The sequence below is a fragment of the Methyloversatilis sp. NSM2 genome (assembly GCF_038066675.1).
Classification (GTDB): Bacteria; Pseudomonadota; Gammaproteobacteria; order Burkholderiales; family Rhodocyclaceae; genus Methyloversatilis; species Methyloversatilis discipulorum_A.
The window spans coordinates 113946-575318 of sequence record NZ_JBBUKV010000001.1; the positions used below are offsets into that span (position 1 = coordinate 113946).

General features: G+C 66.3%; 415 protein-coding genes, 4 tRNA genes and 2 pseudogenes (2 of these 421 running past the window's edge). 300 read left to right on the top strand and 121 right to left on the bottom strand.

Annotated elements, in window-relative coordinates; translation table 11 throughout:
- Positions 1-753, top strand: partial view of an MASE1 domain-containing protein gene (locus WJU27_RS00540; RefSeq protein WP_341420812.1) — the end only. Its footprint begins 1740 nt before the window's first position; the window shows 753 of its 2493 coding nt (coding positions 1741-2493); its start codon lies off the left edge, out of view; its stop codon occupies positions 751-753.
- A gap of 16 nt (positions 754-769) precedes the next feature.
- Here the strand turns inward: WJU27_RS00540 and WJU27_RS00545 are convergent, their stop codons facing one another.
- Complete coding sequence (locus WJU27_RS00545) at positions 770-1309, bottom strand: NUDIX hydrolase (protein ID WP_304002070.1); 540 nt, start codon at positions 1307-1309, stop codon at positions 770-772.
- Between the two features lie 201 nt (positions 1310-1510).
- Between WJU27_RS00545 and WJU27_RS00550 the strand changes: the two genes are divergently transcribed.
- The 28 genes from WJU27_RS00550 to WJU27_RS00685 all read left to right on the top strand — a co-directional run bounded on the left by WJU27_RS00550 (position 1511) and on the right by WJU27_RS00685 (position 36492).
- Positions 1511-3454 carry a diguanylate cyclase gene (locus WJU27_RS00550; protein ID WP_341420813.1) on the top strand — a complete coding sequence of 648 codons (1944 nt, stop codon included), beginning with the start codon at positions 1511-1513 and terminating at the stop codon, positions 3452-3454.
- Between the two features lie 218 nt (positions 3455-3672).
- Entirely contained in the window at positions 3673-5418 is a 1746-nt protein-coding gene (locus WJU27_RS00555; protein ID WP_341420814.1) for a putative bifunctional diguanylate cyclase/phosphodiesterase, read from the top strand.
- Positions 5419-5637: 219 nt separating this feature from the next.
- On the top strand, positions 5638-5955 hold the full coding sequence (flhD, locus tag WJU27_RS00560; protein WP_019917260.1) for a flagellar transcriptional regulator FlhD: 318 nt from the start codon (positions 5638-5640) through the stop codon (positions 5953-5955).
- A gap of 17 nt (positions 5956-5972) precedes the next feature.
- Positions 5973-6512 carry a flagellar transcriptional regulator FlhC gene (gene flhC / locus WJU27_RS00565; RefSeq protein WP_019917261.1) on the top strand — a complete coding sequence of 180 codons (540 nt, stop codon included), beginning with the start codon at positions 5973-5975 and terminating at the stop codon, positions 6510-6512.
- Between the two features lie 205 nt (positions 6513-6717).
- A complete protein-coding gene (gene motA, locus WJU27_RS00570) occupies positions 6718-7575 on the top strand; it encodes a flagellar motor stator protein MotA (protein ID WP_019917262.1) in 858 nt (285 codons plus the stop codon).
- A 47-nt stretch (positions 7576-7622) separates the two neighbouring features.
- On the top strand, positions 7623-8570 hold the full coding sequence (gene motB / locus WJU27_RS00575) for a flagellar motor protein MotB (RefSeq protein ID WP_296812830.1): 948 nt from the start codon (positions 7623-7625) through the stop codon (positions 8568-8570).
- Between the two features lie 70 nt (positions 8571-8640).
- Positions 8641-9810: a methyl-accepting chemotaxis protein gene (locus tag WJU27_RS00580; RefSeq protein WP_341420815.1), complete on the top strand. Its 1170-nt coding sequence runs from the start codon at positions 8641-8643 to the stop codon at positions 9808-9810.
- Positions 9811-9822: 12 nt separating this feature from the next.
- Positions 9823-10188, top strand: coding sequence for a response regulator (locus tag WJU27_RS00585; protein ID WP_296812827.1), 366 nt, complete (start codon positions 9823-9825; stop codon positions 10186-10188).
- 31 nt (positions 10189-10219) lie between these two features.
- Complete coding sequence (locus tag WJU27_RS00590; RefSeq protein ID WP_341420816.1) at positions 10220-12418, top strand: chemotaxis protein CheW; 2199 nt, start codon at positions 10220-10222, stop codon at positions 12416-12418.
- A gap of 157 nt (positions 12419-12575) precedes the next feature.
- Positions 12576-13085, top strand: a complete 510-nt coding sequence (locus WJU27_RS00595) for a chemotaxis protein CheW (protein ID WP_341420818.1) — start codon at positions 12576-12578, stop codon at positions 13083-13085.
- Between the two features lie 11 nt (positions 13086-13096).
- Positions 13097-15487 carry a methyl-accepting chemotaxis protein gene (locus tag WJU27_RS00600; protein WP_341420820.1) on the top strand — a complete coding sequence of 797 codons (2391 nt, stop codon included), beginning with the start codon at positions 13097-13099 and terminating at the stop codon, positions 15485-15487.
- Between the two features lie 55 nt (positions 15488-15542).
- Positions 15543-18374 carry a methyl-accepting chemotaxis protein gene (locus tag WJU27_RS00605; protein WP_341420821.1) on the top strand — a complete coding sequence of 944 codons (2832 nt, stop codon included), beginning with the start codon at positions 15543-15545 and terminating at the stop codon, positions 18372-18374.
- A 113-nt stretch (positions 18375-18487) separates the two neighbouring features.
- Positions 18488-19327 carry a CheR family methyltransferase gene (locus WJU27_RS00610; RefSeq protein ID WP_024300865.1) on the top strand — a complete coding sequence of 280 codons (840 nt, stop codon included), beginning with the start codon at positions 18488-18490 and terminating at the stop codon, positions 19325-19327.
- Complete coding sequence (gene cheD / locus WJU27_RS00615; protein ID WP_020165476.1) at positions 19302-19931, top strand: chemoreceptor glutamine deamidase CheD; 630 nt, start codon at positions 19302-19304, stop codon at positions 19929-19931. The genes WJU27_RS00610 and cheD overlap by 26 nt, the downstream gene beginning before the upstream one ends.
- Positions 19932-19954: 23 nt before the next feature.
- Positions 19955-21031 carry a protein-glutamate methylesterase/protein-glutamine glutaminase gene (locus WJU27_RS00620; protein WP_020165475.1) on the top strand — a complete coding sequence of 359 codons (1077 nt, stop codon included), beginning with the start codon at positions 19955-19957 and terminating at the stop codon, positions 21029-21031.
- A gap of 47 nt (positions 21032-21078) precedes the next feature.
- Positions 21079-21384, top strand: a complete 306-nt coding sequence (locus WJU27_RS00625) for an STAS domain-containing protein (RefSeq protein ID WP_341420822.1) — start codon at positions 21079-21081, stop codon at positions 21382-21384.
- 174 nt (positions 21385-21558) lie between these two features.
- Positions 21559-23265, top strand: coding sequence for a methyl-accepting chemotaxis protein (locus WJU27_RS00630; protein WP_020165473.1), 1707 nt, complete (start codon positions 21559-21561; stop codon positions 23263-23265).
- Between the two features lie 230 nt (positions 23266-23495).
- On the top strand, positions 23496-25517 hold the full coding sequence (locus WJU27_RS00635; RefSeq protein WP_341420823.1) for a methyl-accepting chemotaxis protein: 2022 nt from the start codon (positions 23496-23498) through the stop codon (positions 25515-25517).
- Positions 25518-25755: 238 nt separating this feature from the next.
- Positions 25756-27081, top strand: a complete 1326-nt coding sequence (locus WJU27_RS00640; protein WP_341420824.1) for a methyl-accepting chemotaxis protein — start codon at positions 25756-25758, stop codon at positions 27079-27081.
- Positions 27082-27226: 145 nt separating this feature from the next.
- The gene (locus WJU27_RS00645) at positions 27227-28198 is read left to right on the top strand and encodes a chemotaxis protein (RefSeq protein WP_019917279.1); all 972 of its coding nucleotides are present in this window, start codon (positions 27227-27229) and stop codon (positions 28196-28198) included.
- 19 nt (positions 28199-28217) lie between these two features.
- Positions 28218-29162, top strand: coding sequence for a chemotaxis protein (locus WJU27_RS00650; protein WP_020165469.1), 945 nt, complete (start codon positions 28218-28220; stop codon positions 29160-29162).
- A 14-nt stretch (positions 29163-29176) separates the two neighbouring features.
- The gene (cheY, locus tag WJU27_RS00655; protein WP_024300868.1) at positions 29177-29575 is read left to right on the top strand and encodes a chemotaxis response regulator CheY; all 399 of its coding nucleotides are present in this window, start codon (positions 29177-29179) and stop codon (positions 29573-29575) included.
- Between the two features lie 22 nt (positions 29576-29597).
- Complete coding sequence (gene cheZ, locus WJU27_RS00660; protein WP_020165468.1) at positions 29598-30425, top strand: protein phosphatase CheZ; 828 nt, start codon at positions 29598-29600, stop codon at positions 30423-30425.
- A gap of 138 nt (positions 30426-30563) precedes the next feature.
- Entirely contained in the window at positions 30564-32444 is a 1881-nt protein-coding gene (locus tag WJU27_RS00665) for a chemotaxis protein CheA (protein WP_020165467.1), read from the top strand.
- 187 nt (positions 32445-32631) lie between these two features.
- Positions 32632-32982: a hypothetical protein gene (locus WJU27_RS00670; RefSeq protein WP_020165466.1), complete on the top strand. Its 351-nt coding sequence runs from the start codon at positions 32632-32634 to the stop codon at positions 32980-32982.
- A 58-nt stretch (positions 32983-33040) separates the two neighbouring features.
- A complete protein-coding gene (locus WJU27_RS00675; RefSeq protein ID WP_020165465.1) occupies positions 33041-33370 on the top strand; it encodes a DUF3135 domain-containing protein in 330 nt (109 codons plus the stop codon).
- A 223-nt stretch (positions 33371-33593) separates the two neighbouring features.
- Complete coding sequence (gene flhB, locus WJU27_RS00680) at positions 33594-34730, top strand: flagellar biosynthesis protein FlhB (protein ID WP_341420826.1); 1137 nt, start codon at positions 33594-33596, stop codon at positions 34728-34730.
- A gap of 124 nt (positions 34731-34854) precedes the next feature.
- Positions 34855-36492, top strand: coding sequence for a methyl-accepting chemotaxis protein (locus WJU27_RS00685; RefSeq protein WP_341420827.1), 1638 nt, complete (start codon positions 34855-34857; stop codon positions 36490-36492).
- Between the two features lie 92 nt (positions 36493-36584).
- On the opposite strand, the gene WJU27_RS00690 is transcribed toward WJU27_RS00685, so the two are convergent.
- Positions 36585-37370, bottom strand: coding sequence for a glycine zipper 2TM domain-containing protein (locus tag WJU27_RS00690; protein WP_341420828.1), 786 nt, complete (start codon positions 37368-37370; stop codon positions 36585-36587).
- 178 nt (positions 37371-37548) lie between these two features.
- Here WJU27_RS00690 and flhA point away from each other — a divergent pair, with 178 nt between their 5' ends.
- Genes flhA through WJU27_RS00720 form a run of 6 tightly spaced genes read left to right on the top strand, consistent with a single transcriptional unit; the run spans position 37549 to position 44415 of the window.
- Positions 37549-39657 (top strand): flagellar biosynthesis protein FlhA, encoded by a 2109-nt coding sequence (gene flhA, locus WJU27_RS00695; protein WP_445928420.1) that lies wholly within the window; start codon positions 37549-37551, stop codon positions 39655-39657.
- Positions 39654-41183 carry a flagellar biosynthesis protein FlhF gene (gene flhF / locus WJU27_RS00700; RefSeq protein ID WP_304010495.1) on the top strand — a complete coding sequence of 510 codons (1530 nt, stop codon included), beginning with the start codon at positions 39654-39656 and terminating at the stop codon, positions 41181-41183. Before flhA ends, flhF begins: the two co-directional genes overlap by 4 nt.
- Positions 41176-42063 carry a MinD/ParA family ATP-binding protein gene (locus WJU27_RS00705; RefSeq protein WP_341420829.1) on the top strand — a complete coding sequence of 296 codons (888 nt, stop codon included), beginning with the start codon at positions 41176-41178 and terminating at the stop codon, positions 42061-42063. The genes flhF and WJU27_RS00705 overlap by 8 nt, the downstream gene beginning before the upstream one ends.
- A 32-nt stretch (positions 42064-42095) precedes the next feature.
- On the top strand, positions 42096-42812 hold the full coding sequence (locus WJU27_RS00710) for an RNA polymerase sigma factor FliA (protein ID WP_019917293.1): 717 nt from the start codon (positions 42096-42098) through the stop codon (positions 42810-42812).
- 11 nt (positions 42813-42823) lie between these two features.
- Positions 42824-43582 (top strand): flagellar motor protein, encoded by a 759-nt coding sequence (locus WJU27_RS00715; RefSeq protein WP_020165458.1) that lies wholly within the window; start codon positions 42824-42826, stop codon positions 43580-43582.
- Positions 43579-44415, top strand: coding sequence for a flagellar motor protein MotB (locus tag WJU27_RS00720; protein WP_341420830.1), 837 nt, complete (start codon positions 43579-43581; stop codon positions 44413-44415). Before WJU27_RS00715 ends, WJU27_RS00720 begins: the two co-directional genes overlap by 4 nt.
- A 165-nt stretch (positions 44416-44580) precedes the next feature.
- On the opposite strand, the gene WJU27_RS00725 is transcribed toward WJU27_RS00720, so the two are convergent.
- The 3 genes from WJU27_RS00725 to flgA all read right to left on the bottom strand — a co-directional run bounded on the left by WJU27_RS00725 (position 44581) and on the right by flgA (position 46481).
- Positions 44581-45075: a flagella synthesis protein FlgN gene (locus WJU27_RS00725; RefSeq protein ID WP_341420831.1), complete on the bottom strand. Its 495-nt coding sequence runs from the start codon at positions 45073-45075 to the stop codon at positions 44581-44583.
- On the bottom strand, positions 45075-45389 hold the full coding sequence (gene flgM, locus WJU27_RS00730; protein ID WP_019917298.1) for a flagellar biosynthesis anti-sigma factor FlgM: 315 nt from the start codon (positions 45387-45389) through the stop codon (positions 45075-45077). The genes WJU27_RS00725 and flgM overlap by 1 nt, the downstream gene beginning before the upstream one ends.
- 411 nt (positions 45390-45800) lie before the next feature.
- Positions 45801-46481, bottom strand: coding sequence for a flagellar basal body P-ring formation chaperone FlgA (gene flgA, locus WJU27_RS00735; protein ID WP_341420832.1), 681 nt, complete (start codon positions 46479-46481; stop codon positions 45801-45803).
- 310 nt (positions 46482-46791) lie between these two features.
- Between flgA and flgB the strand changes: the two genes are divergently transcribed.
- The 9 genes from flgB to flgJ all read left to right on the top strand — a co-directional run bounded on the left by flgB (position 46792) and on the right by flgJ (position 53979).
- Positions 46792-47199, top strand: a complete 408-nt coding sequence (flgB, locus tag WJU27_RS00740; RefSeq protein ID WP_020165453.1) for a flagellar basal body rod protein FlgB — start codon at positions 46792-46794, stop codon at positions 47197-47199.
- A gap of 24 nt (positions 47200-47223) precedes the next feature.
- Positions 47224-47625: a flagellar basal body rod protein FlgC gene (gene flgC, locus WJU27_RS00745; protein ID WP_020165452.1), complete on the top strand. Its 402-nt coding sequence runs from the start codon at positions 47224-47226 to the stop codon at positions 47623-47625.
- Between the two features lie 10 nt (positions 47626-47635).
- Positions 47636-48313 (top strand): flagellar hook assembly protein FlgD, encoded by a 678-nt coding sequence (locus WJU27_RS00750; protein ID WP_019917302.1) that lies wholly within the window; start codon positions 47636-47638, stop codon positions 48311-48313.
- A 14-nt stretch (positions 48314-48327) separates the two neighbouring features.
- Entirely contained in the window at positions 48328-49545 is a 1218-nt protein-coding gene (flgE, locus tag WJU27_RS00755) for a flagellar hook protein FlgE (RefSeq protein WP_341420833.1), read from the top strand.
- Positions 49546-49564: 19 nt separating this feature from the next.
- Positions 49565-50305 (top strand): flagellar basal-body rod protein FlgF, encoded by a 741-nt coding sequence (flgF, locus tag WJU27_RS00760; RefSeq protein ID WP_304010490.1) that lies wholly within the window; start codon positions 49565-49567, stop codon positions 50303-50305.
- An 18-nt stretch (positions 50306-50323) separates the two neighbouring features.
- Positions 50324-51106, top strand: coding sequence for a flagellar basal-body rod protein FlgG (gene flgG, locus WJU27_RS00765; protein WP_024300873.1), 783 nt, complete (start codon positions 50324-50326; stop codon positions 51104-51106).
- 20 nt (positions 51107-51126) lie between these two features.
- The gene (locus WJU27_RS00770) at positions 51127-51825 is read left to right on the top strand and encodes a flagellar basal body L-ring protein FlgH (protein ID WP_020165448.1); all 699 of its coding nucleotides are present in this window, start codon (positions 51127-51129) and stop codon (positions 51823-51825) included.
- A gap of 88 nt (positions 51826-51913) precedes the next feature.
- Positions 51914-53011 (top strand): flagellar basal body P-ring protein FlgI, encoded by a 1098-nt coding sequence (locus WJU27_RS00775; RefSeq protein ID WP_341420834.1) that lies wholly within the window; start codon positions 51914-51916, stop codon positions 53009-53011.
- A complete protein-coding gene (gene flgJ / locus WJU27_RS00780) occupies positions 53011-53979 on the top strand; it encodes a flagellar assembly peptidoglycan hydrolase FlgJ (protein ID WP_341420835.1) in 969 nt (322 codons plus the stop codon). Before WJU27_RS00775 ends, flgJ begins: the two co-directional genes overlap by 1 nt.
- A gap of 34 nt (positions 53980-54013) precedes the next feature.
- Here the strand turns inward: flgJ and WJU27_RS00785 are convergent, their stop codons facing one another.
- A complete protein-coding gene (locus WJU27_RS00785) occupies positions 54014-54388 on the bottom strand; it encodes a hypothetical protein (protein ID WP_341420836.1) in 375 nt (124 codons plus the stop codon).
- A gap of 208 nt (positions 54389-54596) precedes the next feature.
- On the opposite strand from WJU27_RS00785, the gene flgK reads away from it, so the two are divergent.
- From flgK to WJU27_RS00905, 24 genes are all read left to right on the top strand, one after another.
- Positions 54597-56540, top strand: coding sequence for a flagellar hook-associated protein FlgK (gene flgK / locus WJU27_RS00790; protein ID WP_341420837.1), 1944 nt, complete (start codon positions 54597-54599; stop codon positions 56538-56540).
- An 11-nt stretch (positions 56541-56551) separates the two neighbouring features.
- Positions 56552-57844: a flagellar hook-associated protein FlgL gene (flgL, locus tag WJU27_RS00795; RefSeq protein ID WP_020165443.1), complete on the top strand. Its 1293-nt coding sequence runs from the start codon at positions 56552-56554 to the stop codon at positions 57842-57844.
- 2 nt (positions 57845-57846) lie between these two features.
- Positions 57847-58302 (top strand): hypothetical protein, encoded by a 456-nt coding sequence (locus tag WJU27_RS00800; protein WP_341420838.1) that lies wholly within the window; start codon positions 57847-57849, stop codon positions 58300-58302.
- A gap of 42 nt (positions 58303-58344) precedes the next feature.
- A complete protein-coding gene (locus WJU27_RS00805) occupies positions 58345-59502 on the top strand; it encodes an MFS transporter (RefSeq protein WP_296812772.1) in 1158 nt (385 codons plus the stop codon).
- 70 nt (positions 59503-59572) lie between these two features.
- Positions 59573-60979, top strand: coding sequence for a 3-isopropylmalate dehydratase large subunit (leuC, locus tag WJU27_RS00810; protein WP_341420839.1), 1407 nt, complete (start codon positions 59573-59575; stop codon positions 60977-60979).
- Positions 60980-61008: 29 nt separating this feature from the next.
- Positions 61009-61131 (top strand): entericidin A/B family lipoprotein, encoded by a 123-nt coding sequence (locus tag WJU27_RS00815; protein WP_019917319.1) that lies wholly within the window; start codon positions 61009-61011, stop codon positions 61129-61131.
- A 20-nt stretch (positions 61132-61151) separates the two neighbouring features.
- Positions 61152-61790, top strand: a complete 639-nt coding sequence (leuD, locus tag WJU27_RS00820) for a 3-isopropylmalate dehydratase small subunit (RefSeq protein WP_020165439.1) — start codon at positions 61152-61154, stop codon at positions 61788-61790.
- An 18-nt stretch (positions 61791-61808) separates the two neighbouring features.
- Positions 61809-62882 carry a 3-isopropylmalate dehydrogenase gene (gene leuB / locus WJU27_RS00825; protein WP_341420840.1) on the top strand — a complete coding sequence of 358 codons (1074 nt, stop codon included), beginning with the start codon at positions 61809-61811 and terminating at the stop codon, positions 62880-62882.
- 21 nt (positions 62883-62903) lie between these two features.
- Positions 62904-64019 carry an aspartate-semialdehyde dehydrogenase gene (asd, locus tag WJU27_RS00830; RefSeq protein WP_020165437.1) on the top strand — a complete coding sequence of 372 codons (1116 nt, stop codon included), beginning with the start codon at positions 62904-62906 and terminating at the stop codon, positions 64017-64019.
- Between the two features lie 140 nt (positions 64020-64159).
- Complete coding sequence (locus WJU27_RS00835; RefSeq protein ID WP_341420841.1) at positions 64160-67039, top strand: FimV/HubP family polar landmark protein; 2880 nt, start codon at positions 64160-64162, stop codon at positions 67037-67039.
- 181 nt (positions 67040-67220) lie between these two features.
- Positions 67221-67853 (top strand): hypothetical protein, encoded by a 633-nt coding sequence (locus WJU27_RS00840; RefSeq protein ID WP_341420842.1) that lies wholly within the window; start codon positions 67221-67223, stop codon positions 67851-67853.
- A gap of 4 nt (positions 67854-67857) precedes the next feature.
- A complete protein-coding gene (gene truA / locus WJU27_RS00845) occupies positions 67858-68652 on the top strand; it encodes a tRNA pseudouridine(38-40) synthase TruA (RefSeq protein ID WP_341420843.1) in 795 nt (264 codons plus the stop codon).
- 38 nt (positions 68653-68690) lie between these two features.
- The gene (locus tag WJU27_RS00850) at positions 68691-69305 is read left to right on the top strand and encodes a phosphoribosylanthranilate isomerase (protein ID WP_341420844.1); all 615 of its coding nucleotides are present in this window, start codon (positions 68691-68693) and stop codon (positions 69303-69305) included.
- The gene (gene trpB, locus WJU27_RS00855) at positions 69280-70512 is read left to right on the top strand and encodes a tryptophan synthase subunit beta (RefSeq protein ID WP_341420845.1); all 1233 of its coding nucleotides are present in this window, start codon (positions 69280-69282) and stop codon (positions 70510-70512) included. Before WJU27_RS00850 ends, trpB begins: the two co-directional genes overlap by 26 nt.
- 64 nt (positions 70513-70576) lie before the next feature.
- A complete protein-coding gene (gene trpA, locus WJU27_RS00860; protein ID WP_304002176.1) occupies positions 70577-71389 on the top strand; it encodes a tryptophan synthase subunit alpha in 813 nt (270 codons plus the stop codon).
- Positions 71386-72255, top strand: a complete 870-nt coding sequence (gene accD / locus WJU27_RS00865) for an acetyl-CoA carboxylase, carboxyltransferase subunit beta (protein ID WP_020165430.1) — start codon at positions 71386-71388, stop codon at positions 72253-72255. The genes trpA and accD overlap by 4 nt, the downstream gene beginning before the upstream one ends.
- 55 nt (positions 72256-72310) lie before the next feature.
- Positions 72311-73630, top strand: coding sequence for a bifunctional tetrahydrofolate synthase/dihydrofolate synthase (gene folC, locus WJU27_RS00870; protein WP_341420847.1), 1320 nt, complete (start codon positions 72311-72313; stop codon positions 73628-73630).
- Between the two features lie 26 nt (positions 73631-73656).
- Positions 73657-74352, top strand: a complete 696-nt coding sequence (locus WJU27_RS00875; protein WP_341420848.1) for an SPOR domain-containing protein — start codon at positions 73657-73659, stop codon at positions 74350-74352.
- Positions 74349-74843, top strand: coding sequence for a CvpA family protein (locus WJU27_RS00880; RefSeq protein WP_296812753.1), 495 nt, complete (start codon positions 74349-74351; stop codon positions 74841-74843). The genes WJU27_RS00875 and WJU27_RS00880 overlap by 4 nt, the downstream gene beginning before the upstream one ends.
- Positions 74844-74848: 5 nt before the next feature.
- Positions 74849-76378: an amidophosphoribosyltransferase gene (gene purF, locus WJU27_RS00885; RefSeq protein WP_020165426.1), complete on the top strand. Its 1530-nt coding sequence runs from the start codon at positions 74849-74851 to the stop codon at positions 76376-76378.
- 257 nt (positions 76379-76635) lie between these two features.
- The gene (locus WJU27_RS00890; RefSeq protein ID WP_296812749.1) at positions 76636-77844 is read left to right on the top strand and encodes an O-succinylhomoserine sulfhydrylase; all 1209 of its coding nucleotides are present in this window, start codon (positions 76636-76638) and stop codon (positions 77842-77844) included.
- A gap of 182 nt (positions 77845-78026) precedes the next feature.
- Positions 78027-78722: a 2-C-methyl-D-erythritol 4-phosphate cytidylyltransferase gene (gene ispD / locus WJU27_RS00895; protein WP_341420849.1), complete on the top strand. Its 696-nt coding sequence runs from the start codon at positions 78027-78029 to the stop codon at positions 78720-78722.
- On the top strand, positions 78719-79243 hold the full coding sequence (gene ispF / locus WJU27_RS00900; protein ID WP_019917339.1) for a 2-C-methyl-D-erythritol 2,4-cyclodiphosphate synthase: 525 nt from the start codon (positions 78719-78721) through the stop codon (positions 79241-79243). The genes ispD and ispF overlap by 4 nt, the downstream gene beginning before the upstream one ends.
- Before the next feature lie 134 nt (positions 79244-79377).
- Complete coding sequence (locus WJU27_RS00905) at positions 79378-79971, top strand: discoidin domain-containing protein (protein WP_341420850.1); 594 nt, start codon at positions 79378-79380, stop codon at positions 79969-79971.
- Positions 79972-80056: 85 nt separating this feature from the next.
- Here WJU27_RS00905 and WJU27_RS00910 read toward each other — a convergent pair whose 3' ends face one another.
- The 3 genes from WJU27_RS00910 to WJU27_RS00920 all read right to left on the bottom strand — a co-directional run bounded on the left by WJU27_RS00910 (position 80057) and on the right by WJU27_RS00920 (position 82221).
- Entirely contained in the window at positions 80057-80740 is a 684-nt protein-coding gene (locus tag WJU27_RS00910) for a YMGG-like glycine zipper-containing protein (RefSeq protein WP_341420851.1), read from the bottom strand.
- A 10-nt stretch (positions 80741-80750) separates the two neighbouring features.
- Positions 80751-81167, bottom strand: a complete 417-nt coding sequence (locus WJU27_RS00915) for a hypothetical protein (protein ID WP_020165420.1) — start codon at positions 81165-81167, stop codon at positions 80751-80753.
- 139 nt (positions 81168-81306) lie between these two features.
- A complete protein-coding gene (locus WJU27_RS00920) occupies positions 81307-82221 on the bottom strand; it encodes a LysR family transcriptional regulator (RefSeq protein ID WP_341420852.1) in 915 nt (304 codons plus the stop codon).
- Positions 82222-82318: 97 nt separating this feature from the next.
- Here WJU27_RS00920 and WJU27_RS00925 point away from each other — a divergent pair, with 97 nt between their 5' ends.
- From WJU27_RS00925 to WJU27_RS00945, 5 genes are all read left to right on the top strand, one after another.
- Entirely contained in the window at positions 82319-83887 is a 1569-nt protein-coding gene (locus WJU27_RS00925) for an NADH-quinone oxidoreductase subunit L (protein WP_341420853.1), read from the top strand.
- 15 nt (positions 83888-83902) lie between these two features.
- The gene (locus tag WJU27_RS00930; protein WP_341420854.1) at positions 83903-86503 is read left to right on the top strand and encodes a YbcC family protein; all 2601 of its coding nucleotides are present in this window, start codon (positions 83903-83905) and stop codon (positions 86501-86503) included.
- A 10-nt stretch (positions 86504-86513) separates the two neighbouring features.
- Complete coding sequence (gene cysD, locus WJU27_RS00935) at positions 86514-87464, top strand: sulfate adenylyltransferase subunit CysD (RefSeq protein WP_341420855.1); 951 nt, start codon at positions 86514-86516, stop codon at positions 87462-87464.
- A gap of 38 nt (positions 87465-87502) precedes the next feature.
- A complete protein-coding gene (locus WJU27_RS00940) occupies positions 87503-88789 on the top strand; it encodes a sulfate adenylyltransferase subunit 1 (RefSeq protein WP_341420856.1) in 1287 nt (428 codons plus the stop codon).
- A 92-nt stretch (positions 88790-88881) separates the two neighbouring features.
- Complete coding sequence (locus tag WJU27_RS00945) at positions 88882-89073, top strand: YjfB family protein (RefSeq protein WP_296812733.1); 192 nt, start codon at positions 88882-88884, stop codon at positions 89071-89073.
- Between the two features lie 22 nt (positions 89074-89095).
- On the opposite strand, the gene WJU27_RS00950 is transcribed toward WJU27_RS00945, so the two are convergent.
- Complete coding sequence (locus WJU27_RS00950; RefSeq protein ID WP_341420857.1) at positions 89096-91633, bottom strand: excinuclease ABC subunit UvrA; 2538 nt, start codon at positions 91631-91633, stop codon at positions 89096-89098.
- Between the two features lie 230 nt (positions 91634-91863).
- Positions 91864-92520: a PEP-CTERM sorting domain-containing protein gene (locus WJU27_RS00955; RefSeq protein ID WP_341420858.1), complete on the bottom strand. Its 657-nt coding sequence runs from the start codon at positions 92518-92520 to the stop codon at positions 91864-91866.
- 321 nt (positions 92521-92841) lie between these two features.
- Between WJU27_RS00955 and asd (WJU27_RS00960) the strand changes: the two genes are divergently transcribed.
- The 3 genes from asd (WJU27_RS00960) (at position 92842) to WJU27_RS00970 (ending at position 94947) form a co-directional block, all read left to right on the top strand.
- Positions 92842-93702, top strand: a complete 861-nt coding sequence (gene asd / locus WJU27_RS00960) for an archaetidylserine decarboxylase (protein ID WP_020165411.1) — start codon at positions 92842-92844, stop codon at positions 93700-93702.
- A 115-nt stretch (positions 93703-93817) separates the two neighbouring features.
- Entirely contained in the window at positions 93818-94213 is a 396-nt protein-coding gene (locus WJU27_RS00965; protein ID WP_020165410.1) for an MbcA/ParS/Xre antitoxin family protein, read from the top strand.
- Complete coding sequence (locus WJU27_RS00970) at positions 94210-94947, top strand: RES family NAD+ phosphorylase (RefSeq protein WP_020165409.1); 738 nt, start codon at positions 94210-94212, stop codon at positions 94945-94947. Before WJU27_RS00965 ends, WJU27_RS00970 begins: the two co-directional genes overlap by 4 nt.
- A 2-nt stretch (positions 94948-94949) precedes the next feature.
- On the opposite strand, the gene WJU27_RS00975 is transcribed toward WJU27_RS00970, so the two are convergent.
- Positions 94950-95381 (bottom strand): helix-turn-helix domain-containing protein, encoded by a 432-nt coding sequence (locus tag WJU27_RS00975; RefSeq protein WP_341420859.1) that lies wholly within the window; start codon positions 95379-95381, stop codon positions 94950-94952.
- Between the two features lie 74 nt (positions 95382-95455).
- On the opposite strand from WJU27_RS00975, the gene WJU27_RS00980 reads away from it, so the two are divergent.
- Positions 95456-96298: a class I SAM-dependent methyltransferase gene (locus tag WJU27_RS00980; protein ID WP_341420860.1), complete on the top strand. Its 843-nt coding sequence runs from the start codon at positions 95456-95458 to the stop codon at positions 96296-96298.
- 10 nt (positions 96299-96308) lie between these two features.
- Here WJU27_RS00980 and WJU27_RS00985 read toward each other — a convergent pair whose 3' ends face one another.
- Positions 96309-97961: a phospholipase D-like domain-containing protein gene (locus WJU27_RS00985; protein WP_341420861.1), complete on the bottom strand. Its 1653-nt coding sequence runs from the start codon at positions 97959-97961 to the stop codon at positions 96309-96311.
- Positions 97962-98125: 164 nt separating this feature from the next.
- Between WJU27_RS00985 and WJU27_RS00990 the strand changes: the two genes are divergently transcribed.
- From WJU27_RS00990 to WJU27_RS01015, 6 genes are all read left to right on the top strand, one after another.
- Positions 98126-99265, top strand: coding sequence for a WD40/YVTN/BNR-like repeat-containing protein (locus tag WJU27_RS00990; RefSeq protein ID WP_341420862.1), 1140 nt, complete (start codon positions 98126-98128; stop codon positions 99263-99265).
- On the top strand, positions 99262-99519 hold the full coding sequence (locus tag WJU27_RS00995; protein ID WP_020165404.1) for a MoaD/ThiS family protein: 258 nt from the start codon (positions 99262-99264) through the stop codon (positions 99517-99519). The genes WJU27_RS00990 and WJU27_RS00995 overlap by 4 nt, the downstream gene beginning before the upstream one ends.
- An 89-nt stretch (positions 99520-99608) precedes the next feature.
- Positions 99609-100619, top strand: coding sequence for an alpha/beta fold hydrolase (locus WJU27_RS01000; RefSeq protein WP_341420863.1), 1011 nt, complete (start codon positions 99609-99611; stop codon positions 100617-100619).
- A gap of 32 nt (positions 100620-100651) precedes the next feature.
- Positions 100652-102424, top strand: coding sequence for a PHA/PHB synthase family protein (locus WJU27_RS01005; protein ID WP_341420864.1), 1773 nt, complete (start codon positions 100652-100654; stop codon positions 102422-102424).
- 144 nt (positions 102425-102568) lie between these two features.
- Positions 102569-102853 carry a hypothetical protein gene (locus tag WJU27_RS01010; RefSeq protein WP_341420865.1) on the top strand — a complete coding sequence of 95 codons (285 nt, stop codon included), beginning with the start codon at positions 102569-102571 and terminating at the stop codon, positions 102851-102853.
- 46 nt (positions 102854-102899) lie between these two features.
- Entirely contained in the window at positions 102900-103265 is a 366-nt protein-coding gene (locus WJU27_RS01015; RefSeq protein WP_341420866.1) for a bleomycin resistance protein, read from the top strand.
- A gap of 27 nt (positions 103266-103292) precedes the next feature.
- On the opposite strand, the gene WJU27_RS01020 is transcribed toward WJU27_RS01015, so the two are convergent.
- The 3 genes from WJU27_RS01020 to soxR form a co-directional block, all read right to left on the bottom strand.
- A complete protein-coding gene (locus WJU27_RS01020; RefSeq protein ID WP_341420867.1) occupies positions 103293-103772 on the bottom strand; it encodes an LEA type 2 family protein in 480 nt (159 codons plus the stop codon).
- A gap of 65 nt (positions 103773-103837) precedes the next feature.
- The gene (locus tag WJU27_RS01025; RefSeq protein ID WP_341420868.1) at positions 103838-104488 is read right to left on the bottom strand and encodes an OmpA family protein; all 651 of its coding nucleotides are present in this window, start codon (positions 104486-104488) and stop codon (positions 103838-103840) included.
- Between the two features lie 185 nt (positions 104489-104673).
- The gene (gene soxR, locus WJU27_RS01030) at positions 104674-105141 is read right to left on the bottom strand and encodes a redox-sensitive transcriptional activator SoxR (protein ID WP_341420869.1); all 468 of its coding nucleotides are present in this window, start codon (positions 105139-105141) and stop codon (positions 104674-104676) included.
- Positions 105142-105215: 74 nt separating this feature from the next.
- Between soxR and WJU27_RS01035 the strand changes: the two genes are divergently transcribed.
- The 13 genes from WJU27_RS01035 (at position 105216) to WJU27_RS01095 (ending at position 123491) form a co-directional block, all read left to right on the top strand.
- Positions 105216-105653: a RidA family protein gene (locus WJU27_RS01035; RefSeq protein ID WP_341420870.1), complete on the top strand. Its 438-nt coding sequence runs from the start codon at positions 105216-105218 to the stop codon at positions 105651-105653.
- A gap of 61 nt (positions 105654-105714) precedes the next feature.
- Complete coding sequence (locus WJU27_RS01040; RefSeq protein ID WP_341420871.1) at positions 105715-106920, top strand: MFS transporter; 1206 nt, start codon at positions 105715-105717, stop codon at positions 106918-106920.
- Between the two features lie 59 nt (positions 106921-106979).
- Positions 106980-109064 (top strand): ATP-dependent helicase, encoded by a 2085-nt coding sequence (locus WJU27_RS01045; RefSeq protein ID WP_341420872.1) that lies wholly within the window; start codon positions 106980-106982, stop codon positions 109062-109064.
- Between the two features lie 900 nt (positions 109065-109964).
- On the top strand, positions 109965-110552 hold the full coding sequence (locus tag WJU27_RS01050) for a hypothetical protein (RefSeq protein ID WP_020165393.1): 588 nt from the start codon (positions 109965-109967) through the stop codon (positions 110550-110552).
- A 402-nt stretch (positions 110553-110954) separates the two neighbouring features.
- On the top strand, positions 110955-111671 hold the full coding sequence (locus WJU27_RS01055) for a transglycosylase SLT domain-containing protein (protein WP_020165392.1): 717 nt from the start codon (positions 110955-110957) through the stop codon (positions 111669-111671).
- A 174-nt stretch (positions 111672-111845) separates the two neighbouring features.
- Positions 111846-114119, top strand: a complete 2274-nt coding sequence (locus WJU27_RS01060; RefSeq protein WP_341420873.1) for an NADP-dependent malic enzyme — start codon at positions 111846-111848, stop codon at positions 114117-114119.
- Positions 114120-114179: 60 nt separating this feature from the next.
- Entirely contained in the window at positions 114180-115328 is a 1149-nt protein-coding gene (locus tag WJU27_RS01065) for a patatin-like phospholipase family protein (protein WP_341421610.1), read from the top strand.
- Positions 115329-115430: 102 nt separating this feature from the next.
- A complete protein-coding gene (gene pbpG / locus WJU27_RS01070) occupies positions 115431-116432 on the top strand; it encodes a D-alanyl-D-alanine endopeptidase (RefSeq protein ID WP_020165389.1) in 1002 nt (333 codons plus the stop codon).
- A gap of 4 nt (positions 116433-116436) precedes the next feature.
- Positions 116437-117195: a (Fe-S)-binding protein gene (locus tag WJU27_RS01075; protein ID WP_341420874.1), complete on the top strand. Its 759-nt coding sequence runs from the start codon at positions 116437-116439 to the stop codon at positions 117193-117195.
- Position 117196: 1 nt separating this feature from the next.
- Complete coding sequence (locus tag WJU27_RS01080; protein ID WP_341420875.1) at positions 117197-118615, top strand: LutB/LldF family L-lactate oxidation iron-sulfur protein; 1419 nt, start codon at positions 117197-117199, stop codon at positions 118613-118615.
- The gene (locus WJU27_RS01085) at positions 118612-119256 is read left to right on the top strand and encodes a LutC/YkgG family protein (RefSeq protein WP_341420876.1); all 645 of its coding nucleotides are present in this window, start codon (positions 118612-118614) and stop codon (positions 119254-119256) included. The genes WJU27_RS01080 and WJU27_RS01085 overlap by 4 nt, the downstream gene beginning before the upstream one ends.
- 64 nt (positions 119257-119320) lie before the next feature.
- Positions 119321-121486 (top strand): TonB-dependent receptor plug domain-containing protein, encoded by a 2166-nt coding sequence (locus WJU27_RS01090; RefSeq protein WP_341420877.1) that lies wholly within the window; start codon positions 119321-119323, stop codon positions 121484-121486.
- A 115-nt stretch (positions 121487-121601) separates the two neighbouring features.
- On the top strand, positions 121602-123491 hold the full coding sequence (locus WJU27_RS01095; protein ID WP_341420878.1) for a hybrid sensor histidine kinase/response regulator: 1890 nt from the start codon (positions 121602-121604) through the stop codon (positions 123489-123491).
- A gap of 4 nt (positions 123492-123495) precedes the next feature.
- Here WJU27_RS01095 and WJU27_RS01100 read toward each other — a convergent pair whose 3' ends face one another.
- Positions 123496-124161, bottom strand: coding sequence for a response regulator (locus WJU27_RS01100; protein WP_029143790.1), 666 nt, complete (start codon positions 124159-124161; stop codon positions 123496-123498).
- Positions 124162-124245: 84 nt separating this feature from the next.
- On the opposite strand from WJU27_RS01100, the gene WJU27_RS01105 reads away from it, so the two are divergent.
- The 11 genes from WJU27_RS01105 (at position 124246) to WJU27_RS01155 (ending at position 135146) form a co-directional block, all read left to right on the top strand.
- Positions 124246-124617: a sirohydrochlorin chelatase gene (locus WJU27_RS01105; protein ID WP_341420879.1), complete on the top strand. Its 372-nt coding sequence runs from the start codon at positions 124246-124248 to the stop codon at positions 124615-124617.
- 102 nt (positions 124618-124719) lie between these two features.
- Entirely contained in the window at positions 124720-125625 is a 906-nt protein-coding gene (locus WJU27_RS01110; protein ID WP_341420880.1) for a response regulator, read from the top strand.
- Complete coding sequence (locus WJU27_RS01115; protein WP_296812693.1) at positions 125622-126794, top strand: PP2C family protein-serine/threonine phosphatase; 1173 nt, start codon at positions 125622-125624, stop codon at positions 126792-126794. The genes WJU27_RS01110 and WJU27_RS01115 overlap by 4 nt, the downstream gene beginning before the upstream one ends.
- Positions 126795-126899: 105 nt before the next feature.
- Positions 126900-127481, top strand: a complete 582-nt coding sequence (locus WJU27_RS01120; RefSeq protein WP_020165379.1) for an ANTAR domain-containing response regulator — start codon at positions 126900-126902, stop codon at positions 127479-127481.
- 449 nt (positions 127482-127930) lie between these two features.
- Positions 127931-129217 carry a CmpA/NrtA family ABC transporter substrate-binding protein gene (locus WJU27_RS01125; protein WP_341420881.1) on the top strand — a complete coding sequence of 429 codons (1287 nt, stop codon included), beginning with the start codon at positions 127931-127933 and terminating at the stop codon, positions 129215-129217.
- Between the two features lie 53 nt (positions 129218-129270).
- The gene (ntrB, locus tag WJU27_RS01130) at positions 129271-130185 is read left to right on the top strand and encodes a nitrate ABC transporter permease (RefSeq protein WP_341420882.1); all 915 of its coding nucleotides are present in this window, start codon (positions 129271-129273) and stop codon (positions 130183-130185) included.
- Between the two features lie 64 nt (positions 130186-130249).
- A complete protein-coding gene (locus tag WJU27_RS01135; protein WP_019917394.1) occupies positions 130250-131044 on the top strand; it encodes an ABC transporter ATP-binding protein in 795 nt (264 codons plus the stop codon).
- A 171-nt stretch (positions 131045-131215) separates the two neighbouring features.
- Complete coding sequence (locus WJU27_RS01140) at positions 131216-131917, top strand: response regulator transcription factor (RefSeq protein WP_341420883.1); 702 nt, start codon at positions 131216-131218, stop codon at positions 131915-131917.
- Positions 131917-133200: a sensor histidine kinase gene (locus tag WJU27_RS01145; protein WP_341420884.1), complete on the top strand. Its 1284-nt coding sequence runs from the start codon at positions 131917-131919 to the stop codon at positions 133198-133200. Before WJU27_RS01140 ends, WJU27_RS01145 begins: the two co-directional genes overlap by 1 nt.
- Before the next feature lie 320 nt (positions 133201-133520).
- Complete coding sequence (locus WJU27_RS01150; RefSeq protein ID WP_341420885.1) at positions 133521-134216, top strand: EF-hand domain-containing protein; 696 nt, start codon at positions 133521-133523, stop codon at positions 134214-134216.
- A gap of 255 nt (positions 134217-134471) precedes the next feature.
- Positions 134472-135146, top strand: coding sequence for a PEP-CTERM sorting domain-containing protein (locus WJU27_RS01155; protein ID WP_341420886.1), 675 nt, complete (start codon positions 134472-134474; stop codon positions 135144-135146).
- A 92-nt stretch (positions 135147-135238) separates the two neighbouring features.
- Here WJU27_RS01155 and WJU27_RS01160 read toward each other — a convergent pair whose 3' ends face one another.
- From WJU27_RS01160 to WJU27_RS01180, 5 genes are all read right to left on the bottom strand, one after another.
- Positions 135239-136501 carry a c-type cytochrome gene (locus tag WJU27_RS01160; RefSeq protein WP_341420887.1) on the bottom strand — a complete coding sequence of 421 codons (1263 nt, stop codon included), beginning with the start codon at positions 136499-136501 and terminating at the stop codon, positions 135239-135241.
- Positions 136498-137208 (bottom strand): c-type cytochrome, encoded by a 711-nt coding sequence (locus WJU27_RS01165; protein ID WP_304002315.1) that lies wholly within the window; start codon positions 137206-137208, stop codon positions 136498-136500. Before WJU27_RS01165 ends, WJU27_RS01160 begins: the two co-directional genes overlap by 4 nt.
- Positions 137209-137301: 93 nt before the next feature.
- On the bottom strand, positions 137302-137790 hold the full coding sequence (rfaE2, locus tag WJU27_RS01170; protein WP_341420888.1) for a D-glycero-beta-D-manno-heptose 1-phosphate adenylyltransferase: 489 nt from the start codon (positions 137788-137790) through the stop codon (positions 137302-137304).
- Complete coding sequence (locus WJU27_RS01175; protein ID WP_341420889.1) at positions 137790-138620, bottom strand: ferritin-like domain-containing protein; 831 nt, start codon at positions 138618-138620, stop codon at positions 137790-137792. Before WJU27_RS01175 ends, rfaE2 begins: the two co-directional genes overlap by 1 nt.
- A 172-nt stretch (positions 138621-138792) precedes the next feature.
- Positions 138793-139707: a MerR family transcriptional regulator gene (locus WJU27_RS01180; protein ID WP_341420890.1), complete on the bottom strand. Its 915-nt coding sequence runs from the start codon at positions 139705-139707 to the stop codon at positions 138793-138795.
- Positions 139708-139796: 89 nt separating this feature from the next.
- On the opposite strand from WJU27_RS01180, the gene WJU27_RS01185 reads away from it, so the two are divergent.
- From WJU27_RS01185 to WJU27_RS01225, 9 genes are all read left to right on the top strand, one after another.
- Positions 139797-140063 (top strand): hypothetical protein, encoded by a 267-nt coding sequence (locus WJU27_RS01185; protein WP_341420891.1) that lies wholly within the window; start codon positions 139797-139799, stop codon positions 140061-140063.
- Positions 140050-140610 (top strand): glutathione peroxidase, encoded by a 561-nt coding sequence (locus WJU27_RS01190; protein WP_296812673.1) that lies wholly within the window; start codon positions 140050-140052, stop codon positions 140608-140610. Before WJU27_RS01185 ends, WJU27_RS01190 begins: the two co-directional genes overlap by 14 nt.
- Before the next feature lie 88 nt (positions 140611-140698).
- Positions 140699-141982, top strand: coding sequence for an NAD(P)/FAD-dependent oxidoreductase (locus WJU27_RS01195; RefSeq protein WP_304002326.1), 1284 nt, complete (start codon positions 140699-140701; stop codon positions 141980-141982).
- Positions 141979-142749, top strand: coding sequence for a DUF1365 domain-containing protein (locus WJU27_RS01200; protein WP_341420892.1), 771 nt, complete (start codon positions 141979-141981; stop codon positions 142747-142749). The genes WJU27_RS01195 and WJU27_RS01200 overlap by 4 nt, the downstream gene beginning before the upstream one ends.
- A complete protein-coding gene (locus WJU27_RS01205) occupies positions 142746-143960 on the top strand; it encodes an SAM-dependent methyltransferase (RefSeq protein WP_020165363.1) in 1215 nt (404 codons plus the stop codon). The genes WJU27_RS01200 and WJU27_RS01205 overlap by 4 nt, the downstream gene beginning before the upstream one ends.
- Complete coding sequence (locus WJU27_RS01210) at positions 143957-144484, top strand: hypothetical protein (protein ID WP_020165362.1); 528 nt, start codon at positions 143957-143959, stop codon at positions 144482-144484. Before WJU27_RS01205 ends, WJU27_RS01210 begins: the two co-directional genes overlap by 4 nt.
- Complete coding sequence (locus WJU27_RS01215; protein ID WP_341420893.1) at positions 144481-145737, top strand: MFS transporter; 1257 nt, start codon at positions 144481-144483, stop codon at positions 145735-145737. The genes WJU27_RS01210 and WJU27_RS01215 overlap by 4 nt, the downstream gene beginning before the upstream one ends.
- Positions 145734-146273: a DUF3833 domain-containing protein gene (locus WJU27_RS01220; RefSeq protein ID WP_341420894.1), complete on the top strand. Its 540-nt coding sequence runs from the start codon at positions 145734-145736 to the stop codon at positions 146271-146273. Before WJU27_RS01215 ends, WJU27_RS01220 begins: the two co-directional genes overlap by 4 nt.
- On the top strand, positions 146273-147052 hold the full coding sequence (locus WJU27_RS01225; RefSeq protein ID WP_341420895.1) for an SDR family NAD(P)-dependent oxidoreductase: 780 nt from the start codon (positions 146273-146275) through the stop codon (positions 147050-147052). Before WJU27_RS01220 ends, WJU27_RS01225 begins: the two co-directional genes overlap by 1 nt.
- 16 nt (positions 147053-147068) lie before the next feature.
- Here WJU27_RS01225 and WJU27_RS01230 read toward each other — a convergent pair whose 3' ends face one another.
- Together WJU27_RS01230 and WJU27_RS01235 are read right to left on the bottom strand one after the other, a co-directional pair.
- Entirely contained in the window at positions 147069-148571 is a 1503-nt protein-coding gene (locus WJU27_RS01230; protein WP_341420896.1) for a hypothetical protein, read from the bottom strand.
- Between the two features lie 10 nt (positions 148572-148581).
- Positions 148582-149256, bottom strand: a complete 675-nt coding sequence (locus WJU27_RS01235) for a hypothetical protein (protein ID WP_341420897.1) — start codon at positions 149254-149256, stop codon at positions 148582-148584.
- An 84-nt stretch (positions 149257-149340) separates the two neighbouring features.
- Here WJU27_RS01235 and aroC point away from each other — a divergent pair, with 84 nt between their 5' ends.
- The 5 genes from aroC (at position 149341) to WJU27_RS01260 (ending at position 156282) form a co-directional block, all read left to right on the top strand.
- Positions 149341-150510, top strand: coding sequence for a chorismate synthase (gene aroC, locus WJU27_RS01240; protein WP_029143787.1), 1170 nt, complete (start codon positions 149341-149343; stop codon positions 150508-150510).
- A 602-nt stretch (positions 150511-151112) separates the two neighbouring features.
- On the top strand, positions 151113-153644 hold the full coding sequence (locus WJU27_RS01245) for a TonB-dependent receptor (RefSeq protein WP_341420898.1): 2532 nt from the start codon (positions 151113-151115) through the stop codon (positions 153642-153644).
- Between the two features lie 40 nt (positions 153645-153684).
- Positions 153685-154572 (top strand): PEP-CTERM sorting domain-containing protein, encoded by an 888-nt coding sequence (locus WJU27_RS01250; RefSeq protein ID WP_341420899.1) that lies wholly within the window; start codon positions 153685-153687, stop codon positions 154570-154572.
- A gap of 27 nt (positions 154573-154599) precedes the next feature.
- On the top strand, positions 154600-155352 hold the full coding sequence (locus tag WJU27_RS01255; protein WP_341420900.1) for a PEP-CTERM sorting domain-containing protein: 753 nt from the start codon (positions 154600-154602) through the stop codon (positions 155350-155352).
- A gap of 111 nt (positions 155353-155463) precedes the next feature.
- On the top strand, positions 155464-156282 hold the full coding sequence (locus WJU27_RS01260) for a PEP-CTERM sorting domain-containing protein (RefSeq protein WP_341420901.1): 819 nt from the start codon (positions 155464-155466) through the stop codon (positions 156280-156282).
- A 63-nt stretch (positions 156283-156345) separates the two neighbouring features.
- On the opposite strand, the gene WJU27_RS01265 is transcribed toward WJU27_RS01260, so the two are convergent.
- Positions 156346-157440: an NADH:flavin oxidoreductase/NADH oxidase gene (locus tag WJU27_RS01265; protein ID WP_296812652.1), complete on the bottom strand. Its 1095-nt coding sequence runs from the start codon at positions 157438-157440 to the stop codon at positions 156346-156348.
- A gap of 109 nt (positions 157441-157549) precedes the next feature.
- Entirely contained in the window at positions 157550-158023 is a 474-nt protein-coding gene (locus tag WJU27_RS01270; RefSeq protein WP_020165351.1) for a nuclear transport factor 2 family protein, read from the bottom strand.
- Between the two features lie 80 nt (positions 158024-158103).
- On the opposite strand from WJU27_RS01270, the gene WJU27_RS01275 reads away from it, so the two are divergent.
- Complete coding sequence (locus WJU27_RS01275; RefSeq protein WP_296812650.1) at positions 158104-158706, top strand: TetR/AcrR family transcriptional regulator; 603 nt, start codon at positions 158104-158106, stop codon at positions 158704-158706.
- Positions 158707-158862: 156 nt separating this feature from the next.
- Here WJU27_RS01275 and WJU27_RS01280 read toward each other — a convergent pair whose 3' ends face one another.
- Complete coding sequence (locus WJU27_RS01280) at positions 158863-159639, bottom strand: hypothetical protein (protein WP_341420902.1); 777 nt, start codon at positions 159637-159639, stop codon at positions 158863-158865.
- Positions 159636-160421, bottom strand: coding sequence for a M90 family metallopeptidase (locus tag WJU27_RS01285; protein WP_341420903.1), 786 nt, complete (start codon positions 160419-160421; stop codon positions 159636-159638). Before WJU27_RS01285 ends, WJU27_RS01280 begins: the two co-directional genes overlap by 4 nt.
- A gap of 78 nt (positions 160422-160499) precedes the next feature.
- On the opposite strand from WJU27_RS01285, the gene WJU27_RS01290 reads away from it, so the two are divergent.
- On the top strand, positions 160500-160631 hold the full coding sequence (locus WJU27_RS01290) for a hypothetical protein (protein ID WP_269744947.1): 132 nt from the start codon (positions 160500-160502) through the stop codon (positions 160629-160631).
- A 491-nt stretch (positions 160632-161122) separates the two neighbouring features.
- On the opposite strand, the gene WJU27_RS01295 is transcribed toward WJU27_RS01290, so the two are convergent.
- Complete coding sequence (locus tag WJU27_RS01295) at positions 161123-162142, bottom strand: helix-turn-helix domain-containing protein (RefSeq protein WP_341420904.1); 1020 nt, start codon at positions 162140-162142, stop codon at positions 161123-161125.
- A 213-nt stretch (positions 162143-162355) separates the two neighbouring features.
- Here WJU27_RS01295 and eat point away from each other — a divergent pair, with 213 nt between their 5' ends.
- The 4 genes from eat (at position 162356) to eutC (ending at position 166926) form a co-directional block, all read left to right on the top strand.
- Positions 162356-163759 (top strand): ethanolamine permease, encoded by a 1404-nt coding sequence (eat, locus tag WJU27_RS01300; RefSeq protein WP_020165345.1) that lies wholly within the window; start codon positions 162356-162358, stop codon positions 163757-163759.
- 10 nt (positions 163760-163769) lie between these two features.
- Entirely contained in the window at positions 163770-165176 is a 1407-nt protein-coding gene (locus tag WJU27_RS01305) for an ethanolamine ammonia-lyase subunit EutB (RefSeq protein WP_341420905.1), read from the top strand.
- 38 nt (positions 165177-165214) lie between these two features.
- Positions 165215-166060, top strand: a complete 846-nt coding sequence (locus tag WJU27_RS01310) for a TorF family putative porin (protein ID WP_341420906.1) — start codon at positions 165215-165217, stop codon at positions 166058-166060.
- 62 nt (positions 166061-166122) lie between these two features.
- A complete protein-coding gene (gene eutC / locus WJU27_RS01315) occupies positions 166123-166926 on the top strand; it encodes an ethanolamine ammonia-lyase subunit EutC (RefSeq protein ID WP_341420907.1) in 804 nt (267 codons plus the stop codon).
- A gap of 95 nt (positions 166927-167021) precedes the next feature.
- On the opposite strand, the gene fliN is transcribed toward eutC, so the two are convergent.
- The 9 genes from fliN to fliF all read right to left on the bottom strand — a co-directional run bounded on the left by fliN (position 167022) and on the right by fliF (position 175763).
- A complete protein-coding gene (gene fliN / locus WJU27_RS01320; RefSeq protein ID WP_020165341.1) occupies positions 167022-167468 on the bottom strand; it encodes a flagellar motor switch protein FliN in 447 nt (148 codons plus the stop codon).
- Positions 167465-168490, bottom strand: coding sequence for a flagellar motor switch protein FliM (gene fliM, locus WJU27_RS01325; RefSeq protein WP_341420908.1), 1026 nt, complete (start codon positions 168488-168490; stop codon positions 167465-167467). The genes fliN and fliM overlap by 4 nt, the downstream gene beginning before the upstream one ends.
- A 26-nt stretch (positions 168491-168516) precedes the next feature.
- Entirely contained in the window at positions 168517-169125 is a 609-nt protein-coding gene (locus WJU27_RS01330) for a flagellar basal body-associated protein FliL (RefSeq protein ID WP_341420909.1), read from the bottom strand.
- A 157-nt stretch (positions 169126-169282) separates the two neighbouring features.
- A complete protein-coding gene (locus WJU27_RS01335; protein ID WP_341420910.1) occupies positions 169283-170284 on the bottom strand; it encodes a flagellar hook-length control protein FliK in 1002 nt (333 codons plus the stop codon).
- A gap of 68 nt (positions 170285-170352) precedes the next feature.
- On the bottom strand, positions 170353-170790 hold the full coding sequence (gene fliJ / locus WJU27_RS01340; RefSeq protein ID WP_029143785.1) for a flagellar export protein FliJ: 438 nt from the start codon (positions 170788-170790) through the stop codon (positions 170353-170355).
- 80 nt (positions 170791-170870) lie between these two features.
- Complete coding sequence (gene fliI / locus WJU27_RS01345; protein WP_304002376.1) at positions 170871-172343, bottom strand: flagellar protein export ATPase FliI; 1473 nt, start codon at positions 172341-172343, stop codon at positions 170871-170873.
- The gene (locus tag WJU27_RS01350) at positions 172336-173022 is read right to left on the bottom strand and encodes a flagellar assembly protein FliH (RefSeq protein WP_304002378.1); all 687 of its coding nucleotides are present in this window, start codon (positions 173020-173022) and stop codon (positions 172336-172338) included. Before WJU27_RS01350 ends, fliI begins: the two co-directional genes overlap by 8 nt.
- A 31-nt stretch (positions 173023-173053) precedes the next feature.
- Positions 173054-174046, bottom strand: coding sequence for a flagellar motor switch protein FliG (fliG, locus tag WJU27_RS01355; RefSeq protein ID WP_020165334.1), 993 nt, complete (start codon positions 174044-174046; stop codon positions 173054-173056).
- Positions 174039-175763, bottom strand: coding sequence for a flagellar basal-body MS-ring/collar protein FliF (gene fliF, locus WJU27_RS01360; RefSeq protein ID WP_020165333.1), 1725 nt, complete (start codon positions 175761-175763; stop codon positions 174039-174041). The genes fliG and fliF overlap by 8 nt, the downstream gene beginning before the upstream one ends.
- A gap of 197 nt (positions 175764-175960) precedes the next feature.
- On the opposite strand from fliF, the gene WJU27_RS01365 reads away from it, so the two are divergent.
- The 6 genes from WJU27_RS01365 to WJU27_RS01390 all read left to right on the top strand — a co-directional run bounded on the left by WJU27_RS01365 (position 175961) and on the right by WJU27_RS01390 (position 182548).
- A complete protein-coding gene (locus WJU27_RS01365; protein WP_341420911.1) occupies positions 175961-177169 on the top strand; it encodes a sensor histidine kinase in 1209 nt (402 codons plus the stop codon).
- Positions 177166-178572: a sigma-54-dependent transcriptional regulator gene (locus WJU27_RS01370; protein ID WP_341420912.1), complete on the top strand. Its 1407-nt coding sequence runs from the start codon at positions 177166-177168 to the stop codon at positions 178570-178572. Before WJU27_RS01365 ends, WJU27_RS01370 begins: the two co-directional genes overlap by 4 nt.
- 127 nt (positions 178573-178699) lie before the next feature.
- Complete coding sequence (gene fliE, locus WJU27_RS01375) at positions 178700-179023, top strand: flagellar hook-basal body complex protein FliE (RefSeq protein WP_019917450.1); 324 nt, start codon at positions 178700-178702, stop codon at positions 179021-179023.
- A 334-nt stretch (positions 179024-179357) separates the two neighbouring features.
- Complete coding sequence (locus WJU27_RS01380; RefSeq protein ID WP_341420913.1) at positions 179358-180155, top strand: PEP-CTERM sorting domain-containing protein; 798 nt, start codon at positions 179358-179360, stop codon at positions 180153-180155.
- Positions 180148-181104, top strand: coding sequence for a PEP-CTERM sorting domain-containing protein (locus WJU27_RS01385; protein ID WP_341420914.1), 957 nt, complete (start codon positions 180148-180150; stop codon positions 181102-181104). The genes WJU27_RS01380 and WJU27_RS01385 overlap by 8 nt, the downstream gene beginning before the upstream one ends.
- 88 nt (positions 181105-181192) lie before the next feature.
- Complete coding sequence (locus tag WJU27_RS01390) at positions 181193-182548, top strand: MBL fold metallo-hydrolase (RefSeq protein WP_341420915.1); 1356 nt, start codon at positions 181193-181195, stop codon at positions 182546-182548.
- Between the two features lie 41 nt (positions 182549-182589).
- Here WJU27_RS01390 and WJU27_RS01395 read toward each other — a convergent pair whose 3' ends face one another.
- The 14 genes from WJU27_RS01395 to WJU27_RS01460 form a co-directional block, all read right to left on the bottom strand.
- Positions 182590-183033, bottom strand: coding sequence for a response regulator (locus WJU27_RS01395; RefSeq protein ID WP_020165327.1), 444 nt, complete (start codon positions 183031-183033; stop codon positions 182590-182592).
- On the bottom strand, positions 183014-184210 hold the full coding sequence (locus WJU27_RS01400; protein WP_341420916.1) for a sensor histidine kinase: 1197 nt from the start codon (positions 184208-184210) through the stop codon (positions 183014-183016). Before WJU27_RS01400 ends, WJU27_RS01395 begins: the two co-directional genes overlap by 20 nt.
- A 338-nt stretch (positions 184211-184548) precedes the next feature.
- Positions 184549-185433: a DUF4394 domain-containing protein gene (locus WJU27_RS01405; protein ID WP_341420917.1), complete on the bottom strand. Its 885-nt coding sequence runs from the start codon at positions 185431-185433 to the stop codon at positions 184549-184551.
- A 122-nt stretch (positions 185434-185555) separates the two neighbouring features.
- Positions 185556-186308, bottom strand: a complete 753-nt coding sequence (locus WJU27_RS01410; protein ID WP_296812604.1) for a flagellar brake protein — start codon at positions 186306-186308, stop codon at positions 185556-185558.
- Positions 186309-186365: 57 nt separating this feature from the next.
- On the bottom strand, positions 186366-186668 hold the full coding sequence (locus tag WJU27_RS01415) for an EscU/YscU/HrcU family type III secretion system export apparatus switch protein (protein ID WP_020165323.1): 303 nt from the start codon (positions 186666-186668) through the stop codon (positions 186366-186368).
- Complete coding sequence (fliK, locus tag WJU27_RS01420; protein WP_341420919.1) at positions 186668-187909, bottom strand: flagellar hook-length control protein FliK; 1242 nt, start codon at positions 187907-187909, stop codon at positions 186668-186670. Before fliK ends, WJU27_RS01415 begins: the two co-directional genes overlap by 1 nt.
- Positions 187910-187916: 7 nt before the next feature.
- The gene (locus tag WJU27_RS01425) at positions 187917-188216 is read right to left on the bottom strand and encodes a flagellar protein FliT (protein WP_019917461.1); all 300 of its coding nucleotides are present in this window, start codon (positions 188214-188216) and stop codon (positions 187917-187919) included.
- A gap of 145 nt (positions 188217-188361) precedes the next feature.
- Positions 188362-188748: a flagellar export chaperone FliS gene (gene fliS, locus WJU27_RS01430; RefSeq protein WP_020165321.1), complete on the bottom strand. Its 387-nt coding sequence runs from the start codon at positions 188746-188748 to the stop codon at positions 188362-188364.
- A 73-nt stretch (positions 188749-188821) separates the two neighbouring features.
- A complete protein-coding gene (gene fliD, locus WJU27_RS01435) occupies positions 188822-190237 on the bottom strand; it encodes a flagellar filament capping protein FliD (protein ID WP_341420920.1) in 1416 nt (471 codons plus the stop codon).
- Positions 190238-190247: 10 nt separating this feature from the next.
- Positions 190248-190598 carry a flagellar protein FlaG gene (locus WJU27_RS01440; RefSeq protein ID WP_341420921.1) on the bottom strand — a complete coding sequence of 117 codons (351 nt, stop codon included), beginning with the start codon at positions 190596-190598 and terminating at the stop codon, positions 190248-190250.
- 65 nt (positions 190599-190663) lie between these two features.
- Positions 190664-191857 (bottom strand): flagellin N-terminal helical domain-containing protein, encoded by a 1194-nt coding sequence (locus WJU27_RS01445; RefSeq protein WP_020165318.1) that lies wholly within the window; start codon positions 191855-191857, stop codon positions 190664-190666.
- Between the two features lie 332 nt (positions 191858-192189).
- Positions 192190-193929: a GGDEF domain-containing protein gene (locus WJU27_RS01450; protein ID WP_020165317.1), complete on the bottom strand. Its 1740-nt coding sequence runs from the start codon at positions 193927-193929 to the stop codon at positions 192190-192192.
- A 128-nt stretch (positions 193930-194057) separates the two neighbouring features.
- Positions 194058-194696, bottom strand: a complete 639-nt coding sequence (locus WJU27_RS01455; RefSeq protein WP_019917469.1) for a response regulator — start codon at positions 194694-194696, stop codon at positions 194058-194060.
- Positions 194693-196213 carry a hybrid sensor histidine kinase/response regulator gene (locus WJU27_RS01460; protein ID WP_341420922.1) on the bottom strand — a complete coding sequence of 507 codons (1521 nt, stop codon included), beginning with the start codon at positions 196211-196213 and terminating at the stop codon, positions 194693-194695. The genes WJU27_RS01455 and WJU27_RS01460 overlap by 4 nt, the downstream gene beginning before the upstream one ends.
- A 142-nt stretch (positions 196214-196355) precedes the next feature.
- On the opposite strand from WJU27_RS01460, the gene WJU27_RS01465 reads away from it, so the two are divergent.
- Positions 196356-196431, top strand: a tRNA-Thr gene (locus tag WJU27_RS01465).
- Between the two features lie 69 nt (positions 196432-196500).
- Here the strand turns inward: WJU27_RS01465 and WJU27_RS01470 are convergent.
- The 6 genes from WJU27_RS01470 to WJU27_RS01495 are packed head-to-tail and all read right to left on the bottom strand — an operon-like array spanning position 196501 to position 201232.
- Positions 196501-196926, bottom strand: a complete 426-nt coding sequence (locus tag WJU27_RS01470; protein ID WP_341420923.1) for a hypothetical protein — start codon at positions 196924-196926, stop codon at positions 196501-196503.
- 11 nt (positions 196927-196937) lie between these two features.
- A complete protein-coding gene (locus WJU27_RS01475; protein ID WP_341420924.1) occupies positions 196938-197696 on the bottom strand; it encodes a UDP-2,3-diacylglucosamine diphosphatase in 759 nt (252 codons plus the stop codon).
- 15 nt (positions 197697-197711) lie between these two features.
- Entirely contained in the window at positions 197712-198200 is a 489-nt protein-coding gene (locus WJU27_RS01480) for a peptidylprolyl isomerase (RefSeq protein WP_020165313.1), read from the bottom strand.
- A 35-nt stretch (positions 198201-198235) separates the two neighbouring features.
- Positions 198236-198811 carry a peptidylprolyl isomerase gene (locus tag WJU27_RS01485; RefSeq protein ID WP_019917475.1) on the bottom strand — a complete coding sequence of 192 codons (576 nt, stop codon included), beginning with the start codon at positions 198809-198811 and terminating at the stop codon, positions 198236-198238.
- A gap of 55 nt (positions 198812-198866) precedes the next feature.
- Positions 198867-200096 carry a L,D-transpeptidase family protein gene (locus tag WJU27_RS01490; protein ID WP_296812583.1) on the bottom strand — a complete coding sequence of 410 codons (1230 nt, stop codon included), beginning with the start codon at positions 200094-200096 and terminating at the stop codon, positions 198867-198869.
- Positions 200093-201232: a nuclear transport factor 2 family protein gene (locus WJU27_RS01495; RefSeq protein ID WP_341420925.1), complete on the bottom strand. Its 1140-nt coding sequence runs from the start codon at positions 201230-201232 to the stop codon at positions 200093-200095. The genes WJU27_RS01490 and WJU27_RS01495 overlap by 4 nt, the downstream gene beginning before the upstream one ends.
- 148 nt (positions 201233-201380) lie before the next feature.
- Here WJU27_RS01495 and cysS point away from each other — a divergent pair, with 148 nt between their 5' ends.
- From cysS to WJU27_RS01510, 3 genes are all read left to right on the top strand, one after another.
- Entirely contained in the window at positions 201381-202760 is a 1380-nt protein-coding gene (gene cysS / locus WJU27_RS01500) for a cysteine--tRNA ligase (RefSeq protein ID WP_341420926.1), read from the top strand.
- A 21-nt stretch (positions 202761-202781) separates the two neighbouring features.
- Complete coding sequence (locus WJU27_RS01505; protein WP_341420927.1) at positions 202782-203510, top strand: Crp/Fnr family transcriptional regulator; 729 nt, start codon at positions 202782-202784, stop codon at positions 203508-203510.
- A gap of 267 nt (positions 203511-203777) precedes the next feature.
- Entirely contained in the window at positions 203778-205643 is a 1866-nt protein-coding gene (locus tag WJU27_RS01510; protein WP_341420928.1) for a phosphoenolpyruvate carboxykinase (GTP), read from the top strand.
- Between the two features lie 103 nt (positions 205644-205746).
- On the opposite strand, the gene dnaJ is transcribed toward WJU27_RS01510, so the two are convergent.
- The 3 genes from dnaJ to grpE form a co-directional block, all read right to left on the bottom strand.
- Complete coding sequence (dnaJ, locus tag WJU27_RS01515) at positions 205747-206880, bottom strand: molecular chaperone DnaJ (RefSeq protein ID WP_019917486.1); 1134 nt, start codon at positions 206878-206880, stop codon at positions 205747-205749.
- A 105-nt stretch (positions 206881-206985) separates the two neighbouring features.
- Positions 206986-208911: a molecular chaperone DnaK gene (dnaK, locus tag WJU27_RS01520; RefSeq protein WP_020165306.1), complete on the bottom strand. Its 1926-nt coding sequence runs from the start codon at positions 208909-208911 to the stop codon at positions 206986-206988.
- 89 nt (positions 208912-209000) lie between these two features.
- Positions 209001-209537: a nucleotide exchange factor GrpE gene (gene grpE / locus WJU27_RS01525; protein WP_341420930.1), complete on the bottom strand. Its 537-nt coding sequence runs from the start codon at positions 209535-209537 to the stop codon at positions 209001-209003.
- A gap of 164 nt (positions 209538-209701) precedes the next feature.
- On the opposite strand from grpE, the gene WJU27_RS01530 reads away from it, so the two are divergent.
- Positions 209702-211084 carry a protein kinase domain-containing protein gene (locus tag WJU27_RS01530; RefSeq protein ID WP_019917489.1) on the top strand — a complete coding sequence of 461 codons (1383 nt, stop codon included), beginning with the start codon at positions 209702-209704 and terminating at the stop codon, positions 211082-211084.
- 123 nt (positions 211085-211207) lie between these two features.
- Complete coding sequence (locus WJU27_RS01535) at positions 211208-211741, top strand: AP2 domain-containing protein (protein ID WP_020165304.1); 534 nt, start codon at positions 211208-211210, stop codon at positions 211739-211741.
- A 47-nt stretch (positions 211742-211788) separates the two neighbouring features.
- Here WJU27_RS01535 and hemH read toward each other — a convergent pair whose 3' ends face one another.
- Positions 211789-212886, bottom strand: a complete 1098-nt coding sequence (gene hemH, locus WJU27_RS01540) for a ferrochelatase (RefSeq protein ID WP_020165303.1) — start codon at positions 212884-212886, stop codon at positions 211789-211791.
- A gap of 43 nt (positions 212887-212929) precedes the next feature.
- Positions 212930-213949 carry a heat-inducible transcriptional repressor HrcA gene (hrcA, locus tag WJU27_RS01545; protein WP_020165302.1) on the bottom strand — a complete coding sequence of 340 codons (1020 nt, stop codon included), beginning with the start codon at positions 213947-213949 and terminating at the stop codon, positions 212930-212932.
- 158 nt (positions 213950-214107) lie between these two features.
- On the opposite strand from hrcA, the gene WJU27_RS01550 reads away from it, so the two are divergent.
- Both WJU27_RS01550 and recN read left to right on the top strand, forming a co-directional pair.
- Positions 214108-214998 carry an NAD kinase gene (locus tag WJU27_RS01550; protein WP_341420931.1) on the top strand — a complete coding sequence of 297 codons (891 nt, stop codon included), beginning with the start codon at positions 214108-214110 and terminating at the stop codon, positions 214996-214998.
- Between the two features lie 27 nt (positions 214999-215025).
- Entirely contained in the window at positions 215026-216681 is a 1656-nt protein-coding gene (recN, locus tag WJU27_RS01555; protein WP_341420932.1) for a DNA repair protein RecN, read from the top strand.
- On the opposite strand, the gene WJU27_RS01560 is transcribed toward recN, so the two are convergent.
- Together WJU27_RS01560 and fur are read right to left on the bottom strand one after the other, a co-directional pair.
- A complete protein-coding gene (locus WJU27_RS01560; RefSeq protein WP_341420934.1) occupies positions 216682-217245 on the bottom strand; it encodes a TMEM165/GDT1 family protein in 564 nt (187 codons plus the stop codon).
- Positions 217246-217287: 42 nt separating this feature from the next.
- Positions 217288-217734 carry a ferric iron uptake transcriptional regulator gene (gene fur / locus WJU27_RS01565; RefSeq protein WP_019917499.1) on the bottom strand — a complete coding sequence of 149 codons (447 nt, stop codon included), beginning with the start codon at positions 217732-217734 and terminating at the stop codon, positions 217288-217290.
- A 105-nt stretch (positions 217735-217839) separates the two neighbouring features.
- Between fur and WJU27_RS01570 the strand changes: the two genes are divergently transcribed.
- The 6 genes from WJU27_RS01570 to greA all read left to right on the top strand — a co-directional run bounded on the left by WJU27_RS01570 (position 217840) and on the right by greA (position 226885).
- Positions 217840-218295, top strand: coding sequence for an outer membrane protein assembly factor BamE (locus WJU27_RS01570; protein ID WP_304002503.1), 456 nt, complete (start codon positions 217840-217842; stop codon positions 218293-218295).
- Positions 218296-218350: 55 nt separating this feature from the next.
- The gene (gene dapB, locus WJU27_RS01575) at positions 218351-219148 is read left to right on the top strand and encodes a 4-hydroxy-tetrahydrodipicolinate reductase (protein ID WP_029143778.1); all 798 of its coding nucleotides are present in this window, start codon (positions 218351-218353) and stop codon (positions 219146-219148) included.
- Between the two features lie 76 nt (positions 219149-219224).
- Positions 219225-221804 carry a response regulator gene (locus WJU27_RS01580; protein ID WP_296812558.1) on the top strand — a complete coding sequence of 860 codons (2580 nt, stop codon included), beginning with the start codon at positions 219225-219227 and terminating at the stop codon, positions 221802-221804.
- Between the two features lie 161 nt (positions 221805-221965).
- On the top strand, positions 221966-223108 hold the full coding sequence (gene carA, locus WJU27_RS01585) for a glutamine-hydrolyzing carbamoyl-phosphate synthase small subunit (protein WP_341420935.1): 1143 nt from the start codon (positions 221966-221968) through the stop codon (positions 223106-223108).
- Between the two features lie 82 nt (positions 223109-223190).
- On the top strand, positions 223191-226406 hold the full coding sequence (gene carB, locus WJU27_RS01590; RefSeq protein WP_020165294.1) for a carbamoyl-phosphate synthase large subunit: 3216 nt from the start codon (positions 223191-223193) through the stop codon (positions 226404-226406).
- A gap of 5 nt (positions 226407-226411) precedes the next feature.
- Complete coding sequence (greA, locus tag WJU27_RS01595; RefSeq protein ID WP_020165293.1) at positions 226412-226885, top strand: transcription elongation factor GreA; 474 nt, start codon at positions 226412-226414, stop codon at positions 226883-226885.
- 15 nt (positions 226886-226900) lie between these two features.
- Here the strand turns inward: greA and WJU27_RS01600 are convergent, their stop codons facing one another.
- On the bottom strand, positions 226901-227353 hold the full coding sequence (locus WJU27_RS01600) for a YhbY family RNA-binding protein (RefSeq protein ID WP_020165292.1): 453 nt from the start codon (positions 227351-227353) through the stop codon (positions 226901-226903).
- 39 nt (positions 227354-227392) lie between these two features.
- Between WJU27_RS01600 and WJU27_RS01605 the strand changes: the two genes are divergently transcribed.
- The 26 genes from WJU27_RS01605 to WJU27_RS01730 all read left to right on the top strand — a co-directional run bounded on the left by WJU27_RS01605 (position 227393) and on the right by WJU27_RS01730 (position 254173).
- Complete coding sequence (locus WJU27_RS01605) at positions 227393-228025, top strand: RlmE family RNA methyltransferase (protein WP_341420936.1); 633 nt, start codon at positions 227393-227395, stop codon at positions 228023-228025.
- A gap of 115 nt (positions 228026-228140) precedes the next feature.
- On the top strand, positions 228141-230027 hold the full coding sequence (gene ftsH / locus WJU27_RS01610; RefSeq protein ID WP_019917509.1) for an ATP-dependent zinc metalloprotease FtsH: 1887 nt from the start codon (positions 228141-228143) through the stop codon (positions 230025-230027).
- A gap of 61 nt (positions 230028-230088) precedes the next feature.
- Complete coding sequence (folP, locus tag WJU27_RS01615; protein ID WP_341420937.1) at positions 230089-230931, top strand: dihydropteroate synthase; 843 nt, start codon at positions 230089-230091, stop codon at positions 230929-230931.
- 17 nt (positions 230932-230948) lie between these two features.
- Positions 230949-232304: a phosphoglucosamine mutase gene (gene glmM, locus WJU27_RS01620; protein ID WP_020165289.1), complete on the top strand. Its 1356-nt coding sequence runs from the start codon at positions 230949-230951 to the stop codon at positions 232302-232304.
- A gap of 130 nt (positions 232305-232434) precedes the next feature.
- Entirely contained in the window at positions 232435-233706 is a 1272-nt protein-coding gene (locus WJU27_RS01625; protein WP_341421611.1) for an O-acetylhomoserine aminocarboxypropyltransferase/cysteine synthase family protein, read from the top strand.
- A 114-nt stretch (positions 233707-233820) separates the two neighbouring features.
- Positions 233821-234822 carry a PstS family phosphate ABC transporter substrate-binding protein gene (locus WJU27_RS01630; protein WP_341420938.1) on the top strand — a complete coding sequence of 334 codons (1002 nt, stop codon included), beginning with the start codon at positions 233821-233823 and terminating at the stop codon, positions 234820-234822.
- A 93-nt stretch (positions 234823-234915) separates the two neighbouring features.
- Positions 234916-235872, top strand: a complete 957-nt coding sequence (gene pstC / locus WJU27_RS01635; RefSeq protein WP_020165286.1) for a phosphate ABC transporter permease subunit PstC — start codon at positions 234916-234918, stop codon at positions 235870-235872.
- A gap of 3 nt (positions 235873-235875) precedes the next feature.
- Complete coding sequence (gene pstA, locus WJU27_RS01640) at positions 235876-236799, top strand: phosphate ABC transporter permease PstA (protein ID WP_304002526.1); 924 nt, start codon at positions 235876-235878, stop codon at positions 236797-236799.
- A gap of 43 nt (positions 236800-236842) precedes the next feature.
- Positions 236843-237628: a phosphate ABC transporter ATP-binding protein PstB gene (gene pstB / locus WJU27_RS01645; RefSeq protein WP_020165284.1), complete on the top strand. Its 786-nt coding sequence runs from the start codon at positions 236843-236845 to the stop codon at positions 237626-237628.
- Between the two features lie 137 nt (positions 237629-237765).
- Entirely contained in the window at positions 237766-238515 is a 750-nt protein-coding gene (tpiA, locus tag WJU27_RS01650; protein ID WP_296812552.1) for a triose-phosphate isomerase, read from the top strand.
- 9 nt (positions 238516-238524) lie between these two features.
- Entirely contained in the window at positions 238525-238896 is a 372-nt protein-coding gene (secG, locus tag WJU27_RS01655) for a preprotein translocase subunit SecG (protein WP_019917520.1), read from the top strand.
- Between the two features lie 147 nt (positions 238897-239043).
- Positions 239044-239400 (top strand): NADH-quinone oxidoreductase subunit A, encoded by a 357-nt coding sequence (locus WJU27_RS01660; protein ID WP_019917521.1) that lies wholly within the window; start codon positions 239044-239046, stop codon positions 239398-239400.
- Between the two features lie 54 nt (positions 239401-239454).
- Positions 239455-239931, top strand: coding sequence for a NuoB/complex I 20 kDa subunit family protein (locus WJU27_RS01665; protein WP_008058281.1), 477 nt, complete (start codon positions 239455-239457; stop codon positions 239929-239931).
- Positions 239932-239936: 5 nt separating this feature from the next.
- A complete protein-coding gene (locus WJU27_RS01670; RefSeq protein WP_020165282.1) occupies positions 239937-240539 on the top strand; it encodes an NADH-quinone oxidoreductase subunit C in 603 nt (200 codons plus the stop codon).
- The gene (locus WJU27_RS01675) at positions 240532-241785 is read left to right on the top strand and encodes an NADH-quinone oxidoreductase subunit D (RefSeq protein ID WP_296812545.1); all 1254 of its coding nucleotides are present in this window, start codon (positions 240532-240534) and stop codon (positions 241783-241785) included. Before WJU27_RS01670 ends, WJU27_RS01675 begins: the two co-directional genes overlap by 8 nt.
- Before the next feature lie 43 nt (positions 241786-241828).
- A complete protein-coding gene (nuoE, locus tag WJU27_RS01680; RefSeq protein WP_341420939.1) occupies positions 241829-242311 on the top strand; it encodes an NADH-quinone oxidoreductase subunit NuoE in 483 nt (160 codons plus the stop codon).
- Positions 242308-243642, top strand: coding sequence for an NADH-quinone oxidoreductase subunit NuoF (gene nuoF, locus WJU27_RS01685; protein WP_020165279.1), 1335 nt, complete (start codon positions 242308-242310; stop codon positions 243640-243642). The genes nuoE and nuoF overlap by 4 nt, the downstream gene beginning before the upstream one ends.
- Positions 243636-245960, top strand: a complete 2325-nt coding sequence (gene nuoG, locus WJU27_RS01690; protein ID WP_341420940.1) for an NADH-quinone oxidoreductase subunit NuoG — start codon at positions 243636-243638, stop codon at positions 245958-245960. The genes nuoF and nuoG overlap by 7 nt, the downstream gene beginning before the upstream one ends.
- Entirely contained in the window at positions 245960-247027 is a 1068-nt protein-coding gene (gene nuoH / locus WJU27_RS01695) for an NADH-quinone oxidoreductase subunit NuoH (protein WP_020165277.1), read from the top strand. The genes nuoG and nuoH overlap by 1 nt, the downstream gene beginning before the upstream one ends.
- A 19-nt stretch (positions 247028-247046) precedes the next feature.
- Positions 247047-247526, top strand: coding sequence for an NADH-quinone oxidoreductase subunit NuoI (gene nuoI, locus WJU27_RS01700; RefSeq protein WP_198291215.1), 480 nt, complete (start codon positions 247047-247049; stop codon positions 247524-247526).
- A 57-nt stretch (positions 247527-247583) separates the two neighbouring features.
- Positions 247584-248186 carry an NADH-quinone oxidoreductase subunit J gene (locus WJU27_RS01705; protein WP_020165275.1) on the top strand — a complete coding sequence of 201 codons (603 nt, stop codon included), beginning with the start codon at positions 247584-247586 and terminating at the stop codon, positions 248184-248186.
- Between the two features lie 17 nt (positions 248187-248203).
- Positions 248204-248515, top strand: coding sequence for an NADH-quinone oxidoreductase subunit NuoK (gene nuoK, locus WJU27_RS01710; RefSeq protein ID WP_020165274.1), 312 nt, complete (start codon positions 248204-248206; stop codon positions 248513-248515).
- 5 nt (positions 248516-248520) lie between these two features.
- Positions 248521-250542 (top strand): NADH-quinone oxidoreductase subunit L, encoded by a 2022-nt coding sequence (gene nuoL, locus WJU27_RS01715; RefSeq protein ID WP_341420941.1) that lies wholly within the window; start codon positions 248521-248523, stop codon positions 250540-250542.
- 102 nt (positions 250543-250644) lie between these two features.
- A complete protein-coding gene (locus WJU27_RS01720) occupies positions 250645-252123 on the top strand; it encodes an NADH-quinone oxidoreductase subunit M (RefSeq protein WP_020165272.1) in 1479 nt (492 codons plus the stop codon).
- A 12-nt stretch (positions 252124-252135) separates the two neighbouring features.
- Entirely contained in the window at positions 252136-253617 is a 1482-nt protein-coding gene (nuoN, locus tag WJU27_RS01725) for an NADH-quinone oxidoreductase subunit NuoN (protein ID WP_341420942.1), read from the top strand.
- A 7-nt stretch (positions 253618-253624) separates the two neighbouring features.
- Positions 253625-254173: an NUDIX hydrolase gene (locus WJU27_RS01730; RefSeq protein WP_341420943.1), complete on the top strand. Its 549-nt coding sequence runs from the start codon at positions 253625-253627 to the stop codon at positions 254171-254173.
- Between the two features lie 259 nt (positions 254174-254432).
- Here the strand turns inward: WJU27_RS01730 and folK are convergent, their stop codons facing one another.
- A complete protein-coding gene (gene folK, locus WJU27_RS01735) occupies positions 254433-254933 on the bottom strand; it encodes a 2-amino-4-hydroxy-6-hydroxymethyldihydropteridine diphosphokinase (RefSeq protein WP_341420944.1) in 501 nt (166 codons plus the stop codon).
- 162 nt (positions 254934-255095) lie between these two features.
- Between folK and WJU27_RS01740 the strand changes: the two genes are divergently transcribed.
- Positions 255096-255521 (top strand): hemerythrin domain-containing protein, encoded by a 426-nt coding sequence (locus WJU27_RS01740; protein ID WP_341420945.1) that lies wholly within the window; start codon positions 255096-255098, stop codon positions 255519-255521.
- Between the two features lie 9 nt (positions 255522-255530).
- Here the strand turns inward: WJU27_RS01740 and smpB are convergent, their stop codons facing one another.
- Complete coding sequence (smpB, locus tag WJU27_RS01745; protein WP_020165267.1) at positions 255531-255977, bottom strand: SsrA-binding protein SmpB; 447 nt, start codon at positions 255975-255977, stop codon at positions 255531-255533.
- A 93-nt stretch (positions 255978-256070) separates the two neighbouring features.
- Between smpB and WJU27_RS01750 the strand changes: the two genes are divergently transcribed.
- Complete coding sequence (locus tag WJU27_RS01750) at positions 256071-256514, top strand: type II toxin-antitoxin system RatA family toxin (RefSeq protein WP_304002564.1); 444 nt, start codon at positions 256071-256073, stop codon at positions 256512-256514.
- A complete protein-coding gene (locus WJU27_RS01755; RefSeq protein WP_304002566.1) occupies positions 256514-256837 on the top strand; it encodes an RnfH family protein in 324 nt (107 codons plus the stop codon). The genes WJU27_RS01750 and WJU27_RS01755 overlap by 1 nt, the downstream gene beginning before the upstream one ends.
- Positions 256838-256846: 9 nt before the next feature.
- Here the strand turns inward: WJU27_RS01755 and WJU27_RS01760 are convergent, their stop codons facing one another.
- Complete coding sequence (locus WJU27_RS01760) at positions 256847-257284, bottom strand: DUF4124 domain-containing protein (protein ID WP_020165265.1); 438 nt, start codon at positions 257282-257284, stop codon at positions 256847-256849.
- 106 nt (positions 257285-257390) lie between these two features.
- Between WJU27_RS01760 and guaB the strand changes: the two genes are divergently transcribed.
- The 14 genes and pseudogenes from guaB (at position 257391) to WJU27_RS01830 (ending at position 279321) form a co-directional block, all read left to right on the top strand.
- Entirely contained in the window at positions 257391-258851 is a 1461-nt protein-coding gene (gene guaB / locus WJU27_RS01765; RefSeq protein WP_304002569.1) for an IMP dehydrogenase, read from the top strand.
- A gap of 44 nt (positions 258852-258895) precedes the next feature.
- The gene (locus WJU27_RS01770) at positions 258896-259276 is read left to right on the top strand and encodes a four helix bundle protein (RefSeq protein ID WP_341420946.1); all 381 of its coding nucleotides are present in this window, start codon (positions 258896-258898) and stop codon (positions 259274-259276) included.
- 35 nt (positions 259277-259311) lie between these two features.
- Positions 259312-260916 (top strand): glutamine-hydrolyzing GMP synthase, encoded by a 1605-nt coding sequence (gene guaA, locus WJU27_RS01775; protein WP_341420947.1) that lies wholly within the window; start codon positions 259312-259314, stop codon positions 260914-260916.
- Between the two features lie 183 nt (positions 260917-261099).
- Positions 261100-261612 (top strand): sigma-70 family RNA polymerase sigma factor, encoded by a 513-nt coding sequence (locus tag WJU27_RS01780; protein WP_296812519.1) that lies wholly within the window; start codon positions 261100-261102, stop codon positions 261610-261612.
- Positions 261609-262616 (top strand): FecR domain-containing protein, encoded by a 1008-nt coding sequence (locus WJU27_RS01785; RefSeq protein ID WP_341420948.1) that lies wholly within the window; start codon positions 261609-261611, stop codon positions 262614-262616. Before WJU27_RS01780 ends, WJU27_RS01785 begins: the two co-directional genes overlap by 4 nt.
- A 116-nt stretch (positions 262617-262732) precedes the next feature.
- Complete coding sequence (locus tag WJU27_RS01790) at positions 262733-265204, top strand: TonB-dependent receptor (protein ID WP_341420949.1); 2472 nt, start codon at positions 262733-262735, stop codon at positions 265202-265204.
- A 16-nt stretch (positions 265205-265220) separates the two neighbouring features.
- Positions 265221-265961 carry a DUF4198 domain-containing protein gene (locus tag WJU27_RS01795; RefSeq protein ID WP_341420950.1) on the top strand — a complete coding sequence of 247 codons (741 nt, stop codon included), beginning with the start codon at positions 265221-265223 and terminating at the stop codon, positions 265959-265961.
- Between the two features lie 150 nt (positions 265962-266111).
- Positions 266112-267218: an HD-GYP domain-containing protein gene (locus WJU27_RS01800; RefSeq protein ID WP_269744946.1), complete on the top strand. Its 1107-nt coding sequence runs from the start codon at positions 266112-266114 to the stop codon at positions 267216-267218.
- A complete protein-coding gene (locus tag WJU27_RS01805) occupies positions 267202-270078 on the top strand; it encodes a PAS domain S-box protein (protein ID WP_341420951.1) in 2877 nt (958 codons plus the stop codon). Before WJU27_RS01800 ends, WJU27_RS01805 begins: the two co-directional genes overlap by 17 nt.
- A 208-nt stretch (positions 270079-270286) precedes the next feature.
- Positions 270287-271300 (top strand): ABC transporter substrate-binding protein, encoded by a 1014-nt coding sequence (locus WJU27_RS01810; protein WP_341420952.1) that lies wholly within the window; start codon positions 270287-270289, stop codon positions 271298-271300.
- Entirely contained in the window at positions 271297-274305 is a 3009-nt protein-coding gene (locus tag WJU27_RS01815; protein ID WP_341420953.1) for a PAS domain S-box protein, read from the top strand. The genes WJU27_RS01810 and WJU27_RS01815 overlap by 4 nt, the downstream gene beginning before the upstream one ends.
- Positions 274302-274748 (top strand): response regulator, encoded by a 447-nt coding sequence (locus WJU27_RS01820; RefSeq protein WP_296812504.1) that lies wholly within the window; start codon positions 274302-274304, stop codon positions 274746-274748. Before WJU27_RS01815 ends, WJU27_RS01820 begins: the two co-directional genes overlap by 4 nt.
- Positions 274748-278092 (top strand): EAL domain-containing protein, encoded by a 3345-nt coding sequence (locus WJU27_RS01825; protein ID WP_341421612.1) that lies wholly within the window; start codon positions 274748-274750, stop codon positions 278090-278092. Before WJU27_RS01820 ends, WJU27_RS01825 begins: the two co-directional genes overlap by 1 nt.
- Before the next feature lie 284 nt (positions 278093-278376).
- Positions 278377-279321, top strand: a pseudogene (locus tag WJU27_RS01830) (IS110 family transposase).
- A 302-nt stretch (positions 279322-279623) separates the two neighbouring features.
- On the opposite strand, the gene WJU27_RS01835 reads toward WJU27_RS01830, so the two are convergent.
- The 3 genes from WJU27_RS01835 to WJU27_RS01845 all read right to left on the bottom strand — a co-directional run bounded on the left by WJU27_RS01835 (position 279624) and on the right by WJU27_RS01845 (position 282960).
- Positions 279624-280811, bottom strand: a complete 1188-nt coding sequence (locus WJU27_RS01835) for a DNA polymerase Y family protein (protein WP_445928421.1) — start codon at positions 280809-280811, stop codon at positions 279624-279626.
- Positions 280812-280827: 16 nt separating this feature from the next.
- Complete coding sequence (locus tag WJU27_RS01840) at positions 280828-281967, bottom strand: rhomboid family intramembrane serine protease (protein ID WP_020165249.1); 1140 nt, start codon at positions 281965-281967, stop codon at positions 280828-280830.
- A 69-nt stretch (positions 281968-282036) separates the two neighbouring features.
- Positions 282037-282960 carry a LysR family transcriptional regulator gene (locus tag WJU27_RS01845; protein WP_020165248.1) on the bottom strand — a complete coding sequence of 308 codons (924 nt, stop codon included), beginning with the start codon at positions 282958-282960 and terminating at the stop codon, positions 282037-282039.
- A 97-nt stretch (positions 282961-283057) separates the two neighbouring features.
- Between WJU27_RS01845 and WJU27_RS01850 the strand changes: the two genes are divergently transcribed.
- The gene (locus WJU27_RS01850; RefSeq protein ID WP_341420954.1) at positions 283058-283834 is read left to right on the top strand and encodes a sulfite exporter TauE/SafE family protein; all 777 of its coding nucleotides are present in this window, start codon (positions 283058-283060) and stop codon (positions 283832-283834) included.
- Positions 283835-284002: 168 nt separating this feature from the next.
- Positions 284003-285124, top strand: coding sequence for a hypothetical protein (locus tag WJU27_RS01855; protein WP_341420955.1), 1122 nt, complete (start codon positions 284003-284005; stop codon positions 285122-285124).
- Positions 285125-285226: 102 nt separating this feature from the next.
- Here WJU27_RS01855 and WJU27_RS01860 read toward each other — a convergent pair whose 3' ends face one another.
- Both WJU27_RS01860 and WJU27_RS01865 read right to left on the bottom strand, forming a co-directional pair.
- Complete coding sequence (locus WJU27_RS01860) at positions 285227-285853, bottom strand: LON peptidase substrate-binding domain-containing protein (protein WP_296812500.1); 627 nt, start codon at positions 285851-285853, stop codon at positions 285227-285229.
- Positions 285850-286728, bottom strand: a complete 879-nt coding sequence (locus WJU27_RS01865) for a DUF6279 family lipoprotein (protein ID WP_341420956.1) — start codon at positions 286726-286728, stop codon at positions 285850-285852. Before WJU27_RS01865 ends, WJU27_RS01860 begins: the two co-directional genes overlap by 4 nt.
- 134 nt (positions 286729-286862) lie before the next feature.
- On the opposite strand from WJU27_RS01865, the gene WJU27_RS01870 reads away from it, so the two are divergent.
- From WJU27_RS01870 to WJU27_RS01890, 5 genes are all read left to right on the top strand, one after another.
- Complete coding sequence (locus WJU27_RS01870) at positions 286863-289040, top strand: ABC transporter substrate-binding protein (RefSeq protein ID WP_341420957.1); 2178 nt, start codon at positions 286863-286865, stop codon at positions 289038-289040.
- Positions 289037-290014, top strand: coding sequence for an ABC transporter permease (locus tag WJU27_RS01875; RefSeq protein ID WP_341420958.1), 978 nt, complete (start codon positions 289037-289039; stop codon positions 290012-290014). Before WJU27_RS01870 ends, WJU27_RS01875 begins: the two co-directional genes overlap by 4 nt.
- A 247-nt stretch (positions 290015-290261) precedes the next feature.
- Positions 290262-291710: an ABC transporter permease gene (locus tag WJU27_RS01880; RefSeq protein ID WP_341420959.1), complete on the top strand. Its 1449-nt coding sequence runs from the start codon at positions 290262-290264 to the stop codon at positions 291708-291710.
- On the top strand, positions 291707-293692 hold the full coding sequence (locus WJU27_RS01885) for an ABC transporter ATP-binding protein (RefSeq protein WP_445928422.1): 1986 nt from the start codon (positions 291707-291709) through the stop codon (positions 293690-293692). The genes WJU27_RS01880 and WJU27_RS01885 overlap by 4 nt, the downstream gene beginning before the upstream one ends.
- Positions 293693-293717: 25 nt before the next feature.
- Positions 293718-294761 (top strand): NAD(P)H-dependent flavin oxidoreductase, encoded by a 1044-nt coding sequence (locus WJU27_RS01890; protein ID WP_341420961.1) that lies wholly within the window; start codon positions 293718-293720, stop codon positions 294759-294761.
- A gap of 39 nt (positions 294762-294800) precedes the next feature.
- Here the strand turns inward: WJU27_RS01890 and WJU27_RS01895 are convergent, their stop codons facing one another.
- Positions 294801-296321: a transglycosylase SLT domain-containing protein gene (locus WJU27_RS01895; protein WP_341420963.1), complete on the bottom strand. Its 1521-nt coding sequence runs from the start codon at positions 296319-296321 to the stop codon at positions 294801-294803.
- Positions 296322-296495: 174 nt separating this feature from the next.
- On the opposite strand from WJU27_RS01895, the gene WJU27_RS01900 reads away from it, so the two are divergent.
- A complete protein-coding gene (locus tag WJU27_RS01900) occupies positions 296496-297452 on the top strand; it encodes a GGDEF domain-containing response regulator (protein ID WP_043363908.1) in 957 nt (318 codons plus the stop codon).
- A 21-nt stretch (positions 297453-297473) separates the two neighbouring features.
- On the opposite strand, the gene gloB is transcribed toward WJU27_RS01900, so the two are convergent.
- Positions 297474-298235, bottom strand: coding sequence for a hydroxyacylglutathione hydrolase (gene gloB / locus WJU27_RS01905; RefSeq protein WP_341420964.1), 762 nt, complete (start codon positions 298233-298235; stop codon positions 297474-297476).
- Between the two features lie 75 nt (positions 298236-298310).
- On the opposite strand from gloB, the gene WJU27_RS01910 reads away from it, so the two are divergent.
- The 8 genes from WJU27_RS01910 (at position 298311) to moaE (ending at position 304063) form a co-directional block, all read left to right on the top strand.
- Positions 298311-299048 (top strand): class I SAM-dependent methyltransferase, encoded by a 738-nt coding sequence (locus WJU27_RS01910; RefSeq protein WP_020165235.1) that lies wholly within the window; start codon positions 298311-298313, stop codon positions 299046-299048.
- Between the two features lie 30 nt (positions 299049-299078).
- Positions 299079-299513 (top strand): ribonuclease HI, encoded by a 435-nt coding sequence (rnhA, locus tag WJU27_RS01915; RefSeq protein ID WP_341420965.1) that lies wholly within the window; start codon positions 299079-299081, stop codon positions 299511-299513.
- A 67-nt stretch (positions 299514-299580) separates the two neighbouring features.
- Positions 299581-300300, top strand: coding sequence for a DNA polymerase III subunit epsilon (gene dnaQ, locus WJU27_RS01920; RefSeq protein WP_341420966.1), 720 nt, complete (start codon positions 299581-299583; stop codon positions 300298-300300).
- 127 nt (positions 300301-300427) lie between these two features.
- A complete protein-coding gene (locus tag WJU27_RS01925) occupies positions 300428-301465 on the top strand; it encodes an isocitrate/isopropylmalate family dehydrogenase (RefSeq protein ID WP_341420967.1) in 1038 nt (345 codons plus the stop codon).
- A 149-nt stretch (positions 301466-301614) separates the two neighbouring features.
- On the top strand, positions 301615-302109 hold the full coding sequence (mobB, locus tag WJU27_RS01930) for a molybdopterin-guanine dinucleotide biosynthesis protein B (protein WP_341420968.1): 495 nt from the start codon (positions 301615-301617) through the stop codon (positions 302107-302109).
- Entirely contained in the window at positions 302106-303323 is a 1218-nt protein-coding gene (locus WJU27_RS01935) for a molybdopterin molybdotransferase MoeA (RefSeq protein WP_341420969.1), read from the top strand. The genes mobB and WJU27_RS01935 overlap by 4 nt, the downstream gene beginning before the upstream one ends.
- A 5-nt stretch (positions 303324-303328) precedes the next feature.
- Positions 303329-303583: a molybdopterin converting factor subunit 1 gene (gene moaD, locus WJU27_RS01940; protein WP_020165229.1), complete on the top strand. Its 255-nt coding sequence runs from the start codon at positions 303329-303331 to the stop codon at positions 303581-303583.
- 21 nt (positions 303584-303604) lie between these two features.
- The gene (gene moaE / locus WJU27_RS01945; RefSeq protein WP_296812480.1) at positions 303605-304063 is read left to right on the top strand and encodes a molybdopterin synthase catalytic subunit MoaE; all 459 of its coding nucleotides are present in this window, start codon (positions 303605-303607) and stop codon (positions 304061-304063) included.
- Positions 304064-304067: 4 nt separating this feature from the next.
- Here the strand turns inward: moaE and WJU27_RS01950 are convergent, their stop codons facing one another.
- Positions 304068-306206, bottom strand: coding sequence for a 4Fe-4S binding protein (locus tag WJU27_RS01950; protein ID WP_341420970.1), 2139 nt, complete (start codon positions 306204-306206; stop codon positions 304068-304070).
- A gap of 212 nt (positions 306207-306418) precedes the next feature.
- Between WJU27_RS01950 and WJU27_RS01955 the strand changes: the two genes are divergently transcribed.
- Entirely contained in the window at positions 306419-307252 is an 834-nt protein-coding gene (locus WJU27_RS01955) for a tetratricopeptide repeat protein (protein WP_341420971.1), read from the top strand.
- Between the two features lie 120 nt (positions 307253-307372).
- On the opposite strand, the gene WJU27_RS01960 is transcribed toward WJU27_RS01955, so the two are convergent.
- The 3 genes from WJU27_RS01960 to WJU27_RS01970 all read right to left on the bottom strand — a co-directional run bounded on the left by WJU27_RS01960 (position 307373) and on the right by WJU27_RS01970 (position 309975).
- Positions 307373-308794: an ATP-binding protein gene (locus WJU27_RS01960; RefSeq protein ID WP_341420972.1), complete on the bottom strand. Its 1422-nt coding sequence runs from the start codon at positions 308792-308794 to the stop codon at positions 307373-307375.
- Complete coding sequence (locus WJU27_RS01965; RefSeq protein ID WP_304029511.1) at positions 308791-309516, bottom strand: response regulator; 726 nt, start codon at positions 309514-309516, stop codon at positions 308791-308793. Before WJU27_RS01965 ends, WJU27_RS01960 begins: the two co-directional genes overlap by 4 nt.
- A gap of 63 nt (positions 309517-309579) precedes the next feature.
- Entirely contained in the window at positions 309580-309975 is a 396-nt protein-coding gene (locus tag WJU27_RS01970) for a hypothetical protein (protein WP_341420973.1), read from the bottom strand.
- Positions 309976-310173: 198 nt separating this feature from the next.
- Between WJU27_RS01970 and WJU27_RS01975 the strand changes: the two genes are divergently transcribed.
- Both WJU27_RS01975 and WJU27_RS01980 read left to right on the top strand, forming a co-directional pair.
- On the top strand, positions 310174-312747 hold the full coding sequence (locus WJU27_RS01975) for a glycosyltransferase (RefSeq protein ID WP_341421614.1): 2574 nt from the start codon (positions 310174-310176) through the stop codon (positions 312745-312747).
- Positions 312748-312751: 4 nt separating this feature from the next.
- Positions 312752-314302 carry a glycoside hydrolase family 17 protein gene (locus WJU27_RS01980; protein ID WP_341420974.1) on the top strand — a complete coding sequence of 517 codons (1551 nt, stop codon included), beginning with the start codon at positions 312752-312754 and terminating at the stop codon, positions 314300-314302.
- On the opposite strand, the gene WJU27_RS01985 is transcribed toward WJU27_RS01980, so the two are convergent.
- On the bottom strand, positions 314288-314914 hold the full coding sequence (locus WJU27_RS01985; protein WP_020165220.1) for a YbhB/YbcL family Raf kinase inhibitor-like protein: 627 nt from the start codon (positions 314912-314914) through the stop codon (positions 314288-314290). The two genes, WJU27_RS01980 and WJU27_RS01985, sit on opposite strands and share 15 nt — an antisense overlap.
- Before the next feature lie 16 nt (positions 314915-314930).
- Complete coding sequence (gene murJ, locus WJU27_RS01990) at positions 314931-316469, bottom strand: murein biosynthesis integral membrane protein MurJ (RefSeq protein WP_341420975.1); 1539 nt, start codon at positions 316467-316469, stop codon at positions 314931-314933.
- A 143-nt stretch (positions 316470-316612) separates the two neighbouring features.
- Between murJ and rpsT the strand changes: the two genes are divergently transcribed.
- Positions 316613-316885 carry a 30S ribosomal protein S20 gene (gene rpsT, locus WJU27_RS01995; RefSeq protein ID WP_019917602.1) on the top strand — a complete coding sequence of 91 codons (273 nt, stop codon included), beginning with the start codon at positions 316613-316615 and terminating at the stop codon, positions 316883-316885.
- Positions 316886-317084: 199 nt separating this feature from the next.
- Here the strand turns inward: rpsT and WJU27_RS02000 are convergent, their stop codons facing one another.
- Positions 317085-317465, bottom strand: a complete 381-nt coding sequence (locus tag WJU27_RS02000) for a DUF3579 domain-containing protein (protein ID WP_020165218.1) — start codon at positions 317463-317465, stop codon at positions 317085-317087.
- Positions 317466-317745: 280 nt separating this feature from the next.
- Between WJU27_RS02000 and WJU27_RS02005 the strand changes: the two genes are divergently transcribed.
- The 6 genes from WJU27_RS02005 (at position 317746) to WJU27_RS02030 (ending at position 322437) form a co-directional block, all read left to right on the top strand.
- On the top strand, positions 317746-317931 hold the full coding sequence (locus tag WJU27_RS02005) for a hypothetical protein (protein WP_020165217.1): 186 nt from the start codon (positions 317746-317748) through the stop codon (positions 317929-317931).
- A gap of 256 nt (positions 317932-318187) precedes the next feature.
- A complete protein-coding gene (locus WJU27_RS02010; protein WP_341420976.1) occupies positions 318188-319375 on the top strand; it encodes an aspartate aminotransferase family protein in 1188 nt (395 codons plus the stop codon).
- 1 nt (position 319376) lies between these two features.
- Positions 319377-320300, top strand: coding sequence for an ornithine carbamoyltransferase (argF, locus tag WJU27_RS02015; protein WP_341420977.1), 924 nt, complete (start codon positions 319377-319379; stop codon positions 320298-320300).
- Positions 320301-320331: 31 nt separating this feature from the next.
- Positions 320332-321564: an argininosuccinate synthase gene (locus WJU27_RS02020; RefSeq protein ID WP_341420978.1), complete on the top strand. Its 1233-nt coding sequence runs from the start codon at positions 320332-320334 to the stop codon at positions 321562-321564.
- Between the two features lie 18 nt (positions 321565-321582).
- The gene (ppnP, locus tag WJU27_RS02025) at positions 321583-321897 is read left to right on the top strand and encodes a pyrimidine/purine nucleoside phosphorylase (RefSeq protein WP_008062806.1); all 315 of its coding nucleotides are present in this window, start codon (positions 321583-321585) and stop codon (positions 321895-321897) included.
- A gap of 54 nt (positions 321898-321951) precedes the next feature.
- On the top strand, positions 321952-322437 hold the full coding sequence (locus WJU27_RS02030) for a YajQ family cyclic di-GMP-binding protein (protein ID WP_341420979.1): 486 nt from the start codon (positions 321952-321954) through the stop codon (positions 322435-322437).
- Positions 322438-322495: 58 nt separating this feature from the next.
- Here the strand turns inward: WJU27_RS02030 and WJU27_RS02035 are convergent, their stop codons facing one another.
- Positions 322496-323200 carry a type 1 glutamine amidotransferase gene (locus tag WJU27_RS02035; protein ID WP_341420980.1) on the bottom strand — a complete coding sequence of 235 codons (705 nt, stop codon included), beginning with the start codon at positions 323198-323200 and terminating at the stop codon, positions 322496-322498.
- On the opposite strand from WJU27_RS02035, the gene WJU27_RS02040 reads away from it, so the two are divergent.
- The 15 genes from WJU27_RS02040 (at position 323190) to pelG (ending at position 343612) form a co-directional block, all read left to right on the top strand.
- Complete coding sequence (locus tag WJU27_RS02040) at positions 323190-323855, top strand: retropepsin-like aspartic protease family protein (protein ID WP_341420981.1); 666 nt, start codon at positions 323190-323192, stop codon at positions 323853-323855. The two genes, WJU27_RS02035 and WJU27_RS02040, sit on opposite strands and share 11 nt — an antisense overlap.
- Entirely contained in the window at positions 323855-324448 is a 594-nt protein-coding gene (locus WJU27_RS02045; RefSeq protein ID WP_341420982.1) for a CoA pyrophosphatase, read from the top strand. The genes WJU27_RS02040 and WJU27_RS02045 overlap by 1 nt, the downstream gene beginning before the upstream one ends.
- A 139-nt stretch (positions 324449-324587) precedes the next feature.
- The gene (locus WJU27_RS02050; protein ID WP_019917615.1) at positions 324588-325514 is read left to right on the top strand and encodes a CobD/CbiB family protein; all 927 of its coding nucleotides are present in this window, start codon (positions 324588-324590) and stop codon (positions 325512-325514) included.
- A gap of 20 nt (positions 325515-325534) precedes the next feature.
- Positions 325535-326722, top strand: coding sequence for a beta-ketothiolase BktB (gene bktB / locus WJU27_RS02055; RefSeq protein WP_020165209.1), 1188 nt, complete (start codon positions 325535-325537; stop codon positions 326720-326722).
- A 211-nt stretch (positions 326723-326933) separates the two neighbouring features.
- Entirely contained in the window at positions 326934-328355 is a 1422-nt protein-coding gene (locus tag WJU27_RS02060; RefSeq protein ID WP_029143767.1) for a circularly permuted type 2 ATP-grasp protein, read from the top strand.
- A gap of 127 nt (positions 328356-328482) precedes the next feature.
- A complete protein-coding gene (locus tag WJU27_RS02065; RefSeq protein ID WP_020165207.1) occupies positions 328483-329433 on the top strand; it encodes an alpha-E domain-containing protein in 951 nt (316 codons plus the stop codon).
- An 11-nt stretch (positions 329434-329444) separates the two neighbouring features.
- Positions 329445-330254 (top strand): transglutaminase family protein, encoded by an 810-nt coding sequence (locus WJU27_RS02070; RefSeq protein ID WP_020165206.1) that lies wholly within the window; start codon positions 329445-329447, stop codon positions 330252-330254.
- Between the two features lie 70 nt (positions 330255-330324).
- Positions 330325-331059, top strand: coding sequence for a proteasome-type protease (locus tag WJU27_RS02075; protein ID WP_020165205.1), 735 nt, complete (start codon positions 330325-330327; stop codon positions 331057-331059).
- Positions 331060-331180: 121 nt separating this feature from the next.
- Positions 331181-334000 (top strand): bifunctional glycoside hydrolase 114/ polysaccharide deacetylase family protein, encoded by a 2820-nt coding sequence (locus WJU27_RS02080; protein ID WP_341420983.1) that lies wholly within the window; start codon positions 331181-331183, stop codon positions 333998-334000.
- Complete coding sequence (locus WJU27_RS02085) at positions 333963-337676, top strand: tetratricopeptide repeat protein (protein ID WP_341420984.1); 3714 nt, start codon at positions 333963-333965, stop codon at positions 337674-337676. The genes WJU27_RS02080 and WJU27_RS02085 overlap by 38 nt, the downstream gene beginning before the upstream one ends.
- Before the next feature lie 15 nt (positions 337677-337691).
- Positions 337692-338219, top strand: coding sequence for a penicillin-binding protein activator LpoB (locus tag WJU27_RS02090; RefSeq protein WP_296812453.1), 528 nt, complete (start codon positions 337692-337694; stop codon positions 338217-338219).
- Entirely contained in the window at positions 338216-339607 is a 1392-nt protein-coding gene (locus WJU27_RS02095) for a PelD GGDEF domain-containing protein (protein ID WP_341420985.1), read from the top strand. Before WJU27_RS02090 ends, WJU27_RS02095 begins: the two co-directional genes overlap by 4 nt.
- On the top strand, positions 339597-340598 hold the full coding sequence (locus tag WJU27_RS02100) for a hypothetical protein (RefSeq protein ID WP_341420986.1): 1002 nt from the start codon (positions 339597-339599) through the stop codon (positions 340596-340598). The genes WJU27_RS02095 and WJU27_RS02100 overlap by 11 nt, the downstream gene beginning before the upstream one ends.
- A 66-nt stretch (positions 340599-340664) precedes the next feature.
- Positions 340665-342242 (top strand): GT4 family glycosyltransferase PelF, encoded by a 1578-nt coding sequence (pelF, locus tag WJU27_RS02105; protein WP_341420987.1) that lies wholly within the window; start codon positions 340665-340667, stop codon positions 342240-342242.
- Positions 342242-343612: an exopolysaccharide Pel transporter PelG gene (pelG, locus tag WJU27_RS02110; protein WP_341420988.1), complete on the top strand. Its 1371-nt coding sequence runs from the start codon at positions 342242-342244 to the stop codon at positions 343610-343612. Before pelF ends, pelG begins: the two co-directional genes overlap by 1 nt.
- A 170-nt stretch (positions 343613-343782) precedes the next feature.
- Here pelG and rsgA read toward each other — a convergent pair whose 3' ends face one another.
- From rsgA to WJU27_RS02125, 3 genes are read right to left on the bottom strand one after another with little or no spacing between them, the layout of a single operon-like run.
- On the bottom strand, positions 343783-344667 hold the full coding sequence (gene rsgA / locus WJU27_RS02115; protein WP_020165197.1) for a ribosome small subunit-dependent GTPase A: 885 nt from the start codon (positions 344665-344667) through the stop codon (positions 343783-343785).
- Positions 344668-344671: 4 nt separating this feature from the next.
- The gene (locus WJU27_RS02120; RefSeq protein ID WP_341420989.1) at positions 344672-345010 is read right to left on the bottom strand and encodes a 4a-hydroxytetrahydrobiopterin dehydratase; all 339 of its coding nucleotides are present in this window, start codon (positions 345008-345010) and stop codon (positions 344672-344674) included.
- Between the two features lie 2 nt (positions 345011-345012).
- Positions 345013-346245 carry a M48 family metallopeptidase gene (locus WJU27_RS02125; RefSeq protein WP_020165195.1) on the bottom strand — a complete coding sequence of 411 codons (1233 nt, stop codon included), beginning with the start codon at positions 346243-346245 and terminating at the stop codon, positions 345013-345015.
- 140 nt (positions 346246-346385) lie between these two features.
- Here WJU27_RS02125 and orn point away from each other — a divergent pair, with 140 nt between their 5' ends.
- Together orn and WJU27_RS02135 are read left to right on the top strand one after the other, a co-directional pair.
- Complete coding sequence (orn, locus tag WJU27_RS02130; protein WP_019917634.1) at positions 346386-346934, top strand: oligoribonuclease; 549 nt, start codon at positions 346386-346388, stop codon at positions 346932-346934.
- Between the two features lie 4 nt (positions 346935-346938).
- Positions 346939-348555, top strand: coding sequence for an NAD+ synthase (locus WJU27_RS02135; protein ID WP_341420990.1), 1617 nt, complete (start codon positions 346939-346941; stop codon positions 348553-348555).
- 3 nt (positions 348556-348558) lie between these two features.
- Here WJU27_RS02135 and WJU27_RS02140 read toward each other — a convergent pair whose 3' ends face one another.
- Complete coding sequence (locus tag WJU27_RS02140) at positions 348559-349311, bottom strand: hypothetical protein (RefSeq protein WP_341420991.1); 753 nt, start codon at positions 349309-349311, stop codon at positions 348559-348561.
- Positions 349312-349709: 398 nt separating this feature from the next.
- Positions 349710-350072 (bottom strand): transposase, encoded by a 363-nt coding sequence (locus WJU27_RS02145; protein ID WP_341420992.1) that lies wholly within the window; start codon positions 350070-350072, stop codon positions 349710-349712.
- A 250-nt stretch (positions 350073-350322) separates the two neighbouring features.
- Here WJU27_RS02145 and WJU27_RS02150 point away from each other — a divergent pair, with 250 nt between their 5' ends.
- Both WJU27_RS02150 and WJU27_RS02155 read left to right on the top strand, forming a co-directional pair.
- Positions 350323-352377 carry a hypothetical protein gene (locus WJU27_RS02150; RefSeq protein WP_341420993.1) on the top strand — a complete coding sequence of 685 codons (2055 nt, stop codon included), beginning with the start codon at positions 350323-350325 and terminating at the stop codon, positions 352375-352377.
- Entirely contained in the window at positions 352370-353266 is an 897-nt protein-coding gene (locus tag WJU27_RS02155; RefSeq protein ID WP_341420994.1) for a hypothetical protein, read from the top strand. Before WJU27_RS02150 ends, WJU27_RS02155 begins: the two co-directional genes overlap by 8 nt.
- 310 nt (positions 353267-353576) lie before the next feature.
- Here WJU27_RS02155 and WJU27_RS02160 read toward each other — a convergent pair whose 3' ends face one another.
- Entirely contained in the window at positions 353577-354242 is a 666-nt protein-coding gene (locus tag WJU27_RS02160) for a DUF1353 domain-containing protein (protein WP_341420995.1), read from the bottom strand.
- Between the two features lie 266 nt (positions 354243-354508).
- Here WJU27_RS02160 and WJU27_RS02165 point away from each other — a divergent pair.
- Positions 354509-354750 (top strand): annotated as a pseudogene (locus WJU27_RS02165) (transposase); the annotation flags it as partial.
- Positions 354751-355017: 267 nt separating this feature from the next.
- Here the strand turns inward: WJU27_RS02165 and WJU27_RS02170 are convergent.
- From WJU27_RS02170 to WJU27_RS02180, 3 genes are read right to left on the bottom strand one after another with little or no spacing between them, the layout of a single operon-like run.
- Positions 355018-357363, bottom strand: coding sequence for a tetratricopeptide repeat protein (locus tag WJU27_RS02170; protein WP_341420996.1), 2346 nt, complete (start codon positions 357361-357363; stop codon positions 355018-355020).
- Entirely contained in the window at positions 357360-357758 is a 399-nt protein-coding gene (locus tag WJU27_RS02175; protein ID WP_341421615.1) for a tetratricopeptide repeat protein, read from the bottom strand. The genes WJU27_RS02170 and WJU27_RS02175 overlap by 4 nt, the downstream gene beginning before the upstream one ends.
- A gap of 9 nt (positions 357759-357767) precedes the next feature.
- Positions 357768-359213: a trypsin-like peptidase domain-containing protein gene (locus WJU27_RS02180; RefSeq protein WP_341420997.1), complete on the bottom strand. Its 1446-nt coding sequence runs from the start codon at positions 359211-359213 to the stop codon at positions 357768-357770.
- A gap of 231 nt (positions 359214-359444) precedes the next feature.
- Between WJU27_RS02180 and WJU27_RS02185 the strand changes: the two genes are divergently transcribed.
- The gene (locus WJU27_RS02185) at positions 359445-359783 is read left to right on the top strand and encodes a P-II family nitrogen regulator (RefSeq protein ID WP_019917638.1); all 339 of its coding nucleotides are present in this window, start codon (positions 359445-359447) and stop codon (positions 359781-359783) included.
- A 22-nt stretch (positions 359784-359805) separates the two neighbouring features.
- On the opposite strand, the gene WJU27_RS02190 is transcribed toward WJU27_RS02185, so the two are convergent.
- Entirely contained in the window at positions 359806-360384 is a 579-nt protein-coding gene (locus WJU27_RS02190; RefSeq protein WP_020165190.1) for a Smr/MutS family protein, read from the bottom strand.
- Between the two features lie 20 nt (positions 360385-360404).
- Positions 360405-361361 (bottom strand): thioredoxin-disulfide reductase, encoded by a 957-nt coding sequence (gene trxB / locus WJU27_RS02195; RefSeq protein WP_019917640.1) that lies wholly within the window; start codon positions 361359-361361, stop codon positions 360405-360407.
- Between the two features lie 350 nt (positions 361362-361711).
- Here trxB and WJU27_RS02200 point away from each other — a divergent pair, with 350 nt between their 5' ends.
- The 4 genes from WJU27_RS02200 to WJU27_RS02215 all read left to right on the top strand — a co-directional run bounded on the left by WJU27_RS02200 (position 361712) and on the right by WJU27_RS02215 (position 366790).
- Positions 361712-362335: a Crp/Fnr family transcriptional regulator gene (locus WJU27_RS02200; protein ID WP_019917642.1), complete on the top strand. Its 624-nt coding sequence runs from the start codon at positions 361712-361714 to the stop codon at positions 362333-362335.
- A 198-nt stretch (positions 362336-362533) separates the two neighbouring features.
- Positions 362534-364765 (top strand): DNA translocase FtsK, encoded by a 2232-nt coding sequence (locus WJU27_RS02205; protein WP_020165189.1) that lies wholly within the window; start codon positions 362534-362536, stop codon positions 364763-364765.
- The gene (gene lolA / locus WJU27_RS02210; protein WP_029143764.1) at positions 364762-365403 is read left to right on the top strand and encodes an outer membrane lipoprotein chaperone LolA; all 642 of its coding nucleotides are present in this window, start codon (positions 364762-364764) and stop codon (positions 365401-365403) included. The genes WJU27_RS02205 and lolA overlap by 4 nt, the downstream gene beginning before the upstream one ends.
- Before the next feature lie 40 nt (positions 365404-365443).
- On the top strand, positions 365444-366790 hold the full coding sequence (locus tag WJU27_RS02215; protein ID WP_341421616.1) for a replication-associated recombination protein A: 1347 nt from the start codon (positions 365444-365446) through the stop codon (positions 366788-366790).
- A 117-nt stretch (positions 366791-366907) separates the two neighbouring features.
- On the opposite strand, the gene WJU27_RS02220 is transcribed toward WJU27_RS02215, so the two are convergent.
- From WJU27_RS02220 to prfB, 5 genes are all read right to left on the bottom strand, one after another.
- Positions 366908-369697, bottom strand: a complete 2790-nt coding sequence (locus tag WJU27_RS02220; protein ID WP_020165186.1) for an AAA family ATPase — start codon at positions 369695-369697, stop codon at positions 366908-366910.
- Positions 369698-369750: 53 nt separating this feature from the next.
- The gene (locus tag WJU27_RS02225) at positions 369751-370449 is read right to left on the bottom strand and encodes a hypothetical protein (RefSeq protein WP_341420998.1); all 699 of its coding nucleotides are present in this window, start codon (positions 370447-370449) and stop codon (positions 369751-369753) included.
- A 16-nt stretch (positions 370450-370465) separates the two neighbouring features.
- Entirely contained in the window at positions 370466-371752 is a 1287-nt protein-coding gene (locus WJU27_RS02230; protein WP_341420999.1) for a hypothetical protein, read from the bottom strand.
- On the bottom strand, positions 371749-373011 hold the full coding sequence (locus WJU27_RS02235) for a hypothetical protein (RefSeq protein ID WP_341421000.1): 1263 nt from the start codon (positions 373009-373011) through the stop codon (positions 371749-371751). The genes WJU27_RS02230 and WJU27_RS02235 overlap by 4 nt, the downstream gene beginning before the upstream one ends.
- Before the next feature lie 2 nt (positions 373012-373013).
- Positions 373014-374118 (bottom strand): peptide chain release factor 2 gene (gene prfB / locus WJU27_RS02240; protein WP_157257243.1). Its coding sequence is split into 2 segments (ribosomal slippage): positions 373014-374036 and positions 374038-374118, totalling 1104 coding nucleotides; the frame shifts between segments, so codons are not numbered across the junction.
- 228 nt (positions 374119-374346) lie between these two features.
- Between prfB and WJU27_RS02245 the strand changes: the two genes are divergently transcribed.
- The 10 genes from WJU27_RS02245 to WJU27_RS02290 all read left to right on the top strand — a co-directional run bounded on the left by WJU27_RS02245 (position 374347) and on the right by WJU27_RS02290 (position 384618).
- Complete coding sequence (locus WJU27_RS02245; RefSeq protein WP_296812420.1) at positions 374347-375456, top strand: YVTN family beta-propeller repeat protein; 1110 nt, start codon at positions 374347-374349, stop codon at positions 375454-375456.
- 143 nt (positions 375457-375599) lie between these two features.
- Entirely contained in the window at positions 375600-376517 is a 918-nt protein-coding gene (locus tag WJU27_RS02250) for an alpha/beta fold hydrolase (RefSeq protein WP_341421001.1), read from the top strand.
- A gap of 125 nt (positions 376518-376642) precedes the next feature.
- Complete coding sequence (gene epsA, locus WJU27_RS02255; protein ID WP_341421002.1) at positions 376643-377434, top strand: XrtB/PEP-CTERM-associated transcriptional regulator EpsA; 792 nt, start codon at positions 376643-376645, stop codon at positions 377432-377434.
- A complete protein-coding gene (locus WJU27_RS02260; RefSeq protein ID WP_341421003.1) occupies positions 377434-378237 on the top strand; it encodes an ankyrin repeat domain-containing protein in 804 nt (267 codons plus the stop codon). The genes epsA and WJU27_RS02260 overlap by 1 nt, the downstream gene beginning before the upstream one ends.
- Before the next feature lie 563 nt (positions 378238-378800).
- Positions 378801-380777: a sigma-54-dependent Fis family transcriptional regulator gene (locus WJU27_RS02265; protein ID WP_020165177.1), complete on the top strand. Its 1977-nt coding sequence runs from the start codon at positions 378801-378803 to the stop codon at positions 380775-380777.
- Positions 380767-381354 carry a flavoprotein gene (locus WJU27_RS02270; RefSeq protein ID WP_341421004.1) on the top strand — a complete coding sequence of 196 codons (588 nt, stop codon included), beginning with the start codon at positions 380767-380769 and terminating at the stop codon, positions 381352-381354. The genes WJU27_RS02265 and WJU27_RS02270 overlap by 11 nt, the downstream gene beginning before the upstream one ends.
- A gap of 38 nt (positions 381355-381392) precedes the next feature.
- Entirely contained in the window at positions 381393-382853 is a 1461-nt protein-coding gene (locus WJU27_RS02275; protein ID WP_341421005.1) for a DUF6513 domain-containing protein, read from the top strand.
- Positions 382850-383413, top strand: coding sequence for a DUF447 domain-containing protein (locus tag WJU27_RS02280; protein WP_341421006.1), 564 nt, complete (start codon positions 382850-382852; stop codon positions 383411-383413). Before WJU27_RS02275 ends, WJU27_RS02280 begins: the two co-directional genes overlap by 4 nt.
- Positions 383414-383418: 5 nt before the next feature.
- Complete coding sequence (locus tag WJU27_RS02285; protein WP_341421617.1) at positions 383419-384126, top strand: (5-formylfuran-3-yl)methyl phosphate synthase; 708 nt, start codon at positions 383419-383421, stop codon at positions 384124-384126.
- A 75-nt stretch (positions 384127-384201) separates the two neighbouring features.
- Positions 384202-384618 (top strand): GFA family protein, encoded by a 417-nt coding sequence (locus WJU27_RS02290; RefSeq protein ID WP_341421007.1) that lies wholly within the window; start codon positions 384202-384204, stop codon positions 384616-384618.
- A gap of 140 nt (positions 384619-384758) precedes the next feature.
- Here WJU27_RS02290 and WJU27_RS02295 read toward each other — a convergent pair whose 3' ends face one another.
- The 3 genes from WJU27_RS02295 to WJU27_RS02305 are packed head-to-tail and all read right to left on the bottom strand — an operon-like array spanning position 384759 to position 387402.
- Positions 384759-386138, bottom strand: a complete 1380-nt coding sequence (locus WJU27_RS02295; RefSeq protein WP_341421008.1) for a sigma-54-dependent transcriptional regulator — start codon at positions 386136-386138, stop codon at positions 384759-384761.
- Positions 386135-386575: a universal stress protein gene (locus WJU27_RS02300; RefSeq protein WP_341421009.1), complete on the bottom strand. Its 441-nt coding sequence runs from the start codon at positions 386573-386575 to the stop codon at positions 386135-386137. Before WJU27_RS02300 ends, WJU27_RS02295 begins: the two co-directional genes overlap by 4 nt.
- A 32-nt stretch (positions 386576-386607) precedes the next feature.
- Positions 386608-387402 carry an outer membrane protein assembly factor BamD gene (locus WJU27_RS02305; RefSeq protein ID WP_019917664.1) on the bottom strand — a complete coding sequence of 265 codons (795 nt, stop codon included), beginning with the start codon at positions 387400-387402 and terminating at the stop codon, positions 386608-386610.
- Here WJU27_RS02305 and rluD point away from each other — a divergent pair.
- From rluD to WJU27_RS02320, 3 genes are read left to right on the top strand one after another with little or no spacing between them, the layout of a single operon-like run.
- The gene (rluD, locus tag WJU27_RS02310) at positions 387401-388381 is read left to right on the top strand and encodes a 23S rRNA pseudouridine(1911/1915/1917) synthase RluD (protein WP_341421012.1); all 981 of its coding nucleotides are present in this window, start codon (positions 387401-387403) and stop codon (positions 388379-388381) included. The genes WJU27_RS02305 and rluD overlap by 2 nt on opposite strands.
- Positions 388378-389157: a peptidoglycan editing factor PgeF gene (gene pgeF / locus WJU27_RS02315; protein WP_341421013.1), complete on the top strand. Its 780-nt coding sequence runs from the start codon at positions 388378-388380 to the stop codon at positions 389155-389157. Before rluD ends, pgeF begins: the two co-directional genes overlap by 4 nt.
- A gap of 30 nt (positions 389158-389187) precedes the next feature.
- On the top strand, positions 389188-390039 hold the full coding sequence (locus WJU27_RS02320) for a ZIP family metal transporter (protein WP_296812400.1): 852 nt from the start codon (positions 389188-389190) through the stop codon (positions 390037-390039).
- Here the strand turns inward: WJU27_RS02320 and WJU27_RS02325 are convergent.
- Positions 389968-390228 carry a hypothetical protein gene (locus WJU27_RS02325; RefSeq protein WP_296812398.1) on the bottom strand — a complete coding sequence of 87 codons (261 nt, stop codon included), beginning with the start codon at positions 390226-390228 and terminating at the stop codon, positions 389968-389970. The two genes, WJU27_RS02320 and WJU27_RS02325, sit on opposite strands and share 72 nt — an antisense overlap.
- A gap of 305 nt (positions 390229-390533) precedes the next feature.
- Between WJU27_RS02325 and WJU27_RS02330 the strand changes: the two genes are divergently transcribed.
- The 9 genes from WJU27_RS02330 to WJU27_RS02370 all read left to right on the top strand — a co-directional run bounded on the left by WJU27_RS02330 (position 390534) and on the right by WJU27_RS02370 (position 397967).
- Positions 390534-392249: a PHA/PHB synthase family protein gene (locus WJU27_RS02330; RefSeq protein ID WP_341421014.1), complete on the top strand. Its 1716-nt coding sequence runs from the start codon at positions 390534-390536 to the stop codon at positions 392247-392249.
- 67 nt (positions 392250-392316) lie between these two features.
- Positions 392317-393057, top strand: coding sequence for an acetoacetyl-CoA reductase (gene phbB, locus WJU27_RS02335; protein ID WP_029143758.1), 741 nt, complete (start codon positions 392317-392319; stop codon positions 393055-393057).
- 85 nt (positions 393058-393142) lie between these two features.
- Positions 393143-393883 (top strand): beta-ketoacyl-ACP reductase, encoded by a 741-nt coding sequence (locus WJU27_RS02340; protein WP_029143757.1) that lies wholly within the window; start codon positions 393143-393145, stop codon positions 393881-393883.
- Positions 393884-394022: 139 nt separating this feature from the next.
- Positions 394023-394616: a polyhydroxyalkanoate synthesis repressor PhaR gene (gene phaR / locus WJU27_RS02345; RefSeq protein ID WP_019917676.1), complete on the top strand. Its 594-nt coding sequence runs from the start codon at positions 394023-394025 to the stop codon at positions 394614-394616.
- 29 nt (positions 394617-394645) lie between these two features.
- Positions 394646-396007 carry a 30S ribosomal protein S12 methylthiotransferase RimO gene (gene rimO / locus WJU27_RS02350; RefSeq protein ID WP_341421015.1) on the top strand — a complete coding sequence of 454 codons (1362 nt, stop codon included), beginning with the start codon at positions 394646-394648 and terminating at the stop codon, positions 396005-396007.
- 50 nt (positions 396008-396057) lie between these two features.
- Positions 396058-397488, top strand: coding sequence for an FAD-binding oxidoreductase (locus WJU27_RS02355; protein WP_341421017.1), 1431 nt, complete (start codon positions 396058-396060; stop codon positions 397486-397488).
- A gap of 152 nt (positions 397489-397640) precedes the next feature.
- Positions 397641-397716 (top strand) — tRNA-Ala (locus WJU27_RS02360).
- Between the two features lie 46 nt (positions 397717-397762).
- Positions 397763-397838: transfer RNA gene (locus tag WJU27_RS02365), tRNA-Glu, on the top strand.
- Positions 397839-397890: 52 nt separating this feature from the next.
- A tRNA-Asp gene (locus WJU27_RS02370) sits at positions 397891-397967 on the top strand.
- A 114-nt stretch (positions 397968-398081) separates the two neighbouring features.
- Here WJU27_RS02370 and WJU27_RS02375 read toward each other — a convergent pair.
- Positions 398082-399104, bottom strand: coding sequence for a GGDEF domain-containing protein (locus WJU27_RS02375; protein WP_020165160.1), 1023 nt, complete (start codon positions 399102-399104; stop codon positions 398082-398084).
- Between the two features lie 155 nt (positions 399105-399259).
- On the opposite strand from WJU27_RS02375, the gene WJU27_RS02380 reads away from it, so the two are divergent.
- Genes WJU27_RS02380 through WJU27_RS02390 form a run of 3 tightly spaced genes read left to right on the top strand, consistent with a single transcriptional unit; the run spans position 399260 to position 406126 of the window.
- Positions 399260-400123, top strand: a complete 864-nt coding sequence (locus tag WJU27_RS02380) for a PhnD/SsuA/transferrin family substrate-binding protein (RefSeq protein ID WP_296812386.1) — start codon at positions 399260-399262, stop codon at positions 400121-400123.
- 9 nt (positions 400124-400132) lie between these two features.
- Positions 400133-402430, top strand: coding sequence for an ATP-binding protein (locus WJU27_RS02385; protein ID WP_341421018.1), 2298 nt, complete (start codon positions 400133-400135; stop codon positions 402428-402430).
- Between the two features lie 33 nt (positions 402431-402463).
- The gene (locus WJU27_RS02390; protein ID WP_341421019.1) at positions 402464-406126 is read left to right on the top strand and encodes a DUF748 domain-containing protein; all 3663 of its coding nucleotides are present in this window, start codon (positions 402464-402466) and stop codon (positions 406124-406126) included.
- 17 nt (positions 406127-406143) lie between these two features.
- Here WJU27_RS02390 and WJU27_RS02395 read toward each other — a convergent pair whose 3' ends face one another.
- The 3 genes from WJU27_RS02395 to WJU27_RS02405 all read right to left on the bottom strand — a co-directional run bounded on the left by WJU27_RS02395 (position 406144) and on the right by WJU27_RS02405 (position 411329).
- A complete protein-coding gene (locus WJU27_RS02395) occupies positions 406144-407466 on the bottom strand; it encodes a methyl-accepting chemotaxis protein (protein WP_020165156.1) in 1323 nt (440 codons plus the stop codon).
- 172 nt (positions 407467-407638) lie between these two features.
- Positions 407639-408103: a peroxiredoxin gene (locus WJU27_RS02400; protein WP_341421020.1), complete on the bottom strand. Its 465-nt coding sequence runs from the start codon at positions 408101-408103 to the stop codon at positions 407639-407641.
- Between the two features lie 43 nt (positions 408104-408146).
- Positions 408147-411329, bottom strand: a complete 3183-nt coding sequence (locus tag WJU27_RS02405; RefSeq protein ID WP_341421021.1) for an error-prone DNA polymerase — start codon at positions 411327-411329, stop codon at positions 408147-408149.
- Positions 411330-411908: 579 nt separating this feature from the next.
- Between WJU27_RS02405 and WJU27_RS02410 the strand changes: the two genes are divergently transcribed.
- The 8 genes from WJU27_RS02410 to WJU27_RS02445 all read left to right on the top strand — a co-directional run bounded on the left by WJU27_RS02410 (position 411909) and on the right by WJU27_RS02445 (position 421280).
- Positions 411909-413831 (top strand): PrkA family serine protein kinase, encoded by a 1923-nt coding sequence (locus WJU27_RS02410; RefSeq protein ID WP_020165153.1) that lies wholly within the window; start codon positions 411909-411911, stop codon positions 413829-413831.
- A gap of 63 nt (positions 413832-413894) precedes the next feature.
- Complete coding sequence (locus WJU27_RS02415; protein WP_019917687.1) at positions 413895-415172, top strand: YeaH/YhbH family protein; 1278 nt, start codon at positions 413895-413897, stop codon at positions 415170-415172.
- Positions 415169-416782, top strand: coding sequence for a SpoVR family protein (locus WJU27_RS02420; protein ID WP_341421022.1), 1614 nt, complete (start codon positions 415169-415171; stop codon positions 416780-416782). Before WJU27_RS02415 ends, WJU27_RS02420 begins: the two co-directional genes overlap by 4 nt.
- 45 nt (positions 416783-416827) lie before the next feature.
- Positions 416828-417202 (top strand): hypothetical protein, encoded by a 375-nt coding sequence (locus WJU27_RS02425; RefSeq protein ID WP_341421023.1) that lies wholly within the window; start codon positions 416828-416830, stop codon positions 417200-417202.
- 59 nt (positions 417203-417261) lie between these two features.
- Positions 417262-417939, top strand: coding sequence for a hypothetical protein (locus WJU27_RS02430; RefSeq protein ID WP_341421024.1), 678 nt, complete (start codon positions 417262-417264; stop codon positions 417937-417939).
- Positions 417923-419356, top strand: a complete 1434-nt coding sequence (locus tag WJU27_RS02435) for a TolC family protein (RefSeq protein ID WP_341421025.1) — start codon at positions 417923-417925, stop codon at positions 419354-419356. The genes WJU27_RS02430 and WJU27_RS02435 overlap by 17 nt, the downstream gene beginning before the upstream one ends.
- A gap of 14 nt (positions 419357-419370) precedes the next feature.
- Positions 419371-420789, top strand: coding sequence for a multicopper oxidase family protein (locus WJU27_RS02440; RefSeq protein WP_341421026.1), 1419 nt, complete (start codon positions 419371-419373; stop codon positions 420787-420789).
- Between the two features lie 26 nt (positions 420790-420815).
- Positions 420816-421280: a DUF411 domain-containing protein gene (locus WJU27_RS02445; protein WP_341421027.1), complete on the top strand. Its 465-nt coding sequence runs from the start codon at positions 420816-420818 to the stop codon at positions 421278-421280.
- A 66-nt stretch (positions 421281-421346) separates the two neighbouring features.
- Here WJU27_RS02445 and WJU27_RS02450 read toward each other — a convergent pair whose 3' ends face one another.
- Positions 421347-421547, bottom strand: a complete 201-nt coding sequence (locus WJU27_RS02450) for a heavy-metal-associated domain-containing protein (protein ID WP_341421028.1) — start codon at positions 421545-421547, stop codon at positions 421347-421349.
- Between the two features lie 148 nt (positions 421548-421695).
- Here WJU27_RS02450 and WJU27_RS02455 point away from each other — a divergent pair, with 148 nt between their 5' ends.
- Together WJU27_RS02455 and cueR are read left to right on the top strand one after the other, a co-directional pair.
- Positions 421696-424110, top strand: coding sequence for a heavy metal translocating P-type ATPase (locus tag WJU27_RS02455; RefSeq protein WP_341421029.1), 2415 nt, complete (start codon positions 421696-421698; stop codon positions 424108-424110).
- Positions 424107-424502 (top strand): Cu(I)-responsive transcriptional regulator, encoded by a 396-nt coding sequence (gene cueR / locus WJU27_RS02460; protein ID WP_020165144.1) that lies wholly within the window; start codon positions 424107-424109, stop codon positions 424500-424502. The genes WJU27_RS02455 and cueR overlap by 4 nt, the downstream gene beginning before the upstream one ends.
- Positions 424503-424848: 346 nt before the next feature.
- On the opposite strand, the gene WJU27_RS02465 is transcribed toward cueR, so the two are convergent.
- On the bottom strand, positions 424849-425238 hold the full coding sequence (locus tag WJU27_RS02465; RefSeq protein WP_020165143.1) for a winged helix-turn-helix domain-containing protein: 390 nt from the start codon (positions 425236-425238) through the stop codon (positions 424849-424851).
- Between the two features lie 117 nt (positions 425239-425355).
- Here WJU27_RS02465 and modA point away from each other — a divergent pair, with 117 nt between their 5' ends.
- From modA to WJU27_RS02490, 5 genes are all read left to right on the top strand, one after another.
- Positions 425356-426141, top strand: a complete 786-nt coding sequence (modA, locus tag WJU27_RS02470) for a molybdate ABC transporter substrate-binding protein (RefSeq protein ID WP_020165142.1) — start codon at positions 425356-425358, stop codon at positions 426139-426141.
- A 40-nt stretch (positions 426142-426181) separates the two neighbouring features.
- On the top strand, positions 426182-426847 hold the full coding sequence (gene modB, locus WJU27_RS02475) for a molybdate ABC transporter permease subunit (RefSeq protein WP_304008639.1): 666 nt from the start codon (positions 426182-426184) through the stop codon (positions 426845-426847).
- Positions 426844-427995 (top strand): ABC transporter ATP-binding protein, encoded by a 1152-nt coding sequence (locus tag WJU27_RS02480; protein ID WP_341421030.1) that lies wholly within the window; start codon positions 426844-426846, stop codon positions 427993-427995. Before modB ends, WJU27_RS02480 begins: the two co-directional genes overlap by 4 nt.
- 272 nt (positions 427996-428267) lie before the next feature.
- Positions 428268-429038, top strand: a complete 771-nt coding sequence (locus WJU27_RS02485) for a DUF2189 domain-containing protein (protein ID WP_341421031.1) — start codon at positions 428268-428270, stop codon at positions 429036-429038.
- Positions 429039-429085: 47 nt separating this feature from the next.
- Complete coding sequence (locus WJU27_RS02490) at positions 429086-429295, top strand: DUF2788 domain-containing protein (protein WP_008058471.1); 210 nt, start codon at positions 429086-429088, stop codon at positions 429293-429295.
- Here WJU27_RS02490 and WJU27_RS02495 read toward each other — a convergent pair whose 3' ends face one another.
- Positions 429296-430258 carry a methyltransferase domain-containing protein gene (locus WJU27_RS02495; RefSeq protein ID WP_029143755.1) on the bottom strand — a complete coding sequence of 321 codons (963 nt, stop codon included), beginning with the start codon at positions 430256-430258 and terminating at the stop codon, positions 429296-429298. It lies immediately after the preceding gene.
- A gap of 155 nt (positions 430259-430413) precedes the next feature.
- On the opposite strand from WJU27_RS02495, the gene WJU27_RS02500 reads away from it, so the two are divergent.
- Positions 430414-432939, top strand: a complete 2526-nt coding sequence (locus WJU27_RS02500; RefSeq protein WP_341421032.1) for a cation-translocating P-type ATPase — start codon at positions 430414-430416, stop codon at positions 432937-432939.
- Positions 432940-433021: 82 nt separating this feature from the next.
- Here the strand turns inward: WJU27_RS02500 and WJU27_RS02505 are convergent, their stop codons facing one another.
- The 4 genes from WJU27_RS02505 to WJU27_RS02520 form a co-directional block, all read right to left on the bottom strand.
- The gene (locus WJU27_RS02505) at positions 433022-433642 is read right to left on the bottom strand and encodes a PEP-CTERM sorting domain-containing protein (protein ID WP_341421033.1); all 621 of its coding nucleotides are present in this window, start codon (positions 433640-433642) and stop codon (positions 433022-433024) included.
- A 78-nt stretch (positions 433643-433720) separates the two neighbouring features.
- Positions 433721-435775, bottom strand: coding sequence for a PhoX family protein (locus tag WJU27_RS02510; protein ID WP_341421034.1), 2055 nt, complete (start codon positions 435773-435775; stop codon positions 433721-433723).
- Between the two features lie 188 nt (positions 435776-435963).
- The gene (can, locus tag WJU27_RS02515; protein WP_341421035.1) at positions 435964-436614 is read right to left on the bottom strand and encodes a carbonate dehydratase; all 651 of its coding nucleotides are present in this window, start codon (positions 436612-436614) and stop codon (positions 435964-435966) included.
- Positions 436615-436714: 100 nt separating this feature from the next.
- Positions 436715-437209 (bottom strand): BON domain-containing protein, encoded by a 495-nt coding sequence (locus WJU27_RS02520; RefSeq protein WP_020165132.1) that lies wholly within the window; start codon positions 437207-437209, stop codon positions 436715-436717.
- A 182-nt stretch (positions 437210-437391) separates the two neighbouring features.
- Between WJU27_RS02520 and WJU27_RS02525 the strand changes: the two genes are divergently transcribed.
- Positions 437392-439167 carry a M61 family metallopeptidase gene (locus tag WJU27_RS02525; RefSeq protein WP_341421036.1) on the top strand — a complete coding sequence of 592 codons (1776 nt, stop codon included), beginning with the start codon at positions 437392-437394 and terminating at the stop codon, positions 439165-439167.
- 247 nt (positions 439168-439414) lie between these two features.
- Here WJU27_RS02525 and WJU27_RS02530 read toward each other — a convergent pair whose 3' ends face one another.
- Positions 439415-439987 (bottom strand): hypothetical protein, encoded by a 573-nt coding sequence (locus tag WJU27_RS02530; RefSeq protein WP_341421037.1) that lies wholly within the window; start codon positions 439985-439987, stop codon positions 439415-439417.
- Between the two features lie 158 nt (positions 439988-440145).
- Here WJU27_RS02530 and WJU27_RS02535 point away from each other — a divergent pair, with 158 nt between their 5' ends.
- Positions 440146-441825 carry an alkaline phosphatase D family protein gene (locus WJU27_RS02535; protein ID WP_341421038.1) on the top strand — a complete coding sequence of 560 codons (1680 nt, stop codon included), beginning with the start codon at positions 440146-440148 and terminating at the stop codon, positions 441823-441825.
- Between the two features lie 50 nt (positions 441826-441875).
- On the opposite strand, the gene WJU27_RS02540 is transcribed toward WJU27_RS02535, so the two are convergent.
- Positions 441876-442277 (bottom strand): hypothetical protein, encoded by a 402-nt coding sequence (locus tag WJU27_RS02540; RefSeq protein ID WP_341421039.1) that lies wholly within the window; start codon positions 442275-442277, stop codon positions 441876-441878.
- A gap of 10 nt (positions 442278-442287) precedes the next feature.
- The gene (mutS, locus tag WJU27_RS02545; RefSeq protein ID WP_341421040.1) at positions 442288-444831 is read right to left on the bottom strand and encodes a DNA mismatch repair protein MutS; all 2544 of its coding nucleotides are present in this window, start codon (positions 444829-444831) and stop codon (positions 442288-442290) included.
- Positions 444832-445008: 177 nt separating this feature from the next.
- Here mutS and WJU27_RS02550 point away from each other — a divergent pair, with 177 nt between their 5' ends.
- Positions 445009-446631, top strand: a complete 1623-nt coding sequence (locus WJU27_RS02550; protein WP_341421041.1) for a methyl-accepting chemotaxis protein — start codon at positions 445009-445011, stop codon at positions 446629-446631.
- A gap of 37 nt (positions 446632-446668) precedes the next feature.
- On the opposite strand, the gene WJU27_RS02555 is transcribed toward WJU27_RS02550, so the two are convergent.
- Positions 446669-447469: an inositol monophosphatase family protein gene (locus WJU27_RS02555; RefSeq protein WP_304004934.1), complete on the bottom strand. Its 801-nt coding sequence runs from the start codon at positions 447467-447469 to the stop codon at positions 446669-446671.
- Between the two features lie 117 nt (positions 447470-447586).
- Between WJU27_RS02555 and WJU27_RS02560 the strand changes: the two genes are divergently transcribed.
- The 15 genes from WJU27_RS02560 to ftsB all read left to right on the top strand — a co-directional run bounded on the left by WJU27_RS02560 (position 447587) and on the right by ftsB (position 460281).
- Positions 447587-448336, top strand: a complete 750-nt coding sequence (locus WJU27_RS02560) for an RNA methyltransferase (RefSeq protein ID WP_020165124.1) — start codon at positions 447587-447589, stop codon at positions 448334-448336.
- Between the two features lie 88 nt (positions 448337-448424).
- Complete coding sequence (cysE, locus tag WJU27_RS02565) at positions 448425-449198, top strand: serine O-acetyltransferase (protein ID WP_019917718.1); 774 nt, start codon at positions 448425-448427, stop codon at positions 449196-449198.
- Positions 449199-449298: 100 nt separating this feature from the next.
- Positions 449299-449781 carry a Fe-S cluster assembly transcriptional regulator IscR gene (iscR, locus tag WJU27_RS02570; protein WP_304004944.1) on the top strand — a complete coding sequence of 161 codons (483 nt, stop codon included), beginning with the start codon at positions 449299-449301 and terminating at the stop codon, positions 449779-449781.
- A gap of 2 nt (positions 449782-449783) precedes the next feature.
- Positions 449784-450923: a cysteine desulfurase family protein gene (locus tag WJU27_RS02575; protein WP_341421042.1), complete on the top strand. Its 1140-nt coding sequence runs from the start codon at positions 449784-449786 to the stop codon at positions 450921-450923.
- Positions 450924-450956: 33 nt separating this feature from the next.
- Positions 450957-452168 carry an IscS subfamily cysteine desulfurase gene (locus WJU27_RS02580; RefSeq protein ID WP_304029687.1) on the top strand — a complete coding sequence of 404 codons (1212 nt, stop codon included), beginning with the start codon at positions 450957-450959 and terminating at the stop codon, positions 452166-452168.
- A gap of 65 nt (positions 452169-452233) precedes the next feature.
- Positions 452234-452641 carry a Fe-S cluster assembly scaffold IscU gene (iscU, locus tag WJU27_RS02585; RefSeq protein ID WP_304004952.1) on the top strand — a complete coding sequence of 136 codons (408 nt, stop codon included), beginning with the start codon at positions 452234-452236 and terminating at the stop codon, positions 452639-452641.
- 11 nt (positions 452642-452652) lie between these two features.
- Positions 452653-452976 carry an iron-sulfur cluster assembly protein IscA gene (iscA, locus tag WJU27_RS02590; RefSeq protein WP_019917724.1) on the top strand — a complete coding sequence of 108 codons (324 nt, stop codon included), beginning with the start codon at positions 452653-452655 and terminating at the stop codon, positions 452974-452976.
- Positions 452969-453529: a Fe-S protein assembly co-chaperone HscB gene (hscB, locus tag WJU27_RS02595; protein WP_304004957.1), complete on the top strand. Its 561-nt coding sequence runs from the start codon at positions 452969-452971 to the stop codon at positions 453527-453529. Before iscA ends, hscB begins: the two co-directional genes overlap by 8 nt.
- Complete coding sequence (gene hscA, locus WJU27_RS02600) at positions 453529-455391, top strand: Fe-S protein assembly chaperone HscA (RefSeq protein WP_341421043.1); 1863 nt, start codon at positions 453529-453531, stop codon at positions 455389-455391. Before hscB ends, hscA begins: the two co-directional genes overlap by 1 nt.
- A gap of 22 nt (positions 455392-455413) precedes the next feature.
- Positions 455414-455755 carry an ISC system 2Fe-2S type ferredoxin gene (gene fdx / locus WJU27_RS02605; RefSeq protein WP_304008581.1) on the top strand — a complete coding sequence of 114 codons (342 nt, stop codon included), beginning with the start codon at positions 455414-455416 and terminating at the stop codon, positions 455753-455755.
- 5 nt (positions 455756-455760) lie between these two features.
- Positions 455761-455955 (top strand): Fe-S cluster assembly protein IscX, encoded by a 195-nt coding sequence (gene iscX / locus WJU27_RS02610; protein WP_019917730.1) that lies wholly within the window; start codon positions 455761-455763, stop codon positions 455953-455955.
- A gap of 144 nt (positions 455956-456099) precedes the next feature.
- Positions 456100-457779 (top strand): CTP synthase, encoded by a 1680-nt coding sequence (locus WJU27_RS02615; protein ID WP_304004968.1) that lies wholly within the window; start codon positions 456100-456102, stop codon positions 457777-457779.
- A 10-nt stretch (positions 457780-457789) separates the two neighbouring features.
- Positions 457790-458632 carry a 3-deoxy-8-phosphooctulonate synthase gene (gene kdsA / locus WJU27_RS02620; RefSeq protein WP_341421044.1) on the top strand — a complete coding sequence of 281 codons (843 nt, stop codon included), beginning with the start codon at positions 457790-457792 and terminating at the stop codon, positions 458630-458632.
- Between the two features lie 59 nt (positions 458633-458691).
- Positions 458692-459978 (top strand): phosphopyruvate hydratase, encoded by a 1287-nt coding sequence (gene eno / locus WJU27_RS02625; RefSeq protein WP_019917735.1) that lies wholly within the window; start codon positions 458692-458694, stop codon positions 459976-459978.
- A gap of 18 nt (positions 459979-459996) precedes the next feature.
- Positions 459997-460281, top strand: a complete 285-nt coding sequence (ftsB, locus tag WJU27_RS02630; RefSeq protein ID WP_304004976.1) for a cell division protein FtsB — start codon at positions 459997-459999, stop codon at positions 460279-460281.
- A gap of 36 nt (positions 460282-460317) precedes the next feature.
- Here ftsB and WJU27_RS02635 read toward each other — a convergent pair whose 3' ends face one another.
- Together WJU27_RS02635 and WJU27_RS02640 are read right to left on the bottom strand one after the other, a co-directional pair.
- Positions 460318-460866 carry a C40 family peptidase gene (locus tag WJU27_RS02635; protein WP_341421045.1) on the bottom strand — a complete coding sequence of 183 codons (549 nt, stop codon included), beginning with the start codon at positions 460864-460866 and terminating at the stop codon, positions 460318-460320.
- Positions 460853-461373, bottom strand: partial view of an SIMPL domain-containing protein gene (locus WJU27_RS02640; RefSeq protein ID WP_341421046.1) — the 3' portion only. The gene runs 181 nt beyond the window's last position; the window shows 521 of its 702 coding nt (coding positions 182-702); the start codon falls outside the window, past its right edge — the gene reads right to left on this strand; its stop codon occupies positions 460853-460855. The genes WJU27_RS02635 and WJU27_RS02640 overlap by 14 nt, the downstream gene beginning before the upstream one ends.

The window sequence follows — 461373 nt, forward strand, 5'->3', positions numbered from 1 at the left end:
CAGTCGCAGAACGACGAACTGGAACGACGCGTCGGCGCGCGCACCGCGGCGCTGGAAGCGGCGGTCAAGGAACTGGAGGCCTTCAGCTATTCGGTATCGCACGACCTGCGCGCACCGCTGCGTGCGCTCGACGGTTTCTCGCGACTGCTGGTCGAGGACTACGGCGATCTGCTGGACGAGCAGGGGCGCGAATACCTCGCGCGCATCCGACGCAACAGCCAGCGCATGGGCGAGCTGATCGACGATCTGCTCGAACTGTCGCGCGTATCGCGCGCCGAGGTGCGCCGCACGCTGACCAATCTGTCGGATGTCGCCCGCGACATCGCGCGCGAACTCGACGCCGAGGCACCGTCACGACAGGTGCAGTGGGTGATTCCGGAAGGCCTGTGGGTGGACGCCGATCCAGGCCTCGCCCGCATCGTGCTGGAAAACCTGCTGCGCAACGCGTGGAAGTTCACCCGGCTGCAACCGCAGCCGCGCATCGAGATCGGACAGTCCCGGCTGGGCGAACAGACGGCCTACTACGTGCGCGACAACGGCGCCGGCTTCGACATGGCGTACGTCGGGCGCCTGTTCGCGCCCTTCCAGCGCCTGCACAACAACCGCGAGTACGACGGCAGCGGCATCGGTCTGGCCATCGTGCAACGCATCATCCGGCTGCATGGCGGCCGCGTCGCGGCCGAGGGCGTGCCGGGGCAGGGGGCGACCTTCAGCTTCAGCTTCGGCGCCGCCGCCGAAGCGGTCGAGGCTTGAGCCGGCGCAGGCGCGCTCAGCCGGCCGCTGCGGGCAGCGTGAAGTGATGGACGCCGAAGCTGCCCTGCCGGCGCTCTTCGAAAAAGGTGCGCAAGGTGAGCGACACGCTGCGGAACGCCAGTTCGTCCCACGGGATGTCGGCCTCGCCGAACAGCTTCACCTCCAGTGATTCTGTACCCGGCGCGAAATCGAGATCGAGCAGCCGGGCGCGGAACAGCAGGTGGATCTGGTCGATGAAGGGCACGCTGACCATTGTGTAGGGCGCCAGCAGTTCGACCCGTGCGCAGGCCTCCTCACGCGTCTCGCGCATCGCGCCCTCGGCGGCGCTCTCACCGTTCTCCATGAAGCCGGCAGGCAGCGTCCAGTAGCCATGGCGCGGCTCGATCGCCCGCCGGCACAGCATCACCTTGTCTTCCCACACGGGCAGCGTGCCGACCACCATGCGCGGGTTCTGATAATGAATGCTGCCGCAGGCCGGGCAGACGTGGCGCGGGCGGTTGTCGCCGGCCGGAACGCGCAGTTCGACCTCGCTGCCGCAATGGGCGCAGTACTTCATGTTTCGGGTGGCAATGCCGGTTTGCTGAGCAGTTCGCGAGTGTAGCGCCGCGCCCGCCCGATGCGCAGGGGGCGCCGATTTTTGCCGCTGCCCTCAAGTCGGGAGACTCCCCGGCCGTAAGGAAAGCCAATGCCGATTGATTCGGGGTGGTGACGTGCGCGTCGCCTCGCCGGATGGATCGTCGCGCAGCCGGATTCACGAATGAATGACCTGATCGATACACGCCGCTTCCAGGAAATAAAGGCCGCGGGCGAATTGCCGTCGCCCAAGGGCATCGCCTTGTCGATCGCCCGCATGAGTCAGCGCGGTGACGCCTCGCTGGCTGAACTGGCCCGGCTGATTCAGGGCGATCCCGCACTGGTCGGGCGTCTTGTGCGAGCAGCCAACGGCACGCTGCCGCAGGGCTCGCGCCCGGTGGTCGCGTTGCGCGATGCGCTGGCGGTGCTCGGCATGGCAGCCGTACGCAATCTGGCGCTGGGCTTCTCGCTGATCTCGAGCAACGGCGAAGGTCTTTGCCGCAGTTTCCCCTACACGCGCTTCTGGACCGGTTCGGTCATCCGCGCCATCGCGATGCAGAAGATCGTCATGCGACTGCGCAGCGCGGGTGTCGAGGAGAGCTTCAGCGTCGGCCTGCTGTCAGGCGTCGGCGCCCTCGGTCTGGCCAGCGTGTTCCCGGTGCAGTATTCGCGCGTGCTCGACGAGGCGCGCGGTGACGCGGCCTGCCTGCTCGAACAGGAGCGCCAGGCGTTCGCGATGACCCACGTCGAACTGAGTGCGGCGATGCTGCTCGACTGGGGCATGCCGCGCTTCTTCGTTGCCGCGGTACTGGGTCACGAGTCAGCGCTGAGCATGCCGGTTGATCAGGGCTCGCGCGAATACGGACTGACGATGGCACTGGGCCTGGCCCGCGCCATCGAAAGCGCCTGCATGGCCGACGAAGCCAGCCGGGCGCAGAGCCTTGATGCCGCACGTGCCCTGGCGGCACGCATGGAGTGGGTGCCGGAGCAGGTGTCCGCGCTGTGCGAGGAAGTCGCCCTCGACTGGAAGGACTGGTCGCAGATGCTGCCGGTCGATGCCTACGCCTTGCCCAGCCTGGACGGACTGGCCGACACCCTGGCGCCGGCTCCGCCGCCCGTCCCCGCCGCTGCGCCAGCGCCGGCCGCGCAGCAGGCGGCCAACGACGCGCCGGGCAGCGAAGGCTTGCGGGTGCTGGTGGTCGAGGACGACATGTCCACCCGGCTGACGCTGCAGACCTTGCTGGTGCGCGGCGGCTATCAGGTCGCGGTGGCCGAGGACGGCGTGCGCGGCATGGACCTGGCGCTGGAATTCCAGCCGCAGATCATGGTGGTCGACTGGGTGATGCCGCAGATGAACGGCCTCGAACTGACGCGCACGCTGCGTCAGACCCGCATGGGCCGCAACATCTACATCATCCTGCTCACCAGTCACGAAGAGGATCAGCGCCTGATCGAGGCCTTCGAATCGGGCGTCGATGACTACATGGTGAAGCCGCTGCGGCCGCGCGTGCTCGAGGCGCGGCTGCGCGCCGGTCAGCGGCTGGTGCGCATGCAGCGCGAACTGGAGAGCGAGCGCGAGGAGATCCGCCGCTACGCTGCCGAACTGGGCGTGAGCAACCGCCGCCTGCAGGAGGTCGCGCTGACCGACGCGCTGACTGGCTTCCCGAACCGCCGCTACGCGATGAGCCGCATCGCTCAGGAATGGGCGATCGCGCAACGCAGCGAGCGCCCGCTGTCCTGCCTGCTGATCGACATCGATCACTTCCGCCAGATCAATGAAACCTACGGTCGGGACGTCGCCGACCAGGTGCTTGAACAGACCGCACGCGCGATCCGTGAATGCATGCGCGCGCAGGACGTGGTGTGCCGCACCGGCGGCGACGAATTCCTCATCATCTGCCCGGACACCGCTCTCGAACAGGCCATGGCCTGCGCGCAGCGCGTGTGCGCAGGCGTCGTCGCGGCGCCGGTGCAGGCCGGTCGACTGCGCCTCAGCAGTTCGATCAGCATCGGCGTGGCCGAGCGCCTGCCGGCCATGCCGGACGCCGATGCGCTGCTCACATTCGCCGACCAGGCGCTGGTCGCGGCCAAGAGTGCCGGACGCAACCGGGCACACGCGGCGGGCTAGGGTCTGTTGCCATTGAATCGCGCGCGGCCCCCGATTCAATGGCAACAGACCTTAGATCCAAATGGCGGAATGGACGGTGAACAGGTCCTAATCCCCCCTCAACCGAAAGGGTAAAGAGAGACTTTTGCCCGCATCCGGCAAAAGTCGTCACTCAAGTTTCGGCAGATATTGCCGTCCATTCATCCCGTTGATCGTGCTCACGACCCGGAATGAAGTGGATGGACCGTCACTCTGACAAGATGGGAGGGTTCAGAACCATCAAGGTATTGATGGTCGAGGACAATGAAGACGATGTCTTCCTGCTGAACGCTCAACTGAGCGCGCGCGGGCTCGACACGTATTCCGAGCGCGTCGACAGCGCCGGCGACCTTGCCCGTGCGCTGGAAGAGCGCGAATGGGATCTGGTCATTTCCGACCACGCCATGCCCGGCTTCGATTCGGCGTCTGCGCTCGAGGTCGTGCGCCGCAGCGGGCGCGACATTCCATTCATCATCTACTCCGGCAAGATTTCCGACCACATGGCCTTCTCGGCCATGCGCAACGGCGTTGCCGACTACGTCCAGAAGGGCAATATCGCCCGTCTGGTGCCGGTGATCGAACGCGAGCTGCGCGGCGTCGAGACGCGGCGCGCGGTGCAGACGGCGGATGCACGCATCCATGCGCTGGCCTTCTTCGACACGCTGTCGGCACTGCCCAACCAGACCCTGCTGCGCGCCCAGATCGACGACTGGCTCGACACCGCCCGCCGCAGCGTCGAAGCCAGCCACGCCACGCTGATGGTGGTGGATATCGACCGCTTCCTGCGCATCAACACCAGCTTCGGCTACGAAGCCGGCAATGCGGTGCTGCGTGAAGCGGTGCGCCGGCTGATAGAGCGCGCCGGCGATGGTGCGATGATCGCCCGCCTCAGCGGTGACCGCTTCTGCGTGTTCGCGCCGGCCTGCACCACGCGTGCGCTGGCATCGGCACTCGCGCAGCGGCTGATGGACGCCTTTTCCACACCGATCATCAAGGACGGCCTCGAACTGTTCCTGACCGCTTCGGTCGGCGTGGCGATGACGCCGGACGACGGCGACGATGCGCAGTCCCTGATCATGAATGCCGAAGCGGCGATGGCCAGCGCGAAGCGCTCCGGCGGCAACGGCATGAGTTTCTACGCGCGCGAGATGAGCGCCAGCTCGGCCGAGAAGCTGGTGCTGGAGACGCACCTGCGGCACGCCGTACAGCGCGGCGAACTGTTCCTGAACTACCAGCCGATCATGAATGGCCTGACTGGCCGTCCATCCGGCGTCGAGGCGCTGCTGCGCTGGAAGCATCCTCAGCGCGGCGTCGTGTCGCCGGACCGCTTCATTCCGCTGGCTGACGAATCCGGACTCATCGTCGAAATCGGCGCCTGGGTCATGCGCGAAGCGTGCAGCCAAGGGCGGCAGTGGCACGAGCAGGGCATGACCGACCTGTCCATGTCGGTCAATGTGTCTGCCGTGCAGTTCGCCCAGCCGCGGCTGCTCGAAACCGTGCGTACCACGCTGGAGGACACCGGTTTTCCGCCGGACAAGCTGGTGCTGGAAATCACCGAATCGGTGCTGATGAAGGACGCGGAAACCACCATCGGCATGCTGAAGGCGCTGAAGAACATGGGCGTTCGCATCTCGATGGACGACTTCGGCACCGGCTACTCCTCGCTGTCCTACCTGAAGCGCTTTCCGATCGACATCGTCAAGATCGACAAGTCCTTTGTCCGCGACATCAACGAGGACGAGGACGACGCCGCCATCATCCGCGTCATCATCGCGCTGGCCCGCAGCCTGCGCCTGACCACGGTGGCGGAGGGCGTGGAGACGCCGGAACAGCTGGGCTTCCTGATGCGCGAACAGTGTGACCGCTTCCAGGGCTACTTCTTCTCGCGACCGGTGGATGCCGAAGTGCTCCGCGCCCGCATCCTGGACGGCTCACTTTTGATTTAAGTTTTTCCCGGCGCTGCCGTTACCTGCCCTGTCCGCCGGATTTCCAGGGCGGCACTTCCCCGTACACGTCCGAAATGTAAGAATTTTTCTTACAGGATTCCGTTCGCCCCTTCGTACAGCAAGTTTCGCCAGCCCCTGATTGGGCATTGGCGCCCCTCTCGGCAGAATGCATCCCACACACAGGCGCACTCTGCACCTGCTCCAAGGAGGGATCGAGGCATGAAGACGACCGGCTTGCTCAACGAGATTCGCGAACTGAATCTCGCCTATCTGATGCTCGCTCAGCAGATGATCCGCGAGGATCGCGATGCTGCGATGTTCCGCCTCGGTGTCAGCGAGGAAGTCGCCGGCATGATCGAGTCGCTGTCCCCGGCACAGGTTCTGAAGATGGCCAGCGCCAACATGATGCTGTGCCGCCTGCGTTTCGACGACCGCGTCCTGCTCGGCCTGTTGTCCAGCCACGGTCGTGACGCATCGACCTCCCACCTGCACGCGACCATCCTGGCCTGCGCGCAGCCGGTCGAAGCGGTTTCCTGAGCCAGGGAGTCAAGGTCATGAAAAACAAGAGCATCGTTTCCGAAGGTCGCGAAATCGCGCTGGCGGTGAACCTGATCCAGCTGGGCGCCCGCCTGCAGCTGCTGGAAGCCGAAACCCATCTGTCGCGTGAGCGCCTGCTCAAGCTGTACAAGGAAGTGAAGGGCGTGTCGCCGCCGAAGGGCATGCTGCCTTTCTCGACCGACTGGTTCATGACCTGGCAGCCGAACATTCACGCTTCGCTGTTCATGTCCTTCTTCAGCTTCTTCAAGCAGAACACCGGTCTCAACCAGTTGGACTGCATCGTCAAGGCGTTCAAGCTCTACCAGGAACACGTGCAGACGCACGACATGGAAGAGGTGCTGAGTCTCACCCGCGCCTGGACGCTGGTGCGCTTCTTCGACGCCAAGCTGCTGCAGCACACCAAGTGCACCTGCTGCGGCGGTCACTTCGTGGCGCATGCCTACGACCCGAAGGCCAGCTATGTCTGCGGCCTGTGCAACATTCCCGCACGCGCCGGCAAGACGCGCCGTGCCCGCGAGGCGCTGATCGCCGCCTGATCCGTTTTCTCTCTCCTGTCTGACCTCCTCCTTGCGCGAGCAAGGAGCTCGCCGCTGCGGGGCAACCCGCAGCGGCATTTTTTTGTGCGTCGGGTGCTGTTCACCTGCGCAGCAGACTTGGTCAAGTTTCCTGAGGTGGTGCCGTTAGACCAACAGGCACGCATTGATTGATGCCCCGAACATCCGTCATACACAGGGAAATTCCATGTTTCTGATCATCGGTTACGTGATCATCCTTGCCGCTTCGGTTGGCACCTACGCTCTGCACGGCAGTCTTGCCGCGCTGTGGGTGCCCGCCGAATACGTCGCCATCTTCGGTCTGATGATCGGCGGCTTCGTGGCCGGCAACGGCATGGCCGCAATCAAGGCGACGGTGGCAGCGCTGCCGTCGGTGTTCAAGGGCTCGTCCTACAACAAGGCCTTCTACGTCGATGTGCTGGCCATGCTCTACGAGATCCTCGCCAAGGTGCGCAAGGAGGGGCTGATGTCGATCGAGGCTGATGTCGAGAATCCCGAATCCAGCCCGATCTTTTCCAAGTACCCCAACTTCCTCGCCGACCACCACGCGGTGGATTTCCTGACTGACTACCTGCGGATGATGGTGGGCGGCAACCTGAATGCCTTCGAGATCGCCGACCTGATGGACGCCGAGATCGAAACCCACCATTCCGAGCAGCATGTCGCCGTGCATTGCGTGTCGAAGATGGCCGACGGTGTGCCGGCCTTCGGCATCGTCGTCGCGGTGATGGGCGTGGTGAACGTGATGGGGTCCGTCGGCCAGCCGCCGGCGGTGCTCGGCAAGATGATCGGCGGCGCGCTGGTCGGTACCTTCCTCGGCATCCTGCTTTCCTACGGCTTCGTCGCGCCGATCGCGTCCCAGCTCGAACAGAAGATGGAAGAGGGCGGCAAGATCTACGAGTGCATGAAGGTGGTGCTGCTGGCCAGCATGAACGGCTACGCGCCGCAGGTGGCGATCGAGTTCGGCCGCAAGGTGCTGTACTCGCCGGACCGCCCCAGCTTCAAGGAGCTGGAGGACGAAGTGAAGAGCCGCAAGGGCAAGTGAGCGGGCCCAGCCCCTTTCTACTGACTCCCTCATTCACCGGTTGAATCATGTCCGACGATACCCAGCAGCCAATCATCGTCAAGAAGATCAAGAAGGGCGGCGGCGGTGCGCACGGTGGCGCATGGAAGATTGCCTACGCCGACTTCGTGACCGCGATGATGGCTTTCTTCCTGCTGATGTGGCTGCTCGGCTCGACCGCGCAGGGCGATCTCGAAGGGATCGCCGAGTACTTCGAGAACCCGCTGAAGGTGGCGCAGCAGGGCGGCTCCGGATCGGGCGACAGTTCGAGCGTCATCCAGGGTGGCGGGCGCGACCTGACGCGGCAGGCCGGTCAGGTGAAGTATGGCGCGGTCGAGACCAAGCAAAGGTCGATCAATCTCAGCGCCAGCAGCGAAGACCAGAAGTCCGAGGAGATGAAGCGCGAGCAGCAGCGCCAGGAACGCGTCAAGCTGATCGAGCTGAAGAGCCAGATCGAGGCGCGCATCGAAGCCAATCCCGACCTGCGCCCCTTCCGCAACCAGCTCATGCTGGACGTGACCTCCGAAGGCCTGCGCATCCAGATCGTCGATGAGCAGAACCGGCCGATGTTCGCCTCGGCCAGTGACCGGCTGCAGCCCTATACCCAGGTCATCCTGCGCGAGATCGGCCTCATCCTGAACCAGGTCGACAACCGCGTTTTCCTGTCCGGGCATACCGATGCCAAGCCTTTCGCCGGCGGCATCGGCGGATTCTCGAACTGGGAGCTGTCGTCCAACCGCGCCAACGCGTCGCGACGCGAACTCATCGCCGGCGGCATGGACCCGGACAAGGTGCTGCGGGTGGTCGGCATGAGTTCCATCATTCCATTCGACAAGGACGACCCTTTCAACCCGATCAACCGTCGCATCAGCATCATCGTGCTGAACCGCGACACCGAGCAGGCAATGCTGTCGGACGGACGTTCGGTCAACGTGGAGGACGTGGCCGGGGCGGCGGGCGCGGTGACGCCGCCCTGATCAAGTTTCGCCCCGTGCCGCCGTAATAATCGAAGTCAGTCCGTATCGTTGCCCATCGATGCCCGATGCCATGAAAATAAAACCGATCGCTCTTGTTGCCGCCTGGACCGGATCCGCAGTATGTGCGGGCACCGTCGCACTGCTGGCGCCGCAGTCCATGCTGCCCGTGCTGGCGGCCGTTGCCGCTGCCGCGATGCTGTGGACGCTGACGGTGCTGCTGTCCGGTCGTACGGGCCTGGAGGCGCCGGATGTGGCGAACAGCGTCAGGGCCGAACCCGACGCTGCGCACCAGCGTGTGGTGGGCAGCGCCGACTCGGTTCACGACCAGTGCAGCCGGATGAACGAGGAACTGACGCGCGTGCAGCAGCTGCTGTGTGAGGCGATCACCGGTCTCACCCAGAGCTTCCACAACATGCATGGTGAAACAACGAGCCAGCGCGAGACGGCGATGGCGCTGACCGGCGGCGACGGCAGTCAGCAGTTCGACTTCGCGCGCTTCGTCGATGAAACCTCCGGCACCATGCAGCGCGTCGTCGACAGCGTGGTCCACAACAGCAAGCTGGGCATGGAACTGGTCGAACTGACCGAGGGTATCGCCCGCGAAACCGAGGGCGTGCGCGCACTTCTCGGCGAGATCGGCGGCATTTCCAAACAGACCAATCTGCTCGCACTGAATGCGGCGATCGAAGCAGCGCGCGCCGGCGAGGCCGGTCGCGGCTTTGCGGTGGTGGCCGACGAAGTGCGCGACCTGTCTGCGCGCACCAGCGACTTCAGCCAGCAGATCGTCACCCTGGTCGATCGCGTGCAGGCCAACGTCAAGATGACCGAGTCCGCGCTGGCCCATATGGCCGCCCAGGACATGACCTTCGCGCTGGAGTCGAAGACGCGCGTCGAAACCGTCGTGCGCGGCCTCGAAATGCTGCACCAACGTCGCCAGCAGTCCATCGTCGACCTCGGCGCGTCGGTCGAGCGTGTGGATCAGGCGGTGGCGCACGCCGTGACCTCGCTGCAGTTCCAGGACATGACCGCGCAGCTGATCGGCCACGTGCAGAAGCGCATCGACGCGATCGACGGCGTATGCAGCAGCGTGCGCGAACTGTCACGTGCGGCGGCGCTGGGCCACGCATCACCCGAACTTGCACAGCGTGTCGATGACGCGCTGGCGCATCTGGCGGTTGTAGACAGCACGAATCCGGTGGCCCAGAAGGCCTACCAAGAAGGCGAAATAGAACTGTTCTGAAGGAGAAGTACCATGGCAAAAACCGTGCTTGCGATCGACGATTCCGCGTCGATCCGTCAGATGGTGGCATTCACGCTGAAGAGCTCGGGATACGAGGTGATCGAGGCCGTCGATGGTCAGGACGGTCTGGACAAGGCCAAGGCCAAGTCGGTCAACCTGGTGCTGACCGACCAGAACATGCCGCGCATGGACGGCCTGACGCTGATCCGCAATCTGCGCAGCATGGCGCAGTACAAGTCCACGCCCATCCTGATGCTCACCACCGAATCGTCCGACGCGATGAAGGCCCAGGGGCGTGCGGCCGGTGCGACCGGCTGGCTGGTCAAGCCCTTCGACCCGCAGAAGCTGGTCGAGGTGGTGAAGAAGGTCATCGGCTGATCCACCCATACCTGGCGCGGGGAGACAGTCCATGACGGTGGACATGAGCCAGTTCTATCAGGTGTTCTTCGAGGAAGCGGCGGAGCATCTGGCGAACATGGAGCAGATGCTGCTCGACATCGATCTGCAGAGCATCGATGACGAAGAAATGAACGCGATCTTCCGCGCCGCCCATTCGATCAAGGGCAGCGCGGGTACTTTCGGCTTTCACGACCTCGCTCAGGTCACGCACGAACTCGAAACTCTGCTCGACCGCGTGCGCAAGCACGAGGTCGTGATGACGGCGGCGATGGTCGACGCCTCGCTCGAAGCGGGCGACCTGCTGCGCGACCTGGTGGCGGCGCATCGTGGCGAGGGCGCGGCCGACATGGCACGCGTGGCCGAGGTGTGTGCGTCGATCAAGCGGCTGTATACCGATCCGGTATCGGTTGCTGACGAGGATCCGCAGCCGGTTCCGGCGTCGGCACTGCCGTCCAGTTTCCGTTTCAGTTTCCTGCTGCCGCAGAGCTGCGCCGATGCGGCCGGTGTGATGGAGAACATGCGCGCCGAGCTCGAGGCGCTCGGCAGCCGCGTCGTCGACGTGTCGATCGATGCCGCCGGTCGCTGGCAGTGCCTGCTGGGCGACAGCGTCGACGCCGCCGCAGTGCGCGACATCGTCGAGTTCATCGCCAGCCCGGGCAGCTACGCCGAAGGCGAAGTGGCGTCCGCACCGGCTGCTGCTGTCGATGACGCGTGGGGGCTGTTCGATGCGACGCCGGCCGCGGCAGGCGATGCCGGCGACGGCAGCTACGGCTTCTTCGATCCGCCGGCACCTGTTGCCGCGGATGCGCAGGACGACAGCTTCGGCTTCTTCGACGCCGCACCCGGTGTGCCGACCACGGCCGCGGCGGACGACAGTTTCGGACTGTTCGAACCGCTTCCGGCCGAATCCGCTGCGGTGCTGCCGCTGGCCGCGCATCCGGTGGCAAAGCCGGGCGCACCGGCTGTCGACAGGGCGCCCGAGCTGGCAAAGCCTGCAGCGGCCACGCGGACCGCCAAGGCAACGGGTGGCGACACCTCCATCCGCGTCGGCGTCGACAAGGTCGACCAGATCATCAATCTGGTCGGCGAACTGGTGATCACGCAGGCCATGCTGGCGTCGGCTGCAGCGAAGCTCGACCCGGTCGAGTTCGAGCGCCTGATGAATGGCGTGCAGCAACTCGAACGCAATACGCGCGACCTGCAGGAATCGGTCATGTCCATCCGCATGATGCCGATGTCCACTGTGTTCTCGCGCTTTCCGCGCGTGGTGCGCGACCTGTCGCAGAAGCTGGGCAAGCAGGTGCGTCTGGTGCTCGCCGGCGAATCGACCGAGCTGGACAAGGGGCTGATCGAGCGCATTGCCGATCCGCTCACCCATCTGGTGCGCAACAGCCTGGATCACGGTATCGAGACGCCGGACGTGCGTGAGGCGCGCGGCAAGCCGCGCGAGGGCACGATCACGCTGAAGGCTTCGCACCAGAGCGGCAACATCGTCATCGAAGTCGGTGACGACGGCGCCGGCCTGAACCGCGAGCGCATCCTGTCCAAGGCACGCGAGCGCGGCCTGCCGGTCAGCGACGGCATGAGCGACCAGGACGTCTGGGGGCTCATCTTCGAAGCAGGCTTCTCGACCGCCGACCAGGTGACCGAGGTGTCCGGTCGCGGCGTCGGCATGGACGTCGTGAAGAAGAACATCACCGCGATGGGTGGTCGCGTCGACATCGAGTCGATGACCGGCGTCGGCACCCGCATGACGGTGCGCCTGCCGCTGACGCTGGCCATCCTCGACGGCATGTCGGTCGCGGTCGGCGCTGACACGTATATCGTGCCGCTGAACTACGTGGTCGAATCGCTGCAGCCGACCGCGGCGATGATCAAGAGCGTCGGCGGCGAGCCGCGGCTGGTGCAGGTGCGTAACGAGTACCTGAACATCCTGACGCTGAAGGACGCGCTCGGCCTCGCCGGCGGCACCACCGATCTCGAACGCGGCATCCTGGTCGTGCTCGAGGCGGATGGCGACAAGATCGCGCTGTTCGTCGATGAACTGGTCGGTCAGCACCAGGTGGTGATCAAGAGCCTGGAAGCGAACTACCGCAAGGTGGTTGGCATTTCCGGCGCCACCATCATGGGCGACGGTCACGTCGGACTCATTCTCGACGTGCCGTCGCTGGTCGAATCGGCACGCGGGCGTCTGGCCGCTGCGGCCTGATCCGCGTCCCCCCCGATGCCCCGCCGGCCAGTGGTCGGGCGGGGGCGTCCTCGTCGTTCTCCCGCCTTGCGCACCGCAAAATTAGGTGCTTCCCAGCCTCAAGGCGCCAGTCTTGCATGCCGTTACAACTTCAGTAATCGCAGCGAGGGAGTTCACGATGATGCAAGCGGCGCAGGCGGTGTCGCACCGGCCGGACGACGGCACGGATGGTAGTTACGCCCAGGAGTACCTCACCTTCACGCTGGGTGAGGAAGAGTACGCAATCGATATCCTCAAGGTGCAGGAGATCCGCGGCTACGACGCGGTCACCGGCATCGCGCACGCCCCCCCCTTCATCAAGGGTGTGATCAATCTGCGCGGCACCATCGTTCCCATCGTCGACCTGCGCATCAAGTTCGGTGTCGGCGTCGTCGAGTACACCCCGTTCACGGTCACCATCATCCTCAACGTCGGCGGTCGCGTCGTCGGCATGGTGGTCGATTCGGTATCCGACGTGCTGGCGCTCGAATCGTCGAAGATCCTGCCGGCGCCGGAATTCTCGTCCAGCCTCGACACCCGCTACATCCACGGTCTCGGCTCCATCGACGAGCGCATGCTCATCGTCGTCGATATCGAAAAGCTCATGCTGTCGGCCGACATGGCGTTGGTCGACGATCAGGTTCACTGAAGGTGGCATACATGGATTCCCACTCCGCATCCCCCGCCGCCGCGCGCGGCCTGACCGTCCAGCAGCGACTGATGGTCATCGTTGCCGCCAGCCTGGCCGGCATCCTGCTGCTGGCCGCGGTACTGCTGGCCGGCATGCGCAGCACCATGATCGAGGACCGCAAGAATGCCGCGCGCTTCGCGGTCGAATCGGCCTGGGGCGTCGTCGATGCCTTCCACATGCGCGCGCAGTCCGGCGAACTGACGCAGGAGGAGGCGCGCAAGCAGGCGATGAACACGCTGCGCACGATGCGCTACAACGGCGAGGACTATTTCTGGATCAACGACTTCGGTCCGCGCATGGTCATGCACCCGACCAAGCCTGAACTCGACGGCAAGGATCTCAGCGGGTCGAAGGACCCGAACGGCAAGGCGCTGTTCGTCGAATTCGTCGCGGTGGCCAAGGCGGCTGGCGCCGGCTTCGTCGATTACCAGTGGCCGCGGCCGGGTGCCGACAAACCGGTGGACAAGGTGTCCTATGTGCGCCAGTTCGAGCCCTGGGGCTGGATCGTCGGCTCCGGCATCTATGTCGATGACGTGAATGCGCTGGTGCTGCAGGAAGCGCTCCGTGTCGCGCTGATCGCGCTGCTGATCGCCGCGGTGATCGGTGTGATCGGCGTGCGACTCGGCCGCAGCATCGCCGGCCGCCTGCGCATTGCAGGCAGTCACGCTAACGAGATCGCGTCAGGCGTGCTCGACCGCCATATCGACGCCGGCACGCAGGATGAAGTCGGTCAGCTGATGTCGGCGCTGGAGCGCATGCGCACCGATCTGCAGGCGCGCGCGGAGCGCGAGCGGGTCATCGCCGAGGAGAATCTGCGCGCGCGCACCGCGCTCGACTTCGTCACCACCAATGTGCGCATTGCCGACAACGACGGCAAGGTGCTGTACGCCAACCGCGCGATGCATGGAACGGTGACCCGCATCGCCGACGAACTGCGTCGTCACATCCCCGGCTTCTCTCTGGAGAACTTCATCGGCTGCAACATCACGGCCATCTGCACCAATCCCGAGTTCGTGCGCAGTTCGCGGACGACGGCGGGCGGTGGCTATCAGGCCGAGCTGGTGATCGGTCATCACGTATTCGACCTGGTGTCGACGCCGATCATCGGCGAAGGCGGCGAGCGCATCGGCACCGTCGGCGAATGGATAGACCGCACAGAAGAGGTGGCCATCGAGCGGCAGGTGACCGACGTGGTGGTGGCCGCAGGGCAGGGCGATTTCACGCAAAGGCTGTCGGTCGACGACAAGCGGGGCTTCTTCCGCCAGCTGGCCGAGGGCCTCAATGGTCTGGTGGAACAGGTGTCGGTCAGCCTGTCGGACGTGGCGGCGGTACTGAGCGGTGTATCGGGCGGCGACCTGACGCGGCGCATCGATCGCAACTACAGCGGCCTGTTCGGCCAGCTGAAGGACGACACGAACACGACGGTGGACAAGCTGCGCGAAGTGGTGGGCCGGATCAAGGATTCGACCGAAGCGATCAACACGGCGGCGCGGGAGATTGCGGCGGGCAATGCGGACCTGAGTTCGCGCACCGAAGAGCAGGCGAGCTCGCTGGAAGAGACGGCCAGTTCGATGGAAGAGCTGAACGCGACGGTGAAGCAGAACGCGGAAAGTGCGCAGAAGGCGAACCAGCTGGGCCATCAGAGCAACGAGGCGGTGATGCGCGGTGCGGAGACGGTGAAGCGGGTGGTGCTGACAATGTCGGACATCCAGGACTCGAGCCGGAAGATCGCGGACATCATCGGCGTGATCGACTCGATCGCGTTCCAGACCAACATCCTTGCGCTGAACGCGGCGGTGGAAGCGGCGCGAGCCGGCGAACAGGGTCGGGGCTTCGCGGTGGTGGCGAGCGAGGTGCGCAACCTTGCGCAGCGCAGCGCGCAGGCGGCGAAGGAGATCAAGGGTCTGATCGCCGACTCGGTGGAGCGTGTCGATGGCGGCGCGAAGCTGGTGGCCGAGGCGGGCGCGACGATGGAGCAGGTGGTCGACAGCTTCCGTCAGGTAACGGGTCTGGTGACGGACATCGCGTCGGCGAGCCAGGAACAGTCGTCGGGGATTGCGCAGGTGACGCAGGCGGTGAGCCAGATGGATGGCGTCACGCAGCAGAACGCGGCGCTGGTGGAACAGGCGGCGGCGGCGGCGGAAAGTCTGGAAGAGCAGGCGCGTTCGCTGATGCGCGCGGTGGGCCAGTTCAAGCTGGACGAAGGCGGTCGTGTGACCGCGTCGTTCGAGGCGGCGCGCGAGGCGGCGAACAGCGAGCCGGTGCTGCCGCGTTCGCGTGGCGGTGCGCTGGGCAAGGTCAAGCGCATTGCGCCGACGGCGCAGGCGGCCTTCGCCGAAGAGGAATGGGAAGAGTTCTGAACGCGCGGCCAGACCACGCGACACATCGATCAGCAGGGAGGCAGGAGAGTACGTCATGCGCAACAATTCGCCGGTGACCGGGCGTGAGGTCGAACTGACCGAGCGACACAATCTCGTGTCGCGTACCGATCTGCAGGGCCGGATCGTCTTCGCGAACCGTGATTTCGTCGAAGTGAGCGGCTTCGACGAGGCCGAACTGGTCGGCCAGCCGCACAACATCGTGCGCCACCCGGACATGCCGCGCGAAGCCTTCGACGACATGTGGCGCTGCCTCAAGGCGGAGCGCCCGTGGACCGGTCTGGTCAAGAACCGCTGCAAGAACGGCGATCACTACTGGGTGCTCGCCAACGCCACGCCGCTGCTGGAGAGCGGCGTCGTGACCGGCTACATATCGGTGCGCACACGCGCCTCGCGCGAGCAGATCGCCGCGGCCGAGAGCACCTACCGTGCTTTCCGCGAAGGTCAGGCAAAGGGGCTGGCAATCCGCGACGGCGTGGTGGTCCGGAGCGGTTTCTCGCCGACACGTCTTGTTGCCGATCTGAGCATCAAGGCGCGCATGTTCGCCATCGTCGGCATTCTCGGCCTGGCGATGGCCGGCATAGCCGCCACCGGCATGCGGGCGCTGCAGAACAACGAAGCGACCCTGAAGGTGGTCTACAACGATCGCGTGGTGCCGACCCAGCAACTCAAGGTGGTTGCCGACATGTACGCGGTGAATATCGTCGATACCGCGCACAAGGTGCGCAACGGCAACATCGACTTCGCCGCCGGCAGCAAGAATCTCGAGCAGGCGCGCGATGCCATCGGAAAGAACTGGGACAGCTACCGCGCCAGCCAGATGACGGCGGAGGAAAAGACGCTGGTCGATCAGGCCGTGCCGCTGATGAAGACCGCCGACGCGTCGATCGAGCGGCTGGCCGCCATCATGGCGAACAAGGACATGGCGGCGCTGACCGCCTACACGGTGCAGGACCTTTATCCGGTGATCGACCCGATCTCCGGCAAGATCAGCGAACTGGTCGATCTGCAGATCCGCGTCGCCGGAGAGGAAATCGAGCACGTGCGCAGCGAATCGTCGTCGGCCTTCGCCGTCATGGCGGCGCTGCTCGCCGTGGGCGTGCTGATCGCAGCGGTCGGCGCCTGGCTGCTGCTGCGCTCGATACTGCGGCCGATCGCCGACGTGAAAGCCATCGTCCGCCGCATGGCGGAGGGCCGGCTCGACGTCGATGTCGACACCACGCGCCGCGACGAGATGGTCGCCATCCTCGACGCGATGAAGACGATGAAGATCAAGCTCGGCGCCGACATGGCCGAGGAGCGCCGTGTGGCCGACGAGAACCTGCGCATCCGCGAGGCGCTCGATTCGGTCACCACCAATGTGCGCATCGCCGATCCGAATGGCAAGGTGCTGTATGCGAACAAGACGCTGATCGACACGCTGCGCCGCACCGAAGCGGACATCCGCAGGAAGCTGCCGCAGTTTTCGGCCGAGCGCTTCATCGGCAGCGACATCACCGTGTTCTACGACGATCCGGAAGCGGCGCGTCGCCGCCTCGCCTCGCTGTCCAGCACGGTGAGGAGCGAGATCGTCATCGGCGGTCGCCTCTACCAGCTCACCACCAGCCCGATCACCAATGCCGCAGGCCAGCGCCTCGGCTCGGTCGGTGAGTGGCTGGACCGTACCGACGAGGTGGCGATCGAGAAGGAGGTAACCGATCTGGTGCGCAGCGCCGGCGAAGGCGATTTCTCGCAGCGCCTGACGGTGGAGGGCAAGCAGGGCTTCTTCCGCCAGCTGGCCGAAGGTCTCAACGGACTGGTGCAGCAGGTTTCCGACGGTCTGAGCGATGTCGCCAATGTGCTCAACGCAATGGCCAGTGGCGACCTGAACCGCAAGATCGAGCGCGAATACGCCGGCACCTTCGCCCAGCTGAAGGACGACACGAACACGACGGTGGACAAGCTGCGCGAAGTGGTGGGCCGGATCAAGGATTCGACCGAAGCGATCAACACGGCGGCGCGGGAGATTGCGGCGGGCAATGCGGACCTGAGTTCGCGCACCGAAGAGCAGGCGAGCTCGCTGGAAGAGACGGCCAGTTCGATGGAAGAGCTGAACGCGACGGTGAAGCAGAACGCGGAAAGTGCGCAGAAGGCGAACCAGCTGGGCCATCAGAGCAACGAGGCGGTGATGCGCGGTGCGGAGACGGTGAAGCGGGTGGTGCTGACAATGTCGGACATCCAGGACTCGAGCCGGAAGATCGCGGACATCATCGGCGTGATCGACTCGATCGCATTCCAGACCAACATCCTTGCGCTGAACGCGGCGGTGGAAGCGGCGCGCGCGGGCGAACAGGGTCGGGGCTTCGCGGTGGTGGCGAGCGAGGTGCGCAACCTTGCGCAGCGCAGCGCGCAGGCGGCGAAGGAGATCAAGGGTCTGATCGCCGACTCGGTGGAGCGTGTCGATGGCGGCGCGAAGCTGGTGGCCGAGGCGGGCGCGACGATGGAGCAGGTGGTCGACAGCTTCCGTCAGGTAACGGGTCTGGTGACGGACATCGCGTCGGCGAGCCAGGAACAGTCGTCGGGGATTGCGCAGGTGACGCAGGCGGTGAGCCAGATGGATGGCGTCACGCAGCAGAACGCGGCGCTGGTGGAACAGGCGGCGGCGGCGGCGGAAAGTCTGGAAGAGCAGGCGCGTTCGCTGATGCGCGCGGTGGGCCAGTTCAAGCTGGACGAAGGCGGTCGTGTGACCGCGTCGTTCGAGGCGGCGCGCGAGGCGGCGAACAGCGAGCCGGTGCTGCCGCGTTCGCGTGGCGGTGCGCTGGGCAAGGTCAAGCGCATTGCGCCGACGGCGCAGGCGGCCCTCGCCGAAGAGGACTGGGAAGAGTTCTGAACGCAGGCAGTCACTGAATCGTCGTTCCACATGGAATCTGCATCGTGAACACAGGCAGCAAGGCAAGCACCACTACGCACAACGCGGCGCAGATCACGCGCCAGCTGTCCGAAGTGAAGACACTGACCGGCAGCACGCGCGAGTTCAGCTTCACGCGTGAGGACTTCGATCGCATCGCGAAGATGATTCACCAGTACGCCGGCATTTCGCTGTCGCCGATCAAGTTCGACATGGTGTACAGCCGGTTGGCCCGCCGGCTGCGCGCCACCGGCGATGCGACCTTTGCCGACTACATCCGCCGGCTGGAGCGCAACGACCGGACCGAATGGGAAACCTTCGTCAATTCGCTGACGACCAACCTCACCTCCTTCTTCCGTGAGGCCCACCACTTCGATCTGCTGAAGCAGCACCTGACCAAGCTGGGCAAGCCCAACGCGCGCATCTGGTGCAGCGCCGCCTCGACCGGCGAAGAACCGTATTCGATCGCCATCACCTGCTGCGAGCTGTACGGCTCGATGACGCCGCCAGTCGAAATCATCGCCTCCGACATCGACACCCAGGTGCTGGCGCAGGGCCAGGCGGGCGTCTATGGCGAAGAGCGCATCGAGAAGCTGTCACCGGAACTGGTGCGCAAATACTTCCTGCGCGGCACCGGCAGCCGTTCCGGCGAGGTGAGGGTGCGTCCGGAACTGCAGCGGCTGATCCGCTTCACCCGGGTGAACCTGCTCGAACCGAACTGGCCGGTGCGCGGGCCGCTGGAAGCCATCTTCTGCCGCAACGTCATGATCTATTTCGACAAGCCCACGCAGTACGGCATCCTCAAGCGTTACGTACCGCTGCTGCGACCCGACGGGCTGCTGTTTGCCGGCCACTCGGAGAGCTTCTCGCACGCGGTCGACCTGTTCCGCAATCTGGGTAGGACGGTATATGCGCGCGCTGACGGCGGTCGATAGCCATGGCCCCGGCCTGATCGAGCATCAGGCGGCGCAGCGCTACTACGACCGCAACTTCTCGCGCGAGGCGGTCAAGATCCTGCCGGGCGAGTTCTTCGTCACCACCCGTGACATGCTGCTGGTGACGGTGCTCGGCTCCTGCGTCGCCGCCTGCATCCGCGATCCAGAGCGCGGCATCGGCGGCATGAATCATTTCATGCTGCCGGACGCCGGCAGCGGCGTGATGAGCCGCTCGGCACGCTACGGCGCTTACGCGATGGAACTGCTGGTAAACGAACTGATCAAGGCCGGAGCACGTCGCTCGGCGCTGCAGGCCAAGGTGTTCGGTGGTGGGCGCGTGATGGCAACGCTGGCCAATGCCAACGTCGGCGAGCGCAATGCCGATTTCGTGCTCGACTATCTGGCCAACGAGGGTATTCCGGTGCTGGCGCAGGATCTGCTGGACAGTCATGCCCGGAAGATCTACTTCTTCCCGCACGCCGGGCGTGTGCTGATGAAGAAGCTTGCCCGCGTGAACAACGATACGCTGGCGCGCCGCGAACGCGAGTACCAGGAAAGACTCGCCCGCGACGACGCCTCGGGCGACATCGAGCTGTTCTCCTGATCGGGGGCACGGAGGAGCATGGAATGAAGATCAGGGTTCTGGTGGTCGACGATTCCGCGGTGATGCGGGCGGTGCTGACCGAGATCATCAATCAGGCGCCCGACATGGAAGTCGTCGGCACGGCGCCCGACGCGGCGGTGGCCCGGCAGAAGGTGAAGGAAACGTCGCCCGACGTGCTCACACTGGACGTCGAAATGCCGAACATGAACGGCCTGGAATTCCTCGACAAGGTGATGCGGCTGCGCCCGATGCCGGTCATCATGATTTCAAGCCAGACCGCGCAGGGATCGGAAACGACGCTGCAGGCGCTCGAACTGGGCGCCGTCGACTACGTGGCCAAACCGCGCGGATCGCTGGCCGGGCTGCCGGTCAGCTACGCGCAGGAAATACACGAAAAGATCCGCGCGGCCTACGGCGCGCGACTGAAAGTGCTGCGTGCCGCGCCGGCCGAGCCCGCGCCCGCTGCTGCTGCCCGGCCAGCGCCCGCCGCCGCCACGTCGGCCTGGGGCGACCGCATCGTCTGCATAGGCGCCTCCACCGGTGGCACCGAAGCGATCAAGGAAGTGCTGTGCCGCCTGCCGGCGAACATGCCGGGCATCGTGATGGTGCAGCACATGCCTGAAATGTTTACCGCGAGCTTCGCCCGCCGCCTCGATTCGCTGGCCCGTGTCCGCGTCAAGGAGGCGGAGCAGGGCGAGCGCATCCTGCCCGGCCATGCCTATCTGGCGCCCGGGCATTCGCATCTGGAAATCCGCCGCAGTGGCACCGGCTATGTCTGCGAACTGCTGCAGACGCCGCCCTACAACAGGCACCGGCCGGCGGTGGACGTGCTGTTCAATTCGGCTGCCCAGCACGCTCGCGGCAGTGCGGTCGCCGCCTTGCTGACCGGCATGGGCAAGGACGGCGCGCAGGGCATGCTGGCCATGCGCCGCGCTGGCGCATGGACCATAGGGCAGGACCAGGAAAGCTGCGTCGTATATGGCATGCCGCGCGAGGCAGCGCAGATCGGCGCCTGCTGCGAGGTGGCGCCACTGACCCAGGTGGCCGAGCGCATAGTCGCCGCATTGCAGGGCGGGCGCCGGCTCGCGGCTCACGGATGAGCCGTCGCCGCGTCGTTCATTCAACCACTCACTGATCAAGACCACGCATGGAAATCCGCACCTCCGTCATCGACCGACTTGCCCGCATCGCGCTGGGTGGCCGCTTCGACTTCTCTTCGCATCGCGCATTCCGTGAAACCACCGAGCGCATGATGGCGGGCGACGCCATCGACACGCTGGAAATCGACCTCTCTGCGGTGACCTATCTCGACAGCTCGGCCCTGGGCATGCTGCTGATGCTGCGCGACAAGGCACGCGCCGCCCATTGCGTGGTGCGGCTCGTGAACTGCAGTGCGCCGGTACGCCAGGTCATCGAGGTCGCCAATTTCCAGAAGCTGTTCACCATCACCTGAGGCTGGCCGGACCTTAGCCGAGGCCTTGCCACGCCAAGCGTCTCAAGTTCGGACGCTTCAGGTCGTAACTCTCTTCACCACGGACAGGCACACGATGCCCAGGGTCCGACCATGCCGCGCGGGCGATGGGGCTTGCGCGACGCGGAAAGACCCTTACCGGACAGGAGAGGAACGATGACAACAAGCAAGCGCGCAGCGACGCGCAGCATTTTGCCCTGGCTGGGCCTTTTTTCCGCACTGCTGATCACCCACCTCGGCCTTTACGCGTACAGCGCATCGGCCTTCACCCTGAGCGGCGCACTGATTGCCGCGGCCCTGGCCGCGACGGGGGCTTTCATTGCACGCACAACGGCCGTCCTGATGTTCGAGCGTCCGCTCGAAACCATGGTCGCCGGTCTCGAACAAGCCCGCATGTCGGGCGATCTCACCTATCGTCTCGACGCGCGTGGCGGCGGTGCGCTGCCGCGACTGGCAGAGAGCTACAACCGCCTGGTCACCGAGTTCAGCGCGGCGATGGCCAAGATGCTGTTCACCTCGCAGCGCCTGCAGGACACCTGCAGCGGCCTCGGCAAGGGGGCGGAGCGCGTCGCTGGCTCGGCCGAGCAGCAATGCGCTGCCTCGCAGGCCGCCAGCGGCGACGTCGGCAACATGAAGATGAGCATGGAGACGGCGACCGAAGCGGCCGCCGGCACCGTGGACGATGCCACCCGATCGCGCGAGCTGTCGCAGAAGGGCGCGCAGGTGGTCAGTCGCGTCGCCGAGGAGATGGCGCGCGTTGCCGGCAGCGTGTCCGAAAGCGCGCGCCAGATCGAACATCTGGGCAAGCGCTCGGAGGAGATCGGCTCGGTCGTGCAGGTGATCCGCGAGATCGCCGACCAGACCAATCTGCTGGCGCTGAACGCGGCCATCGAGGCGGCACGTGCCGGCGAACAGGGCCGCGGCTTCGCGGTCGTGGCCGACGAGGTGCGCAAGCTGGCCGAGCGGACGGCGGCGTCCACCGGTCAGATCCATTCGATGATTTCCGCCGTGCAGCGCGAAACCGCCGACGCCGCTTCGGTCATCCGCGCCAGCGCGGTCGAGGCGCGCACCGGCGCCGACCTGACCAGCGAGGCGGTGGCCACGCTGGAAAGCATCCGCGAATGTGCCGACGCGACGCTGGAGCGCGTGGGCGGTACGGTCGAAGCCATGCGTCAGAACCGGGCGCTGGGCGAACAGGTCGAGCAGCACGTGCAGCGCATTTTCGCGATGGCGGAATCGAATCGCGAGGTGTCCAGTTCGACCGCCGCCGAGGCGTCGCGGCTGGACGTGCTGTCGAGCAATCTGGCCGAGCTGTCGCAGGTGTTCCGTCTCGGCAGCTACGGCGAACAGGCTGTGGCTGCGCATGCCCGCATGCCGGACATCGTGGCCGATGCGGCGCAGCGGATCGGTGCCTGCCTGGAGGCGGCGGTCAAGCGCGGCGAAATCAGGATGGAAGACCTGTTCGACGAGAACTACCAGCCCATCGCCGGTACCAAGCCGACCAAGTACAGCACCAAGTTCGACGCGCTGACGGACCGACTCTTCCCGGCGATCCAGGAACCGCTGCTCGATCGGCACGCCGGCCTGATCTACGCCGGTGCGGTCGACCGCAAGGGCTATTTCCCGACGCACAACAAGCGCTTCTCGCAGCCGCTGACCGGCGACGAGAAGAAGGACATCGCCGGCAACCGCACCAAGCGCATCTTCGACGACCCGGTCGGACGTCGCTGCGGTGCGCACAGCCAGCCTTTCCTGATCCAGACCTATCGCCGCGACACCGGCGAGGTGGTGCACGACATTTCGGCACCGATCTTCGTCGGCGGTCGGCAATGGGGCGGCTTCCGCATCGGCTACGCGGCCTGAACCGCCGCCTGCACGCGGTAAGGACGACGGGGCGCCTGCGGGCGCCCCGTTGCATTTGATTCACGTCAAATGAATGCTGCATTGCAGAAAGTCTCCTCAACCCGGGTATCACGCTGCCGTAACTGACTCAGGCGGGTCGTGAAGGGGTGTCGACCCCGGGGAGCCCGCCTCGACACCGTATCCGGCCAATGCACGCAGTGCCGCGCGCCCCGGCCGACCGAGGAGAAACCATGAACGCCCTGCTTTTCCCCGCCCGCGCCCTGATGTCGCGCCTGCGGTTCGCTCCGAAGATGATGCTCGTGATGGGTATCCTGCTGGCCATGCTGGCGGCACTTGCCACCACCGTCGCCATGTCCCGTCTGGACAGTCTGCGCATGATGGAACGCGAGCACATCGGCGCCGAGTATCTGCGTGCGTTGCTGGTCACGATGACCGCCGTGCAGCAGCACCGCGGACTGTCGTCGGCAATGCTCAATGGCGACGCCTCGCAGGCACCCAAGGTTGACGCCAAGGCGGCCGAGGTCGCACGCGGCCTCGACACGCTGAAGGCGCTGAATGCCGCCCATCCGGAACTGCTCGTGCAGCAGGCGCAGATCGAACGCCTGTCCGGGGAGTGGACGGCGGTGCGGCAGCAAATGAGCGGCTCGACCGGCGCGGCCAACTTTGCCCGCCACTCGACGATGATCGACACGCTGCTGAACGACTTCCGCTCGGTGTCCGATCAGTCGGGCATGAGCTTCGATCCCTATCCCGATACCTTCACGCTGGTCGAGGCCGCGGTGAACGTCGCGCCCTTCACCGTCGAGAATCTGGCACGGCTGCGCGGCCGTGCCGCGTCGATCAGTGCGCGCGGCACGGTGACGCCCGACGAGGCGATCGAACTGGGCGCGCTGCTGCAGCTGGCCGCCCGCCGCGTCGCTGCGATGGATCGGGTGAATGAACGCGTACGCAGCTTCGCGCCCGAACACGCGCCGCGCGTTGCTGCCGAGATCGACAAGCTGCGTGCCGCCTTTGCTTCGACCGCCGAAATGCTGAATGCGTCGCTGAAGGCGCAGCGCTTCGATCTGCCGCCGGCCGAGGTGTTTGCCCGCGCTTCGGTGCCGGTCGAGGCGTCGGTCGGCACCATGACCGTACTGCTCGACACCGCCGACCTCGGCATCAAGGCGCATTCGGAGCGACTGATGGTCGATCTGACGCTGACCTGCGTGCTGCTCGCCGCCGGCCTGCTGCTGTCGGTCTATCTGGCGCTCGGCCTGTACGCGTCGCTGAAGGATGCGATCGGCCACACGATAGACGGTGGCCGTCGTCTGGCCGAAGGCGATCTGACGGCGCGCATCCGGGTCGCCAGCCAGGACGAGTTCGGCGACATCGCCAACAGTTTCAACAGCATGGCCGACAGCCTGTCCGGTCTGATCGCCCGCGTGAAGTCGTCGGCCGGTGAGGTCAGCCAGGTCACGATGGCGCTGGCCAGCGCAACCCAGCAGATCAGCGAGGCCTCGGCCGGCCAGAGCCAGTCGGCGTCGGCCATGGCGGCCACGATCGAGGAACTGTCGGTGTCGATCAACAGCGTGTCCGACAGTGCGGCGGAAATGCGCCGCCACGCCGAATCGAGCCGCGAAGAAGCGGCCCAGGGCCACCATGCGATCGATGCGGTGAGCCACGAACTGGATGCGGTCGGCCACGTGGTGGGCGAGATTTCGCAGGCGGCCGGCGCCTTCATCGAAAGCACCCGTGCCATCGGCGATATGACCCGCCAGGTCAAGGACATCGCCGAACAGACCAATCTGCTGGCGTTGAACGCGGCCATCGAGGCGGCGCGGGCCGGCGAGCAGGGCCGCGGCTTCGCGGTCGTGGCCGACGAGGTGCGCAAGCTGGCCGAGAAGTCGGCGGTGTCGGCACAGCAGATCGAAGAAGTGACGCGCGCGCTCGATGCCCGCGCCGGCGGCGTCGAGAGCGTGGTGCGCCGTGGCGTGCAGGCGATCGACAATTCACGCAACCAGCTGTCGCAGGTCGTCGGCGCGCTCGGTCGTGCGGCCGACGCGGCGGCCTCGACTTCGCAGGGCATTTCCGGCATCGCCGAATCGGTCAGCGAACAGACCATCGCCAGCCACGACGTGGCGCGCTCGGTCGAGCAGATCGCGCAGATGAGCGAAGAGAACAGCTCGGCCATCACCGCCATGGCCAGCGAGGCGCAGCACCTGCGCGCACTGGCGATGGGGCTGGAAGAGGCGGGCGCACGCTTCCGCGTCTGAGTGCATCGCAACATCGCGAAAAGCCCGTGCCGGCTTGCCGGTACGGGCTTTTCTGCTTTCCGAGGTGCGTGCCCGGCAGGTACCGTGAAATTTCCTTACTTCGAGCAGGGATATAACTTAAGTCTTACACCCTGAGGGCGTTATTCCCTTGCGATCGCAGCTCTGCGCCGACCGTGTCCGGTGAGCCCGGGCAACTTCATACGTCCAGCATGCTGGAGACGACAGGGGAGAAAAGAACATGTTCGGGAACAAAGGCAGGCAACTTGAAGCGCGTCTCGGTGAATGTGAAATACGGGCGGCTGCGGCGAAAGCACTGATCGATGCCATCGACCGCTCGATGGCCATCATCGAGTTCGAACCGGACGGCAAGGTGATCGGAGCGAACGCCAACTTCGCCCGTGTGATGGGCTATGCAGCGACCGAGCTTCCGGGCATGCACCACCGGAGCTTCTGTCAGCCCTCTTATGCCTCGTCGAAGTCCTATTCCGACATGTGGGCCCGCCTGGCGCGAGGTGATTTCGTGTCCGGCCGCTTTCCGCGGGTCGCCCGCGACGGTCGTGAAATCTGGCTGGAAGCCAGCTACAACCCCGTGCTGGGCGCCGACGGCCGGGTGGTGAAGGTGGTCAAGGTGGCCAGCGACATCACCGACAAGGTGCGGGCCGAGAGCGAAGCCACCGCCTTGCTCAACGCGATCAATCGTTCGATGGCCGTCATTTCCTTCACCCCCGACGGCACCATCCTCGACGCCAATGCCAACTTCCTCAAGACCGTCGGGTACACCAAGGAGGAGATTGTCGGCCGCCACCACCGCATTTTCTGCGCGGCAGAGCTGACGGAATCACCCGAGTACGCGGCCTTCTGGCAGCGTCTGAACGCCGGCGAGTTCGTCGCAGGCGACTTCAGGCGCGTCACGCGTGATGGTCGTGAAGTATGGCTGGAGGCCAGCTACAACCCGGTGTTCGATCCGAACGGCAAGCTTTACAAGGTGGTGAAATTCGCTGTCGACGTTACCGAAAAGAAGGTGCAGCAACTGGCGGAGCAGGAGAGCGCGCGCGTTGCCTGGCGTGTGTCCACCGAAACCGATGCCATCGCGACCGAGGGCGCGGCCATCATCGAGCGGGCATCCTCGGAAATGCAGGCCATTGCGGAAACTGTGCAGCTCACTTCGGAGCGGGTGGGGGAACTGGGCAAGCAATCGGACCAGATCACCAGCATCGTCAAGACCATCCGCGAGATCGCCGACCAGACCAATCTGCTGGCGCTCAACGCCGCCATCGAAGCGGCTCGCGCCGGCGAGCAGGGCCGCGGCTTTGCCGTGGTCGCTGACGAGGTGCGCAAGCTGGCCGAGCGGACCAGCCTGTCCACGGCCGAAATTGGCGGCATGGTGCAGCGCATACAGGATGGCACGCGCAGCGCCATCGTGAGCATGGAATCCAGCCTGGTGAAAGCCGGCAGCGGCGTCGAACTGGCCGGTAGCGCCGGACAGGCGATCAAACGCATCAGCAACGGTGCGCGTGAGGTCGTACAGGCGGTCAGCAAGTTCTCGTCGGTCGTCGATGGGTGAGGCAGGGCTGCGCGCCGACTGGGATTGACCGTCGGCGTGCCCGTCACCGCATCGTCACCTTGCGTTCAAGACTTTCCGACCCCTGCCGTAAACCCAGCATCACCCCCGCTTTTTTCGTGCCACTGACCAGACAGACGAGGCCGACATGTCAGAGTTGCTCAAGAATATCGATGCCCGCACCAAGCTCGCGGGCACCAACAAGCTCGAAATCCTGATGTTCTCGCTCGGCGTCGATACGCGAACGGGCAAGCGCGAAACCTTCGGCATCAATGTGTTCAAGGTGCGCGAGGTCATGCGTACGCCGGGGGTGACCGCGGCGCCTGAAATGCCGCCGGCCGTCGAAGGCATGGTGAGCCTGCGTGGCGCGCTGGTGCCGGTGGTCGATCTGGCCAAGTTCGCCCAGTTCCCCAGCGAAACGCCGCGCGACGTGATGATCGTGACCGAGTACAACGGTCACACCCAGGGCTTCCTGGTCGAGTCGGTCGATACCATCCTGCGCCTGGACTGGTCGCAGATGCGCGTGCCGCCGGCCATGCTGACCGCCAATCTCGGTGGCCTCGTGACCGCCGTCACCGAACTGGCCGACGGCCGTCTGGTGATGATGCTGGACGTCGAGAAGATCCTGTCGGAAACCGCGGACATCGACAACGACCTGGCGTTCAAGGACATCGAGCCGCTGGGCATCGAAGGCGCCACCGTTTTCTTCTGCGACGATTCGCCGGTCGCCCGCAACCAGATCACCCGCACGCTTGACCTGATGGGCGTGCGCTACGTCAGCGCGATCAACGGCGCGCAGATGTGGACCGAACTGAAGAAGATCGCCTCCTACGCCGATGCCAGCGGCCGCAAGGTCGGCGATCTGGTGAGCATGATCCTGACCGACGTCGAGATGCCGGAAATGGACGGCTACATCCTGACCAAGCACATCAAGGCCGATCCGCGCTTCGCCGGCATCCCGGTGGTGATGCATTCCTCGCTGTCCTCCGGTTCCAACCAGCAGCTGGGCCGCTCGGTCGGCGTCGACGAATACGTATCGAAGTTCGAGGCGCAGCGTCTGGCGGAAACGATCAGCCGCCTGATCCGCCGCGGCAACGGTGGCGACCGTGCCGCCGCCTGAACGAGACTGGAGACAGACGATGGACAGAACCGATCAGAACCTGCTCGAACAAGTCGATGCCCGCACCAAGCTGGCGGGGTCGAACAAGATGGAAATCCTGCTGTTCTCGCTCGGCACGCACGAGCTGTTCGGCATCAACGTGTTCAAGGTGCGTGAAGTCAGCCGTACCCCGACCGTAACGCCGACCCCCAATATGCCGGGCGGCGTCGAAGGCCTCATTTCGCTGCGTGGCAACGTGATTCCGGTGCTGTCGCTGGCGCGCATCATGAATCTGGACGGTGCGCCCGAAGGCATGGGCGGCGCCATGATGGTGACCGAGTACAGCAAGCGCACGCTGGGCTTCCTGGTGCACGAGGTCGATCGCATCATCCGCGTCGACTGGGACCGCGTACGCGCGCCTGAGTCCGTGGTGACCAGCGAACAGCTCTACATCACCGCCATCACCGAACTGGACGACGGCCGCCTGGTGTCCATCCTGGACGTCGAAAGCATCATGGCCGGCACCTTCGGAGAGGCCGCCATCACCGACATACCGCCGCTGGGCGGCAACTACGAGCCGAACGTGTTCTTCGTCGATGACTCGGCGGTTGCCCGCAAGAAGATCGCCGAAGTGCTGGACCGGCTGAGCATCAAACACAAGCACGCCACCAACGGCGCCGAGGCCTGGTCCCGGCTGCAGGGCATGGCGGCGCATTCGTCGGCCACCGGCGCTCCGCTGACCGACGAGATCGACCTCATCCTGGTCGACGCCGAAATGCCTGAGATGGACGGCTATGTGCTGACCCGCAATATCAAGAATGACCCTCGTTTTGCCGACATACCGGTAGTCATGCACTCGTCGCTGTCGTCGGAAGCCAACCGTGCGATGGGCAAGAGCGTCGGGGTGGACGCATACGTGGCGAAGTTCGATGCCGAAGTACTGGCCGACACGCTGCGTCCGCTGCTGGCAACACATAAAGCCTGAGAGAGGTAGGCCCCATGTCTGATCCCAAGATGAAATTTCTCGTTGTCGATGACTTCTCGACCATGCGCCGCATCGTGCGCAACCTGCTGAAGGAACTCGGGTTCACGAATGTCGACGAGGCCGAGGACGGCGTGATTGCGCTGCAGAAACTCAAGGCCAGCGAATTCGACTTCGTGGTGACCGACTGGAACATGCCGAACATGACCGGCATCGAGCTGCTGCGCGCCATCCGTGCCGATGCCGCGCTGAAAGCCCTGCCGGTGCTGATGATCACGGCCGAAGCGAAGAAGGAAAACATCATCGAGGCTGCCCAGGCCGGTGCGTCGGGCTACATCGTGAAGCCCTTCACCGCCGGCACGCTGAGCGAAAAGCTGAACAAGATTTTCGAGAAGATGAACCAGAAGGCCGCTTGAGCCTGCATCGGGAGAGGAAACCGTGAAGAAGCTGAAGCTTGACGAAACTGGCGATTCCGACGATCTGCAGGCCCTGTTCGACAGCATTGCCAGCGAGACGCCGCAGAAGGTGCGTCTCGAAGTTGTACCCGAGGCGGTAAACAGCGTCGGCGGCGATTCCGCCGACCTGGAGGCGCTGTTCGACACCGTAGCGACCGAATACACCACGTCGCACGCCGTCGACGAGTCGCATGAACTCGAACACAGCTGCGAAAACGTGTTCAACAAGGTCGGACATCTCGCCCGCCAGCTGCACGACACGCTGCGCCAGCTCGGCTACGACCATGCGCTGGAGGATGTGGCGCAGCAGATGCCGGATGCCCGCAGCCGCCTGAACTACGTCGCCCAGATGACCGAGAACGCGGCGAGTCGCGTGCTCAACGCGACCGACGTGGCGATCCCGCTGCAGGACGACGTCGAGAAGCGCTCCAGTGCGCTGCACGACCGCTGGGAAAAGCTCTACCGCAACGAACTGTCGGTCGATGAGTTCAAGGCGCTGGCGACCGAAACGCGAGGCTTCCTCGGCGACGTGCCGGGCTTCGCCCGCGACACGCGTGCGCAGTTGAACGAAATCATGATGGCGCAGGATTTTCAGGATCTGACCGGTCAGGTCATCAAGAAAATCGTAGAAATGTCGCAACAGCTGGAGAGCGGCCTGCTGCAGGTGCTGATCGAAGCCATGCCGGCGGAGAAGCGCGCCGCAGCGCCGGAAGGGTTGCTCAACGGACCGGTCATCAATTCGGAAGGCCGCAGCGACGTGGTGACCAGCCAGGAACAGGTCGACGACCTGCTCGAAAGCCTCGGCTTCTGAGACTGGCGAAGGATGGACGCACAACAAGGTCGGTGAGGCAGAACGCCGTTTCTGCCGGACCGTGACAACAGGTGCAGTTGGGCGGACGGATCGATGATCCGGTCGCCACAGGAGCGAAAGATGAGTGACTTTCAGGGAATGGAAGATCTGCTGCAGGACTTTCTGGTCGAGGCAACCGACCTGCTGTCCGGCGTGGACAACAAGCTGGTCGATCTCGAAAAGACCCCGGGCGACCGCGGCCTGCTGAACGAGATCTTCCGCGGTTTCCACACCATCAAGGGCGGTGCCGGCTTCCTGAACGCCGCCGAACTGGTCGCCCTCTGTCACCTGACCGAGAATCTTTTCGACAAGCTGCGCAACGGCGAAATGAACGTGACGCCGGTGCTGATGGACGTCATTCTCGACGCCACCGGCATCGTGCGCGACATGTTCGGCGCGCTGGAGCGCGGCATGCAGCCCACCGCTGCCGATCCCGACCTGATGGCCCGCCTGCGCGCCGCGCTCGCCGGCGAACTGACTGCCGAGCCTGCCAAGGCTGCCGCACCGGCTGCCCCGGTGGCGAAGCCGGTCGCGACTGCCGCGCCGGCCCCGGTGGGCGCCGAACCCGACTGGGTGGCGCTGCATCAGGCCGTGACCGGCGTCGTGCCGTCTGCCCCGCAGGCGGTGCCCGAGCCGGCTGCAGCCCGTTCTGCCAACGACGGTGAAGTGGCTGCCGTGGTCAACGCCGCTTTCGGTCGCCGCGCTGGCGACCGTCCGGGCGCACCCGCCCCGAGCGGCCGTCGCGACGCCGAGAAGGGGCGCGACAATTCGATCCGCGTCGATACCTCGCGTCTGGACCAGGTGCTGAACCTGTCGGGCGAGATCGGCCTGACCAAGAACCGCCTGACCTCGCTGCGCGCGGACATCCTGGCCGGCAAGAGCGACAGCGACACGCTGCACGCACTCGATGCCGCGGTGAGCCAGCTCGACCTGCTGGTGTCGGACCTGCAGAACGCGGTGATGAAGACCCGCATGCAGCCGATCGGCCGCCTGTTCCAGAAGTACCCGCGTATCGCCCGCGACCTCGCCCGCAACCTGGGCAAGGACGTCGAGCTGGCGCTGGTCGGCGAAGAGACCGAAATCGACAAGACGATGATCGAGGATCTGTCCGATCCCATCATCCACCTGATCCGCAACGCGGTCGATCACGGCGTCGAGACGCCGGATGAGCGCATGGCCCAAGGCAAGCCGGGCAAGTCGGTCGTGCGCCTCGAAGCGCGCCAGGAGGGCGATCACATCGTCATCATGGTGGCCGACGACGGCCGCGGCATGAATGCCGAGCGTCTGCGTGCCAAGGCGCTTGAGAAGGGTCTCATCACCGATGAGGAAGCGAACACGCTGGACGAGCGTTCGAGCCTGAACCTCGTCTTCCTGCCCGGCTTCTCGACCGCCGCCACCGTGTCCGACGTGTCCGGCCGCGGTGTCGGCATGGACGTCGTGAAGACCAACATCCAGAAGCTGAACGGTTCGATCGAAATCCGCTCGGTGCAGGGCAAGGGAACGACCTTCGTCATCTCGCTGCCGCTGACGCTGGCCATCCTGCCGGTGCTGCTGGTGCGTCTGGCCGAACAGCACTTCGCGGTGCCGCTGTCGATGGTGCGCGAAATCCTGCCGATCCAGCACGAAGACATCCAGGAAGTCGGCGGTCGCGCCACCATGGTGGTGCGCGGCGAAGTGATGCCGGTGCTGCCGCTGGCCCGCCTGCTTGGCTGGCCGCAGAAGAATCACCCGCAGTACGGCGTATTGATGCAGTCTGCCGAGTCGTCCTTCATCCTGGCGATCGACAACTTCGCCGGCCGCGAGGACGCGGTGATCAAGAGTCTGGACGACTTCCGTCCGAAGGGCGTGGCAGGTGTGACCACGCTGTCGAACGGCCAGATCGTGCTGATCCTCGACATGAAGGAGCTGCTGGGCTCGATGGGCGATACGCGCGGTGTGTCGCGTTCCAGCCTGATCGGTCACGTCGCCCGCGCCGCCTGACGACCACTGTTTCAACGCTGTTTCAAGGAGCCCGCCCGGGCCTGGTCCGGGCGGGCTCTTTTCCTTTTCCAGCCTGGGTTTCAGGGCTGTCTGCCTCGCAATCTCTCTGCCCCTAAAGACTTCAGTTCGAGGGTCGATAAGAAAGCATACCCGGCACTTCGCCGATCGCTACCGAGGGAGTCAAACCATGGCCGAAGCTACCCTGATCCAGCCGATTTCGTCGCCGTTCCCCGCCGCCGCGATGCTGCCTGCGGCCAGCATCCAGGCCCATCACGCGGAAATCATGCGCTTGATGGATGCGATCGAAACGCTCGGCAACGAGGCGATGGTGACCGCGATGAATCTCGCCGGCGAGGCCGCCGAAGCCGACGCACGAGGCCTCTTCATGCGCGCGCAGGAAGTGCGCGCCTGGGTGCAGACCACGCTCGACATGGTCAATACCGACGCGCTGTGCCCGGACCTGTCGGGTCAGCTCGCCTATCAGGGCGTCGAGCAGGCGGCACGCCTGGTTGCGGCGCGTGAAACGCTGCCGCGCTGATATCGATCACTGTCTGTTCCAATCGCCGAAGCACGATTGATGCAGGCGAGGACACCGAGTGTCGAAAAATCCTGAGCAGGACTTCGATTTTGACGTCTGGAAGGAACTGGCTCATTCAGATCCCCAGACTTATTTCGCGGAGCGACGGCGCGTGATCGAACAATTCATCAATACCTGCCCGCCGGACAAGCAGGCGGTTCTGCGCGACCTGCAGGTGCGCATCGATGCCAGCCGGGCGATGGCGGGCTCACCCAATCAGTCGGTGCGCGAGCTGTCGCGCATGATGGAGGACTACCTGCTTGCGCTGTCCGAGCGCCTGATGGCGCTGCACCGAGAAACGTCGGCACTGCAGACCTCGCTGCGTCAGGGATTGCGCGGCTCGACCTGAGTCGGCCCCCTGCCGGCGGGTCTTCCAGCGGGCCCGGCGCGTACTGCAGGGCTGGCGACACAGGCTCCGGGCTGCCGCTTCGCGCCGCCCACTCCACACACATTCCTGTCACGACTGACCCGACCGCGGTCGCAGATGGGGTGATCTTCGGCCGCTGTTCCGCCGATTGCCGCTGGTCCCTCCGGCGCATCATCCTGCGCATTGGCGAACCGGGTCTGCGCACGTGGCAGAAGAAAGCGATCTCGAAAAGACAGAACCAGCGTCACAGCGACGACTGGAAAAGGCGCGCGAAGAAGGGCAGGTGCCCAACTCCCGCGAACTGGCTACCTTTCTCGTCACCATCACCGGTGTCGCCGGCATGTCTGCGCTCGCCGGCTGGATGTGGCCGCGCAGCGCCAATCTGCTGCGCGACGGCCTGACCATAGACCGGCGCGCGATCTTCGATCCGGCGGCGATGTTCGCGCTGCTGATCGAGCGCTCCACCGATGCCCTGCTGATGCTGGCGCCGCTGTTCATCGCGCTGATGCTGGCCGCCTTCATATCGCCCTTCCTGATGGCTGGCTGGAACTTTGCACCGAAGGCACTTGAACCGAAATTCTCGAAACTGAATCCGGCTGCCGGTCTGAAGCGCATGTTCTCGTCCACGGCGGCGGTCGAGCTGGGCAAGAGCATCGGCAAGGCGACATTGGTGGGTAGCGTCGCCGCCTGGGTGGTCATGCGCGACCACGAGAAGCTGTTCGCACTGTTCGGTGCGCCGGTCGACGTCGCGCTCAGCGCCACCGGCGACCTCATCATGACGGCCACCCTGCTGCTGGTCGCCGGCATGGCGCTCATCGTCGCCATCGACGTGCCCTTCCAGCTCTGGCACTACCACTCCGAACTGAAGATGACCAAGGAGGAGGCGCGCCAGGAATTCAAGGAGCAGGAAGGCGATCCTCACGTCAAGGGGCGCATTCGCCAGCAACAGCGCGAAATGGCGCGCAGCCGGATGATGGCCAATGTGCCGAAGGCCGACGTGGTGGTGACCAACCCGACCCACTACTCGGTTGCGCTGCGCTACGACGCGGCACGCGGCGGTGCGCCGCGCGTGGTCGCCAAGGGGGCGGGCGAGATGGCGCTGCGCATCCGTACCGTCGCCAGCGAGCACGGCGTGCCGCTGGTCGAGGCACCGCCGCTGGCGCGCGCGCTGCACAAGCACTGCGAACTTGAGCAGGAAGTGCCGGCGCGGCTTTTCCGCGCGGTGGCCGAGGTGCTGGCCTACGTGTACCAGCTCAACGACGCCTTTGCCCGCGGCGGCGACATTCCGAAGATGCCCGGCGACCTGCCGGTGCCGGAAGACATGGACCCGGGCAGCGACTGACCTGCAGTACAGGGGCTCTGCCCGACCGTATGTCGAATAGATGAATTCTCGCCTCAAGCGCTGTGTGCAGCAGCCGTTAAGTCATTGAGTTTCATGCACACAATCAGCTCCTGAGGGACTCTCCATGAAGAACCTGAGAATCTCCACCCGTCTTGCGCTCGGCTTCGGTCTGATCGCACTGATCTTCATTGCGGTGGCCGTTTTCATTGAAATCCAGTCGGTGCGCATGAGTGCCAGCGCGCACGAAATCCGCGCGCTGACCCAGCCCAAGGTCGATGCGATCGCCGATCTGAACGACGCGGTACAGCGGGTGCGCGTCTATTCGCGCAGCGCCATCATCGAAACCGAAGACGCCGCGATCCAGAAGGTGCGTGTCGAGCTGGAGGGCTACGTCGGCAAGGCCGACGAGGCGGTCAAGCGCCTCGGCGCACTGGTCGCCTTGCCTGGCAGCGAGGAGGCTGAGCGGGCTTTGTTTGCCCAGCTCGAACAGCGCCTGCAGGCCTTCCGCGGCATTTCGCAGGAGGTGCTGGCCCTGGGACTGGTCAATCGCAACACTGAGGCGAACGAACTGCTGCATTCAACGCATGGCCCGGCGGCGATTGCCCTGAATGAGGCGTCGATGGCGCTGCGCGAGCGCGTTCGACTGCGCAACGACAGTGCCATCGCGGCGCTCGAAGACTCGGCCAATGCACTGACGCGCGCCGTGCTGATCGCCGGTGCCCTGTTCATCGTGGCTGCAATCGTCGTTTCGCTCATCATCACGCGCAGCATTTCCAGCCAGCTCGGCCATACCTTGTCCGCGGTGCGGCGGATCGCCGACGGCGACCTGACCACCGATCTGCGACCGGAGGGCGAAAGCGAGCCCGCGCAGGTATTGCGCGCGGTCCAGTCGATGCAGCAGTCGCTGCGCGGCATGGTGCGCACGATAGGCGAGGCCACCGGCAAGCTCGGTGACTCGGCCGCCCACCTGTCCGGCGCCACCCAGCAGGTGCGGCTCGCCTCGGATTCGCAGGCGGAACTGGCGGCCGCGATGGCCGCCTCGCTGGAGGAGCTGTCGACCTCGATCACCCACGTCAGCGAGCTGAGCAACGAAGCACGCGACGCCTCGCACGTGGCCGGTGAGCACGCCTCGGACGGCGCTGGCGACATCGGCCGCATGGTGGGGCAGATCCGTGAGGTGACCGAGGGTATCGAGAGCAGCGCCCAGCGCGCGCTCGAACTGGGTAGCGAAGTGGCGCACATCACCCGCATCGTCCACGTGATCCGTGACGTCGCCGACCAGACCAATCTGCTGGCGCTGAATGCGGCGATCGAGGCCGCGCGCGCCGGTGAGATGGGGCGGGGTTTTGCGGTGGTCGCCGACGAAGTGCGCAAGCTGGCCGAACAGTCGGCGCGCTCGGCCACCGAGATCACCGATATGGTGACGCGCATCCAGAGCGGCGCGACCGAGGTGTCGAGCACCATGCAGAGCACGGTTCAGCGGGTGCATGCGGGTCTGGCGACGGCCGAGCAGGGACGGGCCAAGGTGCTGGACATCGATGCGCACGCACGGCGGGTCGCCGGCACAATAGGTGAGGTGTCTGGCGGCCTGCAGGAGCAGGCCGTAGCCAGCCAGGATCTGGCGCGGCGCGTCGAGCAGATCGTGCAGGTGGTCGAGGAGAACGCCAGTGCGGCGGCGTCGGTTGCCAGCTCGGCAAGCGAGCTGGCCGGCCTCTCCGAACAGCTGCAGGGCGAGGTGAGCCGCTTCCGCACGGCGGCCTGAGCCGGGCAGCACTCGGGCGAACAGGCAAAAAAACGGGCACCACGCGGGTGCCCGAAAGGGGTCCTCAGAGAGAGGAAGGAGGAAACCTGTGTTCAGTCGGCCATGACGAGCCGGTTGCCCTGCAGTCTGACCTTGTCGCCGGTGCGCCAGACCGGTTCCGCGTCCAGCGTGACCGTGCGGTACTCGCCGTTTTCCATGCGCACACCGACTTCCCAGCGTGAGGTCGTGCGCTGCGTCTTTTCGACCTGGTGGCCGGCATAGGCGCCACCGGCAATGCCGATCAGCGTCGCGATCGTGCGCCCGCTGCCCTTGCCGACCTGGTTGCCGAGCAGACCGCCCACCACGCCGCCGGCGGCAGCACCCAGACCGCTGGGGTCGGCCGCCGCCTTCACTTCGCGTACCGATTCGACCAGACCGCAGTCGGCGCAAACCGGCGCCGGAGCGCGGTAATCCCCTTCGCTGCGCGGCAGCGTCTGCTCGTAGGCAGTGCGCGGCTGCGCCGGAATGACATCGATGCCCGAGTCGTAGGTCCGATCCGCGACCTTGATCGCACCCGCCTCTCCAGCGTCGGCGACATGCACCTTCTTCGCTGCCACAGCCTTGACGACCGGCTTCTCGCTGCGCTTCTCGGCGGGTTTGTCAGCGGTGGCGGCGACCGGCTGAGCGGGTTCGGCGGCGGCGGCGACAGCCTGGATTGCCGGAGCCGGCGTCGTACCGGTCTGTGCGGCGGCCGCGACCACCGGTGCCGGCGTGGCCGGCTCGAACAAGCCGGACATCTTGGCGATGCCGACTGCGCTGAAGGCGGTGACCGAGACAGCGGCCACCCACAGAGCGGGGTGAAGCGAACTGGCTGAAGCGGCACGGGCCGGGGCGTTCATCTGTAGTCTCCTGGGACTGGGGTGCGACAGTGCAAGTAACGCACGACGGTGTGAACGGGAACGCCCCCGGTTTGTAAGGGCGTTTTGCGCTGCGTAACAATCCAGTCGACCCAATAGCCGGGGAAAACCCCTCTTCTTTCTCCGGTTTGATGGACGTCACCTGCGATGAAATGTCGTCATGGCTACGTCCCTCTCGTTCCGTCAGGTCATCGGTTCCCCGAACATCGCCCAGATGGCCGCGCCGCTGCTCATCGTCCTCATCCTGTCGATGATGGTGCTGCCGCTGCCCACCTTCGTGCTGGACGTGTTTTTCACCTTCAACATCGCGATGTCGGTGATGGTGATGCTGGTGGCGCTCTATACGACAAAGGCGCTTGATTTCTCGGTATTTCCGTCGGTCCTGCTGGTAACCACGCTGCTGCGCCTGTCGCTCAACGTGGCCTCCACCCGCGTCGTTCTGCTCGAAGGTCATACCGGCCCGGATGCGGCCGGCAAGGTGATCGAAGCCTTCGGCCACTTCCTGGTCGGCGGCAACTACGCGGTCGGCATCATCGTTTTCATCATCCTGACCGTCATCAACTTCGTCGTCGTTACAAAAGGCGCCGGCCGGATCGCCGAAGTGGGCGCCCGCTTCACGCTGGACGCGATGCCCGGCAAGCAGATGGCGATCGACGCCGACCTGAACGCCGGCCTGATCGGTGAGGACGAAGCGCGCCGGCGGCGCAAGGAAATCGCCGACGAGGCGGATTTCTACGGTTCGATGGACGGTGCGTCCAAGTTCGTGCGTGGCGACGCGATCGCCGGCATCCTCATTCTGCTCATCAATATGGTGGGCGGCATGCTGATCGGCGTGATGGAGCACGACATGACCGCCGGCGGCGCCGCCAAGGCCTACGTGATGCTCACCATCGGCGACGGTCTGGTCGCGCAGATCCCGGCGCTGGTCATTTCGATCGCCGCCGGTCTCGTGGTGTCGCGCGTCGGCAACGACGGCGATGTGGGCGGACAGGTGATCGGTCAGCTGTTCGGCGATCCGCGCGTGCTCGGCATTTCCGCCGGCATCATGGGCCTGATGGGCATGATCCCCGGCATGCCCAATTTCGTTTTCCTGCTGATCGCCGCCGGCCTCGGATACCTCGCCTGGCGCGGAGTGCAGAAGGCGGCGTCGCCCAAGGTGAAGGAGGCGGCGGAGAAAAAGGCGGCCGAGCAGGCAGCGGCGCAGTCGATCACGCCGCCCGAACAGCAGGAAGCGGCATGGACCGATGTCGTGCCGGTCGACACGCTGGGTCTCGAAGTCGGCTACCGCCTCATTCCGCTGGTCGATCGCGGCCAGGACGGCGAGCTGCTGAAGCGCATCCGCGGCCTGCGCAAGAAGTTTGCGGCGGAGATCGGCTTCCTGACCGCGCCGGTGCACATCCGCGACAACCTCGAACTGAAGCCCAACGGCTACCGCATCACGCTCAAGGGCGTCGATGTCGGCAGCGGCGAGGCCTATCCAGGCAGCCTGATGGCGATCAATCCGGGCCGCGTCGCCGGTTCGCTGCCGGGCCGCGAAGCGCGCGATCCGGCTTTCGGCCTGCCCGCGGTGTGGATCGAACAGGGCCTGCGCGAACAGGCGCACGCGCTTGGCTACACCGTGGTCGACGCGGCCACCGTGATCGCCACCCACCTGAACCATCTCATCCTGACCCACGCCGCCGAACTGTTCGGCCGTCAGGAAGCGCAGGCGCTGCTGGAACACGTCGGTCGCGAACAACCCAAGCTGGTCGAGGATCTGGTGCCGAAGGCGCTGCCGCTGGCGGTGGTGCAGCGCGTGCTGCAGAGCCTGCTGGAGGAGGGCGTGGCGATCCGCGACATGCGCTCCATCGTCGAGACGCTGGCCGAGTACGCGCCGCGTACGCAGGACCCGCTCGAACTGACCTCGCGCGTCCGCGTGGCCCTGGGCCGCGCCATCGTGCAGCAGCTGTTCCCGGGCAATACCGACGTCCAGGTCATGGTGCTCGACCCGGGTCTGGAGCGCCTGATCGGTCAGGCGCTCGGTGGCGGCAGCGACGGTTCGGTGATCGAACCGGGCCTCGCCGACACGCTGATGAACGAAGTGGCGCGTACCGCGCAGAACCAGGAAGAAATGGGTCTGCCCGCCGTGCTGCTGGTGCCGGCGCCGCTGCGCTGGCTGCTGTCGCGCTTCCTGCGCCGGGCGGTGCCCAGCCTGAAGGTGCTCGCCAATTCCGAAGTTCCTGAAACACGCACCATCAAGGTGACCTCTGTCATCGGAGTCAAATCATGACGCCTCGCAAATATCTCGCTGCCTCCGCCCGCGACGCCCTGCGCCGCATCAAGGAAGATCTCGGCCCCGACGCCATCGTGCTGTCGAACCGACCGGTCGAGGGCGGCGTGGAAATACTCGCGCTGCCGGCGAATGCGCTGGAGGCGATGACTGCACCGACGAAGAAGCCGGCCGCAGCGCCGGCACCAGCGCCGGCGGCACCGGTGGCGCGCGCTGCTGAGCAGCCCGCCGCGCGCGCCGAAGCGCAGTCCCCATTTCAGACCTCGTCCCGGCCCTACGGCGACGAGGATTTCGAGGTGACGCTGTCGAGCAGCCTGGCTGCGCGCAAGGTCGCACCGGCGCCGGCTCCGGCGCAGGAAGTGCGGGCGCCGAAGCCCTGGCAGCCGTACAAGCCGCGTCCGGCGACGCCGAGCGAACTGCGCGATCTGGCGCGCAGCCGTCAGCAGGCGCCGGCCAACGAACATCTCGAAGCACACGCCGAAGTGCCGCAGCGTCGTGCCGCACCGGCTGTCGAGACCGCACCGCGTCACACCGCGCAAGCGTCCGAGCCGGCGCCGCAGCTCGACGCCGCACTGCGCGAGGAACTGGGCAGCATCCGCCGCATGCTCGAACAGCAGCTGGCCGGTTTCGCCTGGGGCGAAATGTCGCGCAGCTCGCCGATCAAGACCACGCTGGCGGCCGAAATGCTCGAATCCGGCTTCAGCGCCGTGACCACCTACCGGCTGCTCGACCAGCTCAGCAGTTCCGACTCGCTGGCGGCCGCGCGCAACGAACTGCGCACGCTGATCGGCCGCGACCTGATCACGCTGAATTCCGACGCCGACATCATCGATCGCGGCGGCGTCTATGCGCTGGTCGGCCCGACCGGCGTCGGCAAGACCACCACGACGGCCAAGCTTGCCGCCCGCTGCGTCGTGCGCCACGGCGCCGACAAGGTGGCGCTGCTCACCACCGACGGCTACCGGATCGGTGCCCATGAACAGCTGCGCATCTATGGCCGCATCCTCGGCGTACCGGTGCATGCGGTGCGCGACGCCTCCGACCTGCGTCGCATGCTGGTCGAGCTGCGCGACAAGCACATGGTGCTGATCGACACCGTCGGCATGAGCCAGCGCGACCGCGCCGTCGCCGAGCAGATCGCCATGCTGTCGTCGAGCGGCGACGTGCGCCGTCTGCTGCTGCTGAATTCTGTCGCCCGCGCCGACGCGCTGGACGATGTGGTGCGCGCTTACTCTTCGCCGAATGGTGGCGCAGATCTGGCCGGCGCCATCATCAGCAAGGTCGATGAATCGGTCACGCTGGGCCCGGTGCTCGATGTGCTGATGCGCCACGAACTGCCGCTGTACTACGTCGCCAACGGCCAGCGCGTGCCGGAAGATCTGCACCTGCCCAATCGCGCCTACCTGATGCACCGCGCGCTGCGTGCAGCCGGCGAGGAATCGTCGCAACACCTTTCACCGCAGGACGCCGGCCTGTTGATGGCTGCCTCGCGTCGCGACATGCGCAGCGAGGTGAGCCGTGGCTGATTTCATGCACGACCAGGCGGCTGGCCTGCGCGCCATGTTCCGCCGTTACCCGACGCAGCGCGTCGCCTTCGCTGGCGCGATGGATGGCGTCGGCAGCACCTCGATCGCACTGGCGACCGCCATCGAAGCGGCCCGCAGCGGCCTGCGCGTGACGCTGATCGACGAACACCAAGGCGCCGGCTCGGCCACCGCGCGGCTGGGTCTGACCTCGCGCATCGATCTGCTGCAGGCGATCAACCGTGACGTCGCGCTCGCCTCGGTGCGCATCGCCTCGCAACACGGCGTCGCCGTGGTGCCGGCAGCCCGTCTCGCCGCCGCGTCGAAACAGCTGAACCGCCTGCAGACCGAGGCGCTGGACGAAGCGCTGGTCGAACTGACCCGAGATACCGAACTGCTGGTGATCGACTGCGCGCTCGACGACGGTCAGCTGTCGGCGCTGGCCCGTCGTGCGGACCGGCTGGCAGTGATCACCGCCGCCTCCGGCGTCAGCATTACCGCCGCCTACGCGCTGATCAAGCGTCACCTCGCCGGCAATGCGCCGGTGACCGGCGGCGCGGCCCGTCCGGTGCATGTCGGCGTCAGCCGCGCGCGCTCGGTGGCCGACGCCCGCCAGGCCTTTGCCAGCCTGAACGGCGTGGTGAGCGAACATCTGGGCAGTGCGCTGCACTGGCTGGGCTGCCTGCCGAGCGGCTACCAGCGCCCGGTTTTCGCCACGGCGGGTGACGATGCCCTCAAGATCGGGCGCGATCTTGCCGAAAAGCTTTTCGTGACCCGCGAGACGGAGAAAGCCGGTATGTTGTCGGCCCTGGACGAAGCGCTCGCGGGTGACCGCAGCGACCGGGGAGGGCGTGCAGACGGCTTTCCGGCCCAAGTGGCCTGACTGCACAAGCGACCCGCAGCAGAGGACGAAACATGTACACCGCATCCGGAACACTGGACCGTGATCAGCTTGCCAAGCACTACGCGCCGCTGGTCAAGCGCATTGCCTACCACCTGATGGCCAAGTTGCCGGCCAGCGTGCAGGTCGAGGACATCATCCAGAACGGCATGCTGGGCCTGCTCGACGCGATGAGCCGTTACGAGGAAGGGCTGGGCGCGCAGTTCGAAACCTATGCCGTGCAGCGCATCCGCGGCGCCATGCTCGACGGCCTGCGCGAGAACGACTGGCTGCCGCGCAGCCTGCGCCGCGACATGCGGCGCATCGAAACGGCCATCCACACGCTGGAGCAGCAGAAGGGCCGCCAGCCGACCGAGGGCGAACTGGCCGAATCGCTCGGCATGCCGCTGCCCGAGTACCAGAAGATGCTGCAGGAAGCGCGCGGCTATCAGCTGGTCTATTTCGAGGACTTCACCGACGGCGACGATGATGACTACCTCGACCGCCACAGCGTCGGCACGGAAGATCTCGATCCGCTCGAACGACTGCTCGACAAGAACATGCGCGACGTGCTGGTGCGCGCCATCGGCGATCTGCCCGACCGCGAAAAGACGGTGATGGGTCTCTACTACGAAGAAGACCTGAACCTGCGCGAGATCGGGGAAATCCTCGGCGTGTCCGAATCGCGCGTCTGCCAGCTGCACAGCCAGGCGATCGCCCGGCTGCGCAGCCGCATCGCGGCGCGCGGCTGAGCGGAGTACGCGTGCGCGTCGATCGCATCAGCATCGCCGGCCTGCTGCTCGGTCTGGCGGCCATCATGCTCGGGCAGGTGCTCGAGGGTGGCAGCCTGTCGTCGCTGTTCCAGCCGGCGGCTTTCGTCATCGTGCTCGGCGGCACGCTGGGCGCGACCATGCTGCAGACCCGTTTCCCCATCTTCATGCGCGGCATGCGCATGGGGCGCTGGGCCTTCGTCGCGCCGTCCCAGGTGCCGGACGACATGATCCGCAGACTGGTCGCCTGGGCTCAGCTGTCGCGGCGCGAGGGCATCCTGGCGCTGGAAAAGCAGGTCAGCAACGAATCCGACCCGTTTTTCCGCAAGGGCGTGCAGCTGCTGGTCGATGGCGCCGATGCAACCCGCCTGCGCGAGGTGATGGAAGTCGAGATCACCACTTACGAGAACACGCTGCGCCAGGCTGCGCGGGTGTGGGATTCGGCCGCCGGCTACTCGCCGACCATAGGCATCATGGGCGCCGTGCTGGGCCTGATCCACGTAATGGAAAACCTCGGTGACCCGACCCGGCTCGGCGCCGGCATCGCCACTGCCTTCGTCGCCACCATCTACGGCGTCGGTGCGGCCAATCTGGTGTTCCTGCCTATCGGTCGCAAGCTGCAGACCCACGTGTCTCAGCTGATCGCGGTGCGCGAAATCTTCGTCGATGGCCTGGTCGGCATCGCCAACGGCGACAACCCGCGCATCATCGAGGGCAGGCTGCTCGGCTACGTTGCCCAGGTGCCGGAGTGAGCGCGCCACGCAAGCGTCGCTACGTGCCGGAGTCGGACGAGAATCACGACCGCTGGCTGGTGTCGTACGCCGATCTGGTCACCTTGCTGTTCGCTTTCTTCGTCGTCATGTACGCGATTTCCCAGGTCAGCGAGAGCAAGTACCGTGTGCTGAGTGCGTCGCTGACCAGCGCGTTTTCGGCCCGCGACGGCGTACAGCTGATCGAACTGCCTGCGGTGGCCCCGCCGCGCAGCGCGCTGCAGATCGAGCTCGACCAGGTCCGTCAGGCGCGTGCCGCAGCGAAGGAAAAGGAGAGACGCGAGCGCGCGCAGCGCACGATGACCGAGCTGACGCAGGCGCTGTCCGCGCTGACGCGGGACGGCCAAGCGACAGTCACCGACGGCGCGCTCGGCATCACGGTCGATCTCGACGCGACCTTCCTGTTCGGCCGTGGCGATGCGACGCTGGAACCCGCTGCGCGCGACATCATCGCGGCGGTGGCCGGCGTGCTGCTGTACAGCGATTTTCCGCTGGTGATCGAAGGACACACGGACAACGTGCCGGCCACCGGGCGGGGCATGTCGAACTGGTCGCTGTCGGCGCTGCGCGCGGCGGCGGTGACCCAGGTGTTCGAGGAGCAGGGCATCATTCCGGCAAGGCTGACCGCGGCAGGCCTTGCCGACCAGCGGCCGATTGCCGGCAACGAAACCGAAGAGGGGCGGGCGAAGAACCGCCGCGTGTCCATCCGCATCGAGACGTACTCGACCGACCGGGCCGCGCTCAATGGTGCGCCGGCGAACGCGCCGGTCGAGGTGCCCGAGGGCAGCCTCGGCTCGAGCTTTCCCAAGCTCTGAACGCAGGGTTGCGGCTCTGCTGGCGGATACCGGCAAAGCAGGATGTTTTTTCTGTGTGAACTCAGCCCGGGCTGGCCGTCATGATGACGTTCGCCGACAGAGACGCGCCATCGCTCAGTCAAACCACGCCGTACAGGAAGCGGTGGTGACTGCGGCGCATCGACTTCAGGCGCTGCCGAAGGAACGCCGGCTGGTGCGTGCCATCGCCTGACCGTCCGGCCCGTAGGTCGACGCCTGCTCGGCGGCCGACATCAGCACAGCCAGCGCCTGCTGGCTGGACTTCATCTGCGCGCGGATCATCAACCCGTTTGCCAGATTCGCGTCGTGCGCTTCGCGGGCCAGTTCGAGCAGGTCGGCAAAAGGCTTGCGGCAGGCGCTCCATTCCGGTCCGCTGGCGAACAGTGCGTCGATGTCGGCCTTCGCCGGCTTCACGCCGGCACGCGCAAGCAGCGCCGTGCGCGCATCGCCCAACTGCGCGAGGCGGCCGTAGACCTCCGACTTGCGTGCGGCAAGAACGGGCAGGGTATCGACGTCACCGGATTCGAGCGCGCGGCGCTCGGCATCGAGATGGCCGATGGCGGTGCGCAAGGACGCGACCTCCTCGGTCATCAGTACGGACAGTCGCGCGGAAATCTGCGCGGCCAGTTCGTTCTGGGTCATCAGGTCGCCGGGCGCGTATTCAGCATCTGACGCACGCTTTCGATCAGGCTGTCGGCCACGCGATCGGCGTTGACCTTGAAGCGACCGTCGGCAATGGCCTGCTTGATTTCATCGACGCGAGCGCTGTCGACCACCGGCACATTGGCAATGGTCGATTCGAGCTCGCGCAGACGCGAGGAGGTGCTCGAAACATCGACCTGGGCACCCGCGGAAGGCGTGGCCGAAGTCGAATTGGTCGGGGTGTTGCCCGACGAGTTGCGCGTGGTCGAAGTTGAAGTCGGACCAAGCGGCTTTCCAGTTCCGTCGATTTTCACGATGAACCCTTTCAGAAGACGTTCGATCGGTATTACGACGACGACACGACAAAACTTTAGAACTTTTTGTAGGGAGCCGTCTTACACCGATGCCTGATTCGCACTATATCAAGCACCGAGGCGGCCCGCAGTTGAACAGTTCCCATAGGGTCTGTTGCCATTGAATCGCGTGCCGCGCGCGAATCCCGATGCGTCCGGATCAAGGCGGGCCGACGCCGGCTGACTGGCCGTCAGGCCAGGAGGCCCAACGCGGAGCTGGGCGCATCGGGACTCGCGCCCTTCGGGTTTGCAGCGTGCGAGGCACGGACCGCGTTGCGCTCCTTGTCGAGACGGCCAGTCTCGACTATGTCGCACGCCTTGCCCGTGCCTCGCGCGCTGCAAACGCGGTTCGCGATTCAATGGCAACAGACCCTAATAGATCACTTCGACAAGACCGCCCGGACGTGCTACGCCGCTCACCACCTGACCGCTGCCGGTGCGGATCTGCACTGTCTGACCTGACTGCGCGGTGGCCAGCGCACGGCCATCGTGACTGACCGAGAAGCCGTTGCCGCGTGCGAACAGTTTCACGATCTGCCCCTGTTGCACGGCGACCGGTGCGCGCAGCCAGTCGGCGCGCAGCGGCTGGCCGGCACCGATGGCGACATTCACCGACTGCCCGATGGCCTGCTGCGGATCGGTGATCATGTTCGGCGGCAGTTCGGTCAGGTCGCCGCGCATGAACGCGTAATCGCCGTCGGCCACCACCTGACCACGGCCCAGTGCGCGCGCCGCGACCAGATAGTCGCCCTCGATGCGCACGCGCGACGGGATGTAAACGGTCCAGCTGGCGCCGGCGACGCAGCGTACGCCGACGCTGACGCGGCCCCAGGGCCGGGCGCCCGGCGGCAGGAAGGGCTCGTGCGCCGTGCAGGCGGCCAACGCGATCCGCGCGTCCGGCTGACCGACTTCGACCACAGCCTTGCCCGGCATGCTTGCCGCCTGCGCCGTCAGGAACTGGCTCACGGTGGCGCGCAGCGCCTCCGCTGAGGTTTGTGCATGCGCGCTGGAGCACAGGGCAAGCAGCAGCATGAGAAGAGGACGACGGAACATGGGCGGATCTCCTGGCGATGGACGCATTCGATCACGCTGATTGCAAGGTCGATGCCGGAAATAGCGGGTGAAGCACGGTTCTGTTCCGCTGCGCAGTGCCCAGAGCGAGCCGCGCGCCCTCTGCCGCTGGGAAAATCCTTTTCCGGCAAGGGTTTGAAGGAGGGTTGCTCGGTTTCGCGCGGCAAACCTTGCCGCTTCGGGGCGGCAGAAGACGAGGAAAGGCGGGGTGCGAACAGTCCTTTTTTGCCGTTTCCGGCAGCACCTCGGCGCTTAAAGTCATTGGCACGATAGCTGCAATGGACTGCACATCATGCCGACACCTCTCGACCGACATCTCAACCTGCATCAAGCCGCCCTCGGCGTGCGTGCCGCGCGCCAGCAGCAGCTGGCGTCGAACATCGCCAACGCCGATACGCCGCACTACAAGGCGCGCGACATTGAGTTCCGGAGCGCGCTCGAAAGCGCGCTGGGCGGCAAGCTCGGCGGTCCGGTGGAACTGGCGCGTACCTCCAGCAAGCACATCGAAGCGAAGGGCGACGGTTCATTCGATCAGTCGATGAAGTACCGCACCGAAACGCAGTCCAGCGTCGATGGCAATACCGTCGATATGGACGTCGAGCGCGCGGCATTCGCCGAGAACTCGGTGCAGTACGAAGCGCTGCTTACCTTCATCAGTGGTCGCCTGCGCACGATGCAGCAGGCAATCCAGGGCCAGTAAGGAGGCTGAACCATGGCAGGAAACATGTTCAATGTGTTCGGGATTGCCGGCTCGGCGCTGACTGCGCAGTCGGTGCGACTGAATACGACGTCGAGCAATCTCGCCAACGCCGATTCGGTCACCACGGCCAACGGCCAGCCCTACCGCGCCAAGCAGGTGGTGTTCGAGATGAAGCCGATCGCCGACGGCAGCGAAGCCAGCGGTGTGCGCGTGACGCAGATCGTCGAGAGCGCGGCGCCGCTGCGCAGCACCTACGACCCGACCAACCCGGCGGCCAACGCCGACGGCTATGTGCAGATGCCCAACGTCAACGTGGTGGAGGAGATGGTGAACATGATCTCAGCCTCCCGCTCCTATCAGACCAACGCGGAAATGATGAATACCGCGAAGCAGCTGATGCTCAAGACCCTCACCATCGGACAGTAAGGACAACGCCATGGCCACCAATCCCGTCAATGGCAATTCTGCCGCCGACCTATACAGCTCGCTGAACACCACGCAGAAGCAGGCAACGTCCGAACTCGATGCGGCACAGAACCGCTTCCTGATGCTGCTTACCACGCAGCTGAGGATGCAGGATCCGCTCAGCCCGATGGACAACGCGCAGGTCACTTCGCAGCTGGCGCAGATCAGCACCGTCGATGGCATCACCAAGCTCAACAGCACGCTGGAAAAAATGATGGAGAGCACCAGCGATGCGCAGCACCTGCAGGCGACGGCGCTGGTCGGTCACGCCGTGCTGATCGAAGGTTCGGACCTGAAACTGGTCGAGGGGCAGTCGATGGGCGGGGTCGAGCTGACCACACCGGCCGACGACGTCGTCGTCACCATCAAGGGCGCTAACGGCGTGATCGTCCGCGAGATGGCGCTGGGCGATCAGGAAGCCGGCATCACGCAATTCGTCTGGGACGGCAAGGACAACTCTGGCACGGCAGTTGCTCAGGATGGCTCGTACTCCTTCTCCGTAAAAGCGGTGCAGGGGGGCAAGACGCTGACCAGCACGCCGCTCGAACTCGCGGTGGTCGGCAGCGTCGAGCGCACCGGCGGTGTCACCCGCCTGAATGTGGGCCAGCAAGGGCTGGTCACGATGAACGACATCAAGCAGATCTACTGATCGGGAGTTGAATCATGGCCTTCCAGCAAGGACTTTCCGGACTGAACATCGCCTCCAAGGCGCTCGACGCGATCAGCAACAACGTCGCGAACTCGACCACCGTGGGTTTCAAGCAGTCGCAGGCACAATTTGCCGACATCTACGCGACCACGCTGGGCGGCGGCGGTTCGGCCCAGATCGGTATCGGTGCAAGGGTGAATGGCGTTGCCCAGCAGTTCTCGCAGGGCAACATCACCGTCACCAGCAATCCGCTGGACATCGCCATCAACGGTGAGGGCTTCTTCCGGATGAGCGACAACGGCGACGTGCTCTACACGCGCAACGGTCAGTTCTCGGTCGACAAGCAGGGCTACATCGTCAATGGCTCCGGTTACCGGCTCACCGGCTACGGCACCGACGCCAACGACAACATCGTGGTGACGGCGCCGATCGATCTGCGCATCGACACCGCGCTGTCCGGCGCCGAGCCGACGTCGACCACGGCGGCGGACCTCGCGGTCAACCTCGATTCACGACTGTCGCCGCCGGTCACGGCGCCGTTCTCGACTGCCGACACATCGAGCTTCTCGTACTCCACCTCGATGACCACCTACGACTCGCTCGGCAATCCGCACGTGATGTCGATGTACTTCGTGAAGTCGGCCACGCCCAACGAGTGGGATCTCTACACCACACTGGACGGCGGCGCGCCGACGGCAGCGACCACCCTGACCTTCAATTCCAACGGCGGTCTGGTCGGCCCGTCCACGGTGGCCCAGTCCTTCGCCATCACGACTGGCGCCACCAGCCCGCTGACCTTCGATCTCAACCTCGGCAACTCGACCCAGTACGGCACCACGTTCAGCGTGAATGCCGTGGCGCAGGATGGCTACACCTCGGGCCGGCTGTCCGGCCTCAGCGTGTCGCCGGAAGGCATCATCCAGGGCCGCTATACCAACGGCCAGTCGCGCACGCTGGGTCAGGTCGTGCTCGCCTCGTTCCAGAACCCGGATGGCATGGTGCAGCTGGGCAGTAACGCCTGGGCGGAAACCTCCTTCTCCGGTCCGCCGGCCGTAGGTGAGCCCGGCACCGGCAATCGCGGCGGTCTGCAGCCGGGCGCGGTCGAGGATTCCAACGTCGATCTCACCGCAGAACTGGTGAACATGATTACGCAGCAGCGCGCCTATCAGGCGAACGCGCAGTCGATCAAGACGCAGGATCAGATCATGCAGACGCTGGTGAACCTGCGCTGACGCGCACTGAGGAGCTGCCATGGACCGCGTGATCTACACCGCGATGACCGGTGCGAAATGGACGATGGAGCGTCAGGCTTCGGTCGCCCACAATCTCGCCAATGCATCGACCACCGGCTATCGCGCGGAGGAGCATCGTCTGCGTGCCGTTCAGGTGCAGACCGAGGCGTTCGCGTCGCGCGCCTTCGTCATCGACGCCAGCGTCAAGAACGACTACACGCCGGGCGCGCTGCAGCAGACCGGGCGTTCGTACGACATGGCGATTCAGGGCAAGGGCTGGTTCACGCTGGCCATGCCCGACGGCACCGAGGCCTACACGCGCAACGGCCACTTCCAGATCAGTCCGACCGGCGTCCTGCAGAACCATGAGGGCATTCCTTTGCAGGGCGAGACCGGGCCGATCACCGTGCCGCCGGACACCGAGGTGACGCTGGGTGCCGACGGCACGCTGTCTGCCGTGCAGCGCACGGGCGGTGTGAACCAGGTCAATCCGATCGGCCGTCTGAAGCTGGTCGATCCGCCCGAGAACACACTCAAGCGCGGCGACGACGGCCTGTTCCGCTCGACTGCACCCGGACTGCAGCCGCAGGCACAGAACGTGCGTGTGGTCGGTGGCTACCTCGAAGGCAGCAATGTGAATGTGGTCGATCAGGTGGTGGCGATGATTTCGCTGGCCCGCCAGTTCGAGATGCAGACCAAGATGCTGCAGACCGCCGAACGCAACGACCAGGCTGCCTCGCAGGTTCTGGGCAACAACTGACAACCGGAGTAACCGACCATGATTCGCTCGCTGTGGATTGCCCGCACCGGCATGGATGCACATCAGACTCAGCTCGATGTCATCACCAACAACCTCGCGAACGTCAGTACCAACGGTTTCAAGCGTGCCCGCGCCGTGTTCGAGGACCTGCTGTACCAGACCATGCGACAGCCGGGCGCGCTGAACACGCAGCAGAACACCATTCCGTCGGGCCTGCAGATCGGTACCGGTGTGCGTCCGGTGGCGACCGAACGGATCCACACGCAAGGCAATATCCAGCAGACCGGCGGCACGCTGGACGTGGCCATCCAGGGCGAAGGCTTCTTTCAGATCCAGATGCCGGACGGCACGCTGTCTTATACCCGCGACGGCGCCTTCCAGAAGGACGCGCAGGGCGTCATGGTCACTTCGAGCGGCTTCCCGGTGCAGCCGCAGATCACCATTCCGGCCGATGCGGTGTCGGTCACCATCGGCCGTGATGGCGTGGTGAGCGTGCTGCAGGCTGGCCAGAACGCGCCGACCCAGATCGGCCAGCTGCAACTGGCGACCTTCGTGAATACCGGCGGCCTGCAGAGCGTCGGCGAGAACCTGTTCGTCGAAACCGCCTCCAGCGGCGTGCCGACGCCGAACACCCCGGGCACCAATGGTGCCGGCCTGCTCAACCAGGGCTTCGTCGAAACGTCGAACGTGAACGTGGTCGAGGAACTGGTGAACATGATCCAGACCCAGCGCGCCTACGAAATCAACTCGCGCGCCATCCAGACTTCGGACCAGATGCTGGCCCGACTGACCCAGCTGTAAGAGATCCGGCGGAGACCACCATGAATGCCCAACGCCTTCACCTTGCCGCCCGCTGCGCAGGTTTTGCCGTGGTGCTGGTCGTGGCGGCAATGCTTGCCGGCTGCGTCACGACGACGCCGCCGACCGCGGTGCATCAGCCGATGTCGGTGCGTCCGGAACCGCGTCCGCAGTATCAGACCAACGCCGGCGCGATCTTCCAGCCGGGCGCCGTGCGACCGCTGTTCGAGGATCGTCGCGCACGGATGGTCGGCGACACGCTGGTGATCAACCTGAGCGAGCGCACGCAGGCGGCGAAGAAGTCGTCGAGCTCGGCCGACCGCTCGCAGGACATCGAGGTCAGCGTACCGCGCATCGCCGGCGTGCCGCTCAAGGGCGCGCAGGGCATAGGCGTGCAGGCGAACAGCGAGAACGTGTTCGCCGGCAAGGGCGCGTCCTCGGCCGACAACAACTTCACTGGCACCATCACGGTCACCGTGATCGAGGTGCTGCCCAACGGCAACCTGCTGGTGTCCGGCGAAAAGAAGGTCGCGATCAACCAGGGCGACGAGTACATCCGCTTCTCCGGCGTCGTGAATCCGACCCAGGTGACCGCGGCGAACACGGTGCAGTCCACACAGGTGGCCGACGCGCGCATCGAGTACCGCGCCACCGGCTATATCGACGAGGCGCAGGTGATGGGCTGGCTGGGCCGCTTCTTCCTGAGCTTCCTGCCGCTGTGATGAGGAATCAGCCCTCTTTTCCGGCCATCGGGCTCCTGGTCGCCGGCGTATAAAAAGCACTGTACTGCCGCCCGGAAGGCGAACTGAAATGAAGCGCTTCATCACATTCCTCCTGCTTGCACTGCTGACCGCGATGCCGGTCAGCGCCGAGCGCATCAAGGACCTGGCGTCGCTGTCCGGCGTGCGCAACAACCAGCTTGTCGGCTACGGTCTGGTGGTCGGCCTCGACGGTTCGGGCGACCAGACGACGCAGACGCCATTCACCGTGCAGAGCGTGATCAACATGCTCGGCAATATGGGTGTGACTTTGCCGCCCGGGCAGAACCTGCAGTTGAAGAACGTCGCCGCGGTGATGGTGACCGCCAGCCTGCCCCCCTTCGCACGGCCCGGTCAGGCGATGGACGTGACGGTGTCGTCGATGGGCAACGCCAAGAGCCTGCGCGGCGGCACCCTCGTGATGACGCCGCTCAAGGGCGCGGACGGCCAGATCTACGGCATGGCCCAGGGCAATGTGGTGGTCGGCGGCGCTGGCGCCTCGGCCGGTGGCTCGTCCGTCACCATCAATCATCTGTCGGTCGGTCGCATCGCCGGTGGCGCCACGGTCGAACGTGCGGTGCCGACGGCCGTCGGCGAGGGCGATTTCATCAATCTCGAAACCCATACCTCCGATTTCGGCACCACGCAGCGCATGGTCGATGCGATCAACGGCAGCGCCGGCCCCGGCACCGCGGTGGCGGTCGACGCCCGGCGCATCCAGGTCCGCGCGCCGCTCGACCCGAACCAGCGCGTTGCTTTCATGAGCCGCATCGAGAATCTCGACGTCACGCCGGCGCAGCAGGCCGCCAAGGTGATCGTTAATTCGCGCACCGGTTCGGTGGTGATGAACCAGGCGGTCACGCTGGACAGCTGTGCGGTCGCACACGGCAACCTGTCGGTCACCGTCAGCTCCGAGCCGGTGATCAGCCAGCCGGCACCGCTGTCCGGCGGGCAGACCGTGGTGGCCGAACGCAACCAGATCGACATCCAGCAGGAAGGCAGCGCGCTGATCAATGTGAAGAAGGGCGCCAACCTGTCTGAAGTCGTCCGAGCGCTGAACGCGCTGGGCGCCAATCCGCAGGATCTCATCATCATCCTGCAGGCGATGAAGGCGGCCGGTGCGTTGCGCGCCGAACTGGAAGTGATCTGATGGAGAACGCCGCGCTCAACACGCTGGCCGCCGACGTGCGCGGCCTCGACGTGCTGCGCCGCGCGGCGCGCGACAACTCGCCCGAGGCGCTGAAGGCCGCGGCCAAGCAGTTCGAGGCGATGTTCCTGCAGGTGGTGATCAAGTCGATGCGCGAGGCCTCGCACGGCGACGAGCTGTTCGGCGGGCAGGAAAGCAAGATGTACCAGGACATGCTGGACCAGCAATGGGCCCAGGTCATGACCGAAGGCGGCGGTACCGGTCTGGCGCGCGTGCTCGAACGGCAGCTGTCGGCCAATGCGAACAGTGCCGATACCTCGGTGAAGCCCGAACTGAAGCCGCTGTCCGAAGCCGGGCTGTTCCAGGGCCTGCCGCGGATGCCGGCGGCGGCAAGCTCTGCCGCCCTGCGGCAGAGTCTGCAGCCGGGCGAGGCAGCCGCTGCCGCCGATCTCGAAGCGGCATTGGCCGAACTTGCGCCGGTCAGGACGCGCGATGTGCCGGAGCACGCACGCGCCTTCGTCGAGCGGGTGTGGCCGGCCGCGCTGTCGGCCAGTCGCGCGACGGGCATTCCGGCGCAGTTCCTGGTTGCCCAGGCCGCGCTCGAAACCGGCTGGGGCCGGGCCGAACTGACGTCGGCTGACGGTAAGCCGAGCCACAACCTTTTCAACATCAAGGCCGGCAGCAGCTGGCAGGGGCAGACCGTCACCGTTTCGGCCAGCGAGTTCATCGACGGCCGCTGGACCAAACAGACGGATGCCTTCCGCAGTTACGGCTCCTACGAAGAGAGCTTCGCCGACTACGCCCGTCTGTTGCAGAACCAGCCGCGCTACGCCCGCGTGCTCGGTGCGCAGGACGCCGGCAGTTTCGCCCGTGGCCTGCAGCAGGCGGGTTACGCCACCGACCCGGCCTACGCCGACAAGCTCGAACGCATCATTAAGGGGCCGCTGCTGCGCGCTGCCTTGTCCGGCTGAGCCTGCGGGCAGGGCGGCAGAGCCGGCTCGTGTTTCACGGCAGCAGTTCCAGACAGCGCGCGCGGATCAGGCTGGCCTGTCGGGCCGCTCCCGCATCCAGAAGCGCCTTCTCGCAGGCCAGCAACGCGCGGCGCACGCCCGCTTCGTCGGTAGCGTCGCGCAACAGCGGTTTCAGCGCGTCGGTCTGTCCGCGCAAGGCGCGCTCCACGCTTTCGATCAGGTAGAGGCGGGCCAGCGCCAGCGACTTCCGCCCGGCTGAGGCGACTTGCGCCGGTCGCTCGATGTCGAGCAGTCCGAGTTCGATCAGCCTGCTCAACGCGGCCGCCGCCTCCATGTCGCCGCTGGCCGCGCGGCCGAGAGCGGCAAGCAGGCCGGCAAAATCCTGCCGCCCGTCGGCGACGATCAGCACTGCGCGTTCGAGAGGTGTCAGCCGGTGCGCCCGCCGGACCACCTCGGCCCGTCCGGCCGATGTCTTGAAAGCCACGTCCGTGGCCGATATGCGATGAGCGGGGGTGACCATCCCCGACATTGTTCCAGCCCAGTGTGACGCCCATAAAACGGAGCTGGCAAAGCTCTTGCTTTGATGTGTCCCAAGCACTCTGACGAGACGGCACATCATGGGAACGCAGCTCTACAGCATCGGCATCTCCGGACTGAATGCGGCACAGGCCGCACTGGTCACGACCGGTCACAACATTTCGAATGCGGCGACCACCGGGTATACCCGGCAGGAAGTCATCTTCGGTACCAACGATCCGCAGCAGACCGGTGCCGGCTTCTTCGGCCAGGGCGCACGGATCGAGACCGTGCGCCGCATCTACAGCCAGTTCCTGACGGCCCAGGTGATGGAGGCGCGGACACAGAGCGCCGAGTACAACGCCTACGCCGACCAGATCGGCGCGCTCGACAACCTGCTTGCCGACACCGACGCGGGCATGTCGCCCGCGATGTCCGGCTTCTTCGACGCACTGCAGAGCGTGACCGCCTCACCCACGTCGCTCGCCGCCCGGCAGTCGGTCATTTCGGCCGCACAGGCCATGACCGCGCGCTTCAACGCGCTCGATCTGCGGCTGGACGAGGTCCGTACCGGTCTCAACGGCGAAATCTCGGGCACCGTCGAGGAAATCAATCAGCTCGCCACGCAGATCGCCCGCTACAACAACCAGATTGCCGTGGCGGAGGCGAGCACCGGTCCGACCCGTCTGGCCAACGACATGCTCGACATGCGCGAGCGGCTGATCAGCCAGCTGAATGACCTGGTACGGGTGACCCAACTGCAGCAGAGCGACGGTTCGATCAACCTGTTCATCGGCAACGGTCAGCCCGTGGTCGTTGGTGGCAGCGCCTTCCTGCTGACCGCCGGACCGTCGGTCGAGGACGCCAGCCGCACCGAAGTCACCTACACGGCGCCCGGCGGCACCGTGCTGCGCATGCAGGAGTCCTCGCTCAGCGGCGGCAAGCTCGGTGGCCTGCTGGCCTTCCGCCGCGAAACGCTGGACGAGGCGCAGAACGCACTCGGCCGCGTCGCCATCGGCATGGCGGAGCAGTTCAACGCGCAACACCTGCTCGGCCAGGACCTGAACGGGGCGCTGGGAACAGCCTTCTTCAATACGCTGTCGGGCAGCGCGCTGCCGGCGAGCACCAACGACACAGTCGCGGCGGCTCAGGTCAACGTGACGATCAACGACTCGTCTGAACTGACCACCAGCGACTATCGCCTGCGCTACGACGGCGCCAACTACACGCTCACCCGCCTGTCCGACAACGTGAGCTGGACTGCGGCGACGCTGGGCGGTCTGCCGCCTGCCGGCAGCCCGCAGGGCTTCACGCTGGATTCGGGCGCGACCACCCTGGCCGCCGGCGACAGCTTCCTGATCCAGCCGACGCGCAATGGCGCCTCGGACATCCGCACGCTGCTGTCGGACCCGCGCATGCTGGCAGTGGCGATGCCGATCAGCACCGCGGCCAGCCTGACCAACGCCGGCACCGGCGCCATCAGTGCCGGTACCGTCACCTCGACCACCGGCCTGCCGCTGGGCGGCCCGATCACGCTGACCTTTGACGCCGCGACCAACCAGTTCAACGTGACCGGCGGGCCGGGCGGCACCATCGCCTACAACCCGGCCACCGATTCCGCCGGCGCAAGCTTCACCTTCGCCGGCCAGGGCGGCTTCACCTTCCAGCTGTCGGGGATTCCGCGCGACGGTGACACCTTCACCATACAGGCCAATGCCAGCGGTCAGGGCGACAACCGCAACCTGCTGGCGCTGGCCGCGCTGCAGGACGCGGACACGCTGGCCGGCGGAACCACCGGCTTCCAGGGTGCCTACGCGCAGATGGTTGCCGAGATCGGTTCGCAGGCACGCGAAATCCAGGTGAACCAGAAAGCACAGGACGTGCTGCTGTCGCGTGTCACCGAGTCGCAGCAGTCACTGTCGGGCGTCAATCTCGATGAAGAAGCGGCCAATCTGCTCCGTTATCAACAGGCATACCAGGCGTCCGGCAAGATGATTGAAATCGCCAGTCGGCTGTTCGACACCGTGCTGCAACTGGGCGGCTGAGGAGAGTTGTAATGCGCGTTTCCACCAACACCATCTACGAAACCGGCACCTCGGGCCTCGTGCGTCAGAGCGGCGACCTGTTCAGGCTGCAGCAGCAGTTGTCCACCGGCCGCCGCGTGCTGGCGCCCTCCGACGATCCGGTGGCGTCCGCTCGGGCGCTCGAAGTCGAGCAATCGAAGTCGATGAACGACCAGTTCGCGGTGAACCGCCGCGACGCCAGCAGCGCGCTCGGCTTCGCCGAATCGCAGATCGCCACCGCTGGCGACATCCTGGCAACCATCCGCGAGCGCCTGATCCAGTCACGCAGCGCGACGCTGGCCGATTCCGACCGCAAGGCGATTGCTACCGACATCCGCGCGATGTTCTCCGAAATGATGGGCATCGCGAATTCGCGCGACGCGTTCGGCGACTATCTTTTCAGCGGCTACAAGAGCACGACCCAGCCTTTCTCCGGCAGTGTCGAGGCAGGTGTGAGCTACGCCGGCGACGACGGTCAGCGCGAAGCACAGGTGGGCAGCAATCGCCGCCTGGCGATCAGCGATTCCGGCGCCAACGTGTTCATGCGCGTGCCCTCGGGCAACGGCAACTTCTCGCTGACGCCTGATCCGGCAAACCGCGGCACCGCGGTGCTCGACGCCGGCAGTGTCACTGACATGAGCGCATGGAACGATCCGGCCAATTCGGGCGACTTCGAGGTCGTGTTCGCGGTGTCCGGCGGCGTGACCACCTACGACATCATCGACAACGCGAGCGGCAATTCGCTGCTGACCGGTGCCGCGCCCGGCGGCGCGCCGCTGCCGCGTACCTTCCTGCCGGGCGACGTGATCAACTTGCGCTCGAACGGCGGTTCCGAGCCGCCCTTCAACTTCGGCGCACGCTTCTCGATGACCGGCGCCCCCGCCGATGGCGATCGCGTGTCGATGCAGATCAGCACGTCGCAGAGCGTGTTCGAAACCATCGGTGACGTGATTCTCGCGCTCGAACAGCCGGCCTCCGGCGACGCGAACGCGCTGGCCAAGGTGAGCAATGCGATCGGCTCGGCCATTTCCAACATCGATCGGTCGACCGACAACCTGCTGACCACGCGAGCGCGCATCGGCGCTCGCAGCTCCGAGCTGGCGGCGCTCGATTCGCTGGGTGAAGAGGTGAATCTGCAGTTCGAGTCCTCGCTGTCCAACCTGCGCGACCTGAACTACACCGAGGCACTGAGCAAGCTCACGCAGCAGCAGGCATATCTGCAGGCGGCCCAGCAGTCCTTCCTGAAGGTGTCCGGCCTGTCGCTGTTCAACTTCATCGGAGCCTGATCATGACGGCACGCCTGTCCGCAGCCTTGCTTGCCGCCATGCTGGCGGCGGCCTGTTCGTCGCTCGATCGCTCGCTGCCGAGTGCGACCAGTTCCGTCATTCCGGACACCAAGCTGCGCTTGACGCCGGGCTACACGACGACGCCGGAAAAGCTCATCTACTTCGCCGGCGCTGCCTATCTCGCCTACGTCGTGCTCGATCCGATGGCGCCGAACTGGACCATCGAGGAGGCGCAGCTGTCCGAGGATACCTACTACCTCGGCATGAAGAAGATGCGTACGCGGCCGGGCGGCGAGGGTGAGGCGCGCATGGTGTTCCGCCGGCGTGCCGAGCAGCTGGCGCGCGCCGGCGGCTATGCCGGCTACGACATCGTCAGCTACAGCGAGGGCATTCAGTCCGAACTGGTCGCGCAGCGCGTCGGCGAAGGGGTGATTCAGCTGCGCCACGGCACGCGCTGAATCGCCGCCGGCCGCGCTGCCGGCTGCGGTACACTTCGCCCGATGCCGCTCCCCTACTGGCGACTGTCCGCCTATTACCTCTTCTACTTCGCCTTCGTCGGCGCTTTTTCCCCTTACTTCGGGCTCTACCTGTCCTCGATCGGCTTCTCCGCCGCCGACATCGCCATCGTCATGTCGCTGATGCAGGTGATGCGCATCGTCGCACCCGGCATGTGGGGCTGGCTGGCGGATCGCATCGGCGCGCGCACACCCATCATCCGTGGTGCAGGTGCGGCGAGTCTGGCCGGTTTCCTCATCTTCTTCAGCACCGAACAGTTCGTCGGCGTGTTCGTCGCGATGGCGCTGATGTCCTTCTTCTGGAGCGCGTCGCTGCCGCTGGTCGAGGCGCTGACGCTGGAGCATCTGAAATCCAAGGTGGCGCGCTACGGCGCGATCCGGGTCTGGGGCTCGATCGGCTTCGTCATCACCGTGCTGGCGCTGGGCGAAATGCTGGACCGCACCGGCCTGCGTGCCGTGCTGTGGGCCTGCAGCCTGATACTGGGCGGCATCTGCCTGTTCGCCTTCAGCCTGCCGGAGGCGCCGGAACACGCCGACCGTCCGCGCGCCACCGAGGGCCTGCGCGACATCCTGCGTCGCCGCCCGGTGGCGGGTCTGTTCGGCGCCGCCTTCTTCATGAGCTGCGCGCACGGCGCGCTCTACGTCTTCTACTCGATCCATCTGGACGAGCATGGCTACAGCAAGAGCCTGATCGGCGCGCTGTGGACGCTGGGCGTGCTGGCCGAGATCGCCGTCTTCCTGTGGATGCCCTCGCTGATGCGCCGCTTCACGCTGCGCGCCATGCTGCTGGCGGCACTGGCCGCCGCCGTGCTGCGCTTTGCGATGATAGGTTGGCTGGTCGACTCTCTTCCCTGGCTGCTGGCGGCCCAGCTGCTGCATGGTCTGACCTTCGGCGCCTTCCACGCCAGTTCGGTGGCGGCGCTGAACCAGTGGTTCGACGCCCGCCAGCAGGGGCGGGCGCAGGCGCTCTACGGCAGCGTGTCCTTCGGCGCCGGCGGCATGGTCGGCGGGCTGATCAGTGGCTGGATGTGGGCGCCGCTCGGCGGCGGCTGGGCCTTCGTGCTCAGTTCGGTGTTCGCGCTGGCTGGATGTCTGCTGCTGGCGCGCATGTGGCCGCCGGGTGAAGTGGTCCGCAGCGGCTGATCGCTGCCGGCTGGATGCTGCGCCGCAAGGTTATAATCCCCGGTTTCGCTGATCAGCCGGAATCGTTGCAATGGCGCAAACGCTTTACGACAAGCTGTGGTCCAGTCACGTGGTGCATACCGAGGATGACGGTACCGCACTGCTCTACATCGACCGTCACCTGGTACATGAAGTCACCAGCCCGCAGGCCTTCGAAGGTCTGCGACTGGCCAATCGCAAGCCCTGGCGCGTGGATTCCATCGTCGCCACCGCCGACCACAATGTGCCGACCGATCGCTCGGAGCAGGGCATTGCCGACCCGATTTCGCGTGCCCAGGTCGAAACGCTGGACGACAACATCCGCGCCTTCGGCGCCTTGGCCTATTTCCCCTTCCGTGACAAGCGCCAGGGCATCGTGCATGTGATCGGCCCGGAGAACGGCGCCACGCTGCCCGGAATGACCGTCGTCTGCGGCGATTCGCATACCTCGACTCACGGCGCCTTCGGCTGCCTGGCGCACGGCATCGGCACCTCCGAAGTCGAGCACGTCATGGCGACGCAGTGCCTGCTGCAGAAGAAGTCGAAGTCCATGCTCATCCGCGTCGAAGGCGAACTGGGCAAGGGCGTCAGCGCCAAGGACATCGCGCTTTACTTCATCGGCGTCATCGGCACGGCCGGTGGCACCGGCTACGCGATCGAATTCGGTGGTTCGGCCATCCGCGGTCTGTCGATGGAAGGTCGCATGACGCTGTGCAATATGGCGATCGAGGGCGGTGCCCGCGCCGGCATGGTGGCGGTCGACGACATCACGATCGACTACCTGCGCGGTCGGCCGTTCTCACCGCGCGCCGAACAGTGGGACCGCGCGGTGGAGTACTGGCGCACGCTGAAGTCGGACGAGGGCGCGCAGTTCGACCGCGTGGTCGATATCGACGCGCGCAAGATCCTGCCGCAGGTGACCTGGGGCACTTCGCCCGAAATGGTGACCGACGTGCGCGGCCAGGTGCCGGCCCCCGAGGATTTCGCCGATCCGGTCAAGCGTGAGGGCGTGGCCCGTGCGCTGCAGTACATGGGCCTCACGCCGCGTACGCCGATAGCCCAGATCCGCATCGACAAGGTGTTCATCGGCTCCTGTACCAATTCGCGCATCGAGGATCTGCGCGCCGCAGCGCGCGTGGTCGAGGGCCGCTGCGTGGCCGACAACGTGAAGCTGGCGCTGGTGGTGCCGGGTTCCGGTCTGGTCAAGGCGCAGGCCGAGGCGGAAGGGCTGGACAAGGTGTTCAAGGCGGCCGGTTTCGAATGGCGCGAGCCGGGCTGTTCGATGTGCCTGGCGATGAATGCCGACCGGCTGGAGCCGGGCGAGCGTTGCGCGTCGACCTCGAACCGCAATTTCGAAGGCCGCCAGGGTGCCGGCGGGCGCACCCATCTGGTCAGCCCGCAGATGGCGGCGGCTGCGGCGATCGCCGGTCGTTTCGCCGACGTCCGTGAAATTGTCTGAATGACTGTCTGATCGAGGAAAAGCAGAACATGAAGCTGATTGCCGTGATCCTGAGCGCGATGACCCTGATGCTGGCCGGCTGCAACACCGTCGAAGGCATCGGCAAGGACATCAAGAAGGGTGGCGAGGCCATCGAGAAGTCCGCGAAGTAAGCGGCGAACCAAGGACAGTCATGAAAGCATTCACCGTACTTGACGGCCTGGTCGCGCCGCTGGACCGCGCCAACGTCGATACCGACGCCATCATTCCGAAGCAGTACCTGAAGTCGATCAAGCGTTCGGGCTTCGGCCCGACGCTGTTCGACGAATGGCGCTATCTCGACGTCGGCCAGCCGGGTCAGGACCACTCGAAGCGTCCGCTGAATCCGGACTTCGTACTGAACCAGCCGCGCTTCCAGGGTGCCAGCGTGCTGCTGGTGCGCGAGAACTTCGGCTGCGGTTCGTCGCGCGAGCACGCGCCGTGGGCGATCGAGGACTACGGCTTCCGCGCCATCATCGGCACCACCTTCGCCGACATCTTCTACAGCAACTGCTTCAAGAACGGCCTGCTGCCCATCCGCCTGCCGGAGAAGGAAGTCGAACAGCTGTTCCTGCAGTGCGCCGGCACGCCGGGCTACCGCCTGCACATCGACCTCGACAAGCAGGTGGTGGTGCGCCCGGACGGCCACGCCATCAAGTTCGACGTCGATGCCTTCCGCAAGTACTGCCTGATCAACGGTTTCGATGACATCGGCCTGACCCTGCGCCAGGCCGACAAGATCCGCGAGTTCGAAGCGCGTCGCCGCATCGAACAGCCCTGGCTGTTTGCCTGACCCCTACTGGAGCAATCCGTGAAAGTCTGTGTTCTCGCCGGCGACGGCATCGGTCCCGAAATCACCGCCGAAGCGCTGCGCGTGCTGGAGGCCCTGCGCAGTGACGGCCTGAAGATCGAATTCGAGCACGCGCTGCTCGGCGGCGGTGCGGTTGACGCCACCGGCGACCCCTATCCGGAAGCCACCTCGAAGCTGGCACGCGAAGCCGACGCCATCCTGCTCGGTGCAGTCGGCGGCCCGAAGTGGGACGCGCTTCCGCGCGAACAGCGCCCGGAGCGCGGTCTGCTGCGCATCCGCGCCGAACTGGGCGTGTTCGCCAACCTGCGTCCGGCCATCCTCTACCCGGAACTGGCCAATGCCTCGTCGCTGAAGCCGGAAATCGTGTCCGGCCTCGACATCCTGATCGTGCGCGAACTGACCGGCGACATCTATTTCGGCCAGCCGCGCGGCATCGAGGTGCGCAACACCCAGTGGGGCGAGCAGCGCGTGGGCTGGAACACCATGATCTACGCTGAAGAGGAGATCCGTCGCATCGGCCGTGTCGCCTTCGAGGCCGCCCGCAAGCGTGGCAAGAAGCTCTGCTCGGTCGACAAGATGAACGTGCTCGAGTGCACCCAGCTGTGGCGCGAGGTCATCACCGATATGGCCAAGGACTATCCGGACGTCGAGCTGAGCCACATGCTGGTCGACAACGCCGCGATGCAGCTGGTGAAGGCGCCCAAGCAGTTCGACGTGGTGGTGACCGGAAACATGTTCGGCGACATCCTGTCGGACGAAGCCTCGATGCTCACCGGCTCGATCGGCATGCTGCCCTCGGCCTCGCTGGACGCCAACAACAAGGGTCTGTACGAGCCCAGCCACGGCTCGGCGCCGGACATCGCCGGCAAGGGCGTGGCCAACCCGCTGGCCACCATCCTGTCGGCGGCGATGATGCTGCGCTACAGCTTCGGCAACGAAGCCGCGGCCGTGCGCATCGAGAGTGCGGTACGCAAGGTGCTGGCCCAGGGCTACCGCACCGGCGACATCTTCGAACCGGGCACGACCCGGGTCGGAACGAAGCAGATGGGCGACGCGGTACTCGCGGCCCTGTAACGGACGGACAAGGAAACGGACATGTTGAAGCTCGGTATGGTGGGTTGGCGCGGCATGGTGGGCTCGGTGCTCATGCAGCGCATGCGCGAGGAAAACGATTTCGCACTGGTCGAACCGGTGTTCTTCACGACCTCCAGCGTCGGCGCCGCCGGCCCGGACGTGGGGCAGGGCAGCGCGCCGCTGCTGGATGCGACCGACGTCGCCCAGCTGGCGAAGATGGACGCCATCATCACCTGCCAGGGCGGCGACTACACCAACGAGGTGTATCCGAAGCTGCGCGCCGCCGGCTGGAAGGGCTACTGGATTGACGCAGCCTCCGCTCTGCGCATGAAGGACGACGCCATCATCATCCTCGACCCGGTCAACATGGGCGTGATCAAGGACGGTCTGGCGCGCGGCGTGAAGGATTACATCGGCGGCAACTGCACGGTCAGCCTGATGCTGATGGGCGTCGGCGCGCTGTTCTCGGCCGGTCTGGTCGAGTGGATGAGCGCCATGACCTACCAGGCGGCGTCGGGCGCGGGTGCGCAGAACATGCGCGAACTGCTGAGCCAGATGGGCACCTTGCACAACGTAGCGGCACCGATGCTGAAGGACAACGCGTCGGCCATTCTCGATATCGATCGCGCGGTGACCGACAGCCTGCGCAGCGCGGACTTCCCGAAGGCGAACTTCGGTGTTCCGCTGGCCGGCTCGCTGATCCCCTATATCGACAAGGAACTGGACAGCGGCCAGAGCAAGGAAGAGTGGAAGGGCCAGGCCGAAACCAACAAGATCCTCGGCCGCAGCGGCGCCGAGCTGACGCCGATCGACGGCATCTGTGTCCGTGTTGGCGCGATGCGCTGCCATTCGCAGGCGCTCACCATCAAGTTGAAGCGCAATGTGCCGTTGGACGAGATCGAAAGCATGATCCGCGAAGCCAACGCCTGGGTGAAGTTCGTGCCCAACCATCGCGAGGACAGCATGCGCGACCTGACGCCGGCAGCGGTCAGCGGTTCGCTGACCATTCCGGTCGGTCGCGTACGCAAGCTCAACATGGGGCCGGACTATCTCGGTGCCTTCACCTGCGGCGACCAGCTGCTGTGGGGGGCGGCGGAACCGCTGCGCCGCATGCTGCGTATCCTGGTCGAAGCCTGATGTAGCACCCGACACGCTGCTTCACCGCAAGCAGCGTGTCGTAACAGACAGTTTCGCAACATAAAGCGACTGTTTAGCTTGCAGGGCTAAGACCATGATGTTATTTTGAGATTTGGGTTTTAGCGCGCGAGGAAAACGCGGTGCGTCATAGCGATAAAAAACATTCGATCCGCCTGCTGACCGCGCTGCTGTCGGCGTTGCCGCTGTCCGTCGGGGCAGCCGGTCTCGGCAAACTCACCGTCCAGTCTGCAATCGGCCAGCCGCTGCGCGCCGAAGTCGAACTCGCCGCCACCGCAGACGAACTTTCCTCGATGTCCGCCAAACTCGCCTCGCCGAGCGCCTTCAAGCAGGCCGGCGTCGAGTTTGCGTCCAGCCTCGCCGGTGTCAGGATCGCCGTCGACAAGCGCGGCAGCCGGCCGGTGCTGGTGGTGACCAGCGACCGCGTGGTCAACGAGCCCTACCTCGACATGCTGATCGAGTTGAACTGGGCTTTCGGTCGGCTCGTCCGCGAATACACCTTCCTGCTCGATCCGGCCGACATGCCGCGCCCGGCGCCGGTCGAACCGGTGGCCGTACCGGGCAGCAGCGCTCCACGGGCGGTTGCTGCCGCGCCGGCCGCTGCACCGGCTCGCGCACCGGCGGCGGACGGCACGTATGAAGTGCGCCGTGGCGACACGCTGCGCCGTATCGCCACCGAAAACGCACCGGCCGGCGTCAGTCTCGACCAGATGCTGGTAGCGCTGGTGCGCGCCAATCCGGACGCATTCGACGGCGGCAACATGAACCGCCTGCGCGCTGGCCGCATTCTCAGCATTCCCGATCAGTCGGCCGCCGAAGCCGTGTCGCCGCAGGAGGCGCGCAGCATCGTTGCCGCCCAGACCGCCGATTTCGCAGCCTACCGCGCCCGCCTGGCCGGCAGCGTCGCGACCCCGTCGTCGGCCGCCGATGCCGGTGGCCGCAGTTCCGGCGGCAAGATCGAGGCGCGTGTCGAAGACAAGGCGCCGGCCGCTGCTGCCGCCTCCGACCAGGTCCGGGTGTCGAAGTCCGCTGCCGACACCGGCAAGATCAGCGCGCTCGAAGAGGAAGTGATCGCCAAGGATCGTGCGCTGAAGGACGCCAACAGCCGTCTGGCCGACCTCGAGCGCAACGTTCGTGAATTGCAGAAGATGGTGGAGCTGAAGAGCACGCCGATGGCCGAAGCGCAGCAGAAGGCAGCGACGCCGCCTGCGGCAGCGCCCGCACCGGCACCCGCACCTGCGCCGGCACCGAAGGCCGAAGAGAAGCCGGTGCCCGACCTGATTGCCGGCGCCGACAGCAAGAAGCCGGAAGCTCCCGCTGAGAAGGCGGAGGACAAGCCGGTGCCCGACCTGATCGCGCTGGCGGACGAGAAGCCCGCCACCGAGGCGCCGAAGACCGAGCCTGCTCCGACCCCGGCCCCCGCTGCCGAGGCGCCGAAGGAAACGCCGGCCGCACCGCCGGCGGCGACCGACCAAGAACCGGAAGCGGCGATCGAGGAACCGGGCTTGCTGTCCGATCCGGGTACGCTCGCCGGCCTGGGTGGCATTCTCGTGCTGCTGCTCGGCTATCTCGGCTACCGCAAGTACAAGGCCAAGGCGCCCGCGCCCGATGTGTCGCCGCCGTCGACCACGGCCGGCATGGAAGCGGTGCCAGCGTCGACCTCCATCATCGGCGCGACCGGCGGTGGCCAGAGCGTCGATACCAGCGCCAGCTCCATCCAGACCGATTTCAGCCAGTCGTCGCTGTCGTCGATCGATGCCGATGAGGGCGTCGACCCGGTTGCCGAGGCCGACGTCTACATGGCCTATGGCCGCGATGCGCAGGCCGAGGAAATCCTGCTCGAAGCGCTGAAGAGCGAGCCCAGCCGGCACGCCATTCATCTGAAGCTGCTCGAGATCTATGCGCAGCGCAAGTCTGTGAAGCAGTTTGAAACGCTGGCCACCGAGCTGTACGCGCAGACCGGCGGCAAGGGCGCCGACTGGGAGAAAGCCGCGCAGATGGGTCGTGCGGTCGATCCGACGAATCCGCTCTATGGCGGTTCGCCGGAAGCCGAGCAGGCCAGCGATGCACAGGCGGCGATGGCCGCCACGGTGGTCGTCGCCGGTGCCGACAAGATGCGTGACACCTGGACTTTGCCGGGCGACATCGGCCAGCTGGTGTCGGGCGACGCGCCGGACGAAAATCAGGCAACCGTAGCGCTGGATGCGCCGCCGGTGCTGACCGATCTCGATGTCGACGTGCCGGCATCGCCGGCCGATGCCGGCCTCGACTTCGATCTCGATGTGCCGCCGGCGGAGCCGGCAGCGCCGCCGCCGACCGTCGGCGTGGCGACCACGCTGACCAAGCCGGGCGAGGAATCCGAAGGCGAATCGTCGCTGGACTTCGATCTCGGCCTCGACTTCACGTCCGACAAGCCGGAAGGCGAAGACGTGAGCACGCTGGTGCTGGAGAAGAACGTCGCCGACACCGCAGAGACGCTGGCCCAGCAGGATGCGCCCGCCTTCGATCTCGATCTGTCCCTGCCGAGCGAACCGGCGGCAGAGGGGAGTGAGGACGCTGCAGCGGTGGTCGATCTCGAACGCACCGACATCGGCAACCTGATCGATTTCAACTTCGACGCGGCCGACGCGCCGGTTCCGGCGCAGCCTGCCGAGCCGGTGATCGACCTGTCGGACATCAATCTCGACCTCGGCTCCGACCCCTCTACGCTCGCGACCGACGTGGTGGGCGATGCCGGCAAGGCCTTGGCCGAAGCGGCGCCGCCGGCCGACGAGCTGCCGCCGTCGGCGGTGTCGACGGTGATCAATCCGGAAGACATGCTGGGCGGCGAGGAGCCGCCGCAGACCGCGGCCGAGGAAGCGGAAACCAAGCTAGAACTGGCACGCGCCTACGAAGAGATGGGCGACAAGGAAGGTGCGCGTGAATTGCTGCAGGAGGTCGTGCGTGAAGGCACGGCCGAACAGCAGGCGCAGGCCAACGACATGCTCGGCCGTCTCGCCTGATCCGGACGGCCGGGCCGGGACGCGCTGCGTTCCGCCGGCCTTTCGTCGCGGAAAGCCGGCCTCGCGCCGGCTTTTTCATCTCACGCACGTATGGCGTCGCTCACGCTGATGCGCAGCCGCCGCCGGGCGCGGTATGCTCGGCGCCCTCTCTTCATTGGCGGTGTCCATGCAAAGGCCTCCGATGCCGCTGCGCGTTCCGGCGGCGAAGTTCCTGTCGCTGCACGGTGCCACGCTGCTCGCCATCTGGCTGGTGTGGCTGCTGGCCGGGCAGGGCACCGCATCGCCCCGTCACGGGATCTGGGTGACGTGCAGCCTGCTCGCCGCGAGCCTGCTCGCGCCGCGCCGCGCACTCCATCTGCTTCGTCGCCTGCGCTGGCTCTTCATCGCCATCGCCGTCACCTTTTCGCTCGGTACGCCCGGGCGTCTGCTGATCGACGACTTCACCGCCGGGCCGACCATCGAAGGTCTTCGCGCCGCTGCGCTGGCCGCGCTGCATCTCGCGGCAATGGCCGCCTGCGTGGCCGTGCTGCTCGAACGCATGACGCTGCCGCAACTGGCCGGTGCGATGCACCGGCTGCTGCATCCGCTGTCGTCCGAACGCCCGGGGCCGGACACCTTCGCGCTGCGCCTGCAACTGGTGCTGCGCGACCTGGAACAGCCGCCAGCGCGCGGCGCCTGGCGCAGCTGGCTGCGCCCGCCGGAGGCCGAACAGGCGCCGCTGCCGGTCGAGCCCTGTGCGCCGCTGCGTGCTGCGGACGCGCTGGCCATTGCGCTGGCGCTGGCTGTCTGCGTCACCTGGGTGAAGCTGGGGTGAGCCGATGAGGATTGCACTCGGGGTCGAGTACGACGGCTCGGGCTTTCGCGGCTGGCAGTCGCAGTCGGTCGGGCCGACCGTGCAGGACGCGCTGGAAGCGGCGCTCGGTGCCATCGCCGCCCACCCGGTGCGTGTGCAGGCCTCCGGCCGCACCGATACCGGCGTGCATGCGACGGCCCAGGTCGTGCATTTCGATGCCGCTGTCGAGCGGCCGGAAACGGCGTGGGTACGCGGCTGCAACGCGCTGCTGCCAAAGGGCGTCGCGGTGCGATGGGCGCAGCCGGTGGCCGACGATTTCAACGCGCGTTTTTCGGCGCATGCACGCAGCTACCGCTACTGTCTCTACAACAGCCCGGTGCGGCCGGCGATCGCCGCCTCGCTGGCTGGCTGGTTCCACCGCCCGCTGGACGCGGCGCGCATGGCCGAGGCCGCGATTGCGCTGGTCGGCGAGCACGACTTTTCCGCCTTCCGCTCGTCCGAATGCCAGGCGAAGAGCCCGGTGCGCACGATGACGGCACTCGATGTCCGGCGCCGCGGTGACTGGATCACCTTCGATCTGAGCGCCAATGCCTTCCTCCACCACATGGTGCGCAACATCGTCGGTGCGCTGGTCGAGATCGGCTGCGGCCGGCGCGAACCGGACTGGATGCCGTCATTGCTGGCGCAACGCGACCGCCGGCTGGCCGCGCCGACCTTTGCCGCCGCCGGCCTCTATCTGGTCGGTGTCGGCTACGATGCGCATTGGGGTCTGCCGGCAGACGGCCTGTTCCGCCTGCCGCCGGTCGGCCCGACTGACTGAATCAACGGGAAATCAACGTGCGCAGGACTCGCATCAAGGTGTGCGGCTTCACCCGCGAAGCCGATCTGGACGGCGCGCTGGCGCTGGGCGTGGACGCCGTCGGCTTCGTGCTCTACCCGCCGAGCCCGCGCGCGGTGACGGTCGCGCGGGCGGCCGAACTGGCGCGCCGTGTGCCGCCGTTCGTCGCCCGCGTAGGCCTGTTCGTCAATGAAGATGCTGCCGCGGTCGAGCGGGCGGCTCGCGAGGCCGCACTCGATCTGCTGCAGTTCCATGGTGACGAAAGCGCTGAATATTGCGAACGCTTCGGCCTGCCTTACATCAAAGCAGTCCGGGTGAGGCCGGAAACGGATTTGCTAGAATGCGCAGACCGTTTCCGCGGCGCGCGGGCATTGCTGCTCGACGCCTGGTCGGAAGCATGGGGCGGTTCGGGAAAGCGCTTTGACTGGAGCCTCATCCCGCCGTCGCTGCCGATGCCACTCATCCTGTCCGGCGGTCTCGATCCGGACAACGTGGCCGAGGCAGTGCGCAACATCCGGCCGGCAGCGGTCGATGTGAGCAGTGGCGTGGAATCGGCCAAGGGCATCAAGGACGTCGCCAGAGTGGCGGCGTTCATATCAGGAGTGGAGCATGGGGAAGCAAGATCTGCCGGCTGAGGTATCTGCCTCGGCCTACAACTATCCGGACGCTCTGGGTCATTTCGGTCCTTACGGTGGCGTGTTCGTCGCCGAAACCCTGATCGCCGCGCTCGACGAACTGCGCGTCGAGTACGACAAGCTGAAAGACGATCCGGCCTTCCGCGCCGAGTACGAATACGAGCTGAAGCACTACGTCGGACGCCCGAGCCCGGTCTATCACGCCCGCCGCCTGTCCGATCATTGCGGCGGCGCGCAGATCTACCTCAAGCGCGAAGACCTGAACCACACCGGCGCGCACAAGATCAACAACGTGATCGGCCAGGCCATGGTGGCCAAGCACATGGGCAAGCCGCGCGTGATCGCCGAAACCGGTGCCGGTCAGCACGGCGTCGCCACCGCGACCATCGCCGCCCGCCTGGGCATGGAGTGCGTGGTCTACATGGGCAGCGAGGACGTGAAGCGTCAGGCCGCCAACGTCTATCGCATGAAGCTGCTGGGCGCCACCGTGGTGCCGGTCGAATGCGGCTCGAAGACGCTGAAGGACGCGCTGAACGAGGCGATGCGCGACTGGGTCACCAATGTCGCCAACACCTTCTACATCATCGGCACGGTCGCCGGCCCGCATCCCTACCCGATGATGGTGCGCGACTTCCAGAAGATCATCGGCGAAGAGTGCCTGTGGCAGATGCCGGAAATGATCCAGCGTCAGCCGGACGCCGTGATCGCCTGCGTTGGTGGCGGCTCCAACGCGATGGGCATCTTCTATCCCTACATTCCCTATCCGGACGTGCGCCTGATCGGCGTCGAGGCCGGCGGCCACGGTCTGGCCAGCGGCCAGCACTCGGCCTCGCTCACCGCCGGTCGCCCGGGCGTGCTGCACGGCAACCGCACCTATCTGTTGCAGGACGAGAACGGCCAGATCATCGAAACGCATTCGGTGTCGGCCGGTCTGGATTACCCCGGTGTGGGTCCCGAGCACGCATGGCTGAAGGACACCGGCCGCGCCGAGTACGTCACCATCAACGACGACGAGGCGCTCGAAGCCTTCCATCGCATGTGCCGCACCGAAGGCATCATTCCGGCGCTGGAGTCGTCGCACGCGATCGCCTACTCGATGAAGCTTGCCGCCACGATGCCGAAGGATGCCGCCCTCCTGGTGAACCTGTCCGGTCGTGGCGACAAGGACATGCACACCGTGGCCGAGAAATCCGGCATCAAGTTCTGACGCGTTCCCGATCAACCTGTTGCCGGTCGGGGCGCGCAAGCGGTCCGGCCGGCGGTTTCAATACATGTCCCGAATCGCTTCCACCCTGTCCGCACTCGAATCGGCCGGCCGCAAGGCGCTGATTCCCTTCATCACCGCGGGTGATCCCGATCCTTCGCTAACCGTGCCGCTGATGCACACGCTGGTCGATGCCGGCGCCGACATCATCGAGCTCGGCGTGCCGTTTTCCGACCCGATGGCGGACGGCCCGACCATCCAGCGCTCTTCCGAGCGCGCGCTGCTGAAGAAGGTGTCGCTGCGCAACGTGATCGCGGCGGTGGCCGAGTTCCGCACCACCAACGCAAGTACGCCGGTGGTGCTGATGGGTTATGCGAACCCGATCGAGGCGATGGGTGTGGACGCCTTTGCCGAGGCGGCTGCGAAAGCGGGTGCCGACGGCGTGCTGGTGGTCGACTATCCGCCCGAGGAGTCGCACGACTTTGCCGCCAAGATACGTGCGCTGGGTCTGGACGTCATCTTCCTGGTTGCGCCGACATCGACCGAGAAGCGCATCCAGGCGGTGGGCGAGATCGGCAGCGGCTACATCTATTACGTGTCGCTGAAGGGCGTGACCGGCGCCGGTCACATCGACGTGAGCGAGGTCGCGAAGCGCATTCCGGCCATCCGCAAGTCGGTCGGCATGCCGGTGGGCGTGGGCTTCGGCATCCGCGACGGCGCGTCGGCAAAGGCTCTCTCGGCGGTGGCGGACGGTGTGGTCATCGGCAGCCGCATCATCGAGGAAATCGAAGGCAGCCCGGCGGACCAGGTTCTGCCGCGCGTCAAGGCGCTGGTGGGCAGCATCCGCCAGGCGATGGACAGCCAGGAGGTCACGGCATGAGCTGGTTGCAGAAACTTCTCCCCCCGAAGATCAACCGCAGCGAGGCCGCCGGCCGCAAGTCGGTGCCCGAGGGGCTGTGGTCGAAATGCCCGGCCTGTGAGGCCGTGCTGTACACCGCCGATCTGGCCGCCAACCAGAACGTCTGCCCGAAGTGCAATCACCACTCGCGCATGCGCGCGCGGGCACGTCTCGACGGCCTGCTCGACCGCGAAGGCAGGTTCGAGATCGGCAACGAGGTGATGCCGGTCGATCCGCTGAAGTTCCGCGACAGCAAGCGCTACGCCGACCGCCTGAACGCGGCGGCCGACGACACCGGCGAGGGTGATGCGCTGGTCGTCATGCAGGGCGCCATCAAGACGGTGCCGGTGGTCGTGGCGTGTTTCGAATTCGAATTCCTCGGCGGCTCGATGGGTTCCGTCGTCGGCGAGCGCTTCGTGCGCGGCGTGCGTCTGGCGGTCGAGCAGCGTCTGCCCTTCGTCTGCATCGCCGCCAGCGGCGGTGCGCGCATGCAGGAAGGCCTGTTCTCGCTGATGCAGATGGCCAAGACCACGGCCGCGCTGACCCAGCTGTCGCAGAACCGCCTGCCTTTCATTTCGGTGCTGACCGATCCGACCATGGGCGGTGTGTCCGCCAGCTTCGCCTTCATGGGCGACGTGGTGATCGCCGAGCCGGGCGCACTGATCGGCTTCGCCGGCCCGCGCGTGATCGAGCAGACGGTACGCGAGAAGCTGCCGGAAGGTTTCCAGCGCGCCGAGTTTCTGCTGGAGAAGGGCGCCGTCGACATGATCGTCGACCGCCGCGAGATGCCGGACCGCATCGCCGGGCTGCTGGCGGCACTGCAGCGCATGCCAGCGCTGGCGAGCTGAGCCGGCTTCGCCTAATATCCGCGTCCGCCCAGATTTCGGCCTGCCCAGCCCATTCATGTATTCGACCCTGCCCGAGTGGCTGCAGCATCTCGAAAGCCTGCACCCGAAGGTGATCCAGCTCGGACTGGATCGCGTGCTCAGCGTCAAGAAGGCGCTCGGCGTGGTGCAAAAGGTGCCGGTGTTCATCGTCGGTGGCACCAATGGCAAGGGTTCGACCTGCGCCATGCTGGAGCGCATCCTGCGCTGCGCTGGCTACCGCGTCGGCACCTATACCTCGCCGCACCTGCTGGCTTACAACGAGCGCGTGCGCATCAACGGTGAACCGGCCAGTGACGAAGCGCTTTGTCAGGGCTTCGCTGAAGTCGAGCGGGCGCGTGGCGACATCGCGCTGACCTATTTCGAGTTCGGCACGCTGGGCGCCTGGCAGGTGTTCGAGCGCGCCAATCTCGACGCCATCGTATTGGAAGTCGGTCTCGGCGGCCGGCTCGACGCGGTCAATGCCTTCGACGCCGACTGCGCCATCGTCACCAGCGTCGATCTGGACCACATGGAATACCTCGGCGATACGCGCGAACTGATCGGCCGCGAAAAGGCGGGCATCTTCCGCGCCGGTCGCCCGGCCATCGTCGGCGACCCGGTGCCGCCGCAGACCGTGATCGACTACGCCGAATCCATCGGCGCCGTGCTGAAGATTTCCGGCCGTGACTTCGGTTTTGGCGGTGACCGGCAGCAATGGGGCTACTGGCGGCGCGACCCCGACCGCCTGGTCAAGCGCGGCGGTCTGGGCTATCCGGCGCTGCGCGGCGCCAACCAGCTGCTGAACGCGTCGGCCGTCATCACGGCGCTCGATTCGATGTCGGACCGGCTGCCGGTCACCGTCGGCGACATCCGCCTCGGCCTGGCGACCGTCGAACTGCCCGGTCGCTTCCAGGTCATGCCCGGACGGCCGGCGGTCATCTTCGACGTCGCGCACAACCCGCACGCCGCGTCGGTGCTGAACGAGAACCTGTCCAGCATGGGTTTCTACCCGGAAACCTGGGCGGTGATGGGCATGTTGCGCGACAAGGACATCGCCGGCGTGCTCGACCGCCTGAAGGGGCGCATCGACCACTGGATGCTGTGCGATCTGGGCGGCCCGCGCGGTACTCCGGCCTCGGACATCGCCGCGATGATCGCGGAACGCGGCATCGCCGGCTCGGTCGATTGCTTTGCGTCGCCGGTCGAGGCCTGGCAGGCGACCCGGGAGCGCGTGGGGGGCGATGATAGAATCGTGGTTTTCGGATCCTTCCTGACCGTGGCCGAAGTGATGCGCGAGTACGCGCAGTCGCCGCGGCCGCCGCTGCCGGACGCCGCCACACCGCCCGCCAAGGGCTGATCCCCACCCGCAGGACTCGCCCCGAAGTGGCTTCCACCGATTCAGATCTGCAGACCGATCTTCGCAAGCGTGCGCGCCGCCGTCTTCTCGGCGCGATCGCGCTGGCACTGACCGCGGCCATCGTGCTGCCCATCGTGATGGACCACGAGCCGCGCCCGCCGGCGCAGGACATCGCGGTCCGCATCCCTACGCGTGACGCCGCACCACCGCTGGCGTCACCGGCGCGCGACGCGCAGCCCGATGCCGATACGGCTGAACCGGCGCCGCCGCCGGCACCGCCCGATTCCGAGCCGCTGCCGGCCAGCCGGAACGACGCGCCCAAACCGGCGCCGGTGGTGAAGCCCGAAGCGCCGAAGCCGCCGCCGGCCGAACCCGCCAAGCCCACGCCCAAACCGGAAGCGAAGCCGGAGCCGGTCAAACCGGCAGCGAAGCCCGAACCGACGCCGACCGAAGCCGCACGTGCGGCCGCCCTGCTCGACGGCCAGGGCGCCGCTTTTGCACTGCAGCTCGGCGTGTTCAGCGACGCCGCCAATGTGGCCAAGCTGCGCTCGCGTGCCAAGGAACTGGGCTTTGCCAGCTTTACCGAGGACGTGAAACTGGCCGACGGCCGGACGCGTACCCGCGTCAAGGTCGGCCCCTTCTCCAGCCGCACCGCTGCCGAGGCGGCGCAGCGCAAGCTCGAAGCGGCCGGCATGCGGTCGATGATCGCGCCGCGTTCATGACGATTCTGGATTACGGCCTGATCGGCATCGTGGTCTTCTCCACGGCGATCGGGCTGATGCGCGGACTGGTGAGCGAAGTGATCGCGCTGGCGGCCTGGGTGCTCGCCTTCATCGCCGCCCGTCAGTTCGGCGGCGACGTCGCCCAGTTGCTGACCGGCCTCATTTCTGACCCCGGCCTGCTTGCAGTCGCCGGTTTCGCCCTCACCTTCATAGCCGTACTGCTGCTGTGCGGCGTGCTGCGCTGGCTCATGCGCTCGCTGATTCATGCCACCGGTCTGGACATTCCGGACCGTGTGCTGGGCGGGCTGTTCGGGCTTGCGCGCGCGGGACTTATACTGATGCTCCTCGTCGTCGGCGCGGCCTACACCCCGGCACCTGAGCAGCCCTGGTGGAAGTCGGCCGCGCTGACGCCACCACTCGAGACGGCAGCCATCGCGTTGAAGCCCTGGCTGCCGGAATCCGTGGCGAAAAAGATTCGTTTTAAGGCCTGACCATCATGTGCGGAATACTCGGCGTCGTAGCCACCTCTCCCGTTAACCAGCTGCTGTACGACGGTCTGCTCGTGCTGCAGCACCGAGGCCAGGACGCGGCGGGCATCGCCACCGCGCAGGGGCCGAAGTTCCACATGCACAAGGGCTCGGGCCTGGTGCGCGACGCCTTCCGCACGCGCAACATGCGCAATCTGCAGGGCAACTGGGGCATCGCCCACGTGCGCTACCCGACCGCCGGTTCTGCCTACAACGCGGCCGAGGCGCAGCCCTTCTACGTGAATTCGCCGTTCGGCATCATGCTGGCGCACAACGGCAACCTGACCAATTCCGAAGAACTGAAGCTGGACATGTTCCGCACCGACCTGCGGCACATCAACACCACCAGCGATTCGGAAGTACTGCTCAACGTGCTGGCGCACGAAATGATGCAGGCGCTGCGCGAGCGCCCGACCTTCGACCACGAAACCATCTTCCGCGCGGTGGCCGGCGTGCACCGCCGCTGCCGCGGTGCCTACGCTGTGGTGGCGATGATTGCCGGCTTCGGCCTGCTCGCTTTCCGCGACCCTTACGGCATCCGTCCGCTGGTGATCGGCAACCATGAGACCGCCAACGGCACCGAATGGCTGGTGGCGTCGGAGAGCGTCGCTCTCGACACGCTGGGCTTCAAGCTGCTGCGCGACATCGCACCGGGTGAGGCAGTGCTCGTTTCGCCGGAAGGCGCGATCAGGACGCAGCAGTGCGCCGAGCGTCCGAACTACGCGCCCTGTCTGTTCGAGTACGTCTATCTGGCGCGGCCCGATTCGCTGATGGACGGCGTGTCGGTGTACGAGTCGCGGGTCAAGATGGGCGAGTTCCTCGCGCAGAAGATCCAGCGCGATCACGCCGACCTGCAGATCGACGCCGTCATCCCGATTCCCGATTCCAGCCGCCCGTCGGCGATGGAACTGGCGCGCGTGCTGAACGTGCCCTACCGCGAAGGTTTCGTGAAGAACCGCTACATCGGTCGCACCTTCATCATGCCGGGGCAGGCGGTGCGTCGTAAATCGGTACGCCAGAAGCTCAATGCGATCACCCAGGAATTCAAGGGCAAGAACGTACTGCTGGTCGACGATTCCATCGTGCGCGGCACCACCAGCCAGGAAATCGTGCTGATGGCGCGTGAAGCCGGCGCGCGCAAGGTGTACTTCGCTTCGGCCGCTCCCCCGGTCCGTTTCGCCAACGTCTACGGCATCGACATGCCGACCCGCGACGAACTGATCGCCTCCAACCGCACCGACGACGAAATCCGCGAAGCCATCGGCGCAGACGAACTGATCTACCAGACGCTAGACATGCTGAAGGCCTCGATCACCGCCTGCAATCCGTCGATCGACCAGTTCGAGACGTCCTGCTTCGACGGCTGCTACATCACCGGCGACGTGACCGCTGCCTATCTCGACGGCGTCGAGAGCCAGCGCAAGGGCGCGCCCAAGCAGACGGACGAGGACGGCGGCCAGCTCGACCTGAATCTGGTGGCGTCGGAAGAGAACGCCTGATGGCTGCAGGCGCTTGACGTCTGCAGCGGCCGGGCGCTAATGTCCCGACTACGCGCCGATTTGAATCCAGCTTGCGGGCGCGCGGGGCCGTCGTCGAAAGAGGGCGGCCCCGGACAAATACGGCTAAAGCGGCGAAACGAACGTATCTGCGGAAACCCGTTTTGCCTCCGAGGCGGAACGGGTTTTTTGTTTTTGCGTGCTCCGTTCCCGCCTCGCGCTTTGTTTTCGAACTTCCGCATGACCGGCCATGAGGCTGGATGGAGCACATCATGAGCAGCACAGACCGCGCGCCCTTCGACCCGGCGCAGTACGACCCCGAAACCGTCGCCGTGCGCGCCGGCATCGAGCGCAGCCAGTTCGGTGAACACGGCGAAGCCTTGTTCCTGACATCGAGCTTCGTGTTCGACACCGCGGCCGAGGCCGCCGCCCGCTTTTCCGGCAATGCACCGGGCAATGTCTACGCCCGCTTCACCAACCCGACGGTCACCATGTTCCAGGACCGCCTGGCCGCGCTCGAAGGCGCGGAAGCCTGCATCGCCACCAGTTCCGGCATGTCGGCCATCCTGTCGACGCTGATGGCGCTGCTGAAGAGCGGCGACCACATCATCGCGTCGCGCGGCATCTTCGGTTCGACCCAGCAACTGTTCGCGACCTATTTCGAGAAGTTCGGCGTCAGCACCACACTGGTCGAGGCGACCAATATCGCGGCCTACCGCGCCGCGGTGCAGCCGAACACCAAGCTCTTCTTCATCGAAACGCCGTCCAACCCGCTGACCGAAGTGATCGATATCGCCGCGGTGGCCGAGGTCGCGCACGCGGCCGGCGCGCTGCTGGCGGTCGACAACTGCTTCTGTTCGCCGGCGCTGCAGAAGCCGATCGAACTGGGTGCCGACATCGTCATCCACTCGGCGACCAAGTATCTCGACGGTCAGGGCCGCGTGCTCGGTGGCGCGGTATGCGGCCGCAAGGCGGAAATGGACGAGGTGCTGCGCTTCCTGCGCACCGCTGGCCCGACGCTGTCGCCGTTCAACGCCTGGGTCATCCTGAAGGGGCTGGAAACGCTGTCGATACGCATGCAGGCGCAGTCGGCCAATGCGCTCGAACTGGCGCGCTGGCTGGAGGCTCAGCCCTGGGTGGCGCGCGTGTTCTACCCCGGCCTGCCGTCGCACCCGCAGCACGAGATCGCGATGCGCCAGCAGAAGACCGGCGGCGCGGTGGTGGCCTTCGAGGTGAAGGGCGGTCGCGAAGAGGCGTGGAAGCTGATCGACTCGACCCGCATGCTGTCGATCACCGCCAACCTTGGCGACACCAAGACCACCATCACCCACCCGGCGACCACCACGCACGGCCGCATTTCGCAGGAAGCGCGCGACGCTTCGGGTATCCGCGACAGCCTGATCCGGCTGGCCATCGGGCTGGAGTCGGTCGAAGACATGAAGCGCGATCTCTGTCGCTGGTTGGCGTGATGCCCCCACGCTCACTTTGTTCGCACAGGGTCGGCTTTGCACAGCCGACCCGCTCGGCCTGCGCTGCGCGTGCGCAGCGAAACCCCGGCCTCACCCCCGCCAAGGGGGCGTCGCTCGCCCTTGGGGGGGGCCGGCGGGCGGCGAGCGGCTTCGAAACGCGTCAGTGCAGGAGTTGAGTCCCTATGCCGCGCCACATCGCCCTGGTTCCGGCCGCCGGTAGCGGCAGCCGCTTCGGCGCGCAGATGCCGAAGCAGTACCTGCCGCTGGCCGGCCAGCCGTTGATCCGCCATGCGCTGGCGACGCTGTGCGCCCACCCGCGCATCGACCGCGTGGTGGTCGTGCTGGCGCCGGAGGATCTGTACTGGCAGGGCTTCGACTGGTCCGCGCTCGGTCCCAAGCTGATGCCGGTGCATTGCGGCGGATCGAGCCGCGCGGTGTCGGTGCGCAATGGCTTGTGGGAAGTCGCCGGTTGGGCGCGGCCGGACGACTGGGTGCTGGTGCATGACGCGGCGCGCCCCTGTCTGTCCGCGGACATGCTGGATACGCTGATCGACACGCTGGCTGACGACCCGGTCGGCGGCCTGCTGGCGCAGAAGGTGGCCGACACGCTGAAGCGTGCTGACGCCACCGACCGGGTCGAGGCGACGGTGCCGCGCGACGCGATGTGGCAGGCGCAGACGCCGCAGATGTTCCGGCTGGCCACGCTGCACGACGCACTCGACCGCTGCACCGACGTGACCGACGAAGCGTCGGCCATCGAAGCCGTCGGCCTCAAGCCGCACCTGGTTGCCGCTGGCGCGGCCAATCTGAAAGTGACCTGGCCGGAAGACATGAAGCTGGCCGAACTGATCCTGCAGACACGGGGGAACGCCGCATGAATCCGCTGCTCGGCGCATCGCCGCTGCCTTTCCGCATCGGCCAGGGCTTCGACGTGCACAAGCTGGTCGAAGGCCGCAGATGCATCATCGGCGGTGTCGACATTCCGCACGAAAAAGGCCTGCTCGGTCATTCCGACGCCGACGTTCTGCTGCACGCCATCACCGACGCACTGCTCGGCGCGGCCGGTCTGGGTGACATCGGCCGCCTGTTTCCGGACACCGACGCCGCCTATGCCGGCGCTGACAGCCGCGTGCTGCTGCGCGAGGCGGTGAAGAAGGTGCAGGGCACCGGCTGGCTGATCGGCAACATCGACGCCACCGTCATCTGCGAGCGCCCGAAAATCACGCCGCACGCCGCGCAGATGGTGGCCAATATCGCGGCCGACTGCGGCATCCCGCCGCATGCGGTGAACGTGAAGGGCAAGACCTCGGAAAAGCTGGGTTACACCGGTCGCGGTGAAGGCATCGCGGCCCAGGCGGTGGCCATGCTGGTGCGGCCGCCCGAACCCGCCATGGGCTGAGCACTACCGATGTCGGCGGTTTTGACATCACGGCGCTAAATGCGTAGCGAATCCGATTCGAATCAATGGCTTGTTCGCGTGGTGCATGTCTTGCTTCAAGGTGGCCGACGCAATTCACCGATAAGGACATCCCGATGAAGTCCCTGCTTGTCGCCGCCTCCCTGCTGGCCGCATCTTCCGCCTGGGCCGCCGCCCCGATCACGCCGACCAACGCCTCCGCCACCGGCAGCTACTCGATCGACGGGGTCGACCTGTCCATCCTCGCCGATGGTTACGTCGCACCCGAGCTGACGCTCTACACCGTCGACGCCGTATCCTGGTCGGGCCAGGAAGGCGCATCCGGCGCCACCTTCACGCTCGATTTCGGCCAGCTCTACACGTTGACCGACGTGCTGCTCGGCGTCGATCACAATGACTTCTACCAGGTGCAGGTGTCGACCGACGGCCTGAACTGGAACACGCTGTTCACCAACCTCGCTTTCGAAGGTCAATCCAATTTCGGCAGCGAAATCATCTCCAGCGTTGCCGGCGACACCGAATACCAGGCCACCATCGACTTCCCGTCGGTGGCCGCCCGCTATGCGCGCATCTACGCCATGGGTGGCGACAGCGCCTACTCGGTATCGGAAATGAGCTTCAGCGGTGTGGCCGTCGTGCCGGAGCCGGAAGCCTATGCACTGATGCTGGCGGGTCTGGCGCTGGTCGGCTTTGCCGCACGCCGTCGTTAAGTTCCTTCGCGCGCAGTGAAAAGGCCGGCGTTCAGCCGGCCTTTTTCGTTATCGCGGGCACGCGCGTCGTGCCGCCTGAAGGCCTTCAGCGAGCCGTTGGCGGTGGAGCGGCTTCCACCACCTGCCATCCTTCCCGGCAGGTTCTGACATAGGGGTAGTACTCGCGTGCCGACGCGCAGTAGTACCAGTTGCCGCGCCCGGACTGCGCTGCGGCAGGCGGTGTCGACGCGGCGGGTGGCTGATGTCCTGGTGGTGGCGGTGGATAGGGCGCATTCGCCCGTCCCGGCAGCGCCGGCGCGGGCGCTGGTGCCGACGCGCCGGTGCCGCGGTCGGCGAAGCGGCCGGACGTCGGCACGCGCTGGCCCTTGGCGTACATGCACTGGATGTAGGCCTGGTCATAGCTGCGCTGCGTACCGCGGGCCGAACTCTGTGCCGCTTCGCTGCCGATGGCGCCGCCCATGATCAGGCCGGTGCCGGCTCCGACGCCGGCACCTTCACGACCTCCGATCAACGCACCGGCAGCGGCGCCGACCGCGGTACCGACTGCTGCGCTGCGCACGCCGGCGTCGCGGGCGGCTTCGCTGGCGTCGGTGCCACCGGTCTGTTCGCGCGCGTATTCGCGGCACAGCGCATCGTCGTGACGGAACTGGTCGAAGCTCTTGCCAGTGCCCGGCAGTGCCATCACGCTCGGACCGCTGGGCGTCGTCGCGCAGCCGGCGAGCAGGGTGAGCGTCAGTGCGGCAAGCGCTGCATGTTGAAACTTCCTCATCGCGCGCACCTCATCGCGGCGGCTGCGCCGCCACGCTCTGCCAGCCTTCCGGACATTCCGTGACGTAAGGGTAGTAGCCGTTGACCGATGCGCAGTAGTACCAGGTGCTCGGCGGCGGCGGGGGCGGCGACATCGAAGGCGCCGGGGCGACCGGTTGCGGATCGCGTTCGACATAGACCGGCGGCGCGCGCTCGATCACCACCGGCGGATAGTAGGCCGGACCGTAGTAGTAGGGCGGGGGATAGTAGAAGGGTGACGGGCCGTACCAGGGGCGGTAATGGCCCGACCCGAAGACAAAGCCCACGCCGATGTCGACGTGGGTGCGTCCGTGACGATGCCCGTGGCGGTGGCCGCGGTCCGCCCACGCGTTGCTGGTCGCGAGCAGTCCGAGTGCCAGTGCGGCGGCCGCTGCTCTCTGCGAATTCATGATCGATCACCTTTCCGGCACCGCGAGACGGTACGGTGCATTGCGGATCATCGCGCCGCCGTGTCAATCGTCTGTGCGACAGCCGTTGCGGCGTGTTGCAGTTGCAACAGAATGGTAATGGATGACGGCGCGGCTGGCTTCACCGGCCGCCCGTCGGTTGTTCCGACGGTGGGCTGGACCCCGCGAGCAGGCTTTCCAGCCGCTCGATGCGGTGACGGTGGGCGGTCGTGATGGCGTAGAAGTGCTCCCGCAGTTCGGCCGAGCGGCCCAGCATCACCAGGACGCCGGTGCGCAGTTCGTCCTGCACCACCACCTCGGGCAGCACGGTGAGCCAGCCACTGTCGCGGGCGATCAGGCGCAGCATGGCCATGTCGTCGACCTCGGCGCGCAGGCGAGGGCGGACGCCGGCCGACATGCACAGGGCGTCGAACTGCGCGCGCAGCGCGTGGCGCGGACCGGGCAGCGCGACGTCGACGCCGTCGAGATCGTCCGGCAGGCGCATCGCCTTGGTCCGGCCGCGGGCGGCGGGGCCGACCAGACAGATTTCCTGGCTGCCGAGGAAGCGGCAGTGGAGCGGGCGGTTCGCGTCGGCAGCGACCGCTTCGTTGGCCAGCACGACGTCGAGCTGATGCGTGATCAGCCGGTCGATCAGGCCGTCGATCTGGCCGGATTCCAGCGTCAGCACGACCGTCGGATCGGTCAGCAGCGGCCGTATCCAGTTCTCCTGGTAGTTGCGCGACAGCGTGGCCACGCTGCCGACCCGCAGCCGGATCATCCCGTCGGCGCGGCCCTGCAGCCGGCCCAGCATTTCCTGCCCCAGTCCGAATATGTCCTCGGCGTAGGACATCACCATCTGCCCGGTGTGGGTAAGTATCAGACTTCTTCCGCTGCGCTCGAACAGCGGCTCGCCGAGGCGCTCTTCGAGCTGCCGGATCTGCGCCGACAGTGCCGACTGCGACACGTGCAGTTCCTGTGCCGCGCGCGTCAGGTGGCCGGTCCGGGCGACGCGCCAGAAGTAGAGCAGGTGATGAAAGTTGAGCTGTTCGAGATTCATTGTTCTGATTAAAAGAACGAAATATTCTTTTCATTGTATTTTACAGAACGTTTGCTGCGCCACATCATCGATGCCAGTGCTATCGAGGAGATGTGGAATGGATCCATACAGTCTGAAGTCGGGGGCCGGCGCGCTGCTGCCCGCCCTGCTGATGTCCCTGCCGATGCTGCTGAGCCGGCTGCGCGGTCGCGACGATGCGCCACTTTGGCGCTGCTTCACGCAGCTGTCCGCGGTCGCGCTGCTGGCGGCGCTGGCCACGCCGCTGCTGCTGTGGCTGGCAAGCGATCTGCCCGGTCCGCGCCTCGACGGCTGGATCGCGCTCGGCCCGTTCACCGCAGCGATGGCCATCCTGGTGCAGGCGGTCGGTACCGTTATCGGCGTGTTCTCGTCGCGCTATCTGCAGGGCGAGGCAGGACAGCGCCGCTACGTGGCGGCGCTGTCGGGCGTGCTGGTCGCGGTGCACCTGATGCTGATCGCCGACCACTGGGTTCTGCTGATCGCCGCCTGGGCGCTGGTCGGCGTCGCGCTGCAGCGCCTGCTGTGCTTCTACGGCGACCGCCCGTTCGCGCTGCTTGCGGCGCACAAGAAGAGCCTGGCCGACCGTCTCGCCGATGTCCTGCTGATCATCGCTGCGGCGCTGGCCTGGAACGAGGTCGGCAGCGGCTCATTGTCGGAGCTGTGGCGCCATCTTGACGCGCACGGCGCATCGGTGGCACTGCAGGCGAGCGCGCTGTGCGTCGCTATCGCGGTCATCCTGCGCACCGCGCTGCTGCCGGCGCACGGCTGGATCATCCAGGTGATGGAGGCGCCGACCCCGGTGTCGGCCCTGCTGCACGCCGGCGTCGTCAATCTGGGTGGTGTCGTGCTGATCCGCTTCTCGCCGCTTCTCGATGCGGTGCCCGCTGCGCGCTGGCTGCTGGTGATCGCCGGTCTGGCGACCGCGCTGCTGGCCGGCATGGTCATGCTGACGCGGGTGAGCATCAAGGTCAGGCTGGCCTGGTCAACCGTGGCGCAGATGGGTTTCATGGTGCTTGAGTGCGGCCTTGGCCTGTACATGTTCGCCGCGTTGCACCTGATCGGCCACTCGCTGTACAAAGCGCACGCCTTCCTCGCCGCCTCCGGTGTGGTTCGGGATACGCGGCTGCGCAGGATGCTGGGCGAACAGCGTGCCGCGCTGCCCAGCCTGCTGCTGGCGCCGCTGATCACTGGCGCGGCCGTGCTGGCGACAGCGTGGCTGGCGGGTGCGCACTGGCCGCAGTGGTGGACGCTGGTTCTGGCGCTGGCCTGGGCGCCTCTGCTGTGGCTGCCGTCCGCTACCGAGCGCACGCGTGCTGCGCTCTGGCAGGGCGCTGCCGGTCTCGTTGCCGTGGCCGGATTGACGCTGGCCGCCGGTGTCGCGCATCGGCTGCCGCTCGGCCTCAACGACCGGCCCGACGAGGTTGCCGGCCTCGTCACGCTGGCCGGCATGACCTTGCTCTACGGCTGGATGGTCGTGCTGCAGACCCGGCCGCAGTGGCTGTCCGCCTGGCGACGTCTGAGTTACGCCGGCTTCTACGTCGATGAGTTCTACACCCGTCTCACGCTGACGCTGTGGCCTACCCGCTGGATTCCGCCCGTCGCCGCCGGCCGCACCGGCGACGCCGACCTCGCCCCCGCGCAGCCCTGATTCGATCGCCTGGAGATGATGATGCAGACCTCTGCCCCCGAAGCCGTCCGTACGCAGCCGCCCTGTGACTTCGTCGCGCCGATCGATGCGCCGCGTGACGACCTGCTGCAGCGCCGTATCGATGCCGCCTGTTCCACCGCCTGCGCCGCGATCGCGCCAGCCTGGCCGCTGGACCGGGCGATCGCCGTCAATCCACACTGGTCGCGCATCGGCCACAGCGTGCGCACGGTCGCCGCACGGATGGCGGTACTGGCTGGCATACCGGTGTTTCCGTCGCGCGACCTTCTGCAGCAGGCCTGGCGCAGCGGTCGCGTCACCGCGGCTGACCTGACGGCTGCACTGACCTCGCTGCCGCCGGGCACGACCGACGGACTGGATGCCGCCACCTGCGTCGCCGCCCTCGACCTGACACCCGAACTGCCCCGGCTGCCGCTGCTGATCGACGTGCTCGACGACGACCCGGCGCGCCACCAGCGGCTGTCCTGGCGACAGGCCATCACCCATCAGGTCAGCCAGACCTGCGCCGCCTATTTTGACGAGCACCAGGCCGACTGGCAGCCCGAGCGCGGCGGCGGTCTGTATGCCTTCTGGCGCGACACGCTGAGCCACGACCACGGCATCGGCGTGCTGATGGGTCTGCCCGATCTGAACCGGCGGCTGCATGCGCTGCCGGCCGACCGCGTCGAGGCCGAGCGCTGGGTGCTGCAGCGCCTGGGCCTGCCGGAGCAGGCATGGGCCGACTACCTCGAGGCGGTGCTGCTGACGGTGAACGGCTGGGCGTCGTGGTGCGCCTATCTCGGCTGGGAGGCCGCGCAGCGCGGCGGTGCGGACCCGCACCTGCGCGATCTGCTGGCCATCCGGCTGGCCTGGGGCGCGCTGCTGCTCGAAGGCCACTGCGACCAGTCGGCGGAACGTTCCTTTGCCGCGGTGCAGGCGGCCTGGGCCGAGGCACCGGCGACGCTCGCCCGCGCCGAGGACATGCTGCGCATCGACGAAATATGGCAGTCGGCGCTCGACACGGCCTACCAGCGGGATCTGGCGCTGCGACTGGCCTGCGCCAGCAGCCCGCAGGTACTGGACGCGCCGGCGACGCGGCCGGAGGTGCAGGCGGCCTTCTGCATCGACGTGCGCAGCGAACCGATGCGCCGGGCACTGGAGGCGGTGTGGCCGGGCATGCGCACGCTCGGTTTTGCCGGCTTCTTCGGCCTGCCCATCGCCTACACGCCCTTCGCCACCGACGCCCGCCGCCCGCAACTGCCCGGACTGCTGGCTCCGGCGATCGAGGTGACCGATCGCATCGACGGCGGCAGCGGCGGTGATCCGCTCGATGTCGCGGCGGCCACGGCGCGCCAGCGTCAGTTCGCCGGTCGGCGCTCGTGGCGGTCGGCGAGTCGTTGGCCGGGAGCGGCTTTCTCCTTCGTCGAAGCGGCCGGCGTCGGCTATGTTGGCAAGCTGGCGCGCTGGCTGCATCCGTCACGCGAGGCGCGTGCGCGCGACGATCTCGACGGCCTGCCGTCGCGCTATCGCGAACTGTGCCGCCCGACGCTGGACGGGCTGGATCTCGACGCACGGGTGGCGCTGGCCGAGCGCGTGCTGCGCGCGATGGGTCTGGAGCGCGAACTGGCGCCGCTGGTGCTGCTGATCGGTCACGGCAGCCAGAGCGCCAACAACGCGCATGCCGCCGCGCTCGACTGTGGCGCCTGCTGCGGACAGACCGGCGAGGTGAATGCCCGCGCGCTGGCACGCCTGCTCAACGATGCCGGAGTGCGTGCGGCGCTGGTGCAGCGTGGCATCGACATCCCCGCCGTGACGGTGTTCGTCGCCGGGCTGCACAACACGACGACCGATGAGATCGAAGGCTTCGATCTCGACCTGCTGCCGGCCGAGGCGCGCGCCCGCTGGGAGCGTCTGGAGCCGGTGTTCGCCCACGCCGGCGACCAGGTCAGGCGCGAGCGCGCCGCCAGCCTCGGCCTGGACCCGCGCGCCGGTCATGGCGCGCTGCTGTCACAGCTGCGCCGCCGCGCCAACGACGGTGCGCAGACGCGGCCGGAGTGGGGCCTGGCCGGCAACGCCGCCTTCATCATCGCGCCGCGTGCGCGCAGCGAATCGGCGGTGCTGAACGGGCGTACCTTCCTGCACGACTACGACAGCGCGCGCGATGCCGACGGCAGCCTGCTCGAACTGCTGATGACCGCGCCGATGCTGGTGACGCACTGGATCAACTGGCAGTACCACGCTTCGACCTGCGCACCGGCGCACTTCGGCAGCGGCAACAAGCTGCTGCACAACGTGGTCGGCGGGCGCATCGGCGTGTTCGAAGGCAACGGCGGCGATCTGCGCATCGGCCTGTCGCGGCAGTCGCTGCACGACGGCGAGCGCTGGGTGCACGAACCGGTGCGCCTGACCGTCGCGATCGACGCGACGGCGGCCGCCATCGAACGCGTGCTCGGCAAGCATGCCGTGGTGCGCCAGCTGGTCGACAACGGCTGGCTGCATCTGTGGCGCTTCGACGGCGCCCGGATGCTGCGCTACGCAGCCGGCCAGTGGCAGTCGCTGCCTTTCACCGGCGGCGCAGCGACCGAGGCGTCCGCGCCATCCGCTGTTCCCGTCCAGTGAGGTTCCTGTCATGAATGCACCCGTACCCACACTGCGCGACGACGCCAGCCTGTCGCATCTGGACTGGCTGGAGGCCGAGGCCATCCACATCATGCGCGAGGTGGCCGGCCAGTGCGCCCGCCCGGCGCTGCTGTTCTCCGGCGGCAAGGATTCGGTCTGCCTGCTGCGCATCGCCGAGAAGGCCTTCCGGCCCGGTCGCTTCCCCTTCCCTCTGCTGCACATCGACACCGGCCACAACTATCGCGAGGTGATCGAGTTCCGCGACCGCCGCGCCGCCGAACTGGGCGAGCGGCTCATCGTGCGTTCGGTCGAGGATTCGATCCGTCGCGGTTCGGTCGTACTCAAGCACGCCGACGAATCGCGAAACCGGCACCAGTCGGTCACGCTGCTTGAAGCGATCGAGGAGTTCGGCTTCGACGGCTGCATCGGCGGCGCCCGGCGTGACGAGGAGAAGGCGCGCGCCAAGGAACGCATCATGAGTTTCCGCGACGAATTCGGTCAGTGGGATCCGAAGAACCAGCGCCCCGAACTGTGGAACCTCTACAACGCCCGCACCCATGTGGGCGAAAACGTGCGCGCCTTTCCGATCTCGAACTGGACCGAACTCGACGTCTGGCAATACATAGAGCGCGAGCGGCTGGCCTTGCCGTCCATCTATTTCGCGCACGAGCGCGAGGTGGTGCTGCGCAACGGTCTGCCGGTGCCGGTGAACGTGCCGCTGGCCAGCGGCGAACTGACCAGCCTGCCGCGGCCTGGTGAGCAGGTCGTCTTACGGCGGGTGCGTTTCCGCACTGTCGGCGACATTTCCTGCACGGCGCCGGTCGAGTCGGATGCCGATACCGTCGCGCGCATCCTTATCGAAACCGCGAGCACCGACCTGACCGAACGTGGTGCCACGCGACTGGACGATCAGACCGGCGACGCGTCGATGGAACAGCGCAAGCGTGAAGGCTATTTCTGAGCACCGGCCGCGCTGCGACCGGTCATCGAGGACCGCATATGAGTACATCTGAAGACAAGGGCCTGCTGCGCTTCCTGACCTGCGGCAGCGTGGACGACGGCAAGAGCACGCTGATCGGCCGCCTGCTGCACGACAGCCGGGCCATCCTCGCCGACACGCTGCAGGCGATCGAGCGCACGTCGGCACGCCGCGGCATGGAAGCGATCGACCTGTCGCTGCTGACCGACGGTCTGCAGGCGGAGCGCGAACAGGGCATCACCATCGATGTCGCCTACCGCTATTTCTCGTCGGGCCGGCGCAAGTTCATCATCGCCGATGCGCCGGGGCACGAGCAGTACACGCGCAACATGGTCACCGCTGCGTCGACCGCCGATCTGGCCATCATCCTGATCGACGCGCGCCGCGGCGTGCTGACGCAGACCCGTCGCCATGCGCAGCTGGCGGCGATGCTCGGCATACCGCAGCTGGTGGTGGCGGTGAACAAGATGGATCTGGTCGACTTCGCGCAGCCGGTGTTCGAGCGCATCCGCGACGACTTCCTCGCGTTCGCGGCCGGCGTCGGCTTCGGGCAGGCGCGCTTCGTGCCGATGTCCGCCCTGCGCGGCGACATGGTGGTCGACCGTGGCGAACACCTCCACTGGTACGACGGGCCCACGCTGATGGAGATGCTGGAAAGCGCGCCGGCAGCGGTGGCACCGCACGCCCACCCGTTCCGCTTTCCGGTGCAGTGGGTCTGCCGTCCGCAGGACGCGGCGAATCCTGCGTTGCACGATTACCGCGGCTTCATGGGCCGGGTCGAGGCCGGACGCATCGCGGTCGGCGATACGGTGAGCGTGCTGCCCTCCGGCCTGAGCACCACGGTCCGCGCCATCGAGATCGGCGGCGAAGCGCTTGCGCACGCCGGCGCCGAACAGTCGGTCGCGCTGCTGCTCGATGACGACATCGACGTGTCGCGCGGCGACATGATCGTGGCGCCCGGGCAAGCGCCGCAGGTGCTGCGCCAGATCAGCGCAGACCTGTGCTGGCTGTCGGATCTGCCGATGGACCGCGCCCGCACCTACCTGATCCGCCATACGACGCGCGAGGTCAGGGCGAAGCTGGTGGCCATCGATCATCGGCTCGACGTGAATACACTGGAGCGTATGCCCGCCGAACGGCTGGTGATGAACGACATCGCCCGCGTGCGCTTCAAGCTGGCGCATCCGGTGTTCGCCGATCCTTATGTGCAGAACCGTTCGACCGGTGCTTTCGTCGTCATCGACGACAGTACCTACAACACGGTGGGCGCGGGCATGATCGTGGCGGACGCTGACGCCGCGGCGTGATGCGAGCGGCAGTGATCGGTCCGCGTTCAAGCCGGCGCGCTGCAGGTCGTTAAGACTGTCTGCGCGCCGGTCGTCGGCGCAGGAGAGATCACATGGACGTTTCCGCAATCGCCAGCGCCGCTACCTCGATGTCGCAGCAGAAGGTGGCCGACGCCGCCGGCACCCTGGTGCTCAGAAAGGCACTGGACATTCAGGCGTCGAACGCCGCGCAACTGCTGCAGGCACTGCCGACCCCTCAGCCTGCGCCGCCCGCCAGCAAGAACATCATCGATACCTACGCCTGAGACTGGGGTCCGAGCGGACCTCTCACTCTTTCCCGCGCCCGCCTTCCAGTGCCCGCCGCAGATAGGGCGCGGTGCGGCTGCCTTTCGCCTTTGCCACGTCGGCCGGCAGTCCCTCGGCGACGATGCGCCCGCCCTCGGCGCCGGCGCCCGGCCCCATGTCGATCACCCAGTCCGCGCGCGCCACCAGCCGCATGTCGTGTTCGACCAGCACCACGCTGTTGCCGGCGTCGACCAGTACTTCGAGCTGGACGAGCAGGCGTTCGACGTCGGCCGGATGCAGGCCGGTGGTCGGTTCGTCCAGCACGTAAAGCGTGCCGCCTCGTCCGCTGCGCTGAAGTTCGGTGGCGAGCTTGATGCGCTGCGCCTCGCCGCCCGACAGTTCGGTCGCCGGCTGGCCCAGCCGCAGATAGCCCAGGCCGAGCCGGCTCAGCAGCGTGAGCGGGGCGCGCACCCGGGGTTCGTCCGCAAACACCTCCACGGCCTGATCGACGGTGAGGTCCAGCACCTCGGCGATGTTGCGGCCCTGCCAGCACACGGCCAGCGTGGCCGGGTTGTAGCGGGTGCCGTGGCAGTCGGCGCAGGGCGCGTACACGCCGGGCATGAACAGCAGTTCGACGCTGACGAAGCCTTCGCCCTCGCAGGTCGGGCAGCGGCCCTTGGCCACGTTGAACGAGAAGCGCCCGGCGTCGTAGCCGCGCTTGCGGGCAGCCGGCGTCTGCGCGAACAGCTTGCGCACCTCGTCGAACAGTCCGGTATAGGTGGCGAGGTTGGAGCGCGGCGTGCGGCCGATCGGCTTCTGGTCTATGCGCACCAGCCGGCGGATCGCGTCCGCGCCTTCGCCCAGCCGGCCTTCGGTCGGCGCACTGTCGACCGGCGGCTGCTCGCCGTCGTCGTGTTCGGACTCCGCTTCGACCACGTGGCCCAGGTGTTCGGCCACCAGTTCGACAAGAGCCTGGCTGATCAGGCTGGACTTGCCGGAGCCGGACAGGCCGGTCACCGCGCACAGCACGCCGAGCGGAATGCGCGCGTCCAGCCGCAGCAGGTTGTTGCGGCTCACGTCGTGCAGCGCCAGCCAGCCTGATGGCGTTCGCGGTGTGCGCACCGGCGGCAGATCCGACTTCAGGAAGCGCGCAGTGGCTGACACTGCGACGCCGGCCAGACCGGCGGGCGGACCGCTGTATACGATGCGTCCGCCCTCGCTGCCCGCGCCCGGGCCGACATCGACCACCCAGTCGGCGCGGCGGATCATGTCGAGGTCGTGCTCGACCACGAACACGCTGTTGCCGGCCTGCTTCAACTGCAGCAGCGCGTCGAACAGCGCTTCGCCGTCTGCCGGGTGCAGGCCGGCGGAGGGTTCGTCCAGCACATAGACCACGCCGAACAGCTGCGAGCGCAGCTGGGTGGCCAGTCTGAGCCGCTGCAGTTCGCCCGGCGACAGCGTGGGCGTGCTGCGTTCCAGCGTCAGGTAACCCAGGCCCAGCCGCAGCAGCACCTCGATGCGGTCGACCACGTCGCCGGCCAGCCTCTGGGCGGCGAGGCGCTTTTCCTCCGGCAGCCGTGCATCCGCCTCGCCGGCGGCAGCCGGTGCCAGCAGGCGTGCCACCTCGGACAGCGGCTGGCGCGACAGTGCACCGATGTCCAGCCGGGCGAAGGTGACCGCCAGCGCTTCCCGCTTGAGCCGCTTGCCGTCGCAGGCCGGGCAGTCGCTCGCGCGCATGTAGCGCGACACTCGCTTTCTCATCAGCGTGCTCTGGGTGCTGGCGAAGGTGTGCAGCACGTAGCGACGTGCGCTGGTGAAGGTGCCCTGATAGCTCGGCTCCATCTTCCGCCGCAGCGCGAGACGCGTTTCCTCCGGCGTGAAGCCGGCATACACCGGTACCACCGGCTGTTCGTCGGTGAACAGGATCCAGTCGCGCACCTTGCGCGGCAGCTTCGCCCACGGCGTGTCGATGTCTATGCCCAGGCTGACCAGAATGTCGCGCAGGTTCTGGCCGTGCCAGGCCGGCGGCCAGGCGCTGACCGCACCGTCGCGTATGGTCAGCGACGGATCGAGCACCAGCGTGTCTTCGCTCACCTCGAACACGCGCCCCAGACCGTGGCAGTCCGGGCAAGCGCCCTGTGGCGTGTTGGGCGAGAAGTCCTCGGCCTGCAGCATGGGCTGGCGTGCCGGGTAGCGGCCGGCGCGCGAGTAGAGCAGGCGCAGCAGGCTGGACAGCGTGGTCACGCTGCCCACCGATGAGCGCGCGCCCGGTGTGCCGCGCTGCTGCTGCAGCGCCACCGCCGGCGGCAGGCCCTCGATGCTGTCGACATCCGGCACGCCGGCCTGATCGATCAGCCGGCGTGCGTACGGCGCCACCGATTCCAGATAGCGCCGCTGCGCCTCGACATACAGCGTGCCGAAGGCGAGCGAGGACTTGCCGGACCCGGATACGCCGGAAAACGCCACCAGCGCGTCGCGCGGCAGATCGACGTCGATGTCCTTCAGATTGTGTTCGCGGGCGCCGCGCACGCGGACGGTGGCGGCGGCGGGGAGTCGGTTGGAGAAGGAGGCCTTGCTCATGCGCGTGCGATGGAAATGGGACGGAAACGGACCCGCACAGGGTAGGTAAGGGCGGCCGACACCTGTGCGGCAGGCAGACCTTGCCTGGGCGAAGATGTTGCCATGTCGTCGCATTGTGCCCGGCCCTGTGCCGGACGCGTGCCGTTCCCTTCCGTCGCCGGCGGGCTCCGGCGCCCGACGCATCGCGTGTTCCGCTTTGATGCCTCCCGCTGGCGAGGAGGCCGGGCCGTTCAGGGGCGCCGGCGGCGGCTGGCGGTCAGCAGGCATCCGAGACCAGCCAGCCAGAGTGCGGCTGTCATCGGCTCGGGCACCGCTGTGACGTTGATGGTGATCGACTTGCCATCGAATGAGCCGTCGGTCGACGAGAAGTCGTCGTACTGCGGATAGCTGTACTGCCATGACGAGCAGCTCAGCCCGCCGCCCCCATCGCTCATGCAATCCCGGTAAGCGATCTCGCTGCCGGAAGAGATGGCGTTCGTGGCGCTCCATCCGCCGCCGACGACAATGTCGAAGGTGCCGGCGGTCGGGAACAGTACCGAGAAGGTCCAGCCGTTGGCATATGAGCTGCCGGGCGACCCAGCGGGATAGTCGTTGAAGTTCTGGCCGGCGGCCTGCAGGTAGACGGCCGTCACCGTTTCGGCCTCGTACCAGTACCAGTTCATCATCCATTCCTGGTAACCCTCGACCGGTGGGGGTTCGACCGGATCATTCCCGCCGTCGTTACGCGACGAGGTGTTCACGCTGAAGGACACGAAGAAATCCACCGTGCTGCCGGCCTGCACCGTGGTCTGGCTGGCGCCGAAGCTGTCGATCTGTCCGCTGGCGGACCATGCGCAGGGACTGGCGATCAGGCCGAGGCAAAGCAGTGCCGAAGTGGCTCTGTTCATGTTCCGCTCCTCTTTCAATGACACCGGTGCAGCCGCACGCTGCGGTGGGCCAGCCTGGGCGTCGGGTTGGATGAAGTTATGAGCCTAGCATCGGGACATGTGCTTCGATAGCGCATCCGACCGGCGGTGGCGATTCCGTTCGGCGACCGGCTGACCGGCAGACGATGCGTTCATCGGTGGGCGCGGCGCATGCCGGTGGCCCATGCTTCAATTAATATGCGGGGCCAGAAAATCGGGGCTTTCCTGTTTAGCAGCTCGCGGCCGTGTTGCCACCCGTCCTGCGTATCCGCCCGGGGAGGCACCCCCACATGAGACCCGACAATGCCGTCACCTGATCTTCGTGATCGCCTTTTCGTGCTGGCCCAGCACGGCATGCCCAAGCAGGCACTGACGCGTTTCGCCGAATTCGTGGCGAATTCGCGGGCACCCTGGACCCGCGGCATCATTCCCTGGTTCATCCGCAAGTACGGCGTGGACATGAGCGAGGCCGCTCGGCCTGACCCCGCGGACTACGCCTGCTTCAACGATTTCTTCACCCGCGCGCTGCGCGAAGGCGCCCGTCCGCTGGCCGACGCGCCCTTCGTCAGCCCGGTCGATGGCACCGTGATCGACTGCGTGCAGCTCGATGGCGACACCTTGCTGCAGGTGAAGGGGCACCCCTACAGCGCACGTGCGCTGGTGGGCGGAGACGCGGCGCTGGTCGATCTTTTCGACGGCGGCGAAGCGATCTCGATCTACCTGAGCCCGAAGGACTACCACCGCATCCACATGCCCTGTGCCGGGCGGCTCCGGCGCATGGTCCATGTACCGGGCAGCCTCTACTCGGTGAACCCGGCGACGGTGGCGGGCGTGCCCGGCCTGTTCGCGCGCAATGAACGCGTGGTCTGCCTGTTCGATTCGGACTTCGGCCCCTTCGTGCTGACACTGGTCGGCGCCATGGTGGTCGGCAGCATGCAGACCGTGTGGCATGGGCTGATCAATCCGCCGCGCAGCGGAACCCTGCGCGAGTGGCGTTACGACGATCAGGACATCCGGCTCGCCCGCGGCGAGGAGATGGGCCGCTTCCTGCTCGGCTCGACCGTCGTCATGCTGTTCCCGAAGGGCGTGCTGCGCGCCCGCGCCGACTGGTTGCCGGGCCGTTCGGTGCGCATGGGCGAGGCGATGGCCGAGGCCTTGCGCTGAAGCAACTGCGTGGGCGCTGTTCCTGAATGTTTGTTTCCATGGGAACAAATATCGTGTGAATCGAAACAAATGGGCTATGCTTCAGCTTGATTCTGAATCACGGAGGACAGCCGTCATGGGCGCCATCGCAGACAAGGGAATCAGCGCTTCGGAAGACCGGGGCGCACTGGCCCGCATGATCATGACCCTGCTCGATCACTGGAAGCTCGGCACCGAAGACCAGGCCGCGCTGCTTGGCATCGCCGCCAGCAACCGGGCGGCGCTGGCGCGCTACCGGCGCGGCGAGCCGATCGGCACCAGCCGCGACCAGTACGAGCGGGTCGGTCATCTGCTGGGCATCCACAAGAACCTGCGCCTGCTGTTCCCGCAGAACCGCGACCTCGCCTATCGCTGGATGAGTACGCGCAACCGCGCTTTCGACAACCTCACCCCGGTCGAGGTGGTGAAGGAGTGGGGCTTTGCCGGGCTGCTGATGGTGCGCGCCTATCTGGATCGGGCGCGCGGCCAGTGAGTCTCGGCGATCTGTTCGCCCGCCTCGCGCTGGCCGAGGTGCAGCGCGACGTGTTCCGCAACATCGTGTCGCTGCGCAGTTCGCAGGACCTGTTCGATGACCTGACCGAGGATCCGGCCGAGTGGCTGCTGGCGCAGAAGGTGGAGGGCGACGCCAAGCCGCCGCCTTACCGCTCGGCTACGCCGGTGCTGCACCGTCCGTTCGAGGACGCCGAGTGGTTCAACGCCATTGCCTGGCCTTTCCAGAACTGGCAGGCCAGCCGCTTTTCCGACGGCCGTCACGGCGTCTGGTACGGCTCGGAGTCGGTCGAGACCACGGTCTATGAGTCCGCCTGGCACTGGCGCAACGGTCTGCTGGCCGACGCCGGTTTCGAGCGCGAATCGGTGGCGGCCGAGCGCAAGGTCTATGTCGTGGGCTGCGCCGCTGCATTGCTGGATTTCCGGCCGCTCACGGCCGACTGGCCGGATCTGCTGCATCCGCTCGATTACAGCTTCCCGCAGTCGGTCGGCGCGCGCATCCACCGCGAAGGCCATCCCGGCCTGGTTGTGCAGTCGGTGCGCCGGCCCGAGGGCGAGAACTTTGCGGTATTCAATCCGGCGGTGCTGTCCAGCCCGCGTCACCACCTGCAACTGACTTACCGGCTCGACGGCGAATGCATCGTCGTCGAGAAGACGCCGGGCGTCGCGTGGTTCGGCATCGACGCGGCCGATTTCGGGCGGCGCGCTGCGGCTTGAGTTCAGACCGTCCTGCGGGGCGAAGGCAGGCGTCGCATCAGCGACTTCGATTCCGCCGCGCGCAGGATGCGGCGGAAGGTCGGACATTCCAGATGGCTGGGCGCAGGACAGGCCGCGGCGTGCCGGAGGCCGTCGCGCAGCGCGCTCAGCCTGCGTATCGTGTGTTCGATTTCGTCCGCGCGTTCGGCCAGCAGCCCACGGTCGATATCCAGCGTGCCGCCGGGCGAAAACATGCGGCCGATCTCGTCCAGCGAGAAACCGGCGGCGCGGCCCAGCGAAATCAGGGCCAGTCTTTCCAGCACGCCCTCGCCGAATACGCGGCGCAGACCGCGCCGGCCGATCGAACGTATCAGCCCCTTTTCCTCGTAGAAACGCAGGGTCGCCGCGGTGACGCCGGCGCGTTGCGCCACTTCGGCGATATCCAGATCGCTCATGGGCTTGACCTCAAGTCGACTTGAATTTGCATAGTGCTCACACCGCACATCGCGGGCAAGTCAGGAGAGAAACGATGGATGCTTCAACGACGCACGGCGACGCGCAGTCAGCTTTGTGGAACGGTCCGGCCGGAGACGCCTGGGTGCAGGCACAGCCGCTGCTCGATGCGCTGTTCGCGTCTTTCTCCGAACGGCTGGTCGCGGGGGCACGGACGAGGTCCGCGCGCAGCGTGATCGACGTCGGCTGCGGTACCGGCGCCACCACGCTGGCGCTGGCCGAGGCACTGGACAGCGGAGCGCACTGCGTCGGTGTCGATGTGTCGGCGCCGATGATCGCCGCGGCCCGTGCCCGCGCGCTGGCCAGCGCTTCGGCCGCGTGCTTCGTCTGCGCCGATGCCGCACGGCATGACTTCGCCCCCGGCGCCGCCGACCTCATCGTGTCGCGCTTCGGCGTCATGTTCTTCGAGCGCCCGGTCGATGCGTTTGCCCACCTGCGCGCGGCGCTGCGCGGCGGCGGTGCGCTGCACGCCATCGCCTGGCGCGGCGGCGACGAGAACGCCTTCATGACCACCGCCGAGCGCGCGGCCGCACCGCTGCTGCCCGACTTGCCCGCGCGTCGCCCGGGCGCGCCGGGCCAGTTCGCCTTCGCCGACCGGACTTTCGTACGCGAGGTGCTGGTGCGCAGCAGCTGGCAGGATGTCGACATCCATCCGCTCGACATCGAATGCGCGCTGCCCGCCGCCGAGCTCGAACGCTACTTCACGCTGCTCGGCCCGGTCGGGGTCGCGCTGCAGCAGGCCGACGCAGACACCCGCGCACGCGTGATCGACGTGCTGCACGAAGCTTTCCGGCCCTACAAAGACGACGGAATGGTGCGCTTCACGGCGGCGTGCTGGGAGATATCGGCTCGCGCATGAGCGCAGCACTTCAGCGACCGGAGAAGCGCAGCCTGGACAGCATCTTCAGATTGCCCCTGCGGTAATAGGCGTCGGCCCAGCTGTCATCCGGCGACAGCGGCTTCGCCTCCTTCAGTTTCAGCAGCTTCGCGTAGTAGCGGAAGCGGTAGTGCTCGTAGAAGCGCAGCACTTCCAGACCGTAGCGGTCGGCAAGGTCGGTGTCGCCGCGGATGACGAGGACGTTCTCGTCGTTGCCGCTGCTGGCCGAGGCGCTGAGGTTGTGGCTGCCACTGAGGATGACCGGATGGTCGGTGGTGAAGTCGGTGACGATGGCTTTCAGGTGCACCAGCAGGTTGCCGCGCTGGCCGCGCAGACCTTCCTTGACCCAGCCTTCCAGACCGCTGTTGAGGAGCGCCGGCGTCGTGAATTCGGCGGTGCGATCGGCGTGGAAGCCGGTAATCCGGCTGGCGCTGTTCTGGATGCCGTAGCGCAGCACCTGGTCGTTGGCCTTGCCGAGCAGGGCGTCGAGTATCGGTTCCGGCAGCGCGAAGGCGGTGGCGAACAGCAGGTCGCTTTTGGCGCCGTTTATCAGGTCGGCGAAGGCGGCAAGGTCGCCGCCGCCGGAGCGCGGCGAGAAGCCGGTCCAGATGCGGCCGGCCGGCGCGACCGGGTTGTGTTCGTTGATCCACGCGCGGGTGGCGGCAACGTCGCCGGGCGCGGCCCAGATCTGTTCGAACAGCGCCAGATAGTCGGCCGCCACCGCCTTGTCGTCGGCGGTGTGCACCACATTGGCCTGCCGGTACACGCCGTTCTCGGTGAAATTGGTGCTGCCGCACAATACGGCGCGCGGCGTGCGGGTGCCGCCGCGGCCGAGCTTGCTCAGCACGATGTACTTGTGGTGAAAGATTTTCGAAGTGAGGCGCGCCCGCTTCTTCGCCTTCGGAATCGATTTCAGCGCCGCCTCGTTCTGCACCGTCTGTTCGTCGCCGGCCTTGCCGTGATAGAGCACGCGCACCTGCGCGCCGCGCCGGTGCGCCGCCCGCACGGCGCTGGCGATGGCCTTCAGTTCGTATTCGTAGATCGCGATGTCCAGCGCCCAGGTTGAATCCTTGGCGCGGGCGATGAAGGCGAGCAACCGGTCGAGCAGGCCGTTCTGCAGCCAGTCGCGCGGCGCGGCCGGCCATTTCTCGATCGGCAGGTCCTTGTTCTCCGGGCGACTCAGCAGCGCGTCGAGCTCGGGAAACTTGCGGCCGAAGGCCTGGCTGGCGGCGACCGCCCGGTTGAACACGACGCCATGACCCCTGGGCTTGCCGTCGTCGGTGGTGACGGCCAGCTCCAGTGACTCGCCCAGTTCAGGCCGCTCGGCGCTGCCGTACACCAGATGTACGCGGTAGCGGCAGCGGGTGCCAGGCGCGATGCTGTAATCGGCCCAGCGGAATTTCTGTATCGGCGCCAGATTGCTCGGGGTGGCCGCCCATTTTTCCAGCGTGTGCGCGCGGCCGGGGAAGGTGAGACTGTTCAGCAGCCACTGCCACTCCTTCGTGCCTTCCTTCTGCTCGATCGCGAAGCCGAGCAGGCCGGCGCGTCGCGATGCGTCGACGTCCATCGCCAGCAGCACGCCGCTGGTGCCGGCGTAGGCCTTGACGCGGAAGTCGTCGCCGGCGTTGGTGACCAGTACACGCATGGGAATTCCCCGGGCGATGCGATGACGTCATCTTGCGACCGGGGCGCGAAAGCTGCAACGATGACGAGCTGCGATGTCGAAATGCCGGTGCGTGCTTCGTCGACCGGGTAGTCCCGCGGCACAGTGCTGCGCCGCGGCCCCTCACGGAACAAGGAGGAAAGCCCATGTCATCCCCATCTGCAGTTACCCTGCTGGTCGCCACCCGCAAGGGCGCCTGGCTCTATCACGGCGACGCCGAACGCAAGACCTGGCGGGTCGATGGCCCGCATTTTCTCGGTCACATCATCAGCCACCTGGTACTCGATCCGCGTGACGGCCGCACGCTGCTGGCGGCAGCCAAGACCGGCCACCTCGGGCCGACCATGTTCCGCTCGACCGACTTCGGCCAGACATGGAGCGAGGCCGCGCGGCCGCCGGCCTTCGCGAAGGTCGATGGCGGCGTGGGCCGCAGTGTCGATCACACCTTCTGGCTCACGCCGGGGCACCCCAGCCAGCCCGGCGTCTGGTACGCCGGCACCAGTCCGCAGGGCCTGTTCCGCTCCGACGATGGCGGCGATACGTGGGCGCCGTGCTCATCGATCAACGACGACCCGCGATATCTGGAGTGGATGGGTACGGCGCAGGACGGTACGCCGGACGGTCCCAAGCTGCACTCCATCATCGTCGACCCGCGCGACCCGATGCATATGTATATGGCGATGTCGGGCGGCGGCGTGCACGAGTCCTTCGACGCCGGTCGCAGCTTCGCGCCGCTGATCGAGGGTCTCGAAGTGGTGGAGGGTTTCGACGTGACGCAGCCGACCTTTCACGACCCGCACTGCATTCGCCTGTGCCCGGCCAACCCGGACCGGCTCTACCAGCAGAACCACTGCGGCATCTACCGGCTCGACCGGCCGGCCACGCGCTGGCGGCGCATCGGCGGTGGCATGCCGGCCGAGGTCGGCGATATCGGTTTCCCTATGGTGGTGCACCCGCGCAATCCGGACACCGCCTGGGTGTTCCCGATGGACGGCACCGCGGTGTGGCCGCGCACCAGCCCGGGCGGGAAGCCGGCTGTATTCGTCACCCGCGATGGTGGTGAGCAATGGCAGCGTCAGGACGCCGGCCTGCCGGCTGAACAGGCCTGGTGGACGGTGAAGCGGCAGGCGATGACGGCAGATGCTCAGCCCTCGGTCGGACTCTACTTCGGCACCACCAGCGGCGAACTGTGGGCGAGCAGCGACGAGGGCGCGCACTGGCACTGCATCGCGCGCCACCTGCCCGACATCTACGCCGTCGAGGTGGCGGAGCGGCCGCGCACATGAAGGTGCTGATACCGAGTGCGCTGCGTTCCTACACCGAAAGTGCGCACGCCGAAGCCGACGGCGCCACGCTGGCCGACGTGGTGGCCGCGCTCGACCTGCAGTATCCGGGCATCGCCTTCCGCATGATCGACGAACAGGGGCGGATACGCCGCCACATCCGCTTCTTCGTCGACGGACAGCAGGTGCGCGATCTGGCACAGGCGGCCGATGCCGCCGGTGAACTGGTCATCGTGCAGGCACTCAGCGGCGGCTGAACGCCGGCGTCACGCGACTCGCCTACACTGCTCCGGAACCCCGGCGGCGACGTCGCGTCGACCGGGGGTGTGCCAATTCGGAGAATCCAGTGTTCCTGCCCAGACTGTGCGCCCTCGCGTTCGCGGCGCTGTTGCCGCTTTCTCCCCCGGCTCGCGCCGAAGACGTGTCGACGCTGTCTTACGACGCTCGGCTCGGCGGCTATGCCTATGCCTTCGACGTGAAGTTCTTCCCGCTGTCGTCGCAGGGGCAATCGCTCGAAATGGCCTACATCCATCTTCCGGGCGAAGCCGGCAAGCCGGTGGTCACCTTGCTGCATGGCAAGAACTTCAACGCCGATTACTGGGCGGGCACCGCGCGTCATCTGCAGAAGCTGGGCTACGGCGTGCTCATTCCGGACCAGATCGGTTTCGGCAAGTCGTCCAAACCGGTCCAGTACCAGTATTCCTTTCCGACGCTGGCGCGCCACACCCGCGCGTTGATGGCCTCGCTCGGCATCGAGCGCTCCATCGTCGTCGGCCATTCGATGGGCGGCATGCTGGCCAGCCGTTTCGCGCTGATGTACCCGCAGGCGGTGCAGCGCCTGGTGCTGGTGAATCCGATCGGGTTGGAGAACTACCTGAAGTATGTCGAGCACAAGGACACCGACTTCTTTTACGGCGTCGAACAGAAGCAGACGGCCGACAGCATCGCGAAGTATCAGCGCGACAACTATTACGACGGTCAGTGGAACGCGCGCTACGCGGCGCTCACCCGTTTCATGATCGGCCAGATGCAGGGACCGGACAGGAATCAGGTCGCATGGGTCAATGCCTTGACCTACGACATGATCTTCACCCAGCCTGTTGTGACAGAGTTCGGGGATCTGTCGGTGCCGGTCAGTCTGATCATCGGCACGCGTGACCGTACCGGACCGGGCCGCAACTGGATGCGTCCTGGCGTCGAGTACGAACTGGGGCGCTACGACCGGCTGGGCCGGACGGCGGCGGCGCTGATTCCGGGCGCCGTGCTGTTCGAACTGCCGGGCCTGGGCCATATGCCGCACATCGAGAATTTCGAGGCGTTCAGCAAGGTATTCGACCAGGCGATCGGCGTACAGTGACCGCGAGGTCGATGTCATCAGGAGTCCGCACCATGAACCACACCTCCCGCAGCCCGTACGAGAACGACGCCGAAAACGGGGCCACCACGGCCGGGCCGGTCGAACTGTGGCACCAGACCTTTCACGAACTGCTCGACGGCATTGCGCGATCGACCGACCCCTTCGGCATGACGGCGCCCATCGTGCATGCGCAGCTTGCGTGGGCAGCGCATCCGAAGGAACTGAGCGATCGGCTGGTCAGCCTGTCGTCCGATCTGTGGCGACTGCAGCAGCACACGATGAACCGGCTGCTCGGCCTGCCCGACACCGATCCGATTCCGGTCACCGAGGGTGATGCGCGCTTCGCCGATCCGGCGTGGACCGACCTGCCCACCTTCGACCTGATGAAGGAGTGGTATCTGGCCTTCACCCGTCACACCCAGGACATGCTGTACGACACGCCGGGCATGTCCGAGAAGGACCGCGAGCGCGCGGCGTTCTGGTGGCGCAACTGGCTCAATGCGGTGGCGCCGACCAACTACCTGTTCACCAATCCGGTGGCGCTGCGCAAGGCGATGGAAACCCGCGGCGAAAGCCTGGCCCGCGGTTTCCGCAACTTCCTCGACGACCTGAAGGCTGGCGACGTGCGCATGACCGACCCGGACGACTTCAAGGTCGGCGAGAACCTGGCGACTACGCCGGGTGCGGTGGTGATGCGCAACCGTCTGCTCGAACTGATCCACTACGCGCCAACGCAGGCGAAGGTGCATACGCAACCGGTCGTCATCGTGACGCCGTGGATCAACAAGTTCTACGTGCTCGATCTGGCGCCGAAGAAAAGCATGATCCGCTACCTGCTCGACCAGGGGCTGGACGTGTTCATCACCAGCTGGAAGAACCCTGACGCCTCGATGCGTGACGTCACTTTCGACGATTACCTTCTCGAAGGCGTACATGCGGCGATCGAAACCGCACGCGCACTGACCGGCGCGCCGAAGGTGCACGCGGTCGGCTACTGCATCGGCGGCACGGCGCTCGCGATGTACATGGCCTGGGCCAATCGCCGCTTTTCGCCCGAAGAGGTGCCGGTCGCCGACTGGACGCTGCTCACCACACTGATCGACTTCCGCGCGCCGGGCGAGATCGAGGTGTTCATCGACGAATCCAGCGTGCGTTCGCTGTGCGACGCGATGGCGCAGAAGGGCTATCTCGATGGCAAGGAAATGGCCGCCTCCTTCCGCCTGCTGCGCTCCAACAGCCTGATCTGGAACTACGTCGTCAATGGCTGGCTGTACGGCGAAACGCCGCCACCCTTCGACGTGCTGTACTGGAACATGGACGCCACGCGCATGCCGCAGACCATGCACGGCTGGTATCTGCGCGAGCTCTATCTGCACAACAGGCTGATCAAGCCGGACGCGCTGACCGTGGCCGGCGAACCGCTCGATCTGCACCGCATCACCCAGCCGCTGTACGCGGTGGCGGCCGAGGACGATCACATCGCGCCGTGGCAGCAGGCCTTCCGCATCCACCGTCATCTGGCGGGCGAAAAGCGCTTCGTGCTGTCGAGTTCAGGCCACATCCTCGGCATCGTCAATCCGGTCGTGACGCCGCCGAAGCGCAGTTACCGTGCGGCGGAGGTCCACCGTGCGGACCGCGCCGACGCCTGGCACGCGCACAACGACGCGCAGCCGGGCAGCTGGTGGGAAGACTGGATGGCCTGGCTCAAGCCGCGTGCCGGAAAGCTGGTGAAGGCCCGCCCGGCTGCTACCGCCGATTTCCCCGAACTGACCCCGGCGCCGGGCGCTTATGTGATGGAGCGCTGAGCCGATCGCTGCCGCGTCGGCTGGGCGTGTGCAGATGCAGATTGAAATCCATGTCGTCGCCGTGTGATGATGCCGCCCACCCGATCAACAACAATAGCGGACATGGTCATCTCGCCCAGCCTGGCCACGCTCAACGGAGGCTCCATGGATAACGTTCTGCTTTTTGCGGCAGGCGAATTGTTCATCGTGATCGTCATGATGGCGCTGATCGCGCGTCTCAACGGCAAGGATCAGGAAAGCCGTCACCTCTACTTCGGTTCCATCGTGCTGACCGCGCTGGCGCTGGTATTCATGCTCGCGATGGCGATGTACTACTGGGCCGACGCCGGCAGCGCCGACCGGGCGCAGAAACTGTTCGAAGCCTGCCAGCAGATCATTCCTCCGCTGCTCACGCTGGTGATCGGCTTCTACTTCGGGCAGAAGCGCTGAGCGTGCAGCGCCTGCTCCATTGGGCGCTGCGACGCAGGACCTGCCGATGAGCGGTATCCGCTTCGTTGCAGCGACGCCGGTGCTGGCGTCGCTCGACATCCTGCAGACCGTCGATTTCTACGTGCAGCGCCTGGGTGCGACAGCGGTGCACGTGGACCAGGGCGTCTACGGCATCGTGGCGCTGGGCGGCATTCATATCCATTTCTGGGCCTGCGGCGACCGGCGCATCGCCGAAGCGACCGGCTGCCGCATCGCCGTCGAAGGCGTGGATGCACTGTTCGCTCGCTGCACGCGGGAGGGCATCGTCCATCCCAATGCACCGCTGCATGAAACGCCCTGGGGCACTCGGGAGTTCGCCGTGCTTGATGGCGACGGCAATCTGATCACCTTTCACGAACGCACCGCGACCTGAGGTGGCGATCACGGCGCTTGCGTCGAATTACTGACTTCCGCCGGTCGCAGCGGGGAGGCTGAGCGTGCCTCTTTCGCTGAAGCGCTGCACGCCGAAAGGACCGCCGCCGAGCTTGCCACTCAGCGTGTAGGGCAGGCGGTCGAGATCGGCGTCGCTGCCCAGTTCCAGCACTTGACGGAAGGCCCACAAGGCGGACACCGTGACCGGCACGCTCACCACTGCCTCGCCGAAACGCGGCACGCTGCCGCGCGCATCGCTGACGCCGGTGGCGAAGGTCCGGTCGTTCACATCGAGCTGCAGTGCCAGGCCGTCGTAGTCGATCGGATGGTCGTTCGGGTTCTGCACCCGCAGCTTCAGTGCGAAGCGCAATTCGAATCCTTCACCCTGCAGCGGTTCCAGCCCGACCAGATTGACCCGCACCGGGTCGCGCGTGGTCAGGCCGGCACAGCCTGACAGCGCGAGCAGGGCACACAGAACGAGGAGCAGGCGTGCGGCATTCCGGTACATGATCACCTCTGTGGTCGTCGGGCCCGGCAACGCGTGCCGCCCGGCCTTCCTTCATCGGTCGGGACTTACTTGCCCGGTTCGCCAACGAAGATCTCGACGCGCCGGTTCTTGGCACGGCCGGCTTCGCTGCCGTTGTCGGCCAGCGGTTCGTGCGAGCCGCGGCCGTCGATCACGATACGCGACGACGCCACGCCGCGGTCGGCCAGATAGTTGCGTGCGCTGGCGGCGCGGTTGACCGACAGCGGATCGTTCACCGCGTCGCTGCCGGTGCTGTCGGTGTGACCGATGATGCGCACCGAGGTGGTCGGATTGGCGTTCAGCGTCTGCGCGAAGCGGTCGAGCACGGGGCGGAAGTTCGGCTTGATGTCGGCGCGGCCGACGTCGAATGAAATGTCGCTCGGGATCTCGAGCTTCAGCTGGTTGTCGGCGGTCTGCACCACATCGACGCCGGTGCCAGCGGTAGCCTGTTCCATCGCCCGCTTCTGTTCCTCCATCTTCTGTGACCAGATATAGGTGCCGATGCCGCCAACCGCGGCGCCGATCAGCGCACCGCTGCGCGTGGCGCCGCCGCTGCGGCCGACCGCGCTGCCCAGTGCTGCGCCGGCAGCCGCACCGACGCCTGTACCTATCGTGGTCCGCTTCTGTGTTTCGGTCATGTTCGCGCAGCCGGTGGCGACGAGGGCGCCGGCAGTCAGCAGGATGAGTGTCTTTTTCATGATGTGTGCTCTCCGGTATGCGGGCCGCGTTCGACGCGGCGCCGAGTTGTTCGTGCGCGCTGCGCGGCGCATTGCTGACGCCTTATGTCGCAGCGGCACCTTTGAAGTCTCGGCGATTCCCCGATGTACTCCTGTCAGACAACGCGTACGCCCGATGTACGCACGCGCCGACGTCGGGTCGCGCTTCAGCGTCCTTCGTCGAAATGCGGTCCTGCGCCTTCGCCGGCCAGTGTGTCCTGCGCGTTGCGCAGCGGGCAGGCCTTCAGCGACAGGCAACCGCAGCCGATGCAGCCGTCGAGCTGGTCGCGCAACTGCGTGAGCGTGCGGATGCGTGCGTCCAGCTCCTGCTGCCAGCGCGCCGACAGGCGGCGCCAGTCGGCAACGGTGGGCGTGCGCCGGTTCGGCAATGCCTGCAGTGCTTCAGCAATCGCGGCCAGCGGAATGCCCATGCGCTGCGCCACCTTGATCACCGCGACGCGGCGCAGCACCGAACGCGGATAGCGCCGCTGGTTGCCGGCGTTGCGCGTGCTGTGTATCAGCCCGCGGCTTTCATAGAAGTGCAATGCCGATACGGCGACGCCGCTGCGTGCGGCGACTTCACCGACCGACAGGCTGACCGTAACGGACTTGTTGCCTTTGGCGAGTTCTGACATTCGATCTCCGGGGGTTGACCTCAACCTTGCTTGAGGTCCGATGCTACGCGTCCTTCCATCGAATGGAGCACACCATGTCCTTGCCTTCCACCGCCGCCCCGAACGGCCGACGCACCCGCTTCATCCAGCCGCAGGGCCTTTACGACGCGACGGCCAATGGCTACTCGCACCTGGTGATCGCCGAAGCTCCGGCGCGCCATATATATATTGCAGGGCAGGGCGGCGAGAATGCGCGCGGTGAGCTGTCGCCCGACTTCGCGCAGCAGGTTGCGCAGGCACTGCGCAACCTCGCCACGGCCCTGGATGCGGCGCAGGCAGCGCCGTCCGACGTGGTCAAGCTCACGGTGCTGGTGGTCGATCACACGCAGGACCGGCTCGTTGTATTCGTGCAGGCCCTGCGTGCGATGTGGGGCGAGGCGTCGCCGCCGGCCTGCACGCTGATACCGGTGCCGCGGCTGGCGCTCGACGGCATGCTGTTCGAGATCGAGGCGACGGCGGTCATCCACGGCTGAGCTGCCCATCGACCTGCACCGCCGCGCGGCGGACGACTACACCTTCCGGATCCAGGATTCCATGCATCGATCGAGCGCTTCTTCGCAGTCCGCAGCACGCGACACCTTGTCGACGCCGGTACTGCTGCTGATGGCCGTGGCCGCGGGCCTGTGTGCCGGCGGCAACTACTTCAACCAGCCTTTGCTGTCGGCCATCGCGCGCGACCTGCACGCGAACGAGGCATCGGTGGCATTCACCGTGACCATCGCACAGGTCGCCTACGCCTGCGGACTGCTGCTGCTCGTGCCGCTGGGCGACATGCTCGAGCGGCGGGCACTGGCGGTGGGACTCATGCTGCTCGCTGCACTGGGCCAGTTCATCAGCGGCTTCGCCGATTCGCTTTCGCTGCTGTCGACGGGCATCGCGGTGGCCGGCCTGTTCTCGGTGGCGGCGCAGATACTGGTGCCGATGGCGGCGACGCTGGCCGAACCGCAGCGCAGGGGGCAGGCGGTCGGTGTCGTCATGAGCGGTCTGCTGACCGGCATCCTCGCGGCGCGCAGCGTGGCCGGATTGCTCGCGCCGCTCGGCGGCTGGTCGACCGTGTACCGGGTCGCCGGCTTCGCCATGCTCGTCGTTGCCTTGCTGCTGTGGAGGGTGCTGCCGCAATCGCGCAATCCGTCGCCGCGGCCCTACCTGCAGACGCTGGCATCGCTCGGCACACTGTTCCGCAGCCTGCCGCGTCTGCGCAGTCGTGCGCTGCTCGGGGCGCTGTCCTTCGCCTCGGTCAGCGTGCTGTTCTCGACGATGGCGCTGTTGCTGGCCGGACCGGGGCACGGCATGGACGAGGTTTCCATCGGCCTGGTCGGACTGGCTGGGGCGGCCGGCGCGCTGATGGCCAACGTCGTCGGCCGCGCAGCGGATCGTGGTGGCGCAATGCGTGCAAGCGCGATCGCGGTGCTGCTGCTGATCGCGAGCTGGGTGGCACTGCTGTGGGGTGCGGACAGCCTGGCTTGCTTCCTCGGCGGTTTCGTCGTGATCGACATGGCGCTGCAGGGCGTGCACATCAGCAACCAGCACATCGTGTTCCGGCTCGCACCGGAGGCTCGGGCGCGACTCAACGCGGTGTACATGACCTGCTATTTCGCCGGTGCCGCAAGCGGCTCGGCCCTCGGCTCATTCGCCTGGCAACACGGCGGCTGGCCGGCCACCTGCGCGGTCGGTGGCGGGCTCGGCCTGCTCACTGCCGTCGCGCTCGCGCACGACAGGCGCCTCGCGCGGCGAGGCTGACCGGCCGCCGCTTTGTTTGATGTACTGTATATGGATACAGCTATCGAAAGTGTTCCGCCGTGTCCGAATCCAGCACCGTCAGTCGCCCCGATTACCTCTCCTCCCTGAACGACGCGCAACGCGAAGCCGCCACCTTCGGCGTTGCGCCCGACGCCCTTGCCGGGCCGCTGCTGGTGATCGCCGGCGCCGGCACAGGCAAGACGAATACGCTGGCGCATCGCGTTGCCCATCTGCTGGTCAATGGCGCGCAGCCGGAGTCCGTCATGCTGCTCACCTTCTCGCGACGCGCGGCCGACGAAATGACGCGCCGGGTGCAGCGCATCGTCGCGCAGGTGTCGCCGCGTTTCGCCACGCTGGCCAGTGCCGGCTTCCCGTGGTCGGGCACCTTTCACGGTGTCGGTGCGCGGCTGCTGCGCGAGTACGCCGGACGCATCGGGCTCGATCCCGCCTTCACCATCCACGATCGCGAAGACTCTGCCGATCTGATGAATCTGGTGCGGCACGACATCGGCCTGTCCAGCAAGGCCAAGCGCTTTCCGCTGAAGGGTACCTGCCTGGCGATCTATTCGGCGGCGGTGAACACGCAGTCGCCGCTGGCCGATGTGCTGCAGTCGTCCTTCCCCTGGTGTGCCGAGTGGGAGGCCGATCTGAAAACGCTGTTCCGCGCCTATGTCGAGGCCAAGCAGGCGCAGCAGGTGCTCGACTACGACGACCTGCTGCTGTACTGGGCACAGATGGCGGCCGAGCCGGTCATCGCGCGCGAACTCGGCGCGCGCTTCGCGCATGTGCTGGTCGACGAGTACCAGGACACCAACCGCCTGCAGTCGAGCATCCTGCTGTCGATCAAACCCGACGGCCGGGGCCTCACCGTGGTCGGTGACGACGCGCAGTCCATCTACAGCTTCCGTGGTGCCACGGTACGCAACATCCTCGACTTCCCGCAGCAGTTCGATCCGCCGGCGCGGCGCATCACGCTGGAGCAGAACTACCGCTCGACACCGCCGCTGCTCGACGCGGCAAATGCGGTGATCGGCGAAGCCGACGAGCGTTTCGTCAAGCAGCTGTGGAGTGTGCGCACCGGCACGCAGAAGCCGCTGCTGGTATCGGTGCGCGACGACGCTGCTCAGGCGGAGTTCGTCGTCACGCAGATACTCGCGCGGCGCGAAGGCGGCATTAAGCTGAAGTCGCAGGCGGTGCTGTTCCGCACCTCCAGCCACAGCATGCGGCTGGAGATCGAACTGACACGGCGGAACATTCCCTTCGTGAAGTTCGGCGGCCTGAAGTTTCTCGAAGCGGCGCACGTGAAGGATCTGCTGTCGGTGCTGCGCTGGGCGCAGAACCTGCGCGACCGCGTTGCCGGATTCCGCGCGATCCAGTTGCTGGCCGGCATCGGTCCGAAGACTGCGGCACGCATCCTCGACAACATCCAGGCTGCGCCGCCGGGTGCCGCGCTGCTTGCCGAACAGCCGGTGCCCGAGGGCGTGCGCGCCTGCTGGTCCGAGTTCAGTGCGCTGGTCGAAGCGGCCGGTGCCGAGCGCGCCGAATGGCCGGCCAGTGCCGAACAGGTGGCGCGCTGGTACGAAGCGCAGATGGATCGTCTGTACGAGGATGCCGTCGTGCGCGCTGCGGACATCCAGCAACTCGCACGGCTGGCGTCGACCTATCCGAGTCGCGAGCGCTTCCTTACCGAGCTCACGCTGGACCCTCCCGAAGTGACCAGCGACGAGCCGGGCGCGCCGCTGCTCGACGAGGACTACCTCATCCTGTCGACCATCCACTCCGCCAAGGGGCGCGAGTGGAACGCGGTGTCGGTGCTCAACGCGGTCGACGGCGGCATTCCGTCGGAAATGTCGACCGGCAGCCAGGCCGAGATCGAGGAGGAAAGACGCCTGCTCTACGTTGCGATGACGCGCGCGAAGGAGCAGCTCGAGCTGGTGGTGCCGCAGCGCTTCTACATCACCGGTCAGGCGTCGACCGGTGATCGTCATGTCTACGCAGGGCGCACCCGCTTCGTTCCGAATCGACTGCTCCCGCTGTTCGAACAGACGAGCTGGCCACGCGTCGACATGGACGGCGTGCCGGCGATGACGGTGGCGGAAGCGCGGGTCGATATCGCCGCGAAGATGCGTGCGATGTGGCAGTGACCGATAGAGGTTTTTCGGCGGTTCGCAGTGTCGCGCACGGCACACTGCATCTAGTAGCGGACCCGGGATCGGACACTACGGGTGCCGTTGACGCGTAAGAAGGTGTTTGCGCGGCGCAACACTCCGACCTCGAGCCAGCTGACGATGTGGACGTCTTTTCGTGCAGGTGTCATTGTTCAGAAAGTGGCGTCGTATAACGGTTTCAGCGCGCTCGGTGTTGTTTCGTTGCTGAATTAAATATTCCAAAACAATAAGTTGCGCGGCGCTGAGGCTGAAAATATTTCTGGACTTTTGTGCTGTTTGTTGCTTTAACGGCTCATGGTTGTGCAATACTTTCGGCCCATGAATCAGTCCGTTGCGACGTCATCTTCAAGCCTCACCTCTGCTGCCGATTTCGTCGGCGCGTCGGAAGTCCTTTCCCCCGAAAAATCGTCTGCGTTTCTCATGCGTCGCGACACGCTGCGCGCATGGAATCCACTCGACCTCGCGAGTCGCCGTCGGCGCTCTGCGGGTCAGTGCATCCATCATTCCGGAGTGGTCGGCACATTGATGGCCGGTACGACCTCTCCCTGTTTCGAATGCTCGCGTGTGCTGTCGGCGGTCAGGCCAGCCGACAGCGACGGATGTCACGGTATGGGGCGAGCGAGCCTTCATTAGTCCTGTTGAATGTCGTAAGCGTCCATCGATGGCTTGCGAGTGTGAATCCGGCATCCGGGCGGCATGCGTCGCCCGTGTGTCGTTCGGGTCGTTGACCCGGAGGTGTGCGTGGGAGCAGGTCGCCCGCGCATGTCGTGCGGTGTTCCTGACCGGGCGCACATCGGTGCGTCGTCTCGAACAGACCTTCCGCCACCGGAGGGGCTGAGGTGCTGTCCAATCCTGTTATCCGAGAGGAGAGAAGTCATGGCTGAAGCTGAAGCTAAGAAGGGGGCGAAGAAGGCGAGTGCCCCGGCGAAACCTGCTGCGAAGAAAGCCGCACCGGCCAAGGCCGCTGCCAAGCCCGTAGCGAAGAAGGCTGCACCGGCGAAGGCTGCTGCAAAGCCGGCGGCGAAGAAGGCTGCACCGGCGAAGGCCGCTGCAAAGCCGGCAGCGAAGAAGGCTGCACCGGCGAAGGCTGCTGCAAAGCCGGCCGCGAAGAAGGCTGCACCGGCGAAGGCTGCTGCAAAGCCGGCAGCGAAGAAGGCTGCACCGGCGAAGGCCGCTGCGAAGCCGGCAGCGAAGAAGGCTGCACCGGCGAAGGCCGCTGCGAAGCCGGCTGCCAAGCCTGCCGCAAAGCCGGCTGCCAAGCCTGCTGCGAAGAAGGTGGCGGCACCTGCAGTGACCAAGGCTGTTACCAAGGCACCGGAAACCGCGCCGGCCGCGGCCGCAAAGTCGGAAGCGCCCGCTGCTCCCGCGCCGGCAACGCCGTCGACGGCTGCCACGCCGGGTATCAAGTCGTCGCTGAATCCGGCTGCTGCATGGCCCTTCCCGACAGGTTCGCGTCCGTCCTGATCGCGCGTCCTGCGTCATCGAAAGCGGCATGGAGATCGTTGTCTCCATGCCGCTTTTTTCTTTGACGAGGAGCCCATCCTGATCCGGTGTTACGAAGCTTTACTTGACCTGTCCCTTGTAAATCAGGAAGATGCGCGCGTCGTTGCTTGATCGCTCCCTCCGGCACACGTAACAGATACGTCGCCACCAGCAGTTTCAGTTTGACCCGGGCCCCAGCCCTGTCCGTCCGGGTTTCCAGAATGTTCCGACCGCCACTGCGGTCCGCGAACGCCGCGATTCAAGCTTTTCCGTACGCTTCGCCACGCTGCGAGGCACGGCAACAGCCCGTTAGCACGGGCTCCTCAGGCGTGCTGCGTCCATCGCTTCGGCGATGTCCGTCAGAACGCGCGAAAGGAGTGCTGCATGAACAAGGTTTTCTCCGTCCTCAAGGGCACCGCAGCAGTAGTGCTGCACTTTGCGCACGGTGGTCTGCTCGCCGTCGGTCTCATGGTCAGTGTGTTCGTCGTACTGCGTGTGGCCGAAGCGGGTCTGACGCCGCGCATGCTGCCCTCACTGCCCGAGTTCTCGTTGCTCGGCAGCGCGCAACAGGTTTCGGCAGACACCGATCTGCAGATGCCCGATCTGCCGGCCACCGGCTCGGGTGTCGAACTGACCGCGCAGCAGAAGACGGTTGCCGATCATGTGTCGCGTCGTCACCGTGTGGCGCGTGCCGCGGTCGAGCAGTACGTGACCGACGTCTATGCCGCCGCATCCCGCTACAAGCTCGATCCGCTGTTGCTGATCGCGCTGATTTCGGTGGAGTCCGCCTTCAACCCGACGGCGGAGAGCGCCTGGGGTGCGCAGGGGCTGACCCAGGTCATCCCGAAATATCATCCGGAAAAGCTGGCGCTGTTCGGCCCCGATGCTTCGCTGCTCGACCCGACAACCAGCATCTTCGTCGGTGCACAGGTGCTGCGCGAATACATTCGCCTGTCCGGCTCGGTCGAGGGCGGTCTGCAGCGCTATGTCGGATCGATCGAGGATCCCGATCAGGTCTATTCGAACAAGGTGCTGGCGGAATACCGGCGTCTTTCCGCGACTTTCGGTCCGCGTCTGCAGACGGCGGAAGTGGCGCTCTGACGCCTATCCTGGTCGGCCGCACGGCCGAATGGCGCGATACAACGGTTATCCACAGCCCGCTGGGCGCGCCGAACGGCTAAAATCTCTGGTTTTCGCACTGCACCATGTTTCGCCCATCAGGCGCGGCATCGGGTGCAGGGCGATGCAACTCGACCGGAGGAGTCGCCGTTCACCATGGATGAGCACTTTCGAAACGCTGCACTCGAATACCACCGCAAGCCCACCCCGGGCAAGATTTCCGTTGTTCCCACCAAGGCGCTGACCAACCAGCAGGATCTGTCGCTGGCCTACTCGCCGGGCGTCGCCGCCGCCTGCGAGGAAATCGTCGCCGATCCGCTGCAGGTCAGCCAGATGACCGCCCGCGGCAACCTGATCGGTGTCGTCACCAACGGCACCGCCGTGCTCGGCCTCGGTCCGATCGGCCCGTTGGCCGCCAAGCCGGTGATGGAAGGCAAGGGCGTGCTGTTCAAGAAGTTCGCCAACATCGACGTGTTCGACATCGAACTGGACGAGCGCGACCCCGACAAGCTGGTCGACATCATCGCGGCGATGGAACCGACCTTCGGTGGCATCAACCTCGAGGACATCAAGGCGCCGGAGTGCTTCTACATCGAGCGCAAGCTGCGCGAGCGGATGAAGATCCCGGTCTTCCACGACGACCAGCACGGCACCGCAATCGTTGTCGGTGCCGCCGTGCTCAATGGTCTGAAAGCGGTCGGCAAGGACATCAAGGAGGTCAAGCTGGTCACTTCGGGCGCCGGTGCAGCCGCGCTGGCCTGCCTCGACCTGCTGGTGCTGCTCGGCATGCCGATCGAGAACATCTGGGTGACCGACATCAAGGGCGTGGTGTACGAAGGTCGCATCGAGGACATGGAGCCGCTGAAGGCGCGCTACGCGAAGGTGACTGACGCGCGCACGCTGGGCGAGGTGATCCACGACGCCGACGTGTTCCTCGGCCTGTCGGCGGGCGGCGTGCTGAAGGCCGACATGGTCAAGCGCATGGCGCCGAAGCCGCTCATCCTGGCGCTGGCCAATCCGAATCCGGAAATCATGCCGGACGAGGTGAAGGCGGTACGCGACGACGCCGTGATCGCGACCGGTCGTTCGGACTATCCGAACCAGGTCAACAACGTGCTGTGCTTCCCCTTCATCTTCCGCGGTGCGCTCGATGTCGGCGCGACCACGATCACCGAAGAGATGAAGCTCGCCGCGGTGCGTGCCATTGCCGACCTGGCCCAGGTCGAGCAGAGTGAAATCGTGCGTGCCGCCTACGGTGAGCAGCCGATGTCTTTCGGTCCGGAATACCTGATTCCCAAGCCTTTCGATCCGCGCCTCATCGTCAAGATTGCGCCGGCGGTTGCACAGGCAGCGATGGATTCGGGCGTGGCGACGCGTCCGATCGAGGACTTCGAGGCTTACCGCCAGCAGCTGAACAACCTCGTGTGGATTTCCGGCCTCGTGATGAAGCCGGTGTTCGCCGAAGCGAAGCGCAATCCGAAGCGCATCATCTACGCCGAGGGCGAAGACGAACGCGTGCTCAGCGCGGTGCGCAACGTGGTCGACGAGGGCATGGCCCGACCCATCCTGATCGGCCGACGCGACGTCGTGCTGGGTCGCATCCAGAAGCTGGGCCTGCGCCTGCGTCCGGAGATCGACTTCGAACTGGTGACGCCGGAAAACGACCCGCGCTACAAGGAGCTGTGGACCACCTACCACGCACTGACCGAGCGCAAGGGCATTTCGGTCGATTACGCGAAGATGGAAGCGCGTCGCCGCACCACGCTGATCGGCGCGCTGATGGTGCGCCTCGGTTACGCCGATGGTCTGATCTGCGGCACCTTCGGCAACTTCGCGCGCCACCTGCATTTCGTGCGCAACGTGCTCGGCCTGAAGGAAGGGCTGCGCAACTTCTACGCGATGAATCTGCTGAACCTGCCGGGCCGTACGCTGATGCTGTGCGACACCTACGTCAATTACGACCCGACGGCGGAACAGGTGGTCGAGATGACCGTGCTGGCAGCGGAAGAGGCGCGCCGTTTCGGCATCGAACCGAGGATCGCGCTGCTGTCGCATTCGAACTTCGGCTCCGACAATACGGTGACGTCGGACAAGATGCGTCGCGCCCTGGAAATCCTGCATTCCGATTACCCCGAACTGGAGGTCGAAGGCGAAATGCACGGTGACGCGGCGCTGGACATCGACATCCGCACGCGCATCTTCCCCAACTCCAGATTGCGGGACGAGGCGAATCTGCTTATCTTCCCGACGCTTGATGCAGCCAACATTTCCTACAATCTGCTGAAGACCGCCGCAGGCGAGGGCATGACCATCGGCCCCATCCTGCTCGGCGCAAAGCAGCCGGTGCACATCCTTACGCCGACGGCGACGGTGAGGCGCATCGTGAACATGACTGCACTGACCGTGGTGGAGGCAAGTCAGATTCGCTGACCCACGGCCCGTGCCCGAAAGGGGGAGGGCGTGGAGCAGCATGGAAGGACGGCGCTGGTGTTGTCCGGGGGCGGCGCTCGAGCCGCCTACCAGGTCGGCGTGCTGTCGGCGGTGCGCGAGCTGCTGCCCGACAAGCGGGTCAATCCGTTTCCCATCCTGTGCGGCACCTCGGCCGGCGCGATCAACGCCGCCGCACTGGGTGTCTACAGCGAGGACTTCGGCGACGCCGTCGACAACCTGCTGTACATCTGGCGCAATTTCGAAGCCGGCCAGGTCTATCGCGCCGACCCCTGGGGCATAGGCAAGACCGGCGCGCGCTGGCTGATGGCGCTGATGTTCGGCTGGGCGGTGGACCGCTATCCGAAATCGCTGCTCGACAACACGCCGCTGCGCGAACTGCTGGCTGCCCGGCTCGACTTCTCGCGTATTGACCGGGCCATCCAGCGCGGTGCGCTGTACGCGCTGTCGATCACCGCCTCCGGCTATACCTCGGGCGACAGCGTCGCCTTCTTCGAGGGCGGCGACGGCATCGAGCCGTGGAAGCGCATGCAGCGCGCCGCCTCGCGCACGCCGCTCAAGGTCGAGCACCTGCTGGCCAGCAGTGCGTTGCCTTTCATCTTTCCGGCGGTACACATCAACCGCGAGTATTTCGGCGACGGCTCGATGCGCCAGCTGGCGCCGGTCAGTCCGGCGGTGCATCTGGGCGCCGAACGCATCTTCATCGTCGGCGTGGGGCGCATGAGCGAGAAGGACCCGCGCCGTCGCGGCCACGGCTACCCGTCGCTGGCGCAGGTTGCCGGCCACGCGCTGGCCAGCATCTTTCTCGATCAGCTGATGATAGACATCGAGCAGTTGCAGCGCGTCAACGACATCCTCGGCCGCATTCCGCCACACGTGATGGAGCAGATGGGCGTGCCCTTGCGGCCGATCGAAACGCTGGTGATCGCGCCATCGGAGCGGCTCGACGACATCGCCGCCCGCCACGTCGATGCGCTGCCGATAGGCGTGCGCACATTGCTTGGCGGCATCGGCGGCACCCGGCGCGCCGGCGGCGGTCTGGCCAGCTATCTGCTGTTCGAAAAGCCCTTCACCCGGGCACTGATAGACCTCGGTTACCGTGACACGATGGCGCGCGCGGACGACGTGGTGAGCTTTCTTGGCCTGAAGTTTGCTGCGGAAATGCCGTCAAGTACTACTTCACGATCGTGAATTCGCCGTAAGAATACTTTCCAGGCTCTTATTTTCGTTTGAGAATTTGACATCGGGGGGTAAACTTCGGCCTCAATCGAACCGCCAGCAGGGGTCACACGCATGTTCCTGAAGTACCTGATGGTCAGCTGCACCGCGATGGCGCTGAGTTTCGTCGTCGCACCCACCGTCGAAGCCGCTTCCGGCAAGACGACCACCCAGGCCAAGGCCGGCAAGAAATCGGTCAAGGTCGCCAAATCCTCCAAGTCTGCGCGCATCAAGCAGGCGAGCATCAAGAAAACCTCCCGCAAGTCCGTCGCGGCGGTGCCGCGCGAGGCCGCCATGCCCGACATGGACGCACTCGGTCTGCCGAATGTGAAGTCGACCGCCGTGCTGGTGCAGGACCAGTACACGGGCGAAGTGCTGTTCGAGCGCAATTCGTCGGCCATCGTGCCGATCGCCTCGATCACCAAGCTGATGACCGCGATGGTGGCGCTGGACGCCAAGCCGGCGCTGGACGAGGTGCTTGAGGTGAGCGAGGAGGACATCGACCAGCTCAAGGGCACCCGTTCGCGTCTGGCGATCGGTACCCGGCTGACGCGCGAGGAAATGCTGCATCTGGCGCTGATGTCGTCGGAAAACCGCGCCTCGTCGGCGCTGTCGCGCTACTACCCGGGCGGCCACGCGGCCTTCATCGCAGCGATGAACCGCAAGGCGCACGACCTCGGTCTGGCCGACACGCAATTCTTCGACAGCACCGGTCTGAATCCGCGCAATGTGTCGTCGGCGCGCGATCTGGCGAAGATGGTGGCGGCGTCGGCCAGCTATCCGCTGATCCGCGAGTTCTCGACCACGCGCGACGGCTACTTCGCCGTCAATGGCCGCATGGTGCATTTCAACAACACCAACGCGCTGGTATCGAACCCGGAGTGGGAAATCGGTCTGCAGAAGACCGGCTTCACCAACGAGGCGGGCAAGTGCCTGGTGATGCAGGCGTGGATGAACCAGAAGCCGGTGGTGATCGTGCTGCTCGATTCCTGGGGCAGGCTGACCCGCATCGGCGACGCCAACCGCATCCGCCGCTGGGTCGAGCAGGTGGCCCAGCAGGGCGCCCGTCAGGGCTGAGCTCATGGTCGCTCCGGGCAGTCGCGGCGAGGTCGCTCTCTTCGTCACCTGCCTGGTCGACCTGATGCGGCCGTCCATCGCCTTCTCGGCACTTAAGCTGATCGAGGCGGCCGGTTACGTCGCCGTCGTGCCGGACGCGCAGACCTGTTGCGGCCAGCCCGGCTACAACTCGGGCGACACCGCGGCGGCGCGCGCGCTGGCGCGCAAATTCATCGCCGAGTTCGAACGCTTCCCCTATATCGTCGCGCCGTCCGGCTCCTGTGCCGGCACGGTGCGCACGCACTATCCCGATATGTTCGCCGACGAGCCCGCGTGGCGGGCACGTGCAGAGGCGCTGGCGGCGAAAACCTTCGAACTGACGCAATTCCTGGTCGATGTCGCTGGCGTGACCGAGGTGCCGGGCGATTTCAACGGTTCGGTCACCTATCACGACAGCTGTTCCGGCCTGCGCGAACTGGGTGTGAAGCAGCAGCCGCGCGCGCTGCTCGACCGCATGCCGGGCGTCAAGCGGATCGAAATGCGCGAATGCGAGGAGTGCTGCGGCTTCGGTGGCCTGTTCGCGGTCAAGTATCCGGACATTTCCGGCGCCATCGTGCAGCGCAAGTGCGAAGCGATACGTGGCACTGGCGCCTACGCAGTGGCGCTCGGCGACCTCGGCTGCATGATGAATATCGAAGGCCGGCTGCGCCGCAACGGCGACGAACTGACGCAGGTGATCCACATCGCCGAACTGCTCGCCGGCGACGCCGGGGGCCGGGACTGACATGGAAATCCGCTCGATGCACTTCGTGTCGCGGGTGCGCCAGCGGCTCGACGACCCGGAACTGCAACGCAACCTGAGGCGCACGCGCGGCCGCAATGCCGCATCGCGTGCCTCGGCAGTGGCCGCCTTCCCCGATTTCGACGCGGTGCGCGCACGCGCCACTGAAATCCGCGCCTCGGTGCTGCGCGATCTCGACGTCTGGCTGGAGCGTTTCGAGCAGAAGGCCATCGAGCGCGGCGCCACCGTGCTGTGGGCGCGCGACGGCGACCACGCCTGCGAACTGATCATCGACATCGCGCGTCGTCACGGCGTGCGCACGGTGGTGAAATCCAAGTCCATGGTGTCGGAGGAGGCCGGGCTGAACGCCGCGCTGGAGGCCGCCGGCATCCGCCCGGTCGAAACCGACCTCGGCGAGTACATCCTGCAGATCAACGACAACGAGCCACCGTCGCACATCATCATGCCGGTGATTCACAAGTCGAAGGAGCAGGTGTCCGAACTGTTCGCGCGCGTGCATGGCACGGCGCCCAAGACCGATATCGAGGAACTGACGCACGAGGCGCGGGCGGTGCTGCGGCCGGAATTCCTCGGCGCCGACATGGGCCTGTCCGGCGGCAACTTTCTGGTCGCCGAAACCGGCTCGGTCGCCATCGTCACCAACGAGGGCAACGGCCGGCTGTGCACGACGCTGCCGCGCGTGCATGTCGCGCTGACCGGCATCGAGAAGGTGATTCCGACGCTGGAGGATCTGGCCACGCTGCTGCGCATCCTGCCGCGTTCGGCCACCGGCCAGGCCATCACCAATTACGTGTCGATGCTGACCGGCCCGAAGCAGGCCGGCGATGCGGATGGCCCGGAGCACATGTATTTCGTGCTGGTCGATGGCGGTCGCGCCGATCTGCTGGGCAGCGAATTCGAAGCCATGCTGCGCTGCATACGCTGCGGCGCCTGCATGAACCACTGCCCCGTGTACCAGACGATAGGCGGTCACTCCTACGGCTGGGTCTATCCGGGCCCGATGGGGTCGGTACTGACGCCGCTCTATCAGGGACTGGACAAGGCGATGGACCTGCCGCACGCGGCGACGCTGTGCAATCAGTGCGGCGTCGTCTGCCCGGTGTCGATTCCGCTGCCCGAACTGATGCGCACGCTGCGTGAGAAGCAGGTCGAGCGCGGCCTGAGGCCCTGGTCGGAGCGCATCGCCACCAGGCTGTGGGCCTGGGTCGCGGCACGCCCGAAGCTGTATGCGCTGGGCACCCGCGTCGCCGTGCGCTATCTGCGCTGGCTGGCCGACGGGCGCGACCGCATTCAGGTCATGGGTGTCGCGCCAGGCTGGACCGCCCAGCGCGATTTTCCGGCGCCAGCGGCGAAGACCTTCCGCGAGCTCTATGCTGAGCGCCAGCGCGGAGGCGGGAAATGAGCGTGCGTGACGACATCCTCGGTCGCCTGCGTCGCCAGCTGGGCCGCACCGACAGCACAAGCGCCGCCGCACGCGCGCGCGTCGAGGCGACGATAGCGCAGCCACAAACCGGGCCGCGCGCTGCCGCCGACGGCTTGCTCGACCGTTTCATCGAACGCGCGCTGGCAATGATTTCAACCGTCGACCGCTGCGCCACCGAAGCGGAAGTGCCTGCGCACTGTGCCGACTGGCTGCGCGGGCAGGGGCTGCCGACGACGCTGGTCGTCGCCCCGGCGCTCGCCACGCTGGACTGGGCCGGCGCCGGTCTGGATGCACGCATCGGGGCGGCGACCGGCGACGATCTGGTCGGCGTCACCGGCTGCTTCCGCGCCATCGCCGAAACCGGCACGCTGATGCTCTGTTCCGGGCCGCAGTCGCCGGCCGTCAACAGCCTGCTGCCGGAGACGCATATCGCGGTGGTTCCGCGCCAGCACATCGTCGCCGACATGGAAGCCGCCTGGGCCGATGCCCGGCGCGAACTCGCACCTTGGCCACGGGCGGTCAATTTCGTTTCAGGACCGTCGCGCACGGCCGATATCGAACAGACCATCGTGCTTGGCGCCCATGGCCCCTACCGCGTGCATCTGCTGATCGTCGGCTGAGCACGACAGTCCCGGAGGCTGTCGGCCGAAGCGGTTTGCACGGATAATCCGCGCCAAGCGAGGCTTGGCCCGCCAAGAAATCACCGAACAAGAACCGCCTGTCCAGCCGCATATGTCCGCACAGCCAAAAGGCCGTTACGTCCGCCGCCATCTCGTCCTCTGCCTGTTTCCGCTCGCGTCGGCGATGCACGACGCGCAGGCGCAGGACGAGCCGGAATCGCCCTTCCTCGACGACGACCTGCCGGTCGTGCTGTCGATGACCCGCATGCCGCAGCGCATCGACGACGCGCCGGGCGCGGTCACGCTGTTCACCCGCGAGGACATCGAGCGCCTCGGCTACCGTCGCCTGCCGCAACTGCTGCGCCTGGTGCCCGGCATGAACGTGATGAGCGACACCGGGCATTCGCCGGCGCTGTTCTATCACGGCCTCGGCACGCTGAACCCGAACCGGATGCAGGTGCTGATCGACGGCCGCTCGGTCTATTCGCCCTATCTTTTCGGCTACGTCGACTGGGACGCGTTGCCGCTGACGATGGACGAGATCGAGCGCATCGAGGTGGTGCGTGGCTCGAATGCGGCCACCTATGGATCGAACGCGGTGGCGGGGGTAGTAAACATCGTCACTCGCACAAGCAACGATGGTCCAGCCGCAACCGTTTCCGTGACCGGTGGTAGCCCGGAGCTTGCCGACGCGTCAGCCCGATTCCGCCGCAGCTTCGGACCTCTGAGTATTGCGCTGAACGCCCGAACGGGAGGCGACGCGGGATTTGCCCATCGCTACGATTCGTCTCGCCTCAATGCATCTACCCTCAGGGCGGATCTCGCACTGGACGGTTCGGACGAAATCAATTTCATGGCCGGCCAGAGTTCCGGTACGCGAGGCGTCGGCTATCCACTAGGGGTAACAGGCAACCTCGATAACGGTAATGGCTTTCGCAATATCCAGACGGACAACTGGTTTGCTCATTTGCGTTTTCGTCGTCTCGTGTCTACGGACAACGAGTGGTCTATCGGGATCTACCAGAACGAAGACCAAGGCCGCGAGGCTTGGGCTGCTGATGTCGCGCCGGTGATCAACCAGGAACTTGCCGATCTGGGCATCCCCTTTAGCGTTGGTCCTTTGTCCGTGCCTATTGATTACAACCGCACCGCGACGCGTCGTAATCTGGATTTCCAGCACCTTTTCTCGGTTGGTTCGCAGGTCCGTGTCGCGTGGGGGGCGGAACTGCGACACGAGGAGCTCAAGTCGCGGCGGATGTTTTACGACGCTGGTCGTGCATCGACCAATCTATTTCGTATGTCGGCAAACGTCGAATGGAAGCTCTCGGAGTTGTGGACGCTCAATTTCGGCAATATGGTGGAGAGTTTCCGCAGCTATGCGACCAAGGCGTCCCCCCGCGTGTTTGCAACTCTTCACGTGACACCGGAGCACGCCGTGAGAGGGGGCTTTAGCCGCGCCTACCGGCAACCTTCGCTGATCGAGGCGCAAGGTGATTCGCGGTTCATCTATCCCGAGATCGCGGCCGCGCTGACCGCTCTTGATCCTGTTCAGGGTCCGCTGCTGGCAGCCGGTTTCAAGCAGGGGCGGGCGACCCGTACCTTTGTCGGAACGCCATCGTTGCGGCCGGAACGTCTGGATTCGCTGGAGCTGGGCTATGTCGGGCAGTTCGGACGTTCCAGTCTTGAAATACGTGCGTTTCATGAGCGCTATTCTCAATTGGTGACAGAGGCCCGTTATGTCGACGCGGACTACCTGAATACTGGCATTACCTTTGTTGCGGGAGCCGACGTCGATATCGATGGTTTCGAGTACCAATACCGCTATCGCGGCGATGGTCGTGAGATCTGGTTCTCGCATGCATTGCCTCGTATTGCGTCGAACGCTACCTGCCGTCCGCGGCGCACCTGTTACGAGGACACCGTTCCATCCTCCACGTGGTCGCTCACGTGGATGGAGGCCTTGCCGCAGGATTGGTCAGTGTCGGCGACACTGTTCGGCGTCAATTCCGCTCGCTGGTTCAACGGCAGCGAGCGCATCGACGCCTATCAGACGCTGGACGCCCGGATTGCGAAGAAATTCCGTAGTGGTCCGACCACTTGGGAGGCGGCTCTTGCGGTGACAGATATTGGACCGCGTTATGAAACATTCAATGACGACCAGGGTACCCGTACACCCTTCAACCGCGTCGCCCGGCAGACCATGCTGACGCTGCGCGCAAGCTGGTTCTGAAGCGAGCGCTGCGATCCCGTATCATGATCGCCGGATAAACAGGCGGTCTACGCAAGGAGGCGGGGTGCGGAGTCGGTTCGGACTCAATCGACTCGGATTCCGCAGCCGTGTGCTGGTGGCGGCCCTGCTGCCATCGGTGGCGATCGCGCTGGCGCTGGCTGTCCATTTCACGTCCACCCGCATCGCCGACATCGAGCGCGCGCTGATCGACCGCGCCATGCTGCTCACTGCCAGCCTGGCGCCGGCTTCCGAGTACGGCCTGTTTGCCGGCAACATCGACATCCTGCAATCGATTGCCGATGCCTCGCTGCGCGAGCGCGATGTCGATGGGCTGGTCGTGTTCGACCGCGATCACGTGGTGCTGGCCCGGGCAGGGCGTACGCGCATGCCGGAACGCAGCGTGACCGATGGCCTCGGCGCGCCGACGCTGCTCGAAAGCACCGACGATTACCATCTGTTCGCCGCACCCGTGTTCAGCGTGCAGGCGCGAGCCGACCCGCTGTTCGACGACGGTGACGAGACACCCGCGGTCAGCCGGCTTGGCGTGGTCGTGGTGCAGGTGTCGCGCCTGGGCAGTGCGCAGGCGCGACGCGAACTGATCGTCAGTGCAGCGCTGATTACCGCCGGTGGCCTGCTGCTGGCGGGACTGTTCGCACGCATCCTGTCCGACGGCGCCACCGCGCCGGTGCGCGCGCTGGCCGACACCGTGCGCCGCATCGAACAGGGCGACTTCTCGGCGCGCGCGCGCACCGGTGCGCGCGGCATCATGCAGGTGCTGGAGGACGGCATCAACCGGATGGCCGTCACGCTCAGCGGGGCGCGGGCCGACCTCGAACAGCGGGTGCTCGACGCGACCGCTCAGCTGCAGCAACAGAAGGAGAGGGCCGAGCAGGCGAGCCGGGCCAAGACCCAGTTCGTCGACGCGCTGCTGCACGACCTGAGCCAGCCGCTGATGGCGATGGGTCTCGACATCCGCACGCTGAAACTGCGCCTGCGCGACGACGAAAGCAGCGGTCTGCTGACCCGGCTGGAGCGCTCGTCGATGAAGCTGGAGAACATGCGCGACGTGCTGCTCGACGTCGCACGACTGGAATCCGGCGCCACCCAGCCGCGTATCACCGACTTTCCGCTCGGGCGCGTGTTCGAAAGTCTGCGCCTCACCTTCGAGGCACAGGCGGCGGAGAAGGGCCTGCGCTTCGAACTGTATCCGACGCGCGCCTGGTGCCGTTCCGACCCGCTGCTGCTCGAACGCGTACTCGCCAACCTGGTGTCGAACGCGCTGCGCTATACCGCACAGGGTGCCGTGTTCGTCGGCGTCCGCTGGCTCGGCGACGAGGTGCTGCGCATCGAGGTGCGCGACAGCGGCCAGGGCATTCCGCCGGAGCGCATCGACGACGTGTTCGACGAATTCGTGCGCCTGCCCGGAACCGACCCCGGCAGCGGTGGCCGCGGCATGGGACTGGGGCTCGCCATCGTGCGCCGGTTGTGCACGCTGCTCGGTCATGCGCTGGCCGTGCGTTCACGCCCCGGGCGCGGTTCGAACTTCAGCGTGACGGTGCCGCGCGTGCATGCCTTCGTGCCGGCGCCGGTCGAGGACGAACTGCAGGGCCTGCGGCGGCTGGCCAAGCGTCGCGTCGCACTGATCGACGACGATCCGGCCATCCTGCAGTCGCTGCAGTCGCTGCTGGCGTCGGTGGGCATCGATGTGGTGTCCGGCACTTCCCCCGATTTCGTGCTGCGCCAGCTGCGCCAGGCGGGCGCGCCCGACTTCATCATCAGCGATTACCAGCTCGGTGACGGTGTGGATGGCCTGTCGGCGGTGCGCTCACTGCGGCGGGAACTGGGCGAGCACATTCCGGCGCTGATCATGACCGGACTGGCGGCCACGCGCGAGCTGGAGATCGAACTGGAGACACACGGCATTCCGCTGGTCGCCAAACCGGTGCGACCAGTGGTGCTCGACGCGGTGATCGGCGGCCTGCTCGACGCCGCAGAGGAGGGCTGACCGCCTATGCGCCGCCCTTCGGCGGCCGTCGCGGCAGGCGTATGCCCATCTGCGACAGCGCGAACACCGCCTGCGTGCGGTTCTTCACCGCGAGCAGACGCAGGATGGTCGAAATGTGGGTCTTGGCCGTGCCGTCCGAAATGCCCAGTTCGCGGCAGATCAGCTTGTTCGGCATGCCTTCGATCATCAGGCCGAGCACCTGTATCTGGCGCGGTGTCAGGCCGATGTCGGCGAGGTCCTGTATCGTCGGCCGCGGCGGCTGCGGGTGGATGGCGTCGTCGAGCACCTGCTGCGGCACGTAGATGCCGCCCTTCAGCACCAGCTGGAGCGCGCTCACCAGCACCGAAGTGGTCGAACTTTTGGAGATGAAACCCATCGCACCCTGGTCGATGGCGTCGGTGATCGTGTGTCGGTCGTCCTGTGCCGAAATGACCACCACCGGCACGTCCGGGAATTCGCTGCGCAGTTGCGTCAGCAAGGTCGTGCCCTCGGCGTCCGGCAGGTTGAGGTCGAGCATGACCAGATCGGGGCGCAGGCCGCCGCGCAGCATGGTCAGCGCGCGCGAGGCGAGCAGGGCGCAGCGGATGTCCGGCTCGCTGTCGATTTCGGTCAGCACGCTGCGCAGGCCTTCCACGACGAGCGGCTGGTCTTCGACGATCATTACCTGCATGGGCGTTTCTCGCAATCGGGCGACGGACGGATTTTATATGCTGCAGTGTTTGCAATTCTGCCGCAGCGCAATGGAGAACATGTCTTGAATCACGGCCTCATCCTGTTTGGACACGGATCGCGCGATCCGGAATGGGCGCGCCCGCTGCGCGAAGTGGCGGCGCAGGTGGCGGCGGGCGGCGGCGCACCGCAGGTCGAGCTGGCCTTTCTCGAATTCCTCGAACCGACGCTGGAACAGGCATGCGACCGGCTCGCCGCGGCCGGCGTCACGCGCATTGCCGTGCTGCCGATGTTCATCGCGCAGAGCGGTCATGTGCGGCGCGACCTGCCGGCGCAGCTCGACGCGGCGCGCGCACGTCACCCGTCGCTGCGCATCGACCTCGCTACCGCGGTCGGCGAAGACCCGCGCGTGCAGGCGGTAATGGCCGAGGTCGCGCGTTCGGCGCTGGCCGGCTGAGCGCGCTCAAGCCGTCGGTTACGCTGCCGTTACAGCTTGCGATGAGCGGGGGGCGACGGACTCCAAGGCCCGCCGCTCGCCTACAACGCGGAGCACTTCCTTATGGTGAGCATGTCGGCCCCGGTCAGACTTCTGATCGTCGATGACGAGCCCTTCAACCTCGAAATCATTGGCGAGTACCTCGACGGGCAGGGTTACGAGCTGACCATGGCGCGCGACGGCGTCGAGGCATGGGAATACCTCGAGAACGCCGAGATCGATTTCGACCTGCTGGTGCTGGACCGCATGATGCCGCGCCTGGACGGCATGGAACTGCTGCGGCGCGTGCGTCGCACCGCGCGCCTGAGCGGTCTGCCGGTCATCATGCAGACTGCCGCTGCGACGCCCGATCAGGTGCGCGAGGGACTGCAGGCCGGCGCCCGCTACTACCTCACCAAGCCCTACGAACCGGATGCGCTGCTGGCGATCGTCAGATCGGCGCTGGAAGAGGCGCACCGCACCCGCGAAATCCAGTTGCAGGCCGAGGGCATGCGCCGCGCCATGGCTGCGCTGCGCCGTGCCGAGTTCGAGTTCAGCACGCTGGGTCAGGCGACCGAACTGGCCTCGCTGGCCTCGCTGGTATCGCCCGAGCCCGAGAACATCGTGATGGGCCTGAGCGAACTGATGATCAACGCCGTCGAGCACGGCAACCTCGGCATCAGCTATGCCGAGAAATCGCGGCTGCGGCTGGAGGATTGCTGGCAGGAAGAGGTCGAGCGACGTCTGCTGCTGCCGGAGTACGCCGATCGCCGTGCTCGACTGCTGATCGAATGCGGCGACGAGGCCGTGCGCTACACGGTCAGCGACGACGGCGCCGGATTCGATTTCGCGCGCTATCTCGATTTCGATCCCGGGCGCGCCTTCGATCCGAACGGTCGCGGCATCGCGATGGCACGGCAGCTGTGCTTCCGCAGCCTCGAATACAAGGGCTGCGGCAACGTGGTCACGGCAACGGTGGAACTGCCATGAGCAGTGCAGTCGGCATGGCGCAGGCGGCGCCGGCACAGCAGGCTGCACCGCTGCGGCAGATGACGGTGCTGGTGGTCGACGACACCCTGGTCGGCCGCGCGACCGTCAGCGCGCTGGTGCGCCGGCTCGGCCATCGCTGTATCGAGGCGTCCGACGGTGCCGGTGCGGTGCAGGCCTACCGCGCCTACCGCCCCGACGTCGTGCTGATGGACGTCGTGATGCCCGGCATGGACGGGCTGGAGGCGACGCGCGAGCTGCGCCGTCTGGCGGCCGAAACCTTCCTGCCGATACTGCTGCTGTCCGCCCGCTCCGACGACGCCGACATGATTGCCGGTCTTGAAGCTGGCGCCGACGACTACCTGACCAAGCCGATCAACTTCGCCATCCTGACCGCCAAGCTCGCCAACTGCGCGCGCCAGATCGTCATGCATGCCAGCATGGCGAACTACCGCGCCGAGCAGGAGGAGGAAATCGAGTTCGCGCGGCACGTGATCGAGCGCCAGGTGCAGGGCAAGGCGGCCGACGATCCTCGCGTGCACTACTCGGTCACGCCGACCGCGCAGTTCTCCGGCGACATCGTCGCCGTGGCGCATTCGCCGTCCGGTGCTCTTTATGCGCTGCTGGCCGACGCGACCGGCCACGGTCTGGCGGCCGCGATCAGCGTGCTGCCGGTGCTGCAGGTGTTTTTCGGCATGGCCAAGAAGAACCTGTCGCTCGGCCTGATGGCCAGCGAAATCAATCGTCACCTGATGTCCACGCTGCCGGTCGGCCGTTTCGTTGCGGCCACCATGGTGCGTCTGGACGCAGGCGAGGGCGAGGTCTGGGTGGGCGGCACGCCCGAGGCGCTGTGGCTGGATCGCAGCGGCGCGGTGATCGAGCGCTTCGCGTCGGCCAATCTGCCCCTGGGCATCGACGGTGACGACGCGATGGACGTGCCGCCGCAGCGCTTCACCTGGACGCCCGGCGACCAGCTGGTGCTGTGTTCGGACGGACTGGTCGAGGCTCTGGGCATCCGCGGTGACGCCTTCGGCCAGCAGCGCTTCGAACAGGTGCTGCACGACGCAGTGCCGGCGCAGCGCCACGATGCGGTGCGCGCCGCACTCTCCATGCATCTGGACGGGGCGCTGGCGCACGACGACGTGTCGCTGATGGTGATCGACCTCGACTGAGGCCTTCGCGCAAGTCCTTGTCACAGCTTGGTTTGGCGGCTTCCGGACAGTGCTTGGCACGGCGATTGCATCGAGCAGGTCCGGAATCCCTTTCCCGACTGAACAATGGCCGTTCTGAATGTCCTGGTGGTAGACGAATCGCGCAAGCGCGCCGCTGAAATCTGCGCCGGGCTCGCCTGCGCCGGTTACCAGGTGGCCGCGGTACTGTCGAGCGCCTACGACCTGCACATGAAGGTCGAGGAAATAAAACCGGACGTCATCCTGATCCAGACCGATTCGCCGTCGCGCGACACGCTGGAGAACATGGCGGCGATGGACCGCGAAATGCCGCGCCCGGTCGTGGTGTTCGCCAACGATTCCGACAGCAAGACCATACGCCGCGCGATGAAGGCCGGCGTTTCGGCCTATGTCGTCGACGGCCTGGAGCCCAAGCGCATCAAGCCGGTGATCGATGTCGCGCTGGCGCGCTTCGAGGAGCACCAGGAACTGCGCCGCTCGCGCGACGAGGCGCGGCAGAAGCTGAGCGAGCGCATCTCGATCGATCGCGCCAAGGGCATCCTGATGAAGCTGCGTGGCATCGACGAGGACGCGGCCTATCACACGCTGCGCAAACTCGCGATGGAGCGCGGCAAGACCATTGCCGCGGTGTCCGAGGACTTCATCGCCACCGCGCGTCTGCTCGGCTGACCGGCCGAGTCTTCACTTCTCCCCCGTTCCACACCTTGCCGTCGGCGCCGCAGCACTGCTGCGTGGTGCGTGGCCATCCGCGATTGCCGCACACGCTTGCAAGGAAGCCGACGGCGGCCGGCGTCACGCCTTCGACATGCATACGCCGGTTCGACATGGTGCGTACGCACGCTGCTGTCGCACCGCACAAGTGCGGCCGTGTCGAACCGTATCCTCGTGTTCAGTTTCTGGTTGTGGCTTCAAGTTGTTGAAGTAAAAAAGGTTTCGCGTTGTGTTTCGGGGTTGGCACGGCCCGTGCTAATCACCGTTCAAGGCGCAACAACGTGGTTGCGGCCAGCGAGGCGAGAAGCCTCCATAAGGGACAAGGGTGTCCATCCGGTCGGCTTCTCAGCCGCGGATGCACACCCTTTTTTCATTCTGGAATCGATCATGAAACTACGGAGAACACGATGGCTGAGCATCCGAAGCAGGCAGACAGCGTCATTGACACCAGTGCAACACGCCGCAGCTTTCTCAAGCAGGGCGCCGCACTCGGCGTGGGAGCCTCGCTGATGAGCATGGTGCCCCCCGGCGTGCGTTCGGCGGCCTGGGCCGCCGGTTCAGACGCCCCCGAGAAGAAGGAAGTACGCATCGGTTTCATCCCGCTGACCGACTGTTCCAGCGTCGTCATGGCGGCGGTCGAGAAATTCGACGAGAAGTACGGCATCAAGATCATCCCGTCGAAAGAAGCGTCGTGGGCTGCGGTACGCGACAAGCTGGTCAATGGCGAACTGGATGCCGCGCACGTGCTATACGGCCTGATCTACGGCGTGCATCTGGGCGTTGGCGGTCCGAAGAAGGACATGGCCAACCTGATGACGCTGAACAACAACGGCCAGGCCATCACGCTCGCCAACAAGCTGAAGGACCAGGGCGTGACCGACGGTGCCAGCCTGCAGAAGCTGATCGCCAGCAAGCCGGGCGAATACACCTTCGCCCAGACCTTCCCGACCGGCACCCACGCGATGTGGCTGTACTACTGGCTGGCGGCCAACGGCATCAACCCGATGAAGGACGTCAAGGTGATTACCGTGCCGCCGCCGCAGATGGTGGCGAACATGCGGGTGGGCAACATGGACGGCTTCTGCGTCGGCGAGCCGTGGAACAACCGCGCCATCATCGACAAGATCGGCTTCACCGCGGTCACCACCCAGGACATCTGGGTCGATCACCCCGAAAAGGTGCTGGGCACGACGGCGGAGTGGGTGAGCAAGTACCCCAACACCGCACGTGCGATGACCTCGGCCGTGCTCGAAGCCTCGCGCTGGATCGACGCCTCGCTCGCCAACCGTCGCAAGACCGCCGAAACGGTGGCCGCCAAGTCCTATATCAACACCGATATGGACGTCATCCTGGAACGCATGCTGGGCCGCTATTCCAATGGTCTGGGCAAGAGCTGGGACGACAAGAACGCGATGAAATTCTTCAACGACGGCGCGGTGAACTTCCCCTACCTGTCGGACGGCATGTGGTTCCTGACCCAGCACAAGCGCTGGGGCCTGATCAAGACCGATCCGGACTACCTGGCCGTCGCCAAGGCGATCAACCGCACCGACATCTACAAGCAGGCGGCCACCGCGGTCGGCGTGTCGCTGCCGAAGAGCGACATGCGTTCGCACAAGCTGATCGACGGCGTCGTGTGGGACGGCAAGGACCCGAAGAAGTACGCCGGCAGCTTCAAGATCAACGCCGCGTAATGTTCCCGGCGCGGGGCCTGCCCCGCGCCGACCGGTACTGAAAGGAATACGCCATGAGTGCAGCAACCCTCACATCAGACAAGGTCGTGTCCATGCATGCCACCCCGTCCGCGGTGCCGGCCCCGGCCGCCAACGAGCCGGCCGCGCCGGTCGCGAAGGCCGCGCCGCGCGAGCCGCGCACGCCGATCTCCGAAATCCTGCTCGCGGTGTTCAAGGCGGTGTTCCCTCCGATCGCCGGTATGGCGCTGCTGGTTGCCGTGTGGGCGCTGCTGGCGGCCAAGGGCGGCAGCATTCCGGGTCCGCTGGCGGTCTGGGACGCGGCGAAGGTGCTGTTCGCCGACCCCTTCTACAACAATGGCCCCAATGACATGGGGATCGGCTGGAACGTGCTGTCGTCGCTGCAGAGGGTGGGCGTGGGCTTCGGTTTCGCCGCGCTGGTGGGCATTCCGCTCGGCTTCATCATCGGCCGCTTCGCCTTCATGAACGCGATGTTCGATCCGGTCATTTCGCTGCTGCGCCCGGTCAGCCCGCTGGCCTGGCTGCCGATCGGTCTGCTGGTGTTCAAGCAGGCGGATCCGGCGGCGACCTGGACCATCTTCATCTGCTCGATCTGGCCGATGATCATCAACACCGCGGTCGGCGTGCAGCGCGTGCCCCAGGACTACATGAACGTGGCCCGCGTGCTCGACCTCGATGAATGGAAGATCGTCACCAAGATTCTGTTCCCGTCGGTGCTGCCCTACATGCTGACCGGTATCCGCCTGTCCATCGGCACCGCCTGGCTGGTCATCGTTGCCGCGGAAATGCTGACCGGCGGCGTGGGCATCGGTTTCTGGGTGTGGGACGAGTGGAACAACCTGAAGGTGGAGCACATCATCATCGCCATCTTCGTCATCGGCATCGTCGGCCTGCTGCTCGAACAGGCGCTGCTGCTGCTGGCCCGCCGCTTCTCGTACGGCAACAGCTGATCCCATCGAACTGCATTGAACTGAGGTGGCCGGCGCAGCGCGTCGGCCCCGCGAGGAGACCACCATGAGCAAGACCATCGTGAAAGTCGAGAACGCAGGCATGACCTTCGATACCAAGAAGGGCAAGTTCGTCGCGTTGCGCGACATCGACCTCACCATCGCCGAAGGCGAGTTCGTCACGCTGATCGGCCACTCCGGCTGCGGCAAGTCCACGCTGCTTAACCTGATCGCCGGCCTGACCCTGCCCACCTCCGGCAACCTGATCTGCGACGGCCGCGAGATCGCCGGCCCGGGCCCGGAGCGCGCAGTGGTGTTCCAGAATCACTCGCTGCTGCCCTGGCTCACCTGTTTCGAGAACGTGCTGCTGGCGGTCGAGCGCGTATTCGGCAAGAAGGAAGGCAAGACCAAGCTGAAGGCGCGCGCCGAGGCGGCGCTCGACATGGTGCACATGACCCACGCGCTGCATAAGTACCCGCACGAGATTTCCGGCGGCATGAAGCAGCGCGTCGGCATCGCCCGTGCCTTCGCGATGGAACCGAAGATCCTGCTGATGGACGAGCCCTTCGGCGCGCTCGACGCGCTGACCCGCGCCAGCCTGCAGGACGAACTGAATGGCGTGATGGAAAAGACCGGCGCCACCGTGGTGATGGTGACGCACGACGTCGATGAGGCGGTGCTGCTGTCTGACCGCATCGTCATGATGACCAACGGTCCGGCCGCCACCATAGGCGAAATCCTCGACGTGAAGCTGGCGCGCCCGCGCGACCGGCTGAAGCTGGCGCACGACGCCGATTTCGTCGAGTACCGCGCCGCGCTGCTCGAGTTCCTGTACCAGAAGCAGGTGAAGAAGGCGGCCTGATGGCCTGAGTAACATGTCGTCGGGAAGGGCGGGCCGCGGCCCGCCTTTTCCATTTGTGCCACCGCTTCGCGTCCGGCGCGGAAATGAACCGTGGCGCGGGCGGTATCCCGCCCATCACGGCAGTCTCCCGCGCTTATCATCGCCGTCATCGAATACAGCTGAGGCATGCCGATGACGGCCGACGCAAACAGGGTTCTGCTGATCGACGACGACGCCGAGCTCAGTGCGATGCTTGGCGAGTACATCGCCAATGAAGGGTACGCGGTCGAGCGCGCGGCCGATGGAGAGAGCGGTCTGACGCTGCTGCGCCAGGGCGACTTCGCCATCGTCGTGCTCGACGTGATGATGCCGCGCGTGTCCGGCATCGAAGTGCTGCGCCGGCTGCGCGCCTTCTCCGGCGTGCCGGTGCTGATGCTCACCGCGCGTGGCGACGATATCGACTGCGTGCTCGCGCTCGAACTGGGAGCCGACGACTACGTGCAGAAGCCATGCACGCCGCGCGAACTGGTGGCGCGGCTGCGTGCGATCCTGCGGCGCATCGGCGGCGCGCGCGCGCAGGCGGCAAGCGACGACGCCATCGTCGTCGGCGCGCTGGCCGTGTGGCCGCAGCGGCGCTGCGCCGAGTACGGCAGTACGCCGCTCACGCTGACCAGTTCCGAGTACGGCCTGCTCGAAGTGCTGGCGCGCAACGCCGGCAGCGTGGTGTCCAAGGCCGAGCTGTCGCTGCAGGCGCTGGGCCGGCCGATGGGCCCTTACGACCGCAACATCGACGTGCACGTGAGCGCCATCCGGCAGAAGCTCGCGCCGCTCAGCGGCGGTCGCCCGCTGATACAGACGGTGCGGGGCGTCGGCTACCAGTTGGTGCGCGCCTAGTGGGCCGGTTGTTCTGGAAGCTGTTCTTCGCCTTCGTCGCCGCGCTGGCGGTGGCGGCGCTGCTGGTGGCGCTGGCGCTGTCGCTGATCTGGCCGCGGGAGGGCCGCGGGCCACGGCCACAATCGGTGCTCATGGCCGACACGGTCGAGGTGCTGCTGCGCGAGCAGGGGCCGCCGGCGACCGTGGCGCTGCTTGAGATCTGGCGCGCGCAGCAGGTGCCGCTGCCGCTGCTGGTGCGGCCCGACGGCAGTGAGCAGTTCGGGCGTACGGTGAGCGCCGAACGACTGGAAGGCGCGCGGGTCGTGTCCATCGAAGGCGCGCAGTGGAAAGTGCTGGCGGCCGCGCGCGGTGATCGACCGCCGTCGGCGGCCGGTGTGCCACTGCCGCCGCCGCCCTTTCTCGAAGTGGTCGCGCTGCTGATCGGCGCGCTCACCTTCAGCGCCGCATTGGCCTGGTATCTGTCGCGCCCGGTGCGTCACCTCAGCCAGGCGTTCGACGCGCTGGCCGGTGGCGATCTGGGCGTACGTACGGCGGCACGGATCGGCCGCCGGCGCGACGAGATCGCCGATCTCGGCCGGGGCTTCGACCGCATGGCGGCACGCATCGAACAGCTGGTCGACGCGCAGCGCCGGCTGCTGCACGACGTATCGCACGAACTGCGTTCGCCACTCGCGCGGATGAGTGCCGCCATCGGTCTGGCGCGGCAGGATCCGTCGCGGATCGAAGCGATGCTGGAGCGCGTCGAACGCGAGACGGCCCGGCTGGACACCCTGGTCGGCGAACTGCTGGGTCTGGCGAGACTGGAGCACGACGCCGCGCACACGCTGCCGCAGCCGGTGGCGCTCGACGCCCTGCTGCACGATGTCGCCGGTGATGCGCGGTTCGAGGCGGCTGCGCGCGACGTCGAGGTCATGCTGTCGACCGACGGCGCGGGGCCGGTCGTCAAGGGTCAGGTCGAACTGCTGCGCCGCACCTTCGACAACGTGCTGCGCAACGCGGTGAAGTACGCGCCGGCCGGTTCGGTGGTGCACATCGCGCTGGGCCGGGCCGATGGGCGTGCTTGCGTCAGCATCAGCGACGGCGGTTGCGGCGTCGCCGACGGCGAGCTGGAGCGCATCTTCGATCCCTTCTTCCGCGGCGAGCGCAGCGACGGTAGCCACGGCGCCGGCCTCGGCCTGTCGATCGCGCGGCGCGCGGTCGAGGCGCATGGCGGCGACATCCGCGCGTCGAACGCCGAAGGCGGTGGCCTGCGCGTCGACATCCGGCTGCCGGCCGAGGGCTGACGCGTCTTTACACAGTCGCGCGGCGGCAGTGCTTGCCGCTGCACCGGTCGACCGCTGCGTCGGTGAGGGCCATCGGTGCTTCCGCACGATGCGGACGGCGGCGAAACTTGCCGGCGCATGACGCAGGGGTCGCTGCGGCACGCGACGCGGTGTCGCCGTGTAAAGAGTACGGCGCAACGCATCCCGCTTCCTTTACGTACGCTCACGCGCTTTTACCCGAAACGGCCGGTTGGCGCGCCCTTTCGGGCCGATAACTTGCCCTGTGACCGGTGGCTGCCGATGCCGGCGGCCGCATTTCTCATTCACACAGGAGCATGAACATGAGCATATCGGGCGTGGGCAGCAGCATGGCTTCGGCGATGCAGTCGGCAATGCAGGCCAACCGGCCGCAGAAACCGGATGCGTCGGCGATGGCGGCGGACGTCTTTGCGCTGCTGGACAGCGGCGGCAAGGGCTATATCGACAGCAGCGATCTGGCCGGGGCGCTGGAATCGACCGGCAGCAGTGCCTCCGCCGAGGACCTGCTCGGCGCGATGGACAGCGACGGCGACGGCAAGGTGACCGAGCAGGAACTGGGCAGCCTGCTGCAGAAGGTGGCCGACCAACTGGAGGACAGTTTCGGCGCGGCGCGCGTCGGCCAGGCGATGGGCAACCGTCCGCCGCCGCCCCCGCCGCCGGCGGGCGAGGACGAAGGCATGAGCGTCGAGCAGCTGGGCGCGATGGCGGAAGAGGCCGAGGCATCGGGCAGCGCCGGGGCGAGCGAACTGGCGGCGCTGGTCGAGTCCTTCGACGAGGCGGACACCGATGGCGACGGCAAGGTGAGCTTCCAGGAGGCGATGGCTTTCCGCGAGTCGGAAGCGGCCGCCTCTGGCGAGTCGACCGACAGCCGTCCGCCGCCGCCGGACGAGGCCGCGCGCGACGAGCGCATGCTGGCGCGCGTGCTGCAGATGCTGCAGGAATACGCGGGCGACCGCAGCACGGCGACTACCGGATCGACGCTGTCGGTCAGCGCCTGAGCAGGGCATGTCCGTTCCGGCCCCCGCGCCGGAACGGGACATGCCGGCCGATCGACGACAGGCTTGACGACGGGCAGTTGTTATATAGAATGAGAAGCGTTCTCATCAAAGCGCGGGCACGGCCCGGGTGTTGACGGGAATCCACTCTGGCATCCGGCGGCAGGTCCGGTCCGGAGCCAGTACCTCGAATTGCCTCCCAGCGAAGACAGAAGGCCAGGCCGGGCAAACACCTTCGTTCATCGGGAGATAGATTCAATGAAGCATTCAGTCCTCGTCCGTTCCGTCGTCAGCGTTGCCCTGATTTCGGCTTCCGCCTTCGCCCACGCCAACGGCACCCATGAGCAGTTCGTCGATCCGGCGGCTTCGCTGTCCTTCGATGGCTGGAACGAGCTCAACCGCAACCGCACCGGCGGCGCGCTGACGGTCGAAGAACTGGTTGCCGGCAGCGGCTCGAATGTCGCCGGCTCGGGCGACGCGGTGTTCACCCGCGTCAGCGGCGACCACTACCCGGCCGGTTTCGGCCTGTACGGCGGCGCCTCCACGTTCACCTTCACCGACACCACCGTCGATGCCGGCGCGACCGCGCTGGTGTTCCAGGGCATCATCAACGACTTCGACGGCCAGTTTGGCGGCACGCCCTTCAGCCTGACGCTGAGCTACAACGGCGGCAGCCAGGCCATCGCCGGCACGCTGGTCGACAGCGCGCTGAACGGTGGCGTCAGCGACTACTTCCGCTACACATGGGATCTGAGCGCGCTGGGCACGCCGGTCGGCGCCTACACGCTGACGCTGAATGCCGGCTTCTCGCAGATGCTGGCCTTCCAGATCGATCAGGTCGCTGCCGTGCCGGAGCCGGAAACCTATGCGCTGATGCTGTCCGGCCTCGGCCTGATCGCGCTGTCGGTGCGTCGGCGGATGCGCGGCGTCTGATCGTCGGTCCGCCAGCCGCCGTGTCGACGGCGGTCGCGGCAAAGCAAAGGGCGCCGCATGCGGCGCCCTTTTTTTACCTCCAGCGATCCGCCTCAGCGCAGGTTGCCGCGCAGTCTCTGCACGTCGAGCGAACTGACCGGTGCGGCGGTGTTGCCCCAGCTGCCGCGGATGTGCGACACCACCAGCGCCACTTCGTCGTCGCTGAGTGCGGCGGCGAAGGGCGGCATGCCGTAGGGGCGCGGGTTGCCACGCGTGGCCGGCGCGTAGCCGCCGCCCAGCACGATGCGCACGGTGTTCGCCGGCGGGTCCATCGTCACTGCGCGGTTGCCGGCCAGCGCCGGCCAGATGCCCGGCTTGCCCTCGCCGCGTTCGCCGTGACAGTCGGCGCAGTGCTCGCCGTAGAGCTGAGTACCGCGCTCGCGTCGCAGTTCGTCCAGTACGCCGATCGACTCCGCCTTCACCGACTGCGTCACCGGCAGCGACTTCAGATAGACCGCCATCGCGTCGAGATCGGCCGCCGACAGGTATTGCGTGCTGCCGAACACCACCTCGGCCATCGGCCCGGCGGCGGTCGCGTTGCCGCTCACGCCGTCGCGCAGCAGCGCCACGATGTCGTCCTTTGCCCAGTCGGCGACGCCAGCTTCGTGCGGCGAGGTGAGCGATGGCGCGTACCAGTTCTGCACCGGCATCAGTCCGCCGGCCAGCGCGTCCGGATCGCTGCTCGCACCGAGTGCGTTGCGCGGCGCGTGGCAGGCGCTGCAGTGACCCAGACCCTGCAACAGATAGGCGCCGCGGTTCCAGTCCTCGGACTTCGTCGCGTCGGCCACGAACACGCCCGGCTTGAAATAGAGCGCCCGCCACGCCAGCAGCGCCGCCTGCGTGTCGTAGGGGAAGCGCAGCGCGTGCGGCCGGTTCGGCTGTTCGACCGGCGGCAGCGTCTGCAGCCAGGCCCAGATCGCGTCGGCATCGGCGCGCGTGACGCGGGTGTAGCTGGTGTAGGGGAAGGCCGGATAGAGCAGGCGACCGTCGCGTGCGCGACCTTCGTGCAGCGCCTTCCAGAAGTCGTCGGCCGTCCATTGTCCGAGCCCGGTTGTCGGGTCCGGCGTCAGGTTGCTGGTGTAGATCGTGCCGAAGGGCGTGTCCATCGCCCGGCCGCCGGCCCAGGGCGTGCCGCCGGGCGCGGTGTGGCAGGCCATGCAGTTGCCGGCGCGCGCGAGGTATTCACCGCGCGCGACCTGTGCAGCGCGGTCTTCACCCGCGGCGTCGGTGGCCGGCTGATCCGCTGCCGGTTGCAGCGCGAGATAGACGCCTGCCGAAGCGGCGAGCAGCAGCGCTGCGATCAGGAGGCGCTTCATCGCGCGCCCTCCTGTACACCGCCACAGCGTATCGGCAGCGGCTTGTCGAGACGGGCGGCTGGCTTGCCGCCCCCGGTGACCGCTTGCGACGACAGCCAGTGGGCAACCGCCTGGATGTCGTCGGCGCTCATGCGCTGGGCGATCTGCGCCATGCAGTCCGGCGCGTGCGCCTGACGGATGCCGCTCTTCCAGCCGGCGAGCTGGGCCGCCAGATAGTCGCGCGGCAGACCGAGCAGGCCGGGTATCGCCGGGGCGACGCCGGTCAGTGCGTTGCCGTGGCAGCTCTCGCAGGCGGGAATGTCGCGCGTCGCGTCGCCGCGGCGCACCAGTGCCTCGCCGCGGGCCAGTGTCGCGGCCTTCGGCGTGCTGCGCGCCGGCGGCGGGTAGGGCAGTTCGAGCGCCGCGAAGTGGCCGGCCATTTCACGCAGGTAGTCGTCGCTGAGCGTCTGCAGCAGACCGGTCATCAGCGGGTACTGACGACGGCCGTCGCGGAAGTTCAGCAGCTGGTTGTACAGATAGCCGGCCGGCTTGCCGGCGATGCGTGGGTAGTAGCCGTCGGCGGCGGCGCGGCCCTCGGCGCCGTGGCAGCCGGTACAGGCGAGTACGCGCTGTTCGATATCGGTCGTGGTGTCCGGTGCGGCGTGAGCCGCGGTGCAGATCAGTGCGGCGCCGATCAGCAGGGCAGGGAGGGCGGTGAATCGAATCATGACCAGGCGGGAAGCAGTGCGACGATGCGTCCCGATGATAAGCGCAGTCTCGGCAAGCGCCGGGTTATGACCAGATGCACCGTAACGGTGCAGTCACAGGCTGCGTATCTTACGGAGCAGCGCGGTGGTCGAACGCTCGTGTTCGAAGGCGATCGATTCGACCCGGCCGCCGCGCGCCAGCACCTCAGCGGCGCCGACGATGCGCTCGACCGGCCAGTCGCCGCCCTTGACCAGCACGTCCGGCGTGCAGGCCTTGATCAGGTCGAGCGGCGTGTCGGCATCGAACCAGGTGACCAGGCTGACCGATTCCAGCGCGGCGATCACCGCCGCGCGGTCTTCCAGCGCATTGACCGGACGGTCCTCGCCCTTGCCCTGGCGCTTCACCGACGCGTCGGTGTTCAGCGCAACGATCAGCGAGCCGCCGAGCGCACGCGCCTGCGCCAGGCAGGTGACGTGGCCGCGGTGCAGGATGTCGAAACAGCCGTTGGTGAACACCACCGGACCCGGCAGTGCATGGCGGCGCGCCGTGAGCTCGTCCGGCGGGCAGATCTTGGCTTCGAAGGCCGGTGTGCCGCCCTGCATCAGGCGGCGCCGGCGTACTGCTTGCGGAAGCGGTTCAGGTCGCCGACCGTCTTGAAGCTTTCGCCGAACAGCGAACTGAGGTTGCGCAGGATGCCGCCGATCACGCGTGCCTCGCAGTCTTTGTCGAAGCGGATCTGCTCGTCCAGCCAGCGCTCGAGCCACTCCGGATCGGGCAGGCGCGACTGCACGGTGTCGCGCGGGAAGTGCGCCTTGCTCACGTGCAGATTGGTCGGGTGCATCGGCTTGCCGGCGCGGCCGCTGGCGGCCATCAGCATGCCGATCTTCGAGAACGCGGCGCGCGCGGCGTCGCCCGCCTGATCGATCGCCCGCTTCATGTACTTCAGATAGGCGCCGCCATGACGCGCCTCGTCGCGCGACAGCAGGTCGTAGATGTGCTTGATCACCGGCTCGGTATGCCACTCGGAGGCGCGGCGGTACCACTGGGTCAGGCGCACCTCGCCGCAGAAGTGCAGCATCAGCGTTTCCAGCGCTGGCGCCGGGTCGAACTCGAAGCGCACCTCGTGCAGTTCCTCTTCGGTCGGCGCCAGTTCGGGGCGGAAGCGGCGCAGGTATTCGATCAGCACCAGCGAGTGCTTCTGTTCCTCGTAGAACCAGATCGACATGAAGGCCGAGAAGTCGGAATCGTCGCGGTTGTCACGCAGGAACATTTCGGTGGCCGGCAGCGCCGACCATTCGGTGATGGCGTTCATCTTGATCGTCATCGCCTGTTCGTCGGACAGCAGCGAGGCATCGAAACTGTCCCAGGGCACGTCTTTCGCCATGTCCCAGCGGGCGGATTCGAGTGACTTGAACAGTTCGGGATAGAGCATGCAGGGCTCCTGAAGAAAAAGGCATTTTACGCGAGCAGAAGTCAGCCCGATGACAGCTCTCCGCGTGGCGAAGTCCGTGCATGCGCGGGCCGGCCGCAACGCAGCTGCCTATTCAATCATGGATGGACGTCGGCGGATCGCCGGAAAAGCGCGTGTTTCCCGTCGCCCCGGTTCAGTGATTGGCGTGGGCGTCACGCCAGGCACGGACAGCGGGACCGACGTCGCCGATGCCGCTGATCACGCGCACGCCGGCTTCGTTGCGCAACTTGTCGCGCGCACCGGCGCCGCCGACCCACAGTTCCACCGTCGGCGGCAGGGCTTCGCGCAGCGTGCGGATGCCGGCAATCGCCTGGCGTACCGGGAAGGCGGAACTGAAGGACAGCGCCACGATGTCGGCGCTGGCAGTGAGGGCAGAGGTGCGGATGTCGGCCAGCGGCATGCGTGGCCCGAGCGAACAGCACTGCGCACCTTCGGCGGTCAGCATCACCTCGACCATCAGCAGACCCAGCGCGTGTTCCTCCTCCGGCAGTGTGGTCAGCAGCACGCGCGGCGGCTTGCCGGTGCGCGCGTAACTGGCCAGCGTTCCGCGCAGGAAGGACTGCGTCTGTTCGGTATAGAAATGCTCGTCCGGCACGCCGATGTCGCCGCGCATCCACGCTTCGCCGATGTCTACATTGAGCGGCGCGACCAGATCGGTGACCAGCCCCTGCAGGCCCTTTTCCAGCAGCGTCTGCTGGAACACCCGGCGCAGTGCCTCGACGTCATGGCTGCGGATGGCGTCGAGTATTTCACCGGCCAACAAGGCCGGCACGCGTGAAGCCTGTTCGGCCTCGATGATGAGCTGCAATTCGGCCGCACTGGCCGCAAGCAGCTTGCCCGGACGCCAGCCCTGGTCCATCAGGCGGCGTATCAGGCGCAGCTTGCCAACGTCTTCGAGCGAGTACAGCCGCTCGCCGGCCTCGTCGCGGATGGGTTTGGGGAAACCGTAACGCCGTTCCCATACGCGCAGCGTGTCTTTCAGAAGGCCGGTCTCCCGCTCCACCGCGCTGATGGTCAGCAGGGACAGCCCTGATGCGTGAGCACTCATTTTGTCCTGGACAAATCGTTGACATGGCGACTCATGAGTCCTAGATTACGGCTTGAGTCTTGTTTTGTCCAGGACAAAAAGGGGGCGGTATGAAGACGATCAAGAGTGCAGGAAGCGCGGTGGCGGTGCTGTTCAGCGTGTCCGCGTGGGCCGTCATGCCGTCGGCGGGCGAGCCGGTCGTGCAGGAGCGTGCGGCGGCGCCGGCAGCAAAGACGTCTGCGACGACGCAGCCGGCGTCGAGCCAGACCGACGCGCTTGTTCATCTGCACCGCGCGGCGACCGGTGCCTACTTCCCGGCGCACCTCGTCGTCGATGCTTCGGCGCGCTGCTGCGAGTCGGCCCGTGCTGCGCGCTGACGTGCTGCGCATCGTCTTCGCGCTGGTGACGACCTTGACTTCGATGACTGCGGCTGCAGCCGACGCCTGCCCGACGCTGCTCGATCGTTCGATTCCCGGCCTGCTCGACGGCAAGCCGCGCTCGCTGTGCGAGTACAGCGGCCGCGTGCTGCTGGTGGTCAATACCGCCAGCCGCTGTGGCTACACCGGCCAGTACGCCGGGCTGGAAAAGCTGCAGGACAGTTACGGCAAACGCGGCCTGACCGTGCTCGGCTTCCCGTCGAACGACTTCGGCAACCAGGAACCGGGCAGCGACAAGGACATCGCCGAATTCTGCAGCATGACCTATGGCGTCAAGTTTCCGATGTTCTCGAAGACCTCGGTCAGGGGTGCCCAGCGCCACCCTTTCTACGCCGATCTTGCGAAGGCCTCGGGTTCGGAGCCGGCGTGGAACTTCCATAAGTACCTGATCGGGCGCGATGGCCGGACGGTGACCGCTTTCCCCAGCAACGTGGCCCCCGATTCGAACGTGCTGCTGCGCGAGATCGAAGCGGCTCTGGGCAGATGACGCAGATCGGCGGATCGCACACGCGAATTCGAGCAGGTGAATCCATAACGCCCGTTCGCGTGTAGCGAAGGGCTGGAGGCAGAAAAGAATGAAGATTGCGGTCGTGGGGGCAGGCATTTCGGGCCTGTCGGCAGCCTGGTTGCTGTCGCGCCGACACGAGGTGACGCTGTACGAGCAGGAGGGCCGCCTGGGCGGTCACTCGAACACGGTGGATGTCGAGATCGACGGCGTGAGCCATCCGGTCGACACCGGCTTCATCGTGTTCAATCGCGACACCTATCCGCACTTGTGCGGCCTGTTCTCGCTGCTCGGCGTGTCGATCGCCGACAGCGACATGTCCTTCGGCGTGTCGCTGCGCGAGCCGGACATCGAGTGGGCTGGTACCAATCTGGCCAGCGTTTTCGCGCAGCCAGCGAACCTGGCGCGCCCGCGCTTCTGGGGCATGCTGCAGGACATCCTGCGCTTCAATTCGTCAGTCACCGAGAGGGCGGCCAATGGCACCGCCGAACACATTTCGCTCGGCGAGTTCCTGGTGCGCAACCGTTACGGCGACGCTTTCCGCGACTGGTATCTGCTGCCGATGGCGGCGGCCATCTGGTCCTGTCCGACGCAGACCATGATGAGCTATCCGCTCGCCACCTTTGCGCGCTTCTGTCACAACCACGGTCTGCTGCGCGTAAACGACCGGCCGCAATGGCTCACCGTGCGCGGCGGGTCGCGCGAGTATGTGAAGCGCCTGGCGGCCTCGCTGCAGGACGTGCGCCGTGCGTCGGCCGTAAAGGGTCTGCAGCGCGTATCCGATGGCGTGCTGGTGCAGGCGGCTGGCGTGCTCGAACGCTACGACCAGGTGGTGCTGGCCTGTCATTCCGACGAGGCGCTGGCGCTGCTCGGCGATACGGCGACGGCGTCCGAGCGGCGTCTGCTGGGCGCCATCCGCTACCAGCCCAATCATGCGGTGCTGCACACCGACACGGCGTTGCTGCCGCGCAACCGCCGCGTCTGGTCGTCGTGGAACTACATGGCAGGCGTCGGCGCGCCGGACAGCCGGCCGGTCAGCGTGTCCTACCTGATGAACCGGCTGCAGCCGCTGCCTTTCGAGCAGCCGGTGGTGGTGTCGCTGAACCCGTTCATCGAGCCGGACCCCGCCCGCGTGATCGCCCGCATCGATTACGCGCATCCGCTGTTCGATGGTCCGGCCATCGACGCGCAGGCGCGGCTGCCGGAAATCCAGGGGCGCGATCGCCTGTGGTACTGCGGCGCGTGGACCGGCTACGGCTTCCACGAAGACGGCCTCGCCTCGGCGGTGCGCGTCGCCCGTCACCTGGGCGCAGACATTCCGTGGCAGCGCAGCGGCGAGGTGCTGGCCGCATGAGCGATGTGGTGGCGGTCAGCCTCTGTCGCGGCGCGGTCATGCACGCCCGCGCGACGCCGGTGCGCACCCGCTTCGCCTACCGCCTGTTCTTCCTGCGCTTCGCGCTGAGCCGTCTTGGCCGGCAGCCGGTGCCGATGCTGGCGCTGAACCGCTGGGCGCCGCTGTCCTTTCACTACCGCGACCACGGCGCGCGCGACGGCTCACACCCGCTGCTCTGGATACGCGCGCTGCTGGCACGTGAAGGTCTGGGCTGCGCCGATGGCGAGGTGGTGCTGCAGACCATGCCGCGACTGTTCGGCTACGTGTTCAACCCGGTCAGCTTCTGGTTCTGCCATGACCGTGCCGGTGCGCTGCGCGCCGTGCTGTGCGAGGTGAACAACACCTTTGGCGAACGTCACGACTATCTCGTCGCGCACGCCGACGGTCGGCCGATCGGCGACGGCGAGTGGATGGAAACGCGCAAGGTGTTTCACGTATCGCCCTTCTTCCCGGTCAGCGGCAGCTACCGCTTCCGCTTCGACCGGCGGGGCGATCTGCACGCGGTGGCCATCGACTACCACGACGGCGGGGAACGCCGGCTGCGCACACGCGTGTCCGGTCGTGCCGAAACCATGAGCCGGGCTGCCGCCTGGCGCGCACTGGCCGCGCACCCGCTGATGACGCTGGCGGTGATCGCGCGCATCCACGTGCAGGCCTTCCATCTGTGGCGCGCGCGCGTGCCCTTCTTCAGCAAACCGCAACCTCCCGTACAGGAAATGACCCGATGAATCAGCCCGACGTCCTGATTTCGCTCGAGCGCCGGAATGCGCTGCCGTTCGCCGCACGCCAGGTGTGCCGGCTGCTGGAGCGCATCGAACACGGCTGGCTGCTGATGACGCTGCCGAACGGCGAACTGCTGTCCTTCGGCCACCACGGCGAGCCGGTGGAGATGCGGGTGAAGGACTGGGCCACCTTCGATCACGTGATCGCGCGCGGCGACATCGGCCTCGGCGAAGCCTGGTTCGACGGGCTGTGGGACAGCGATCACCTGGCGCGCGTGCTCACGCTGTTCGCGCTGAACCGGGAGGCCCTCGGGCGCGCCATACACGGCAACCTGCTGGCGCTGGCGATGGCCCGCATCCGTCACCTCTGCCGCGCCAACACGCGCAGCGGAAGCCGCCGCAACATCATGGCGCACTACGATCTGGGCAACGATTTCTACGCGCTGTGGCTGGACCGCAGCATGACGTACTCAAGCGCCTTGTTCGAAGGCGACGCCCAGCGCGATCTGGCGGCCGCCCAACACGCCAAGTACGCGCGCATCGCCCGCGTGCTGCGCCTGCAGCGCGATCAGCCGGTGATCGAGATCGGTTGCGGCTGGGGCGGCTTCGCCGAGGTGGCGGCGCAGCAGAACGGTGCCTTCGTGCACGGCGTGACGCTGTCGCCGGCGCAACTGGCGTGGGCGCGCGAACGGGCCCAGCGCGGCGGCTTCGCCGACCGGGCCAGCTTCGAACTGTGCGACTACCGCGACCTGCGTGGCCAGGTCAGCCGCATCGTGTCGATCGAAATGCTGGAGGCGGTCGGCGAGCGCTGGTGGCCGACCTATTTCGCCAAGCTGAACGGCCTGCTCACGGTCGGCGGCGAGGCGGTGGTGCAGACCATCAGCATCGCCGACGATCTGTTCCCGCGCTACCGCAAGGGCACCGACTTCATCCAGCAGTACGTGTTCCCGGGCGGCATGCTGCCGTCGCCGTCGGTGTTCGTGGACCGGGCACAGCGCGCAGGTCTGCAGCTGCGTGACGACTACCGCTTCGGCATCGACTACGCGATCACGCTGGCACGCTGGCGCGAAACCTTCGAACAGCACACCGACGCCTTGCGCGCGCTCGGCTTCGATACCCGCTTCCAGCGGCTGTGGCGCTTCTACCTCGCCTACTGCGAGGCGGGCTTCCGCGCCGGGTCGATCGACGTACACCAGTTCCACCTGGTGAAGCCGTGATCAGGCGTCTGCTCTGCGCGCTGCTGTTCGCTTCGGCCTGCGCATTCGCACAGCCGCCGGCGGGCGTGGTCGATCTGCTTGACGATCCGAAGCCGCTGGGCAGCGGCGAGATGCGCTGGTTCGGTCTCAAGCTGTACGACGCGACGCTGTGGGCGAGTGGCGGCCGTTACCAGCCGGACGGCGGCTTCGCGCTGAGCCTGCGCTACGCCCGCGACTTCGACGGAGTGCGGCTGGCGCGCGCCAGCATCGACGAAATCCGCCGCCTGGGCGAGCGCGACGAGGCGAAGATCGCGCGCTGGCATGAGGTGCTGGCCCGCGTCTTTCCGGACGTGAAGGCGGGCGAGGTGATCACCGGCGTCAAGCTGGCCGACGGCAGCGCACGCTTCTTTCACCAGGGGCGGGCGCTGCCGGCGGTCGACGATCGCGCGCTGTCGGACGCCTTCTTCGCCATCTGGCTCGATCCGCGCACGCGCGAGCCGGCGCTGCGCGCGAAGCTGCTGGCCGAGGCCGGGCAGGCGCGGTGAACACCGCGCGGGTATTTGCCTACGGCCTGCTCGGTGCGCCACTGGCGGCCGCCGCGCTGCCGATCTACATCCATATTCCGAAGCTGTATGCCGAACATTACGGCGTGTCGCTGACACTGCTGGGCGTCGTGCTGTTCGCCGCACGTCTGGTCGATGCGCTGGCCGACCCGCTGATCGGCGCCGCCGGTGACCGCGCGCGCGGGCGTCGCGTCATCGTGCTGCTCGGGCTGCTGCCGCTGGCGGTCGGACTGCTCGCACTGGTGCAACCGCTGGCCGGCATCGACCCGCTGCTCTGGCTGGTCGGCGCGCTGCTGCTGGTCTATGCCGGCTACAGCATCGCCACCATCAATTACGCGGCCTGGGGCGCCGAGCTGTCGACCACGCCCGCGCTGGGTACGCGCCTGGTGGCCTCGCGCGAGGGCTGGGCACTGGTCGGCGTCGTCGCGGCGTCGGTCGCCCCCGGCCTGCTGGCCGACGACGCGCCGACCGGCCTGTGGCGCGCAGTGCTGTACTGGCTGCCCTGGCTGGCGCTGGCCGCGCTGCTGACCACGACCACGGTACCCGATCTGCGGCCGCAGGCTGTCGCGCAGCCGCTGCTGGTGACGCTGCGCGAGGTGATGCGGCACGCGCGCTTCCGCCGCCTGCTCGCGGTGTTCGCGCTCAATGGCATCGCGGCGGCGGTGCCCGGCACGCTGGTGCTCTTCTTCATCGCCGACGTGCTGCAGGCGCCGGAGCGCGAAGGTCTTTTCCTGGCGCTCTACTTCGTCGCCGGCGTGCTGGCGCTGCCGCTGTGGACGCGGCTGGCCGACCGCATCGGCCGCGCCCGCAGCTGGGCGGCGTCGATGCTGCTGGCGATCGCCGTGTTCGGCTGGGCATGGACGCTGGGGCCGGGCGACGCCACCGCCTTCATGCTCATCTGCGTCGGCTCGGGCATCGCGCTGGGCGCCGACCTCGCGCTGCCGCCGGCGCTGCTGGCCGGTCTGATTGCGCGGCGCGAGGAGCCGCTGCCGGCCGGCGGCAGCTTCGGCGTATGGACCTTCGTCACCAAGCTCAACCTTGCGCTGGCCGCCGGCGTTGCCTTGCCTGCGCTGGCGCTGCTCGGCTACCGGCCGGGCGAGCAGGGCGACGAGGCGCGCGCCGCGCTGACCGCCGTCTATGCGCTGCTGCCGCTGCTGCTGAAGGCGGCTGCGCTCTGTCTGCTGTGGGCCGGCACGCGCCGGCTCGAACCCGAACTGCAAGGAGCTTCATCATGAAGAAAATGCTGTGCCGGCTGCTGTCGGTACTCGGGCTGGCCGCGCTGGCCGGCTGCGGCGGTGTGCCGGTGGAGAAGTACGCGGCGCAGAAGCCGGTGCTCGATCTGAAGCAGTATTTCAACGGCCCGGTGACCGGCTGGGGCATGTTCCAGGATCGCAGTGGCGAGGTGATCAAGCGCTTTGTCGTCCACATCGACGCCCGCTGGCAGGGCGACACCGGCACGCTGGACGAGCGCTTCGAGTGGAGCGACGGTACGCAGACGCGGCGGGTGTGGACGCTGCGCCATCTGGGTGACGGCCGCTACAGCGGTCGGGCCGACGACGTGGTCGGCGAAGCGACCGGCGAGGCGCGCGGCAATGCGCTGCGCTGGCGCTACGTGCTCGCGCTGCCGGTGGACGACACGGTCTACAACGTCGACTTCGACGACTGGATGTATCTGATCGACGACAAGGTGATGCTGAACCGCTCGGCGATGAGCAAGTTCGGCGTCCATCTGGGCGAGGTGACGCTGTCCTTCACCCGCGGCGCGCCGTGATGTTCGCGCCGCTGAATCCGCCCTTGAAGGATTGGGCCGGCAAGCGCGTCTGGCTGATCGGCGCGTCGAGCGGCATTGGCGCCGCACTGGCGCGCCGGCTGATCGACGCCGGCGCGCGCGTCGCGCTCACCGCGCGCGACGCGGCGCGACTGGCCGAGGTGGCCGGTCGCGCGCCGAACGTGCTGCAGCTTCCGATGGATGTGAGCGAGCCGGGGGCGCTGGCCCGAGGCGCCGCCGAATTGTGGGCGTGCTGGGGCGGCATCGACGCGGTGTTCTTCGTCGCAGCGCGCTACCGTCCGGTACGCGCCTGGGAACTGGACGACGACGATGTCGACGCCACGCTGCGCACCAACGTCGCCGCCGTCATGCACGGCTGCGCCGCGGTGCTGCCCGGCATGCTGGTGCAGCAGTCCGGTGCGCTGATCATCGTGTCCAGCGTCGCTGGCTACCGCGGATTGCCGAAGGCGCTGGTCTACGGCGCGAGCAAGGCGGCGCTGATCAACTTCGCCGAGGCGCTGTACATGGACGTGCGTCCACGCGGGCTGGGCGTGCATCTGGTGTGCCCGGGCTTCGTCGAAACGCCGCTGACCGCGCAGAATGACTTCACGATGCCGGCGCTGATCAGCGCCGACGAGGCCGCCGGCCACATCCTCGGCGGCCTGGCGCACGGCGATTTCCACATCCATTTTCCGAAGCGCTTCACGGGCTGGCTGCGCGTGCTGCGGCTGCTGCCCTACCGGCTGTACTTCGCCGCGGTCAGGCGAATGACCGGCCTGTGAGCGCGGCGTCCGCCGTTCAGCGATTGGCGCGGGGCCGCGTCAGGCGCCGGGCGGCGATCACTACGGCGCTGACCGACAGCGTGAGGCCGGCCAGCGCGGCCAGCCACAGCAGCGTGTAACGCAGGGCCGGGCGCCCGGACAGCGCCGGCAGTTCGAAGCTGTGCGGCGCGTTGAACAGCCAGCGGCGCAGGCGGGCGTCGCGGTCCAGCGTGCCGAGCAGGCGACCGTCGAGCGCGTCGATATGCACCCAGGTCTCCGCGTCGTCCTCAAGTTTCACGCGCCACACCGGCAGCTCCTTCGCGTCGCGTCGGGCGTACCACCAGGCGTCCTCGTGGATCAGGCGTTCGATCGCCGCCAGCCGCGCGTCCGGGATCAGCGCGCGCGCCACCGCCTCGGCGTGGTGTTCGGTCACGTCGGGGTGGCCGAGGTCGGGCATGTCCACGCTGCGCCGGAAGCCGTTGCCGGCGGTGAGTGTCATGCGTGCCTGACCGCGCACCCAGTAGAGCTGCACCTCTTTCCAGTCCGCCTCGGCGAACAGCGGCACCAGCGCCTGTGCATCGTGCGGCCACGGAAACGCGGCGGCCACGCTGCCGGTGTAGCGTGCCATCGCCGCGTTGCCCGGCGGCGTGTTGCGCAGCCAGTCGCCAGGCGACATCGACAGCCAACCGCTGACCATCCAGGCGAGGACGAACAGGCCGCCGCCCAGACCGACCAGATGGTGCAGCTTCATCCAGCCGGAGAAGGGGCTGAGCGGCGCTCGCCGGCGCAGCCGCAGCACGCCCAGCAGCAGCCCGCTCAGTGCCGAAATGCAGCAGATGCCGGACACCCACAGCAGCGTCTGCCGCCACAGCCCCGACTGTTCGCGCAGCGGCGTGAAGTAGAACCAGTGCGGCACGGCGCCGACCCAGTTCCAGAAACGCTCGTGCTGGGTGCTGTCGCGCACCACCTCGCCACTGCGTGCCGACACGTAGAGCTCGGTGCCGGCTTCATCGTCCAGCACGATGCGGTGGAAGGGGCGCTGGCGGTCCAGCGTCGCCAGCACCGTCCATTGGTCGCGTTCGACGATGCCCACGTGGCGCGCGCCCGGCTGGCCGGAGAAGGCACGTGCGATGGCTTCGGCCCGGGCGACGTCGATGGCGGTGACGCGTGCGCCGCTGCGCGCGCTGATGGCATGTCGGCCGCCGTCGGCCATGGTCATGCGCCACACCGGCTCGCTGCTGCCGTCCTCGCGCGGCAGCGCTTCCAGCCACAGACGGCGCGGGAAGCTGTGAACACCGGCGGCTTGCAGCGCCGCGGTGGGCGACACCCTGATCTGCGCCGCGTCGAGCACGCCCAGGCCCTGCAGGCGTTCGGCGTCGCTCAGCGCGGGGAAGCCGACCACGCTCATCACCAGTCCTGAGCCGAACCACATGACGAACAGCAGGCAGCCGGCGATGCCCAGCCAGCGGTGCACCGAGGCCAGGGCGCCCGGCAGGCGGCGGGCGAGGGCAGGCAGGGAGGCGCTGAGCGGCGGGAACATGCGTGAAGGATCAACCGGCGCGCGAGGCGTCGGCAAGCGGGGCGGTGCGTGTTCCGGCGCGGCGCGCATACAGACCGGTCAGCCAGTCGAGTGCGCAGTAGAAGGCGCCGGCCGCCAGCGGCGGGTTGGCGGCCGTCAGCGGCAGGCCAGGGACTTCGGGCCGCCAGATCCAGCAGCCGAGCGCGGTGCCGTACAGCTCCATCGCCAGCGCCAGCACGAACATGGTTGAGTAAAGGCGCGGCGACGGACCGAAGCGCAGCGCGAGCAGGTAGAGCGCGAACAGCGGCAGGCTGATGCCGTCGGCCCCGAACAGCGCACAGGCCGCCACCAGGCCGAGCGCAAGCGGCGGCACGGCGTCTGTCACACCGTGCGGCAGGCGTTCGCTCAGCCACACGCCCAGCGCGAACAGCAGCACGTGGCCCGGCGGCACGAACAGCGGCAGATTGCCGAGGCGGTAGTCGTACAGCCCCCACCACAGCGACAGCACGATTTCGCCGAAGGTGGCCCAGGCGAGGCAGATCATCCACTGCGCGCGCTGCCCGGGCGCGGCGCGCAGACAGAGCGCGCCGAGCAGTGCCCAGGTCCACAGTGCGACGACGTGCGGCGCCCACGCGGCGCCATGCGCGTCCAGCCAGAGGCCGCCGACGATGGTCAGCACGATGGCGAGGGCGAAGGGCTTGGTCATCTATATATATGCGGTCGGGCCGGGCGGGAGGTCGGCCGGGCCTGCATGGTAGACTCTGCGCCTCGAAAAATCGCGGGTTTTCCCATGTCCGGCAATACTTTGGGCACGCTTTTCTGTGTCACCTCCTTTGGTGAGTCGCATGGCCCGGCCATCGGCTGCGTGGTCGACGGCTGTCCGCCGGGGCTGGCGCTGAGCGCCGCCGACATCCAGGCCGAACTGGACCGGCGCAAGCCCGGCACCTCGCGCCACGTGACGCAGCGGCGCGAGCCGGACGAAGTGGAAATCCTGTCCGGCGTGTTCGAAGGTGTCACCACCGGCACGCCGATCGCGCTGCTTATCCGCAACCAGGACCAGCGCTCGAAGGACTACGGCAACATCGCCGAAACCTTCCGCCCGGGACACGCCGACTACGGCTACTGGCAGAAGTACGGCATCCGCGACCACCGTGGCGGCGGCCGCTCGTCGGCGCGTGAGACCGCGGTGCGCGTGGCGGCCGGCGCGATCGCCCGCAAGTGGCTGCGCGAGCGCTACGGCATCGAAATCCACGGCTGGATGAGCCAGCTCGGCCCGATCCGCATCGAATACCGCGACCGCGACGCGATCGCCAGCAACCCCTTCTTCGCGCCGGACGCCACCATCGTCCCCGAACTCGAACTGTTCATGGACCAGCTGCGCAAGTCGGGCGACTCCTGCGGTGCCCGCATCGACGTGGTTGCCAGTGGCGTGCCCGTGGGCTGGGGCGAACCGGTGTATGACCGGCTGGACGCCGACATCGCGCACGCGATGATGGGCATCAACGCGGTCAAGGGTGTCGAGATCGGCGCCGGTTTCGCCAGCGTCGAACAGCGCGGCACCGAGCACTCGGACGAAATGTCGCCGCAGGGCTTCCTGTCGAACAACGCCGGCGGCGTGCTGGGCGGCATTTCGACCGGGCAGGACGTGCGCGTGTCGATCGCCATCAAGCCCACCTCCAGCATCCGGCTGGACCGTCACTCGATCGACAAGGCCGGCAATCCGGTCATCGTCAATACGCACGGCCGGCACGACCCCTGCGTCGGCATCCGTGCCACGCCAGTGGCTGAAGCCATGCTGGCGCTGGTGCTGATGGACCACGCGTTGCGCCACCGCGCACAGTGCGGCGACGTCGACTGCCCGACGCCGCGCATTCCGGCGGCCGCCCCGGCCGACGTGATCGAACGGCTGCGCGCGCAACGCGACGCCGCCGTGGATGACCCGGAGCCGGACGAGGCCTGAGCGACACCGTCCGCCGATGCGCCCTGGCTGGCGCACCGGCGGCCCGGCAGCGGTGCGCGGCCTTGCTCGCCGTGAATTCGCCGGCCCCGCCTCCGGTTCTTCCCCGGGCCTGACCTCAGCGCCCGGCTGCAGCACCTTCCTCCCGATCTTCCCGACTGTCCGATCCCGTCGCCGACACCGGTCCGCGTGACCCGTGTCAGGCGGAATCGCCGTTGCTGCCAAGCAGTAAATCGTCACCTTTTCGGAAATGTTCCCGTCAATACCGGGGCTCGGTCCCGGCCGGAGGGCAACAGCCGGTGTTCGGCCACAGACCGGGCCCGTCGGCCGATCCCGCCTACCCGTGCGGCATGCGCGCATTCCTCGGGAATGAAATTGGCGCCCGGGAAGTTTTCCCCGCGTTATCTGCACGGGATGTTTTCCCTGTTTCCACGTGACGCGCCTCGGTACAAGACGGGAAACAAATAGCCCGTGGCGTTGTAGGAGTCCGTCCTACATCGAGGTCGATGACAAGGCATACAAGAAGAGGAGGGGCGAGGTCGCTGGCGGCACTCGCTCTGGCCGCTGGGCCATACACCGGTACCGCAATCGCGCAGGAGGAGGGGGTGATCGAGCTGGCACCGGTCGAGATTCGCGCGCCGCGTCTCATCACGCCCTTACCGGGCGTGGTGATTGATCGCGATCAGGCGACAACAAACGTGCAGCGTGCGACCGCCTCGGAAATTGAGCGTGCGCAGTCGATCAGCATCACCGATTTCATGAACGGACAGATGCAATCGGTCAGCGTCAATGACTACCAGGGCAATCCGTTTCAGCAGGATCTCGTATTCCGGGGGTTCTCCGCGTCCCCACAGATCGGCACGCCTCAGGGCCTTTCGGTTTATCTGGATGGAGTGCGTATCAATGAGGCATTCGGTGAAGTAGTGAACTGGGACATGCTGCCGATGAATGCCATCGCAAGCATGGACGTTCTTCCCGGTTCCAACCCGCTGTTCGGCCTGAATACACTGGGCGGTGCGATCGCGATCCGGACCAAAAATGGCTTCGACGACACAGGAGTCCAGGTTGAAGGACTGACCGGCTCTTGGGGGCGCCGCCAGTACCAGGGATCATTCGGTGCAAACAATGGCACCGTCGGCCTGTTCGCGGCTGCGAACATTTTTGACGAGGATGGGTGGCGCATCAACTCTCCATCCGAAGTTCGCCAGTTCTTCAGTGCCTTGACCGTTCGGGGTCGGAATGTCGAACTGAATCTCAGTGGCATCAAGGCAGACAATCGGCTGGTTGGCAACGGCCTCGTGCCGATTGACGATTTCAGGCGCGATACAGGCTCCGTATTCACATCGCCGGACAAGGTCCGGAACGACCTTTCGCACCTGAATCTTAACGGCCGTCTGGATCTCGATCAGCAAACGAGTATTTCACTGCTTGCCTACCACCGCACCCTACGCCAGAACGCCATGGGTGCCGACTTCTACGACGAGTTTCCGGCGTTGGCCGACCGGGGGTTTTCCTGTCCCAACGGTAGCGCCGTGGACGGCGCGATTGATGGAGGTAGCGGCTGCGCCGGCGTGCTGCCGAACGGGCTGTTCAATTTTTCGTCGCTGAGCGGAAAATCCAACGGCCTGGCCATGCAGTTGAGCGTTGTGACGGAGCGCCACCAGCTGGTTGTGGGGGCAAGCTACGACCGCAATCGGCTGCGCTTCTCGCAGTCGCAGCTACTCGGAGAGATATCGGCGAGCCGAGAGGTGGTGGCTAATCCCGACAAGTTCTATGACGACTGTCTGGATGATCCGGCGAGTTGCGATCCGCTCAATCCGTACATTCCCGCCGCACGTTTTCCGGTTGTTCGCAACGAACTGACCGGTGGCAGCACGACCCGCGCGCTGTTCTTTTCGGACATATGGGCGCCTGTCGACAATCTGAACGTGAGCTTCGGAGCTCGTTTAAGCAAGACGCGCGTGCTTAACAACTTGAGTTCGGATGTCGGCAAAGCGCTCTACAACTTCGATCCGCAGGAACTGGATCCTAAGGATCCCGCGCATTCGCCGGAGAGTCGCTTCGTCGCCAGCGCTGGCGACTACACCTACAAGAGTCTGAATCCGGCAATCGGTGTGTCCTGGCTGCCGTCGTCGGACCTCAGCCTGTTCGCCAGCGTCAGTCGCGGGGCGCGTGCCCCGTCGGCGATCGAGTTGGGCTGTGCGATCGATCGCACGCAGATTATCAATAGCACGAACTATCAGTACGGGTGTTCGATCCCGACAGCGCTGACCTCTGACCCCTATCTGAGGCAGGTACGTTCGTTGAGCACGGAGATTGGCGCGCGTGGCCGTTACAGCGGCTTCGACTGGAATGTGGGCCTGTTCCGGACCGCGCTGACGGACGACATCCTTTTCGTCCCGCTCGGGCGCAAGAACCGGGGGGTGTTCGACAACTTCGGCAAGACGCGTCGTGAGGGGCTGGAATCCGGATTCTCCGGACCGATCGGCAAGGCGCATCTGCGCATGAACTACACCTACCTCCGTGCAACCTATGAATCACCGGCCCGCATCATCAACCCGAACAACAGCAGCAACGAGGTCTCGCTGACCGACCTGCAGAACTACGTAAGCATCTCGCCGGGCGACTCGATGGCCGGTATTCCTCGGCATATCTTCCAGGCCAGTCTTGGCTATTCGCCGAGTGATCGCTGGGACATGACGCTCGGCATGGTCATGCACTCCTCTGCTTATGTACGCGGTAATGAAAACAACGAACACGCTCCGCGGCCGGCGTCGAACGAAGTCGTCGCGGGGGGAAACCGTGATCCCTACGACTATGTCGGCCCCGGAAAAACGCCGGGTTATGCGGTGTTCAATCTCCGTCTGCAGTACCGCATCGTGCCCGACATCACGCTTTTTGCCCGCATCGACAACCTCTTCGACCGCCGATATCTGACAGCCGGCGATCTTGGCCGCACACCTTTCACGGGGGGAAGCGGCTTCATCGATCCCAGCGGCTTCAATTTCAACTCGAGCCAGTGGCTCAACACGACATTCGTCGGGCCCGGTGCGCCGCGTGCGTTCTGGATAGGCATCAAGGTGGCCCTTGGTAGTCGTTCGGAGCGTCTCGCCGCTGTTGATCCCGACGGTAGCTAGCGTTCTTTCGAACTTTCATTTCAACAGCAAGGAGGCGGTCATGAATACGCGCATACGCGCAACCTTCGCAGTTTTTGCGACGACGCTCGCTCCGGTGGCTTTCGCCGGCGGTTTTGTCGATCTTCCGAATGGCGCGCTGGGTACCGCTGCGCCGTGCCTGAATAGCGTGCGCTGCAATGGCGTGAACAACGTTGCCGTCGATCCCTTCTACATTGCACCGGGTGCCATCCAGGGTACCGCGACGGTAACAGTCGGCGTCGGTGGCGCTGCGACGACGAGAACGGTCAATGTTCACGACTTCCCGACACAGTTCACGCTGCTTGACTCCAAGGTCACGTCGTTTTCTGTTGCATCGGCGGGTGGCCCCTATTCAGGCACCTTCTTCGATTACGTCTTCATCGATACGACGACGGATACGCTGGTGTTCGGATCCCGCCTGGAGATGATCGGGTTGTCCGAAGCGAACGACATATTTCGTCGTGGTTTTAGCGACTATGAAACCGAGGTGGCCTGGACGCGCATCTACTCATCCTCGTCCGGGAATGATCTGCGCCTTTACTCCGCTGCTCGATCCGAGGTCGGCCTGAAAGGCGGCGCCGATCCGCTTCCCGGTTCGGCCAACTACACCAACGATGTGGTTGACCTGCGCTCGGACGTCAATCAGGCCGAGCGCAATCCATTCAGCGGTCTGTACCTTATCCGTACCGATGCCACGCTTGCCAACGGCTATTCGCTGGTTGCTGATGCGGCCGCGATCAGACAAGCCGGCGAGGAAGGGCAGGCTGTACTCACGCTGAATTTCCAGGCTTTTGCGCCGAATCCGATAGCGGCGATTCCGGAACCATCCGCCTACGTGATGCTTGCGTCCGGTCTGTTGCTGATCGGTGTTCACGCGCGGCGCCGTTCAACGTCCTCTCACCCTGTTTGATCCCCCCATGTACACAAGGAGAACACCATGCTGAACGCCAGAAGGACATTGCTCGCCCTCGGACTTGCCGCGTCGGTCGGCACGCCAGCCTGGGCCGGCGACTTCGTGACCCTGCCCACCAGTGGAAATCTGCGGGTCGAGGACTACGAACAGTTCCAGATTGACTCGGGACCGCTTGTTGGCCCGAATACCTACGCCTTCCCGTCGTTCCTGACGCTGGTGGAAGAACGCTCGTCATCGTTCGGGCTGGACGGAGAAGTGCTTGGAAACTTTGTCGACTACGTATTCTCGGATGCTGCCGGCAGTCTCTACTTCGGTTCGCGTCTGGTTCTTGCGGAACCCGACGGTGACGACTACTTCGAGATCAACGATCTTTTCCGCACCGGCTATGCCACGGCGGGGGATGTTGCAGTTGGCTGGAGTTACGTGACCGACTACGACCTCTACATCTATGCCGCCGGCCGCACGTCCGCCGGGTTCGGAGAGACCGACACGCTTGATCTGGACAGCGTGGGTTTCCGCTCCGACATCAACTTCGAAGAAGGCAATCCGCAGACGGCGCTCTATCTGATCAAGACTCAGGCTACCGGCTACCAGTGGCTCGACAACGCCGTGCGGCTGCGTCAGGGGGGGGAGGAGGGAGATGACGGCGTTATCAACATCTCGTTCGCCGGCTTCGCCCCCGTGACCGCGCCGGTTCCCGAGCCCTCCAGCTACGCGATGCTGCTCGGCGGTCTTGCCCTGACTGCATGGGCGGCGCGCAATCGCCGCAGGGCCTGACAGGACGTGTTTCCCCGGGCCGAAGACTGATCACCTTCGGCCGTCTCGACAGCTCGCGCGTGGGCTGGGCAATACCGTCATTCATCAATCAAGAACGAAAAAAGGAACAACATGGCTACGATCAAACATCTCGTTGCGTGCTCCGCGCTTTCCCTCCTGGCCTGTTCCGTTCAGGCCGGCGGATTCGTCGACGTGCTGAATACTGGAGAACGTACTCCTGGCTCCGTCAACAACATCGAGACTGATCCCTTCTACATCTCGGGTATTCCGGCGAACTGGAGTTTGCTGGACACCCGCACTACCGCTGTCAGTTTCGATGTCTACAATGCTGGCCGCACGGCGCTGCTAGGTAACTTCACTGTTGGCACGTTCATCGACAGCGTGTGGAGCGACGCTTCCACGAACTCTCTGGTGTTCGGTAGCTATTTCAAGCTCGACGATGCCAGCCATGGCATTACCGAAATCAATGCGCTGGTGCGCTCGGGCTTCGGAGATTTCGATACCGTTTCGGCTGCGTGGACCCGAGCAGCTGGCATCTATGCAGGCGCCGCAAATGGCTATCGACTCAGGGATCCCGCCCGTTCGGACTACGTTGCGATCTATGACGCAGCAAACGCAGCGGCGGGGGGCTACCGCGATCTCGACAAGATCGCGATCCGTACTGATGTGAGCCTCGCCGAAACCAATCCGAATTCAGGCATCTACTTTCTGAGTGTGGATGCGACGGGCTACACCTACGAATGGAGCGATGACGTCATTCGGATCGTTCAGGGCGCTTCCAGCAGCGAGGGCGGTCGCATCTTCCAGGACACTCATCTGGCCGGCTTCCGCGCTGTGGCTGCGGTACCGGAACCGTCCGAGTACGCGATGTTCCTCGCCGGTCTGGGCATGGTCGGCTTCGTCGCCCGCCGCCGCATGAACCGCATCTGAGTTTCACGCCTCGACCCGGGCAACCGGGCGTTTCTTTGAGCCAGGCCTCGTGCCTGGCTTTTTTCATCCGAACAGCCTGGCGACCTCACGCGGTGCGCAGCGCAGATACTGTGGCGCCACCTTGATCTGCGCGCCGAGCTTGGCTGCGGCATGCCAGGGCCAGCGCGGGTCGTACAGCATCGCGCGGGCGACGCCGATCAGGTCGGCCTGGCCGGCGGCGAGTATGGCTTCGGCGTGCTCCGGCTCGGTGATCAGGCCGACCGCGATGGTCGGCAGTCCTGTTTCGGCGCGGATGCGTTCGGCGAAGGCGACCTGATAGCCCGGCGTGAGCGGAATCTGCTGCGCGGTCGATACGCCGCCGCTCGATACGTGGATGAAGCTCGCGCCGCGCGCCTTGAGCGCCTGCGCGAGGACCACGCTCTGTTCGATGTCCCAGCCGCCGTCCACCCAGTCGCTGGCGGAAATGCGCATGCCGACCGGCCGGTCGTGCGGGAAGGCTTCGCGCACCGCGTCGAACACCTCGAGCGGAAAGCGCAGCCGGTTCTCGAGCGTGCCGCCGTAGGCGTCATCACGTGCATTGGCCAGCGGTGACAGGAACTGGTGCAGCAGGTAGCCGTGTGCGCCGTGCACCTCGATGGCGTCCAGTTCGAGCCGCGCCGCGCGCTTTGCCGCGTCGGCAAAGGCGGTGCGCACCCGGCGCAGGCCGTCGGCGTCGAGTGAATGTGGCGGGTTCTCGTGCGCGGCGTGCGGGATCGAGGAGGGCGCCACGGTCTGCCAGCCGCCGGCGGTCGGCGCGATCTGCGCGCCGCCCTCCCAAGGTCGTGCCACCGAAGCCTTGCGGCCGGCATGGCCGAGCTGGATCGCGATCGGCATGCTGGAGTGGGCACGCACACCGTCGAGCACGCGACGCAATGCGGCTTCGTTGTCATCGTTCCACAGGCCGAGGTCGGCGGCAGAAATGCGACCGTCGGCTTCGACCGCAGTCGCTTCGATCACGAACAGGCCGGCGCCCGACAGCGCCATCTGGCCGATGTGCATCAGGTGCCAGTCGGTCGCGTTGCCGTCGCTGGCCGAGTACTGGCACATCGGCGCGATGACGATGCGGTTGGACAGCCTGAGGCCGCCGAGGTCGTAGGGCTGGAAGAGCGGGCTGGACATGAATGGGATCTCGCGGTCGTTGAAGGGCGGGCGGCGCGGCCGCAGCGCCCTGCAATCTACCGCCGACCGCCGGCCCGCGTCGACTTTCGCGACACCGGCGGCTGCATCGTCAGAGCCCCAGTTCGGACAGGCCGGGATGATCGTCGGGACGCCGTCCCTGCGGCCAGCGGAACAGGCGTTCCGACTCGCTGATCGCCAGGTCGTTGATGCTGGCGTGGCGGTGCGCCATCAGGCCCTTATCGTCGAATTCCCAGTTTTCGTTGCCGTAGGAGCGGAACCAGTTGCCGGCGTCGTCCTGCCATTCGTAGGCGAAGCGCACGGCGATGCGGTTGCCGGCGGTGCACCACAGTTCCTTGATCAGCCGGTACTCGCGCTCCTTCGCCCACTTGCGGGTCAGGAAGTCGACGATCTCGGCGCGGCCGCGCAGGAACTCCGAGCGGTTGCGCCAGCGGCTGTCGGCGGTGTAGGCGAGCGATACGCGTTGCGGGTCGCGGCTGTTCCAGCCGTCTTCGGCGGCGCGCACCTTCTGCGCAGCGGTTTCGGACGTGAAGGGCGGCAGGGGCGGGCGGGGGGCGTCGGTCATGGCAAAGGCTCCGGGGGTTGAAAATAGACAGGTCTGTCTACATACTTGAACAAGACAGGTCTGTCTGTCAACATGAATGGATGTTCACATCTCTCGACGATCTCGCCGGACCCGGTCCGCTGCCCGAACAGGATGCGCGGACCCGCGTACTCGAATGCGCCTACCGGTTGTTCTACCGCCACGGCCTGCGCGCCACCGGCATTGACCGCATCATTGCCGAGTCGGGTGTCGCCAAGGCGTCGTTCTACCGCCACTTTCCGACCAAGCAGGCGCTGGTCGAGGCCTATCTGGACCTGCGCCACGCGCGCTGGATGGGCTGGCTGGAAAGCCGGCTTGCTGCTGCGCCGGATGCCCGCGCCTGGTTGGCTGCGCTGCCCGATGCGCTGGACGACTGGTTCCGCGCGCCCGGCTTTCGCGGCTGTGCCTTCATCAATGGTCATGCCGAAGCCGGTACGGACGCGCCGCCGATGACGGTGACGCACAAGCGGGAACTGGCGGCGCGGATCGAAGCGGCCTGTCGCGAGGCAGGTTTCGTTCGACCGGACGAGGTTGCCGCCGATCTGCTGCTGCTCATCGAGGGCGCCATCGTGCGCGCGCAGATGGAAGGCGCGGACGCGGCCCGCGCGCCGCTGGCACGGGTGTTTGCGCGGGTGCTCGCCGGGGCGGAGCGCGCATGCGTCTGACACCTGATTCGTGGCCGGAGTCAGGGCCGGGGTTCTGTGGGAGGGGTCTTGACCCCGACAGCAGCCCGCATCGAAGTCCGCAAAGGCCCTGTCGCTGCCAAGGCGGCTCTCACTGGGAGAGGTGGTGTGCGGTAAGTACAGCGACGGGGCTTGTCGTCAGCGGCCGGCGTTACCGCTGCGCCACCACGCCTGCATCGTTCGGCCGGTCGGCTCGATGGTTTCGCCGGCAGGGTTCAGTGGCCAGTGCCAGCGGGGACCGGCAGCCCAGCCGTCGGCGACGAGGCGCTCCGGCAGACCCGGCAGCAGCACTTCGTCCGGCGCATTCGCTCGAGTCTGCGCGTACTCGATGATCAGGCAGGCGTGCGGCACGCGGCCGAGTGCATCGATGTGCGCCTGCTGTATCGCCGCGCCGTAGCGCTCGACGGCCGACTCGGCCTCGCCGCGCTCCAGAAGCGTCGCGCACGGCAGCAGCGGCAGTTGCGACAGCAGGTTCACCGAGGCGCACCAGGCGTCGGCCGGCATCGCGGGTGCGGCGTGCAACGGATCGCGCGACAGGTCCTCTAGCACGCCGCTCACGTCCTGCCGTACACAGCGCACCCGCCCTGAGTGCTTGCGAATGGCAGCACGCGCAGCCGGGCCGAAGCACACGTCTACGAGGTCTATGGTTTCGAACAGGTCGAGCAGTTCGCGCAGTGGCACGTCCTGCAGCAGACCTGCGCCCTTGATCCACGCGCGCCGCGGTGCATCAGGTGCTGCGGCGGAAAGGCGGGCGGCGGCGAGCAAGGCGGCGCGCGTCTGCGCGATGTGCTCTGCCCAGTGCGTGCGCAGCCGGCGGTGGCGCACGGCGAGCGCGGCCGCCTCACGGCGCAGACCAAGGCGCTGCGCCGCCGGCAGACAGTCCAGGCCTGCCCAGGCAATCAGTTCCTCGATCATGCGGCGTCCGGCGGGAACAGCGCGCGGGCGCGTGGTGCCGGGTCGAGCCGGTAGAAGCGGGCCAACTGCTCGTACAGATCCGGCCAGGCCTGCTGTATCAGGTCAGGGATTTCGAAGAAGCACTCCGACATGACGGCGAAGAACTCGGCCGGGCTTTCCGCGGCGTATTCGTCGATGCCGGTGTCCACGCCGGCGTCGACGTCGGCACAGAAGCGCTCGTAGGCGGTCGACCACACGCTGGCCCAGCGCTGCACGCTCATGCCGGCATGCAGCGGCGGCAGACCGTCAGGCTCGCCGTTGCGCATGTCCAGCTTGTGCGCGAATTCGTGGATGACCACATTGATGCCGTCGGCCGCCAGCGATTCCGGCTGCCAGGACAGCAGTACCGGGCCGCCTTCCCACGCCTCGCCGACCAGCGTGTCCTCGTATTCGTGCACGACGCCGGCGTCGTCGGTGACCCGGCGCGGCACGACGAAGTCGCCCGGGTAGACCACCACGCCGACCCAGTCGTCGTACCAGTCCAGCCCGAGGTTGAGCACCGGCACGCAGGCCTGCAGCGCGATCTCGAGCAGCATGTCGTCGGTCAGCACGGTGTCGTGGGCGCCGTGGAATTCCTTGCTGGCGATGAACTGCCGCGCCAGTTCACGCAGGCGCGGCCGGTCGGCGGGGTCGAGGAAATCGAGCCAGGGCAGCCGGGCCTCGATGCGGGCCCACTGTTCGTCGGGTACGTCGGGCAGTTCGGGTTCGACGGCGGAAACGAGTCGGCGCAGCCAGTGCAACATCCGGAAGTAATCCTCTCTTGCGCGGGGTGGGGGCAGCGCCTATTGTGAAGGCTCTGCAACCACGAAAGGAGGTGATCCGTGATGAAACGTCTCGCGATCCTGCTGGGGCTGGCGATGTTTGCGTCGTCCAGTGCCGTTCTTGCATGCCCGGGCGAAAAGCACGGCGACGCCAAACCCCAGAGCTCCCAGCCGGAGAAGCCAAAGACCTGATTCCGCGCAACTGTCGTGAGACAGGTGTGCGAGGGGCGACCGCGAAAGCGGTCGCCCTTTTTCGTTGACCTGGTGCGTCGGGAACTCACCCTGCGGGGGTGGTGAATGACGTGTGGGCGTCTGTGGCGGTCATCGGGCGAAGACTGCGCCGTGAATCGAATACCGCGGGCCTGCAGCGGCTGCGTCGCGGCCAAGGCCGATCCCAAAGGAATCGCGCCCAATCGGTGATCGGAGCCGGAGTTCTGTGGGAGGGGTCTTCCGACCACGACAGCAGCCTGTATCGAAGCCGGTAGCCTGCAACCGCCGCGTCGCGGTCAGAAGACCGCTCCCACAGGGGAATGCGCCAGACCCGCGGCCCGAGCCCGGGCGGGCCCTCTGTGGGAGGGGTCTTCCGACCCCGACAGCGGCCTGTATCGAAGCCGGTAGCCTGCAACCGCCGCGTCGCGGTCAGAAGACCTCTGCCACAACGACAGCGCTCACTGTCGCCCGCTTCAGAAAGTCCCGTTCAGCGCCCGCCGCAGCGTACTGGACGGCAGTTCGCCGAACAGTTCGCGGTAGTCGTGCGAGAAGTGGCCGAGGTGCCAGAAGCCCCATTGCATCGCGATGTCGTGCACGCTGCGCGCCGGGTCGCTGCCGTGCTGCAGCGCGCGCCGCACGGCGTTCAGCCGCACGCGTTTCAGGTAATCCTTCGGTGCCATGCCGAGCACGCTGTTGAAGTGGTTCTGCAGCGTGCGGCGCGTGACGTGCAGGCGTTCGCACAGTTCGTCTACGCCGTCGACCGAGCTTTCCGGCTTCAGCGCGATGCGCCGCGCCTGCATCACGATGTCGAAGCGGCGCTGTTCGAGTGCTGTGCGCGACGGCGGCGCCGGGTCGTCGCCCAGGCTGTCGAGCAGCAGATCGACCAGATCGGCGCACAGATCGCCGGACGGGGTGGTGGCACCGACCGGTTCCAGCAGGCCTTCGATCAGGAAACACAGTTCGCTGTGCCGCGATGGACTGAGCGCGCGGCTGGCGACCGAGCCGTGCAGCAGCAGCTGTTCGAGCTTGTGTCCGTGGCGGCCGGTCAGGCGCGAGGCGAGCCAGCCTTCGTCGGCGACGATGCCGTAGATGCCGAAGTCGCGCGGCGTGCGCAGCGTGAAGCCGCTGCTGGCGCGCGCCATCATCAGATGCACCCCATCGCTGTGCGGCCGGCCGCAGAAGCGCACTTCACCGGTGCGCGACAGATCGGGCAGGCCCATCCACACCGAGCCCGACCACGGGCCGCACTGCTGGCTGGTTTCCTGTTCGGTGTATTCGTGGAACACCTGCAAGCGCGGGCCGTTCTCGACCAGCATTTCGCGGATGCAGCCGCTGAACACGCCACCCGACAACTGCTCGTATTCCTGATGCCAGCGCGAAATATTGTCCGCGTGCTCCGCGACGTCGTCGCTGCGGCACACGCGGATCCCGTCCTTCGGGGCGCTTCTGGTGGCGTCCTCCGCGGTCGGGGCTGGCGCGATGTCATGTCCCATGTTCTGCCTCTCCTCCTGTCGCTCGCGCGAACAGGAATGTACCGTGATTGCAGGGACTTAGCATTCCCCGTGCCAACTGCCGCAAACAGCTTTTCCGATTCGGGATAGTGCACTGCCGCGACTTTTCCGATTCCGGATAGTGGGGACGCCTTCCCGGTGATCGAATGAAAAAGAGGTTCCGCGCCGGGCGGAACAGATCCGGGAGAGGAAAACATGTCGTCAACACTGAATGCGACCGGGGCGGGCGGCCCGCAGTCGCTGAAGAAGGTGCTGGGTCCGCTGCAGCTGTGGGGCATCGCGGTCGGACTGGTCATTTCGGGCGAGTACTTCGGCTGGAGCTATGGCTGGAACTCGGCCGGCACGCTGGGCTTCCTGTGCGCGACCGTGCTGGTTGCGGCCATGTACGCGACCTTCATCTTCAGCTTCACCGAACTGTCTACCGCCATCCCGCACGCCGGCGGTCCCTTCGCCTACGCGCGGCGCGCCTTCGGACCCTTCGGCGGCTTCATCGCCGGTTTCGCCACGCTGGTCGAATTCGTGTTCGCGCCGCCGGCGATCTCGCTGGCCATTGGCGCCTACCTGAACGTGCAGTTCCCCAGCGTCGATCCGAAGATGATCGCGCTCGGCGCCTACGTCGTGTTCATCGCGCTGAACTGGGTGGGGGTGAGCATCGCCGCTACCTTCGAACTGTTCGTGACGCTGCTCGCCATCTTCGAACTGCTGCTGTTCATGGGCATCGTCGCGCCCGGCTGGAGCATGGCGAACTTCGTCGCCAATGGCTGGGCCGGCCAGAACGAGTTCTCCGGCGTCGCGCTGGCGGGCATCTTCGCGTCCATCCCGTTCGCCATCTGGTTCTTCCTGGCGATCGAGGGCGCGGCGATGGCGGCCGAGGAGGCACGCGACCCGAAGCGCACGATTCCGGTCGCCTACGTGGCCGGCATCCTTACCCTGCTGGTGCTCGCCTTCGGCGTCATGATCTTCGCCGGCGGCGTCGGCGACTGGCGCCAGATCGCCAACATCAACGATCCGCTGCCGCAGGCGATGAAGGCGGTGGTGGGCGAGAACAGCGGCTGGCTGCACATGCTGGTGTGGATCGGCCTGTTCGGCCTGATCGCCTCCTTCCACGGCATCATCATGGGCTACTCGCGGCAGATATTCGCGCTCGCCCGTGCCGGCTACCTGCCGCGCTACTTCGCCGCACTCAGCCCGCGTTTCCAGACGCCGCACCGCGCACTGCTGGCGGGGGGCGTGATCGGCGTGGTCGCCATCTTCAGCGACTCGTGGATCAGCTTCGGCGGACAGACGCTGACCGCCAACATCGTCACGATGTCGGTATTCGGTGCCATCGTCATGTACATCATGTCCATGGCCTCGCTGTTCAAGCTGCGCAAGAGCGAGCCGCTGCTGGAACGTCCGTACCGCGCGCCGTTCTATCCGGTATTCCCGGCCATTGCGCTGGCGCTGGGCGTGTTCTGCCTCGGCGCGATGGTGTGGTTCAACACGCTGCTGGCCGGCGTCTTCCTCGGCCTGTTCGCGCTCGCCTCGGCCTACTTCTTCCTGACCGGCCAGCAGCGCGCCGACGCGCCGGAAGACGTGATGCTGGCCGGCAGCCGCTGAGGAGAGCGCCATGGCTTATCGCGTGACGGTGGGCGGGGAGGCGTTCAGCTTCCCCGACCTGAAGACGGTGATGGCCTGCGCCAGCCCGGCCCGCTCGGGCGACGTGCTGGCCGGCGTGGCAGCAGGCTCCGCGCTGCGCCGTGTGGCGGCGCGGCACGCGCTGGCCGACATCCCGCTGGCCACCTTCCTGAACGAGGCGCTGGTGCCGTACGAGGAGGACGAGATCACCCGCCTCATCATCGACAGCCACGACCGCGAAGCCTTCGCACCGATCGCCCATCTGACGGTGGGCGGTTTCCGCGAATGGCTGCTCGACGACGCGGCCGACGCCGATACGCTGGCCGCAGTGTCGCCGGGACTGACGCCGGAAATGGTGGCGGCGGTGAGCAAGCTCATGCGCAACCAGGACCTGATCGCGGTGGCGCGCAAATGCCGCGTGGTGACGCAGTTCCGCAACACGATAGGCCTGCCCGGCCATCTGGCGGTGCGGCTGCAGCCGAACCACCCGACCGACGATCTGCGCGGCGTGGCGGCCTCGACGCTGGACGGTCTGCTGTGCGGCGCCGGCGATGCGGTGATCGGCATCAATCCGGCCTCCGACAGCCTGCCGGCCATCGCCAGCCTGCTGCACATGCTGGACGAGCTGATCGAACGCTTCGACATTCCGACCCAGAGCTGCGTGCTGACGCACGTGACCAACACGGTGAAGCTGATCGAGCAGGGCGCGCCGGTCGATCTGGTGTTCCAGTCGGTCGGCGGCACCGAAAAGACGAACGCCTCGTTCGGCGTCAGTCTGGCGGTACTCGACGAGGCGTATGACGCGGCGCTGTCGCTCGGCCGCGGCACGCTCGGCGACAACGTCATGTATTTCGAGACCGGGCAGGGCAGTGCGCTGTCGGCCAACGCCCACCACGGCGTGGACCAGCAGACCTGCGAGGCGCGCGCCTACGCGGTGGCGCGCCGCTACAAGCCGCTGCTGATCAATACCGTGGTCGGCTTCATCGGCCCGGAGTACCTGTACGACGGCAAGCAGATCATCCGCGCCGGGCTGGAGGATCACTTCTGCGGCAAGCTGCTCGGCCTGCCGCTGGGCTGCGACGTCTGCTACACCAATCACGCCGAAGCCGACCAGGACGACATGGACACGCTGCTGGTGCTGCTCGGCGCCGCCGGCATTCCGTTCGTGATCGGCGTGCCGGGGGCGGACGACATCATGCTCAACTACCAGAGCACCTCCTTCCACGACGCGCTGTTCGTTCGCCGCACGCTGGGCCTGAAGCGCGCGCCCGAATTCGAGCGCTGGCTGCAGTCCATCGGCCTCACCGATCCGAACGGCGAACTGCTGCGCGGCAGCGGCCGCGCGCTGGTCGACGGCATCACCTCGCTGGCTGCGTTGCCCTCGCCGCGCGCCGCATGAAATCCACATCCATTTCAAACAGACCGGGAGCTTTCTTCATGACTTCGATCCGCCACACCACGCTGCTCTGTGCAGCCCTGTTCGCCGCCGCACCGCTGGCACACGCCGAAGAGGCCGCGCCGGCCTCCGACTGGACGGTGCCGATGAGCGTCACGCTGGTCAGCGACTACATCTTCCGCGGCCAGTCGCAGACCTGGGGCGGACCGGCGCTGCAGTTCAGCATCGAGGCGGTGCACAGTTCGGGCTTCTACGCCGGCTTCTTCGCGTCGAACGTATCCGATCACTGGCTGCCGGGCGCAGCGGTCGAAACCGACCTCTACGGTGGCTACCGCACCAAGGTGGCGGACACCGTAGGCGTCGATGTAGGCGCCGTCTATTACATGTACCCCGGCGCCAACTGGGACGATTCGCCCTTCACCGGCTTCAACGCGCGCAACCGTCTCGACACTGCCGAAGCCTATGTCGCGCTGAACTGGGAATGGCTCACCTTCAAGACCGGTCGCACGCTGAACGAATACTTCGGCTGGAGCACCAACAATTCGCCGGTCAATGGTGGCTTCTTCGGTGACCTGTCGGCCGGCGTTACCGGCAATACGCGCGGTTCGCATTACTTCGAACTGAACGCGGCCTACGACGTGGCCGAAGGGTGGAACGTCAGCGGTCAGATCGGCCGCCAGATCGTGCGCAATTCGACCGGACTGGACATTACCTACTACAAGGTCGGCGTCACCCGCGCGCTGCCGGATGGCTGGTCGGCCGGCGTGTTCTACTCGGCATCGAGCGAGCCGAACGCGTACAAGGACTTCGTCAGCCTGGACAACGGGCGGTCGGATTCCGACATTGCGAAGGACAAGCTGTTCGTCAGCGTGACCAAGGCCTTCTGAGATGGCGTCGGCCCCGGGCAGCGACGGCCGGGGCCGGCGCGAGGAACGTGAAGAGATGTGCGATGAAGGATGAAGACAAGGACGGCGCGCTGAGCGACAGCACGGATGCCTGGGCGCTCTGGCGAAGTTTCACGTCGGCGCGCATCGGCCTGGGCCGCGTCGGCAACGCCGTGCCCACCGCGGAAGCCCTGGGCTTCGGTCTGGCCCACGCGCTGGCCCGCGATGCCATCCACACGCCGCTCGATGTGGCGGCGCTGGCCTCCGAACTGAACGCGCAGGACTGGCCGGCACTGCCGGTGAAAAGCCGTGCGCCCGACCGCGAAACCTATCTGCGCCGGCCTGACCTCGGCCGCCGGCTCGACGCCGATGACCGCGTACGGCTGGATGGCATGCGCGGCGAGGGCTGCGATCTGGCGGTGGTGATCGGCGACGGCCTGTCGTCGGCGGCGGTGGCGCGGCACGCGGTGCCGCTGCTCGCGGCGCTGTATCCGCTGCTGCCAGAGGACTGGTGCATCGCGCCGGTGGTGATCGCCACCCAGGCGCGCGTGGCGCTGGCCGACGAGGTCGGCGAGGCGCTGGGCGCACGCATGGTGGCCATGCTGATCGGCGAGCGGCCGGGGCTCAGTTCGCCGGACAGCCTGGGTGTCTATCTCACCTGGGCGCCACGCGTCGGCAGGTCGGACGCCGAGCGCAACTGCATATCGAATGTGCGGCCCGAGGGCCAGCCCTATGGTGCTGCCGCCTATCGCCTGAACTGGCTGATGCAGCAGGCGAGTGCGCTGCGCCTGACCGGTGTCGGGCTGAAGGACGAGAGCGACCACACGCTGCCGCTGATCGACCGGGCGGGCACGCCGCGGCTGGACTGAGCGGAAAGGCGCGGTGGCAAAGAAAAAGGGCGACGCATCTGCGTCGCCCTGAAACCCGATTCAATCTGGTCGAATCAGGAGGAGGTTCGTGGGCTTCAGCGCTTGAGCTTCTTCATGCGCTCCGCCGGGGTGATGATGTCGGTGAGGCGGATGCCGAACTTGTCGTTCACCACCACCACCTCGCCCTGCGCAATCAGCGTGCCATTGACCAGCACGTCCATCGGCTCGCCCGCCATGCCGTCGAGCTCGACCACCGAGCCGTGGCCCAGTTGCAGCAGATTGCGGATGGAAATCTTGGTACGGCCCAGTTCCACGGTCAGCTGCACCGGGATGTCGAGGATCATTTCGAAGTCGCGCAGGCCTTCGGCAGGCTTGTTCGCGCTTTCCCCGAACTGCTGAAATATGTTTGCCGGCTGCGCCTCCACCGTTGCGTGGTCGGCGTCCAGTGCGGCGAGTGCTTCGTCTGCGGTGGTCTGTTCCGCCATCGCGGCGGCCCAGTCATCGTCGCTGACTTGTTCTTCGGCTTCGGCCAGATCGCTCATGGTTTTTCCTCACCTGTCTTCTTGCCCTGGGCGTTCAGGGCGTGCTCGATCAACTCTTCCTCGCCGGCCATGAAACGCTCGATGCGCAATGCGTAGTGCCCGTTCTGAACGCCATACTTGCACCGCAACACGTCTATGCCATCGACCGAGGCCGTCACCGTCTCTGGAATAGTTATCGGAATGATGTCGCCAACCTTTAGGTTGTTGAGGCCGCCCAGCGTGAGTGAGCCGTCTCCGAGGTTCACTGACAGTTCAACTGCGGCGTCCTGCACCTGACGTGTCAGCAGCTTGATCCAGCGGTTGTCCGAACTGACGCTGTCGCTCTGCATCGACGAATTCAGGATGTCGCGCAGCGGCTCGACCATCGAGTAGGGCAGGCAGATGTGCATCTCTGCCGATACGCCGCCCAGTTCGACGGTGAAGGTCGACGCGACCACGATTTCCGACGGCGTGGCGATATTGGCGAACTGCGAGTTCATCTCCGAGCGCATGTACTCGAACTTGATCTTGTGCACCGGCTCCCACGAGCGCTCGTACTCGGCGAAGAACACGTCGAGCAGGCCGTGGATGATGCGCTGTTCGGTCGCCGTGAAATCGCGCCCTTCGACCCGCGTATGGAAGCGTCCGTCGCCGCCGAACATGTTGTCGATGACCAGGAACACCAGATTCGGGTCGAACACGACGAGACCGGTACCGCGCAGCGGCTTCACCTGGACCAGGTTCAGGTTGGTCGGTACCACCAGATTGCGGATGAATTCCGAGTACTTCTGCAGGCGGATCGGGCCGAGCGAAATCTCGGCGCTGCGCTGCATGAAATTGAACAGGCCGATGCGCAGGTAACGGGCGAAACGCTCGTGGATCAGCTCCAGCGTGGGCATGCGCCCGCGGACGATTCTTTCCTGGGTGCCGAGGTTGTACGGGCGAATGCCGCCGGTGTCGTCCTCCTGGACGGCTTCGTCGGTTTCGCCGGTGACACCCTTCAGCAGGGCATCGACCTCTTCCTGGGAAAGAAAGTCGGACATGATCTTCCTCGCTGTTCTCTTCCGCGCTACTGCACGATGAAGGAGGTGAAGAGCACCGATTCGACCGGACCTATCGGCTCTTCGGGCTCGCCCTTGCGGTTCCGCGGTACCTCGCCGACGATGGCATTGACTGCGTGCTTGATGTCTTCCGCCAGTTGCTCGCGGCCTTCCGTGGTACCCAGATCGGAGGCCTTCTTGCCGGACAGCAGCATCAGCACACGGTGGCGAATCTCCGGCATGTAGGCCTTCAGGTTGTCGGCTGCAGGTTGTTCATCGACGCGCAGTGTCGCCTTGACCTGCAGGTACTGGTCGACCGCGGTTTCCGGTTGCAGGTTGACGGTGAAGGGGTCGAGTTCGACGAAGACCGGCGGCAGGCCCTTGGCTTCCGCGTCCTTCTTCTTCTTCAGCTTGGCCTTCTTCGCTTCCTTGGCCGCAGCGTCATGATCGTCCTCGGCAACGACTTCTTCGCCGTCCTCGCCTTCGTCGGCATGATTGCCACCCATCATGAAGAAGGCCGCGGCGCCGCCCAGTATCACCACCACCAGCAAGGCGATGATGATGACGAGCATCTTGTTGCCCTTCTTCTTTGGTGCGTCTGCTCCGGCTTCGTCCGGGGTGGCGGCTGCTTTGGCCATATTCGATGCTCCTGTCTGATTCGGAATTGTCGGCGGGCACACATGCCTTTCAATGTCCGAATAACGGCTGATTGATCCGTTTTTTTAGTGCCGGAGCGGTTTTTTGCTCGACAGGTGCATCCCGACCTTTGCGGCTGCCACAGATTCCGGAGGTGCGTCAGGCGAACAGATCGACCAGTCCGGTGCCGCGCCGCGCGGTCTGGCTGACCGCAAGCTCGCCGCTGTCGCGACCGCGCTGGCCGCGCTGTTCTCCGCCCTGGCCCTCGCGCGAGGGCTGGTCGCTGCTCACGTTGGCCTCGCCCAGCGAAATACCGCCTTCGGCCAGCATTTCACGCAGTCGGGGCATGGCCTGTTCGAGTGCTTCGCGCACCATCGGACTGGCCGATACGAATTGTGCGGTACTCAGGTCGGAGCCGATCTCCAGCGTGATTTCGATGCGCCCCAGGTGCGGCGGCGTCAGCACCAGTTCGGCTTTGCTCATGCCCTGATCGGCCAGCCAGCTGATCTGGTGGCCGACATCGTCGGCCCAGCCCGGCTGGCTCACCGGCGTGGCGACCGTCATCTCGGTCTTCGGCTGCTGGGCTGCCGCCATATGGGCGCGGAAGTCGGCGTGCTGTGCCTGCTGCATCGTGCCGGTGGTGTTGTCGGCGAAGGCGTCGGGCAGCACGTCGGCAGCGAGGTCGAAGTCCGGCAGCGTTTTGCCGTCCACCTCCACGTCGCTGCCGGCCTGGGCGGCAATCCCTGCCGCCAGCGGGTCGGTATTGCCCTTTGCCGCTTTGCCGCCGGTGAGGTCGGACAACGCCGTCGTGGCTTCGCTTTCGCTGGAAGCGGCCGTTTTCAGCGCATCGGCCAGCTGCAGCACAGGTGTCAGCAGCAGGCCGGCGGCGAGCATGTCGGCGCCGCTTTGCGGGGATTCGGTGGTGATCAGTTCCTGCGCGTCCTCGTCGGGCTTGATGGCGTCGGCCATCAGGTCGGCCAGCAGCTCGGGCGGAAGTTCGCGCCCCTGTCCGCTGGCCAGCAGGTTGTCCTTGAGCAGGTTGGCGAAGGCGGCGGCGTCTTCGCCGCTCAGTTCGCCAGCAATGCCGCGGATCTCTCCGACCGGGCCGGACGTGGCGAGCGGATTCGATGAAGTAGGAAGGTTAAGCGTCGGTGCCGGCATGGTGATCTCTCCTGTGACGGAGGGACCACAGCACTATCCGTGCCAGTTGCCGGGAAGGGTGGAGCAGTTCAGTCGTCGTTGACCTGACGGCCCGAACGGTCGTCGTTCACCCGCTGCTCGGCACGCGCCTGTTTGCGGGCGACGCCTGCGTGGTGGCGGTCGGACAGCGTTTCGAACGCCTTGACCCGGGTACGCGTGTCCAGCCACTCGCGCTGGCCTGCCTGGGCGAGATCGCGTGAGCGCTCGACCTGACGCTGCTGGTGACAGATGGCGTCGTCGATGCGGGCAAGGAAGGCGCGGTAATTGGACCACTGGTTGGGCGTCAGGCCGCTGCGTGCAGCCGCCATGAACTGGCCCTGGTACTCGTTGCGGTACTGCTCGAGCATGTCGAGCTTGCGCGTGTTGTCCTGTTCGCTGGCCATCAGCGCAGCCAGCGCGCGGGCGGCTTCGTCCATGCGCGTGACGCTGAGATCCAGGATGGATTGGAGTCGGAATTGTTCAGCCATGACTTGAAAGCATCGTTCCGATCATCGGGGCCGGGCGTGATCCAGATCACGCATTTTCGGCCAGTGACGGATTTTTGCAATCATGGCGTCTGACCGAAGATCTGGTGCAGCTTCATGACCGCATCCTCGTAGCCTTCGCGTTCGTCCATGCGCTGCTGCAGGAAGGCCTCCAGCGTCGGGAACATGTTCACTGCCTGGTCCAGTTGCGGGTCGGAGCCGGGGGCATAGGCGCCGACGGCGATCAGGTCGCGCGCACGCTGATAGCGCGACCAGTAGCCCTTGAAGCGGCGCACCAGATCGAAATGACTGGGTTTGACCAGGCCGTGCATGGCGCGCGATACCGACTGTTCGATATCGATCGCCGGGTAGTGGCCGGAGTCGGCCAGCTGGCGCGTGAGCACGAAGTGGCCGTCGAGGATGGCGCGTGCCGAGTCGGCGATCGGGTCCTGCTGGTCGTCGCCTTCGGCCAGCACGGTGTAGAAGGCGGTGATCGAACCACCACCTTCCGGGCCGTTGCCGGCGCGCTCGACCAGCTGTGGCAGCCGCGCGAACACGCTCGGCGGGTAACCGCGGGTGACGGGCGGCTCGCCGATGGCCAGCGCGATTTCGCGTTGCGCCATCGCATAGCGGGTCAGCGAATCCATGATGAGCAGCACGTGCCGCCCCTGGTCGCGGAACCATTCCGCCACCGTCGTCGCATAGGCGGCACCTTGCAGCCGCATCAGCGGGCTGGTGTCGGCAGGTGCTGCGACCACCACCGAACGCTTCAGTCCGGCGGCGCCGAGAATCTGTTCGATGAATTCCTTCACCTCGCGGCCCCGTTCGCCGATCAGCCCGACCACCACGACCTCGGCGGAAGTGAAGCGCGCCATCATGCCCAGCAGCACCGACTTGCCGACGCCGGAGCCGGCGAACAGGCCGACGCGCTGGCCGCGGCCGACGGTGAGCAGCGAATTGATCGAGCGGATGCCGGTGTCCATCGTGCGCTTGATCGGCTCGCGCAGCAGCGGGTTGACCGCGCGGCTGGCGACCGAGCGCGAATGGCGGGTGACGATGGGCCCCATGCCGTCGAGCGGACGGCCAGCGCCGTCGACCACGCGGCCGAGCAGGGCATCGCCGACCGGCAGGTGCTTGGCGCGGTCGGAGGCGCGACGTCGCGGCTCCAGCCGCTCGGTCGGTGTCGGTCGTTGCGGAGCGGTTTCGAGCGGGATGACCTGGGCACCCGGTGCGAGGCCGACCACGTCGTCGGTTGGCATCATGAACAGCTTTTCGCCGTTGAAGCCGACCACTTCCGCTTCGCAGCTGTTGCCGCCCGGCACCATGATGCGGCAGCCCGAACCCAGCGGCAGTTTGAGGCCGGCCGCTTCCATCACCAGACCGTTGATGCGGGTCAGGCGACCGGCGTGCTGATACGGATTGACACGTCCGGCGAGCGTGCCGCAGTCGGTCAGGAAGCCGGACCACTTGCGCACATGCACATTCGGTTTGCCGGCCGCCTCCGGTTGCTCGTCCGTGCTGTCCGCGCTGTCCGGCTCCAACGTCGATTCAGTCATGTTCAAGCCACTCCGCGCCATCGACCAGCGATTCGACGATGCGGTCCCAGCGAGTCGGGACCGTGGCGTCGATCTGGCTGCCGCCGGATTCGACCTTGCAGCCGCCACGCGCGATGGCGCCGTCCTCGAAGATGCGGTGGCCGGCGTGCGTGAGCTGGTCGCCGATATGGCTGCGCACGACCGACGCGTCTTCCGGGTTCAGATAGATGGCGGTGTGCTGGTGCGGCAACTGGTTGATCGCTTCGCGCACGACGGCGACCACCACCTCGGGATTCACACGTATGGTCTGGCGCACGACGTTGCGCGCGATTTCGACGCCGAGGTTAAGCACCTCGCGGGCGATCGAATTGTCCAGTGCGGCGAGCGCCTCTTCCAGCTGCTCGACCACGCTGTGCAGGCGCATCGCTTCCATGCGCACGCGCGCCGTGCCCTCCTCGTAGCCGGCGGCATAACCCTCGCGGTGCGCCTCCTGCTGCAGCTTCTCGATGTCGTCCGCGGTGGGAAAGCGGAAGGGCGCCGGCGTCTCGTCGTCCGTGTCGGCCGCAGCCGCCTCCTCCGGCGCCATCGCGGGGGGAGGCGCTGGGTCGGCGTCGACAGCCGGTTCGGGTGCCGGCGCAGGTGCCGACTCCGGCGTATCGAACACCGGCATCTGCCAGGCAGTGAAGGATTCGCTGTTCATCGTGCGCAGCCTGCCTCAGAGCGGGCCATCGTCAAAGCATTTCCTCGCCACCCTTGCCGCCCATGACGATCTGGCCTTCCTCGGCCAGACGGCGCGCGATCTTCAGGATTTCCTTCTGTTCGGCCTCGACTTCCGACAGCTTCACCGGACCGCGACCTTCGAGGTCTTCGCGCAGCGCCTCGGCGGCGCGCGAGGACATGTTCTTGAATATCTTCTCGCGCAACTCCGGCGAGGCACCCTTGAGCGACAGCACCAGCTGATCGCCGCTGACTTCGCGCAGCAGCGTCTGGATGCCGCGGTCGTCGATGTCCAGCAGGTTCTCGAACACGAACATTTCGTCGACGATCTTCTGCGCCAGATCGGCGTCGTATTCCTTCACCGCGTCGAGGATGGCCGATTCGTTGGCGCTGCCGACGAAGCCAAGGATTTCCGCGGTGGCCTTGATGCCGCCCAGCGTCGTCTTCTTCATCTTGGCCGAGCCGGACAGCACGCGCGACATCGCCTCGTTCAGTTCGCGCAACGCCACCGGCTGCACGCCGTCGAGCGTGGCGATGCGCAGCACCACGTCGTTGCGCAGCCGTTCGACGAAGAGCTTGAGCACTTCGGCCGCCTGGTCGAATTCCAGATGGGTCAGGATGGTGGCAATGATCTGCGGGTGCTCGTTCTTGATAAGGTTGGCGATGGTGGCGGCATCGAGCCACTTCAGGCCCTCGATGCCGGCGGTGTCGGAGTCGTTCAGGATGCGCGACAGCAGGTGGCCGGCGCGCTCCTCGCCCAGTGCCTTGGTGAGCATGTTGCGGATCAGCGTCTCGTCGGCCGACACGCGGCTGCCGGCAGCGGTCGCCTCGTCGAACAGGTCGAGCACCGCCTGCACCTTCTCGCGCGGCACATTCTTCAGTCCGGCCATCGCGGTACCGATCTTCTGCACCTCTCGCGGGCCGAGGTGGCGCAGCACCTCGGCGGCGGCGTCCTCGCCCAGCGTCACCAGCAGCAGCGCGCTGCGTTCGATTCCTTCGTCATTCATCGCCGCTCACCCAGTGCTTGATCACCTCGGCCACCGCCTTCGGATCGTTCTTCGCGAATTCGCGCGCCGATTCGAGTTTCGTTTCGAAGTCGAGCTGGGCCCGTGCTTCCGGCGACATCTCGAGCTGCGCAGCCGAGCCGCCGGCCAGAGCGCCCGGGATGGGCTGGCCGTTCTCGTCGAGCGTCACGTCGCGCACTTCGGGCTCGTTCTCGTCCGCTTCTGCCGGCGTGGTGAGATTGCGCACCAGCGGGCGCAGCACGCCGAGCAGCAGGTAGGCGGCGACGCCAGCGACCAGCAGATACTTCAGCAGTTCGCGTGCAAAGCCCATGGTTTCCGGGTCTTTCCACAGCGGCGTTTCGGGCGCTGCATCGACCACTTCGGTGAAAGGCGCGGAGGCAACATTGATCGTGTCGCCACGACCTTCGTTGAAGCCCATCGCCTCGCGCGTCAGCGCGGTGATGCGCTGGATCTCTTCCTCGTTCAACGGCACCTGAACCACCTTGCCGTCCTTGTCGGTCTCGGTCTTGTGGTTCACCAGCACCGCCACCGACAGCCGCTTGATCTGGCCAACCGACTGGCGCACGTGCTGCACCGTCTTGTCGAGTTCGTAGTTGGTGGTCGAGTCCTTGCGCGTGTTGATCGGCAGCATCGCCGGCTGGCCGTTGGCGCCTTCGACCGCCGGCGTACCCGGGGCCGGCGGCGTGGTAACCGGAGCGGTAGCCGGCGTCGGCGGCTGGTTGGTCAGTGCGCCCGGCACGCCGGCGGCGTTCGGCTGATTGGTTTCCGACTCGCTGAGCTGCTGGCTGCGGATGGCCGCGTTCGGCGTCGGGTTCGGCTTGTAGGTTTCGGCCGTCTGTTCGGCCTGGTTGAAGTCGATGTCGGCCGCCGTCTGCACGCGGTAATTGCCGCGGCCGACCAGCGGTTCGAGGATGCCTTCGATGCGCCGTATCGTGGCCGCCTCGATCTCGCCCACGTACTTCAGCTGGGTCGGGTTCAGCGACGCGTTGTCCTTGGCATCGCGGTTGTTCGACAGCAGATTGCCGTTCTGGTCCAGTACCGACACGCTGGTCGGCTGCAGCTGCGGCACGCTGGAAGCGACCAGATGCACGATGCCGCCAACCTGTTCCGGCGTCAGCGTGCGGCCGCCCAGAAGACTGACCACGACCGATGCCGACGGCTTCTGATCGTCGCGCAGGAAGGCGCTCTGTTTCGGGATGGCGAGATGCACGCGTGCGCCATCGACCGCAGCCAGCGTACCGATGGTGCGCGCCAGCTCGCCTTCGAGTGCGCGCTGGTAGGTCACCTGTTCGGAAAACTGCGACTGGCCCAGCTTCTGGCTTTCCATCAGCTCGAAACCGACCGAACCGCCGCGCGGCAGACCCTGCGCGGCCAGCTTCAGGCGGGTGTCGTGGACGAACTGCGACGGCACCAGGATGGCGTGGCCACCCTCGGAGAACTTGTAGGGCACGTTGCCCTGCTGCAGCGCGGCGACGATGGCGCCGCCGTCCTTGTCGTTGATATTGGAGAACAGCACCTCGTAGTCGGGCGTGCGGCTCCACAGCATCAGCCCGACCAGCAGCGCGATGGCCATCGCCAGCCCGCCGGCCAGCGCCATCTTCTTCTGCATCGGCATTTCGGCCAGCCGTTGCTGGGCCAGTGCCAGCGGCGTAGCCGGCGAGGCGGGGGCGGCGTTCGGATCGAGTACGGCGTCGGCCATGGTTCGTCTCTTGCAAGTTGCTCGAATGCCGGGTGTCGACGTACCGACACACCATCGAGGATGGGACGGATTCTCTGCCCCCCTCGCGCGTGGCGTTCCATGAATAAGGCGGGTTTTTGGCCGGCTGATTCCGGCCAATCCGTGGCTTGACGCTTGCTACGCTGGCACCGTCGATCAATCCACTGTCTACGACACGCATGTCCGAGCCGTCCGCCAGCGCTGCCGAACCGGCCCGCATCGCCCCCGAGGAGGCGGCGCGGCTGGCGGAAGCTTTCCGTCTGTTCAATGCCGCTTCGGCCGAACTGACCGAGGCCTATGGCGCGCTGGAAAAGCAGGTGGCCAGCCTGACCGAGGAGCTGGCGCAGGCCAACGGCGAACTGCGCCGTCAGTACGAGGAAAAGGCGCGTCTGACCGATCGGCTGAGTACGTTGCTGAACCAGCTGCCGGCCGGCGTGGTCGTGGTGGATGGTGCGGGTGCGATCGAACAGGCCAATCCGGCCGCACTGGACATGGTGGGCGCGCGCGCCGGAGCCGGCTGGGACAGCAGTGCCGCCCGGCTGCAGCCGTCGGACGCACCGGCCGAATGGGATTGCACCGGCGCCGACGGACAGGCTCGTCGGCTGTCGATGAGCGAGGCGCGGCTGGCGGGCGAGGATGCGCGCATCGTGCTGCTGCACGACATGACGCGCCAGCACGCGCTGAAGATCGCAGCCGCGCGTAACGAGCGGCTGGCGGCGATGGGCGAGATGGCCGCCTCTCTGGCGCACCAGTTGCGTACGCCGCTGGCGGCGGCGACTTTGTACGTGGGTACGCTGATTTCGCGCGACATGGCGCCGGACGACGTCAAGTCGATCGCCTCGCGCGCGCAGGGCCGGCTGCGTCACCTGGAGCGCCTGATCCGCGACACGCTGATGTTCGCGCGTGGCGAGGTGCTCGGCCGCGAAGCGATCGATGTGGCAGCGCTGGTCGACGAACTGCAGCACACGGTCGAGCCGGTGGCGCGCCAGGCCGGTGTGCGGCTGACGGTGGAGACGGCGTCAGGCAGCGTGTCCGGCGACCGCAAGGCGGTGGCCAGTGCGCTGGTGAGCCTGCTCGAGAACGCGGTGCAGGCTTGCGCCGACGGCGGCGAGGTGGCGCTGGCGGTCGAGGCGACCGAAGGCAGCGTCAGTTTCGTCGTGCGTGACAACGGTCGCGGCATCCCGCGCGAGATACAGGAAAGATTGTTCGAACCCTTCTTCACCACGCGGGAAGAGGGGACCGGGCTGGGGCTGGCGATCGCACGCGGCGTGGCGCGCGTGCACGGCGGCGACATCGAATGCGAGTCCGCGCCGGGCGCGGGCAGCCGTTTCACCTTGCGCCTGCCTGCGCAGACGCCTGAAGACGTAGTGCTGGAGAACGGGCAATGAGCGAGAAGCTGAACATCCTGGTGGTCGAGGACGAACCCAATCTGCGCGATGCGCTGTGCCTGGCGATCGAGTGCGCCGGTCACCGCGTCATCGGTGCGGCCGACGGCCCGCAGGCGCTGCGCATGCTGGAGCGCAACACCGGCGAGCACGCGCTGAACCTGGTCATCACCGACCTGAAGATGCAGCCGATGGACGGTCTCACGCTGCTGCGCGAAATCCGCGCCCGCGAGCCGGTACTGCCGGTGCTGCTGATGACCGCCTTCGGCGACGTCGAGAAGGCGGTGGCGGCGATGCGCGCCGGCGCCTGCGACTTCCTGCTCAAGCCGTTCGAGCCGGACGTGCTGCTTGCCCACATCGATCGCTACGCCGCGCCGGTGGTGGCACCGACCGACATGGTGGCGGAGGACGCGCGCACCCGCCAGGTGCTGGGCCTTGCGTCGCGCGTGGCGAAGTCCGAGGCGACCGTGCTGCTGACCGGCGAATCCGGCACCGGCAAGGAAGTGTTCGCGCGCTACATCCACCAGCAGTCGGCGCGCGCCGGCAAGCCCTTCATCGCGATCAACTGCGCGGCCATCCCGGACAACCTGCTCGAAGCGACTTTGTTCGGCTACGAAAAGGGCGCCTTCACCGGCGCCACGACTGCACAGGCCGGCAAGTTCGAACAGGCCGACGGCGGCACGCTGCTGCTCGATGAAATTTCCGAAATGCCGCTTTCGCTGCAGGCCAAGCTGCTGCGCGTGCTGCAGGAGCGCGAGGTCGAACGCGTCGGCGGCAAGAAGCCGGTGCCGCTGGACATCCGCGTACTGGCCACCAGCAACCGCGACATGGAAGCAGAGGCGCGCGCCGGCCGCTTCCGCGAGGATCTGTACTACCGGCTGAACGTGTTCCCGATCGCCATTCCGTCGCTGCGCGAACGGCCGGGCGACATCGTGCCGCTGGCACGCCACTTTCTCGCGGCCTGCGCCAAGGCGCAGGGCAGGGCACTGAAGCTGGGCGAATCGGCTGCGGCAATCCTTGCCGGCCATGACTGGCCCGGCAATGTGCGCGAACTGGAAAACACGATGCAGCGCGCTGCCATCCTGGCGCCGGGTGATGCGGTCGAGGCGGAGCACATCGTGCTCGGCAGCCAGCGTGTCGCGCCGCGTCCGGTGAGCGAACCGGCACCGACCGTTGCTGCTGCGGCGCCGGTGCCCGCCGCGAACGATGCGCCGCCGAATGCCACGCCGGACGCGCCGGTCAAGGTGAAATCGGTGCGCGACATGGAACGCGACCTCATCCTCGAAACGCTGGCCGCAGTCGGTGGTTCGCGCAAGAAGGCGATCGAGAAACTCGGCATTTCGGAACGCACGCTGCGGTATAAACTTGCACGCTACAAGGCGGATGGTTTGCTGCGCGAGGGGTAAGTGGCGCTCTTCACCTGCTTGGCCCGGTTATTGCAAGGAAACGGCTGAACAGGTCATGAACGCCGGAATCGCCCCGGCGGGCAGTCCGTAACCGGCATTTTTTGCCGGCGGGCACAGGAGAAATTGCATGAACACCAGCCTCAACCAGATGATTACCGAGCTGCGCTCGACCGCGCAGACCGCGGCGAACAAGCCGGTCGGCAAGGTCGACGCGGCGTCCGGCGGCGCCGACTTCGGCGAAGCGCTGAAGAACGCCATCGAACAGGTCAATGCCGCGCAGCAGGAAGCGCAGAAGATGTCGGAGGGCTTCATCACCGGCAGCAATACCGAAGCCAATCTGCAGGACGTGATGATCGCGTCGCAGAAGGCCAGCCTGTCCTTCCAGCAGATGGTGCAGGTGCGCAACAAGCTGGTGAATGCCTACCAGGACATCATGAATATGAGCGTCTGAGCGCCGACGCGCACGAGCTCGACGGGAACCGGCCGCAAGGCCGGTTTTTTTTCGTCAGGCTCGCGCCGGTAGCATCCTTCAATTGACAATAATTCTCGTTTGAACGAAGCTCACCGAACCTGAGAGCCGGTCCTTCGCGGCCCGCCGGGTATTCCGGAACGGCACATCCACGTTGCCGCTCCGACCGCAGTTCCGCCAGCCTGTCGGCGTCCGCCGCCCCGCAAGCCTCCGCTTCCATCCGTCGCCAGCCGCGCCCGCCCCGGAGCCGCGTTGCCAGCCTCTTCGTCCTTCGTCGGCGGTGCATGTACCGCCGATCCGACTGCAGAGGTCTCCGATGTCAGTACCGATAGACCTGACGCTCCGCGTTGTTCGCGCCCTGCGGCATGCCACCGCGTGCAGCCTGATTGCGCTGTGCATGGCGGCACCGGCATCCGCCGGCCACTTTCCGATGTACGCCGCCTGGGCACAGCCGGACGGTCCAGGCAGCGCGATCACGCTGACCTACAGTTTCAGCAATCTGCTCGATGGCAGCCTGTTCGACGCTGCGACCGGCGCGCCGCTGCCCGTGTCGCTGTTGCGCAGCGCGTTCGAACTTGCGCTGTGGGACTACGCCGCGGTGCTGCCCATCCATTTCATAGAGGTGACCGACGGCGGACCGCTGCCGGAAACCGGCGAGTACGACCCGACCGGCCTGGCCGACATCCGCGTGGGGCAGGTGGCGCATATCGCCGACGCGAACGCCTATGCCTATTTCCCGTTCTCGCCCGACAGCGGTCTGGCCGGTGACATCGTGTTCAATGCCGGGCGCTTCGGAAACGACTGGACGCCGCTCTGGTTCTACGCGGTCGCCCAGCACGAGCTGGGTCATTCGCTGGGCATGGGGCATTACGTCAACGACGATACGGTCACTGTCGGACCGGCTGCGTTGCTGTCCTACGAAGGGCCGGTGTTCCCGCTCGACGAGGCCACTCGGGCCGCGCTGCAGGGCGTGTATGGTGCAGGCGTCGGTTCAGTGACGCCGCTGTCGCCGGTGCCGGAGCCCGGCGCTGCGGCGCTGTTGCTCGCGGGCCTGGCTGTGTTGTGCGCGAGGACGCAGGGTCGCGCATCGCGGGGGAGCGGGCGTCATGACTGAGCGTGCATGCAGATTTCACCGGCGGAGCGCCCGCGCGGCGCTCGCCCTGGCGCTGTTTGCCGGCGTTCCGAATGCGGTGTCGGCGCTGCAGATCGAGTTTGACTACCGCTACGACACGCGCGGCTTCTTCACCGATCTGGCGACTGGCGAGCCGCTGGCCGAACGTCGCGCGCTGCTCGATCTTGCCGCGTCGTTCTACGGTGGTTTCACCGACACGCTGACCGCCATCGCGCCCGGAGCGGACGACAACTGGTCGGTGTCCTTCGTGCATCCCAGCCTCGGCGGCCCGGGCGTGACGCTGGTGAACGAAACGATCGCCGCCGACACGCTGCGCATCTACGTCGGCGGCTCGCCGAGTGCGCCGGGCGTGCTTGGTTTCGCCGGCACCGGATCAAACCTGCAGGCCAGCGGCGACGCGGCTTTCGTCGATGCAGTGATGACGCGTGGGCAGGCCGGCGTGGCGCAGGGGACCGACTACGCCACCTGGGGCGGCTACATCTGGTTCAACGCCAGCAACGACTGGTACTTTGGCGCGGACGCCGGCGGTCTGACTGCCGGTCGACCCGATTTCCTGACCACTGCGACGCACGAGATCGGACACATCCTCGGCTTTGGCGAGGCTGACTCCTGGTACGCCAATGTCGATCCGGACAGCGGACTGTTCGTCGGTGCGAACGCGGTCGTGGCCTACGGCGGTGGCGTGCCGCTGGACCGCTACGGCAGCCATTGGGCCGAAGGTACGTACAGCCTGCGCGACGGCCTGCTGCAGGAAGCGATGATGGATCCGAGCACGCCTGCCGGTGAGCGCCAGCTGCCGACTGCGCTCGACTACGCCGGTTTCGCCGACATCGGCTGGCAGGTGTCGGCGGTGCCGGAGCCGGCCGGCTGGGCGCTGCTGCTGAGCGGTGTCGGCATCGTCGCGGTCGTGCGGCGACGTCGGCCTGCCTGAAGCCGGGTGCAGCTGAACGGACGCGGGCTTCGCTCTGATCCGGCGTGCAGGTGCGGCGTTACACTGACCGCCGGAGGAAACGTTCATCATGAAAATCCGCTTTCTCGGTGCGGCCGGTACGGTCACCGGTTCGCGTTACCTGCTGACGCATGGCGGTCATCGCCTGCTCGTCGATTGCGGCCTGTTCCAGGGTGTGAAAAACATCCGAAGTCGCAACTGGAAACCCTTTCCGATCGCGCCGCGCGATATCGAGGCGGTGGTGCTGACGCATGCCCACCTCGATCACTCCGGCTTCCTGCCGCGGCTGATGCGCGAGGGCTTTCACGGCCCGGTGTGGTCGACCTCGGCCACCCGAGAACTGGTCGACATCCTGCTCGAAGACAGTGCCCATTTGCAGGAGGAGGACGCCCGCCACGCCAATCGCTACGGCTACAGCAAGCACCATCCGGCCGAACCGCTCTACACCACGGAAGACGCGCGGCAGGTGATGAAGCAGTTCCGCAGCACCGGTTTCGACGAGCCGGTGGAGATCGGGCCCTTCCGCGTCACCTTCACGCGCGCCGGCCACATCCTCGGTGCGGCCAGCGTGCGCGTCGACTGCGCGGGGCGCAGCATCACCTTCAGTGGCGATCTCGGACGGCCGGAGGATCCGGTCATGCATGCGCCGGACCGTCTCGCCGCCACCGACTGGCTGGTGCTCGAATCGACCTATGGCGACCGCCTGCACCCGGACGAAGATCCGTACGAAACGCTGGCCGGCGTCGTGAACCGCACCGCGGCGCGCGGTGGCACCGTGCTGCTGCCGTCGTTCGCGGTCGGTCGTTCGCAGGCGCTGATGTATCTGCTGTCGCGCCTGATGGACGAACACCGCATCCCCGAACTGCCGGTTTTTCTCGACAGCCCGATGGCGATCGACGTGACCGGCGTGTTCCGTCACTTCCGCAGCGAGCACCGGCTGACCCAGGATGCCTGCGACCGGCTGCATGCCATGGTCACCTACACGCGCTCGCCGGAGGACTCGGAGGCGCTTGCCTCCAACCGCTACCCGAAGATCATCATCGCCGGCGCCGGCATGCTCAATGGCGGCCGCATCCTGCACCACCTGATCGCCTTCGGAGCCGACCCGCGAAACGCGGTGGTGATCGCCGGTTACCAGGCCGAAGGCACGCGTGGCGATGCGCTGCTCAAGGGCAAGCGCAGCCTGCGCATCTTCGGTCGCGATGTACCGATAGCGTGCGAGGTGGCGCAGGTCGAAGGCCTGTCGGCGCATGCCGACTGGAAGGAAATACTGGACTGGCTGCGTCCAGTCGATCGCGCCCCGCAGCGCGTGTTCGTCACGCACGGCGAGCCGGTCGCCGCCGACAGCTTGCGGCAGAAGCTCGAGCACGAGCTCGCGTGGTCGGCGCAGGTGCCGGAGCAGGACGAGGAGTTCGACCTTGACTGAACCGATGCCCGTCGACCGCGACGACAGCTTCGCTGCGGTGCTCAGAGCAGAGGCGGCGGCTCGTTGATCAGCGCCCAGAACACGCCCATCTGCGTCACCGTGCGCGAGAACTGGTCGAAATCGACGGGTTTCACAACGTAGGCGTTGATGCCCAGGCCGTAGCAGCGACGCAGGTCCGGGTCTTCTTTCGATGAGCTCATGATGATGACGGGCAGCGCGCGCATGTTCTCGTCGGCGCGCAGTTCGGCCAGCATTTCGATGCCGTCCATGCGCGGCATGTGCAGGTCGAGCAGCACGAAAAGCGGCGCGTCACCTCTGCGGCCGGCGAAGCTGCCACGCTTGTAAAGGTAGTCCAGCCCTTCTGCACCATCGCGTACGACGACGATTTCGTTTGCCAGATTCAGCACGCGCAGGCCGAGCAGCATCAGTTCGACGTCGTTGTCGTTGTCATCGACGACGAGGATTTCACGCAAGTGCAGCGACATCAGTGGCTCCCGTTGAGTGGGCGGCGTCGGCCGGGGGTAGGTCGGATGGGTTGGGAAGGGTGAAGTGAAAGCTGGCGCCGTGACCGGGCGAGGCTTCGGCCCAGATGCGGCCGCCGTGCCGGTCGACGATGCGCTTCACGTTTGCCAGGCCGATGCCGGTGCCTTCGAACTCGGACGCGTGATGCAGCCGCTGGAATACGCCGAACAGCTTGGATGCGTATTTCATGTCGAAACCGGCGCCGTTGTCGCGCACGTGGAAGGTGTATTCGCCATCGTCGCCGCGCTCGCATTCAATGCGGATGCGGGCTGGGTTGCAGCCTCGCGTGTACTTCACGGCATTGGCGATCAGGTTGTAGAAGACCTGGAACATCAAGGTCCGGTCGGCGCGGATGCGCGGCAGCTCACCGATGCTGATATCGAGTTCGCGTCCGTCGAGCTCGGGCGCCAGCTCTTCGAGCACGTCGTCGACCAGGGCGCGCGCATCGCAACGTTCCAGATGCATCTCGGCGCGGCTGGCGCGGGAGAAAGCAAGCAGCCCCTCGACGATGTCGCTCAGATGCCGCACCGAGGCGCGGATGCGCTGCAGATAGCTCAGTGAGGCGGGTTCGGTGTCGGCGACGCCGAGGCGATCGCCCAGTACCCGCGCGAAACCGTCGATGTGGCGCAGCGGGCCGCGCACGTCGTGCGCGATGGCGTAGGACATCGCTTCCAGTTCGTCGATCTGCAGGCGCATTCGCTCGTTCATCGCCTGCAACTGTGCTTCGTACTGCTGCCGGCGGTCGATCTCGGCGCGCAGTTCCTCGTTGGCGCGGCGCAGGCTGTCAGGTGAGGGCAGGGCGAGCGCCAACGGAATCAGTCGCCACAGCAATACCGCGGTGGCCAGCGATACCACCGCGGTGAAGGCGCGTATCCAGCCGTCCAGCCAGAAGTCGGGGTTCCACAGCGTCCACACGTCCATCACATGGGTAACGCCACAGGCCATGATGAATACGCCGAACATGACGAAGGCCGAGCGGAAACCGAGATCGGCACGTCTTCGCACGAACACCCAGAGCGTAATCGGTATCGTGAAGTAGGCCAGCGCGATCAGCGTGTCCGACAACACATGCAATAGCAGCAGGTCGCGTTGCCACGAAAAGCAGTAGCCGTGTGGAAGGAGGGTGTTCAGTTCCGTCATGGTGCTGCCGCTCCAAAGACGTCGCGCATAGCCCGAACGCTCGCGTTGACGAGCGCACTATAGCCCGCGCATTACCCGAGGCGTGCGCGTTCACCCATCAGTGTGGTCGGTCGCTGTGACAGCGCGATGCTGCACCGGGTTTCCAGGTGGCTGTCGCGGGAGAAGTGTCACGTGCAGGTCATGGCGTGCCCGGGGCGGAACCGCCCGGGCACGCCATGCCTGCTCAAGTCGGAGCGTGTCGTTGTATTGGAGCGCCAGGCGATGTGCTGCCTGTCTCGCGCCGCTCAGCCGTGTGCGGACGTGAGACGGAGGTGCTCTTCATGCCTCCGCAACGCCGCTTACGGGCGAGCGATGCGGCGGCGCGCGGCGGCACCGATCAGACCGAGACCGGCCAGCAACATCGCGTAGGTTTCAGGCTCGGGTACCGGCGCCATGAACGGCGCCGAGGTCAGGCCACGCAGGTTCGCGTTGAGCGCTCCGTTGAAGGTGGCGAGCCCGGTCATCAGGTTGATCGAGTACAGACCGCTGTCGCCATTGTCCAGCGTCAGTGCGGCCCAGCCCATGCCCATCGCGTCGATCTCGAAGCCGTTGGCGCCGATCACGTTACCGGCAACGCCCAGCGACCCGACCTGACTGATGGTGGGTGCATTGAAGGCGCCGGGTGCGAAATGCAGCGTGTCGGTTGCCGTGTCGATGTAATACAGCGCCGTGCCCGCCGGGCCGCTGGACTGTGACGCATCCGAGTTGGTGTAGGCGACTGCCGTGATGCCGCCGGGGATGACGCTGGCGGCGTTGCCGACCACGCCGGTGTTCGCGTTGATGGCCAGATTGCTGCCGGTCTGGCTCACCAGGCGCAGCGAGGCTGCGCCGGCGAAGTCGGCCACCGGGTTGAAGTCGATGCCGTAGGACAGCGACGGATTCACCAGCGGAATGTCGAGCGCCGACACGAAGCTGGCGGCTCCGGTCGAGACGTCAAGCGTATAGATGCGATTCAGGCTGCTGACGCCGTAGATCGTGTTGTCGCTCGGGCGCAGGTCGATGCCGAGGATGCGTTCGCCGCTGCCCAGCCCGGTGATGGACATGAAGGTGGCGCTGGCGGTATTGCCGCTGCTGAACATGCCGATCTGGTTGCCGGTGGTGAGACCGACGAAATCGGCCGCGTGGGCGGCGGTGCCGGACAGAGTGAGAGCGGCGGCGAGGACGGTGAGGGTGCGTGCTGACATGTCTGACCTTTCCTGAAAAAAGTAGGGGGAGGACGCGTCACCAGAGTGAGTCGTCACCCGCTCTACACAGGAGAGGGCCGCATGGATGCAGCTGTCACCGAAAATTCATCCAGCCGCGCCGGTCAGACTTCGCGCGCGTTGCGCTCTCTTTCCATGCGCAGGATGTAGCGCTGGATCAGCGCGTCGGCGGCGCCGGGCAGGCCGATGAACTGGCAGCCCGCACGCAGTTCGCTGCCGCCGCGTTCGGTCACGCGGAACATGTTGCGCACCTGCAGCGTTGCGGTGATGGTGCCGATCTCGGGCAGCGTGATCTGGCAGTTGTCGATCACGCTGTCGACCTTCAGCTCGATGCCGCTCGGCGGTGCGACCACGGCGAGACCGCCGCCGGAAATATCCACCACCATGGCTTCGACCATGCGCCCCTCGCCTTCGCCGGCCGGCAGCAGGCAGCGCAGAGGCGGGTTCGGCGGCAGGATGAGGCGGTAGTAGTCGCGTCGCTGCAGGCGCAGCATGCGCGTCGGGAAGGGGATTTCCAACGCCGGATGGCCTTCGTGCTCGATCGCGGCGCACTGGCCGACCATGAACTGCACCTTCACCTTCTCGAGCGAGGTCAGGAACACCAGTGGCGACGCCTTCACCGCCTGCTCGAGCTGTGCCGGGTCACGCGGTGCGTCGAGTACGACCATGCCGCGTGCGTCGTCGACGGCCAGTACGGCGGTCAGAAAGGGGTCGGGCGCGCGGCCGGCATAGACGGACAGATTGACGCGGCGATCCCGCATTGCCCGCAGGTAAAAGGCGATATCGGTCTGGCCGTCGAGCACGTAGCGTGCGAAATCGTCTGCTTCCAGCAGATCGAACCGGATGTTCTCGGTCATTGGGTGCATCCCTGTCTATGGGCAATTACCCGGTGCGGCGGCGCACCAGGCACGAATTCATTCAGATGGCAGTTTAACGGTTGGCGCCGGAACGTCAGTCATTCCCTTCTCGATGCGGTAGATCCAGGCCAGCAGCTCGGCGACCGCGACATACAGTTCGGGCGGAATGCGCTGGTCCAGATCCAGTCCCATCAGCAGCGACACCATTTCGCGCGATTCATGCACGAAAACGCCTGCTTCGCGCGCGCGACGGATGATTTCGTCGGCCACCATGCCGCGCCCCTTGGCGACGACACGCGGCGCGGCGTCGCCGGCACCGTAGGCGAGCGCAACGGCCTGGGCGCGCGGCGAGGTGTTCATCAGACGCTGCCCGTGCCGTCGTCGGGCGCGGCCGCAAGCGCCTCGTCCAGCTGGCTGAAGTTCACGCTGCCCAGGCGCAGACCGGCATCGGTCATGCGCTGCTGCAGGTCGAGCAGAGCGGTGCCCATGCGCAGGCGGGCATCATCGTCGGCGGATATGCCCAGCGTCAGTCCGTGGTCCTTCCACAGCGTGAGCGAAGTTTCGACCTCGCCCAGGCCCGGCAGGACCAGCCGCACGCGTGATGTCCACGGGACTTCCGGCGCGCTGTCACCTTCGCTGCCCGGTTCGCCGTGACGCTGAGGCTCAGGGTCGTCGATCTCGATCTTCATCGTCTGCCCCGGCCAAGCCAGACCTTCCCAGGCCAGCGTGTGCTGGGACAGGCCGAGCAGCTGGTTCTGCACCAGCGGTCGCAGTTCGGCGGGCGGGCCGGTATCGGCCTTGGCCGCTTCGGCGCGTTCGCGCACGCCGGTGTCGCTGCGCAGGGTGCCGGTGTCCGGCATCGATTCGTCATCGGCGCGAGCGCTGATGGTGCTGTTTGCGACCTGTCCGGGTTCCGGCGTGTCGTCGGTCGCTGCCGATTGCGCGACTGGCAGGCTGGCGCGCGGCGCTGGCTTCTCGGGGTCGAAGGCGCGCTGCGGCTCGGCTGCGGTCGATTCGAGCGGCCGTTCGCCACTGACCCACTGCGCCTGATGCGCTTCGTAGAACAGCCCGCTGGTCCCGATCGCCTGCGCCAGACGGCTGGCGATCTGGGGCGTGGCGTCGTTTTCGAGCGTGCCAGTGGCGGCGTTCAGCATGGCGGCCGGATCTATCATCGGCTTTCCACTGGCGAGTCGGGTCGGCTGCGGCTCGGGACCGTCGAGCAGTCCGGCGATGGTGCGGGCCGGCACGCTCAGGCGTACCGGGCTGCCGGCATTGTCGGCCGGCGCATCGCCGTCGGTCGGCGCCGCATTGTCACCGTCGAGCGTGGCCACCAACGTCTGCGCGCTGCGACTCACGTGCGTGAGTGCAACGGTGCGACCTTCGGGAATGGTCTGCGGCAGGCGCAGGGTGACGGTCTGTCCGCCCACGTCGGCGCGGGCGAGGCCGTCGCGCAGGTTCTGCAGGATGCGTGCGGTGTAGCGTTCGCCCGGCTCGAACTCGGGCAACTGGTCGGAAAGCGCTGCGATCGGGCCGGTGGTCTGGACCGATTCGCGCGTCAGCGCCGCCAGACGCTGTGCGAGCCCTGGCAGCAGGTTGTTCATGGTGTGCTCAGCCGTTGTCCGCCGTGCCCGCCGGCAGCTTGCCCAGATAGCTGGTGACCTGCTGCATCCACGGTTCGACGTGACGGCGCACTTCGGCGTCGTCGGCGAGAATCTGCTTCATCAGGTCGAACTTGCGCGCACGCTCGGCCGGTGAGGATACCGGCTCGTCGTTGTCGGCGAGTCGGCTGCGCATCGACGCGACGGCCTGTTCGAGATTGACCAGACGGTCCCAGTCGTTCGCGCGCGCGGCCTCCACCATGTCGCTGGAGATCTGACGCATGTTTTCGAGCAGTGACAGAGAGTTCATGTGATCAGGCCGTTTTGCGTAAGTGTCGCCGCGGCAATTCCGTCGTTCGGCCGGCGGTGAATGGTGTGTAAAGACTACAGCGGACCCCGTGCTCCGAGGCGTGCATGTAGACGCCTTTTACCTTTCTATTTTCCCGGTTTGCCGGTCAGACCGGCGCCCCTTGGACCAGTTTTTGCCGGATGTCCTCCCAGGCGCCCTTCAGCTCGCCCAGCAGGTGGGCCACTTCATCGAGCGCGGCCTTGTCGTTCTGTGAGTTGGCATGCAGCAGGCGCACGCACATGTAGTCGTACAGCGCGTACAGGCGCTGCGCGAGTTCGCCGCCAGCTTCGAGATCCAGGCTGACCTTGAGGCCGTTGCCGACGATGTCGATCGCACGCGAGATCGACTGACCCTTGCCCGCCGTGTCGCCCATGTCGATCTGGTGGCTGGCGGTCGATACCGACATCATCGCGCCGTCGAACAGCATCAGGATGAGCTGGTGCGGATCGGCGCTGGCCACGCGTGCCTCGACGCCGACCTGGTTGTAGGCCATGCGCGGGTTGGAAAGTGATGCAAACATGATGTTCTGGTCCCGTTAGAGGATGGCTGTATCGTCCGCTGCTCTGTCAGCTCGAATAGGTCGGCAGGCTGGCGAGTTGTTGTGTGAGGAAGGTACTGGTCGTGTTCATGCTGCTGATCAGCGAATCGAGCGCGGTGAACTGTCGGCGGTAGCGGGCCTCGATCTGTTCCATGCGGACGTTCAGCGCGTCGCGCTGGCGGTTCATCGCCTTCTTCGTCTCTTCCATGCCTTCGAGACGGTTGCCGATCAGGCCGTCCTCGTCGATCACGGACGAGATCATCGAGTCGATCTTGGAGGCCAGACCGGTCACGCCGGTACTGCCCATGAACAGCGACTTTGCGGCACCGCTCTCCAGCGCCGTCGTGAGCTTGTCGGAGTCGATCTTCAGCGAGCCGTCCTTCTGCACCGACACACCGATGCTGGCGAGCGAAACACCCGGCGCGATCTCTTCGGTGACGGCCGAAGCGAGACGCGAGCGCAGGCTGAGCACGGTGCTCTCGCCGTTCAGTGCCGCACCGGTCTGGGTGGTCGTGTTGTACGACGTCTGGTTCTTGATGGTCAGGATGGCGTCGTTGTAGCTCTTGACCAGCTTTTCGATGGCGCTCTTCGCGCCGGTGTAATCGGCACCGACCGTCAGCGTCGTCGGGTTGCCGACGTTGGTGCTCTTCAGTGTCAGCGTGACGCCTTCGATGGTGTCCGTCAGCGTGTTGCTGCTCGAGGTGACGTCAATGCCATTGATCTTGAGCACGGCATCCGAAGCGGTCACCTTCTCCGAAAGATTGGAGGTGCCGCCGGTCGAGGCGTCATAGATCAGCCGCGACAGGCCTGCGTTGTCTGTGTTGTTGCCGTCGCCATCGGCGGCGGTGATGCGCACGGTATTCGCGGTGCCGCCATCCTGCGAGGTCAGCACGAGGCGGGTGCCGGTGCCGTCGTTGAGCAGGGATGCCGTCACGCCGGCGTCGGCCGCGTTGATCGCGTCACGCACGTCGGCAAGTGTCGCAGCGCCGCTGGAAATGTTGATGTTGACCGCTGTCTTGTCGGGGTTCGCGGTGAATGCGCCGCCGCTGTAGCTGCCCAGTTCTATGGTCAGCGTGCCGCTGCCGACGTTCGCGGTGCTGCCGCCGGCGAAAGCTGCCGACGCCGTGACCTGCGCGCGGGCCAGGCTGCTCACCTCGATTGAATAGTTGCCGGGCGTCGCCGTCGTCGAGGCGGCAACCGTTGCCACCGCGCTGTCGGCAATCGTTGCCTTGCGGGAGGCAAAGATTTCCGCCTTGCCGAGTGCTTCCGCTGCCGTCTGCAGCGTGGACATCGCGCCCTTGATCATGCCGTAGCTGGAAATCTTCGTTTCGAGCTTGGCCTGCTTTTCCGAGAGCAGCGTGAGCGGACGCTTCTCGACCGTCATCAGCTGCGTGACGATGGAGTTGATGTCCAGGTTGGTACCGAATGCGAGCGACGATGCCATGGCAGTCTCCTCAGGCCTTGCGTTCGATCAGTCCACTCTGGCTCTTGCCGAGCGACCGCGCAATCGCAATCAGTTCTTCGGAAGGAATCTGCCGCAGTACTTCCTTGGTGGTCGAGTCGATCAGCCGCACGATGGTTTTCCCTGTGTCTTTGTCGATCGTGAAGAGCAGGTTCTGTGCCACCGGTTCGATCTTGCGACGAATCTCGTCCACCGTCTGTTCGATCTGTTCGTTGCTGAGCGCGGCCTCGCTGGGCGGCGCTTCCGCCTTCTTGCTCTCGGGCATAACGGGCTTTGCCCCGGTGGTCGCCTGGACGCCCGGGGCAGAGATCGTTGCGCTGTTCGGGATAGGCTGTACGGCCATGATGTTCTCCCTATGCTGGGTGGGGAGCGCGGTCGCCCGCGCCCCCTCATTGCTGCCTTACGCGATCAGCCGCGGAGCAGGCTCAGCACGTTCTGCGGCAGCGAGTTGGCTTGCGCCAGCATCGCGGTACCGGCCTGCTGCAGGATCTGCGCGCGGGTCAGGTTGGCGGTTTCGGCAGCGAAGTCCGCGTCGGTGATGCGGCTCTTCGAGGCGGAGATGTTTTCCGCTTGCGTCTGTAGGTTGGCCACGGTGTAGTCGAGGCGGTTCTGCTGGGCACCGAGGGCGGCACGCTGTTCCGACACGTAGGTCAGTGCGTCTTCGACCGAGGTCAGCAGCGCCTGCGAGTTGGCCGCAGTCGTCGCGCCCGAGAACGCGGTGATGTCGGTGTCCAGGGCAACCATGCGGGCATCCGAGTTGGCGCCGTTGATCTGCGTGTCACCGAAGGTCAGCGTCAGACGGTTGTCGGCGGCATCGTCGGCACCGACCTGGATTTCAGCGCCGGTGGCTGCGGTGGTGATGACAGTACCGGTGTTCAGGTCGGTAGCGATGTTCGCGCCGGTCTTGGCGGCAGCGGCTGCAGCCACAGTCACCTTCACGCCCAGCTCGTTGTAGTTCAATTCGAAGCTGCCACCTGCGGCGACCGTGACGGCGGTCAGGTCGATCGCCTGCGAGTTGGTGCCGTCGCTGAGGGTGAGCACGCCGGCTGCGTTCGAGAAAGTGAAGGTCGTACCAGCCTGGGCACCCGTGATGTCGACCTTGGTCACCGCGGCTGCGGTGCCGGTCGCGAGGTTGCGGCCAGCCTGCACGGTCGAGGTCGTGTCCAGTGCCTTGCCGAAGGAACCGTTCAGCAGTTGCTGGCCGTTGAACTTGGTACGGGTCGAGATGTTGTTGATCTCGTCGCGCAGCTGGGTCATTTCGTCGGCGATGAAGGAGCGCTCTGCGTCAGCCAGCGTCGAGTTCGAACCCTGGGTGGCCAGTTCCTTCATGCGGATGAGCATGTCCTGGATCTGCGACATGCCGCCTTCAGCGGTCTGGATCATCGAGATACCGTCGCTGGCGTTACGGGCAGCCTGGTTCAGCGACTTGACCTGGGCGTTCATGCGCTGCGAGATCGCCAGACCAGCGGCATCGTCACGGGCGCTGTTGATGCGCAGACCGGACGACAGGCGCTGCAGCGAAGTGGCGAGCGAGCTCTGCGAAGAATTGAGGTTGCGCTGAGCGGTGAGCGAGGCAACGTTGGTGTTGATGATTTGCGGCATTTTCTTTCTCCTGTCACGAAGTGGTGTAGTTACGGCGCCCTGGGTTGCATGACCCGATGTTGATGTCGCCGATGATTCAAGTAACGGAGAGGGGAGAGAAAACTTTAGCCCGCTATCTCAATGAAAGCCTTTGTGCTCCTGGCTTTCAGGCGCAGGCATCGCGAAATGGCTTGCCGCTGCGGTGTAGGTTCGAGGGGCAAAAACTTTAGGGTTGCCCCGAAGAGTGCCTTGTGCTTTGGGGATGGCGTGAAATTCGCCCGGAAAGCCGCCTCAGCGCTTGATTTCAACTGTTACCAATTGTGATTGCCGCTGCGCAGGTGACACAGCGGCGCTCACGCAGCGATGGCGGTGCCCGGTGCGACGACGACGCGGTTCTTGCCGGTCGCCTTGGCCTGATACATCGCGACGTCGGCACGTTCGATGGCCGAACTCTGGGCTTCGTCCTGCTGCACGACGGTGACACCTGCGCTGAAGGTGATCAGCAGCTTGTCATTGTTTGCGAGGAAGTAGCGCTTGGTCAGTTCGCGCTGCAGTCGCTGCAGCACGACGACGGAGTCATCGACCGAAGTTTCCGGCAGCAGTATGACGAACTCCTCGCCGCCATAGCGCGACAGCGTGTCGTGCGGACGCAGGCAGTCGCGCACGGTGGCCACCAGATGCAGCAGCGCGTCGTCACCGGTGTTGTGGCCGTAGGTGTCGTTCAGGCGCTTGAAATTGTCGATGTCGAGCACGGCCAGGCAGAGCTGGGTGCCGCGGCGCGATGCGCGCGACACCTCTTTCGCATAGGACTCTTCCAGACCCTTGCGGTTGAGTGCGCCGGTCAGCGGGTCGTGGCGCATCTTCTCGCTGGTCTGTTCGAGTTCGATCTGCAGACGTTCGATTTCGGCTTCGGCCGCACGCACGCGATCGCGCATGGTGTCGACCTCGTTGCGAGAGCGTTCCGTGGTGGCGCGCATTTCGTGCGTTGCCGTGATCACGTCGGCGATCACGCCCTGCAGCGCGCCGATGTCGTCGGCTTCCGCGATGGTGCGCGCATAGCCTTCCATCTTGTCGCCGAAGCCCGACGTGGCGTCGGTGAAGCTGCTCAGCTGCTCGACGAAGCCGGCCAGCATCAGCTTGATCTGGTGCTTGGCGTCGTCGATATTGCCGCGCAGCGAGCCCTGGCGTTCGATCACCTCGCGCAGGCGGCGCTCGACTTCGTCGAGCTCGCGCGCACTGATCGGGTGATCGCACAGGCCGCGCAACGCATCGATCTGGCCGCGCATCCAGCGGTCGTCGATGACCAGATCGCTGATATTGCGCAGCAGCAGGTCGAGCAGCGAAAGCAGACCGGTGCGGATTTCCGCCTGATCATCCACCACCCAGTTCAGGCGGTAGATCAGGTTGCGCAGCTTTGATGCGAGGTCATCCACGCCACGCATGTCGCGCACTTCACGCAGCACCTGACCCAGTTCGATCGCTTCGTCGCGCAGTTCAGGTGCGGTAATGAGCAGGCTGGATACGACGCCTTCGAGCGTGCGCGCGAACAGATCGCGCAGTGCCGCGTCGCTGTTGTCGGTCGGTGCGGCGCTGTCGGTGACCAGCTGCACCGCAGGGACGGCCTTGCCGTCCTCCGCCGATTCCCACTTGTCGGCCAGTGCGCTCATGCGCGAGTACAGCGCATCCAGTTCGCCGTTCGAGGAATCCAGCACCTGCTGCAATGCCTGGTGTTTCTGCGCGAAGGTCAGCGCCGCGTGGTTGCGTTCGAGCTGCTTGAACACGTCCTTCAGCAGGGCCGTCCATTTGCGCTGAGGCGCTGCCTGGGCGCGCAGCAGGCCGACCAGCGACCCGCTGATCGCCGACCAGCTGCGACTGGTGACTGCGCTTTCGAGGCGCTGCACGAACTCGATCTGCGCCTGGTTGAGCCGCGGCAGCGTGCTGCAGACCAGTTTCAGCGCACGCTCGGGGAAGAGGTCTTCCGGCTTGGTGCCTGCGATCTCGTGGTACAGCGCGCGATAGTTCTCCGGCGTCGGCTGCAGCTGACGCATGGCGAGCCGCCGCAGGGCTTCACGAGCGATTTCGAGCGGCTGCATGGCGTCTGACATGTGCGGACTATTTACGGTTTGTAACGAATGCAAACTACGGCAATCGCCCTGCGGCCTTTAGGGGAAAGCCGTGCGAAATTTGTCACCGGGCGCTGCAACGCTGGCGCAGCCCATATTCAGTCGACCAGACCATGCTTCAGCCCGTAGTGGGTCAGTTCGGCGTTGTTCTTCATGCGCATCTTCTCCAGCAACCGGGCGCGATAGACGCTGACCGTCTTGACGCTCAGATTCAGTTCTTCGCCGATCTGCGTCAGCGTCTTGCCCGACGCGATCATCACCAGCGTCTGGTACTCGCGGTCAGACAGCTTTTCGTGCGGCGGGCGCTCGCTGTCGTCGGTGATGGCGTTGGCCAGCTCCATCGCCAGTGTCGGCGACACGTACTTCTTGCCGCTGGCGACCTGACGGATGGCGGTCACCAGCTGCTCCGGCGCACTCTGCTTGGTCAGGTAGCCGGAGGCGCCGGCCTTCAGCGCGCGGATGGCGTACTGGTCTTCCGGATGCATCGACAGCACCAGCACCGGCAGCTTGGGAAACTCCTTGCGCACGAGTTTCAGGGTGTCGATGCCGTTGCGGTCGGGCATGGACACGTCCATCAGCACCATGTCGAAGCTGCCGTCGCGCAGCTTGTGCATGGCCTCGACGCCGTTCTCGGCCTCGCCGGTGACCACCAGGTCGGGGCTGTCGGACAGGATCTGGCGCAGACCCGAACGCACGATGGCGTGGTCGTCGGCGATCAGGATGCGGATGCTGCTCATCGTGCGAACTCCAGTACGGTGCGGCGGCAGGCCGGTACACGCAGCAGCAGCCGGGTGCCGCCGCCGTCGCGGCCGCTCGCCTCGAAGCGGCCGTTCAGGTGGGCGACCCGCTCGCGTATGCCGCGCAGGCCGAATGATTTGGGCTTGTTCAGATCGGCGGGCGCAAGACCGCGACCATCGTCGGCGATTTCCAGCACGATGTCGTCGTCTTCCTGCGTCAACCTGACTTCGACCTTGTGCGCCTGAGCGTGCTTGGACACATTGGTCAGCGCCTCCTGGAATACGCGGAACAGCGCGATCGCCGTCTCCTCGTCCGGCGCGATGTCGTGATCGATGCACAACAGTTCGCACTGCAGGCCGGTGCGTGCGGAAAAATCCTCGGCATGGCTCTCGATCGCCGGGGCCAGTCCGAACTCCTTCAGGATGCCCGGACGCAGTTCGCGCGCGATGCGGCCGACCGTGGTGATCGCGTCATCCACCAGCTTGCCCATGCTCTGCGAACGCGCGCGGATGGCTTCCGGGTCGGCGGCAGTCTTGTTCGCCAGCAGCGACACCTCGAATTTCAGCGCCACCAGCAGGCCGCCCAGTTCGTCGTGGATGTCGCGCGCGATCCGTTCGCGTTCCTCCTCTTTCGCGATCTGCAGGTGCGACGACAGCTCGGCCAGCTGGCCGCGCGACTGACGCAATTCGCGCTCGGTCAGCTTGCTCTGCGTGATGTTGGAAACGATGCCTTCCCAGATCGGTACGCCGGAGGCGAGCAGCCGCGGCGACGAGCGCAGGTTCACCCATTTCACGTCGCCGTCCGGCAGCCGGATGCGGCCTTCCCAGTTCACCGTGGACTGCGACTGCGCCGACTGCTTCATTGCGCGGTTCAGTTCCGGCATGTCCTCCGGCAGCACCATTTCGAGGAAGCGGCCGGGTTGGGCGATCAGTTCCGACGGCTTCAGCGCGAGCAGGGCGAGACAACCGTCACTGACGAACAGGAAGCGCCAGCCGCCGTCGTCGTGGCGCAGCAGCTGGAACACCATGCCGGGGATGTTGGCCGCCAGCGCACGGAAGCGTGCTTCGCTGTCGCGCACGGCGTCGAGCGCGCTGTGCCGCTCGGCGCGGTTGCGCGCTTCGCGCATTTCGCGCTCGACCGCCGGCACCAGGCGGTCGAGATTGGTCTTGCTCAGGTAATCGTGGGCGCCGGCGCGCATCGCCGACACGGCGATGTCTTCCTCGATCACGCCGGACACGATGATGAAGGGCAGATCCAGCCCCAGTTCCTGCAGGATGCCCAGCGCCGCCATGGCCGAGAACTGCGGCATGTTGTGGTCGGACAGCACGACATCCCAGGAAGCCGAGCGCAACGCGGCGCGCAGCCCCTTCTCGTCCTCGACACGGATCGAGCGCACGGTGTAGCCGGCCTGACGGAAGCGATGCAGCAGCAGCACCGCGTCGTCTTCGGAGTCCTCGATCAGCAGGACATCGAGCGTGCGCTGGGCGGTCAGAACAGGCGTGACGGGATCGGGCATCGGATCAGGGCCTTCGTCCGCGGCGAACGGCTCGCCACGCTGACGCGCGAAGGCATTGTTGTAGTGTCCTGCAGTTTAATCCATGCACATTGCGCAGCGACAGCGCCGCGACAGGCGACGGCAGCGATATAATCCGCGACTCGCCGCTTTAGCTCAGTTGGTAGAGCAACCGCCTTGTAAGCGGTAGGTCGTCAGTTCGATTCCGACAAGCGGCACCAATAAAGAAAAGGCCGATTCCTTCGAATCGGCCTTTTTCACATGCGTCGCCGCTGCGTTCAGCTGGGCGCTCAGTTCTTCTGTTCCGGTCCGCGCGCGATCAGCATGTCGGCGACCGTGCGGATCGACGGCCAGTCCTTCATTGCCTCGACGGCCGGTCCGAAGCCGGCGGCGGCCGACTGCTGCAGCGCCTGTTCGGCCATGGCCAGCATGTTGGCCGAGTAGTTCTTCATCGCTTCGCTCTGCAGCGCGACGAAGTTCTGGTACAGCGCGTCCGGGCTGCTCGGGTCGGCGGCTGCTGGGGTGTCTGCGTCGGCCGCAGGCGTGACGCCCTGCAGCACGGCGAACACGAAGCGGCCGAGTGCGCGCTGGGCCTCGGCCGACTCGGGATTGCCGAAGAAGTCCGGGTCCAGCGTGATCGCCGGCGCCGCATCGCCCTTGCGGCACTCGATGCGGCCGTCGGCAGCCAGGCGGATGCGCAGTTCGGAAGTGCTCATCTGAGGTCTCCTCAAGCGGTGTAGCGGGCGTCCGGCAACGGCGCGCCCGCATCGTCGGTGGTGAAGGCGCGCAGGCCGCTGCCGTCGGCCTCGAACCAGCAGGCGCGGTCGCGCCAGTCGGCCAGCACGTGGCGCACGCAGGCGCCGCCATCGACTTCGTGCAGATGACGGGCCGGCCGGTGTGTGTGGCCGTGGATCATCCGCGCGACGTCGTGGTGGCGGAACATCGATGCGATCGCGTCGGCGTTGGCGTCCATCAGGTATTCGCCCTTGCCGGCCGTGGCTTCCTTGCTGCGCCGGCGCATGTCCTCGGCGATCGCGTGGCGCTCGGCCAGCGGCTTGGCGAGGAAGGCGGTCTGCCATTGCGGGTTGCGCACCATGGCGCGGAACTGCATGTAGGGCAGGTCGTCGGTGCACAGCGTGTCGCCGTGCAGCAGCAGCGTCGGTTCGTCGCCGATGTCGGCAATCAGCCAGTCGCCGTGGATGCGCGCACCGGTGGCCGCGGTGAAGCCCGCGCCGAGCAGGAAGTCGCGATTGCCAGGCAGCACGTGCAGTTCGATGCCGCGCTCGTGCAGCGCCCGCAGAGCACGGATCACCGGACGCACAGCGGGGTCGTCGACGTCCTCGTCGCCGGCCCAGGCCTCGAACAGATCGCCGAGCAGGAACACGCGCTGCGCGTCGCGCGCGCGGCCTTCGAGCAAGGCCACGAAGGCCGCGTTCAGTGCAGGCGTGGCGGCGGACAGATGAAGATCGGAACAGAGCAGGTCCATGCCACGCACGCGGTGTTACGCCACTTCGGCGCGTTCGATCACCACGTCTTCCTTCGGCACGTCCTGGTGGAAGCCGGAGCGGCCGGTGGCCACGCCCTTGATCTTGTTTACCACGTCCATGCCTTCGGTAACGCGGCCGAACACGCAGTAGCCCCAGCCGTCCTGCGACTGTTCCTTGTCGAGAAACAGGTTGTCGCCGACGTTGATGAAGAACTGGGCAGTCGCGGAATGCGGGTCGGAAGTGCGCGCCATGGCGATGGTGCCGACCGTGTTCGAAAGGCCGTTGCCGGCTTCGTTCTTGATCGGGGCCTGGGTGTCCTTCTGCTTCATGCCGGGCTCGAAGCCGCCGCCCTGGATCATGAAATTGCCGATCACGCGGTGGAAGATGGTGTTGTTGTAGTGGCCGGCCTCGACGTAGGCGAGGAAGTTGGCCACCGTCTGCGGGGCCTTTTCGGCGTCCAGTTCGAGCGTGATGACGCCGTGATTGGTGTGCAGTTTGACCATGTTGTGTTCTCCGGTTGGGGCCGCTGGCGCGGCGGTCAGGGTTTGGCTTCGAGGACGCGGACGGACTGGATGACCACCGGCGTCAGCGGCACGTCCTGGTGCATGCCGGCGTTGCCGGTGCGCACCGTGGCGATGTTGTTCACGACTTCCATGCCCTTGATCACCTTGGCGAATGCGGTATAGCCATAGCCGTCGCGTGACGGGTAGTCGAGCATGCGGTTATCGACCAGATTGATGAAGAACTGCGCCGTCGCCGAGTGCGGGTCGTTGGTGCGTGCCATCGCCAGCGTGCCCGGCGCATTGCGCACGCCCTTGTCGAGCGCCCGTTGCGCCTCGTTCTTCACCGGCGCCCGGGTGGCCTTCTGGTTCATCTGCGGATCGAAACCGCCGCCCTGAATCATGAAGCCGTTGATCACGCGATGGAAGATCAGACCGTCGTAGAAACCAGCTTTGACATATTCGACGAAATTGTCGACCGTGGCCGGGGCGGCTTCCGGGAACAGCTCGATCACGATGGTGCCCTGGCTGGTCTTCATTTCGACCTGCGGGTTGGCGGCGAGGGCGAACAGCGGCAGCAGGCCGGCCAGCAGGCCGAACAGGAACTTCTTCATGCGGGTGACTCCGTGTGGGTGGGAAGCGTGAAAGACAGGTGGAGCGGCGGCCGGTTCAGGCCGAGCCCTCGAAGACGATGCGCCAGCGGCCGTTTTCCTTCTGCCAGTACTGCTGCTTGCGCATCACGTTGCTCAGATTGTCGCTGCGGTAGTCCTGTTCGAAGGTGACGACCACCAGGTGGTCCCGGCCGGGATTGCGGAAGGTGCTCAGATTGCGCACGCCGACCTTGATCCATTTCTTCGCCGCATTCACCTCGCGCTTGTTCTTCGCGAAGGCGTCGAAGTTCTTGCCGTCGGCGCTGAACTGCGGCGAGTAGTGCGACAGCAGGCGGTCGGTGTCGCGGCTTTCCCAGTCGACGCGCCACTGTTCCAGCGCGCGGTTGAACTCGGCCCGCTCCGCCTGCCAGTCGTCCAGCGTCAGCCATTCGACCTGATCGCTGATGACCACCGGTACCGGCGCGCCCTGTACATACTTGTTCAGCGCCTGGAAATCGGGATTGGCCAGCACGACACAGCCGTCCGAGGCACGCGGCGGACGCGAGAAGGTGTCCGACGGCACACCATGCAGCCAGATGCCGTGGCCGTTGCGGCCCTGCTTGCGGTCCCAGGCGTTCGGATAGTTGATCGGCAATGCGCCCGCGCCATAGAAATCGGTCAGCTTCTCCGGCGGCAGGAAGCCGGTCACCTGATAGACGCCCAGCGGCGTCTTCTTGTCGCCCTCGCGCATTTTCTCGATGCCGAGGCGACCGTGCGATACATACCAGTCGGCCACGAAGCGCGGCTTGCCGTCGACGTTCTCGTACAGGTAGAGGCGCGAACGGCGCGCATCGACCACCAGCGCGTGGCGCTGGTCTGCCGGCAATTGCATCAGGTAGCGCGGTACGCGATCGACCGGCGGCTTGTCGCGGTAGGCGCGGATGCGCGCGATCGCCTCGTCGCGCAGGTCGGCCAGGCGCTCGGCCGGCGCATTCGGCGCATTGCCTATCGTCGTCAGCGCGCTGGCGCGCGCCATCAGCAGATCGCCGCGTATCAGGTGGGCGAGACGGAAGTTCGGCCAGATGTGGAGCAGGGCATCGACCTGTTCCAGCGCGAGGTCGAGCCGCTTGCTCTCGATCTGTCGGAACACCTGTTCGAGCATCGGTTCGGGACCGCTGTCGGAATAGCGGACAGCATTTCCCGACTGGCCGGAGCCGATGGCCAGCGGCACGCACAGCGAGGACAGGAAAAGGGCGTTGCGCAGTACGCGTGTGAGCGCGCGGCTGCGGGCGACCGGGGCCGTGCTCATCCGCCGACCCGCTCCTGCTGGATCAGCCAGCGGCCGTCGCGGCGCACCAGCGTCAGCGTCTTGGTCGTGCTTGTCTTCAGGCCGACCGCCTTGTAGTGCTGGCGGAACGTGGCGTCGGCACGGTCTGCGGCGACCGACTTCACCTTCACGTTCTCGACGCGGACCTCGATTGCGCCCGGCTTGGCGATGCGCGACCGGCGCTCGGTTTCCCAGGCACCGCGGGGTTTGCCGTCCGGTACCTTGAAGTCGGCCGCGTAATAGCCAAGGTAGCTCTTCACATCCTTGCGCGACCAAGCGGCCGCCCAGTCCTGCACGGTGCGGGTGAGTTCCGCGACCGGCGGCACAGTGGCCGCCCGAACGTCCGCCTTTGGCGCGGGTGCCGGCACTGCGGCGGCGGGTGCCGGTACGGGCGCGGGTGCGGCAGCGGTCGGTGCCGGCGGTTTCGGTGCTTCGGCGGGTTTGGCCGCCTCGGGCTGCTTCGCCGGAGCTGCCGGAGCTGCCGGCGTGCTCGGCGCGGGCGGAGCAGCCGGTGCCGGCGTGGCGGTCGGTGTCGACGGCGCGGCGGCGATCGGCGCAATGGCGCGTGGCTTCTGGTTGCCACGACTGCCGTTGCCGACCATTTCGCGGATCAGGTTCAGCTTGCTCTGTGCCGCCTTGTTCGACGAATCGAGCTGCAGCGCGCGGTCGTAGGCCTGCGTCGCCATGCGGGCGTAGATGTCGCCGAGGTTCTCGTGCGCCACCGCGTAGCTCGGATGGGTGCGGATCGCCATTTCGAGCGCGGTCTTGGCCTTGTCGTACTGCTTCTGCTGCGCGTACAGCACAGCCAGGTTGTTGTAGGGCTCGGGCAGCTCCGGGTAGTCCTCGGTCAGCTTCTGGAATACCAGGGTCGCCTCCGGGATCTTGCCCAGTTCGGTCAGGATGAGGCCCTTGAAGAAACGGCCCTGCGGATCGCGCGGTCGCTGCGCAAGGTAGATGTCGATCTTTTCAAGCGCCTGTTGCGGCTGCTTCAGGCGCAATAGCTGTTCCGCTTCCTGGATGCTGTCGGCGAAGACCGGTGAGACCGATGCGCACAGCATCATCAGGCCGGCGATCAGGCTGGAAACGAGGCGGGAGGCGGAGCGGTGCGTAAAGGCCATGTGTTAGACTTTTTGGCGTGAATGCGTCGTTTGACAACCCCGGATCTTATCAAGAAGGCGTGCCGGCGTCCTGTCGTTGCGTCTGATTCGAGTACTTGCCCGCAGAGCGGGTCTTCCTCTTCGCAGCCCTCCCGATTTACGGCCAGCCATGCTCAAGATTTACAACACCCTCACCCGCGAGAAGCAGGATTTCGTTCCGATCGAACCCGGCCGGGTGCGCATGTACGTGTGCGGCATGACTGTGTACGACTACTGCCACCTCGGCCACGCCCGCGTGATGGTCGTGTTCGACATGGTGACGCGCTGGCTGCGCGCAGCGGATTATCAGGTCACCTACGTCCGCAACATCACCGACATCGACGACAAGATCATCAAGCGGGCGGCCGAGAACGGTGAAACGATGCGCGCGCTGACCGACCGCTTCATCGCCGCGATGCACGAGGACGCGGATGCGCTGGGCGTGCTGCGACCGGATCACGAGCCGCGCGCCACCGAATTCGTGCCGCAGATGCAGTCGCTGATCCAGCGCCTGGAGCAGAAGGGCCTGGCCTATCGCGCGGCCAGCGGCGACGTGAACTACAGCGTCCGCAAGTTCGACGGCTACGGCAAGCTGTCGGGCAAGTCGCTCGACGACCTGCGTGCCGGCGAGCGCGTCGATGTGATCGACGACAAGCAGGACCCGCTCGATTTCGTGCTTTGGAAGCACGCCAAGCCGGCCGAGCCGGCCGAGGCGAAGTGGGCGTCACCGTGGGGCGACGGCCGCCCGGGCTGGCACATCGAGTGCTCGGCCATGAGTTCGCAGCTGCTCGGCGACCAGTTCGACATCCACGGCGGTGGCGCCGACCTGCAGTTCCCGCACCACGAGAACGAGATCGCCCAGAGCGAGGGCGCGCACGGCCACACCTTCGTCAACTACTGGATGCACAACGGTTTCGTCCGCGTCGACGACGAGAAGATGTCGAAGTCGCTGGGCAACTTCTTCACCATCCGCGAGGTGCTGCAGAAGTACGACGCCGAGGTGGTGCGCTTCTTCATTCTGCGCGCCCATTACCGCAGCCCGCTCAATTACTCCGACGCCCATCTCGACGACGCGCGCGGCGCACTGACCCGACTTTATACGACACTGAAGAACGTGCCGCCCGTCAGCCGTGCGCCTGACTGGTCGACGCCGGCAGGCAGCCGCTTCCGCACAGCGATGGACGACGATTTCAACACGCCCGAAGCGATGGCGGTGCTGTTCGACCTGTCGGCCGAAGCCAACCGCAGCGGCGACGCAGGGGTGGCGGGCGAACTGCGCGCGCTGGCCGGGGTGCTCGGTCTGCTGGAACGTTCTCCCGAAGACTTCCTCAAAGGCCGTGCACAGGCTGGCGGTCTGGATGACGCGCAGATCGAGGCATTGATCGCGCAACGGGTGGCGGCCAAGAAGGCACGCGACTTCGCGACCGCCGACCGCGTGCGCGACGAACTGAAGCAGCAGGGCGTCATCCTCGAAGATTCGGCCGCTGGAACGACCTGGCGCCGTGCGTAACATGGAGTTTTGCAGTCGGGCATGCGTGCGATCACGATCAAATCGGCGTGGAACGGCCACAGTGACTGCGAAGGCTGCAGCATCCGCCAGTCGGTGCTGTTCGCCGACCTGGTGGAGGCCGATTTCGCGCTTCTGCATGAGCAGATAGACGACCTGGATTACCCCTCCAGCGCCGTCATCTATCACGCCGGCGCCCATGGCGACTGGCTGTTCACGTTGCGCGCCGGCGCGATCAAGCTGGTGCGCTACAGCAACGACGGCAACCAGCGCATCCTGCGCGTGCTGCGGCCGGGCGACGTGTGCGGCCTCGAAGCGCTGGTACGGCCCGGCTACGATCACACGGCGATCACGCTGGCGCCGACCAAGATCTGCCGCATCCCGCGCACGCTGGTTGAACGCCTCAATCGGGAAACGCCGCGACTGCAGAAGCCGCTGTTCGAGCACTGGTACGCCGCACTGGCCGAAGCGGACGCCTGGCTGGCCGAACTGGCCGCCGGACACGCCGACGTGAAGACGCGGGTGGCGCGCCTGCTGCTGCGACTGCGCACCGAAGAGGCGCCTGGCAGGGCGATCCGCCTCAGTCTGGAAGACATCGGCGCCATCCTCGGCGTCGCCCCGGAATCGGCCAGTCGTGCGCTCGGATTGTTGCGACGCAGCAACCTGCTCACTGACGCGGACAGCCGCTACCACTGGCGCATCGACGCTTCAGGTCTCGCCGCACTTCTTGCGGCGCACGATCAAGAAAACTGATCCAACGTTGCCGAATGCAATGCCTTTCTTAGGCAGGACCTGCTGCGCCTGAACAAATCGCATCATTCGTGACTCTTATAGCAGACATAAGACCCCGTTATGGTTAAAGTGCGACCTCCGTAAGGATGACCGCAGGCGCAGTCGGCGGTCAGCAGGGTCCGACGCATACACCTACCCGGTGGATGCCGAGTCTGTTTCAACCGTCGAACCGGGACGGCAATGGTTACCACCCTTGTCCGATTCCGGTGGATTTTGGAGAGCGTCGCAATGAAAGTCGTCCTGTCGCCGGAGCAGCTGAACTCCGGAGAGATCCCCGTTCCGGCCTGGGTCAAAAACCGCAAGCTGGTGAAATGGGTTGCCGAGATCGCTGCGCTGACCAAGCCCGCCGCGATCCACTGGTGTGATGGTTCGCAGGAGGAGTACGACCGCCTGTGCGCCGACATGGTCGCCGTCGGCACCATGCGCCGCCTGAACCCCGAGAAGCGCCCGAATTCCTATCTCGCCTGGTCCGACCCGTCCGACGTGGCGCGCGTCGAAGACCGCACCTTCATCTGTTCCGAACGCCAGGAAGACGCCGGCCCGACCAACAACTGGATGGCCCCGGCCGAAATGCGGCAGACGCTGAACGGCCTGTTCGACGGCTGCATGCGCGGCCGCACGATGTACGTCGTGCCGTTCTCGATGGGTCCGCTCGGTTCGCACATTTCGCAGATCGGCATCGAGCTGTCCGATTCGCCCTATGTCGCCGTCAACATGCGCATCATGACCCGCATGGGCAAGGCCGTTTACGACGTGCTGGGCGAGGACGGCGAGTACGTGCCCTGCGTGCACACCGTCGGCAAGCCGCTGGCCGCCGGCGAGCAGGACGTGCCGTGGCCGTGCAACGCGACCAAGTACATCGTGCATTACCCGGAAACCCGCGAAATCTGGAGTTTCGGTTCCGGCTACGGCGGCAACGCACTGCTCGGCAAGAAGTGCTTCGCGCTGCGCATCGCCTCGACCATGGGCCGCGACGAAGGCTGGCTGGCCGAACACATGCTCATCCTCGGCGTGCAGAACCCGCAGGGCGAGAAGCACTACGTCGCGGCCGCCTTCCCGTCGGCCTGCGGCAAGACCAATTTCGCGATGCTCATCCCGCCCAAGGGTTTCGAGGGCTGGAAGGTGACCACCATCGGCGACGACATCGCCTGGATCAAGCCGGGCAAGGACGGCCGCCTGTACGCGATCAACCCGGAAGCCGGCTACTTCGGCGTCGCCCCCGGCACCAACGACAGCACCAATGCCAACTGCATGGCTTCGCTGCGTTCCGACACCATCTTCACCAATGTCGCGTTGACCGACGACGGCGACGTCTGGTGGGAAGGCATGACGAAAACGCCGCCGGCGCATCTGACCGACTGGCAGGGCAAGGACTGGACGCCTGAAATCGCCAAGCAGACCGGCGCCAAGGCCGCTCACCCGAACGCCCGCTTCACCGTGGCCGCCACCCAGAACCCGGTCATCGACCCGGCCTGGGACGATCCGGCCGGCGTGCCGATCTCGGCCTTCATCTTCGGCGGTCGTCGTTCGACCACGGTGCCGCTGGTGACCGAGGCGCGCAACTGGATCGAAGGCGTCTACATGGCTGCAACCATGGGTTCGGAAACCACCGCTGCGGCCGCTGGCCAGCAGGGCGTGGTGCGCCGCGACCCGTTCGCCATGCTGCCCTTCTGCGGCTACAACATGAGCGACTACTTTGCGCACTGGCTCAAGCTCGGCCAGAACCTGTCCGCGCAGGGCGGCGCGCTGCCGCGCATCTTCTGCGTGAACTGGTTCCGCACCGACGACAACGGCAAGTTCGTGTGGCCGGGCTTCGGCGAGAACATGCGCGTGCTGAAGTGGATGCTGGACCGCGTGGCCGGTGGCGCCGACGGTGCCGAACACCTGTTCGGTACCAGCCCGCGCTACGACGACCTGAGCTGGGCCGGCACCGAGTTCAGCCGCGAACTGTTCGAGCGCATCACCTCGATCGACGTGGCCGCCTGGCAGCAGGAGATCGCGCTGCACGACGAACTGTTCGATCGCCTGCAGCACCGCCTGCCTGAGGCGCTGGCCGCAGTGAAAGCGCAGATCGCGAAAAAGCTGGCTGCCTGATCAGGTGCTTACCGACCGCGGGGGTGCCGCGGTCGGCAGTTGCCGGCTTCGCCAATGAAAAAGCCCGCTTGTGCGGGCTTTTTCATTGGGCGTGCTGCCTGCGTCAGCCGGCGAAGAAATCCTTCATCTTGTCCATCCACGACTTGGCTCGCGGGCTGTGGCTCGCCTCGTCGCTGCGGTTGATGTCGTCGAATTCCTTCAGCAGTTCGCGCTGACGTGCCGTCAGGTTCACCGGCGTCTCGACCACGACGTGGCACATCAGGTCGCCCGGATAGCTGCTGCGCACGCCCTTGATGCCTTTTCCGCGCAGGCGGAACACCTTGCCCGACTGGGTTTCGGCCGGGATCTTGATCTTGGCTGCGCCATCCAGCGTCGGGATTTCGATCTCGCCGCCCAGCGCGGCCGTGGCGAAGCCGATCGGCATTTCGCAGTGCAGGTCGTCGCCTTCGCGCTGGAACACGGTGTGCGGCTTGATGTGGATCTGCACGTACAGGTCGCCGGCCGGACCGCCGCCCTGGCCGCGCTCGCCTTCGCCGGCCAGGCGGATGCGGTCGCCCTCGTCGATGCCGGCCGGAATCTTCACCTGCAGCGTCTTGCTGCCCTTGACGCGCCCGGCGCCGTGGCAGTCATTGCACGGATCCTTCACCATCTTGCCGGTGCCGTGGCACTTCGGGCAGGTCTGCTGGATAGAGAAGAAGCCCTGCTGCATGCGCACCTGTCCGACACCGTTGCAGGTAGTGCAGGTGACCGGCTTGGTGCCCGGCTTGGCGCCGGTGCCGCCGCAGGTGCCGCAGTCGTCCATGGTCGGGATGCGGATGCGCGTGTCGGTGCCGCGCGCCGCCTCTTCGAGCGACACTTCGAGGTTGTAGCGCAGGTCGGCGCCGCGATAGACGCCGCTGCGGCCGCCGCCGCGTCCGCCCTGGTTGCCGAAGATTTCGCCGAAGATGTCGCCGAAGGCGTCGCCGAAACCGCCGAAGCCCTGGCCACCGCCTGCACCGCCACCCATGTTCGGGTCGACGCCGGCGTGTCCATACTGGTCGTAGGCCGCACGTTTCTGTCCGTCGGACAGGATTTCGTAGGCTTCCTTCGCTTCCTTGAACTTGTCCTCGGCTTCCTTGCTGTCCGGATTGCGGTCCGGGTGGTACTTCATCGCCAGCTTGCGGTAAGCCTTCTTGATCTCGTCATCGGAGGCGTCGCGGTTGACGCCCAGGATGTCGTAAAAATCTTTCTTCGCCATTCGTTTTCACCACAGATGCGCCAAAGGCACAGCGCGTCAGGAAGGGCTCCTGCCGCGCTGTGCCTCGGTCGTTGAACTGCTCGCTGTCAGCGTCGGGAGCGCAGCTTACTTCTTGTCCTTCACCTCGGTGAATTCCGCATCGACCACGTCGCCGTCGTCGTCCTTGCGGCTGCCGGGTGCAGCGCCGCCGGCAGCTTCACCGGCCGCGGCCTGCTGTTCGGCGTACATCGCTTCACCCAGCTTCTGCGCGGCGGTCGCCAGCGCGGCGCTCTTGGCGTCGATCGCTTCCTTGTCGCCGGAGCGGATGGCTTCTTCCACTTCCTTCAGCGCGGCTTCGATCTTTTCCTTCTCGCCGGCGTCGACCTTGTCGCCGTGCTCGGCCAGGGCCTTGCGCGTCGAATGGACCAGCGCGTCGGCCTGGTTGCGGGCGTCGGCCATCTCGTGCGCGCGCTTGTCTTCTTCGGCGTGCAGTTCGGCGTCCTTCACCATGCGCTGGATCTCTTCTTCCGACAGACCCGAGTTCGCCTTGATGGTGATCTTGTTTTCCTTGCCCGTGCCCTTGTCCTTGGCCGACACGTGTAGGATGCCGTTGGCGTCGATGTCGAAGGTGACCTCGATCTGCGGCATGCCGCGCGGCGCCGGGGCGATGCCTTCCAGGTTGAATTCGCCGAGCGACTTGTTGCCCGATGCCATCTCGCGCTCGCCCTGGTAGACCTTGATGGTCACGGCCGGCTGGTTGTCGTCGGCGGTCGAGAAGGTCTGGCTGAACTTGGTCGGCACCGTCGTGTTCTTCTGGATCATCTTGGTCATGACGCCGCCCAGCGTCTCGATGCCCAGCGACAGCGGGGTCACGTCGAGCAGCAGCACGTCCTTGACGTCGCCCTGCAGCACGCCGCCCTGGATGGACGCGCCGACAGCGACCGCCTCATCCGGGTTCACGTCCTTGCGCGGCTCCTTGCCGAAGAATTCGCGCACCTTTTCCTGCACCTTGGGCATGCGGGTCATGCCGCCTACCAGGATGACGTCGTCGATGTCGCCGATCTTGACGCCCGAATCCTTCAGCGCGATGCGGCAGGGCTCGATCGAGCGCTCGATCAGCTCTTCCACCAGCGACTCGAATTTGGCGCGGGTGATCTTGATCGCCAGGTGCTTCGGGCCGGACGCGTCGGCAGTGATGTAGGGCAGGTTGATTTCGGTCTGCGCGCTGGACGACAGTTCGATCTTGGCCTTTTCGGCGGCTTCCTTCAGGCGTTGCAGCGCGAGGATGTCCTTCTTCAGGTCGACGCCCTGGTCCTTCTTGAACTCGTCGATCACGTAATCGATGATGCGCTGGTCGAAGTCCTCGCCGCCGAGGAAGGTGTCGCCGTTGGTGGCCAGCACTTCGAACTGGTGTTCGCCATCGACGTCAGCGATTTCGATGATGGACACGTCGAAGGTGCCGCCGCCGAGGTCATACACGGCGATCTTGGAGTCGCCCGGCTTCTTGTCCATGCCGAAGGCGAGCGCGGCAGCGGTCGGCTCGTTGATGATGCGCTTCACGTCCAGACCGGCGATGCGGCCGGCGTCCTTGGTGGCCTGACGCTGGCTGTCGTTGAAGTAGGCTGGCACCGTGATGACGGCTTCGGTCACTTCCTCGCCCAGGTAGTCCTCGGCGGTTTTCTTCATCTTGCGCAGCACTTCGGCCGACACCTGCGGCGGCGCGATCTTCTTGCCGCGCACCTCGACCCAGGCGTCGCCGTTGTCGGCCTTGGAGATCTTGTAGGGCATCAGCGCGATGTCCTTCTGCACTTCCTTCTCTTCGAAGCGGCGGCCGATCAGGCGCTTGACGGCGAACAGCGTGTTGGCGGCGTTGGTGACGGCCTGGCGCTTGGCCGAGGCGCCAACGAGGATTTCGCCGTCGTCGGTGTAGGCGACGATGGACGGCGTCGTGCGCGCGCCTTCGGAGTTCTCGATCACCTTGGGCTTGCCGCCTTCCATCACGGAAACGCAGCTATTGGTGGTGCCCAGGTCGATACCGATGATTTTTCCCATGTTCGGGGTCCTCTATATATATGCGGTTGGAGGAGAGAGCTTGTCTGAGGTCGAAGTGGGGCGTTTGCCCCTGCATTTCAAGGGGCTTTTCAGCCCGCAGCCTTCGAAACGATGACCAGGGCGGGGCGCAGCACGCGGTCGTGCAGCAGATAACCCTTCTGCAGCACCTGCACCACGTGATTCGGCTCGCCCGGCGCCTCGATCTGGCTGATCGCCTGGTGCTTGTGCGGGTCGAACTTCTCGCCCAGCGGGTTCACTTCCTCGACGCTGGCGCCCGAAAAAGCCTGCACCAGCTGCTTCAGCGTCAGTTCAACGCCTTCGCGGATCTTGGCGACGTCGTTCGAGGTGTCGGCCAGCGCCGCTTCCAGGCTGTCCTTGACCGGCACCATGGCGGAAGCGAACTTCTCGCCGGCGAACTTGCCCGCCTTGATCACGTCCTCGGCGGCGCGACGGCGCATGTTTTCGGTTTCGGCCTTGGCGCGCAGCAGCGCGTCCTGCAGTTCGGCCACCTTCTGCTCGGCGGCGGCCAGCGCCTCGGGCGTCACGGCAGCGGCCGGCGTAGCGGCTTCGGTGTTGGGGGCGGCCTGCTGTTCTTCGGGCACCGGTTGCGGGGTCTGCTCGGTCATGCGGGAAATCCTCTGAATCTGAGACCCGCCGGAAATGGGGGCGTCCGGACACATTTCAAGCCCGGAAAGTCGACTTTCCATCAGCCTTTTGACCCATTCTTTGTCCGGCGCTTGGCGATGGCCTATCATTCGCGGTTCATGACGCGTCCATCGCTCCACACGACATGCTCGAACGCATTGGCAAATACAGGGTAATCCGCGAGATCGGCAAGGGCGCCACCGCGACTGTCTACCTGTGCAAGTGCGACGACATCGAGGAAATGGTCGCCGTCAAGCTGGTCGATTTCGGCGACAAGAACCGCGATCAGGGCAAGTGGTCGCGGCGCATGCGCAAACTTTTCCTGACCGAGGCGGCGATCGCCGCCAAGCTCGACCATCCGAACATCATCCGCATCTACGATGCGCAGGTCGAAGAGAACCGGGCCTACCTGGTCATGGAGTTCATCGACGGCCAGCCGCTCGACCACTACTGCGAATTCAACACGATGCTGCCGCTGCCGCGCGCGGTGAGCATCGTGTTCAAGTGCGCAATGGCACTCGATTACGCTTTCCGCCACGGCGTCGTGCACCGCGACATCAAGCCGGCCAACATCCTGATCGGCGCCAACGACCTGGTGAAGGTGACCGATTTCGGTCTGGCGCTGAACGTCGCGAAGGAAAACGACAAGGATTCGACCTTCATCATGGGCGTCGGCTCGCCGGCCTACATGAGCCCGGAACAGGTGAAGGGCTATCCGCTGAACCAGAAGACCGACCTTTATTCACTGGGGGTCGTGCTGTTCCACCTGCTGACCGGGCGGCTGCCCTTCCGCGCCAAGCATCCGGCCCAGCTCATCTACAAGATCATCAACGCCGACCCGCCGTCGGCGTCGCAACTGAACCCGGAAGTGCCGGAAGCGATGGATCGGGTGATCCGCAAGGCGCTGGAGAAGGACCTCTACTCGCGCTACAAGAACGGCGCCGAGTTCGCGAAGGACCTGTCGACGGTGCGGTTCAAGATCCTCGACGACAAGTACGTTCCGCCGGACACCACGCGCTTCTCCATCCTGCGCAAGATGACCTTCTTCACCGAGTTCGACGACGTCGAGGTGTGGGAGGTGCTGCGCTTCTCGAACTGGCGGCAATACACCGAGGGTACGGTGCTGATGCGCGAGGGCGACAGCGATAACCGCTTCGGGCTGATCGTGTCCGGCCATGTCCGGGTGGTGGTCGGTGGCCGGCTGCTGGCCGAACTGGGCCCGGGCGAGGTGGTTGGCGAAATGGGCTATCTCGACCCCAACCACCTCCGCCGCTCGGCGACCGTGATCGCGTCCTCGCCAGTGGCCTTTCTCGAAGTCAGTCCGTCGGCGCTGGCGCTCGCGTCGGAAGAGTGTCTGGAACACTTCCGCGCCCAGCTCATCAGCACCGTGGTGCAACGGCTGGCCCGCGCCAATTCCGCCCTTGCCGCCCAGGGCGAGCAGGTGGTGCTGGCAACCGAATCGGGTTTTTCCGTCATCGGCGGCGGCATCGATCTCGAACTGCTGCCCGATACGCCGGCCCGACGCTGAGCGTGCCCGCAACCCCTGCGGCGTGAAGAACGCCCGCCGGCCCGGCTAAAGTTTCGACACGGCAGGCCGAAACTCTCCTCACAAGCACATGGCGACGCCTGTGCTATCGGAAGGAGACCGACCTTGAGCCGCAATTCAGTTTATGGCATCAGCCGCGTGGACAACGAAGCCAGCCGCACGCATGGCTGGCTCGTGACCATACAGCGACGCGGAGTGATACACCGGAAGCACTTCAGCGATGGTGTCTTCGGTGGCAAGCAGAAGGCCTTTGCCGCCGCGAAGCAGTTTCGCGACGACATCATTTCGAAATTCCCGCCCTTCTCGCTGCGCGAGTATTCGAGCATCGTCAAGAAGAACAACCGTTCCGGCGTGGTCGGCGTGTGCCGCTATTGCGCCTCCGAAACCCGTGACATGCCGGAGGACAAGCAGCGCTGGTTCTGGGTGGCGTCGTGGCCGCTGCCGTCCGGGCGTCGCAAGCGGGTCAAGTTCTCGGTGAACAAGTACGGCGAGGAAGGTGCGTTCAAGATGGCGCTGAAGGCGCGCAAGGATGCGCTGAAGAAGCTCGACGGCCAGTTCGATCCGGGTGCTTCGCGTCGTGGTCGTCCGCGCAAGGCGAAGAACGACGAGAACATCGTGCCGACGCGCGCTGCGGCCTGAACAGGACTGCATTGCGCAACAGAAAGGCGACCGCGAGGTCGCCTTTTTTATTGCTTCGCGCCCATCGCCGTCGCGTTGCGCGCCTGCAGCGCCAGATCGGCCGGCGGCTGGCCGGCTTCGTCCCACCAGTGGCCCAGTTCGCGGCGCACGATGCCGCCCAGCGCGGCGATCCAGTCCGGCCGCTCGTTCAGGCAGGGGATGTAGCTGAACTGCTTGCCGCCGCGACCGATGAAGGCGTCGCGGTTCTCGACCGCGATTTCCTCCAGCGTTTCAAGACAGTCAGCGACGAAGCCCGGACACATCACCTCGACACTGCGCAGGCCGCCTTCGGCCAGCTTCTCCAGCGTCGGCTGCGTGTACGGTTCGAGCCAGCGGGCGCGGCCGAAGCGCGACTGGAAGGTGACCAGATAGTCCTCCTTTGCCAGACCGAGCGCCTCGGCAATCAGCCGGCCGGTCTTGTGGCATTCGCAGTGGTAGGGATCGCCCTTTTCCAGGTGGAAGTGCGGCACGCCATGGAAGGACATGACCAGCTTGTCGGCGCGGCCGTTCTTCTGCCAGTGCTCGCGCACGCTGGCGGCCAGCGCGTCGATATAGCCGCGGTCACCGGCGAAGGCGCGGACGTAGCGCATCTCCGGCAGGTTGCGCCAGCGCAGCAGCGCGCGCGCCATCTCGTCCACCACCGAACCTGTGGTGCTTGAGGCGCCCTGCGGGTACATCGGCACCATCAGGATGCGCGTGAAGCCGTCGGCCTTCATCTGCTGCAGTACGTCGGCAATCGACGGGCTGCCGTAGCGCATCGCGTGTCGCACCTCGATCTCGCGCTGCCCTGCCGCCACCATCCAGCCGCGCAGCAGCTTGGCCTGCCTTTCGGTGTGCACGCGCAGCGGCGAGCCCTCGTCGGTCCACACGGTGGCGTACTTCTCGGCCGACTGCTTCGGCCGGACGTTCAGGATGATGCCGTTCAGGATCAGCCACCACAGCGGCTTCGGCACCTCGACCACGCGGTCGTCGGACAGGAATTCCTTCAGGTAGCGGCGCAGCGAAGGCGCATCGGCCTGGTCCGGCGTGCCCAGATTGACCAGCAGCACGCCGGTGCGCGGCATCTGGCCGTGTGAATAAGACGGTTCTTCGACGAAGCGGGACATATCCGGTTTTCTTGTTGTGATCCGTCCCGGTGGAGACGGGTTTTCAGGTCTGGCTCAGCGCGCTCGACAGCAGTTTGGCGGTGACGTCGACGATCGGAATCACGCGCTCGTAGGCCATGCGCGTCGGTCCGATCACGCCGACCGTGCCGACCACCTGGCCCTGCACCTCGTACGGCGCGGTCACCACGCTGCATTCGTCGAGCGGGGCCAGACCGGACTCGCCGCCGATGAAGATCTGCACGCCATCGGCCCGTTGCGACAGGTCGAGCAGACTGGCCAGCTGCGTGCGCTGATCGAACAGCGAGAACAGCTCGCGCAGCCGCGACATGTTGGACGCGAGATCGTCGACCTCGAGCAGGTTGCGCTCACCGGTGATGACGTACTGTCCCTTGTCGTCGGAGAAGGCCTCGTTGCCGGCCTGCAGCGCGGCCGACATCAGCGTGGTCAGATCGCCGTGCAACTGCTTCAGTTCCGCCTGCAGCCGGCCGCGGATCTCGTCGAAATCGAAGCCGACGTAGTGCTGGTTCAGGTAGTTGGCCGCACTGACCAGCTCCGACGGCGAAAAGTTGCGTTCGGTCAGCAGGATGCGGTTCTGCACCTCGCCGGTGTCGGTCACGATGATGAGCAGGATGCGTTTGTCCGACAGGCTCAGGAATTCGATCTGGCGGATGCGCGGCAACTGGCGGCGCGGCGCGACGACGATGCCGGCGAAGCGGGTGAGCTGCGACAGCAGCTGCGACGCCTGATTGACCAGCAGCCGCGGATCGGCCGGGCGCAGTTCCCCTTTCAGTTCGCTGATCTGGCCTGGCTCCAGCGGTTGCACCGACAGCAGCGTGTCGACGAAGAAGCGGTAGCCGCGCGGCGTCGGGATGCGGCCGGCCGAGGTGTGCGGGCTGGCGATGTAGCCCATGTCCTCAAGGTCGGACATGACATTGCGGATGGTCGCCGGCGACAGGTCGAGGCCGGAGTACTTCGACAGCGTGCGCGAACCCACCGGCTGGCCGTCGGCGATGTAGCGCTCGACCAGGGTCTTGAGCAGCAGTCTCGATCGATCTTCAAGCATGGCGCGGGTGGCGGGATACGGATCCTGATGCGGTTGCGGAGACTGATTCTAGAGCAGCGCCGGCGTGTTGGCGCCGTCAGCGCACCGATATTGACACAGCCGCCGTCACACCGCCGTGCCGTCGATGACGGCTCGGGGCTTTGTGGTTTAATTCGCCGATGAAAAACGAATCCCCGGCCTTTGGCTGCGTCGCGCTGATCGGCAAGTACCAGAGCGCCGAAGTGGCCGAGTCGCTGCGCGCACTGGCGCACTGGCTGAGCGAGTCCGGGCGCGAGGTGCTGATCGAGCAGGCATCGGCCGAAGTGCTGCCGGACGATCGCTTCGAGGCGGCCGATTTCGATACCTTGGGCCGCCGCGCAAAGCTCGCAGTGGTCGTGGGCGGCGATGGCTCGCTGATCAGTGCCGCACGCAAGCTGGCGCCGCACGACGTGCCGCTGGTCGGCATCAATCAGGGCCGTCTCGGCTTCCTGACCGACGTCGCCCGCTCCAACATGCTGGCCGCGATGGAATCGCTGATGCACGGCCAGTTCCGTCCGGAGCGGCGCGCGCTGATGCAGGCATCGGTGCTGCGCGACGGGGCCGAGGTGTTCTCCGCTTTCGCCTTCAACGACGTGGTCATTTCGAAAGGCGACCTCGGCCGCATGATCGAGTTCGAAATGCGGGTCGACGACGAATTCGTCTACAGCCAGCGCTCCGACGGGCTCATCGTATCGACGCCGACCGGCTCGACCGCCTACTCGCTGTCGGCCAACGGACCCATCCTGCATCCGTCGCTCGGCGGCATGCTCATCGTGCCGCTGTGCCCGCACGCGCTGTCGTCGCGCCCCATCGTGCTGGGCGACTCGGCCGTGCTGAAGGTACGCCTGTTCTCGCGGCACGACGCGCGGGCGCACTTCGACGGCCAGGAACACTGCAATCTGCAGGGCGACGACGTGCTGCGCATCGAGCGTTCGCCGTATAGCGTTACCTTGCTGCACCCGCCCGGCTACAGCTACTTCTCGATGCTGCGCGAAAAGCTGCGCTGGAGCGAGGCGCCCAAGGAAGTCTGAACCTCACGTCTGAGTCCCTTTCGTTTCATGCTCGAACGTCTTTTCATCCGCGACTTCATCCTGGTCGACCGGCTCGAACTCGATTTTGCGTCCGGCTTCGGCGCGCTGACTGGCGAGACCGGCGCCGGCAAATCCATCCTGGTCGATGCGCTGGGGCTGCTGCTCGGTGGCCGCGCCGACGCCTCGGTCGTGCGCGCCGGCTGTGACCGGGCGGAACTGTCGGCCGAATTTTCCTGTGCCGCCGACAGCGCTGTCGCCAGCTGGCTGAAGGAGCAGGATTTCGAGCTGGAAGAGGGCTTGGTGATCGCCCGTCGGGTCATCGACGCCGGCGGTCGTTCGCGCGCCTACATAAATGGTGCGCCGGCCAGCGTGAGCCAGCTGCGCGACCTCGGCGGCCAGCTGGTCGACATCCACGGCCAGCACGCCCATCAGGCGCTGATGCGTGAGACGGCGCAGCGCGCGCTGTTCGACCAGCACGCCGGTCTGACTGCGCAGGTGGCGACCGTCGGGCGGCTGCATCGCGAATGGCAGCAGCGCGAACAGGCGCTGGCCCGCGCGCTGCAGGACCGCGACGCCGCCGAGCGCGAGCGCGAGCGGCTGCAATGGCAGGTCGAGGAGCTGACCGCACTGGCCTTCGAGCCGCAGGCCTGGGCCGAACTGCAACAGGATCACGGCCGACTGGCGCACGCCACACAATTGCTCGAAGGCTCGGCCGAGGCGCTGGCGCTGATCGAGGAGGGCGAGGCGGCGCTCGACGGGCAACTGGCGCACATCGCGTCGCTGCTTGGCCGGCTGGAAGCATTCGATGCTTCGCTCGGCGAATGTCGTGGCCTGATCGAATCGGCCGCCACACAGGTCGACGAGGCGGCGCGTGCGCTGCGCGCCTACGCGCATCGCATCGATGCCGACCCGGCCGCGCTGGCGCGTGCCGACGAGCGGATCGCGACGGTGCTGGCCTGCGCACGCAAGTATCGTGTCGATCCGGATGAACTGCCGCAGCTGCTGGCCGACAGCCAGGAAGGGCTGCAGCGGCTGGAGGCCGAATCCGACCCGGCCGCGCTCGAAGCGGCGCGCGATGCCGCGCGGGCGGCCTGTGTCGAGGCGGCCAAGGAACTGTCCAATGCGCGCCGGCCGGCCGCAAAGCAGCTGTCACAGGCGGTGACCGCGGCAATGTCCGAGCTGGCGATGCAGGGCGGGCGCTTCGAAGTGGTGCTGAAGCCGCTCGATCAGCCGTCGGCCACTGGCCTCGAAGAGGTCGAATTCCATGTTGCTGCCAACCCGGGCCAGCCGCTTGCACCGCTGGCCAAGGTGGCTTCGGGCGGCGAGCTGTCACGCATCGGACTGGCCATCCAGGTCATCGCCAGCGCGCGCAGCGGCACGCCGACGCTGGTGTTCGACGAGGTCGATGTCGGCATTGGCGGTCGCGTCGCCGAGGTGGTCGGGCGCCAGCTCGCCCGTCTGGGCGAGGCACGTCAGGTGCTGTGCGTGACCCATCTGCCGCAGGTGGCGGCGCGGGCGGACTGGCAGTGGTCGATTGCCAAGCGCAGCGAGGGCGGGCAGACGCGCAGTTCGGTCACGCCGCTGGATGCGCCGGCGCGCGTCGACGAAATCGCCCGCATGCTGGGCGGCGAGGTGATCACCGACACCACCCGCGCGCACGCGCGCGAAATGCTCGGCGCCTGATCAGTTCAGTCCGACGTAGAGCGTGATGATGCCGGTGGCGACGAACAGACCGGCGGCGATGCGCCGTATCCAGTTCACCGGCAGCCGCTGCGCCAGTTTCTGGCCGATATACACCGCCGGTACGTTCGCGATCATCATGCCCAGCGTCGTGCCGGCGACCACCCAGACATAGGCGTCCTCGAAGCGGGCGCCCAGCGCCACTGTCGCCAGCTGTGTCTTGTCGCCCATTTCGGCCATGAAGAACAGCAGGGTCGAGGTCAGGAACACGCCGTGCGCGCTGCCGACTTCGGTTTCCTCCAGCTTGTCCGGCACCAGCGCCCACAGCCCGCAGCCGATGAAGGCGAGGCCGACGATCCAGCGCAGCACCTCCGGCGACAGGACGGAAGCGACCAGCGCGCCGAGCCAGGCGGCCAGCGCGTGGTTCAGCACGGTGGCCACCAGTATGCCGAGGCAGATGGCACGTGGCCGGCGCATGCGCGCCGCCAGCACGAAGGACAGCAGCTGTGTCTTGTCGCCGATTTCGGCGAGCGCGACCAGCGCGGTGGAGGCGATCAGGGCATCCATGGGCAAGCCGCCGGACGGCGGCGAGGGTGAGCGCGGCTGGACTCAGCCGCGGGGTGTGGTCTTGCGCTTGTTCGGGCAGGCTTCGGTCGAGCAGTCGGCGAAGATGGTCAGCGCGTGGTCGTGTACGGTAAAGCCGCGTTCCTTGGCCACCTTGATCTGACGGCGCTCGATCTCGGCGTCGTAAAACTCCTCGACCTTGCCACACTGGATGCACACGAGGTGATCATGGTGGTGGCCTTCGTTCAGCTCGAACACCGCCTTGCCAGATTCGAAGAAATGGCGTTCGAGCAGGCCGGCCTGCTCGAACTGGGTCAGCACGCGGTAGACCGTGGCGAGGCCGATGTCCATGTCCTCCTGCAGCAGGGCCTTGTAGACGTCCTCGGCGCTCATGTGGCGCACGTCTGCACGCTGGAAAAGCTCGAGTATCTTCAGTCGCGGCAGTGTGGCCTTGAGGCCGATGTTCTTCAGGTTCTGGGAATTTGCGCTCATCCGGGTCGTCTGGAGGCTATGGCAAGGTCGCTATAATATAGACTTTCGCGCCCGGCCCGGCGTTCCGCCTGCGGTCGCCCGATCATCACCCGAGTCCTGCCCGCGATGTCCCTCGCTCCCTTTGCCACCCTGAGCCGCGTCTGTCTAGCGCTTGTTCCGTTGATTGCCGGCTGCAGCAGCTTCGAGGTGCCCGATGCGCTCGACGTCACCAGCAAGCTCAATCCCTACCGTATCGACATCCGTCAGGGCAATCTGGTCACCCAGGACATGGTGGGTCAGCTCAAGGCGGGCATGAGCCGCGAGCAGGTCCGCTTCGTGCTCGGTTCGCCGATGCTGGCCGACGTGTTCCACCCGGACCGCTGGGATTACGTCTATTACTTCAAGCCGGGCAACAAACCGGAAGACACGCAGCAGCGCCGGCTCATCGTCTATTTCGAGGACGACAAGCTGGTCAGCGTGGGCGGCGACGTGGTCGCTGCGGAAGATGGCGAGATCCAGCCACCGGAGCCGCGCACGCGCACGCTCGATCTGGGCGAGATTGCGGCACCCGAGAAGAAGTGAAACCGGGCGCTGCGAGCGTCCGCACACAGCGAACTGAAAGGATTTCATGTCACCGATGCGCATAGCGATCGCGGGGGCATCCGGCCGCATGGGCCGCATGCTGATCGAAGCCACCACGCGTGACGAGGGGGCGACGCTGGTCGCAGCCCTCGATCGTCCGGACTCGCCTGCGATCGGCGAGGACGCCTGCGCCTTTCTCGGTATCCGGAGCGGCGTGCTGATCCGCGGCGATGTCGAGGCGGCGCTCGCCGGCGCCGACTTCCTGATCGACTTCACCCGCCCCGAAGCCACGCTCGCTCACCTCGACGCGTGCAAGCGCCTGGGCGTCAAGATGATCATCGGCACCACCGGCTTCAGCGACGCTCAGCGTGCGCAACTGACCGAGGCGTCGAAGGAACTGGCCATCGTGTTCGCGCCGAACATGGCGGTCGGCGTCAACGCCGTGTTCAAGCTGCTCGACGTCGCGGCGCGCATCCTGAACAGCGGCTACGACATCGAGGTGATCGAGGCGCACCATCGGATGAAGGTCGATGCGCCGTCGGGTACCGCGCTGCGCATGGGCGAGGTGGTGGCCGATGCGCTGGGCCGCTCGCTTGCCGACTGCGCGATCTACGGTCGCGAAGGACATACCGGCGAGCGCGATGCGAACACCATAGGATTTGCTACCGTGCGCGGCGGCGACATCGTCGGCGACCACACGGTGCTGTTCGCCGGCATCGGCGAGCGGGTCGAGATCACGCACAAGGCGGCCAGCCGCATGCCCTACGCGCTGGGCAGCCTGCGCGCTGCGCGCTGGCTGGTCGAGCGCAGCAGCGGTCTGTACGACATGCAGGACGTGCTCGGACTGCGCTGAATCGCAACGGCTGCAGTGGCGCTTCAGTGCTGCGGGTGTGTGTCGTTAATTCTGCAGGATCCGGTTCAGGTCATTCATGCATCCAGCGCTGAATACACTGCTGCAACAGCTCGGTCTGTCGTCGCTTGACGACAGGACTGTCGGCGCCTGGCTGGCGGCTCAGTCCGAACCTTCGGCGCTGGCCGGAGCGCTGCGCGAGATCGATCGCCTGCTCGAATCGGCAGGCGGAACGGACGCATCGCGCCACGCCTGGCAATGGATACCTTCCAGCGCACACTTCGTCGTGTCGGCCGAATGTCGGCAGTCGCTGGGCTACAGCCAGGCCGAGCTGCCGGACCTGTTGGCGGTGTGGCGCGACATCCTGCACGAAGACGATCTCGGCAGCTTCGACGCCTGGCTGGAGGACCGTCTGGCGGGAGCGTCGGGTCAGCCGGCGATCGATGTCCGGATGCGGCGTGTCGATGGCGGCATGGTGTGGATGCGCATCGAGGCGACCGCCACGGAGCGCGACGAGCGCGGCCGTGTGGGCAGCGTGTCCGGCCTGATAGGTCAGCTCGATGCGCGCCGTCAGGCCGAGGTCGAGCTGTTGCGTGCCAAGGAGAAGGCGGAGGCGGCCAGCCGCGCCAAGAGCGATTTCCTGGCCAATATGAGCCACGAAATCCGCACACCGATGAACGGCATCATGGGCATGTCGGCGCTGATGCTCGACACCACGCTGGACAGCGAACAGCGCGAATACGTCAATGCGATCAAGACCTCGGCCGATGCGCTGCTGGTCATCATCAACGACATCCTTGATTTCTCGAAGATCGAGGCCGGCAAGCTGGCGATCGAGGAAGTCGAGTGCTCGCCCGGCGAGCTGGTCGGCGAGGCCGCCCGCGGGCTGGCCATCGGTGCCCAGCAGAAGGGGCTGGAGCTGTACTGCCGCATCGCGCCGGATCTGCCGGTACGCGTGCTCGGCGACCCGGGCCGGCTGCGGCAGATCCTGGTCAACCTGATCGGTAACGCGGTCAAGTTCACCCAGCGCGGCGAGATCGAGGTCGGTTGCGAGGCGGTCGGCATTCCGGCTGCGACCGGTGCCGAAGCCGAGCTGCACCTGTGGGTGCGCGATACCGGCATCGGCATCGACGCGACCAAACAGGCGCTGGTGTTCGAAGCCTTCGCGCAGGCCGATACCTCGACCACGCGCCGCTTCGGCGGCACCGGCCTCGGACTGGCCATCTGCAATCGCCTGGCCACGCTGATGGGCGGCCGCCTGTGGCTGGAAAGCACGCCGGGGCAGGGGTCTACCTTCCATTTCACGATGCGCTGCCGGGTGGTCGAGCAGGCCGGGCTGTCGCCGAACTTCCAGCGATTCAACGGTCTGCGCGTGCTGCTGATCGAGGATCATCCACCCAGCCGCGGCGTGGTCGCCGCGATGCTGGGCGACATGGGCGCGTCGGCGCTGGCGGTCGGCACCGTGCAGGCGGCGAGGCAGGCGCTCAAGCAGGCGCACGAGAGCGGCCGGCCCTTCGACATCCTGCTGGTCGATCGCACGCTGCCCGACGCCGACGCCTTCGATTTCGTGTCCGGCTTCTGCGAAGGCCCGAACCGGCTGAACCGGGTGGTGATGATGTTCAGTGGTGCCAATCAGGCCGCCGACAACGCGCACGCACGCACGCTGGGCGTGCGCGGGCGCCTGCACAAGCCGTTCTCGGCCCACGAGCTGGCGTCGGCGCTGGGCGAGGCACTGAGCAGCCGGCCGGACGAGGTGCACGAACTGGACGATTTCGCGCTGGCCATCGGTGACCTGGACATCGAGCGCTCGCTGGCGCACGAGGGCTTGGGCGAAAGTCCGAGCCGGCGCGTGCTGCTGGCCGAGGACAATCCGGTCAACCAGCTGGTGGCCGTGCGCACGCTGGAGCGTGCCGGCTACAAGGTAACCGTCGCCAACAACGGGCAGGAAGCGCTGGACCTGCTCGAGCGCGAGAGCTTCGATGTCGTGCTGATGGACGTGCAGATGCCGGTCATGGGTGGCATCGAAGCGACGCGTGCGATACGAGCGCGCGAGCAGCGCCGCTCCTGGGTCATCGACACCGACCACGTCGAGCATCTGCCCATCATCGCGATGACCGCCAATGCGATGAAGGGCGACCGCGAACTGTGCCTGGACGAAGGCATGGACGACTACGTGAGCAAGCCGGTCAAGGCCGACGATCTGCTGGCGGCGCTCGAACGGGTGCTGGCGCGACCGGACGACAGCATGTCGCAGACCGCGATCACCGACGTGAATGGCCTGATGCGCGAACGCCCGGATGCGGCCGATCCGGTGATGGATCTCGAACATACGCTGGCCACGCTGGAAGGCGACCGTGCCATGGTGTTGCGCGTGATCGACGTGTTCCTCGGCGAATTGCCCGAATTGCGTCGCGGACTTGGCGTCTGCGTGCAGGCGCAGGACGGCGGCGGGGCGGCGCGTATCTGTCATCGGCTGCGCGGTTCGCTGTCGGTTTTCGGCGCTGCTGGTGCCGAGGTGAGCGTGACCCGTCTCGAAGATGCCGCACGCGGCGGCGATCTTTCCGATCTGGCAACGCTGCACAAGGACGCAGACCAGCAACTGGCCCGTCTGGGCGACGCGCTTTCCGGTGGTCGGACGAGTGTGGCCGCAATGGTCTGACCGGCTGCGGCGCGCCTCTGCGCACCAAAATTGCGCGCCGCACCACCCCGAGGTATAATTCGCACACTCAGCGGGAGACGCCTCGAACGGCGCCTCCCGCTTCGCATATGTGGCGCACGCGCGCGCCGCCGTCCCCCGATCAGAAATTCAGGAGTTACTACGTGTCCGCCCATGCGCCCGCGCTGCTCGCACTCGCCGATGGATCGGTCTTTCACGGCAAAAGCATAGGGGCGGAAACGGTCACGACCGGCGAAGTGGTGTTCAACACCGCGCTCACCGGCTATCAGGAAATCCTGACCGATCCGAGCTATACCCGCCAGATCGTCACGCTGACCTATCCGCACATCGGCAATACCGGCGTCAATGTCGAGGACGTCGAAGCCGGCCGCGTGTTCGCTGCCGGCCTCGTCATCCGCGACCTGCCGCTGCGCTCGTCCAATTTCCGCAGTCACCAGACGCTGGACGGCTACCTGCGCGAGCAGGGCATTCCCGGCATCGCCAATATAGATACCCGCAAGCTCACCCGCCTGCTGCGCGAAAAGGGTGCGCAGAGCGCCTGTCTGATGGCCGGCAAGGTCGACGCCGCCGAGGCGGTCGCCAAGGCGCGCGAATTCGCCGGCCTGGCAGGCATGGACCTGGCCAAGGTGGTCAGCGCGACCGCGCCCTACGAATGGACCGAGGGCGAATGGCAACTCGGCCGCGGCTTCGTCAAGCCCGACGCGACGCCTTTCCATGTTGTCGCCTACGATTTCGGCGTCAAGCGCAACATCCTGCGCATGCTGGCCAGCCGCGGCTGCCGCCTGACCGTGGTGCCGGCGCAGACGCCGGCCGACAAGGTGCTGGCGATGAATCCGGACGGCGTGTTCCTGTCCAACGGCCCGGGTGATCCGGAACCCTGCGACTACGCGATTGCCGCGATCCGCACCTTCCTCGACCGCAAGATTCCGACCTTCGGCATCTGTCTCGGCCACCAGCTGATGGGTCTGGCTGCGGGCGCGAAGACGCTGAAGATGAAGTTCGGCCACCACGGCGCCAACCACCCGGTCAAGGACAACGATTCCGGCCGTGTGCTGATCACCAGCCAGAACCACGGCTTCGCGGTCGATCCGGCCACGCTGCCGGCCAATGTGCGGGTCACCCACGTGTCGCTGTTCGACGGCAGCCTGCAGGGCATGGCCTGGACCGACCGGCCGGCCTTCTGCTTCCAGGGCCACCCGGAAGCCAGCCCCGGCCCGCACGACGTGGCCTATCTGTTCGATCGATTCGTGAAGATGATGGAGGAGGGGCTGGGGAAGAGGGGCTAGAGGCTGGAGAGCATGCGGCGGCGAAGCCGCCGTGATGTGTCCCCTGGTCCCTGATCCCTAGTCCCTGACCCCTCAAAGACAAATGCCCAAACGTACAGACATCCAATCCATCCTGATCATCGGCGCCGGTCCCATCGTGATCGGCCAGGCCTGCGAGTTCGACTACTCCGGCGCCCAGGCCTGCAAGGCGCTGCGTGAAGAGGGTTACCGCGTCGTGCTGGTGAATTCCAACCCGGCCACGATCATGACCGACCCCGGCATGGCCGACGTGACCTATATCGAGCCGATCACCTGGCAGATGGTCGAGAAGATCATCGAGAAGGAGCGTCCGGACGCGCTGCTGCCGACCATGGGCGGCCAGACCGCACTGAACTGCGCGCTCGATCTCGCCCGCCACGGCGTGCTCGACAAGTACAAGGTCGAGCTGATCGGCGCCAAGCAGGAGGCGATCGACAAGGCCGAGGACCGTGAGAAGTTCAAGCAGGCGATGACCAAGATCGGCCTCGGTTCGGCCCGCTCCGGCATCGCCCACTCGATGGAAGAGGCGCTGCAGGTGCAGGCCAGCATCGGCTTCCCGGCCATCATCCGCCCGTCCTTCACGATGGGCGGCAGCGGCGGCGGTATCGCCTACAACCACGAGGAATTCGTCGAGATCTGCAAGCGCGGTCTCGAAGCCTCGCCGACCAACGAGCTGCTGATCGAGGAATCGCTGCTCGGCTGGAAGGAATACGAGATGGAAGTCGTGCGCGACAGCGCCGACAACTGCATCATCGTCTGTTCGATCGAAAACCTCGACCCGATGGGCGTGCACACCGGTGACTCGATCACCGTTGCGCCGGCGCAGACGCTGACCGATCGCGAGTACCAGATCATGCGCAACGCGTCGATTGCGGTGCTGCGCGAGATCGGCGTCGATACCGGCGGTTCCAACGTGCAGTTCTCGATCAACCCGGCCGATGGCCGCATGATCGTGATCGAAATGAATCCGCGCGTGTCGCGTTCGTCGGCGCTGGCGTCCAAGGCGACCGGCTTCCCGATCGCCAAGATCGCCGCCAAGCTGGCGGTCGGCTTCACGCTCGACGAGCTGAAGAACGACATCACCGGTGGTGCCACACCGGCGTCCTTCGAGCCGTCGATCGACTACGTGGTCACCAAGATTCCGCGTTTCGCGTTCGAGAAGTTCCCGCAGGCCAACGACCGCCTGACCACGCAGATGAAGTCGGTCGGCGAAGTGATGGCCATGGGCCGCAGCTTCCAGGAATCGATGCAGAAGGCGCTGCGCGGTCTCGAAGTCGGCGTCTATGGTTTCGACGAGATCGAGACCGATCAGGACGAGATGGAACGCGAACTGGCGCTGCCCGGTCCGCAGCGCATCTGGTATGTCGGTCAGGCCTTCCGCAACGGCATGAGCCTGGACGAAGTGCATCAGCTGACCAAGATCGATCCGTGGTTCCTGGCGCAGATCGAGGACATCATCCTGACCGAGCGCGCCTTCTTCGGCCGCAGCCTGAAGAGCGTCGATGCCGCGACGATGCGCGATCTGAAGCGTAAGGGCTTCGCCGACCGTCGCCTGGCGCGGCTGTTCCAGTGCGACGAAACCGCGCTGCGCCTGCACCGCCAGACCCTGGGCGTGCGCCCGGTGTTCAAGCGGGTCGATACCTGCGCCGCCGAGTTCGCGACCGACACCGCCTACATGTACTCCAGCTATGAAGAGGAGTGCGAAGCCAACCCGAGCTCGGCGCGCAAGATCATGGTGCTGGGCGGTGGCCCGAACCGCATCGGCCAGGGCATCGAATTCGACTACTGCTGCGTGCACGCGGCCCTCGCGCTGCGCGAGGACGGGTTCGAAACCATCATGGTCAACTGCAACCCGGAAACCGTATCGACCGACTACGACACCTCCGACCGTCTCTATTTCGAGCCGCTGACGCTGGAAGACGTGCTGGAGATCGTCGCCATCGAGAAGCCGGAAGGCGTGATCGTCCAGTTCGGCGGCCAGACGCCGCTGAAGCTGGCACGTGACCTGGAAGCCAATGGCGTACCCATCATCGGTACCACGCCGGACATGATCGACGCCGCGGAAGACCGCGAGCGCTTCCAGAAGCTGCTCAACGACCTCGGCCTCAAGCAGCCGCCCAACCGCACCGCTCGTGCGGAAGACCAGGCGGTGCGTCTGGCGGCCGAAATCGGCTATCCGCTGGTGGTGCGCCCGAGCTATGTGCTGGGCGGCCGGGCGATGGAAATCGTGCATCAGCAGTCCGACCTCGAGCGCTACATGCGCGAGGCGGTCAAGGTGAGCAACGACTCGCCAGTGCTGCTGGACCGCTTCCTGAACGACGCCACCGAGGTGGACGTGGATGCCTTCTCTGACGGCCAGCAGGTCATCATCGGCGGCATCATGGAACACATCGAACAGGCCGGCGTGCATTCGGGCGACTCCGCCTGCTCGCTGCCGCCGTTCTCGCTGACGCCGGAACTGTGCGACGAGCTGCGTCGCCAGACCGAACTGATGGCGCGCGGTCTGAACGTGGTCGGCCTGATGAACGTGCAGTTCGCGATCCAGCGCGACGCCTCCGGCGACACGGTCTATGTGCTCGAAGTGAACCCGCGTGCCTCGCGCACCGTGCCCTTCGTGTCCAAGGCCTGCGGCCTGCCGCTGGCCAAGATCGCCGCGCGCTGCATGGCCGGCCGCTCGCTGGTCGACCAGGGTGTCACGCACGAAGTCGTGCCGCCTTACTTCTCGGTCAAGGAAGCGGTATTCCCCTTCGTGAAATTCCCGGGCGTGGACACCATCCTCGGCCCGGAAATGAAGTCCACCGGCGAAGTGATGGGCGTCGGTCGCACCTTTGGCGAGGCCTTCGTGAAGAGCCAGCTCGCGGCTGGCGTGCGTCTGCCGACCGGCGGTCGCGCCTTCATTTCGGTCAAGCCGGCCGACAAGGCCAAGGCGATCGAGGTCGCGCGCGAGCTGCACGAACTGGGCTTCACGCTGGTCGCCACCCGCGGCACCGCAGCAGCCATCGCCGCAGCCGGTCTGCCGGTCACCCCGGTGAACAAGGTGAATGAAGGCCGTCCGCACATCGTGGACATGATCAAGAACGATGAAATCACCTTCATCGTCAATACGGTGGATGAAAAGCGCAGCGCCATCAACGATTCGCGCTCGATCCGCACCAGCGCACTCGCCAGCCGCGTGACGCTGTTCACCACCGTCGAAGGCGCGCGTGCCGCGTGTGCAGGCATGCGCATTTCCGAACTCGAAACCTATGCGCTGCAGGCCCTGCACGCGCAGATCGACTGAACGATATGAGCGTACCTCTTACCGTCAATGGTGCCGAAAAGCTCAAGGCTGAGCTGCACCGACTGAAAACCGTGGATCGTCCCAACGTCATCGCGGCGATCGCCGAAGCGCGCTCGCACGGCGACCTGTCCGAAAACGCCGAGTACGACGCGGCGAAGGAGCGTCAGGGCTTCATCGAAGGCCGGATTGCCGAAGTCGAAGGCAAGCTGTCGAACGCCCAGATCATCGATCCGAAGGCGCTCGACGCCGACGGGCGTATTGTGTTCGGTGCGACAGTCGATCTGGAAGACGTGGAAGCCGGCAAGCCGGTGACTTACCAGATCGTCGGGGACGACGAGGCAGATCTGAAGGCGGGCATGATTTCGGTGAATTCACCGATCGCGCGCGCGCTGATCGGCAAGTACGCCGGTGACGTGGCCGAAGTGCAGGCCCCGGGCGGCATCCGCGAATACGAAATAGTGGACGTGCGCTACGTCTGAGCGCAGCGCCGAGGCTCAGCGCGTCGGACGGGCGCGCGGCCTGAGCGGCTTCGTGCTGTTGCGGGCGACGCCGCGGCGATTGGCCACCGGCTTGGCCGGCGCACTGCGCGTCGGGACCGGCTTGCCGGGCTTGGCGGCAGACGTCTTGGCGGCGCTCTTGCGCGCCGGCTTGACCGGCTCGGCCGGCACGTGCAGCTCGGGGTTGGGGCGGTACAGCACCAGGATGTTGCCGATGCGCTGTACCGGCGCGGCACCCAGCGTTTCGCAGGTTTCCGCCAGCCAGGCGTCGCGCTGTTCGCGGTCCGCGTCGAACACGCGTACCTTGATCAGCTCGTGCGACTTGAGCGCCAGTTCGATTTCCTTCAGTACCGCAGCGGTCAAGCCGTTCTGCGCGATCATCACGACCGGCTTCAGCGGGTGGGCTTGCGCGCGCAGCGCGCGGCGTTCATCGGGAGTCAGGGTCAACATGGCGTTCTTCCAGAAAGGCGCGCAAGTCTAAGCTAAGTCATGGCCAAGAACAAAACCAGCCGCCAGTGGGTACACGACCACATCAACGACCCCTATGTAAAGCAGGCGCAGGCGCAGGGCTTTCGCTCGCGCGCCGCGTTCAAGCTGATGCAGATCGACGACAAGGACCGTCTGCTGGCCCCGGGCAAGGTGGTGGTGGACCTCGGCAGCACGCCCGGCGGCTGGTCGCAGGTGGCGTCGAAAAAGGTCGGCGCGGCCGGCAGGGTGGTGGCGATCGACCTGTTGCCGATGGAGCCGGTGCACGGCGTGCACTTCATCCTCGGCGATTTCCGTGAGGATGAGGCGCTGGCCGAACTGGTGGAAGCGCTGGAGGGTCGTCGCGTGGACCTTGTTTTGTCCGATATGGCCCCCAACCTGTCCGGAATCGCGGTCACCGATCAGGCGAGATCCATTCATCTGCTCGAACTGGCGCTCGAATTCGCACGCGAACACCTCAAGAGCGGCGGTGACATGCTCGTAAAAGTGTTTCAGGGCTCGGGTTTCGACGAGCTCAGACGCGAAATGGAACAACTTTTCACGTCGGTGGCCGTGCGCAAACCCGACAGTTCCCGCGACCGCAGTTCAGAGGTGTATCTTCTGTGTCGTGGCAGGCGTGGAGAGCCTGGTGCGTGACATGCAGGTGCGGGCGCGGAACATACGCGGCCGATTCCGGTCTGTCGGTGGTCGATTCGTGATGTTGCATTGATCGGACCGGTCAATCCGGTTCCGGGAATACAGAGGAAATGCCTTGAACAACATGTTCAAAAATCTTGCGATCTGGCTTGTGATCGGCATCGTGCTGATGACGGTTTTCAACCAGTTCAATCAGCGCCAGGCCACGCAAGGCATGGTCGAGTATTCGGAATTCCTCGAAGAGGTGAAGGCCGGCCGGATCACCAAGGTCGAAATCCAGGGCCGTTCGCTGAACGCCCAGACCGCTGACGGCAAGCGCATCACCTCCTACGCACCGCCGCAGGACATCTGGCTGATCAGCGACCTGCTGAAGAGCAATGTCAAGGTGGTCGCCAAGCCGGAAGAGGAACAGAGCTTCCTGATGAGCATCTTCGTGTCGTGGTTCCCGATGTTGCTGCTGATCGGCGTCTGGATCTTCTTCATGCGCCAGATGCAGGGCGGCGGCCGCGGTGGTGCCTTCTCCTTCGGCAAGTCCAAGGCACGCATGCTGGACGAGTCCACCAATACCGTCACTTTCGCCGACGTCGCCGGTTGCGACGAAGCGAAGGAAGAAGTGGGTGAACTGGTCGAGTTCCTGCGCGATCCGTCCAAGTTCCAGAAGCTGGGCGGTCGCATCCCGAAGGGCGTTCTGATGGTCGGTTCGCCGGGTACCGGCAAGACGCTGCTGGCCAAGGCCATCGCCGGCGAAGCCAAGGTGCCGTTCTTCTCGATTTCGGGTTCCGATTTCGTTGAAATGTTCGTCGGCGTCGGCGCGGCCCGCGTGCGCGACATGTTCGAACAGGCCAAGAAGCAGGCGCCGTGCATCATCTTCATCGATGAAATCGACGCGGTCGGCCGCCAGCGCGGTGCCGGCCTCGGCGGTGGCAACGACGAGCGCGAACAGACGCTGAACCAGCTGCTGGTCGAAATGGACGGCTTCGAAGGCCAGACCGGCATCATCGTCATCGCCGCGACCAACCGTCCGGACGTGCTCGACCCGGCGCTGCTGCGCCCGGGCCGCTTCGACCGTCAGGTCGTGGTGCCGCTGCCGGACATCCGCGGTCGCGAACAGATCCTCGCCGTGCACATGCGCAAGGTGCCGCTGGCGCCCGACGTCAAGGCGGAAATCATCGCCCGCGGCACGCCCGGCTTCTCCGGCGCCGACCTCGCCAACCTGGTGAACGAAGCGGCGCTATTCGCTGCACGCGGCAACAAGCGTGTCGTGGACATGGAGGACTTCGAGCGCGCCAAGGACAAGATCATCATGGGCGCTGAACGCCGCACCATGGTGATGGACGAGGAAGAGAAGAAGAACACCGCCTATCACGAGTCCGGCCACGCCATCGTCGGCATGCTGCTGCCCAAGTGCGATCCGGTGCACAAGGTCACCATCATCCCGCGCGGTCGCGCGCTGGGTGTGACCATGTCGCTGCCCGAGAAGGACCGCTACAGCTACGACAAGGATTACTGCCTGCAGCTCATTTCGATGATGCTGTCCGGCCGCATCGCCGAAGAGATCTTCATGAACCAGATGACCAACGGCGCTGCCAACGACTTCCAGCGCGCGACCGACCTTGCGCGCCGCATGGTGACCCAGTGGGGCATGTCCGATGCGATGGGCCCGATGGTCTATGGCGAGGAGGAGGGCGAGGTGTTCCTCGGCCGCTCGGTCGCCACCCACCGCAACATGTCGGAAACGACGATGCAGCACGTCGATGCGGAAATCCGCAGCATCATCGACGAGCGCTACGCCGTTGCCCGCAAGCTGCTGGAGGACAACCGCGACAAGGTCGAGGCGATGACCCGGGCTCTGCTCGACTTCGAAACCATCGATGCCGACCAGATCGACGACATCATGAACGATCGGCCGGTGCGCCCGCCGAAGCCGACCTCGCGTCCGCCCAAGGCATCGTCCGACGGCGGTGCTCCGGGAGCGGCAGCGAACGCCGCAGCGCCGGCCTGACACCTGCTGCACTTCAACCCACGACCGGAGGCGCTGCCTCCGGTTTTCATTTGTGACGACCATGAACACGACCTTGCACTGCGGCCCTTACCGCCTCTCGCTCGATCGCCCGCTCGTGATGGGCATCATCAACGCCACGCCCGACTCCTTCTCCGGTGACGGCATTGCCTTCGACGTCGCCCGGGCCGTCGCCCAGGCCGAGAAATTCATCGCTGACGGCGCCGACATGCTCGACATCGGTGGCGAATCGACGCGTCCCGGCTCCGATCCGGTGCCGGCGGAGGAAGAAATCCGCCGCGTCGTGCCGGTGATCGAGGCACTGTCCGGCCTCGGCGTGCCGCTGTCCATCGATACCTGGAAGCCGGAGGTGATGCGCGCGGCGCTGGCGGCCGGCGCCACGCTGGTCAACGACATCAACGGCCTGCGCGCACCCGGTGCTGTCGAGGCGGTGGCGGCCACCGATGCCGGCGTCTGCATCATGCACATGCAGGGCACGCCGCAGACCATGCAGAACGATCCCCGTTATGCCGATGTGTGCGCGGAAGTGACTGATTTCCTTCTGCAACAGGCCCGCGCCGCGGAAGATGCCGGCATCGCGCGCGAACGCATCATGCTCGACCCGGGGTTCGGCTTCGGAAAAACCTCCGAACACAACCTGACCCTGCTCAAGGGACTGCGTGCGCTGGCCGATTATGGTTATCCATTGCTCGTCGGTCTGTCGCGCAAGTCGGTGCTGGGACGGCTGACCGGGCGACCGGTGACCGATCGGGTGGCGGCCAGCGTGGCGGCCGCGCTGGCGTCGGTCGCGTGGGGCGCGCACATGGTGCGCGTGCACGACGTCGCAGCCACCCGCGACGCGATCTCGGTCTGGCAGGTGGCGGGCATTTTCGAACACGGAAGATAGAACAGGAGACGGTGCAGATGTCGAGACGCTATTTCGGTACGGACGGCGTACGCGGTCGGGTCGGTCAGGCCCCGATCACGCCGGATTTCGTGATGCGCCTCGGCTACGCGGCCGGCCGCGCGCTGGTGGCCACCGAACATCTGCCCGCGGGCGAACACCCGGCGGTGCTGATCGGCAAGGACACCCGGGTGTCCGGCTACATGCTCGAAGCCGCGCTGGAAGCCGGTTTTGCCGCCGCCGGTGTCGACACCGTGCTGGCCAAGGTGGTGCCGACGCCGGCCGTCGCCTATCTCACCCGCGCGTTGCGCCTGCAGGCGGGGGTGGTGATCAGCGCCTCGCACAACCCCTTCGAAGACAACGGAATCAAGTTCTTCTCCGCTCGCGGCACCAAGCTGCCGGACGAGGTCGAACTGCAGATCGAGGCACTGCTCGATGAGCCGATGGGCTGCATGGAGTCGTCCCGCCTCGGCAAGGCGCGACGGATCGAGGATGCGCCCGGTCGCTACATCGAGTTCTGCAAGAGCACCTTCCCGACCGAACTGGACCTGCGCGGCCTGAAGATCGCGCTCGACTGCGCGCACGGCGCCGCCTACAGCATCGCGCCCAAGGTGTTCCACGAACTGGGCGCCGAGGTGGTGACCGTCGGCTGCAGCCCGAACGGCATGAACATCAACGACGGCGTCGGCGCCACGGTGCCGAAGTCGCTGTCCGAGGCGGTGCGTGCGACCGGCGCCGATATCGGCATCGCCCTCGACGGCGACGCCGACCGCCTGATGATGTGCGACGCTTCCGGCCGCATCTACGACGGCGACGAACTGCTCTACGTCATCGCCGCCCAGCGCCTGCGCGAAGGCCGGCTGAACGGCGTGGTCGGCACGCTGATGACCAATCTGGCGCTCGAACACGCGCTGAACGAAATGGGGGTCGGTCTGGCGCGCGCCAAGGTGGGCGACCGCTACGTGCTGGAAACCTTGCACCAGCAGGGCTGGCGCCTCGGCGGCGAGAACTCGGGTCACATCATCGACCTCGACCGCCACACGACGGGCGACGGCATCGTCGCGGCGCTGCAGGTGCTGGCCGCGCTGCGTGCGCAGGACATCAGCCTGGAGCAGGCCTGTTCCGGTCTCAAGCTCTACCCGCAGAAGCTGGTGAACGTGAAGCTGCGCCCCGGTTTCGACTGGAAGAAGGCGCCCATCATCGACCAGACCCGCATCGAGGTCGAAAGCGAACTGGCGCAGCGCGGCCGCGTGCTGCTGCGTCCGTCGGGCACCGAGCCGCTGCTGCGCGTGATGGTCGAAGGACAGGACGCCGCCGAAGTCGGCCGGCTGGCTCAGCGCCTGGCGCAGGTGGTCGAGTCGGCAATGGCCGCCTGAGCGGCAGACGCTTCTCCCCGAAATGCCGCCACCGCATTCGCGGGGCGGCATTTTTGTTTGCTGCACCGCTTTTGTGCGTGATGCCGTCCGCGTGTAGATTTCGGCCCTCAACCAGAGGGAGGACATGAACATGCGTTTCGACACGCTTGCCATTCACGCCGGCTATTCGCCCGATCCGACCACCAAGGCGGTCGCGGTGCCGATCTACCAGACCACCAGCTACGCCTTCGACGATACGCAGCACGGGGCCGACCTGTTCGACCTCAAGGTCAAGGGCAACATCTACACCCGCATCATGAACCCGACCAGCGACGTGCTGGAACAGCGCGTCGCCGCGCTGGAGGGCGGTATCGCGGCGCTGGCGCTGGCGTCCGGCCAGGCGGCGATCACCTACGCGATCATGACCATCGCCGAGGCGGGCGACAACATCGTCGCCACGTCGGCGCTGTACGGCGGCACCTACAATCTGTTCGCGCACACGCTGCCGCAGTACGGCATCGAGGTGCGCTTCGTCGATGCGGCCGATCCGGCCGCCGCTGCGGCGAAGATCGACGCACGTACCAAGGGGGTGTTCTGCGAGTCGATCGGCAACCCGCTCGGCAACGTGGTCGATTTCGCCGCGTTCGCCAAGGTGGCGCACGAGGGCGGCGTGCCGCTGATCGTGGACAACACCGTGCCGTCGCCCTATCTGACGCGGCCGATCGAGCACGGCGCCGACATCGTCGTGCATTCGCTGACCAAGTACATGGGTGGTCACGGCACCAGCATCGGCGGCATCATCGTCGATGGCGGCCGCTTCCCGTGGGCCGAACACAAGACCCGCTTCCGCCGGCTGAACGAGCCGGAAGTGAGCTACCACGGCGTGATCTACACCGAAGCGCTCGGGCCGGCCGCCTACATCGGTCGCGCGCGTACGGTACCGCTGCGCAATATGGGCGCGGCGATCTCGCCGTTCAACAGCTTCCTGATCATGCAGGGGCTGGAGACGCTGGCGCTGCGCATGGACCGGCACTGCGAAAACGCGACCGCAGTCGCCCGCCACCTCAGCTCGCATCCGAAGGTCGAATGGGTCAATTACGCCGGCCTGCCGGACCACCCCAGCCACGGGCTGGTGCAGCGCTATTTCGGCGGCAAGGCCTCCGGCCTGCTCACCTTCGGCGTCAAGGGCGGGCGCGAAGCCGGGGCGCGCTTCCAGGATGCGCTGAAGCTGATCACCCGGCTGGTCAATATCGGTGACGCCAAATCGCTGGCCTGCCATCCGGCCTCGACCACCCATCGCCAGCTCTCGCCGGACGAGCTGAAGCGGGCGGGCGTGTCGGAAGACATGGTCAGACTGTCGATCGGCATCGAGCACATCGACGACATCATCGAGGACCTGGATCAGGCTCTGCAGGCGGTTTGACCACGGTCATGGGGTGGCTGGATGAATTGTTTCACCTTCACATGGGTGTAACAAAGCATTCATAAACTGCGCTTCGTCGCATCGCAACACGACGCAACCTTACGGAGAGTCCTGATGAACGTACGCAAGATCGCCACCCTGACCGCCGCTGTCGGCGCCCTGTTTGCTTCCGCATCCGCCCTGGCAGCCCCGACGCTGGTCAAGATCGACGGTTCGAGCACTGTTTTCCCGATCACCGAGGCGGTGGCGGAAGAATTCCAGAAGGCAAAGAAGGGCACTGTCCAGGTCACAGTGGGCATTTCCGGTACCGGCGGCGGTTTCAAGAAGTTCTGCCGCGGCGAGATCGACGTGTCGAACGCCTCGCGTCCCATCCTCGACAAGGAAATGGCTGACTGCAAGGCTGCCGGCATCAAGTACATCGAACTGCCGGTCGCCTTCGATGCGCTGACGCTGGTGATGAACCCGAAGAACAGCTTCCTGAAGCAGATTACCGCTGCCGAGCTGAAGACCATGTGGGAACCGGCCGCTCAGGGCAAGATCCTGAAGTGGAATCAGGTCAACGCTGCCTGGCCCGACTCCGGTCTGAAGCTGTTCGGCCCGGGCGCCGATTCCGGCACCTTCGACTACTTCACCGAAGCCATCGTCGGCAAGTCCAAGTCCAGCCGTGGCGATTTCACCGCGTCGGAAGACGACAACGTGCTTGTGCAGGGCGTGTCGCGTGACACCGGCGCACTCGGCTACTTCGGCTTCGCCTACTACGTCGAGAACAAGGACAAGCTGAAGGCCGTGCCGGTGGTCAATCCGAAGACTGGCAAGGCGGTCGAGCCGTCGCTGGAAGCGGTGATCTCGGGCGACTACCAGCCGCTGTCGCGCCCGATCTTCATCTACGTGAATGCCGCTTCGGTCGACAAGCCGGAAGTGAAGGAATTCGTCGAGTTCTACCTGAAGAACGCCGCCGCGCTGACCAAGGAAGTGAAGTACGTGCCGCTGACCGACGCGGACTACAAGCACGCGCTGGAGAACTTCACGAAGAAGAAGACCGGTACGGCCTTCGGCGGTCATTCGGAAGTGGGCGTCAAGGTGTCCGACCTGCTCAAGCGCGATCCGAAGGAATAAGGATTCCGCTGCAAGGGCCCCGGGTTCATCCCGGGGCTTTTTGTCATCTTCCGCACGGCGGTGGATGGCGACCCGTAAAATGAGCGCCCCAACATGACCGCCCACGCCCAGACCATGTCAGCTCCTCCGTCGACTGCGCCCGATGCGGTCAGCGATCGCCTGCGCAAGCGCGCGTCCCGCCACGTGAAGGAAAGGGTGATCGAATTCATCCTGTTCACTGCGGCGTCGATCTCCGTCCTGACGACGATAGCCATCGTCTACATCCTGGTCAGCGAATCGCTGACGCTGTTCGAGCACGTGTCGCTGTGGGACTTCCTGACCGACACGCAATGGACCCCGCTGTTCGACGATGCGCACTACGGCATCATGGTGCTGCTGTCGGGCACGCTCACCAGTTCCTTCGTCGCGCTGGCTGTCGCGCTGCCGCTGGGCACCATCATCGCGATCTACCTGTCGGAGTTCGCTTCGTTCAAGACGCGTGAGATCGCCAAGCCCATTCTCGAACTGCTCGGTGGTGTGCCGACCATCATCTACGGTTACTTCGCGCTGATGGTGGTGACGCCGGCGCTGCAGTACCTGTTCCCCGAACTGCCCGGTTTCAGCCTGCTGTCGGCCGGTCTGGTGATGGGCATCATGATCATCCCCTACGTCAGTTCGCTGTCCGAGGACGCGATGCGCGCGGTGCCGATGAGCCTGCGCGAAGGTTCCTACGCGATGGGTGCGACGCGCCTGCAGACAGCGCTGCGCACCGTGGTGCCGGCAGCGACCTCGGGCATCGCCTCGGCCTACATCCTGGGCATTTCGCGTGCGGTCGGCGAGACGATGATTCTCGCGGTCGCGGCCGGCATGCAGCCCAACCTGACCTTCAATCCGGCCGAGCCGGGCGCAACCATCACCTCCTACATCGTGCAGGTGGCCCTCGGTGACCTGCCGCACGGCTCCATCGGTTACCAGACCATCTTCGCCGCCGGTCTGACGCTGATGCTGATGACCCTGGGCTTCAACCTGCTCGGCTACTACCTGCGCAAGCGCTTCCGCGAGGTCTATTGATCCATGAACCAACAGGACATCCAGGCCATCCGGGCCATCATCGCGCGCCACAAGCGCTGGGACATGCTGTTCGGCCTGCTCGGGCTGCTCGCGCTGATGGTCGGCGTGCTCACGCTGACCGTGCTGTTCGCCGACATGGCGATCAAGGGGGCGGCCCGCATCGACTATGACTTCCTGACCAATTTCCCGTCGCGTCGTGCCGGCAGCGCCGGCATCCTGTCGGCCTGGGTCGGCACCATACTGGTGATGCTGGTGACCGCCTTCTCGGCGGTGCCGCTGGGCGTGGCAGCCGGCATCTATCTGGAAGAGTACGCGCCGAAGAACTGGGTCACCGACATCATCGAAATCAACGTGACCAACCTCGCCGGCGTGCCGTCCATCGTGTATGGCCTGCTGGCGCTGGGCCTGTTCGTGTACAAGTTCGGCTTCGGTCAGTCCATCCTGTCGGCCGGCCTGACGCTCGGCCTGCTCATCCTGCCGGTGGTCATCGTGGCGACGCGCGAATCGATACGCGCGATTCCGCAGATGGTGCGCGAAGGCGCGTACGCCTGCGGTGCAACGACCTGGCAGACGGTGCGCGATCACATCGTGCCGTATTCGAGCGCGGGCATCCTGACCGGCGTCATCATCGGCATGGCGCGAGCGATCGGCGAAACGGCGCCCATCATCACCATCGGCGCGCTCACCTTCATCGCCTTCCTGCCGCCGGCGCCGGTGACCGACGTGTTCCCGTTCATCAACTTCGAGTGGCTGACCGCGCCCTTCACCGTGATGCCGATCCAGATGTTCAACTGGACCTCGCGTCCGGAAGCGGCCTTCCAGGTCAATGCCGCCGCGGCCGGCTTCATCCTGGTCTTCATGACGCTGGCGATGAATGGCGTCGCGATCTGGCTGCGCTACCGCCTGCGCCGCAACATCAAGTGGTAAGCCGATCATCCGCACCGCATACAACCTTCAAGAGAATCCGACCATGACCACTGCGACCGATGTGCGCTCCGCTGCCAAGGCCGAAGTCAAGAACCTGAATTTCCACTACGGTGCCTTCCATGCGCTGAAGGGCATCAACATGCCGGTGCATGAGAAGAAGGTGACCGCGCTGATCGGCCCGTCCGGTTGCGGCAAGTCGACGCTGCTGCGTTGTTTCAACCGCATGCACGATCTGTATCCGGGCAACCGCTACGACGGCAAGATCCTGCTGCACCCGGACAACACCAATCTGCTCGACGACGACGTCGATCCGATCGAGGTGCGCATGCGCATCAGCATGGTGTTCCAGAAGCCCAATCCCTTCCCCAAGTCGATCTACGAGAACGTGGCCTACGGTCTGCGCGTGCGCGGCGAGAAGCGTCGCTCGGTGATCGACGAGCGGGTGGAGCAGGCGCTGCGCGGTGCGGCGCTGTGGGACGAAGTGAAGAACCGCCTGAACGAACTAGGCGCCAATCTGTCCGGCGGCCAGCAGCAGCGCCTGTGCATCGCGCGCGCGCTGGCGACCGATCCGGAAATCATCCTGTTCGACGAGCCGACTTCGGCGCTCGACCCGATCGCCACCGCCAGCATCGAAGAACTGGTGACCGAGCTGAAGGACAAGGTGACCATCCTGATCGTCACCCACAACATGCAGCAGGCGGCGCGGGTGTCCGACTACACCGCCTACATGTACATGGGCGAGCTGGTCGAGTTCGGCCTGACCGATCAGATCTTCATCAAGCCGCAGAAGAAGGAAACCGAGGACTACATCACCGGCCGCTTCGGCTGATCCTGGGCAAGGAGCGCAACGCGGCCCGCGATTCAATATCAACAGACCCTAGCCCCGCCATCTGCCGAGCCCCGGATTTTTGCGCTGCGATGCGCTAGAATCCGGGGTTTTGCTTTTGGCGCGCGAGCGTTTTGGCGATGCGAAAACTGGTCGTAGGCAACTGGAAGATGCATGGCGGGCTGGACGCCAATGCTGCACTGCTCGGTGCGCTGCGCGAGGCAGGCGGGCAGGGATGTCCGTCGGCGGTGTGCGTGCCCTTCCCCTATCTGCAGCAGGCGAAGTCGCTGCTCGAGGGATCGGCCATTGCGTGGGGCGCACAGGATCTGAGTGAGCACGCGGTCGGTGCCTATACCGGCGAGGTGTCCGGTGCGATGCTGAACGACTTCGGATGTCGCTACGTCATCGTCGGTCACTCTGAACGGCGCGCGCTGTTCGGCGACACTGACGAGCGTGTCGCCGCCAAGGTGGATGCCGCGCTCGCCGTCAAGCTACAGCCCATCCTGTGTGTCGGCGAAACGCTGGACGAACGCGAGGGCGGGGTGACCGAAGCCGTGGTCGAACGTCAGCTCAAGGCGGTATTCGAGCGCGGTGGCGCAGCGGCACTGGCTGCCTGCGTGATCGCCTACGAACCGGTGTGGGCCATCGGCACCGGCAAGACGGCGACGCCGGCGCAGGCGCAGGCGGTGCATGCCTTCATCCGCGGGCGACTCGCTGCATGGTGCGGTGCCGACGTCGCCGCGCGCACGACGATTCTTTATGGCGGCAGTGTCAAGCCGCAGAACGCCGCCGAGCTTTTCGGTCAGGCGGATATCGATGGTGGACTTATTGGCGGTGCGTCGCTGGTGGCCGGGGATTTCCTCGCCATCGTGGCCGCTGCAGCATCCTGAGGTGATTTGATGGGTATCGTTTTTTCGCTTGTGCTGTCGGTCCATGTGCTGGTCGGCATCGGTGTCATCGTTCTCGTGCTGCTGCAGCATGGCAAGGGTGCCGACATGGGTGCCGCCTTCGGCAGCGGTGCGTCGGGCAGCCTGTTCGGTTCGTCCGGTTCGGCGAACTTCCTCAGCCGCACGACCGCTGCACTGGCCGCCGTGTTCTTCTGCACCAGCCTTGCGCTGAGCTATATGGCGACCAATCAGCCGAAATCGGGTGCCAGTTCGGTCATCGATGCGGCCAAGACTGTCACCGTTCCCGCTACACCTGATGCACCGCAACAACCGGCTGCAACGCCCGCCCAGCCTGATTCCAAGGCGGCGGATATTCCCAAGTAAGTCCGCATTGATCGTGAAACGCGCTATACTCCGCGCGTTTCACGCTGCAGTGCAACGTGGTGCGCAGCCGATCGGTGGTGCGCCGTGAGCCGGCCCCGGATTACTCCCCGTGCCGCCGGAAATGATTTCACGCATGAATAACCCGTCATGTTGATCGAATACTTTCCGATCCTTCTGTTCATTCTCATCGGCATCGGTTTCGGTTTCGTGCCGATGATCGCCGGCAAGCTGGTCGGCCCCAGCCGCCCGGACCCCGACAAGCTCTCCCCCTACGAGTGCGGCTTCGAAGCGTTCGAAGACACGCGCATGAAGTTCGACGTGCGCTACTACCTCGTGGCCATCCTGTTCATCCTGTTCGACCTGGAAATCGCCTTCCTCTTCCCGTGGGCCATCGTGCTCGAAGAGATCGGCATGTTCGGTTTTGTCGCGATGATGATTTTCCTCGGCATTCTGGTCGTGGGTTTCGTCTACGAATGGAAGAAGGGCGCGCTGGACTGGGAGTAATCCTGCCAGGCGGTCGGGCGTCTGCCCAATTAAGTTATTACGACGGATTGATCGATGAGCATTGAAGGCGTTCTTCAGGAAGGCTTCGTCACGACTCAGCTCGACAAGCTGATCAACTGGACCCGCACCGGCTCGCTGTGGCCGATGACCTTCGGTCTGGCTTGCTGTGCTGTCGAGATGATGCAGGCGGGTGCTTCGCGTTACGACCTCGACCGCTTCGGCATCGTGTTTCGCCCGAGCCCCCGGCAGTCCGATCTGATGATCGTGGCCGGCACGCTGTGCAACAAGATGGCGCCGGCGCTGCGTCGCGTCTATGACCAGATGCCCGAGCCGCGCTGGGTGCTGTCGATGGGCTCCTGTGCCAACGGCGGTGGTTACTACCATTACTCCTATTCGGTGGTGCGCGGCTGCGACCGCATCGTGCCGGTCGACGTCTATGTGCCGGGCTGTCCGCCGACGGCCGAGGCGCTGATCTACGGCCTGATGCAGCTGCAGAACAAGATCCGCCGTACCAGCACCATCGCCCGCTGAACGTCATGAGCACACGCATTGAATCCCTGCGCGACGCGCTGACGGCGCAGTTCGGCGACAAGATCCGCACTGCCTCCGTCGAACTGGGCGAGCTGACCATCGAGGTCGGCGCCGACGATTACCACGACATCGCGCTCGCACTGCGCGATCATGCCGACACACCGTTCGAGCAGCTGATCGACCTGTGCGGCCTCGATCTGTCGACGCACGCGACCCGCTCTTCGGGCGCTCGCTACGCGGTCGTGGTGCATCTGATGTCGATCGCCGCCAACCTGCGGCTGCGCCTGCGCGCCTTCGTGGCGGACGAGGACTTTCCGGTCATCGCCTCGGTGAACGACGTATGGCCTGCGGCCAACTGGTTCGAGCGCGAAGCCTTCGACCTGTTCGGCATCATGTTCGCCGGACACGGCGACCTGCGTCGCCTGCTGACCGATTACGGTTTCGTCGGTCACCCGTTCCGCAAGGACTTCCCGATTTCCGGTCACGTCGAAATGCGCTACGACCCGGAAACCAAGCGCGTCATCTACCAGCCGGTCACCATCGCACCGCGCGAAGTCACACCGCGCGTCGTGCGCGAAGAAAACTACGGGGACGTCGGCCATGGCTGAAATCCGCAACTACACGATGAACTTCGGGCCGCAGCACCCGGCGGCTCACGGCGTGCTGCGTCTGGTGCTCGAACTGGACGGCGAAGTCGTCCAGCGTGCCGACCCGCACATCGGTCTGCTGCATCGCGCGACCGAGAAGCTAGCCGAGACCCGCACCTGGGTGCAAAGCGTGCCCTACATGGACCGTCTCGACTACGTGTCGATGATGTGCAACGAGCACGCCTACTGCATGGCGATCGAGAAGCTGCTGCAGATCGACGTGCCGGAGCGCGCGCAGTACATCCGCGTCATGTTCGACGAGATCACGCGCATCCTGAATCACCTGCTGTGGCTCGGCGCGCATGCGCTCGACGTCGGCGCGATGACCGTGTTCCTGTACGCCTTCCGCGAGCGCGAAGACCTGATGGACGCCTACGAGGCGGTGTCGGGTGCGCGCATGCACGCGGCCTACTACCGTCCGGGCGGCGTCTATCGTGACCTGCCGGACACGATGCCGCAGTACCAGGCGAACAAGTTCAAGAACGCCGAAGCGATCAAGCGCCTGAACGAGAACCGCAGCGGTTCGATGCTCGACTTCCTCGAGGACTTCACCAACCGCTTCCCGCGCTATGTCGATGAGTACGAAACCCTGCTCACCGACAATCGCATCTGGAAGCAGCGTCTGGTCGACATCGGCATCGTGACGCCGGAACGTGCCAAGGCGCTGGGCTTCACCGGCCCGATGCTGCGTGGTTCGGGCATTGCCTGGGACCTGCGCAAGAAGCAGCCCTACGAAGTGTACGACCGCATGGATTTCGACATCCCGGTCGGCACCAACGGCGACAGTTACGACCGCTATCTGGTCCGCATCGAAGAGATGCGCCAGTCCAACCGCATCATCCGTCAGTGCATCGACTGGCTGCGCAAGAACCCGGGTCCGGTCATCAGCCCCAACCACAAGGTTGCACCGCCGTCGCGCGAAGCGATGAAGGGCAATATGGAAGAGCTGATCCACCACTTCAAGCTGTTCACCGAAGGCATCCACGTGCCGGAAGGCGAGTGCTATGCCGCGGTGGAGCACCCGAAGGGCGAGTTCGGCATCTACGCGATGTCGGACGGTGCCAACAAGCCCTACCGCCTGAAGATCCGCGCGCCCGGTTTCGCACACCTGGCGGCGATGGATGAAATGTCCCGCGGACACATGATTTCCGACGTCGTCGCCATCATCGGCACGATGGACATCGTGTTCGGCGAGATTGACCGTTGAGCGACCGCTCAGTGACCGCGAGTAACCGGTGAGCATGGACAGAATGAGTTTTGCGCTGAGTGACGCTTCGCGCGCGGCGATCGACCGCGAAGTCGCGAAGTACCCCGAAGGCCAGGCGGTCTCCGCCGTGATGGCCGGCCTGCGCATCGCGCAGGAACAGAACGGTTGGCTTTCGCCCGAGGCGATCGAAGCCGTGGCCCTGCATCTGAACATCCCGCCGATGGCGGCGATGGAAGTGGCCACCTTCTACAACATGTACGACGTGAAGCCGGTCGGTCGCTGGAAGATCACCGTCTGCACCAATCTGCCCTGTGCGCTGTCCGGCGGCGAGCAGGCGGCCGAGTACGTGAAGGAGAAGCTGGGCATCGGTTTCAACGAAACCACGGCCGACGGCCGCTTCACGCTGAAGGAAGGCGAGTGCATGGGCGTGTGCGGCGACGCGCCGGCCATCATCGTCAACAACACGCGTCTGTGCAGCTGGATGAGCCGCGAAAAGATCGACGCACTGCTGGACGAACTGAAATGAACGCCCCCGAGAACCCGCAAGCCATCCTGCTCGCCGGCCTCGACGGCGACAACACCTGGGGCATCGAGCACTACATCAAGCGCGGCGGCTATTCGGCGCTGCGCAAGATTCTCGAATCCGGCATGACGGCGGACCAGATCATCGCCGAGGTGAAGAAATCCGACCTGCGCGGCCGTGGCGGCGCAGGTTTCCCGACTGGCCTGAAGTGGAGCTTCATGCCGCGCCAGTTTCCGATGGACAAGTACGTCGTCTGCAACTCGGACGAAGGCGAACCGGGCACCTTCAAGGACCGCGACCTGCTGCGCTACAACCCGCATCTGGTCATCGAGGGCATGGCCATCGCCGGCTTCGTGATGGGTTGCACCCGCGGCTACAACTACATCCACGGCGAGGTGTTCTCGCTGTACCAGCGCTTCGAGGAAGCGCTGGCCGAAGCGCGCGCCGCCGGCTTCATCGGCAAGAACATCCTGGGCAAGGGCTTCGATTTCGACCTGTTCGCGCACCACGGCTGGGGCGCCTACATCTGCGGCGAAGAAACCGCGCTGCTCGAATCGATCGAAGGCAAGAAGGGTCAGCCGCGCTTCAAGCCGCCTTTCCCGGCCAGTCACGGCCTGTACGGCAAGCCGACCACGATCAACAACACGGAAACCTTCGCGGCCATTCCGTGGATCATCAACAACGGTGGTGAGGCCTTCCAGGCGCTGGGCAAGCCGAACAACGGCGGCACCAAGATCTTCTCGGTGTCCGGCCACGTCAATCGCCCGGGCGTCTATGAAATTCCGCTCGGCACGCCGTTCGCGGCGCTGCTCGAAATGTGCGGCGGCATGCGCGGCGGCCGCAAGCTGAAGGCGGTCATTCCCGGCGGCTCGTCGGCACCGGTGCTGCCGGCCGACATCATGATGGACTGCACGATGGACTATGACTCCATCTCCAAGGCCGGCTCGATGCTGGGCTCGGGCGCGGTCATCGTGATGGACGAAACCACCTGCATGGTGAAGTCGCTGGAGCGTCTGTCCTATTTCTATCACGAGGAATCCTGCGGCCAGTGCACGCCCTGCCGCGAAGGTACCGGCTGGCTGTACCGCATGGTGCATCGCATCGAGCACGGCCAGGGCCGCCCGGACGACCTCGACACGCTGGACAACGTCGCCAGCAATATCGCCGGCCGCACCATCTGCGCGCTGGGCGACGCCGCTGCTTTCCCGGTGAAGAGCTTCATCAAGCACTTCCGGTCCGAATTTGAGTATCACGTCGAGCACAAGCACTGCCTCGTCCCGGTGGACGTGCAGCGCGAAGGCAGCCGCATTTACGTGGAACACGCAGCATGCTAGAGATCGAAATCGACGGCCAGAAGCTGGAAGTGCCGGACGGCAGCACCGTGATGGATGCGGCCAACCGTCTGGGCCTGCACATTCCGCACTTCTGCTATCACAAGAAGCTGTCCATCGCCGCCAACTGCCGCATGTGTCTGGTGCAGGTCGAGCGCGCGCCGAAGCCGCTGCCGGCGTGTGCCACGCCGGTCACCAACGGCATGAAGGTGCAGACGCACTCCGATCAGGCCATCACCGCGCAGAAGGGCGTGATGGAGTTCCTGCTGATCAATCACCCGTTGGACTGCCCGATCTGCGATCAGGGCGGCGAGTGCCAGCTGCAGGATCTGGCCGTGGGTTACGGCGCGTCGTCCTCCCGCTACCAGGAAGAGAAGCGGGTGGTGATGAACAAGAATCTCGGTCCGCTGATTTCGACCGACATGACCCGCTGCATCCACTGCACCCGCTGCGTGCGCTTCGGCCAGGAAATCGCCGGCGTCATGGAACTGGGCATGGCCAACCGCGGCGAGCATTCGGAAATCATGACCTTCGTCGGTCACACCGTCGATTCCGAACTGTCGGGCAATATGATCGACCTGTGCCCGGTCGGTGCGCTCACCTCCAAGCCGTTCCGCTATTCGGCACGTACCTGGGAACTGTCGCGCCGCAAGACCGTAAGTCCGCACGACAGCCTGGGCACCAACCTCGTCGTCCAGGTCAAGCACGACGAAGTGAAGCGCGTGCTGCCGCTCGAGAACGAAGAGGTCAACGAGTGCTGGATTTCCGACCGTGACCGCTTCTCCTACGAAGCGCTGAACGGTGAAGACCGTCTGACCACGCCGATGATCAAGCAGGACGGCAAGTGGATCGAGGTCGATTGGCAGACCGCGCTCGAATACGCCGCCAACAGTCTGAAGCGCGTCGCCGACGAACACGGTGCGGCGAAGATCGGCATGCTGGCTGCGCCGTACTCGACGACCGAAGAGCTTTATCTGGGCGCGCAACTGATGCGCGGCCTCGGTGGCGGCAGCATCGATCACCGCCTGCGCCAGACCGATTTCGGGCTGGACGGCAAGCTGGCCGGCATCCCCTGGCTGGGCATGAAGGTTGCCGACGTATCGAAGCTGTCCGCAGCGCTGGTTGTCGGCAGCTTCCTGCGCAAGGATCACCCGCTGATGGCGCAGCGCCTGCGTCAGGCAGCCCGTCGTGGCACCCGCGTCAGCGCGCTCGGCGTCAGCAACGAAGATTGGCTGATGACCACCTTCGCCCGCGTCACCGTCGCGCCGTCGGCGCTGGCCGGCGAACTGGCCGCGCTGGTGAAGGCCGCCGCCGAGATCCGCGGCGTCGCCGTGCCCGCCGGTGCCGAATCGGCCGAGGTGTCGGATGCGGCCCGGCGCACTGCACAGAGCCTGTGTGACGACGGCGAATGCGCCATCTTCCTCGGTTCCGTCGTCCAGCAGCATCCGGACGCCGCCGGCCTGCACGCACTGGCGCAGGAACTGGCGCGCCTGACCGGCGCCACGCTGGGTTATCTGGGCGAAGCCGCGAACAGCGTCGGCGCCGCCGCGGTCGGTGCGCAATCCGGCCTGAACGCGCAGCAGATGCTGCTCGGCGGCCTGCGCGCCTACGTGCTGCTGCACACCGAACCCGAACTAGACGCGGCCAACGCGCCGATGGCGGTCGAAGCGCTGAAGGGTGCCGACACGGTCATCGTCATGTCGCCGTTCAAGACCGGTCTCGACTACGCCGACTGCCTGCTGCCGGTGTCGCCCTTCACCGAAACGTCCGGCACCTACGTGAGCTGCGAAGGCCGCATCCAGAGCTTCCACGCGGTGGTGCGTCCGAAGGGCGAAACCCGTCCGGCGTGGAAGGTGCTGCGCGTGCTCGGCAGCATGCTCGAACTGGGCGGCTTCAAGTTCGATTCGTCGGAAGCGGTGCGCGACGAAGCGCTGGCCGGAGCCAATGGCTGGCTGCCCGAATACAAGCTGGACAACACGGCGAGCGACGTATCGTTCGCGCGCGCAACTGCCGTGAGCGGCCTGCAGCGCATCGCCGATTTCCCGATCTACCGCAACGACGCACTGGTGCGTCGCGCGCCGGCGCTAGCCGCCGCACGCGACTCCGCCGCGCCGACGGCCCGCCTGAATGCGGCCACGGCCGCGGCGCAGGGCCTGACCGAGGCGAAGCGCGTGCGGGTGCGTGGCTCGGCCTGGTCGAGCGAACTCGATCTTGCGCTGGATGACACGGTGCCCGCGGGCTGCGTGCGCGTGTCGGCCGGTTGGCCGCAGACCGCGCCGCTGGGCACGCTGTCCGGCATCCTGAACGTGGAGGCCCTGTAATGGACGCGCTGCTGCAACCCGTGCAGGACCTGCTCGGCGCCGCCTGGGTGCCGGTATGGACCCTGGTCAAGATCTTCGCGATCATCCTGCCGCTGATGGGCTGTGTCGCCTACCTGACGCTGGCCGAGCGCAAGATCATCGGCTGGATGCAGGTGCGCAACGGTCCGAACCGCGTCACCTTCTTCGGCATCAAGGCGCTGGGCGGTCTGGCGCAGCCGATCGCCGACGGCCTGAAGCTGCTGTTCAAGGAAATCGTGCTGCCGTCGGCGTCGAGCAAGACGCTGTTCGTGCTGGCTCCGGTGCTGGCGCTGGCGCCGTCGCTGGCCGCCTGGGCAGTCATCCCGTTCAACGACGGTCTGGTGCTGGCCGACATCAACGCCGGTCTGCTCTACATCATGGCCATCACGTCGATGGGTGTGTACGGCGTCATCATCGCCGGCTGGGCGTCGAACTCGAAGTACGCCTTCCTCGGCAGCCTGCGCTCGGCGGCGCAGATCGTCGCCTACGAAATCGCCATGGGCTTCGCGCTGGTGACCGTGCTGATGGTGTCGCAGAGCCTGAACCTGTCGGACATCGTGCGCGGGCAGGGCGAGGGCATGTTCGCCAACATGGGTCTGGGCGTGCTGTCGTGGAACTGGCTGCCGCTGTTCCCGATGTTCATCGTCTACTTCATCGCCGGCGTGGCCGAAACCAACCGCTCGCCGTTCGACGTGGTGGAAGGCGAATCGGAAATCGTGGCCGGTCACATGATCGAGTACTCGGGCATGGCGTTCGCGCTGTTCTTCTTGGCCGAGTACGCCAACATGATCCTGATCGCGACGCTGACCTCGATCATGTTCCTCGGGGGCTGGCTGTCGCCGGTCGGTTTCCTGCCGGACGGTTTCCACTGGCTGGCAGTGAAGAGCGCTTTCTGCCTGTTCTTCTTCCTGTGGCTGCGCGCGACTTTCCCGCGCTACCGCTATGACCAGATCATGCGTCTGGGCTGGAAGGTTTTCATCCCGGTCACCATCGTGTGGCTCGTGTTCATCGGCGGCTGGATGATGTCTCCGCTGTCGATCTGGAAGTAAGGGACGCGTTATGGGTTCGATGAGAGATTTGTTCGGCGGGCTGATGCTGACCGAACTGGTGAAGGGCATGGCGCTGACCGGCCGTCACCTGTTCGCGCGCAAGATCACCCTGCAGTTTCCGGAAGAAAAGACGCCGCAGTCGCCGCGTTTCCGCGGCCTGCACGCGCTGCGCCGCTATCCGAACGGCGAGGAACGCTGCATCGCCTGCAAGCTGTGCGAGGCGGTGTGCCCGGCGATGGCCATCACCATCGAGTCGGACCAGCGTGACGACGGCACCCGCCGTACCACGCGTTACGACATCGATCTGACCAAGTGCATCTTCTGCGGTTTCTGCGAGGAAGCCTGTCCGGTCGATGCCATCGTCGAAACGCGGGTGCTCGAGTACCACGGTGAAAAGCGCGGTGACCTGTACTACACCAAGCAGATGCTGCTGGCCGTCGGCGACCGCTATGAAACGCAGATCGCCAAGGACAGGGAAGCGGACTCGAAGTACCGCTGATGGCCGGGCCCGCGAGAGCGGGCAGGGCTCAAGGGAACGGACAAGAACGAACCGATGATGGATTTCCAGACCGCAGTTTTCTTTTTCCTCAGCGCCATCCTGGTCGCTGCATCGCTGCGCGTCATCACTGCGCGCAACCCGGTGCACGCGGCACTTTACCTGGTGCTGTCCTTCTTCACCGCCGGTGGCATCTGGATGCTGTTGCAGGCCGAGTTCCTCGCGATCGCGCTGGTGCTGGTCTATGTCGGCGCGGTGATGGTGCTCTTCCTGTTCGTCGTGATGATGCTGGACATCAATATCGAACGGATGCGCGAGGGCTTCTGGGCGAATCTGGTACCGGGGCTCATCGTCGCCGGCCTGATGCTGGCCGAGATGTTCGCCGTGCTGGGCGCGAAGTACTTCTCGGCGGATCGCATGCCGGCACCCGAGGCCGCCGCCGCCGGCTACAGCAACACCAAGGAACTGGGGCGCCTGATCTACACCGAGTACGTGTATCCGTTCGAACTGGCTTCGGTCATCCTGCTGGTCGCCATCATCGCGGCGATCGCGCTGACCATGCGCAAGCGCAAGGACACCAAGTTCCAGGAACCGGCCAAGCAGATCGCGGTGCGCCGTGAGGACCGCGTGCGCCTGGTGTCGATGCCGGCCGAGAAAGACTGAGAAAAGAAGCGCACGACATGACCTCCTTGCCCCTTTCCTACTTCCTGATGCTGGGCGCCGTGCTGTTCGCGATCAGCGTGGTCGGCATCTTCCTGAACCGGAAGAACCTCATCGTTCTGCTGATGGCGATCGAACTGATGCTGCTGGCGGTGAACATGAATTTCGTCGCCTTCTCGCACTACCTCGGCGACCCGTCCGGCCAGATCTTCGTTTTCTTCATCCTTACCGTAGCCGCCGCGGAATCCGCGATCGGGCTGGCCATCCTCGTGGTGCTGTTCCGCAACCTGAACACCATCCACGTCGATGATCTGGACAGCCTGAAAGGTTGAGCGACATGACATCGATGCAAAAGCTCTATCTGCTCGTCCCGCTCGCGCCGCTGTTCGGCGCCATCATCGCCGGCCTGTTCTGCCGCGTCATTCCGCGCTGGGTCGCGCACAGCGTCACCATCCTCGGCGTCGCCGTGGCACTGGTCGCGTCCTGGGTCATCTTTCAGGACGTGCAGGCCGGCAACAGCTTCAACGGCGCGCTCTACACCTGGGCGACCAGCGGCGATCTGAAGATGGAAATCGGTTTCCAGATCGACAAGCTCACCGTGATGATGATGCTGGTCGTCACCTCGGTGTCGCTGATGGTGCACCTCTACACCATCGGCTACATGGCCGAAGACCCGGGCTACAACCGCTTCTTCTCCTACATTTCGCTGTTCACCTTCTCGATGCTGATGCTCGTCATGAGCAACAACTTCGTGCAGCTGTTCTTCGGCTGGGAAGCGGTGGGTCTGGTGTCCTATCTGCTGATCGGCTTCTGGTTCAAGCGCCCGACCGCGGTGTACGCCAACCTGAAGGCCTTCCTGGTGAACCGCGTCGGTGACTTCGGCTTCCTGCTCGGCATCGGCCTGATCGCGGCCTACGCCGGCACGCTGAATTACGCCGAGGTGTTCGCCAAGCGCGAGGAACTGGTCGGCATGACGGTCGCCGGTACCGACTGGCCGCTGCTGACCGCGGTGTGTATCGGCCTGTTCATCGGCGCGATGGGCAAGTCGGCCCAGGTGCCGCTGCACGTTTGGCTGCCGGATTCGATGGAAGGCCCGACTCCGATCTCGGCGCTGATCCACGCGGCGACGATGGTGACGGCCGGCATCTTCATGGTCACCCGCATGTCGCCGCTGTTCGAACTGTCGGAAACCGCACTGTCCTTCGTGCTGGTGATCGGCGCGACGACCGCGCTGTTCATGGGCTTCCTCGGCATCATCCAGAACGACATCAAGCGCGTCGTCGCCTATTCGACGCTGTCGCAGCTCGGCTACATGACCGTGGCGCTGGGCGTGTCGGCCTACTCGGCCGCGGTGTTTCACCTGATGACCCACGCCTTCTTCAAGGCGCTGCTCTTCCTGGGTGCCGGTTCGGTCATCATGGGCATGCACCACGACCAGGACATGCGCAATATGGGCGGCCTGTGGAAATACATGCCCATCACCTGGTTCACGTCGCTGCTCGGTTCGCTGGCGCTGATCGGTGTGCCTTTCCTGTCCGGCTTCTACTCGAAGGACTCGATCATCGAGGCGGTGCATTTCTCGACGATACCGGGTGCCGGTTACGCCTACTTCTGCGTGGTTGCCGGTGTGTTCATCACCGCCTTCTACTCCTTCCGCATGTATTTCCGCGTGTTCCACGGCCCGGAGAACTTCGGCAAGGCGCACGACGATTACCATGCGCACGGCGACGATCATCACGACGATGACCACCACGACGAGCACCATGGCCTCGCCCCGGGCGAGAAGCCGCACGAGTCGCCGTGGGTGGTGTGGGTGCCGCTGGCGCTGCTGGCCATCCCGTCGGTGTTCATTGGCTACTTCACCGTGCAGCCCATGCTGTTCGGCGACTGGTTCGACGGCGTCGTGACCGTGCTGCCGGAGCACGACGTGCTGGCTAAGGTTGGTGAGCACTTCCACTCGGCCGCCGGCATGGCGATGCACGGTTTCACCGCGCTGCCGTTCTGGCTCGCGCTGGGTGGTGTCGTGCTGGCCTGGGTCATGTACATCGCGATGCCCTCCCTGCCGGCCCGCATCGCGCCGATCTTCCGCCCGATCAATGTGCTGCTCGAGAACAAGTACTACTTCGACCGCTTCAACGAGATCGTCTTCGCCGGTGGCGCCCGTTTGCTGGGTCGCGGCCTGTGGGCTGCGGGCGACCGCACGATCATCGACGGTGTGCTGATCAACGGTTCCGCCTCGGCTGTCGGCGCGTTTGCGCGCCTCGCCCGCGGCATACAGACCGGGTACATCTACCGCTACGCGTTTGCAATGGTGATCGGTGTCTGTCTCCTGCTGCTGTGGAGACTGGGCTTCAAGTGATGTGGTGCGGGCGGTGAGGCTGCCGCCCGTGGCGTGAATTCAGAGGGAGTGCCAGACGCGGTTGCCCTGAACGGTGAACGTGTCGGCTGAACAAACAAAGAAATGACCGATATTCCCCTTCTCAGTCTTGCCGTATGGCTGCCGATTGCCGGTGGTCTGCTCGTGCTCGCCAGTGGCGACGGCCGCAATGTGGCCTTCTCGAAACTGATTGCGCTGGTCACGGCCATCTTCGGCTTCCTGGTCACGATTCCGCTCTACACCGGCTTCGATACCGCGAGCGCCGGCATGCAGTTCGTCGAGCTGATGCCCTGGGTGCGCGACTACAACATCAACTACCACCTGGGTGTCGATGGCATCTCGATGCCCTTCGTCATCCTGAACAGCTTCATCACTGTGCTGGTGGTGATGGCCGGCTGGACGGTGATCGAGTACAAGCCCTCGCAGTACTTCGCTGCCTTCCTGATCATGTCGGGCCTGCTGAACGGCATCTTCTCGGCGCTCGACGGCATCCTGTTCTACGTGTTCTTCGAAGCGTCGCTGATCCCGCTGTATCTGGTCATCGGCGTCTGGGGCGGCAAGAACCGCGTCTATGCGGCCTTCAAGTTCTTCCTCTACACCCTGCTCGGCTCGCTGCTGATGCTGGTCGCGCTGCTCTACCTGTTCCACAAGAGCGGCAGTTTCGCCATCCTCGACTGGCACCGCGAGCCGCTCGCGATGACCGCGCAATCGCTGATCTTCTGGGCCTTCTTCGCCAGCTTCGCGGTGAAGGTGCCGATGTGGCCGGTGCATACCTGGCTGCCGGACGCCCACGTCGAGGCGCCGACCGGCGGTTCGGCCGTGCTGGCGGCGATCGGCCTGAAGCTCGGTGCATACGGTTTCCTCCGGTTTTCGCTGCCCATCGTGCCGGACGCAGCACAGCACTTCGCGCCGGTGGTGATCGGCCTGTCGCTGATCGCGGTGATCTACATCGGTCTGGTCGCGCTGGCGCAGACAGACATGAAGAAGCTGGTCGCCTATTCGTCGATCTCGCACATGGGTTTCGTCACGCTGGGCTTCTTCATCTTCAATCCGCTGGGCGTCGAGGGCGCCCTGGTGCAGATGATTTCGCACGGCTTCGTGTCGGCCGCGATGTTCCTCTGCATCGGCGTGCTGTACGACCGCATGCACACCCGCAACATCGCCGACTACGGTGGCGTCGTGAATACGATGCCGAAGTTCGCCGCGCTGTTCCTGCTGTTCGCGATGGCCAACGCCGGCCTGCCGGCGACCTCCGGTTTCATCGGCGAATTCATGGTCGTGCTCGGCGCCATCCAGTTCAACTTCTGGACCGGTTTCGCCGCCGCCACCACGCTGATCCTCGGCGCGGCCTACACCTTGTGGATGTACAAGCGCGTGGTGTTCGGCGACGTCGCCAACAGCCACGTCGCCGAACTGAGCGACATCAATGCGCGCGAAATGCTCATCCTCGGCGTGCTGGCGATCTGCACGCTGGCCATGGGCATCTGGCCGCAGCCGGTGACCGAAATCATGCATGCGACCGTGAACCAGCTGCTCGACCATGTCGCAGCCGGCAAGCTCTGACGGACCAAAAGAATGAACTTCCCTCTGCCTGACTTCTTCCCCGCATCGGCCGAAATCTTCGTGCTGGTGATGGCCTGCGTCGTGCTGCTCGCAGACCTCTTCAAGTCCGAACGCCAGGGCTGGCTGCCTTACCTGCTCACGCTGGCGACGCTGGCGGGCGCCTTCGCCATCCAGGTCGGCACCGCCGGACCGGATACCACGCTCACCTTCAGCGGCATGTTCGTGGATGATCGCCTCGCCGACGTGCTGAAGAGCTGCCTCTACATCACGGTGTTCACGGTCGTCGTCTACAGCCGCGACTACCTGATGGCGCGCGGTCTGGAACGCGGCGAGTACTACCTGCTGGTGCTGTTTGCCACGCTGGGCATGCAGGTGATGATTTCGGCCAACCACTTCCTGACGCTCTATCTGGGTCTGGAACTGCTGTCGCTGGCGATCTACGCGCTGGTTGCGCTGGACCGTGAATCGGCGCGCTCGACCGAAGCGGCGATGAAGTACTTCGTGCTGGGCGCGCTGGCTTCCGGCCTGCTGCTGTACGGCATGTCGATGATCTATGGCGCCACCGGCACGCTGGAAATTTCGGCCATCGCACGCAAGCTGTCCGATCCCTCCACGAACATGGACGTGCTGCGTTTCGGTCTGGTCTTCCTGGTGGCCGGCCTCGCCTTCAAGATCGGCGTCGTGCCTTTCCACATGTGGATTCCCGACGTCTATCACGGCGCGCCGACAGCGATCACGCTGCTGATCGGCTCGGCACCCAAGCTGGCCGGTTTCGCAATGGCGATCCGCCTGCTGGTCGACGGCCTGCCCACGCTGGCGGTCGAGTGGCAGCAGATGCTGATGCTGCTCGCCATCCTGTCGATTGCGCTCGGCAACGTGGTCGCCATCGCGCAGACCAACGTCAAGCGCATGCTGGCCTACTCGACCATTTCGCACATGGGCTTCATGCTGCTCGGACTGGTCAGCGGGGTGATCGAACTGCGCGCGTCGGGTGACATCCACCTTTCCTATGCCTTCGGCAGCGCGATGTTCTACACCATCGCCTACGTGCTGATGAGCGCCGCCGCCTTCGGCACGCTGCTGGTGCTGACGCGTGCTGGCGTCGAGGCGGAAACGCTGGACGACCTGAAGGGCCTGAACCGCCGCAGCCCGTGGTTCGCCGCGGTGCTGATGATGGTCATGTTCTCGATGGCCGGCATTCCGTTCTTCATCGGCTTCTTCGCCAAGCTTGCCGTGCTGCAGGCAGTCGTCGCGGCCGGCTACATCTACACCGCCGTGTTCGCGGTGCTGCTGTCGCTGATCGGCGCCTTCTTCTACCTGCGCGTGGTCAAGCTGATGTACTTCGACGAACCGCTCGACAACAGCCCGCTGGTCGCCTCGACCGAAATGCGCGCGCTGCTGTCGGTCAATGCGCTGGCGATCGCGCTGATCGGCCTGATGCCGCAGTCGCTGCTCGCGCTGTGTGCGTCGGCCCTCGGTCAGGCGCTGAAGTAAGCGACGGATGGCGGAAGACCTGACGGAAAGCACGCTGGACAGCCGTCAGGTCTACGACGGCGTTCTGCTCAAGGTCTATCAGGATCAGGTCCGGCTGCCGGACGGCAAGCCGGCGATCCGCGAGTACGTCAAGCATCCGGGCGCCGTCGTCATCATCGCCATCCTGCCGGACGGGCGCATGGTGTTCGAGCGTCAGTTCCGTTACGGCCCGCGCCGTGTCTTCCTCGAATTTCCGGCTGGCAAGATCGATCCGGGCGAGCCGATCGAACAGACGGCCATCCGCGAACTGCGCGAGGAAACCGGCCACGAGGCCGACAGCTGGGAACACCTCGGCACGATGCACCCCTGCATCGGCTATTCCGACGAACGCATCGAAATCTTCCTCGCCCGCGGGCTGCGCCACGTCGGCGCTTCGCTCGACGAAGGTGAATTCCTCGAAGTCACCGCGCTGTCGCTGGAAGCCGCGATGTCGGCAGTGTGGCGCGGCGAGCTGACCGACGCCAAGACGCTGGCCGCCCTGATCTGGGCGCAGCGCGTGTGCGCCCAGGGCTTCTGAGCCCCTGCATCTGAGTTGCTGATCCGGCGGCCCGCCGGGCGGCAATCGGTTGCGGCAGCACGAATAATCGAGATTGCACCGTTGGAGCGGGCGCCGCAGTCCGCTGGCTTTGGCACAGGCCGCTGTCGGGGTCAGAAGACCCCTCCCACAGAACCGTCCCTCGGACTCCGGCCGCTGCTCGGGCGCCTATCCCTGTGGGAGCGGTCTTGGCCGCGACTGCGGCGGTCCGACAGGGGCACCACTGACGGCGGCGTCCGACTTACTCGGCGATGCGCTGGATGGGCTGGTCCTGACAGTGGGCGAGCCAGGCGCTCGCCGGTCCGATGCCCGGAATCACAACGTCCGGCGACACCTCCAGCAGCGGCAGCAGCACGAAGGCGCGCAGATGCGCGCGTGGGTGCGGCACGTTCAGCGTGTCGGTGTTGATCACGCGGTCCTCGTACAACAGCACGTCGAGATCCAGCGTACGCGGCGCGTTCAGGAATTCGCGCACCCGGCCGTGCGTGCGCTCGATGTCGAGCAGGGCGTCGAGCAGGGCCTGCGGTTCCAGCGTCGTGCGGACGCGCGCAACGGCGTTGATGAAATCGGGCTGGTTATCGTACCCGATCGGCGCCGTGCGGTAGAGCGACGATTTCCGTTCGAGCACGATGCCCGGCGTAGCGGCCAGTTCGTCGAGCGCTGCGCGTACCTGCTTTTCCGGATCCGCCAGGTTGGCGCCGAGCCCGATGTGGGCGATGTGGGTGGGGGCTTCTTGGCTCATGTCGTGTTCTCGTGATCTGGCCGCACTTTAGCACCGCCGGCCGCGGCGCTTCCGCGCCGCGGCGCCATTGTGGCGGCCGCGACACGGCGCAAACCTAATCTGGATCAAGGTGCACCGTCCGCCCGGCGGGCACAGTGCGCGCCATCCACAAAAGGAGCCGCCATGTCCGCACTCGAACTGAAGCAGGAACACGTACTCGGCCTGGCGCCGATGGACGACATCCACCGCGAATTCATGCAACTGCTGGCCCGTCTTGACGATGCGACGGCCCCCGCTGCGCTGCCGGTACTCGATGAACTGGTGGCGCACACCGAAGCGCATTTCGCGCAGGAGGATGTGTGGATGGAGGCTTCCGACTTTCCGCCGCTGCACTGTCATCGCGGCGAACACGAGCGCGTGCTCGAGGTGCTGCGCGAGGTCAGACGCCTGGCGGCGGCTGGCGACGCGGGCATCGTGCGCACACTGGTGCGCGAACTGCCGGTGTGGTTCGAGCACCACGCCTCGACCATGGACACCATGCTGGCTGAGCACATCGCCCGCATCGGCTACGACGCGCGGACGACGCTTCCGGAACTGGCGGAAGCCTGATCGTTCCGCTCAGACGCGGTCGCGCATCAGGCGCGCCTTTTCGCGCTCCCAGTCGCGTTTCTTCTCGGTCTCGCGTTTGTCGAACTGCTTCTTGCCCTTGGCCAGACCGATCTCCAGCTTGATGCGACCACGGGTGTAGTGCAGGTTCAGCGGCACCAGCGTGTAGCCGGCGCGCTCGACCAGACCGATCAGCTTGCTGATCTCGTTCGCGTGCAGCAGCAGCTTGCGGCTGCGCGTCGGGTCGGGCTTGATGTGGGTGGAGGCGGTCGGCAGCGGCGATACGTGCATGCCGATCACGTACACCTCTTCGCCCTTGAGCACCACGTACGCTTCCTTCAGCTGCGTGCGGCCGGCGCGGATCGCCTTCACCTCCCAGCCTTCGAGCACGAGGCCCGCTTCGAAGCGTTCCTCGATGAAGTAGTCGTGAAAGGCCTTCTTGTTGTCGGCAATGCTCATGAAGTGAAACCGGTGAGGGGCGTGCTGAAATGAAATCGGGGCTGCGTCGGGTGCGCCGCCGCGGATAGAATTGCGATTTTACCTTCTGATGACATGGCCGAAGTCCGAAAAACCGTGCTCATCGAGCGCAGTGCCGAACAGATGTTCCGCCTCGTCGATGACGTGGAACACTATCCGCAGTTTCTGCCCTGGTGCGGCGGCAGCCAGCTGATCGAGCGCACCGAGGTGCTGACGCGCGCGCGTATCGACATCAACTACCACGGCGTCAAGGCTCACTTCGTCACCGCCAACGACAAGGTGTTCCCGCGCAGCATGACCATCCGCCTGGTCGAAGGACCGTTCAACAGGCTGGACGGCACCTGGCTGTTTACGCCGCTGGGCGAGGTCGCCTGCAAGGTCGAGTTCAACCTGCATTACGAGTTTTCGAGCCGGCTGATCGAGAAGGTGGTCGGGCCGGTGTTCAGCCATATCGCCAACACCTTTGTCGACGCCTTCGTGAAGCAGGCGGATCGCCAGTACGGACAGGGAACGCAGTGATGAGCGACAAGATCCACGTGCAGGTTGCCTATGCGCTGCCCGAGCGGCAGGACATCGTGACGATGGAACTGGCCGCAGGTGCTACCGCACAGCAGGCAGTCGAGGCGTCCGGGCTGCTGCAGAAGTATCCGGACATCGATCTGGCGAAGAACAAGCTCGGTGTATTTTCCAAGCTGGTCAAGGCCGACCAGGTGCTGCGCGATCGCGACCGCGTGGAAATCTATCGCGCGTTGATCGCCGACCCGAAGGAAGTGCGGCGACAGCGCGCCGCCGAGGGCAAGGTGCTCAAGAAGGGTGGCGGCGAGGCCGAACCGGCGGCCTGACCTTCGCCTTTACTTGCACCACTCCGACACCGACTTCTGCGCTTCTTCCATTTCCTTTGCGCGCCCGGCGTCGTCGAGGAACTCGCGTTCGCCCTGGGTGTTGAAGCGCACGATGCGCTGGCCCGACTGCAGCGCGGCGAGCTTGCTGCGCGCCCGTGTGCAGTTTTCGGCCATCCGGTCTTTCTCGGCCTGTTCCTTGGCCTGTTTGGCTTCCGATTCCAGACGCTCGTCGCGGCGTTTCTGGAACTCCTGCAGCTTCTCCTTGACCGAGCCCGAACTGTCGCCGGACGGCGGCGGCGGATTGATGTTCTTCTTCGTCGCGTTGGCGCCCGGCGGTGGAGTGTCGGAAAAAACGGTGCGTCCCTGGGCGTCCTTGTACTGGTAGACCTGGGCGGCGCAGGCGAGCGGAACACTGAGCAGCACGGCTGCGGCGATACGGACGAGCACTTCACAACTCCTCGATTGAGCGCCTTCTGGCGCGGCTTTCAGGGCCGGGTGCAGACGGCTGCGTCGACCGGCGTATAATACGTTTTTGCTAGTTGGGAAAGTAGTCATGCGTGTTATCCAGAAGGCGCTGACCTTCGACGACGTGCTCCTCGTGCCGGCGCACTCCAATGTGCTGCCGCGCGACGTCAGTCTCAGTACCCGTATCTCCCGCAACATCCGCGTCAATCTTCCGCTGCTGTCCGCCGCAATGGACACCGTCAGCGAAGCCCGGCTGGCCATCGCGCTGGCCCAGGAAGGCGGCCTCGCGATCATCCACAAGAACCTCACCGCCAAGCAGCAGGCCGCCGAAGTGGCCAAGGTGAAGCGTTTCGAGGCCGGCGTCCTGAAGGACCCGATCACCATCTCTCCCGACATGACGGTTCGCGAGCTGCACGGGTTGACGCGCAGCCATCGCATTTCCGGTTTCCCGGTGCTCGATGGCGAGCGCGTGGTCGGCATCGTGACCAACCGCGACCTGCGTTTTGAAACCAATCTCGACCAGCCGGTCTCGCGCATCATGACGCCGCGCGAGCGCGTCGTGTTCGTGCGCGAAGGCGCGTCGCTCGACGAAGCGCGTTCGCTGATGCACAAGAACCGCCTCGAACGCGTGCTGGTGCTGGGCGAGAACGATACGCTGCGCGGGCTGATCACGGTCAAGGACATGCTGAAGTCGACCGAACACCCGCTCGCCGCCAAGGACGCGCACGGCCGACTGCGTGTCGGCGCTGCGATCGGTGTCGGCGAAGGCACCGAAGACCGCGCCGCAGCGCTGGCCGAAGCAGGCGTTGACGTCATCGTCGTCGACACTGCGCACGGCCATTCTCAGGGCGTGCTCGACCGCGTGAGCTGGGTCAAGCGCACCTTCCCGCACATCGACGTGATCGGCGGCAACATCGCCACCGCCGACGCTGCGCGCGCGCTGGTCGATGCCGGCGCCGACGGCGTCAAGGTCGGCATCGGTCCCGGTTCGATCTGCACCACCCGCATCGTCGCCGGTGTCGGCGTGCCGCAGATCACCGCCATCGACAACGTCGCCACCGCGCTCGCCTCGACCGACGTGCCGATGATCGCCGACGGCGGCATCCGCTACTCGGGAGACATCGCCAAGGCGGTCGCCGCCGGCGCCAACGCGGTCATGCTGGGCGGTCTGCTGGCCGGTACCGAAGAGGCCCCGGGCGAGATCGAACTGTTCCAGGGCCGTTCATACAAGTCCTACCGCGGCATGGGTTCGCTCGGCGCGATGCAGCAGGGCGCCGCCGACCGCTACTTCCAGGACCCGGCGTCCAACGCCGACAAGCTGGTGCCGGAAGGCGTCGAAGGCCGCGTGCCCTATAAGGGCCCGGTGGTGAACGTGATCACCCAGCTGATGGGCGGCCTGCGCGCATCGATGGGCTACTGCGGCTGCGCCACGGTGGACGAAATGCGCTCGAAGGCGCAGTTCGTCGAGATCACCTCGGCCGGCATCCGCGAGTCGCATGTGCACGACGTGCAGATCACCAAGGAAGCGCCGAACTATCACGTTGATTGAGGGGCTGGGGAACAGGGGCCAGGGGCTGGAGGGGCTGGGGCTGGATGAGCGAGGTGCGCAGCTATCGCGATTTGCTGGTCTGGCAACGAGCAATGGATCTTGCCCTTGCTGTCTATTCCCTGAGCCGGAGTTTCCCCGAAGGCGAGCGCTTCGCGCTGGTGAGCCAGTTGCGACGTGCCGCCGTTTCGGTCCCCTCGAATATCGCAGAAGGCCATGCAAGAAGCTCCACGCGTGACTTCCTGCGTTTTCTGTCGATCGCTGCCGGCTCTCTTGCCGAGATCGAAACCCAGCTCCTTCTTTCGCATCGTCCTGATTACGTGGATGCGCAACGAATGAACGTCACGCTGAAGGACGCCGATGAACTCGGCCGGATGATCAGAGGTTTGCAAGCCTCCCTCTCGTCGCGCCTCGCGGACTCCCCCTAGTCCCCAGCCCCTGTCCCCTGATTCCTGAATACCCCATGCACAACAAGATCCTCATCCTCGATTTCGGCTCCCAGGTCACCCAGCTCATCGCGCGCCGCGTGCGCGAGGCCCATGTGTATTGCGAAATCCATCCGTGTGACGTTAGTGACGATTTCGTGCGCGGCTTCGGCGCGCAGGGCGTCATCCTGTCCGGCAGCCACATGTCGGCCTACGAGGAGTCGACCGACCGTGCGCCGCAGGCGGTGTTCGATCTGGGCGTGCCGGTGCTGGGCATCTGCTACGGCATGCAGACCATGGCGCAGCAGCTGGGCGGCAAGGTGGAGGCGGGCACGGTGCGTGAGTTCGGGTATGCCGAAGTGCGCGCCCGCGGCCATACGAAGCTGCTCGACGGCATCGAGGATTTCCGCACCGAGCAGGGCCACGGCATGCTCAAGGTGTGGATGAGCCATGGTGACAAGGTGACCGAACTGCCGCCGGGCTTCGTCGTGATGGCGTCGACCGACAGCTGTCCGATCGCCGGCATGGCGGACGAGGCGCGCCGTTTCTACGGCGTGCAGTTCCACCCGGAAGTCACCCATACCGCGCGCGGCGCCGACCTGCTGCGCCGCTTCGTGCTCGACGTGTGCGGCTGCAAGGGCGACTGGATCATGGGCGACTACATCGCCGAAGCGGTCGAGCGCATCCGCGAACAGGTCGGTGACGAAGAGGTCATTCTCGGCCTGTCCGGTGGCGTCGATTCGTCGGTGGCGGCGGCGCTGATTCACCGCGCCATCGGTGACCAGCTCACCTGCGTCTTCGTCGATCACGGTCTGCTGCGTCTGAACGAAGGCAAGATGGTGATGGACATGTTCGCCGGTCGCCTGCACGCGCGGGTGATCCACGTCGATGCGGCCGACCAGTTCCTCGGCCACCTGAAGGGCGTGTCCGACCCGGAAGCCAAGCGCAAGATTATCGGCCGCGAGTTCGTCGAGGTATTCAAGGCGGAAGCGGCCAAGCTGAAGGCAGGCGACGGTGGCCACAAGGGCGCCACCTTCCTCGCCCAGGGCACCATCTACCCGGACGTGATCGAATCCGGCGGCGCCAAGAGCAAGAAGGCCACGACGATCAAGAGCCACCACAATGTGGGCGGCCTGCCGGAACAGCTGGGCCTCAAGCTGCTGGAGCCGCTGCGCGAACTGTTCAAGGACGAGGTGCGCGAACTGGGTGTGGCGCTCGGTCTGCCGCGCGACATGGTGTACCGCCACCCCTTCCCGGGGCCGGGTCTGGGGGTGCGCATCCTCGGCGAGATCCACCGCGAGTATGCGGATCTGCTGCGCCGCGCGGACGCCATCTTCATCGAGGAACTGCGCGCCACCATCGACCCGCAGACCGGCAAGAGCTGGTACGACCTCACCAGCCAGGCCTTTGCCGTCTTCCTGCCGGTGAAGTCGGTCGGCGTCATGGGCGACGGTCGAACCTACGAATGGGTCGTCGCGCTGCGCGCGGTGCAGACCCAGGACTTCATGACCGCCCACTGGGCCGAACTGCCGCACAGCCTGCTCGGCCGCGTCAGCAATCGCATCATCAACGAGGTGCGGGGCATCAACCGCGTCGTGTACGACATCTCGGGCAAGCCGCCAGCGACGATCGAGTGGGAGTGATGCACCGCCCTGCGGGCGCGTGAAGTGACAGATAACCCCGGACCTGCTCCGGGGTTTTTCTTTTCCGGTCGCCGTTCTCTGTCGCCGATTGCCGCCCGCGCCCTCCCTCTCTACAATGCGAACAATTATCAATTGCATTGATGCCTGCCCGCAGCAGCGGACCAGGCGCGAGGGGAGTGCGCTGTGCGGACTGTCGAATGTGAGCTGCAGCGGGAGGCGGAGGATCTCTACCGGGGTCATCACGGCTGGCTGCAGGGCTGGCTGCGCCGCAAGCTGGGTGATGCGATGGAGGCGGCGGACATTGCGCAGGACGTGTTTATCCGCGTGCTGACGCGGCAACAGCCTGTGCGTGCGCATGAGCCGCGCGCCTATCTGTCGACCATCGCGCGCGGCCTGGTGATCGACCACTGGCGCCGACGTGCTCTCGAACGCGCCTGGCTCGATACGCTGGCCGTGCTGCCGGAAGCCGAAGCGCCGTCGCCGGAAAGCCGCGCGCTGGTGCTGGAGGCGCTGATCGAGATCGATCGCATGCTCGACAGCCTGAAGCCGCAGGTGCGCACCGCCTTCCTGTGGGCGCAGCTCGAAGGCCTCAGTTGCCCGCAGATCGCCAGCCGGCTCGGTGTGTCGCTGGCCACCGCCGAGCGCTACGTCGCCCGCGCGCTGCGTCACTGCTATGCGCTGCGTTTCGAATCGTGAGCGGCGGACTGTCTGCCGCGGCCGGCGAGCGCCTGCCGGACGACATCGTCGATGCGGCGATCGCGTGGTCGGTGCGGCTCGACTACAACGCTGCGACGCCGGCGGCGAAGCAGGCCTTCGCGCGCTGGCTCGACGCCGACCCGCGCCACGCGCAGGCGTGGGGCAGGGTGGCGGCGCTGCGCAGCGACTTCTCCGGCCTGCCGGCAAGGTTGGCGCACGACGTGCTGCAGGCCGCCGAGGCCGGGCGCCGCGGGGCCGCTGCCGGCAGACGACGCGCCCTGCGCGTGCTGTCGCTGTCCGGCGTGGCGCTGGCGAGCGGATGGGCGGTGCGCGAGACCACGCCCTGGCAGCGTCTGTTGGCTGACGCGAGCACGAGAGTCGGCGAACAGCGCACGCTGCGTCTGGCCGACGGCAGCGTCGTCATGCTGAACACGGACAGCGCGATCAGCGCCGATTTCTCCACTGAACGCCGTGTGCTGGTGCTGCGCCGTGGCGAAATAATGATCACCACCGGCGACGATGCAGGCGCTGCTGCGAAGCGCCCGTTCTGGGTCAGTACGCCCTTTGGCTCGTTGCGCGCGCTGGGCACCCGTTTCGTCGTGCGGCTGGAGCGCTCCGGGGCGCGGGTGAGCGTGCAGGAGGGCGCGGTCGAGGTGCATCCGGCCGACGGCGGCGCGCCCGTCGTGATCCACAGCGGCGAGCGCAGCGCGCTCGGCCCGGCAGGCACCTCGCCGCCGGTCATGGCGGATGCGGATGACGATGCGTGGACGGACGGCGTCATCACCGGCCGCGACATGCGGCTGGCCGACCTGCTGGCCGAACTGTCGCGCTATCGCAGCGGCCGCATCGTCTGCGATCCGCAGATCGCGGACTGGCGCGTGTCCGGCGTATTCCATGTGCGCGACACCGACCGTGCGCTGCGCTTCCTGGCGCAAGTGCAGCCGGTGGTCGTGCGCTACCGCACCCGCTACTGGGTCATCGTCGAGGCGGACCGGGCAGGCTGAACACGGCCGCGCAGGAAATTTTCGACTGAAGTGAGGGGATGCGCGGTCTCGTCCGGCCTCTGCAGTGAAGGCGCCCGTTTGGGTGGCGCTTCTTCCAACCGGACTCGAACACCGTCATGAATGCTCCTCTTTCCGCTTACGCGTCGCCGGCACGCGCGCATCCCCCGTTGAAGACGCTCGCTGCCGCGTTGCGTATCGCCCTGCTGGGCCTGACCCTGACGGCGGCCGCACTGCCGCATGCTGTCCGTGCGCAGGAGGCTGCCGCGCCGTCGGCCGCCGGCGTGCTGCATTTCAGCCTGCCTGCCGGACCGCTGGCCACGACGCTCGACCGATACGCGCGCATCGCCGGCGTCAACGTGTCCTACGAGGCGGCACAGCTGGCCGGCGTGCGTTCGCGCGGGCTGGAGGGCGACTACACGGTCGAGGGCGCGCTGCAGGCGCTGCTGGCCGATACCGGGTTCGAGGCCGTCGCACGCGGGGGCGGCTACGCCGTCCGCCGGGGGGCCGCGCGTCCGTCGGCGGCCGGTGGCGAAGTGCCGGTGCTGGACGCGGTGCGCGTGCGCGCCGACGCCGAATCCCTCCATCCGCTGCCGCCTTTGCAGGCGGGCGGCCAGATGGCGCGCGGCGGACGCCTGGGCATGCTGGGCAACGCCGACGTGATGGACGCCCCCTTCAGCGTCACGAGCTACAGCGTCGGCATGATCGAAGACAGGCAGGCGGTCAGCGTGGCCGACGTCGTTGGCAACGACCCGTCGATCCGCGTTTCCGGCCATCCGGGCGACATCCTCGACACCTTCTTCATCCGCGGCTTTCCGGTCGGCGACCAGAACTCGGGCGAGATCGCCTTCGACGGTGTCTACGGCGTGGCGCCGAACTACCGCGTGCTGGTCGACTACGCCGAGCGCATCGAGGTGATCAAGGGGCCGACCGCGCTGCTCTACGGCATGTCGCCGGCCAGCAGCGTGGGCGGCACCATCAACATCGTGCCCAAGCGCGCCGGCGCCGATGACCTCACGCGCTTCACCGCGAGCGCGTCGCCGAACGCGCAGTATGGCGGCCACCTCGACCTGAGCCGCCGCTTCGGGCCTGATCGTCGCGTCGGCATCCGTTTCAACGGCAGCGTGCACGACGGCGACACCGGCATCGACAAGCAGTCGCGCGCGGCAACCGTCGGCGCGCTGGCGCTCGACTACAGCGGCGACAGACTGCGCGCCACGCTGGACATCGTCGATCAGCGGGAAGACATCGACGCGCCGTCGCGCCGTCCTTTCCTCGGCGCCGGTGTGGCCGTGCCGTCGGCGCCCGACGGACGGCGCAACGTGTCGCAGCGCTGGGAGCGTTTCGAAACCGAGGACCAGTCGGTGCTGGCCCGCGTCGAGTACGCGGCGAGCGAGCAGCTCACGCTGTTCGCCGGCGTCGGTGCCGGGCGCACCCGGGTCGATCGCCTGTTCGGCAACCCGACCGTACTGAATGCGGCCGGCGATACCAGCACGGTGCCGCAGCGTTTCCGCTTCGACGTTGACCGCAGCACCGCCGAAGCGGGCCTGCGCGCGCGTTTCGAGACCGGTCCGCTGCGTCACGTGGTGAGCGCACAGGTCAGCACCTACCGCGACCGCCTCGGCCGCATTTCGGCCAATGGCACCGCGGTGCTGTCGAATCTGTACGCGCCCTTCGACAGCCCGGCGCAGGACGTGCAGCTGGCGGGCGACGTGCCGCGCGTGTCGGACACCGAACTGAGCGGCTTCGCGCTGTCCGACACGCTGTCGATGTACGACGAGCGCCTGCAGCTGACGCTGGGCGTGCGCCGCCAGCGGGTGGAAACCGACAACTTCAATCCGCTGACCGGTGCGCTGACGACGGCGTACGACGAGCACGCGCTGACGCCGCTGGTCGGCATTGTCGTCAAGCCATGGCAGGGAGTGGCGCTGTACGCCAATCACATCCAGGGTCTGAGCCGCGGTGACACCGCGCCGCCGTCGGCCAGCAACGCCGGCGAGGTGTTCGCACCTTACAAGGCGCGGCAGAACGAGGTCGGCGTGAAGGCCGAGATCGGCGCCGTCATCGCTACGCTGAGCGCCTTCCAGATCACCAAGCCGAGCGGCCAGCTGACCGGCACCGTGTTCGCGGTCGATGGCGAACAGCGCAACCGCGGCGTCGAACTGGCGCTGGCCGGCGAAGCGGCGCCGGGCCTGCGCCTGCTTGGCGGCCTGACCTTGCTCGACGCCGATCTGACGCAGACCAATTCCGCCGCCACGCTGGGCCGCACGGCGGTCGGCGTGCCGTCCTTCATGGCCAACCTCGGCGCCGAGTGGGACGCCACCTTCCTGCCCGGCGTGACGCTGACCGGCAACGTGGTGCACACCGGCAGCCAGTACGTCGATCGTGCCAACACGCTACGCGTGTCGGACTGGACCACCGTCGATGTCGGCGCGCGCTATCGCACGACGGTCGCCGGCCGCGCCACCGTCTTCCGCGCCCAGCTGCGCAATGCCTTCGACCGCAATTACTGGGCCGGCGTATCGCAGTACGGCAGCCTGGTGCAGGGCGCGCCGCGCACGCTGCTGCTGTCGGCTAGCGTCGATTTCTGAGCGCGGGGTGAGCGCGATGAACGCATACCGCATGATGGCGGCGCTGCTGCTGCTGACGATGGCAACGCCCGGCTGGGCGCACGGCATCTGGTTCGCCCAGCGCGCCGGCCGGCTGGCGCTGGTCTATGGCGAGGGCGCCGAGGACGTCGAGGTGTTCAGCCGACGTGACCGCATCACGGCGCTGCAGGCCTTCGACGCGGCCGGTCGGCCGCTGCCGGTGCACACCGTGCCGGTCGAGCCCATGGTGTTCGTCAGCGCCGATGCCGCGGCAGTCGTGCTGGCGACGACGATGGACAACGGCTACTGGTCGCGCCTGCCGTCGGGCAAGTGGATGGCCGGCACGAAGGAAAGCGTGCCCACGGCGACCACTACCGGTCGCTACCTGAAGTACGGCACGCATCTTCTGATGGCGCCGGTCGGCGAGATGCAGCCGGTGACCGGCATGGCTCTCCAGATCGTGTCTGTGGGCGGTCGCTTTCCGCAGCGCAGTGGTGATCCGATTACCGTACGCGTACTGCATGAAGGCCGGCCGGTGTCCGGCGTCGAGGTGTGGCCGGACCTGGTCAATGACCCGGACGGCGCCTCGGTGCGGACCGACGCCAACGGGCTGGCGACCATCACGGTGCGCAACCAGGGCCTCAACGTGATCCGCGCCGAGTACACCGAACGCGCCGTACGCGGCGATGCCGATGGCAAGGTCGATCTGGTCGAACATTTCGCCACCCTCAGTTTCACGCTGAAGCCGCCCGCCGACTGATCGCGACGGTCTGCCCGCCAGCGGCCGCCTGGGCGGGCAGACTGTAAAAATTTCTGCGTTTCCGATCTGTTTGCGCACACAGATGTTGTCGGCCGCCCCCGAACCGGTGCAGTCTCCGCCTGTCACAAAGCGCACGCGGAAATCACTACCTTGCACCGAAGACTGGACCCAGCGAGCACGACGATACTGATCGTCGACGACATGTCGGAAAACCTCGAGGTGCTCGACGGCCTGCTGCGCAGCGCTGGTTATCGCGTGAAAGCGGCGAAGAACGGTGCCGCAGCACTGCGCCTGGCAAGCGACCGCGATGCGCCGTCGCTCGTCCTGCTTGATGTAATGATGCCCGGCATGGACGGTTATACGGTTCTCGAGAGGCTGCAGAAGGACCCCGCGACCAGCGGGATTCCGGTCATCTTCGTCACGGCGCTGACCGAAGCCGGCGACGAGGAAGCGGGGCTGGCGATGGGCGCGGCGGACTACATCTCCAAGCCGATCAAGCCCGCGGTGCTGCTGGCGCGCGTGCGTACCCATCTGCAGGCCAAGCTGGCGCGCGACCTGATGCGCGACCAGAACGCCTGGCTGGAGGCCGAAGTCAGCCGGCGCATGGAAGAGAACGAGCAGATCCAGGCGGTGAGCATCCGCGCGCTGGCCAATCTGGCCGAGACGCGCGACCACGAGACCGGACGTCACATCCGCCGCACGCAGGCCTACGTTCGCGTGCTGGCCGAGGCGCTGGCGGACGATCCGCGCTTCGCACCGGTGCTGACGCCGGCCTGGATCGACCTGCTCACCCGGTCGGCGCCGCTGCACGACATCGGCAAGGTCGGCATTCCGGACCACATCCTGCAGAAGCGCGGCAAGCTCGACGCCGACGAGTGGGCCGTAATGAAGACCCACGCCGAAATGGGCGCGCGTGCCATCGAGTTTGCCGAGCGCGACGAGGTCAAGCCGGCCGCCTTCCTCGCACTGGCGCGCGACATCGCGCACTGGCATCACGAACACTGGGATGGCAGCGGCTATCCGGACGGGCTGGCCGGCGACGCGATCCCGCTGGCGGCACGGCTGATGACGGTGGCCGACGTGTTCGACGCGATGATGTCGCGCCGCGTCTACAAGTCGCCGTTCCCGGCCGACGAGGTGCGCGCCTACATTGTCGAGCGACGGGGCTCGCATTTCGATCCGGACGTCGTCGACGTGTTCATCGAGCGTTATCCCGATTTCATCGACATCGCGAGGCGACATGCCGACCCGACCTGAGTGGTCTGCCGCGTCGCCGTCGGCGCAGGCGCGCAGCGACGCAATCTGGGGCATGCGGATGACGGTGCTCGCCTACACCGGCATCGCGTCGCTGTGGATACTGCTGTCGGACGAACTGCTGCTGGCGCTGACCGACGATCCGAAGCGGTTCGCGCTGGCCAGCACCTTCAAAGGCTGGGCCTTCGTCGCCGTCACCGCCGGTGCGCTCTATCTGTTGATGCGCCGCCTGACCGGGCGTGCCCTCGACGCGCTCGAACGCGAGAACGTGTCGTTGACGGCGCGGGCGCGCGCCGAATCGCTGCTCGACGCCATCATTCGCAGCGCCTCCGATCCGGTGTTCGCCAAGGACAGCGAAGGGCGCTACCTGGTCAGCAATCCGGAAGTCGTGCGCCTGCTCGGCATTCCGGAGCAGGCCATGCTCGGCCGCACCGACGCCGACCTGCTGCCGCCGGAGGTGGCGCGCCGGGTAATGGACAACGACCGCATCGTCATGGCGGGCGGTCAGGTGGTGCGCTTCGAGGAGCACCTGCCGACCGCCGACGGCGAACGCATCTTTCTCAGTACCAAGGGCCCGCTGCGCGACGCCGGTGGGCATGTGATTGGTCTGTACGGCGTAGCGCGCGACATCACCGAACGGCTGACCGCCGAGCGCGCGCTGCGCGACAGCGAGGAGCGGTTCCGCACCCTGTTCGAGCATTTCCCGGTGGCCTACCAGTCGCTCGATGCGCAGGGGCGTTTCATCCACGTCAATCCGATGCTTTGCGCCTTGCTCGGCTATCGCGAGGGCGAACTGCTGGGCCGCGCCTTCGGCGACTTCTGGATGCCCGCCGAGCGCGCGGAATTCGCGGCCACCTTCGAGCGCTTCAAGCGCGACGAGCGCATACAGGCCGAACTGCGGCTGCAGCATCGCGACGGCCACGCCGTGGTTGTCTGGCTGGTCGGGCGCGTACAACTCGATGCGCGGGGGAACTTCGAGCGCACGCATTGCGTGCTTGCCGATCTGAACGAGCGGGTGGCGGCGGTGCAGGCGCAGGAAGAGCGCGAGACGCTGTTGCGCCAGATCGGCGAGCTGGCGCACATCGGCGCCTGGGCGGTCGATCTCGAAAGCGGTCGACTGAGCGCCACCGACGAGGTGGCGCGCATCCATGAAGCCGATCCGGCGTCGGTCGATACGCTGGCCAGCGCGCTGCAGTTCTTCTGCGAGCAGGACAGGGTGCGCATCGAGGCGGTCATCGAAGGCGCGGTCGAGCGGGGCGAACCGTGGGATATCGAGGCGCAGATGTCCACCCGGGCCGGGCGCCAGAAGTGGGTGCGCGTGCTCGGCACGCCGGTGACCGAGCACGGTCGCGTGGTGCGCCTGCGCGGAACCGTGCAGGACATCACCGAACGCCGGCGGATGGAACTCGAACTGAGCCGCCACCGCACGCATCTGGAGGAGCAGGTGCAGTCGCGCACCGCCGAACTGGCTGTCGCCAAGGAGGCGGCCGAAGCGGCGAACCGGTCGAAGAGCCTGTTTCTCGCCAATATGAGTCATGAGATGCGGACACCGATGAACGCCATCATCGGCTTGACGCACCTGTTGTGGAAATCGCCGCTCGACGCCTCGCAGCGCGAGCACGCGCAGAAGATCGGCGCGGCAGCCAAACATCTGCGGCACATCATCGACGACGTGCTCGACCTGTCGCGCGTCGAAGCGGAGAAGCTGGTTCTCGAATCGGCCGCCTTCCGCCTCGACGGGCTGCTCGACCAGGTGCGCTCGATGATGATAGAGCGCGCCGAGGAACGTGGCCTGGCGTTGCGCGTGCAGACGGACGACGGCGTGCCGGCGACGCTGCGTGGCGACGTCACCCGCTTGCGCCAGGCGCTGCTCAACTACCTCAGCAATGCGGTCAAGTTCACCGAGCAGGGCAGCGTCACGCTGAGCGTCGCCGTGGTCGAGCGTGGCGACGACAGTGTGCTGCTGCGCTTAGAGGTCAGCGACACCGGTATCGGCATCGAGGCGCACGATCTCGCCCGCCTGTTCAGCGCCTTCGAGCAGGCCGATGCATCGACCACGCGCAAGTACGGCGGCAGCGGACTGGGGCTGTCGATCACACGCCGACTGGCGCACCTGATGGGCGGCGATGCCGGCGTCAGCAGCGAGCCGGGGCGCGGCAGCCGTTTCTGGTTCACCGCCCGGCTCGGCGTGGTGGCCGACATGGTCGACCCGGCGGCGCCGTTCGTGGTCGACGCGCGGGCGCGTCTGGAGCGGGATTTCGGCCGCAAACGCATCCTGCTGGTCGAAGACCACGATATCAACCGCGAGGTGCTGCTGGCGCTGCTGCGTGATGCCGGCCTGCAGGCCGACGTCGCCGCCGACGGTGTCGAGGCGCTGGAGCGCGCGGCCGGCGAGCGCTACGACCTGGTGCTGATGGATCTGCAGATGCCGCGCCTGAACGGCATCGACGCCACGCGCCAGCTGCGTGCGCTGCCCGGCTGGGAGGCGGTGCCGGTCGTCGCCGTCACTGCCAACGCCTTCGCTGACGACCGTGCCGCCTGTGCGGCGGCGGGACTGGACGACTTCATCGCCAAGCCGGTCGAGCCGGAAGCCTTCTACACGCTGCTGCTGCGCTGGCTCGGCGCCGGCGACGCGGCTTCGGAGCAGTCGCCGCAGCCGTGTATCGGCGAGGCCAGGGCGGTGGTCGAGCGCCTGCTACCGCTGCTCGAAGCAGGAGACACCCGTGCCGGTGAGCTGGCGCGCGAGTCGGCGGCCGTCCTGCACGCGCTGGGGCCGGATGGCGCAAACCTGCTGCGCTGCATTGCCGCCTTTGACTACGATGCCGCCCTGGCGGTGGCGCGCGCATTGCTGGCGGCGACCTGACGCCAGACCGTCCGCACTAAAGATTGATCTGGGGCAGCCGTTGCACCCTGCAGGTCATGGTAGGGTCTGTTGATCATCGATTCGTGCGTCCGGCAGCGGGCACGCGCTTGCGCCGGGACGGCGCGACGGGCGTGCAGAATTGCCGACGCGCGAGCGATGCCGCCCTGCCGAGTTGCCGCCAACATTCCTGCCGCCCGGAACCTGCTGCATGACAGAACAACCGATTGCGGGCCGTCTGCCCGGCCGTGTCGTGTCCGCCTTGCGCGCGCTCGTCGCCGGCCTGGCGCTGACTCTGCTGGCCGGCTGTGGCGAGGCGCCGCAACTGCCGCTGCGCGTCGGTCTCAATCCCTGGGTGGGCTACGATCCGCTGGTGCTGGCGCGCGAGCGTGGCCTGTTCGATCCGTCCGATCTGCGTGTGGTCGAGCTCGAAACGAGCAGTGAAAGCGCGCGCCAGTTGCGCAACGGCCTGATCGAGGCCGCCGGGCTGACGCTGCCGGAAGCGGTCGAACTGGCGGCGGCGGGCATCGACGTGCGGGTGGTGGCGGTGCTCAGCCTGTCCAGGGGCGCCGACGCGGTGCTTGCGCGCCCCGGCATCGGTTCGGCCGATCGCCTGCGAGGTGGGCGCATCGGCCTCGAAGACACCGCGCTGGCAGCCATCATGCTGCAGCGCCTGCTCGAAACAGGCAGCCTGCGGCGTGACGAGGTGAGCCTGGTCATGCTGCCGGTGGTCGAGCACGAATCGGCGCTGAAGGCGGGCCGTGTCGATGCGGTGATCACCTTCGAGCCGGTCATTTCCAGACTGTCGTCGGACGGCTTCGTCGTCGTGCTCGACAGCGCCAACATGATGGGCGAGGTCGTCGATGTGCTGGTGGTGCGCGCCGACGCGCTGCAGGCGCGACCGCATCAGGTGCAGGTGCTGCTCGATGCGTTCGAAGCCGGCCGACGCGAAATGCTGGCACGTCCGGCCGAGGCGGCGAATTCGCTGGCGGCCGGCGCCGACCTCAGCGTCGATGAGTACGCGCTGGCCCTGTCCCGCCTGAACATATACAGCGACGCGCAGAGCCGGGCTCTGCTCGCCGCACCGACCGATGCGCCGGCGCTGGGTCTGGCGCGGCTGTCGAGCGACCTCAAGGCCAGCGGCCGCATGATGGCCGACCCCGACTGGTCGCGCCTGTTCGTGCCCGGCCTGGTACCGGCCCGTGACGGGAAGGGCGCGCAATGAAGCTGCCCTCGCGCACGCTGGTGCCGTTGCTGCTGACCGTGTTTGCGCTGCTGCTGGCCGTGTTGAACAACATTTTGCAGGTGCGCGAATACCGGCAACTGGTGGAGTACGAACAGTCGCAGTCGCTGACCGAGCGCCTCGGTGTCGAGCAGTCGGTGCTCGATCTGCACATCGCCAACGACAACCTTCCGCAGTTGCGCCGCATGGTGGCCGAACTCGGCCTGCGCCCGAACCTGACGCACGCCTACCTGATCGCGCCCGGCGGACGCGTCGTCGGTTCGCTGGCGCGCGCCGACGTCGGGCAGCCGCTGGTCGACAAGGTGATGGACCCGGCCGGCAACCCGCTGCTTGCGTTGAACACGTCCCCTGACCGCTCCTTGCGCATCGAACGTTCGGCCGACGGCCGGGCTCTGCTGGCCGTGCTGACGCTGGCCGCCGGTCACCGCCTGCTGGTGCGTACCGACCTCGAACTGCCACTGGCGCAGCGGCTGCACGCGAGCCGGCTCGAACTGTGGCGCCATGCGGCGACCATCCTGCTGTCCGCGCTGCTGCTGGCGCTGTTCCTGCACCTGATCTGGTTCCGTCGCACACAGCGGCTGGTCGATGCGGTGCGCGAGGTCGGCCGCGGGCGGCTCGACACCCGCGTCAGCATCGACGGCCGCGACGAACTGGCGCAGATCGGCAGTGCGATCAACGACATGGCGCTGAAGCTGCAGGCGCAGCACACGGCGCTGCGCGACAGCGAGACGCGCATGCGCGCCGTGTTCGAGCAGGCCGGCGTCGGTGTCGCCCGCATCGACAGCCGGCTGGGACGCTTCGTCGACGTGAACGCGAAGTATTGCGCCATCGTCGGCTACAGCCGCGACGAAATGCTGGCGCTCGATTTCATGCGCATCACCTACCGCGACGATCTGGCGGTCGACCTGCAGCACATGGAGGCGCTCAAGCGCGGCGACATCCGTGAGTTCTCGATGGACAAGCGCCTGGTCCACAAGGACGGTCACATCGTCTGGGTGAACTTCAGCGTGACGCCGCTGTGGGCGCCCGGTGAGGCGCCGGACTACCACATCGCGGTCGTGCAGGACATCACGTCGCGGCACGAGGCGGAGCAGGCGCTCAAGCTGGAGCGCAATCGTCTGCAGGCGGCGGAGCGCATCGCCCGCCTCGGCAGCTGGGAGTTCTATCCGGCGCTCGGGCGCGGCTGGTGGTCTGAGCAGATGTACGAGTTCTTCGGGCTCGATCCGGCTGCCGGCATCCCGCCGATCGACGACTACCTCGCCTGCATTCACCCGGACGACCGGCCGAGCGTGGCGCAGGCCATGCGGCAGATGGCCGAGGCGGCGCCCCACCTTACGCCGACGATCTACCGCACGGCCCCTGAGCGCGGACCGGTCCGCCACCTGCAGCCGTCGGCCGAATGCGTCACCGACGCCGCCGGCCGGGTGATCAAGTACACCGGCATGCTGCTCGACGTGAGCGCCTCGGTCGAGGCCGAACAGGCGCTGCGCGCCTCGGAGGAACGCCTGCGCGCGACGCTGGAATACGCGCCGAACGTGGCGGTGCAGTGGTTCGATCGCGACGGTCGCGTGCTGTACTGGAATCACGCCTCGGCAACGCTGTACGGATGGAGCATGGACGAGGCACTGGGGCGCGGCGTCGACGAACTGATGTTCGGCAGCGACGAAGCTCGCGATTTCGTCGAACTGCTGGCGCGCGTCGAGCGCGACAAGGTGCGCATCGGACCGCTCGAATACACGGTGCGCCACCGCAGTGGTGCGTTGCGCCAGGTCGAGGCCAGCACCTTTGCCATTCCGGGCCTGCAGGGCGAACCGATCTTCGTCTGCATGGACGTCGACGTGACGGCGCGGCGCAGCGCGGAAAAGGCGGTCGAAAAGGAACGCACCTACCTGCGCACGCTGTTTTCGGCGCTGCCGGATTTCGTCTGGGTGAAGGACATCGAAGGCCGCTACCTGTCGTGCAACCGCATGGTCGAACAGTTCTTCGGCCTGCCGGAGGCCGATCTCGCCGGCAAGACCGACCACGACTTCTTCCCGACCGAGGTGGCGGACCTTTTCCGCGCGCAGGACGAGGAAACCGTGCGCACCGGGCTGCGCAGCATCCATGAATCCACGGTCAGTTCGGACGTGACCGGCGAATGCCTGCGCGTGCAGACGATCAAGGTACCGATGCGCAGCGAGGACGGCACGCTGATCGGCGTGCTCGGCATGGCGCGCAACATCACCGAACTGCGCGACGCGCAGGACGAACTGCGCGCGCTCAACCGCGACCTCGAACAGCGGGTGAGCGAGCGCACGCAGGCGCTCACCGCGGCGATGAAGGAGCTCGAATCCTTTTCCTACGCCGTGTCGCACGACCTGAAGGCGCCGCTGCGCGGCATCGACGGCTACAGCCGCATCCTGATCGAGGACTACGGTGACCGGCTCGACGAGCAGGGGCAACGTTTTCTCGGCAATATCCGCAACGGTGCGTCACAGATGCACGCCCTGATCGAGGACCTGCTGGCCTATTCGCGCATGGAGCGGCGCGCGCTGGAGGCGAGCCGCGTCGATCTGGGCGAGCTGATGCGCAGCGTGCTGACCCGTCGCGCCGACGAGATCGCGGCAGCGTCGGCGCAGATCGTCGGCGAGGTGCCGTCGCTCATCGTGCGCGCCGACCGGCAGGGGCTGGACCTGGTGTTGCGCAATCTGATCGACAACGCGCTGAAGTTCAGCCGCGATGCGAAGCCGCCGACCATCACGCTGAGTGCGCGAAGCGAAGGGGAGCGCATCGTGCTGTCGATACGCGACAATGGCATCGGATTCGACATGAAGTACCACGAGCGGATTTTTGAGATATTCCAGCGCCTGCACCGCAGCGAAGAGTTCGCCGGTACCGGCGTGGGCCTGGCGCTGGTGCGCAAGGCGATGCAGCGCATGGGCGGTCGCGTGTGGGCGGAAAGTGCGCCCGGCGAAGGCGCCTGTTTCAATCTGGAGTTTCCTGCATGATCACTGCGGTCAACCAGCAGCAACCCTTCACGCTGCCCATACTGCTGGTCGAGGACAATCCGGTCGACATCGACCTCACCTGTCGCGCCTTTGCGCGCAGCCACCTGCACAACCCGATCAGCATCGCCCGTGACGGCGAGGAGGCGATCGGCCTGATCGACCGCTGGGAGGCGGGCGACACGCCGCCGTCGCTGATCCTGCTCGACATCAACCTGCCGCGCGTGAATGGCATCGAGGTGCTGCGCCACCTGAAGGCGCATCCGAAGTACCGGCGCATTCCGGTGGTCGTGCTCAGTTCGTCGTCGGAAGACCGCGACCTGCACGACGCCTACGCGCTGGGCGTCAATTCCTTCATCGTCAAACCGGTGGATTTCGATCGTTTCGTCGAGGCGGCGGGACAGATCGAACGCTACTGGTGCGAACTCAACCAGCGCCCGGTGTGATGCGCGTCCTCTATACCGAAGATTCGGAGTTCGACGCCGATCTCACGCAGCGGGCGCTGGCACGCTGCGGGCGCGACATCGAGCTGCAGATCGCGACCACGCTGGCGCGTTCGCGCAGCCTGCTCGAATCCGGGCAGTTCGACCTGCTGCTGACCGACCTCAAGCTGCCGGACGGCACCGGGCTGGAACTGCTCGCCCACGTGCGCGAACAGGGCTGGCCGCTCGCCGTCGTCGTACTGACCGGCTCGGGCGACGGCGACGCGGCGATCGCCGCGTTGAAGGCGGGTGCCGACGACTACCTGATCAAGCGCGACCAGTATCTGGAACGCCTGCCGCGCGTGATGGAAGCGGCCGTACTGCGCCAGCGCTCGATGAAGGCGCGGCGCGACCGGCCGATACGCGTACTGTCGGCTGCTGCCAGCGGAAACGAACTGGAGCGCATGCGCCGGCACTTGCTGAAGCATGCACCGCACATCCGGCTCGATGCGGTCGTCCGCGTCGACGACGTTGCGCCCCGCTTGCCGGCCACCGGCGAAGAAGCCGAATTCGACGTGCTGCTGCTCGATGCCGGTCCGCATCCGGCGGACGCGCTTGAACTGGTCCGACGCATCCGGCTGGAGCGCCTGCTGCAGCTGCCCGTGGTCATGATGGCCGGCCGCGAAAGCGAAGAACTCGCGTCCAGCGCACTGCATCTGGGCGTCGATGACTACCTCGTGCAGCACGAGGGCTATCTGTACGAACTGCCGTCCACGCTGGAGAAGGTGCATCGCCGTGCCGAACTGGCGCGCGAGGAGCGGCGCCTGCGCGACACCAACCAGCGCATGGCGCAACTGCTGGCGTCCAGTCCGACCATCGTCTATAGCCTGCGTGTGCTCGATGGGACGGCGCACGCGACCTGGGTGAGCGAGAACGTCAGCCGCATTCTCGGCTACTCGATCGCCGAGGCGATGCAGCCGGGCTGGTGGATCGATCATCTGCATCCGCAGGATCGCGACCGCGCACTCGCCGGCATGGCGACGCTGATGCGCGACGGTCATCTGAGCCACGAATACCGCTTCCGCTGCGGCGACGGCCGCGAGATCTGGGTGCGCGACGAACTGCGGCGGGTCAGCGAGGCAGGCGCACCGGTGGTCGACATCGTCGGCTCGTGGACCGACATCACGGCGAACAAGCGCGCCGCGCTGGTGAACGAGGCGCGCGTCGACGTGCTCGACCGCGTGGTGCAGGTGGCACCGCTGGAATCCGTGCTCGAAACGATCGCGCTGCGCATGCAGGCGATCGAGGCCGACATGCGCGTGTCCATCGTGCTGCTCGACGAAGCCAGCGGTCATCTGCGCAACGGGGCGGCGCCCAGTCTGCCCGATTACTACAACCAGGCACTCGAGGCGCTGCAGCCGGGCGAAGGCGTCGGCTCATGCGGCACGGCGATCTGGAGCGGCGAGCCGGTGCTGGTGGCCGACGTGATGGACCACCCGTACTGGGCGCCCTATGTCGATCTCGCGCGTCGCGTCGGTTTCCGCTCCTGCTGGTCGGTGCCGTTCAAGGACGAGGCCGGTCGCGTGCTCGGCTCCTTCGCCGTCTATCACGACGCCCCCGGCCTGCCCGATGACGAACAGTTCAAGCTCATCGTCGAATTCAGCCGCATCACTGCGCTGGCCGTGCAGAAGGTACGCGCCGGTCGCGCGCTGCGGCAGGCGGCGGCGGTATTCGAGAGCACGCGCGACGGCGTGTTCATCACCGATCTGGACGCCAGCATCGTCGCCGTCAATCGTGCCTTCACCGACATCACCGGCTACAGCGAATTCGAGGTGCTGGGAAATAATCCGCGCATCCTGCAGTCGGGTCGTCACGAACCGGCCTTCTACAAGGCGATGTGGCGCGCCGTTCTGGACAGCGGCTTCTGGCAGGGCGAGGTGTGGAACCGGCGCAAGAACGGCGAGCTGTATCAGCAGTTGCTGAACATCAGCACGGTGCGTGACGAATCGGGGCAGGCCAGTCATTACGTCGCGGTGATGACCGACATCAGCCAGCTCAAGCGCTCCGAAGCCAAGCTCGATCACCTCGCGCATCACGACCCGCTGACCGATCTGCCGAACCGCCTGCTGCTGCAGTCGCGTGTGCAGCACGCGATCGAGCGTGCCGAACGGCAGCACGAGCACGTCGGGCTGCTGTTCATCGACCTCGACCGCTTCAAGAACGTCAACGACAGCCTGGGCCACCCGGTTGGCGACGAACTGCTGAGCGCCATCGCGCAGCGCCTGCGCGCGCGCCTGCGCGAGGCCGACACGCTGGCACGTCTGGGCGGCGACGAATTCGTGCTGCTGATCGAGAGCATGACCGCGCCCGAGGATGCCGCCCACGTGGCCCATTCGCTGCTCGAACTGATGCAGGCACCGTTCCGCCTCGCCCAGGGGCGCGACATCTACATCGGCGCCAGCATCGGCATCGCCGTCTATCCGGAAGACGGCACCACGGTGACCGAACTGATCCAGCATTCCGACGTCGCGATGTATCAGGCGAAGGAGGCCGGCCGCGGCGCCTTCCGCTTCTACACCGAGGCGATGAGCCGGGCCGCGCAGGACAGACTGCATCTGGATACGCGACTGCGCCGCGCGCTCGAACGTGGCGAATTCCGTCTGCATTACCAGCCGCAGATCGACATGGCGAGCGGCCGCGTCGTCGGGGCCGAGGCGCTGATCCGCTGGATCGATCCGGACGAGGGCATGGTGTCGCCGGCCCGTTTCATTCCGGTGGCCGAGGAAAGCGGCCTCATCGTGCCGATCGGCGAGTGGGTGCTGCGCACCGCCTGTGCCCAGGCGCGTGCCTGGCAGGAGGCCGGCCATGCGCTCAGCATCGCCGTCAACCTGTCAGCGCGCCAGTTGCAGCACGCCGACATGGCGCACTACCTGTCGGCGCTGATGGCCGAGTCCGGTCTGCAGGCCGGACGGCTCGAATTCGAACTGACCGAATCGATGCTGGCTGACGATCTTCAGCAGACCGAAGAGCGCCTGCGCGCGCTGAAGGCGCTCGGCGTTGCGCTGTCGATCGACGACTTCGGCACCGGCTACTCGTCTCTGGCCTACCTCAAGCGCTTCCCGATCGACGTGCTGAAGATCGACCAGAGCTTCGTGCGCGACATCCCGCAGGACCGCAACGACATGGAGATTGCCGCCACCATCATCGCGATGGCGCACACACTGAAGATGCGCGTGGTCGCCGAAGGCGTCGAAACCGAGGAGCAGCTCGCCTTCCTGAAGGACCGCGAATGCGACGCCTGGCAGGGCTATCTGTGCAGCAAGCCGGTGCCGGCTGAGGAGTTCGAGGCTCGCTTCCTGCGCACCTGAGGCGCTGTGGCCCTGGCCGCGTCGCGGCCGAGGCCGCTTGTATGTTCTGCCCTGGCAAGCGTAGGAATAGCTTGTCGGGCGGAGGGACCCAGTCCGGATCTGACGGCAAGCACGTACAGACAGAGGGAGAGATGTCCCGCCCTCACCCCAAGCACCGATCAGGAATCCATCGGACCGTGACCGCGGTACCGTCCATACCCTGCAAGCCAGTGCTGTGGTGAATCCCGACAAGCCTTTTGAACCTTAGTCGGGAGGGCCCCATCGTGACAAGTCAGAACGAGGCAGTGTGCTTTGGCATCGATATCTCCAAGCATTGGCTGGACATCGCCGAGTACCCCAGCGCGCAGGTGACGCGCATCGACAACACCGCTGCGGCCATCCGCGGCTGGTTGCGCACGCTGCCGAGAGGTGCCCAGCGCATCGCCTGCGAATCGACCGGCAGCTATCACTGCACGCTCGTCGAGTTGCTCATCAAGGCCGGACATCAGGTGTTTCTGATCGACGGCTTCAAGCTGTCCAGGTACCGCGACACCGTGGGCCAGCGCGCCAAGACCGATCGGCACGACGCACGCCTGATCGCCCGCTACCTCGCGCACGAGGGCACGGATCTGCGCCCGTTCTCGCTCCCGGCGCCCGCGGTCACCGAACTGCGCAGCCTGCTGCGTCGTCGCGCAACCGTGGTACGCAGCCTGGGTCGCATCCGTCAGAGCATGGAAGATCTGCCCGGCTTTGGTCGCGAAGTGCGTGTGGCTCTCGCGCGGCTCACCGCCTTGATCAAACGGTTCGAACAGCGCATCGCCTCGCTGATCAACGAGAGCAGATGGACTGAACCGTACCGGCGCATCCTGAAGATCGAAGGCGTCGGCGCGCTCACCGCCGCTGGCCTGTGCGCGGCGTTCCATCGCGCTCCCTTCAGCGGTGCGGACGCCTTCATCGCCTTCCTTGGCATGGACGTCAGCGTGCGCGACTCGGGCAAGAAGACCTGACGCCGTGCGCTGAGCAAGAAGGGTGACTCGGAGATGCGCCGCCTGCTCTACAACGCCGCCATGGCGGCCAGCAGATCCACGACCTGGCAGCCGTTCTACCAGCGCATGCTCCAGCGCGGATTCAGCCGCACCCAGGCGCTGGTTGCGCTGGCAAGAAAACTCGCTCGCGTTGCCTTCTCTCTGATGAAGAACGCGGCCGACTATGTCCCGAAACAACACGAAAACGCTTGCGGCGGAACATAGAATCTCCCACAGGAGACCTGAGCCAGATCTGTGGATCGAGCCAGGACCAAGTTCCGTGGGAGGGGTCTTGACCCCGACAGCAGCCTGCATCGAAGCCTGCGGACTACCAAGGCCCTGTCGCGGCCAAGGCCGCTCCCACAGGGATCGCACCCGATTCGCGGGTGGAGCCAGCGCGGGGTTCTGTGGGAGGGGTCTTGACCCCGACGGCAGCGTGCATCGAAGCCCGCGGACTGCGGCGACGGCGTCGAGCTTGAGGCTGCTCCGACCGGATGGGCGCCTGGCCCGCGCTGCGCAGGGCGTGCTCAGAACGGCAGCGCGAGCTGGCCTTCGTCGTGGCCGGTGGGCGCGTCAGCGAGATCTTCCGCCGACAGCAGGTGCCCCGCGCGTACGCCGAGCAGTCTGAACCGACGTTCAAGCGGCATCCGTTTCAGACACAGGCCGGCGTGGCGGCGGATCACCGTTGCATCCGCGGTGTAGGCATCCATCGTGATTTCGCGCGTGACGATGCGGAAGTCGTCCTGCCGCAGTTTCACACCCACCGATTTCGCGACGACACCTTTGCGTCTGAGGTCGTCGGCCAGCCGCTCGCACAGCCATGTGAAGATGCCACCCAGTTCCTCGCGGTCGTGTTTCGCGTGCAGGTCGCGTTCGAAGGTGGTTTCGCGGCTGATCGATTTCGGGTCGCGGCTGTAGCTGAGCGGGCGCTCGTCCTGCCCACGTGCGGCGGCGGCGAGCCAGGCGCCGTAGCTGCGGCCGAACTGTTCGATCAGCCAGTGTGGCTCGGCGGCCGCCAGCTCGCCGATGGTGCGTATGCCCAGCGATTCGAGCTTCGCGCTCGCCTTGGGGCCGATGCCGTTGATGCGCTTGGCCGGCAGCGGCCAGATGCGGGTGGCGATGTCGGCTTCGGTGATGACCGTCAGGCCGCGCGGCTTTTCGAGGTCGGAACAGATCTTGGACAGCAGCTTGTTCGGCGACAGTCCGATCGAGCAGCTGAGGCCGGTCGCCGCATTCACCGCCTGCTGGATGCGGCTCGCGATCGCGCGCACGCCGCCGTGCGGGTCGTCGCCGACGGCGTCCTGCGCGCCCGGCAGATCGGTCAGTTCGAAATAGATTTCGTCGATGCCGCGGTCCTCGATCACCGGCACCTGCGCCAGCACCGTCTGCTTGAACAGCCGCGACATGCGCTTGTATTCGTCGAAATCGGTCGGCAGCAGCACGGCGTCCGGGGCCAGCGCAGCGGCCTTCATCAGACCGATGCCCGAATGCACGCCGAAGGCGCGCGCCTCGTAGGTGGCGGTGGTGGCAACGCCGCGGCCGACGTAGTCGCGCAGCCGGGCGAAGCGGCGCGTGCCGTCGGCCTGCAGTTCCGGCTGATGCCGGGCACCGCCGCCGACCACCATGGGCTGGCCGCGCAGTTCGGGGTAGCGCAGCAGTTCGACCGACGCGAAGAAGGCGTCCATGTCGAGGTGGGCGATCCAGCGGCGCGGCACGGCGGGGTCCGGATGATCAGCGGGCCGGGGCGGGGCGACTTGCGGCGGGCGGTCGCTCGCCGGCGCGGCTGGCCGCTTCGAGCGCATCGCGCACGGCGTCCATGTCGTGCGCGCGCAGGCCCTCGACCAGCGCGCGCGAGGCATCGCGGCGAGCTTCCGCGTACTGGCGCAGTTCGCGCAAGGTAGCCGCCGACGGCGCGGCGGGGCTCAGGTGCAGTTCGCTCAGGTCCTCGAAGCTCTGCTGGTAGGGTTGCGCAACCTCGCTTTCGATCTGCCCGGCAAGGTCGTCGAAGCTGGCGCCATTGCGCTGGGCGTCGCCGATCAGCGTGTTCCAGCGGTGGGCGATGCGGCGGTCGGCGCCGATGAAGTCGCGGATTTCGTCGCGCGCCATCACCTCTTCGCTCCAGCGGTAACGCGGCGCCGGTATCGCGATCACCAGCACGATGACCATCAGCGCCAGCCCGAGGCCGGCCAGCCATTGCCCGGCCGAGGCCACCGGCTGGCGGTAGCGGCCAAGTACGGCGCTGTCGTCCAGTGGGCGCACCAGCGCCGCGCCGGCCAGCAGGCCGGCGACGAAGCCGCCGATGTGGGCGCCGTTGTCGATGCCGGCAATGTTCAGCCCGAGCACGATGGTGACGGCGGCGAACAGGCAGGCGCCCCAGAACAGGCGTACGAATTCGCGCCGGTCCAGCGTGGCGCGCTGCTGCCACAGGAAGGAGAGCAGCGCGCCATAGACGCCGAAGATCGCGCCCGATGCGCCGCCCGATACGGCGCGGTCGCCCTGCACGATCAGCGACAGCAGGTTGCCGGTGAGACCGCTGACGAAATAGATCGCGACGAAACGGACCGGCCCGAACATGCGCTCGACCAGGCGACCGCCGTCGAGCAGCGACAGCATGTTCATGCCCAGGTGCAGCAGGCCGAAGTGCAGGAACAGCGCACTGCCCAGCCGCCACCATTCGCCGTCCTTGGTCGCTGGCCCGAAGTTGGCGCCCCAGGCGAGCTGGATGCCGTTGGCCGAATGCCACAGCCCGGCACCGGACAGCAGCATGGCGGCGAACACTGCCAGGTTGGCGACGATGAGCGCCGTCGTCACCGGGATGCGGCGGCGGCGGGCGATCAGCTGGTCGATCAGGGGGAGCGGTGCGACGGTCACGAAAGGCGGGCGTGGTGGTGTTCGATGTGCAACGTATGCGAGGTTAGCACCGGCAGCCGACGGCAACCGTTACCGGCCGGTAACGCTTTCATCTGCGCCGGGCCGGAAATCGGCGAAGCGCTCGGCAAGGAAGTCGACGAAGGCACGTACACGCGCCGACAGCTGGTGGTGCGGCGGCCAGATGGCGTGGATGTCGGCCGCAGTGCCGGCCCAGGGTTCGAGCAGGCGCACGAGCTGGCCGTCGCGCAGCTGCGGTGCGATGTCCCATTCCGAGCGCAGCAGGATGCCGTGGCCGTCCAGCGCCCAGTCGACCGCGATTTCGCCGTGGTTGGTACCGAGCGGTCCGGCCACCTTCACCTTCACTTCGCGCGTGCCGTCGGACAGTACCCAGGTGTTGAAGGCGTCGTCGTTCTCGCGGATGACGATGCAGCGGTGCGCGCGCAGCGCCTGTGGCGTATCCGGTGCGCCGAACGCGGCCACATAGGACGGCGCCGCGCACAGCAGCCGGCGGTTGCGGGCGATGCGCCGCGCATGCACGTGGGTGTCGGGCGGCGGACCGAAGCGGATCGCCAGATCCATGCCGTGGCTTTCGAGGTCGAGCGGGCGGTCGGTCAGGTGCAGCACGACCTCGACTTCGGGCCAGAGCCGCGCGAACTCGGACACCGCTGGCGCCAGATGGCGGCGACCGAAACCGAAGGTGGCATTGATGCGCAGCAGGCCGCTCGGCACCGCCCGGCTGGCGGCGAGCGAGCGTTCGAGCGCGTCGATGTCGCGCAGGATGCGTTCGCCCTCTTCGAGATAGCGCTCGCCCTCGGCGGTCAGGCTGACCCGGCGCGTCGTGCGGTTGAGCAGGCGCACACCGAGCCGCGCTTCCAGCGCCGCCAGCCGCCGGCTCACCGCGGGCGGCGTCACGCCCAGCTGCTGGGCGGCTGCGGCGAGGCTGGGCTGGCGGGCCAGCGCGCTGAAGAAGAGCAGATCGGCGGCGTCTTTCATTGATGACTTCAAAAGCAATGATCGTTTGAATTTCTGATCATTGTAGTTATGGATGGCTTGAATAGCATGGTTGCCATCGATCTCTCCCTGCTCAGTGATGGCTTTCCAAGACCTTCTGATCACGCTTCCGCTCGGCGCCGCGCTGGGTTTCTTTGGCGGCCTGTTCGGCATCGGCGGCGGTGTCATCGCCATTCCGCTGCTGGCGCTCGCCTTCGGCATGGACCAGGCGCTGGCTCAGGGCACGGCGCTGGTGATGATGGTGCCCAATCTGCTCGTCGGCTGGTGGCGCTACCAGCGCCGGCACCCGGTGCCTGTTTCGCGCGTGCTGGCGATTGCCGCCGTCGCCACCGCCACCACCGCCGTGACCGCCCATTTCGCGGCGCGGCTGGACCCGACCCTGCTGCGCATGCTGTTCGGTGGCTTCATGGCGGCGCTGTCGGTGTCGCTGCTGTGGCGCTCGGCGCCGTCGGCACAGAGCGCTGCACCGCGGCCGCGCGACACGCTGATTCCGCTGGTCGGCGTGGTCGGCGGCAGCAGCATGGGTCTGCTCGGCGTCGGCGGCGGGCTGGTCGCGACGCCGCTGTTCGTGCGTCTGTTCGGCCAGCGGCAGACGGTGGCGCAGAGCCTCGCACTGGCGCTGGTGACGCCGAGCGCCGTCGTCGCGCTGGCCAGCTACGCACAGGCGCACAAGGTCGACTGGAGCATGGGGCTGCCGCTGGCCGCGGGCGGCCTGTTCACGGTGGCGGCCGGCGTTGCGCTCGCTCACAGGTTGCCGGAGCGTCGCATGCAGAGGCTGTTCGCTGTGCTGCTCGCCCTGAGTGCGTTGCCCATGCTGCCTTGGCGCGTGCTGCCGTGGCAGGTGCAGGTGTATTGATTCTCTGCAACAGAAATTCACGATTGCTCGAAAAGCGCCGTGCCTGTTAGCGTCCCGACTCCACCCAGAGGCGGGTATTCCACCCGAATTCCCTGTCATAGGCTTTTCATACCCTTGCGACATCATTGATACTCGGCGTCAGGGGCAGTCCAAACAGGAGAAAACAGGATGCTGCGAAAGACCGTGTGCTTGACTTTGTGGATCGGGATGACATCGCTGGCACAGGCCGCGCCAGCGTATTCGGTGAACGTGCTGGGTATGGCGGACGACTACGCCAACCTGACGCTTGGCGCCGCAGGACAGATCGTGGCCGATTTCTCATTGCTCGATCCGGTGGCGGGAGCGTGGATTCACCGCTCCGTTCTTTTCGCGAACGGCAGCCAGACAGCATTGAGCGGACCAGATGGTGGCAGTTTCCATGCGGTAAGTATTGCCGACAACGGTGCTGTGTTCGGTAACGTCGGCGCCCACATTGGCGGGAGCAGGCCCGCGGTGTGGCATGACGGCGTAGCAAGTTACATCGATCTTCCGGCAGGTGCCGATTCAGGATGGATCACGGGAGGAAACGCCTTCGGCGATGCCGTCGGTTTCGTGACATCCGGCTCAGGTGATCGCGTCGAGGTGCTGTGGGGGCGCGACGGCTCTGTGACCACGCTCGATTCCGGCGGTCAGTACGCGTGGTTTCATGCATACGGTGTTTCTGATTCCGGCGTGGTGATTGGTCATGGCGCCACGATGGCGGATGAAGACGACGACGGCTTCTACGACGACGAGCGCATCCTGTCATGGAGCGAAGGTTCGTTCCATGACCTTGGCCCCCGTCTCAATGACATTGATCCGAGAAGGATCAATGCGGCGGGGCAGGTCATCGGAATTGGCGTCGCAAACGAGGACGGCAGCTTGACGGCAGGCTTCCGCATCGATGCCGACGGCTCAGTGCATATGTTGTCGGCGCCCGGTGCGGAGAGCGCTGCCGTCGAGGACATCAACGAGGCCGGGTGGAGTGTGGGTTCCGGCTGGAAGAACGGCGAGCAGTCTTTTGCCGTGCTATGGCGCGACGGTGACGGCGTCGATCTGAATGACCTCATCGATCCGGCTTCCGGTCTGACTGTCATTGACGCGCGCGCCATCAACGACGCCGACCAGATTGCCGCGCTCGCGGTGGATGCGGATGGTGCAACCCGTGTGGTGCTGCTGACCCCGGTACCCGAACCTCATGCCTGGGCGCTGCTGCTGGGTGGCACGCTCGTTCTTTTCCGCCGGGTGCGCCGTCAGGTTGGCGCGGCGTGAGATCGCTCACCGCAGCGGCTGGACCCTGACGGCCACGTGTCGTCCGGTCGAATACGTCGCCAACTCGTATTCGGAAGACGGTCATTCCCCGCGATTGCGGGCTCAGCCCTCGAAACTGCTGCGGTCGAGCACGTCGCCGACCAGTTCGAGCCGCAGCAGCGGGTCGCGCATTTCCATCAGCCGCTGTTTGTCGTCCGGCTGCAGCGGCAGTAGTTCGCACCAGCGGTTGGCGACCCAGCCCGCGTCGTCGAAATGCTTCGGTGTATCCGACGGCGTGAATTCGGATGCGGTCAGCGCGTCGAGCACGCGTACCAGAGCGGCCGCGACGTAGGTGAGGTCGGGCGGCACGGCGCAGGGCGGGTCGGCCGGAATGTCCTCGACGTCGGCCATCCACAGTCCGTGCGGCGTCTGCGTACTGGCGGTGACGCGAAAGCGCGTGCTGCCGCGGGTGAATATTTCGTACAGCCCGGGCTGCGGTTGCGCGAAGTGGGTGATCACCGCTCGCGTGCCGACGGCGTGAAAGCGCTCGGGCGCCGGCGCGCCAGCGCGCATCACTTCGTTGCCCTGGATCAGCGACACGACGCCGAAGGGCGTGCCGGCGCGGTGGCACTTCTTGATCATGTCGAGGTAGCGCACCTCGAAGATGCGCAGCGGCAGCAGGCCGTCCGGAAACAGCACGGTGCCCAGCGGGAACAGCGGAATGGCTTGGTCGGTCAGCGTGGTCGTCATGAGCGGGCCTGCTGGGTGGTCGGCGTGCGGCAGGTGATGCCATCGAGTTCGGCGGCGAAGCTGGAAACTTCGCGCTGCAGGTGCCGGCGCTGCGTGTCGGTCAGCGAAGCCGACAGTTCGCTCAGCGCCTGCGCGGCGCGCGCGCGGTTGTCGCGGAAGGCCTGGGCGTAGCCCGCCGTCCAGTGTCTTTCGGGTGCGACGAACATGGCCTCGAGTTCGCGCCTGAACGCATCCGGCGCGAGGTCGGTACGCGCCAGCAGATCGGCCATCGCAGCCTGCCAGCGGCGCCGGCTTTCCAGACTGTCGTCGCTGCGACTGCGCACCTCGCGCGCCCAGCGGTCGACGATGTCGCGCTGTGCCGGCGTGAGCCGGCCGATCCAGTTCTCGATGCGTTCGCGCAGCCGCGTGCTGCGCTCGCGCACGATGTCTTCCGCGGACGGTTCGACCCAGTCCTTCACGTATTCGCGGGTATTGCGTTCGAAGCGGCGCTTCAGTGCGGCGATCTGCTCCGGCTTCGCGCCGGCGACCAGCGGCCCGATTTCGCGCGCGGCTTCGCTGGCGGCGGTGCGGGCGAAGCCGAGCACGGTGTCGATGTGAGCGTCGATGCGCGCCACGTCGGCACCGGCGCGCAGATCGGCATCGACCTGCCTGAGCCAGCCGGCGTAACCCGGCAGCTGGCTGCTGCAGTGCCAGTCCACCCAGCGCGTCAGCGCCGGCTGCACGGCGGCGCGCTGCGTGCTGTCCAGCGGCAGGTAGTCGTCCAGTCGCCAGGCAATCAGCCGGTCGAGCTGGTTATAGCCGACCTGCACCATGCTGCAGGCGGCCAGCAGCACGGTGGTCAGAAAAAGCAGCAGGAGGCGTCGCCAGTCGGCCATTGCAATGTCGGGATGAGGGTTGCGCGATCGGGCACAGGATGGACTCTAGACCCGTATCGCGGCCACGGGTTCGTGCGAAACCTTTTTCCGCCGGCCTGCTCACAGAGCGAACGCCGCCGCCTACAATCGCGCCCATGACCCGACCGCGCCTGTCGATCCGCTCCCTGCGCCGCCTGCTGGCCTTGTCGTCGACGCTGCTGCTGGCGGCCTGCGGCGAGGTGTGGAACGACCCCTACCCGGCGGCCGAGAGCGGACAGAACATCCTCTACACCGCTTTTACCGACCGGCCGAAGCACCTCGATCCGGTGCAGTCGTACAGCGAGAACGAAATCACCTTCACGGCGCAGATCTACGAAGCACCGCTGCAGTATCACTACCTGAAGCGCCCGTTCGAACTGGTTACCGCGACCGCCGAGGCGATGCCGTTGCCGCGCTTCTACGACGCATCGGGCCGCGAACTGCCGGCCGACGCGCCGGCCGCCGATATCGCCGAGTCGGTGTATGAGATCCGCATCAAGCCGGGCATCCGCTACCAGCCGCACCCGGCACTGGCGCGCGACGACGCTGGCAACTACCTGTATCACGAGGGCGGCCCCGGAGAGCGGCGCACGCTGTACGACTTCGAGCGGACCGGCACGCGCGAACTGGAAGCGGCCGACTACATCTACCAGATCAAGCGCCTGGCGCACCCGGGCCTGCATTCGCCGGTGTTCGGGCTGATGAGCGACTACATCGTCGGCCTGAAGGAATACGGCGACACGCTGAAGGCGGCGGCGAAGTCGCTGCCGCCGGGCGGCTGGCTGGATCTGCGCAAGCACGAGCTCGCCGGGGTCGAACTGGTGGACCGCCACACCTACCGCATACGACTCAAGGGCAAGTACCCGCAGTTCCTGTACTGGCTGGCCATGCCCTTCTTCGCGCCGGTGCCGTGGGAAGCCGACCGCTTCCATGCGCAGCCGGGCATGGCGGAGCGCAACCTGACGCTGGACTGGTATCCGATAGGCACCGGCCCCTACATGCTGAGCCAGAACGACCCGAACGCGCGCATGGTGCTGACGCGCAATCCGAACTTCCGCGACGAAACCTATCCCTGCGAAGGGGAGGAGGGCGATCGCGAGGCCGGACTGCTGGCCGACTGCGGCAAGCGTCTGCCGCTGGTCGATCAGGTCGTGTTCACGCGCGAGAAGGAACAGATTCCGTACTGGAACAAGTTCCTGCAGGGCTATTACGACGCCTCCGGCATCAGTTCCGATTCCTTCGATCAGGCGGTGCAGTTCGGCCAGACCGGCGAGGTGAACCTGAGCGACGACATGAAGGCGCAGGGCATACGGCTGCAGACCTCGGTGTCCACCTCGACCATGTATATGGGCTTCAACATGCTGGACCCGGTGGTCGGCGGCATGGGCGAGCGCGGGCGCAAGCTGCGTCAGGCCATCGGCATCGCACTCGACCAGGAGGAGTTCATTTCCATCTTCCAGAACGGCCGCGGACTGCCGGCGCAGTCGCCGCTGCCGCCCGGCATCTTCGGTTACCGCGACGGCCGCGAAGGCATGAACGCCTTCATGTACAACTGGGTGGACGGCGAGCCGCGGCGCAAGCCGATCGAGGCGGCGAAGACCTTGCTGGCCGAAGCGGGCTGGCCGGGCGGGCGCGATGCGAAGACCGGCGAGCCGCTGGTGATCAATCTAGACACCACCGGCACCGGCCTCGGCAGCAAGGCGCGCATCGACTGGCTCACCAAGCAGTTCGACAAGCTGGGCGTGCAGCTGGTGGTGCGCAGCACCGACTACAACCGCTTCCAGGACAAGATACGCAAGGGCGCTGCCCAACTCTTCTTCTGGGGCTGGAACGCTGACTACCCGGATCCGGAGAACTTCCTCTTCCTGCTCTACGGCCCGCAGTCCAAGGTGAAGGTGCAGGGCGAGAACGCGGCCAATTACGAGAGCGCCGAATTCGACCGCCTGTTCGAGCGGATGAAGGCGATGGACAACGGCCCGGAGCGCCAGGCCATCCTCGACCGCATGCTCGAAGTGCTGCGCCACGACGCGCCCTGGGTGTGGGGTTACCACCCGAAGAGCTACGGGCTGGAACACAGCTGGGTGTTCAACCGCAAACCATCGACCGTGGCCAACAACACGATGAAGTACACCCGCATCGATCCGGCGCTGCGTGAGGCGAAACGCGCCGAATGGAACCGTCCGGTGCGCTGGCCGCTGTTCGCCTTCGCCGCGCTGCTGCTCGCGCTGGTTTGGCCCGCCTGGCGCCACTGGAAGCGCTCGGAACAGGCGCGTGCGGTGGGAGCGGGCACATGATCGCCTACATCATCCGCCGCCTGCTCTATGCCATCCCGATTCTTATAGGGGTGAACCTGATCACCTTCGTGCTGTTCTTCGTCGTCAATTCGCCGGACGACATGGCGCGCATGCAGCTCGGCGCCAAGCGGGTGACGCCGGAGGCGATCGAGAAATGGAAGGCCGAGCGCGGCTACGACCGGCCGCTGGTGTGGAACGCCGATGCGGCCGGACTGGCTAAGGCCACCGACACGATACTGTTCGACAAATCGATGCGCATGTTCGTGTTCGACTTCGGTCGCGCCGACGACGGCCGCGACATCGCGCTGGAGATCGGCAACCGCATGGGGCCCAGCCTCGCCATCGCGATACCGACCTTCCTGCTCGGTCTGTTCGTCACGGTGAGCTTCGCGCTGCTGCTGGTGTTCTTCCGCAACACCGCGCTCGACGTCGGCGGCGTCGTGCTGTGCGTCGCGGCGATGTCGATCTCCGGCCTGTTCTACATCATCGGCGGCCAGTATCTGGTCAGCAAGGTGTGGAACCTGGTGCCGATTTCCGGCTACGCGCCCGGGCTGGACGCCGGCAAGTTCCTGATACTGCCGGTGCTGATCAGCGTGGTCGGCGGCATCGGTTCGTCGGCGCGCTGGTACCGCACGCTGTTTCTAGAAGAGATCAACAAGGACTACGTCCGCACCGCCCGCGCCAAGGGGCTGTCGGAGCTGCGCGTGCTGTTCCGCCACGTGCTGAAGAACGCGATGATCCCCATCCTGACCGGTGTGGTCGTCGTGATCCCGCTGCTGTTCATGGGCTCGCTGCTGTTGGAGAGCTTCTTCGGCATCCCGGGCCTGGGCAGCTACACGATAGACGCGATCAACTCCCAGGACTTCGCGGTCGTGCGCTCGATGGTGTTCATCGGCTCGGTGCTCTACATCGTCGGCCTGCTGCTGACCGATATTTCGTACACGCTGGTCGATCCACGGGTGAGACTGCAATGACGGCCCCCACGCTCACTTCGTTCGCTCGGGAGGGCCGGCTTTGCATAGCGGGCCCGTTCGGCCGGCGCGGCGCCGTGCGCCGCGCAACCCCGGCTTCACCCCCCCGAGGGAGCTGCGCTTGGCCGCGGTCGGCTTTGCATAGCCGACCGGTTGTGCGGGCGGCGAGCAGTGCTCGCCGAATCCCCCGCTCCACCCCTTGGGGCGGCCCGGCGGGCGGCGCGATGGCGTGGCTGTCGGTGGGGGACGCATGATCTTCAAACCCGTACTCCTCTGGTCCGACCTCCTGCTGTGGGCGCTGGTCGCCGGCGCCGTGCTGCTGGCCATGTACTGCCGCAGTCAGGACTACCTGCGACGCGCCTGGCGGCGGGTCGGCGAATCGGCGGCGGCGATTGCCTCGGTCACGGTACTGGCGGTATTCGTCGCGGTCGGCCTGCTCGATTCGCTGCACTACCAGCCGCGCCTGCCGGCGCAGCAGGGCAGCAGCGAAATCCAGTACGCGCCGGAAGTGCTGTCGGCCCTCGACGCGCTGTTCGCCGACCTCAGGCTGAACAAGGAAAAGACCTATTCGGCGCCACTGGCTACGCACGGTTTCGCCAAGGAGACGATGGAGCGCGACGGCGTGCAGACGCGCGACTATCCGCGCCTGCTGTTCGGCGGCGCCCACCTCGACGATCTGTCGCAGCATGAGGCCGATCTGCGCAGTCGCGCATTGTCGGGCGCGCTCAAGGGCGCCTTGCTGTGGGCGGCGTTCACCGGCCTCGTCGTCGGCCTGCTTGCGCTCGCGCAGCGGCGCAGCTACGCCGACACCTGTCGCGCGGTATGGCGACCTCAGCTGTCGTCCGAGCGGCCGATCGCCTGGCGGGCGGTTTTCGTCACGGCCGCCGTGCTCTGTCTGCTCGGCGGCGTCATCGCCGCCTGGGCCGACGGCTACCACGTGTTCGGCACCGACAAGGTGGGGCAGGACGTGCTCTATCTGTCGCTGAAATCGGTGCGCACCGCGCTGCTGATCGGCACGCTGACCACGCTGGTGACCTTGCCGCTGGCGATCGCGCTTGGCCTGATCGCCGGCTTCCGCGGCGGCTGGTGGGACGACGCGATCCAGTACCTGTACACGGTGCTGAACTCCATCCCGGGCGTGCTGCTGATCGCTGCCATGGTGCTGATGATGCAGGTGATCATCGACACCCACCCGGAGTGGTTCGAAACCGCCGCCGAACGTGCCGACGCACGGCTGCTGGCGCTGTGCTTCATCCTCGGCCTGACCTCGTGGACCGGCCTGTGCCGCCTGCTGCGCGCCGAGACGCTGAAGCTGCGCGAACTCGATTACGTGCAGGCGGCGCGCGCCTTCGGTGTCAGCGATGCGCGCATCATGGCGCGCCACGTGCTGCCCAACCTGATGCACATCGTGCTGATCGCGCTGGTGATGGATTTCTCTGGTCTGGTGCTGTCGGAGGCGGTGCTGTCCTACATCGGCATCGGCGTCGACAGCTCGATGAACAGCTTCGGCACGATGATCAACGCCGCGCGGCTGGAGCTGTCGCGCGAGCCGGTCGTGTGGTGGTCGCTGGCCGCTGCCTTCGTGCTGATGCTGGCACTGGTGCTGGCCGCCAACCTGTTCGCTGACGCGGTGCGCGATGCCTTCGATCCGCGCTTCCAGTGGCGGGCGCGCCGCACGTTGAAGAGGGCCGCAGCATGAACATGCCCTTGCTCGAAGTGCGCGGCCTCACTGCCGAACTCGACACGCCGGCCGGCATCGCGCGCGCCGTCGATGCGCTCGACTTCGACGTGCGCGCCGGCGAAACGATGGCGCTGCTGGGGGAGTCCGGCTGCGGCAAGTCGATGACGGCGAACGCGCTGATGCGGCTGCTGCCCGACGTCGGCTATATCGCCGGTGGCAGCGTCCGACTGTCCGGCCGCGAACTGACGGCGCTGACCGAGGCCGACATGCGCGAGGCGCGCGGCCGCGACATGGCGATGATTTTCCAGGAGCCGGGCACCAGCCTGAATCCGGTGCTCACCGTGATGCAGCAGATTGGCGAGGTACTGTCGCTGCACCGCGGGCTGCGCGGCGCGGCGGCGCGCGCGCGCGCGCTCGAACTGATGGCCGCGGTCGGCATTCCGGACGCGGCGCGCCGGCTCGACGAATATCCTTTCCAGTTCTCCGGCGGCATGAAGCAGCGCGTCATGATCGCGATGGCGCTGGCCGGCGAGCCGAAGCTGCTGATCGCCGACGAGCCGACCACCGCGCTCGACGTGACGATACAGGCGCAGGTGCTCGATCTGCTGGCGAAGCTGCAACGCGAACAGGGGATGGCGTTGCTGCTGATCACGCACGACCTCGGCGTGGTCGCGCGCATGGCGCAGCAGGTGGGTGTCATGTACGCCGGCCAGCTGATCGAACGCGCGCCGCGCGCAGCCTTCTTCGCGCAGCCTGCGCACCCGTATTCGCAGCTGCTGTTCGCCGCCTTGCCCGATACGGCGCGGCGCGGCGAGCTCGCCACCATCCGCGGCTCGGTGCCGCCGCTGACCTCCGATTTCCGCGGTTGCCGCTTCGCCGAGCGCTGCCCGCAGGCGTGGGCCCGTTGCCATGATGAGGCGCCGGCCTGGCAGACGGCGGGCGACGGGCAGCAGGTGCGTTGCCACCTGTACGACCCGGCCGAGGCGGGCCGCAGTGCGCAGCACGTCGCACCGTCCGCGGGTGCCGCCGAAGCCGCGCAGTCGGGCGAGACGCAGCCGCTGCTGAGCGTGCGCGAGCTGAAGGTGCACTTCCCGATCCGCCGCGGCATCCTGCAGCGCACGGTGGGCCACGTGCGCGCGGTCGATGGCGTTTCGCTGGATATCCGTGCCGGGCGCACGCTGGCGCTGGTCGGCGAATCCGGCTGTGGCAAGACCACCGCCGGCAAGGCCGTGCTGCGACTGATCGAGCCGACCGCCGGCAGCGTGACGCTGGGCGGTCAGGATGTCGGCGCCGCGTCGGGTGCGGCATTGCGCGAACTGCGCGCGCAGATGCAGATGGTGTTCCAGGACCCGTACGGCTCGCTGAACCCGCGCATGCGGGTCGGCGAAATCATCTCCGAGGGCATGTCGGCGCTGAAGCGCGCGGGTGGCGACGAGGCGGTGCGCGCACTGCTCGAACAGGTCGGCCTGCGACCGGACATGGCCGACCGCTACCCGCACGAATTCTCCGGTGGCCAGCGGCAGCGCATCGCCATCGCGCGCGCGCTCGCGGTGCAGCCGCGACTCATCGTGTGCGACGAACCGACGTCGGCACTCGATGTGTCGGTGCAGGCGCAGATACTGAATCTGCTGCGCCGGCTGCAGCGCGAGCTCGGACTGGCCTATCTGTTCATCACGCACAACATCGCGGTGGTCGAGCACCTGGCGCACGACGTCGCGGTGATGTATCTGGGCCGGATAGTCGAGAGCGGTCCGGTCGATCGCGTGCTGCGCGCGCCGCGTCATCCCTACACGCAGGCGCTGCTGTCGGCGGTACCGCGCATCGATGGCGCGCAGCAGCCGCAGAAGCTGGCGGGCGATCTGCCGTCGCCGGCCAGTCCGCCGTCCGGCTGTGCCTTTCACCCGCGCTGTCCGCGTGCGCAGGCGCGATGTTCGACCGAGCTGCCGCCGCTGGCGGGCGAGGGCGACCGTCACGCCGTGGCCTGCTGGTATCCGGACTGAGCGCGGTCGACGCAAGGAGGAAACGATGACATTTCCGGCTATCGCAGGCCTGCGCCTGCCACTGATCCAGGCGCCGATGGCCGGTGTGCAGGATCACCGGCTTGCAGCGGCCGTGTCGAACGCAGGCGGTCTCGGTTCGCTGCCGGCCGCCATGCTGGGTGCGGACGCCTTGCACGACCAGCTGAGCGCGTTGCAGGCGCTCACCGACCGGCCGATCAACGTCAATTTCTTCTGTCATGTGCAGCCGTCGCCGGACGCGGCGCGCGAGGCTCGCTGGCGCGCTGCGCTTGCGCCGTATTACGCCGAGTTCGATGTCGATCCGGCGCAAGTGTCGGCCGGGCCGGGGCGCATGCCTTTCAGTGCCGACATGGCCGATGTGCTCGAAGCCTTTCGTCCGGCGGTCGTCAGTTTCCACTTCGGGCTGCCGGCGGCCGATCTGCTGGCGCGGGTCAAGGCCTGGGGCGCGTGCGTGCTGGGCTCCGCCACCACGGTGGCCGAGGCGCGCTGGCTGGAAGCGCACGGCGCCGATGCGATCATCGCGCAGGGGCTGGAGGCGGGCGGTCACCGCGGAAATTTCCTGTCCGACGATCTGAGCGAACAGCTCGGCACCTTTGCGCTGCTGCCGCAGGTGGTGCGCGCGGTGTCGCGCCCCGTCATCGCCGCCGGCGGCATTGCCGACGCCCGGGGCGTGGCGGCCGCGATGGCGCTGGGGGCGAGTGCGGTGCAGGTCGGTACCGCCTATCTGTGCTGTCCCGAGGCGACGACCTCGGCCGTGCATCGCGCGGCGCTGGGCAGCGAGGCGGCACGTCACACCGCGCTGACCAATGTGTTTTCCGGGCGACCGGCGCGTGGCATCGTCAATCGAGCGATGCGCGAACTGGGGCCGATCAGCGCCGACGCGCCTCCGTTTCCGCTCGCCACGGCGGCGATGGCGCCGCTGCGTGCGCGCGCCGAAGCGGCCGGAAGCAGTGATTTCTCGCCGCTGTGGTGCGGCCAGAATGCCGCCGGCTGCCAGCCGGTGCCCGCGGCCGAACTGACGCGGCTGCTGTCGGCAGGCTTCGCGCTCTGAGCGTGCGTCGGGCGGCCGGGCGTACGCAGCTGGGGGCTGCTATTTCTTCGGTGTCGGCTTCTTTGCCGCAGGTTTCTTCACCGGAATGACGGCCTTCTTCTTGGCCGCAGGCGCGGCAGTTTTCTTCTGCACTGCCGGTTTCACCGCCTTGTTGCCGGATGGCGGCGTGATCGGCACGTTCACCCAGCGCCCATTCCGCTTGACCCGCTTGTACTTCGGCTTGGTCACGCCCAGACGCGGCGCCTCTTCGGCGTTGCCGGCACCGTCAAGCGACAGGCTGCTGTTCTCGTCGGGCACCAGCAGCGTGGTGCCCGGACCGATCTTCACTGTCGGTGACAGTCCGTTGAAGCGGCGCAGCCGCCACTCGGTCACCCCGAAGCGGCGGATGACGGTGGCCAGCGTTTCCTTCGGACCCAGCGTATAGGTGCGCCACGGCGCACCGGCTGCCGGTGCGGCATCGGCGTCACGGTTGCTGAGGTTGGACATGAAGGTGTCGACTGCGTGCGATGGCAGCACCAGCTGCGCGCCGCCTTCGCCAGCGCGGATGACCGGCCGCTTGTGCTGCGGGTTGAGCGCCTTGATCTCGGCTACCGGCACATCGGCCAGTCGCGCCGCAGTGGCCAGATCCATGGTCGGCGCTTCGGCCACCAGCGTGAAGTAGGGCTTGTTCTCGACCGTATCGAGTTCGATGCCGAACAGTTCCGGCTGGGCAATGATGTTCTTCAGCGCCTGCAGCTTGGGCACGTAGTGCCGCGTTTCGTTCGGCATGTTCAGCGACGCGTAGTCGGTCGGCAGGCCGGCCGCCTGATTGCGCATGACCGCGCGACCGACCGCGCCTTCACCCCAGTTGTACGAGGCGAGCGCCAGGTGCCAGTCGCCGTGCATTTCGTAGATACGCTGCAGATATTCGAGCGCCGCCGCTGTCGAGGCGACGATGTCGCGACGGTCGTCGCGCTGCGCGTTCTGTTCCAGGCCGTAGAGCTTGCCGGTCGACGGGATGAACTGCCACAGCCCGGACGCCTTGGCGACCGACAGCGCCTCCGGGTTGTAGGCGCTTTCCACCATGGGCAGCAGCGCCAGTTCGGTCGGCAGGCCGCGTTTCTCGATTTCCTCGACGATGTGGAACATGTAGCGGCGGCCGCGCTCGGTCATCCGCCGGAAGTAGTCCGGGCGGTTCAGGTACCAGGCCTGGTGCTCCGCCACCAGCGGGTGGTCCAGATCGGCCATGCCGAAACCCTTGCGGATGCGTTCCCACAGGTCGTCCGGCGGCACGGTGAGGTCGATCGGCCTGATCGCTTCTTCTTCATTGGCGATCACTTCGGTCGGTTGCGGAAAGGGAATCGGCTCCGCCTTGCCCGGCTTGATGCCAGGCGTGGTACGGGCGGGGGCCTCCGGGGTTCGACGTGCTGCCGGGCGTTCGACCGTGCGGGCACCAGCCGAAGCGCCCGGGGGCTCGGCCGGTTCTTCGGGCACGACGCCCGTGGCCGCGCAGCCGGCGAGCGTTGCGGCCGCCAGCACGAGCAGCGAACGGCGCAGCAGGGAAACGATGAAATGCGGCATTGCGGCGAAAGAGCCAAACCCCGAATGCTAGCCAGCCTGAGCGGCCAGCGTCAAACCTTGCTGTCGGGGCGGGGTTGAAGGAGTGCGGATTGACCGCACGTCGCGGACGGGGTTCGTCGGTATTGTCCTATGGCTTTGTAAGGTTATGATGGCGAATAAAAAAAGGGTGTGTCCATGAAAGCGCTGGTCATCGAAGATTCCCAGACAGGGCTCGCTGTCGTCAGCCAGCATCTGGAGCGGATGGGGATACTGCCTATTGCCGCCACCGACGGAGAGAGTGGTGTGGCGGCGTTCCGCCAGCACAATCCGGACATCGTGCTGCTCGACGTGGTGCTGCCGGGCATGGACGGCTACGAAGTCGCGCGCCGCATCCGCGCCATCGAGCAGTCGGGCGAATGGACACCCATCATCTTCCTGACCGCGCGCACGGCCGATACCGATCTCGTGCAGGGCATCACTGCCGGCGGCGACGACTATCTTTTCAAGCCGATCAGCGAAGTGGTGCTCGCCGCCAAGGTGCGTGCGATGCAGCGCATCCTGCAGATGCGTTACTCGCTGGTGGTGCTGACGCGCAAGCTCGACGCTGCCAACCAGGAACTCACCCGCCTCACCTCGCTCGACGGCCTGACCGGCCTCTCCAACCGTCGCCATTTCGACGAAACGATGCTGCGCGAGTGGCGCCGTGCGGCGCGCTACAAGCGTCCGCTGTCGCTGGTGCTGGTCGATGTCGATCATTTCAAGCAGTACAACGACACCTACGGCCATCTGGCAGGCGACGAGTGTCTGAAGACGGTGGCCAGTGCATTGCAGGCGGTGTCGCGCCGGCCGAGCGATCTGGTGGCGCGCTATGGTGGCGAGGAATTCGCGCTGGTGCTGCCGGAAACCGATCTGTCCGGCGCGCGCAGCGTGGCCGAAGGCCTGTGCGACGCGATCCGTGCGCTGCAGCTGCCGCACGCGGCGGCGGCGTCGGGCCACGTGACGATCAGCGTCGGCGTGGCCAGCCTGATGCCGGGCAACGGCGCCGGCGGCCCGCAGAACCTGATCGCCGAAGCCGACCTCGCGCTCTACGCGGCGAAGTCGGGTGGGCGCGATCGCGTGGGTTTCAGACAGGTCGAGACCGTCGCGGGCTGATGCCCGCGCAGGCCGGCGATTTCAGAACACGTTCTTCCATTCACGCAATACCGCGAACACCTCGACCGGGCTGTCCAGTCTGCGGCCTGCGCGCGCTTCCGCCGCGCGGATGACCGCCGGCTCGCGAGCACGCAGGAAGGGGTTGGTCGCCAGTTCGTCAGCCAGAGCGCTCGGCACGCTTGGCAGACCGGCCTCGCGCTGCTTCGCCACGCGGCGGATGCGCGCCAGCAACGCCTGATTGTCCGGTTCGACCGCCAGCGCAAAGCGCAGATTGGCCTGCGTGTATTCGTGCGCGCAGTACACACGGGTGTGCAGCGGCAGCGAGGCAAGCCGCGACAGCGAGTGCCACATCTGTTCCGCGCTGCCCTCGAACAGCCGCCCACAGCCGGCGGCGAACAACGTGTCGCCGCAGAACAGCAGGTCGCCGCCGACGTAGGCGATGTGGCTGCGCGTGTGACCGGGCACTTCCAGCACGGCGAAGGTGGCCGCGAGCGCGGGCAGGACGACGCGCGATCCTTCGCGCACCACCTCGTCGATGTGCTCGATGCGCTCGTCGGCCGGGCCGAACACGCGGGCGCTGGTGCGCCGTTTCAGTTCGCCGAGGCCGCCGATGTGGTCGGCGTGGTGATGGGTGATCAGGATGGTGTCCAGGCGCAGCGAATGTTCGTCGAGTGCGGCCAGCACCGGGGCGGCATCGCCCGGATCGACCACCAGCGCCCGGTCACCTGCGGCGGCGAGCCAAAGATAGTTGTCGCCAAATGCGGGGATCGGATATATCTTCATCCGCCCGATTCTGGCGGCTGGGCTCTGCGTTGACAATGCACCGGCCACGATCCGCCCGCCCCACGCCTCTTGCCCATGTCGATTCCCGGTCTGCACGAATGGTTGGACACGCCGCAGGGACAGTATGTCCAGCGCTGGGAGCACGCGCGGGTCGACCAGATCGTGGCCGACGTGTTCGGCTACAACGCGGTGCAGATCGGGCTGCTGGAACACGACTACCTGCGCGCCAACCGGATGCCGTTCAAGCTCTATTGCGAGGACGCGAAGCCGGGCCCGCCGCGGGCGCTGATCTGCGATCCGGTGCAGTTGCCGTTTGCGGCGACCAGTGTCGATCTGGTCGTGCTGCCGCACGTGCTCGAATTCGCCAGCGATCCGCACGCGGTGCTGCGCGAGGTCGAACGCGTGCTGGTGCCGGAGGGGCAGGTGCTGGTGACCGGCTTCAATCCGTTCAGCCTGTGGGGGGCGCGACGGCGCCTGCGCGAGCGCGACCCTTTCCCGTGGAATGGCGACTGGCTGTCGGTGCCGCGCCTGCGCGACTGGTTCAAGCTGCTCAGCCTGGACACCCAGGCCGGCTGCTTCGGCTGTTACTGCCCGCCGGTACTCAGCGAGAAATGGCTGGCGCGCTGGCACTTCATGGAAACTGCCGGCGATCGCTGGTGGCCCTTTCTCGGTGGCACCTACGTGCTGCAGGGAATCAAGCGCGTGCGCGGCATGCGTCTCATCATGCCGACCTGGCGCGACCGCCGGGCGGCCGCGCGCGCGCTGGCAACCGTCAGCCCGCGTGCGCAGAAGGACAAGGCGGCGGGGCAGTGACGCACCGCCACCTCGAATACGGAGCATTCATTGGAAGAAGTCATCATCTATACCGACGGCGCCTGCAGCGGCAATCCGGGCCCGGGCGGCTGGGGCGCGCTGCTGAAGAGCGGCGCGCACGAGAAGGAAATGTCGGGCGGCGAACTGTCGACCACCAACAACCGAATGGAACTGATGGCGGTGATCGAGGCACTGAACGCACTGAAGAAACCGGTGCGCGCGGTGGTCTATACCGACTCGCAGTACGTGCAGAAGGGCATCAGCGAGTGGATACACGGCTGGAAGCGCAAGGGCTGGAAGACGGCCGGCGGCGATCCGGTCAAGAACGTGGACCTGTGGAAGGCGCTCGACGCCGCGGCCGGCGTGCATCAGGTCGAATGGAAATGGGTGAGGGGTCACGCCGGTCACCCGGAGAACGAACGCGCCGACCGGCTGGCGCGGGACGCCATCCCGGCCCGTCGTTGATCGCTGTCAGCGAACTGCAAGTTCTGGCCGGTACAATCCGGCCCGCCTCAAGGAGCCGCCTTTCCCCATGATTCGCCAGATCATCCTCGATACCGAAACCACCGGACTGGAGTGGCAGAACGGCGACCGGCTGATCGAAATCGGCTGCGTCGAACTGGTCGGGCGCAAGCGCACCGGCCGTCGGCTGCACATGTACGTGAATCCGGAGCGCGAGGTGCCGGAGGGCGCGGTGGCGGTGCACGGCATCACCACCGACTTCCTCGCCGACAAACCGAAATTCCGCGACGTGGTCGATGAGTTCGTCGATTTCGTGCGCGACGCGGAACTGGTCATCCACAACGCAGCCTTCGACGTCGGCTTCCTCGACAACGAACTGAATATCGTCGGCCGGCCGCCGTTGCGCGAAACCTGCGCGTGGCCGGCGATCGATACCGTGCGCATGGCGCGCGACATGTTCCCGGGCAAGCGCGCCAACCTCGACGCGCTGTGCGAGCGCTTCGGCATCGAGAACTCGCACCGTGAGTTCCACGGCGCGCTGCTCGACGCGGAACTGCTGGTCGAGGTCTATCTGGCGATGACCCGGGGTCAGGAAAGCCTGATCATCGACCTCGAACCGGAGACCTCCGCGGTGCGTGCTGCCGCGGCGGCGCGCCCGCGTGGTGCATTGCGCCGGGTGCAGGCAAGCGAGGCTGAACGGGCCGAACACGAACGCGTGCTGGCCGAGATCGACAAGGCCAGCGGCGGCGCCACGGTCTGGCGCAAGCTCGAACCGGTGCAAGCCGGATGAATACAGGGTCGGCCGGCAGACCCGAAGCCGAGGCAGGTTTCTTGCTTCAGCGGCCGGACATTTCCGGATGCGTCGCCAACCCGGTGACGCGGTCCGGGGACAATGAACCATTACAGGAGACCCCCGAATGAGCGCGCAGAAAATCCCCGCCACACTGATCCCCGGTGACGGCATCGGACCGGAAATCATGGAAGCCGCGCTGGCGGCGCTCGAAGCGGTGGGGGCTCCGTTCGAGTGGGAAGAGATGCCTGCCGGCATGGGGGCGCTGAAGAACGAGGGCGACCCGCTGCCGGCCAAGACGCTGGACAGCATCCGCCGTACCCGGCTGGCACTGAAGGGGCCGCTGGAAACCCCGGTCGGCGGCGGTTTCCGCTCGATCAACGTGCGCCTGCGCGAGGAGTTCAAGCTGTACGCCAACATCCGCCCGGCGCGCACGCTGATCCCGGGTGGCCGTTACGACAACATCGACCTCATCGTCTGCCGCGAGAACCTCGAAGGCCTGTACATGGGCTACGAGCACTTCATCCCGATCGAGGGCGACCCGCACGCGGTGGCGATGTCGACCGGCGTGAACACCCGCCAGGGCGCACGTCACATCCTTGAATACGCCTTCGAACACGCGATCGCGCTCGGCCGCAAGAAAGTGACCGTGGTGCACAAGGCCAACATCATGAAGGCGCTGACCGGCATCTTCCTGGAGACGGCCGAGCAGATGTACGAGGAGCGCTACAAGGGCAAGATCCAGTTCGAACAGGTCATCGTCGACGCCTGCTGCATGAAGCTGGTGATGAACCCCTGGCAGTTCGACGTGCTGGTCACCACCAACCTGTTCGGCGACATCCTGTCCGACCTGACCGCCGGCCTGGTCGGCGGCCTGGGCATGGCGCCCGGTTCCAACATCGGTGCCGACGCGGCCATCTTCGAAGCGGTGCACGGCTCGGCACCGGACATCGCCGGCAAGGGCATCGCCAATCCGACCGCGCTGGTGCTGGCCGCCGCGCTGATGCTCGACCACGTGAACATGCAGGACAAGGGCGACCGCATCCGCAAGGCGGTGTCGGAAACGCTGAACATCGACAACGTCCGCACCGGCGATCTGGGCGGCCGCGCCAGCACCAAGGAGTACACCGCCGCACTGGTTGCCCGCATCCGCAACAACGGCTGAACCGCCGGCTGAGCGGTCTGCGCCACGACCGTTCCATCCGGCCGGCGGCGTCCGGAGATCGACCTCCTCAGGTCCGGTTTCCGGACGTGGTCCGCCAGCCCGGCCCGCTTCCGGGCGATAATCGCGTTTTTCCCGCGCCCGCCCACCCCATGAAAGTTTTCGGATTTGCCGGCTACAGCGGTTCCGGCAAGACCACGCTGATCGAGCAGCTGATTCCTCACTTCGTGCTGGAGGGGCTGACCGTGTCGCTGATAAAGCACGCGCACGCTGGCTTCGACATCGACAAGCCGGGTAAGGATTCGCACCGCCTGCGCGAAGCCGGCTGCACCGAAGTGATGCTGGTGTCGAACAACCGCTGGGTGCTGATGCACGAGTTGCGCGGCCGTCCCGAACCGACACTGGACGAGCAGATCGCCGCGATGGGCGACTGCGATCTGCTGCTGGTCGAGGGCTACAAGGCCTCGCCGATCCCGAAGCTGGAAATCCACCGCCCGTCCTACGGCCGGCCGCTGATGTATCCGGACAATCCGCATGTGGTGGCGGTCGCCACCGACGAGTCGATGGAACTTCCGCTGCCCCGGCTCGACCTGAATGACGTGGAAGCCATCGCCGGCTTCATCCTTCGCCACCAGGGATTCAGATGAACGAAATGCTCTCGCTGGACGCTGCGGTCGATCGTTTGCTGTCCGCAGCGCGCCCGATATCCGATACCGAGACCGTATCGACCTTCGCCGCCGCCGGCCGTGTGCTGGCCGCCGACCAGCGGTCGACGCTCACCGTGCCGCCGCACGACAACTCCAGCATGGACGGCTACGCCGTGCGTCTGGCCGATCTGGATGCGGCCGGCTGCTGCCTGCCGGTGAGCCAGCGCATTCCGGCCGGTCATGTCGGTGCGCCGCTGGCCGCCGGCACCTGCGCGCGCATCTTTACCGGCGCGCCGGTGCCGCCGGGCGCCGACGCCATCGTGATGCAGGAGTCGACACGTACGACGGAGGCCGGCGTCTGCTTCGACGAGATACCGAAGGCCGGTGCGTGGATACGCCGCGCCGGCGAGGACATCCGTGAGGGTGATGTGGTGCTCGCCGCCGGTACCCGGCTGCGCGCGCAGGAAGTCGGACTGGCCGCGTCGATCGGACTGGCCGACGTGCCGGTGGTACGCCGGCCGCGCGTCGCGCTGTTCTCGACCGGCGACGAACTGGTCATGCCGGGCGAGCCGCTGCCGCCGGGTGGCATCTACAACTCCAACCGTTACACGCTGCGCGCGCTGTGCGAAACGCTGGGGTGCGAAGTGCTCGACCTGGGCATCGTGCCGGACCGGCTCGACGCCACCCGTGCCGCGCTCCGCGAGGCCGCGGCGAACTGCGACCTGATCCTGACCAGCGGCGGCGTCGGCGTCGGCGAGGAAGACCACATCAAGCCGGCGCTGACCGCCGAAGGTGGACTGGACAGCTGGAAGATCGCGATGAAGCCGGGCAAGCCGCTGGCGCACGGCCATGTGAAGCGCGCCGACGGTGGTCATGCCGATTTCCTCGGCCTGCCCGGCAATCCGGTGTCCAGCTTCGTCACCTTCCTGCTGCTGGTGCGCCCCTTCATCCTGCGTCGCATGGGCGTGGCCGACGTTGCCGCGCAGCCATTCATGGTGCGCGCCGATTTCGACTGGCCGCGCCCCGACCGCCGGCGCGAATTCCTGCGCGTGCGCCGCAACGCCGACGGCGGGCTGGAACTGTTTCCGAACCAGAGTTCGGGCGTGCTGACCTCCACCGTGTGGGGCAGCGGGCTTGCCGATATCGCCGCCGGCCAGGTGGTGAAGCGGGGCGACACCGTGCCCTTCCTGTCCTTCGAATCCCTGCTTTATTGAAAACCATGAAGATCAAGGTGCTCTATTTCGCCGCACTGCGCGAAGCGCTGGGTTCGCCCGGCGAAACGATCGAACTGTCCGAGAGCGCGACCACGCTGACCGCGGTCCGTGCGCTGATCGCCGGCCGCGGCGGCGACTGGGACAAGCTCGCGCAGATGAAGAACCTGCGCGCAGCAGTGAACCAGCGCATGGCCGAGCCGGATGCCGTGGTCGCCGACGGCGACGAAGTGGCCTTCTTCCCGCCGGTCACCGGCGGCTGAGTCGGCACTGAGGAGACGAGCATGAGTGTGAGCGTGCAGCAGGCCGATTTCGACATCGGCGCCGAGATCGACGCGCTGCTGGCCGGCCGTACCGACGTCGGCGCGGTGGCCACCTTCACGGGTCTGGTGCGTGACGTGAACGATGGTTCCGGCGTGCATGCGATGACGCTGGAGCACTACCCGGGCATGACCGAAGCGGCGCTGGAGGACATCGTCGCGCAGGCGAAATCACGCTGGGACATCCTCGCCGTGCGGGTGATCCACCGCGTCGGCACGCTGCAGCCGGCCGATCGCATCGTGCTGGTCGTCGTTGCCGGCAGTCACCGCGGCGAAGCTTTCGCCGCCTGCGAATTCATCATGGATTACCTGAAGACCCGCGCGCCGTTCTGGAAGCGCGAGGACACGCCGGAAGGCAGCCGCTGGGTCGATGCGCGCGAATCCGACGACAGCGCCGCCGAGCGCTGGAAGCAGGGCGGCTGAACGCTCAGTTCGTGACGTCCGCCGCCCGCACCGGAACGGGGAACGGCGTCACCGTGCGCCCCTTCTTCGCATACAGCAGCACCGGTGCGCAGCGCTGCGGGTCGGCGTGGATGCCGACGCAGTCCAGGCACTGGAAACAGTCGTCGTAGCGGATGTCGCCGCTGCGCTCGATCGCGTCGTACTGGCAGCGGTGGCGACAGGTCTGACAGGGCTTGCCGCATTCGGCGCGGCGCACCAGCCAGTCCAGGCGACGCAGCTTGCCGCCCAGCGTCATCGCCGCCCCGAGCGGGCACAGGTAGCGGCAGAAGAACTTGTAGCTGAAGGCGCCTGCCAGCAGCAGCCCGACCGCCCAGGCGACGTAAGGCCACGAACGGTCGAAGCCGACCGTGATCGCGGTCTTGAACGGTTCGACCTCGACCATGCTCTCCGCCAGCCGCGGCGCCAGCGCCGCTGACAGCACCAGTGCGAGCAGCAGCGCATAACGGCCGCGGTCGAGCGCACGTGCCAGTGGCCGCGGCAACCGGATCTGCGGGACGCGCAGTGTCTGCGCAGCGATCGCGACGAATTCCTGCAGCGCGCCGAAGGGGCAGAGCCAGCCGCAGAAGGTGCCGCGACCCCAGATGAAGAAGCTCGCGACGGTGAAGGCGATCAGCAGCAGCGACACCGGGTCGTACAGGAAGCTCGACAGATCGGCGCCGGCGACCAGCGTCTTGATCGCGCCGGTGATTTGCACGATGGACAGCTGGCCCTGCGCGTGCCAGCCGATGAACACCAGCGTAAACAGCAGGAAGGCGTTGCGGAACAGCGCGAGCCGCCGTGCGTCGCGCGCCATCCAGTCCGGTTTCGCCAGCACCACGCAGAGCAGGGCGAGCGCGACGCCTATCGCTGCGAGGTCGGGCCACCGGCCCTGCCATGCGACCAGCCACTCCGGCAGCGGTTGCGGCGGATAGACGAACAGATCGGCGTCCGGCGTGTAGTCGAAGGACACGGTCTGGTGCGTGATGCGCGGCAGCATCATGCCCTTGGCGCGGGTCAGCGTCAGCGTGAGCTGCATCGGCCGCGCCGGGTCCAGCCCGGCCTGGGCGTAGATGCGGAACACGCCGGAGGCATTGAAGGCCGGCGCGCCTGCGGGAGCCGGGTGCTCGAACACCAGATCGCGCATTTCGACCGGCAGCCCGCCCTGGGTCAGCGACAGACTGGGCGGCGGCGTACCCGGTACGAAGTGCTCGTCCAGCATCGCGATGCGGCCGGCGCTGGCGATCCACAGCGCGTGCTGGCCGTCTTCCAGCTTCTTCATCAGGTCGGCGTAACGGGCGTCGCCGAGCACGGCGCGGCCCACGGTCGGCGCATTCAGGTAGCCGACGTAGAGGTCGACCAGCGTGGCGTCCGGTTCGGCCAGCGCGACGTCGTCTGCGCCTTCGCCGTCGGTGCCGGCGAACAGCTTTTCGGCCTCAGCGTTGCTGACGCGCAGGTGGCCGATCAGCCCGCGCTTGACCAGCGTGACGAAGTCCAGCCTGTCGAAGACGTCGGCGCGCGCCTGCGCGGCAGGGCCCCGCGCGCCGGGGTCGGCGAAGCCGAGCTTCTCGCGCGCCACCGCGAGGCCGGCCGCCAGTACCGTCTGGTTCACGATGCGTACCGAGGCGGTCGCCTTGGTCACGCCATCGAGCACGACGCGGCTGTCGCTGCCGCCGGCGCGCGTATTGCCGTAGGCCGACGAAACGGTGATTTCCTGCTTCAGATTGCGGCCGGCGTACTGCTGCACGAATTCCTTCAGCGGCGCTTCGCCCAGACCGCTGAGGAAGACCGGTTCGTGCTGGCGCAGCACCTCGACGTCGATGAAGCCACCCTTGCGGTCGATGGCGACCAGCAGGTTCATCGGCGTGCCTTCGAAGCCGGGTATCGGTGCCAGGTCGATCGACTCGAACACATAGCCAACCGGCCCGGCCTCCGGTTCGAGTTCGCTGGTGATCGGCCAGACCGGCAGGTCGGCCAGCTTGGGCTGTACGTGCAGCGGCGGCTGGAAGCGGCGGGCGAGATCGTCGTGGCCGAGTTCGCCGGCCAGCGCCGTGCCGCAAAGACAGCACGCGAGCAACAGGGCGCGGCGGGCACGCGCGCCGAAGGACGCACAGGAGATCAGGGACATGAAGTCGGTCCGTGTGGGACGACGGGGCAAACGGTCTGCACGCTGTTCTGGCGCGCCCCGCAGACGCGCATGCTAATCGGACGCAGCTCGACGCCCGCCATGGAAAATGCCCGAAGAGGTGGCCTTCATGAGTGCGCGATGTAACTTAGACTGCGCCGCGCCTGTCACAGGCACGCCCTGCAGAACGGGCGCTTCCGCCCTGGAGAACCGATATGTCCGCATTCCCCCTTGCCCGCCCGCTGCGCCGCCTGTGCGTGACGCTGCTTGCCGGCCTGCTGCCGCTGAGCGCGTGGGCCATCACCGACGACGACATCGCCGAGGCGGTGCAGAAGCCGTCCTGGGGGCTGTACAAGGGTTACGCCGAATTCAAGATGGCGCACTACGCCGACGCGAAACGCATCTGGGCCGCGCTGGCCGAGCGTGGCAACGGCGAGGCCTGGTTCAATCTGGGCATCCTCGCCGAGGACGGTCTGGGCGAACCGCAGAATCCGCACGAGGCGCGTCGCCTGTACGAGAACGGCGCCCAGGCGGGCAGCCGCAATTCGGCGCTGCGCCTCGGTCTTCTGCTACAGGGCGGCAAGCTCGGCCAGCGTGACATCGACGGCGCGCGCCACTGGCTCAAGGTGGCGGCCGACGCAGGTGATCAGGAAGCAGCCACCCACCTTGCCGCGCTGAACGACCCGCAGGGCGGCAGCATCCGTGATCGCGAACTGGCCGAGGCGCGCCGTTTCGAGGCTGAGGGCCGGCACGCCGACGCGGCGGCGATGTACCGCAAGCTGGCCGACTTCGGTGACGTGCGCGGCGTGACGCGGCTGGCCTGGGCCTATGAAGCCGGCCGCGGCGTGCAGCGCAATCTGGCGGAGGCGGCGCGGCTGTTCCGCGTCGCGGCAGAGCAGGGCGAGGCGGAGGCGCAGTACGCGCTGTCGGTCATGCTGGACACCGGCGCCGGGCAGACGCGCAACGCGGACGAGGCGCTGCGCTGGCTGCGCGCTTCGGCCGGGCAGAACTATCCGCCGGCGGTACAGGCGCTGCAGGCGAGGAACTGAGCGGAGCGCGTCTTGCGGTGGGATGAGCGACGGAATTCCGCGCGCGATCGTTGAGGGCGCTGTCGCGGTCAGCCGGCCGCGCGCACAGGAAATGCGATCGACCCGTCACCGCCGGCCGGTTTAACCGGCCGGCTTCCGGCCCTGCAAGGGCAGCGCGACGCGCGCCCGCAGGCCGCCCTCGGCGCGGCGCGACAGCGTTACCTCGCCACCCTGGGCGCGGATGACGGCGCGCGAAATGGCCAGCCCCAGTCCGCTGCCGCCGGTGTGGCGGGCGCGCGATGCTTCGAGGCGCACATAGGGTTCGAATACGTGCTCGAGTTCGGCTTCGGGTATGCCCGGTCCGTCATCGTCGATGTCTATCCGCGCTTCTCCGTCGGCCGACGACAGCGTCACGCGGACGCGGCCACCACCGTAGCGGCGTGCGTTGTCCATCAGGTTGGCGAGTGCGCGGCGGGTCAGCGCCGGGCGCAGCAAGACTGGCTGCGCCAGGCTGCCGCTCACCTCGATGTCCGCACCCAGCGCAGCGATATCGTCGGCCACACCCTCGACCAGCGCGTCGAGCCGGGTCGGCGCGGCGCTTTCCGAGCTGTCGCCGGCGCGCAGGAAGGCCAGCGTATCGTCGATCAGCGTTTCCATCTCGGCCAGGTCACGCTCGATCGCTTCGCGTACCGGGCTGTCCGGCAACTGCTCAAGACGCAGCCGCACGCGGGTGATCGGCAGTCGCAGGTCGTGCGACACGCCGGCCAGTGCCTGGGCACGCGTCTGTATCAGCGCGCGCAGCGCGCCCTGCATGCGGTTGAAGGCCTGGGCCGCACCGGCCACCTCGCGCGGTCCGCCGGTATCGAGCGGCGCCTGATCGAGATCGCGCGCCAGTCCGTCGGCGGCGCGGGCGAACATCGCCAGCGGACGGGTCAGGCGGCGCACCACCCACACCGACAGCACGCTCACCACGATGGCAACCAGCAGCAGGCCGACGATGATGCGCAACGGGCGGTCTACCGGCGGGGGCGGCGGTGAGTAGCGGAAGGTGAGCACACTGCCGTCGCTCAGCCTGGCCTGCGTCGACACGTCGATCGCCGGTGGCGCTGGCAGCAGTCGCGCCAGTTTGGGCGGGGGCGGGGGTGGCGGGCGCAGCGGGTGTGCGTCGCCTCGCGGGGTGAGCATGGGCTGTTCGCGCCTCACCACCTGATGTTCGAAGCGCCTGTCCAGCCGATCGCCGACGCGTTGTGCAAAGGCGTCGAAATCGTCCGGCACCGCCTTCGCGTCGTCATACCAGGGCTCATCGAGAGAGAGCCGCGTGCTCGGGCTTTCGAGCATGCGCAGCAGCCGCTCGCGGCCGGCCGCCGGCGTCTCGTCGACCAGGGCGACCGACTCGGCCAGCCGCGTCGCGGCGTAGTCGCTGCGCATCTGCCGCGACAGGCGCACGCGGTCCTCGACCACCAGCCACAGTCCGAGCGCGTTGGCGAGCAGCAGGCCACCCAGCAGCACGCACAGAATCTGCCCGAACAGCGTGCGCGGCAGCAGCCGCGACGCCCATGTCAAAGCAGCTTCTCCACCGGGCCGTTCAGCACATAGCCCTCGTTGCGCAGTGTGCGGATGATGCGCGGTTCGCGGCCGTCATCGCCGAGCCGTCGGCGCAGGCGGCTGATCATCACGTCCACCGTGCGATCGAAGGGACCGGCGTCGCGGCCGGCCAGCACGTCCATCAGCTGGTCGCGCGACAGCACGCGATTGGCGTTCTCGGCCAGCGCGTTGAGCATGCGGAATTCGCCGCTGGACAGTGGCGTCACGACGCCGGCCTCGTCGACCAGATGGCGGGCGCCGAGATCCAGCGTCCAGCCGGAGAATTTCAGGCCGCGCACGCTGCCGTCGCCATCCGGGTGCTCCGGTGCCCGACGCAGGATGCTGCGCACACGCGCCAGCAGTTCGCGCGGATGGAAGGGCTTGGGCAGGTAGTCGTCGGCCCCCATCTCCAGGCCGATGATGCGGTCCAGTTCGTCGCCGCGCGCGGTCAGCATCAGGATGGGCAGGCGGGATTTCGCGCGGATTTCGCGGCACAGCGCGAGGCCGTCGTCGCCCGGCAGCATCACGTCGAGGATGAGCAGGTCGCAGCCGTCGCGTTCGAGTGCGAGACGCAGTGCGTCGCCGTCGCCGACGGTGCGCACGTCCATGTCCTGCTTGCCGAGGTAGTCGCGCAGCAGATCGCGCAGATCCGGGTCGTCGTCGACCACCAGGATGCGCGGTTTCGGTGGGTGTCCGTTCATGCCCTTCAGCTTAGCGGCTCGCGCCCGCGCGGTGGGCGATCCGGACAATTCGGGACATTGTATTTACGCAGTGTTTACAGAGGCCGGCGCGCGCGCCAGCAGCACGAGCATTCCGGCAAGCAGGCCGACGGCGGCGAAATCGGCGCTGTACAGCACCAGGCCGGCCGCACCCGCGACGACGGCGAGGCGCGCCACGAAGGCGTGGCGCAGAAACAGTGCGAACGCGCCGACTGCCAGCGCGAACAGACCGATGCGCTCCTGCATGAACAGCTGAGGCGCAATGCGGCGCACGAGGCAGCGCCAGTCGTCGGCGCCGCCGGCGCACAGGCCGTGCAGCAGGTCGGATTCCATCAGGCCGTAGCGCAGGCCGGCGCTGGCCGCGGCGACCACCGTCAGCGCGATGAGCAGCAGCCAGCCAAGGCGTTTGCGCAGGTCGACAGCAAGGGAAGAGGTGGGCATCGGGGTATTCATCTGTAGGCACTTTCCGTCACGGGCGAACCGCGGATTTTCGCTGTGTTAGCATCGCCGCGCTGCAGCATCGACACCGTCATCCGGTGACCGGCCGCAGTCCTCACCTTACCGGAAACGCTGCGCCCGGCCCAGCCGGACGACCGACACCGATCTCGCATGAAAAGACAGATTTCCCTTGCCCGCGTCATGATCGCCCTGCTGATAGCAGGTGGCGTGGCGGCGGTGCACTTCGCGCTGTGGGCGGTGATGAACCGTCCGGTCAGCGTGGTCGAGCCGCTGGACTACATCGACGGCTTTTCCTACAGCCCCTACCGGCGTGACCAGACGCCGCTCAAGGGCGTGTATCCGAGCTACGCCGAGATCGAGCAGGACATGAAGCAGCTCGGCGGCATCGCTCACCGGGTACGCACCTACAACTCGACCGAGAACCCCGAGGTGTCCGATCTGGCCGGGCAGAACGAACTGCGCGTGACCGCCGGCGCCTGGCTGGACCGCGACAAGGTGAAGAACCGGCGCGAGATCGGTGCCGTGCTGGCAGACGCCCGGCTGCACGAGAACATCGACCGCATCATCGTCGGCAACGAGGTGCTGCTGCGCGACGACCTGACCTTCCCAGAGATGTATGCCTACCTGGACGAGGTGCGCAACGCGACCGATCTGCCGGTATCGACCGCCGAGCCCTGGCACGTCTGGCTGAAGAACCCTGAACTGGCGGACCACGTCGATTTCCTTGCCGTACACCTGCTGCCGTATCACGAGGGCGTGCCGGTGGACAAGGCGGTCGACTACGCGATGGCGCGTTACCAGGAGCTGCTGGACGCCTTCCCCGGCCGCTCCATCCTGATTTCCGAAATAGGCTGGCCGAGCAAGGGGCCGACCATACAGGCGGCGGTCGCGTCGGAAGAGAACCAGGCGCGCTTCGTGCGCGAATTCCTCTACCGCGCGCTGTGCAAGAACCTCGACTACTTCCTGATCGAGGCCTACGACCAGCCTTGGAAGATCGACATCGAGGGCTGGGCAGGCGCCTACTGGGGCGTGTTCAACGCCGACCGCCAACTGAAGTTCCCGCTCGAAGGCAGCGTGGATCCGAACAGTGGCTGGATAGACGACGCGCTGATCGCCACCGTGTTCGCGCTGGTGCCGATGCTGCTGCTCTGCCTGGCGCAGCGCGGCATGAGCATAGGCGGCCAGTTGTGGATGTGCATACTGGTGCAGTCCTGCGTCACCGCCATCGTCATTGCAGCGCGCCTGCCGGCCGACTACTACTTCACGCTGCGCGATCTCACCGCGCTGATCGGCCTGGTGTTCGGCGTCGTGCTGACGGCCGGCGTGCTGCTGACCAACGGTTTCGAATTCGCCGAAGTGTTCTTCAAGCCGCGCTGGCGCCGCGCCTACAAACCGGCCGAGCCGTTGCCGCCGGAACAGCAGCCCTTCGTGTCGGTGCACTTGGCCTGCTGCAACGAGCCGCCGGAAATGGTGATCGCCACCATCGACAGCCTGGCGGCGATGGACTACCAGAACTTCGAAGTCATCGTCGTCGACAACAACACGAAGGACGAGGCGCTGTGGAAGCCGGTCGAGGCGCGCATGGCCGAACTGGGCCCGCGCTTCCGTTTCTTCCATCTGCCGCAGTGGCCGGGTTTCAAGGCCGGCGCGCTGAATTTCGCGATGAAACAGATCGACCCGCGCACCGCCGTAGTCGGCGTGGTCGACGCTGACTACGTCGTGACCACCGACTGGCTCAGCGCGCTGGTGCCGCATTTCCGCGACCCCAAGGTGGCCGTCGTGCAGGCACCGCAGGCGCACCGCGAGTGGGAACGCCATTTCTTCAAGCGCATGTGCAACTGGGAATTCGACGGCTTCTTCCGCATCGGCATGCACCATCGCCACGAGCGCAATGCGCTGATCCAGCACGGCACGATGACGCTGGTGCGCCGCTCGCGCCTGGAGGAATCCGGCAACTGGTCGGAATGGTGCATCTGCGAGGACACCGAACTCGGGCTGCGCCTGCTCGAGAACGGCGACGAACTGCGCTACATCGACCGCGTGTTCGGCCGCGGTCTGACGCCGTCCAGCTTCGCCGCACTGAAGTCGCAGCGTTTCCGCTGGGCTTTCGGCGCGATGCAGATCATGAAGGGTCACTGGAAGGCGCTGGTTGGCAAGAGCAAGCTCACCGCCGGCCAGCGCTATCACTTCATTACCGGCTGGTTCTCGTGGTTCGGCGATGCGCTGCAGTTCCTGTTCGCGCTGGGCGCCATCGGCTGGACGGCCGCGATGCTGATCTGGCCGAAGATGTTCTCGCTGCCGGTCACCATCATGCTGGCGCCGGTGCTCGGCCTGCTGGTCGCCAAGGCGGCGATGGGGCCTATCCTGTACCGCCGCGCGATGGACTGTCCGTGGGCCGACATCGCCGGCGCGTCGCTGGTGAGCCTGGGCCTGTCGCACGCGATCGCGCGCGGCATCATCGCTGGTATCACGCACAAGCGCGGTGTCTTCCTGCGCACCGCGAAGGGCAAGGCGGAGGGCGGTCTGGCCAAGTTCTTCCAGCCGATACGCGAGGAGATGTACCTGCTGCTGTCGCTCATTGGGGCCGCCAGCGCCATGCTCTACATGCGCGGCAGCGACAGCGTCGAGGTGCTGCTGTGGGTGACCATGCTGGGCCTGCAGTCGCTGCCCTACATCGCCGCGCTGGCCTGCCAGTTCATCGCCCAGCTGCCGGAAAAGCCGCTGCCGGCAGCGTCGGCGACACAGGCAGCCTGACGCGATGATGGAACCGCTGAACCGCGCGCCGCGCTGGGCGCGCTATGCGCTGGTGCATCTGATCGCGCTGGCGCTGATCGCGTTCTGGATCTGGCGCGCCAACCAGCCGCAGCCGCTGGCCGACGTGCCGCCGGACCAGGCCCGTCTGCAGTGCGTGTCGTACGCACCCTATTACCGGCCGGGCGAATCGCCGCTGATTCCCGATTTCCAGGTGAGCCGCGAGCGCATCGACGCCGACCTCGCACGGCTGGCGCGCATCACTGACTGCGTGCGTCTGTATTCGGTCGATCAGGGGCTGTACGCCGTGCCCGAGCTGGCCGGTCGCCACGGACTGAAGGTGCTGGTGGGCGCCTGGATAGGCGGCGACCTGAAGAAGAACGACATCGAGCTGACGCAGGCCATCGCGCTGGCCAACCGCCACCGCGACGTGGTGCGCGGCCTTATCGTCGGCAACGAGGTGCTGTTGCGCCGCGAGCAGACCGAGGATGCGATGCGCCGCTATATCGAGCGTGCCCAGCGCGAAACCGAGGTGCCGGTGACTTATGCCGACGTCTGGGAGTTCTGGCTCAAGCACCGCTCACTCGCGGCCAGCGTCGATTTCGCCACCGTGCACATCCTGCCCTACTGGGAGGACGAGCCGCGGGCGATCGACGACGCGATCACGCATGTGACGGCGGTGATGGATACGATGGCGGCCGAACTGGGCAAGCCGCTGCTGATCGGCGAGACCGGCTGGCCCAGTCTGGGCAAGCAGCGCGACGGCGCTCGGCCCGGGCTGATCGAGCAGGCGCGTTATCTGCGCGAATTCCTGCTTGCGGCACAGGCGCGCGGCTGGCAGTACAACGTGATCGAAGCCTATGACCAGCCGTGGAAGCGCCTGCTCGAAGGCACCGTCGGCGGTTACTGGGGAGTGCTCGATTCGCACGGCCACGCCAAGTTCGGCTGGCATGGCGCGCTGGCCGCACGCGACGACGGTGCCACGCCGCTGACTGCCGGCGCGGTCGGGCTGGCGCTCGGCGTGCTGATCGTGCTGGCCGCACGCGTGCGTCGCTCCGGCGCTGCCGCGGCCTACGCGCTGTCCGGGGCACTGGCAGGACTGATCGGATGGCTGCAGTGGGAATACCTGTCGCTCGCCTGCCGCAATCCCGCGGAGTGGCTGGCCATGGGCGCGGTTGCGCTGGCCGGCGGTCTGGCGTGGGCGCTGCTGCCCTTCGTGATGACCGGTCGCGCACGAGCTGCGATGGCGTTCGCCGTGCGCGTGCTGCTGTTCGGCCTCGCCACCGGCGGCCTGTTGCTCGCGGTCGATGGTCGCTACCGCGATTTCCCCTTCCTGCTGTTCGTGCTGCCGACCGTGCAGTTCGGTCTGGCTGCGCGCTGGGCCGGTTTCGACGTGATGCCGCGATTGCCCGAGGCACGCGTCTTCACGCTGATTGCTGTGGCCGGCAGTGTCATCGCCTGGCTTGTCGACTGGCGCAATCCGCAGGCGCTGGGCTGGGCGCTGATGGCCGCCGTGCTGGCGGCCGCCTATCTGCAAAAGCGCTCAGCAGCGGACTGAAGGGTTCAGCGCGTACAGACCGGTCAGGCTGGCCTGGCCGAGCACGTGGCCCTGCATCGCCTGCTTCACGACATCCAGCGTAAGCCGGCCGTCTGCCGGAAGGCGTTCCACGTCCAGCGCGTACAGCGTGAACACGTAGTGATGGACGATCTCGTCGTTCCACGGCGGGCAGGGGCCGTCGTAGCCGTGGTAGTCGCCGGTCATCTGCGCGTCGCCGGCGAACCAGGCGGTGTAATCGTTGATGCCCTGGCGGGTGCCGCGCGGGCCGGCCGGACCGGGCTTGCCGCAGGCGGTCACCGCCGACGAGAACTCGCCTTCGGCGATTTCGCCGGTCGGCGCGAGGTCGACCAGTATCCAGTGCGTGAAGTCGCAGCGCGGCAGCGAGGCCGGCACGGTGCGACCTTCCTGGTTCACGTCGTCCGGCCGGGTCGGTACGTCGGGGTCGTGGCAGATCAGCACCAGCGAACGCGTGCCAGCCGGCAGGTCGGACCAGGCGAGGTGCGGGTTGCGGTTGTCGCCAAGTTGCGCGTGACCCTTGCCGTCCGGAATGCAGAACGCGTTGCTGCCCGGGATGCGGGCACCGTCGGCGAAGGTGTTGCTCGTCAATTTCATCTAGTCAGCTCCTCGTTCAGGACGCCGCGCGACGCGAAAAGTCGCGCAGCCGGAAACCCAGTGCGAACAGCACGGCGAAATAGGCGCCGGCGCCAGCCGGCACCAGCCAGCCCAGGTGCAGGATACGGCTGAGCGTGCCCATCTGCAGCCAGTCGCCCGGCACCTGGGCGCCGAAGTAAAGCACCAGCCCCATCGCTGCAAGTGCAGACAGCATCTTGAGCCAGAAGCTCCGCCAGCCAGGCGCCGGCGTGTAGGCGCCGATGCGGCGCAGGCCGTGGTAGAGGAAGCCGGCGTTCACCAGCGACGCAAGGCCGATCGACAGGGCCAGGCCGGCGTGCGCCAGCGGACCGATGAAAACGAGGTTCATCAACTGGGTCAGCACCAGAACGCCGAGCGCGATCTTGACCGGTGTGCGGATGTCCTGCCGCGAATAGAAACCAGGTGCGAGCACCTTCACCAGAATCAGTCCGGTCAGGCCGACGCTGTAAGCGAGCAGCGCCTCGCGCGTCGCCAGCACGTCGTGCGCGGTGAACTGCCCGTGGTGGAACAGCGTGGCGATCAATGGTGTGGCCAGCAGGCCCAGGGCGAGTGCCGCCGGCAACGTGAGCAGCAGCGTCAGCCGCAGACCCCAGTCGAGCAGCGCCGAAAACTCGCCGCCATTGCCGTCGGCGTGGCTGCGCGACAGCGAGGGCAGCAGTATCGTGCCGAGCGCCACGCCGAGCAGGCCGGCCGGGAATTCCATCAGACGGTCGGCGTAGTAGAGCCAGGACACCGAACCGCTTTCGAGGAAGGACGCGAATATGGTGTTGATCAGCAACGAAATCTGCGACACCGACACACCAAGGATGGCGGGCAGCATCAGCTTGAAGATGCGCCGTACGCCCGGGTCCTTCAGGTCGAGCCGCACCCGCGGCAGCATGCCGATGCGCATCAGCGCCGGCACCTGCAACGCCAGCTGCAGCGCGCCGCCGATGAATACCGCCCAGGCCAGTGCCAGCACCGGCGGATCGAAATACGGCGCGGCGAACAGGCTCATGCCGATGAAGCTCAGATTGAGCAGTACTGGCGTGAAGGCGGGAATCGCGAAGCGGCTGAAGGTGTTCAGCACGCCGCCGGCCATGGCGACCAGCGACATGAACAGGATGTAGGGGAAGGTGATGCGGGTGAGCGTCACCGTCAGGTCGAACTTGTCGGCGTCGGCGGCAAAGCCGGGGGCGGATATATATATGATGAGCGGCGCGGCGACGATGCCGATCACCATGACGACAGCGACCACCAGGGCGAGCAGGGTCGCGACATGGTCGATCAGTGCCCGCGTGTCGTCGACGCCGCGCCGGTTGCGGTATTCGCCGAGTATGGGCACGAAGGCCTGCGAGAAGGCGCCCTCGGCGAACATGCGGCGCAGCAGGTTGGGCAGGCGGAAGGCGACGAAGAAGGCGTCGGTGGCGGCGCCGGCGCCGAAGGCCCGGGCGATGAAGAAATCGCGGACGAAGCCGAGGATGCGCGACAGCAGCGTCATGCTGCTGACGGTCGCGAGTGCACGAAGCAGATTCATCAGGCGATGCGTATGGAGAGACAGCGCGCACCTTACCAGAGCCGTGCGGGCTGTCGGCTACGCGATGCGCCGAACAGGGTCTTGCGCCGGCAACCCTTAGTGCGTATACTCGCGCGTTTTCCCGAACACCCAACCGCAAGAACATGGCCAATTCCGCACAAGCACGCAAGCGCGCCCGTCAGGCGAACGTTCGTCGTGATCACAACATGAGCCAGCGCTCGGAGCTGCGCACCGCCATCAAGAACGTTCGCAAGGCCATCCTGGCCGGCGACAAGGCAGCTGCGCAAGCCGTGTTCGTGCAGGCCCAGACGACGATCGACAGCATCGCCGACAAGAACATCATCCACAAGAACAAGGCAGCTCGCCACAAGAGCCGTCTGTCCGGTGCGATCAAGGCGATGGGCGCCGCGGCCTGAGTTCCGCAGCCTGACCCGCCCGCGGCCGTACGGGCCGCAGCAATGAAAAAGCCGACCCGATAGTCGGCTTTTTTATTGTCCATATCTGCCGTGCACCGAGCCAGAAAGGCGCCTTTCGTCCTGCTCGTCGGTGCAGGTGCGGGGCGGACGCATTCCGGACGGCGTCCGCCCTGCGTCCGGATCGCACGCCGACAGGGATTCAGATCTCTGCGGCGCCGGTCTCGTAGTCCACGCGCAGATCGTTGTCGCGCGCGAAATGCATCAGGAAGTTGTAGGCCAGCGGTTCGAGTTCATACAGGCGGGCATCGACGAACACGCATTTTTCGCCGGTGATCCAGCAACCCGGCCGCACGTACGGTGAATAGCGCATCTTGCGCTGGCTGCCGAACGAGGACATGACGCCGCACAGGCGGTCGGACCAGTCGCTGGGGCGGAAGGTGCGGCCCTTGCTCGTGGCTCCGATGATGGTGAAACTGCGCGCGCGGCGCGGGTCGTCCATCTGCTTGCGCACCAGGGTGTCGTTTGCGGGCGGGAGAGGGGCTGCGGCGTCGCCGTCGTGTACATGCGGAATCGCGCTCATGTTCGGGTCTGTGGCCTCGGGCAGTTCTGTGTTCGATCCGGCCGCGCCGCACGTGGCAGGGGGTGCGGCGCAGCCGGGGTGGTGCTTCACTCAGTTATAGCGGTAAAACAGGGCTCTTTTTTATCTTTAAAAACAAGGTTTAGCTGTTGTAAAGCTAATGTTCTGTTTCTATACTCGCGCTATCCCTATGAGGAGACGGCGCTTTATGCTCAATTCCAGCCTCAGATCCAGGCAGTCCAAAGTACTTGGCAGTGTGTCGTCTCCGGCGCCTCGGGCTCAGATGGCCCGCTTCGGTTTCAGGATCCGCACGCGAGGCGGCGTGCTGATCGACAACCTGTCCATACCCGGTGCCAGCGCCGAAGAGGCCGAACGCAAGCTGCGGCAGATCTATATGGGCTGCTCGGTGTTAGCACGCTTTGTGCCAGACCCTCAGATCGGGCCCGGCGCCGCCCGCCGGGTCGGCTAAGTCCCTGCCGCAACGGATTTTCGCTGCCCGCTGCGGGCCCGGTGGCGGGCGGCTCTGCTGCTGTGTCGTCTGCTGCGCGAGGTGACAATGTGCGCCGCAACATGAGCGGCGCCTGCTACACAGCGCGCGGGCTTTGAACTAAAATTGCTCTCTCATCAAGCACGGCGGCGCGAGCCGCCGTGCTTTTTTCGTTTTCCGCATCACGCCGCCAGCTGGCGCGCCGTTGATGCGGCAGCAGGGTCACGGAGCTGTTTCGATGACGCATCTGATGAATACCTACGGCCGCCAGCCGGTCGCCTTCACCCACGGCAAGGGCGTACGGCTGTATGACGAGAACGGTCGCGAATACCTCGACGCGATGGCCGGTGTTGCCGTGAATACGCTGGGCCACGGTCACCCCGATCTGGTTCAGGCGGTGTCGCGGCAGGCGGCGGAAATGATCCACTGCTCCAATCTGTACCGCGTTCTGGCGCAGGAAAAGCTGTCTGACCGTCTGGCTGAACTGTCCGGCATGGACGAGGTGTTCTTCTGCAATTCCGGTTGTGAAGCCAACGAGGCGGCGATCAAGCTCGCCCGTCTGTACGGCCACCAGCGCGGCGTCGAACTGCCGGGCATCATCGTGATGGAGCACGCCTTCCACGGCCGCACGCTGGCGACGCTGTCGGCCACCGGCAACCGCAAGGTACAGGCCGGTTTCGAGCCGCTGACGCCGGGCTTCCACCGGGTGCCATTCAGCGACATCGCCGCCGTGCGCGCGATCGCCGAGCACACGCGCAACATCGTCGCCGTGCTGTTCGAGCCGGTGCAGGGCGAGGGCGGCATCCACGCCGCCGACCTGGCCTATATGCGCGAGCTGCGTACGCTGTGCGACGAGCAGCAATGGCTGTTCATGGTCGACGAGGTGCAGTGTGGCATCGGTCGCACCGGCAGCTGGTTCGCCTTCCAGCACGCCGGTATCGAGCCGGACGTGATGACGCTGGCCAAGGGCCTGGGCTCGGGCGTGCCGATCGGCGCCTGCCTGGCGCGCGGGCCGGCAGCCGGTGTTTTCAAACCCGGCACCCACGGTTCGACCTTCGGTGGCAATCCCCTGGCCTGCACCGCCGCGCTGACCACGCTCGACGTCGTCGCACGCGACGATCTGCGCGGCAATGCCGTGCGTCAGGGCGACGCGATCCGCGCCGGCTTCCGTGATGCGCTGAAAGACGTCGAGGGCGTGAAGGACATCCGCGGTGCCGGCATGATGATAGGCATCGAACTCGACCGCCCCTGCGGCGCGCTGGTCGGTCAGGCACTCGAAGCCGGTCTGCTGATCAACGTCACCGCCGACAGCACCATCCGGCTCGTGCCGCCGCTGGTCTTCACCGACGCCGACAGCCGCGAGCTGGTCGACCGGTTGTCGCCGATCATCCGCAACTTCCTCGCGGGCGCTCAGCTCGCCGCATGAAATGACTGAACCCAGACACTTTCTGCAACTGAAGGATCTGACGCGCGAAGAGCTCGACTACGTGTTCGCGCGCACCCGCTGGATCAAGGACAAGTTCAAGCGCTACGAACAGTACTGGCCGTTGCAGGACCGCACGCTGGTCATGATTTTCGAGAAGCAGAGCACGCGCACGCGCCTGTCCTTCGAAGCCGGCATGCACCAGATGGGCGGCAGTGCGATCTACCTGAACACGCGCGACTCCCAGCTCGGCCGCGGCGAGCCGGTCGAGGACGCGGCCCAGGTCATTTCGCGCATGTGCGATGTGGTCATGATCCGCACCTTCGAACAGACCATCATCGAGCGCTTCGCGGCGAATTCGCGCGTGCCGGTGATCAATGGCCTGACCAATGAGTACCACCCCTGCCAGGTGCTGGCCGACATCTACACCTGGATCGAGCACCGCGGCGACCTGTCGGGCCGCACTGTGGCGTGGATCGGCGATTCGAACAACATGTGCCACACCTGGATGCAGGCGGCCGAGATTTTCGACTTCAAGCTGAACATTTCGACCCCGCCCGGCTACGAAGTCGAGCCGGAAAAAGTGGGCGTGGCCGGCAGCCACCACGAGTGCTTTGCCGACCCGATGGACGCTGCGCGCGGTGCCGACCTGGTCACCACCGACGTGTGGACCTCGATGGGCTGGGAGGCGGAGAACGAAGCACGCTGTGCCGCCTTCGCCGACTGGCAGGTCGATGCCGACATGATGAAGGTGGCCAAGGCCGACTCGCTGTTCATGCACTGCCTGCCGGCGCATCGCGGCGAGGAAGTGAGCGCCGACGTGATCGACGGCCCGCACTCGGTGGTGTGGGACGAAGCTGAAAACCGCCTGCACGCACAGAAGGCGCTGATGGAATTCCTGCTGCTCGGACGCGTGTCCGGCAGCTGAACCGACGACTCTTATTGAAAGACGAGCAACGATGAGCGACATCAAGAAAGTGGTCCTCGCCTATTCGGGCGGCCTGGACACCTCGGTCATCCTGAAGTGGCTGCAGGATGTGTATCAGTGCGAAATCGTCACCTTCACCGCCGACCTCGGCCAGGGTGAGGAACTCGAACCGGCGCGTGCCAAGGCGATCAAGCTGGGCATCAAGCCGGAGAACATCTACATCGACGATCTGCGCGAGGAGTTCGTCCGCGATTTCGTGTTCCCGATGTTCCGCGCCAACACGATCTATGAAGGCGAGTACCTGCTCGGCACCTCGATCGCCCGTCCGCTGATCGCCAAGCGCCTGATCGATATCGCGCGCGAAACCGGCGCCAATGCCATTTCGCACGGCGCCACCGGCAAGGGCAACGACCAGGTCCGCTTCGAACTGGGCGCCTATGCGCTGATGCCGAACGTGAAGGTGATCGCGCCGTGGCGTGAGTGGGATCTGCTGTCGCGCGAAAAACTGCTGGCCTACGCCGAGAGCCACGGCATTCCCATCGAGATGAAGCACAAGCAGGGCGGCTCGCCCTATTCGATGGACGCCAACCTGCTGCACATCAGCTACGAAGGTCGTCACCTCGAAGATCCGTCGGCCGAAGCCGAGGAATCGATGTGGCGCTGGACGGTGTCGCCGGAAGCGGCGCCGGACGCCGCCGAATACCTCGACCTCGAATTCGAGCGCGGCGACCTGGTGAGCATCAACGGCACGCGCATGCCGGCGCACGAACTGCTGGCCACGCTGAACACGATCGGCGGCAAGCACGGCATCGGCCGCCTCGACCTGGTCGAGAACCGCTATGTCGGCATGAAGTCGCGCGGCTGCTACGAAACCCCGGGCGGCACCATCCTGCTGCGCGCGCACCGCGCCATCGAGTCGATCACGCTGGACCGCGAAGTCGCCCACCTGAAGGACGACCTGATGCCGCGCTACGCCAGCATCATCTACACCGGCTACTGGTGGAGTCCGGAGCGCCGCGCGCTGCAGGCGCTGATCGACCACACGCAGCAGACGGTCAATGGCTGGGTGCGGCTCAAGCTGTACAAGGGCAACGTCATCGTGGTCGCCCGCGATTCGAAGACCGACTCACTGTTCGACCCGACCATCGCCACCTTCGAGGACGATGCGGGTGCATACGACCAGAAGGACGCCGCCGGTTTCATCAAGCTCAACGCGCTGCGCATGCGCATCGCCGCCAACGCGGCCATCAAGCGCGGCAAGTAATCACAACAGGAAAAGAACATGTCCCAGTTCGACAACATCAGCGTCGTCAAGAAGGCCAATGTGTACTTCGACGGCAAGTGCGTCAGCCACAGCATCCAGTTCGCCGACGGCACGAAGAAGTCGGTCGGCGTCATCCTGCCGGCCACGCTCACCTTCAATACCGGCGCGCCGGAAATCATGGAAGGCGTGGCGGGCAGCTGCCGCGTGCGCCTGAAGGGGGAGACCGAGTGGAAGACCTATGGTGCGGGTGAGTCCTACAACGTGCCGGGCAACTCGTCATTCGACATCGAAGTGAGTGGCGAGCCCTACCACTACGTCTGCCATTTCGGCTGATCCGCATCACCGGGCGCCGCTTGGCGCCCGCTCGCAGCACACGAGGTTTTCAGCATGCCGTCCTTCGACATCAGTTCCGAAATCGACATGGTCGAACTGCGCAACGCGGTCGACCAGGCGAACAAGGAAATCACCAACCGCTTCGACTTCAAGGGTTCGGACGCGCGCGTGGAGCAGGGCGACAAGCTGCTCACGCTGTTCGCCGACGACGACTTCAAGCTCGACCAGGTCTATGACGTGCTGCTCGGCAAGTTCGCCAAGCGCGGCATCGACGTGCGCTCGGTCGAGCGCGGCGACGCGCAGAAGATCAGCGGCAACAAGATGAAGCAGGAACTCAAGCTCAAGGTCGGTATCGAGAGCGAGTCGGCGAAGAAGATCGTGCGCATCCTGAAGGACAGCAAGCTCAAGGTGCAGGGCAGCATCCAGGGCGAGGAAGTGCGCGTCACCGGCTCCAAACGCGACGTACTGCAGGAAGCGATCGCGCTGCTGCGCAAGCAGGTGACCGACATCCCGCTGCAGTTCGGCAATTTCCGCGACTGAGCGCCGATTCAGGCGCTGCCGCGACCGCTCCCCCGCGGTAGCTGCCCGTTTCCCCTGCTCAGTCCTTCAGGCCTTTGACCCACTTCGCGTAGGCCGTTTCAGCCACGGCGTGCAGCGCTGTCACCCGTGCCTCCAGGTCGCGCTGGATGTCCGCCGGCTGCTGCACTGTCGGCTGTGCCGCGGCCTCGGCGATCTCGTCGGCGCCGCCGGTACACCACGACTTCACCAGATCCTCGGTCATTTCGATGTGGCACTGCATCGCCAGATGCTTGCCCATGGCCCAGGCCTGGTTGTCGCAGCCGTCCGATGCCAGCACCCGGGTGGCGCCGCTTGGCACGGTGAAGGTTTCGCCGTGCCAGTGGAAGGACGGAAAGCGCGACCGGTCACCGAACCATTCGGCCGCCGCCGGGTCGGTGGCATGGACGTCCAGCCAGCCGATCTCCTTGCAGCGATTGGCACCGACGGTGCCGCCGAGCGCTTTCGACATGAGCTGGCCGCCCAGGCAGTGGCCGATCACCGGAATGTCGGCGGCGACCGCCTTGCGTATCAGTTCGAGCACCGGCGGAATCCACGGCAGCGGATCGTTCACGCTCATCGGCCCGCCCATGAAGCAGAGGCCGGCGAAGGCCGACGAATCGGTCGGCACCGGGTCGCCGCAATCCATCGCGAACAGGCGGATTTCACGGCCCAGGCCGTTGATATATGTAGCAAAATGACCGGGTCCTTCGGTCGGACTGTGACGGAACACTGCAATGGGTTTCATCGAAACACCTCCTCGCCGCATTCTAGCCACGCTCGCGCTCGCCGTCCTCGCTGGCGCAAGCGCTGCGCAAGCGGCCGACGTTTCGCTGGCCGGTGTGTTCGGCGGCAAGGCGGTGCTGGTGATCGACGGCGGCACGCCGCGAACGCTGGCACCGGGTGCCCGTTCGCCGGAGGGGGTGAAGCTGCTGTCGGTCGAGGGCGACCGTGCCTGGGTCGACATCGACGGCCGGCGCGTGCAGCTTCGCGTCGGCGAGAACGTGGCGTCGCAGCGCAGCGCCGAAACGTCGGCCTCGGTCATCCACCTGAACGCCGATCAGCAGGGGCACTTCTCCGCCGATGGGTCGATCAATGGCGTGCCGATGAAATTCCTGCTCGATACCGGCGCTACCGTGATCGCGATGGACCGTAACCATGCCCGACGTGCGGGGATCGACCTGTCCCGCGCAGAGGCGATACCGGTGCAGACCGCCAACGGTGTTGTTCGCGCCTGGCGCGTCCGGCTCGCGAGCGTGAAGCTTGGCAGCGTGACCCAGGCCAATGTCGAAGCGGCCGTGATGGATGCCGAAATGCCGCAGGTGCTGCTCGGCATGAGTTTCCTGAACCGCATGGACATGCAGCGCAACGGACAGGTCATGACCTTGAGGCAGCGCTTCTGATGGACTTTACCGCGCCCGCTGCAGGCTTCGATATCGATCGCCTGCGTACCCGTCTGTCTTTGCCGGCGACGCAGCCAGACGTTCGCTTCGCCGGTTTCACGCCGGCGGCTGTACTGGTCCCGGTGGTGGTCGGCGGGGTCGAGCCGACGCTGCTGCTGACCCGGCGCAGCGCCCATCTGCACGATCACCCGGGCCAGATCGCCTTCCCCGGCGGTCGCGTCGATGCCGGCGACACGTCGCCCGAGGCGACCGCCCTGCGCGAAGCGCAGGAAGAAATCGGCCTGGCGCCGGAGCAGGTCGAACTGATCGGCCGCCTGCCGGATTACTACATCACCGCCAGCGGCTTTCGCGTTACTCCGGTGGTCGGACTGTTGCGCACACCGCTGCAGCTGCAGCTCGACGCTTTCGAGGTGGCCGAGGCCTTCGAGACGCCGCTGTCCTTCCTGCTCGATCCGGCCAACCGGCGACGCGGCAGCATCGAACACCAGGGCATCACCCGCGAATTCTGGGCCATGCCCTGGCAGGGCTACGACATCTGGGGCGCCACTGCCGGCATGATCGTCAGCTTCGCCGAACACCTGCTGAAGGACTGAAGCTGCCGGGCGGCATGACGGTCACCGGGCGACCGGCCGGCTGCACGACCTGCCGGGTTCGTCGGGATGACGGCTTGCAAGGCTCCCGCAAGCTTCACTGTGATATCGTCCGCATGCTCGTAAGGCGATAACGCATCACATGACCTGGCTGTCTCTTTTTGTCGCACTGCTGATCGAGCAGTACAAACCGCTTTCCTATGAGCGCGTCGTCGCAGGCCCTCTTGCCCGCTATGCGGCCTGGTTCGAACAGCGCCTGAACGCCGGCGAGGCGCGCCACGGTGTGGTCGCGTGGTCGCTGGCCGTCGGCCTGCCGGTGGCGGCCGTCTGGTTCCTCTATCTTTTCCTCGTCTGGATCAACCCGGTGCTCGGCTGGGTGCTCAATGTCATCGTGCTCTACGTGACCATGGGCTTCCGCCAGTTCAGCCACCATTTCGAAGCCACCGCCGACGCACTGCGTGCCGGCGACACCGACACCGCGCGGCGCGAACTGGGCAACTGGCTGTCGCGCAACACCGACCGGATGAAGCAGGAGGAGATCGCCCGTCTGGCGATCGAACAGGGCCTGCTGGCGGCGCATCGCCATGTGTTCGCACCGCTGGCGCTGTTCGCGCTGCTGCCTGGGCCGACCGGCCCCTTGCTCTATCGCCTGACCGAACGCCTGTCATGGTCGTGGGCACGGCGCGAAAACATCGAGTTCGGTGCCTTCGGCCGCTTCGCGCGGAACATGTACGAATGGCTGGATTTCATCCCTGTGCGCATGACTGCCGCGACCTTCGCCATCGTTGGCGACTTCGAGGACGCCGTGCATTGCTGGCGCACGCAGGCCGCAAAATGGCCTGAGCAGGCGGCGGGCATTCTGCTCGCCAGCGGCGGCGGGGCGCTCGGCGTGAAGCTCGGCGCACCGCTGTTCGAACTCGGCGAAGTCGCGGACCGGCCCGAACTGGGCATGGGCGACGACGCCGATGTTGATCTCATGCAAAGCGCGATCGGCCTTGTTTGGCGCACACTTATATTTTGTCTTCTTTTGCTCGGCCTGCTCACGCTGGCTGGCTATGTCGGTAGCTGATTTCAACGGAGGTGGTACTGATGGCTGACAAGAGAGAAGTGGTGATCGTAGGTGCTGCACGTACGCCGATCGGCGCATACGGCGGTTCGCTGAAGGACTTCACGGCCTGCGATCTGGGCGCGCACGTGGTCAAGGCCGCCTTCGCGCGCGCCGGCGTCGACGCGAAGGAAGCGCAGCATCTGGTGCTGGGCAACGTGATCCACACCGAAGCCCGCGACATGTATGTGTCGCGCGTGGTGGCGATCAACGGCGGCATGTCGAAGGAATCGTGCGCCATGGGCGTGAACCGCCTGTGCGGCTCGGGCTTCCAGGCCATCGTGTCGGCGGCCAACGCGATCCAGCTCGGCGATGCCGACTGCGCAGTCGGTGGCGGCGTCGAAACGATGAGCCGTGGTGGTTACCTGATGCCGGCGGCCCGCTGGGGCGCCCGCATGAACGACACCAAGATGATCGACATGATGGTCGGCGCGCTGACCGATCCGTTCGACACGGTGCACATGGGCATCACCGCGGAAAACATCGCCAGCCAGTTCGGCTTCAACCGCGAGGAGCAGGATGCCTTCGCCGTCGCCTCGCACCAGAAGGCCGCTGCGGCGACCGACGCCGGCCACTTCAAGTCGCAGATCGCTCCGCTGGAAGTGGTGACCAAGAAGGGCACCACCGTCATCGACACCGACGAGCACTTCCGCCGTGACGCCTCGCTCGAAGGCATGGCCAAGCTGCGCCCGGTGTTCAAGAAGGACGGTTCGGTCACCGCCGGCAATGCCTCGGGCATCAACGACGGCGCCGCTGCCATCGTCATGATGGAAGCCGGTGCGGCCGCCCGCGCTGGCGCCAAGCCGCTGGCCCGTCTGGTGTCCTACGCGGTGGCCGGCGTCGATCCGACCATCATGGGTACCGGCCCGATCCCGGCGGTCAAGCTGGCGCTGCAGCGTGCCGGTCTGAAGGCATCCGATCTCGACGTGATCGAATCGAACGAAGCCTTCGCCGTGCAGGCCATGTGCTGCACGCGCGAACTGGGTCTGGACCCGGCCAAGGTGAACCCGAACGGCGGCGCCGTCGGTCTGGGTCACCCGGTCGGTGCGACCGGCGCCATCCTGACCGTCAAGTGCCTGTACGAACTGCAGCGCACCGGTGGTCGCTACGGCCTGATCACCATGTGTATCGGTGGTGGCCAGGGCATTGCGGGCATCATCGAACGCATCTGATCGCCGCTTCATCGGTCTGAAAAAACGCCCCGCCCAGTGCGGGGCGTTTTCGTTTCAACACCTTGCACCACATGAATCCGGGCTTCGCACCCGCTTGGTGCGTAAAACCCTTCAAAGCGGAAGGTTTCCAGTCCTGGCGCCGTTTTCCGGCATGGCACATTTTTCGCTGAATGCGGATACGCGCCAAACAATCACACGAGACAACCCGATCATGGCCAACCCGTCCTCGATCTATGACGAAATGAACGGCGCCGACGGCACGGTGCGCGCTCATTACGCCGGCTACCAGAAGTGGCTGGCGGAAACACCGCCGGAGCGCATCGCGCAAAAGCGTGCCGAAGCGGATCTGGTGTTCCACCGGGTCGGCATTACCTTCGCGGTCTACGGCGAAGAAGAGGGCAAGGAACGTCTGATTCCGTTCGACGTCGTGCCGCGCATCATCCCCGCCCAGGAATGGAAGCAATTGGCCGCCGGCCTGCGTCAGCGCGTGAAGGCGCTGAACATGTTCCTGCACGACGTCTACCACGACCAGGAGATCATCAAGGCCGGCAAGATTCCGGCCGAGCAGGTGCTGTCGAACAGCCAGTACCGGCCGGAAATGCAGGGCGTCGATGTGCCGGGCGGCATCTACGCCCACATCGCCGGCGTCGACGTCGTGCGCGCCGGGGCGGGCGAGTTCTATGTGCTGGAGGACAACCTGCGTGTGCCGTCCGGCGTGTCCTACATGCTGGAGGACCGCCGCATGATGATGCGGCTGTTCCCGGAACTGTTCTCGCGCTACCGCGTGGCGCCGGTCGAGCACTACCCGGACATGCTGCTGAGCAATCTGCGGGCGGTCGCACCGGCCGGCGTACTCGACCCGACCGTCATCGTGCTGACGCCGGGCGCCTACAACTCGGCCTACTTCGAACACGCCTTCCTCGCCCAGCAGATGGGCGTCGAACTGGTCGAGGGGCAGGATCTCTTCGTGCGCGACGAGCATCTGTACATGCGCACCACTCAGGGACCGCAGCGCGTCGATGTGATCTATCGCCGCATCGACGACGACTTCCTCGATCCGCTGGCCTTCCGCGCCGATTCCATGCTGGGCGTGCCGGGCCTGCTGCAGGTCTATCGCGCCGGCCACGTAACGCTGGCCAACGCGATCGGCACCGGGGTGGCGGACGACAAGTCCATCTATCCCTACGTGCCGGACATGATCCGTTTCTACCTCGGCGAGGAGCCGCTGCTGAACAACGTGCCCACCTATATGTGCCGCAAGAAGGAGGACCTCGCCTACGTACTGGCCCACCTCGACGAGCTGGTGGTCAAGGAAACGCACGGCGCCGGCGGCTACGGCATGCTGATCGGGCCGCGTGCGTCGAAGGAGGAGATCGAGCGTTTCCGTCAGCTGCTGACCGAGACGCCGGAGCGCTACATCGCGCAACCGACGCTGTCGCTGTCGGCCTGCCCGACCTTCGTCGACGCTGGCATCGCGCCGCGCCATATCGACCTGCGCCCCTTCGTGCTGTCCGGCAAGGACATCAACATGGTGCCCGGCGGTCTGACCCGGGTGGCGCTGCGCGAAGGCTCTCTGGTGGTGAATTCGTCGCAGGGCGGCGGCACCAAGGACACCTGGGTGCTGGAGGTCTGAGGATGGATACCCCCACGCTCACTTTGTTCGCTGCCCCCCGAGGGGGCTGCGCTCGCCCTTGGGGCGGCCCTGCGGGCGGCGCGACCGCTTCGTTCATCGACCCCGCCGATCACAGGATGATGCTCCCATGCTGAGCCGAACCGCAGACCACCTTTACTGGATGGCGCGCTACATTGAGCGCGCCGAGAATGTTGCCCGCATGCTGGACGTGAATTACCGGATGTCCATGGTGCCGCAGGCCGATGGCGGCATCGATGCCGGCTGGGGTGCGACGCTGTCGATCACCGGTCTGGAGGACGCCTTCCGCGCCAAGTACCCGGCAGCGACGATGGAATCCGTGCTCGAATTCATGGTGTTCGACGGCAGCAATCCTTCGTCCATCATGAGCTGCCTGCGCATGGCGCGCGAAAACGCACACGCGGTGCGCGGCACCATCACGTCGGAAATGTGGGAAACCACCAACGACACCTGGCTCAAGATGCGCGACTACCCGCGCTGGAAACTGTCGGGCAGCGAGATCGGCGAATTCTTCGAGTGGGTGAAGTTCCGCTCGCATCTGTCGCGCGGCGTCACGCTGGGCACCATGCTGCGCGACGAAGCCTTTCACTTCATCCGTCTCGGCACCTTCCTCGAACGGGCCGACGCGACCGCGCGCTTCATCGACGTGAAGTACCACATGCTGGTCGACGGCAAGGCGCCACCCGACGCGGCCGCCGATTACTACCAGTGGAGCGCGCTGCTGCGTTCGGTGTCGGCCTTCGAGGTCTATCGCAAGGTGTATCGCGACCTGATCACGCCGGTGAAGGTGACCGAACTGCTGATCCTGAACGACCAGATGCCGCGCTCACTGCGTACCAGCATGGTCGAGGTGTACGAAAACCTGCTGGCGGTGTCGAACTACCGCTCGAAGGAAACCCAGCGCCGTGCCGGCGAACTGCAGGCCAGCCTGAAGTTCGGCCGCATCGAGGACGTGTTCGCGCGCGGGCTGCACGAGTACCTGACGCAGTTCATCGTGCGCGTGAACGACCTTGGCAACCGCATTTCAAACGATTTCCTGGTTCCGATGTCATCCAGTTGAAGGAGATCGCCATGCTGCTCGATATCCGTCACGAAACCACGCTGCAGTACGCCAGCCCGGTCAACTACAGCATCCAGCAGTTGCGGCTTACGCCGCGCGAGGACTCGACCCAGCGGCCGCTGAACTGGCGCGTGCAGGCGCCGGGCAGCGCGCGCCGCTCGGTCGATGCGCACGGCAACATCGGTCACCTGCTGACGCTGGACCGGCCGCACAGCGAACTTTCCATCGTCGTCAGCGGCACCGTGCGGCTGACCGACGCCGACGCGTGGATGCCGCGCGACAGCGGCACGCTGTCGCCGCTGTCCTATCTGGCCGGCACGCGACTGACTGAAGCCGACGAACAGGCGCACGCAATGGCGGCCAGCCACCTGCGTGCGCGGCGCGATACCGTGGGCGAACTGCTGGATCTCAGCGGTGCGGTGTGCGGCGCCGTGCGGCATCAGCCGGACTGCCTGCCGCCGGGTGGCGCGTCCATCGCGCTGGACGCCGGCTTCGGCTGCAGCGCCGACATCGCGCATGCCTTCATCGCCTGCTGCCGCGCCGCCGGATTGCCGGCACGTTACGTCAGTGGCTACCTGATCGATGCCGCCGGCGAGTGGGCGGCGCCGCACGCCTGGGTTGACGTATGGCTGGCCAGCGGGCCGGCACCCGGCGGCGAAGCCGGCTGGGTCAGCGTCGACGTGCTCGAACGCGCGCTGGCCGGCCACGGCTATTGCCGGCTGGCGGTCGGGCGCGACCATCTCGATGCCTGCCCGGTGCGCATGGCCGGCGGCGAGGCGGTCACGCGCACGCTCACCCGGGTGTCCATCCACACCCACTGACGCACTGCCGCACCGGGCAGCGCGCGCGCTGTCCGTCTAACATTCAACTTTTCCCTGACGGAAATCCGCCATGACCTACTGCGTGGGCATGCTGCTCGACGCCGGGCTCGTATGCCTGTCCGATTCGCGCACCAATGCCGGTGTCGATCACATCAACACCTTCCGCAAGATGAATCTGTTCGAGCGCCCGGGCGAGCGCGTGCTGGTGCTGATGAGCGCCGGCAATCTCGCGCTGACGCAGACGCTGGTGAGCCTGCTGCGCGAGCGTCTCGCCACCGACGGGCCCAACCTGTACACGGTGACGAACATGTTCGAGGCGGCGCGCCACGTCGGTGACTGTCTGCGCGAGGTCCACGCGCGCGACGCCGAGGCGCTGAAGGAATTCGGCATCGAATTCAACGCCAGCCTCATCCTCGGCGGCCAGATACTGGGCGAGGAGCCGCGGCTGTTCCAGATCTACGCCGCCGGCAACTTCATCGAGGCGACGCGCGACACGCCGTACTTCCAGATCGGCGAGGCGAAGTACGGCAAGCCCATCATCGACCGCGTCATCCGCCCGGAAACCACGCTGGACGAGGCGGCCAAGTGTGCGCTGATCTCGATGGATTCGACCATCCGCTCCAACCTGTCGGTCGGGCTGCCGCTGGACCTGCTGGTGCTGCGCACCGGCGCGCTGAAAGTGTGCTCGCACACCCGCATCGACGCCGAGAACGCCTATTTCGAAATGATCCGCACGCGCTGGGGTGAAAGCCTGCGCGAAGCGTTCCACGCGTTGCCGTCGCCAGACTGGATCCCGCCCGCCTGATCGCGTCTCCGACGGCGCGAGAGCGTTGTGCAGCGCAAATTTTGCGCAAGTCGGGCCTGCAAGCTAAAGGTTCCCCCACAATGCGCCGTTCACCGGAAACCCTGTCGGCGCCCGTGACCTGATGCTTTCGACCCTTCGTTCGCTGCACCGTCCGTTCCTGTCGCATTTCTTCTGTCTGCTCTGCTTCGCCGTGCCTGCATTCCTCGTCGTGGCGGACCGGGCGCAGGCGGGCGAACTGCCGTCGGTTGCGCTGCACTATGGTGCCGATGCGCCGCTGGCGGCGATGAAGGCCTTCGACATCGCCGTGGTCGAACCGGACCACGGTTTCGACCCGGCCGCCTACCGCGGGCAGGGGCGTTCCGAACTGTTCGCCTATGTCAGCGTGGGCGAGGTGCATCCGACCCGCCCTTACGCGGCACGTATCCCGGAAGCCTGGCGCATCGGTCGCAATCAGGCCTGGAAATCCGTCGTGATCGACCAGGCGCAGCCTGCGTGGCCGGCCTTCTTTGCCGAACAGGTGATCGCGCCGCTGTGGGCACGCGGCTATCGCGGCTTCTTTCTCGACACGCTGGATTCCTACCATCTGGTCAATGGCGTCGACGTCGTCGCCCAGCAGCAGGGCATGGTGGCCGTGGTGCGGCAACTGCGCAGCCGCTTTCCCGGCATCCGCCTCATCTTCAACCGCGGCTTCGAACTGCTGCCCGATCTGCGCGACGAGGTCTATGCGGTCGCTGCCGAATCGCTTTACCGCGGCTGGGACGCGAAGAAGAAGCGCTATGTCGAGGTCGGGCAGTCCGACCGCGACTGGCTGCTCGGACAGCTGCTGACTGCGCGCGACAAATACGGCGTGACGGCGATCGCCATCGACTACGTAGCACCCGCCGCACGGGAACTTGCGCGCGACACCGCGCGGCGCATCCATGCGCACGGCATCGTGCCCTACGTCACCGACGGCGATCTGCGGCACCTGGGCGTCGGCCTGATCGAGGTGCTGCCGCGCAAGATCCTGTTCCTGTACAACAGCCGCGAGGCGGCGCGCGTCAATGTGTCGGGCGCCCACCGCTACGCCGAGATGCCGGTGAATCACCTCGGTTACGTGGCGGACTATGTCGACGTGAACCAGCCGCTGCCGGACACCGTGCCGGCCGCCGAGTACGCGGGCGTCGTGAGCTGGTTCGACGGTCATGTCCCGCCTGCGCGCGCGACCGTGCTGGCACGCTGGATGGCGGCGCGCATCGCCGAAGGCACCCGGCTGGCGGTGTTCGGCTCCTTCGGCTTCGAGCCGGCTGGCGACTTCCTGCGCGAGGCTGGCCTTGCATCGGTCGCGCCGGCACGCGGGCGGCTCGACATCGCGATGGCCGATCCGTCGGTCGGCTTCGAATCACCGCCGATTCCGGAGCGCGGACGGCTGGAACGGGTACGCGTCGATGTCGATGCGGCACGGACGTTGCTCACCGTGGCGGACGCCGACGGCAAGCGCTACGACGCGGTGGCGCAGATGCCCTGGGGCGGCTTTGCGCTGCATCCTTTCGCCATCCGCGTGCTTCCGCTGGAGGAGGCGCAGACGCGCTGGATCGTCGAACCTTTCGCCTTCATCCGCGATGCACTCGCGCTGCCGCCTTTGCCGGTGCCCGACACCACGACGCTGAGCGGGCGCCGCATGTTCTTCGCCCACATCGACGGCGACGGCTTCGCATCACATTCTGAAATGAAGGGTCGTCGGCTGGCTGCCGAGGTGCTGCTCGATGACGTACTGAAGCGCTACGCCTTGCCGCACGCGATGTCGGTGATCGAGATCGAAACCAGCGCGCAGGGGCCGTACGCGAAGGATTCGGCCGAAATGGAGTCGGTCGCGCGCCGCATGTTCGCGCTGCCGAACGTCGAGATCGCGTCGCACAGCTACACCCACCCGTTCTACTGGGACAGTGTCGAGCGCGGCGAGGTGAAGCAGGCGCTGCAGGGTTACTCGCTCGCACCCGAAGGCTACGTGCCGTCGCTGGAGCGCGAGATCGCCGGCTCGGTCGACTACATCCGCAGCCGCCTTGCACCGCCAGGCAAGCCGGTGGGCCTGATGCTGTGGACCGGCGACGCGGCACCGACCGAAGCCGCGCTGGAAATGGTCGAGCGTCTCGGCATGGTGCAGATGAATGGCGGCTATACGGTGGCGAGCCGGCTCTATCCCAGCCTGGCCGCCGTGTCGGCACTCGGTACCTGGCAGGGGCGGCGCTTTCACGTTCATGCGCCGATCATGAACGAGAACGTCTACACCAATCTGTGGACCGGTCCGTTCTACGGTTTCGAGCGCGTCACCGAAACCTTCGATTTCACCGACAAGCCGCGCCGGCTCAAGCCGATCAACATCTACTACCACACCTATTCGGCGAGCAAGCAGGCGGCGCTGGAAGCGCTGCACAAGGTGTACCGGCACGCGCTGGCGCAGCCGGTGCATCCGGTCTACCCGAGCGAATACGTGCGCATCGCGATGAACTTCAACGATGTGGTGCTGGCGCGTACGCTCGATGGCGAGCGTTACCGGGTGCGCAACGCGCCCCACCTGCGTACGCTGCGCCTGCCGCGCGAACTGGGCGTACCCGACCTGCCGGCGTCGACCGGCGTGGCCGGCTTCCGCGACGACGGCGAGGGGCGCTATGTGCACCTTGCCGCGGACGAGGTGGAACTGCGTCTTGCCGCGGTCGATGCGCGCCTGCCGATGCTGGCCGACGCCAACGCCCGCATTCTGTCGGCGACGCGCGACGGCGAGCTGTACCGTTTCGAACTGCGCGCCCACGTGCCGCTGGAGTTCGCGCTGGCGAACGCCGAGCGCTGCAGCGTTTCCGCCGACGGCCGCGCACTCGCCGCGCAGCGCCGCGACGGCGCGCTGACCCACTTCCGACTGAGCGCCCATGCTGCGACGATCGAGCTACGCTGCCGCCTCGCTTGAGCGACCGCGTCTGGTCGCGCCGCACGTGCTGCTGGGCATCGGTGCGCTGGTCGGCGTGCTGCTGGTGCTGCTCTATCCCTATCAGGCGCTGGTGCAATACACGATCAACGCCACGCGTGGCGACACGCTCACGGTGGCCTATCTGCGCAACCTGCTGCGCACCGATCCGCGGAACCCGGAACTGCGGCTGGCGCTCGTGCGGCAGTCGCTCGCGCGGCGCGACTACGAACAGGCGCGTGCCGATCTGGCGCCGCTGCTAGCGAATGGCGTCGATCGTGACACGCTGACCGAAGCACGCTGGGTCGACTGGACGCTGTACGAGAGCGAGTTGCTGTCGACGGCGCCGTGGTCGTCACGCCACGTCGAGCTTGAGGCGCAGCTGCCGCAGCGCCTGCGCGATGCGGTGGCGATAGACGGCCTCAACGAAATCAACCGGATGTCGCTGGTGCAGCGCGCGCTGTCGCGCGGACAGGCGCTGCTGGCGCTGGACCTGATCGCCACCTTCCAGCGCGACGGCAGCGCGGTCGATCCGCGCCTGTACGGTCAGGCGGCGGCGGAACTGCTGGGGCAGGGCGAGTACGAGGGCGCGGCGCGCATGCTGCTGCTGCAGCGCAGCCGCGAGCCCGACGCAGCGGTCCGTCGCCAGCTCTTCCTGCAGGCGCTGCGTACGCTGCAATCGGGCAATCTGCTCGATCTTGCGCTCGACACCGCAGAGCGCGAGATCGGCGAACTGGCGAACGACACCGAAGTGCTCTACTACCTGGTCACGCTGGCGCGCGCCGCCAATCGTCCGGAGGCGGCCGCCCGTTACGCGAAGCAGATGCTGAAGCTGTCGCTGCAGCAGCAGTGGCGCCGCGCCATGCTCGCGCAGGCCGGCTTCGACGCGCAGCCGTGGCGCGTCGCCACCGGCGCGGGCCCCGACTTGCCCTTCGACGACAAGATCTACACGCTGGGTTACGAAGCCTTTCTCGGCAACCGTCAGCTCGACGACGCACAGCGCGTGGCCGCCTCGGCGGTGCGTCAGGCGCCGGACGACATGAAGTGGCGCGAGCGTCTGGCCACCGTGTCCGAATGGGCCGGCCAGCCGCAGCAGGCGCTGGACCAGTGGCTCGTGCTGGCGCAGCGTACCAATCGCGAAGACGCATGGGATGCCGTGCTGCGGCTGGCGCCGGGCCTGCTCGACGATGAGGCGCTGCTGCCGGCGCTGCAGCACCGGCTGCGCCGCACGCCGGGTGACATGCGTCTGCTGGGCGAGATCGTCGCCGCCTACGAACGGCTGGGTCGGCCGCGCGAGGGCATCGCCTTCCTGCAGAAGATCACCGCCAGCTCACCCACGCCGCAGGCGCTGAAGGCGCTGGCTGATCTGGCCGAACGTGCCGGCGACATCGACCTCGCGCTGGCCACGCTGGCGCGCCTTGATACCGTCGTTGCGCCGGAGCCGGCGCGTGCGTCGCGCCGCGCCGCGCTGCTCATCGTGCGCAGCCGCTTCGATGACGCGATGCAGGCACTCGAATCGGCCAAGGCGGTGGCGACCGACGCCGACCGCGACTACTGGCGGCTGTATTCCTCGCTCGCCCTGCTGCTGCAGGACGACGACCGGGCGCGTGCCGCACTGGAGCGCGTGACGCGTTTCGACGATTCAGACGCCTTCGAGCTGGCCGACCTGATCGAACTGCTGACCGACGTCGCGCCGCTGGCGGCGGCACGCGAGGCCGAGCGCGGCTGGCGCCGCTACGGCGACACGCCTTGGCTGATGCGCACGCTCGACCTGTACGTGTTCGCCGGCCGGCCGCAGGACGTCGGCCGCATCATCGGCGACATGAGCGCTGCACAGCTGGCCGAGGCCGAGCGCGTGCCGCTGTTCCTGCAGATGCGCGCGCAGTGGCATCAGTCGGCCGGACGCCGCGATCTCGCCTTCGCCGACTTCAGCGCCGCACTGACGCTGGTGCCGGATTCGGCCGACGTGCGCTCGGCGCTGCTGTGGCTGCTGATAGACGGCAACGAGGTGCGCGCGCTGCGCGATCTGCTGCTGCGCAGGGAACAGGCGTGGGCGCAGGACGAAGCGCTGCACGACGCGCTGGCCGCGGCCTGGCAGGCGCTGTCGCGCCCGCAGGTGGCGCTCGACCGCTACATGCTGCCGCGTTTCGGCCGCAAGCGTGGCGACTTCCTGTGGATGATGAATGTCGCCGACGCGCTGGAACAGAACCAGGAAGTCGACCGTGCCTGGCGCCTGCGGCAGACACTGTGGGCACAGGAGCGACCGCGGCTGGGCGAACTGGCCGCCGGCGACATCGGCCAGCTGCAGAGACTGGCACGGGTGCGTCTGGCGCGGGCACAGCAGCCGGGCGATGCGTCGCACGCGCTGCTGCGCGAGGTGCTGCGGCTGGACCGCGCTCCGGACGGCCAGTGGTTGCCGGCGGCGCGCGAACTGGCGCTGTCCTGGTTCATCGACCGCGGCGAGTACGACGCGGTGCGCGGCTTCCTGTGGCACCAGTACGGACGCGCGCTGAACCGCCCGCTGTGGGCCGACATCACCGCCGCGCTCGGGCAGGGCGACGTCGCGGCGGTCGGCGCACTGCTCGAAACCTGGGACGAGCGTCTGCCGCGCTACGACCGCGTGAACAGCGCGCGCCTGGTCGGCGACCTGCGTCGTGCGCAGACGGCCGCGTTCGAGACGATGGATGCCCAGCGCGACGACGCGCCGCTGCACCTGCAGCTGTCCGACGCGATGCTCGATTACGCGCACCGTTTCGATCTCGACATCGCGCAGCGCGAACTGGGTGGCATCGACGAGCGGCAGGCGAGCGCCACGCTGGACATGGCGGTCGCGCCCGATCTGCGCATGAGTTTCGAATTCGGCTCGATCTCGCGCAGCCGCGGCGACAACACGCAATTCTCCGCGGTGCCGGGCGAAAGCAGCTATCTGCTCGGCAAGCTCGCGTGGATGCACGACGACGGCACCACCCGCATCACGCTCGGCCAGCGCGACGGATTCGAAACCATCCACCCGTTCGCCATCGAGCGCGAGCAGCGCATCGACAACCGGCTCAGCGCGTCGGCCGGCGTCGGCATCGACATGCCGGCGACCGAGAACCTAGGCCTGCGCGCGGCCGGCATGCGCGACCAGATCGACCTGCGCGCCAGCTACCGCGTGTCGCGCTACGACCGCGTCGGCGTGCAGTTGGGCGGCTATCGCTACCGGGCGCAGAACGGCCTGTCCATCGGCAGCGGCCGTCTGTGGCAGGCCGAGCTGGTGCATTCGATCCGCACCGAACTGCCCGATCTCGAGGTCAGCGCCTATGTCGCCGGCTACCGCTTCAGCCCGTCCGACATCGATCTCGCCGACGCGCGGGCGGTCGAGATCAAGCAGCGCCTGTTCGCCGGCAGCGACGCCGACGCCACGGCGCTGCGTCCGCAAAGCTTCAATCTGCAGGGGCTCCGGCTCACGCACAACATCCGCCTGCTGCGCGATTACACGAAGGCGCTGCGTCCGTTCGGCTCGATCGGCGTATCGAACAACAGCGTCGCCGGCGCCGGGTACGACGTGTCGCTGGGCGTGGCCGGTAGCCTGCTCGGTACCGATCATTTTTCGCTGTCCTGGCGACAGGACAAGGGCGGTGGTGGCATCTTCGCGCGCACCACCGAATTCGCACTGCATTACCGACTGTTTTTCTGAACCGGGAGAGTTCGCATGAAACGCCTGATCAACTACATCGCCGGCCTCGCTGCCGCGCTGGCGCTGCTCGCCGGCTGCGCCGTCATCGACCACTCGGCGCCATCCGGCGCCGACAAGTCGGCGGCCTGGGTGCTGCTGCCCTTCAGCAACGCCACCGAAACGCCGTTTGCCGGCCAGCGCGCCGAAGCGGTGACCGAGAATCTGCTGCGCGCGCTCGGCGTTGCCAACGTGCAGCGCTATCCGTCCGATCTGCAGCGCGACAACCTGTTCGAAACCGGGCAGGCGAAGGACGACGCGAAGGCGATCGAGTGGGCGAAGGCGCAGGGTGCGCGCTACGCCGTGACCGGTACGGTCGATGAGTGGCGCTACAAGGTCGGCGTCGATGGCGAGCCGGCGGTTGGCATCGCATTGCAGATCGTCGAGGTCGACAGCGGTCGCGTGCTGTGGAGCGGCGTTGGCGGCAAGAGCGGCTGGAGCCGCGAATCGCTGGCCGCGGTGGCGCAGGAACTGATCAAGTCGCTGCTGGTGCCGGCGCTGAAATGAACGACCGCTCGCCCGGCGAGAAGCCGGTCATCCGGCGCACCGAGGAGCCGCTGCTGCGGCGCCTGATGGCGCGCTTCACGCCGACCGCGTCCGGTGCCGGAGCGGCGGCCGTGGCCGAGACGCTGGCCACGCCGCTGCTCGCGCTGCTGCTCGCTTTCTGGCTCAACCCGCTCGACCCCTTCTTCCTGCGGGCGCAGTTCGCCTGGGTGTGGCTCGGCCCGGTGCTGGTGGCACTGCGCTACGGGCCGATTCCGGGCCTGACCGCCAGCGCCATCGTTTTCGCCGCGTGGTTCGTGTTTGGCGAACTGGGTGTGGCGCTGGGCGAACTGCCGAAGCTGTACTTCCTCGGCTGGCTCATCACGGTGATGATCTGCGGCGAGTTCTCGTCGCTGTGGCGCAATCGCGTGCGGCGTGCGGAAAGCGTGCAGGCCTACCTGGAGCAGCGCCTGGAGTATCTGACGCACCAGCATTACCTGCTGCGCCTGTCGCACGACCGGCTGGAGCAGGACCTGATTTCGCGCCCGGTGTCGATGCGCGACGCGCTGGTGAGTCTGCGCGGGCTGGCCTCGGCATCCGGCGCAGCCGGTGATGCGCTGCCGGGTGCATCCGACCTGCTGCGTCTGGTCGCGCAGTACTGCCAGATCGAACGCGCGGCGCTGCTGCCGGTCGATGCCGACGGCCGCCCCGATGGCGGTGCGCCGACCTATCTTGGCGCGCCGTTCGACATCGACGCCGGCGATCCGCTGATCGGCTTCGCGCTGGAGCGCCGCCGGCTGGCGCACGTGGCGCTCGACGACGAGCGCGCCGACGGCGGCTCGCGCTATCTGGTGGTGGCACCGCTGAGCGATATGAGTGGTTCGATGCGGGCGCTGCTGGTGGTCGACCGCATGCCTTTCTTCGCGCTGCACGAAGAAACGCTGCAGATGCTGAACCTGCTGCTCGGCTACTACGCCGACGGCCTGTCGGCGAGCGAGCTGGCGGCACCGCTGCGCGCGCGCTTCGCCGACTGCCCGCTCGACTTCGCCTTCGAAATGGCACGCATGTGGCGCGTCCGCGTCGAGTCCGGCGTCGCCAGTGCGCTGGTTACGCTGGAATTTCCGGCGGGCGATGAGGGGCGCGAACTGGTGCAGCAGATCGCCCGCATCCAGCGCTCGCTCGACGTCGTGTGGCGCGTCGACGGCGGTGACCGCCCGCGTCTGCTGACGCTGATGCCGCTGGCCGGCAGCGCCGCGGTCGAAGGCTATCTGGCGCGTATCGACAGCTGGTTGCGCCAGCACCGCGGCAGCGGACTGGACGACAGCGGCGTCGGCAGCCGCATCAGCATGCTCGATCAGGTCGAGCCGGTTGCTCTGTTGAGCGGCGTGCTGAAGGTGCGACATGGGCAGTAGCCAACTCGCCTTCGCTGCGCTGCTCGCCGAGCTGACCGCCTTCTACGGCCTCGGCAACATCGAGGCGCCGGATCTCGCGCTGTCCGCCTACCTGGCGGCACACGCGCCGGCCAGCCTGATGCTCGCGCTGGCGGTGTATGCGCTGATTCCGCCGGCCCGCTCGAAGCCGCGCACGAGCGTGCTGGCACTGCTGTTCAGCTGCATCTTCTTCGTGCCGGTACTCGGTTTCGTCGGCGTGCTGGCGGGCGCGCTGATGCGCCACCTGTTGCCGCGGCTGAAGGCGCCGCAGCGTTTCTCGGCGGTGCGGCTGCCGGATCTGGACATCCACGAAAGCAGTGAGAAGTCGGCCGCCGGCTTCCGTCAGGCCGGCGTGCGCCAGTTCCTGAAGAACGAACGCGCGCCGGTGCCGCAGCGTCTGCGTGCCATGGTGGCGCTGTCGCACGCGCCGTCGCGCATCGGTTCGCCGGTGCTGCGCGAACTGCTCGGCGATTCCGAAGACGATCTGCGCCTGCTCGCCTACGGCCTGCTCGACAGCCGCGAGAAGCGGCTCAACGCCGACATCCACGAAGCCCGTCAGCGTTACGCCGCGAGCCGCGACGCCGAACAGCGCAGCCGCGTCGCACACCAGTTGGCGGCGCTTTACTGGGAGCTGATCTATCAGGGGCTGGTACAGGGCGATCTGCTCGACTACGCGGTCGGCGAAGCGCTGCGCTACAGCGAATCAGCACTGCAGACGCACGGCAACGATCCGGCGCTGCATCTGCAGCACGGCCGTCTGCTGCAGCAGATGGGCCGGCTGGAGGAGGCCGATGCGGCCTACCGGCGTGCGCGCGAACTGGGTCTGCCCGCTTCGCGCGTCGTGCCCTATCTGGCCGAACTGGCGTTCGCGCGACGCGACTTCACGCAGGTGCGCGCGCTGCTGCAGACGATGCAGGACTGGGAAGGTCTGTCGCGGCTGCAGCCGGTGCTGAAATTCTGGGGGCAGGCATGAGTGCAGCACTGATCGATCGGTTCGACCGCAGCCTCCCTTCGTGCGGCAGCGACGGAGGAACATCCAGTGAGTGAGGTGATCCGCCGGGCGGAGCAGGGCGTCGACGTGGCGCTGTTGCTGGAGGGCACCTTCCCCTATGTATCGGGTGGCGTGTCGAGCTGGGTGAACCAGATCATCCGCGCCCACCCCGACCTGCGTTTCGCCGTCGTTTTCATCGGCAGCCGGCGCAGCGACTACGGCGACATGCGCTATGCGCTGCCGGACAACGTCGTGCACCTGGAAGCGCATTACCTGCACGACGACCTCGGCGGCGGCGCCAGTGCGCACGACCGCAAATCCGGCATGGCCGGCGACGCGCAGGCCTTCGAGCGGATGGCGGCGCTGCATGAATCCTTCCGCCATGGCGGCGCTGACGTCGAGGCGTTGTTCGCCGAAGCCTGCCGCGACATCCGGCCCGGCGGACGCATCGATCTCGACGCCTTCCTGCGCAGCGAAGCGTCGTGGGACATCGTTACCGACCGCTACCGCAAGTACTGCAGCGACCCGAGCTTCGTCGATTACTTCTGGACGGTGCGCATCATGCACCAGCCGCTGTGGCAGCTCGCCCGCATCGCGCACACGCTGGTGCCGGCCAAGGTCTATCACAGCGTGTCGACCGGTTACGCCGGCTTTCTCGGCGCCATGCTGGCGCAGTCGACCGGGCGTCCGCTGGTGCTGTCGGAACACGGCATCTACACCAAGGAACGCAAGATCGACCTCTACCAGAACGAGTGGATACGCGACAACCGCAACGTGTTCCAGAAGGACGCGTCGGAGCTGAGCTACTTCCGCCAGCTGTGGATACGCTTCTTCGAATGGCTGGGGCGCATCACCTACGCCGCCGCCGACCCCATCATCGCGCTGTACGAAACCAACCGGCTGCGTCAGGTGGCCGACGGCGCGGACGCAGCGCGCACGCGCAACATTCCGAATGGCGTGGCGATACAGCGGCTGGCGCCGCTGCGCGCGCAGCGGCCGGACGTCGTGCCGCCGGTGCTGTGCCTGATCGGTCGCGTGGTGCCGATCAAGGACATCAAGACCTTCGTGCGCGCGATGCGCCGCGTGGTCAATCGTATGCCCGAGGCGCAGGGCTGGATCGCCGGCCCTGCCGATGAGGATCCGGCCTACGCCGAGGAGTGCCGCAACCTGGTCGACAGCCTCGGCCTGTCCGACAACGTGCGCTTTCTCGGCATGCAGAAGATAGACGAGCTGATGCCGAAGATCGGTCTGGTCGTGCTGTCGTCGATTTCCGAGGCGCTGCCGCTGGTGTTGCTCGAAGGCTATGCAGCCGGCGTGCCGGCCGTGTCGACCGACGTCGGCTCCTGCCGCCAGCTGATGTATGGTCTGGGCGAGGAGGACGAGGCGCTGGGTGCCGCAGGCCGCGTGGTCGGCATCGCCGACCCGCAGGCGCTGGCCGACGCTGCGCTCGAACTGCTGAACGACGGTGCGGCCTGGCAGGCGGCGCAGCATGCGGGCATCGCTCGCGTCGAGCGTTACTACAGCGACGCGCTGATGTTCGACCGCTACCGCGCCGTCTATGACGAAGCGCTGGCGCGCGACACGCGCGGCGCCGGCGGCTGCCCGTTCGGACACGGAGCGCGCTGATGGCCGGCATCGGTTTCGAACTGCGCAAGCTGCTGAAGAAGGACAGTCTGCTCGGGCTGGTCCAGGCCTACAGCTACGCCGGCGTGATCGGCTCCGGACCGTGGGTGCTGTCCATCGTGGGCATCCTGATGGTGGGTCTGCTGTCGCGCGCGGTGGTGGTGCCGGAATTCCTGATCACGCAGTTCCAGGTGTCGGTCACCTATCTGATCTCGAGCTCGCTCATCCTGACCGGGCTGGTGCAGCTCGCCTTCACCCGCTTCATTTCCGACCGCCTGTTCGAGAAGCGCGACGACCTCGTGATGTCGAACTTCAACGGTCTGCTGCTGTGGGTGCTGGCCGTTGCCGGCGTGGTCGGGCTGCTGCTCGCCTTCACGCTGTTCGCCGGCCTGTCGGTGTCCTATCGGCTGCTGATGCTGGCCGGCTTCGTGCTGTTGTGCGGCATCTGGGTGGCCACCATCTTCCTGTCCGGCCTGAAGATGTACCGCGCCATCCTGCTGCTCTACGCGCTCGGTTACGCGGTCACCGTGCTGTCGGCGCTGGCGGCGCGGCCGTGGGGGCTCGAAGGCCTGCTGGGCGGATTCGTGCTCGGGCACTTCGTGCTGTTCGTCGGCATGTGGATGATCACCGCCTGGCACTACCGCTCGCGGATGACGATTTCCTACGAATTCGCCCGCCGCGAGACGCGCTATCCGTCGCTGATGCTGATCGGCCTGCTGTACAACCTCGGCGTCTGGGTGGACAAGTTCATGTTCTGGAGCTGGCCGGAAACGTCGGACGCCATCATCGGTCCGCTGCGCGCGTCGGTCATCTACGACCTGCCGGTGTTCATGGCCTATCTGTCCATCATTCCGGGCATGGCGGTGTTCCTGGTGCGCATCGAAACCGATTTCGTCGAGTACTACGACCGCTTCTTCGACGCGGTGCGCACCGGCGGTTCGCTCGAGTACATCGAGGACATGCGAGACGAGATGGTGTACTCGATCCGCCAGGGGCTGGCCGAGATCGGCAAGATCCAGACGCTGGCCATGCTGGCCGCCATCGTCGCCGGTCCGGCGGTGTTCGCGGTGCTGGAGATTTCGGAACTGAACCTGCCGCTGCTCTACATCCAGACCCTGGCCGCCAGCCTGCAGGTCGGTCTGCTGGCGCTGCTGAACGTGTTCTTCTACCTCGACCAGCGCCGCATCATTCTCGCGCTGTGCGGCTTCTTCTGTCTGTCCAACATCGCCTTCACTGCCTTGTCATTCCAGCTGGGCGCCAGCTTCTACGGCTATGGCTACGCGCTGTCGGTGCTGCTGACGCTGATGCTGGGCCTGTGGGCGCTGGACAGGAAGCTGGGGCGGCTGGAGTACGAGACTTTCATGCTGCAGTGAGCGTGCATGCGTGCGATCGCGGCGTGTATCGGAGCCGGCGGAATGCAGCGGCCGCGTCGCGGCCAAGGCCGCTCCCACTGGAGATATGCGCCAGACACGCGGCCGGAGCGGTTTCTGTGGGAGGGGTCTTCTGACCCCGACGGGGCCTTGCACATGCGCGCAGGCGCTGCTCAGTACTGCGGGGCAGCTGCCGTGGTGATTTCGTGGCGCAGCAGGTGATAGAGCGCCAGGCGGTCCGGTGCGACGTGGTCGCGCAGGCCGCAGCCCGGTTCGCTGTCGTGCGCGCAGTCACGGAAGCGGCATGTGCCCAGATGCGGACGGAAATCCGGGAAGGCCTGTTCGAGGTCGTTTACGTCGAGCTGGGCGAGACCGAATTCCTGCAGGCCCGGGCTGTCGATCAGCGCGCCGCCACCGTCGAGCGCGTAGAGCTTTGCGTAGGTGGTGGTGTGCTTGCCCGAATCGAGTGCCTGCGACACCTCGCGCGTCGCGGCGCGCGCTTCGGGCACCAGCGCATTGACCAGCGTCGACTTGCCCATGCCGGACTGGCCGGTGAACACGCTGGTGTGATCGCGCAGGAAGGGGCGCAGTGCGTCCGCGCCTTCGACCGCGCTCATCTCAAGCACCTCGTAACCCAGCGCACGGAACGGTGCGAGCGCAGCGCGGGCGGCGTCGAGCGAGGCGGTGAGGTCGCACTTGTTCAGCACGATCAGCGTCTGCAGCTGCTGCGCTTCGCACGCAACGAGGATGCGCGAAATCAGTTCCGGGCTGAACGACGGTTCGGTGGCGACGACGATGGCGACCAGATCGACGTTGGCGGCGACCATCTTCTGCTTCCACATGTCCTTGCGGTAGAGCAGGCTGGTGCGCGGCAGCACTTCGGCGATGCGCGCCTGGTCCTCGCCCTGGATGTCGAGCAGCACGCGGTCGCCGCAGGCGATGTCCGACTTCTTGCCGCGCGGGAAGGCCTGCAGTTCGCGCCCGTCCTCCAGCCGTGCAACGTAGTGCCGGCCGTGGGCCGACACGATGCGGGCGGCCGGCTGCAGAGTTTTTTTCAAACCGTCAGGCGGCGTCGCGCATCGCCTCGATGCGGGCGGCGCAGATCAGATCATTGAGGGACACACCGCGCACGCTGTGCGTGGTGAACACCACGCGTACGCGGTTGGCGCCGAACATGATGTCCGGGTGGTGATCTTCGGCCGCAGCCAGCGCGGCGACCTGGTTCACGAAGGCGACGGTCTGCGCGTAGTCGGTGAACTGGAAGTCCTTGGCGATGTGCTTGTCGATTTCGATCCAGCCGCGCAGATCCTTCAGGGCCGCGGCGAGCGCCTCGCCCTCGATGCGGCGGTGGGCGCCCTTCTGCGGCGTGCAGTGTTGTTGTGCGAGTTCTTGTGCGGTCATCGTCAGGTGGATTGCAGCCGCGCCACGCGCAGCGCGGCCGGCGGGTGGGAGTCGTAGAACTGCGAGTACAGCGGGTCCGGCGTCAGCGTCGAGGCGTTGTCGCGGTACAGCTTGACCAGCGCGGTGACCAGCCAGTCGGCGCGGGTCTGTGCTACGGCGTAGGCGTCGGCCTCGAACTCGTGCTTGCGCGACATCAGCGACAGGATGGGCGACAGCGGGAAGCTGAACACCGGAATCACCAGCGCGAACAGCGTCAGTGCCATCGCATCGCCCTGCGACGATACGCCCAGCTGTTCGAAGAACCACGGCGCATCGACCAGCCAGCCGAGCAGCGCGAAGAAGGCGAGGCTGCCGGCGGCGATCCAGCCGACGCGCTTCCAGATGTGGTGGTGCTTGTAGTGACCCAGTTCGTGCGCGAGCACCGCTTCGATCTCGTCGCCGCCGAGGCGGTTGAGCAGGGTGTCGAAGAACACGATGCGCTTGCCCTTGCCGAAGCCGGTGAAGTAGGCGTTGCCGTGCGCCGAGCGGCGCGAGCCGTCCATCACGAACAGGCCGTCGGAGCGGAAGCCGCAGCGCTCGAGCAGCGCCTCGATGCGGCTGCGCAGCTCGCCCGCCGGCATCGGCTCGAACTTGTTGAACAGCGGTGCGATGAAGGTCGGGTAGAGCACCATCATGGCGAGGCTGAAGGTGAGCCAGAAGGCCCAGGCGTACACCCACCAGGCGGCGCCGAGGCTGTCCATGATCCACAGCACCGCGGCGACTGCCGGCGCGCCGATGGCGGCGCCGATCAGGCCGTGCTTGATCTGGTCGCCGAAGAACATGCCCAGCGTCATCTTGTTGAAGCCGAAGCGCTGTTCGATCACGAAGGTGCGCCACATGAGCACCGGCAGGTCGATCAGCGACGAGGCGAAGGCGACGATGCCGATGAACACGAGGTCACGCACCATGCCGTCGCCGGCGAGGCGGCCGGCCAGATCGAACATCCATTGCAGGCCGCCGCCCAGCGTCAGCACCAGCAGCCACAGCGCGCCGATGACGACGTCGGCGCGGCCGAGACCGGCGCGCGCGACCGTGTAGTCGGCGGCCTTCTGGTGGGCATCGAGCGGAATCGCTTCGCGGAAGGCGACCGGCACCTCGCTGCGGTGGGCGGCGACGTGGGCGCGGTGACGGGTGGCCAGCCACAGGCGCACGCCGGTGGTCAGCACGAGAGCGGCGACGAAGATTTCGGTGAGCATGGTGGGTTGCCTCGGGTGGATGCGGTTCCGGTCAGGATCAGAGTCAATTTAGACTCAGTCCAGGTCACGCGAGTGTGACAAAATCGGGCCGATCCGCGTTCGGACGAACGCATTAATCCCGCTTGGAAATTTTCTCGATTATGGCACAGGACCCCACACATCTCGTCTGGCTGGACATGGAAATGACCGGTCTGGATCCGGACAACGACCGCGTGATCGAACTGGCCTGCGTGGTCACCGATGCCAATCTCGAAGTGATCGCGGAGGGCCCGGTGCTGGTCGTGCATCAGTCCGACGAAGTGCTCGGCGGCATGGACAGCTGGAACACCGCCACCCACGGCAAGTCCGGCCTGACCGAGCGCGTGCGCGCCTCGACGCTGGACGAGAACGAAGCGGCCGCGCAGATGATCGCCTTCCTCAGTCAGTACGTACCCGAGCGCACCAGCCCGATCTGCGGCAACTCGATCTGCCAGGACCGGCGCTTCCTCGCCCGCCACATGCCGACGCTCGAAGCCTGGTTTCACTACCGCAACCTCGACGTGTCGACACTGAAGGAACTGTGCAAGCGCTGGCGGCCGCAACTGGCCGCGCAGTTCAAGAAGGCGCAGCGGCATGAGGCGCTGGCCGACATCTACGAATCGATAGACGAACTGAAGTTCTACCGCGAACACTTCCTGCGCATGGAGTGAGGCGATGAGCACCCTTCGCATCGCCGTTGCGCAACTGAACTGCGTGGTCGGCGATCTCGACCACAACGCCGCGCTCATTCTCGACGCCGCGCACCGCGCGGCGGAGCAGGGCGCCGACCTGCTGCTGACGCCCGAACTGGCGCTGTGCGGCTACCCGCCGGAAGACCTGCTGCTGCGCCCGGACTTTCACCGCGCCTGCGCGCACGCGCTGGCCCGCATCGCCGCGGAGGCGCCGCGTGATCTGGCAGTGCTGGTGGGGCACCCGCACGCGAGCGGCGAGTGCCGGTACAACGCCGCCAGCGTGATCCGTGGCGGCCGCGTCGAGGCCACCTATTTCAAGATGCGCCTGCCGAACTACGAAGTGTTCGACGAGGAACGCTACTTCGACGCCGGCACGCAGCCGCTGGTGATCGACGTCAAGGACGTGAAGGTGGGCGTGAACATCTGTGCCGACGTGTGGGAGCCGGGTGCGGCCGAAGCCGCGGCTGCTGCGGGCGCACAGCTGCTGGCCGTGCTCAACGCGTCGCCCTACCACCTGAACAAGCCGGTCACCCGCGAACAGGTGGTGGCCGAGCGCGTGCTTTCCACCGGCATTCCGGTCGTCTACTGCAATCTGGTCGGCGGCCAGGACGAACTGGTGTTCGACGGCGCCTCGTTCGCGCTCGACCGCCGCGGTCGCCTGGCCTGGCGCGCGCCGCACTGCCGCGAACATTTCGCCACGGTCGAATTCAGCGCCGGCGACATCGTCGCTCAGCCACTGCCGCCGCAGACCACCGTCGAACAGGACTGTTACGAAGCGCTGGTGCTGGGCGTGCGCGACTACCTCGGCAAGAACGGCTTCAGGTCGGCGCTGATCGGCCTGTCAGGTGGCGTCGATTCGGCGCTGACGCTGTGCATCGCGGTCGACGCCATCGGCGCCGAGCACGTGCGTGCGGTCATGATGCCGTCGCCCTACACCGCGCAGATGAGCCTCGACGACTCGCGCGAACTGGTGCGCAATCTCGGCGTGCGTTACGACGAAGTGTCGATCGCTCCCGCGATGCAGACCTTCGAGCAGATGCTGAAGCCGCTGTTCGGCGACGCCGCCGCCGACACCACCGAAGAGAATGTGCAGGCCCGTGCCCGCATGATCATGCTGATGGCGCTGTCCAACAAGACCGGCGCCATCGTGCTCACCACCGGCAACAAGAGCGAAATGGCGGTCGGCTATTCGACGCTCTACGGCGACCTGGCCGGTGGCTTCGCGGTGATCAAGGACATCTACAAAACCTTCGTCTACCGCCTCTGCGCTTGGCGCAACAGCCAGCGCCACGACATCCCGGACAACATCCTGACCCGTGCGCCGTCGGCCGAACTGCGCCCGAACCAGACCGACCAGGACAGCCTGCCCGCCTACGAAATCCTCGACGCCATCATCCAGGCCTACATGGAGCGCGACCAGTCGCCGCGCGAAATCATCGCCGCCGGCTTCGCCGAGAACGACGTGAAACGGGTGATCGGGCTGCTGAAGCGCAACGAGTACAAACGCCGTCAGGCACCGCCGGGCGTGCGGGTGACGGAGCGGGGGTTCGGCAAGGACTGGCGGTATCCGATTACGAATCGGTATCGGGACGAGGACTGAGGCTTACGCCCCGCGACCACCGAGTTCTAGCACGACATCTTCCGGATAGGCGAAGAAGAAGGTGCGCGAGAAAGGGCTGTGGATGCGGTCGGGATTCAGCTTGTCGCCGAGATCGAACAGTTGCGACGGTCGGGTTCTGTCAGACACCAGCAACAACCAGTTTTCCTGAATGACCTCACGATAGGCCGGAAGGCAAAGTGCTTTCTGGTCTATGCGGGTCTGAACGATTGCATCGGTCAACGGCGCAACCCAGCCTGCGCGCGGTACGACCCAGTGCCCCATGTCGTAGTTCGGAACGCCGAGCATATGGATGAATGCGATCTCGTCGGGCAGTGTGTTCTCGCCATCTTCTGGATACCATCTGACGTAACGGCCCTCATCAACTTGCAGACCCGCGACAAAGGTCGCGATTGCTCGAGCGGTCGCTTCGCGATTCGATCGACCCAAGTCCGCGCCCGGCATGAAACGGACGCTGACATGAGCTGGCGGTGCATTCGACGCGATGTAGAGCGCTCGTGCCCGCCGGGCGATGCGTGTTGCTATCGATTCGAATGCCTGAAGGGACTTGGGCCCGGCGAGGGCATTGACGAACAGTTCCGTCACCTCAAGTCCGAATTGGCGACCTTCAAATTCAACGATGAAGTCGGGCGGTTCAGTCTCAGCGACTACTTTCATATCCATTCGCGAAGACCGGGCGAAGCTCTCCACGAGGAAGCGCTCGCGGCCCTTCTTTCTGATGGCATGCCGCGTAGTCATGACGATTCAACTCCTTACGCAAGGCGAGATCGTTCGGTGCCGGAAATTGCTCAGATAGTACTTAGCGATGTCCCCTGCTGATCGACATGCCCTGTAGTCTGCATGCTTCTCGACGCCGACTAGGAGCACGTTGCGGTTCTCGGACAGCGCATCCTCCATGTACTGGCGCCTCACTTCGGTGAACCGGCCCTTGTCTTACAACCCCGCTACTGAGTGGCTGGTGCTCTGGCGCGTTGCGGTGTGTGTTATCTGTTTGACTCGCATCCGTGTCTCGTCCTATCGGCTTGTCTGGATCACCGTCATCCTTGGGTACGAAGCTCGTGTGACAGGCTTAGATCTTAAACATAGAGTGTTATCAACGCTGAAGTGCTCGTCGGACACGAAGCCCTGCCTCTCGGTCAGATGCAGTACGCGGCGGAAAAACTGGCGTGCGACGTCGGTATCAAACAGACGGTCGAGATTGATGCTGAAGAGTTGCGTTCCCACACCGCATCGCCTATGCCCAGACCAACAAACCAGCGGAACAGCAGGTTGTAGTCGAGCTGCTCGACGAGCTGACGCTCGCTGTGGATGGTGAAAAGGATCTGCACGAGCAAAACACGCAGCAGCTGCTCGGGCGGAATCGACCAGCGCCCGGTATGTGACGAGCGTTGATCAAACAGCGCGCTCATGTTGGCACGGATGCCGTCGTCCAGAGCGCGCAGGGTGCGCAACGAGTGGTCCTTCGGCACGCGTTGTTCCCGGCTCACGTAGCTGGACATCGACGCCTGGGGATTCTATTGGTCACGCAAGGGAAATCGGGAAAGTGGGAAGACGATTCGGGGCAGGAGTCTGCCTCAAAACCCGCGACACGAGCAGGAGTCGGGGTTTCTCATCAGCCTGTTAGCCCAATGAGCCCAGTGATCGCGAGAGAGGTTCAAGGGAATTGTGGGTGGGCGGCTCATACAAATGGATGATTTCATACGGATGCTATTCGTCTAGTGTCAAGTGTCGCTGCAAAGGGTACTGACTATGCGTAGAAGCGTTGGCATCCTCAAAATTTGCGCTGCTATCGTCGTATGGTTTGGCGTTTCTATCGAATCGCCTGCGTACGCTGAAGTTAATCGACGTGGAAGCCTCGAACTCCTGCTAATGGTCGATCTAGATCGGTTTGCTGAAGACGAATTTGCTCCGTTCAGGAAGCTATTGCTGGACGAGGCCGAGAGGTTGGGCGCCACCGAGTCGATTTCGTTGAAGCCTGGAGAGAGCACCCTGAACCAATTGGTCTCACGCACATACGGTTACGCAGATAAGCGTGGTGCTGCTCCATTTCGTCAGGTTCAGGCAGAGATTGTTAGTTCGATCATCAAGCTAAACAACGTTGACCCCACCAAGCTTCGACCAGGACAGACCTTTCTTGTGCCTCAGTTCATTCGACGCCCCCTAACCAGAGGTAGTTCGCCGGCAATTGCTCAGGTCCTGAACGCAAGCAATACGAAGCGCTATCTCGCATCGTATGATTCCGTAACAGAACAAAGCTGGTCTTACACTATTGCAGCACCCTCTACTACATCGAACGCCGCTCTGTGGTCGCGCGATGCCGTTCTCTCTGACGAAGCAGTGTTATCCACAACGACGCAGCGGCGAGCTGCAACTACCTTGATCGGAGTAGATGCCGATCAATTAGAAGAGGTGGGCGGTATTCCATGGCTGCGGAGTAAAATACGAGATGGTGCGTTCTCCTTGCTCCCCGATACGACGCACTATATTATCAATTTTAATCAAACCCCTATTGCGCGCTCTCTAAGTAAAGTCTCGGCCGACGAATATCCGGAAGCGACTAAATCTCCATTTAAACTTAACCCAGAGCAACTCCGTAAAGTCACGCAGGCAGGCCCTGGAAAACTCTATTTGCTTGATGTTTTCTCCAGTACGGAGGGTTGTAAGCATGGGGATCTTGTCTATGACAAAGCAGTGCAAACTCTGAAGTCTCTTGGGCTCGCTAATGAAGTGGGGCGGATTCAAAAGATTTCGGTTGATTTCTACGCGGACCGAGCACGTAACACTCAGCTCATTAAAGACTGGATAGATAGGTCCTTCCGAGGAAACGCGCTAAAAAACTACAATCAGGCCTTAAGCGCGTTAATGAACTCTCCCTCTCCTTCAGGAGTTGCGTTAGATTCAGTTGAAGTCCCAGGCTTATTTCTCCAAGCGCTTTACGGGATGCTGTCGGAAGACCCTTCAACACTGGTGGTGTCAGGATCCTTCTATACTTTGGCAGCCGATGCCGTATTTCCGAAAGAGATCATCCTTCACGAACATGCGAGTCTTGTTAGTGCGGTGCTAAACGAGGCGAGTGCTATTGAGGCGCGCACTCATTACAATAAAGAGCCGCTGAGTACCTTCAATCTCTACCGTGAACTAATTGGAACTGTGCTAGTGGGCTATTTCGATCGAGATGGTGTTCCGCGTGGCATGTACTCCGAAAAAGGCTTCGGCGTCACCACGATTGATGACGGCGTTGTTTTAGGAACAATGGGCGGATGCACTGGTTTGCAGACACAGGGCGCTAGTTTTGCCGCCCCGGTGGTTGCAACAAAATTACTGGTAGGGCGATTGCTATGGGCTTCGGAGGCAAACGTCCCTAATGCCATAGCTGCACGGAATCGGCTAGTCGGCAGCGCAGATGTAAATAGAGCTTACCTAGGAAAGTACTGGTCAGCCGGCGCTTCTTCACCTGCCAAATTGTATGCATCTGTCGGTAATTATCTTGTGACGCCGGAGGGCAGCACGTCTGACGCCGCATTAATGAGCGGACGCCTTACAGTCACGGTCGAGATTCCGTCGGTATTTGGCGCAACGCTGGCTGAATATATCTTTGATCCTGACCCCACAGATTCCTCGCGAGGGTTTACTGCCTTACTTTTGGATGGCGAATCAGCGTTTATGTTGGAGAAGCAACTATCTCAGCCCCCCGTATGGAGGGAGAGGCGCATAAATGGCATCTGTTTCTGTGTCAATGAAACTACGGTGGTGCCAATTTCAGAAGCCAAGAAGCTTATCAAGGAGGTACGTCGACATGAGTAGATATCTTCGCCTAGAAATTAAATGCACTTTGATTATGGCGACCTCATTCATTCTTGCCGCCTGCCCGTCCCCAAGTGGAGATTATGTAACTGCGCTCAAGAAAGCAATTGGGGAGGATGTCAGAGATTTTCAAGTGTTGAGCTATCCGACGAACTCATTCGGCGTTGCAACCGCTTTCGTTGCCTCCACGCCGGGCACGTCCGTTTCGGACAAAGACTTCCTATGTGCGACTTGGAAGTGCCTTGGTGCTCAAGGAGGTATTGCGCCTAATAGTGCTGTGGAGAGCTTGAACATTACTGTTAGAGGTATAAATTACGCAGAAATTGGCAGCGGCGGGGCGGTAAAGTTGGATGCGGATTCTGCAAATGACTACGCATTCAAAGTGGCGCTACCACGGATTCAACAAGTTCTTAATCTTGGGATTGGGCTCGATTATAAGACGGCAAATAAGGTTGAACTAGAGTTTGGTAAGGCAACGAAACGTTATCTTAGTAAACCTGACTTTATTGCTTATATTAACAACGAGGGAGGTGTCAGTCCAACCAAAATGCAACTGCAAAAAGCGCTTGCTCAGGGCGCGCTCGTAGTTGTCGTTGCAGATGTGGTTCTTGATTCGATTAAGGCGACGGTAAAAGCCTCGAACGAACTGGCGCCGCAGATCGACGCTAAGCTTGAGGGGCTATCCTCAAAGATATTTTCGGACACGCAATCCTCCTTTAAAGTGACCAAGACGGATAGCGCAACCTATGTGATAGAGTCGCTTGGCCCGGTCGTTGCGCTTCGCCTTTTGAAAGCGCAGCCGGGAGGGGGGCTTCTTGGCGCAGACAATAATTGGAACGATTGGGCTGTCGTAAGCGGTCCCACTACACCGATCAAAGAGATGCCGTGACCTAATTTAGCTGTATGCGCATGCCGAGCCTCTGTTCGAAGAAGATCAGGGGACAGACTCTCATGTTCAACCTGCTGCCAGTATATCTGAATCAGACATATAGACGTCACGGACCGGTTGATCGGGCGGCTGCTGCAAGATCGGGATTCCCTCGGTCAGTGGAAGCCAGAGTCGGGGTGCGTTTGCGCACCAGCGGTTAGCCGAACTTGGCGGGTTAGCCGGCGTTCATTGGTAAAAGTCCACTAGAGTAACAATTGGTGTTTAGAAATAAAAGACTTCAGCGTTCTTAGGTTGTTGGTGTTCAATGTATCTAGAAGAGCCTAAGAAATTCAATATTAATCTGTTCATGAGGATGTTTTTGTTTTTGCTTGAATTGTGTGAACGCTGCCGCGCAGGCTTGTTTCACCTTCGGGTTTGGGAAAGGCGGGTGCAGTAGACCATCTTGCTTCGCGGCGTCTGCTTGGAGCGAAGTCCAAGTGGACTTCGGGTCTGCATGGCTTCGCATAAGTCGTTCAGCGTAATCTTGAGTGAAGAAGCGAGTCTCGCCCGTCGCTCGTGATTCGCTATTACGCTTCCATGCCATTTCTGCAATTGAATTTCTGATCCCAATGTAGATGCTTTCAATATTTTTCACCGACAGTTCTTCCATTGCAAGGTACATGACCGCGTCCGCCTCATCCTTTGTGCAAGACTGCTCCCAGTAAAGATAGTCGTGGATAATGGCCGGCGCCATGGTCGCCTCATGGGGCCCCTGCCACCACCAGAGCCATCTTGGAATGCTCGCTAAGTCAGTGACGAATCCAATAGGCACCACGATCTCGTATTTTCCGTCCTTCGTAGAGTAGCGTAACGGCTTGGAAACGACGAATAGCGGAGGTTCGCTCAGAACAAGTTGGGTGGTAGTCGGGCGTGTGATCGTACACGATGAAAAAAGAAAAAAGAGCGCCAGAAGTGGAATTCTTGATGCAATATTCATGACGGTTATCTCCCCGAGATTGGACGTCTCCTGATTGGTCAAATAGCTCAATAGATTGTTGAATCGGAATATTACCCTTTTGCGGAAAGTCTGTATCCCTCTTTTTTCTAGGTCGTCATGATTTGAGTCGCCCGGTTTTTCTAGCAGGCTTGTGCGAAACTCCGACACCTGCTCGGAGCGCGGGCTTTGAGTCAGACTCCTTCTCCGAATCGTCTTCCTTCTTTTCCCGATTTCCCATGGGCGGCCAATAGAGTTCCCAGGCGTCGGTGTTCAGCTACGTTAGCCTGGAACAACGCATTCCGAAGGATCAGCTGCGCACAGCATTCTCGCCAGCATGAGCGCGTTGTTCGAACAACGCTGCTTTCATACCGGGCGCCGGTCGATTCCGCCCGAGCAGTTCCTGCGTGTTTTGCTCGCGCAGATCCTCTTCACCATCTGCAGCGAGCGTCAGCTCGTCGAGCAGCTCGACTACAACCTGCTGTTCCGCTGGTTCGTCGGCCTGGGCATGTGATGCATTCGTGGCGCAGCGGTGGTGCCGTTGAGACCTTGCGGGACGCTGCCATTCACGTCGGTCTCTGGTCGGTTTGCGGGGGGGGCGGTGAAGCGCATATGCACAAGGCGCCAAAGAAAGCGCCTGAGTGGCGTACGCATTTCTTCTGAAATGCGATTGACTGCGGCGACGTTGCCGGGCCACGGGGTGAGTGGCCTGACAGTGGCATCTCAAAGATGTCGCTCTTGGTACGGAGTCCCTCTGCATAACGACGGAGGGGGCGCTTCATGGATCGCTCACCGCCGCCGCGAAATCCGGCATCTTCGTCAGGATGTCGTTACGCAGTGACTGTGCTGCGGCGACGTTCTGCTGGCGCAAACCGAGGTAGCTGCTGCGCAGGCCGGCGGCGTCGCGCGCGTTGGCGTGTACCAGCGCCTTCACATGCCAGGCGTTCAGGAAGCCGGGGTAGCGCGCCGTCAGGCGGTCCAGCACCGCGATGCCCTTGGCGAACTGCCTGTTCTGTCCGTAAGCCTGACCGAGGAAGAACTGACCGTCGGGCGACTCAGGTGCCAGTTGCTCGGCGCGCTCCAGCACTTCGATCGCGCGGCCGACTTCCCGCTTCAGCATCAGCGCGTGGCCCAGATTGATCCAGCCGTTGACGGTCTGAGGGTCGAGCCGCACCGCGACTTCGAGTGCTTCCACCGCCTCCGCCGGGCGGCCCAGCAGAATCAGCACATAGCCTTTGCTGCTCCAGGCCGGACCCGCGGTGGGATGGCGCTGGGTCGCGCGGGTCGCGTAGTCGAGGGAGCGCGCGTGATCCTGCTCGCGACCGTATTGTGCGCAGCGGGCGAGCAGCACTTCGAGACTTTCAGGCGCGGCCGCCTCGGCGCGCGTCAGTGCAGTGCGCGATTCGTCTATCAGCCCGGCACGCAGCGCTGCTTCGCTCAACGCGATCTGGTCCGGCGCCGTGGCGCCGGGCAGACGGGCCAGATTGCGGGCGCTGGCAAGTGCGCCCGGCCAGTCGCCGAGCTGGCTCTGCACCTGATTCAGCTCGCGCAGGGCCGCTGCGTCATCGGGGTGGCGCGCAACGACCCGTTGACGCAGTTTCGCGGCCCCCGCGCGGTCGCCGGTGTTCGCCAGATGCCGGGCAAGGCTCAACTGCGCTTCGCGATGATCCGGATCGCGCGCCAGTACCGCGTCGATCATCTTCCGCCCTTCTTCTGCACGCCCGCTGTCCATCAGCAGGGCGCCCAGCGGCGCCGCGGCATCGTTGGACGCGGGTGCGATGGCGAGTGCCTTGCGCAGCGACTGTTCGGCCTCGGTATAGCGGCTCTGCGCCAGCGACTCGTGCGCGAGCGCGATCAGTGTGGCCACGTTTTCGCTGCCGGAACTTGCGGTCGAGAGCACCGCGCGCGCCTGGTCGGTCTGTCCCGCGGCCTTCAGCGAACGCGCCAGTGCGGCCGACCACGACACCTGCCCCGGCTGGTGCCGCAGGGCGATGCGCCATGCACGTGCGGCTTCGGCTGGCCGGCCGAGCGCGTCATGCGATTCCGCCAGCAGCGCCCAGGCGTCGTCGTCATTCGGGCTGCGCCTGATGGCCTGATTCGCCAGTTCGTGGGCGGCGCGCGCGTCACCTTGCCGCATCCGCCATCGGCCTTCGACCCGATACGGGTAGCCGGAAAGGGGCTGGGCCTCCTTGGCGCGGGCAAATGCGGCCGCGGCTTCCGCCGGGCGTTTGCCGACGAGCCGGACGTCGGCCAGTTCGACCCAGGCGTCGGCGTTGCGCTCGTGCAGTTCGAGTGCGCGCAGCTGGTCGCGCTCGGCTTCGTCGTAGCGGCCGAGGTTCATCCTGGCCAGCCCACGCAGGCGCCAGGCCTCGGACGTATCGGGCAGGGCGTCGATCCAGCGGCTTGACCATTCGGCCAAGGCAGCCATGTCACCCGACGAGCGCAGCCGCTCTGCCTCTTCCGCCCAGCGAGGTTCGGCCTCGGGTACGACGAAGGGTGGCGGCGGCGCCGTTCCTCGCTGGGCGAGGTCGCCGATCCATTCGACCGGCAGCGCGATATTGGTGTTCTGTCCCGCTACCATGGTGCCGGTGGTGATGCCGACCAGCCGGCCCTGGTCGTCGAACAGGCCGCCGCCGCTGGAGCCCGGCGACAGCGACGCCGACACGACGATGATCGGGGCGCTGTCGCCCGTCAGCAGATTGGATACCAGGCCACTGCTGACCGAGACACCCAGGCCGAGCGGGTTGCCGATCGCATGCACCCGATCGCCGACAGCGAGCGTGGCGCCCGCCCGCTGCGAGACCGCAGGCGCGTCGAGCGTGTCGACTTCGAGCCGGCACAGATCGCGCTCGACATCGCCGAGGGTCCAGCGGGCGCTGTGGGTCTTGTTGCCGTCATTCACCGAGATCGATTTCGCGTAGCGGATGACATGGCAATTGGTGATGACGGTCGCGCGTGCGATCACCACACCGCTCCCTTCGCCGGCGATACGGTCCTCGATGTCGATGGCACGGACGGTCACCACCCCGGACAGTGCGGCTTTTACCGATGCCGCCGGTGGTGTGTCGGCCGAGGCCGGCAGGCCGTGGGTGGCGAGCAGCAGGATGAAGGCGCGGCGCATCATCGCGTGATCTCCAGCGGCACGATGCAGCAGAGGTAGGCAAGTTCGGCGCGTTCGCGGTCCAGTTCGCGCAGCCGGCCGTATGCCCGGCGGGCGTCTTCGTGGCGATCGAGCTTGTAGTATACCTCGACCAGCGCTTGCCATACCTGGATCTGCGACGGGTCGATCGAGATGGCGTGCTCCAGGGATTTCACCGCGTCGGCATTCCGGTTCGTGCTGGCGTGGATGAATCCGATCTGTCGCCAGCCGTCCGGATCCTTGGGGAAGTCCTTGGCCCAGCGCTTGAAGATGTCCATCGCCTCGTCGAAACGTGCGGAGTCCTTCAGTGCGAGACCGAGCCGCCAGCGCCACAGGGGTTCGTCCGGCGACAGCGCGATCGCCGTGCGGAAAGAGGCGATCGCTTCCGTCTATCGCTGCTGGGCATACGCGTTCTCGCCGATGGCGGACCACACCCAGGCGGGTGACCGGGGCTTGTGCTCAAGGCTGAGCCTCAGCACCCGCGACGATTCCTGCGGGCGCCCGAGCGCCGCCAAGGCGCGGCCGCGGAAATACAGCAGATCGCCATCGGTATCCGCCGACGCACCTTGCCCGAGGATGAGCTCCAGCGCCCGTTCGGGCTTCCGGGCGGCCAGGTATGCGTCGGCGAGTCGCATCACTGCGCCGGTGTCGTTCCGCGCGAGGTGGTGCGCTCGCCGGCGATAGTCGAGCGACGCCGCGGTGTCGCCGCGGAGTGCTGCAATGTGGGCGAGGCCGTCAAGCGGGCCGCTCGACCACGGATACAGCTGCTGAGCGTGACGGTAGGACGCTTCCGCTTCATCGAGGCGTTTCGCCATCGCTTGCGTGTAAGCCAGCATCAGCCACGCGTCCAGCTCGTCACCGAAATCGGCAGTCAGCCGCCGGGCAGCGGTCAGCGCGTCGTCGGTCTTCTGCTGCCCGATCAGGGTGCGGCACAGGCCGAAGGCCGCCTGGCGATGGCTGGCGTCCAGCGCGAGTGCGGCGCGATAGGCGGCCTCGGCCGCCGGCGTTCTGTTCAAGCCCTCGTTGGCCTGTGCTTTTGCGATCTGCGCGTCCACGCTCGTGCGGTGACGCTTGGACCAGCGATCGGCATGCTGCAGCAGTTCGGTCCATTTCTGCTCCGCGACCAGGCGCTCGGCCTCGGCGGCAAAGCGTGACTGTTCCTGGGCGGCCGCGTCGATGACGGCGGCGCGCTGGGCAACGCCGGCAAGCTGGCGCGCCTCGATGGCGAAATTGATGTTCTGGCCTTCGCGCCTGGACGTTTCGATCATGCCGATCAGCGCGCCGCTGGCGTCGAACAGGCCGCCACCTTCGGAGCCCGGGGAGATGGCTGCCGTGAACTGGATGCGCCGTTCGTTGTTGGCACCGCGTATTGCCGACACGACGCCCTCCGAAATGCCGGTGCCAAGTCCCAGGCCGTTACTGACGGCATAGACGGTGTCCCCGGCCGATGGCAGGCCGGCGAGCCTGGGGGCCGGCAGCTTGCGGGCTCCGTCGGCGACCAGCGCACACAGTGCGTTCTGCGCGTCGCGCGACTCCAGTCGTGCAACGAGGACCGTGCTGTCCTTGCGCAGCTGCAGGGTGTGCTGTTGCAGGTTCCAGCCGGTTTCGCAGCGGGTGACGAAACGACCGCCGCCCAGTGACAACGCACTGGCGACGGCCTCGGCAACGCCGTTCTCGTCCTGCAGATGCAGCTCGTACACGCTGGACGAGGCGCGCTCGAATACGGCGCGTGGGTCGGACCCTCCGTTGGCGGACCCCGACAGCATCATGGCGACTGAAATCAGGACGACGGTCTTCGTGCGCAGCGTGCTGTGCGGGGCGGTGAGGGCGGACATGGCGGACTCTGGCGCAGGCGACAGCGCGCATTATGCCGTCGGCTTGTCAAAGGCATTCGTCATTGTCGGCCGCGGTGTTGCCTTTATCACTGAGTGCTGCAGATGTCCCTGTCGATGGGTCACCCGGCGGACGGGATCCGCGAACGACGCTGCGAGCCGCCGATTCCGGGGGGTGCCGACGGAAGGCTCATAAGCCTTTATACTTCGCGGCCTCACCGAGGAGACTCCCGCATGAAAAAGATCGAAGCAGTCATCAAGCCCTTCAAGCTCGACGAAGTTCGCGAAGGCCTGTCGGAAGTCGGCGTGACCGGCCTGACGGTGACTGAAGTCAAGGGTTTCGGCCGCCAGAAGGGCCATACCGAGCTGTATCGCGGCGCCGAATACGTCGTCGATTTCCTGCCCAAGATCAAGATCGAGGTCATCGTGGCCGACGAGACGGTCGAGCCGGCGGTCGAGGCCATCATCAAGGCGGCGCGCACCGGCAAGATCGGCGACGGCAAGATTTTCGTGATGCCGGTCGAACAGGTGGTGCGCATCCGTACCGGTGAATCGGGCGAAGCAGCGATCTGATTCCGCGCCGGCCGGCCGCCGCTCAGTCGCGGGCGGCCGGTTTCAGCAGCACCATCAGTGCCCCGGCCCCACCCTCGTGCGGCCGGGCCTGACAGAAGGCCAGCACTTCCGGGCGGTGCATCAACCAGCCCAGCACCAGTCCTTTCAGCACCGGCTCGCGGCCGGGCGACCCCAGCCCTTTTCCGTGGATCACCCGCACGCAGCGCATGCCGCGACGGTGTGCGTCGTGCAGGAATTCGACCACCAGGTCGTGTGCCGCGTCGCGCGTGGCGCCGTGCAGGTCTATCTGCCCCTGCGACACCCAGCGTCCGCGCCGCAGGTCGCGCAGCACCTGTCGCGTCAGCCCGGTGCGCAGGAAAGAGGGCTCCTCGCCGCCTTCCAGCCGCAGGTCGATCGACAGCGGTCCGCGCAGCGACTCGGCCAGCACCGACATGTCGTCCGCCTCGCGCTGCAGCGGCCAGGCGCGGGGCGGCGGCGTTTCGAGCAGTACGCGGTCAGTGGTGATCGGCTGTACGCCGACCACCGCCTGCCGGAACAGCGCGATGTCCTCTTCGCTGGGCAGTACCGGCGCCCTCGGGTGACGCCGCTTTTTCGACGACATGAAGTCGCGCGCTCACGGGTTCAGGCGAGGCCCAGACTGTCCAGATAGCGCTCGGCGTCGAGTGCCGCCATGCAGCCGGTGCCGGCGCTGGTGACCGCCTGGCGGTAGATGTGGTCCTGCACGTCGCCGGCGGCGAACACACCGGGAATGCTGGTCGCGGTGAAATTACCGTTACGACCGGCCTGGGTAACGATGTAGCCGCCTTCCATGTCGAGCTGGCCTTCGAACAGCTGGGTGTTCGGCTGGTGGCCGATGGCGATGAACACGCCGGCGAGCGCGACGTCCTCGGTCTTGCCGTCCAGCGTGGACTTGATGCGCATGCCGGTGACGCCGGTCTTGTCGCCCAGCACCTCGTCCAGCGTGCTGTGCCAGCGTATCGTCACCTTGCCCTGCTTCTCCTTCTCGAACAGCTTGTCCTGCAGGATCTTCTCCGACTTGAACTTGTCGCGACGGTGCACCACCGTCACATGGCGTGCAATGTTGGCCAGATACAGTGCCTCCTCGACCGCGGTATTGCCGCCGCCGATGACCGCCACGTCCTGGTTGCGGTAGAAGAAGCCGTCGCAGGTCGCGCAGGCCGACACGCCCTTGCCGGCGAACGCTTCTTCCGACGGCAGGCCGAGGTACTTGGCGCTGGCACCGGTGGCGATGATGAGCGCGTCGCAGGTGTACTCGCCGTTGTCGCCGACCAGGCGTATCGGCTTTTCCTTCAGGTGGGCGGTGTGGATGTGGTCGAACACCATTTCCGTCTCGAAGCGCTCGGCGTGGCGCTGGAAGCGGGCCATCAGGTCCGGGCCCTGCACCCCTTCGGCGTCGGCCGGCCAGTTGTCGACGTCGGTCGTGGTCATCAGCTGACCGCCCTGGGCCAGGCCGGTGATCAGCACCGGCTTCAGGTTGGCGCGGGCGGCGTAGACGGCGGCGGTGTAGCCGGCCGGCCCCGAGCCGAGGATGAGGAGACGGGAGTGACGTGCAGCCATGGCGGAAATCCGTTCGTTTTGTTGGGTGTGGAGGGTGGCGGAGGATTATAGCGATCAGTCTGGCGACTGCCTTCGGGCCTCAAGTTCCTGTGACCCAGGTCCGATACACATGACAGATATTGGGGCAGTTTGTTTCCTGCGTGAAAAACTACCTATAATCAGGGCCGCTTCAGTGTTTGTGGCTCAGAATGGCCGAACGGTCGCAGCGGCGCGACTTCGGCAATGACCACAGGCGCGACGATCCATTCAAAGCGGCGCAGCCTGTCCCCCCGTCCGGCATGCCCGTATCAGGAGGTCTTTTGATGGTAACGGCTCACCCCGTTTCAATTACCGCTCTGCGGACGTTTTCGATGTTCAGCGGTCTGCCCGACAGCAGCCTCGAACCGGTTGCCAAGGTCGCGAACATGCGGCGTGTGCCGCGCGGCTCGATAGTCGTGCGTGCCGGTGACAAGACGGATTTCGTATATCTGGTGCTTTCCGGCAGTCTCAAGGTGCTGGTCAGCGACGAGGAGGGCCGCGAGGTCATCCTGTCGATGCTGGGCCCGGGCGAACTGTTTGGCGAAATGGGGGTGCTCGACGACAACCCGCGCTCCGCCACCGTGGTGACCGTGGTGCCGAGCGACCTCATTGTGATCGCCAAGAGCGATTTCAAGCGCGTGCTGCAGGAGAACTTCGAAGTGTCGATGTTCATCATGCGCAATCTGGTGGCCCGTCTGCGCACCGCCGACCGCAAGATCGAAAGCCTGGCGCTGATGGACGTCTATGGCCGCGTTGCACGCCTGCTGCTCGAAATGGCGGACGACGTCAATGGCGAGAAGGTGGTGAACCGCAAGATTTCGAAGCAGGACATCGCCAAGATGATCGGCGCGTCGCGCGAAATGGTGTCGCGCGTAATGAAGGACCTGCACCTGCAGGGCCTGATCGAGGAAACCAACGGCAAGATCCTGCTGCGCGAGCGGCTCGAAACCGTCTGATTCCCGCAGCCGGTGGCTGCAGACGATTGAGCATACGGGCCGCAGATGCGGCCCGTATGCTTTTGCAGGCCGTCCGCCTGCGCGCCGGCTGACATCGTCATCCGCTTATATAATCCCGCTTTGTTTTTCCCGGCACCGCACCGTTTCCCCGTGGCGAAAGACGCTCAGCAACTTCCCCTTCCCGAACGCATCGCCGCCGTGCTGCACGAAGCACGCTGGCTCGTGCTGGCCGCGATCGCGCTCTACCTCGTCATGGTGCTCGGCGGTTACGACCGCGCCGATCCGGGCTGGTCGCACGCCTCGGTGGTCGAGCAGCTGCACAATCCGGGCGGCCGCTTCGGCGCCTGGCTGTCCGACCTCGCACTGTTCCTGTTCGGCCTGTCGGCCTGGTGGTGGGTCGTCATGCTGGTTGGCGGCTGCGTCTGGCTGTCGCGCAGCGCCGACCGCCGCGAGGACAGGCGACCGCTGTTCGTCGCGCTCGGCGGCTTCCTGCTGGTGCTGCTGGCGAGCTGCGCGCTCGAAGCCATCCGCTTCCACAGCATGGGTGCCGAACTGCCGGTCGGGCCCGGCGGCATGGTCGGCATCGAACTTGGACGGCTGATCGCTGGCGCTTTCGGTTTCACCGGCGGCACGCTGCTGCTGCTGGTGACGCTGGGCGTCGGCCTCAGCGCGATGACCGGCGTGACCTGGCTGCGTGCCGCCGAAACGGTCGGCCGCGCGCTTGAACTGGCGTGGTTCGCCAGCCTGAATGCCTGGGCGCGCTGGCGTGACCGTCGCGTCGGCCAGCAGGTGGCGGAGCAGCGCGAGGCGGTGGTCGAAGCCGAGCGACGCAAGCCGACGCGCCGGCGCGAACCGGTGCGCATCGAGGTGCCCGAGGTCGAAGTGCAGAAGTCGGAGCGGGTCGAGAAGGAGCGGCAGCAGACGCTGTTCGCCGACCTGCCGGGTTCGCTGCCACCGCTGGCGCTGCTCGACGAAGCCAAGGCCGACATCGACCCGCCCAGCCCGGAATCGCTGGAACTCATTTCGCGCCAGATCGAACGCAAGCTGGCCGACTTCAACGTCGAGGTGAAGGTGCTGGCCGCCTATCCGGGCCCGGTCATCACGCGCTACGAAATCGAGCCGGCGACCGGCGTCAAGGGCAGCCAGATCGTCAATCTGGTGAAGGATCTGGCGCGCGCGCTGTCGGTCATGAGCATCCGCGTGGTCGAGACGATTCCGGGCAAGAGCTGCATGGGCCTGGAAATCCCGAACACCCGGCGGCAGATCGTGCGACTGTCGGAAATCCTCGGGTCGGCGGTCTATCACGACATGGCCAGCCCGCTGACCATGGCGCTGGGCAAGGACATCGGCGGGCAGCCCATGGTGGCCGACCTCGCGCGCATGCCGCATGTGCTGGTCGCCGGTACCACTGGTTCAGGCAAGTCGGTCGCGATCAATGCAATGATCCTGTCGCTGCTGTACAAGGCGGATCCGAGCAAGGTGCGGCTCATCATGGTCGACCCGAAGATGCTGGAACTGTCGGTCTATGAGGGCATTCCGCACCTGCTGGCGCCGGTGGTGACCGACATGCGGCACGCCGCCAACGCGCTGAACTGGTGTGTCGGCGAGATGGACCGCCGTTACAAGCTGATGTCGGCGATGGGCGTGCGCAATCTGGCCGGCTACAACAGCAAGATCGCCGACGCGGAGAAGGCCGGCACGCCGCTGACCAATCCGTTCTCGATCACGCCGGAAACGCCGGAACCGTTGTCCACGATGCCGATGATCGTCGTCGTGATCGATGAACTGGCCGACCTGATGATGGTGGCCGGCAAGAAGATCGAGGAACTGATCGCACGGCTGGCACAGAAGGCGCGCGCGGCGGGCATCCACCTGATCCTGGCGACGCAGCGGCCGTCGGTCGATGTGATCACCGGCCTGATCAAGGCCAATGTACCGACGCGCATCGCCTTCCAGGTGTCGAGCAAGATCGATTCGCGCACCATCCTCGACCAGATGGGCGCCGAGGCGCTGCTGGGGCAGGGCGACATGCTCTACCTCGCACCGGGCACCGGCGTGCCGACGCGCGTGCACGGCGCCTTCGTCGCCGACGGCGAAGTGCACAAGGTGGTCGAGCACCTGAAGACCACCGGCGCGCCGGACTACGTCGAAGGCATCCTCAGCGGCAGCGGTGACGACGAGGGCGGCGAGCTCTCGCTCGACGGCGCCGGCGGCGGTGGTGCCGACGGTGAGTCGGACCCTTTGTACGACCAGGCGGTCGAAGTGGTTCTGAAGACCCGGCGACCGTCGATTTCGCTGGTGCAGCGCCATCTGCGCATCGGCTACAACCGCGCAGCGCGGCTGATCGAACAGATGGAACGGTCGGGTCTGGTGTCTCCGATGAATGCAACCGGCGGGCGTGAAGTGCTCGCACCCGCCCGCGAGGAATGACCATGACTTCAAGCTTCCGCGGCTGCATCGCCGCCGTCGCGCTGGCGCTGCCGCTGTCGGCCTTTGCCGCCGGCGCGATCGACCAGCTGCGCACCTTCGTCGAATCCACGCAGTCCGGCCGCGCCACCTTCGACCAGCAGGTCACGGCCAAGTCCGGCCGCAAGCCGCAGAACGCCAGCGGCACGATGGCTTTCTCGCGTCCGGGCAAGTTCCGCTGGACCTATGACAGGCCTTACTACCAGCTGCTGGTCGGCGACGGCGAAAAGCTGTGGGTGCACGACCGCGACCTGAACCAGGTGACGGTGAAGACGCTCGGCGACGCGCTGGCGTCTACGCCCGCCGCACTGCTGGCCGGCCGCAACGAACTGGAAAAGAACTTCGACCTCAGCGAAGGCGGCAGCGAGGACGGCCTGGACTGGGTCGACGCGAAGCCGAAGGCGAACGAGGGCGGTTTCGAGGCGGTGCGCATCGGCTTCAAGGACGGTCTGCTGCGCGGCATGGTGCTGCGCGACAGCTTCGGTCAGACGACGAAGCTGCGCTTCACCTCCTTCGAGCGCAACCCGGCCATCGATCCGGCGCAGTTCCGCTTCACGCCGCCGGCCGGTGCAGACGTCATCAGCGACGACGCGAAGAAGTGAAACCGGGCGTGGGCGATTCGCAGTGACTGACCTTTTCGGCATGCCGGACGAGCCGGCGCCACCCGCGCGCGCTGCCTCTGCCGCGACCGAGGCGCGTGCCTCGGCCAACGCGCCGCTGGCCGAACTGCTGCGCCCGAAAACGCCGGACGAGGTGATCGGCCAGCAGCACCTGCTCGGCCCGGGCAAGCCGCTGCGCCTCGCCTTCGAATCCGGCATCCCGCACTCGATGATCCTGTGGGGCCCACCCGGCGTCGGCAAGACCACGCTGGCGCGGCTGATGGCCAACGCCTTCGACGCCGAATTCACTGCGCTGTCGGCGGTGTTCTCCGGCGTGAAGGACATCCGCGAGGCGATGCAGCGCGCCGAGACGGTGGCCGCCAACACCGGGCGGCGCACCATTCTCTTCGTCGACGAGGTGCACCGCTTCAACAAGGCGCAGCAGGACGCCTTCCTGCCCTACGTCGAATCGGGTGTCGTCACCTTCATCGGCGCCACCACCGAGAACCCGAGTTTCGAGGTCAATTCCGCGTTGCTGTCGCGCGCTTCGGTCTATGTGCTGCAGAGCCTGACCGAGGACGAAATGGTGACGCTGTTCGAACGCGCGCGTGAAGCCGCACTCGGCGGCCTGAACTTCGACGAGGACGCGCGCACGCGGCTGATCGGCTTCGCCGACGGCGACGCCCGCAAGCTGCTGAACCTGCTCGAACAGCTGGGTACGGCCGCGCGTACGGCCAAGGTCGATCCGGTGACGGCCGCCTTCGTCGACAGCACCCTGTCGCGCAACTTGCGCCGCTTCGACAAAGGCGGTGACGCCTATTACGACCAGATATCGGCGCTGCACAAGTCGGTGCGCGGTTCCAATCCGGACGCGGCGCTGTACTGGTTCGTGCGCATGCTCGACGGTGGCGCCGATCCGCTCTACCTGGGCCGGCGCATCGTGCGCATGGCGGTCGAGGACATCGGTCTGGCCGACCCACGCGGCCTCGAAATTTCGCTGCAGGCCTGCCAGACCTACGAGCGCCTCGGTTCACCCGAAGGCGAACTGGCGCTGGCGCAGGCCGTCATCTTCCTCGCCTGCGCCGCCAAGTCGAATGCCGTGTACATGGCCTACAACGCGGCGCGCCGTTTCGTCGCCGAGGATGGTTCGCGACCGGTGCCGCTGCATCTGCGCAACGCACCGACCAAGCTGATGAAGAACATGGGCTTCGGCGCCGAGTACCGCTACGCGCACGACGAAGAGGGCGGCTACGCGGCCGGCGAGCGCTACCTGCCGGACGGCATGAAGGACGTGCAGTGGTACCAGCCGACCGACCGCGGCATGGAAGCCAAGATCGCCGAAAAGCTGAACTGGCTGCGCGAGCAGGACCGCAAGGCGCGCGGGGACTGATCGAGACGCCTGCCCCGTCGCGGCCAAGGCCGCTCCCACAGGGAGTGCTCCCGGTCCACGGCCGGAGCCGGATTTCTGTGGGAGGGGTCTTCCGACCCCGACAGCGGCGGTGGCGCGCTATTTCGCCCGCTTCAGCACGCCGATCGGCGGTGCCCAGCCTTCGCCCGGCGCCTTCTTGCTGGTGACCAGCGTGAGCTGGGCCGGCGCGAATACGTTGGCATTGTGGGTCACCGGGGTGGTGATCAGGTACTGCGCACGGGTGGCGCCCAGGAAGCGGCCGACGCGGTCGATGTTGGCGACGTCGAGGTGGGCGAAGGGTTCGTCGATGAACACGAAGCCGCCCGGTCGGGTGTCGTCCATCAGCAGCGCGATCAGCAGGATCAGCGACTTCATCACCTGCTGGCCGCCCGAGGCTTCGCCGTCGTTGAGGCCGACCGCGCCCTTGCGGTCGAAGTCGAAGCTCACGTCCAGCCCGGCCTGGGCCAGCGACAGGTCGTCGTTGTCGAGATGCGGCGTCGGGCAGTCGACGCCGACGCCGGCCAGGTCGCCGAGCGCGCGCAGGTTCTTCGCATACTGGCGGACGGTGGCGCGCAGCTTGGCGATGTAGGCCGAGCGCGCGTCGTCGGTCAGGCGGCGCGCGGTGGCGCAGTAGCCCTGGCGGGCGGCGTAGTCCTGCTCGCGCTTGGCCAGATCGTCACGCAGGCGCTCGCGCAGCGTCAGCGCCGACGGGTCGGTGATCCAGTCGCCACGTGCCAGCAGCTCGCGCAAGCGGCCCAGCTCGCGTCGTGCCGCGCGGGCGTCGCCGTAACGCTCGGCCAGCTGCGCCAGTTCCTGCGGGTCCAGCCAGTGCGCCGGCATGCCGCGGCGGCGCGCGCGCAGCTGCAGCAGGCGGCGTGCCTGCTCGTTGCGGCGCGGTGCCGACTCCTGCGTCAGTTCGCGCAAGCGGCGACCCGTGTCGTCGATTTCGCGGCGGCGGCGGTCGGATTCGACCTCGATGCCGCGCAGGTTCTCGTTCAGCCGTTCGACCTCGCGGCGGGCGGCATCGCGTGCCGCTTCGGCGGCTGCGCTGCGTTCGCGCGCGGCCGGCTGTGCCTGCGCAGCGGCGGCAAATTCGGCGCTGCGTTCGGCCAGCAGCGTGGCCGACTGCAGACCGAGGAGGCGGGCGCGCAGTGCCTTCAGCCGTTCGCGCGCGGCGTCGAGCTGCGGACTGAGTTCGCGCCGCTGGTTGTCGAGCGCGGCGATGTCGGCGCCGAGCTGGGCGATGCGTGCCTGGCGCGCCAGTTCGCCGAAGTGGAATTCGGCGGGCCGGCCGAGGTGGCGGGCGCCGCGGCGTTCCTTGTGATAGCCGTCGCGGGTGATCCATTCGGCGTCGCGCGGCAGAGTGCGCGCCGCCTCGGCGTCGTCGACACGCTGCATGCGGTTCAGCAGGTCGCACAGCCAGCGCGGCACCGGCGCGGCGAAGCGCACGACTTCGGCCAGCGAACCGGCACGCGGCGCGGCCGCGCTTTCGCGTTCGGCGACGATGAAGTGGCGGAAGCGCGCGCGTTCGCCCAGCGCCCACGCTGCATGGCGGTCGTCCTCGCGCTCCAGCAGGATGAGATGGCGGTAGGGCCGCAGCACGGCTTCGAGCGCGGCCTGCCAGGCGGTGTCGGTCACTTCGACCACGTCGGACAGCGCGCTGTGCGCGATGCCGGCTTCGTCCAGCCCGGCGCGGAATTCGCTGACTTCGCGGTCGCTCGGTGCGCCGCGGCGTTCGCGCGCGGCGCGCAGCGCCTCGGTCTTTTCTTCGAAGCGCAGCACCAGTGCGCGCTCGTCGGCGGCCAGCCGGGCAGCGGTCGATTCCGCCTCGGCGTGTTCGGCTTCCAGCGCCAGTGCATCGGCGCCGTGTTCGCTGGCGACGCGTTCGCGCAGCTTGCGCTCCTCGTCGAGCAGGCGCTCGATGTCGCGCAGCGCGTCGTGCGCGGCCAGCTGTTCGGTCTCGGTGGCCTTCTCGGCGGCGCGTGCGGCATCCAGCGCCGACTTTGCGGTGTCGCGCTCGCCCTTTACCGATTCCAGCCGCGCCGACACCGCGTCGTGCTCGACCTTCAGGCGACGCAGATCTTCGCGCAGCCGCGTCAGCCCGCTGCGTTCGCCCTCGATGTCGCGACTCAGTTCGGCCACTTCCAGCCGCGGCACGATTTCCGCCTCCAGCGCGTGCGCCTCGTCCGAATGCTGTTTCCATTCGAGGTAGTTGTCGGCTTCCATGCGCTTGGCTTCGGCCTGGGTACGCAAGCGGTCGAGGTCGAGGCCGATGCTCTCCAGTTCACGCTCGGCGCTCTTCTGTTCTTCGCGCGCGGCCTGGTAGTTGTCCAGCACCTCCTTGTCGCCGAACACGTCGAACACCAGGTCGAGCAGGGCGCGCGGCGAGTACTCGCACAGTTTGTCGGTGTCGCCCTGTTCGAGCGACAGCACCTTGGCGATGGCCGGCGTCAGGCCGCCCCAGGCGAGGCGGTTCTGGTAGTCGCGCAGGCCGGCCCAGTCGCTGCCGGCTTCCAGCTGTTCGATCGCCACATTGCCGTCGACGATGGCGTAGTCGCGCGTCCAGTCGCCGCCGGCGCGCTTGATGCGGCAGGCCAGCGTGACTTCGTCGTGGATGCAGGGGAAGAAGGGCCGCTTGCCGGTGCCGCCCGGCACATTGGCGACCACCGCGCGTATCCAGGCGAAGTCGCGGTCGGCGCGGCGGACGTAGCGGCGGAAGTCTCGCTTGCCGGAGCAGCGCAGCGCGAACAGCGTGCGCAGTGCGTCGAGCAGCGTGGTCTTGCCGGAGCCGTTGGGGCCGACGATGGTGATGATCTGGGCGTCGAGCGGCAGCGTGAAGCGGCGCCAGAAATCCCAGTGCACCAGTTCGAGTTGCTTGATGTGGAACATGGTCGTGGATCGTCAGCGCGCGTTGGGGGTTCGTCGGAACGGGGTCTGCATCATCATTCTTCGCCGTCCTCGTCGGCCTGCGCGTCCTGCGCCAGCTCGAAGGCGTTGGCCGCCGGAAGGCAATGACCGGCCTCGGCCAGCACGTCGGCCAGCGTGCCGTGGATGACGCGGTCGGCCAGGATGCGGTAGTCGAGCAGCACGTCGAGCAGCGGGCCTTCGAGCACCTGGCCGCCGCGCCGCTCGATGAAACCGAGGCGGGCCAGCTTGCCGAGCGCGAAATTGAGCTTGGTCTTGCCACCGAGGCGGTTGCCGAAGTCGGCCGCCAGCGACGCTTCGGACAGCGCGCCCGATACGGTCTCGCCGTGCTCGACCGGCGTTTCGGCGCCGAACATGTCGTCCTGCCCGTCGTCCTGCAGGCTGCGGCGGTTCACCTGACGCTCGCGCTTGGGCAGCACGATGAGCGCCCAGATCACCATCAGCCAGGCCAGTTCGTCGCGCGTCAGCCCGACGTTGGACGCCGCGTACTCGCGGCCCTGACCGAATACCGGCTCGCGCATGTCCTCGGACAGTCCGACCGCGATGTGTGCGGCATAGGGATTGTCGAGCAGCTGCAGGCCGACCGTGGCCAGCCGGTTGTCCAGCGCGTGGCGGAAGCGGTCGTCGACCAGCGCGCGTCGCGCCAGCACGTCGGAGCGCGGGATCGAGCGGTGCGCCAGCAGGCGGGCGGTGAGGGTGCGCAGTTCTGTTTCCATCGTCACTCGCGTCGGTTCAGGGTTGGTTCGCCATCCGCGGCGTGACTTCGCCGACCGTGATGGCGGCGACGTTGTCGTCGTCGACTGGCTGGATGTCCTCGCTGAAGCGCACGTCCACCGGCATGCGCAGGAAGTCGGCGATCGGGCCTTCGCCGGCTTCGCGCATGCCGTCGGCGTCACTGTCGCGCAGCAGCGCCAGCAGCGACATGCGGTAGGAGGCCTGGGCGAAGCTGCCGCCGGGTACCACGTCGGCAAGCGAAGACGGCGCGCTCAGCCGTTCGATGCGCTGGCCGAACAGTTCGAGCAGGCGCAGGTCTTCCATCTGCGGCGCCGGTGCGACCGGCGCTTCGTCCGGCGCCGGCAGCGCGGACGCGCCGGCTTCGGCCACCGGTTCGTTGGCGGCGGCCGGCTCCGCGCGGTCCAGCAGTTCGTGGCCGCCGGCCAGCAGCGTGAGGTCGGGGCAGGGCGTCAGCGCGTCGGCGCACAGACCGGCCAGTGCAGCGGCGTCCAGCCCGCGCAGCCAGCTGGCCACGTCGGACGACGATATGCCAGAGCCGCCCAGCGTCACGCGCTGCGACTCGATCTTGTTCAGCGCGCGCTGGAAGGACGCATCGACGCGCGCCAGCCGCGACTGCGCCAGACCGATGCGCTGCGCCAGACTGGCGCGCTCGAACGGAATGTCCTCGTCGGCCAGCAGTTCGCGCAGCAGCAGCGTGCCGCGGTCCAGCCAGCGCGCGTTGGCGGCCAGCCTGCGGCGCGCCGACAGGATGCGGAATTCGGAACCGGAGGCGATGGCGTCCTCGAAGTGCAGCGTGAGGTCGTTCAGCTTGCCGAGCAGTTGCTGCAGCGCTTCGCCGGTGTCGCCATCGACCGCCTGCAGACCCGCGAGCTGGGCGGTCAGGAAGCCCAGCTCGACGTCCTCGTCGCCCGACAGTTCGAGCAGCATGGTGAGCGCGCCACAGGCGTTGCGGCCGACGTCGGACAGCAGGTACTGGCCGTCCGCGATCAGCAGCAGCGCGTGGTCGCGCAGCCGGCGCAGCACCGTTTCCAGCTTGACCGGGTCGATGAAGGCGAAGCGCGCGCGCAGCGCGTCCGGCGACCAGCGCGGCATGTCGGCGGTGCGGCCGATTTCGCCCAGAACCATCACGCGCATCAGCACCTCGGCTTCGGAGCCGTGGAACAGCGTCGTGAAGGCGGCCAGCATCGGGCGCGCGCGCAGCAGGCGGTCGAGTTCGGGCACCTCGTCGGCATCGACGCCGGGGGCGAGGAAATCGGTGAGAGCGGCGGCGTTGTCGATGCTCACTTGTACAGCTCCAGTGCGGCGATGCGCGCGTCGATGTCGGCCAGCACCGCGTTGTAGGCGGGCGCGCCGACGCCGCCGAAGCGGCGCAGGAACACCGCTTCCGGCATGAATTCGGCGAGGCCGGCGATCGACGGCAGCAGGTCTTGGGTCGCCGGATCGCCGCCAAGGACGCGGCTCACTGTGTCGTCACCGGCGGCGATGCGCTCGCCCAGCCGGGTGCCGGCGCGGTCGGCCAGCAGATCGGTGAAGGAGAAGCCGCTGCCGCTGCGCGCGTCGCGCACCTCCTTCGACAGGCCGATGGCGTTCGCCCAATGCGCGCCGGCGTGGGCGGCGATCAGTGCGGAGCCGACGAAGTGCTGCGTCAGGTCCTCTCGGCCATGCAGCGTCAGCACCTGACGCGGAACCGGCGGCCAGTCGGCGGCGGCGGGCACCAGCATGGCCGGCGAGCGGCCATTCACGTGCAGCGCCAGAGCGAGCAGGGCCGAACGTTGTTCGGCGACCGTGTCGCCGCCGCGCGTCTGTGCCAGCGCGAACAGTCGCTGCAGCACCGGCGGCAGGCTGTCGGCCTCGCGCGCTGCGCCGCCCTCGCGCAGCGCGAGTACGGCCGTGCGCAATTCGGCGTGATAGGCGGCCAGCCGTTCCGCTTCGCCGGCCGGCAGCAGCGCGCGCATGCCCTCGGCGGCCACCTGCCTGCTCAGCGCGTAGTCGATGCGCAGGCCATCGCGCGAGATACGTGCGCCGTGCACGACCTCGGACAGCAGTGCCGGATCGCCGCCATAGCCAAACTGGCGCAGCAGCCAGGGCAGGGCGGCTGCGAAGGCCTTGCGCGCGATCGGGGCCGGCAGCGACAGGCTGCCGATCTGCAGTCCGTCCAGCCGCGGCTCGCCGTCGGCGATGACGACCGGCGCGTCGATGTTGAGCCAGAGCGAGCCGGGCAGGGCGGTGGCGGTGCGCAGATTCATCTGGCCGTCGACGCTGACCGCCTGCGCCCGCGTGTGTGGCAGCCGCTTGGCCGCGATCTGCAGCAGGGCCTGCACTTCGTCGGTCGCCAGCACGATGCTGCGGGGCTCGCCGTCGCGCAGCCGGCGCGGGTCGAGTTCGCCCAGCCGCTTGGCGGCGCGCTCAGCCGAGCGGGCGGAGATGACCGCCTGCGCATCGGTGATCGACGGTGCGCTGTCGAGCGCCGCCCACAGGGCAAGCAACAGGGCGGCGACGCTCAGCGCGACGCCGAACATCACGGCGCGCAGCAGGAAACGCACCGTCAGACGCCCTGTTTCAGGCTGGCCTGGATGAAGCCGTCGAGATCGCCGTCGAGCACCGACTGCGTGTTGCCGACTTCGTGATTGGTGCGCAGGTCCTTGATGCGGCTCTGGTCCAGCACGTAGGAACGGATCTGATGACCCCAGCCGATGTCGCTCTTGGTGTCTTCCAGCGCCTGCTGTGCCGCCTGGCGCTTGCGCAGTTCGGCTTCGTACAGACGTGACTTCAGCATGGCCATCGCTTCGGCGCGGTTCTTGTGCTGCGAGCGGTCGTTCTGGCACTGCACGACGATGCCGGTCGGCACGTGCGTGATGCGGATGGCGGAGTCGGTCTTGTTGATGTGCTGGCCGCCGGCGCCGGAGGCGCGGAAGGTGTCGACGCGCAGGTCGGCCGGGTTGATGTCGACCTCGATCGAATCATCGACTTCCGGATAGACGAACACGCTGGAAAAGCTGGTGTGGCGGCGCGCACCGGAATCGAAGGGGCTCTTGCGCACCAGCCGGTGGATGCCGGTTTCGGTGCGCAGCGTGCCGTAGGCGTACTCGGCGCTGATCTTCAGCGTCGCACTCTTGATGCCGGCGACTTCGCCCTCGGACTCTTCCAGCACCTCGACGCCGAAACCCTTGCGTTCGCAGTACTTCACGTACATGCGCAGCAGCATCGACGCCCAGTCCTGCGCTTCGGTGCCGCCGGCGCCGGCCTGGATTTCCAGGAAGCAGTTGCTCGGGTCCTGCGGGTTGTTGAACATGCGGCGGAACTCGAGGCCGGCGACGTCGGCTTCGATCTTTTCCTTGTCCGCCTCGATGGCGACCACGGTGTCCTCGTCCGCTTCCTCGCGGGCAAGTTCGAACAGGTCACGCGTGTCGGCCAGCCGGGCGTCGATCGATTCGAGCGTACGCACGACCGCTTCCAGTCCGTGCTTTTCCTTGCCCAGTTCCTGCGCGCGCGCGGTGTCGTTCCAGACCGTCGGGTCTTCGAGCGCGCGTTCTACTTCTTCGAGCCGCGATGCCTTGGCATCGTAGTCAAAGATACCTCCGCAGTTCGCCGGCCCGCGATTGCAGGTCGGTCAGGTGATTGGCGATGGCGTTGAGGCGTTCTGCTTCCATGGTAGGTACCGGCCGAATTGCGTAAAACCCGGCATTCTACCGTTGCAGGCGGCCGGGATGTTTTCCCTTGTCCGGATCGGGCGCCTGCGACACCTTGTGAGGGAGGATTTCCCGTGCCGCGACAGTGGCCAATTCGCGGAAATCCTGAACCTGATGGCGCATCCCGCTCTCTATACTGCGCGACGCTGCCGGTTCGGCACACGACAAGAAAACGACGGAGGATTCCCCATGAAGCTCAAATCCGCGATGCGCGGCCTGATCCCGGCTGCGCTGTTCTCGATGATGGCAGGCGCCGGTCTGGTGCAGGCTGCCGGCACCGCCTACGTCAGCAATCAGGACGGCGGCATTTCCATCATCGATCTGGCGAAGATGGAAGTCACCGGCGAGTACGAGGTGGGCGGCAAGGTGCCGCGCGGCCTGGGCGTCACCGACGACGGCAAGACGCTGGTGGTCGCCGTGCGCGAAACCGGCGACATCGCACTGATCGACACCGCCAGCGGCAAGGTGACCAAGCGGGTCAAGATAGGCAAGAACCCGGAATTCGTGCGGGTGCGCGGCAACATGGCCTTCGTGTCCTTCGAGCCGACGTCCAAGCTGGGCCCGCCGCCCAAGCCGGGCGCGGAAAAGAAGGATGACGACAAGAAGGAAGGCGGCAAGGAAGGCGGCCACGGTCACGACGACGATGACGACGATGACAAGGAACCGGCCAAGGTCGCGGTGATCGACCTGAAGAAGGGCAAGGTGATCCGCAACATCGTCGGCGGCCCGGAAACCGAAGGCATCGAATTCACCGCCGACGGCAAGCGCCTGGTGGTGACCAACGAGGCCGACAACACGCTGACGCTGCACGACATCAAGACCGGCAAGCTGCTGAAGAAGGTCGATGTCGAGAAGCACGGCGCCCGCCCGCGCGGCATCAAGCTGTCGCCGGACGGCAAGACCTTCATCGCGACGCTGGAATTCGGCAACAACTTCCTGGTGCTGGACGACAAGCTGAACCCGGTCAAGACGGTCGCCACCGGCCAGACGCCTTACGGCGTGGCTTTCGACGCCAAGGGCGAGCGCCTGTTCGTCGCCACCGCGCGCGCCAAGGCGCTCGAAGTTTTCGACGCGAAAACCTTCGCCAAGATCAAGGATGTTCCGCTGAACGCCGAGCGCTGCTGGCACTTCACCTTCACGCCGGACGAGAAGCAGATCCTCGTGGCCTGCGGCCGTTCGGACGCCGTGGTGATCATCGATGCAGAGAAGCTCGAAGTCACCGGCAAGATCGACGACAAGAAGCTCCCCTGGGGCGTCGTCACCTACCCGCGCGCGATGGGCAGCCTCGACCAGAACTGATCCGCTTCGTTCGTTTCGTTGTCCTGGGCCCGCCGCAAGGCGGGTTCTTTTTTTGCGCTGCATTGTCCCGAAGCTGAAATACGCCGCGCGCAGACTGCCCATGTCAATCTTCATGTCATGGTGCCTGCGTGGACGAGCGCAGCATGTTTCTGCCGGACCGGCGGCGACTGGCCTGGGCCGAGTACGGTGATCCGTTCGGCTATCCGGTCATCCTGTGCCACGGCGTTCCGGGATCGCGCCGGCAGGTGCCGCCCTTCGATGCGCTCACCAGCGAGCGGCACGCGCGCCTCATCGTGCCCGACCGTGCCGGCTACGGCCTGTCCGATGGCGCACCCGGCTGGGGTCTGGCGCAATGGCGACAGGACGTCGGCGCGCTGGTCGATCATCTGAAGCTGGGCGATTTCGCGGTCGGTGGCGTGTCCGGCGGTGCGCCATTCGCCTGCGCGCTGGTGGCGGAGTTCGGCGAACGGGTGTCGCGACTGGTGCTGGTCAGCGGCGTGGCGCCTGGCTATGGCGCGTCGGCGGATGCATTGAAACTGCATCCTTTCGAGGCAGTGATGGTCCGCCTCGCGGTGCGCACGCCCCGCCTCGCCAGGCTGCTGATCGAGCCGCTTGCCGTCGTTGCCGCGCTGTGGCCCAGGACCTACCTGTCGGCGATGTGCCGGCTGGTTGGCGAGGCCGACCGCGCCGAGCTGGCGCGCGCGGACATCCACGACATGTTCTTCGACGATCTGCCGAGCGCTGCCCGCCAGGGCGCAGCGGCCATCGTCCGCGATCTGGCGATTGCCGCCTCTGACTGGCAGCTCACGCTGCAGGACTATCCGGGCACGGTCGAGATCGTGCAGGGCTGCGACGATGCCATCGTGCCGGCCGACTGCGCCAGCCGGCTCGCCTTCCTGTTTCCGCAGGCCAGCGTGCGGCTGCTGGCGGGTGAGGGGCACTTCTTCGTATTCAGCCGCTGGAGCGAAATTCTTGCCGCGCTGTTGGCCCGGCGCTGGCGCCACGAACAGGAAGTGCAGATGCCGCTGCCACGCGCGCCGGCGCCGTCGTCACCCCGCTGAAACATTCGGCTGCAAGAATTCGCGCCGGTTGTTGCAAAGTGTTGCAACGGCCGGCGCGTCTGTTGCGGCATCGGACAGGCTTCATTCGAACGACGGCTACACGCTGCTTCCATCCCGGTTTCTACATGACAGATCCGCTCGCGCAGGATCAGATCGACGTGCAGCTATTGCTGTTTACGATCGAAACCTCGATCCGGGTCGTCAAGCGCTTCCAGTTCTTTCTCTGGGCGCAGGGTTCGCTGCAGACCTTCCTGCCGCACGAAACGCTGCTCTGCGTCTGCGGCGACATCGAACGCGGTGACTATCGCGCCTCGGTGTTCTCGCGCTCGGTGCTGTCACCGGAGTATGAATCCAGGCTGATCGATCCGGCCTCCGGGCTGATGGCGCGCCTGCTCGACGACTGGCGCGCCGGCGCACGCGAGCCGTTGGCCTACGGCGGTGGCGTGCGCGGCCGCAGCGGCGCTGCCGCGCTGCGCACACTCGGGCTGCAGCACGCGTTGGCGCATGGTTGCCGCGAGGCGCGCGGCGAGCAATCGACCTTCTTCGCGCTGCTCGGCATGCCCGATGCACCGACCGATCAGGACGCCCGCCGCATCGAACTGCTGATGCCCAACCTGCATCTGGCGCTGCTGCGCATCACCGAATTCGAGCGGCGCGAGGGCGCCGAGCGCGCGAACGGCCGCTACAGCTCGCCGCTGACGCTGAGCGCGCGCGAACTGCAGGTGCTCGACTGGGTACGCGAGGGCAAGACCAACCATGAGATCGGGCAGATCCTCGACATCAGCCCGCTCACCGTGAAAAACCACATCCAGAAGATCCTGCGCAAGCTCGACGTGACCAATCGCGCGCAGGCCGTGGCGCGGCTGGCGGCGCTGCGCGCGCACGAAGCGGGCCGGGATCTGGCGGGAGAGACATGATGAACACGCGGAAGATCGCAGCCTGCGCGCTGCTGGCATGCGCCGGAGCCGTCGGCGCACAGGAACTGCCGCCGGAGTGGCAGGGCGTGATCGCCGAACCGGCACGCCCGCGCGTGGCGATGCCCACCACACCGATCGAGTACGCCGACATGCGTCGCACTGGCGACGACGCTGGCCCGCGCGACTACCGCAGTGCCGACTACGCGATGCTGTCGGCAGCCCGCCGTGGCGACTGGGCGGCCGTCAATCGGCTGCTCAAGTCCGGCGCCGCCGCCAACGTGCGCGACGTGTGGGGCGACAGCGTGCTGGCGCGTGCCGCCGCTGCCGGCGAGACCGAAACGGTGCGCGCACTGCTGGCCGCCGGCGCACATGTCGACCGCAAGGGCGCGTCGGGTTTCACGCCGCTTGGTGCCGCCGCGCTGGCCGGCCATCACAAGGTGGTCGCGCTGCTGTTGCGCGCCGGTGCCGACGTTGACGCGAAGAGTGCGAATGGGCACGTGCCGATGATAGATGCGGTGATGCTGGATCGCGCCGAGGTAGTGGCCGAACTGGTGCGCGCGCGTCCGGACTGGCTGGTCTATGAGCGCGAACTGGGCCGGCACGCCCTGTCGCTGGCCGCCTCGCTGGGTCATGTGCGCGTGCTCGACCAGTTGCTCGCTGCCGGCTTCGACCCCAATCTGCCGGACCGGGCCGGCTTCAACGCGCTGTACTGGGCGGTGTTCCGCAAACAGCGCCTGGCGGTGGCCCACCTGCTGGCCTCGGGCGCCGACCCCGGCGCGATGTCGACCGAGATCTACGACTGAACTGTGGGGGCGGCCATGGCCGCGACGCGGCCGCTGCAGTTAGCCGGCTTCGATTCAGGCGGCTGTCGGGGTCAGAAGACCCCTCCCACAGAATCCTGGCTCTGGCTCCGGCTGCGGGTCAGGCGCCTCCCTTGTGGGGGCCGCCATGGCCGCGACGCGGCCGCTGCAGTTCGCCGGCTCCGATTCAGGCGGCTGTCGGGGTCAGAAGACCCCTCCCACAGGACCCCGGCCCTGACTTCGGCTGCGGGTCGGGCGCCTCCCTTGTGGGAGCGGCCTTGGCCGCGACGCGGCCGTCGCTGTCCGCTGGCTTCGATACATGCCGCTGCGGACGTCAGTTCGCTGGCAGGGCATCACAGTCTGCACGATGCGCTGACATCGCACGACCGCTGCACATGTCGGGTGGCGGAGCACAGTGCCCGTCTTTCGCGACACCGGCGCGCCACAACGGGCACAGGTCGCGCATGTCGGCCGCCCGGCCTTGGCTGGCGGGGCTTCCGGGGCGGGTGGTACCATTGGGCGCTTTTTCCCGCGTCCGCCGCTACCGGTTCCCAAGGTTCGAATACATGGTGTCATCCAATCAGGTGGCTGAACACGTCCGTTCGGTGCACGCCATCATCAGCCGCCCGCAGCGCCCGTCCGGCCATGAACTGGTGGCCCGTTCGTGGCTGCGCTGCTTCCATGAACTGGGCCTCGATCCCGCCGCCGAAGACGCGCCGCCGCCGCTGGCGCCGCAGGCCTGGCGCGAGCGCGGTGACAAGCTTGGCGAGGTGATGGACAGCGCCGTGCCGGAGATGCAGACGCTGCACCGCCAGCTCGATGATCCCAATTCCGCGCTGGTGCTGGCCGATGCCGAAGGCGTCATCGTCAGCATCGTGCGCCACCCCGGTTTCGCGCGCGAAGCTTCGCTGCGCGGCCTGGTCGAGGGCGCGCGCTGGAGCGAGGACATCCAGGGCACCAATGGCATCGGCACCGTTCTGGCCGAACGCCACTCGCTGGTCATTTCGCGTGAGGAACACTTCTTCGCCCGCCATACCGACATGGTGTGCGCCGCCGCGCCGATCTACGACGGCGTAGGCGAAGTCGCCGCCGTGCTGGCGGTCTGCTCGCTGGCGCCGGGCGGCGCCCGGGCGCTGCGCGCACTGGTCGAGCGCTCGGCCCGCGTAATCGAGCACCGCGCTTTCCGCGCGCGCCACGCCACCGACTACATCATCCGCTTCCATGCCCACGCCGGTCGCGTGCTGACCGCGGTCGACGGCATGCTGGCGCTGACGCCGGAAGGCGAGGTGATCGAAGCCAACCACACCGCCTTCGAGCTGCTGTCGCCGGAGGGCGAGGCGCTGCTCGGGCGCGAAGTGACCGAGTTCTTCGGCCAGTCGCTGCCGGAACTGCTGTCGCGCACCTTCCGTTCCGGTTTCCATCCGCTCACGCTGTCGATGCCGCAGCACCAGACTTGGCATCTGCTGGCGCAGCAGCCCGCACGCAACCGCGCCCAGGCCGGTACGCGCGGCACCGACTCGGCGTCGGCGGCGCAGGCGCTGGCCGAACTCGACCTCGGCGACCTGCGCATGGCCGGCAATGTGCACAGCGCGATGCGCATCCTCGATCGCGACATTCCGCTGCTGATCTCCGGCGAAACCGGTACCGGCAAGGAAGTGTTCGCGCGTGCCTTCCACGCGTCGAGCCAGCGTGCGCGCGGCCCCTTCGTCGCCATCAACTGCGCGTCGCTGCCGGAAGCGCTGATCGAATCCGAACTGTTCGGCTACAAGCAGGGCGCCTTCACCGGCGCCAACCGCGATGGCCGTCGCGGCAAGGTGCTGCAGGCCGACGGCGGCACGCTCTTCCTCGACGAGATCGGTGACATGCCGCTGCAACTGCAGGCGCGCCTGCTGCGCGTGCTCGAAGAGCGCAAGGTGACGCCGCTGGGCGGCGAGAACGCGGTGCCGGTCGATCTGCAGCTGGTCTGCGCGACGCACCGCGATCTGCGCGCCATGGTGCGCGAGGGCAGCTTCCGCGAGGACCTCTACTACCGGCTGCGCGGCATGGAAGTGACGCTGCCGGCGCTGCGCGACCGCACCGACCGGCGCGCGCTGATCGAGCGCTGCCTGACCGAGGAGAGCGCCGGCCGGCACCCGCCGATACGGCTGGGTCAGGCGGCCATGCAGGTGCTGGACCGCTTCCGCTGGCCGGGCAACATCCGCCAGATGCGCTACGTGCTGCGCACGCTGGTCGCGCTGTGCGACGGCCCGGAAATCACGCTGCGCGACATGCCGCCTGAACTGATGGATGCGCCGGAACCGATGCCCGCCGTCGCACCGGCCGCCCACCCGACCGACACGGCGGGCGAGCCCGTGCATTCGACGCCGAGCAACCTCAATCCGCTGCAGTCGGCCGAGCGCGACGCGCTGCTGTCCGAGCTGCGTCGTCATCGCTGGAACATCGCCGGGCTGGCGCGCGAACTGGGCGTCAGCCGCAACACCGTCTACCGGAAGATGAAACGTCTGGACATCGACACCGACACGCAGGCCGGCGATGGCTACTGATCCGCGCCTGAACGACATCCCGGACGAAGCCGAAGTCCTGCCGGATGCGCGCATCGCGTGGGGACTGACCGGTTCCGGCCACTTCCTGAAGGAGTCGCTGGAGTTCGCCGACACGCTCGACCGCATCGACCTGTTCATGTCGCGTGCCGGCGAGGAAGTGCTGAACATGTATGGCTACCCGCTGGCCGACATGAAGAAGCGTTACCGCATCTTCCGCGACAGCACGGCGAGCGCGGCGCCGGTCGGGCTGTTCTACCAGGGGCAGTACCACACCGTGGTGATCGCCCCGGCGACCTCGAACACGGTGGCCAAGTGCGCGCTCGGCATTTCCGACACGCTGGTCACCAACATCTTCGCCCAGGCCGGCAAGCTGCGCATTCCCATCATCGTCTTTGCCTGCGACACCGAACCGGTGGTGATCACCGAATCGCCGAGCGAATGGGTGACGCTGTACCCGCGCTCGATCGATCTCGAACACACCGGGCGCCTGGCCGGTTTCGAAGGCGTCACCGTGGTGAAGAGCGTCGAGGAACTGCAGAGCGCGCTCAGGCAGAGACTTGCGGCCGTCGGTCGTTGATCGCGCGATCGACGATTCGATGAGCGACGAACTCCGGCATGCCTGAACAAGACGTCCGCGCCGAACGCATCCTCTTCCTGACCGGGCATCTGGCGCTGAAGAGCCTGCAGCGCATCCTCGATGACATGCAGCCGCTGCCTTTCGAGGCGCGCGTGCTCGACGTCGGCATCAACGTGGCCGGGCTGATGACGGCCGAGCTGATCCGCCGCCGCGTGCCGGTGCCGGTCGATGCCGACCGCATCATCGTGCCCGGCCGCTGCCGCGGCGACCTCGACGCGCTGTCGCAGCACTTCGGCATTCCGGTGCAGCGCGGACCGGACGAAGTGAAGGACCTGCCGCAGCACTTCGGCCGCAAGGCGAAGAAGCGCGAACTCACACAGCACGACGTGCTCATCTTCGCCGAAATCGTCGATGCGCCGCAGGTCGACATCGACACCGTGCTCGCCACCGCGCGCCGCTACCGCCGTGATGGCGCCGACGTGATCGACATCGGTTGCCTGCCGGACACGCCCTTTCCGCACCTGGAGGACTGCATCCGCGCGCTGAAGGCCGAGGGCTTCCAGGTGAGCATCGATTCGCTCAACACCGACGACCTGCTGCGCGGCGCCTACGCGGGTGCCGACTACCTGCTGAGCCTGAAGAAGAGCACGCTGTGGGTGGCCGACGAGGTCGACGCGATTCCGGTACTGATTCCGGATACGCCGGGCGATCTCGATTCGCTGCGCGAAGCGGTGGACATCATGACGGCGCGCGGTCTGCCTTTCTACGCCGACCCCATCGTCGAGCCCATCCACTTCGGTTTCACCGCGTCCATCGTGCGTTACCACGAACTGCGGCGCAGCCACCCGGACATTCCGGTCATGATGGGCGTGGGCAACCTGACCGAACTGACCGACGCCGATACCAGCGGCATCAACGCGCTGCTGTTCGGCATCATTTCCGAGCTGCGCATCGGCGCTGTGCTGGCGACCGAAGTGAGCCCGCACGCGCGCCGCGCAGTGAAGGAAGCCGACATCGCGCGGCGCGTCATGTTCGCCGCGCGCGAAGACAACGCGCTGCCGCGCGACTATTCCGACGACCTGATGACCACCCATCAGCGCCGCCCCTTTCCTGATACACCGCAGGAGATCGCCGAGATCGCCGCCACCGTGCGCGACCCGAACTTCCGCATCCAGGTGAGCGAGCAGGGCATACACATCTACAACCGCGACGGTCTGCAGGTGCATACCGATCCGTTCGCGCTCTACCCCGGGCTGAACGTGGCCGAGGATGGCGCACACGCGTTCTACCTCGGCGTCGAACTGGCGCGCGCGCAGATCGCCTGGCAGCTCGGCCGACGTTACGCGCAGGACGAAGAACTGCAGTGGGGCGCTGCGGTCGAGAAGAAGGAACAGGATCTGATGGCGCACTGCGCGCCCGGCACTACGCTGCAGCGCAAGACGAAGCGCAGGCAGACGGACGCGCCGCCGCCGGCCGACGACACACAGGACAAAGCATGATCTGGGAAACCATACTGACCACCGTGGACGTGCAGGGCCGCACCCACATCACGCCGCTGGGCGTGCGCGAGGAACGCGGACTGACCGTGCTCGCGCCCTTCCGCCCCTCGGGCACGCTGGACAATGTGCTCGCCACGCGCATTGCGGTGGTGAACTTCACCGATGACGTACGCGTGTTCGCCGGCGCGCTGACCGGCCGCCGCGACTGGCCGGTGCAGGCGGCCGAGAAGATTGGCTGTGCCCGCCTCGTGAATACGCTGGCTCACCGCGAACTCGAACTGGTCGAGGTCGAGGAGGACGAGGTGCGCCCGCGCCTGTTCTGCCGCACCGTGCACGAGGAAAGCCATGGTGCCTTCCCCGGCTTCAACCGCGCGCGTTCCGCCGTGATCGAGGCGGCCATCCTGGTGAGCCGTCTGCACATGCTGCCGGTCGAGAAGATCGACGCCGAACTGGCCTATCTGCAGATCGCCATCGACAAGACCGCCGGCCCGGCCGAACTCGAGGCCTGGGGCTGGCTGGTCGAACGCATCGCCGCGCATCGCGCCGGAGCGAAGGCGTGATCCGCATGCTGGCCAGCGTGCGCGACCTCGACGAGGCGCGCATCGTGCTCGATGCCGGGGTCGACCTGATAGACCTGAAGCAGCCGGCCGACGGCGCGCTCGGCGCACTGCCGCCCGAAGTGATCAGCGAAGTCGTCGGCTTCGTCGCCGGCCGCACGCTAACCAGCGCCACCGCCGGCAATATCGAACCGGATGCGGAGGCCGTACAGGCCGCGATGCAGAGCATCGCCGCGACCGGCGTCGATTACGTCAAGGCGGGTCTGTTTCCGGCAGCTTGGCAGCAGGGCGGCCGCGACTACGCGGCGGTACGCGCCTGCCTTGGCGGCTTGGTCCCGCTGAACGGTGTGCGGCGCATCGCGGTCATGTTCGCCGATCTCGCGCCGCCGCTCGATCTGGTCGATGCGGTGGCCGAGGCCGGCTTCGACGGCGTCATGGTCGACACTGCGCTGAAGACCGGCCACAGCCTGCCCGACGTCGCCACTGACGACTGGTTGGCCGCTTTTGTCGGAGGCGCGCGTGCCCGTGGGCTACTGTGCGGGCTGGCCGGTTCGCTGCGCGAGGGCCACATCGCGCCGCTGACGCGGCTCGCGCCGGACTATCTCGGCTTTCGCGGAGCACTGTGCGCCGGGCAGGCGAGGGCACACGCGCTCGGGGCCGATGCGGTCCGTCGCGTACGCGGCGCTGTGCAGGCCGCGCAACACCTTGCCGCCTGAGTTGTCGTAGCCGGAGCAGGCTCCGGCATCCGCCCATCGCCTGCGGTTCAGGACCGATGACGAGAGGAGGCGGAAATGGAAGGTCATTGTCTTTGCGGCGCGGTACGATTCAGCGCGCCGGATGCGAAGGACATCGGGGTATGCCACTGCGGCTTCTGCCGCCGATGGGGCGGCGGCCCGTTGCTGGCAACGCATTGCGGAACCAGCGTGAGCTTTACCGGCGCCGAGCGCATCACCGTCTATGCGTCTTCCGGATGGGCGGAGCGCGCTTTCTGCAGTCAGTGCGGGACTCACCTGTATTACCGCCTTCTCGCCACCCGCGAGTACTTCATTCCGGCCGGAACCTTCGATTCGAACGACATGGTGATGACGAGCCAGATCTACGTCGATCGTAAGCCCGACTACTACGCGTTCGCGAACGAGACGCCGATGCTCACCGAGCAGCAGGTGCTCGAACAGTACGGTTTTCCGCCGGAGGACGCGAAGTCCTGATCCTGGAACACCGGGGGACGAGGTGCGACGGTCGGGCTCGCGGCCGACGTCGGGCGGGGCGCGCGTCGCTAAGCCCCTTGTGCGGGAGGTCGGCTTTGCACAGCCGAGCCGTGTCGCCGGAGCGACGCAGTGCGTCGCTTTTATCCGGCGACACCCCACTGCGCGCATTTGCGTTCTATGGTTTTGCGGGATACGCCGAGCTGGCGGGCGGCTTCGGATTTGTTGCCGCCGCAGGCAGCCAGCACGTCGAGGATGTGCTTGCGCTCGACGTCTTCCAGCGCCGCACTGGCCTCGGCCGAACGGGGCGGAGTAAGGGTGCCGAAGGCGTCTGTGGGGAAATAGCCGAGGATGAGGGCGCGTTCGACCAGGTTGCGCAGTTCGCGGATATTGCCCGGCCAGTCGTGCGTCGCCATGCGGGCGATGGTGTCGCGGTCCAGCGGGATGGGCGCCACCCCCAGTCGTGACGACAGCTGGGCCATGAAGTGGGCAACCAGCAGCTTCACGTCCTCGCGCCGCTCGCGCAGCGGCGGGATGGTGATGCGCACGACGTCGAGCCGGTAGAACAGGTCCTGGCGGAAGCGGCCGGCGCGCACTTCGGTCGCCAGATCGCGGTTGGTCGCGGCGACGACGCGGATGTCCACCGGCACTTCGCGCGTGGAGCCGACCGGCCGGATCATGCGGTCTTCAAGTACGCGCAGCAGCTTGGTCTGCATCGCCGCCGGCAATTCGGATATCTCGTCGAGGAAGAGCGTGCCGCCCTGGGCGTAGAACAGCAGGCCCGGGTTGTTGTCCTGCGCGCCAGTGAACGCACCTTTCACGTGGCCGAACAGTTCCGACTCGATCAGCTCGGCGCTGATCGCGCCGCAATTGACCGGCACGAAGGGCGCGGCCGCGCGCGGGCTCATCTGGTGCAGCGCGCGTGCGGCCACTTCCTTGCCGACACCGGACTCGCCGGTCAGCAGCACGGTGCTCGGCATCGCGGCGGCGCGGCGCAGCACGCTGGCCAGCTCACGTACCGGCTGCGATTCGCCCACCATGCCCTCGACGCCCTCGGTCTGACGCGCGATTTCGCGGCGCAGCACATAGTTCTCGCGCAGCAGGCCGGCGCGGTCGAAACAGCGGTCGACCGCATTCATCATCTGGTCGATGCGGAAGGGCTTGAGGATGAAATCCGAGGCGCCTGCACGCAGCGCGTTGATCGCGGTTTCGATGTCGGCGAAGGCGGTGATCAGGATGACATCGCACTGCTGGCCCTGCTCGCGCAGTTCGTTCAGCCACTCCAGGCCGCTGCGCCCCGGCAGCGAAATGTCGAGGATGATGAGGTCGAAGTGCAGCCGGGCGAACAGCTGCTGCGCGTGTTCGACGCTGCCCGCCGTCTCGACCAGCCCGCAGCGCGAACCGAGTGCGCGGCTGATGAAACTGCGCATGCCCTCTTCGTCGTCGACGACCAGCACCGAATACTGCTGCCAGTCGCGCTCGCCGTCGCGGGCGGCGGGCGAGGGCGCGCGTGCGGCATTCATGCCGATGGCTGTACCACGATGAGGATGTTGCACGGCGCTTCTTCGACCAGCGAAGCGCCGACCGAGCCTTTCCACCAACGCTCCAGACGCGAGGCATGGTGGGTGTGGCCGATCACGATCAGCTCGACGTGCAGTTCGTGCGCGAGGCGGCTGATTTCACGCACGGCGTCGCCGGTGACCAGATGACCTTCGGCGGTCACGCCGCGTGCCTTCAGCTGGTCCAGTCCTTCCTTCAGCACTTCGGCGAAGCGTTCGTTCTCTTCTTCCTGCGGTACGTCGGCGACGAAGCCTTCGGCCACGAACAACGTCGCCGCGATCGGCGCGACGGCAAGCAGATGGATTTCGGCGTGCAGCAGGTCGTTGATGTCGGCGCATTCGAGCAGTGCGCGGCGACCCGATTCGGAACCGTCGTAGGCGAGCAATACCTTGCTGTACATGAACGTTCTCCTGCTGTGTCGAAAGTCTATGCCTACCAGAGCTTCCACCAGGGGTCGTCCTCACCCGGCCGCTTGAAGCCGCGCGCGAGGAAGTCGCTCTGCGGGTAGTTCTTCATCATGACGCGCTGGGCGTCGTCGCGCAGGTCGGTCAGACCCAGCGATTCGTAGGCGACCATCAGGATATACAGTGCCTCTTCGACCGCCGGCGACTGCTGATAGTTGCTGACCGCGAACTGCGCGCGGTTGGCTGCCGCGAGGTAGGCGCCGCGCTTGATGTAGTAGCGCGCCACGTGCACTTCGTGCGCCGCCAGCGAATTGACCAGGTAGTTCATCCGGATCGTCGCGTCCGGCGTGTACTTGCTTTCCGGATAGCGCGTCACCAGTTCCTTCAATGCGTCGAAGGAATCGCGCAGGCCCTTGGGGTCGCGTTCGGTCATGTCCTGGCGCGACAGCACGCTCATCACGCCGAGGTCTTCGTTGAAGTGAACGAGGCCGCGCAGGTAATACACGTAGTCGACGTTGGGGTGGTTCGGATGCAGCCGGATGAAGCGGTCGCAGGCGGCGACGGCCTGTACGCGCTCGCCCTGGCGGTAATAGGCGTAGGCAACTTCGATCTGCGCCTGCTGCGCGTAGCGGCCGTACGGGAACTTGGCTTCCAGCTTCTCGTACAGCTTGATCGCCTGTTCGTACGAGCCTTCGCCCATCAACTCCTTCGCCTCGGTGTAGAGGCGCTGGGCGGACCAGTTGGCGGTTTCGTCGATCTTATCGGGAAGGAGCCCGCACCCGGCGGCCAGAGCCACCCACAGTATCGCTACACTACGCCACATGACCGCTTTGACCCTGGAAGATACGCAAGACGACGATTATATCGCCGAGCAGCCCGCGAACCGGCCTCAAGTCCCGATATGCGCGACCGTGCCGGCCGGCGTGGTCGGCGACCGGCTCGACGCGGTGCTCGCCCGGGTCTGGCCGCAGTACTCGCGCAGCCGCCTGCAGGGCTGGCTGCGCGAGGGCCGGGTGCGGGTCGACGGAAAGGCCTGCGACGACGCGCGCCGTCGCACCTTCACCGGCGAACGCCTCGAACTGGACCCCGGCAGCCTGCCGGCGGACACCGTGCACGCGCCGCAGAACATCCCGCTCGACGTCGTTTTCGAGGACGACACGCTGCTGGTGATCAACAAGCCGGCCGGCATGGTGGTGCACCCGGGCAATGGCGTGCCGGACGGCACGCTGCTCAACGCGCTGCTGCACCGCGTGCCCGGACTGGCGCAGGTGCCGCGCGCCGGCATCGTGCACCGGCTGGATCGCGACACCACCGGCCTGCTTGTGGTCGCCCGCACACTGGAAGCGCAGACGGACCTGGTGCGGCAGCTGCAGGCGCGCACCGTGTCGCGTCGCTACTTCGCGGTGGTGGCCGGCGACCTGAGGGCGGACGGTACGGTTGACGCCGCCATCGGCCGGCATCCGGTGCAGCGCACCCGCATGGCCGTCGTGCAGGCAGGCGGCAAACCCGCGCGCACCCACTATTTCGTGCGCGAACGGCTGCAGGGTGCGACGCTGGTCGAGTGCCGGTTGGAAACCGGGCGCACGCATCAGATACGTGTACATATGGCGCACATCGGTCACTCGCTGCTCGGCGACGAGGTCTATGCCCCGCGCAACGTCGCCGAACGCTTCTCGCGCCAGGCGCTGCATGCCTGGCGGCTCGGGCTCATCCATCCGAAGAGCGGGGCCGAAGTCGAGTGGGAGGTGCCGCTGCCGGCCGACATGGAAGGCCTGATCGCCGGGCTGAGGATAGCCACGTGAGCAGGCCGGCCGCGCTGCCACTGATCCTGCCCGACTGGCCGGCGCCGCCGTCGGTGCGCGCCTGTGTCACGACGAAGCTGGGCGGCGTCAGCGCGCCGCCTTTCGGACCGTTCAATCCGGCGACCCACGTCGGCGACGACCCGCAGGCGGTGGCCGACAACCGGGCGCTGCTGCGCGCACACCTGCCGGCCGAGCCACTGTGGCTGGATCAGGTACACGGCGTGGAGGTGCTGGATGCCGACCGTCAGCGTTGCGGTACCGGCGACGCCTCGGTCGCGCACCGGCCGAACCGCGTCTGCGCGGTGATGACCGCGGATTGTCTGCCGGTGCTGTTCTGCAACCGTCAGGGCAGCGTGGTTGCGGCGGCCCACGCGGGCTGGCGCGGTCTGGTGGCCGGGGTGCTGACGCGCACGGTCGAGCGCATGGGTTGCGCGCCAGCTGACCTGGTGGCCTGGCTCGGCCCGGCCATCGGGCCCGACGCGTTCGAGGTCGGGCCGGAAGTGCGCACCGCATTCGTCGAACGGCTGCGCGGCGCCGCGCGTGCATTTCGCGCCGGGACGGGCGATCGACTGTACGCAGACATCTACGCGCTGGCGCGGCTTGAGCTGGCCGCGGCGGGCGTGCAGGCGGTGTACGGCGGCGGGCTGTGCACGGTGAGCCAGCGCGAACTTTTCCATTCCTACCGGCGCGACGGCCGTTGCGGACGCATGGCCAGCCTGATCTGGATCGCGGATCGCGCCGCCCCGTTCGCCGCGGAACCGTCGTATCAAGGATAATAAGAGACCGTTTTCAGTTTCGAATCCCCCATGTCTGTCCTTGCCTGGATCGTGCTTGCCTCTTTCGTCGGCGGTGCGATCAGCGTCTGTGCCGCCGCGCTGTTCGGCATGGCCGTCAATCTTCAGCGCATTCCGATGCTCATCAGTTACTCGGTCGGCGCGCTGCTCGGCGCCGCCCTGCTCGGCGTGCTGCCGCAGGCGATCGAGGAAGTCGGCAGCGTAGAACTGGCCACCAGTCTGCTTCTGGCGGGCATTCTCGGTTTCTTCCTGCTGGAGAAGCTGGTGCTGTGGCGGCACTGTCACGAGGTCAGTTGCGAGGCGCACGATCCGGCGGAACTGGCGCAGCACGCAGGCCACGACCACGCTCACCACGACCACGCGGCGCTGACACACCACGATCACGGTCATGGCGGCGACGGCGCGCGCGCAGCCTCGCTCATCCTGATCGGCGACGCCTTCCATAACTTCGTCGATGGTGTGCTGATCGCCGCCGCCTTCTCGCAGAGCATTCCGCTGGGCATCGTTACCGCCACCGCCATCGTCGCGCACGAAATTCCACAGGAGGTGGGCGATTACCTGGTGCTGCTGCATTCGGGCATGAGCCGCATGCGCGCGCTGGCTTTCAACCTGCTGTCCAGCATGGCGACCCTGGTCGGCGCGGTCGGCGCCTATTTTGCGTTGTCGCTGGTGAGCGGCGCGGTGCCCTACCTTTTGTGCATTGCGGCGGCCAGCATGATCTATGTCGCGGTGGCCGATCTGATTCCCGGTCTGCACAAGCGTGCCGAGATCGGCGCTACCATCCAGCAGGTGCTACTGATTTCGCTGGGCGTCGGCAGCATCGTGCTGATCCACCACTTCGTCGACGGCTTCGCCCATCACTGACCCGTCCTCCTCCGGTTGCGGCCGCCGCGCGGCCGCGCGCCGCCTTGCCGGCGTGCCGAAAATCCACAGAAACAGCGCCAGCGGCGCGACGCCGTAGAACAGCACGGTGAGCGCGGCGGCGACGATGCTGTGTTCGGTCACGGCCATCATCAGCACCACGTACAGCCACGCAATCGCAATGATGTACATGCGGGGAATCCTTTCCTGCAGCGAGTTTCATGGGCCCGCGCCAGGGGCGGACGGGCGGGATTGACAGCTATTTTGTGCGATGCAACAATCCGGTCGTGTTGCGTGTGCCGGGTGGTCGCACCCATAGCGCGCACGTCAGCCGGCATGCGCTGTTATGCTCGCCTGGCGCGATTGCGACCGGCACGATAGACGCAGATTCCCGACGACGCCATCGCGTTGCATCTGAATAAGAACGACTGGGGTTTGGTTTGATGAGCAGTGACTCGGCAGCACCCGGAAAGTCCGTCCCGCCTCGCAGCGAGGCCGTGCAGCCCGACTGGACGGCCATCATGGCCGCGATGGGCAAGAACTTCAGCGAATTCATGACGCGCCAGCAGAGCACGCTGGCCGCACACACGCCGCTCAACGGCAGTGCCTTCCCGGCACCCGAAGCCGCCCGTTTCTCCGAACTTCATCAGCAGTGGCTGGAAAGCCAGCACCGGCTCTGGCAGGCCTTCGCCCAGCGCAAACCGGACGACGGACCGGCGCCGGCCGTGGTGCAGCCCGACCCCACCGACCGCCGTTTTCGCGCGCCCGAGTGGACCAAGAGCCCCTATTTCGACTATCTGCGTCAGGCCTATCTGCTGAACGCGCAGTTCATGCGTGCCTGCGTCGAAGCGACGCCGGTGGCCGACGGGCGTGCGAAGGATCGCATGCGCTATCTGTCGAAACAGATGATCGAGGCGATGTCTCCGGCCAATTTCGCCGCGACCAACCCGGAATTCGTCGAAACCGCGCTGCGCACCGAGGGTGAAAGCATCCGCCGCGGTCTGGAGAACCTGCTGCGCGATCTGCAGCAGGGCCATATTTCGATGTCGGCGCCCGGTGCCTTCGAAGTGGGCAGAAACCTTGCCGTGACCGAAGGTTCGGTGGTGTTCGAGAACGAGCTGATACAGCTCATCCAGTACGCGCCGACGACCGACAAGGTGCACGCCAAGCCGCTGCTGATCGTGCCGCCCTGCATCAACAAGTACTACCTGATGGACCTGCAGCCGGAGAACTCGCTGGTGCGTTTCCTGGTGGAGCAGGGCATCACCGTGTTCCTGATTTCCTGGCGCAATCCGGATCAGACGCTGGCCCAGCTGACCTGGGACGACTATCTGCGCCTCGGGCCGCTGACCGCGCTCGATGTCGTGCGCGACATCAGTGGCGACGCGCAGCCGAACACCATGGGGTTCTGCGTCGGCGGCACGATACTCGCCTCGGCGCTGGCCGTAGCCTGCGGTCGTGGCGAAAAGCCTGCTGCCAGCATGACCTTGCTGACCACGCTGCTCGATTTCTCGGATGCCGGCGAGATCGGTTGCCTGGTCGACGAAGGCATGGTGGCGGCGCGCGAGCACACGATAGGCCGCGGTGGCCTGCTGCCGGGGCGCGAACTGGCGCAGACCTTCAGCAGCCTGCGTCCGAACGACCTGATCTGGAACTACGTGGTCGGCAACTACCTGAAGGGCGAAACGCCGCCGGCCTTCGACATCCTGCACTGGAACTGCGACAGCACGAACCTGCCCGGCCCCTTCCTCGCTTGGTATCTGCGCAACCTCTACCTTGAAAACAGTCTGCGCGTGCCGGGTAAACTCGAAATGCTGGGCGTCAAGGCGGATCTGGGCAAGGTGGACATGCCGGCCTACCTGCTGGCCACGTCGGAAGACCACATCGTGCCGTGGACCGGTGCCTATCTGGTGCGCAAGCTGCTCGGCGGCGACACCACCTTCGTGCTGGGTGCCAGCGGCCACGTGGCTGGCGTGATCAATCCGGCGTCGAAGGACAAGCGCTCGCACTGGGTTGGCGGCAACGAATCGACCGCCGAGGAGTGGCGGGCCAATGCCGGCGAACAGCCGGGCAGCTGGTGGAAGCATTACATCAAGTGGCTGACTGCGAAGTCAGGCAAGAAGGTCGCGCCCCCGTCACGAGCGGGCAACGCGCAATACAAGGTGATCGAGCCCGCACCCGGGCGCTATGTGAAGGGCAGCGCAACGAATTGAACGCATGGCAGCCTCATGAGGGGGGCTGCGGAAGACACACCCTCGACTAATAAAAGGAGACAAGGAAATGACGCGAGTCGCACTGGTAACAGGCGGTATGGGAGGACTGGGTGAAGCGATCTGCATCAAGCTCGCGGCACTGGGTTTCCGCGTGGTGACCACACACAGTCCTGGCAATACGAAGGCAGCCGAATGGCTGCAGACCATGAACAACATGGGCTATGGCTTCAAGGCCTACCCGTGCGACGTGTCGGATTTCGACTCCTGCAAGGCGTGTGTCGAGACGGTTGTGAAGGAAGTCGGTCCGGTTGACGTGCTGGTGAACAACGCCGGCATTACCCGCGACATGACCTTCAAGAAGATGACGAAGGCGGACTGGGACGTGGTGATGAGCACCAACCTCGACTCCTGCTTCAACATGACCAAGCAGGTCATCGACGGCATGACCGAGCGCAAGTGGGGCCGCGTCATCAATGTGTCTTCGGTGAACGGTTCGAAGGGTGCATTCGGCCAGACCAACTACTCGGCCGCGAAGGCCGGCATGCACGGCTTCACCAAGGCGCTGGCGCTGGAAGTGGCGCGCGCCGGTGTCACCGTGAACACGATTTCGCCGGGCTATATCGGTACCAAGATGGTGACCGCGATCCCGCAGGACATCCTCGATTCGAAGATCCTGCCGCAGATCCCGGTGTCGCGTCTGGGCAAGCCGGAAGAGATCGCCGGCCTGGTGGCCTATCTGGCGTCGGACGAAGCGGCTTTCGTCACCGGCGCCAACATTGCAATCAACGGCGGTCAGCACATGTCCTGACCGCCCGCGCGGAGGTCCGCGCACGCCTTCCACCTCGTCCGGCGGGGGTGGAGGGTTTTTCACGCAGCTGGCTGGGAGAGAAGTCATGACGAAACGAGTTGCCCTGGTTACCGGGGGTATGGGCGGTCTGGGTACCGCAATCTGCAAGGCACTGGCCAAGGACGGCTACACCGTCGTGGCGAACTGTCTGCCCGCGTTCCCCCAAAAGGACGAATGGCTGGCCAAGATGCAGGCCGAAGGCTTTGAAATGAAAGCCGCCGAGGGCGACGTGTCCGACTACGATTCCTGCAAGGCGATGATCGACAAGGTCGAGCAGGACATCGGCCCGGTCGATGTGGTCGTGAACAACGCGGGCATCACCCGTGACAAGTTCTTCTCCAAGATGGACAAGGCCCAGTGGGATGCGGTGCTGACCACCAACCTCGACAGCCTGTTCAACGTGACGCACCACGTCGCCGGCAAGATGGCCGAACGCGGCTGGGGTCGCATCATCAACATTTCGTCGGTCAATGGCGTCAAGGGCCAGGCCGGCCAGACCAACTACTCGGCTGCCAAGGCCGGCGTGGTCGGTTTCACCAAGGCGCTGGCCGCCGAAATGGCCGCCAAGGGCGTGACCGTCAACGCGATCGCCCCGGGCTATATCGGTACCGACATGGTGATGGCCATTCGCGAGGACATCCGTCAGGGCATCATCGACTCGGTGCCGATGAAGCGCCTGGGCAAGCCGGAAGAGATCGGTGCTGCCGTGTCCTACCTCGCCTCCGACATGGCGGGTTACGTGACCGGTGCAACGCTGAACATCAATGGCGGTCTGTACTACCAGTAATTGCCGTAACGCCGGTTTGTGACGTATCGCAAGGCCTTATGCGGCACTGCCGCATAAGGCCTTTGCTTGCTGTATGATCAAAACAGAGTGGGCGGAAACACCGCCCCGGGGTAGTTCAAACGAGCGAGGACACCACACAATGAGCGCTTCCGAAAGCCGCGAGGGGACCGGTTCCACCAACAGGCTGATCAAGAAATATCCCAACCGCCGGCTTTACGACACCCGCACGAGTTCCTACATCACGCTGTCCGACGTGAAGGAACTGGTTCTCGAGAATGCCGAGTTCCAGGTCGTCGATGCCAAGACGGGCGAAGACCTCACCCGCAGCATCCTGCTGCAGATCATCATCGAAGAAGAAAGCGAAGGCGTGCCGATGTTCACGTCCGACCTGCTGTCGCAGATGATCCGCTTCTACGGCAATGCGATGCAGGGCATGATGGGCAAGTATCTCGAAGGCAACATCAAGGCCTTCACCGACGTGCAGAGCAAGCTCCAGGACCAGGCGCGCGCCATCTACGGCGACAACAACGCGATGAGCAAGGACCTGTGGGCGCAGTTCCTGAACTTCCAGGGCCCGGCCATGCAGAGCATGATGGGTGCCTATATGGAGCAGAGCAAGCGCATGTTCGTGCAGATGCAGGAGCAGATCGAGCAGCAGACCCGTTCGATGATGTCCGGTTTCAAGTTCCCGGGCTTCGGGCCGGGGGGCGATAAAGGCCCGCAAAACAAGTAAACTGCCGGGTTTTGCGGCGGAGACGCGGCGTGACCCGTACTTCTGAATCTGGCAACACCACGAAGCCGACCCCCAAGGTCGGCTTCGTTTCTCTCGGCTGTCCGAAGGCGACGTCGGACTCCGAGTCCATCCTGACCCGCCTGCGCTCCGAAGGCTACGACATCGTGCCGACCTACGACGATGCTGATGTCGTGGTCGTCAACACCTGTGGCTTCATCGATGCCGCGGTCGAGGAATCGCTCGACGCGATCGGCGAGGCGCTGGCCGAGAACGGCAAGGTGATCGTGACCGGCTGTATGGGGGCGGAAGGGCCCAAGCGCCAGCAGGTGCTGTCCGCCCATCCGCAGGTGCTGGCGGTGACCGGTCCGCACGCGACCGAAGAGGTGATGGACGCGGTCCATCGCCACCTGCCCAAGCCGCACGATCCCTTCTCCGACCTGGTGCCGCCGCAGGGCATACGGCTCACGCCGTCGCACTACGCCTACCTGAAGATTTCCGAAGGCTGCAATCACCGCTGCAGCTTCTGCATCATCCCGTCGATGCGCGGCGATCTGGTAAGCCGGCCGATCGGCGACGTGATGCGCGAAGCCGAGGCGCTGCGCGACGCCGGCGTGCGCGAACTGCTCATCGTGTCGCAGGACACCAGCGCCTACGGCGTGGACGTGAAGTACCGCACCGGCTTCTGGGGCGGCAAGCCGCTGCGTACGAAGCTGTACGACCTGGCGAGCGCGCTGGGCGAGCTGGACATGTGGGTGCGCATGCATTACGTCTATCCGTATCCGCATGTCGACGACATCATTCCGCTGATGGCCGAGGGCAAGATCCTGCCCTACCTCGACGTGCCCTTCCAGCACGCCAGCCCGCGCGTGCTGAAGGCGATGAAGCGGCCGGCCAATGCCGAGAACAATCTCGAACGCATCCGCGCCTGGCGTTCGATCTGCCCGGACATCACGATACGCAGCACCTTCATCGCCGGCTTTCCGGGCGAGACCGAGCAGGAATTCGAGGAGCTGCTCGACTTCCTCGGCGAGGCGCGCCTCGACCGCGTCGGCTGTTTCGCCTATTCGCCGGTCGATGGCGCCAGCGCCAACGACCTGCCGGGCGCGCTGCCGGAAGAGGTGCGCGAGGAGCGCCGTCAGCGCCTGATGGAATTCCAGGAAGACATTTCGACCCAGCGGCTGGAAGAGAAGATCGACCGCGAAATGATCGTGCTGGTCGATGAGGTCGACGAGGACGGCGCGGTCGCGCGTTCCGAGGGCGACGCACCCGACATCGACGGCCTGGTGCACATCCTCGACGGTCAGGACCTCGAAGTCGGCGACTTCGTGCGTGTGCGCATCACCGATTGCGATGTGCACGACCTGTACGCCGAAGTCGTCGTCGAAGACTGACGATGAGCCGCCCGTGCGTCGGCGCAGCGTGAACGGGATCCGGAGCTGATATGGAGGACGGTCGCATCGTGTCGGCACTGGCACGGCTGCGGACAGTGGTCGGCGACAGCCAGCTGCTGACCGCTGCCGCTGACCTCGCGCCGTTCTGCACCGACTGGCGCGGCCGCTATCGCGGCGAAGCGCTGTGCGTCGTGCGCCCGGCAACGGTTGATGAACTGATGCAGGTGGTGCACGTCTGTCACGAGGCGCAGCTGCCCATGGTGCCGCAGGGCGGCAATACCGGCCTGTGCGGGGGCGCCACGCCACATGCAGGCCGCAACGAGGTGCTGGTCAGCCTGTCCCGGCTGAATCGCGTCCGCGTGCTTGATCGCGACAATGCGTCGATCACCGTCGAAGCAGGCTGCACGCTGGCTGCGGTACAGGCCGCTGCGCGTGACGCCGGCCTGCTGTTCCCGCTCAGTCTGGCATCAGAAGGCTCGTGCGAGATCGGCGGCAACCTGTCGACCAATGCCGGTGGCGTGCATGTGCTGCGTCACGGCAACGCGCGCGACCAGGTGCTCGGTCTCGAAGTCGTGCTGCCCGACGGTCGGCTGTGGAACGGCCTGCGCGCACTGCGCAAGGACAATACCGGTTACGACCTCAAGCACCTGTTCATCGGCGCCGAAGGCACGCTGGGCTTCATCACCGCAGCCGTGCTGAAGCTCGCGCCGTTGCCGGCGAACACCGCGGTCGCCTGGGTGGCAATCGACGGCCCGCAGCGCGGCATCGATCTGCTGCATGCGCTGCAGGCGCAGGCAGGCGACCAGCTGAATGCTTTCGAGCTGGTCGGTCGCGAGGCGCTGGGCATGGTGCTGAAGCACATCCCCGGCGCGCGTGACCCGTTCGCCGATGCCGCGCCCTGGTATGCGCTGGTCGAACTCGCCGGCAACGACCAGGCACTCGAAACGAAGCTGGGCGACATGCTGGCAGCGCTGCTCGAGCGCGGCATGGTGCGCGACGCGGTGATCGCGCAGGACGGCGCACAGGCGAAGGCGCTGTGGGCACTGCGCGAGAACATTTCGGAGGCGCAGCGCATCGAGGGCTTCAGCGTGAAGCACGACATCAGCGTGCCTGTCGGCAGCATTCCGCACTTCATCGAGGCGGCTGGAGAGAAGCTGGAGGCCACGCTGCCCGGCGTGCGCGTGGTGGTGTTCGGTCACGCCGGCGACGGCAACCTGCACTACAACCTGTCCTTTATCGATGCCTCCGACAACGCGCGGCTGATCGACGACGCGAAGGTGGCGAGCGAACAGGTACATGAAACGGTGATCGCACTCGGGGGATCGATCTCGGCCGAGCACGGCATCGGCCAGCTCAAGCGCGATCTGCTGGCGACGTGCAAGAGCGCGGTCGAGCTGGACATGATGAGGGCGGTGAAGCGCGCATTCGATCCGTGCGGGTTGATGAATCCGGGGAAGGTGCTGCCCGACGCCGGTCAGTAAGCGAAGGTCAACGCATCTCGGTGTGATGGGTGAATGCCGATGTGATATTCGGATGTCACGGTCTGGAGATGTCGATCGATGTCCGACAAAAATAATTGCGCGAGATGCTTTACAAACCCGGAACAGTGTTTATAATGCGCTCCTCTTTCGACGGGGGTATAGCTCAGCTGGGAGAGCGCTTGCATGGCATGCAAGAGGTCAGCGGTTCGATCCCGCTTACCTCCACCAAGCGAGAGAGAAGGCAGTACAAGGCAGCAAATAGCGGTAAAACTAGGTCCCCATCGTCTAGAGGCCTAGGACACTACCCTTTCACGGTAGGTACCGGGGTTCGAATCCCCGTGGGGACGCCAGCTCTTTTGCTGGCAGTGCAAGTCCGGAAGAAGAAGTGCCGGCACCAACACTGGAGTGGTAGTTCAGTTGGTTAGAATACCGGCCTGTCACGCCGGGGGTCGCGGGTTCGAGTCCCGTCCACTCCGCCAACACACAGCGTGCTGCAGTTTCTGCAGGGCGCCGACGAAGAAGGCCGCGAAAGCGGCCTTTTTTGTTTTCTGCGATTCCGCAACGGGATCGCCTTGAGGCTGCACCGCCTCGGTTCAGAACAGTTCGATCTCGCCGCTGTTGTTGACCTCCTCCAGAACGCCCGCCTTGACCAGTGCTTCGTACGAATGCACCTGGTTACGCCCGCTGTGCTTCGCGTGATAGACCGCGCGATCGGCGCGATCCACCGAGCCGCTGGCGTTGTCCATCAAGCGCAGACGGGTAAAGCCGACGCTGGCGGTGACATGGCCAACCTGCGGAAAGGCGAAGGCGGACAACTGCTGGCGGAAGAAATCGAAGGCAAGGTGAGCTTCGTCGTCGTGCTCGGCACGCAGCAGCACGATGAATTCCTCGCCGCCGAAGCGGTAAAGGTATTCGCTGTGGTGGAAGGCGGTGCGCAGGATGCGTGCGACCAGCAGCAGCACCTCGTCGCCGATCAGGTGACCGAAGGTATCGTTCACGCGCTTGAAGTGATCGACGTCGATGACGCCCAGCCACCAGGTCGGCGAGCCCTCAGCGGCGTGCCCGTTGCCCGCCATCGTGTCCAGACACTTCAGGAACTGTTCGTCGAAGGTCTTGCGGTTCAGCAGGCCGGTCAGGCTGTCACGTTCGCTGTAGTCGAGCAGGCTGATCTGGTTGCGATAGATCTTCAGCAGGCCATCGACCAGACGCAGTTGCACCGGCAGCAGCGGCTGTTCACTGATCAGTTCGATGATGCCGAAGCGCCGCGCGCCGGCCCACACCGGAAAGAGGTTGAGCCAGGGGCCGTCGTGGCCGTTCATCGGCAGGTCGAGCAGCGGCTCGTCGCACCCGAAGGCCTGATCGAACTGCGGGCGGGCGGACAGGGCGGGCAGCGCATCGAGCGGCGTCCAGCTTGGATCGCCGGCACGCATGCCACTCCCTTTGATCATGCCTGCCTGCAGCAGCAGCCGCAGATCGGATGCGTCGCCGACGCAGCGATACAGATTCAGTTCGATCGGGTCGAGCCAGTCGCCCAGCACCGAGACGAAGGTGCTGTCGATGAGGTCACGATCGCGGTAACCGGTCAGGTTGGCGACCGATCCTATGAGGTCAGACATGGCGGTGTGCGGACGGGTCTTTTTGCGGGATTCGTGTGGAGTATCGGCAGCGCGACGGGGCGACTTGAGCGCTAGAATCGGCCACCACCCGCCGAGGGCGTGCGCAGGCGCATGCCCGCGGATTCACCGCCGAGCGGTAAGCACAGGGCCCGTTGATGACCGTCCTATCCATCCGTCGCGCCGCCTCGGCACTGACGATGCTGCTTTGCCTGTCGGGCGCGCCGGCGCTGCACGCGGCCTGTGCGCTCGACGGCGTCATCACCGTTGGTGTCGTGCCGCAGCAGGCGGCGAGCGATCTGGCGCAGGGCTGGATTCCGCTGTTGCGCGAGGTGTCGGCCGTCAGCGGCTGCGAATTCCGTTTCGCGACGGCGCCGACCATCACCGAGTTCGAGAAGCGACTGGCCCGCGGCGAATACGCGATCGCCTACATGAACCCCTATCACTATGTGGTGTTCCATCAGGCGGCCGGCTACCTGGCGTTTGCTCGCGAGAAGGACCGCAAGCTGCGCGGGCTGATCGTCGTCCGCAACGACAGTGCCGTCTCGTCGGTGCAGGAACTCGACGGCAAGGAGGTCGCCTTTCCGTCGCCGGCGGCCTTCGCTGCCACCGTCATTCCGCTGGCTGAACTGAAGCGCGGCGGCATTTCGGTGAAACCGCGCTTCGTTGCCTCGCACGATTCCGTTTACCTGAATGTTGTGCGCGGGCTGGTTGTTGCCGGCGGCGGCATCGAGCGCACGCTGGAGGCGATCGACGCCAGCGTGCGTGATCGCATGCGCGTCATCTGGCGTTCGGCCGAGTACCCGCCGCACGCCTTCGCCCGTCTGCCGGGCGTGCCTGAGTCGGTCAGCAGGGATTTCGTCGATGCGATGCAGAAGGTCGCCAGTTCGGCGCCGGGTGCCGAGCTGCTGAAGCAGATCGGCTTCAAGGGTGTCGTGAGCGCGCAGGACCGGGACTGGGAGCCGATACGTGCGCTCGACATTCGCGTGCTCGACGCATTGCTGGCCGAACCGGCCCGCTGATTCCTGTTCATGACGATGCGCGCCTTCAGCCGCATGTCCTTCCGCTGGAAGGCCATTCTCGGCATCGCCCTGATCGAGGCGCTGACGCTTTCGGTGACGATATTCGGCGCGCTGGGCCAGATGGCCAGTTCGCAGGCCGATCTGATCCAGCGCAGCGCGCAGATGGCGATGTCGCTGTTTTCGGCCGCCGTGTCCGATGCGCTGATTGCAAGCGACCTGGCCAAGGTCGAAGCGGTGTCGTCGGATCTGGTGTCGCGGCGTGAGGCGGTATTCGTTCGGGTGTTCGATCAGGACGGCCGCGAAGTGGCGGCGAAGGGCGACGCTGCAGCACTGGCGCGTACCTTCAGCGCCGACAGCGACCCGCTGGCCGAAGGCTCCGACAGCTTTGCCGTCAGCGCCCCCATCCTGGCCGGCAGCGCGCGCATCGGCGAAGTCCAGCTGGGCATCGACAACCGCCAGGCGCGCAGCGAACTGACGCAGGCGAAGCGCCTCGCGGCTGTCGTCGCGGTCGTCGGCATGGGGCTCGCCGCGCTGTTCTCCTGGCTGCTCAGCGGCTGGCTTGCGCACGGCATCCGGCGACTGTCCGACGGCGCGCAGCGCATCGCTTCAGGCCAGCTCGACGCGCGGGTGGACGAAAGCGGCGAGCAGGAACTGCAGGTGCTGGCGCAGTCCTTCAACGGCATGGCCGTGTCGCTGCAGCAGCGCGAGGATGAGCGCGAGGCGCTGCTGCAGCGGGCCGAACAGGCGGTGGCCGACGCGCGCGAGGCGAGCCGCGCCAAGAGCGCCTTCCTCGCGGCGATGAGCCACGAAATCCGCACCCCGCTGAATGGCGTGGTCGGGCTGGCGGCCATCCTCGCCGACAACGACAGCCCGCAACTGGCGCGCGAGCACGGCCGGCAGTTGCGCATCGCGGCCGGTCAGCTGCGCATGATCGTCAACGACATTCTCGACTTCTCGAAGATCGAGGCCGGCAAGCTCGATCTGGAACACATTCCTTTTGCCATCGGCGACCTGCTGGAAACCTGCCACGCGTCGTTTGCCGCGCAGGCACAGGACAAGGCGCTCGCTCTGACATTCAAGCTGGCGCCGGAAGTGCCGCCGGCGCTGTGCGGCGATCCGACACGGCTGGCGCAGATACTGAACAACTACGTGTCGAACGCGCTGAAGTTCACCGCACACGGGCGCGTCGACGTCGAGGTCGCGTTGTGCGAACGGGCCGGTCGGCGAGTGCGCCTGCGCATGACCGTGCGTGATACCGGTCGCGGTGTGTCGCCGAACGAGATCGATGCGCTGTTCGAGCCCTTCGTGCAGGCCGACGCCTCGGTGGTGCGCAGTCACGGCGGTACCGGCCTCGGCCTGACCATCTGCAAACGGCTGGCCGAGGCGATGGGCGGCCGTGTCGGCGGTGACGGCGTACCTGGCGAGGGTGCCACCTTCTGGGCCGAGGTCTGGCTGGAACAGATGGAGGACGGCGCATTGCCAACGGCTGCCGAGCAGGTATCCGCGGTGTCGCTGGCCGATCTGCGCGTGCTCGTCGTCGATGACATCGCGGTGAACCGGACGGTGGCGGTTCATCTGGTCGAACGCGCGGGCGCGCACGCGGAACAGGCCGTCGACGGGCAACAGGCGCTGGAGCGCGTCTGCGCCGGCGGCATCGATCTGGTGCTGATGGATATCCAGATGCCGGTGATGGACGGCAAGACCGCGACGCGCGAGATCGTCGCCCGCCTGGGCGCTGCCGCGCCGCCCATCGTCGGCCTGACCGCGCACGCGGTGGCCGAGGAGCGCGACGAGTGTCTGGCGCTGGGCATGCGCGCCTACCTGACCAAACCGGTCGACGCGCACGCCTTGCTCGGTGTGCTGGCGACCACCGCCGCCGGCCGCAGCGACGTGCTGCAGACGATGGCGCCGGCAGCCATCGAGCCCCGCGCGGAACCGGTTACCGGGGAGGCGCGAGCTGCGCTCGACCTCGCCGCCGTGCGCCAGCAGTTCGATGGCGACCTCGCGCTCTACGGCGAAATCCTCGCCACCACGCTGGATGAGGTCAGGGCGCTGCGCGACGCACTGGCTGCGCGCGTCGACGAACCAGGTGCCGACATCGTCCGCCAGATTCATGCGCTCAAGGGCGTCTGTCTGAATCTCGGCTTTGCCCGCGCCGGCGTTGACGCGGCGCGGCTTGAACGCGCGCTGCGCGATGCCAGCCTGTCGCCGGAACAGCTGCCCGACGCGTTGCGTGCATACGTCGTCGTGCTCGACGAGGCGCTGGACGCTGCCGCACGACACCTTGCGGCCGGCCCCGCGTCATAATCGCCCCGTTCATCCGCCTGGATCCGCTTGCCCATGTCGCTCACCGCCTTTTTTTCCCGTCCCGCCGTGCGCAAGACCTTCATCGGCATCGTCGTCGCCACCGTGCTGTTCGGCCTGCTCGGTGCGTTCGCCGCTCCGCATCTGGTGCGTTCGCTGGCCGAGAAGCACGGTTCCGAATTCCTCGGCCGAGCGCTGACGCTGCAGGCGGTGTCGATCAACCCCTACACGCTGGAACTGACGGTGTCGGGGCTGAAGATGCTGGAGGCCAACGGCAAGGACGAGGCGGTGACGCTGGACAGTCTGACCGTCGATGTCGAGTGGGCGTCGCTGTTCAAGGGCGCACCGGTGGTGCGGGCGGTACAGGTGGAGCGGCCCTGGCTGCGCATCGTGCGGCTCGACGAGGAAGGGCGCTTCAATTTCAGCGACGTGCTGCAGAAGATTCTCGACCAGCCGCCGAGCGAGGAACCTGCGCGCTTCTCGATCAACAACATCGTGCTGCGCGACGGTCGAGTCGATATCGACGACCAGCCCTTCGCGCGCAAGCATGCGATCAGCGACATCCAGATCGGCCTGCCCTTCGTGTCCAACCTGCCGTCCGACGTCGAACTGTTCGTCGAGCCCTCGGTCGCTGCCCGCATCAACGATGCGCCGTTCTCTATGAAGGGCAGGGTGCGTCCTTTCATCGACGAGCGCGAAGCGACGATGAAGGTCGAGTTCAACGCGCTCAACCTGGCGCGCTTCGACGAGTACTCGCCGGTGCCGCTGGGCTTCCGCATCAGTTCCGGCCTGCTGGATACCGACATCGAACTGGGCTTCCGCCAGCCCAAGGAGGGCGAACCGCGCATTTCGCTGCAGGGCACGCTGGAACTGCGCGATCTCGAACTGGACAGCCGTGACGGCAAGCCGCTGTTCAAGCTGCCGGCGCTGGACATGGTGCTGAACGAGATACAGCCGCTGGCCGGTAGGGTGGACATCGCCAGCATCCGCATCGACCAGCCGGATTTCGAGGTCGCCCGCACCAAGGACGGCAAGCTGAACCTGCTTGCCCTGGTGCCGCGCCCGCGTCCAGCGGCGGCTGCACCGGAGGGGACGGCGGCCGTGCCGGCCAAGGCACCCGAAGTGAAGGTCGGCCTGCTCGAAGTGCTGCAGGCGCGCATCGCCTTCAGTGACGAAATGCCGGCCACGCCATTCAGTTACGTGATCGAGCCGATGGACATCGTGCTGCGCGATTTCTCGCTGCAGGGCGACACCCCGGCGACGCTGGTGATCGCTGCGCAGGCCGAGGGCAATACGCGGCTGGCGGTCGATGCGAAGCTGCGCGCGAGCGCGCCCGATATCGAGGGGGAACTGACGGTGAGCGGTGTCGAGGTGCCGCGCTTCAGCCCCTACTTTGCCGACCTGATCAACTTCTCGGTTGATCAGGCGGACGTGCGCATCGGCACGCGCTTCGGCCTGCGACTGGCCGACGGCGCACCGCAGGGCGAGGTGCTGGTGACCGAGGCGGGCGTGGCCCGGCTCAAGCTGACGCGTCGCGGCGAGAAGAACGCTTTCGCCCAGGCCGACGACATCGTGCTGAGCCAGGCGCGCATCGACCTGTCGACGCGCAAGGTCGCGGTCGGCGCACTGGATCTGCTCAAGCCGCGTCTGCGCGCAGCGCGTCAGGCCGACGGCGACATCGATCTCGCCGGTCTGGTGCGTCCCTCGTCAGCGGCGGCGGGGCCCGCCGCGCCGGCGGCGTCCGCTCCGGCATGGAGCGCGCAGCTGTCGGCGCTGAACCTGAAGGACGGCGCAGTCCGTTTCGAGGACCGCACGCTGACGACACCGGCCGTGGTCGAGCTCGACCGGCTGTCGCTCAAGCTGGAGAACGTCGGCACCGACCTGAAGCAGAAATCGAAGCTGGACCTCGGCTTCCGCGACGCCAAGGGCGGCCTCTTCGGCGCACGGGGCGGCTTTTCGCTTTCGCCGGCGCAGGCCGATCTGAAGATCGATGCGCGCCGGCTCGACCTGCTGGTCGGCCAGCCCTGGATGGCGCAGAAGCTGAATGCCGAGCTGCTCGCCGGCGTTCTGAGCCTGCGCGGCGACCTCGCGCTGCAGACGCTGCCGGCCGGAGACTGGACGCTGGCGTGGAAGGGTGAAACCAACGTCGAGAACGTGCACCTGACCGAAAAGGTGAACGCTTCCGACCTGCTGAAGTGGCGCTCGCTGTTCGCCGGCGGCATTGCGCTGAAGCTGGACAGCCGCAAGCCCGATCTGCTGGCCGGCCTGTCGATCAACGAAGTCGCGCTGTCCGATTACTTCGCCCGCATCATCGTGTCGCCGCAGGGTCGGCTGAACCTGCAGGACGTGGTGCGCAAGGACGCGGCGGCAGCGACCGCACCGGTGGCCGCCGCTCCGGCCGCCAAGCCCGCTGCGGCCCCGGCTGCCCGCCCGGCGGCGACGCCGGGCGCCGGCAGTCAGAGTGCCGCGCTGGCACAGATGATCGCCGCCGCGCGTCCGCCGATCGACGTGAAGACCATCGTGATGCAGGGCGGTCGCGTCGATTTCAGCGACTTCTTCATCAAGCCGAACTACCGCGCCCAGCTGTCCGAACTGGGCGGTCGCGTGTCCGGCCTCAGCTCGGTCTCCGGCACCGCGGGCGAGGTCGAACTGCGCGGCCTGGTCGAAGGTTCGGCGCCGATCGACATCACCGGTCGCATCAATCCGCTGGCCGAAGCGCTCTTCCTCGACATCAAGGCCAGTGCGCGCGGCATCGAGCTGGCGCCGCTGTCGCCCTACTCGGGCAAGTACGTCGGCTACGGCATCGAGAAGGGCAAGCTCAGCGTCAACATCGCCTACAAGATCGAGAACGACCAGTTGACCGCCCAGAACAACGTCATCCTCGATCAGCTCACCTTCGGCAACAAGGTCGACAGCCCGGACGCGATCAAGGCGCCGGTGCTGCTGGCGGTGTCGCTGCTGCAGGACCGTAACGGCGTGATCGACATCAACCTGCCGATCAGCGGCTCGCTGTCCGATCCGCAGTTCTCGATCGGCGGCATCGTCGTCAAGGTGATCGTGAACCTGATCGTCAAGGCGGTCACTTCGCCGTTCGCGCTGCTCGGTTCGCTGTTCGGCTCCGACGCCGATCTCGACCACGTCGCCTTTGAGCCGGGTCGGGCGACGCTGAACGACGCTGCGCGCAGCAAGCTCGACACGCTGGGCAAGGCGCTGACCGATCGTCCGGCGCTGAAGCTGGAGGTGACCGGCCGCACCGACCGCGCGACCGATATCGAAGGCTATCGCCGCGCGCTGCTTGAGCAGAAGGTGCGTGCGGCCAAGGCGGCGAAGACCAAGGCCTCGGCCGAGACCACGACGGTGTCGCCAGAGGAATATCCGGATCTGCTGAAGGCGGTGTACAAGGCGGCGGATTTCCCGAAGCCGCGCAATCTGGTCGGCCTGGCCAAGGACCTGCCGGTGCCGGAGATGGAAAAGCTCATCCTGACCAATACCGAAGTCAGCGACGAAGACCTGCGCCTGCTCGGCCTGGCGCGCGCGCAGACGGTGAAGGACTACCTGACGCGTAACGCCAAGGTCGAGGACGCGCGCCTGTTCGTGCTGGCGCCCAAGGCGGGCGAGCCGGCCGCCGAGGGTGGCAAGCCGGCTGACGGCAAGGACGCAAAGACGGCGCTGAACCGCGCCGACTTCTCGATCAAGTAAGAGGACGGCGGGCGCCGTCAGCCGCCGTCGGGGATGATGCGGGCGATCTGTTCGGTCGCCTCGCGCGTGCGCTCCGACAGCGTGCGCACCTCGTCGGCCACCACTGAAAAGCCGCGTCCGGCGTCGCCGGCGCGCGCGGCCTCGATCGCCGCATTCAGCGCCAGCCGGTTGGTCTGGTCGGCGATGGCGCGGATCGCGGTGACGATGGCGCGTATCTTCTGCACGTTGTCGCCGAGCTGCTGGCGCTGCCGCGCCTCGACTTCCTGCAGGTGGTGCTCGTTGTGCTCGGCCTCGATGCAGGTGAGCGCGCCGACCACGCGCAGCGGCGTGCCGCGATCATCGCGCCGGGTGCGGCCGCGGGCGCGGAACCAGCGATAGACACCGTCCTTGCAGCGCAGCCGGTAGTCGATCGAGTAGGGCGTATTGCCACTGCGGTCCATCAAGTGACGGGTGAAGGCTTCGAGTACGCCCGGCTTGTCGTCCGGGTGCAGGCGCGACGCCCAGCTGTCGAGCACGTTCGGAAATTCCTCTTCGGTCTCGAAGCCGAGCAGGCGACGGAACTGTGTCGACCACCAGAAGGTGTTGGATGGATTGACCGGGTCGCCCGCCACCACGTCGAGGTCCCAGATGCCGTCCGACAGCATGTCGCTGGCCAGTTCGAAACGGGTCAGCGCAGCGTCGAGCTTCGCCTCGTCCTCGCGACTGCGGCTGATGTCGGTCAGCGAGCCGGCGATCCGCACGACGCCCTGTTCGTCGCGCACGGTGCGGGTGCGCGACAGCAGCCAGCGGTAGCTGCCGTCCTTGTGTGCCATCCGGTAGCGCGTATCCGGCCAGTCGCCGTCGCGCCGGTCGGTCCATTGCCGCGCCAGCATTTCGAGCGCCTGTTTGCGGTCCTCCGGATGCAGACGCGAGGCCCAGCTGTCGAGGCGGTCCGGAAAGTCGTCGTGGTCGTAGCCCAGCATGCTGCGCAGACGCTCCGACCACCAGACCGGATGTTTCAGGTCCGGCGTGCGGGCGTCGCTCAGCCGGACTTCCCACAGTCCGGCGTCGACCACGGCGGCGATCAGACTGCTGCGCGCGCTCGCCTCGCCCAGTTCCTGGCGCAGCGACTGCGCGTTGTCGGCGGCCACGTCCAGCATCTGCTCCAGTTCGTGCGCGCGCGTTTCGGCGTTGCGTGCCCGGTTGCGCAGGCCGGAGAACACGCGTGAAAGCGTGCCCAGCAGCTGTCGCTCATTGGCGCTGCCGCGTGGCGACGGGCAGTAGTCCTCGTCGCGCGATTCGCAGTCGGCGATGCGTTGCAGTTCGAACCAGAAATGTCGTCTGAGCAGCCAGGCCAGCATGCATCCTCCCCGTCGGTTCGGCGCACGACGCGCCGTGCTGCGGAGAGCAGATGACGTGCCATGAGGGCTGAGACGGGAAAGTCTTGAATATCAGTGCTTTGTGCGATGGCGTCTGGCCGGCGGGGCGTCCACATGCCGGACGGCGTATGACTATCGTCCGTGACGCGGGCGCTCAGCGTGACGGCAGCAGCGCCAGCAGTTCGTCGGCGTGACGGCTCACGTCCGGTCGCTCGATCACGTGCGCGATGTGACCTTCGGGGTCGATCAGCACGCTGATGCGCCGGTAGGCACCCAGCCAGCGGCGCAGCAGTCCGGCCGGACCGCTGCCGAGCGCGCCGTAGCGGCGGGCGATGTGCTGGCCCTCATCGACCAGCAGCGGGAAATCGAGGGCGAACTTGTCGGTGAAGGCGCGGTGCGCCGCGCTGCCCTGTGCCGACACGCCGAGCACGGTGAGCCCGCGGGCGGCGAGGGCGGCGCGACCGTCGCGGATGGAGCAGGCCTGTTTCGTGCAGCCCGGCGTGTCGTCACGCGGATAGAAGTACAGCGCCAGCCAGCGGCCGTGGAAGTCAGCCAGGCGATGTCGCTGGCCGTGCTGGTCGATGGCATCGAAATCGGGGGCGGGCTGGCCGGGCGTCATGGCGTGCGGGAACGGTGGTGAAAGGCGGGACTGTAGTCGCTTTCTAGTGGAAATCCCGACTGCGCGGCGTCAGCGCTCCGAGCAGCGCCGAGCGGTCGACCAGACGGCGGGCGATCAGGTGGATCACCTCGCCCTCGCGCGACACCTGGCCGTAGATGCCGAGCAGCGTGGCGCCCAGCACTTCGTGCCGCTGCTTCTCCTGCACGTCCTTGTGCACGATCACGTTGGCCAGCCCGGTTTCGTCTTCCACCGTGACGAACATGACGCCGCTGGCCGTGCTGGGGCGCTGGCGACAGGTGACGATGCCGGCGGCGCGGGCGAGTGCGCGGTCGGGCAGGCGGCGCAGTTCGGCGGCGGTGATGAAGCGCTGCGCAGCCAGTTCGCCGCGCAGCAGCGCCAGCGGATGACGACCCAGCGTGAAACCGAGGCTGGCGTAGTCGGCGACGATGTCCTCGCCTTCGTGCGGTGCTGCCAGCGCGAGCGGCGTTTCGTTTACCGGCGCGTCGCCCAGCAGTGCGTCCGGGCGCCGCACCGCCGCCTGCCAGTGCGCCTGGTGGCGGTTGCCGGCGAGCTGCTGCAGCGCGCCGCCGGCAGCGAGACAGCGCAACTGCTGCCGGTCCAGCCGGGCGCGGCGGGCGAGGTCGTCGACATGCGTGAACGGCGCCTTTGCGCGGGCGGCGATCAGGCTTTGCATGGCGTCCTGCGACACGCCCTTGATCATGCGCAGGCCCAGTCGCACGGCAGGCCCGGATGCAGGCGACGACGGGCGTTCGAGCACGCAGTCCCAGCCACTCACCGTCACGTCGGCCGGATGTACGTCGACGCCGTGCGCGCGTGCGTCGGCGATCAGCTGGGCCGGCGCGTAGAAGCCCATGGGCTGGCTGTTCAGCAGGCCGCACAGGAAGGCGGCCGGGTGATGACACTTGAGCCAGGACGAGGTGTAGACGAGCAGCGCGAAGCTGGCGGCGTGCGACTCCGGAAAGCCGTAGCCGGAAAAGCCTTCGATCTGGCGGTAGATCTGTTCGGCGAATTCCGGCGTGTAGCCCTTGTTCAGCAGGCCGGCGGTCAGCTTGTGCTGGAATTTTTCCATCGTGCCGCGCTGTCGCCAGGCGGCCATCGAGCGGCGCATCTGGTCGGCTTCGCCCGGCGTGAAACCGGCCGCGACGACGGCCAGCTGCATCACCTGTTCCTGGAAGATGGGCACGCCCAGCGTGCGTTCGAGTACCGGGCGCAGTTCGTCCGACGGGTAGTCGATCCGTTCCGGCGGCAGGTGGCGGCGGGCGAGGTAGGGATGGACTATGCCGCCCTGTATCGGCCCCGGGCGCACGATGGCGACCTGGATGACCAGGTCGTAGTAACGGCGCGGCCGCAGCCGCGGCAGCATGTTCATCTGTGCCCGCGATTCGACCTGGAACACGCCGGTCGATTCGCCGCGGCACAGCATGTCGTAGGTCGCCGGGTCTTCGGGCGGAATGTCGGCGACGCTGCGGGGTATCGGTCCCGGTCCTGTCGCCGGTGACGCGGGGTGAGTGTCGGCGTAGGCCGCCAGCGACTGCAGGGTCTTGCGTATCGCGGTCAGCATGCCGAGCGCCAGCACATCGACTTTCATCAGACCGACCGCTTCGAGGTCGTCCTTGTCCCACTGGATGACGCAGCGATCGGGCATCCGAGCGTTCTCTATCGGCACCAGGCGCGACAGCCGGCCGCGCGCGATGACGAAGCCGCCGACGTGCTGCGACAGGTGACGCGGCGCGCCTATCAGTTCGTTCGCCAGTTCCATCAGCCGGCGTACGTGCGGCGAGGCGGGGCTGAAACCGGCTTCGGCCATGCGGTCCTCGCGCACCTGCTTGCCGTCCCACCACATGTGGCCGCGCGTCAGGCGGTCGAGCGCGTCGTCGCTGAAGCCGAGTGCGCGGCCGACGTCGCGCAGCGCCGAGCGTGGCCGGTAGCAGGTCAGGCTGGCGGCCAGTGCGGCGCGGTCGCGGCCGTACTTGCCGTAGATGTACTGGATCACTTCCTCGCGCCGCTCGTGCTCGAAATCGACGTCGATGTCCGGCGCCTCGTTGCGCTCGCGCGAAATGAAACGGCCGAACAGCATGTTGGCGCGCCACGGATCGACTTCGGTTACGCCGATGCAGTAGCACACGGCCGAATTGGCGGCCGAGCCGCGGCCTTGGCAGAGGATGCCGCGGCTGCGTGCCCAGGCCACGATGTCGTGCACGGTCAGGAAGTAGGGTTCGTACTCGAGCTCGGCGATCAGTGCCAGTTCGTCCTCGATCTGCCGGCGCAGCTTGTCCGCCTTCAGCTGGAAGGTGGCGTCGTCCAGCCTGACCACGCGCCGGATCTGCGCGCAGCGCTCGACGTAGCCGCGTTCGGCCAGATGCCGCAGCCAGGACGCCGGCGTATGGCCGGCCGGCACGATCTCTTCCGGGTACTCGTAGCGCAGTTCGTCGAGCGAGAAGCTGCACTGCGCGGCGATGTGCACGCTCGCGGCCAGCTGTTCGGCCGGATGGATCTGCGCCAGCCGGTGTGGCAGGCGCAGGTGGCGCTCGCCGTTCGGAAACAGCCGTTCGCCGCATTCGGGCAGCGTGCAGTGCAGACGGATGGCGGTCAGCGTGTCCTGCAGCCGGCGCCGCTGGCGCACATGCATGTGCACGTCGCCAGCGGCACACAACGGCAGGCCGCTGGCGTCGGCCGCCGCCTGCAGGGCCGCCAGCTTGGCGCAGTCGTCGCTCCCGAGATGCAGTTCCACCGCCAGCCAGGCGCGTTCGCCGAAACGCGATCTGAGCCAGCAGCCGTGCGCAATAAGTGTGGCGGCGTCGGCGATGTCGTCGTCGCTCGGCGCCAGCAGCGCGATGCAGTCGGCCAGGCCGGCGTCGAGGTCGGCCAGTGTCAGGTGATAGCGACCCTTGTCAGCCGCCATCCGGCCGCGCGTGATCAGTTCGGCCAGATTGCCGTAACCGTTGCGGTTGCACGCCAGCAGCACCAGCTTGGGTCCGTCGGCCAGGCGGATTTCGCTGCCGATGATCAGCGCCGGTTTCGGGTCGGGCAGGGCGCGCAGCGCCACGTGTGCGCGCACGACGCCGGCCAGCGAGCATTCGTCGGTGATGGCCAGTGCCGCATAGCCGAGCGCGGCGGCGCGCTCGGCCAGTTCCTCCGGCGACGAGGCGCCGCGCTGGAAACTGAAGTGGCTCAGGCAGTGAAGTTCGGCGTAGGGCGTGGACATGATGTGTACTGTATTTTCATACAGTATGTGTCGGCTGTCGATCTCCCGCGTCGGGCGCGGCGCAGGTCGGCGTCGACGATGACCGGTTGTCGCCCCGAAGCGGGATCGGCACCGGGCGCGCCAGCGGTGCGACAGGGTGATCGTGCACCGGCGTGGTGCGCGCGACTGCGAGGCCTTCCGTCCACCGCGTTCGCGGCGCCCGCGCCAGCCGTGCCCTTGAGCGGAACATTGCGATGACGATGGATACCGTGCGGTCTGCGCACGGCGAGCCTGGACCACAACTTGCTGAGGACCGGTCAACGGACTGCCGGGCACGCACGTGAACAAGCGTGAGCAGGCGGGAACTTCGCGTTGCAGGGGGTATCGACTCGACAACAAGTGTTGCATGTACGCATCTTGTGTCGCACGACTCGACACAGCGTCCATGCTTCGGAGCAGGATGGTGAACGCGGTGCTTATCGAGCTTTCATCGAGGCCGAGAGTGAACCAAGCTGAACATGTGGTGGTGCGGAAGGTACGCGCAGGCCGCGGGCTTCCGGATTGCCTGTTTTGAAGGTCAACGGAGACTTGGAGATCAGCATGGACATCGTCAGTCATTTCGCCGCGCGTTTCGAGCGCACCCGCGAAGAGGAACTTTCGCTGGAGGAGTACCTCGCGGAGTGCAAGCGCGATCCGATGGCCTACGCGAGCGCGGCCGAACGCATGTTGAAGGCGATCGGTGAACCGCAGACGGTGGACACCCGCAACGACCCGCGGCTGTCGCGCATCTTCGCCAACAAGGTGATCAAGATCTATCCGGCCTTTGCCGAGTTCTACGGCATGGAGGATGCGATCGAGCAGGTGGTGAGCTACTTCCGTCACGCCGCACAGGGCCTGGAAGAGAAGAAGCAGATCCTCTACCTGCTGGGTCCGGTCGGTGGCGGCAAGTCGTCGATCGCCGAGCGGCTGAAGGCGCTGATGCAGGAAGTGCCCTTCTACGCGATCAAGGGTTCGCCGGTGAATGAATCGCCGCTGGGCCTGTTCGACCCGACCGAGGACGGCGCCATCCTGGAGAAGGAATACGGCATCCCGAGCCGTTACCTCAACCGCATCCTGAGCCCGTGGGCGGTCAAGCGGCTGGAGGAATTCGGCGGCGACATCCGCAAGTTCCGCGTGGTCAAGCGCTACCCCAGCGTGCTGAAGCAGGTGGGCATCGCCAAGACCGAACCGGGCGACGAGAACAACCAGGACATTTCATCGCTGGTCGGCAAGGTCGACATCCGCAAGCTCGAAACCTATGCGCAGGACGATCCGGATGCCTACAGCTTCTCCGGCGGTCTGTGCCTGGCCAACCAGGGCCTGCTCGAATTCGTCGAAATGTTCAAGGCGCCGATCAAGGTGCTGCACCCGCTGCTGACCGCAACCCAGGAAGGCAACTTCAAGGGGACCGAAGGTTTCGGAGCGATTCCGTTCGACGGCGTGGTGCTGGCGCACTCGAACGAGAGCGAGTGGAAGGCTTTCCGCAACAACAAGAACAACGAAGCTTTCCTCGACCGTATCTACATCGTCAAGGTGCCGTACTGCCTGCGCGTGTCCGAGGAAGTGAAGATCTACGAGAAGCTGCTGCGCGGCTCGTCGCTGGCCGAGGCCGTGTGCGCCCCGGGCACGCTGAAGATGATGGCGCAGTTCGCCGTGCTGACCCGGCTGAAGGAGCCGGAGAACTCCAGCCTCTATTCGAAGATGCAGGTGTATGACGGCGAGAACCTGAAGGACACCGATCCGCGCGCCAAGAGCTACCAGGAATACCGCGACTACGCCGGCGTCGACGAAGGCATGAGCGGCATCTCCACCCGCTTCGCGTTCAAGATACTGTCCAAGGTGTTCAACTTCGATTCGACCGAGGTGGCGGCCAACCCGGTGCACCTGATGTACGTGCTCGAACAGCAGATCGAGCGCGAACAGTTCCCGCAGGACGTCGAGCAGAAGTACATCGCCTGCATCAAGGAACACCTGTCGCCGCGTTACGCCGAATTCATCGGCAAGGAAATCCAGACTGCCTATCTCGAAAGCTACAGCGAATACGGCCAGAACATTTTCGACCGCTATGTCACCTACGCCGACTACTGGATACAGGACCAGGAGTACCGCGATACCGACACCGGCGAAGTGTTCGACCGCGCTTCGCTGAATGCCGAACTGGAAAAGATCGAGAAGCCGGCCGGCATTTCGAACCCGAAGGATTTCCGCAACGAGATCGTGAACTTCGTGCTGCGGGCGCGCGCCAACAACGCCGGCAAGAACCCGGTGTGGACCAGTTACGAAAAGCTGCGCACGGTGATCGAGAAGAAGATGTTCTCCAACACCGAAGAACTGCTGCCGGTGATCAGCTTCAACGCCAAGGCCAGCGCCGACGATGCCAAGAAGCACGAGGACTTCGTCAATCGCATGGTCGGCAAGGGCTACACGCCGAAGCAGGTGCGCCTGCTGTGCGAGTGGTACCTGCGCGTGCGCAAGAGTTCGTGACGGTGGTGGGGCATCGATAGACAAGACCGGGGCGACGCTGCCCCGGCGGGAAGGGGACACATCTTGCAGCAGATCATCGATCGCAGACTGGCCGGCAAGAACAAGTCCATCGGCAATCGCGAGCGCTTTCTGCGCCGCCACAAGGAGCAGATCCGCGAGGCGGTGCGGCGGGCGGTCGAGGGGCGCGGCATCCGCGACATCGCGCAGGGTGAGGACATCCACATCCCGAAGCGCGACATCAGCGAACCGGTGTTCGGCCACGGTCAGGGCGGCTCCCGCGAAATGGTGCACCCGGGCAACAAGGACTTCGTCCGCGGCGACCGTATCGAGCGGCCCAAGGGCGGTGGCGGCGGCGGGGCCGGTTCGGGCAACGCCAGCGATTCCGGCGAGGGCGAAGACGATTTCGTCTTCCACCTCACCAAGGAAGAGTTCATGCAGGTCTTCTTCGACGACCTGGCCCTGCCCAACCTGATCCGCACCACGCTGGCCGAGACGCCGGAGTACAAGACGCACCGTGCCGGTTTCTCCAGCGACGGCACGCCGAACAATCTGCACGTCGTGCGCTCGATGCGCGGTGCGATCGGCCGGCGCATCGCGCTGGGCAGCGAGTCGCGGCGCGAACTGCACCGGCTCGAAGCGCTGCTCGAAGACCTGCGCGCACAGCCGGGCACGCCGGCGCGGCTGCACGAGATCGAACAGATCGAGGCCGACATCGCCGCGCTGCGTTCGCGCATCGACCGTATCCCCTACCTCGACCCGATAGACCTGCGCTACCGCAGCCGTGTGCGCACGCCGGTGCCGACCGCGAAAGCGGTCATGTTCTGCCTGATGGACGTGTCGGGCTCGATGGACGAGGCGCGCAAGGATCTGGCCAAGCGCTTCTTCATCCTGCTCTACCTTTTCCTGACCCGGCACTACGAGAAGATCGAAATCGTGTTCATCCGCCACCACACGCAGGCGCAGGAAGTGAGCGAGCACGATTTCTTCCATGCCACCGAAACTGGCGGCACCGTGGTGTCGAGCGCGCTGGTGCTGATGGAAGACATCATCCAGGCGCGCTACCCACGCGGCGAGTGGAACATCTACGGCGCGCAGGCCAGCGACGGCGACAACTGGCACGACGACAGCCCGCGCTGCCGCGAAATCCTCGAACAGAAGATCCTGCCGCTGGTGCGCTACTTCGCCTACATCCAGGTGGTCGAGCAGGAACAGAACCTGTGGCACGAGTACTCGGACCTCGCGATGGAGAGCGAGAACTTCGCCATCCGCAAGGCGGCCGAGGTCGACCAGATCTATCCGGTGTTCCGCGACCTGTTCAAGAAGGAAGGAGCCGCGAAATGAGCGATACCTACGACCGCCGCAACAACGGTCGCGCGGCCTCGCCGGGCGAATACGGCGGACGTCGTCACCCGCCGCCGCTGAGCGCACCGCTGCCGCTGAAGGAGCGCCCGACCTCCCGCTTGCCGGCGCCCAGCGACTGGACCTTCGAACTGATCGAGCAGTACCACGACGTGATCCGCGCGACCGCGCAGCGCTTCGGGCTGGACACCTATCCGAACCAGCTCGAGATCATCACCGCCGAACAGATGATGGACGCCTACGCCAGCGTCGGCATGCCCGTGAACTACCGGCACTGGAGCTACGGCAAGGAATTCATCAGCACCGAGAAGAACTACCGGCGCGGCCAGATGGGCCTGGCCTACGAAATCGTGATCAACAGCAATCCCTGCATCAGCTATCTGATGGAGGAGAACACGATGGCGATGCAGGCGCTGGTGATCGCGCACGCGGCCTACGGCCACAACAGCTTCTTCAAGGGCAACTACCTGTTCCGGATGTGGACCGACGCGTCGTCCATCATCGACTACCTGGTCTATGCGAAGAACTACGTCGCCGCCTGCGAGGAGCGGCACGGCATCGACGCGGTCGAACTGCTGCTCGACAGCTGCCACGCGCTGATGAACTACGGCGTCGACCGCTACCGTCGGCCGAGCAAGCTCAGCCTGACGCAGGAACTGGCGCGCGCGAAGGACCGCGAGGCCTACGCGCAGCAGCAGGTGAACGAGATCTGGCGGACGCTGCCGCCCAAGCTGGGCCGCGACGAGGCGGAGAAGGAAGCGCCGCGCTTCCCGGCCGAGCCGCAGGAGAACCTGCTCTACTTCATCGAGAAGAACGCGCCGCTGCTCGAGCCGTGGCAGCGCGAGATCGTGCGCATCGTGCGCAAGGTCGCGCAGTACTTCTACCCGCAGCGTCAGACCCAGGTCATGAACGAGGGCTGGGCCACCTTCTGGCACCACCACCTGCTGAACACGATGTACGACGACGGCTTTCTCGACGACGGCATCATGATCGAGTGCCTGAAGTCGCACACCAACGTCGTCTACCAGCCGCCGGTCGGTCACCCCGCCTACAGCGGCATGAACCCGTACGCGCTGGGCTTCGCGATGTACACCGACATCAAGCGCATCTGCGAAGCGCCCACCGACGAGGACCGCGCATGGTTCCCGGACATGGCCGGCAGCAGCTGGCTGGAAACGCTGGACCACGCGATGCGCAACTTCAAGGACGAAAGCTTCATCGGCCAGTACCTGTCGCCGCGCGTGATGCGGGCTTTCCGCCTGTTCGCGATCACCGACGACGACACCGAGCCGACGCTGGAGGTATCGGCCATTCACGACGAGTCCGGCTACCGCAATCTGCGCGAGGCGATGTCGCGCCAGTACGATCTCGGCTCGCGCGAACCGAACATCCAGGTGTGGAGCGTGAATCTGCGCGGCGACCGTTCGCTGATGCTGCGGCACACGCAGCACAACAACCGGCCGCTGCACGACGGCGCCTACGAAGTGCTGAAGCACGTCGCCCGGCTGTGGGGTTTCCCGGTGCATCTGGAAAGCGTGAATGGCCAGGGCTCGGTCGCAAGGCGGTGGACGGTGGACCCGAGCACGACTTGACCGCTGTCATGCGAACTTCGTCACTGCGCTGATATCCTAGTTCTCATGCGTGCCGCGACCCGCCTCCTGCTGATCTTCATGCTGCTGCTGGCACTGCCCCTGCAGGGCTTTGCCGCGGCGGCGATGATCAGCTGCGCGCCGTCGCACCACGGACTGCCGACGGCGGCGACCATGCACGATGACGCAGCCGCGCACACACATCACGACGGCGGTGATCACGACCCCGCCGCAAGCCCTGCCCACGGCAAGCACGCCTGCAGCGCATGCGCCGCCTGCTGCATCGGCGGCGCCTTGATGCCGTCCGCGCTGCGGCTGCCGGACGATTTTTCGACGCACCTGCGCCCGCTGCCGGCGCACGTGACACCTCCCGCCTTCATCACCGAAGGCACCGAACGCCCGCCCAGACACGACCTCGCCTGACGCCCGAAATCCGTCCACGGTGGGCGGAAATCGATACACCTGTCTTTCGCGAGGTCTTCATGTTCCATCTTTCTATCCGGATGCTGCTGGCAGCAGCGTCCGTCACCACGTCCGCCTGGGCGGCCGATCCGGCGGATCCGGCCGCCCCCACGCGACCGCTCGATCACCGCTCGGTGTTCGATACCTACCGCGCCGGTAGCACGGGCGCTGTCGGCGACTGGCGTGAAGCCAACGACGCGGTCGGTCGTCAGGCCGGCGGCCACGCGCACGATCACGGCAGCACGGCGGCCGCACCGCCGGACCCGCATGCCGGCCACGATCACGGCGCGCAAGCGGCCACCGATCCGCACGCGGGCCATCACGGACATATGCACGATCACATGCACGATGGTGATTCCAGCGCCGGTCGAGGTGGCCACGGCCACCACACGCACGATCACGGCGGCGCTGTGGCCGCGTCGCTTGCGCCGCATGTCGGCCACGATCATGGCGCACCGGCTGCCGCCAGCACGCCCGCAGGTGGAGCCGCGAAGCACGATCACGGCGCTGCCGGCGGCGAAGCGAAGCCGCATCACTGTCCGCACCACGCCGCTCACCACGCGTCGATGCACAGCCGGATGCACGACGCGCATCCGTCGGGACAGCAGCACGGCGGCGATTCCGGGGCGATGAAGTCGGGCCACGGACATCGTTGCCATCACGACAGCAAGGAGGGCGGCGATGCGCACAAGCACTGATCAGAGCCGGCTCAAGCTCGTGCCGCTGGCGGCGGCGGTCGCGCTGCTGGCTGGCTGCGCGAGCTTCAGCCCGGACGGCGGCTTCGGCACGGTCGAACAGACCGCGCGCGAAAAGCTGGGCAAGGACGTCAGATGGGCGCGCAGCGACGAGGACCGCAAGGCAGTCGCCGACCGCGTTGCCGAACTGCTGGCGCAACCGCTGTCGGCCGATGACGCGGTGCAGATCGCGCTGCTGAACAATCGTGGCCTGCAGGCGGGCTTCCACGAACTGGGCATTCGCGAGGCCGAGGTGGTGCGCGCCGGCCGTCTGCCCAATCCGACCTTCTCGATGTTCCACGCCAGCAAGCGCGAGAACGGCGTGCGCGACTACAAGATCGAGCAGGCGCTCACCTTCAACATCTTTTCGCTGCTGACGATGCCGCAGTCGGTCGAGGTGAACCGGCGCGTCTTCGAACAGTCGCAGCGTGCCGTATCGCTGCAGGTGCTGCGGCTGGCGGCCGACGTGCGCCGCGCCTGGGTGCAGGCGGTGGCTGCCGGCGAAACGCTGCGCTATATGGAACAGGTGATGGAGGCAGCCGACGCCGGTGCCGAACTGGCCCGGCGCATGCGTGCCGCCGGCAACTACAGCGCGCTGGCCCAGGCGCGCGAGCAGGGCTTTCACGCCGACGCGGCGCTGAATCTGGCGCGCGCGCAGCAGGCGCACACCGCGGCGCGCGAGCGGCTGACCCGCCTGATGGGTCTGTGGGGCGAGCAGACCGCTTTCCGTCTGCCCGACCGCCTGCCCGAGCTGCCCGCGGCGGCGCTCGACGCACTGGACATCGAACGCCAGGCGATGGGTTCGCGCATCGACCTGCAGATCGCGAAGCTCGACGCCGAAGCGACCGCGCGCAACCTCGGGCTGACCAAGACCACGCGCTTCATCGACGTGCTCGAGATCGGCCCCGCGCGCGTGCTCGAAGGTCGGCGCAGCGAGTCCTACAAGAAGGGCTACGAAATCAGTTTCGAACTGCCGCTGTTCGACTGGGGCGGCTCACGCGTTGCGCGGGCCGAGGCCATCTACATGCAGTCGGTCGAGCGCGCGGCGGAAGCGGCGGTAAACGCCCGCTCCGAGGTGCGCGAAGCCTACGCCGGCTATCGCACGGCCTTCGACATCGCCCGTCATTACCGCGACGAGGTGGTGCCGCTGCGCAAGCGTATTTCGGACGAAAACCTGCTGCGCTACAACGGCATGCTGATCGGCGTGTTCGAACTGCTGGCCGACGCGCGCGCCCAGGTGGCCGGCGTCAATGGCTACATCGATGCGCTGCGCGATTTCTGGATCGCCCAGGCCGATCTCGACATGGCGCTGGTCGGTCGCCCCGATCTCGCGCCGCCGCCCGGCGCTGCCATTGCCACGGCAGCCGACGCGGCGCACTGAACAGGATTCCGCACATGACTTCCCGCAGAGATTTCTTCCGCAGTGCCGGCATCGCCGGTGCGGCCGTCGCGGCCACCACGGTGAGCCGGGTCGCGCTGGCCGCGATTCCGGAGCCGGTGGTCGAGACGACCGCCGACACGCGCGGCCCGCTGGTTCCACCGACCGGCCGCCCCTATAACCCGGTGGTGACGCTGAATGGCTGGACGCTGCCCTGGCGCATGAAAGATGGCGTCAAGGAATTCCACCTGGTGGCCGAGCCGGTGGTGCGCGAAATGGCGCCCGGCTTCAAGGCCCACCTGTGGGGCTACAACGGCCAGTCGCCGGGACCCACCATCGAGGTGGTCGAGGGCGACCGCGTGCGCATCTTCGTCACCAACAAGCTGCCCGAGCGCACCAGCGTGCACTGGCACGGCCAGCGCCTGCCCAACGGCATGGACGGCGTGAGTGGCCTGACCCAGCCGGCGATTCCGCCGGGCAAGACCTTCGTCTACGAATTCGTCGCGCGCCGTCCCGGCACCTTCATGTACCACCCGCACGCCGACGAAATGACGCAGATGGCGATGGGCATGATGGGCTTCTGGGTCACCCACCCCAAGGGCCGCCACCCGCTGATCGCACCGGTGGACCGCGACTACGTGTTCCTGCTCAGCGCCTACGACATCGACCCCGGCAGCTATACGCCGAAGACGATGACGATGCTGGATTTCAACCTGTGGACGTGGAACAGCCGCATCTTCCCCGGCATCGCACCGCTGGTGGCGCGGAAGAACGACCGCGTGCGCATCCGCATCGGCAACCTGACGATGACCAATCACCCGATGCACATCCACGGCCACGAATTCGAGGTCACCGGTACCGACGGCGGCCCGGTGCCGAAGTCGGCGCGCTGGCCGGAGGTGACCACCGACATCGCGGTCGGCCAGATGCGGCAGATCGAATTCATCGCCGACGAGGAGGGTGACTGGGCCTTCCACTGCCACAAGAGCCACCACACGATGAACGCGATGGGCCATGACGTGCCCAATCTGATCGGCGTCGATCACAGCGGGCTGGCCGAGCGCATATCGAAGCTCGTGCCGGGCTATATGGCGATGGGCGAACGCGGCATGGGCGACATGGCCGACATGAAGATGCCGCTGCCCGAGAACACCGCGCCGATGATGACCGGCGACGGTCCTTTCGGCTCGGTCGAGATGGGCGGCATGTTTTCGGTGTTCAAGGTCAGGCGGGAACAGAAGCCGGGCGACTACACCGACCCCGGCTGGTTCCGCCATCCGCCGGGTACGGTGGCGCACGAAGTGGGCGAGGCGCCCGCGGCCGCACCGCCGCCGGCGGGGCATGACCACGGCACCTCCAGCATGCCGCTCGTGCAGCCGCAGGACATCGAAGTACAGGTGCGCAAGCCGGCCGCCGGCGCGCACGACCACCATTGAACCTGAAAACATTCAAAGGACGAACCATGAACACGACACGTCGCGCGCTGATCGGCGCGCTTGCCACCGCGGCCCTGCTGCCGCGCGCCGCCACGCTGATGGCGGCGCCGAAACCGCTGGTCGAGGTGTGGAAAAGCCCGACCTGCGGCTGCTGCAAGGACTGGGTGGCTCACCTCGAAGCGAACGGCTTCGCGGTCAAGGTGTATGAGACCGGCAACAACGAAGCGCGCGCCCGGCTGGGCATGCCGGCGAAGTTCGCCTCCTGCCACACGGCGAGGGTCGATGGCTATCTGCTCGAAGGCCACGTGCCGGCGAGCGAGGTGCACAGGATGCTGAAGGAAAAACCGATGGCGCTCGGCCTGGCGGTACCGGCGATGCCGGTCGGCTCGCCCGGCATGGACGGCCCCGAGTACAAGGGCCGCAAGGACCCGTACGACGTGCTGCTGGTGCAGGCGGACGGCAACGCGAGCGTCTACCGCAGCTATCGCTGACGCCGCCCGGCCGGGCTTGGGTGGGAGCGAGCGTGCTCGCGATGGCGGCCTGCAGCGAAGACCGACTCACGCCGGCGGATAGTCCGCCTCGGCCAGTGCGCTGCGGTAAGTGTCCGCGTCGACGGTCGAGTCGATGCGCACGCGGTGGGTCGGCAGGTCGATGTCGACCTTGGCGTCGGCGTCGATGCCGGCGACCAGCGCCTTGATGCGGCCGGCGCAGTGACCGCAGGTCATGTCGGGGACGGTGAATTCGATGGTCGTGTTCATGGTGGTGACTCCTGGAGGTTCGGATGACTGCATGATGGACCTTCCCACGATGGCAAGGTCAAGCACTGTTCCGCATGAAAATCCGGCTTGACCTTGCCATCATGGGAAGGTCGATACTGACCTCCGTCATCCAGAACGGACCTCGAACATGAACTCCCCCGATCTGCCCACAGCTCCCGACGGCGCGCTCACCCGCTGGGAATTCGGCGTCGAAGGCATGACCTGCGCCTCCTGCTCGACCCGCGTCGAGAGGGCGCTGGCGCGCACGCCCGGAGTGGCGTCCGCCAGTGTCAATCTGGCCACCGAACGCGCGACGGTCGAGGCCGACGCCACGGTCGACGCGGCCGCGTTGCACGCGGCGGTCGACAAGGCCGGCTACGTACTGAAGCCGCAGGCGCTGCGCCTGCACATCGAAGGCATGACCTGCGCGTCCTGTGTAGCACGGGTCGAGAAGGCGCTGAACAAGGTGCCGGGCGTGCTGTCGGTCAGCGTCAATCTGGCCACCGAAACCGCGGACATCGTCAGCGCGGCGGACAACCTCGGCGCGCTCCAGGCGGCAGTGGCGCGTGCCGGCTATACCGCTTCGCTGCCGTCGGCGTTGCCGGTCAGCGCGCCGGCGAATACGCTGCCCGATTGGTGGCCGGTGGCGCTGGCGGTCGCGCTGTCGCTGCCGCTCGCGCTGCCCATGGTGGGCATGCTGTGGGGTGCGCACTGGATGCTGCCCGGCGGGCTGCAGTTCCTGCTCGCAACACCGGTGCAGTTCTGGCTCGGCGCCCGCTTCTATGTCGCCGGCTGGAAGGCGCTGCGTGCCGGCAGCGGAAACATGGACCTGCTGGTCGCACTCGGTACCTCCGCCGCCTGGGGCCTCAGCGTCTGGCTGTGGCTGACCGCGGCGCCGGGTGCGATGCCGCATCTGTACTTCGAGGCCTCCGCGGTCGTCATCACGCTGGTGCTGCTCGGCAAGTGGCTGGAGACGCGTGCAAAAAGGCAGACCACGGACGCCATCCGCGCGCTCAATGCGCTGCGGCCGGACACCGCGCGCGTGCGCCGCGACGGCGTCGAGCTCGAACTGCCGCTGGCGCAGGTCGCGCTCGGCGACGAGGTGGTCATCCGTCCGGGCGAGCGGGTGCCGGTCGACGGCGACATCGTCGACGGCGCCAGCCAGGTCGACGAATCACTGATCACCGGCGAAAGCCTGCCGGTCGCCAAACAGGCGGGCGACCGCGTGACCGGTGGCGCAGTCAATGGCGAGGGGCGGCTGGTGGTGCGCACCCGCGCCATCGGCGCCGAAACCGTGCTGGCGCGCATCGTGCGGCTGGTCGAGAGCGCGCAGGCGAAGAAGGCACCGATACAGCGCCTGGTCGACCAGGTCAGCGCGGTGTTCGTGCCGGTGGTGATCGCGCTCGCCGTGCTCACCTTCGGCGGCTGGATGATCGCCGGCGCCGGCGTCGAAACCGCGCTGCTGAATGCCGTCGCGGTGATGGTGATCGCCTGCCCGTGCGCGCTCGGCCTGGCCACGCCGACCGCCATCATGGTGGGGACCGGTGCCGCGGCGCGGCACGGCATCCTGATCAAGGACGCCGAGGCGCTGGAAATTGCGCACCGCGTGTCGGTGGTCGCCTTCGACAAGACCGGCACGCTGACCGAAGGCCGGCCGGAACTGGTGGCGTTCGAGCCGGCGAGCGGTGCACAGGGCGAGTTGCTTGCACTGGCCGCTGCGCTGCAGGCGGGCAGCGAGCACCCGCTGGCGCGGGCCGTCACGGCAGCCGCTGAACGCGAGGGCGTGGTCGTGCCGGCCGCCTCCGAGCTGAGCGCGGTCGCCGGACGCGGCGTGTCGGCAGCCGTCGCCGGCCGCCTGCTGCGGCTGGGCAGCAGCCGCTACATGGAAGAACTGGGCGTCGATCTGTCGGCGCTCGCCGCACGTGCTGCGCAGTTGCAGGGCGAGGGGCGCACCGTGTCCTGGCTGGCCGATCTGACGGAGGCCCCGCGCCTGGTCGGACTGCTCGCCTTCGGCGACACGCTGAAGGCGTCGGCGGCGCGAGCGGTGAGCCGCCTTCAGGCAGGCGGCGTGCGTACCGTGCTGGTCAGCGGTGACAACCGCGGGGCGGCCGCCGCGGTGGCAGCGCAACTGGGCATGGCCGACGTGCGCGCCGAAGTGCTGCCGGAGCACAAGGCCGAAGTCGTGGCCGAACTGAAGCAGGGCGGGGCGGTGGTCGCCATGGTGGGCGACGGCATCAACGACGCGCCGGCACTGGCCGCGGCCGATGTCGGCATCGCCATGTCCACCGGCACCGACGTGGCGATGCACGCCGCCGGCCTCACGCTGATGCAGGGCGACCCGGCGCGCGTGGCCGACGCGCTCGACATTTCGCGGCGCACCTGGACGAAGATCCGGCAGAACCTGTTCTGGGCCTTCGCCTACAACGTGGTGGGCATACCGCTGGCCGCCGCCGGCATGCTGAACCCGGTGATCGCCGGTGCGGCGATGGCCTTCTCCAGCTTCAGCGTGGTCAGCAACGCGCTGCTGCTGCGGCGCTGGAAACCCGAGGGAGATGCGCAATGAACATCGGTGAGGCGGCGGCACGCTCCGGCGTGTCGGCCAAGATGGTCAGGCATTACGAGTCGCTGGGCCTGCTGCCGGCGGTGGCGCGGACCGACGCCGGCTACCGGCAGTACGGCGAGCGCGAGGTGCATACGCTGCGCTTCATCCGCCGCGCGCGCGACCTCGGTTTCTCGATGGCGGAGATCGCCGATCTGCTGGCCCTGTGGCAGAAGCCGGACCGCGCCAGCGGCGACGTGAAGCGCATCGCCGAGGCGCATATCGCCGACCTCGACCGGCGCATCGACGAGATGACGGCGATGAAGCGCACGCTGGCGCAGCTCGCCAGCTGCTGCCACGGCGACGGCCGACCGGACTGCCCGATACTCGACGGCCTCGCGGATACCGCCCGGTAGTCCCGGCAACGGGTCCTCATTCGACCGTGCGGCCCTGGCTGCGACAGGGCCGCTGCAGTTCGCAGGCTTCGCTTCAAGCTGCTGTCGGGGTCAAGACCCCTCCCACAGAACCCCCGCTCGGGCTCCGGCCTCGAATCAGGCGCGATTCCCGTGGGAGCGGCCCTGGCCGCGATGGGGCTGCTGCAGTTCGCAGGCTTCGCTTCAGGCTGCTGTCGGGGTCAAGACCCCTCCCACAGAACCCCCGCTCGGGCTCCAGCCTCGAATCAGGCGCGATTCCCGTGGGAGCGGCCTTGGCCGCGATGGGGCCGCTGCAGTCCGCAGGCTTCGATGCAGGCCGGAAGACCTCTCAAACGGAGCCCGACTCAGGCTCGGGCCGGATCAGTGCCAGCAGTTCGGGCAGGCGGCGCGAGGCGGCGACGCGCGCGTCCTCCTCGATCGCCCGGTAGAGCGCCAGCACCTGCTCTCCGGTGGCGGTCAGCCGGGCGCCGCCGCCGGCCGAGCCGCCGCGCTGCTTGGTCACCAGCGGTTCGACGAAGTCCTTGTTCATCGCATCGACCAGCGACCAGATGCGCTGATAGCTCATGCCCAGCCGGCGACCGGTTTCGGCGAGCGATCCGGTCGCCGCGATGCCTTCGAGCACGTCGGCCTTGCCCGGACCGATCGCCACCGCATGCTTGATCTGCACGCGAAACCGGGTGCTGTGTTCGAGGCTGGCGGGGGCTGTCTTGGTGTTCATCGCGGATCGAAGACGAAAGGAAATGCACTGAGGAAATGCACTGAGCACGATACTCGTTATACTCATCTGGCGATATCCATACGGATATATATCGAATCGCCCGGAGGCGCGCCCCTCATGAGAGCTGTCTGCCTGATCCAACGCATCCTGCTGCTGTGTGCGCTCGCGTTTTCGCTGACGCTTCCGGTGCGGGGCGCCGAGCCGCCGACGGTTGCCGCGGCGTCCGACCTGAAGTTCGCGCTGGAGGAGGTGGCGGCCCGCTTCGAACGCGAAACCGGCCAGCGGATGCGGCTGGTTTTCGGTTCGTCCGGCAATTTCTTCTCGCAGATCCGGCAGGGCGCGCCCTTCCATCTGTTCATGTCGGCCGACGAGGATTTCGTGTTCCGGCTGGCCGACCAGGGGCTGACGCAGGACCGCGGCCGGCTCTATGCCTACGGCCGCATCGGTCTGATGGTGCCGCGCGGCTCGCCGCTGAAAGCCGACGGCGAACTGCGGGATCTGGCGCAGGCCCTGCGCGACGGGCGGCTGAAGAAGTTCGCCATCGCCAACCCGGAACACGCGCCCTACGGCGCCCGGGCAAAGGAGGCGCTGCAGCACGCCGGCGTGTGGGCCGATATCGAACCGCGGCTGGTGCTGGGCGAGAACATTTCGCAGGCGGCGCAGTTCGCGACCTCGGGCGCGACCCAAGGCGGCATCATCGCGCTGTCGCTGGCGAAGGCGCCGCAGGTGAGCGCGCTCGGCGAGTTCGCGCTGATCCCCGAAAGCTGGCACCGCCGGCTGGCGCAACGCATGGTGTTGCTGCGTGGCGCGCCGCCTGCCGCGCGAGCCTTCTACGACTATCTCGCCACGCCGTCGGCGCAGGACATCATGCGTCGCCACGGCTTCGCGATGCCCGACGAGTGAGCGACGCTTCGGCGCCGACGCACAGAAACGAGGACAGGTCATGGACTGGCAGGCATTCTCGCTGTCGATCGAACTGGCGGTGATGACGCTGCTCGTGCTGCTGCCGCCTGGCGTGCTCGGCGCGCGCTGGCTGGCGCGCACGCGCTTTTCCGGCAAGGCCTGGATCGAGGCTTTCGTCGTGCTGCCGCTGGTGCTGCCGCCGACGGTGCTGGGTTACTACCTGCTGGTGTCACTGGGTGCCGGTTCGCCACTCGGCGCCTGGATGCTCGAAACCTTCGACATCCGGATGACTTTCAATTTCGCGGGCCTGCTGATCGCCTCGCTGGTGTTCAACATTCCATTCATCGTGCAGCCGGTGCAGCGTGCCTTCGAAGCGATACCGGAAAACCTTGCCGAAGCCGCGGCGGTCTGCGGGCTGAGTGGCTGGCAGACCTTCTGGCGGGTCGAACTGCCGCTGGCCTGGCCGGGCATCCTGTCCGCCATGGTGCTCACCTTCGTGCACACGCTGGGCGAATTCGGCGTGGTGCTGATGATGGGCGGCAGCATTCCCGGCGAAACCAAGACGGTGGCCATCGCGATCTACGACCGCGTGCAGTCCTTCGATCTTGCCGGTGCCGACCGCATGGCGCTGTTGCTGCTGGCGCTGTCGCTCGGCGCGGTCGCAGCGTCCTTTTTCGCGTCGGCCAGACTGGCGGCCCGGCGATGAACGGCGAACAACGCGCTGCCCGCGCGCTGCGGGTCGATATCGCCCAGACCGAGCCGATGCCGCTGCACGGCCGCTTCGACTGCGCGGCGGGCGAGCTGCTGGCGCTGGTCGGCCCGTCGGGGGCCGGCAAGACGTCGATGCTGCGCGTGCTGGCCGGACTGATGCGGCCGCAGCGCGGCCGTATCGAGGTCGGCGCGCAGCTGTGGTGCGACAGTGAGCAGGGCGTCTTTCTGCCGCCGCAGCGTCGCCACGTCGGGCTGGTGTTCCAGAACTACGCACTGATGCCGCACCTCAGTGCGCTCGACAACGTCGCGCTGGCCATGCTGCACCTGTCGCCAGGCGAGCGCGCGGCGCAGGCGCGGCGCTGGCTCGACCACGTCCATCTGTCGCACGAACAGCAGCAGCGGCGACCCGCCGCCTTGTCCGGCGGCCAGCAGCAGCGTGTCGCGGTGGCGCGCGCGCTCGCCCGCGAACCGAAGCTGCTGCTGCTCGACGAGCCGTTCTCCGCAGTCGACCAGATGAGCCGGCAGGGGCTTTACCGCCTGTTGGCCGATCTGCGCAGCGATCTCGACATCCCCATCCTGCTGGTGACGCACGACCTCAACGAAGCGCGTCTGCTGGCCGACCGCCTGGTAGTGATGGACGCCGGTACCGTGCTGCAGGAAGGGCCGCCCGAACACATACATCGCGCACCGCGCAACGCGCGCGTGGCCGACCTCGTGGGCATGCACAACCGTTTCCAGGGGGTCTGGGTGGGGCCGTCGGACAGGGAGGGCTGGGGCCTGCTGAAATGGGTGTCGGCGGCGGGCGAAGAGAGCGGCGACATGCTGCTCGAGGTGCGCGACAAGGGAAAGATCAAGCCGGGCCAGCCGGTGAACTGGGTCGTACCGGGTGACGGCATCCTGCTCGGCGCTGACGGCAGCGGGCAGGAACTGGAGGCGACGGTGAGCGAGGCCCGGCACCTCGGCGAGATCACGCTGGCGTCGCTGACGCTGGAGCGCAATCCGCAGATCAGCCTGCGCATCACGCTGGCCGGCCCGCAGCGCCGGCGCATCGGCAACGGCGACCGGCTGGCACTGCGCCTGGACCCCGCGCTCGTTCACGTAATGCCGCTGCACCAGCGGCCGCCGGGTCTGAGTCCGGATTAGCCGAGTCGCCATCCGTCGCACCGCCCGCGCCCGTCTTCGGCGCCAGAGTCTTTTGCGCTGCACAAGCCGAGGGCGGAATACGCCCCGCGGCGGTGCGGATGCGACGCTTTGCTGCCGTTGCGACACGCTTTGCCCGATACTTGTGCGTCGGCCGGCGGCGCATGAGCTGCGTCAAGGTCCAGCAGTGCGGCGGCCGGCATACTCCATGACGCATCAGGCAGGGCTGCAGTGGCCTTGCCGCGCGCGTCGGTGATCGATCCGGACAGACCGACATGAACGACAGCCACGCCATCATCGAATCCCGCCGCTACACCACCCGTGCCGTACCGCTGAGCCGACCGCTGGACTGGCTGGTCGCCGGCTGTCGCGACTTCCTGCGCTGCCCGGGGCCCGGTCTGCTGCATGGCGCGGCCGTCGCGCTGTTCGGCGCGCTGCTGTGCTGGCAGATTCCCGACCAGTTCTGGCTGCTCAACGGGGCGTTCACCGGTTTCATGCTGGTCGCGCCGGTGGTGGCGACCGGTCTGTACGCGATCAGCCGCGCGCTGGAGCATGGACAGCCGGCCGGGTTGATGACGGCCGTGCATGCGTGGAAGCCGCGCGACAGCCGCATGGTGGTGTTCGGACTGCTGCTCGCACTGGCCGGTACCGGCTGGGTAATGACGTCGGCCGCGCTGATCTGGGCCTGTGCGCCGGCGCCGGTCTCGACGCCGGAAGATTTCCTGCGCCTGGTCGTGCTGGCAGAGCAGGGCTGGCTGTTCGAGGCCTGGCTGGCGCTGGGCGGCCTGCTTGCCGCACCGGTGTTCGCGTCCAGTGTGGTGGCGATTCCGCTGCTGCTCGATCGCGACATCGGCGTGCTCGGCGCCGTGCTCACCAGCTGGCGCGTGGTGATGGAGAACCCGGCGCCGCTGGCGCTGTGGGGTGTGGCGATTGCCGGATTCACGCTGTTCGGCATGGCGACCGGGCTGGTCGGCATGCTGGTGGTGGTGCCGCTGCTGGGTCACGCCAGCTGGCACGCCTATCGCGATCTGGTGCGCGCCGCCTGAGCGCGCACCGATCAACCTATTGAATATCGCTGGAGCAGTTTTCACACATGGGCGGCATCACTGAAGAGCAATTTGCCGAGTTCGGGCTCACCTTCGGCGTCGCCGCCTTCATGCTCTACATGCTGTTCATCCTGCTTCAGCTCGCGCGCGAGTCGAAGGCCGGTCGTTTTGGCACCTTCGTCATCCTGATCGGCCTCGGCCTCGGCATGATGGGTTTCGTCGCAAAGGGCGTGATCAAGTGGATGCTCGGCGGCTGATCAGGCACCTGACGCGCAGACCCGCTCCCGCACCGTCGCCCGCATCGTGCGCGCCAGCGACTGCAGCGATCCACCGGCGCGGTAATTGAAACTCACGTGCAGCGTGTCGCCAGCCCGTGTGTCCACCGGCGTCGTCAGCGGCAGCACCATGTAATCGTTCAGCCAATCCTGCGTCCGCCCCTGCGTACCGAGCAGCGCCAGGATGTTCTTCGTGATGAAGCGCAGCGCATTGACCGTGCCGTCGGCAGTGATGGCGATGTCGCCCTTCCAGGCGATGTCGCGGCTGCAGGTCTGATCGAAATCCATCACGCCATAGACCACCGGTGCAGCCAGTTCGGTCGCTCCTGGGTGTTCGGCGCCGACGCGCTGGAACTGAATGATGGGGGCGTTGAAGCCGTAGAAGTCGAATACCTGGTGCAGCGGCTGCACTGCCATCAGCGCGGCAGTCGGCAGGAAGATCGGCAAGCGGTCGCCGAAGCGGGCGCGGTAACGCGCCTTGAAGGCTTCGATCACGTCGACCTGCTTCTCGCGCAGCATGCCGACGTGGATCATTTCGCAGATGACCACGTCCACCGGTTCCGGCGGCAGATATTCGAAAGCGTCGGCGTGCACCACCTCGACCTTGTGACCGTGCGCGTTCATCGCCAGCAGCCGGCGCGATTCGGCCACCATGTCCGGGTTGAACTCGACGCAGTACACCTTGCTCGCGTGCGCTGCGGCGAAGCAGGACAGTACGCCGGTGCCACCGCCCAGTTCGAGCACGCGGGCGCCCTTGAACACGACTGCATCGATGGCCGCCTTGAAATTGCTCATGCGGTTGGTGTCGAGCAGCATGTTGTGGTGGTAGTGCAGGGGAATGAACTGTCCGAGATGGCTGGGCTCGTCGTCGGCGTCGCTCATCGGCAGGCTGGCGCCGGGCGCGGCCGGGGTGCCGAGGTGGGCTTCGGGTTCCATCCGTGACATGGTTCTTCCTCTCGTGTGGTCGGTTAATGTTTGCCGCGCGCTGCCGGCAACTTCTGCCTTGAACATCCGGTTATTGCCGCTTGCACCGCCTTGCGGCGATCGCGCGAGGTTCATGGCAGCTTTCGTGCCAGACTTTGGCGAGAACTGAACGACGGATGCAGCGCATGAACGGGTCGCAGGAGCAGGCCGGGCTGAACGAAGCGGAGGTGGCTGCGCGTCGCGCGCAGGACGGCTGGAACGAGATCGCCGCCGAGAAGCCGCACACGCTGCTTGCCACGGTCTTGGAGGTAGTGCGGGAGCCGATGTTCCTGCTGCTGCTGGGCGCTGGCGCCATCTATCTGCTGATGGGCGACGCGCACGAAGCGCTGGTGCTGCTCGGCTTCGTCGTACTCATCATTGCCGTCACCGTCTTCCAGGAGCGGCGCACCGAACACGCGCTGGCTGCGCTGCGCGATCTGTCCAGCCCGCGCGCGCTGGTGATGCGCAACGGCGCGGTGCAGCGCATCGCCGGACGCGAGGTGGTGCGCGGCGATCTGCTGCTGCTGACCGAGGGCGACCGCGTGCCGGCCGATGGCGTGCTGCTGAGCGCCAACGATCTGGCGGTCGATGAATCGATGCTGACCGGCGAGTCGGTACCGGTCGCCAAGCTGCCGGTCGACGGTGGCGAGACGCTGCGCGTGTTTTCCGGCACGCTGGTCGTGCGCGGTCGCGGTACGGTCGAGGTGACGGCGATCGGCGAAGGCACCGAGCTGGGGCGCATCGGCAAGTCGCTGGCCGAGACGGCCAGCGGTGCCTCGCCGCTGCAGCGCGAACTGGGGCTGCTGGCGCGCCGGCTGGCGGGGATAGGCATCGCGCTGTGCGTGCTGCTCGCGGTGTCGTACGCGACGCTGCGTGGCGGCTGGCTCGACGGTGTGCTGTATGGCATCACGCTGGCGATGAGCATCCTGCCGCAGGAATTTCCGGTCATCCTGATCGTGTTCCTCGCCTTCGGCGCGCGCCGCATCGCCGCCCGCCGCGTGCTCACGCGCCGGCTGTCGGCGATCGAAACGCTGGGCCAGACCACCGTGCTGTGCACCGACAAGACCGGCACGCTCACCCGCAACCGGATGGAAGTCGCTGCGCTCGCGGTCGATGGCGAACTGCTGGCGCTCGACGGCGGCGTGCGGCTGGAGGCGTTGCCGGAAACCTATCACCGCCTGCTCGAATACGCGGTGCTGGCGAGCGAAACCGATCCGCACGACCCGATGGAACAGGCCTTTCTGCGACTGGCCGGCGACTATCTGGCCAATACCGAACACCTGCATCCGGACTGGCAACTGGCGCGCGAGTACGAACTGTCGCCCGACCTGCTGGCGATGTCGCACCTGTGGCAGGCGCCGGATCGGCGCGACAGCGAGGTGGCGGCCAAGGGCGCGCCCGAGGCCATCATCGACCTCTGCCATCTGGCGCCGGACGCGGCGGCACACGTGATGGCGCGCGCCGGCGAACTGGCGGACCGCGGTCTGCGCGTGCTCGCGGTGGCGCATGCGGCACACCCGCCGGATGCGGGCATGCCGGACATCCAGCACGATTTCGAGTTCCGCTTCATCGGACTGATCGGGCTGGCCGACCCGCTGCGCGCCGAGGTGCCGGCGGCGGTCGCCGAATGCCGCGCGGCCGGCGTGCGTGTGCTCATGATCACCGGCGACCACCCGCGCACCGCGCGCGCGATCGCGGCGCAGGCCGGCATCGACGGCGCCCGAGTGCTGACCGGCCCGGATCTGGCAGCGATGGACGCCGCGACCTTCGCCGACGCGGTCGCCGGCTGCTGCGTGTTCGCGCGCGTCAGCCCGCAGCAGAAGCTGGCCATCGTCGATGCGCTGAAGGCGCGCGGCGACATCGTGGCGATGACCGGCGACGGCGTGAATGACGCACCGGCGCTGAAATCCGCGCACATCGGCATCGCCATGGGCCGGCGCGGCACCGACGTCGCGCGCGAGGCGGCCGACCTGGTGCTGGTCGAGGACGACTTCGCCGCCATCGTCGATGCGATACGGCTGGGCCGCCGCATCTTCCGCAACCTGCGCCACGCGATGACCTACACGCTGGCGGTGCACGTGCCCATCATCGCGCTGGTGGCCGCGCCGGTGCTGTTCGGCTGGCCGGTGCTGCTGGCGCCGGTGCACATCGCCTTCCTCGAACTGGTGATCGACCCGACCTGTTCCATCGTGTTCGAGGCGGACGAGGCCGGCGAGGAACTGATGCGCGAGCCGCCGCGACCGCGCGGTGCAGTGCTGCTGCCGCCCTCGCGCATCGCGACCAGCCTGCTCTACGGCGCCATCGTGTCGGCTGCGCTGGTGGCGTTCGATGTATGGGCACTCGATGCCGGCTTCGCTGCCGACGAGGTCCGTACGCTGGTGTTCGTCGCGCTGGTGGCGAGCGGCATTGCGCTCATCTTCACCGCCCGCGCGTCGGCCGCCGACCCGAGCGGGCTCGGGCAGGGCACTGCGGTCGCGCGCTGGGTGATCGGCGGCACGCTGTTCGCGCTGCTGCTGGTCACCACGGTGCCCTGGCTGGCCGCACAGTTCTCTTTTGCCGTGGTCGCGCCGTCTGTGTGGCTGGGCGCCTGCACGCTCGGACTGGCGACGCTGCTGCCGCTGCTCGCTGCCCGTTGGCTTGCACGCGCGCTTGTGGCGGCATGACCGCGGGCATTCGCCGGACGAAAAAAATGCCCGACCAGCGGTCGGGCATCAAGGACATGCGTGTGACAGGGTCGTGCAGTAATCAGGCGCGACGGCGTACGGCCATGCCGATCAGACCGAGGCCGGCCAGAAGCAGCGCGTAGGTTTCGGGTTCCGGCACCGGGGCGGCGACCGCCAGGTTGTCGAGCACCACGCCATTGCCCTTGAACGAGATCGACCGGATGTCGGCCACGTCGCGGGTGATGCCGAGGAACAGGCCTTCATTCAGGCTGGCCTCGCCGGTGCTGACTGCCAGCGTGTAGGTTTCGATGATCTGGTTGTTATCGCCGTAGGCCGATACCACGACCGAGAACGGGAAGTCGTTCATGGCGAAATGGTTCACCAGCGCGCCCGCACCGGCGGTCAGTTCTGCGAAAGTGAAGCGCAGTTCGCCGATGTTGCCGGTGGCAGCGAAGTGGTTTCCGAGACCCCAGATGCCGTTGTTGCCCAGATTGGCAATGAAGCCACCCAGCTGCGAGTCGGCGTCGCCGGTGAAGATGACGCCGGGGGCGACCTCTTCCGGGCCGGTCGTGAAGAAGCCGTCGTAGGCTTCGAAGTCCACCAGCAGCGGGTTGCCGATGTCGGCGGCGTTGTTGGTCAGCGCGGCGTGGGCCGGCAGTGCGGCGGCGAATGCCAGCGCCAGAGCGGCGAGTTTCAGTTTCATGTTGAATCCTTTGCGGAGGTTTCGTTGATGGAGGCGACGCTACGCCGCCTCCATGACGCCGATGTGAAGACCGACGGATCAGGTACCGATCACGCCGCCGTCGTCCTTGGTGATGACGATCGTGGCCGAGCGCGGCTTGGCGACCGCGTTGCCGCTCTGCGTCGTCGGGCCGTTGAAGCCGCTGTCCGGCCAGGTGCTGTTCGAGGTGAAGCTGCCGCTCCAGTCCTCGCCCGGATGCTGGATGTTCACGAACATGACCTTGCCGTCCGGCGTCGAGGTCACACCGGTCACTTCGCAGTTCCGCGGGCTGGTCAGGAAGCGGGTGATCTGGCGGGTGGCCGGGTCGGCGCAGAACATCGCGTTGCCGCCGATGTTCACGAAGTCGCCGCTGGCGTTGCCGACCTGGTCGGTCTGGATCCACAGGCGGCCGTCCTTATCGAACCACAGGCCGTCCGGCGCACCGAGGTCGTCACCGATGATGTTGCCTTGCAGGTGGGCGTTGGCATTCAGCTTGTCACCGCACTCGACGAAGATGTCCCACTGGAAGGTGGTGGCACCGACGTCGCCGCCGGTTTCCGTCCAGCGCAGGATGTGGCCGTAGCGGTTGTCACGGCGCGGGTTGGTCGCATCAACCGGCGGGCGGGCCGAGGCGGCGACCGTGGTGCCGTCGATCTTGTTCGACGACGCCGGCGTCGTGCCGCGGCGGTTGTTGTTGGTCAGCGTCAGATAGACCTCGCGCGTCACCGGATGCACGGCGACCCACTCGGGGCGGTCCATCATGGTGGCGCCAAGGCGGTCGGCGGCCTGGCGGGCCTTGATCACCACCTCGCCCTGGTCGGCAAAGCCGTTCTCGGCGGTCAGGCCGTTCTGGCCCCACACCAGCGGCAGCCACTGGCCACTGCCGTCCGCATTGAAGCGGGCGACGTACAGCGTGCCGCTGTCCAGCAGGTCGCGGTTGGCGGCGCGGTTTTTCGTGTCCATCTTCTTGGCGCAGACGAACTTGTACATATAGTCGTTGCGCTCGTCGTCGCCCATGTAGACGGCGACCTTGTTGTCGGCGCCGACCGAGGTCCATGCGCCTTCGTGCTTGAAGCGGCCCAGTGCCGTGCGCTTGACCGGCACCGCGGTCGGGTTCCACGGGTCGATCTCGACGACCCAGCCGAAGCGGTTCGGCTCGTTCGGCGTGTCGCGGAAGTCGAAGCGCGGATCGGCTTCGTGCCAGCGGTAGCCGAAGCCAGCGGCGGCCATGCCGTAGCGGTTCTCGAGCGCGGTCAGCGGCTGGGCGGCCAGCTTGGCGGCAGTGGTACCGAAGTAGCCGTTGAAGTTCTCCTCACAGGTGAGATAGGTGCCCCACGGCGTGTAGCCGTTGGCGCAGTTGTTCAGCGTGCCGAGCACCGTGGTGCCGGAGGGATCCGCGGCAGTCTTCAGCAGCGCATGACCGGCGGCCGGGCCGGACACCTTGCACGGGGTGGCGCCGGTGATGCGACGGGCGAAGGCGGACGGACGCTGCACCTTCATTTCGCCACCAACCTTGCGCACCTCGATCACGCTCACGCCGTGACCGGCGATCTGTGCGTCGACCATGGCCTTGGTGATGACGTCGGTGCCGTAGGTGGTGGTGTGGGCGACCAGACCCGGATCGACGTACTCGTGGTTGGATACGAGCAGGCCGCGGTCATTGGCGATGCCGGCCGCGCCGGTGCCCGGGAAGGGGAACAGGTGCATGCCGTCGTTGTGGGCGCCCCAGGTGGTGAGCTGGCGGGCGGTGGTCATCGCCGTGGCCGGGTTCCAGTGCGTGTTCGCATCCGGGCCGGTCTTGCCGATGGCGTCGCCCCAGGCGATCAGCACGCGTGCGGTATAGCCGGACGGTACCGTGATGCCGTCGGTCATCGGCGCGATGTTGGCCGGCACACCGGTGAAGCCGATGCCGCCGGTCGGCGAGGGGCTGCCGGTGTAGGCGCCGTTGGCCAGCGATTCGAGGCTGAAGCCGCCAAGCGAGGCAAAGGTCGCGGTGGCCAGCGAACCCTTGATGAAATTGCGACGGCCGGTGAAGCGGTCCATCACGTCGCGGATGGATTCGTTGCCCGACGGATTGATCGTCAGGTCATTGTCGGGGTGCTGCATCGAAGACATGGGAGCTCCTTGCGGGTGACGTTGTCGGGACGTCGGCGGCAAAGGGGCTGCGCGCCGATCTGACGCGCGGAGTCTGCGATGCGTTTCTGACAGGGATAAGAAGCGGCGGCTGCAGCGCATAGTCCGTTCGGACTATGCGCTGCAGCCGGGGTGTCATGGTCTGCAGGGCGCCGGAAGCGCCTGATGGTTCAGGTCAGCGATGACAGGGCCGTGTCGTAGGCGCCCTGCAGTTCGGCTTCGCTGCCGGCTTCCATGCGCAGGTTGCGGACCAGTCCGTCCTTCAGGCCGTAGATCCAGCCGTGCACGCGCACGTCCTGGCCGCGCGCCCAGGCTTCGCGGACGACGGTGGTTTCGCAGACGTTCATCGCCTGCTCGATCACATTCAGTTCGCACAGGCGGTCTTCCTGAAGTTCGCCGGCGCCGACCGCTTCGAGCAGACCGCGGTGCTTGTTGCGCACGTCCTGCACGTTGCGCAGCCAGTTGTCGATCAGACCGAAGCGCATGTCGTGCAGTGCGGCGCGCACGCCGCCGCAGCCGTAGTGACCGACCACCAGGATGTGCTTAACCTTGAGCACATCGACCGCGTACTGCATGACCGACAGGCAGTTCAGGTCGGTCTGCACCACGACGTTGGCGACATTGCGGTGTACGAACACCTCACCCGGAATCAGCCCGACGATCTGGTTGGCCGGCACCCGGCTGTCGGAACAGCCTATCCACAGATATTCAGGCGCCTGCAGCGTGGCCAGCCGCTCGAAGAACTGCGGGTCGTCGGCACGCATGCGTTCGGCCCAGCGGCGGTTTGCTTCGAATAGTTGATCAGTTTTCTTCAGTGTCATGGTGTCCTCGCATCAGGCGGGATTATATCTTTCCCGCCCTCGCGAGGCGCCATCAGCCGCCGCGATGGATCACGGCGGATCACTGTGCTGCGCGGCGGTATCAGCCGGCGGTGACAACCAGCCGGTTGTCGATGCCGGTCACGCCCTTGACCGAAGCCGCCAGTTCGGCGGCGCGGGCGCGTGCCGCTTCGGTCGGCGCCGGTCCGCTCAGCGTCACCTTGCCGTCAGTGGTATCGACGTCGATCTTCAGCGCGCTCAGATCGGGGTCGCCAGCGATGCGCGCGGCAACGTTGGCGGTGATTGTCGCGTCGTCGATCTTTTCCCCCATGCGCTCGGCGGCCGACTCGACGGAGGCCTTGGCATCGGCTGCTGCAACTTCGGCGCGGGCCTGCGCGCTGTCGAGCGAACTTTCGGCCTTGGCGCCCATTTCGTCGGCCTTCTTCTCGGTCTGCGAAATGGCGGAATCGAGCTTCTGGCCGACGGTCGCGTTGTCGGTGGATTCGCCGCAGGCGGCCAGCGTCAGCGCCAGCGCGGTGGCGGTGGCCAGGCGGACGGCAGGCTTCAGCAGCGTGGAACGGGTGGCGGTATTCTGCATGGCAGTTCTCCTGTTGCGATGAAGAGGATGGCGTTCAGCCATGACGAAACTCTAGTTCCTCGCGCCGCGCCGGCCTGTCGGTGAGGTGGTCGGGTGCTGTAGGACGATGCGGACCGCGCCCGCTGACGCAGGCAGCCGGCGCTGTGGTCAAATCGCGGCTGTCCCAACGCCAGAACGCCGACATGAGCGCCGTCCGCTACCGCATCACGCCCATCCATCCCGAAGCCCATCTGTTCGAGGTCGAACTCGACATCGACAAGCCGGCGGCCGACGGCCAGCTGCTGTCCCTGCCGGCCTGGATACCCGGCAGCTACATGATCCGCGAGTTCGCCCGCCACATCGTGCGCATCGACGCGCGCGACGGCGTGCGCGCCGTCCCGCTGACCAAGCTGGACAAGCACACCTGGCGCGCCGCACCGTGCGACGGCGCGCTGCGCGTGCGCTACGAGGTGTATGCGTGGGACCTGTCGGTGCGCGCCGCTCACCTCGACACCACGCACGGCTTCTTCAACGGCAGCAGTGTTTTCCTGATGGTGCATGGCTGCGAACAGCAGCCCTGCGAGATCGACATCCGTCCGCCCGCCGGTCGCGCCTACAAGGAATGGCGCGTCGCGACGACGCTGCCCGAGGCAGGCGGCCGCAGCGGCGCCAAGCGTCACGGCTTCGGTGTGTACCGGGCGGCCAGCTACGACGAACTGATCGACCACCCGGTCGAGATGGGTGAGTTCGCGCTGTACGAATTCAAGGCATGCGGCGTGCCGCACGAGGTGGTGGTGACCGGCCGTCATGACATCGACGCCGCACGGCTGTGCGCCGACCTGAAGCGTGTCTGCGAATGGCAGATACGGCTGTTCGGCGAACCGGCGCCCTTCGAGCGCTATGTCTTCCTCGTGATGGCGGTTGGCGATGGCTACGGCGGTCTCGAACACCGTTCCAGCACCGCGCTGCTGTGCTCGCGCAACGACCTGCCTGCGCCCGGCGCCGCCGCGATGAGCGATGCCTATCGCGGCTTCCTCGGTCTGTGCAGCCACGAGTACTTCCATTCGTGGAACGTGAAGCGCATCAAGCCGGCCGCCTTCGTGCCCTACGACCTCAGGGTCGAGAACTACACGCGCCTGCTGTGGGCTTTCGAGGGCTTCACCTCCTATTACGATGATCTGGCGCTGGTGCGCTCCGGCGTCATCACGCAGGACGACTACCTGAAGCTGCTCGGCAAGACGGTCACCCAGGTGATGCGCGGCAGCGGCCGGCTCAAGCAGAGCGTGGCCGACTCGTCCTTCGATGCCTGGATCAAGTACTACCGCCAGAACGAGAACGCGCCGAACGCCATCGTCAGCTACTACGCCAAGGGCGCGCTGGTGGCGCTGGCGCTCGACCTTACGCTGCGCAGCAAGAGCCGCGGCGCGGTGTCGCTGGACGACGTGATGCGCAAGCTCTGGGTCGACCACGGACAGAACGGGCAGGGTGTGCCGGAAGACGGCATACGCCGCGCCGCCGAAGCGGTCAGCGGCCTCAAGCTCAAGCGCTTCTTCGACGAGGCGACCGAGGGTACGGATGATCTGCCGCTGGACAGGCTGCTGCACGCGGTTGGCCTCGACCTCGCGTTCGAAGCCGCCGGCGGCACGCCGGTGCTCGGCGTGAAGACCGCGAACGACGGCGACAACGTGAAACTCACTCAGGTGCTGGACCACGGTGCCGCCCAGCGCGCCGGTCTTTCGGCCGGCGACGTGCTGGTCGCGCTGGACAATCTGCGCATCACGGCCAGCTCGCTCGACACGCTGCTCAAGCGTCGCAATGCCGGCGACGAGGTGAAGATCCACGCCTTCCGGCGCGACGAACTGATGAAATTCCGCGTGCGGCTGGACGCGCCGCCGGTGGATCAGGCGAAGATCGGCCCCGCGGTACGCGCCAGTGCGGCGGCGAAGGAGTTGCTGAAGCAGTGGCTGGGTCGGGGCTGAGGCCTCGCCCACAGCGCAAATGCGCCAGACCCGCGACTTGGGCGTGTGCCAAGGTCTTGTGGGAGGGGTCTTCTGACCCCGACGGCAGCTTGGATCGAAGCCCGCGGAGTGCAGTGGCCCTGTCGCGGCCGAGGCCGCTCGCACAGGGGTTGCGCCTGACCCGCGGCCAGGGTTCCTGGGGGAGCCAGCTTGCTCGCGATGCAGCCGGTGATCGACCGCAGACTTCTCAGTCGGCCATCGTGAGGCGTCAGCGCCCCAGCTTGCGCGCCGCGCTCAGCACGATCATGCCCAGACCGCCCAGCATCATCATCCACTCGCGCGGCTCCGGTACGGCCGGCGTGGTCGTGATGTCCAGCGTGAAGCGATCGCCCGCACTCAGGCCGGCGAAACCGACGCGCCAGTCGGTGAGGCCTTCTTCGTAGAAGGGGTTGCCGAAGTAGAACTCGGTCACCGGCGCGCCGGCGAAGAAACCGGTGTCGAGCAGATCGCCATTTATCGTTGCCGCGCGCACCGAACCTGCAGTCCATGACACGAGTGCACCGCTCAACGTCACGTTCAGCGAACCGATGCCGAAGCCGCTGGCGTCGCGCAGGACGGCGTTGAAGTCGGCGCCGCCGGCTGCGATGTCGGCGGCATCGAGCACGAAGCTGAAGCTCAGTACAGCGTTGTTCAGCAGCGATACGTCGAGCGCGATCAGCGACGGCGTGCTGAAGCTGGTATCGAGCAGATTGCCGTTCAGCGTGGCGCTGTCCATCGTGACGGCGTGGGCGGGCAGCGACAGGCCGGCGGTGATCGTGAGGGCAAGCAGGGTGTTCTTCATCGGGCGACTCCGGGAATGCGGTTGTTGCGACGCACGATAGGCAGTGCATGTGACAGAGGCATGTCGCCGCGTTGATCACGCGTTCAACAATCCGTCATCGACCTGTCACCGGCGCTCACCACACTCCGCGGCAACTTCTTCCGCCTGGAGCTTCCGCGATGTCCCGCAACGTCTTCTCCCGCCGCGACTTCATGCGTGGCATCGGCGCCGGTGCGCTGGCCGGTTCCGCCGTCGTGCGCTCGGCCACTGCGCTGGCGGCGACCGACAGCCTGTTCCAGCACGGCGTCGCCAGCGGCGATCCGCTGTCCGACCGCGTCGTCATCTGGACTCGCGTGTCGCCGACCCGGCCGGGTACCGTTGCCGTGATGTGGGAGGTGGCGCTGGACGCGCGCTTCAGCCGCATCATCCGGCGCGGCCGCGTGCTCACCGGCGAGGACATCGACTACACGGTGAAGGCCGACGTGCTTGGCCTGCCGGCTGCTGCGCGGCTCTACTACCGCTTCCGCGCCGACGGCCAGCTGTCGCCAGTCGGCCGCACGCGCACGCTGCCGGCAGGTGCGGTCGAACAGGTCAAGCTGGCGGTGTTTTCCTGTTCCAACTACCCGGCCGGCTATTTCCACGTCTATGCCGAGGCGGCCAGGCTGGACGACCTGCACGCGGCGATCCATCTGGGCGACTACATCTACGAGTACCCGCGCGGCGGCTACGCCTCGGGTGACGCAGCGGCGCTGGGCCGCGTGTCCGAGCCGGCCGGCGAAATACTGACGCTGGACGACTACCGCATCCGTCACGCGCAGTACCGCACCGACCCCGACCTGCAGGCGCTGCACGCCGCGCTCCCGGTGATTGCCGTGTGGGACGACCACGAAATCGCCAACGACACCTGGCGCGACGGTGCAGAGAATCACAGCGAAGGCCTCGAAGGCCTGTTCACCGAGCGGCGCGCGGCCGCGATCAAGGCCTATCACGAGTGGATGCCGACGCGCGTCGCCGATCCGGCGCAGCCCGAGCGCATCTACCGCAGCTTCCGCTTCGGCAACCTGCTGTCGCTGCACATGCTGGATACCCGCGTCATCGGCCGCGACCGGCAGATGGACTATGCCGACTACTTCGGCGCCACCGGTTTCGACGGCGCGCGCTTCGCTGCCGATCTGGCCGACCCGAACCGCACGCTGCTGGGCGCCGAACAGAACGACTGGCTGGGCCTGCAACTGGCGCAGTCCGACACCACCTGGGACCTGCTCGGCCAGCAGGTGCTGATGGGCCGCATGAACATTCCGGCACCGCTGGTGCTCGGCCAGATCAGTTTTTCGGCCTACAGCGCACTGGTGGTGAAGGCGCAGATGGCACCGGCTACGCTGACGCCGCAGGAGCAGGCGGTGCTCGCGCAGCCGGCGATTCCGTACAACCTCGACGCCTGGGACGGTTATGCGGTCGCACGCGAAACGGTGCTCGGCACCGCGCGGGCGCTGGACAAGAATCTGGTCGTGCTGTCAGGCGACACGCACAACGCCTGGGCCAGCGACCTGGCGGACTACGCCGGCCGCGCGGTCGGCGTCGAGTTCGCGACACCCGGCGTGACCTCGCCCGGTTTCGAGGAGTACTTTCCGAGCGAGAACCCGCTGGCCGTCGCTGCCGGCCTGACGCAGATCATCGGTCCGCTGCAGTACGCCGACACCGCGCGCCGCGGCTTCATGATTGTCACCGCGACGCAGGACGCCTGCCGCTGTGAGTGGCGTTACGTCAGCACGGTGAAGAGCCACAGCTACGTGCTGCAGCAGGGGCCGGCGCTGAAGGTGCTGCCGGGCGCGGCAAACCGGAAGCTGATGCCGGCGTGACAGATGCTCGGGGCGCGGCACGCTGGTGGAGCCGCTCCCCGGACGGGGGCTCAGGGTCGAGGCGGCGGCGCGTCTGCGACCTTCTTGGGCTGGAACAGCTTCACCAGCGCGCTGCCAGCGATGCCCATCAGCAGCATCATGCCGGCGCCGATCAGCCACACCGTCCATACGATGAAGCCAAGCAGGCCGCGCAGGTCCGGCGTCTGCTGCAGCCAGGCCTGGATTTCCGGGCCGGCATCGAGCAGCCAGGCGCGGCTCTCGTCCAGCCAGTCCTGCGGCAGCCAGGGAGCGAGCCAGACCGGCGGTCGCAGGCTGTCCAGCCACAGCGGCCATTCGGCCAGCGCGTTGGCGCTCCAGCCGGGCCAGTTCAGCACGGAGTCGGCGGTCCAGGCCATCAGCGTCCAGATGCCGACGACCAGCGCGACGAAGATCCAGATCACCGCGTGAGCCATTGTGGTGTCCTCAGAGCAGTTTCTTCAGTGCGTACAGCGCGTCCAGTGCCTCGCGCGGGCTGAGGCTGTCCGGGTCGAGTGCGGCCAGTGCATCGACCGCCGCGTGCGACGGCGGTTCGGGCGGTGGTGGCGCGGGTGCGAACAGGTCGGCCTGCGGACCGGCGTTGATGCGGCTGGCTTCGAGCTGTTGCAGCGCACGTCGGGCGTCGCGGATCACCGTACCCGGAACGCCGGCCAGCGCGGCCACCTCGATACCGTAGGACTGCGAGGCCGGGCCTTCCTCAATTGCGTGCAGAAACACGATGCGGCTTCCGTGCTCGACCGCGTCGAGGTGCATGTTGGCGCAGCTCGGGTGGGTCTGCGCGAGCTGGGTCAGTTCGAAGTAGTGGGTGGCGAACAGGGTCCAGCTGCGGTTGCGCGTCAGCAGGTGGCGGGCGATCGACTGCGCGAGCGCCACGCCGTCGAAGGTCGAGGTGCCGCGACCGATCTCGTCCATCAGCACCAGGCTGCGCTCGGTTGCGCCGTGCAGGATGCCGGCCGCTTCCGTCATTTCGACCATGAAGGTCGAGCGGCCGGAGGCGAGGTCGTCGGAGGCGCCGATGCGGGTGTGTATGGCGTCGAGCGGCCCCAGCCGCACCGCGCGCGCCGGCACCGGGCAGCCGCAGTGCGCCAGTAGCGCGATCAGCGCCACCTGTCGCATATACGTCGACTTGCCGCCCATGTTCGGGCCGGTGATCAGCAGCATGCGGCGCGCGTCATGCATCGCCGTGTCGTTGGCGATGAAGTTTTCGACCTGCTGTTCGACCACCGGGTGACGGCCGCGCTCTATCGTGATCTCGGGCTCGTCGACGAACTGCGGGCGGCAGTAGTCGTGGCGCTGGGCGGCGCGGGCGAAAGCGATCAGGCCATCCAGTTCAGCCAGCGCACGGGCGATGTCGCCGAGCAGCGGCAATTCGGGCGCCAGCGCGTCGAGCAGCTGTTCGTACAGGAATTTCTCGCGCGAGGTGGCGCGATCGGCGGCCGACAGTGCGCGGTCCTCGAAGGCCTTCAGTTCGGGCGTGATGTAGCGCTCGGCATTCTTCAGTGTCTGCCGGCGGCGGTAATCGTCCGGGATGCGCTCGACGTGGGCGTGCGTGACCTCGATGTAGAAGCCATGCACGCGGTTGTATTCGACCTTCAGGTTGGCGATGCCGGTGCGGCTGCGCTCGCGCGCTTCCAGCGCCAGCAGGAACTCGCCGCAGTTGTCCTGCAGGCCGCGCAGTTCGTCCAGCTCGGCGTCGAAACCGGCGCGCATGACGCGCCCGTCGCGCAGCTGTGCGGCCGGCTCGTCCATGATGGCGCGGGCGAGCAGGTCGCTGGCGGCCAGCGGCTGCGCCAGTGTGGCGCGCGCCTGGTCGAGCAGACCGCGATCGAGCGGAACCGCTTCAGCAATGGCGGGCAGCTTCGCCAGCGAATCGCGCAGGCTGGACAGGTCGCGCGGCCGCGCAGTGCGCAGTGCGACCCGCGCGGCGATGCGCTCGATGTCGGCGATGCCGCGCAGCGCGTCGTGCACGCGGTCGGCGCGGTCGGTGTCGCGCAGCGCGGCGACGGCCTCCTGCCGCGCGTCGGCGCGTGCGCGTTCGCGCAGCGGGTGGTGCAGCGCGCGGCGCAGCCAGCGCGAACCCATAGAGGTGGCGCAGGTATCGAGCAGCGACAGCAGCGTCGGTGACGCCTCGCCGCGCAGGGTTTCGGTCAGTTCCAGGTTGCGTCGGGTGGCCGCGTCCATGCGCAGCCAGTTCGAATCGTGCTCGACCGCAAGCGTCGTGACGTGGGCCAGCGCCCGCTGCTGCGTCGCCTGCGCGTAGCTGAAAAGCGCGCCGCAGGCGGCCAACGCGATCGGCACCTCGGCAACGTCGAAGGCGGCGAGGTCGCGGCTGCCGAAGTGCTCGCACAGCAGCCGGGTCGCCTCGGTCACGTCGAACTGCCAGGCACTGCGCGGTGTGACCGCCCAGCCGCCCTCGGGCGCATTCGCCACGTCGGCGACCAGCAGTTCGGCCGGGCGCAGGCGGTCGAGCAGCGACGGCAGCACGTTGGCCGCCACTTCGGTCAGCTTCAGTTCGCCGCTTGCAAGGTTGAGCCAGGCGACTCCTGCACGGGCCCGCTCGACGTGCAGCGCCATCAGCAGCGAGTCGGCACGCTCGTCGAGCAGGCTGGCGTCGGTCAGCGTGCCCGGCGTGACGATGCGCGAAATGGCGCGCTCGACCGGGCCCTTCGAGGTGGCCGGATCGCCGATCTGTTCGACGATGACCACCGACTCGCCCATCTTCACCAGCCGCGCGAGGTATTGCTCGACGGCGTGGAAGGGTACGCCGGCCATCGGAATCGGTTGCCCGGCCGACTGGCCGCGGTGGGTCTGCGTGATGTCGAGCAGCCGCGCGACGCGGATCGCGTCCTCGAAGAACAGCTCGTAGAAATCCCCCATGCGGTAGAACACCAGCAGATCGGGGTGCTGCCTTTTGAAGCCGAGATACTGCTGCATCATCGGCGTGTGGCCCGAAAGGTCTTTGTTGTCCATGTGAAACGAAGGTGCGGGCGGGGTCCGCGTGCCGAGTGGCAGGCGGAACGGACCGGCGATTGTATCGGCTCACTGCGATCCGGCGCGATGACGATAGGAATGTTGCGGCGCAGTATTAAAGTTGGGAATATTTCCCGCCGATATAGATGACTGATTTCAATTACTTACGGAGTCGTCATGTTCGCCAACTGGACTTTGCGAAGCAAGATGCTGGCGGTGGGCGCGGCCGCATTGGCCGGTATGCTCATGATCGGCGTCATCGGCGCCTTCGAGATGCGCAGCGCCGCGCACGAGCAGCGCATGCAATTGTTACGCGCGCTGGTCGAATCGACGCGCACACAGATCGGCTATTACGAGCAGCTGGCGAAGGACGGCAAGCTGACGCGCGAGCAGGCACAGGCGCAGGCGCGTGAGGCCCTGCGCAACGTGCGCTTCCAGCAGCGCGAATACTTCTACATCTACAGCATGGACGGCGTGAACGTGCTGCATCCGACGCAGCCGCACCGCGAGGGCAAGCCCTTCATCGCCGAGAAGGACAAGCTCGGCAAATTGTTCGTCGCCGACATCGTGAGAGCCGGCCAGGCCGGCGGCGGCTTCGTCGATTACCACTTCCCGCGTCCGAACGAGACCGAGGCTGTGCGCAAGGTGGCTTACGTGGCGCCGGTGCCGGACTGGCAGTGGGTGGTCGGCACCGGGCTCTACGTCGATGACGTGGAAGCGGCCTTCCGCGAGGATCTGGCGATCAATCTGGGCATCGTCATCGTGCTTGCCGGCGTCGTGCTGGCGCTGGTGATCGCGATCGGCCGTTCGGTCATGAAGCAGGTCGGCGGCGAGCCGACGGTGGCCGTCGAAGCCATGAAGAAGGTGGCCGAGGGCGATCTGCGCGCGGGGATAGGCAATGCGCCGGCCGGCAGCATGCTGGCGGAGCTGGACACGCTGATCTCCCGGTTGCGCAATACGGTGTCCGAGATCAGCGCCGGCGCGCAGAAGGTGGGCGCTGCCACCGCCGACATCAGTGCTACCTCGCGCCAGGTTGCAGGATCGGCGCAGCAGCAGACTGACTCCACCCAGACCATGGCGGCCGCGATGGAAGAGCTGACTGTGAGCATCACCCACATCTCGGAAAATGCGGGTGAGACCGAAAGGCAGTCGATCGAGTCGTCGGAAATGGCCGTGGCGGGCGAACGGCAGGTACACGAAGCGGCGGAGGAAATGCGTTCGCTGGCCGACGCGGTGGTGCAGGCGAGCGAGCGTATCGCCTCGCTGAGTGCACGTGCCAACGAGGTGGGCGGCATCGCGACGGCGATCAACGACATTGCCGCGCAGACCAATCTGCTGGCGCTGAACGCCGCCATCGAGGCAGCGCGTGCCGGCGAGCAGGGCAGGGGCTTCGCGGTGGTGGCCGACGAAGTGCGCAAGCTGGCCGAGCGCACGACGCAGGCGACGCTGCAGATCGGTCAGACGGTCAGTGCGATACGCGGGGAAAGCGAAGCGGCGGTCAGTGCGATGGATGCGGCTTCCGAGCGGGCGCGCAACAGCGTGAACTCCGCCGAACAGTCGGCCGACATGCTGCGCCGGATCGCCGAGGGCGCGACCCGCGCCCGCGAACTGGTGGCCGAGGTGGCCAACTCGACGCGCGAACAGGGCATCGCCAGCAACAGCCTGGCGGGCCAGATCGAGCAGGTGGCGCAGATGGTCGAGGCGACCAGCCAGGGCATGCACGCCACCGCCACGGCGACGGAAGAGCTGACCCGGGTGGCGGGCGACCTCACTAGCGTCGTGTCGCGCTTCCGCTGCTGACGGGTGTGTCCGGCCGGCCGGTCGGGCCGGCCGTCGTTCAGCCGCGCAGGGCTTCGGTCAGGTGCGGTTCGATGGCCTGCAGTATGGCCGGGTAGATGCGCGGCGTGGCGGCGACCAGATTGCCGCTTTCCATATAGCCGGTTTCACCCTGCAGATTGCCGACCAGGCCGCCGGCTTCGCTCACCAGCAGGCTGCCGCCGGCGATGTCCCACGGTGACAGGCCGATCTCGAAGAAGCCGTCGAAGCGGCCGCAGGCGACGTAGGCCAGATCGAGCGCCGCAGCCCCGGGGCGGCGCAGGCCGGAGGTCTTTTCCATCAGCGACTTGAACATGCCCAGATAGGCATCGACGTGGTCCCACACGCGGTATGGGAAGCCGGTGCCAAGCAGTGCCTCACCCAGCTTGGCGCGGCGCGACACGCGGATGCGGCGGTCGTTCAGGAAGGCGCCGCGGCCACGGCTGGCGGTGAACATCTCGTTGCGAACCGGATCGAACACGACGGCCGACTGCATCTGGCCGCGGTGTTCGAGCGCGATCGATACGGCGTACTGCGGCATGCCGTGGATGAAGTTGGTGGTGCCATCCAGCGGATCGATGATCCAGCGGTACTCCGACTCGGGGCCGGACTCGCCGCTCTCCTCGGCTAGAATGGCGTGGTCCGGATAGGCCTCGCGCAGGATGCCGACGATGGCGTCTTCAGCGGCACGGTCGACCTCGGTCACGAAATCGTTCTGGCGTTTGCTGCTGACCTTCAACAGGTCCACATCCTGGCTGGCCCGGGTAATGATCTGACCCGCACGGCGGGCGGCCTTGACGGCGGTGGTGAGCGTCGGATGCATGAATGTCTCTGTACGCGGACCTTGTGGCCCGCATCTCGGCAGGAAAACCCTGCATTCTAATATGAACCTGAAAGCCTCAGTTGACCGCTTGGCATCCGTGCGAGGCGGAGGCCTCTCATGAACCCGTTCGCTTCTCTCGACCGCGTGCGCGTGGTCATGTCGCACACCACCCATCCGGGCAATATCGGCGCCTGTGCGCGAGCGATGAAGGTGATGGGGCTGTCGCGCCTCTATCTGGTCAATCCGAAGCACTTCCCGCACGAGGACGCGGTGGCGATGAGTTCCGGCGCGACCGACGTGCTCGACAACGCGGTGGTTGTGGACAGCATCGAGGCCGCGCTCGCCGGCACCGTTGCACAGGCGGCGCTGACCGCGCGGCGGCGCGAAATGGCGCTGCCGGTGCGCGACGTGCGCTCGGCTGCCACCGAACTGGCCACGCTGCTGGCGGGCAGCGATGCAGAGGTGGCGCTGGTGTTCGGCACCGAAAGCTCGGGCCTCACCAACGAGGAGGTGGCAATGTGTTCGCTGCCGGTCACCATTTCGACCAGTGAAACCTACCGCTCGCTGAATGTCGCGGCCGCCGCCCAGATCATGTGCCACGAGCTGCGCATGGCGGTCGGTGGCGCCGTGCTGCCGGCCGAAGCGCCCCCCGAGCTTGCGCCGCACGAAGGCCTGGAAAGCCTGTACGCGCTGTTCGAGCAGCTGATGCTGGAGTCCGGTTTCCTCGACCGGGTGAATCCGGGCCGCGCACTGCCGCGTCTGCGTCGTCTGTTCGGCCGGGCCCAGGTCGAGGCGGAGGAGTTGCACCTGCTGATGGGCGCGCTCAAGGCCATCGGAGGCAAGAAGCCACGCGCTCCGGAGCGGTAGCGAACTTCGCAGGTGCACAAAAACCGACTAAAATTCTCGGGTTTCAACCGTCCGGCAGCGCTGCCGGCGCTTCCCACAAGGAAAGACGATGTTCCAACGCCTGCGCGAAGACGTTGCCAGCGTGCTCGACCGTGACCCGGCCGCCCGCTCCGCCTTCGAAGTGCTGACCTGCTATCCGGGCATTCACGCGCTGTTCATCCATCGCATGGCCAACGCCTGCTGGCGCCGTGGTTTCCTGTGGCTCGGCCGCTTCCTGTCGCACATCGGCCGCGTGCTGACCGGCATCGAAATCCACCCGGGGGCGACCATGGGGCGACGCGTGTTCATTGATCACGGCATGGGTGTGGTGATCGGCGAGACGGCCGTGGTGGGCGACGAATGCACGATCTATCAAGGGGTTACGCTGGGCGGAACTTCGCTGTACCGCGGTGCGAAGCGCCATCCGACCTTGGGTCGTGGTGTCGTCATCGGGGCCGGCGCGCAGGTGCTGGGTGGTTTCGACGTCGGTGACGGCGCCAAGATTGGCTCCTGCGCGGTGGTCGTTAAGCCGGTGCCGGCCGGCGCGACAGCCGTCGGCAACCCGGCGCGGATCATCGAGGCGACCGCACCCGGTGTCGAGGACGAGAAGAAGCGGCGTGCCGAACAGGCCGGTTTCACCGCCTACGGCGTCACCCGCGACATGGAAGATCCTATGGCCAAGGCGCTCACCGCGCTGGTCGACCATGCGCTGGAGAGCGATCGCCGCATCGAGTGCCTGCTGCAGAAGCTCGAGCGCGCAGGCATCCAGCTCGACGACGAGGCGAAGGAAGAAATGGCCGACCACTCGCACGTCGATCTGGACAAGATCCGCACGAATTGTTGACTGAACTTGTCGGGAATTATAAAGTCGACTGAAATGATCGGGAATTGAACCGGCCTCCTCCGGTTCGCCGATGTCCCGGCTGATTTCAGGAGCCCACGCGATGAGACTGACCACCAAAGGACGCTTCGCAGTCACTGCGATGCTCGACCTCGCCCTGCGGCAGGAAAACGGTCCGGTCACGCTGTCCGGCGTGGCCGAACGCCAGCGCATCAGCCTGTCCTATCTCGAACAGCTGTTCGGCAAGCTGCGCCGCCAGGAGCTGGTGGCCAGCGTACGTGGCCCGGGCGGTGGCTACTGTCTGGCGCGCGACGCGCGCACGATTTCGGTGGCGCAGATCATCATCGCGGTGGATGAGCCGCTCGACGCGACCCAGTGCGGCGGCAAGGAAAACTGTCTGGACGAACACCGCTGCATGACGCACGACCTGTGGTCCAACCTCAGTCGTCACATGTTCGATTACCTCGACTCGATCAATCTGCACGATCTGATGGTGCAGCAGCGCGAGCGCAACAGTCACAAGGTGGTGCTGCACGACCACGCGCCGCGTGCCTGTTCGACCGAGCCGGCGAGCGTGCAGGCCTGATCATGTTTGCGCCGGTCTACCTCGACCACAACGCCAGCACGCCGCTGCTCGACGCGGTGCGCGAGGCGATGCTGCCCTGGCTGGGCGTGCGTTTCGGCAATGCGTCGAGCCGCCACGAGTACGGCCGCGCAGCCCGCCGCGCGATCGATGATGCGCGTGCGCAGGTGGCTGCGGCGGTGAAGGCGCACCCGACCGAGGTGGTATTCACCAGCGGTGGTTCGGAAGCGAACAATCTTTTCATCAAGGGCGCTGCGGCACGGATGAAGCCGGGCGTGATCGCGGTGTCGGCGATCGAGCACCCGTGCGTGCGTGAACCGGCGCGCCAGCTCGTGCGCGGCGGCTGGGAACTGGCCGGCATCGCGGCCGACGTGCAGGGCAGGGTACTGGTCGATACGCTCGACCCGCGTGCCGCCCTGGTGTCGGTGATGACGGCGAACAACGAAACCGGCGTGCTGCAGGACATTCCTGCCTTCGCGGCCGCGGCCAAGCGCAGTGGCGCCTGGCTGCACAGCGATGCCGTGCAGGCGCTGGGCAAGATCGAACTGGATTTCCGTGCGCTCGGCGTGGCGGCGATGACGCTGTCGGCGCACAAGATCGGCGGCCCGCAGGGTGCGGGGGCGCTGGTGCTGGACAAGCGGGTCGATATCGAACCGCTGATTGCCGGTGGTGGGCATGAGCGCGGTCTGCGCTCGGGCACCGAGAACATTGCGGCCATCGTCGGTTTCGGCGTGGCCTGCGAGCAGGCGGTTGCTGCGCTCGGCGCCCGGCGCGAGGCGATGCAGGCGCAACGCGCGCGCATCGAAAGCTGCGTGGCGGCACTCGGCGGCGTCGTGTTCGGTGCGCAGGCGAAACGCCTGCCCAACACCTGCTACTTCGCGCTGACCGGTATCGATGGCGAAACCCTGGTCGGCAAGCTCGACCGTGCCGGTTTTGCGGTCGCCAGCGGCGCTGCCTGTTCCAGCGCCTCGCCCGAACCGTCGCGCACGCTGACGGCGATGGGCGTCGAGGCGGAGCTGGCGCGCGGCGCGGTGCGGGTGAGCGTCGGTACGGCGACGACGATGCAGGACGTGGATGATTTTTGCAGCGCGCTGGCGCGGGTCGCGGACGAACTCCGCGGGCTGCGGGCGATGGCTGCGGCGTGATGAAGTGAACAAGGACCTGATGGAGTCGATGACATGCTGAAATTCCCGATCTACCTCGACTACTCGGCGACCACGCCGGTCGATCCGCGCGTGGCGGCCAAGATGATTCCCTGGCTGACCGAGCACTTTGGCAACCCGGCGTCGCGCAGCCATGCCTACGGCTGGGAAGCGGAAGCCGCGGTCGAGGAAGCGCGCGAACAGGTGGCCAAGCTGGTCAATGCTGACCCCAAGGAAATCGTCTGGACCTCGGGCGCGACCGAATCGAACAACCTCGCCATCAAGGGCGCGGCACATTTCTACTCGGGCAAGGGCAAGCACATCATCACGATGCGCACTGAACACAAGGCGGTGCTCGACACCTTCCGCGAGCTGGAACGCGAAGGCTTCGAGGCGACCTATCTCGACCCGAAGGACGACGGTCTGGTCGATCTGGACGTGTTCCGCGCCGCCCTGCGCCCGGACACCGTGCTGGTGTCCATCATGTTCGTGAACAACGAGATCGGCGTCATCCAGCCGATCGCCGAGATCGGCGAGATCTGCCGGGAGAAGGGCATCATTTTCCACGTCGACGCCGCACAGGCGACCGGCAAGGTGGCGATCGACCTCGACAAGCTGAAGGTCGACCTGATGAGCTTCTCGGCACACAAGACCTACGGCCCGAAGGGCATTGGCGCGCTGTACGTGCGCCGCAAGCCGCGCATCCGTCTGGAAGCGCAGATGCACGGCGGTGGTCACGAACGCGGCCTGCGTTCGGGCACGCTGGCGACGCACCAGATCGTCGGCATGGGCGAAGCCTTCCGCATCGCGCGTGAGGAAATGGGTGCCGAGAACGAGCGCGTGCGCATGCTGCGCGACCGTCTACTCAAGGGCCTGCAGGACATCGAGGCGACCTACGTGAATGGCGACCTCGAGGCGCGCGTACCGCACAACCTCAACATCAGCTTTGCCTACGTCGAGGGTGAGTCGCTGATCATGGCGATCAAGGAAGTGGCGGTGTCCTCCGGTTCGGCCTGTACCTCTGCCAGCCTGGAGCCATCCTATGTGCTGCGTGCCCTCGGTCGCGAAGACGAACTGGCGCACAGCTCGATCCGCTTCTCGATCGGCCGCTTCACCACCGAAGAGGAAGTCGACTTCACCATCGATCTGCTCCACCGCAAGATCGGCAAGCTGCGCGAACTTTCGCCGCTGTGGGAAATGGTGCAGGACGGCGTGGATCTGAATACCGTCCAGTGGGCTCATCACTGAGCACAGACCACTGACGATGTGCCACCGGGCGCATCGGGGACAGACAGGAAGACAAGGAGAAAGACATGGCCTACAGCGACAAACTGCTCGATCACTACGAAAACCCCCGCAACGTCGGCTCCTTCGGCAAGGAGGACGATGACGTCGGTACTGGCATGGTCGGCGCGCCGGCCTGCGGCGACGTAATGAAGCTGCAGATCAAGGTGGGTGCGGACGGCATCATCGAGGACGCCAAGTTCAAGACCTACGGCTGCGGCTCGGCCATCGCGTCGAGTTCGCTGGTGACCGAATGGGTCAAGGGCAAGACGCTCGATCAGGCAATGGAGATCAAGAACACCGCCATCGCCGAGGAGCTGGCACTGCCGCCGGTGAAGATCCACTGCTCCATCCTCGCCGAAGACGCGATCAAGGCGGCGGTCGAGGATTACCGCAAGAAGCACGGCGCAGCGGCGCCGGAGTCCGACGCAGCCTGAAGGAGCACGACATGGGTGTCACACTGAGCGAAAAGGCGGCGAAGCACGTCGCCAACTACATCGCCAAGCGCGGTCGCGGCGTCGGCCTGCGCCTGGGCGTGCGCACCAGCGGGTGTTCCGGCATGGCTTACAAGCTTGAATTCGCGGACGATCTCGCGGCGGACGATCTGGTGTTCGAGAGCCATGGCGTCAAGGTGCTGATCGACCCGAAAAGCCTGCCCTACCTCGAAGGGACCGAACTGGACTTCGTGCGCGAAGGCCTGAACGAGGGGTTCAAGTTCAACAACCCCAACGTGAAGGACGAGTGTGGCTGCGGCGAAAGCTTCAATGTCTGAGTCCGCCGGCCTGCTGCCCGAAGCCGATCTGTTCAGCAGCGATCACTTCGCGCTGTTCGGTCTGCCGCGCCGCTTCGAGATCGACGAACGCGCGCTCGAATCGCGTTACCACGAGCTGCAGTCGGCGGCGCACCCGGACCGCCACGCGCATCGCGCCGAGCAGGAACGGCGGCTGTCGATGCAGTGGGCCACACGCATCAATGAAGGCTACCGCTTGCTGCGCGCGCCGCTGTCGCGTGCGCGCTATCTGCTGGAACTGGAAGGCATTGACGTCGGCGCGGAAAACAACACCGCGATGCCGGCCGACTTTCTGATGCAGCAGATGGAGTGGCGGGAGGCGCTGGATGAGGCGCGCGACGCACGCGACGTCGATGCGCTGGACGCCCTGGCGCGCAATCTGCGGCAAGCGCGCCGCGACGCCGAGGCGCTGCTGGCCCGCCAGCTCGATGTCGAGCACGACAACGCGGCTGCCGCGGCTACGGTGCGCCGCATGATGTTCATCGCGAAGCTCGGCGAGGACATCGCCGAGGCACACGAAACACTGGAAAACTGATGGCCCTGCTGCAGATCGCCGAACCCGGCGAATCCACCGCGCCGCACCAGCACCGGCTGGCTGTGGGCATAGATCTGGGCACCACGAATTCACTGGTTGCCACTGTGCGCAACAGCGTGCCGGTGGTGCTGAACGACGACAAGGGCCGCGCGCTGCTGCCGTCGGTCGTGCGCTATTTCGCCGACGGTCGCACCGTCGTTGGCCATGCCGCGCAGGCGGCGCAGGCGCAGGACCCGCGCAACACCATCGCTTCGGTCAAGCGCTTCATGGGACGCGGTCTGGCCGACGTGGCGCACGTCGAATCGATGCCCTATGTGTTCGAGGACGCGCCGGGCATGGTGCGCCTGCGCACCGCGCAGGGCGCGAAAAGCCCGGTCGAGGTGTCGGCCGACATCCTGCGTACGCTGCGCGAGCGCGCCGAAGCCAGTCTGGGCGGTCCGCTGACCGGCGCCGTCATCACCGTACCTGCCTATTTCGACGACGCGCAGCGGCAGGCCACCAAGGACGCCGCACGTGTGGCCGGCCTCGAAGTGCTGCGCCTGCTGAACGAGCCGACCGCGGCCGCCATCGCCTACGGTCTCGACAATGCCTCGGAGGGCATCTACGCGGTCTATGACCTCGGCGGTGGCACCTTCGACATTTCCATCCTCAAGCTGTCGCGCGGTGTGTTCGAAGTGCTGGCGACCAGCGGTGATGCCGCGCTCGGCGGCGACGATTTCGACCATCGCGTCTATTGCTGGCTGATCGAGGCTTCGCGCATCGGCCCGCCCGGGCTGGAGGACATGCGCACGCTATACATGGAAGCGCGTCGCGCCAAGGAAGTGCTCTCCGCGCAGGACGCCGTGCATATCGGACTCAAGCTGTCCGGTGGCGAGGAGATCGATGTCACGCTGACGCGTGACGCCTTCGCCGACATGACGAAGAAACTGGTGGAGAAGACGCTGGCGCCGACCCGCAAGGCATTGCGTGACGCCGGTCTGTCGCCGGAAGAGGTCAAGGGCGTCGTGATGGTCGGGGGTGCCACCCGCATGCCGCACGTGCAGCGCGCGGTGGGTGAGTTCTTCGGCCAGGAGCCGCTGACCAACCTCGACCCGGACAAGGTGGTCGCCATCGGTGCCGCCATCCAGGCCAATGTGCTCGCCGGCAACCGCAGCGCCGACGAGGACTGGCTGCTCCTCGACGTGATTCCGCTGTCGCTCGGGCTGGAGACGATGGGCGGGCTGGTCGAGAAGATCATTCCGCGCAACTCGACGATTCCGACCGCGCGCGCGCAGGAATTCACGACCTTCAAGGACGGCCAGACGGCGATGGCCATCCACGTCGTGCAAGGTGAACGCGAACGCGTGTCCGACTGCCGTTCGCTGGCCCGCTTCGAACTGCGCGGCATTCCGCCTATGGTGGCGGGTGCGGCGCGCATCCGCGTCAGTTTCCAGGTCGACGCCGACGGATTGCTCAGCGTTTCGGCGCGCGAGATGGGCACCGGCATCGAGGCGCGCATCGAAGTCAAGCCGAGCTATGGCCTGGGCGATGACGAAGTCACGCGTATGTTGCGCGAGGGCTTCGAGCACGCGCAGGAAGACATGAGCGCGCGCGCCCTGGCCGAACAGCGGGTCGAGGCGCAGCGTCTGGGCGAGGCGACGCGCGCTGCGCTGGCAGCCGACGGCGATCTGCTCGACCCGGCCGAACGCGCCGCGATCGACGCAGTGCTGGTCGATCTGGCGAGCGCCGCTGCTGGCGACGACACCTCCGCCATCAAGAAAGCGATCGACGCGCTCGGCCGCAGCACCGACGAGTTTGCCGCCCGCCGCATGAACCGCAGCATCCAGCGCGCGCTGGCCGGTCGCAGCGTCGAATCACTGTAAGAAACCGAATTCCGAGACCCGCATGACCCAGATCGTCGTACTGCCCCATGTCGAACTGTGCCCCGAGGGCGCAGTGATCGAAGCTGCCCCCGGCACCACCATCTGCGACGCGCTGCTCGCCAATGGCGTCGAGATCGAGCACGCCTGCGAGAAGTCCTGCGCCTGCACCACCTGTCACGTCGTCGTGCGCGAGGGCTTCAACAGCCTGGAAGCGGCCGAGGAACTGGAAGAGGATCTGCTCGACAAGGCCTGGGGCCTGGAGCCGAACTCACGCCTGTCCTGTCAGGCCGCGGTGGCGGACACGCCGCTGGTGGTCGAGATTCCGAAATACACCATCAACATGGTCAGCGAAGGGAAGAGGTAACGGCGATGAAATGGACCGATTCACGCGAGATCGCGATTGCGCTGACCGAGGCGCGACCCGACGTTGATCCGCAGTACGTGCGCTTCACCGACCTGATGGAGTGGGTGATGGCGCTGCCCGGCTTCGACGACGAACAGAGTCGCTGCGGCGAGAAGATTCTGGAGGCCATACAGCTGGCCTGGATAGACGAAGCGGATTGATGCGTCGCTGAGCGTTGCACGGGGAGCGGGAAGGGCAGGGATGACGGCGCAGCGTCGCCGGCAACTGCCTCTGCCGGCGCGTCGCGGTGTTCAAGGCCTGCCGCTTTTCCGGTAAACTGCGCATTTCCCGCTGCAGCGCAATACATGACCAAGTACGTATTCGTCACCGGTGGCGTGGTGTCCTCGCTCGGCAAGGGCATTGCAGCCGCCTCGCTGGGCGCGATTCTCGAATCGCGCTCCATCCGTGTCACCCACCTCAAGCTCGACCCCTACATCAACGTCGATCCGGGCACGATGAGCCCGTTTCAGCACGGTGAGGTCTTCGTCACCGAAGACGGGGCGGAAACCGATCTCGACCTCGGCCATTACGAGCGCTTCACCAGCGCCAAGATGGGCAAGCGCAACAACTTCACCACCGGCCAGATCTACGAGTCGGTGATCAAGAAGGAACGTCGCGGTGAGTATCTGGGCAAGACGGTGCAGGTCATCCCGCACATCACCGACGAGATCAAGGCCTATGTGAAGCGCGGTGCCGAAGGCGCCGACGTGGCCATCGTCGAGGTCGGCGGTACGGTGGGCGACATCGAGTCGCTGCCCTTCCTCGAAGCGATCCGCCAGATGGGCATCGAAGAGGGCCGCGGCAACACCTGCTTCATGCACCTGACGCTGGTGCCCTACATCGCCACCGCCGGCGAACTGAAGACCAAGCCGACCCAGCACTCGGTCAAGGAACTGCGCGAGATCGGCATCCAGCCGGACATCCTGCTGTGCCGTTCCGACCGCGTGGTGCCGGACGATGAACGCCGCAAGATCGCGCTGTTCACCAATGTGCTGCCGGAAGCCGTCATTTCGGTGACCGACGCAGACAGCATCTACAAGATCCCGGCCATGCTGCACAACCAGATGCTGGACGAGATCGTCTGTCACAAGCTGAACATCCTGGCCCGTGCGGCTGATCTGAGTGCCTGGACGCGGCTGATCGACGCGCTGGAACACCCGGAGCGCGACGTGGACATCGCCTTCGTCGGCAAGTACGTCGACCTGACGGAGTCCTACAAGTCGCTGTCGGAAGCGCTGGTGCATGCCGGCATCCACACGCGTTCGCGCATCAACATCCACTACATCGACTCGGAAGCGATCGAGCGCGCCACCGACGGCGGCCGTGCGCTGCTCGACCCGATGGACGCCATCCTGGTGCCCGGTGGCTTCGGTCGCCGCGGCGTCGAGGGCAAGATCGCCGCCATCCGCTACGCACGCGAGAACGGCGTGCCCTACCTGGGCATCTGCCTGGGCATGCAGCTGGCAGTGGTCGAGTACGCCCGCAATGTGGCCGGCCTGACCGGTGCGCACAGCACCGAGTTCGAACGCAACGCGCCGCACCCGGTGATCGGTCTGATCACCGAGTGGATGAGCGCCGAGGGCAAGCTCGAACGCCGCGATGAGTCGTCGGACATCGGCGGCACGATGCGTCTGGGCGGCCAGAACTGCAACCTCGCCGAAGGCAGTCTGGCACGCGACATCTACGGCGCCGCCACCATCGTCGAGCGCCACCGTCATCGCTACGAGGTGAACAACCAGTACCTCGCCCAGCTCGAAAAGGTGGGGCTGCGCGTGTCCGGCCGTTCGCAGGATGCGACCGACCCGCTGTGCGAAATGATCGAGCTGCCGGACCACCCGTGGTTCGTCGCCTGCCAGTTCCACCCTGAATTCACCTCGACGCCGCGCGCCGGCCATCCGCTGTTCTCCGCCTTCGCCCGCGCGGCCATCGCCCGCCAGGACGCGCGCGGCGCGGTCAAGCGGTCCGTGCGCAAGGTGACGGGCTAAGGAGATCGCCATGAAACTGTGCGGATTCGACGTCGGCCTCGACAAGCCCTTCTTCCTGATCGCCGGCCCCTGCGTGATCGAGTCGCGCGAGATGGCCTTCGATACGGCAGGCAAGCTGAAGGAAATTACCGCCCGTCTGGGCATTCCCTTCATCTACAAGTCGTCCTTCGACAAGGCCAACCGCAGCTCGGGCAAGAGCTATCGCGGCCCCGGCATGGAGAAGGGCCTGGAAATCCTGGCCGACGTGAAGCGCGAGCTGAACGTGCCGGTGCTGACCGACGTGCACACCGCCGAAGAGGCGCCCATCGTCGCGCAGTACGTCGATGTGCTGCAGACGCCGGCCTTCCTGTGCCGCCAGACCGACTTCATCCACGCCTGTGCCGCCACCGGCAAGCCGGTGAACATCAAGAAGGGCCAGTTCATGGCGCCGGGCGACATGAAGAACGTGGTCGATAAGGCGAAGGAAGCGAACGGCGGCGCGGACACCATCATGGTGTGCGAGCGCGGCGCCTCCTTCGGCTACAACAACCTCGTGTCCGACATGCGTTCGCTGGCCATCATGCGCAACACCGATTGCCCGGTCGTGTTCGACGCAACGCATTCGGTGCAGCTGCCGGGCGGGCAGGGCAGTTCTTCGGGCGGACAGCGCGAGTTCGTGCCGGTGCTGGCGCGGGCTGCAGTGGCCGTGGGCATCGCCGGTCTGTTCATGGAGAGCCACCCGAACCCCGAGAAGGCGATGTCGGACGGCCCCAATGCGTGGCCGCTGCCGATGATGGAAGCGCTGCTGACCCAGCTGCGCGACCTCGATGCCGTCACGAAGAAGCACGGATTCCTCGAATCCGCCTTCGCCTGATGGCGCGGGACACGATCAGAATTCGAATTCAATAAATTTACTGAGGACCTGGAGCGACCATGAGTGCAATCGTCGATGTCGTCGCGCGCGAGATACTGGATTCGCGCGGCAATCCCACTGTTGAAGCGGACGTGCTGCTCGAGTCGGGCATCATGGGCCGCGCCGCCGTGCCGTCCGGCGCCTCGACCGGTTCGCGCGAAGCCATCGAGCTGCGCGACGGTGACAAGGACCGCTACCTCGGCAAGGGCGTTCTGGCCGCCGTCGAGAACGTCAATACCGAAATTTCGGAAGCCATCATCGGTCTGGATGCCGAAGAGCAGGCCTTCATCGACAAGACGCTGATCGAGCTCGATGGCACCGAGAACAAGTCGCGCCTCGGCGCCAACGCCACGCTGGCGGTGTCGATGGCGGTGGCCAAGGCGGCTGCTGAAGAGGCTGGCCTGCCGCTGTACCGCTATTTTGGCGGCTCGGGTGGCATGGCGATGCCGGTGCCGATGATGAACGTGATCAACGGCGGCGCGCACGCCAACAACAGCCTGGATTTCCAGGAATGCATGATCATGCCGGTCGGCGTGACCAGCTTCCGCGAAGCGCTGCGCATGGGCGCCGAAGTGTTCCACGCGCTGAAGAAGCTCACCGACAAGAAGGGCTACCCGACCACGGTCGGTGACGAAGGCGGTTTCGCGCCCAACGTCGGCAGCGCCGAAGAAGCGCTGAACATGATTCTCGACGCCGCCTCGGCCGCCGGTTACGAGCCGGGCCGCGACCTGGTGCTGGCGCTGGACTGCGCCGCCTCCGAGTTCTACAAGGACGGCAAGTACCACCTCGAAGGCGCCGGTCTGACCATGGAATCGGCCCAGCTGGTCGATTACCTCGCCACGCTGGCCGACAAGTTCCCCATCGTCAGCATCGAGGACGGCATGGCGGAGAACGACTGGGACGGCTGGAAGCTGCTGACCGAACGTCTGGGCAGCCGCGTGCAGATCGTCGGCGACGACCTGTTCGTCACCAACACCAAGATCCTGAAGGAAGGCATTGCCCGCGGCATCGCCAACTCCATCCTGATCAAGATCAACCAGATCGGCACGCTGACCGAAACCTTCGCCGCCGTCGAAATGGCCAAGCGCGCAAGCTACACCGCCGTCATTTCGCATCGCTCGGGCGAAACCGAGGACAGCACCATCGCCGATATCGCGGTCGGCCTGAATGCAATGCAGATCAAGACCGGTTCGCTGAGCCGTTCGGACCGCATCGCCAAGTACAACCAGCTGCTGCGCATCGAAGAAGATCTCGGCGATACCGCGTGGTACCCGGGCGCTTCGGCGTTCTACAACCTGCGCAAGTAAGCGGGCAGGTCGGCGATCATGGTCCGCCACTGGCCGTCCTTGTTGCTGGTGGCGCTGATCGCCGCGCTGCAGTACCCGCTCTGGCTCGGCAAGGGCGGGTGGCTGCAGGCATGGGAAGCCGAGCGTGCGCTGGAAGCGCAGCGCGCGCTCAACACCCGGCTCGAAGCGCGCAATGTCGCGCTGGAGGCGGATGTGAAAGACCTCAAGACCGGCTTTGACGCGGTCGAGGAGCGCGCACGCATCGAACTGGGCCTGGTCAAGCCGGGCGAGGTGTTCGTGCAGGTGCCGCGCAGCAAGCCCTGACCCCCGTCAGGCGGATTTCGTCGTTTTTCCGGATGTTCAGACGTCGCGACGCAGCGTGCGCAGTCCGCTGATGCGCGCGGCGAACCAGCCGCTGTCCAGCGCGTCGGTGCGCACATACTTTCCGCGCGTGCTCGGTGCGTGGATGAAGCGCCCCTCGCCGGCGTAGATGCCCATATGTGAATGCGGCTTGCCGCTGGTGTTGAAGAACACCAGATCGCCCGGCTGCAGCGACGCGCGATCGACCGGGCGCGCCAGGCGGGCGATCTGCGCCGCGTTGTGCGGCAGGCGGATGCCGGCTACCTGCTCGAATATCCAGCTCACCATGCCGCTGCAGTCCAGCCCGCTGTCCGGGTTGCGACCGCCGAAGCGGTACTGGTTGCCGATCAGCCCGAGCGCGTAGATCACCGCGTCCTGCGCGTGGGTGTCGTCGGCCAGCTGCAGGGCCGCCGTCGGCGCAGGCGCCGGTGTCTGTACGACAGGCGGCTGCGGTGCGGCCGGCGCATCGGGCGCCGGCGCCGGCAGCGTGCCGCAGCCTGCCAGCAGCAGCGCGGCGGTGAGCGTGAGTGCCTGCTTACTTGCGGTCAATCTCGATCTGTCCGCTGATGTTCACGCTGACGCGCGATTCGCCGGCCTCGACTGGCATGTCGGCCATCGCTGCTTCGGCCATCGCCACCTTGCTGCGCATCAGCGGGCGCGGCGGCGGCATGCCGGAGGTGTTGTTAACATTCATGTGCAGCACGCGCCAGTTGCCGCCGAGCGACGCGGCGACGATCTTCGCGCGTGCGTTGAAGGCGGCGATGGCGTCGCCGATCGCGGCATTCTCTGCTTCGCGCGCGGTGTCCTCGCTCGGCTCCAGCGTCAGCTGGCCGACCGCAAGCTGCGTCTGCAGCTTGCCCAGCAGTTCGGACAGCGCGGCTTGGTCCTTCGATTCCAGCAGCAGTTCCGAGCGCATGCGCCAGCTTTCGATGGTGCGGCCGTTCTTGCTGTAGACCGGATAGGTCGAGGTGTTGCCGCTGCGCACCTTCACGCTGGTGTAGGGCTTGGTGGTGGCGAGGGCGGACTGCATCGCCGCATTCACCTTCTTCGCCAGCG

Bases quoted from the DNA above. Each gene is read 5' to 3' on its own strand.
- WJU27_RS00545 (WP_304002070.1), bottom strand. From the start codon at position 1,309: ATGAAGTACTGCGCCCATTGCGGCAGCGAGGTCGAACTGCGCGTTCCG.
- WJU27_RS00550 (WP_341420813.1), top strand. From the start codon at position 1,511: ATGAATGACCTGATCGATACACGCCGCTTCCAGGAAATAAAGGCCGCG.
- WJU27_RS00555 (WP_341420814.1), top strand. From the start codon at position 3,673: ATGGACCGTCACTCTGACAAGATGGGAGGGTTCAGAACCATCAAGGTA.
- flhD (WP_019917260.1), top strand. From the start codon at position 5,638: ATGAAGACGACCGGCTTGCTCAACGAGATTCGCGAACTGAATCTCGCC.
- flhC (WP_019917261.1), top strand. From the start codon at position 5,973: ATGAAAAACAAGAGCATCGTTTCCGAAGGTCGCGAAATCGCGCTGGCG.
- motA (WP_019917262.1), top strand. From the start codon at position 6,718: ATGTTTCTGATCATCGGTTACGTGATCATCCTTGCCGCTTCGGTTGGC.
- motB (WP_296812830.1), top strand. From the start codon at position 7,623: ATGTCCGACGATACCCAGCAGCCAATCATCGTCAAGAAGATCAAGAAG.
- WJU27_RS00580 (WP_341420815.1), top strand. From the start codon at position 8,641: ATGAAAATAAAACCGATCGCTCTTGTTGCCGCCTGGACCGGATCCGCA.
- WJU27_RS00585 (WP_296812827.1), top strand. From the start codon at position 9,823: ATGGCAAAAACCGTGCTTGCGATCGACGATTCCGCGTCGATCCGTCAG.
- WJU27_RS00590 (WP_341420816.1), top strand. From the start codon at position 10,220: ATGACGGTGGACATGAGCCAGTTCTATCAGGTGTTCTTCGAGGAAGCG.
- WJU27_RS00595 (WP_341420818.1), top strand. From the start codon at position 12,576: ATGATGCAAGCGGCGCAGGCGGTGTCGCACCGGCCGGACGACGGCACG.
- WJU27_RS00600 (WP_341420820.1), top strand. From the start codon at position 13,097: ATGGATTCCCACTCCGCATCCCCCGCCGCCGCGCGCGGCCTGACCGTC.
- WJU27_RS00605 (WP_341420821.1), top strand. From the start codon at position 15,543: ATGCGCAACAATTCGCCGGTGACCGGGCGTGAGGTCGAACTGACCGAG.
- cheD (WP_020165476.1), top strand. From the start codon at position 19,302: ATGCGCGCGCTGACGGCGGTCGATAGCCATGGCCCCGGCCTGATCGAG.
- WJU27_RS00620 (WP_020165475.1), top strand. From the start codon at position 19,955: ATGAAGATCAGGGTTCTGGTGGTCGACGATTCCGCGGTGATGCGGGCG.
- WJU27_RS00625 (WP_341420822.1), top strand. From the start codon at position 21,079: ATGGAAATCCGCACCTCCGTCATCGACCGACTTGCCCGCATCGCGCTG.
- WJU27_RS00630 (WP_020165473.1), top strand. From the start codon at position 21,559: ATGACAACAAGCAAGCGCGCAGCGACGCGCAGCATTTTGCCCTGGCTG.
- WJU27_RS00635 (WP_341420823.1), top strand. From the start codon at position 23,496: ATGAACGCCCTGCTTTTCCCCGCCCGCGCCCTGATGTCGCGCCTGCGG.
- WJU27_RS00640 (WP_341420824.1), top strand. From the start codon at position 25,756: ATGTTCGGGAACAAAGGCAGGCAACTTGAAGCGCGTCTCGGTGAATGT.
- WJU27_RS00645 (WP_019917279.1), top strand. From the start codon at position 27,227: ATGTCAGAGTTGCTCAAGAATATCGATGCCCGCACCAAGCTCGCGGGC.
- WJU27_RS00650 (WP_020165469.1), top strand. From the start codon at position 28,218: ATGGACAGAACCGATCAGAACCTGCTCGAACAAGTCGATGCCCGCACC.
- cheY (WP_024300868.1), top strand. From the start codon at position 29,177: ATGTCTGATCCCAAGATGAAATTTCTCGTTGTCGATGACTTCTCGACC.
- WJU27_RS00665 (WP_020165467.1), top strand. From the start codon at position 30,564: ATGGAAGATCTGCTGCAGGACTTTCTGGTCGAGGCAACCGACCTGCTG.
- WJU27_RS00670 (WP_020165466.1), top strand. From the start codon at position 32,632: ATGGCCGAAGCTACCCTGATCCAGCCGATTTCGTCGCCGTTCCCCGCC.
- WJU27_RS00685 (WP_341420827.1), top strand. From the start codon at position 34,855: ATGAAGAACCTGAGAATCTCCACCCGTCTTGCGCTCGGCTTCGGTCTG.
- WJU27_RS00690 (WP_341420828.1), bottom strand. From the start codon at position 37,370: ATGAACGCCCCGGCCCGTGCCGCTTCAGCCAGTTCGCTTCACCCCGCT.
- flhA (WP_445928420.1), top strand. From the start codon at position 37,549: ATGGCTACGTCCCTCTCGTTCCGTCAGGTCATCGGTTCCCCGAACATC.
- flhF (WP_304010495.1), top strand. From the start codon at position 39,654: ATGACGCCTCGCAAATATCTCGCTGCCTCCGCCCGCGACGCCCTGCGC.
- WJU27_RS00710 (WP_019917293.1), top strand. From the start codon at position 42,096: ATGTACACCGCATCCGGAACACTGGACCGTGATCAGCTTGCCAAGCAC.
- WJU27_RS00725 (WP_341420831.1), bottom strand. From the start codon at position 45,075: ATGACCCAGAACGAACTGGCCGCGCAGATTTCCGCGCGACTGTCCGTA.
- flgA (WP_341420832.1), bottom strand. From the start codon at position 46,481: ATGTTCCGTCGTCCTCTTCTCATGCTGCTGCTTGCCCTGTGCTCCAGC.
- flgB (WP_020165453.1), top strand. From the start codon at position 46,792: ATGCCGACACCTCTCGACCGACATCTCAACCTGCATCAAGCCGCCCTC.
- flgC (WP_020165452.1), top strand. From the start codon at position 47,224: ATGTTCAATGTGTTCGGGATTGCCGGCTCGGCGCTGACTGCGCAGTCG.
- WJU27_RS00750 (WP_019917302.1), top strand. From the start codon at position 47,636: ATGGCCACCAATCCCGTCAATGGCAATTCTGCCGCCGACCTATACAGC.
- flgE (WP_341420833.1), top strand. From the start codon at position 48,328: ATGGCCTTCCAGCAAGGACTTTCCGGACTGAACATCGCCTCCAAGGCG.
- flgF (WP_304010490.1), top strand. From the start codon at position 49,565: ATGGACCGCGTGATCTACACCGCGATGACCGGTGCGAAATGGACGATG.
- flgG (WP_024300873.1), top strand. From the start codon at position 50,324: ATGATTCGCTCGCTGTGGATTGCCCGCACCGGCATGGATGCACATCAG.
- WJU27_RS00770 (WP_020165448.1), top strand. From the start codon at position 51,127: ATGAATGCCCAACGCCTTCACCTTGCCGCCCGCTGCGCAGGTTTTGCC.
- WJU27_RS00775 (WP_341420834.1), top strand. From the start codon at position 51,914: ATGAAGCGCTTCATCACATTCCTCCTGCTTGCACTGCTGACCGCGATG.
- flgJ (WP_341420835.1), top strand. From the start codon at position 53,011: ATGGAGAACGCCGCGCTCAACACGCTGGCCGCCGACGTGCGCGGCCTC.
- flgK (WP_341420837.1), top strand. From the start codon at position 54,597: ATGGGAACGCAGCTCTACAGCATCGGCATCTCCGGACTGAATGCGGCA.
- flgL (WP_020165443.1), top strand. From the start codon at position 56,552: ATGCGCGTTTCCACCAACACCATCTACGAAACCGGCACCTCGGGCCTC.
- WJU27_RS00800 (WP_341420838.1), top strand. From the start codon at position 57,847: ATGACGGCACGCCTGTCCGCAGCCTTGCTTGCCGCCATGCTGGCGGCG.
- WJU27_RS00805 (WP_296812772.1), top strand. From the start codon at position 58,345: ATGCCGCTCCCCTACTGGCGACTGTCCGCCTATTACCTCTTCTACTTC.
- leuC (WP_341420839.1), top strand. From the start codon at position 59,573: ATGGCGCAAACGCTTTACGACAAGCTGTGGTCCAGTCACGTGGTGCAT.
- WJU27_RS00815 (WP_019917319.1), top strand. From the start codon at position 61,009: ATGAAGCTGATTGCCGTGATCCTGAGCGCGATGACCCTGATGCTGGCC.
- leuD (WP_020165439.1), top strand. From the start codon at position 61,152: ATGAAAGCATTCACCGTACTTGACGGCCTGGTCGCGCCGCTGGACCGC.
- asd (WP_020165437.1), top strand. From the start codon at position 62,904: ATGTTGAAGCTCGGTATGGTGGGTTGGCGCGGCATGGTGGGCTCGGTG.
- WJU27_RS00840 (WP_341420842.1), top strand. From the start codon at position 67,221: ATGCCGCTGCGCGTTCCGGCGGCGAAGTTCCTGTCGCTGCACGGTGCC.
- truA (WP_341420843.1), top strand. From the start codon at position 67,858: ATGAGGATTGCACTCGGGGTCGAGTACGACGGCTCGGGCTTTCGCGGC.
- trpB (WP_341420845.1), top strand. From the start codon at position 69,280: ATGGGGAAGCAAGATCTGCCGGCTGAGGTATCTGCCTCGGCCTACAAC.
- trpA (WP_304002176.1), top strand. From the start codon at position 70,577: ATGTCCCGAATCGCTTCCACCCTGTCCGCACTCGAATCGGCCGGCCGC.
- accD (WP_020165430.1), top strand. From the start codon at position 71,386: ATGAGCTGGTTGCAGAAACTTCTCCCCCCGAAGATCAACCGCAGCGAG.
- folC (WP_341420847.1), top strand. From the start codon at position 72,311: ATGTATTCGACCCTGCCCGAGTGGCTGCAGCATCTCGAAAGCCTGCAC.
- WJU27_RS00880 (WP_296812753.1), top strand. From the start codon at position 74,349: ATGACGATTCTGGATTACGGCCTGATCGGCATCGTGGTCTTCTCCACG.
- purF (WP_020165426.1), top strand. From the start codon at position 74,849: ATGTGCGGAATACTCGGCGTCGTAGCCACCTCTCCCGTTAACCAGCTG.
- WJU27_RS00890 (WP_296812749.1), top strand. From the start codon at position 76,636: ATGGAGCACATCATGAGCAGCACAGACCGCGCGCCCTTCGACCCGGCG.
- ispD (WP_341420849.1), top strand. From the start codon at position 78,027: ATGCCGCGCCACATCGCCCTGGTTCCGGCCGCCGGTAGCGGCAGCCGC.
- ispF (WP_019917339.1), top strand. From the start codon at position 78,719: ATGAATCCGCTGCTCGGCGCATCGCCGCTGCCTTTCCGCATCGGCCAG.
- WJU27_RS00905 (WP_341420850.1), top strand. From the start codon at position 79,378: ATGAAGTCCCTGCTTGTCGCCGCCTCCCTGCTGGCCGCATCTTCCGCC.
- WJU27_RS00910 (WP_341420851.1), bottom strand. From the start codon at position 80,740: ATGAGGAAGTTTCAACATGCAGCGCTTGCCGCACTGACGCTCACCCTG.
- WJU27_RS00915 (WP_020165420.1), bottom strand. From the start codon at position 81,167: ATGAATTCGCAGAGAGCAGCGGCCGCCGCACTGGCACTCGGACTGCTC.
- WJU27_RS00920 (WP_341420852.1), bottom strand. From the start codon at position 82,221: ATGAATCTCGAACAGCTCAACTTTCATCACCTGCTCTACTTCTGGCGC.
- WJU27_RS00925 (WP_341420853.1), top strand. From the start codon at position 82,319: ATGGATCCATACAGTCTGAAGTCGGGGGCCGGCGCGCTGCTGCCCGCC.
- WJU27_RS00930 (WP_341420854.1), top strand. From the start codon at position 83,903: ATGATGATGCAGACCTCTGCCCCCGAAGCCGTCCGTACGCAGCCGCCC.
- cysD (WP_341420855.1), top strand. From the start codon at position 86,514: ATGAATGCACCCGTACCCACACTGCGCGACGACGCCAGCCTGTCGCAT.
- WJU27_RS00940 (WP_341420856.1), top strand. From the start codon at position 87,503: ATGAGTACATCTGAAGACAAGGGCCTGCTGCGCTTCCTGACCTGCGGC.
- WJU27_RS00945 (WP_296812733.1), top strand. From the start codon at position 88,882: ATGGACGTTTCCGCAATCGCCAGCGCCGCTACCTCGATGTCGCAGCAG.
- WJU27_RS00950 (WP_341420857.1), bottom strand. From the start codon at position 91,633: ATGAGCAAGGCCTCCTTCTCCAACCGACTCCCCGCCGCCGCCACCGTC.
- WJU27_RS00955 (WP_341420858.1), bottom strand. From the start codon at position 92,520: ATGAACAGAGCCACTTCGGCACTGCTTTGCCTCGGCCTGATCGCCAGT.
- asd (WP_020165411.1), top strand. From the start codon at position 92,842: ATGCCGTCACCTGATCTTCGTGATCGCCTTTTCGTGCTGGCCCAGCAC.
- WJU27_RS00965 (WP_020165410.1), top strand. From the start codon at position 93,818: ATGGGCGCCATCGCAGACAAGGGAATCAGCGCTTCGGAAGACCGGGGC.
- WJU27_RS00975 (WP_341420859.1), bottom strand. From the start codon at position 95,381: ATGAGCGATCTGGATATCGCCGAAGTGGCGCAACGCGCCGGCGTCACC.
- WJU27_RS00980 (WP_341420860.1), top strand. From the start codon at position 95,456: ATGGATGCTTCAACGACGCACGGCGACGCGCAGTCAGCTTTGTGGAAC.
- WJU27_RS00985 (WP_341420861.1), bottom strand. From the start codon at position 97,961: ATGCGTGTACTGGTCACCAACGCCGGCGACGACTTCCGCGTCAAGGCC.
- WJU27_RS00990 (WP_341420862.1), top strand. From the start codon at position 98,126: ATGTCATCCCCATCTGCAGTTACCCTGCTGGTCGCCACCCGCAAGGGC.
- WJU27_RS00995 (WP_020165404.1), top strand. From the start codon at position 99,262: ATGAAGGTGCTGATACCGAGTGCGCTGCGTTCCTACACCGAAAGTGCG.
- WJU27_RS01005 (WP_341420864.1), top strand. From the start codon at position 100,652: ATGAACCACACCTCCCGCAGCCCGTACGAGAACGACGCCGAAAACGGG.
- WJU27_RS01010 (WP_341420865.1), top strand. From the start codon at position 102,569: ATGGATAACGTTCTGCTTTTTGCGGCAGGCGAATTGTTCATCGTGATC.
- WJU27_RS01015 (WP_341420866.1), top strand. From the start codon at position 102,900: ATGAGCGGTATCCGCTTCGTTGCAGCGACGCCGGTGCTGGCGTCGCTC.
- WJU27_RS01020 (WP_341420867.1), bottom strand. From the start codon at position 103,772: ATGTACCGGAATGCCGCACGCCTGCTCCTCGTTCTGTGTGCCCTGCTC.
- WJU27_RS01025 (WP_341420868.1), bottom strand. From the start codon at position 104,488: ATGAAAAAGACACTCATCCTGCTGACTGCCGGCGCCCTCGTCGCCACC.
- soxR (WP_341420869.1), bottom strand. From the start codon at position 105,141: ATGTCAGAACTCGCCAAAGGCAACAAGTCCGTTACGGTCAGCCTGTCG.
- WJU27_RS01035 (WP_341420870.1), top strand. From the start codon at position 105,216: ATGTCCTTGCCTTCCACCGCCGCCCCGAACGGCCGACGCACCCGCTTC.
- WJU27_RS01040 (WP_341420871.1), top strand. From the start codon at position 105,715: ATGCATCGATCGAGCGCTTCTTCGCAGTCCGCAGCACGCGACACCTTG.
- WJU27_RS01050 (WP_020165393.1), top strand. From the start codon at position 109,965: ATGGCTGAAGCTGAAGCTAAGAAGGGGGCGAAGAAGGCGAGTGCCCCG.
- WJU27_RS01055 (WP_020165392.1), top strand. From the start codon at position 110,955: ATGAACAAGGTTTTCTCCGTCCTCAAGGGCACCGCAGCAGTAGTGCTG.
- WJU27_RS01060 (WP_341420873.1), top strand. From the start codon at position 111,846: ATGGATGAGCACTTTCGAAACGCTGCACTCGAATACCACCGCAAGCCC.
- pbpG (WP_020165389.1), top strand. From the start codon at position 115,431: ATGTTCCTGAAGTACCTGATGGTCAGCTGCACCGCGATGGCGCTGAGT.
- WJU27_RS01075 (WP_341420874.1), top strand. From the start codon at position 116,437: ATGGTCGCTCCGGGCAGTCGCGGCGAGGTCGCTCTCTTCGTCACCTGC.
- WJU27_RS01080 (WP_341420875.1), top strand. From the start codon at position 117,197: ATGGAAATCCGCTCGATGCACTTCGTGTCGCGGGTGCGCCAGCGGCTC.
- WJU27_RS01085 (WP_341420876.1), top strand. From the start codon at position 118,612: ATGAGCGTGCGTGACGACATCCTCGGTCGCCTGCGTCGCCAGCTGGGC.
- WJU27_RS01100 (WP_029143790.1), bottom strand. From the start codon at position 124,161: ATGCAGGTAATGATCGTCGAAGACCAGCCGCTCGTCGTGGAAGGCCTG.
- WJU27_RS01110 (WP_341420880.1), top strand. From the start codon at position 124,720: ATGGTGAGCATGTCGGCCCCGGTCAGACTTCTGATCGTCGATGACGAG.
- WJU27_RS01115 (WP_296812693.1), top strand. From the start codon at position 125,622: ATGAGCAGTGCAGTCGGCATGGCGCAGGCGGCGCCGGCACAGCAGGCT.
- WJU27_RS01120 (WP_020165379.1), top strand. From the start codon at position 126,900: ATGGCCGTTCTGAATGTCCTGGTGGTAGACGAATCGCGCAAGCGCGCC.
- WJU27_RS01125 (WP_341420881.1), top strand. From the start codon at position 127,931: ATGGCTGAGCATCCGAAGCAGGCAGACAGCGTCATTGACACCAGTGCA.
- ntrB (WP_341420882.1), top strand. From the start codon at position 129,271: ATGAGTGCAGCAACCCTCACATCAGACAAGGTCGTGTCCATGCATGCC.
- WJU27_RS01135 (WP_019917394.1), top strand. From the start codon at position 130,250: ATGAGCAAGACCATCGTGAAAGTCGAGAACGCAGGCATGACCTTCGAT.
- WJU27_RS01140 (WP_341420883.1), top strand. From the start codon at position 131,216: ATGACGGCCGACGCAAACAGGGTTCTGCTGATCGACGACGACGCCGAG.
- WJU27_RS01150 (WP_341420885.1), top strand. From the start codon at position 133,521: ATGAGCATATCGGGCGTGGGCAGCAGCATGGCTTCGGCGATGCAGTCG.
- WJU27_RS01155 (WP_341420886.1), top strand. From the start codon at position 134,472: ATGAAGCATTCAGTCCTCGTCCGTTCCGTCGTCAGCGTTGCCCTGATT.
- WJU27_RS01160 (WP_341420887.1), bottom strand. From the start codon at position 136,501: ATGAAGCGCCTCCTGATCGCAGCGCTGCTGCTCGCCGCTTCGGCAGGC.
- WJU27_RS01165 (WP_304002315.1), bottom strand. From the start codon at position 137,208: ATGATTCGATTCACCGCCCTCCCTGCCCTGCTGATCGGCGCCGCACTG.
- rfaE2 (WP_341420888.1), bottom strand. From the start codon at position 137,790: ATGCAGGGCGGCACACCGGCCTTCGAAGCCAAGATCTGCCCGCCGGAC.
- WJU27_RS01175 (WP_341420889.1), bottom strand. From the start codon at position 138,620: ATGCTCTATCCCGAACTGTTCAAGTCACTCGAATCCGCCCGCTGGGAC.
- WJU27_RS01180 (WP_341420890.1), bottom strand. From the start codon at position 139,707: ATGAGTGCTCACGCATCAGGGCTGTCCCTGCTGACCATCAGCGCGGTG.
- WJU27_RS01185 (WP_341420891.1), top strand. From the start codon at position 139,797: ATGAAGACGATCAAGAGTGCAGGAAGCGCGGTGGCGGTGCTGTTCAGC.
- WJU27_RS01195 (WP_304002326.1), top strand. From the start codon at position 140,699: ATGAAGATTGCGGTCGTGGGGGCAGGCATTTCGGGCCTGTCGGCAGCC.
- WJU27_RS01200 (WP_341420892.1), top strand. From the start codon at position 141,979: ATGAGCGATGTGGTGGCGGTCAGCCTCTGTCGCGGCGCGGTCATGCAC.
- WJU27_RS01205 (WP_020165363.1), top strand. From the start codon at position 142,746: ATGAATCAGCCCGACGTCCTGATTTCGCTCGAGCGCCGGAATGCGCTG.
- WJU27_RS01220 (WP_341420894.1), top strand. From the start codon at position 145,734: ATGAAGAAAATGCTGTGCCGGCTGCTGTCGGTACTCGGGCTGGCCGCG.
- WJU27_RS01225 (WP_341420895.1), top strand. From the start codon at position 146,273: ATGTTCGCGCCGCTGAATCCGCCCTTGAAGGATTGGGCCGGCAAGCGC.
- WJU27_RS01230 (WP_341420896.1), bottom strand. From the start codon at position 148,571: ATGTTCCCGCCGCTCAGCGCCTCCCTGCCTGCCCTCGCCCGCCGCCTG.
- WJU27_RS01235 (WP_341420897.1), bottom strand. From the start codon at position 149,256: ATGACCAAGCCCTTCGCCCTCGCCATCGTGCTGACCATCGTCGGCGGC.
- aroC (WP_029143787.1), top strand. From the start codon at position 149,341: ATGTCCGGCAATACTTTGGGCACGCTTTTCTGTGTCACCTCCTTTGGT.
- WJU27_RS01250 (WP_341420899.1), top strand. From the start codon at position 153,685: ATGAATACGCGCATACGCGCAACCTTCGCAGTTTTTGCGACGACGCTC.
- WJU27_RS01255 (WP_341420900.1), top strand. From the start codon at position 154,600: ATGCTGAACGCCAGAAGGACATTGCTCGCCCTCGGACTTGCCGCGTCG.
- WJU27_RS01260 (WP_341420901.1), top strand. From the start codon at position 155,464: ATGGCTACGATCAAACATCTCGTTGCGTGCTCCGCGCTTTCCCTCCTG.
- WJU27_RS01265 (WP_296812652.1), bottom strand. From the start codon at position 157,440: ATGTCCAGCCCGCTCTTCCAGCCCTACGACCTCGGCGGCCTCAGGCTG.
- WJU27_RS01270 (WP_020165351.1), bottom strand. From the start codon at position 158,023: ATGACCGACGCCCCCCGCCCGCCCCTGCCGCCCTTCACGTCCGAAACC.
- WJU27_RS01275 (WP_296812650.1), top strand. From the start codon at position 158,104: ATGTTCACATCTCTCGACGATCTCGCCGGACCCGGTCCGCTGCCCGAA.
- WJU27_RS01280 (WP_341420902.1), bottom strand. From the start codon at position 159,639: ATGATCGAGGAACTGATTGCCTGGGCAGGCCTGGACTGTCTGCCGGCG.
- WJU27_RS01285 (WP_341420903.1), bottom strand. From the start codon at position 160,421: ATGTTGCACTGGCTGCGCCGACTCGTTTCCGCCGTCGAACCCGAACTG.
- WJU27_RS01295 (WP_341420904.1), bottom strand. From the start codon at position 162,142: ATGGGACATGACATCGCGCCAGCCCCGACCGCGGAGGACGCCACCAGA.
- eat (WP_020165345.1), top strand. From the start codon at position 162,356: ATGTCGTCAACACTGAATGCGACCGGGGCGGGCGGCCCGCAGTCGCTG.
- WJU27_RS01305 (WP_341420905.1), top strand. From the start codon at position 163,770: ATGGCTTATCGCGTGACGGTGGGCGGGGAGGCGTTCAGCTTCCCCGAC.
- WJU27_RS01310 (WP_341420906.1), top strand. From the start codon at position 165,215: ATGACTTCGATCCGCCACACCACGCTGCTCTGTGCAGCCCTGTTCGCC.
- eutC (WP_341420907.1), top strand. From the start codon at position 166,123: ATGAAGGATGAAGACAAGGACGGCGCGCTGAGCGACAGCACGGATGCC.
- fliN (WP_020165341.1), bottom strand. From the start codon at position 167,468: ATGAGCGATCTGGCCGAAGCCGAAGAACAAGTCAGCGACGATGACTGG.
- fliM (WP_341420908.1), bottom strand. From the start codon at position 168,490: ATGTCCGACTTTCTTTCCCAGGAAGAGGTCGATGCCCTGCTGAAGGGT.
- WJU27_RS01330 (WP_341420909.1), bottom strand. From the start codon at position 169,125: ATGGCCAAAGCAGCCGCCACCCCGGACGAAGCCGGAGCAGACGCACCA.
- WJU27_RS01335 (WP_341420910.1), bottom strand. From the start codon at position 170,284: ATGCCGGCACCGACGCTTAACCTTCCTACTTCATCGAATCCGCTCGCC.
- fliJ (WP_029143785.1), bottom strand. From the start codon at position 170,790: ATGGCTGAACAATTCCGACTCCAATCCATCCTGGATCTCAGCGTCACG.
- fliI (WP_304002376.1), bottom strand. From the start codon at position 172,343: ATGACTGAATCGACGTTGGAGCCGGACAGCGCGGACAGCACGGACGAG.
- WJU27_RS01350 (WP_304002378.1), bottom strand. From the start codon at position 173,022: ATGAACAGCGAATCCTTCACTGCCTGGCAGATGCCGGTGTTCGATACG.
- fliG (WP_020165334.1), bottom strand. From the start codon at position 174,046: ATGAATGACGAAGGAATCGAACGCAGCGCGCTGCTGCTGGTGACGCTG.
- fliF (WP_020165333.1), bottom strand. From the start codon at position 175,763: ATGGCCGACGCCGTACTCGATCCGAACGCCGCCCCCGCCTCGCCGGCT.
- WJU27_RS01365 (WP_341420911.1), top strand. From the start codon at position 175,961: ATGTCCGAGCCGTCCGCCAGCGCTGCCGAACCGGCCCGCATCGCCCCC.
- WJU27_RS01370 (WP_341420912.1), top strand. From the start codon at position 177,166: ATGAGCGAGAAGCTGAACATCCTGGTGGTCGAGGACGAACCCAATCTG.
- fliE (WP_019917450.1), top strand. From the start codon at position 178,700: ATGAACACCAGCCTCAACCAGATGATTACCGAGCTGCGCTCGACCGCG.
- WJU27_RS01380 (WP_341420913.1), top strand. From the start codon at position 179,358: ATGTCAGTACCGATAGACCTGACGCTCCGCGTTGTTCGCGCCCTGCGG.
- WJU27_RS01385 (WP_341420914.1), top strand. From the start codon at position 180,148: ATGACTGAGCGTGCATGCAGATTTCACCGGCGGAGCGCCCGCGCGGCG.
- WJU27_RS01390 (WP_341420915.1), top strand. From the start codon at position 181,193: ATGAAAATCCGCTTTCTCGGTGCGGCCGGTACGGTCACCGGTTCGCGT.
- WJU27_RS01395 (WP_020165327.1), bottom strand. From the start codon at position 183,033: ATGTCGCTGCACTTGCGTGAAATCCTCGTCGTCGATGACAACGACAAC.
- WJU27_RS01400 (WP_341420916.1), bottom strand. From the start codon at position 184,210: ATGACGGAACTGAACACCCTCCTTCCACACGGCTACTGCTTTTCGTGG.
- WJU27_RS01405 (WP_341420917.1), bottom strand. From the start codon at position 185,433: ATGTCAGCACGCACCCTCACCGTCCTCGCCGCCGCTCTCACTCTGTCC.
- WJU27_RS01410 (WP_296812604.1), bottom strand. From the start codon at position 186,308: ATGACCGAGAACATCCGGTTCGATCTGCTGGAAGCAGACGATTTCGCA.
- WJU27_RS01415 (WP_020165323.1), bottom strand. From the start codon at position 186,668: ATGAACACCTCGCCGCGCGCCCAGGCCGTTGCGCTCGCCTACGGTGCC.
- fliK (WP_341420919.1), bottom strand. From the start codon at position 187,909: ATGAACAACCTGCTGCCAGGGCTCGCACAGCGTCTGGCGGCGCTGACG.
- WJU27_RS01425 (WP_019917461.1), bottom strand. From the start codon at position 188,216: ATGAACTCTCTGTCACTGCTCGAAAACATGCGTCAGATCTCCAGCGAC.
- fliS (WP_020165321.1), bottom strand. From the start codon at position 188,748: ATGGCCTACAACCAGGTCGGCGTCGAGGCACGCGTGGCCAGCGCCGAT.
- fliD (WP_341420920.1), bottom strand. From the start codon at position 190,237: ATGGCATCGTCGCTCGCATTCGGTACCAACCTGGACATCAACTCCATC.
- WJU27_RS01440 (WP_341420921.1), bottom strand. From the start codon at position 190,598: ATGGCCGTACAGCCTATCCCGAACAGCGCAACGATCTCTGCCCCGGGC.
- WJU27_RS01445 (WP_020165318.1), bottom strand. From the start codon at position 191,857: ATGCCGCAAATCATCAACACCAACGTTGCCTCGCTCACCGCTCAGCGC.
- WJU27_RS01450 (WP_020165317.1), bottom strand. From the start codon at position 193,929: ATGCAGCCGCTCGAAATCGCTCGTGAAGCCCTGCGGCGGCTCGCCATG.
- WJU27_RS01455 (WP_019917469.1), bottom strand. From the start codon at position 194,696: ATGAGCAGCATCCGCATCCTGATCGCCGACGACCACGCCATCGTGCGT.
- WJU27_RS01460 (WP_341420922.1), bottom strand. From the start codon at position 196,213: ATGCCCGATCCCGTCACGCCTGTTCTGACCGCCCAGCGCACGCTCGAT.
- WJU27_RS01470 (WP_341420923.1), bottom strand. From the start codon at position 196,926: ATGAGCACTTCCGAACTGCGCATCCGCCTGGCTGCCGACGGCCGCATC.
- WJU27_RS01475 (WP_341420924.1), bottom strand. From the start codon at position 197,696: ATGGACCTGCTCTGTTCCGATCTTCATCTGTCCGCCGCCACGCCTGCA.
- WJU27_RS01480 (WP_020165313.1), bottom strand. From the start codon at position 198,200: ATGGTCAAACTGCACACCAATCACGGCGTCATCACGCTCGAACTGGAC.
- WJU27_RS01485 (WP_019917475.1), bottom strand. From the start codon at position 198,811: ATGAAGAAGTTCCTGTTCGGCCTGCTGGCCGGCCTGCTGCCGCTGTTC.
- WJU27_RS01490 (WP_296812583.1), bottom strand. From the start codon at position 200,096: ATGAGCACGGCCCCGGTCGCCCGCAGCCGCGCGCTCACACGCGTACTG.
- WJU27_RS01495 (WP_341420925.1), bottom strand. From the start codon at position 201,232: ATGGCCTTTACGCACCGCTCCGCCTCCCGCCTCGTTTCCAGCCTGATC.
- cysS (WP_341420926.1), top strand. From the start codon at position 201,381: ATGCTCAAGATTTACAACACCCTCACCCGCGAGAAGCAGGATTTCGTT.
- WJU27_RS01505 (WP_341420927.1), top strand. From the start codon at position 202,782: ATGCGTGCGATCACGATCAAATCGGCGTGGAACGGCCACAGTGACTGC.
- WJU27_RS01510 (WP_341420928.1), top strand. From the start codon at position 203,778: ATGAAAGTCGTCCTGTCGCCGGAGCAGCTGAACTCCGGAGAGATCCCC.
- dnaJ (WP_019917486.1), bottom strand. From the start codon at position 206,880: ATGGCGAAGAAAGATTTTTACGACATCCTGGGCGTCAACCGCGACGCC.
- dnaK (WP_020165306.1), bottom strand. From the start codon at position 208,911: ATGGGAAAAATCATCGGTATCGACCTGGGCACCACCAATAGCTGCGTT.
- grpE (WP_341420930.1), bottom strand. From the start codon at position 209,537: ATGACCGAGCAGACCCCGCAACCGGTGCCCGAAGAACAGCAGGCCGCC.
- WJU27_RS01530 (WP_019917489.1), top strand. From the start codon at position 209,702: ATGCTCGAACGCATTGGCAAATACAGGGTAATCCGCGAGATCGGCAAG.
- hemH (WP_020165303.1), bottom strand. From the start codon at position 212,886: ATGTCCCGCTTCGTCGAAGAACCGTCTTATTCACACGGCCAGATGCCG.
- hrcA (WP_020165302.1), bottom strand. From the start codon at position 213,949: ATGCTTGAAGATCGATCGAGACTGCTGCTCAAGACCCTGGTCGAGCGC.
- WJU27_RS01550 (WP_341420931.1), top strand. From the start codon at position 214,108: ATGAAAAACGAATCCCCGGCCTTTGGCTGCGTCGCGCTGATCGGCAAG.
- recN (WP_341420932.1), top strand. From the start codon at position 215,026: ATGCTCGAACGTCTTTTCATCCGCGACTTCATCCTGGTCGACCGGCTC.
- WJU27_RS01560 (WP_341420934.1), bottom strand. From the start codon at position 217,245: ATGGATGCCCTGATCGCCTCCACCGCGCTGGTCGCGCTCGCCGAAATC.
- fur (WP_019917499.1), bottom strand. From the start codon at position 217,734: ATGAGCGCAAATTCCCAGAACCTGAAGAACATCGGCCTCAAGGCCACA.
- WJU27_RS01570 (WP_304002503.1), top strand. From the start codon at position 217,840: ATGTCCCTCGCTCCCTTTGCCACCCTGAGCCGCGTCTGTCTAGCGCTT.
- dapB (WP_029143778.1), top strand. From the start codon at position 218,351: ATGCGCATAGCGATCGCGGGGGCATCCGGCCGCATGGGCCGCATGCTG.
- WJU27_RS01580 (WP_296812558.1), top strand. From the start codon at position 219,225: ATGCATCCAGCGCTGAATACACTGCTGCAACAGCTCGGTCTGTCGTCG.
- carB (WP_020165294.1), top strand. From the start codon at position 223,191: ATGCCCAAACGTACAGACATCCAATCCATCCTGATCATCGGCGCCGGT.
- greA (WP_020165293.1), top strand. From the start codon at position 226,412: ATGAGCGTACCTCTTACCGTCAATGGTGCCGAAAAGCTCAAGGCTGAG.
- WJU27_RS01600 (WP_020165292.1), bottom strand. From the start codon at position 227,353: ATGTTGACCCTGACTCCCGATGAACGCCGCGCGCTGCGCGCGCAAGCC.
- WJU27_RS01605 (WP_341420936.1), top strand. From the start codon at position 227,393: ATGGCCAAGAACAAAACCAGCCGCCAGTGGGTACACGACCACATCAAC.
- folP (WP_341420937.1), top strand. From the start codon at position 230,089: ATGAACACGACCTTGCACTGCGGCCCTTACCGCCTCTCGCTCGATCGC.
- glmM (WP_020165289.1), top strand. From the start codon at position 230,949: ATGTCGAGACGCTATTTCGGTACGGACGGCGTACGCGGTCGGGTCGGT.
- WJU27_RS01625 (WP_341421611.1), top strand. From the start codon at position 232,435: ATGCGTTTCGACACGCTTGCCATTCACGCCGGCTATTCGCCCGATCCG.
- WJU27_RS01630 (WP_341420938.1), top strand. From the start codon at position 233,821: ATGAACGTACGCAAGATCGCCACCCTGACCGCCGCTGTCGGCGCCCTG.
- pstC (WP_020165286.1), top strand. From the start codon at position 234,916: ATGACCGCCCACGCCCAGACCATGTCAGCTCCTCCGTCGACTGCGCCC.
- pstA (WP_304002526.1), top strand. From the start codon at position 235,876: ATGAACCAACAGGACATCCAGGCCATCCGGGCCATCATCGCGCGCCAC.
- pstB (WP_020165284.1), top strand. From the start codon at position 236,843: ATGACCACTGCGACCGATGTGCGCTCCGCTGCCAAGGCCGAAGTCAAG.
- tpiA (WP_296812552.1), top strand. From the start codon at position 237,766: ATGCGAAAACTGGTCGTAGGCAACTGGAAGATGCATGGCGGGCTGGAC.
- secG (WP_019917520.1), top strand. From the start codon at position 238,525: ATGGGTATCGTTTTTTCGCTTGTGCTGTCGGTCCATGTGCTGGTCGGC.
- WJU27_RS01660 (WP_019917521.1), top strand. From the start codon at position 239,044: ATGTTGATCGAATACTTTCCGATCCTTCTGTTCATTCTCATCGGCATC.
- WJU27_RS01665 (WP_008058281.1), top strand. From the start codon at position 239,455: ATGAGCATTGAAGGCGTTCTTCAGGAAGGCTTCGTCACGACTCAGCTC.
- WJU27_RS01670 (WP_020165282.1), top strand. From the start codon at position 239,937: ATGAGCACACGCATTGAATCCCTGCGCGACGCGCTGACGGCGCAGTTC.
- WJU27_RS01675 (WP_296812545.1), top strand. From the start codon at position 240,532: ATGGCTGAAATCCGCAACTACACGATGAACTTCGGGCCGCAGCACCCG.
- nuoE (WP_341420939.1), top strand. From the start codon at position 241,829: ATGAGTTTTGCGCTGAGTGACGCTTCGCGCGCGGCGATCGACCGCGAA.
- nuoF (WP_020165279.1), top strand. From the start codon at position 242,308: ATGAACGCCCCCGAGAACCCGCAAGCCATCCTGCTCGCCGGCCTCGAC.
- nuoG (WP_341420940.1), top strand. From the start codon at position 243,636: ATGCTAGAGATCGAAATCGACGGCCAGAAGCTGGAAGTGCCGGACGGC.
- nuoH (WP_020165277.1), top strand. From the start codon at position 245,960: ATGGACGCGCTGCTGCAACCCGTGCAGGACCTGCTCGGCGCCGCCTGG.
- nuoI (WP_198291215.1), top strand. From the start codon at position 247,047: ATGAGAGATTTGTTCGGCGGGCTGATGCTGACCGAACTGGTGAAGGGC.
- WJU27_RS01705 (WP_020165275.1), top strand. From the start codon at position 247,584: ATGGATTTCCAGACCGCAGTTTTCTTTTTCCTCAGCGCCATCCTGGTC.
- nuoK (WP_020165274.1), top strand. From the start codon at position 248,204: ATGACCTCCTTGCCCCTTTCCTACTTCCTGATGCTGGGCGCCGTGCTG.
- nuoL (WP_341420941.1), top strand. From the start codon at position 248,521: ATGACATCGATGCAAAAGCTCTATCTGCTCGTCCCGCTCGCGCCGCTG.
- WJU27_RS01720 (WP_020165272.1), top strand. From the start codon at position 250,645: ATGACCGATATTCCCCTTCTCAGTCTTGCCGTATGGCTGCCGATTGCC.
- nuoN (WP_341420942.1), top strand. From the start codon at position 252,136: ATGAACTTCCCTCTGCCTGACTTCTTCCCCGCATCGGCCGAAATCTTC.
- WJU27_RS01730 (WP_341420943.1), top strand. From the start codon at position 253,625: ATGGCGGAAGACCTGACGGAAAGCACGCTGGACAGCCGTCAGGTCTAC.
- folK (WP_341420944.1), bottom strand. From the start codon at position 254,933: ATGAGCCAAGAAGCCCCCACCCACATCGCCCACATCGGGCTCGGCGCC.
- WJU27_RS01740 (WP_341420945.1), top strand. From the start codon at position 255,096: ATGTCCGCACTCGAACTGAAGCAGGAACACGTACTCGGCCTGGCGCCG.
- smpB (WP_020165267.1), bottom strand. From the start codon at position 255,977: ATGAGCATTGCCGACAACAAGAAGGCCTTTCACGACTACTTCATCGAG.
- WJU27_RS01750 (WP_304002564.1), top strand. From the start codon at position 256,071: ATGGCCGAAGTCCGAAAAACCGTGCTCATCGAGCGCAGTGCCGAACAG.
- WJU27_RS01755 (WP_304002566.1), top strand. From the start codon at position 256,514: ATGAGCGACAAGATCCACGTGCAGGTTGCCTATGCGCTGCCCGAGCGG.
- guaB (WP_304002569.1), top strand. From the start codon at position 257,391: ATGCGTGTTATCCAGAAGGCGCTGACCTTCGACGACGTGCTCCTCGTG.
- WJU27_RS01770 (WP_341420946.1), top strand. From the start codon at position 258,896: ATGAGCGAGGTGCGCAGCTATCGCGATTTGCTGGTCTGGCAACGAGCA.
- guaA (WP_341420947.1), top strand. From the start codon at position 259,312: ATGCACAACAAGATCCTCATCCTCGATTTCGGCTCCCAGGTCACCCAG.
- WJU27_RS01790 (WP_341420949.1), top strand. From the start codon at position 262,733: ATGAATGCTCCTCTTTCCGCTTACGCGTCGCCGGCACGCGCGCATCCC.
- WJU27_RS01795 (WP_341420950.1), top strand. From the start codon at position 265,221: ATGAACGCATACCGCATGATGGCGGCGCTGCTGCTGCTGACGATGGCA.
- WJU27_RS01805 (WP_341420951.1), top strand. From the start codon at position 267,202: ATGCCGACCCGACCTGAGTGGTCTGCCGCGTCGCCGTCGGCGCAGGCG.
- WJU27_RS01810 (WP_341420952.1), top strand. From the start codon at position 270,287: ATGACAGAACAACCGATTGCGGGCCGTCTGCCCGGCCGTGTCGTGTCC.
- WJU27_RS01815 (WP_341420953.1), top strand. From the start codon at position 271,297: ATGAAGCTGCCCTCGCGCACGCTGGTGCCGTTGCTGCTGACCGTGTTT.
- WJU27_RS01820 (WP_296812504.1), top strand. From the start codon at position 274,302: ATGATCACTGCGGTCAACCAGCAGCAACCCTTCACGCTGCCCATACTG.
- WJU27_RS01825 (WP_341421612.1), top strand. From the start codon at position 274,748: ATGCGCGTCCTCTATACCGAAGATTCGGAGTTCGACGCCGATCTCACG.
- WJU27_RS01845 (WP_020165248.1), bottom strand. From the start codon at position 282,960: ATGAAAGACGCCGCCGATCTGCTCTTCTTCAGCGCGCTGGCCCGCCAG.
- WJU27_RS01850 (WP_341420954.1), top strand. From the start codon at position 283,058: ATGGCTTTCCAAGACCTTCTGATCACGCTTCCGCTCGGCGCCGCGCTG.
- WJU27_RS01855 (WP_341420955.1), top strand. From the start codon at position 284,003: ATGCTGCGAAAGACCGTGTGCTTGACTTTGTGGATCGGGATGACATCG.
- WJU27_RS01860 (WP_296812500.1), bottom strand. From the start codon at position 285,853: ATGACGACCACGCTGACCGACCAAGCCATTCCGCTGTTCCCGCTGGGC.
- WJU27_RS01865 (WP_341420956.1), bottom strand. From the start codon at position 286,728: ATGGCCGACTGGCGACGCCTCCTGCTGCTTTTTCTGACCACCGTGCTG.
- WJU27_RS01870 (WP_341420957.1), top strand. From the start codon at position 286,863: ATGACCCGACCGCGCCTGTCGATCCGCTCCCTGCGCCGCCTGCTGGCC.
- WJU27_RS01875 (WP_341420958.1), top strand. From the start codon at position 289,037: ATGATCGCCTACATCATCCGCCGCCTGCTCTATGCCATCCCGATTCTT.
- WJU27_RS01880 (WP_341420959.1), top strand. From the start codon at position 290,262: ATGATCTTCAAACCCGTACTCCTCTGGTCCGACCTCCTGCTGTGGGCG.
- WJU27_RS01885 (WP_445928422.1), top strand. From the start codon at position 291,707: ATGAACATGCCCTTGCTCGAAGTGCGCGGCCTCACTGCCGAACTCGAC.
- WJU27_RS01890 (WP_341420961.1), top strand. From the start codon at position 293,718: ATGACATTTCCGGCTATCGCAGGCCTGCGCCTGCCACTGATCCAGGCG.
- WJU27_RS01895 (WP_341420963.1), bottom strand. From the start codon at position 296,321: ATGCCGCATTTCATCGTTTCCCTGCTGCGCCGTTCGCTGCTCGTGCTG.
- WJU27_RS01900 (WP_043363908.1), top strand. From the start codon at position 296,496: ATGAAAGCGCTGGTCATCGAAGATTCCCAGACAGGGCTCGCTGTCGTC.
- gloB (WP_341420964.1), bottom strand. From the start codon at position 298,235: ATGAAGATATATCCGATCCCCGCATTTGGCGACAACTATCTTTGGCTC.
- WJU27_RS01910 (WP_020165235.1), top strand. From the start codon at position 298,311: ATGTCGATTCCCGGTCTGCACGAATGGTTGGACACGCCGCAGGGACAG.
- dnaQ (WP_341420966.1), top strand. From the start codon at position 299,581: ATGATTCGCCAGATCATCCTCGATACCGAAACCACCGGACTGGAGTGG.
- WJU27_RS01925 (WP_341420967.1), top strand. From the start codon at position 300,428: ATGAGCGCGCAGAAAATCCCCGCCACACTGATCCCCGGTGACGGCATC.
- mobB (WP_341420968.1), top strand. From the start codon at position 301,615: ATGAAAGTTTTCGGATTTGCCGGCTACAGCGGTTCCGGCAAGACCACG.
- WJU27_RS01935 (WP_341420969.1), top strand. From the start codon at position 302,106: ATGAACGAAATGCTCTCGCTGGACGCTGCGGTCGATCGTTTGCTGTCC.
- moaD (WP_020165229.1), top strand. From the start codon at position 303,329: ATGAAGATCAAGGTGCTCTATTTCGCCGCACTGCGCGAAGCGCTGGGT.
- moaE (WP_296812480.1), top strand. From the start codon at position 303,605: ATGAGTGTGAGCGTGCAGCAGGCCGATTTCGACATCGGCGCCGAGATC.
- WJU27_RS01950 (WP_341420970.1), bottom strand. From the start codon at position 306,206: ATGTCCCTGATCTCCTGTGCGTCCTTCGGCGCGCGTGCCCGCCGCGCC.
- WJU27_RS01955 (WP_341420971.1), top strand. From the start codon at position 306,419: ATGTCCGCATTCCCCCTTGCCCGCCCGCTGCGCCGCCTGTGCGTGACG.
- WJU27_RS01965 (WP_304029511.1), bottom strand. From the start codon at position 309,516: ATGAACGGACACCCACCGAAACCGCGCATCCTGGTGGTCGACGACGAC.
- WJU27_RS01970 (WP_341420973.1), bottom strand. From the start codon at position 309,975: ATGCCCACCTCTTCCCTTGCTGTCGACCTGCGCAAACGCCTTGGCTGG.
- WJU27_RS01975 (WP_341421614.1), top strand. From the start codon at position 310,174: ATGATCGCCCTGCTGATAGCAGGTGGCGTGGCGGCGGTGCACTTCGCG.
- WJU27_RS01980 (WP_341420974.1), top strand. From the start codon at position 312,752: ATGATGGAACCGCTGAACCGCGCGCCGCGCTGGGCGCGCTATGCGCTG.
- WJU27_RS01985 (WP_020165220.1), bottom strand. From the start codon at position 314,914: ATGAAATTGACGAGCAACACCTTCGCCGACGGTGCCCGCATCCCGGGC.
- murJ (WP_341420975.1), bottom strand. From the start codon at position 316,469: ATGAATCTGCTTCGTGCACTCGCGACCGTCAGCAGCATGACGCTGCTG.
- rpsT (WP_019917602.1), top strand. From the start codon at position 316,613: ATGGCCAATTCCGCACAAGCACGCAAGCGCGCCCGTCAGGCGAACGTT.
- WJU27_RS02000 (WP_020165218.1), bottom strand. From the start codon at position 317,465: ATGAGCGCGATTCCGCATGTACACGACGGCGACGCCGCAGCCCCTCTC.
- WJU27_RS02005 (WP_020165217.1), top strand. From the start codon at position 317,746: ATGGCCCGCTTCGGTTTCAGGATCCGCACGCGAGGCGGCGTGCTGATC.
- WJU27_RS02010 (WP_341420976.1), top strand. From the start codon at position 318,188: ATGACGCATCTGATGAATACCTACGGCCGCCAGCCGGTCGCCTTCACC.
- argF (WP_341420977.1), top strand. From the start codon at position 319,377: ATGACTGAACCCAGACACTTTCTGCAACTGAAGGATCTGACGCGCGAA.
- WJU27_RS02020 (WP_341420978.1), top strand. From the start codon at position 320,332: ATGAGCGACATCAAGAAAGTGGTCCTCGCCTATTCGGGCGGCCTGGAC.
- ppnP (WP_008062806.1), top strand. From the start codon at position 321,583: ATGTCCCAGTTCGACAACATCAGCGTCGTCAAGAAGGCCAATGTGTAC.
- WJU27_RS02030 (WP_341420979.1), top strand. From the start codon at position 321,952: ATGCCGTCCTTCGACATCAGTTCCGAAATCGACATGGTCGAACTGCGC.
- WJU27_RS02040 (WP_341420981.1), top strand. From the start codon at position 323,190: ATGGGTTTCATCGAAACACCTCCTCGCCGCATTCTAGCCACGCTCGCG.
- WJU27_RS02035 (WP_341420980.1), bottom strand. From the start codon at position 323,200: ATGAAACCCATTGCAGTGTTCCGTCACAGTCCGACCGAAGGACCCGGT.
- WJU27_RS02045 (WP_341420982.1), top strand. From the start codon at position 323,855: ATGGACTTTACCGCGCCCGCTGCAGGCTTCGATATCGATCGCCTGCGT.
- WJU27_RS02050 (WP_019917615.1), top strand. From the start codon at position 324,588: ATGACCTGGCTGTCTCTTTTTGTCGCACTGCTGATCGAGCAGTACAAA.
- bktB (WP_020165209.1), top strand. From the start codon at position 325,535: ATGGCTGACAAGAGAGAAGTGGTGATCGTAGGTGCTGCACGTACGCCG.
- WJU27_RS02060 (WP_029143767.1), top strand. From the start codon at position 326,934: ATGGCCAACCCGTCCTCGATCTATGACGAAATGAACGGCGCCGACGGC.
- WJU27_RS02065 (WP_020165207.1), top strand. From the start codon at position 328,483: ATGCTGAGCCGAACCGCAGACCACCTTTACTGGATGGCGCGCTACATT.
- WJU27_RS02070 (WP_020165206.1), top strand. From the start codon at position 329,445: ATGCTGCTCGATATCCGTCACGAAACCACGCTGCAGTACGCCAGCCCG.
- WJU27_RS02075 (WP_020165205.1), top strand. From the start codon at position 330,325: ATGACCTACTGCGTGGGCATGCTGCTCGACGCCGGGCTCGTATGCCTG.
- WJU27_RS02080 (WP_341420983.1), top strand. From the start codon at position 331,181: ATGCTTTCGACCCTTCGTTCGCTGCACCGTCCGTTCCTGTCGCATTTC.
- WJU27_RS02085 (WP_341420984.1), top strand. From the start codon at position 333,963: ATGCTGCGACGATCGAGCTACGCTGCCGCCTCGCTTGAGCGACCGCGT.
- WJU27_RS02090 (WP_296812453.1), top strand. From the start codon at position 337,692: ATGAAACGCCTGATCAACTACATCGCCGGCCTCGCTGCCGCGCTGGCG.
- WJU27_RS02095 (WP_341420985.1), top strand. From the start codon at position 338,216: ATGAACGACCGCTCGCCCGGCGAGAAGCCGGTCATCCGGCGCACCGAG.
- WJU27_RS02100 (WP_341420986.1), top strand. From the start codon at position 339,597: ATGGGCAGTAGCCAACTCGCCTTCGCTGCGCTGCTCGCCGAGCTGACC.
- pelG (WP_341420988.1), top strand. From the start codon at position 342,242: ATGGCCGGCATCGGTTTCGAACTGCGCAAGCTGCTGAAGAAGGACAGT.
- WJU27_RS02120 (WP_341420989.1), bottom strand. From the start codon at position 345,010: ATGACCGCACAAGAACTCGCACAACAACACTGCACGCCGCAGAAGGGC.
- WJU27_RS02125 (WP_020165195.1), bottom strand. From the start codon at position 346,245: ATGCTCACCGAAATCTTCGTCGCCGCTCTCGTGCTGACCACCGGCGTG.
- orn (WP_019917634.1), top strand. From the start codon at position 346,386: ATGGCACAGGACCCCACACATCTCGTCTGGCTGGACATGGAAATGACC.
- WJU27_RS02135 (WP_341420990.1), top strand. From the start codon at position 346,939: ATGAGCACCCTTCGCATCGCCGTTGCGCAACTGAACTGCGTGGTCGGC.
- WJU27_RS02140 (WP_341420991.1), bottom strand. From the start codon at position 349,311: ATGACTACGCGGCATGCCATCAGAAAGAAGGGCCGCGAGCGCTTCCTC.
- WJU27_RS02145 (WP_341420992.1), bottom strand. From the start codon at position 350,072: ATGTCCAGCTACGTGAGCCGGGAACAACGCGTGCCGAAGGACCACTCG.
- WJU27_RS02150 (WP_341420993.1), top strand. From the start codon at position 350,323: ATGCGTAGAAGCGTTGGCATCCTCAAAATTTGCGCTGCTATCGTCGTA.
- WJU27_RS02155 (WP_341420994.1), top strand. From the start codon at position 352,370: ATGAGTAGATATCTTCGCCTAGAAATTAAATGCACTTTGATTATGGCG.
- WJU27_RS02160 (WP_341420995.1), bottom strand. From the start codon at position 354,242: ATGAATATTGCATCAAGAATTCCACTTCTGGCGCTCTTTTTTCTTTTT.
- WJU27_RS02170 (WP_341420996.1), bottom strand. From the start codon at position 357,363: ATGATGCGCCGCGCCTTCATCCTGCTGCTCGCCACCCACGGCCTGCCG.
- WJU27_RS02180 (WP_341420997.1), bottom strand. From the start codon at position 359,213: ATGTCCGCCCTCACCGCCCCGCACAGCACGCTGCGCACGAAGACCGTC.
- WJU27_RS02185 (WP_019917638.1), top strand. From the start codon at position 359,445: ATGAAAAAGATCGAAGCAGTCATCAAGCCCTTCAAGCTCGACGAAGTT.
- WJU27_RS02190 (WP_020165190.1), bottom strand. From the start codon at position 360,384: ATGTCGTCGAAAAAGCGGCGTCACCCGAGGGCGCCGGTACTGCCCAGC.
- trxB (WP_019917640.1), bottom strand. From the start codon at position 361,361: ATGGCTGCACGTCACTCCCGTCTCCTCATCCTCGGCTCGGGGCCGGCC.
- WJU27_RS02200 (WP_019917642.1), top strand. From the start codon at position 361,712: ATGTTCAGCGGTCTGCCCGACAGCAGCCTCGAACCGGTTGCCAAGGTC.
- lolA (WP_029143764.1), top strand. From the start codon at position 364,762: ATGACCATGACTTCAAGCTTCCGCGGCTGCATCGCCGCCGTCGCGCTG.
- WJU27_RS02215 (WP_341421616.1), top strand. From the start codon at position 365,444: ATGCCGGACGAGCCGGCGCCACCCGCGCGCGCTGCCTCTGCCGCGACC.
- WJU27_RS02220 (WP_020165186.1), bottom strand. From the start codon at position 369,697: ATGTTCCACATCAAGCAACTCGAACTGGTGCACTGGGATTTCTGGCGC.
- WJU27_RS02225 (WP_341420998.1), bottom strand. From the start codon at position 370,449: ATGGAAACAGAACTGCGCACCCTCACCGCCCGCCTGCTGGCGCACCGC.
- WJU27_RS02245 (WP_296812420.1), top strand. From the start codon at position 374,347: ATGAAGCTCAAATCCGCGATGCGCGGCCTGATCCCGGCTGCGCTGTTC.
- WJU27_RS02250 (WP_341421001.1), top strand. From the start codon at position 375,600: ATGTTTCTGCCGGACCGGCGGCGACTGGCCTGGGCCGAGTACGGTGAT.
- epsA (WP_341421002.1), top strand. From the start codon at position 376,643: ATGACAGATCCGCTCGCGCAGGATCAGATCGACGTGCAGCTATTGCTG.
- WJU27_RS02260 (WP_341421003.1), top strand. From the start codon at position 377,434: ATGAACACGCGGAAGATCGCAGCCTGCGCGCTGCTGGCATGCGCCGGA.
- WJU27_RS02265 (WP_020165177.1), top strand. From the start codon at position 378,801: ATGGTGTCATCCAATCAGGTGGCTGAACACGTCCGTTCGGTGCACGCC.
- WJU27_RS02270 (WP_341421004.1), top strand. From the start codon at position 380,767: ATGGCTACTGATCCGCGCCTGAACGACATCCCGGACGAAGCCGAAGTC.
- WJU27_RS02275 (WP_341421005.1), top strand. From the start codon at position 381,393: ATGCCTGAACAAGACGTCCGCGCCGAACGCATCCTCTTCCTGACCGGG.
- WJU27_RS02280 (WP_341421006.1), top strand. From the start codon at position 382,850: ATGATCTGGGAAACCATACTGACCACCGTGGACGTGCAGGGCCGCACC.
- WJU27_RS02285 (WP_341421617.1), top strand. From the start codon at position 383,419: ATGCTGGCCAGCGTGCGCGACCTCGACGAGGCGCGCATCGTGCTCGAT.
- WJU27_RS02290 (WP_341421007.1), top strand. From the start codon at position 384,202: ATGGAAGGTCATTGTCTTTGCGGCGCGGTACGATTCAGCGCGCCGGAT.
- WJU27_RS02295 (WP_341421008.1), bottom strand. From the start codon at position 386,138: ATGAATGCCGCACGCGCGCCCTCGCCCGCCGCCCGCGACGGCGAGCGC.
- WJU27_RS02300 (WP_341421009.1), bottom strand. From the start codon at position 386,575: ATGTACAGCAAGGTATTGCTCGCCTACGACGGTTCCGAATCGGGTCGC.
- rluD (WP_341421012.1), top strand. From the start codon at position 387,401: ATGACCGCTTTGACCCTGGAAGATACGCAAGACGACGATTATATCGCC.
- WJU27_RS02305 (WP_019917664.1), bottom strand. From the start codon at position 387,402: ATGTGGCGTAGTGTAGCGATACTGTGGGTGGCTCTGGCCGCCGGGTGC.
- WJU27_RS02320 (WP_296812400.1), top strand. From the start codon at position 389,188: ATGTCTGTCCTTGCCTGGATCGTGCTTGCCTCTTTCGTCGGCGGTGCG.
- WJU27_RS02325 (WP_296812398.1), bottom strand. From the start codon at position 390,228: ATGTACATCATTGCGATTGCGTGGCTGTACGTGGTGCTGATGATGGCC.
- phbB (WP_029143758.1), top strand. From the start codon at position 392,317: ATGACGCGAGTCGCACTGGTAACAGGCGGTATGGGAGGACTGGGTGAA.
- WJU27_RS02340 (WP_029143757.1), top strand. From the start codon at position 393,143: ATGACGAAACGAGTTGCCCTGGTTACCGGGGGTATGGGCGGTCTGGGT.
- phaR (WP_019917676.1), top strand. From the start codon at position 394,023: ATGAGCGCTTCCGAAAGCCGCGAGGGGACCGGTTCCACCAACAGGCTG.
- WJU27_RS02355 (WP_341421017.1), top strand. From the start codon at position 396,058: ATGGAGGACGGTCGCATCGTGTCGGCACTGGCACGGCTGCGGACAGTG.
- WJU27_RS02375 (WP_020165160.1), bottom strand. From the start codon at position 399,104: ATGTCTGACCTCATAGGATCGGTCGCCAACCTGACCGGTTACCGCGAT.
- WJU27_RS02380 (WP_296812386.1), top strand. From the start codon at position 399,260: ATGACCGTCCTATCCATCCGTCGCGCCGCCTCGGCACTGACGATGCTG.
- WJU27_RS02385 (WP_341421018.1), top strand. From the start codon at position 400,133: ATGACGATGCGCGCCTTCAGCCGCATGTCCTTCCGCTGGAAGGCCATT.
- WJU27_RS02390 (WP_341421019.1), top strand. From the start codon at position 402,464: ATGTCGCTCACCGCCTTTTTTTCCCGTCCCGCCGTGCGCAAGACCTTC.
- WJU27_RS02395 (WP_020165156.1), bottom strand. From the start codon at position 407,466: ATGCTGGCCTGGCTGCTCAGACGACATTTCTGGTTCGAACTGCAACGC.
- WJU27_RS02400 (WP_341421020.1), bottom strand. From the start codon at position 408,103: ATGACGCCCGGCCAGCCCGCCCCCGATTTCGATGCCATCGACCAGCAC.
- WJU27_RS02405 (WP_341421021.1), bottom strand. From the start codon at position 411,329: ATGTCCACGCCCTACGCCGAACTTCACTGCCTGAGCCACTTCAGTTTC.
- WJU27_RS02410 (WP_020165153.1), top strand. From the start codon at position 411,909: ATGGACATCGTCAGTCATTTCGCCGCGCGTTTCGAGCGCACCCGCGAA.
- WJU27_RS02420 (WP_341421022.1), top strand. From the start codon at position 415,169: ATGAGCGATACCTACGACCGCCGCAACAACGGTCGCGCGGCCTCGCCG.
- WJU27_RS02425 (WP_341421023.1), top strand. From the start codon at position 416,828: ATGCGTGCCGCGACCCGCCTCCTGCTGATCTTCATGCTGCTGCTGGCA.
- WJU27_RS02430 (WP_341421024.1), top strand. From the start codon at position 417,262: ATGTTCCATCTTTCTATCCGGATGCTGCTGGCAGCAGCGTCCGTCACC.
- WJU27_RS02435 (WP_341421025.1), top strand. From the start codon at position 417,923: ATGCGCACAAGCACTGATCAGAGCCGGCTCAAGCTCGTGCCGCTGGCG.
- WJU27_RS02440 (WP_341421026.1), top strand. From the start codon at position 419,371: ATGACTTCCCGCAGAGATTTCTTCCGCAGTGCCGGCATCGCCGGTGCG.
- WJU27_RS02445 (WP_341421027.1), top strand. From the start codon at position 420,816: ATGAACACGACACGTCGCGCGCTGATCGGCGCGCTTGCCACCGCGGCC.
- WJU27_RS02450 (WP_341421028.1), bottom strand. From the start codon at position 421,547: ATGAACACGACCATCGAATTCACCGTCCCCGACATGACCTGCGGTCAC.
- WJU27_RS02455 (WP_341421029.1), top strand. From the start codon at position 421,696: ATGAACTCCCCCGATCTGCCCACAGCTCCCGACGGCGCGCTCACCCGC.
- cueR (WP_020165144.1), top strand. From the start codon at position 424,107: ATGAACATCGGTGAGGCGGCGGCACGCTCCGGCGTGTCGGCCAAGATG.
- WJU27_RS02465 (WP_020165143.1), bottom strand. From the start codon at position 425,238: ATGAACACCAAGACAGCCCCCGCCAGCCTCGAACACAGCACCCGGTTT.
- modA (WP_020165142.1), top strand. From the start codon at position 425,356: ATGAGAGCTGTCTGCCTGATCCAACGCATCCTGCTGCTGTGTGCGCTC.
- modB (WP_304008639.1), top strand. From the start codon at position 426,182: ATGGACTGGCAGGCATTCTCGCTGTCGATCGAACTGGCGGTGATGACG.
- WJU27_RS02480 (WP_341421030.1), top strand. From the start codon at position 426,844: ATGAACGGCGAACAACGCGCTGCCCGCGCGCTGCGGGTCGATATCGCC.
- WJU27_RS02485 (WP_341421031.1), top strand. From the start codon at position 428,268: ATGAACGACAGCCACGCCATCATCGAATCCCGCCGCTACACCACCCGT.
- WJU27_RS02490 (WP_008058471.1), top strand. From the start codon at position 429,086: ATGGGCGGCATCACTGAAGAGCAATTTGCCGAGTTCGGGCTCACCTTC.
- WJU27_RS02495 (WP_029143755.1), bottom strand. From the start codon at position 430,258: ATGTCACGGATGGAACCCGAAGCCCACCTCGGCACCCCGGCCGCGCCC.
- WJU27_RS02500 (WP_341421032.1), top strand. From the start codon at position 430,414: ATGCAGCGCATGAACGGGTCGCAGGAGCAGGCCGGGCTGAACGAAGCG.
- WJU27_RS02505 (WP_341421033.1), bottom strand. From the start codon at position 433,642: ATGAAACTGAAACTCGCCGCTCTGGCGCTGGCATTCGCCGCCGCACTG.
- WJU27_RS02510 (WP_341421034.1), bottom strand. From the start codon at position 435,775: ATGTCTTCGATGCAGCACCCCGACAATGACCTGACGATCAATCCGTCG.
- can (WP_341421035.1), bottom strand. From the start codon at position 436,614: ATGACACTGAAGAAAACTGATCAACTATTCGAAGCAAACCGCCGCTGG.
- WJU27_RS02520 (WP_020165132.1), bottom strand. From the start codon at position 437,209: ATGCAGAATACCGCCACCCGTTCCACGCTGCTGAAGCCTGCCGTCCGC.
- WJU27_RS02525 (WP_341421036.1), top strand. From the start codon at position 437,392: ATGAGCGCCGTCCGCTACCGCATCACGCCCATCCATCCCGAAGCCCAT.
- WJU27_RS02530 (WP_341421037.1), bottom strand. From the start codon at position 439,987: ATGAAGAACACCCTGCTTGCCCTCACGATCACCGCCGGCCTGTCGCTG.
- WJU27_RS02535 (WP_341421038.1), top strand. From the start codon at position 440,146: ATGTCCCGCAACGTCTTCTCCCGCCGCGACTTCATGCGTGGCATCGGC.
- WJU27_RS02540 (WP_341421039.1), bottom strand. From the start codon at position 442,277: ATGGCTCACGCGGTGATCTGGATCTTCGTCGCGCTGGTCGTCGGCATC.
- mutS (WP_341421040.1), bottom strand. From the start codon at position 444,831: ATGGACAACAAAGACCTTTCGGGCCACACGCCGATGATGCAGCAGTAT.
- WJU27_RS02550 (WP_341421041.1), top strand. From the start codon at position 445,009: ATGTTCGCCAACTGGACTTTGCGAAGCAAGATGCTGGCGGTGGGCGCG.
- WJU27_RS02555 (WP_304004934.1), bottom strand. From the start codon at position 447,469: ATGCATCCGACGCTCACCACCGCCGTCAAGGCCGCCCGCCGTGCGGGT.
- WJU27_RS02560 (WP_020165124.1), top strand. From the start codon at position 447,587: ATGAACCCGTTCGCTTCTCTCGACCGCGTGCGCGTGGTCATGTCGCAC.
- cysE (WP_019917718.1), top strand. From the start codon at position 448,425: ATGTTCCAACGCCTGCGCGAAGACGTTGCCAGCGTGCTCGACCGTGAC.
- iscR (WP_304004944.1), top strand. From the start codon at position 449,299: ATGAGACTGACCACCAAAGGACGCTTCGCAGTCACTGCGATGCTCGAC.
- WJU27_RS02575 (WP_341421042.1), top strand. From the start codon at position 449,784: ATGTTTGCGCCGGTCTACCTCGACCACAACGCCAGCACGCCGCTGCTC.
- WJU27_RS02580 (WP_304029687.1), top strand. From the start codon at position 450,957: ATGCTGAAATTCCCGATCTACCTCGACTACTCGGCGACCACGCCGGTC.
- iscU (WP_304004952.1), top strand. From the start codon at position 452,234: ATGGCCTACAGCGACAAACTGCTCGATCACTACGAAAACCCCCGCAAC.
- iscA (WP_019917724.1), top strand. From the start codon at position 452,653: ATGGGTGTCACACTGAGCGAAAAGGCGGCGAAGCACGTCGCCAACTAC.
- hscB (WP_304004957.1), top strand. From the start codon at position 452,969: ATGTCTGAGTCCGCCGGCCTGCTGCCCGAAGCCGATCTGTTCAGCAGC.
- hscA (WP_341421043.1), top strand. From the start codon at position 453,529: ATGGCCCTGCTGCAGATCGCCGAACCCGGCGAATCCACCGCGCCGCAC.
- fdx (WP_304008581.1), top strand. From the start codon at position 455,414: ATGACCCAGATCGTCGTACTGCCCCATGTCGAACTGTGCCCCGAGGGC.
- iscX (WP_019917730.1), top strand. From the start codon at position 455,761: ATGAAATGGACCGATTCACGCGAGATCGCGATTGCGCTGACCGAGGCG.
- WJU27_RS02615 (WP_304004968.1), top strand. From the start codon at position 456,100: ATGACCAAGTACGTATTCGTCACCGGTGGCGTGGTGTCCTCGCTCGGC.
- kdsA (WP_341421044.1), top strand. From the start codon at position 457,790: ATGAAACTGTGCGGATTCGACGTCGGCCTCGACAAGCCCTTCTTCCTG.
- eno (WP_019917735.1), top strand. From the start codon at position 458,692: ATGAGTGCAATCGTCGATGTCGTCGCGCGCGAGATACTGGATTCGCGC.
- ftsB (WP_304004976.1), top strand. From the start codon at position 459,997: ATGGTCCGCCACTGGCCGTCCTTGTTGCTGGTGGCGCTGATCGCCGCG.